We start from the raw sequence: 461,373 nt of genomic DNA, 5'->3' as shown, positions 1-461,373 counted from the left end.
CGGCTCTACGTCACCAATTCCGGGCCGCACAACCCGACCGGCGCGACGCTGTCGGCGGTCACCGCGCACAAGCTGCTGAAGCTCGCCGAGCAGCATGACGTGGTCATCGCCGAGGACGACATCTTCGCCGACTTCGAGCACGAGCCGGGGCCGCGGCTCGCCGCCTTCGACGGGCTCGACCGGGTGGTGCAGATCGGCAGCTTCTCAAAGACGCTGACTGCATCGATCCGCTGCGGCTACATCGCCGCGCGGCGCGACTGGATCGATGACCTCGCCGACCTGAAGATCGCCACCACCTTCGGCGGCGGCCACCTGTCGGCCGAGCTGCTGCTCGCAGTGCTGAAGGACGGCACCTACCGCAAGCATGTCCTGGCGCTGCGCACGCGCCTGACCCGGGAGATGCACCGGACCATCACGCAGCTTCGTGCCCTCGGCCTCGTGCCCTGGGTCGAGCCGCAGGCCGGTATGTTCCTGTGGTGCAAGCTGCCCGGCAGATTCGATGCCGCCGACCTCGCGCAGCAGGCGCTGGCCGAGGACATCGTGCTCGCGCCCGGCAACGCATTCAGCCTGTCGCAGTCGGCGCGCAGCTATCTGCGCTTCAACGTCGCGCAGTCGTCCGACCCGCGCATCGGCCGCTTCCTGCGGAAGGCGCTAGTGGAGCGGATTTGACATTCGCATCCCACGTAGCCGCTGGTGCGCCATGCGAATGTCAAATCCAAAGCTCCACTCAGCCATGACGTTTACTCGTGGTTCTTTGATTCCAACATTTGCAGATAGCGTTGCCGCAGTGAGATGCAAATGTTGGAATCGAACCGCGAGGCAAACTTTAACTCATCCCGCCGCAACGCTGCGGCGGACATGGGCGGCGAATTCCCGCGCCGCCGGGCTCAGGCTCTCCGCCTGATAGAGATTGACGCGAAACAGCGGCAGCTTCGGCAGCCGCCGGTCGGCCTCGATGATATCGAGGCTCTCCGGCACCGAGTGGCTGAGCAGCGGCGCCACGGCGAGATCGGCTTCGATCGTCGCGCGCACCGGCTCCATGTTGCTGACCTCGCAGATCGCCTGCCATGGCCGCCGCGCCTTCTTCAGCGCAGCGATCGCTACCGGCCGGAACACGCAGGTCTCCGCGCCGAGCGAAACGGGAAGCGGGTCGCGGGTGTGGGCCTCGCCATCGCGCGCGCCGACCCAGACCAGTCGGTCGCTGCGCAGCGTCTCGCCGCCCTTCTGGCAGCCCGTCTCCGTCGTCAGCGCGAGATCGATCCGGCCCGCCTTCAATTCATCCAGCAGCACCAGCGAATCCAGGCAGACCAGCGTGACGCGCACGCTCGGAAAGGCTTTGCGGAAACGGCGCAGGATCAGCGGCGCATAACTGCCGATGATGTCGTAGGGCGAGCCGAACCGCACCTCGCCCTGAAACTCCGGCTGCCGGAGCGCGGCGAGCAGCTTGTCGTTGGCGGCCATGAACTGCTTGACCGCCGGCACCAGCCGCTGCCCCTCCGCCGTCAGCACCACGCGGCGGCTCGCGCGCGCGAACAGGCCGCCGGCCGCAAGCTCCTCGAACCGGCGAAGCTGCTGGCTGACCGCGCCTTGCGTCAGGTTGAGCTGCCGCGCCGCCAGCGTGACGCTGCCGGTCTCGACGACGGCGAGGAAGGCGCGGGCCAGGCCTACATCGATGTTCCGGATCATGCGCGTTATCCATTATGGATCGTAAATCGATCTATTAGAAAGATTAGATATACTAATGATTGCGGAGGCGATAGCCATCAAGCGGCCCAACAGGGGGCCTGGAGATGGTCATGCTCACGGGGGTCTGGATTCCGCTCGTCACGCCGTTCAAGGATGGCGCTCTCGATCTTGCGAGCTATCGCCGCCTGATCGAACACGCGATCGGCAACGGCGCGTCCGGCCTGTTGCCGCTTGGCACGACCGGCGAGGCGCCGGCGCTCAGCGAGGATGAGGAAGACGCGATCGTCGCCGAGACCGTCGCGGTGGCGGCGGGGCGCGTGCCGGTCTTCGTCGGCATCGGCGGCAACGCCACCGCCAAGGTGATCAAGGCGATCAAGCGCATCGAACGCTTCGCGTTCGCCGGAATTCTCTCGGTCTGCCCCTATTACAACCGGCCGACGCAGGCCGGCATGTTCGCGCATTTCAAGGCGATCGCGGAGGCGACTGCGCGTCAGGTCGTGATCTACAACATCCCCTATCGCACCTCGGTCAATCTCAGCAACGAGACGCTGCTGCGGCTGGCGGAGCTGGGCAATATCGTCGGCGTCAAGGATTCCTGCGGCAGCATGGCGCAATCGCTGGAGCTGATCGCATCGCGGCCGCCGGGCTTCTCGGTGCTGACCGGCGAGGACGCGCTGTTCCTCACCCAGCTTTGCAGCGGCGCGGATGGCGGCATCCTCGCCGCCGCGCATTTGGCCACCAGCCGGTTCGTGACTGTCGCGCGATGCGTTGCCGACGACGACCTGACCGGAGCCCGCGCCGCCTGGGAGCCGCTGCAACGGCTGATCCCGCCCCTGTTCGAGGAACCCAATCCAGTGCCGCTCAAGCATTGCCTCTGGCGTCAGGGGCTGATCGCATCGCCGGAGTGCCGCCTGCCGCTGACGCCGGTGTCCGCAGCGCTCGGCGAGAGGCTGGACCGCATGCTGGCAAATCTCGCCTCATCGGACGCGGTTGTCGTTCGCAGGCACCGGGCGTAGAACTCCCCCGAACAGAGGCGCGGACACCATGGCGAGCGACACGAAAGTTATGGCCGGCCAGTGCCATTGCGGCGCGGTGCGTTTCGAGGCGACACTCAGCGATGGATTCGAGTCGATCCGCCGCTGCACCTGCTCCTACTGCCGGATGCGAGGCGCTGTCGTTGTCATGGCGGAGATGGGCGGGATCAGAATTCTGCAAGGGGCGGACGTACTCACCACCTATCGCTTCCATACCGGATCGGCGCAGCACTTCTTCTGTTCCCGATGCGGAATCTACACGCATCATCAACGGCGATCGAACCAGAATCTGTATGCGGTGAACGTGGCGTGCCTGGATGGGGTCAGCCCGTTCGACTTCCCTGAAGTGCCGGTGATGGACGGCGTCAATCACACCAACGATACCGGCAAGCCGACACGGCGCGCAGGCACCCTCCGCTTCATCACAGCCGACGAGATCGCGTCCGCTTCAGACTGAGGCGCCGCCGCGTTGAAAATCGCGACGCTGCGACATCCGGCCCAGGCAGGACAAGCGCGAGGATCGCTTACATGCCGGGAAGGATCGCGATGTCGCGTACGGGATCGCTGACGCCACTGATTTTCGCGGCTTCCGTCGCCTTGCCGGTCGCGAGATCGACGCTGTAAAGCGTGTCGCCCGTCATCAGCCAGGCGTCGTTCTTGCCGTTGCCATCCGACCAAATATCGAACGCAACCTTGTCGGCCTTGATGCCGAGCTTGCCGACCGCCGTCAGAACGCCGTCGTTGGGCGGTGCCTGCTTCAACAGACCACCGATGGTGCCGTCGATGTCGTACAGCACCGTGTCCTCCCCCTTCACCGAATTCGTATAGGCGCCGCCGACCACATTCGGCTTCTCGCCCTTGTGCATGTCGGTCTCGGCGAACTTCAACTCGCCATCCGTGGTCACTTTGCCGTCATCGACGTTGGCGCGCAGATTCATGCCGTCGGAGCCGATCACGCGCAGGCGGTCGGCCACCGGGTTGAAGTCCACCGTCACGGTGACGCCCTTCGTCGTCATCGTCTCCAGCTTCGCCTTCACCGTGGCCTTGCCGTCCTTGGCGATGGTCACGACCGTCCCGTCCTCGACCAACCCGTACAGCATGCCGTCGGCGGGACGCACGTCGATACCGGCCAACCCGCCGGACAGGCCGGTGACCTTCACGGTGCTGACGGCCTTCTTTTGTGCCGTATCGACGATCGCAAGGGTGTCATTGCCGATCAGCGCCGCGACCTCGGCCGCCTGCGTGGCTGCAGGCGGCACGAGACAAGCGGCGGCGACCGCCAGGATGGTGCGGGTGTTCATGGACGTTCCTCGTTTGCTGGCGCGAATGCGGTCATCTGGCCGTGCGTCGAGCTACGCAGCCGCTTTGCCGCCAGTTTCAGGCGGACGGCAGGCGTTTTGACGCAGGCTTACGCGCCCATGGAGCGACCGCGCCGCGCGAAGCCCGCAGCGCTGCCGCTGCAATGCAACGGAACGGCACCAAACGATGTCATCCTCCTGTCATGTCGGTGACGCATTGGCTCTCGGCGAGGTTCGACCGGCTGGCGCCGGATCGAACCGACCTGCGCAAGCGGCTTTCCCTGATGGATCATCCCCTCTCCGACATCGGTATCGTCTCCGCCTACCGCTTCGCCGACGACGGCTCGGCGGCGAAGCTGGAGATCGCCGGCCTCGCTCTCGCCAATCTCGACGCGGCGCTGGCCGACAGCCGTGGCTGGCTGTGGCTGCACTTCAACCTCGCCAACCGGCAGTGCCACGACTGGATCGGCCAGCGTGCGCCCTTGTCGGAGATCGCCCGCGAGACGCTGCTCGACCCCGACGAGCACATCCGCCTCGACATCTACGGCGGCGAGATCGCGGGCGTGCTGCCGGACCTGCACCAGGAGTTCATGACCGAGGGCGACGACCTGGTGCGCCTGCACTTTGCGCTGTCGAGCCGCATCATGATCACCACCCGTCGCAAGCCGCTGCGCGCGATCGAGCTGACACGGCGGGCAATCGAGGCTGGCCGGCGCTTTCCGACGCCGGTGTCGTTCCTCGACGCCATCTGCGACCAGTTCGCCGACGTGATCGGCCGCTTCTCGGCAGGGCTCGGCGACGAACTCGACATCGTCGAGAACCATGTGCTGCACGACGAGGTGGAGGACGAGCGGCAGCGGCTCGGCCGCGTGCGGCTGCAGGCGATCCGCACCCGCCGCCAACTCTCGCAGATCCGCGCCCTGTTCCACCGCATCGAGATGCGCGAGGACATCGACGCCCAGCCGGTGGCGCAGGCGATGCGGGCGCTGGCGCAGAAGTTCGACGCGCTCGACTACGAGTTCTCCGCGCTGTACGAGCGCGCCCGCCTGTTGCAGGACGAGATCGCCGGGCGCATGACCGCGATCACCAACAAGCGGCTGTTCACGCTGTCGGTGCTGACCGCCTGCATGCTGCCCTCGACGGTGGTGACCGGCTTCTTCGGCATGAACACCAAGGACATGCCGTTCCAGGATGTCGGCGGCGGCACCTGGTATGCGACGCTGCTGGTGGTGGCGGCGGGCGCCGTCACCTGGTGGCTACTGAAGCGCACCAAGGCGCTATAACACCCATCCTTCGGACATGATTGTCCTCGATTGAAGCCGTCACGCAGCACGGGCACTCGCTCGCCCCGCTTGAGCGGGCATGGAGTGAGGGGCAAACGATGTTGTCCTCTCCCACTGTCTCCCGGTTGATGCGCTGCCCCTGCCCCTCGCCCGGGGCTGCACTGTCGTTCAGTCTCCGACCTCTCCCCGTCAAACGGGAAGAGGTGAAGCCCGGCCGTCTCCTGTTCCTTTCGCCTACTGACAGAATCTGTCACCGGTTCCACCGCATTTGCCGTTGCAACCCTTCCGTTTCACCGCTAGCGGCGCCATATTTGGCGGCGATGGTGAAATCTCCTGATAAGACCGGATCGCGCAAGACTGCCGCGAACAAGGATCCCGCGAAGCCAACGCGTGCGAAGGCGCACCGGCCCAACGTGCAGCCGATCGGCCCTGCGCTTGCGGAATTGCTCAACCCTGCCCTGAACACCGGCGAGGCCGGCATCGGCTCCGGCACCGGGCTGCAGCCGCCGCCGGATAATTCCAAGGACCGCCGCTCCGGCGGCGAGGCGGCCGCCCACCGCGCCCGCGCCTCGACCAAGGCCGCCGACCCGTTGTTGGCGGATAGCGGCATCGACCGCAACATGACCCGCAACGTCATCGCCCGCCGCGATGCGCCGCAGCCGGGCAAGCGCGGCGGCGTGCGCGCGGACCCCAGAGGCGGCTTCAACGAGGCGCCGCAAAAGTACGACGCCCATTACGGCACCAGCGCCACAGTGCCGACGCTCGACCCGGAACTGGCCAAGCAGCTCGGCCTTGATGTCGAGGACGACGACACGCTCGCCCGCCCGGCGCGCAACAAGATGGAGCAGCTCGGCGTCGCCGCCACCGCCGGCGCCTTGGAAGCGCTGCTGCGCGACGGCCGCCCCGAATTCGGCGGCGAAAAGATCTGGACGCCGCACCGGCCGCCGCGGCCGGAGAAGTCCGAAGGCGGCGTGCGCTTCGAGATCAAGTCCGAGTACCAGCCGCGCGGCGACCAGCCGGTGGCGATCAAGGAGCTGGTGGAAGGCATCGAGCGCAACGACCGCACCCAAGTTCTGCTCGGCGTCACCGGCTCCGGCAAGACCTACACCATGGCGAAGGTGATCGAGGCGACGCAGCGTCCGGCGCTGATCCTCGCCCCGAACAAGACGCTGGCCGCACAACTCTACGGCGAGTTCAAGAACTTCTTCCCCGACAACGCGGTCGAGTACTTCGTCTCCTACTACGACTATTACCAGCCGGAAGCCTACGTTCCGCGCACCGACACCTACATCGAGAAGGATTCCTCGATCAACGAGCAGATCGATCGCATGCGCCACTCGGCGACGCGGGCGCTGCTGGAGCGTGACGACGTGATCATCGTCGCCTCGGTGTCCTGCATCTACGGTATCGGCTCGGTCGAGACCTACACGGCGATGACGTTCTCGCTGAAGAAGAACGAGCGCATCGACCAGCGCCAGATCATCGCCGACCTGGTGGCGTTGCAATACAAGCGCACCGCCGGCGACTTCACCCGCGGCACATTTCGCGTGCGCGGCGACGTGATCGACATCTTCCCGGCGCACTATGAAGACCGCGCCTGGCGCGTGAACCTGTTCGGCGACACCATCGAGGCGATCGAGGAGTTCGACCCGCTCACCGGCCAGAAGAGCGACGAGCTGGAGTTCATCAAGGTCTACTCCAACTCCCACTACGTCACGCCGAGGCCGACGCTGATCCAGGCCATCAAGGGTATCAAGGCCGAGCTGAAGCAGCGGCTCGAACAGCTGAATGCGCAAGGCCGCCTGCTGGAGGCGCAGCGGCTCGAGCAGCGCACGATGTTCGACCTCGAGATGCTGGAAGCGACCGGAAGCTGCGCCGGCATCGAAAACTATTCGCGCTATCTCACCGGCCGCCGGCCCGGCGAGCCGCCGCCGACGCTGTTCGAATACGTCCCCGACAACGCGCTGATCTTCGCCGACGAGAGCCACGTCACAGTGCCGCAGATCGGCGGCATGTTCCGCGGCGACTTCCGCCGCAAGGCGACGCTGGCCGAATACGGTTTCCGCCTGCCCTCGTGCATGGACAACCGCCCGCTGCGCTTCGAGGAATGGGACGCGATGCGGCCGCAGACCGTCGCGGTCTCGGCGACGCCCGGCGGCTGGGAGCTGAACGAGAGCGGCGGCGTGTTCGTCGAGCAGGTGATCCGCCCAACCGGGCTGATCGATCCGCCGGTGGACATCCGCCCCGCCCGTACCCAGGTCGATGATCTCGTCGGCGAGGTGCGCGCCACGGCCGCCAACGGCTATCGCTCGCTGATCACGGTTTTGACCAAGCGGATGGCCGAGGATCTGACCGAATACCTGCACGAGCAGGGTATCCGCGTGCGCTACATGCACTCGGACATCGACACCATCGAGCGCATCGAGATCATCCGCGACCTGCGGCTCGGCGCGTTCGACGCGCTGGTCGGCATCAACCTGCTGCGCGAGGGCCTCGACATTCCCGAATGCGCGCTGGTGGCGATCCTCGACGCCGACAAGGAAGGCTTCCTGCGCAGCGAGACCTCGCTGATCCAGACCATCGGCCGCGCCGCGCGCAACGTCGACGGCAAGGTGATCCTCTATGCCGATGCGATGACCGGCTCGATGGAGCGCGCCATCGCCGAGACCAACCGGCGCCGCGAGAAGCAGGTCGCCTACAACACCGAGTACGGCATCACGCCGGAGAGCGTGAAGAAGTCGATCGGCGACATCCTCAATTCGGTCTACGAGCGCGACCATGTGCTGGTGGAGATCGGCGACGGCGGCATCGCCGACGACGCGATCGCCATCGGCCACAACTTCGAGGCGGTGCTGGCGGACCTGGAGACGCGCATGCGCGAGGCTGCCGCCGACCTGAACTTCGAGGAGGCCGCGCGGCTGCGCGACGAGGTGAAGCGCCTGCGCGCGACCGAACTGGCGGTGGTGGACGATCCCACCATCAAGCAGCGCGGCGTCGAGGCGAAGGCCGGGAGCTACGCGGGCGAGCGCAAGTACGGCAACGCGGCGAACCTGCCGGCAAAAGCCGGCAAGGCGAAGAAGCCCAGCCTCGACGAGATGGGGCCTGGCATGGAGAGCAAGCCCTATCGCCCTTCGCCTTCCACCGGCGGCGGCCGCTCATCGGCGGGAAAACCGGGATCACGCGGTGGGTGGAAGCGGGGGCGATAGGCGCCTTCCCTTTCGTGCTTGATCACCTGGCCGGATGATATCCGACCATATGCTCGGTCAATGAGTGCGCACGATTTCAATCGCCGTCACCCCGTAAGCCGCGCAGCGGCTGTCCGGGCATGAAATCGGCACCTATTCAGCAGCTACCAGTCCTGCCCGCGAATGATGCGCGTAGGTCTTCCAAGTCGGCTTGTAATCCTCGTCGGCCTGATTACCCCACGTCGCCCAATTTTTACGTGTGCCGCGTGCAAATAGCTCGACGAAGGGTCCAGGCGAACAGGCTTCAATAATTTCATATTGCTCATCGGGCTTACGCGAGTGCTCCCGCTTTCGCGTAGCAAGTAGATTTACCTGCCGTCTGCCCGGCGCCAGCGTTCGTGCGTTTTTGCCGCGCACGCCGAACAAGATCAGTTCGGTGACGTTGCGGAAATAAAAACCAACACCACGGCCATCGGAGCCGCCGTCCTTACGTATCTTGTGCCAGACAATATTGGACTTGTAGTTGAAGCCCCATGCCTTCATCACGGCGAGCCCTTCGGGCAGCAGCGCGTTTGGACACCATAGATAAAGATGAGAAGTAGGCGCGGCGATGTCTGCCACAGGCAAAGCCATGATCTCATCGAGTTTCATGGTGCCGTAGCGTGAAAGACGCTTGTGTTCCGGAGCGACTTTGCCGGTCTTGTTCGTGAACTGCCACGGCGGATCGGCAAGGATCGTTGAATAACGCCGCTTGTCGGCAAACTGGAGCAAGTCTCGTCCGGCCGACTGCATCGATAACCCCAACCTATCCGGTGTTCAATCTCGGTATACGCTATTAAAACTGTTGGATGATATCATGTTCATGATCCGTTCTCAATATGGATAGTGGATAAATTTTTGATCCCGCACCGAAAGCACTCTTCGAAAATGTTTGAGCAGTTGATCAGCAAAGGATTCGAAATCGAATTCCGGTCTCATGCGGAAGCAATTCTCAGTGTCGATTTTCCAGAAGTCGCTGAGCAGTTGGAAAACGTACTTCTCTCTTCAACGATCCCGATCGAAGAAATCATCGGATCAGGCGGGGGAGAGACCAAGGGGACACAACGTCTCCGCAACGCCTTGGCCGCTCATGGATGGCGAAAGCACAATTTCGTCGTCCAGCGCATCATCGATGGCGTGCAGCGCGAAGCCCAATCCCATGAGATTGATCACGTAAAGAGTTTCGATGCAGGCACCATCGCCTTGGAGATCGAATGGAACAACAAGGATCCATTCTTCGATCGCGATCTGGAGAATTTCAAACGATTGCACGCCGATGGCGCAATGTCCCTCGGTGTAATCATTACGCGCGGCGCAAGCCTCCAAGATTCGATCTTTAGCCTAGTCCGACGATTCGCCGATGACAACAATGTCAGTTCCCATGCAGATATGGAGAGGATCGGCCTAAACCCCACACGCCGTCAGATTAGCGACGTTATGAAGCGCGTAACTCGCACGAAGAATCCTATTCCCTTTAGAGATGCCTGGGCTGATCAATTCACATCGGACAAATTTGGGACGGCGACGACGCATTGGAGCAAACTTCAAGATCGCGTCCAGCGCGGTGTTGGCAATCCCTGTCCACTGGTGTTGATTGGATTACCTCGATCAATCGTCACCTTCGGAGAAAACCAAGAGAACGTAGAGCAACTGCTCGAAGAAGGCAGGGACGAAGCACAGGATTGATCCTCGTATTGCGCATTGACATCGTGGCCTTCACCGCGCGGCGATGCTAAAGCGCGATGAAATCGTGGTGACCCATCATCGCGCTTTAGTTCATTGTTGAAAGCATGATCTTTTCTGAAAACCGCTTCACACTTTTCCGGATCATGCTTTAAAGCGCGACGAGATTTGGATGTCCCATCACCCCGCGCAACATCCTCACGGTGACGAGCATGACCGAGACGACCGGCCCGAGCGATCCGAAACCGACCATCAGCTACGACCAGTTTGCCGCCGTGGACCTGCGCATCGGCCGCGTGCTGGAGGTGCAGCCGTTCCCGAAGGCGCGCAATCCGTCGTGGAAGGTGCGCGTCGATCTCGGCACGCTCGGCGAGAAGTGGTCGAGCGCGCAGATCACCAACTACAGCGCTGAGCAGCTGGTCGGCTCGCAGGTGGTCTGCGTCTGCAACTTCGCCCCGCGCAACATCGCCGGCTTCATGTCGGAGGTGCTGATCCTTGGCGCGGCGGACGCGGACGGCAAGGTGATCCTGCTGTCGCCGCGCAGCGCGGTCGCGCCGGGCGAGAAGGTCTACTGACGGCGCACGACATCCGGCCGCGACACGGGCTTGCGAACGACAAAGGCCGCAGGCGAAACCTGCGGCCTTCTCGTCGACAACCTCCTCGGCGCCGCGCGTTGATGCGCCGCGCGCCGCTCAGCACAGGCTCTCGGTGATCGCCGAGTAGACCAGCGTGCGCAGCTCGCGCCGCACAGGGTATGCGCCGGACGGCAGCACCTGCGTCATGAAGATCGCGATCAGCTCCTCCGCCGGATCGACCCAGAACGACGTCGTCGCAGCGCCGCCCCACGAATACTCGCCCTTGCTGCCGGGGATCAGCGTCAGCGCCGGATCGATCGTCACCGAGAAGCCGAGGCCGAAGCCGATGCCGTTGTAGGCGGCTTCCGCAAACAGCGAGCGCGACAGGTCCGGCAGATATTTGCCGCCCGGCAGGTGGTTGCTGGTCATCAGCTGCAGCGTCTTCGGGCTCAGCAGCCGTACCCCGCCGATCTCGCCGTTGTGGATCAGCGCGCGGCAGAAGGTGAGATAGTCGGCGGCTGTGCTGACAAGACCGCCGCCGCCGGAAATGAACGACGGCGCTTCGAGGTAGCTCGACGTCTTCGGATCGTCCTGCAGCACCTTGCCGCCCTTGCCGTCGGCGGAATAGCAGGCGGCGAAGCGATCGGCCTTCGCCGATGGCACATGAAAGCCGGTGTCGGTCATGCCGAGCGGATCGAAGATGCGCTCCTTCAGGAACTGCTCGAACGGCTGGCCGGAGATCACCTGCACCAGGTAGCCGAGCACGTCGGTCGAGACCGAGTAATTCCAGGCTTCACCGGGCGAGAACTCCAGCGGCAGCTTCGACAGGCCCTCGATCATGCTCTGCATGGTGCCGGACTTCTCGACCTCGCCGATCTTCATGTGGCGGTAGGCGCCGTCGACCATCGAGCGGTTCTGGAAGCCGTAGGTCAGTCCCGAGGTGTGGCGCAGCAGATCGACGATCTGCATCGGCCGCGCCACGGGGCGCGTGATGAACTGCGGCACCGGCGGCGGCTTCGAGCCCAGCGACGGCATGCCGCCCATGAACACGGCCAGGTTCTTCCACTCGGGGATATATTTGTGCACCGGCTCGTCGATCGCGACGCGGCCCTCTTCCACCAGCATCATGAAGGCGACCGAGGTGATCGGCTTGGTCATCGAATAGATGCGGAACAGAGTGTCGTCCTTCACCGCTACCTTGCGCTCGACGTCGGCGAAGCCCTGCACCGCCGAATGCACGATCTTGCCGCGGCGGTAGATCAGCGTCTGCGTGCCCGGGAAGCGGCCGGTATCGATGTAGTTGCGCTTCAGATGATCCTCGAGGCGACTAAGACGGGCCGAGGACATGCCGACCGATTCCGGCGAGGCGGACGGGGCAGTCAGAGAGTGGGCGGACATCGCGATTCGCTCCCGGAGCAGGGTTATGTGTTGCTGTTGTTCAGGCGTCAGGGGGAAAGAAGGAAACGGCTGACGCGCAATTCTGACCGCAAATGCCCCGGCGCGGTCAACCCTTGCCGCAACCCGGCGCCTGCCACGTCGCGGAGCCGTGCCACGCCCGGCCTCACCGCATCCGGGATTCCGCATTTCCGCAATGCAGAAATCAATGGTTGCATTCTTGCTGCAACGCAATTATTTGCACCAGCACTCAGTGAAATGCAGCATCTGGCTCGGCGCGTTGGCAGCGCCCTGGAGAGCCTTTGCTGTCGGCCAATCGACCATCAGGATTAGCGGCAATGTCGGGGCATCCCCTCTGGACGTTCGCGCATGCGTTGCGGAAAGGCTTCGGGCGTCAGGACGCCGCGGAGATCGCGCCAAGCCTGCACGACGATATCGAATGGGCCATCTTCGGGCCGATCGACATGTTTCCCTATCTCGGCGCGCGTCAGGGCAAGGAGGCCGCGACGGCGGCGATCCGCCAGATCGTCGGCAACTTCCGTCTCCACAAGTTCAAGCAGGAGGACGTGGTTCTCGGCGAAGGCTCGGCCTCGGCACTGTTACGCTGCTCGTTCAATGCAGCCGAGAACGGCCGGCCGATCAGCGTGCGCATCGCCACCTTCATGCGCTTCCGCGAGGATAAGCTGACGAGCCTGCGCGCGGTGATCGATACGTTCGATCTGGTCGAGCAGGCGCTCGGCCGACCGATCGATCTGCCGGTAACGGCCTGATCGCGCGCAATACGCATGAGCGCACGCAAAAAGGCCCCGCCGAGCGGGGGCCTTTCGTCGTTGGGCAATTGCCGTCGGAGTACCGATCAGCGCTCGATGATCACCGTCCGTCCCGGACGGCGATGATGATAGGGCCGATCCCAGCCGCGACGGCGGTCGATGATCACCGTATCGCCGCGGCGATAGTGGCGCCGGCCTTCGTAGCGATAGCGATCGTGGTAGTGCGGGCGCTCGACACCAATCCGGACACCCGGCGCGCCCACATAGGGCTTGATGCCTTGGGCCGACGCCGGCAGCGTCAAAATCAGGGTTGCCGCAGCGGCCATGAATGCAAGTGTCTTCACACGCTCCTCCTCATTCGCCTGTCGAGATCAAATGCGCGAGAGCAACGTATGTTCCCGCACCGGATTCAACAACCCGCCACAATTGCGATAGAAATCGTGAACGAAGCTGTGGAACATTGCGCCGGCAATCTTTCACCCGTGCTTTCAATCACCGCGACGAGGCGACGGCAGCGCCTCGCAAGTTCAGTGCATCACGTGACCTTCGCACCCATCCGGATTTCCGCCTTGCTGGCCGCCACACTGTGCCTGTGCGCCATGTTGCCGATCGTGCCTGCTGCCGCCGACTGGCAGCTGCCGCCCGAAGCCTCAGCGGCGCCGGAGCAGACCGCGCAGGAGCCGATGCCAGCTGACGATGCGACCAGCACAGGCGACGCGGAAGGCGCCGCCACACCCGCCATGTCCGTCGCCGTTCCGGACGACAGCGATATCGACTGGGATGCGCTGAACGCGCCGCTCGACCGCCCCTATGTCCCGACGCCGAAACTGCGCAGCGCGCCATTGCCTGCGCCGGTCGAAGCCACATGGTCGCGCAACGATCGGCCGGACGGAGCGGCAGCGCTGTCGCTGAAACGGCCGGTTAGTCCGTTCTGGGATACAAAGGCCGGACTGGACCTCGATGTCGCGACCCAAGCGTCACCGCTCACCACGCCTGCGACATTGCCGGACAAGCTCGCCAGCGACCGCCGTTTACAAAACTCGCAAGGCTCGGCGTGGATCACCGCGAAGGCCCCGGGCGTGCCCTATCTGTCGGATCAGGTCTCGCTCGAAGCGCGGCTCAACCCCTCGAGCGAGACGCGGCTCGGCGCTGCGTTCTCCAAGGCGGTGCCGCTGTGGGGCGAGCAGTTCTCGCTGACGCTGCGCAACGGCTACACCGTCATCCAACACGACGGACTGCCGGGATTGCCTGGCGCGCGCAGCCGCAGCCTCGAGATGGAGCGATCAGCCCGGCTGAACATCACCGACACCGGCACGTCGTTCGTCGCCGGCCAGTCGCTGGCGGCAGGTGGAAACCGCTGGTTGCACAGGATCGGCGCGGAGCAGGCCCTGTTCGGCGGCCTCAGCATCGCCGGATCGCTGGATGAACGTGAGGGCGGCCCCAACAGCGCCAGCATCACTGCGGGCTTCAAGAAGAGCTGGTGAGCGGCCGATGCGCGTGTCGATGGAACCGACGCAGCAGCTTCCTAGCAGCCTTGGCCACGGTCCGGGTGATTAACCCATCCTCAACCGGTCGTTGGCTATTCGTTAGCGACGATCGGAAATAACCGAAGCATTGCCGCAACTTCGCCCCTCTGTGGCCAAAATCGGCTGACCTGATCGCGACTATTACGTCGTCGTGCGGGGGACATCCGCTTGCGAAGTGTTCAACCAAGGGAAAGAGCCGATGAACGCAATTCCATCCGAGAAGCCTGAGGCGACCGAAGAGAGCACCGACCTCTCGGCCAACAACCTTTCGGCTGTGACGGAAGTCGAAGCTGGTATCCGTGACTTCGTGCGCAACGATATCGCTTATCTGCGCCGGCCGGGACAAACGTCGACGACCGCAACGACGGCGAGCGATCCGTCATCGGACAGCGACGCCACCGTCAAGAACGTCAACTCGCTGATCCAGCGCGTTGCCGGCACCTCGCTCGGCGAAATCGAGAATCTCATCAGCGAACTCGAAAGCCTGCGCGACCTGCTGCATGCGGAAGGTCAGCGTGTCCAACGCGAGATCGCCGGCTACGCGCATCTTAGCCAGGCGGCGATGAAATCGACGCGGATCATTGCGGAAAACCTGGCGCAGTGGAAAAGCGCCTCCGAGGATATCCGCAAGCCCTGATCATCGGAGCAGGCCCACGCCTGCCCTGACAAAGGCTCCCTCCTGCTGTCGCCGCGTCTTCGTCAGGACGCGGCGATAGTTTTTCCAGCTTCTGCGCCGCGTGAGACGACAACGCCGGCTTGCGATGTCCATGGGCAGCGACGCCATCCTGAACCTATTGCCTCCAGCCGCGACTAATCCTGACGCCCCGCACCGGGCTGAGTTGCGAGGGGCGTGGCCGTTCGACGGACCGGCTAAAGCATGATCGGAAAAGTGCCAAGCGGTTTTCCGGAAAGATCACGCTTAAACAACGAGCTAACGCGCGAGGATGATTCATCCAAATCTCATCGCGCTTTAGGCACGAGGGGGCTTGAATGAAAACGGTTCGGCCGGACAATCCGGCGCCTATTCCCACGCGCGACGGGCGCCCGCAGATGGGCAAGATCATCCTGCGTTTCGCTGTCCTGCTGGCGGTCGCGGTTGGTGTGCTGCTCTTGATCTGGACGGCTCGGCCGTGATGCGCCGTCGCTGATCGCGATGCGGCCCTGGATGAGCGCTCGCTCTCAACCCGCTTGCACGCGACAAACGCGAGCGCTCCACTCGTACGGCATCAGCCCACCGATCGGGAGGCTTCAACGATGCGGTCGCAAAGAAGGGCTTATTCGGCCAGCTCGGAGGCTTCCAGCGAGTAGTGGCCATCGGCATGGCCCTTGACCACGAGGGCGGTGGTCAACATCACGGCAATCGTGATGCTTGCGAACAGCAATCCTACCACTTTCAGCGCCTTATGGTCCGCCATTGTCGTCCCCAGCCGTATCGGCTTTTCGTCGGCCATACCCTTGGTCGGGTTCACGCTAAGATCCAATTCTTAATGCAAGGTTATCGATGCGGCGAAACGGTGTTCGCCGTGCGGCACGGCAGAAACACCGAATTCTCGAAGGTCAGCACCACCTCGCCACGCTGATTGGTCGCAATCGTCTTGCCGAAGACGATGCCCCAACCGGGCCGCGAGGCCAGCAGCCGCTTCGACGTCACCTCGTAGACATAGCTGATGGTGTCGCCGGCCAGGACCGGCCGCGGCCAGCGAAGATTCTTGAAGCCTGGCGACGGACCGCTCTGCGCAACCTCTTCACCGCGCTCGCGCGCCGCCTTCGCCTGCCGCGCCATGTAGGCAACCAGCAGCTTCATGTAGACCGAGGCCGTATGCCAGCCGGAGGCCGCGAGCCCGCCGAACAACGATGCCTTGCCAGCCGCCTCACTGAGATGAAAAGTCTGCGGATCGAACTGGCTGGCGAACGCCTTGATCGCGTCGGCGGTGAAGGTGAACGAGCCAAGCTCGTGCCGTGTACTGATTTCACTGTCTTCGAAGAAATTCACGGCGCGCTACTCATTCGTTCGCTGTAGCCGCGCGACGGCCAAACAGGCCGTTGCTGACGATGCTCATCAGGCAGGTGCCGGCGGCGTTGAACAGCTCGGCACGCATCTTGACGATGCCGCTGTCCGGACGGGTCCTGGAGACCCGCGCCTCCTCGACATGAACCTGCAGTGTCAGTTCGTCGCCCGGCCGCAGCGGCGCGAGCCACTTCACCTCGTCGACACCGAGACCGCCGAGCGAGGCGGCACGATGGAGAAAACCATCCACCTGCATGCGCATCGCCAGGGCGCACATGTGCCAGCCCGAGCCGGACAGGCCGCCCGCCAGCGAATGCTTTGCCGCCTCCTCGTCCAGGTGCATCGGCTGCGGATCGAATTCAGACGCGAACGCGATCAGTTCCTCCCGCGTGACGTGGCGGGGCCCGAAGGTGGCGAAATGGCCGGGCCGAAAGTCTTCGAAGGTCAGCTGCATGAAGGAAAGATGTGAGAGACGCGGAAAATTGGGGACGAATTGCGGCGGCAATCCGATTGTCGCCGTTATTATAGGCGAGCAGAAACCTGATAACCAGATTCGGGGCAGCTCTGCATATCGGCTATCCTGCTGCGCAACGTTTGCTGCGGCCGGTAGCAATGCCGAGCGAGGAGGCACGTTATGTTCGATTGGAAAGACCTTTTTCAGTGGGATCGGTTCATCACGCCGACCATCATCAAAATCTTCTATTGGCTCGCCATCGTGCTCGCCGTTCTGTACGGCCTTTCGGGCATCTTCACCGGGCTCACGGCGATGGCGATCAATCCGTTCGGCGGGTTTGTGATCGTTCTCGCCAGCATCGCCGGTGTGCTGGCCGGCGTGATCTTCGCGCGCGTCGCCGCGGAATTCGTGCTGATCGTGTTCCGCATCAATGAGCATCTCGGCGCGATCCGCGAGCAAGGCGAGCGCCGCTAATCCTCAGCCCTCGCGACTCCACCTCCAGCGCATGCGGATATCCGGCGCGGCTCTGCATTGATGCCGGCCCGTAAACGCGGGATAGTCAGATCCCGGTTCCATATCGGACCGGGACAGCCCAACCGATGCGGGAGTGGCCGTGATCGTCAGCAATGGGATCGCCGACAAGGCGATCATCAGCAAGGTGGATGCCATCCACGTCGCGGTCCCCTACAGCTATGACCGTCCCGCGTCGTCCAACCGATCGGCAATCTGGCCGACCATCGATACCGTGCTGGTCCGCATCGAGACCGACACCGGCCTCGTCGGCTGGGGCGAAGCCTTCGGCTTCATGGCCTGTGCGACGACGAAGCGCGCGATCGACACATTGATTGCACCACTCTGCGTCGGCCGCGATGCGACCGACATCGCAGGGCTGATGGACGAGTTGTTCCGCAAGCTGCATCTCTATGGCCGCAGCGGTCCGGTGCTGTACGGCTTGTCTGGTATCGATACCGCACTCTGGGACATCGCCGGCAAGATCGCGGGCAAGCCGCTCCACCGGCTGCTGTCCGATGCGCCTGCGCCAGTCACCGAGCTGCCCGCCTATGCGAGCCTGCTGCGCTATGGCGACGTCGAGACGGTCGCGCGATCGTCGCGCCGAGCGCTGGCGCAAGGCTTCAGCGCGATCAAGCTGCACGAGATTGGCGCTGCGGAAGTGGCCGCCTGCCGGGCCGCGATCGGACCCGACGCGGCGCTGATGATCGACATGAACTGCCCGTGGTCGTGCGAGGAAGCGCTGGCGATGGCGAAAGCTTTCGCGCCGTCCAATCCGGCCTGGATGGAAGAGCCGATCTGGCCGCCGGATGATTTCACAGCAATGGCGGCGTTCACGGCCGGGACACCGATCAAGCTCGCAGCGGGCGAGAATGCCGGCTCGCTCGAGGAGTTCGAGCGGCTGATCGACGTCGGCCGCGTCGCGATCATCCAGCCCAGCGTCAACAAGGTCGGCGGCATCTCGCAGATGATGCGCATCATCAATCTCGCGCAGGCGCGCGGCGTCGCGGTGGCACCGCATTCGCCTTACTTCGGCCCGGGCCTGGCCGCGACCGTGCATCTGATCGCGGCGCGGCTGCCGGACAGCATGGTGGAATGGTATTTCTGCGAACTGGCCGCGCGTCCGTTCGGCGGCGCCATCAATGCCAGCAACGGACGCGTACGCGTGCCGCAAGCGCCGGGCCTTGGCGTCGGCCCCGACGAAGCCGCGATCGAACGCTTCCGGGTGGCGTGAGCCGCCGCGCTGAACGCGGCCCCCGACGATCAGGTGGCGAAGCGGAAATGCAGCACGTCGCCGTCGGCGACGACGTAGTCCTTGCCCTCGAGCCGCAGCTTGCCGGCATCGCGCGCGCCCGCCTCGCCGCCGAGCGCGACGTAGTCCTCGTACGCAATCGTCTCGCTGCGAATGAAGCCGCGCTCGAAGTCGGTGTGGATCACACCGGCCGCCTGCGGCGCCTTGGTGCCGCGGCTGATAGTCCAGGCCCGCGCCTCTTTCGGACCGACGGTGAAATAGGTGATCAGATGCAAGAGGTCGTAGCCGGCGCGGATCAGCCGGTCGAGACCGGCCTCCTCCAGCCCCAACGTTTCGAGGAACTCGGCCCGTTCGGCGCGGGAGAGCGTCGCGATCTCCGATTCGATCTTCGCCGAGATGACCACGGCGACCGCGCCCTCCTCCTTGGCGCGCTGCTGCACCTTCTGCGAGAAGGCGTTGCCGTCCTTGGCCGAGCCTTCCTCGACGTTGCAGACATAGACGACCGGCTTCGACGTCATCAGACCGAGCATGCGAAACGAGCGCTCCTCTTCGGCCTTGCGCTCGACCATCCGCGCCGGCTTGCCCTCACGCAGCAGCGCCAGCGAGCGATTGACGAGTTCGAGCAGCTCCTTCGCTTCCTTGTCGTTGCCACGCGCTTTCTTGGTGAGATTGTCGACGCGCTTCTCGAGGCTGTCGAGATCGGCGAGCATCAGCTCGGTCTCGATCGTCTCGATGTCGGCGATCGGATCGATCTTGCCCTCGACATGGGTGATGTCGGAATCCTCGAAGCACCGCACCACATGGGCGATCGCGTCGACCTCGCGGATGTTGGCGAGGAACTGGTTGCCGAGTCCCTCGCCCTTCGACGCGCCACGCACGAGGCCGGCGATATCGACGAAGGTCAGCCGCGTCGGAATGATCTGCTGCGACTTGGCAAGCGCCGCGAGCTTCTCCAGCCGCGGATCCGGCACGGCCACCTCACCGACATTCGGCTCGATGGTGCAGAACGGATAGTTCGCAGCCTGCGCGGCCGCGGTCTCCGTCAGTGCGTTGAAGAGCGTCGACTTGCCGACATTCGGCAGTCCGACGATGCCGCATTTGAATCCCATAGCTGCCTCAACCTATTTCGACGCGCTGTCGTCGCCGCCGAAACCCTTTGCCTGCATCGCCAGATGCACCTTGTTCTGAAAACTCGCGTCCTGACCGGTCGCGATCAGCCCCGCATTGTCGGCGATCGCGTCCGTCATCGCCTCGACCCACGCCCGCTCCGCCTTGGCGAAATCGTTCAGCACGTAGGCGTGCACCAGCTCCTTCACGCCAGGATGACCGATGCCGATGCGAATCCTGCGAAACGCGTTGCCGACATGGGCGTCGATCGAACGCAGGCCGTTGTGCCCTGCATTGCCGCCGCCGACCTTGATGCGCAGCTTCGCCGGCGGAAGATCGAGCTCGTCGTGAAACACGACGATATCGCCAAGCCCCAGCTTGAAGAACTTCGCCGCCTCGCCGACCGACTGGCCGGATTCGTTCATGTAGGTCGTGGGCTTGAGCAGGATGACGCGCTCGCGCTCCAGCGTGCCTTCGGCGGTCTCGCCTTGAAAGCGACGGCGCCATGGAGCGAATCCATGACGCCGGGCGATTTCATCGACGGCCATGAAGCCGATATTGTGTCGGTTCCCCTGGTATTTGGCGCCAGGATTGCCGAGCCCAACAAAGAGACGCATGACGCGGCTCCTAGACCACGATGATCCTGGGCCGACGACCCAAGATCATGCGCGTGATCGATCCACGAACCCCGACCACGATGCCGTCCGAAAACCGCTTGGCCCGTTCCGGCATCATGCTCTCGCGCGTTACTTCTTCGCGCCGCCTCCAGCCGGAGCCTTCGCGGCTGCCGGAGCGGCACCGGCCGCAGGTGCAGCGGCACCAGCCGCGGGCGCAGCAGCGGCGCCTTCGGCACCCGCAGCAGCCTTCTGCTCCTCAGCGTAGCCCGACGGCGGAACGATGGTCACGAGCGTCGCATCGCCGCGCGAAACCGGCTTGGTGCCGGTCGGCAGACCGACGTCAGACAGGTGGACCGAGTTGTTGATTTCGAGCGCCGAGACATCGACCTCGATGAACTGCGGAATGTTCTCGACCGAAGCCTCGAGATCGATCGTGTGGGTGACGATGTTGACCGTGCCACCGCGCTTCACGCCCGGCGAGACTTCGGCGCCCTTCACATGCAGCGGAACGCTGACGCGGATGGTCGCGCCTTCGCCGAGGCGAAGGAAATCGACATGCAGCGGGAAATCCTTGACCGGATCGAGGTGATAGTCGCGCGGAATCACGCGATGCTTCTGGCCATCGAGCTCGATGTTGAAGATCGTGGTGAGGAAGTGACCGGCGAAGATGCGCTGACGCAGCTCACGGTCGTCCACCGAGATCGGAAGCGGGGCTTTGTTGTCACCATAAATCACGGCCGGAACCCGGCCGGCGCGACGCTCTGCCCGGGCGGCCCCCTTGCCGCTCTTCGGACGTGCGGTCGCCTTCAATTCCCTGACGGTCGCCATCGTTTAAGTCCTCTTCGAATGGAAAAGGCCGCCTGAGCGGCCCATCTCTCTGTGATGCATGATCTTTTCCGGAAAACGGTATCCACTCTTCCGGATCATGCAGGGTTGCCGCAGCAAGCCTCCAGGGGTGCGGGGGCCACGGACGGGCGGCTTATAGCCCCGAAGCGGCGAATTGACAAGGAAATGGGCCAAAAACCCGCAAAATGCTGCACCCAGCGAGCGCAGGGCCCAAATCGGCCTAAAACGGCCCGATTCAGCCGTCCAGCACGATGGCGTGGACGTGGCGGCCATAATCCGGCTCCTTGCGATGGGTCGAGCGGCGGTAGCTGTAGAAGCTCGCCTCGTCGGCATAGGTGCAGAGATCCAGGTCATCGACCATCAGCACCCCCGCCTTCTGCAACCGGGCATGGATGTACCCGGCCAAATCGAACATCGCATGGCCATGGCGCGAGGCCGAGGCGAAGAAGCGCGCGTTGTCCACGTCCGCCTCCTCGAAGCGGCTGATGAAGTCGAGGCCGACCTCGTAGTTGCGCTGGCGGATCATCGGCCCAATCGCCGCGATCACGCCATCGCGGGAGGCGCCCAAGGTCTCCATCGCATCGAGCGTGCTTTCCAGCACGCCCGTCAGCGCACCCTTCCAACCGGCATGGGCGGCGCCGATCACCTTCGCCGTGGGATCGACGAACAGGACCGGCCCGCAATCCGCGGTGGTCACACCGAGCGCGACACCCGGCACCTTCGTCACCATCGCATCGGCCTTCGGCCGCGCGGCCGTGTCCCAAGGCCGATCGACCACCACCACGTCCGGCGAATGCACCTGATACAGCGTCAGCAACTTATCCGGTGCCACCGCGAGCGCTGCCGCCATCCGCTGCCGGTTCTCTTGCACCTTGTCCGGGTCGTCGTTCGACCCAAGCCCGCCGTTCAGTCCCGCATAGATGCCCGCGGACACACCGCCCGCGCGGGTGAAGAAGGCATGCCGGATGCCCGGCACCGTCGACAGCAACAAGGATTCCAGCATCATGTCGGCCTTTCAGCGTCGGAGCCGTCGGTCAGCCCGGGCAGTGTCCGCAACTGCGGGTCGGATACGCCGAGCACCTTAAACAGTGCCCCCATCGCGCCGCGGCCTGTGCCGGTCAGCCGCCGCAGCGCGGTGGTGATGTCGGCCTGCACCTGGGCGCTCGCCTTGTTCATCAGCGCAGCGGCGCGGGTCTCGATGCCGAGGCGGATCAGGAACTCGCCCTGCTCCAGCGGCCCGTGCAGCCGCGCACCGGCATCCTCCGCGCCGAGCGCGAGCGCCTGAAAGTCCACATGCGCGGTCAGGTCAGCCTGGCCCGGATTGCGTAAGGGGTCGGCGAAGGTGTGTCGCGCGATCGCCTGGAAGGTATCGCCCGCGTCGCTGCGCACATGGCCATAGTCGATGATCAGCGCGGCGCCGCCGAAATCCCTGACCCGCCGCGCGATCCGCATGATCTCATGGTTCGGCCGCCACTCGAAGATCGCGCCCACCGGCGCCGCGCGCACCAGCGGCGGCAGCAGCAGTTCGAAATGTTTCAGCGGCGCCGCCGACGCACCAAAGACGAGCTGGCCATTGCTGTTGAGATCGACCACGCGCTCGTGCCAGCCGGTCTCCTGGCGGATCACCTGATGCACCGGCAGGGCATCGAAATACTCGTTGGCGAGGATGATCGAGGGACCGTCAGGAACCTCGTCGAGACTCGTGTGCCAGGTGACATTCGCGTTCGCGCGCGGGCCCTGCAGGGTCTCCCTCTGCCTGTCAACCAGCGCCGGATTGATCTCGACCATATGGATCGACGCCACCTGCTGAAACGCAGGCAGCACGCGGATCGCACGCAGCATGTCCGCCATCATGGTGCCGCGGCCGGGGCCAAGCTCGATCAGCCGCAAGGTGTCTGGCGTACCCATCGACCGCCACACCGCCGCGGCCCACAGGCCGAGCAGTTCGCCGAACATCTGACTGACTTCCGGCGCGGTGATGAAATCGCCCTCGCGCCCCAACGGGTCGCGGATCATGTAGTAACCGTGCTCGGGATGGGTGAGGCATATCTCCATGTAGCGCGCCACCGGCATCGGCCCCGCCGAGCGAATCAGATTGCGGATTTCGGCGCTGAGAGACAGGTGGGCGCTCACGATAGACCTTGATTAGCGGGCGGCCGCGCGCGTCGCGGCCGGCGCAGAGCCCATACCACAAAAGCGATGCCGGCGGCGATCATCGGCAGCGACAGCAGCATGCCCATAGTCAATCCTCCCCACAGGAAACCGAGTTGCGGATCAGGCTCGCGGAATAATTCGCTGACAATGCGTGCCAGTCCGTAGCCAATGGCGAAGGTTCCGATGATCAGGCCGGGCCGCTTCAAGGCGCCACCGCGGATCATCAGCGCCAATACGACGAACAGCACGATGCCTTCCAGCGCGGCCTCGTAAAGCTGGCTCGGATGACGCGGCAACGGCCCGCCGGTGGGAAACACGAAGGCCCAGGGCATGTCGGTGACGCGCCCCCACAGTTCGCCGTTGATGAAGTTGGCGATGCGGCCAAGGAACAAACCGATCGGACCGACCGCACAGGTGACGTCGCCGAGCGAGAGCACCGGCACCTTGTTGCGCCAGCCGAACAACAGCACGGCGACGACGCAGCCGAGGAAGCCGCCATGGAACGACATGCCGCCGTTCCACAACTGCAAGATTTCCAGCGGATGCTGAGCGAAGTAACCCAGGTTGTAGAACAGCACATAGCCGGTGCGGCCGCCGAGGATGATGCCGAGCGTCACCCACAGCACGAAGTCGTCGAACTGCAGCGTGGAAATCGGCGCGGGCCCTCCCCACAGCCTCTCCGAACGCAGGATCGCGCGCGCATAGAGCCACCCGAGGACGATGCCCGCGATATAGGCGAGCGCATACCAGCGCACGGCGAACGGGCCGATCGCAATCGCCACCGGATCGAAGACGGGAAAGGTGAGCGCCAGTTGCGGCATGCGATTACAAGACCTTGCTGTCGATGACGTCGCTTACGTGAAAGGGAACGCGGCGCGCATCGTCACGAATCCCTATGCAGATACATCGTTCGTGCGACAACCGTAACCTCACGTCGCCGCGAGGGGCTGCGCCTTGGCAGGCTATTTCTGCAGCTTGCGCCGATACAGCGACAGCAACCGTTCCCAATGCTGTTCGGCGGCGGCCTTGTTGTAGACGGGCCGCAGCGGGAAGGCGAAACCGTGATCAGCCCCCGCATAGATCTCGACTTCCGCATTCGCCTCGTCGGCGGCAAGCCGTTGCTTCAACGCGGCGATCATCTCCAGCGGCACATAATGATCACGTTCGGCGCAGCCGAAATAGAGCTCGCCTTTGGCCTTGCGGGCCATGATGTGCGGGCTGTCGGGCGCGTCGGTCACGAGCCGTGTGCCATAGATTGATGCGGCGGCGGCCACCCGGTCCGGCCAGCGGGCGGCGGCGTTCACCGCATATTGCCCGCTCATGCAGTAACCGACGCAGCCGATCGGACCCTTGCTCGCGGCGGCCTGACCATCGGCATAGGCCAGCAACGCCTCAGTGTCGTCCATCACCAGCGGGATGGTGAGGCCGTTCATATACTCCTGCATTCGCTTGCGCTCGGGGGCGTCCATCGCCGGCGGAATCGGCCCGAGTTCCATCACACCCGCGCGGTAGTACATGTTCGGCAGCATCACGTAGTATCCGCTCGACGCCAGCCGCCGCGCCATGTCGCGCAGCTCCTCGCGGATCGCCGGCGCATCCATGTAGAACAGGACCACGGGGAACGGCCCGCCCCGGTCGGGATGGACGATGAAGGTGGTTGTCTGGCCATCCTTGGTCGGAATCTCGACGGTCTGTTCGATCATGGGCCGATCCGTTCTTGCTCTTGGTGATTTGGGCCGGTTCAGAGTCGCAAGGTTTCCTTGTCCTGACAAGCGTTTGCCGGTGGCGAGGCTTGAACAAGCGCGCGCGGATTGCCATTGTCTAAGGACGGGCGTTCATGCGAAGCCGGCGCATTGGCTCGCCCGATTGCGCGCCTCAAGGAGATCGAGCGATGACCCAGACCAGCAACCGCTTCTTCGACGAGATCGCGCGGCTCGTGAATGACGCGACTGGCGCGGCGCAGGGCGTCAAGCGCGAGATCGACACCGTGATCAAGCATCAGGCCGAGCGCTTCCTGAACGAGATGGACCTGGTCAAACGCGAAGAGTTCGAAGCGGTGAAGGACATGGCCCGCCTCGCCCGCGAGGAGAACGATGCGCTGAAGGCGCGGATCGCTGCGCTCGAAGCGAAACTCGGCGCCGGGCCGGGTAACGGCTCGCCGATCTGATCATTGCGCCTCTGTCGCAAGGCCACTGCCCATAGGTCATGGTCGGGCATTGCCACCACGCCGCGCCATCGCCATCGAACCGAGCCCATCCGCGGCGGCCGTGATCGTGCCGTCCACGCCACAATGGCTGATCAATCGTTAACGATGGCGGTGGCCCGTTAACACCTCTTACTGGACGTTAAGACCTATTAACGCTATCGGTGCCTGCATGGGCTCTTGGGACGGCGCGTATCGCTTCCGAAGACGCCTGGGTTTCGTTCCTGGCAGGACCACCGATCCATGCGCCGACCGCTCNCCCCCGCCGCTGCCCGTGCAGGCCGTTTGGGTCTGACCGCTGCCGCGCTGCTGGCGATCGCGCTGAGCGCGGGCGGATGCGTCACCGGCGGCGACGGACGGATGAACGCCATGGCCCAGAGCGGCAGCGGTGCGACCCTGGCGTTCGATTCCATCGATGGCCCCCCGCCGCAGGTGTTCGAGCGTTTCGTCGAGGCGCTGAACACGGAGGCTCAGGGTAAGGCCCTGTCGATCGCCTCCCGCCAGGGAGCCTCGACCTATCGGGTGCGTGCCTACCTTGCCGCACAGGTCAACCGCGGCCGCACCGCCATCGCCTGGGTGTTCGACGTCTACGATGCCAACCAGCAGCGCACCCTGCGCCTGTCCGGCGAGGAACCGGCGGGTAAGGCCGGCCGGGACGCCTGGACCGTCGCGGACGCGTCGTTGCTGCGCAAGATCGCCCAGAACGGCATGAACGGCATTGCCGCGCTGATGAATGGAACCCTGCCCGCCGAAGCCGCCCCGCCCGCCCCCGGACCGGCCGCTCCGGCGCCGGCCAGCGGCCCGGCGATTGCCGCTTCGGAGCCCGCGGCCGAGCCCGACATCACGACCGGCGGCAACGAGCGCAGGGCGCTGGCTTTTCGCGCCGAATAGCTCATCCGCGCAGCGCGAATGACCTGAATTTGCGCCGGAAAACGGCCCGCGACATATTGCCAGCAGCGCCTCCTCCTTGATATCACCCTCGCGCAATCACGCAGAAAACCGAGGCACGGCTTGTTCAAGAGCCAATCGAGGCGGCTGTCATGCTGAACAACGCATCCACTGGTTTGCAGGACAAGACGGTGACAACAGCCAAGAATGGCGCCATCAAGCTGGTGGCCGGTAATTCCAATCCGGGCCTTGCCAACGCCATTGCCGCGCATCTGCGGCAGCCGCTGACAAAGGCCGTCGTCCGCCGCTTCGCGGACATGGAAATCTTCGTCGAGATCCAGGAAAACGTCCGCGGGACCGACGTGTTCGTGATCCAGTCGACGTCATATCCGGCGAACGACCACCTGATGGAGCTGCTGATCATCATCGACGCGTTGCGCCGCGCGTCGGCTCGGCGGATCACCGCCGTCATCCCCTACTTCGGCTATGCCCGCCAGGATCGCAAAGTCGGTTCGCGCTCGCCGATCTCGGCCAAGCTGGTCGCCAACCTGATCACCAATGCCGGCGCCGATCGCGTGCTCACGCTCGACCTGCACGCCGGACAGATCCAGGGCTTCTTCGACATCCCGACCGACAACCTCTATGCGTCGCCGGTGATGGTGCGCGACATCAAGGACCGCTTCGACCTCGCCAACCTGATGGTGGTCTCGCCGGACGTCGGCGGCGTGGTCCGCGCCCGCGCGCTGGCCAAGCGCATCAACGCGCCGCTCGCCATCATCGACAAGCGCCGCGAGCGCGCCGGTGAGTCCGAGGTGATGAACGTGATCGGCGACGTGGCCGGCCACACCTGCATCCTGATCGACGACATTGTCGACTCCGGCGGGACGCTGGTGAATGCGGCCGATGCGCTGCTCGCCAACGGTGCCAAGGACGTCTACGCCTACATCAGCCACGGCGTGCTGTCCGGCGGCGCGGTCGCCCGCATCACCGCCTCCAAGCTGAAGGAGCTGGTGATCACCGACTCGATCCAGCCGACCGAGGCCGTACGCGTCGCTCGCAACGTCCGCGTGCTGTCGATCGCGACGCTGATCGGCGAGGCGATCGATCGCACCGCGTCGGAAGAATCGGTCTCCAGCCTGTTCGACTGATCCGACCTGCCTTTCTGAATAGCATCATGGCCCGCGCCGGATGGTGCGGGCCATGATCGTTTGAGGATCGCTTATTTGGCGTCTCGCGTTTTGAGAGACTCTCTCGTTCGAGAGTCTCTCGTCTCGGATTCAAGCTGCCGCGAGTTGCGCCTTGATCTGGCCGACCGTCACCATCGTCGCCCAGCAGGCGTGCGCGGCTTCCGCGCCCTTCACCACGAAGTGCTTGTGGAAGAAGTCCAGATGCGTCTCGTGCTCATGGAAGTGCTGCGGCGTCAGCACCGCGGAGAGCACCGGCACCTCGGTCTCGAGCTGCACGCGCATCAATGCATCGATCACCGCGCCCGCCACGAATTCGTGACGGTAGATGCCGCCATCGACGACGAAGCCGGCAGCGACGATCGCCGTGTAGCGGCCGGTCTTGGCCAGCAGTTTCGCCTGCAGCGGAATCTCGAACGCGCCGGGCACTTCGAACAGATCGATCTGCCGTTCCGGCAGTCCACGCGCCATCATCTCCTTGACGAAGGAGAGCCGGCACTGGTCGACGATATCGCGATGCCAGCAAGACTGGATGAACGCGACCCGCTGCGGAGGCAGCGGCGGGGTTGTGGTTGGCTGAGCAGAGGTTGGATTCGTAAAAGGCTGATTCATGGATTTCCTCGTTGGGACCAGAATCAGGGCATACGGGCCAGCATGCCGGGCCATGGCATGCTCGAAGGCATGACCCATCGCGCGGCGAGTCTATCCCGCTCTCTTCCATCCGGACTATGACCGTCGGCTTCGGAATTTCACCGAATCTGCTGACCCTGCCGGCTCTTTCGTCCGGCCAGGCGCTCGCGGGCTGAGACAGTCCCTGAAAGCTCAGGACTGTCGTTACCGCCGGTGGGGATTTTCACCCCGCCCTGAGAACGTCGCCGCCACCATCGGCGGCACCTGCAACTATGACCGCATCGCGTCCGGCCGACAAGTTCGCGAGTCCTTCGCTTGGCACCGGGCTCTCCGCTCGCAACGCATAGGATGCCCGCCATCATTCTTCGTTTCCCTAAGAGCCGGGTCTCCGTTTCGCCCTGAACCGGCAACCTTGCGCGCACGCTTCGGCCGCAAAATCACCCGCGGGCGAGCCTCAGCTGGCGGCATGATCCGCTCCGGCCGAAGCCATCGCCGATCCGATTCCGTTTTGTTCTCCTCGCGCTATCCACACGCGACCGATGAACTGTGGATGCGGCGACACAATCTCCGGTTTGCCTGTGGAATCGGCAACGGCCCGGTTGCGCGGATTCCGCAAATCACATCACTTGATGCCAGCAAGCTTCGGCCAACGACATTGCGGCCGGCGGCGCACTCCCCAGGTTGCGCCTCACGACACGTCGAGCACGTTCGGGTTTGCAGTGTGCGTACTTCCGTGATTGCAAACATAAGGTCGTGACGGCATGTCCCTGATCGAGTTCATTGGCGATTCCACGCCCAACCCGCTGCAAGTGGTCGAGGATGTCGCTTCGGTCAACGAGTGGGCCTTTGAACGCTCCAGCGACGACGAGATCACGATCCTGGTCAAGGGCCGGTGGACCGACTATCAGGTCTGCTTCACCTGGATGCGCGACATCGAGGCGTTGCATCTTGCCTGCACCTTCGACATGAAGATTCCGGAGGCCCGCCGCGCCGAGGTGCAGAAGCTCGTCGCGCTGATCAATGAGCAGCTCTGGGTCGGCCACTTCGACGTCTGGATGCAGTCGGGCCTGATCATGTTCCGCCAGGCCTTGCCGCTAAACGGCGGCCTGACGGCGACCAGCCTGCAATGCGAGGCGATGCTGGCCGGCGGCGTCGATGCCAGCGAACGCTACTATCCCGCAGTCCAGTTCGTGGTTTGGGCAGGCAAGACCGCGCGCGAGGCGATAGATGCGGCGATGTTCGATACCGAAGGCGAAGCCTGAGAGTTGCGACAAGACGCTCCGCATTTGAGCGGACGCACGCGATGGCCTAGACTTGCCGGCCTGGATTTGACGCATCTTTCATCCCTTGCGGTGACGCCGCCGGGACCATCGCACGACGGGCTATCCCATGGCTGACGACTTCACCACCGCACTGAACCGGATCGACGGCACCATCCTGCTCGCCGGCGCCGGCAAAATGGGCGGAGCGATGCTCACCGGGTGGCTGAATGCCGGCGTCGGGCTCAGCCGGCTGGCCGTAATCGAACTGCACCTGTCCGACGACCTGCGCAAGCTGGCGGCACTCGATCTGCGCATCAACCCGACGGCGGCCGAAACCGGACCGCTCGCCGCGCTCGTGATCGCGGTCAAGCCGCAGACCTTCGACGAGGCGGCCAAGCTTCTGAAGCCGTTCGTCGCACCCTCGACGCTGGTGGTCTCGATCATGGCGGGCATGACCATCGCTCGCCTTGGCGGCGGGGTTGGCGGCACCGTGGTCCGGGCCATGCCCAATACCCCCGCCGCGATCGGCCGCGGCATGACGGTCGCAGTTGCTGCCCCTGGCGTCAGCAACGACCAGCGCGCCTTCGCCAATGCGCTTCTGCGCGCGACCGGTGCGGTGGAATGGGTCAACGACGAAGCGCTGATGGACGCGGTCACCGCCGTTTCCGGTTCGGGCCCCGCCTATATCTTCCTGCTGGCCGAAACGCTTGCCCAGGCCGGGATCGATGCCGGACTGCCTGCCGATCTCGCCGTCAAAATCGCCCGCGAAACCGTCGCGGGCTCGGGCGAATTGCTGCATCAGTCCGATCTCGACGCGGCAACGCTGCGCAAGAACGTCACCTCGCCCGGCGGCACCACCGCGGCCGCCCTCGACGTGCTGATGGGCAAGGAAGGGATGCAACAGTTGATGACGCAGGCGATCGCAGCCGCCACCAGACGATCGAAGGAACTCGCCAAGTAGACGCGACCTCGAACGGAGCAGGAGACGCGAGCATGTCCGACGGCTTTGTTCAGACCTATCGCGCCTTCGCCTACAACAACGCATGGGCCAATCACCGCCTGCTGACGGCCTGTGGCAGACTCAGCCAGCAGCAGTTCGAGGCGGCGCGCACCAGCTTCTTTCCGAGCATCCAGCGCACGCTGAACCACATCTACATCGTCGACCTGTTCTACGTCGACGCGCTGGAAGGCGGCTGGCTCGGGCCGAAGGCGTTTGAAAACGACCTTCCCTGCGCATCCGTGGGCGAGCTCCAGCGCGCGCAGGCCGTCATCGACAATCGCCTGATCGCGGTGTGCAATGCGCTGACGCCGGCGCGGCTTGGCGAGATCGTGCGCGTCAATCGCGGGAGTCGCGTCCAGACCGAACGCTGCGACCGCCTGCTGATGCACCTGTTCCAGCATCAAATCCATCATCGCGGGCAGGCGCATGCCATGCTCGCCGGCACGCCTGTAGAGCCTCCGCAACTCGACGAATTCTTTTCGATCGCCGAAGCGCCGTTGCGGGCCGAAGAATTCGCGCATCTCGGCTGGACCGAAGAGACGGTTTGGGAAGCACACCCCGGACGCGACGCCGGAGCGTGACGGCTCAGAGCGCCAGACGTTCTCTTAGAATCAGATCAGCGCTCTATCTCTTAGTTTTGCGCATCGGCTTGTCCGAAACCGCTTCACACTTTTCCGGGTCATGCTTTAGACCGGCACACGCACGGTCGCGCGCAAGCCGCCGAGCGGACTGTCGCCGAGGAAGATGTCGCCGCCATGTGAGCGGGCGATGTCGCGGGCGATCGCCAGCCCGAGTCCACTACCGCCCTCATCCACGTTGCGCGCCGCGTCGAGCCGCAGGAATGGCTTGAACACCTCCTCGCGCATGTCCTGCGGAATGCCGGGACCATCGTCATCGACCGTGATCGTCAGCCAACGGTGATCGCGATGGCCGCTGATCGCGATCGCATCGGCGTGGCGGGCGGCATTGGAAACGAGGTTGCCGACGCAGCGCTTGAAGGCTGCGGGTTTGACGATCACCACCGGCTGGCCGCTGAAGCTGACGGTGGCGCTGTGGTCCTGCCGTTCGGCCTCGCTGCGCAACTCCTCCAGCAGCGCGGCGATGTGGGTCGGCGCCGCCTGTTCGGCGCTATCACCGCGCGCAAAGGCCAGATAGCCCTTGAGCATGCCGTTCATTTCGTCCACGTCCTTGCGCATCGCCTCGACCTCCGGACTGTCGCCGATCAGCGCCAGCTCCAGCTTGAAGCGGGTGAGGATGGTGCGCAGGTCGTGCGAAACGCCGGCCAGCATCGCCGTGCGCTGTTCGATCGACCGCTCGATACGCGTCTTCATCTCCAGGAACGATTGCGCCGCACGCCGTACCTCGCGTGCCCCGCGCGGACGATAGTCCGGTACCTCACGGCCCTTGCCGAAGCTCTCGGCTGCATCGGCCAGGCGCAGGATCGGCCTGATCTGGTTGCGCAGGAACAACACCGCCACCGTCAACAACACCAATGACGTGCCGATCATCCAGAACAGGAAGATCTCCGAATTCGACGCATAGGCAGCGCTGCGCTGGGCAAAGATCCGCATCACCGTATCGTCGAGCTGGATCCTGATCTCCACCAGCGACGACTTGCCGACCGTGTCGATCCAGAACGGGCGGGCGACGATCTGGCTGAGCCGTACCGAGAGCGACTGATCCAGCAGCGAGAAGAACGGTTTCGGCCCCGGCGCCGGCATGTCCGACACCGGTAGAAAATCGACCACCAGCCCCAGCCGATTCTGCGCGATGCCGCGCAGGATCGCGTGGTCCTTGTCCTGCGGATACATCTTGTAGACGTCAATCAGCGCGGCGATGTCCTGCACCACGGCGGTCGAAAGACGGCGGGTCACCGTATTCCAGTGACGCTCCATGAACACGAAGGCGATCACCGACTGCAGGATCACCATCGGCACGATGATGATCAGCAGCGCGCGGGCATAGAGGCCTTTCGGCATCCAGTCCTTGAAGGCCTGGCCGAGCCTGTCGTTCACATCCGCCACCCGCCGGGAGGCGGTGCGGATCAGCGTCAGTCCGGTGTCGAGCGTGCTCATGATGGACGAGGGTAACCGCTTGCGTCGCGCGTCAGGGCGAGGCGACCAGCCGATAGCCGATCCCGCGCACCGCCTGGATGAACAGCGGATTGGCCGGATCGCGCTCGATCTTGCGCCGTAGCCGGTTGACCTGCACGTCCACCGCGCGTTCGTTGACCGCCGCGCCGCCGGCCAGCGCCAACCGCGGCACCGTCTCGCCCGGCGTCGCGCTGAGGATGCGCAGCATCTCGCGCTCGCGATCGGTCAGCCGCACCACCTCGTCGCCCTGCCGCAGTTCGCCGCGCTCGACGTGGAAGACGTAGGGACCGAAGCTGATCTGGCCCATCGCGGGCGCCGGTGCAGGTGCCGCCCGCTTGAGGATATTGCCGATGCGCAGCACCAGCTCGCGCGGCTCGAACGGCTTGGCCACATAATCGTCGGCGCCGATCTGCAGGCCCTCGATCCGGCTCTCGGCCTCGGTGCGTGCCGTAAGCATGATGATCGGCACGTCGGACGTATCGCGGATCGTGCGCGCGAGATCGAAGCCGCTCTCCCCCGGCATCATCACGTCCAGGATCAGAAGATCGAAATGCAGGCCGGTCAGTTTCGCCCGCGCGTCCTGCGCGCTCATGGCGGTCGTGACGCGATAGCCTTCGCTGGCCAGGAAACGCGACAACAGATCGCGGATGCGGCGATCGTCATCGACCAGCATCAAATGCGGTGCGTCGTCGGCGGGCTCGGTCCGCGCGCGTGTCGCCATGACGGCCTCGATCACCTTGTCTCTCTCCTTGCTGGGCGGTTGCTCTCAAGCACGATCTGCAAAACCTTATCCGGATCGTCGTCGTCGATCATGGCGCGTAAAAACCGCCGAACTGTGTCGGCGCCCGCAGCATCCAGCCCCTTCAGAGCCGCCTTGATGCGATCGGTCTGCAGCCCGGCGAGCTTCGCCACCAGCGCTTCGCCCTTGGCCGTGGCGTACAGCAAGCGCTGCCGCTTGTCGCTCTCGCCCGCCTTCTGGACGATGTAATCCTCATCGATGAGTTGCTTCAGCACGCGCCCGAGCGACTGCTTGGTGATCCGCAGCACATCGAGCAGATCGGCCACCTTCAGACCGGGATAGCGATACACGAAATGGATCACCCGGTGGTGCGCGCGGCCGAAACCGAACTCCGCCAGCACGTCGTCCGGATCACCGACGAAATCTCGATAGGCATAGAACAGCAGCTCGATGATGTCCCAGGCCGGCTCGCCGGACCTGTCACCGGCGGCAGCACCGGCGTCCCGATCTGGGGATTGAGCTTTTAAATTTATGTCAGCCATGTTGACATAATTTCGATTGAGTGTTACAAAAAATGAGACTTGGGCGAAATTTTCGTTCGCGCCACGGAATCGGAAAGGGTCTGATCCCGGAGCTCTGACGAAGCCCGTTTGTGAGATGGTCACCGCTGCGATTGTCGGTCGGCATTTCGCGAAACATACTGGGAATAGGTTTTCGACGCAAAACGGACTGCAGGCCAACAAGGCGCGGTCCGCAAGCCGGGAGGAAGGCAATGCTGGCCCCCACAGCAGAAGGCAAGGGAATGAGCTTGAAATTCGACATCCAGCCCACAGCGAATCCAACCTCCGAGCAGGAGCGGACCGCAAGGCTCGTGGATCCGGGCTTCGGCCGGATTTTCACCGATCACATGGCGCTGGTTCGCTACAGCCAGGAGAAGGGCTGGCACGGCGCGCGGGTCGAATCCCGTGCCAATTTCCCGCTCGATCCGGCCACCGCCGTCCTGCACTATGCGCAAGAGATTTTCGAAGGGCTCAAGGCCTATAAGCGCGACGACGGTGGCGTGAACCTGTTCCGTCCCGACGCCAATGCGCGGCGCTTCCGCGACTCGGCCGAACGCATGGCGATGGCGCTGTTGCCGGAGCCGGTGTTCATCGAGGCGGTCGAGCAGCTCGTGCGCATCGACCGCGCCTGGATTCCCGGCGGCGAAGGCAGTCTCTATCTGCGGCCGTTCATGATCGCCAGCGAGGTCTTCCTCGGCGTGAAACCTGCCGCCGATTACATCTTCGCCGTCATCGCCTCTCCGGTCGGCTCCTATTTCAAGGGTGGCCCCGCACCAGTGTCGATCTGGGTGTCGGAGAATTACACGCGTGCTGCGATCGGCGGCACCGGCGCGGTCAAGTGCGGCGGCAACTACGCCGCGAGCCTGCGCGCACAGGCCGAAGCGATCGACCACGGCTGCGATCAGGTGGTCTTCCTCGATGCGGTCGAGCGCCGCTACATCGAGGAACTCGGCGGCATGAACATCTTCTTCGTGTTCGAGGACGGTTCGCTCTCGACGCCGCCGCTCGGCACGATCCTGCCGGGCATCACCCGCGATTCGATCATCGCGCTAGCGAAGGAATCCGGAACGCCCGTGCGCGAGGAGGCCTACACCATCGAGCAGTGGCGCGCTGACGCCGCCAGTGGCAAGCTGAAGGAAGCCTTCGCTTGCGGCACCGCAGCGGTGATCTCGCCGATCGGCAAGGTGTGCTCGACGAGCGGCGACTTCGTCATCAATGGCGGCGCCGCCGGCCCGGTCGCGATGGGACTGCGCAAGAAGCTCGTCGACATCCAGTACGGTCGCGCGGCCGACACGCACGACTGGATCAGAAAGGTCTTGTGACCGGCGGCGAAATCCGCCGTCTCCGCAACGATCACACGCGTTTCTTCGATCCGAGCACGGGGCCCTACGCCCCGCGCGCTGACGCGTCATGCCTGCTGACGCGCGCTGACGACACGATCGCTTTCTTCACCCGGGAGGTGCATGCCATGGGCGTGTCATTCGACAAAATCGACGGGTTTATCTGGTTCGACAGCAAACTCGTTCCGTGGGCCGAAGCCAACGTCCACGTCCTCACCCACGGCCTGCATTACGCAAGCTGCGTGTTCGAGGGCGAGCGCGCCTATGGCGGCACCATCTTCAAGAGCCGCGAGCATTCCGAACGGCTGAAGCGTTCGGCGCAGATTCTGGATTTCGAGATCCCCTACTCCACCGCCGATATCGACGCCGCCAAACAGCAAGTGCTCGATAGAAACGGCTTGCCCGATGCCTATGTACGCGCATTCGCCTGGCGCGGCTCGGAGATGATGGGCGTGTCGGGGGCGGCCAACACCATCCACCTGGCGATCGCCTGCTGGACCTGGCCGAGCTATTTCGATCCGACCGAACGGCTGCAGGGCATCCGCATCGATCTTGCCGCCTACCGGCGTCCTGACCCGCGCACGATCCCGGCGCTGGCGAAAGCCTCCGGCCTGTACATGATCTGCACGATCTCCAAACATGCCGCCGAGCGCAAAGGCTATGCGGAAGCGCTGATGCTCGACTGGGAGGGACGCATCGCCGAATGCACCAGCGCCAACGTCTTCTTCGTCAGGGACGGCACGATCCATACGCCGATCGCCGATTGCTTCCTTGACGGTATCACCCGGCAGACGGTGATCGACCTTGCCAGGCGACGCGGCATCGCGGTGATCGAGCGGCGGATCATGCCGGACGAGCTCAGCGGCTTCTCCGAATGCTTCATCACCGGCAGCGCCGCCGAAGTGACACCTGTGTCCGAGATTGCGCAGTGGCGATTCACGCCGGGCGCGCTCTCGAAGCAATTGATGGACGACTACAGCACTGAAGTGCGGGCCAAAGGCAAGCGGGTCGCGGCGTAAGGTCGACGCGTTCATCGTTCATCAGAGGCGACGCTCGTGTCCTGTTTTCCTGCCTGTCATTGCCAGGCTTGAACCCGGCAACCCGGCTGCTGCCGCGCGGATGTGCGGCTCAAGCCCTCGCCTGATGGAGACGTCGAGGACGGGCAGCATATTGCTCGTCATCTACAGAGCGCGGGCTTCCAGCCAGAACACCTCGCCTTCGGACTCTTCGGTGTCGAGCCAGAGGAATGGCGTCGCGGGATAGGCCGCCTCCAATGCCGGCCGGCAGCGGCCGATCTCGCAGAGCAATCCGCCATCCGCAGCGAGATGCGCCTTTGCGCCGGCGAGAATGATGCGCACGAGATCGATGCCGTCATCGCCGCCTGCAAACGCCATTTCCGGTTCGAACCGGCATTCCGGCGGCAACGAGGCCATACCCTCGGCATCGACATAGGGCGGATTGGAAATGATCAGGTCGTAGCGCTTGCCGGCCAGGGGCGCGAACAGGTCGCCCTGGTACAAGGTGATGCGATCGGAAAGCGCGTGATCGTCCACATTGCGCTTTGCGACCGCCAGTGCATCAGCCGAGAGATCGACCGCATCGACGGTGGCGTTGGGGAATGCATGCGCTGCGAGGACCGCAAGACATCCGGAGCCCGTGCACAGGTCCAGCACCCGCATCACGCGGGCCGGATCACGCAGCGAAAACAGCGAATCGTCGCCGAAATGCGCATCGAGAATTTCGCCGATGAACGAGCGCGGCACGATGGTCCGCTCATCGACATGAAACGGCAGCCCGCGCATGTAGATCCGGTTGAGCAGGTAAGCCGCGGGCTTGCGCGTCACGATCCGCTGATCGACGAGGGCAAGAATTTTCGCGCCATCCGCCTTGCTCACGCGTTGACGTGCGGCGGGCTCGACATCGTCCGGATGCAGACGCAGCGTTTCGCCGACCAGGAACGCCGCTTCCGCAACCGGGTCCGTCGTGCCGTGCGCGAACACGACGCCGGCTTTGCTTAGACGATCCGCCGCGAGACGAACGTAGTCGAAGATCGTCGACAGCTTAGGTCTCGCCGCCTTCGTTGTCGTATTTGCTTTGGCTTTGGCCTGCTGCTTTGCCTTCCCCGCAACATGGGTCTTGCCGCGCCTTCCCGATCGTTGCGGCGCAGACGTGCTCGTGCGCTTTGATGCAGAGGTCATGCGGTCGACGGCTTTCTTGCGGCGCGCCTTGGGACCTGCTGCCCGCTTGATGCCGACCGCACGCTTCTTCTTGGCCTTGTTCGTGACCTGCTTCGCCATCAGGATGTCGTCCAGCGCGCCGCAGCCGCGTCGTCTTCGCTGCGCGCCTCGACCCAGCTTGCACCGGAGGCCCGCTCTTCGCTTTTCCAGAATGGCGCCGCAGTCTTGAGGTAGTCCATCAGGAATTGCGCGGCCTCGAACGCAGCCGCCCGATGCGCCGAGGTGGTCAGCACCATCATGATATTTTCGCCCGGCGTCAGCCGGCCGAAGCGATGGATCACTGTCACGCCTGTCAGTGGCCAACGCGCGAGCGCCTCGTTGACATGGCGGGCGATCTCTTCTTCGGCCATGCCCGGATAGTGCTCCAACGTCAACGCCGTGATCGCATCCTCACCCTCGCCGCTACGGCAAACGCCGATGAAGTTCACCACCGCGCCAATGTCATGACGACCGCGGGTGAGTGCGGCGATTTCCGCCGCGACATCGAAATTGCCCGGTTGCAGACGGATGGTGACGGGAACGGTCATACGTCTCCTCCGACCAGCATGATCGGATTTCGAAAGCTGGCTTCCACTTGCGTGAGCGCGGCCGTTTCGGTCGGGATCATGCTCAGCCGCCCGTCATCGGCGGAAAGAAGGCGATCTCACGTGCATGGCGGATGGCCGTGTCGTGCTTGGCATGCACGCGATCGATCGCGGCACGGATGATCTTGGGCTTCTCGAACGCATAGGCGTATTCCTCACCGCGTCCGCTCAGCCAGGCGATCAGGTCGGCCACCGTCACCACCGACGCGGGCGGCTCGACCGTCTCATCGGCCTTGCCGATGCGTTCGCGCACCCAGGCGAAGTAGAGAATTTTCACCATCACTCCGACATGATGTGATGCACGCCCGCGCGGAAATAATCGTAACCGGTGTAGAGCGTGACGATCGCCGAAATCCAAAGCAGCGTAATGCCGATCTGCGAGGTCCACGGCAGAACCAGATCCCCCGCCTCACCTGCGATCAGGAAACCGATCGCGACGAGCTGCACCGTGGTTTTCCACTTCGCAAGCTTGGTCACCGGTACGCTGACCCGCAGCGCGGCTAGATACTCGCGCAGACCGGACACGAGAATTTCCCGGCACAGGATGATGATCGCGGCCCACAGCGTCCAGCCGCGAATGGTCTCGTCCATGGCCAGCATCAGCAGGCAGGACGCCACCAGGAGCTTGTCGGCGATCGGATCCAGCATGCGGCCGAAGGCGGACTGCTGGCCGAGCACCCGCGCGTAATATCCATCGAGGAAATCGGTCACGCCCGCGGCGATGAAGATCGCCAGCGCCACCCAGCGCAGCCACAGTGGCCCGCCGAGCACCGCCTGCGCGAACAGGCAGGCGACCACGACCGGAACCGCCACGATCCGCGAATAGGTCAGCAGATTGGGCAGCGCCAGCGATTGGTCGACCGGCTGTCGGGTTAGCGTATCCTTCATCTGCCCTACCAATACGTCCGCGTCCTCGCGGTCAATATTCCGACTGTCTAGCACGGCTCGTTCTCCAGGACGAAGACCGGTGCCCCGTCCGTCCTCAGCAGTCCACCTCCAGCCCGGTCAGGGCTCAGCCGGCCCGGGCATGGAAAAATTCATAGATCCGGCGCGCGCTTTCGGCGCTGATTCCCGGAACTTTCGCAAGATCGGCCATCGAGGCACGCTCGATCGCCTTCAGGGTTCCGAAATGGTGCAACAAAGCACGCTTGCGTGACGGCCCAATGCCAGCGATTTCCTGCAGACCCGCCTCACGCAGACCCTTTTGCCGCAATTTGCGGTGCGATCCGATCACGAAGCGGTGTGCTTCGTCGCGCAACCGCTGGATAAAGTAAAGAACCGGGTCGCGCGGCTCCAGTTTCAACGGCGGCCGGTCCGGAATGAAAATCGTCTCCTTGCCCGCGTCGCGGTCCGGTCCCTTGGCGACCGCAATCAGCGAGACATCGCTCAAGCCGAGCGCGGTGAACGTCGCGCGGGCGGCATTGAGCTGGCCAAGACCGCCGTCGATCACGACCAGATCCGGCCATTGCGGTGTATCAGCAGCGGCTTCCACCTCTTCCGCCGGCTCGTCGGGCGAATCCTGCGCGCGCGGTGCCCCGTTGAGCAGCCGCTTGAAACGACGTTCCAGCACCTCGCGCATCATCGCGTAGTCGTCGCCGGGGGTCAGCGCCTCGGAACGAATGTTGAACTTGCGATACTGGTTCTTGGCGAAACCCTCGGCCCCGGCGACGATCATCGCTCCCACCGCGTTGGTGCCTTGGATGTGGCTGTTGTCGTAGACCTCGATCCGGCGCGGCACGCGGGGCAGACCGAGCACCGTAGCCAGTCCCTGCAGCAGCTTCATCTGCGAGGAACTGTCGGCAAGCTTGCGGCCAAGCGCCTCGCGCGCATTGGCGAGCGCGTGATTGACGAGATCGCGCTTCTCGCCACGCTTGGGAACGCTGACCTCGACCTTCACACCGGCCTTGGCGGTCAGCGCTTCGGCCAACAGCCCGCGCTCCTCGATCTCGTGCGACAGCAGCACCAGCCGTGGCGGTGGCTTGTCCTCGTAGAATTGCGCCAGGAACGAGCCCAAGACCTCTTCCGGGGAGAAACTGCGATCGGCCCGCGGGAAATAGGCGCGGTTGCCCCAGTTCTGGCCGGTCCGGAAGAAGAACACCTCGACGCAGGAATAGCCGCCCTCCTGATGGATCGCGAACACGTCCGCCTCTTCCAGCGTGTGCGGATTGATGCCCTGCTGGGCCTGCACCGCGGAGAGCGCCGCCAGACGATCGCGATAGAGCGCGGCGCGTTCGAATTCGAGCGCCGCCGAGGCCTGCTCCATTTCGCGTGCGAGCAGTTCCTTCACCGCCCGGCTTCGTCCGGACAGAAAATCCTTGGCCTCGCGCACCAGTTCGGAATAGCCCGCGAAATCGATCTCGCGCGTGCATGGACCCGCGCAGCGCTTGATTTGATAGAGCAGGCAGGGCCGCGTGCGGCTTTCGAAGAACGCATCCGTGCAGGAGCGCACCAGAAACGCGCGCTGTAGCGCGGTGATGGTGCGGCCGACCGCGCCGGCCGACGCGAACGGACCGAAGTAGCTGCCCGGGCGCGTCTGCGCGCCACGATGCTTGAGGATCTGCGGCGCCCAGTGGTCGCCGGTGATCAGGATGTAAGGGAACGATTTGTCGTCGCGCAGCTGCACATTGAAGCGCGGGCGCAGCTGCTTGATCAGGTTCGCTTCCAGAAGCAGCGCTTCGGTCTCGGTCGCGGTGGAGACGATCTCGACGCTGGCGGTCGCAGCGATCATCCGCGCGATCCTGATCGCGTTGCCGGTCGGTCTCGCATAGGACGCGAGCCGCTTGCGCACGCTCTTGGCTTTGCCGACGTAGAGCACCTCGCCGGCCGCGTTCAGCATCCGATAGACGCCGGCCGACGCGGGCGCGAGCTTCACCGCACGCGCAATCGCCGCGCGGCCAAGCGCCAGAGTTCCCTCCACCGGAGCCTCGCCCGCATCCTCCGCTTCCGGCAGGCGCGCCTCATCGTCGTCCTCGACGGTTGCGGTCGCCGGATCGATATCATTCGCCGACGGGTCCCGCGCCGCGGGGTCACGGTGGGGCGTTTTCGGATCGTCAGGTTCTTCAGCCATGTCCCACAGCTAAGCGTGCATATGTCGCGCAGCCAGCATCGCTTCGCGTCTCAATCGCGACATTTTTATCGAAAACAACCCCGGCTCGCCCGTCTTTCTTTGCGTCATCCAGCGGACAAACGCGGACGTGAAACCATCATTCCGGACCGGACGCTGCGGGAGCTAGCAAGACTCTTTTAACAACGAATCCGCGGGCTCGCGCCGGCTTAAGGTCTGTTTAACTTAAAACTCTCGATAAATTTTAGGCATGAGAGCAACGAATCCGAGGGGTGGGAGGATTCGGTGCAACCCCCGCACGTTCCGGCGCGTCAAACCCGCGAGCTTCGGACGGCGGGGACGTTCAGGAGTTGTTGGGATGCGTATGAAGTTTGTCGCCGCGATTGCAGTCGCTCTGATTGGCATCGCCTCGTCCGCGCAGGCCGCGGATTATGGTTACGGGTATGGCCGCCAGCCCTACACGGTGCCGCAGCCGCTCGGCACCTATAGCTGGGCCGGCCCCTATATCGGCGCCAACATCGGCTATCAGTGGGGTGAGGTCTCCAACAGCGGCGTTGAGCCGGACGGCCTGAACGGCGGCATCCAGGGCGGCTACAATTGGCAATCCGGTCAATTCGTGTTCGGCCTCGAAGCCGACTTCCAGGCGAGCGGAGCGCGCGATCGCTTCGCTGCGTGGAAGTTCTCGAACCCTTGGTTCGGCACGCTGCGCGGTCGCGCAGGCTTTGCCATGAACAACATCCTGATCTACGGCACCGGCGGTCTCGCCTTCGGCAATGTGCGCGCGGAAGTGCTGAACTACTCGGAATCGCAATGGGCCGCCGGCTGGACGCTGGGCGCCGGCGCCGAGGTTGGCCTCACACAGAACTGGACCGCGAAGGTCGAGTATCTTTACGTCAGCCTGAACGACAATCACTACGCGCTGACGCCGCTGCCGAACGGTTATCAATTCAGCGTGCTGCGGCTCGGCGTCAACTACAAGTTCTGACGCCGGCAACCAGCGCTGATCATTTATCCCGGGCCTCGCGCCCGGGATTGTTCGTTAAGCGCGGCCGAGCCTAAGACGATACGACAAGATTGACGGCCTTGGGCCCTTTGCCCTTCTTGTCGGGCTCGACTTCGAAAGTGATCCGCTGGCCTTCGTTCAATCCCTTCAGTCCCGCACGTTCGACTGCCGTGATGTGCACGAACACATCGCGACCGCCATCGTCCGGCTTGATGAATCCGTAGCCGCGCTCGCCGTTGAAAAACTTGACTGTCCCCGTCATTGCCATCGGGAAACTCCCCCGTCATGCTTCGCTGTCACGCCCCCGCGTCACAGCCCGACCGGACATTCACTCCCGGAAAGCATCGGCAACCGGGGCGGCTCCTCACGGCGAACCCATCCCAATTCGCCAGAGCACGCCCAAGGCCTTGTCACTCCGCCGCGATCATTTGCGAAAGCGGAACGTAAAGCCAGCCATTCGTCGTGAAATCATAATACGGTTCCAGCGAACGGGCCATGGGCAGCCTCATTTTTTTGCGCTGTGGCCGGCAGCCAATCGCACAGCTAGGAATTGTGGTTACCGATCCAGAAACGGCCTCTGCCGCCTTGGCCGAGCACGTCCACCAGCGCGGGTGCTACGATCGTCATGTCCCGAGCCAGGGTCCAGGGTGGATTGACCACCGCTAGTCCGGCCGCGTGCAGACCCGCCTTCGCTGGCCCCCCGCCACCGGTCTCGAACTCGATCGTCAGCACGCGCTCGGCGAGCACGGCGCGTGAGGGCTGCCCCAGCGCCTTGGCAACTGCCGCGGTAACCCGTTCACCAAACCGCGCCACCGCCCTCCGATCCTTAATCGGATACCAAAGCAGGTAGCTGCCCGTAGACCATTTGGCCATCGCCGCCTCGACGCCAGCCGCAAGGCGATCGAACTCGTCCGGGCGCTCGAACGGCGGATCGATCAGCACCACCCCGCGGCGTTCCTGCGGCGGCACATAGGCCGGCAACGCAGTCCAGCCGTCGATCGCTACCACCCGCGCCTGGCGGTCCCGGCGCAGCGCGGCCACCAGCTGCCGGTGCGCGCCCGGCTCGAGCTCGCACACGACCATCCGGTCCTGCGGCCGCAGCAACGCCCGCGCCACCAGCGGCGACCCGGGATAGGCGACGAGCCCATCCGCAGGGTTGTGGGCGCGCACGATGTCCAGATACGGCTTGATCAACGCCATCACCGGCGCCTCGAACGAGGCCTGCAGCAGCCTGCCGATCCCGGCCTGCCATTCGCCGCCGCGCTGGGCTTCGGCGCCGGTGAGATCGTAACGGCCGGCGCCGGCGTGGGTGTCGATCAAACGGAACGCCGCAGGTTTATCCTGCAGATGGATCAATATCCGCTCAGCACGATGTGCTTGATGACATCGGCAAAATTGCCGGCATGGAAGGCGTGGCGATAGTTCATCCGGATATCGAAAACAAAAGCGACCGTCGCCTGACTGTAGCAACGATCGCCTCATTTGCTGATTGGTATGGCAGGCTTACCCGTCAGCCGCCGCGCACCGGCGGCATCAAGACCTTCTCGCGCCGACAGGCTCTCCGATCCACCTCCTCGCAGGCGCGGAACTGCAGGTCCTTGTTCATGCAGATGCGCACCTCGCTGAGGCGGCGGGTGTCGCAGACGACCGAAATCGCCGCGGCGCTAAGCCCGGGGTTCGCCTTGATGAAGGCATCCTCGATCTCATCCGGCGCCACCATCTTCGGCTCCGCCACCTCAAAGAACTGTTCGGGGATCTTGATCCCGGCGCGAGCCTTGCGGATGGCCTCGAAATACGCGCGCGGCTGCAGCCCGGAGCAGGTGCCGTGCTTGTCCCACTCGTTGAAGATCAAGCCCGGTGCGGGCATCAGGTCCAGCATCGCCGAGACGATGCGCCGGTCCAGGCGCGGTGCGGGGCGCTGGCAGTAGTTCGGAAAGCCGCGCTCGTATTGCGGCCACAGGCCATGCACCACGAACGAATAGGGCCTGCCGCCGCATTGAATCTGCTGCGACTTGCCGAGCGAGCCGCGCTCATGCGCGGCTTCGCAATAGGACGGCGACCAGGACAGCGCGAGCACATAGAAATCGAACTCGCCCGGTGCATTCTGCCGCCGATCCTGAGCACCGGCTGCTGTCGCAACCGCCATCGCCAGCAAAACGCCCGCCAAGCAAGCGATCCGCCCTCTCCACGCCGACACCAACATCAAACACCCCCCGTTCACACCGATAAGCCGGAGTGAACGTTAGCCATCGTTAGATGAACATTACCAGAACAAAAACCGGCTGCGGTCACCCGCCGCACGTCTCATGGACGTCTCAGGGACGCGCCATTCGGCAGCCGGGGCTATAGGCCCAGTTGCGATCGAGCCCGACCACGCAGAATTCGACCCCCGACCCGAAGGCGGCGAAACCGCCGTCCTCGATCACCGAGAAATTCACCCTGCGAACGCGGCCGTCCGAAATTGCCGCCTGGGCGGTGCAATAACGGCGCGGGATGGTCGCCGAGGTCCAAGGCTGGAGCGCGATTTCGCGAACCATGGTGAAGCCGGTGATCTGCAGAGCTGAATTCCAGTACTTGCCTTCCTTCTGCGCAAACTGGCGGGCGACTTTGCCCAGCGCGGCTTCGCAAGGCGGCACGTTGCCGTCGTAACGCGGCCCCTCGAGCCAGAAGTTCTTTTCGAGATCGCTCGCCGCCTTCGCAGCGCCGCCTGCAGCAAGGATGGCCGCTGCAACCAGCGCGAGAAAAAGCACGAGGAAGGGAGTTTGGCGCGACATGGTGGATCCACCGATTCAGGCTGCTGGGCGGACGGTGCCGCCGCCCGGCTTCCGGGTCAAGTGCAGCGCGGCAACAGTTGCCCGCAACCGGGGTAAATTCGTCTCGGCGTGCTTTTCCCTCCCTGCTCACCGTTTTAAACTCCGACAGAATCGCAAGAGGAGCTCTCCATGCAGGCGCAACGGCATGCTTTCACCTTGTCAGTTCTCGCAGCCGTCGGCCTGCTGGCGCTGCAGATGACGGCGGCCCAGGCCTACGAGGTGCCTCCGTTCAAGGGCAATGACACCGGCGGCATCATCGCCTGGCCGCTCGCGAAGCAGATCAATCCGCGCCTTCTCGCCGCCGACCATTGCGCCCAGTACGGAAAGGTGCAGCGGCGGCTCGCAACGCAGCGCACCTATGGCGGTTACGTGTCGTTCGCCTGTGTCTGGCCGCGCCGCGTCCGCACGGTTCACGTGCATCGCTACTGAGCCGATCGCGACATCCTTGCTTCGCTCCGCAGTGCGAGAGAATGCAGCGGAACCATCGCGGCGCAGCACGCATAATCCATACTCTTGCGCCAGCGTGCGCGAAGGCATCTAATCGTCGGCGATGGATGTCGCCGGCTGAGGGATGCTGATGATGCGAACGGGTGTAGCTGCGGCGCTTGCCGTTACATCGCTTCTTTGCAGCGTTGGCAGCGTGTGCGCAGTCGAACTCCCGACTCGCAAGCCCGGACTGTGGGAGATCAAGATCAAGCTGACCGGCGGCGTGATGCCGACAGCGAAGATGTTTCACTGCACCGACGAAAAGACCGACCGCGAGATGAGCACGATGTTCAATCCGATGCGGCCGGTCGCCTGCGAGAAGCGCGACGTCGAGAAAGCCACCAGCGGCTACACCATCGATTCGATCTGCCGCTTCGAAGGCAAGTACATCACCATGCATTCCGATGTGACGGGCGATTTCACATCCAAATACACGGTGGTCACCGAGACCAAGACCAGCGACGATGAGAGCAGCCCGCCCAGCATCACCAATCTGACGCTGGAAGCCTCCTACCTTGGCGCCTGCAAACCTGACCAGAAGCCTGGTGATGTCACGATGGCCGGCGGCATGACCGTCAACATCAAGGATCTGGAAAAATTCGAACGCCTGCTGAGGCGCTGACGGCGGCCGATCTGCATGATCGCACATCATTGAACTGCAGCGGCACACGCGCAATTGGCCGAAATCATCTCGCTGAGACGAGCCACGACGCCGAGGATGACGGTTCGCTCCTCAACGCTACCGCACGCTCCATCACACTCTAAGCAGGCAGTGACGGCGCAACGTTCAACGGCGGCGCATCCCGACGCAGGAGACCGCTGCGAGCGAGCGTGATCGCCGCGATGATCACCGCCGCTCCGAACCCGGTCGGGCCGCCCACCAGCACGAAGATGCAAAGCAGGAAGAAGGCGAGCGCCAGCAGCGCCCACTCATACGGCTTGAAGCCTGTCCGTAATCCGTCGCGGACCAGGAACGCCACTGCGACCGCGAGCACCATCATATCGTAAAGGAACAGATAGGGCGTCGCCAGCACCACGCCGGTCGCAAGCCCCGCCGCCTTGATCGCGTAGCGTACGCGGCTGCGCCATAGCACGACAACAGTGACGACCACCGCTGCCATCAGCACGAACTGGCAAGCCCAGGCGAGCCGCTCGCTGCCGCCGATGAAGCGGATCGTCGCGAACAGGCTTTGCAGCTTGTCCCAACCGGCCCGACCTTCGGACAGGAACGCCTGCTCGGTTTGCGACAGCCCGTGGAAAAAGCCGATCCAGCTGTCGGTGCCGAAGGCAACCCAGGACAGCACAGCCAACAGCAGCGCAACCACACTGGCGGAGAAAAACGTGCGCCATTGCTGGGTGGCGATCAGTATGATCGGAAACAGGATGCCGTACTGCGGCTTGTAGGTGAGCAGCCCCAAAAAGACGCCGGCGAGGATCGGCCGCGTCGGCAGGAACAGCAGCGTGCCGCCGATCAGCGCCGCGGTGACGAAGCCGTTCTGACTGACCATCGCGTTAGCGAACACCACCGGAAACGACAACGCCAGCAGCCAGCCGACCGGCCGGCCGACGATCCCTCGCATCACCCCCGCATAGGGAATGAAGCTCGCCACGGCATAGAACGGATAGGAGAAGGCGTAAGGCAGGTAGGCGAGCCCGGTCGCGATGAACAGATAGGGTGGCGGATAATGCCAGCCGAGGTTGCCCGGATAGCCCTGCCCGAGAGTGGCGACCTGCACCTGTTTGTGCAGCGTCCAGTCGTAGACCAGCGCAGCATGCCCATCCATCACCATTCGCCCCGCGGACCAGACGGTGACGAAGTCGCTTGGGTGGCCAAGTCCTTCGGATGTGAAAATGTAGCCGCCCGCGAGATACGCGACGGGGAAATACACGACATGCAGCACGGCCAACGCGAAACAGACCTTCAGCGCCAGTTCCGGAATCTGCCGGTCGTTGGCGATGGTGGCGGACGGCGTCGAGGACATGTTGCGGGCTCTGCTGGCTGGCGGCGCGATCGGCGGCAGCTTGCAGGCGTCCTCGTTGCGGAACCCTTAAGTCTGGCGCGGACTCAGGACCGCATCGGCGGCTTACCGCATCGGAACACACAAAAACGCCTGCCGCGAGGCAGGCGTTTCGTAGCAGGGTAACTGGTCTCTTGCCGGATCAGGCTTGCGGCTGCGGAGCGATATCGCCGCCAGGCTCCGGCCGCGGCCGGTTCTTGGTGGACGGCACCGCCGATGAGCGTGATCCGGTCGGCTCGATGATCGACTCGCGGTTCGGCTTCTTGCCGTTCAGCAGGTCGGTGATCTCGTCGCCGGTCAGCGTCTCGAACTCGAGCAGCCCCTTGGCCAGCGCTTCCAGATCCTCGCGCTTCTCGGTGAGAATCCGGGTCGCATCCTTGTAGCCGGTCTCGACCAGCCGTTTCACTTCCGCGTCGATCTTCTGCGCGGTCGCCTCCGAGACGTTCTGCTGACGGTTCACCTGCATGCCGAGGAACACTTCATCGTTGTTCTCGCCATAGGCCACCGTACCGAGTTCATCGGACAGGCCCCAGCGCGTCACCATCATGCGCGCCAGCCGTGTCGCCTGCTCGATGTCCGACGCCGCACCTGACGTCACCTTCTCCTTGCCGAAGATCAGCTCTTCCGCCACGCGGCCGCCCATCATGATGGCGAGACGCGAGGTCATCTGCTCGAGTGACATCGACAGCTTGTCGCGCTCCGGTAACTGCATGACCATGCCGAGCGCACGGCCACGCGGAATGATGGTGGCCTTGTGCACCGGATCGGTCGCCTTGACGTTGAACGCGACGATCGCATGGCCGCCTTCGTGATAGGCGGTCAGCATCTTCTCTTCCTCGGTCATGACGAGCGACTTGCGCTCGGCGCCCATCATCACCTTGTCCTTGGCGTCCTCGAACTCGGACTGAGTGACCATGCGCTTGTTACGACGCGCAGCCATCAGCGCGGCCTCGTTGACGAGGTTCATCAGGTCGGCGCCCGAGAAGCCCGGCGTACCGCGGGCGATGGTCTTCAGGTTGATGTCCGGCGCCAGCGGCACCTTGCGGACGTGAACCTTAAGGATCTGCTCGCGGCCGACGACGTCAGGATTGGGCACGATCACCTGGCGATCGAAACGACCCGGACGCAGCAGCGCCGGATCGAGCACGTCCGGACGGTTGGTCGCGGCGATCAGGATGATGCCCTCGTTGGCCTCGAAGCCGTCCATCTCCACCAGCAACTGGTTCAGCGTCTGCTCGCGCTCGTCGTTACCGCCGCCGAGACCGGCGCCGCGGTGACGGCCGACCGCATCGATTTCGTCGATGAAGATGATGCACGGCGCGTTCTTCTTCGCCTGCTCGAACATATCGCGCACACGCGACGCGCCGACGCCGACGAACATCTCGACGAAGTCCGAACCGGAAATGGTGAAGAACGGTACGTTGGCTTCGCCAGCGACCGCACGCGCGATCAGCGTCTTACCGGTGCCGGGAGGGCCGACCAGCAGCACGCCCCGCGGAATGCGGCCGCCGAGCCGCTGAAACTTGCCCGGGTCGCGCAGGAATTCGACGATCTCCTGCAAATCCTGCTTGGCCTCGTCGACGCCCGCGACGTCTTCGAATGTCACGCGGCCGTGCGCCTCGGTCAGCATCTTCGCGCGCGACTTGCCGAAGCCCATCGCCTTGCCGGCGCCGCCCTGCATCTGCCGCGACAGAAACACCCACACGCCGATCAGCGCGAGGAACGGCAGCCACGAGACCAGCAGCGAGACGAACCACGGCACGTTGTCGCCCGGCGGCTTCGCCGTGATGGTGACCTTACCATCATACAGGCGCTTCACCAGCGTCGGATCGTTCGGTGCATAGGTCTGGAAGCTGCCGCCGGTGGTATAGGTGCCGTGAATCTCCGGCCCCTGGATTACGACATCGCGCACCTTGCCGGCGTCGATATCCGAGAGAAGCTGCGAGAACGGAATGTCCTGCGAGGATGTCCGCTGTCCAGGGTTCTGGAACAGGGTGAACAACGCCAGCAGCAACAGGACAATAATGACCCAGAGAGCAAAGTTACGCAGGTTGGCGTTCATCGGGCTTCCTTCATCACCGCGCGCCGCGCGGCCTCTTGTCCTTGTGCCGGCTCACACCGGAGCAGCCGGTTGGTTCAGACCCAGTTCATCGCGGCCGAAAGGGTCTTCCATGCCTCAATCGTCGTGTGACTCGTCCGTTCAAGCGCAATCCCGTTCCGAAAACCGGTTCTCTTGTCGAGCGAACACAGGCTTCAGGGCAGGATCAGGCTCAGGCCGCTAACTTATGTAGCAGCCATCGCCCTGCCAAGGGAAACACTGTGACCTTTTAGCAGATTCTGGCGATATTTAAGGCGCCTTCCGCCGTTGGAACACCGCAATCCGCCCATTGGGTTAAGGCTATCTTGGCCGGTTCGTAGAGCGCCGCGCCGGCGCCGGCTCGACGCAAATGCTACCGCCCCGGGCGAAGACAATGGCACCGGCCAGCGTCCGCTTGAAGCCCGTGCGGCCAATCGCCTCGACCCCACCCGCAGCGTCCGCGGCCATCAGACCGTCGAGCAGCGTCTCCGTCTTGCCAAGCTCCGCCGGCCCCTCATGGCCGAGGCGGTCGATCATCCGCTGCAACAGCCGCAACCGGATTTCATCCGGCAGCATCGCAAAGGCCCGCGCATCGACGCATTCGCGAACCGTGCCGCCCGGCAGCCCGCCGTCGTATTGCACGAGCGCCGCATCGGCGCGATCGACGATCGTCTCAAGGGCGACGTTGGCGCGCGCGAGCCGCTCGGTCAGGCGGGCAATGGTGCGGCTGTCGACGCCTTCCTGCGCGAGCACCGGCAACAGCCTGCGCCAGCGCGGCCGGGTGTATGACGGATCGTCATTGGTGGGATCTTCGGCGTAAGCGATCTTCGCTTTCATCAGTGTGGCGATAAGCCGCGCCTTCGGGACGTCGAGCAGCGGCCGCGCAATCACCACGCCATCGCGCGCCGACGTCGCGGCCATGCCGCCGAGGCCGGCAAGACCGCTGCCGCGTGCTAGCCGCATCAGAAAGGTTTCGGTTTGATCGTCGCGCGTGTGCGCGGTGACCACATGACCGGCGCCGGCCTTGCGCGCCGCCTGGATCAGCAGGCGGTATCGCGCCTCGCGGGCTGCGGCCGGAATGCCCCGTTGCGGTTTGCCCCCCGACCAACGCAGCGTCGCGTGCGTGATGCCGAGCGAAGCCGCAAGCGCCTTCACAGCACGGGCTTCCGCCCGCGACTGCCGACGCAATCCGTGATCAACCGTCACTGCGATCAATGTTGGCCCGCGCCTCAGCCGCTTGCGCCAACGCGCGGCGAGCCACATCAGCGCGGTCGAATCCGGGCCGCCGGAGACGGCTAGCACGACGGCGCGGGCATGCTTCAAGCCGGCAAACCGGACGGCCGCCTCGGCATGCGAGAGCGGCCGTTCGCCATCGCTCGATTGGTTCATTCCTTGCGCAGGGCTGCTCCGGACGGCCCTGGCCATGCTCAGCAGCCGTTGCGCTTCTGCTCGCGATCGACGCCCTGCTTCACGCCGCTCGATGCGCGCGGATATTTCCGGGTGACCTCGCCGAAGGCGGCGCAGGCCGCCTCCTTCTCCTTCAGAGCAGCCAGCGATTGGCCGAGGCGCAACAGCGCATCGGGCGCGCGCGTGGCGGTGTCGAACTTCGTCGTCACAGTCAGGAAGGACTCGGCCGCGTCACGATAGCGCTGCCGCTGAAACAGGCTTTCGCCCAGCCAATACTGCGCATCGGCCGTGAGGCGGTCGTTCGGATATTTCTTGACGAAGCCGCGCAGCGTCTCCTCCGCCAGCGCATAGTCCTTGCGCTGGATGTAACCGTAACCGAGGTCGAATTCGTCGCGCGGCGACTGGCCGGGCGCTGCGGTGGCGACCTGCGTCTCGCCGCCCGCTTGCGGTGCGCCGCCATGGACACTCGACAGATCGAGCGGCTCGCCTGCATTGCGCCCGCCCGGCGCGCCGACGGGACGCTCGGGTGCACTCGGCTGACCAACGATGCTGCCAAGCTGACGCGGCACGCCTGGCGCGTTCGGATTGGCGTTCGGATCGAACGCATCGTTGCGGCGGCCCGGCTGCGGCGTTGCCGGCGGATAGGAGGGGGCGGCAGCGGCACCCTGCTGGTAAGGCTGCTGCGGATAACTCTGCTGCTGATAGGTCGGCGGCGACTGCGGCTGAGCCGCGGCCGATGCCGGACGGCTGGCAGGCGCTGCCTGCGCACCGCCCTGCTGGCGCAACTGCTCTTCAAGTTGGCGAACCCGGTACTGCAGTTGCTCATTCTCGCCGGTGAGCTGCCGTAGCTTGTTCTCAAGCTGCTCGACGCGCACGACCGCGTCGGTCTCATCCATCTGCTGGTACTGTTGCTGATACGGCTGCTGGTATTGCGCGAACGCAGGCGCCGGCGCGATCAGCACCGCGGCGCACATCATCACTGTCGATCTCGGAAACATTGCTGCCTGATACGGTAAGGCCGTTCCCGCAGTCCGGGAACCGCCACGACATTAGCCCAGTGAGTACGCCAAAAATGTGATGTTCGCAAAGCGCGCGACACATTGCAGCGCATGAGCGCACGAACGAAAACGGCGCCCGCGGGCGCCGTCGCTTGTTGGCTTGAACAAACCCTGCCCGCGCATCAGGAGCTGGCGTTGAGCACCGTCACAGCACGGCGGTTCTGCGACCAGCAGGAGATGTCGTTACAGACCGCCACCGGACGCTCCTTGCCGTAGGAGATCGTCCGCATGCGGCTCGGATCGATGCCGCGCGAGGCGAGATAGGCACGCACCGACTGCGCACGGCGGGCGCCGAGCGCAATGTTGTACTCGCGGGTGCCGCGCTCGTCGGCGTGGCCTTCGATGGTGAAGGTGTAGCGGTTGTACTGCTGCAGCCACTGCGCCTGCTTGTCGAGCGTCGCAATCGCCTGCGGCGTCAGATCGGTCTGATCGCTCTCGAAGAAGACGCGGTCGCCAACGTTGACAACGAAATCCTGCTGGCTGCCCGGCGACGCCGCGCTGGCCATCGCTCCATCGGCGCCAAGCGGATTCTTGTTGGCACAAGCCGCCATCGACAGGGCCACGGCCACCACCGCAGCCAACTTCACACCCTGGAGGATACGCATAGTGTTCATTCCGGAGCCTCCACGCTCACGATTTTCAGACCCTGTATCCGGTCTACAGGGCGATGGTTAAGCGAACGTTCCGTCAACCTTGATGAGGGGTTGATCGAACGGCTCAAATGCGGGGAATCGAGTTAAAGCGCCCGTTATGGTTAATGCCCCGTAAATGTGGCGCGACGGTGAAGTTTTGACAAGTTGATGCGATGGGACAGCCGTTTTCGCACGCAAGGCCGCCGGCAACGACCGCCGCAAGCCTATCCCGCCTTTCGCAAGGTCTTGTTCGAGCAAGGTCTTTCCGGGGACAGCGCCGCACCGCTTGCAGGCAGGTGCAAGAACCGCCGGACGACCCAAATGCCAGGCCCTAAGGATATCTAGATGATCGGCTGGCGCGGCTGCAGCGTCACCAGCGCCCCGTCCTCGAGTTGCGGCGGCATCATCGGCAGCGTGCCTTGCGCGACTGCCCCGAACAGCCGCTGCCGTTCTTCGTCGGTCGAACGGAAATAAGGATAGCGGCGGAAGATCTTGTCCCGCACGGTCGGATAATGAGCGGCCATCAGCGACAGCGGCTTGATCAGGCTGGGATAGGGCCTTGGCGCGCACCACACGTCCTGCAGGAATACACGGCGATAGAACGCCTGATGTTCGGCCCGCACCGTGGCCGTGCCGATATCGGCATTAAAGTGTCCGCAGGCGACGTATCCGAGCCGCACGGTCAGATACGGCAATTCGGGAATTCGCTTGGTCCGCAGCGGGTCGGCCACGAAGCGGTTGGGGTCGACGATGATCTTGCCACGCGCCAGTTCCGGCTCAAGATAATCGGGAAACGCGTCGACGGCAGGCGTCAGGGGCAATTCAGGCGTCGCGACGCTGATACGGATGGAACTTGCCAGTTCCCCCTCGACATGAAGCCCGAAAATCCAGGAATTCGGCAGATTGTCGAACTTGTCTTCGATCCGCTCGCTAGCATTGGGCGCGATCGCGCCCTCCTGCAGATAAGCCCGATATCGTAACCGGTAGATTTGTTCGCGCTCTTCCGCGGATTGCATCAGCCGGTATTCCACCCGGCTCAGCAGTTCCGTTCCTCGATCCGCCAAGCTCGGATTTGCCCGAATAGCAGACACCATCACCGCATCTCCGGACACACTCATGGAACCCGTCCTGCACCTGGATAAACGTTAATACATTCCCAACGCAACGCAAAGGATACCGCCGGTTAACCCTAACCTCTACGTTGTGGCGGGGTGATGAAGGAGGCGGCAGCTCCGTCCACGGCCGGGCCATGAGGGACGCCCGCGCCCCTGGCCATCAGCGAGCGAGAGCAAATTTCAGGCCGCCTTTACCCAATCGAGCGCTTGGCGCGAGCGAGATCGTCCAGGTCCTCCGGACGGCGCGCGTGCGAGGCTACGAGCAGCTGCCGGATCTGGCTCGCCGCCACCGGGCGTCCGAACAGATAGCCCTGCACCTCGGTCACGGTGCCGTCGGCGGCGACGATTTCCAATTGCTCGTTGGTCTCGATCCCCTCGACCGCCACCGCCATGCCGAGATCGGTGGACAGCCGGGCCACGCCGCGCAACAGCGTCAGCGGCTTGTCCTCGCGAATGCCTTCCAGGAACGAGCGATCGATCTTCACCTTTTGCAGCGGGAAGCTGTGCAGGTAACTCAGGCTCGAATAACCGGTGCCGAAGTCGTCCAGCGAAATGTCGATGCCTTCCCTGCGCATGCCCTCGAGCGTGTCGCGGGTGCGTTGCGTGTTGCGCAACAGCGACGATTCGGTGATCTCGATTTCGAGCCGCCGTGCCGGCAGCCCCGACACCTGCAACGCATAGCGGATGTCGTCGAGCAGGTTGCGCTGTTGGAATTGCAGCGGCGACAGGTTGACGGCGACGCGCACCTGCTCCGGCCACGTCATGCACTCCATGCAGGCCTTCCGCAGGATCCAGCGACCGAGATCGACGATCAGGCCCATCTCCTCGGCGACCGGAATGATGTCGGCCGGCGACACCACGCCGCGCACCGGATGCCGCCAGCGCAGCAAGGCTTCGCAGGTCGAAATCCGCCCGGTCTTCAGATTGACGAGCGGCTGGTAGTAGAGCTCGAATTCTTCGTTGGCGAGCGCCTGCCGCAGATCGATCTCCAGCGTACGGCGCGCCTCCAGCGCGGACGCCATCTCTTCGCGGAAGAAGCAGAACATGCCACGGCCGTCCGCCTTGGCACGGTAGAGCGCCATATCGGCATTCTTCAGCAGATTGTCGGCACTCACACCGGCGGAAGCCATGGCGATGCCGATGCTGGCGCCGATCTCGATCTGATGATGGTCGATCTCGTAGCGTTCGCTCAGGCGGTCGACGATCCTGCGGGCGAGCCCCGAGGCGCTCTCTTCCGCCTCGATGTTGCGGAGGAACACCACGAACTCATCGCCGCCGAAACGAGCCACGTAGTCGTTCGGGCCGAGCAGTTCGCGCAGACGATCGGCAACCTCGCACAGAAGTCGGTCGCCACACGGATGGCCGAGCGTATCGTTGACCTGCTTGAACTGATCCAGATCCACGAACAACAGCGCCGCCAATGCTTCGCCATTCTCGCTGCCGAGATATGCGGCGATCTCGTCGCGGAACGACTGGCGGTTCGGCAACCCGGTGAGCTGGTCGAACCGCGCCATGCGGCTGATCTTGGCCTGGGTGTTGCGCCGTTCGGTGACATCCTCGACCAGCATGACGATGCCGCCGCCATCCATCGGCTGGAACGTCCACTCCAGCGCCCGGTCGTCGGCGAGCCCGGCATCGGCCGTGACGATCTCGGCCGTCTTGCCGGCTTCAGCGCCGGTGACGATGGCGTTGGCACTCTCCACCGAGATCGCATGCGCATCGACGCAGGCCGACAGCAGCTCACGCGCGCTCGCACCCAGCGCCACGGTGTCGTGGCGCATGTTCATCATATCGGTGAAGCGCTTGTTGATGACGGCGAGCCGGCCATCCGCACCGAACATGCACAGGCCGTTCGGCATGTTATTGAGCGCGGTATCGAACTGGTTGGCGATCGACGTGATGGTTTCGCCGGCCACCAGCGCCCGCACGAACACCTTGTGCAGATCAAGCGTGATGTTCCTCAGCGCGATGAAGAACAGGGCATTCAGCAATCCCAGCGAGACATAATAGACGTCGCTCTGCAGCAGCAGCGCCAGCACCATCGGCCCGCAGGCTGCGACCACCTGGAGATAGGCGATGCGCGGCCGTCCATAGTTTCGACCGGCACCTGCGGCGATGTAGCCGATGGTCACCGAGAGGCAGAGCAGATGGGCGACGGCATCGTCGCTTTGCATCAGCGCGACCCAGCACCACAGTCCGAGCGAACCGGCGTAGGCGATCGCGCCGATCGCGTAGCGGCGCTCCCAGGCCGGAGCGGTCTCCGCCGTCAGCGGCTTTCCGGTCGTCTCGTAGGCGCGCATGTCGTAGGTGCGCATGACGCCCACGGCGATGATCAGCAGCGCACAGGGCCAGAGCCAGACCGCGCCGGTTTCCCAGGCCGTCAGCAGCGCGGCGATGGCAGCGCACACCGTACCCGCGAACGAGGCCATGAAGTTCTGGAACAGCGAGTCGACCAGCGCCACGTAAATCGCGGGCGGCAGCTGCGCGTCGTCCTTCGGCTGTCGAAGTTTCAGGAAAGCCATCAACCCATCTCGTGCACGCGGGCGTAAGGTATTCATATCGCCCGCAAATGAACTAATCCTGAGTCAATATCGTTAGTAATTCATTGGAGCGGTTAACCAATTGTTAGTGCAGCCGGCCGCAGCTGCCGCTGGTTCCCCGCCTTGCGGTCTTCCCGCGCCTGCCCCAGATATTTACCAAACGTTAAAATTTGGCCTTAACGTCCGGTTAACGTCGCTTGGTGGTTTTCGCCGAAAGCGGTATTTTCGCTCCGCTCTCTCGGGTTCGGCGTTCATGGAGTCAATCGATGAGTGAAGCGGTGGTGGCACGCTCGGCGAAGCTTGGCGATGCTTGCGTGCGGGATATTCCGCGCCTGTTAACCAAGGACGAGATCCGCAACCTGTCGCAAATCGACAGCGTGAAGTTTTCGGCAGCCGCCCTGCTGGAATATGCGCTGATCGCCGCCGCCGTGCTGATCAGCGAAACCTGGTGGAATCCCCTGATCTATGCGCTCGCGGTGGTCGTGATCGGCTCGCGCATCAATGGCCTCGGCGGGCTCATGCACGACGCCGCCCATTATCGCGCCTACACCAACCGCTCGCTGAACGACTTCGTCGGCGAGATCGTCGCCCTGCCGACCACCACCTCGATGGCCGGCTACCGGAACAGCCACTTTGCCCACCACCGGGAGCTGAACGGCGAAAAGGACCCGGACTGGGTTCGCAATGCGGAACTGGCCGAGTTCCACTTTCCGGCGCCGCCGCGGGTCGTGCTCAAGCACATCATGCAGTATTTTTCCGGCCTCAAGATCAAGACCGCGCTCGGCGGCTTCCACCAGAACAAGGAAACCCGCGACATTCCCGCGGCGGTGAACCGGGCGCGGCTGTTCTTCTTCGCCTCGCTTCTGGTCGCCTCGATCGCGTTCGGCTTCTGGAAGCTGCTGGTGCTGTACTGGATCGTGCCGCTCGCCACCGTGTTCCTGGGCATCCGCTATATCCGCAACGTCGCCGAACATTATGCGGTGGAGCACGAGCATGTGCTGAACGAGAGCCGCACCGTCATCGCCCCGTTCTGGGAGCTGTGGCTGATCGCGCCGTGGGGCCTCAACTACCATCTGGAGCATCATCTGTTTCCGGGCATTCCATGCTTCCGGCTGGCCGAACTGCACCGTCTCTTGATGTCGCGCGAGCCCTATCCCCAGCTCGCCCATATCACCCGCGGCTATTTCAGCGGCCTGCTGCGCGACTGCGCCTCGACCAAGCACGACGCGCCGGTCGCGGCCGAAACACCGGCCCCGGTGCTGGCGACATCGAAGTCCTGAAACGCCCGATCAGGCCATGACGATCTGACGGCGGCGCACGCGGCAAAGCGTACGCCGCCGTCCTGTTATGGCCCTGCGGGGTAGACCCCTGCCCGATCCGCCGATTGAAGCACGCAGCGGATGCCGTATGAATCGGCTCCGCGGCAGATGCCCAGCAACGACACATCATCGAAGGAAACGCGCCATGGCCAAGAGCACGGAAATCCATCTCGTCAAACGTCCCGACGGCATGCCGCGCGAAACCGATTTCGCGGTGCACGAGCGCACGGTGCCGGATGCCCGCGACGGCGAGATCCAGATCCAGAACCTGTATATGTCGGTCGACCCGGCGATGCGGCCACGCCTCTCCAAGGGCCAGGAGCTGAACGAGCCGATCGGCGGGCCGGCCACCGGGCGGGNGACGCAATCGAAGAACCCGGCGTTCAAGGAGGGCGACATCGTCCAGCACCGGCTGTCGTTCCGCCAGCATCTCGTGTCCGACGGCAAGGGCGTCACCAAGCTGACGCCCGATCCGGCTCTGCCGCTGACCGTCTACATGCATGTGCTCGGCAACGGCGGTTTCGTCGCTTATGGCGGGCTGCTCGAGATCGGCAAGCTGAAGGACGGCGAGCAGGTGTTCGTGTCCACGGCAGCGGGCTCCGTCGGCTCGATCGTGGCCCAGATCGCCAAGATCAAAGGCTGCCGGGTGATCGGCTCGACCGGCTCCGACGACAAGGTGGCCTGGCTGACGTCGCTCGGCCTCGACGTCGTCATCAATTACAAGAAGCAGCCGATCCGCGATGCGCTCAAGCAGGCAGCGACGAAGGGCATCGACGTCTACTTCGACAACGTCGGCGGCGACCATCTCAACGCCGCGCTGCCGCGCATGAACCTGCTCGGGCGCATCCCGGTGTGCGGCATGGTCTCGGCCTATAACAACCCCGGGGCCCTGTCCGCGCCGATCAACACCTTGTCGAACATCATCTATGGCCGCGTGATGATCCGCGGCTTCACCGCCGACGATTTTCCGCACCTGCGCGCTAAGTTCACCGAGGACATGACCGGCTGGCTGAAGAGCGGCAAGATCAAGTACCAGGAAACGATCGTGGATGGCATCACCAACGCTCCCCGCGCACTGATCGGGCTGCTGAATGGCAAAAACACCGGCAAGATGCTGGTCAAGCTCGCGGATTAGACGCGCCCGCAGCCGCGCGGAACCTCGACCCTTGCGTCTTGCACATGCGTCGCGGCCGAGTAACGCTCTTGTCGCAGGGATGATCCTGGGTCAGCCTTCAATGACCGGCTCCGTACAGAAGAGCCGGCCACACAAGAGGCGTCCCCACGCGGGACGCACGGCTCGGGAGGATATGCATGAGCACCATCACCGCGGATGGCGCGGCTGACCATGCGGCCACGTCAAACGGCGAAGCCGGACCGCTCGAACAACAGCACCTGCAGAACGCGAACTACCGCGCCGTCGCCGAAAGCGGCGAGAAGCTGACGCCGACGCATTGGCATATCGCCACCGCCAACGCCCTGGGCTGGGGCTTCGACGGGATGGACGGCGTGATCTTCGCGCTGATTTCGCCGATGGTGATCAAGGAATTCGCGTTGTCGGTACCGGAGTATCGATGGAGCCTGCAGTTCGCGCTGCTGTTCAGCATCCTTGGGCTCTACTTCTGGCCATGGCTCGCCGACCGGCTCGGTCGCCGCACGCTGCTTGCGGTCAACATCGCACTGTTCTCGCTGTTGATGCCGGTGGTGGCGCTGTCCCCGACCTTCGCTGTGTTCGTCATCGCCCGCTGTATCGTGTCGTTCGCACTCGCCGGCGAGTGGGCGCTGGGGTCGATGCTGGTCGCCGAAACCTGGCCGGCGAAATTCCGCGGCCGCGTCATCAGCGTCACGCGTTCGACATGGGCGCTCGGCGCCTCGCTGGCCGGCGCCATCACCTTCACCTTCGCCACCGATTGGGGCTGGCGCGCTGCCGTGGTCGTGCCCGGCATCATCGCCTTGCTGGCGATCTATGTCCGCGCCACCTGTCCCGAATCGCCGTACTGGGTCCGCGCGCAGGATCGCAAGCGCCGCATCGCCCAGACGCTGGAAAGCGGCGGCCGGGTCAGCGACGAGGACAGCCAGTGGTTCAACAAGGCGAAGGCGGTCGGCATTCGCCAGGTGTTCATGCCCGACGTGCTGCCGGCCACGCTGGTCGCGCTGTTCATCGCCTGCTCGTCGACAGCGATCTTCGGCACCGTCGGCGGCTGGATGCCGCTTTATCTCGCCACCGAGAAACACTGGAGCACGGCCGAATACAGCCTGTTCTATCTGTTCTGGGGCATTTCCGGCTTCTTCGGCCTATGTCTCGCGGGCTGGCTCGCCGACAAGATCGGCCGCCGCGTCGCCTTCGTCGTCACGCTGCTCGAGGGGGCGATCTTCATGACGCTGTGGGTCTACACCGAGAACCATCTCCTGCTCTGGGTGTTCGGGCTTGCCTGGAGCTTCGGCTTCCTTGGCTTCTGGGGTCCGAGCACGACGCTGACGGCCGAGGTGTTTCCGACTCGCATCCGCGGCGCCGCCAACGGCGTCGTCTGGGCCATCGCCTACTTCGTCGGTTTCGTCCTGTTCCCGTTCGTGACGGTGGCCCTGCAGCAGGCAACGGGCTCGTTCGCACTGTCGTTCCTGTGCATCCCGGTGCTGATGGTGGCGATGGCGATCGGCGTGATGTTCATGGTGCCCGAACACGCCGGCAAGGATCTCGACGAGATCATCACCTGAGGCCAAGAGGCCGGTATCCGAAAACGACAATGCCCGGCTCACGCCGGGCATTGCTCTAAAGGATGTTGCGTCAGGGAGGACGTTGCCAGCACTGTCGCGCCGAGCGGACCGCGACAGCCGTTACGACAACAGCGGCGACCAGGCCGGATCGGACGCAAAGCTCGGCGTCGGCACCCGCTGCTCGTTACGCCCCGTCACATCGACGGTGTACAGCGCGGGCCCGGCACCGGTATCGCGGAAGAACATCAACACGCGGCCGTTCGGCGCAAACGTCGGTCCCTCGTTATGGAAGCCCGACGTCAGAATGCGCTCGCCGGAGCCGTCCGGCTTCATGATGCCGATCGCGAAACTGCCACCGCCCTGCTTGGTGAAAGCGATGAAATCGTTGCGCGGCGACCAGACCGGCGTCGAGTAGTTGCCTTCGCCGAACGAAATGCGCTGCGCGGGTCCGCCGCCGGCGGACATCACGTAGATCTGCTGCTTGCCACCGCGATCAGATTCAAAGCAGATGCGCGATCCGTCCGGCGAATAGCACGGCGAAGTGTCGATCGCCGGCGTGTCGGTGAGCCGCGTCGTTGATTTCGAACGCAGATCCATCACGAACAGGTTGGCATTGCCGCCCTGCTGCAGACTCATGATCACGCGCTGGCCGTCCGGCGAGAACCGCGGTGCGAACGTCATGCCGGGGAAGTTGCCGACCGTTTCACGCTGGCCGGTCTCGATGTTGTACAGCAGCACGCGCGGATCCCCCTGGCCGAACGCCATGTAAGTAATCTCCTGCGTGGACGGCGAAAACCGCGGCGTCAGCACCAGGTCTTCGCCGCGCGTCAGATAGCGCACGTTGGCGCCGTCCTGATCCATGATCGCGAGGCGCTTGACGCGCCGGTCCTTGGCGCCGCTTTCATCGACGAACACGATGCGGGTGTCGAAATAGCCCTTCTCACCGGTCAGGCGCTCGTAGACCTGGTCCGAAATGATGTGGGCGATGCGGCGCCAGAACTCCGCAGCCGTGAAGTATTGATGCCCGGTCTGCTGCTGACCGGAGAAGATGTCCCACAAGCGGAATTCCGCCTTCAGCCGGCCGTCCGGCTGACGGGTGATACGGCCCGTTACCAGCGCCTGGGCATTGATCGCCCGCCAGCTCTGGAATTGCGGCGGCACGTCGATGTTGGTGATCTTTTCGAGGTAGGCCGCCTGGTCGATCGGGATGAACAGGCCGCTCCGGCGCAGGTTGTTGGTAATGACCTGGGTGACGCCTGCAGCCACTTCGCCATCGGCCGGCGTACCCGGCACGAAGTTCGGAATGGCGATCGGAATCGGCTTGATCTCGCCGCCCTCGACCTTCAGCGAAGTCTGCGCCCCAGCCAGACGCGGCAGGCCTGCCGCGAGAGCTGTAAGGCCCGCGCCGAGTGCCAGCGTCTGCCGGCGGGTGATGATCAGGGATGGAGACGTCTGAAAGAGGCTGCTATCGCGCCGGGTGGTCATGATCGAAACGGGGCCTTTACCGGAATAAATCCTTGGAGCTGAAAGTGATGTCGAGACGATCCCAGCCGCCGGCATACTCCGACGGCGGTAGGAATGAATAGGGCTGGCACTGCTGGATGGCGCGGATCGCGCTTTCGGCGATCGCCGGACCGCTCGCGCTCGGCGGGCCCGCAAGCAATCGCGGAATGCCGGCCACCGTGCCGTCCTTGCGCAGTTCGAAGTAGATGCGGATTTCGATGTTCTCCGCATCGCGCACACCGGCCGGCACGTTCCAGCACTGCTTGATGCGCGCCTGCAGGGCGCCGACCCAGCTCATCGTCAGCCGCTGCGCGTTGCCCGACGCGGTGCCGAACGACGAGTTCGGATTGATGACGTCGCCCGCCGCCGCTTGCCGCAACGGATCGCGCTTGTCGAGCAGCGCTGCGATCTTCGACTGATCGAAGGTGCGCTCCTTCTTTGGCTTCTCTTCTTTCTTCGGCTCGACCTTGGTCTCTTTCTTCTCGACCGGCTTCTTTGCCTGATCCTTCTTCAAGGCTTCGGCGATCGGGTCCTGCTTCGGCTCGGGCTTCTTCTCCACCGGCTTCTCGGGCTTCGGCGGCTCGACCTTCTTCTCCACCGGCTTTGGAGGCTCCGGCGGCTTCTCGGAAGCGGCGACGATCTCCTTCTTCTCGGAGATCTTGCCGACCGGCTCGTCGATCGGCTTCGCCTCGGCGACCTTCTCGACCAGCGTCTTGGTGTTCTCCTTAACTCCGGTCTTGGTACCTTTGGTGATCTGCGACAGCTGCTCGGACGAAATGATATCGACCGGCAACGCATCCTGCGGCGTCGCGTCGAGCGAGCGGGTCGAGAAGGACACGAGTCCCCAGCCGAGCACCCCGACATGCAGGGCGATCGAAGCGGCCAGCGACTTGTCGATTTCGACCTTGCCGATTCTCAAGTCTTAAGTCCCCTGCTCCACTTCCGTCACCAGCGCGACGCGTTTGAAGCCCGCGGCAGACAGACGGCCCATCACCTTCATCACCTCGCCGTAGTTCGCGCTGCGATCGCCGCGCACGAAGATGCGCTCGTCCATGCCGCCGCGCGCCTCGGTGATCGCCTTCAGCTTGGCGACCAGATCGTCAATCTGGATCTCGGTTTCATTGAGGAAGACCTTGCCATCGACCTTCACCGACAGCGTCAGCGGCTCCTTGTCGATGTCCAGCGTCTTGGCCTGGGTCTGCGGCAGATCGATCGGCACGCCCACGGTCAGCAGCGGCGCTGCGACCATGAAGATGATCAACAGCACCAACATCACGTCCACCATCGGCGTGACGTTGATTTCCGCCATCACTGCGGCGCGACGACGACCGCGGCGGCGTCCGCCCCCGCCGGAAGCTCCGGCTGCACTCATCCCCATGGCGCGCTCACCTTTTTCGCACGACCCCCGATCATATCAGGCGCGTTCATCAATCTGGCGTGACAGGATCGCCGCAAATTCGTCCGCAAAACCCTCAAGCCGCTGGGCCTGCCGGTTCACCTCGGATGTGAACTTATTATAGAAAATAGTCGCCGGGATGGCAGCGATAAGGCCGATTGCGGTGGCGAACAGCGCTTCCGCGATACCCGGAGCGACCACCGCCAGCGACGTGTTCTTGGATGCGGCAATCGCCTGGAACGAGGTCATGATGCCCCAGACAGTTCCGAACAGACCGACGAACGGGCCCGCGGAGCCGACCGTTGCCAGCACCAGCAGGCGGCGCTCCAGCCGATCCACCTCCCGCGCGATCGAGACGTCCATTACCTTCTCGATCCGCATCTGCAGGCCTGCGAACGAGCGCGACTGGCTCTCGAACGAGCGCTTCCACTCGCGCATCGCTGCGACAAAAAGCGCGGCCATCGACTGCGTCGGCTTCGCCGACAGCGCGCGATAGAGTTCTTCGATCGATTGCCCCGACCAGAACGCCTGCTCAAAGCGATCCATCGCACGCTTCGCGCGCGAATACATGAAGATCTTGTCGATTGCGATCGCCCAAACCCAGACCGAACAGGCGATCAGGCCCAGCATGACCCCCTTCACGATCCAGTGAGCCTGCCAGAACAAGGCGATCAGCGATACGTCGGCGCTGGCAGCGACGGGGAGCGCGGATTGCGCAACGTCGGCTGGATTCATCGGTCGTGTCCTCTTAACGCGTGTCCCGTTTCAACAACTCAACAGCATCTGCATGGATGGAACGCCGCCGGACGGGCCCTGCACGCATCGTCCAACGAACCGGACGCTCTTGAGTACGATCGCACCCAATCGCCGAAGCCGGATTCATGTCACTTGGGAGGCCGTCCAAGGCCGCGTCATGCTTTCCCGCTCAACGTGTCCAAACTAGGGCTGAATCCGCCCCTCGCTCTCCGCAACCAAACGCTAAGGTTGGTTAATGTGCGGTTACCGGGCCGATGTCAGGCGCCGGAAAGTGGAACAGCTTCAATCACGAACACGGAACCGGAACCGAACCGACAGGTTTTCACGACCGCCGCCGGGCTCGCCTGGTCCGCTTTGGTGCGCGGGCCTCGCGGAGGGACGACAATGACCTTCTGGAACACGCCTCACGCAAAACAAAGCCGCCCGACTGCAGGTGCAGTCGGGCGGCTCGCAGGCTGAGAAGGGCATCAGCCTTGTTTCGGGAAGTCCGGCGCGCGGGATCAGCCCTGCGGCGGGTTATCGACCGTCGGCGGCGGCGTCGGGCGCTGGCGGCGCTCGGCCATGAACTGGTCGAACTCAGCCTTGTCCTTCGCGTGGCGCAGGCGATCAAGGAAGCCCTTGAATTCGGCCTGCTCGTCCTCGAGACGCTTCAGCGTCTCAGCGCGGTACTCGTCGAAGGCGCGGTTGCCGCTGGACGGCGCGTAATAACGGCCCTCCATCCGCGAGCGCATGCGCTCCATCTTGTACTGCATCCGCTCCATCTTGTTCTGCCACCGGCTCATGCCGTGACCGTCACGTCCGCATCCCATTTTTCGTCCCCATATGATGTAGGCCAGAATTGCGAGGCCGATCGGCCACCAGAACACGAAGCCGAGGATCATGAGAGCGATCCAGCCCGGATGTGAGGGCGTCTCCCAGAAGCTCGGAGTTTCGGCCCAGGCAGGACGACCCCACCGTTCGCTGTCTGCGGTATTGGACATTGATCCTCTCCCGTAGGTAGCTGCGCCACCGTGAATGTAAATAACATTTACATAGATAGCCGATCCACTTGGGAAGTCAAGCGAGCGCTCACCACAAACCCGTGAGAAGTGTTTCAACCGTGTTTCGCCGGAACCCGGCGATGTCTTGCCGCAACCTATTTGGCCTGGCCGGCGTCGGGATCGGCGGCGAGACCGAGGCCTCGCAGATAGATCAGCACACCCGCTTCCAGCAGATCGTCCGGCGACATCGGCAGCTTGCGGCGGGCGCCGTCACCGCGCGCGAACAGCGAGGCGATGCCGTGCGACAGCGACCAGATGTGCAGCGCCATCATCATCGCCGGCGGCCGCGACACACCCGGCGGCGTCAGTGCAGCCAGTCGTTCGGCCGCGGCGCGAATGACGGTGAAGGCACGTTCGCTCGCAGCGTTCAATGCCGGATAGTTGTCGATCGGTAGACCTGACTCGAACATCGCCGAATAGGACGCGGGCTCGTCGCGCGCGAACTTCAGATACGCTTTGCCAAGCCGCTCGAACGCCGTCGGCGTATCGGGGCGGCCATCGTCCCACGCAGCGCTCAGCAGCGCCTCGAACTGCTCGAAACCGCGCTGGGCAATACTGGAGAGCAGTTCGTCGCGATCGCGGAAGTGACGATAGGGCGCCGCCGGACTGACACCGGCAGAGCGCGCCGCTTCGGCGAACGTAAAGCCCGCAGGACCTTTCTCCGCAATCAGATCGAGCGCCGCCTGCAACAGCGCCTCTTTCAGATTGCCGTGATGGTACCCGCGCTCGCTGCGGCCGCGGTCTCTGCGCCAGTTCATGTGAAAGGCTATTACATTAATCCGGGTGAAACGTCACTGAACGATTTCGGGAAGCATGCCGGCTGAAAAGCCTATTCGGGCCCGCAAATTAAAGTCAGCGCGCCCGCGATGATCGCCTCCAGCTCGGCCTTCGGCACCCCGGCACGCGCCCGCACCGCGAGCGTATGGATCACGGCGGAAGCGATCCGGCCGAGCGCCTCGGGATCGGCCGTCTTCGGCAACTCGCCGCGCGCGCGGGCGCCGCTCAGGATTCGCACAAAGGCCTGATCCAGTTCGGCCATGCCGCTCGCCGCAACCGCACGAATCTCCGGATCGAACGCTGCTTCCGACGTGGCGGTCATCACCGTCAGGCAGCCACGCGGGCCGTCCTTGCCCGAGAGATACATATCGAGCGCGATGTCGTACATGCGCTTCAGCAGCGCGCGGAGGGGCAGGTTCGATGCGATCGCCTCCGCCATCCGCGTCCGCGCGCGATCGCGATAGTGCGCATAGGCTTTCAGATAGATGTCGCGCTTGTCGCCGAATGCGCCATAGAGGCTCGGCCGATTCATACCGGTGGCCGCACTCAACGCGTCGAGCGAGGTGGCCGAAAACCCTTCCGTCCAGAACACGTCCATGGCGCGCTCCAGCGCCACCTCCGGCTGGTAGGCGCGCGGCCGCCCGCGCCGCTTCGCTGCTAGCGGCTCCGCCTTGGCGGCTTTCGCGGGATCGGCAGCGGATGGCAGCGGCTTCGCCGCGCGGCCCTTGCCGGCGCGAGCTTGATCTGAGCCTGTTCTTTTTTGTACCATTTCGCAAATTAATCCTTGACCGCACCTAATTTATGCGGAACGGTACAAAAATCAACGGATGCCGGCAGCATCCGCCGATGCCTCAGGGAGAGCACTCATGGACCTGTATTTTTCGCCGCTGGCCTGCTCGATGGCAACCCGGATCGCGCTTTACGAAGCGAACGCCGATGCCAGTTTCCTCGAAGTCGATCCCAAGAATAAGCGCGTCCTGCAGGACAATTCCGATTTTCGCGCCATCAACCCGCTTGGCCTGGTGCCGACGCTGCGCACCGACGACGGTGTCGTCCTCACCGAGAACGCCGCGATTCTGCAATATGTCGCCGAACGCTTCCCCGATGCGCAGATCGCGGCCAAGCCCGGCATGGAGCGGTCCCGCCTGCAGCAGTGGCTCTGCTTCATCGGCACCGAACTGCACAAGGGTCTGTTCGTCACCCTGCTCGATCCGACGGCGCCTTCGGAGGCGAAAGCCTATGTGCTGCAGAAGAACCTTTCGCGCCTTGACTACGTCAACGGCCATCTCGAAGGACGTAGGTTCCTGCTCGACCATTTCAGCGTCGCCGATGCGTACCTGTTCACCGTCTTGAACTGGACCCAGGCTATCCCGGCACTCGACCTGTCGAAATGGCCCGCGATCGCAGCTTATGTTCAGCGCATCAAGCTGCGTCCCAGCGTGCAGAAGGCGGCTGCGGAGGAGTTTACGCTCTACAAAGCCGAACTCGCCCGGCACAAGGCCGCATAGGCGCTCTCGAACGTTCCATTTGCTGTAGCGGCGATGTCCCCAGGATATCGCCGCTGTTCCTTCTACCGCTTCATATTCAATCGCAGCTTCGCCTGATCCAGCGCGCGCGAAAAGACCTTCGGATCGTCGAGCGCCCGCGCCAGCACCAGCGCGCCCTGAATCTCCAGCACCACCTGCTCGGCCTGCCGGCGCGCCACGCCCTTCTCGATGCCGGAACGCCTCAACGCTGCTGCAAGCGCATCAATCCAGCCGGCAAAGTAAGTCTTCACCTGCTCGCCGAATGCATCGCGGGCGGCGCCGAGCGCCACGACACCGACCAAGCACACGCGGCGGCCCGACTGGAAGTAACGATCCACCGCCGCGAACATACCGGCAATGCCCTGCATCGGATCGTTCGTCTGACGCAATGGCTCGTAGACAGTCTCATTGAACAAACGGTCGATGTCGGCCAGGACCTCCGCCGCCATCTGCTCTTTGCCGCCGGGGAAGAAGTGATAAAGGCTGCCTTTGCCGAGTTCGGTCGCAGCCGTCATCAGCGCCAGCGAGGCCCCTTCGTAACCGTGGGCGCGAAACACCTCCGCCAGAACGGGCAACAGCTCCGCGCGCTCGGTCATCGTCGTCCTCATGGCCGCCTTGATCATCCCTGGCTTGGGACGCCTTCTCGATCCCGCTTCGACGCGCGCGTCTTCATCATTCGAAGGCCCCGCCTCGCACGGCAACGACCTAGAACGGAGTGTCGCCAAGACCCGCAACCTCCTGGGGCCGCGGTCCTGGCGCAGGCCACAGGAAGCGGCGCTCGCCTTCCTTGATCGCCACGTCATTGATGCTGGCCTCGCGCCGCCGCATCAATCCTTGCGGGTCGAACTCCCATTGCTCGTTGCCGTAGGAGCGATGCCAGACGCCGGCGTCGTCATGCCACTCGTACTGAAAGCGCACCGCAATGCGGTTGTCATGGAAGGCCCAGAGATCCTTGACCAGGCGATAGTCGCGCTCTTTCGCCCACTTGCGGGTGAGGAAGTCGACGATCGCCGCGCGGCCGTTGAAGAACTCGGCTCGGTTGCGCCACCGGCTGTCCTCCGTATACGCCAGCGCCACCCGCGCGGGATCGCGCGAATTCCACGCGTCCTCAGCCATGCGGACCTTCTGCAGTGCAGTTTCGCGCGTGAACGGCGGCAATGGCGGACGCGACATCATCGATTCCTCTGACTGTACCATTCGATACAATCAGACTGTACCGATCAGTACAGAGAGTCAAGCCGCTTGCTGGATCCTCAAGCCAGGTCCGCCTTCATAGCGATCCGCAACGGCTTCGGGATCGGCCGTGCCCGGCCGCCCGATACGAAGGCGACCCGGACTTTCGCTTCCACCAGCAAGTCTCCGCCGCGGCGCACCTCCTGCGCGAGCAGGATCGAGGCACCCTTCACCTCGATCGGCCAAGTGACGACGTCGAGCACATCGTCCATCTTCGCCGGTTTCAGGTAATCGATCTGCATGGCGCGCACGACGAACGCAAAGCCCGGCGCCTCGCTCTCGGCCTCGGCGAACAGCGCACGCTGGTCGGCGCCGAGCAGGCGGAGATAATTGGTGCGGCCGCGCTCCATGAAGCGGAGATAATTCGCGTGATAGACGATGCCGGAGAAGTCCGTGTCCTCGTAATAGACACGCACCTGCATCACATGCCGGCCGTCGCCGATCGCACCGTCCAGACTGTTGATTGCCACTGCGCCCTCGCCTGCTCGAATCTCAGGCGGCCACTTGTCCGCCCAGCGTCACCAGCACGATTTCCGGCGGCATGCCAAGCCGGAACGGCATGATGCTGCAACCGAGCCCGCCGGACACCACAAGATCGCTCGGCTCACGCACATAACCATAAGCGAACCTGTTGCCATAGCGCGAGGGCACCACCGGCGCCCATCCGAACAGCCGCACCTGGCCGCCATGGGTGTGCCCCGACAGCGTCAGCGACACTCGCTTCGGCACCCGCATGATCACGTCCGGCTCATGCGCCAGCAGGATCACCGGCGCATCGTCGGTCACTTGCCCGAGCGCCGCCGCAAGATCATCGACGCCGATGCGCGGCACCGAACGAAATCGCCGTGCGGGAAGATAGGCGAGTTGATCGCCAAGCCCGGCGATCCAGAACGGATGGCCGTCCTTGCTTAGGCGCACCGCGTCATTCTCGTAGACCGGGATGCCGACGCGCTCCAGCGCACGACGGGCAAATGGCACGCCCTTGCCCTCGCGTTGAACGGTCCGATCCTCCCACCAGTCGTGATTGCCGAGCACGGCATGCACGCCAAGCGGCGCCTTCAAGCCTCCGAGCAACGAAGCCCATTCGGCGGCGGGAATGTCGCGCATCGCAAGGCGCATGCCGGTAACGTAATCGCCGAGCAATACGATGATGTCCGCCTGTAGCGCGTTGGTGCGCGCGACGATCGACTGGATCCGCTCCAGCGACATCCATGGATCGCAGGCATGCAGGTCGGCGATCGCTGCGATCCTGAGGCGGAGACCCTTCGGCCACTGTGAGGGATCGATATCATAGCGCGCAACCTGCAGGCGTAGCAGCGGCTCGCCACCGAAACCATAGGCCGTGGTGGCAGCCCCGAACGCGCCGAGGCTGGCGACGAAACGCAGGAAATGACGCCGTGAGATCATGTCGGTCTATCGTGATGCACGGCCATCGTCCGGGGTAATTAAAGCGAAATTTGGATCAGGCGCCTACTCGGCCCATTCGATATCCGTGGTGAAGGCGATAGTCAGCCAGCGATCTGGCCCGTCGCCGCCGATCGCATCGCCGATCTCGTCGCGGATGTGGTCCCACTCCTCCAGCGTCTTCGCCGGCCAGCCTTGCGGCACGATGAAGTAAAGCTCGATCTGCTTGGCGCGGCCGACCTTCGCCGCGTAGGCGCGATAGGAGAGGAAGCCATACTTCTTGACCGCGGCCTCCGCCGCCGCCGCCACCTGCTGCTTCAACTCGTCCGGCGTGACCAGCAGCACCTCCGACAACGCCTGTTTGACGGTGCCGACCGGCATCGGTGTGATGACGATGCAGATCAATGCGAGCACGGCCGGATCGATGTACGGTGCGATCCAGACCCAACGCGTCTCCTCCACGGCATAGCCGAGCGCGAACGCGATCAACAGCGCTGCGGTGATGCCGCCCGACATCAGCCAAGCCTTGGCGTCGAGCGCGACGAAATCCGAACGCAGCTTGCGGTTGGCCCGCATCTCGACCACCGCCATGACGGCACAGGCGATCAGCGTCACCGCGGCGTAGACGATGGCATAGCTGAAGTCGAGCTTGCGGCCGCCGCCGATCAGGCTCGTGATCGCGTTGATGAAGGCGTAGATCGAGACGCCCATCAGCAGCACGCCGTTGAGACCGAGCACCATCGGTTCAAGGTGCCAGAAGCCCATGGTGAAGCGCTCGCGCAGCCGCCGCGCCAGCGCGGTCGAGCCGCTGTAGGAGGCGATCAGGTTGGAGACGATCAGTGCCAGTGCGCTCATGCTGGCATCGGCGAGCGCATACACGCCGTCGAAGGCGATGGACGTGGAGTGCGAGAGCACGCCGAAGACGATGCCGAACACCGCGACCAGCACGGTGACGGCGATCGATGCGCGCAGGATACCCTGTTCGGTGGTCATGGTCATGAAGCACCTCTCGCGCCCCGAGCATAGCGCGCTTTCAGGCCGAGGGCACAATCACCAAGACGTTGGCGGGATGGCCAACGGCTAATTGTCTTCGTCGTCATCCGCGCCGAACAGACCGAACTGCGACGGATCGCGCGAAGGCTCGGCAAGGCCGAGGTGACGGAACGCATGCGAGGTCAGCAAGCGACCGCGCGGTGTGCGCTGCAGGTAGCCGCATTGGATCAGATACGGTTCGATGATGTCCTCGATCGCGTCGCGCGGCTCCGACAGTGCCGCCGCCATCGTCTCGACACCGACCGGCCCGCCGCCATAGTTGGTGGCGATGGTCATCAGGTAGCGGCGATCCATCGCATCGAGCCCCGCCGCATCGACCTCCAGCGCACCCAGCGCATGATCGGCTATTTTGCGGTCGATGGCGCTGGCGTCGGCGGCGGACGCGAAATCACGCACGCGGCGCAACAGCCGTCCGGCAATGCGCGGCGTACCGCGCGCGCGACGGGCGATTTCGTTGGCGCCGTCCTTGGTCATGCCGACGCCGAGCACCCGCGCGCCGCGGGTGACGATCAATTCAAGCTCCGCCTCGGTGTAGAAATTCAACCGCACCGGAATGCCGAAGCGATCGCGCAAGGGATTGGTCAAAAGGCCCGCGCGGGTGGTCGCGCCGACCAGCGTGAACTTCGACAGATCGATCTTCACCGAACGCGCGGCCGGCCCCTCGCCGATGATCAGGTCGAGCTGGAAATCTTCCATCGCCGGGTAGAGCACCTCCTCCACCGCCGGGTTGAGGCGATGGATCTCGTCGATGAACAGCACGTCGCGCTCTTCGAGATTGGTGAGCAACGCCGCGAGGTCGCCGGCCTTGGCGATCACCGGGCCCGAGGTGGCGCGGAAGCCGACGCCGAGTTCGCGCGCGACGATCTGCGCCAGCGTGGTCTTACCAAGGCCAGGCGGGCCGACGAACAGCACGTGGTCGAGCGCCTCGCCGCGCTTCTTGGCGGCATTGATGAAGATCGTCAGGTTCTCGCGCGCCTGCTGCTGGCCGACGAAGTCATCCAGCGCCTGCGGGCGCAGCGCGGTATCGCCAACGTCGTCGCTGCGGCGTTCGGGGGTGACGAGCCGCGACGTGCTCATCGCTTTGCTCCTTGCGTCGCACTCACTTCGCCAGCTCCTTCAGTCCGAGCCGGATCAGCTGCGCGGTCTCCGCCTTGTCGCCGGCGCTGCGCGAGGCGGCAGCGACGGCGGCGGCCGCTTGCGGCTGACCATAGCCGAGGTTGACCAGCGCGGAGATCGCATCCGCCACCGGCTGCGGCGCACGCCTGTCGTCCACCGCGCCGGAAAGCTGCACCACCGCCGGATCGACCGTAGCGAACGACGGCGCTTTATCCTTCAACTCCGAGACGATGCGCTCGGCAACCTTCGGACCGACACCTGGCGTGCGCGCCACCGCCGCCTTGTCGCGCAACGCGATGGCATTGGCGAGATCGGATGGCCCAAGCGTGCCAAGCACCGCGAGCGCCACTTTGGCGCCGACCCCCTGCACCGTCTGCAACAGGCGGAACCACTCGCGCTCGACGTCGGTTCGAAAGCCGAACAGCTTGATTTGATCTTCACGCACATAGGTTTCGATCGCCAGCGTCGCCGCCTCACCCGCCTGCGGCAAGGCCTGCAGCGTTCGCGACGAACAATGCACCTGATAGCCAACGCCCTGCACGTCGAGGATCACGTAATCCTCGCCGTAGGAATCGATCAGCCCTTTCAGCTTGCCGATCATCGTGCCACCGCCATCTTCAGCGCCACCGCCTGGCGATGATGAGCATGAGTGATGGCGATCGCCAGCGCATCGGCCGCATCCGCCGATTGCGGATTGGCTTTCGGCAGCAGCACGCCGAGCATCACCTTGATCTGGTTCTTGTCCGCGTGACCCGCGCCGACCACGGTCTTCTTCACCTGATTGGGTGCATATTCCGCAACCGCAATGCCACGAGTCGCCGGCGCCAGCATCGCGACGCCACGCGCCTGCCCGAGCTTCAGCGTCGAGGCGCCATCCTTGTTGACGAAGGTCTGCTCGACGGCGGCCTCCGCCGGATTGTAGTCGCCCAGCACCCGCAGCAGCCCCTCATGGATCACCACCAGCCGCTCTGCCAGCGGCAGGCCCTCGCGCGTCTCCACCGAGCCGCAGGCCACGAACATCAGCCGGTTGCCTTCCACATCGATCACGCCCCAGCCGGTCCGGCGAAGGCCCGGATCGATGCCGAGAATGCGAACGGGTGGGCGAATCGGCGCGACGGACATGGCCCTTGATAGCGCCGGGCGGGTAGCAATCCTAGCTCGACAAACCGCGTCACCGGCAATTCCGCTCAGCGGGTCGCGGCCGTGAGCATATCCAGCAGCGTCTCGGGAAAAACCGGCTCCGTGGTCTCGGCCAGTTCGGCGCGCGACCACCAGCGATGCTCCGCCATCACGTCGAGTTCCAAGGCGGTCCAGCCGGCGTTGGACACGGCACAGCCGTCGGTCCGGACCAGGAAGAAGCGCTCATCGGCCATGACATGCTCGCCGGTGGTGAGCTGCAGCACGAACACGCGCCGGGCGATCTCGGGGCCGACATCCACAACGCGCAGCCCGGTCTCTTCCTAGAGTTCGCGGACCGCGGCCTGCGCAAAGCTCTCGCCCTCGTCGACGCCCCCACCTGGCGTCGCCCAATACGTCTTGCCAGCGAGCGCGCCGTCCTTGTGGACGAAGCGGAACAGCAGCACGCGATCGTCGGGATCAAGCAGCAGCAGCCGCGAGGCCGGGCGAGAGCGCAGCTGGCTTCCGTCCGGCAAAGGATCGGACACGAGGATCAGGTCCCCATCTTCGCCATCAGGGCGTCGGACACTTCGAAGTTGGCATAGACGTTCTGCACGTCGTCGTGCTCGTTGAGCTGATCGATCAACTTCAACAGCTTCTCGCCCGCCTCGTCGTCGACCGCGATCGTGTTCTGCGGCTTCCAGGTCAGCGCCACCTTGCGCGGCTCGCCGAACTTCACCTCCAGCGCCTTGGCAACATCGCGGAAGCTGTCCTGCGAGGCATAGATTTCGTGCCCGCCTTCGCCGGAAGTCACATCGTCGGCGCCGGCCTCGATCGCCGCTTCCATCATCGCGTCTTCCGACGCGACGCCGGCATCGAACTCGATCACGCCGAGCCGGTCGAACATGAACGACACCGCGCCGGTTTCCGCGAGGTTGCCGCCGGACTTCGTAAAATAGGAGCGGATGTCGGAGGCGGCGCGATTACGATTATCGGTCAGCGCCTCGACGATCACCGCGACACCGCCGGGACCGTATCCCTCGTAGCGGATCTCGTCGTAGTTCTCGCCATCATTGCCGAGCGCCTTCTTGATGGCGCGCTCGATGTTGTCCTTCGGCATGTTCTCCTGGCGCGCCGCGATCACGGCCGCGCGCAGACGCGGGTTCATCGCCGGATCCGGCATCCCCATCTTGGCGGCGACGGTGATTTCACGCCCCAGCTTGGAGAACAGCTTGGAGCGTTGCGCATCCTGCCGCCCCTTGCGGTGCATGATGTTCTTGAATTGGGAATGACCGGCCATCGGGGCTCTCTAACGTGCTCGTGTGTCGATGAGGCATGATCCGGACCGGAACGCTCACACCAGCGCAGACGGCACCGGCTGTCCGAGACGATCATGCCGAAGCAATGATGCGCGGCGTTATAAAGCATCAGCGGGACCGCTGAAAAGCTCGTTTTGCCGAAACACCCCGTCCGAACAAGGGGATGTGCTCGTGGACGGCGGCAACCGTCCGGTGTGCCGATCCGGCGCGGGGCAAAGCCGGATCGGTTACAGCACGGTCTGCATTGGCGTCGGCAGGAACGTATAGCCGTCGCCCCGCTTCGCCACATGGCCGACGCCGGGGAACGGGAAATGATAGAACAGCGTCGGCACCTTCTGCGCCGCCAGCATATCAAGGGTCCGGATCCGGGTCGCAACGCCTTGCTTCGGATCAGTGTCGAAGCCGAATTCGACCTTCGGGGTGCTCAGCGTCAGCACGAAATGATGGGCGATATCGGCCGCAAGACACAGCGTCTTGCCGCCAGACGTCATCATATACGACGTGTGCCCGACTGTATGGCCCGGCGTCGCCAAGGCCTGCACGCCGGGCACGACCTCCGCGCCATCCTTGACGAACACCATGCGGTCACGGTTCGGCAGCAACTGCGGACGGGTCGGACCAATCATGCTGCCGATCGCCGGATCGGACGCCTTGGCTTCGTCGGTCCAGAAATTGAGATCCGCCTCCGACAGGTAGATCTGCGCATTCGGAAAGTTCCGCGTGCCGTCATCGGCCATCAAGCCCCAGCAATGGTCCGGATGGGCGTGGGTCAGCACGATCGCATCGACATCCTTCGGCTCATAGCCCGCCGCCTTCAGGTTGACGAGAAGACGTCCGGCCTTGGTGCCAAACGCCTTCGCGCCACCGACGCCGACATCGAACAGCACGAGCTTGTCGCCGGTGTTGAGCAGCAGCGCGTTCTCCTGCAGCTGGATATTGTCGGTCGGCAGCATGGTGTCGGTCAGCGCCTGGTCAAGCGCCGCCTGCGTCACGCCGCCGAACAGTTGCGGGTTCGGTGGACCGAGCGAGAGTTCGCCGTCGGAAACGACGGTCGCTTCGATGTCGCCGATCTTGAAGCGGTAGAATGCGGGTGCCTGGGTTGCCGCCATCGGCGCCTTGGCGAAGGCAGGCGCAAGGGAAACACCGGCGGAGAGGCCGGCTGCCGCGGCGCCGACGCCCAGCAGGAGCGTCCTGCGGGACAGTGTCATTCGCTCAGTCATGGTTTGCATTGCTCGTCTTGTCATGATCGTCTCCTCGAAACGCGACACTGTCCGAACCGGCAGCCCCGAAACCCATGCCGACAAAGGCCTGCTGCCGGCTGCGCATCGGGTCAGGCCCCATCACACATCGCCGCCGTGACAACGCCAGTCTTGTCGATACGACGGCCGGCGTTCGCTACATCCAAAAATCCGGCTTTGCCGGGGCGAGCGTGCCACCGAGGCGCACCGGCGCGATCCTGGTCGCGAGGCCGGTCGCGTCGTCGGTCTCGATCGCAACCCCGCTCAACGTCGCAACTCCGTTTGCGGGCTCATAGCGTCCGGTGGTCAGGCCGGTGGTGAAGCGGGTCAGCGGCTCCTCCTTGTCCATACCGATGACGCTGTTGTAATCGCCGGTCATGCCCGCATCGGTCATGTAGGCGGTGCCGCCACCCAGGATGCGGTAGTCGCTGGTCGGAATATGGGTGTGCGTACCGACCACGAGCGACGCGCGGCCATCGCAGAAGTGACCCATCGCTTGCTTCTCGCTGGTCGCTTCCGCATGGAAATCGACAATGATGGCATCAGCGCCCTCACCGAGCTTGCAGGCCTCGAGTTCGCGCTCGACCATCGCGAACGGATCGTTGAGCGGCTCCATGAACACGCGCCCCTGGGCGTTGATCACCAGCACCCGGCCGCCATTGGCGGCCTCGATCATCGCAGCGCCCTTCCCCGGATTGTTCTTCGGGAAGTTGACTGGGCGGATGAGCGCCGGCACGCGCTCGATGAACACAAGCGCCTCCCGCTGCCGCCAGGCATGGTTGCCGAGCGTGACGACATCGGCGCCCGCATCGATGAACTCGTGATAGATCGCCTCGGTGATACCGAAGCCACCGGCCGCGTTCTCGCCGTTCACCACCACAAGATCGAGCTTCCAGTCGCGCTTGGCGTCCGGCAAATATTCGGCAATGGCATTGCGCCCCGAACGGCCTACCACGTCGCCGACGAACAATATCCGCAAATCACGCACCCCTGAGATCGATCGTCTCGGTCTCCGTTAGCACGAAATCGAGCCGCTCGTCGTGGCCATCGTTCGGAACCGCGGCCACTTCCTGCACAGAAAAGGCGAGGCCTATAGCTATGACGGCTTTGCGCGCCCGCAGCATGGCGAGCGAACGGTCGTAATGGCCGGCGCCGTAGCCGATGCGATGGCCTCTACGGTCGAAGGCGGCAAGCGGCACCAGCATGATGTCCGGATCGAGCGCGGGCGCAGCCGGATCAGGTTCGAGAATACCGAGTTGCCCCTTGAGCAACACCGTTCCATTCAGCCATTGGCGGAACAGCAACGGCTGGTCGCGCGCGACGATCACCGGCAATGCGAGCGTGGCACCCGCGCCTTCCGTGTGCCGCATCAACGGCACCGGATCGAATTCGCTGCGGATCGGCGAGTAGCCCGACAGCACCGCGCCGGTCGCAACGGCGACCGGCAGGCCGCGCGCAGCAACGGTCGCGGCGGCGGCCTCGCGCTCGGCGGCGGACAGCGCCTCGCGACGAGCAAGCGCTGTGTCACGCAAGGCTTTCTTGACAGCGTTGGCTTGCAGCACCGATCAGCCGTTTCTCGCCCTGCAGGTTCGTGGCGGGATGCGCGACCGTCATCCAACAGGAACCATCAACCAACGGAAAGTGCGAAGCCACAGTGGCCGTTGGAGCGCTCGATCCCGGGTTCCCTACGAAAGTAGGTGGGCGCCGTGTGTCCGGACCCACGGGTCCGGCCAGGGACAGCTCCCTGAAGGATCGATAAGGCCCCGGGGATAATGTCTCCTGACGCACCCCGCAGCTCCGCGCGACTAATGTAGCGACGAATCCCGCGCCGCGCCACCATGCTCGCCAAATAAGCATTCAAGCCGTCTGCGACGCCGCGGCGCGGCGCTTGCGCACCGCCATGCGCATGATGGCGTATTGGATGAAGAACGCCACGAGTTTCGCACCGATCAGCCCGACACTGACGAACCAGCCCCAGACGCGGAAACCGAAGCTGGTCGCCACAATCACATTGGCGATCGCCAGCACGAACATCAATGCCGCCCAGCAGTAGCCGGCATTGATAATGAACCGCTGCGACAGGTTCTCGGTCGCGACCTTCGGCAGGTAGCGCCCCATCCAGCCCGGTCGCAGCATGACGATGCCGATCGCCCCATGAACGAGGCTCGGCTTGATCATGATGAAGCGGCTGTCGTGAGTGATCAACGTCACTGCGCCGAGCACCAACACGAGCCCGAGCACCAGCCATTGCATCGCATCGACATGCTGGCCGCGCATCTTGGCGATCGCCACCTGAGCAACGCTCACCGCCACCGCAAGTCCGGTCGCGATCGCGAGGCTGTTGGTCAAGGCGTAGAGAAGCAGAAAGACGATGGCCGACAGGAAATCCAGAAAAAGCTGGCGCAGTGCGATCTGCATGGGGTCCTCAAAAGCGACGGCCATCTGACGCCGAGCCTAGAGCGTTTTAGCGCGCAGTGAAAACCGGTTCGCATGAAGAAAACGCGTCAAACAAGAGAGCTTTGGTTCTCACCCCTTGCGGCAAACGGTGCTTGCCGATGCTGAACCACAAAGGCGGCGAGCAATGGCACGAGTCGAATAGCAGTGGCGCAGAATGAGGATTTTCGCGGTCAGCCGACCGCCATGCCGCCGCCACCGGGACGGCTCAGCGCGCGCGTCATCCGCTCGATCCGGTCCGCGGCTGCATCGAGCGCGGTGACGACCGCGGCCTCGGTGCGCGCCACGCGATGGCTGCTTGCGGCCCGGGCTTCGTTCAGCGCCGCAATCTCCGCCTTCAGCTTGGCGATCGTCTCGTTGGCGTCGAACAATTCATCGCCGATCATCATCGCCGCCATCACGGTCAGACGCGCATCGCCGACCTCGCCGAACCGCGAACGCATGCTGGATATCCGCGAGTCGAAGTCCTGCGCCAGCGCCGTCAGCCGCTCTTCCTGACCGGCCTCGCAGGCGACGCGGTACTGCCGGCCATTGATGCTGATATTGACGCTGCTCATGGCTGGCTCTCCCCCTCCAGCACGGTGCGAATGGTCTCGATCGCACCGTCGATCCGCTCCGCGATGTTGCGGTTGGCGTCTTCCAGGGTACGCGCACGAGCGAGCGACGAGTCGAGCTCATCGGCCAGGCGGGACCGGTCCACTCCGAGGGACTGAATGCGCGCGGCGAGATTGTCCTGGCTGCGGTCATGGTCCTGACGCCGCTCGACCACGGCCTCCAGCTCGTTCAGCGCAGCAATCAACCGGCGGATCGCAGCCTCGATCGAGGGCTGGCCGATGGTGGATTCCTCTCCGGGAAGATCGGTCACGCTGACCTCCCTCGCTGGTGCTGACACAGGCAAAAGATACGTCTCGGCAGATATTTACGCTTTGTATCTCGCATGCGAATCAAGGCAACGCCAAGACCACGAAGCGGACAAGCGGCGATCTATGCACCGATATGCACCGCCGAGTGTGAACACCAGTCATCGCGACCTTGGACTCTTGGCCTGCAGGTGATAAGCCCCGGCCGCATGCTGGCGCCCCGAAGCCGATGTTCGCCGCACTGGGCGGCAGGTTCGTCCAGCGAACCTCGGCTTCGATGTGGGCACCAGAAATCGATGATTCTCGTGTTGTTTCGGCTCAGGAGTTCTCTTGACGACATTCGCCACGGCGGGTGAAGAGGACCTCTGAGCCATCACATCAGCCTTCAAAGAGCGCGGTTCCGTACCGCCGCGCCCCACCGAACTGTCCAGGAACAGCAGCCCATGACACCGCGTGTCGATCATTCAGCAATGGCCAATGCGATCCGCGCGCTGGCAATGGATGCCGTCGAGCAGGCGAAATCAGGGCATCCAGGCCTACCCATGGGGGCTGCGGACATCGCCACCGTGCTGTTCACGCAGTTCCTGAAGTTCGACGCCGCCGACCCGACCTGGTACGACCGCGACCGCTTCGTGCTGTCGGCCGGCCACGGCTCGATGTTGCTGTATGCCCTTCTCTACCTCACCGGCAACGAGGCGATGACGATCGACCAGATCAAGCGCTTCCGCCAGCTCGGCTCGCTGACGCCGGGCCATCCGGAGAACTTCATCACGCCGGGCGTGGAAACCACCACGGGCCCGCTCGGCCAGGGCATCGCCACCGCCGTCGGCATGGCGATGGCGGAGCGGCATCTGGCGGCGGAATTCGGTGGCGAACTGGTCGATCACCATACCTACGTGCTGGCTTCTGACGGAGACCTGATGGAAGGCATCAGCCAGGAGGCGATCGCCCTGGCCGGCCACCTGAAGCTCAACAAGCTGATCGTGCTGTTCGACGATAATGGCATCTCGATCGACGGACCGCTGTCGCTGGCGGACTCGGTCGACCAGGTAAAGCGCTTCGAGGCCGCCGACTGGGCCGCCATGCGCATCGACGGTCACGATCCGAAGGCGATTGCAGACGCCATCACCCAGGCGCAGAAGTCCGATCGTCCAACCCTGATCGCCTGCAAGACCACGATCGCCTACGGTGCGCCGACCAAGGCCGGCTCGGAGAAATCACACGGCTCGCCGCTTGGCGCCGAGGAAATCGCCGGCGCCCGTAAGAAGCTCGGCTGGGACGCGGCTCCGTTCGAGATTCCCGCCGATGTCCTGGCCGCCTGGCGCGCCGCCGGCGCTCGCGGCAAGACCGCCCACGACGCCTGGAATGGCCGGCTGGCCAAGGCAGAAGCGGCTGCGCGCGCCGAATTTGGCCGTCGCATGAAGGGCCAGCTTCCCGCCGAACCGCTTGCGCAGGTGGTTGCGGCGATGAAACAGCAGCTTGCCACCACGCCGAAGGAGATCGCCACCCGCGCGGCCTCCGAAGAGGTGCTGCACATGCTCACCCCGGCAGTACCGGAAATGGTCGGCGGCTCCGCCGACCTGACTGGCTCCAACAATACCCGCGCCAAGGGCATGACGGCCCTGTCCGCCAACAACTATGGCGGCCGCTTCGTCCACTACGGCATCCGCGAACACGGCATGGCGGCAGCGATGAATGGCATGGCGCTGCATGGGGGTGTGATCCCCTATTCCGGCACCTTCCTGGTGTTCTCCGATTACCTGCGGCCGTCGCTGCGGCTCGCCGCCTTGATGGGCGAGCGCGTGATCCATGTGCTGACCCACGATTCGATCGGCCTCGGCGAGGACGGCCCGACACACCAGCCGGTGGAACACCTGGCGGCGCTGCGCGCGATCCCGAACTGCAACGTGTTCCGCCCCTGCGACACGGTGGAGACGCTGGAGTGCTGGGAACTGGCGCTGCAGGCCAAGGACCGGCCGAGCGTGCTGGCGCTGACGCGTCAGAATCTGCCGCAACTACGCCTCGGCAATGACAGCGCGAACCGCTGCGCCAAGGGCGCCTACGAATTGGTCGCCGCCGGCGGCCCGGCCAAGGTGTCGATCTTCGCTTCGGGCTCGGAGGTGCAGATCGCCGTCGCCGCACAGAAGATCCTAGCGGCCAAGGGCATCGCCACCCGCGTCGTTTCCGTTCCCTGCATGGATTTGCTGCTGGAACTGCCGCAGGCGGAACGCAACGCCATCATCGGCGATGCGCCGGTGAAGGTTGCGGTCGAGGCTGCGATCCGGATGGGTTGGGATGCCATCATCGGCCACGACGGCGGTTTCGTCGGCATGGCCGGTTTCGGCGCCAGCGCGCCAGCCAAGGAACTGTATAAGCACTTCGGCATTACGCCGGAGGCCGTGGTCAACGCCGCGGAGAGCCGTCTCGGCTAGTGGTTCGATTCCGACATTTGCATCCCGCTGCGGCGACGACGTTTGCAAATGCCGGAATCAAAGAACCACTAGCAAGTATAAAAGCTTAGTGGAGCTTTGGATTTGACATGCACATGGCGCATCCGCGGCTCGGTGGGATACGCATGTCAAATCCGCTCCACTCGTGGTTCGATTCCGACATTTGCATCCCGCTGCTGCGACGATGTTTGCAAATGCCGGAATCAAAGAACGACGCGACGCGACAACAGGCGCCGGACAAACAGGGCTAAACAGTTGAGCTAGCCGGCAAAAAAGGCTAGCAACGGCCAGCTTTTCCGCCAGCGCCCGGACCCACCGGGCGGTCCAGCGCCCTAAATCCGTCGGCAGACTGGAAGCCCGCACCTTTGGGCATGGCCAAGCCTTTGAAGGAGAACGAGGAAATGGCAATCCGGGTCGCAATTAACGGTTTTGGCCGCATCGGCCGCAACATCCTGCGCGGCATCTATGAAGCCAAACGCAAGGACATCGAGGTCGTCGCCATCAACGATCTCGGCCCGGTCGAGACCAACGCCCATCTCCTGCGCTTCGATTCGGTGCATGGCCGCTTTCCCGGCGAGGTGACGGTCGAGGGCGATTCGCTGAACCTCGGCAACGGCAAGATCAAAGTTACCGCCGAGCGCGACCCCACCAAGCTGCCTTGGAAGGACCTCGGCATCGACATCGCCTTCGAGTGCACCGGCATCTTCACCTCCAAGGACAAGGCCTCGGCGCATTTGACCGCAGGTGCCAAGCGCGTGCTGGTGTCGGCTCCGGCGGACGGCGCCGACCTGACCGTTGTCTATGGCGTCAACCACGACAAGCTGACCAAGGAGCACCTGGTCGTCTCCAACGGCTCCTGCACCACCAACTGCCTCGCGCCGGTGGCCAAGGTGTTGAACGATACGGTCGGCATTGAGACCGGCTTCATGACCACGATCCATGCCTACACCGGTGACCAGCCGACGCTGGACACCATGCACAAGGATCTCTATCGCGCCCGGGCGGCGGCAATGTCGATGATCCCGACTTCCACCGGTGCGGCGAAGGCGATCGGCCTCGTGCTGCCGGAGCTGAACGGCAAGCTCGACGGCACCTCGATCCGCGTGCCGACCCCGAACGTGTCGGTGGTCGATCTCAAGATCGTCGCCAAGAAGAAGACCGACATCAAGGAAATCAACGACGCGCTCAAGCGCGCCGCGGAGCAGGAGCTGAAGGGCATCCTCGGCTACACCACGCATCCGAACGTCTCGATCGACTTCAATCACGACGCCCACTCCTCCACCTTCGCGATGGACCAGACCAAGGTTCAGGGCGGCACGCTGGTGCGCGTGCTCTCGTGGTATGACAACGAGTGGGGCTTCTCGAACCGCATGGCGGACACCGCCGCGGCGATGGGCAAGCTGATCTGACGCAACGTTTTGACGCGTCCTATGGTCTCATCCTTCGAGACGGGCGCGATGCGCCCTCCTCAGGATGAGGACTAGCTCTCAGGGTGGGGTGTGCTCCTCATCCTGAGGAGCCGAGCGAAGCGAGGCATCTCGAAGGATGAGGCCCGCAAAGAGTGTTTCAATGACAAAGCCATTCCGTACCCTCGACGACATCGATGTGAAGGGAAAGCGCGTCCTGCTGCGCGTCGACCTCAACGTACCCATGGACAACGGCAAGGTCACCGACCTGACGCGCATCGAGCGTGTCGCGCCGACCATCACCGAGATCGCAGGCAAGGGCGGCAAGGTCATCCTGCTCGCGCATTTCGGCCGGCCGAAGGGCCGCGACGCGAAGGACTCGCTGAAGCCGGTTGCGGCGGCTGTGTCGCAGGTGATCAAGCGTCCGGTCGCCTTCGCCGACGATTGCATCGGCGCTGTGGCCGAAAAGGCGATTGCGGCGATGAAGGACGGCGACATCCTCTGTCTGGAGAACACCCGCTTCCACAAGGAAGAGGAAAAGAACGATCCGGCCTTCGTCGATGCCCTCGCCAAGCTCGGCGATATCTGGGTCAACGATGCCTTCTCCGCAGCGCATCGCGCGCATGCGACCACCGAGGGTCTCGGTCACAAGCTTCCGGCGATCGCTGGCCGCACCATGCAGGCCGAGCTCGAGGCGCTGGACAAGGCCCTCGGCAGTCCGGCCAAGCCGGTGATCGCCATCGTCGGCGGCGCCAAGGTCTCGACCAAGCTCGACCTCTTGGAAAATCTCGTTGCCAAGGTCGACGCGCTGGTGATCGGCGGCGGCATGGCCAACACCTTCCTGCACGCACAAGGCATCGGCATCGGCAAATCGCTGGCGGAGAAGGACCTCGCCGCAACCGCGCTGCGCATCCTCGACAAGGCCGAGAAGGCCAACTGCGCCATCATCCTTCCCGTCGATGCGACCGTCGCCTTCCACTTCGAGGCGAATGCGCCGTCGCATGCCTACGGCCTCGACGCGATCCCGGCCGAAGGCATGATCCTCGATGTCGGCCCACTGTCGATCGAGCGCATCAATTCGGCCATCGACGACGCGGCAACCCTGGTCTGGAACGGCCCGGTCGGCGCCTTCGAACTGACGCCGTTCGACAAGGGCACGATGGCCGCGGCCAAGCACGCGGCAGCGCGCACCAAAGCGAAAAAGCTGATCTCGGTCGCCGGCGGCGGCGACACCGTGGCCGCGCTCAACCAGGCCGGCGTCAGCGACGACTTTTCCTATGTCTCCACCGCAGGCGGGGCTTTCCTCGAATGGATGGAAGGAAAACCGCTGCCGGGCGTTGAGGTACTGAAGACAAAATGACGCAGGCTTCTCGAGGATGATCTGGCATCAGCTTTCCTTAAAGATCGTCCTCGGAAAGATGCGGAACACGATTCACTCGGTGTGCATCGTGAGCGCAGGCCTTGATCGTGCCTCAAGGCTCAATTGGTATTACAGGCCAGCTTTATGCCGCTGTCACATTTGACGAATGCTCTGAACGCAGGAGACGCCTTATGAACCTCGCCGATCTCAACAAAATCGCAAACGCCATGGTGGCGCCCGGCCGCGGCATTCTTGCCGCCGACGAATCCTCCGGCACCATCAAGAAGCGCTTCGATGCGATCGGCGTTGAATCCACCGAGGACAACCGCCGCGACTATCGCGAACTGCTGTTCCGTTCGCAGGAGGCGATGTCGAAATACATCTCCGGCGTGATCCTGTATGACGAGACCATCTGGCAGAAGGCGAAGGACGGCACCCCGCTGGTCAAGCTGATCGAGCAGGCGGGCTCCATCCCCGGCATCAAGGTCGACGAAGGCACGCAGCCGCTGCCGGGCTGCCCGAACGAGCTCATCACCGTCGGTCTCGACAAGCTCGCCGAGCGGCTGAAGAAATACTACGAGCAGGGCGCCCGCTTTGCGAAGTGGCGCGCGGTGATCGACATCGCCCCGGGCATTCCGAGCTACACCGCCGTCCGCACCAATGCGCACGCGCTCGCCCGTTACGCCGCGCTGTGCCAGCAGGCACAGATCGTGCCGATCGTCGAGCCGGAAGTGCTGATGGACGGCGACCACACCATCGACCGCTGCTACGAGGTCACCGAGTTTGTGCTGAAGGAAACCTTCCAAGAGCTGTATTACCAGAAGGTCCCGCTGGAAGGCATCGTGCTGAAGCCGAACATGGCCGTCGCCGGCAAGAAGAGCGCCAAGAAGGCCGGCGTTGAGGAAGTCGCCGAGAAGACCGTGCGGCTGTTGAAGACCTGCGTCCCGGGCGCCGTGCCCGGCATCGCCTTCCTGTCGGGGGGCCAGTCCGACGAGGAAGCAACCGCGCACCTTGACGCGATGAACAAGATCGGCGGCCTGCCCTGGAAGCTGACCTTCTCCTATGGCCGCGCGCTGCAGGCGGCGCCGCAGAAGGCCTGGAGCGGCAAGGCGGACAACGTCGCCGCGGCCCAGCGCGCCTTCACCCACCGCGCACAGATGAACGGCCTCGCCAGCAAGGGCGAGTGGAAGCAGGATCTGGAAAAGAAGGCGGCGTAAGCCAGCCTTCCGGCAGGATCGGCCTTGAACCTCATGGTGAGAGCATCGCTCGGCATGATCCCGCTCCCGCAAGGGCGCGAAGCGAAAAGTGCGAAGCGGTTTTCGGGATCAAGCTCAATGGGCGATGCGTCTCGAACCATGAGGAGGTGCCAGTCTCTGCTTTTGCGGACCTCATCCTTCGAGACGCGCGCGTTCTGCGCTGCTTAAGGATGAGGGACAAACGCTTCAGCGAAGCGCTTTCCTGAGCTGCGCCGAGGCGAGTTTCTTCTCGTAACCGAGCCGCTCGTAGAACCGGTGTGCGCGCTCGCGATCGATGCGGCTGTAGAGCGCAACCGACTGGCAGCCCCGCTCGCGCGCCCACGCCTCGACCACCTGCATCAGCGCTTCGCCGACACCGGTCGAGCGGCGTGTCGCATCGGTCACCAGCGCTTGCACCATCACCTCCGGCGGCTTGTCGAGCGCCGGACGGAAGAACGCGTGCAGCAGGCCCACGACCTCGCCGCCGTCGTCATAGACCCAGACCCGATGGTCGGCATGACCGAGCACCGCAGCGAGGCGCCGCGCGACCTCCTGTTCCGGCATCGGATAGCCCAGCTGCCCCAAGAGCACCGTTGCCGCGGGCAGATCGGAAACGGCAATTGTCCGGATAGCCATCTTGCTCTAACTCTCCCGCATCGCTGATCTGATCGCCCATTAAGCACGATCCGCCCGCCGGACGCAGCGTATTCCGGCAGCCACCGTCAGGGACCACACGCGCCTCCATGCCGTCGAAGAAACCGCCCCCTGCTCCGCCAGCCCCGCGGCTCTACCTTGCAACCCCGCCGGTCGGCGATGCGAAGGAGCTCGCGCCGCAGCTGAAAGCCTTGCTGGCGGCGGCCGATGTAGCGGCCGTGCTGGTCCGTCTCGCCGAGGCCGACGAACGTACCAGCATCAACCGCGTCAAGGCGCTGGCGCCGACGATCCAGGATGCCGGCGCCGCGCTGCTGCTCGACGGTCATGCCGATCTGGTCGCTCGTTCGGGGGCCGATGGCGTACATTTATCCGGCGTCGAAGACCTGCGGCCGATGTTGGAGAAAATGCACCCGGACCGTATTGTCGGCGTGGGCGGGCTACATTCACGCCACGATTCGATGGTTGCTGGTGAAGCAGGGGCCGACTACGTGCTGTTTGGCGAACCGGAGGCCGAACAGCGGCCGTCGGCCGACGCCATCGTCGAGCGGCTCGCTTGGTGGGCAGAGCTGTTCGAACCGCCTTGCGTCGGCTATGCAGAGACTCTCGATGAGACGGAAGCCTTTGCCGCCGCAGGGGCGGATTTCATCATGGTCGGCGACGTCATCTGGCTGGATCAGCGCGGGCCGCAAGCGGCGCTTCAGGACGTGGTCAAACGGATCGGACAAGGTCATGCGGCGCACATCAACAAGCCCGCTGCGGGCACAGGATGACAGGACGCCAGTCACGGTTCGCGCTTTGCGCGGCGTGGCCCTGCCCTTGTTGCTGATCGCCGCGCTGGCGAGTCCCGTGGCCGCCCAATTGCAGCTCACGCCTCAGCCGCAACCGCCAGCGAAGAAATCCGAAAGCGGCGTCAAGAAACGGCAGGATTCCAAGAAGGCGGCACCGAAGCGGGAAAACCCGAAAGCCGACGCCAAGTCAGATTCCAAGTCAGACACGAAGTCCGACTCCAAGGCGACCTCCAAGGGACAACCGAAGGAGGCGGCGCCGGCCGTTCCGGATGATCCGAACGTCGATCTCGCCTACGGCGCCTTTCAGCGCGGCGCCTATGGCGAGGCTTTCCGCATCGCCAGCAAGCGCGCGCAGGAGCAAAGCGATCCGAAGGCGATGACGCTGCTCGGCGAGCTCTACGCCAACGGGCTCGGTGTCAGTCGCAACGATGCCAAGGCGCTCGACTGGTACAAGCAGGCCGCCGACCGCGGCGACCGCGAGGCGACCTTCGCCCTGGCGATGATGCGGATCGGCGGGCGCGGCGCGCCGGCCAATCGCGAGGAAGGCGCCAAGCTGCTCGCCTTCGCCGCCAAGCTCGGCAGCGCGCCAGCGGCCTACAACCTTGCGCTGCTGAACATCGAGGGACAGCTCTTCCCGCAGGATCTCAAGCGCGCCGCCGAGCTGTTCAAGCAGGCGGCCGATGCCGGCAACGCGCAGGCGCAGTACGCCCTGGCGATGTTCTACAAGGAAGGCCGCGGCGGCCTGCCGAAGGACGAGGCGGAAACCGCCCGTCTGCTGCATGCTGCAGCCGTAGCCGATAATCTCGACGCGCAGGTCGAATATGCCATCGCGCTGTTCAATGGAACCGGCACGCCCCGCGACGAGGCCGGCGCCGTGGCACTGCTCTGGAAAGCCTCGCGGCGTGGCAGCCCGATCGCGCAAAACCGGCTGGCGCGCGTGCTCGCGACCGGCACCGGCGCTCCGAAAGACATGGTCGAGGGCATGAAATGGCACCTGATCGCCAAATCCGGCGGCAATGGCGATCTCATGCTCGACGAAATGCTGGCCCATATGAGCACCGAGGACCGGGCCAAAGCCGAAGATGCGGCGCGGCGCTGGCTCTCCGGCAGGGCCAAGACCCCCTGAGCCGTCTCCGCCCTTGACGGGGCGGCACTCAACGGGCAGACCGCAGGCCCGATCATTCTCCAGACGACACCGCGACATGCTTCATTCCGCCCTTCTCAACGTGATGGTGAAAGCCGCGCGCCGCGCCGGCCGCAGCCTCAAGCGCGACCTCGGCGAGATCGAGCACCTGCAGGTGTCGCTGAAGGGGCCCGCGAACTTCGTCAGCGCCGCCGACAAGCGCGCCGAGGAGTTGCTCTATGACGAGCTGACCAAGGCACGCCCCGGCTACGGCTTCATCGGCGAGGAAGGCGGCACCCGCGAAGGCACCGACAAGGCGAATGTCTGGATCGTCGATCCGCTCGACGGCACCACCAACTTCCTGCACGGCATGCCGCATTTCGCGATCTCGATCGCGCTCCAGCGCGAAGGGGCTCTGATCGCCGGCCTCATCTACAATCCCGCGAACGACGATCTGTTCTTCGCGGAACGTGGCAAGGGCGCGTTCCTGAACGACCAGCGGCTGCGGGTCGCGGGCCGCAAGCTGCTCAATGAATCAGTGATCGCCTGCGGCCTGCCGCATATCGGCCGTGGCGATTTCGGGATCGCCGCCGAAGAGCTGCGGACGATCCAGCCAAAGGTCGCCGGCCTTCGCCGGTTCGGCGCTGCCTCCCTCGACCTGGCCTGGGTCGCCGCCGGCCGCCTCGATGGCTATTGGGAACGCAACCTGTCGCCGTGGGATATGGCGGCCGGCATCGTGCTGGTGCGCGAGGCGGGCGGCTTCGCCAGCGACATCACCGGCGGCGACAAGATCCTCGAGACCGGCGACATCATCGTCGGCAACGAGCACATCCAGCGCGAGCTGGTGCGCGTGCTGAAGCCGATCGGCAACAAGTAACGTCCGCCTTAATCTCCGCCCTCGAAACGCTGTACGCTGTCAGCGCCAGTTCGCCTTGCGCAGGGCGAGCAACGGCACCACGCCCGACACGACGAAAGCCGCGGCGATGAAGGCGAACATCGCCGTCAGCGAGCCGAGCACGAACACGGCGAACGCGCCGCCGGCGAGCGCAAGCACGCTGCGCAACACGCTGCCGACGATCGGCCAGAACAGTTGGCCTGCCCCGAGCAGCGCAAAGTACATACCGATGCCAAATCCGAAGAAGCCGAACAACGGTCCGGCGATATGCAGATATCGGCTGCCGACGGCAACCGCCGTCGCATCGCGGGTGAACAGGTGCAGCCACGCTTCGGGAAAGATCGCGGCGCAAAGCCCGACTGCCTCGGTGATGCCGAACGCGATCGCGCCTCCAGCCAGCACGATCCGCAACGCCCGCGCGCGATCTCCCGCCCCGACGCTGGTGCCGACCATGGCCACGAGCGGCGTACCGAGACCGAAGGCGATCGGGATCAGCAGATACTCCAGCCGCGCCGCGGTGCCGTAGCCCGCGACGCCGCCGGCCCCGGCGAGCACCGAGACCAGCGCATTGTTGGCGGACGCGGTGAGATTGATCAGGATCGAGGTGATGGTCCCGACCGCTCCGATCGCGAGAATGGCGATGAACGTGTGCAGCCGCAGCGGCGTCCAGCGGAACGGTACGATGCAGCGGCCGGCGAGAATGTACCAGACCAGCACCGCCGTACCGGCAAGATAGTAAGCGAGCAGCGAAACCGCGCTGCCGGCGATGCCGAGTTCGGGGAACGGCCCGAGGCCGAAGATCAGGCATGGCGACAGCGGCACCATCACCAGCACACCGCCACACGACACCAGCGCGGGCACCATCATGTTGCCGGTCCCGCGCACCACGCTCATCAGCGCGTTCATCGCCCAGAACATCACGTTGCCCGCGAACACCACGTTCGAGTAGAGCAACGCCGCCTGCAGCGCATGGCCCTCGCCGCCGCTGGCACGGTAGATCTGCGGGCCGAACAGCAGCATCACCGCCGACAGCGCCGCGCCGACCGCAACGTTGATGATCAGCCCGTGCAGCAGGATGGCGCTCGCATGCTCCTGCTGCCGCGCGCCGAGCGCCCGGGCGACCGCCGCCGAAATGCCGGCGCCGATCGAGCCGCCCGAGATCGTCCCGACCAGCATGACGAAGGGAAACACCAGCGCCATGCCGGCGAGCACGTCGTTGCCGAGCTTGGCGAGCCACCAGGTATCGATCAGCGCGGCGCCGGCCTGCGCCAGCGCGATCAGCATGTTCGGCCAGGCGAGGCGGAGAATCAGCGGAACGATGGGCGCATGCAGAAGGCGCTGCGTCAGCGGATTGAGCGCAGGCCGCTCCAGCACTTCTGCTCCCGGCGATAACGCATCCATGACAACCCCGCCCCGGCACCCTCGCCGCGATTATATGATGATAATCATCATATAATCAGACACGCCGATAGCAACGCGAATATTTGGCCGCGGGTCGACCGCGTCTCTGGTTTTCTCCAGCCAGGCCCTCTCGCCTCCACCCGCTACGGGAGACGCGATGCACGGTCATACGGTCGTCGCAGAGAGGGCTGCACGATCCTGCGGCGACAGGAAGCTGTCGATTTCGCGCGATGCACCTGTTTTCCACGGTCCGCTATGTCATATTGACAGGAAGTCGCCTGAATCCGGCCCGGCCTTGCCGGGTTGGAGTTGTCTCTAGTCTTGTTTAGGCATGTCCGTTCCGAAGGCCGGTTCCTGGTTTTCAGATCATGCCTTGCCAACGCCGAACCGGCAGACTGAACCCGGATGATGTCGCCAAATCCGAATACGAGCTACGCAGCCTCCATCGAGCCGGCAAAACTGTCGTCGCCCCGCATCTTCCTATTCCGGATGCTGGTGTTCCTCACCCTCTGCGCCCTGCTGACGGTCGTGCTCTACAAGCAGATCTGGGTCGCGTTCCTCGCCAATCCGGGTCTCAACGGGGTGATCCTCGCTGTGCTGGCCGTCGGCATCATCCTGGCGTTCCGGCAGGTGATCCGCCTCTACCCGGAAATCCGTTGGGTGAACGATTTCCGCGTTTCCGATCCGGGCCTCGCGCTGGAGCGCCGGCCGACGCTGCTGGCGCCAATGGCGGTGCTGCTCGGCGACCGCACGGGACGCACCGCGATCACCCAGCAAACGATGCGCCATCTGCTCGATTCGATCGCCACCCGTCTCGACGAAGCGCGCGACCTGTCGCGTTATATGACCGGGCTATTGGTGTTCCTCGGCCTGCTCGGCACCTTCTGGGGCCTGATCGAAACCGTCGGTTCGGTCGGCAAGGTGATCGAAGGGCTCAAGGTCGGCGGCGACGCCGGCTCGATCTTCGATGCGCTGAAGGAGGGTCTCGCTGCTCCGCTCGGCGGCATGGGCATCTCGTTCTCGTCCTCGCTGTTCGGCCTTGCAGGCTCGCTGGTGCTCGGCTTTCTCGATCTGCAATCGAGCCAGGCGCAGAACCGCTTCTACACCGACTTGGAAGACTGGCTCGTCACCATCGTCCGCGAATACGCAACCGAGGCGCCCGGTCCGGCGGGCGTCATGTCCGGCGATCTGCGCAACGTGGTGGACCGGCTGCGCGCGGCGGTGGAGGACATGGGCTCGGGCCGCGCCGCGACCACCGCGATGGCCAACCTCGCCGACGCGATCCAGGGCCTGGTGCAGCACATGCGCAACGAACAGCAGATGATCCGCGAATGGGCGGACGGTCAGGGCGAGCAGAACCGCGAGATCAAGCGGCTGCTCGAACGCATCGCCCGCCAGCCCGAGAAAAGCTGAATTTCGATGCGATTTGTTATGTCTACCCTGATGGTGAGGAGCAAAGCGATGCATCGCGAACCATGAGGCCGTTGACATTCGCCCCGACCGTATCCTTCGAGACGGCCGTTTCGCGGCCTTCTCGGGATGGGTAAAACCGCAAAGGCGGTCGTAAGGGATCGACATTGAGGAAGCGAGATGGCGCTGGCCCGCAACCGCAGAAGTGATCGCGGCTTCGACTATTGGCCTGGATTCGTCGATGCGCTGTCGACGCTGATCCTGGCGATCATTTTCCTGCTGTCCGTATTCGTGGTCGTGCAGTTCTTCCTGTCGCAGGAGGTGAGCGGCAAGGACAAGGCGCTGGAGCGGCTGAACGCACAAATCGCCCAGCTCAACGACCTGCTGGCGCTGGAAAAGCTCGGCAAGCTCAATCTCGACGAACAGCTCTCGCAGATGCGCGCAGGTCTCGCCGCTGCTGAAAGCGAACGCGACCGCGTCAAAGGCCTTTACGACGGTCTTGCCGCGCAGGGCAGCGACGCGGCGGGTCGCGCGGGCGAACTCTCCAAGGCGCTCGATTCCGAGAAGCAGATTTCCTCCCGCGCGCAGGCGATGATCGAAGTGCTGAACCAGCAGATCAGCGCCTTGCGGCGCCAGCTCGCGGCCCTGGAAGCCGCGCTCGACGCATCAGAGAAGCGCGATAAGGATTCGCAGACGCGGATCGCCGAACTCGGCCAGCGGCTGAACGTGGCGCTGGCGCAGCGGGTGCAGGAGCTGGCGCGCTACCGCTCCGAATTCTTCGGCCGGCTGCGCGCAATCCTCGGCAATCGCTCGGACATCCGCATCGTCGGCGACCGCTTCGTGTTCCAGTCGGAAGTGTTCTTCGACGCCGGCCAAGCCGCACTGCGGCCGGAAGGGCGCGATGAACTCGACCGGCTCGCCTCCGCGCTCACCGAACTCGAGCGGCAGATCCCGGCAGAAATCCCATGGGTGCTGCGGGTGGATGGCCATACCGACATCCGCCCGATCGCCAATGCCCAGTTCCCGTCGAACTGGGAGCTATCGTCGTCGCGCGCGATCTCGGTGGTGCAGTACCTGATTTCGAAAGGCATCTCGCCGCAACGGCTGGTGGCCGCCGGCTTCGGCGAATTCCAGCCGCTGGACCCGGAGAAGACCGAAGAGGCCTACCGGCGCAACCGCCGCATCGAACTGAAGTTAACGGAGCGATAGCGGTTCTTACGCGATCTTCTTACGCGCCCTGGAATTGCAGCTTCGCCAGACGCGCATAGAGGCCGTCGGCGGCGGCGAGTTCGGCATGCGTGCCCTGCTCGACGATGCGGCCCTTGTCCATGACGACGATGCGGTCGCACGACAGCACGGTGGCGAGCCGGTGCGCGATCACGAGCGTCGTGCGGCGGCGCATCAGCTCTTCCAGCGCGGTCTGCACCAGCGTCTCGCTTTCGGCGTCCAGCGCCGAGGTCGCTTCGTCCAGCAACAAGAGCGGTGCATCGCGCAGGATCGCCCGCGCAATCGCAATGCGCTGACGCTGGCCGCCGGAGAGCGTCACGCCGCGCTCACCGAGCGGCGTATCGAAGCCTTGCGGCAGCAGGCGGATGAACTCGGTCGCGTGCGCGAGCTGCGCGGCCCGCTCGATCTCCGCATCGGTCGCATCGGGGCGGCCGAAGCGGATGTTGTCGCGGGCGCTGGCGGCGAAGATCACCGAGTCCTGCGGCACCAGCGCGATGCGCTTGCGCACCTGCTGCGGGTCGGCGTCGCGCACCGCGACGCCGTCGAGCGCGATCGAGCCCGCAGCCGGATCGTAGAAGCGCAGCAGCAGGTGGAACAGGGTGCTCTTGCCGGCGCCGGAGGGGCCGACGATCGCAACCTTCTCGCCCTGCTTCACGGCGAACGACACACCATCGATCACGAAGCTCTGCGGCCGCGCCGGATAGGCGAAGCGGACATCGGTGAAGGCCACATCGCCGCGCGCAGGCACGGGTAACGCCTGCGGATGTGCGGGCGCCGCGATCGCAGGCTTCACCCGCAGAATCTCGAACAGCCGCTCGGCGGCACCGGAGGCCGCCGAGACCTCGCCCCACACCTGGCTGAGTTCGCCGAGGCCGCCGGCGGCGAACGCGGCATAGAGGATGAACTGGCTCAACGTGCCCGCGGAAATCTGCCCGGCCAGCACGTCGTGCGAGCCGACCCAGAGAATGCCGACAATGCTGGAAAAGACGATGAAGATGATGATCGCGGTCAACACCGCGCGAGCCTGCGTCGAACTACGCGCGGCCTCATAGGCCCGTTCCACCTCGCCGCCGAAACGTTCGGTCGCGAGCGTCTCGTTGGTGAAGGCCTGCACCGTGCGGTTGGCGCCGATCAGCTCCGAAGCATAGGCGGACGCATCGGCGAGCGTATCCTGTGCCCCGCGCGACAGCCGGCGCACCCAGCGCCCGAACGCAACCAATGGCAGCACCACCAGCGGGATCATCGCCAGCACGAAGCCGGACAGGCGCGGGCTCGTCACCACCATCATGCTCGCGGCGCCGACGAACAGCACCAGATTGCGCAGCGCGATCGAGACCGAAGCACCGACCGCGGACTTGATCTGCGTCGTATCGGCGGTGAGCCGCGAGATCAGTTCGCCGCTGCGGGCGGAATCGAAGAAGGATGGCGACAGCGCCGTCAGATGCGCGAACACCTCGCGGCGGATGTCGGCGACGATCCGCTCGCCGATCGTCATCACCAGGTAATACCGCGCGGCACTGGCGAGCGCGAGCACCGCCACCACCGCAATCATCATGCCGAAATAGTTGTTGATCAGTGCGATGCCATCGGCGGAGAAGCCGAAATCGATCATCCGCCGCACCGCCACCGGCACCACCAGCGTCGTGATCGCCGCAACCACCAGGGCAACCAGCGCCATCAATGCCCGGCCGCGATAGCGGGTCACATAGGGAAGCAGCAGCAGCAACGGCCGCAATTTTGCGCCGCGCGCCTCGGCGGCCTGCGCAGCCGCGCCAGCGTCCGTGGGCGCAGCCTGCAAACCATCGGACGCTCGCGGACCGTTGCCACCGCGTCCGCCGCCGTCGATCTGTCCCAACACGCTCATGATGATCCGATTGCCGTTTTCCGGCCCCCGGATAGGCCAAGCCACCAGCGATGGCAATTGGCCCGATCAGCCCAGGTGGGAGGCCTGCCCGCCGCGATAGACGCCAGGATGGACACGATGCCGGAACCCGGCCGAATCCCGCCTTGTTTCCACGCGGAAGCTGCGATATAGAGCCGCCAACCCCGAATATGTGAACCAGACTTCAGGGCGCCCGGCGCCGAAGGATGCTGTTATGAAGAACGAAATTCATCCGGATTATCATACGATTAAGGTCGTGATGACCGACGGTACCGAGTACCTTACGCGCTCGACCTACGGCAAGGACGGCGACACGCTGAACCTCGACATCGATTCCAAGTCGCACCCGGCCTGGACCGGTGGCACCCAGCAGATCCTGGATCGCGGCGGCCGCGTCTCCCGGTTCCAGAAGAAGTTCTCGGGCTTCCTCAAGGCCTGATCCGGACGCGGCCCACGCCGCGATCCGTTACCGACACAACAAAACGCCCTCGCGACCTGCGGGGGCGTTTTGTTTGCTGGTCTTGTTTCGTGTCGCGTATTGCCGCGACCGCTCGCGACTTGGGGGCACGCTTTTTGACTCCCAGGCCTTGAATTTGAGGCCTTGAATTGCAGGTCTTAAATTGCAGGTTTTGAATTCCGGCCGCCGGATTTCAGGCGCTGGATCGCACCTCGCGGCGAACGCGCTGTCGGCGCTATCCGCGCGGACGCTCGAACGCGGCCTTGAGCATATCGAGCTGCGGCACCAGTGGATTGCCGACAGTGGCGGCATCCGGCGCCGGCGCGTGGATCGTCCCGTCGAGGCGCTTGACCTGCGACTGCAGCATCATCGAACGGTTGATCAGATCCTGCAGGCGCTCCGGCAGCTTGCCGATCGCATCGTCGCCGCCCGGCTCCGCGGCGGTCAGTTTCACCTTAACCTTCTCGCGATTGGCTTGGGCGAGCGACATCTCGCCTTCCTTGACGGCGCGGTGCAGTAAGAGCCACGAGGCCAATTGCATCAGCCGCGTGGTCAGCCGCATGCTCTCCGTCGCGTAGGTGAGGCTCGCCGCGCGATCGAGGGACTTGGCATCCTTGCGTCCCGCTCCGTCGAGATACGCCGCGGTCTCTTCCACCAGGTTCATGCCTTCACGAAACAACGTGGAGAACACCGCAGAACCAGCCAGCCTCTCGCTGAACAGGACCAGATCCGCGTCGCGCACGGAATTCTCGGACATGGTTAACGCCTCACGCAACTCTGAAAGAACGCCTGCGCATTTATGATGAACAAATTATTGCGCATGCGGATCATCGCCTGGAGACCGTGCGGAGTCCAGCCGAAAGGCCAGATATGGTTTCCGTGACGGATACCGGAACAAAAAATGACGGTAGATGGATGACGCAAAAAAGAGCCGCCGTTTCCGGCGGCTAGAAAGTTGATAACAGGGAGGCGTCAAACAGAGTGACAGGAGCCACTCGGTGTCCAAAGCTGGACAATTCCAGTAATGGACGAGAAAGCTTAATCCTCGGTAAATGAGTGATTTCCTTCAGGGTTCCTTTGCAATTGCGATCCTTGCCCGCGCTCCTCCGAGGCCGCCACAAAGGGACACGCTGAACGCCCCGACTCGTCCCGAGGGCCTGCCCCGGACGCGCTTACGATTTGAAGAATTTGTCGGCGGCGCTGCGGCTCGCCGCCTTCGATGCCGCGGCCGCGCGCAGACGCTCGATCTCGCCGGCCAGGAGCTGAATACGGTCGTTCAGCTCCTCGATCGACAGCAATGCCAGATCTTGGCCGATCTCATGCGCGACCTTCTTGCGCGGGCGATCTTCATCCTCGGCAGCCATGTGATCCTCCTCGCTCTGTGATATGGCCGGAGCCGATATTGCCAGAGCGCACGCTGCGAACTAAGCACGCTCAAGCCTTGCTGACGCCGTTAGATCATCTCCGATCATCCGGCGCAAAGCGCAACGACGGGAGGAACGACCATGACCACGCTCCCCAGCCAGATGACGGCAATCGGCATTCCGAAGCCAGGCGGCCCGGACGCGCTCGTGCCCGAGCAACGCGCGGTGCCGCAACCGCGCAAGGGCGAGATCCTGATCAAGGTCGCGGCCGCCGGCGTGAACCGACCGGATGTCGCGCAACGCACCGGCAACTACCCGCCACCGCCAGGCGCAAGCGATATTCCCGGTCTCGAGATCGCCGGCAACGTCGTGGCGCTCGGTGAAGGCGTCACGCGTTTCAAGTCCGGCGACGCGGTGATGGCGCTGGTTCCCGGCGGCGGCTACGCGCAGTATTGCACCGCGCACGAGAGCTGCGCACTGCCGGTGCCGTCATCGCTGTCGCTGACCGAAGCGGCCGCGATTCCCGAGACCTTCTTCACGGTCTGGCACAACGTGTTCGAGCGCGGCACACTCAAGGCCGGCGAGACGCTGCTGATCCATGGCGGCTCGTCGGGTATCGGCACCACAGCGATCCAGCTTGCAAAGGCGTTCGGTGCCAAGGTGATCGTCACCGCCGGTTCGCAGGACAAATGCGACGCCTGCGTGAAGCTCGGTGCCGATCGCGCCATCAATTACAAGACCGAGGACTTCGTCGCCGAGACCAAAGCGGCCACCAGCGGCGCCGGCGCCAACGTCATCCTCGACATGGTCGGCGGCGACTACATCGAGCGGAACTACGAGGCCGCAGCGGTCGAAGGACGGATCGTGCAGATCGCCTTCCTCGGCAGCGCCAAGGCCACCGTCGATTTTCGCCGCATCATGCTCAAGCGACTGACCCACACGGGCTCGACGCTGCGCGCCCGTTCGGTCGAGGCCAAGGCTGCCATCGCCCAGGCGCTCGCACAAAAGGTCTTGCCGCTGCTCCGCGACGGCAAGGTCAAGCCTTTGATGGACAGCACTTATCCTCTGGAAAAGGCAGCGGAAGCGCATGCCCGCATGGAGAGCAGCCATCATATTGGCAAGATTGTGCTGACCACCTGATCCGAGCCGGAAACCCTTGGTTTTTCAGACGTTTCGTGGCATCTAGAGCAGGCATGACGGGATCGGAAAGCATGCTTTCCTTTTTCCGGCTCATGCTCTAACGGGAGCCTGCATCGGGCTTTCAACGCGGAGCAGACATTGCGTCTTCTAAAGTGCATTGCGCCTCTTGCGCGCGGCATTGCTGTGTTTGCGATCGCGCTTCTGATGAGCGCCGGCACAGCGCTGGCCGTCGACGCCGTCAGCGTGCGCAGCGATTCACCGGCCATCGATCTCACCGGCATCCTCGAGTTCCAGCGCAGCGACTCCGATCGCATCCAGGTATCCACCGCACCAGGCACCGACGGCATCGTCCGCCGCATCGAGGTCCGCGCTCGCGAAGGCGGCACCAACTGGGTGGTGTTCGCGCTCGCCAACAACACCGACGACCAGCTCGACCGCCTGATCGTCGCGCCCCATTATCGCATCGTCTCGTCCGGCCTGTTCTGGCCCGATCTCGGCCTGTCGCGCATCGCAACCATCACCCCCTCGAGCGGCGACCGACCCGAGCGCCAGGAAAATTCCGTCGCCGATATCTTCCGCGTCACGCTCGATCCTGGTTCCGTCGTCACCTACGTCGTCGAGCTGCGCACCGACAAGCTGCCGCAGCTGTATCTGTGGGAACCGGAAGCCTACAAGGACAAGGTCAACTCCTTCACGCTCTACCAAGGCATCGTCATCGGCATCGCCGGACTGCTGTCGCTGGTGCTGACGATCCTGTTCGTGGTGAAGGGCAGCGTCATGTTCCCCGCCGCCGCGGGATTGGCCTGGGCGGTACTGGTCTATATCGGTATCGACTTCGGCTTCTGGGGCAAGGTGCTCGACATGTCGTCCGGCGCCGAGCGGGTCTGGCGCGCCTCGGGCGAAGCGATCCTGGCGGCCACGCTGCTGGTGTTCCTGTTCGCCTACCTTAACCTGAGCCGCTGGCATGTGCGCTACTCGCACATCACCCTGGGCTGGCTCGTGTTCCTCGGATCACTGGTGGCGCTAGCGCTGTTCGATCCGCCGGTCGCCTCCGGCATCGCCCGCCTCTCGCTGGCGCTGATCGCCGTGTTCGGTTTCGCACTGATCGTCTATCTCTCGACCCACGGCTTCGACCGCGCGGTGCTGCTGATCCCGAGCTGGTTCCTGCTCACCGTCTGGGTGATCGCCGCCGGCCTGACGATCCAGGGCACCGTCACCAACGATATCGTCGGGCCCGCCTTGCTCGGCGGCCTGGTGCTCATCGTCATGCTGATCGGCTTCACGGTGATGCAGCATGCGTTCGCTGGCGGCGGCTCGGGCCAAGGCATCGTCACCGACGTCGAGCGCCGCGCGCTGGCGCTGACCGGCGCCGGCGACCTGATCTGGGATTGGGACGTCTCCGCCGACAAGGTGTTCACCAGCGCCGAAACCGAAAGCCTGCTCGGGCTGAAGCGCGGCACGCTCGAAGGCCCCGCGGCGAAATGGCTCGAAGTGCTGCACCCACTCGACCAGGACCGATTCCGCGCCGCCCTCGACAGCGTGCTCGACCAGCGCCGCGGTCGGCTGGTGCAGGATTTCCGCCTGCGCACCACCGACGGCCATTTCATGTGGTTCTCGCTGAAGGCGCGGCCGGTGGTCGGCTCCGACGGCGAAGTGGCGCGGGTGATCGGCACGCTTTCGGACGTGACCGAATTCCGCAATGCCGAGGAGCGGCTGCTGCACGACTCGGTGCACGACAACCTGACCGGCCTGCCCAACCGCAAGCTGTTCATCGACCGCATCAACGCGCTGGCACAACTGTCGAAGAACGTCCCGTCGCTGCGGCCCACGGTGATGGCGATCGATCTCGATCGCTTCAAGCAGGTCAACGACTCGGTTGGCATCGCGGTCGGCGATTCGATCCTGCTCACCCTGGCGCGGCGGCTGACGCGCATCCTCAAGCCGCAGGACACGCTGGCGCGGCTCTCGGGCGACCAATTCGGCCTGATCCTGATGTCGGAAACCGATGCGGCCAAAATCACCGCTTTCGCCGAGACGATCCGCAAGACCATCCGCGCGCCGATCACCTTCAATGACCGCGAGATCTTCCTCACCGCATCGATCGGCCTGGCGCTCGCCGATCCGCATGCGGCGGTCACCGAGGAAATCATCAAGGACGCCGAGCTTGCGATGTATCACGCGAAGCGGATCGGCGGCGACCGCATCGACGTTTACAAACCGGCGATGCGCGCGCGCAAGCAGGACCGGCTGACGATCGAATCCGACCTCCGCCGCGCGATCGAGCGTGACGAGATCACGATCCTCTACCAGCCGATCATCCGCCTCGAGGATCGCGCGATCGCCGGCTTCGAAGCTCTGGCGCGCTGGGATCATCCGAAGCTCGGCCGCATGGGCCCGTCGGAATTCATCAGCATCGCCGAGGAGACCGGCCTGATCGTCGACCTCGGCATGTTCGTGATGGACCGCACCGCACGGCAGCTCGCGCTCTGGCAACAATCGGCGCGGCATCGCAGTTCGATCTTCGCCAGCGTCAACGTCTCCTCGCGGCAACTGCTGCGACATGACCTGATCCACGATCTCCGCACGGTGCTCTCGCGCTCGGCGGTTGCCCGCGGCACATTCAAGCTCGAGCTGACGGAATCGCTGGTGATGGAAAACCCCGAACACGCCGCACAGATGCTGCAGCGGATCCGCGAACTCGGCGCCGGCCTGTCGCTGGACGATTTCGGCACCGGCCACTCGTCGCTGGCCTATCTGCAGCGTTTCCCGTTCGACACCATCAAGATCGATCAGTCATTCGTCCGCACCACCAACCGCGGCACGCGGCCGGTGCTGCTGAAGTCGATCGTGGCGATGGCGCACGATCTCGGCATGGACGTAGTCGCCGAGGGTGCGGAGTCGGATTCCGATGCGGTCGAGCTCTACCAGATCGGCTGCGAGTATGCGCAGGGCTTCGCCTTCGGCGAGCCGATGAGTGCCGATGCCGCACGGCGGCTGCTGGCAGAAGAGCGGCTCGAAGCCGCGCAATAGCTTCCATCAGCGGCGGCAAGATCTGCGCCGTCGCGTGACGAAATCCGCCACGACGTGCCAACAAGCGAGCCTCGGTTCTGATTGCCTCGGCGCCAGGGCGCGCTGAACTCCGCGCTGTGTCTCGAGAATCTCAGCGTTCCCCCGACAGCGCCCCTAAGCGAGGCCGCTGCGGAGCAACGACGCCGTCGGCAAATCGCTACGCGTGCCCCGCCTCGTTCGACAGCATCGCCAGATCGATGCCGATCTTCCTCAGCGCGCGCTCATATTTGCTGTCGATGTCCTTGTCGAACACGAGGTCCGGATCGGCGGGGCAGTGCAGCCAGCCATTGTGCTGGATTTCATCCTCGAGCTGGCCCGGCGCCCAGCCCGCATAACCGAGGGCGAGGATCGCACGCTTCGGCCCGGTCCCCTGCGCGATCGCCTTGAGGATATCGAGCGTCGCCGTCAACGAGATGTCGTCATCGATAGTCAGCGTGGAGTCCTGGATGAAGAAGTCGCTGGAATGCAGCACGAAGCCGCGCGCGGTTTCGACCGGCCCGCCTTTCAGCACCTTCATCTCCTCCGCATCCTCGGGGAGCATGATGCGATCGCTCTTCTTGATGATGTCGAGCTGCATCAAAAGCCCTGGAAAATCGATGCTGCCGGCTGGACGATTGACGATGATGCCCATGGCGCCCTCGGACGTGTGGGCGCAGACATAGATCACCGAACGCTGGAAGCGCTCGTCTTCCATCACCGGCATGGCGATCAGCATTTGACCGTCGAGATAATCGCCCTCGGGGACCTGTCCGCCGGATCGTACGGTCTTGCGCGATGCGCGTTCGGAATGGCCTGTTTCTGAGCGTTTTCGCGATGCTTTCATCAATCGGCCACCTTCGCTTTTCCTATTCATCCTGATATTGGGTTCGACGGGTGTCAATCAAGCCCGGTCATCAATTGTCACAGCCAATTCAGTAGCTTCGCTGTGACGCAGCCGGTAAGCTCGACAGATGGTTGCAATGGTTCCGTTCCACGCACTGATCGCGTGCGTCGCGTTCGTCGGCATTAACGCCGCCGCAACCATGGCGCATGCGCAGGATGCTTCGCCCTGGGCGCGCGACAGCCACTCGGCGCTGCGCCTGGTGGCAGGCTCGCGCGCCGGCTCCGTGCTGATGGGTGGCATCGAAATCCAGCTTGAGAAAGGCTGGAAGACATATTGGCGCACGCCCGGCGATTCCGGGGTTCCTCCGCGGTTCGACTTCTCCAAATCGAGCAATGTCGAAAGTGTGACACCGCTCTATCCGGCGCCCCGCAGCTTCAACGACGGCGCGGGCGGCATTTCGTTCGGTTACGTCAAGAACGTCGTCTTCCCGCTGCGGATCGTGCCGAAGAATCCGAACGAGCCCGTGAAGATTGCGGCGGCAATCAGCTACGCGGTATGCGAGAGACTCTGCCTGCCGGTGGAGGCTGAGGTCGAGCTCGCCTTCACCAGCACCGCGAGCGCACAAGACAGTCTGGTGGCCGTCGCCCTGAACAAGGTGCCGAAGCCGGCGACGACGACGGACACGACCCCTTACACGCTGCGGTCGTTCGTGCGCCAAGGCGACAAGGTGATGATCGACATCACCGCCCAGAATCCCGACGCCATCGAGCTGTTCGCCGAAGGCCCGAGCCCGGATTGGGCGCTGCCGCTGCCGAAACAGGTGACCGCAGCGGACAAGGATGCCGTCCGTTTCGCCTTTCCGTTGGAGGGCCTTCCGGCCGATGCGCGCGCCGAGGGTGCGCTGCTCAAGCTGACGGTGGTCGGCCCGGACGGCGCCTACGAATACAATGTGAGGCTGAATTGACGGACCTCCGCACAGCATGACATATGCGGATCGGTAAGGCCCAACAGTGCTTTCAGGGAGCGCACGATGACGATCAAAGTTGGCGACAAGATTCCGGAATCGAAGTTTCGCGTCATGACGGCCGATGGCCCGGCCTGGAAGAGCACCGACGAGGTGTTCAAGGGCAAGACGGTCGCGCTGTTCGCCGTGCCTGGCGCCTTCACCGGCACTTGCCACAAGATGCACATGCCGAGCATCACCCTGAACGCCAACGCGATCAAGGCGAAGGGCGTCAACACCATCGCCGTCACCGCCGTCAACGACGTGTTCGTGATGCAGGCCTGGAAGCGCGATACCGACGGCAAGGATCAGGTGGAATTCCTCGCTGACGGTTCGGCCGATTTCGCCAAGGCGATCGGGATGGATGCGGATTTCTCCGCGGGCGGCATGGGCGTGCGCTCGAAGCGCTACTCGATGCTGGTCGAGGACGGCGTGGTGAAGAAGCTCAACGTCGAGGAAAAGCCCGGCACGGTCGAGGTGTCCGGCGGCGACACACTGCTCGGCCAGCTCTAAGCCCGATCCCGGATCGGTCGTATCAAAAGCTGTATCGTATCAAGACCTGTCATGGCCGGCTCAGTCCGGCCATGATCGTTGTCAGGTGGACGTTCTTTCGCATCTGGCCGAAGGCTCGACCTGCCCGCCAATGACGGCACCCGATGCTAGCCTTTGGCGCGGTTTTCCGCGAGACCGTCACGGGCCAGCTGATCGGCGCGCTCGTTCTCCGCGTGCCCCGCATGACCCTTCACCCAATGCCAGCGCACGTCGTGATCCTTGAGCGCTGCATCGAGCCGTTGCCAGAGATCGGCGTTCTTCACCGGCTTCTTGTCGGCGGTCTTCCAACCGTTGCGCTTCCAGTTGTGGATCCACCCGGTGATGCCGCCGCGCACATACTGGCTGTCGGTGTAGAGATCGACCGAGACCGGCTTCTTCATCGCCTCGAGCGCGGAGATCGCCGCCAGCAGCTCCATCCGGTTGTTGGTGGTGTGCGGCTCGCCGCCCTTCAATTCCTTCTCGACGTCGCCGAATTTCAGGATCGCGCCCCAGCCACCCGGCCCCGGATTGCCGGAGCAGGCGCCATCGGTGTGGACGATCACATGCGGCAGGTCGGACCTTGCGGCATCACCGTTGGTTTTACCCTTGGCTTTGCTCACGCGGCGTAACCCGATTGCGCCAGGCCGTAGTCGCGCACGGTGGCGACATTCTGATGGAAGCGCAGCTTGCGCACATATTCCAGCGGATCTTTCGGCCGCACCAGCGCGCCCGGCGGCACGTTGAGCCAGTCCACCAGCCGCGTCAGCAGAAACCGCATCGCCGCGCCGCGCGCGAGCAGCGGCAGCGCGTCCTGCTCGGCCGCCGACAGCGGCCGCTCGCGCGTATAGGCATTCAGCAGCGCCCGCGCCTTGGTGACGTTGAAGGAATGATCTGGCTCGAAGCACCAGGCGTTCAGGCAGATCGCCACGTCGTAGGCGAGCATATCATTGCAGGCGAAGTAGAAGTCGATCAGCCCGGACAGCTTGTCGCCGATGAACAGCGCATTGTCGGGAAACAGGTCGGCGTGGATGATGCCTTGCGGCAGATCGGTCGGCCAGCTGCGCTCCAGATGCTCCAACTCGTTGGTGAGCAGGTCGGCGAGCCCGTACTGCACATCGTTGGCGCGCGCCGACGCCTGCTCGAACAGCGGCCGCCAGCCCGACACCGACAGCGCATTCGCCCGCGTCATCGCGAAGCTCTGGCCGGCGATGTGCATGTTCGCCAGCGCCTGACCGACGCCGGCGCAGTGCGCGACGTTCGGCCGCCGCGGCCAGACGCCCTCGAGGAAATCGATGATCGCCGCGGGCCGGCCCGCGAGCTCGCCCAGCATCTCGCCGGCCGTCGTCTTCACCGGCTGCGGACAACGGATGCCACGCGCGGCGAGATGCGTCATCAGGCCGAGAAAGAACGGCAGGTCGCCGGCGCGAACGCGCTTCTCGTACAGGGTGAGGAAAAACGAACCGCGGCTTGTATGCACGAGGAAGTTCGAGTTCTCGACCCCCTCGGCGATGCCCTTGTACGACAACAGCTCGCCGATCCCGTAAGGGGCGATGAAGGCTGCGAGCTCCTCGGCGGAGACGTCGGTGTAAACCGCCATCAGATCATTGTCCGGTGAAATACGAATCGGCAGGCGATCCTAACGCGGCGATCGCCGCCGATCTCGTCGGAAATGTCGGCATACGCCGGTTCCGGCCGTTTTCGGCCGGCTCCGCACGCGCACGGGCTTATTATTCGGCGGCTGCGGTCGTCGCGGCGGCTGCATCGGCGCGCAACGGCCGCGGCAGCGGGAAGAAGATCCCGTCTTCGGAGGCGGCCGACACGGTGTCCACCTTCAGCGTGTATTTCTCGGCGAAGGCGTCGAGAATCTCCTCGACCAGCACTTCCGGCGCCGAGGCGCCGGCGGTGATGCCGAGGCGGGTGATGCCCTCGAACATCGACCAGTCGAGGTCGGCGGCGCCATTGACCAGCACCGCGCGCGGGCAGCCCTCATGCTCGGCCACTTCGCGCAGGCGCTGCGAGTTGGACGAATTCGGCGAGCCGACGACGATCATCGCATCGACCACCGGCGCGACCCGCTTCACCGCGAGCTGGCGGTTGGTTGTCGCGTAGCAGATGTCTTCCTTGTGCGGCCCGATGATCTCGGGGAAACGCGCCTTCAGCGTCGCGACGATCGCTGCGGTGTCGTCGATCGATAGCGTGGTCTGCGTCACGAAGGCGAGCTTGGAGGCATCCTTCGGCTGGAACTGCTTGGCCTGCTCGACGGTCTCGATCAGCACGACCGCACCCGCAGGCAGCTGGCCGAGGGTGCCGACCACCTCCGGGTGACCGGCGTGGCCGATCATCGCGATCTCGCGGCCGCGCTTGAAATGAATTTCCGCCTCGCGGTGTACCTTCGTCACCAGCGGGCAGGTCGCATCCAGCGCGAAGAAGTTGCGGCGCTCGGCCTCGGCCGGGATCGACTTCGGCACGCCGTGCGCGGAGAACACCACCGGCGCCTCGGTATCGGGAATCTCGTCGAGCTCCTCGACGAAGATCGCGCCCTTGGTGCGCAGGCTCTCCACCACATGGCGGTTGTGGACGATCTCGTGCCGGACATAGACCGGCGGGCCATAGAGCTTCAGGGCGCGCTCGACCGTGTCGATGGCGCGGACGACGCCCGCGCAGAAGCCGCGCGGGGAACAAAGGACGATCTGAAGCTCGGGCTTGGCTTGGGCCATCTGGCTATCTCTAAAAAGGTGCAAAACTCGAAAGCGCGTCAGCGGAATGGCGAAACGGCATTTTGGCCTGCCTCCCCGGCCAATTTGGGGCGGATTTGGCGGCTGGCGGCCCTAAAACCGGCCATCCAACCCTCAATCCATGGCCAAACCGGATACACGACCGGCGGTCTGGCCCTAGGGACAACGACTTGGCCCTCATAGGTCTGGATGTCAAGCGGTGGGGTTCAAGGCGGTTACCGGCCCCTTGCGCCTGGCAACCCTGGCAGAGCCGCTCGCGACGGCCCGCCCCCGGTGCGGTTCTCCGCCCATGCGGCTTCCAAGAACGCCCGTTCCCGGCCATCGGTCGGCCCAATCCCGTGCGCCCTCGCCTGCGCCAAACCATTGCGCGAGGGCGGCGAAGGCGCCTATATAGACCGCAATTCCCGTCATCAGAGATGACCACGGCTTCGCCTTCCGAACAGGCGGGCGAAGCACAAAGGAGATTTGCCCTGTGAGCAACGCACCCCTGATGCCCAAAGCGACCGCCGTCTGGCTGGTCGACAACACCGCCCTTTCCTTCGATCAGGTGGCCGATTTCTGCAAAATGCACCCCCTGGAGGTGCGCGCGATCGCCGACGGCGACGCGGCCCAGGGGATCAAGGGCTCGGACCCGATCGCCAGCGGCCAGCTCACCCGCGAGGAGATCGCCCGCGGCGAGGCCGACCCGAACTACCGGCTGAAGCTTTTGGAACCGAAGACCCGGCTGCCCGAGCCGAAGCGCAAGAAGGGCCCGCGCTACACCCCGGTCTCGCGCCGGCACGAGCGGCCGAGCGCGATCCTCTGGCTGGTGCGCAATCACCCGGAGTTGAAGGACGCGCAGATCATGCGCCTGGTCGGCACCACCAAGACGACGATCGCCTCGATCCGCGACCGCACCCACTGGAACACCGCGGCGCTGACGCCGATGGACCCGGTGACGCTCGGCCTGTGCTCGCAGATCGACCTCGACTTCGAGGTCCAGCGCGCGGCGAAGGAGAAGCCCGCCGCGGCCGCCTATGGCGGCGCGACGCTGCTGCCGGCCTCCGAGACCACCCGCAAGAGCGAGGACGAGGAGACCGAGAGCGCGCCCTCCTCGCGCTCGTCGGAGGAGTTCGACGATGCGGCGGTGTTCGCCAAGCTCAAGCAGCTCGGCGGCAAGCGCGACCACGACGAGGACGACGAGGACTGACGCGCCCGTAGCGCGCGTCCGCCCGCCGTTGGCGCATCGCGTCTCGACATATCGCGTTTCAAGACATCGCGTTTCGGGACATGGCTCCTGGCGCATTGCGTTTCGCACGCGGCGCGAACGAGCCGTTGCGGATCGTCTCGGCGCGGATGGTGGTCGTGTGGCGTGCAGAAGCCGCCGCCGCTCATCCGGATCCATGGTCCGGATCATGCCGTAAGACCGCTGCCCGAGGCGCCTTGCTCGCAGCCTCTGCCGAAGCGGCCGCGCCCTCAGCGCCCCATCAGCATGTCTTCCGACACCCGCCGGTGCGCGCGATCGACCCGCGCCTGCGCCCCTTCGCGGGCGATGTCCCGCTCCTTCAGACAGACCGCGTAAGCATCCGACCCCGGCTGCCCCTTGGCGCGGCAGGTCGCCTCGTCGTCGGTGGCCGCCGTCGCCGCCACCTCGCGGCCGCTCTTGAAACAGCCGGACAGCGCCAGCGCTGCGACCAGCATCAGCGGCGCGGCGAGAAGCTTCGATGATTGGCGTTGCGATATCCGTTGCATGGTGGCGTCCCCGCTGGCCCGCGTCGGCGCGCGCCAAATCTCGTGTCGATGGTTCGTGCCCCGCCGTATCATGGCCGCATGTGGCGGATCGATGGCCGAGCGCGCCGATGCGCTGAACGTATGCGCCCGTGAATGGATCGATGCGCCGCTCCACTCTTTGCCGTCGTTCCGGGACGCGCGATTTCGCGCGGGCCCGGAACCCATACGCCCGGTGTGCGTGATGGCGCGCAGTGCCGGTGCCCTTGCAAGCAGCGCCCATCGCACGCGCCGTTTGATGTGATCCAAGATCATGGCCGTAGCGGCAGACTCATCAGCACAGGGGTTATGGATTCCGGGCTCGCGAGCTGTGCTCGCGCCCCGGAATGACGGCGGAGTTGATCCCTGCGCTTCTCTTCCCGCAAACGGTGAGAGGTCAAAGAACAGCGCCGCTCCACTCTCTGCCGTCGTCCGGGACGCGCCTCTTGGCGCGGGCCCAGAACCCATATGCCCGGTGTGCGTGATGGCGCGCAGTGCCGGTGCCCTTGCAAGCAGCGCCCATCGCACGCGCTCGTTTGATGTGATCCAAGACCATGGGCGTAACGGCAAACTCATCAGCACAGGGTCTATGGATTCCGGGCTCGCGAGCTGTGCTCGCGCCCCGGAATGACGACGGAGGGGTATCCCAGAACGGCTGAGTATGCGTTGCGCTCGCTCCGCACTCCAGCCGTCGTTCCGGGACGCGCCTCTTGGCGCGAACCCGGAACCCATACGCCCGGTGTGCGTGATGGCGCGCAGTGCCGGTGCCCTTGCAAGCAGCGCCCATCGCACGCGCTGTTTGATGTGATCCAAGATCATGGGCGCAACGGCAAACTCATGAGCACAGGGGTTATAGATTCCGGGCTCGATGCTGCGCATCGCCCCGGAATGACGCCGTGCGGACCGACGTCTCACCCTTACTGCGCGACGCCCCGCTCCTTCAGCGCGCCACCGATCTCGTCGAGCACGACGGGATCATCGATGGTGGCGGGCATCGACCAGGCATCGCCGTCGGCGATCTTCTTCATGGTGCCGCGCAGGATCTTGCCCGAGCGCGTCTTCGGCAGGCGGCCCACTGTAATGGCCAGCTTGAACGCCGCGACCGGGCCAATCTTCTCGCGCACCAGCGCCACCACCTCGCGCTCGATGTCGCCGGGCGTCTTGGCAACGCCAGCCTTCAGCACGATGAAGCCGCACGGCACCTCGCCCTTCAGATCATCCTTGATGCCGAGGACTGCGCATTCGGCGACGTCCGGATGCGAGGCCAGCACCTCCTCCATGCCGCCGGTTGAGAGGCGATGGCCGGCGACGTTGATGATGTCGTCGGTGCGGCCCATCACGAACACGTAGCCGTCCTCGTCCTTGTAGCCGGCGTCGGAGGTCTTGTAGTAGCCGGGATACTCCGCGAGGTAGGCATCCTTGAAGCGCGCGTCGTTCTTCCACAGCGTCGGCAGGCAGCCGGGCGGCATCGGCAGCTTGATGACGATCGAGCCCATGGTGTTGGCGGCAACCGGCTTCGCCGCCTCGTCCACCACATCGACGATGTAGCCCGGCATCGGCACCGTCGGCGAGCCGTGCTTCACCGGCAACTGGCCGAGGCCGACCGGGTTGCCGGCGATGCACCAGCCGGTCTCCGTCTGCCACCAGTGGTCGATCACCGGCACTTTGAGCTGCTGCTCGGCCCACTCCACCGTCGGCGGATCGGCACGCTCGCCGGCGAGAAACAGCGTGCGGAATTTCGACAGGTCGTATTTGCGGATGAAGGCGCCGTCCGGGTCTTCCTTCTTGATGGCGCGGAAGGCGGTCGGCGCGGTGAACTGCGCGACCGCGCCGTGCTCGGCGATCACCCGCCAGAACGCGCCGGCATCCGGCGTGCCGACCGGCTTGCCCTCATACATGATCGAGGTCGCGCCATGGATCAGCGGGCCATAGACGATGTAGGAGTGGCCGACCACCCAGCCGATGTCGGACGAGCACCACCACACCTCGCCGGGCTTGACGCCATAAAGGTTGAACATCGACCACTTCAGCGCGACGAGATGCCCGCCATTGTCGCGCACCACGCCCTTCGGGATGCCGGTGGTGCCCGAGGTGTAGAGGATGTAGAGCGGATCGGTGGCGGCGACCGGCACGCAGTCGGCCGATTTGTTCGCGGCGATCGCGGCCTTGCGCAGGCTCTGCCAATCATGATCGCGGCCGGCGACCAGCGCGCAGCCCTCCTGCGGCCGCTGCTGGATGATACAGGCCGCGGGCTTCACCGTCGCCAGGTCGATCGCCTCGTCCAGCAGCGGCTTGTACTTGACGATGCGGCCCGGCTCGATGCCGCAGCTCGCGGAGAGAATGAGCTTCGGCTCGGCGTCGTCGATGCGGGTCGCGAGCTCCTTCGCCGCGAAGCCGCCGAACACCACCGAATGCACCGCGCCGATGCGCGCGCAGGCGAGCATCGCGAACACGGCTTCCGGAATCAGCGGCATGTAGATGATGACGCGGTCGCCCTTGGTGACACCGAAATCCTGCAGGATCGCGGCGAGCGTCTTCACCTCGTCGAGCATCTCGCGATACGTGAACTTGGCGATCGTGTCGGTGACGGGGGAATCGTAGATCAGCGCGGTCTGCTCGGCGCGGCCGCCCGCGACGTGGCGATCGAGCGCGTTGTAGCAGGTGTTGACCATCGCGCCCGCGAACCAGCGGCCGTAGACGCCCTGCGACGCGTCGAACACCTTATCGGCGGGCTTGATCCAGTCGATCTCCTTGGCGGCCTCCGCCCAAAATCCTTCCGGGTCGCGGCTCGCGCGCGCATAGACCTCGTGATAGCGGCTGGTGGATGTGGCGGCCATGGCGTCGTCTCCCGCGCGTTTGTTCTTGACGCGTTATTCGCAAGAGTCCTTGTCACCGATAGCCATGCAATTCAAGGGGCGCCGGCACAGCCCGCGCGTGCAGACCGCGCACGGCAAAGCGCCGCGTCACGGCTTCGGCGCATGGGTCAGCGGCATGGTCGCGCCGAGCCGCTCGATCTCCTGCGCCAGCGCCTTGCGCTCTGCGGCCGCCGCCGCATGCGCGGGCTCGCGCCGGAGCACCGCGCCGAAGTCCGCCAGCGCGCGGCGCAGATCGCCCTTGCCGCGATAGAGCGTGCCGCGCTCGAACAGCGCCGCCACGTTGTCCGGCTGCAGGCGGATCAGCATGGACAAGTCCGCGATCAGACCGTCGGTGTCGCCGAGCGTGCGGCGCAGGCCGGCGCGCTTGATGACGCTGGGTCCGTCTTGATCGTCGAGGCGACTGACCTGATCGAGATCGGCGACCGCGAGCGGCAGCCGATCCTGTCGGATGTAGGCCTCGGCGCGGGCACGCAGCCAGCCTGCGCGTTTCGCATCCGGCGTGTCAGGCGCGGCGAGCAGCGCGTCGCAGGCCGCGACGATGCGCTCGGCCGCCGCCTCGGCGGTTCCGGCGCAGGTGTCCGGGCCCTGCGGGGCCTGCGCCAGGACCGGAAGCGGCGCAAAGAGTGCGGTCACGACAACGAGGGCGGGCAGGCGCATGCGGCCGTCCGTCCGGCGTTTCTTGGGCAGCGCGAGGGCATCGGAGCAGGACATCGGGAGGTGCATCTTACATAGGTCGGGCCGGCACCGGGTTCGCTCAGGCCTGCCATGCAGACCGTCGGCGACCCGTTAAATCATTGAAAATACTCAACATTGCCGCAGGTCCCTTCACCCTGAATAAATTCTCGGCCGCCCGGCGCGCAGCGGCCATCGATTTCCTATATTCTGCATAGCGAAAGGTGGGCGCAAAAACCCAAATGTTAACTCTGGAACTCGGGATCGTTGCGGTCCTGATCATCATCAACGGCCTGCTCGCGATGTCCGAGCTCGCCATCGTCTCCTCCCGGCCGGCACGGCTGGCGGCACTCGTCGAGAAGGGCGTACGCGGTGCGCGGCCTGCGCTGACGCTGGCCTCCGACCCCGGCAAATTCCTCTCCACCGTGCAGATCGGCATCACGCTGGTCGGCGTGCTCTCGGGCGCGGTGTCCGGCGCGACGCTCGGCCTGCGCGTCACCGAATGGCTGGGCGGCCTCGGCATGCCCGCGCGTTTCGCCGACGTGATCGGCGTCGGCACGGTCGTCACGCTGATCACCTATGCCTCGTTGATCGTCGGCGAACTGGTGCCGAAGCAGATCGCGCTGCGCGATCCGGAAGCGGTGGCGCTGAAGGTCGCGCCGGCGATGACGCTGCTGGCGAAGGTCTCCTCGCCTTTGGTGACGCTGCTCGACCTCTCCGGCAAGTCGGTGCTGTGGCTGCTCGGCCAGCGCGGCGAGAAGGAGGAGAAAGTCACCGAGGACGAGATCCGCACGCTGATCCTGGAGGCGGAGAACGCCGGCGTGCTCGAACCCGGCGAGAAGGAAATGATCGCGGGCGTGATGCGGCTCGGCGACCGGCCCGTGGGCGCGGTGATGACGCCACGGCGCGAGGTCAACATGATCGACCTCTCCGAGGATGTCGAGGCGATCCGCACGACCTTCACCACGACGCCGCACTCGCGGCTGCCCGCCCACGACGGCAACCGCGACCATCCGATCGGCATCATCCAGGCGAAGGACCTGCTCAACGCCACCATAGCCGGCGGCGAGGTCGACGTGCGCAGCCTCGTGCGCGAGGCGCCGGTGATTCCGGAATCCGCCGACGCGCGCGACGTGGTGGCGATCCTGAAGGATTCCGCCGTGCATATGGGCCTCGTCTACGACGAGTACGGCGCCTTCCAGGGCGTGGTGACGAGCGCGGACATCCTCGAATCGATCGTCGGCGGCTTCAGCACCGAGGAAGGCCCGGCTGAGCCCGCCGCCGTGCAGCGCGACGACGGCTCATATCTGATCGCCGGCTGGATGCCGGTGGACGAATTCGCCGACCTGCTGGCGATTCCGATTCCGGACATCCGCAGCTATCACACCGTCGCGGGTTTCGTGCTGCAGGATGTCGGCACGCTGCCGGAGGTTGGCCACAGCTTCGCCCGCGATGGCTGGCGCTTCGAGGTGGTGGACATGGACGGCCGGCGAATCGACAAGGTCCTCGCTAGCCGCGTCGAGCCGGAAACCGCGCGCCACGTTGCCCAGCAGGAGGCGTCGCTCAAGGACGACGCCCGCAGGAAGAGCGCCCAGGCCCGCTGATCCGAGCGTGCCGTTTAGACACGCGCGGCACACTCCCGTTCCTGTTTGAACCAGCTTCCGATCGCGAAATCGGCGCGTTTACCTTTCCCGTAAAGATAAGCACGCGTCTTACTTTTCATCGCAAGTCCCGAGGTGTTTCTTGCCCGCGAGCGACGAGAGCACGTCTCGCCGCCGCCCCTCGAGGACTGTTCGCATGGTCTCAGCAAGAACACTCGCATCACGCTCGCCGCATCGCCCTGCAGGCGTCTCGTCGCTCGCCCTCAACGCGCGCCAGCTCCTGGTGCTTTTGTCGGGCATCGCTGTCGTCGCGCTGGCGATGCTCCTGACGACCATTCCCTACGGCCGCTCGATCTGGGATTATCTCTTCCTGCTCGACGGCGCCTATCGCATCTCGCTCGGTCAGGTCCCGCATGTGGACTTCTCATCGCCGGTCGGATCGCTGTCGCTCTACCTGACGTTTGCCGCCGAACGGCTGTTTCCGAACGGCAATCCGTTCGTCGGACTGCATGCGTTGGTCTGGCTGCTGACGCTGCCGGCCGTAGCCGTGCTGGCGCCGCGCTTCCGCAGCGATCTCGGCTTCGCCGCAGCGTTCGTGCTGCTTGCGGCGATGATCCTGATTCCGGTCACGCTCGACAGCACGCATCTGTCGGAGATCAGCTACTTCGCCAGCTACAACCGGTTCGCATCCGGCCTGCTGTTCCTGGTCGGACTCTGGTACGTGCTGCCGAAATCGCGTCACGACGGATGGCTGCTGGCCTACATCCTGGCGCTGCTGTTCTTCCTGAAGATCACAACGGCGATGGTCGCGGGAGGCATCATCGTCGCCGCCGTGATCCTTGGCCGTGCGCAGCTTCGCGTGCTGCTGGCGGCGCTGATCGGCGCCGCCGTCATCCTGGTCATCGCCAATCTGCCGGCGGGCCTCGTTGCGGCGTATCTGCACGACGTGCGGAGCATGAGCGCCATCAACCAAGGCCGGGCGCTGTATGCGCTGTTCTTCGCCGCATTTCGCAACTGGGGTCCGCTGCTCGCGGCGGCCGGCATCGCCGTCGTCGCACTGATCTCGTTCAGGCAAACGGCGGCAGCCTCACTCCGGCGGCCGGTCGAAGCGGTTTTCGCATTCCTGAAGCAGGAATCGTTCGCGGTCGATGCCTGCCTCCTGATCGCCGCCGCTCTGTTCGCCGAAAGCCAGAACACCGGCGGGCTTGGCCTGATCGCCGCCGCCGCGATCCTTTTCCATCCGGAAGCATGGAAGGGCAGCACCGCGCGTGCCGTCACCGCTGGTCTGCTGCTGGCAACGCTGACCCTGCCGCTAGCCGATATCGTGATCAAGCGCGGGATGACCGAAGCCGTCAGAACACGCGAGGCCGCGGCAGACCAATCGCTCAGCGCGCTCATTCCCGGAACGCGCGTGCCGCAATCGACCGCCGAAGGCGCCCGCCTGTTCGAGCGCTTCACCGGAGATTGGCTGACTCTCGCTCGCGACATCCAGCGCGCAGGGTTCTTCATCGATCCGGACCCGACCAGCAACGCCTCCGCCGTACGCCTGGCCTGGGCGAAAAGCGCTATAGAGGCCGGTCGGGCCTTCACCCAGAACGGCTATCGCACCGCGGCCAACCGCTTCGCCACCCTGTCGTTCGCCGATCCGTTCGCGCGCATGCTGCGTCTCACGCCTGCACGGGGAACGACGATCGCCATTGAGGTCGGACGTACCCTGCCGCTGCTTAACGAGGATGGCGCAAGCCACTACCTCGCCGACGCCGACGGCGTGTTCGTCGACCGCTGCCAGATCGGAGCGAACGTGACCAACGACGCCGTTTTCCAGACCGTCCTCGACCGGGAGTTTGAGAAACTTCCGCTGCATCGATGCTGGGATTTCTACCGACGCCCTGAAACGTCGCGTCAAGGGAGAGGCTCATGAGACCGATCCGCCTGCCATCCGGCCTGGTGACGCCGCCCGCGCCTTCTCGCCAGCCCGGCGAGTCCCCGATCAGCCGTCCGCTGGTTCTCGACCTCGACGGAACCGTGGTGCGCGGGAACCTGCTGGTGGAAACCGCGCTCGCTTTCCTGAAGCAACACCCGCTGAAGATCTTCATGATTTTCGTCTGGCTGTTTCGCGGCCGGGCCGAGTTGAAGCAGCAGCTGGCACAACGCGCCCAGGTCGATGTCGAGGTCCTGCCGCTCAATGACGAGCTGCTGGCCTACGCCGCCGAGCAGGTCGGCATCGGGCGACAGGTCTACATTGCGACCGCCGCAGACGCCGCCATTGCCAATCAGGTTGCGGCCCGTATTCCGTTCGTGTCCGAGGTGATCGCCAGCGACGGCAAGACCAACCTCAAGGGAGCGGCGAAAGCCGCCGTCCTCGCCGAGCGTTTTCCGAACGGCTTCGAATATGCCGGCGATGCCAGCGCCGACCTGCCGGTCTGGCGCGCAGCAGGCTATGCGGCCGTGGTCGAAGCATCGCCATCGGTCGTTGCCGCTGCCCGCTCACTGGCCGAGGTGACGCGCGTTTTTCCGCGTCCGGCACCCTGGAAAGCCTTGATCAAAAGCCTGCGGCTGCATCAATGGGCCAAGAACGCGCTGGTTTTCGTGCCGCTGATTCTGGGCGGCCGGCTCGGCGACCCGACGGCTGTGCTGGCAACGTGCGCTGCATTTCTGGCAATGAGCTTCGTCGCGTCCGCGACCTATATCGTCAATGACATTGTCGATCTGGCCGACGACCGCCGCCACTGGTCGAAACGCGAGCGGCCGCTGGCAAGCGGACGGCTCCCGCTCATGACCGGCGCGAGCGCCGTGCCGATCGGACTGGTCGCAGGCTTCAGCCTTGCCGCGTTCGCCGGATGGGCGGTCGTGCTCGCGACCATCCTGTATCTCGCCTGCACGCTCACCTATTCGTTCAAGCTGAAGAAGCTGCCGATCCTCGATGGCTTCACCCTCGCGAGCCTGTTCACCCTCCGGCTCGGCGCGGGAATTCTGGCATCGGGAGCACCAGCCTCGCCCTGGCTGCTCGTGTTCTCGATGTTCCTGTTTGCCTCGCTCAGCTTCGCGAAGCGTCACACCGAAGTCGCCCGCGTGATCGAACGCGGCGGCACGGAAGTGCGCGGCCGCGGCTACAAGGCGATCGACCTTCCGCTCATCCTCGCGATCGGCATCGCTACCGGCATGTGCGCGGTGCTGATCCTCGTGCTCTACATCATCAACGATGCGTTCCGTCAGAGCTTCTATGGAAATACGATGTGGCTCTGGGGCTTTCCGGCCGTGCTGTTCCTGTTCATCTGCCGCATCTGGCTGATGTGCCAGCGCGGGCAGATGAACGACGATCCGGTCGTGTTCGCGGTCCGCGACCGGCCGAGCCTCGCGCTCGGCGGAAGCCTGATGCTGTGCTTCATCGCCGCCTGGGCCGGGATGCCGGCGCTGTGATGCAGAGCCTTCTCTCCGACCTGCGCGTCCGGTTTCTGCTCGCAGGCGGAAGCGCAGCGTTGCTGAATTGGCTGGTGCGCTTTCCGTTCGGCCTGTTTCTTCCCTACACCACCGCGCTCATCGCCGCGCAGGCGGTCGGCATGGCGTATGGCTTCATCATCTACCGTAACTGGGCGTTCCGCTCGTCCGGAGAGCGCTCCGTCCTCGCCGAGCTGCGCGACTTCTTGGCGGTCAACGCCGCCGGCGCCGTGGTCACGATCGCGCTTGCCGTGGCCGCAAAAGCGGGCCTGTTGCTGCTCGGTATTCCTGCCACCATCGCGGAAGGAATCGCTCACGCCGGGGGCATCGCCGCAGGCGCAGTCGTCAACTTCCTCGGCCACAAGCATATGACGTTTCGCAACCGGCCATCCGCCCGCTGACGCGGGTCTGCCGCGGCTTCATGAGGCAGCCTTTTTCATGAGGAAGCCTTTTCATGAGGCGGCCTTGCGCGCCTTGGCGATCTCCTCGTTGCGCAGGATGAAGCGCTGCACCTTGCCGCTCGGCGTCTTCGGCAACTGTTCGATGAACTCGATCTCGCGCGGATAGGCGTGCGCCGACAGGCGCTTCTTCACATACTGGCTCAGCTCGTCGGCCAATGCAGCGCCGCCCTTGGCACCGGGCTTCAGCACCACGAACGCCTTGACGACCTCGGTGCGCTCCGGATCGGGGCGGCCGATCACCGCCGCCTCCAGCACCGCCGGATGCTCGATCAGCGCGCTCTCCACGTCGAACGGGCCGATGCGGTAGCCGGACGAGGTGATGACGTCGTCGGCGCGGCCGATGAAGCTGACGCGGCCGTCCGCATCCATCTCGACATGATCGCCGGTGCGGTAATAGCCGCCGCCGATCGCAGGCGTCGGCTGCTGCCAGTAGCCGGTGAACCACATCAACGGCGAGCGGGCGATATCGACCGCCAGCGTGCCGGGCGTGCCGGGCGCAACCTCGCGGCCGTCCTCGTCGATCACCGCGACGCGATAGCCCGGCATCGCCAGCCCGGCCGAGCCGGGACGCACCGCATGGCGCAGCGCGTGATGATTGTTCACCACCATGCCGAGCTCGGTCTGGCCGTAATGATCGTGGATCGGCACGTCGAGGTGTTCGGCGAACCAGCGGATCACCTCCGGATTCAACGGCTCGCCCGCGCTGCTCACCACGCGCAGCTTGCCCTTCAGCGGCGCCGCCGCCTCCGGCCCAGCCGCGATCAGCAGGCGATAGGCAGTCGGCGCGCCGGCGAGATTGGTGATGCGCTGACGTTGCAGCAGCGCGTAGGTGCTCTCCACCGTGAACGGCCCGTCATAGAACGTGGTGGCATGGCCGAGCAGCAACGGCCCGGTCACCGCATAGTAGAGGCCATACGCCCAGCCGGGGTCGGCGATGTTCCAGAACCTGTCCTCGGGACGCAGATCGATCGCATCGCGCATGTAGACGTAGATGCTCGACAGCGCCTTCAGCGGCACCGGCACGCCCTTCGGCAGACCGGTCGTGCCCGAGGTGGACATCATCAGGAACGCGTCGTCGCCGCGCCGCATCACCGGTTCGAACGCCGTGCTCTGGCGCGCGAGTTCGGCGCTGAAATCGAGATCGCCGGCCGCGAGCGCGCCGCCGTTGCCCGTCACCACCGCGACCTTGATCGCGCGCCGGGTCGCCGCATCGATCTCGTCGAGCTTGCCGCGATTGCCAGGGTCGGTGACCACCAGCTTCGCCTGGCTCATCTGCAGGCGATGCTCCACCGCCTTCGGGCCGAACGCGGTGAACAGCGGCTGGTAGACCGCGCCCGCGCGCCAGGTGCCGAGGATGGTGACAATCAATTCCGGCGTGCGCGGCAGCATGCCCGCCACCACATCGCCCGCACCGACGCCCTGCGCTGTCAGGACATGCGCGAATCGCGCCGCCTGGTCGCGCAGCTCGGCGAAGCTGTGCTGCGACTGCCGCCCGTCCTGCCCGAACCATTCCAGCGCAATCTTGCCTGGCGCGACATGCCGGTCGCAGCATTCGACGCAAACATTGAGCCCTTGCGTAAAGCTGCCCTGGAACAACCGCTCGATCTGCTCGGTGCGGAAACTCGCATAGGCAGCATGATAGTCGGCCAACGGCGCAGTGTCGGTCACGGCGATCTCCTCCCGGCTTCGCGCGGCGAAGCGTTGTTTGGTGTTTGAGACCCAGTGTAGCGCGAGTGTCGTGGATCAGAAATTCGCACCACAGCTTTCGCTCGAAACGCTCTCGATACGCGACGGACCATAGAGCGGATCGGCGGGGTGGGAAGCGCGACTTAAGGCGGAAAACCCACCCCACAGGTCATGTCCCGTTGAGTTCCGCGAGCCGCCGCTCGAGCCAGCGCCGCTCGGGAGCGACCTTGGCCAGCGCGATTGCGTGCGCATAGGCCGCGCGCGCCTCCTCGCGCCGTTGCAGCCGGGCCAGCAGGTCGGCCCGCACCGCGGGATAGAGGTGATAGCCCGCAAGCGTCTCCCGCGCGGCGAGCGAGTCCACGAGGTTGAGCGCCGCCTGCGGGCCGTCGACCATCGAGACCGCCGCGGCATGGTTGAGCGCCACCACCGGTGACGGCTGCAGCCGCATCAACACATCGTAGAGGCCCGCGATCTGCCGCCAGTCCGTCGCCGCATAGCTTGCCGCCTGCGCATGCAGCGCGGCGATCGCCGCCTGCACCGCATAGACGCTCGGCAGGCCGGGCGCGCGCAACGCGCGCTCCACCAATGCGGCCCCCTCGGCGATCTGCGGCCCGTGCCAGAGGCTGCGATCCTGATCCTCCAGCCGCACCAGATCGCCATGGATGGTGACGCGCGCATGCCTGCGCGCATCGTGCAGCAGCATCAAGGCCAGTAGGCCCTGCACGTCCGCCCGCCCCGGCATCAACCGGTGCAGCAGCCGGCCGAGGCGAATGGCCTCGCGGGTCAGGTCCTCGCGCAGCAGCGCGTCGCCTTCGGTCGGCGCATAGCCTTCGGTGAAGACCAGATAGATGGTGGCCAGCGCGCCGTCGATGCGCGCGTCCAGCATCGTCGCAGCCGGCGCCTCATAGGGAATCTTCGCGGTGCGGATCTTCGCCTTCGCCCGCACCAGCCGCTGCGCCATCGCCTCGTCCGTCACCAGGAACGCGCGGGCGATCTCGCCGGTCTGCAGGCCGCACACCGCGCGCAGCGTCAGCGCCACCTGCGCCTCGGTGTTCAATGCCGGATGGCAGCAGGTGAAGATCAGCCGCAGCATGTCGTCGTCGAACACCGGCGCATCCGGCTCATCCGGCATCGCCTGCGCCGCGATCACCGCTTCCGCCTCCAGCTCGCGCCGCTTGTCGTGCCATGACGTGCGGCGGCGGATGCGGTCGATCGCCTTGTGGCGGCCGACATTGACGAGCCAGGCGCGCGGATTCTGCGGCAGGCCGGTCAGCGGCCACTGGGTCAGCGCCGCCGCGAACGCATCCTGCAGCGCGTCCTCGGCATATTCGAAATCGCCGACGAGGCGGATCAGCGTCGCCAGCGCCCGACCCGCCTCCTCCCGAAACACGACCTCGATCTCGGATGCCTTCACGATCGACCTCGTTCGGACAAACGCGGCACGAGCCGTCCTCGCCCTTGCCATGACGCAGTCTCGCCTCGTGCCACGCCGATCCCAGCCGCCCTACATCTCGCTAAGCGGCCAGATCGGCCGCACCTCGACGCAGCCGACCCGCGCGGTCGGAATCCGCGCCGCGATCGCGGTCGCCTCATCGAGGTTCTTCGCCTCGATCAGATAATAGCCGCCGAGCTGCTCGCGCGTTTCGGCAAACGGGCCGTCGGTGGTCATGGTCTTGCCGTCCCGCACCCGCACCGTGGTCGCCATCGCCACCGGCCGCAGCCGCTCGCCGCCCTTGTAGTTGCCGCTCTGGATGATGCCCTGGGTAAAGGTGCCGTACTCGGCCGTCGCAGCCGCGACCTCGGCCTGCGGCCGTGCCGCGTATTCAGCCTCGTTGCTGTAGATCAGGAGAAGGTATTGCATCGGTTGCTCCACTGTTTCCCGGATAAGGGCAAAAGCCTCGGCTGAACGGCTCAGCCGGTCCGGCCTTCCTCGCGCATGATCCAGGTCCAAACGCCGGTTCCCATCTGGGGGATCATGCCCGCCCAGCATCCAGTCGAACGGATCCAGCCCGATTCGACACTCAGGACAAGAAAACGGACGAACAATATCGCCAGGGGTTCGAGCTGTGGCAGCAGCAAGGCTAACGGCATGGGTCGCTCCTGTCGATTGACGTGATGGGCGCTCGTCCACCAGTCGGATGGCCGGCCGCGATTTCGACAAGGGGATGCGCAAAAAAACGCTACAATAGGCTGTTGCACTGCTGCCCTTTATAAAGGGAGTTCCGATCCAGCCCACGCGAATGGACCGGCCGGAGGCCGCCCGGTCCGCCAGGACAACCGCCGATGCCCGCGCCGACCAAATTCCAGTTTCAACTGCACTACGACGCGATGCAGCTTTTGATCGCACGCGGCATCGCATTCCAGAACGAGACGGTGGAGCGGCCGACCGATCTGGCGATCCAGCTGACGTTTCGCGACGTCGCGCTGTGGATCTTCAAGGACGGCGTCACCATCCGCGGCGGCGGCGTCGATCGCGCCTTCGAATCCAGTGACTTCAAGAACCTCGAAGCGCTGAAGGCCGCGTGTCTCGATTATCTCAAGACGCTGCCGCAGATGCTGCCGACGGATTAGCCGGCCGTCACCGGCCGACCAGCGTCATGCCGCAAATCCGGCGGGCACGATCCAGACGAGCCCGCGCCATCGCCCGCCATGTGCGCTCTCCACCACGAAATCCCGCGCGGGCGCCCGCACCAGATTGAGCCTCGCCATAACCGCCTGCGATCGCAGATTGTCGGCGCTGGTATAGGACAGGATTTCGCGCACCCCGACACGATGAACGGCATCATCAAGCGCCGCCCTGGCGCTCTCGGTCGCATAACCGTGTCCCCAGGCGCTGCGCACGAACCGCCAGCCGACCTCGTGATGCGGGCCGAGCGGATGGTCATGCAACAAGCGCGGCATCACCCCTGCATAGCCCAAGAACGCACCGGCAGGACTTTCCACCGCCCATCGGGACACGCCATGCTCGCGCAGCGCGGCGCAATACCTGTCGAACTTCTCTCCACTCTCCAACCGATCGATCGGCCCGCCGAGATCGGCCATCACTGCCGGATCGGCATGCATCGCGGCGAACGCGTCGCGATGGCGCTCCTGCCATGGCCGGAGCACGAGGCGCGGCGTTTCGATCACAGGGGCCTGAACCATCGATGTTCGACATTCGGCTGCTAGGATTGGCCCGTCATCTGCACCAGCTGAATGAGATTGCCGCAGGTGTCGTCCAGCACGGCCATGCGCACCGTCCCGGCCTGCATCGGCGCGATGGTGAAGGCGACGCCGGCGTTGCGCAGCCTTTCGCATTCGCCGTCGAGGTCGTCCACCTGGAAGGATGCCGCGGGAATGCCGTCGGCGACCAGCGCCGTCTTGTACGGCTTCACCGCAGGATGCTCGCTCGGCTCGAGCAACAGTTCGGTCCCCTCGGGCTGCTCCGGCGAGACGACGGTCAGCCAGCGATGCTCGCCCAAGGGAATATCGTGCTTCAGCTTGAAGCCGAGCGTGTTGGTATAGAAATCCAGCGCTTTGGCCTGATCGTCGACAAAGACGCTCGTGACGTAGATTCGCATTCATGATCCTTTCTTGAAGAAGGGATTGATCGCAAGCTCAGCCGCCTTTCGCAGCGGCGCCAGGTTGGCCGCATGCGCTTTGGTCCGCCCCTGCCAGGAGATGTCCAGCAAGCCGGCCCGTTCCAGCATTTCCAGATGCTGCGAGACCGTCTGCCGCGACAGCGGCTGTCCGTTCTCGGCAATCGAATCGACGCAAATCTCAAACAGCGACCGGCCGGGCCGTCGCTGCAGAAGCGCGAGGACGCGCCGCCGCTCCGGATGCGCCAGCGCCTTGAAGACGAGGTCGATCTGATCGTCCTGCATCAGCGGCATTATGCAGTAATATTACTGCATGTCAATCCGCAGCCGGCCAGCGTCGCAGCGCGGTGGCTGAAGCCGGACACCATGACCAGAGCCGGACCATGCGGCCGGTTTTCAGTCCTCGGATTCGGTGGCACCATCGACGCGTCGATCAACGCTCCGCCTTAAAAGCCGCTCTTTTGCGTAGCAATGGCATGTCCCTGCCGAATGATTGCGAGGAACGACCCATCATGAGCCTAACCAGCGACGCCCGCTTCTGGGACCGCACCTCCCGGAAGTATTCGAAAGGCGCGATCGCCGATCAGGCCGGCTATGAGCGCACGCTGGAGCGGACCCGCGCGCTGTTGAAACCCGACGACAGGGTGCTTGAGCTCGGCTGCGGCACCGGAACGACGGCGCTGCGGCTCGCAGGCAGCGTTCGACAGTATCTGGCGACGGATATTTCCGCCGGGATGATCGCGATCGCCGAAGACAAGCGCATGGCCAGTCTTATTCCGGGGCTTGCGTTTCGCACGGCAGCCGCCGAGACGCTTGCGCCTGAAGACGGGCCGTTCAAAGCCGTGCTTGGATTCAACTATCTCCACCTCGTGCGCGATCTGCCCGGCACGTTGCGGCACATCCACATGCTGCTCGCCGACGATGGCCTGCTCATCTCCAAGACGCCGTGCGTCGGCGAGATGAATCCGCTGATCCGGCTGGCGCTGCCGCTGATGCGCGGCGTTGGCCTCGCCCCTTATGCCGGCGTCTTCCGGGTTGCGGAGCTGAGCCAGCACCTGCACGGCGCCGGTTTCGACATCCTCGCAACCGAGATCCATGCCAGCAAGGGCAACGACAACCGGCCCTACATCGTCGCCCGCAAGCGGTGAGGTGTCGGTCGGCGCATTTGGCGACTCTCGCTCTTACCCTAGGCCAAATAGAGACCAAGTCCGATTGGATCGGAACGGGTTTCCACATGGGCATGATACTGCTTCTTGATTGGGTCCCAGTCGAACCAGATCGCCGCCTCATCCTCCAGGGGATGGGGGAGCGCATCGTCCATGACGGATAGTTGCACCCTGCAAAGCTCCTTCGGTCGAGAGGCCGCGACGATCTCAGCGAATATTCGCAACTCATACTCTCCAGCCGAAAAACGGAACTCTGGAGAGCCGTCAGGAGGATTGAAGTGATGATTTTCAGCAATGCCTATAGGCGGTGCAAACAGTCCACTTCCCCGGGACAAGGATGTGTTTCCATGGCCCCACACAGTGAAGTCATGCTTCGCCCCTCCTTGCTGCAGCGTGACAAACATATTCTGAATCACGCGTCCACGCGTCCCAGTGCTGTAGAGTAACCCACGGATAAAAACTTTTGGCTTTATCACATGACCATTCGGTCCAAGCTTGTCGTAGTTGAATGAAATGAAGGTAGGTCGCGTCATTCGGAGCGCGCCCCGTCGAAGCAAACTCATCCAAGCAGTGATTCCAGAAACCACCAGTGCAAGAAGAGAGATAGTAGTTGAAACGGGCTCTGCCATGACTCATGAGTATCTTGGCAAGCTATTGCCTGCAATCATTCGGGCGCAGGATTCCAGACTTTCCTGATTCAGCCCTCGCCCCACGCGTCGAGCGCGCCGAGCTTCATGGTCTGCACGACCGGCGGCAGTGTTGCCTGCCCTGAGACAAGTTCGTCCAGGCGCCGCGTGGCCCATGTGCCGTTCGTCATTGTCGCGTTCGTCATTCGCCCCCCTTTGGCCCGGCATCGCACGCGCTCATCACCGTGCCATGCGGATCGGGCGCCTGCCCGAGCAACTCGCTCAGCGTGTTGCAGCGGCCGTCCACGCACACGCGCCACTCGCCGGCCGCGCCCGAATGGCCGAGCACGACCTGTTTGCGCAGGACTGGCGCCGGCTGCCAGCGCCACCAGCCGCGATCGAGCCGCGCCTCCGGCGGCGGCTCCATGCCTGCGCCGGAGCCCTTGATGCGCGCCGCGACCAGCGTCAAGCCATCGCCCGCCACGCGCCAATCCTCCTGCCAGTCGACCTTCTCCACCGAATGGGTCCAGACCAGCGTGAAGGCTGCAACCTGCAGCGTCTTCAGGACGCCGGCCGACGCGAAGCAGAGGCTCACGCGGGCACCGGCGCCGCCGGCCGCGCCCGCTTGCGCCATTGCCAGGCGATGACGCCGATGGCGATCACGGCACCGATCGGATCGCTGTACTGGAATTCGCCGAGCAGGCAGAGCGCGCTGGCGAACGCAACCACCCGCTCCAGCACGCTGAGACGCGCGAACAGGAAGCCGATCGCCACCACGCCGAACATGCCGATCGCGAGGCACGCCTTCACCAGCGCATACAGCACCGCGCCATAGAAGCCGAGCACCGGCTCCATCGGATCGCCGGACTGCAGCATCAACGCCGGCGAATACACGGCGATGAACGGGATCACGTAGCCCGCGAGCGCGATGCGCATCGCCTCCCAGCCGATCTTGTCCGGATTCTCCTTGGCGATTGGCGCGGCCGCCAGCGCCGCCAGCGCCACCGGCGGCGACAGGTCGGCCATGATGCCGAAGTAGAACGAGAACATGTGGCTGATGATCAGCGGCACGCCGAGCTTGGCGAGCGCGGGAGCCGCGAGCGCCGCGGTGATGATGTAGACCGGGATGGTCGGAACGCCGGTGCCGAGCAGGATCGACAGGATCATCGTCAGCACCAGCGCCAGGAACAGGCTCTGCTGGCCGATGCCGATCACCCAGTTGCCGAAGGTGGTGCCGATACCGGTCTGCGTCATCATGCCGATGATGGTGCCGACGATGGCGCAGGCCATGCCGACGGTGAGCGCGGTCTTCGAACTCTCGGCGAGCGAATCGCGGCAGGCGGCCAACGTGGCGCGGCCGCCCTGGGTGAGGCCGGAGATCGCCACCAGCGCGGCGACCACCAGCGCCACCATCGCCACGTTCAGCCCGTTGCGCAGCAGGGCTGCGACCACGAGCGCAAGCCCGATCCAGAAGATGTAGCGCAGCACCTTGTTGGAGAAACCGAGCGTGATGCTGGCGCCGAGGATCAGCGCCACCGTGAGCGACAAGCCCATGGTGCCGGCATAAAGCGGGGTAAAGCCCTCGAACAGCATGAACACCAGCGTCGCCAGCGGCAGCACAAGGTACCAGCGCCCGCTGAGCGCCTTGATCACGCTCGGGATCTCGTCGCGGCTCATGCCGGTGAGGCCGTATTTGCCGGCCTCCAGATGCACCATCCAAAACGCGGAGGCGAAATACAGGAACGCCGGGATCACCGCGGCCTTGACGATCACCGAGTAATCGACGCCGAGCGTCTCGGCCATGATGAAGGCGACCGCGCCCATCACCGGCGGCATGATCTGGCCGCCCATCGAGGCGGTGGCCTCGACGCCGGCGGCGAACGCGCGGCGATAGCCGAAGCGGATCATCAAGGGAATGGTGAACTGGCCGACGGTGACGACGTTGGCGACGCCGGAGCCGGAGATCGTGCCCATCAGCCCGGACGACACCACCGCAACCTTCGCAGGCCCGCCGCGTGAGCCGCCGAACAGGCCGAGCGAGACATCGTTGAACAGCTTGATCATGCCGGCGCGCTCCAGGAACGAGCCGAACAGGATGAACAGGAAGATGTAGGTGGCGGAGACGTAGATCGGCGTGCCGTAGAAGCCTTCGGTGCCGTACGACAGATGGGTGATGATCTGGTCGAAGCCGTAACCGCGATGAGTGAACGGCGACGGCAGGTACTGGCCGAAGAACCAGTACAGCAAACAGGCGCCGCACATGATCGGCAGCGCATTGCCCATCATCCGCCGCGTGCCCTCGAAGATCAGCACCACGAGCGCGGTGCCGACGACGAGATCGAGCGTGGTCGGATCACCGTCACGGATGATCAGATCTTTGTAGAAGATCCATTGATAGAGGCCGAGGAAGAAGCCGAGCGCGCCGATTGCCCAGGCGGCGGCGCGGCCAGCGTTGGTCTTGGCGGTGAAGTTGCCCATCAGCCCGAACGACAACAGCAGGATGAAGCCGACATGGACGCCGCGCACCACCTGGCTCGGCAGCACAGCCCAGGCCGCCATGATCAGCTGAAAGGTGGCAAAGGCGATGCCCACCGCATAGGCGAGATAGCCCCAGCCGCTCGGACCGAAGCCCGGCGGAAACCCATGCTCGAAATTGTTGTCGAGGACGCTCTTGGCGTCGGCCGCCGATCCAGCCGCACCGCCATGCTGACCTGCCTTGTCCTCTAGCACTGAACCCCCTCCCCTTTTCACAGCGTCCAAAGCCCAGACGCAGATCCAGACACGATCCAAGACTCAAGGCCGCAGACGAGGACGGACGATCAAGGAACAGGTCGAGATATCGCTTAGCACCGGTCACTTGGTACTGGTCATCTGGCACTGGTCCCGGTTGCCCCGGGAACCAAATGGCCGGTGACCATAATGCCACACATCAATCCGCCGCAATCTCTTTCCAGCGGCCGCATGGCATCTCCGATCCATGCCGGGCGTGTCACGGGTTTGGGACCGGAATCGCCTCGAGGCATAAGGCGGCAGAACAGTTGGGACGACCATGATCACGTCAGCATCCGCACAGCCCGCGCCACGGCGATCGCACACACCATGGCTGCCGCGCACATCATGGCGCCGCGCACGGCGCGACTGCTGGCGCCTGCCGCAGCGCTGATGCTGCCGCTGGACGCAGTACCCGCTGTCACCCAGAGCGGCCAGCAACCGACCGTGAAGCGCAAGACAACCGACGGCGAGGCGCGCCTCATCGCCCGGATCAACGACGCCTATCGCAAACTCGCAGCCGGCGACGGCGACCGGAACGCAAGCTTCGCGGCCCTGCGCACAGCGCTCGCGGATGCGGCGTCATCGCAGTCCGTGCGCTTCGCGCCGTGCAATACACCGCGATCGGCATTCGGCTCGAACAGCGCGGACAACTTCAGGCGGCGGAGATCCTGCTGACCGACGCGTTCGGCGGCCGGAGCGCGACCACCGAAACCGCCGAGCTTGCCGACCTGACGCTGCTGATGGGCATGGTCAAATCCCGCCTGCGCAAACAAAAGAGCGCCGTCGCTTACCGATGGCGCCCTTTCAATCAGATAGAAGCGGCACGCTTACTTCAGGATGCCCTTCTCCTTGTAGTAGCGCACGGCGCCCGGATGCAGCGGCACCGGCGAGCCGGAGGCGGCGGTCTCCAGCTTGATGTCCTTGCCGGCGACGTGGGCGTTGGCCAGCTCCGGCAGCGACTCGAACAGCAGCTTGGTCATCTGATAGGCGGTCTCGTCGGAAACGCCGGAATGGGTGACGAGATAGTTCACCACCGCCGCGGTCTCCACGTCCTTATCCTGGCCCTTGTAGGTGTTGGCCGGGATCTTCACCGAGACGAACGGCGGGCCGATCTTGTCGACGATCGCCTTCGGCACCGACACCACCGTCACCTCCATCGCGTTCGACAGGTCGCGCAGCGAGGCAACGCCGAGACCTGCCGACTGCAGCGTGGCGCCGAGCTGGCGGTTCTTCATCAGGTCCACCGATTCCGCGAACGGCAGGTACTCGACCTTGCCGATGTCCGAGTAGCTCATGCCCGCCGCCTTCAGGATCGCACGGGTGTTCAACTCGGTGCCGGACTTCGGCGCGCCGACCGACAGGCTCTTGCCCTTGAGGTCGGTCAGCGTGTTGATGCCGCTGTCCTTGGTGGCGACGAGCTGGATATAGTTCGGATAGATCGCCGCGATCGTCCGCAGCTTGCCGAGCTTGTTCTTGAAGCCCGCCTCCTCGTCGCCGTCCCACGCCGCCTTCAGCGAGTCGCCCAGCGTGAAGGCGATCTCACCGCGGCCCTGCTCCAGCAGCACCAGATTTTCCACCGACGCCTTGGTGGCTTGCACCTGGGTCTTCACGCCTGAAATCTTGTCGCCGTAGATTTTGCCGAGCGCGACGCCGAGCGGGTAGTAGACGCCGGAGGTGCCGCCGGTCAGCACGTTGATGAATTGCTGGGCGTGGGCCGCAGGCGCGGCCAGTGCAACAGCTGATGCGAGCGCGGCAGCGGCCGTTGCGATGACAAGCGAACGTCTCATTGGAAAATTTCTCCCCTAGCCAAATTGTTGACCGAGATGACGGCAGGACGGCGCCAACGTCAACCCAGCCGAACGACGAAGAGCAATGCAAGAAGCGGCACGATGCCGCGCCGACCGCTCACGGCCGGGACGGCTTTCACCTCATGGGGCGGGCGCGCCCGCGAACGACTGCTGGGCGATCTCGCGTGCGAGCGCACTCAATTCCGGCCCATAGCGTTGCGCCGCCTGCTCCTCCGTCATCACCCGCTTCGGATAACGCAGCGTCAACGCGCCCATCACATGCTGGCCGCGCACGATCGGCACCGCCATGCCGTTCAGCCGCCGCGACCGGTTTGAGCGCGTGAACGCGTAGCCGCGCTCGCGCACGATCGCGAGCCGCCGCTCCAGCAGCGCCCGCTGGGCCGCGGGCATCTTGCCGCCGTCGCGCATGACCACCGCATCGATGATCGAGCGCCGCTCGTCCGCCGCGCAGAAGGCGAGATAGGCGAGGCCGAGCGCGCTTTCGTAAATCTGAAACTTCAGGTCGTAGCCCGCGGTCTCGAACGAAAGCGGGCTTTCCGGCGCCGTGGTGTGCCGCAGCAGAACCACCGCATCGCTGACGGTGCCGAGATAGACCGGCCATCCGGTCCGCTGCGTGAAGGCGCTCATCGGCCCCGCCGCCGCGTGCACCAGATGATCGATGAAGCGCACCCCGGCCGCCAGCGCCAGCACCCGGTCGGTGATGCGATAGCCGATGCTGCGCGACACCCGCGTCACGTAGCCGAGCGCGATCAAGGTCTCCAGCAGCCGCGCGACCGTCGATTTCGGCAGCGCGGTCGCGGCCGCGAGTTCGGCCAGCGTCGAGGTGCGATGGCGGTTCAGCGCCTCCAGGAGCAGAAAGGCGCGCTCGACCGGCGCGATCGCTGCGGGTGAAGCGAGCGGCATGCGGGAAGCCTATTCCGTAATACGGAATTTGTCGACTTCCCGCGCCGGGCGCAGGAGAGCGCTTGTTATGGTGCCGGCCTCGGAAACGCCGTTTCACAGCCAGCGTTAAGGAAACCACCATGGCCTACCAGACCATCGACGTTCGCAAGCTGACGCCGACCATCGGCGCGGAGATCCACGGCATCGATCTCGCCAAGCCGCTCGGCAACCAGCAGTTCCAGGAGGTGCACGATGCGCTGATGGAAAACCTGGTGATCTTCTTCCGCGACCAGGAGCTGACGGTCGAGCAGCACAAGGATTTCGGCAAGCTGTTCGGCAAGCTGCACTACCACCCCAACGCGCCGAAGCTGATCGAGGGACACCCGGAAATCCTCGTCATCAAGGCCGACGAGAAGAGCAAGCATGTGGCCGGCGAAGAGTGGCACTCGGACGTGTCCTGCGACGCCGAGCCGCCGATGGGATCGATCCTCTACATGCACGAGCCGGCGGCGAACGGCGGCGGCGACACCATGTTCGCCAACATGTACGCGGCCTATGACACGCTGTCGGATTCGATGAAGCGTTTCCTCGAGGGGCTGACGGCGATCCACGACAGCGCCAAGGCGATCACCCATCGCCGCCGCAATGGCGCGAGCGACCAGACATTTCCACAGGCGGAACACCCGGTGATCCGTACCCATCCGGTGACGCAGCGCAAGCTGCTGTTCGTCAACCGCGGCTTCACCACCAAGGTCACCCAGCTCAAGCGCAGCGAAAGCGACGCCTTGCTGGAGATGCTGTTCCGCCATGTCGAGACGCCGGAATTCCACTGCCGCTTCAAGTGGCAGAAGCACTCGGTGGCGTTCTGGGACAACCGCTCGTGCCAGCACCAGGCGATGTTCGACTATTGGCCGAACCGCCGCTACGCCCATCGTGTCACCGTGGCCGGCGACAAGCCTTACTACCGCGCCTGAGCGCACCCCCACATCAACACCTTGCGAGAGGCGCTCCGCCTCTCGCTCTCTCCAAGACCCAACGCCAAGCAGCCTCATGACCGACATCGAAACCCCACGTCTCCGCGCCTTCGCGGGCGGACGGCGCATCGGCGACATCCTCCGGCTCACCATGCCCGGATTGCTCGCCAGCGTCGTCGTCGCGATCGCCGCGACCTCGCTGTCGGAACACTATGCGGCGCCGGTGATGCTGTTCGCGCTGCTGCTCGGCATGGCGCTGAATTTTCTCTTCGAGGAAGGCCGCTGCGTCGCCGGCATCAACTTCGCCGCCAAGCATGTGCTGCGCTGGTCGATCGCGCTGCTTGGCGCGCAGATGACCGCGGCCGATCTCGGCAGCCTCGGCGTGGCGCCGATCGGCACGATGGTCGCGGGCGTCGCGGTGACGATCGCGTTCGGCGCGCTGGCCGCGCCCCTGCTCGGCCTCGACCGCCGCGTCGGCGCGCTGACCGGCGGCGCGGTGGCGATCTGCGGCGCATCCGCCGCGCTGGCGATCGCCGCGATCCTGCCGAAGACCGAGACCTCCGAACGCGACACCGCCTTCACGGTGATCGGCGTGACCGCGCTGTCGACGCTGGCGATGATCATCTATCCGGCGATCGCGGCCGCGCTGCACTTCGACCATCGCGCGGCCGGCATCTTCCTCGGCGGCACCATCCACGATGTCGCGCAGGTGGCGGGCGCGGGCTTCAGCATCTCCGACGAGACCGGCCATCTGGCGACGCTGACCAAGCTGTTCCGGGTGCTGCTGCTGTTGCCCGCGGTCTACGTACTCGGCCTGATGTTCGCGGGCGGACAGAGCGAGGGCGTGCGGGCCACGCCGGCGATTCCGGGTTTCCTGATCGGCTTTGCCGCCCTCGCCGCGCTGAACAGCCTGCACGCGATCCCGCAGGCGGCGCTGCCGGTGCTGGCGCAGGTCTCGCGGTGGGGCCTGGTGGTGGCGATCGCCGCACTCGGCATGAAGACCTCGATCCGCGCGGTGGCAAAGCTCGGCTTCCGCCCGGTGCTGCTGCTGGTGGCGGAAACGCTGCTGCTGATGCTGCTGGTGATCGCCGCGATCACATGGCTGCCGGGCTGAACGTTTGACAGACCATGTCAGTCATCGAGCGTCATTGCGGGGCGCGAGCAACGCTCGCGAGCCCGGAATCCATACGCCCTGCCTGAGTGAATCGTTCAAAGCGTGAGTTGACTGAGCCCGCATACAATCCGCGGACGCAGCGGTTATGGATTCCGGGCCCGCGCGATCTCAAATCGGCTGTGGCCGACTTGAGCATTTCGCGCGTCCCGGAATGACGCCGTGATCAATCCGCAATGTCAGATCAATCGCACCCTAAAACGACGCGGCAAGCTCGCGCGCGCCCGCCTCGCGGGAGCCCGCGTCCATGCGCTGGTCGGTGACGGCGAGCAACTTCGCCACCGTATTGTTGCGGATCGCCACCGTGTTGCGCTCATAGCCGCGGCGCTGAAAGAAGTTCGACGTCGGCACCCGGTCGCGCCACGCCTGCGGCATGGTGATGATGTCGAGGCCGTTGCCATCGCCCATCAGGTTCATCATCTGCATCTCCGCCGCGCTCAGCCGATCGCGATGGCCGCGCATGCGGGCGAAGCGGAACGAGCCGGTGAGCTTGCGCGCCTGCAGCAGCGGGCCGATATCGACATCGAGCAGCACCGCCTGCACGCCCCAGCCCTGCTGGGTTTCGCCGAGCTTCTCCTGCGCATTCCAGTCGGCCGGCACCATGCGGCTGAAGGCGACCATGCGGCGCAGCGCCGCGATCTTCGTCTGCATCGCCTCGCGCTGCTGACCGGGCAGCGCCTTCGCCTGCAGCAGGCGAACGACATCGTCGCCATAGTCGGCGAGCAGATGCATGGTGTAGGTGATCAGCAGCTGGTTGTAGCCGACCGCCGGTGACAACGGCTTGGCGCCGGGCCGGGCGTTGAGCAAGCCCGACTGCACGTCGTAGGTGCCGTTGCCGCCGGTCTCGAAGGCGTAGAGGCGGATGGCGATCTCGGGCGGCACACCCTCGGCGGTCAGCGCCTGCGCATAGGCCCGCTTGAACTCGGCCTCGCTCGCCGGCCGCTGCGGCACGAACTGGAAGAAGCGCCGCGCTGAATCCAGCATCTCCGGGATCGTCGGCACATACTTCTTGTCGCGTGGCTGCGGCGGCGGCTTGTTAGGCGCCGACGGATCAACCGGCCGCGGCGGCCCGGCATAGACCGGCGGCTGGGTCAGCACATAGTCGTCGAGGGTAACGTCCTGACCGGCGCGCCGCTTGGCGCTGCGCGCCTGCCGCTTCTCGACCACCGCGCGCCAATAAGCGTGCGCTTCGCTCTCGTAGCTCTGCGAGGCGAGCGTGTAGTCGCGCAAGCGTCGGTGATAATCGGCCATCGCCTCGGCACTGGGCGCGGACGTGCCCGCAGGCGGCGCCCCCTGCGCTTGAGCGAAAGCCGCGACTGGCAGGAACGGCAGCGCGAGCAACGCCAGCCGCAAGCAACGTGTCTTCAAAATCGGTCCTCGCCCCCGGCAGCATGCCGTGCGCTGCGCTATCGCAACCAATTCCGGCTCAATTATGCGCAGCGCCCGACAACGGGCGTCCGTTATCGCCCCTCATTCACTCTCAGTCACCCTTCTCAGTCGCCCTTGGCGCCGGAGGCCTTGACGATCTTCGACCACTTGGCCTCGTCGGTATCGATGAACGCCGCATACTCCTCCGGCGTCGATGGCGTGACGTTGGTGCCGTCGGCGACCAGACGCTTCTTCACGTCGTCCGAGTCCAGGGCTTCACGCAAAGCCGCGTTCAGCTTGTCGATGATCGGCCGCGGCGTGCCGGCCGGCGCCACCAGGCCATAATAGAGCGAGGCATCGAAGCCGGTGAGACCCGCCTCCGAAATCGTCGGCACGTCCGGCAACAGCGCGATGCGGGTGGTGCTGGTGACTGCGAGCGCCCGCAGCGTACCGCCGGAAATGTTCGAATGGGTTGCCGGAATCGGCGCGAACGCCATCGGGATATGGCCGCCGATCAGGTCGGTCAGCGCCGGGCCAGTGCCCTTGTAGGGAATGTGGATCAGCTTGATGCCGGCGGCGTTGGCGAAGTATTCGCCGGAGACGTGGCTCGCGGTGCCGACGCCGGCGGAGCCGAAGTTCACCTTGCCGGGGTTGGCCTTGGCGTAGGCGATCAGCTCGGCGACGGTCTTCGCCGGGAACGACGGATGCACCACCAGCGAATTCGGCGCGTTGCCGATCAGGCCGATCGGCGCGAAATCCTTGCGCGGGTCGTAGCCGGCATGGCTGTAGAGCGTCGGGCCGATCGCCAGCGTACCGGTGTAGCCGAGCGCGATGGTGTAACCATCCGGCGCGCTGCCGGCGACGGCCTTGGTGCCGATGGTGCCGCCGGCGCCGGGACGGTTGTCGATGATGACCTTCTGGCCGAGCGTCTCGCTCATGCGGTCCGCCACCGCACGGGCGACGATCGAGGTCGAGCCGCCGGGCGCGAACGCCACGACCATGGTGATCGGCCGGTCCGGATAGGACTGCGCCCGTGCCGGTGTCGCCGCAAACGGCACGACGGCGGCAACGATAGCGGCCGCGAACCATGTGACACGCAATCCCGGCTGCGGGCGGGACGCACGGGTCCGGGACCTGCGGGTGCGGAACGGAAGGCTGATCATCGGCGGTCCTCCACTGACCTTATCTGGTGCTTTCGCGCCGGACACCTGCCGCGCCTCCGGTTTGGAGGGTGCCGTGGTCCGCTGCGCGGAACGCGGTTCTATAAGCAAGCCGCGCATCGGCTAAAGAGAGGAAATCGCGGCACAATTCAACCGCAACGTCGCAAACCGGACATCGTCGCCGCGGCCCGGCAGGGCCGACCGATCGGTTAAGCTTGATGCTTTACGTTAAGACTCGGTTTGCTTTGACGGTTCATGCATACCGGCCGAAAACGGCATTCCGGGTTCGGGTCCATGTGAGTATGCGTCGTGGATCCGGCGTAACGCCCGGGGGGCCGTCGGCGGGTTGCCCGTCGGCGGCCTCTTTCTGAACGGCGGCTGAAGCCCGCGGCACGCCTGCGGTTTACGCAGAGCTTCATGCTTGTGCAGCGCCTCGAAGTCGCCCCATTTGCCCTTAATGGACAGGAATGTCATTCCGTTCGATCGAAACCGGACATTGCCGTTTGGGCGCCGGACCCGATGACGCGAACCTCCAGACGACGGGACTGATCGCGCTTCCCACGCTTCCGCGCGTGATTTGAGAAGGACGTTATTGTGTTGAAGATCACCAAGAGCCGCCTGGCCATCGTGGCCATCGCGAGCGGCCTCGCCCTCGCCGCCGGCACCTCGGCCAAGGCGTCGTTCGACGGCGCCTGGACCGTCAGCATCGTCACCACCAAGGGTACGTGCGAGACCGGCGTGGCGCTGCCGATCCAGATCAATGCTGGCCGCATCGCTTCCAGCATGTCGGAAGTTGGTGTGACCGGCCGCGTTGCCGATCATGGCGGCATCACCGTGACCGTGATCCAGGGCATCAAGCGCGCGTTCGGCATCGGCAAGCTCGCCGAGGCATCCGGCTCCGGCACCTGGCGCGGCGGCCCGTGCTCGGGCACCTGGACCGCACAGAAGATCTAAGAGCCTTGCGCAATCGCTGGCCGACATCGCGCCGGCGACAGCACTCAGCAGACGACTTAACGAACGAAAGCGCCGTTGCCCAGCAGCGGCGCTTTCGTCATGTGCGGCAGATCGCGCGGTCGTTCAGCGACCGACGGCTCATCTGCGGCAAAGCGTCGTCGCCCGGTATTTGGCGCTGGCCGAGACGTGTCCGGGCCGCATGGCTCGAACGCCAAGCGCCTGACTGATACCGAAGTCCGGTCATAATTTGGAACGATTGCGCGAACCGAATGTTGGCTTGGGGCGTCGTATGAATGCAACGCTGAAAGCCGATGGTCCGACCATGACGATTTGGTTCTGGCTCACCGCCGCGTCCCTCTCCGCCGTGCTCTGCGCCGGCGTTGCGGGCTGTCTCGCCTACGTCACGATCTCGCTGCATCGCGGTGCGCCGTTGCTCGCATCGCGGCGTAAGACGCAACCACTCGCCGCCTTCCTGATTCCGGCCCGGCGCACACCGCCGTCACGCCGCTTCCGGATGCGCACGAGCCTTGCACTGTCACGGATGCATCCCGGCCTGCAGCCGGCTTACGTGCGGGTTCGATAGAGTGCGAGTTCTATAAGAGTGCGCGTACGATAGAGTATGATCTACGCGTGTTGCCGGACTGCTCCGCTCAGCGCCAGGCGAACACGGGCTGCTCGAACTCGGCCACGCGCGTCAGCCGCCCCACCAGCATCTCGCGGAACTGATAGATCATCGCCGCGGTCGGCGCGTTGACATGGTTGCCGTTGATCAGGATGCGCACGATCGGCCGATCGCTCTCGGGGATCGACGCGAAGCTCACCACATGCTCGGGCGTGATGTCCTTCAGCGGAATCCGATGCACGGAGGCGACCTCATCCGGATTCGGCTGCAGGGCCGCACCGCGTCCGGCCCAGACGACGACCGGCGTGATCAGATAACCCGAGCGGGTCGGATAGTCGTCCAACAGACCGAGCACCGCATCGGCGCCGAGGCGCAATCCGACCTCCTCCTCAAGTTCGCGCAACGCCGCTTGCGCGACCGTCTCGCCGGCATCGCAGCGACCGCCGGGCAGCGCCCACTGGCCGCCATGGGCGCGCAGCTTGTCGGTCCGCCGCGTCAGCAGGAACGCGGCCTCCCCCGCATCCACCTCGGCCTCGACCAGCGCGATGGCGACTGCCGCACGCTTCAGCGGACGATGCGCCTCGCCCTCGGGCAGGCGGACGAAGGACGCGCAAAGCGCGGTAACCTCGCGCCGGTAGCGATCATCGAACGGATAGTTCATGTCATCTGACGTACCGCAACCGACCCGTTGTTGGAACGGCGGCGATGGAACGCGGCTGCGGCGAAAATGAATGACGCCGATGAGCGCCACCTGGGCCAGGTCCCGCAGACGGAGGACCAGGCAGACGACGTTATCCTTCTGTTCAAGGTTTTCCCTGATCCTCATCATCCCGGTCCGGAACGAGGACCGGTGCCCAGATTCCGCCGCCGTCCGCGCATGCGGATGCCCCATAGGCTTGGTGAATCAAGGCCTCCGGGCGGAACCGAACGTCGCAAACCTTCGTTGAGGCGCTGTCATGACCGAGATCACGTTGAACAGGGGCACCATGGACATCCAGCAGCTTTCGACCCACGGACTGCTGATGCTCTATCAAGCCGTCAAGCTCGCACTCGACGAGGACGACGGCAATCCGGACCTGCGGCCGTTCCAGGTGCGCGAGAATTCCGACTGGCGGATGTGGTCCGACCAGATCGCCGACGAACTCGACCATCGCGGCGCCCACTACGCCCGCATCGAGTGGTGACGGTGGTCTACAGCCGCATCCATGCCAGGCACACACGTCCCAAGCATACATATCGCGGGCATTAAGCTTCTGCTTGCCTTACTTTAAAAGCAGCGCGCATCGCCTGCTTCCGTTGTTTGCAGGCATTGTCTCGGCCGCTACGGTGAAGCCCCAGCCGGCAGGGCGGCTCACATCATGGCTCCACGGAGCGGACCTTCGGCGGCGCTGACGCTCTCTCCGCGCGCCGTCGGCGCTGTCGTCATCGTTCTCTTGCTGTTCCGCGGCTGGCTCTATCTGGCACGGCCTGACTACAAATACCGGCTCACCATCCATGGAGACGCCGGACGGCATCAAATCCGCATCCGGTGTCTATGCCGTTCACTTAAGCAAGGACCCGCCTTTGCTGCCCGGCGACGGGTCGATCGGCGTCAGAGGAGATGCGATCTTTATCGATTTGGACCAAGACCATAAGCTTTTGTAACACTGGCCCGCGGCAACAATGCGGAGACAACGGACGGCAGTATATCTGGTCGAGAACGCACTCGCCGCCATCGGTCGCAAGGCGCCATTTGAGAAGATCAAAAGCTTGACGGATACGGTGCCTGTCAGAGGCAATCTGATTCCGACACTTGTCACTTTCTCCGATTTAAAGAATCCAAAGACAGCGCAAATTGTACGGCCGGATGATCTGCAGTCGGTCTTTGATAAGGGCTATCGGACTCACGACCTTTCGCTCACGCTGATCCCAGTTGGTCTCTGGCCATTTGACTTCGGCGGGCCACTTGGTGAGCCGGTGACACGCGGCATCGACCGGCAGCTATCCTGGGTCAACAACGTCTCAAACTATTTGAGCGGCCGTGTTAGCTGCGATCCACAAAGAGGCGAGTCCTGTCTTCAGGCAGTCCATTTTCGAAGATAGCTGACATGCCTCCGAAATGAACTCACGTAGCTGATCTTCTTCCCTCAGCGATAGTCGTAGCGCTGCGAACCCGTCGGCGGACGAGGGCCGCCGGGATACCGGCTGCCGGATTGATAGCCGCCCGGCCGGTAACCGCCAGGTCGATAGCCACCGGGCCGATAACCGCCACCACCGATGACGATGCCTCCCCCAATGATCGGCGGCGGCACCACCACGCGCGGCGGCGGCGCATAAACCACATCATCGTCGGTCGGCGGCCGCACGCGCCGCGGCGGAGGCGGAGGTGGCACAGCCGCGCGCTTCACCGGCTTCGGCTTGAGTTTCGGCTCGGGCTCGGACCGCTCGACCCGCGTCCTCACCGGCTGCTTCGGCTGCTTCGGCGCGATGTTGCAGGGGCACGCCGCCGGCGCGCTCGCCACATTGACCGGAACCGGCGTCGCATTGACCGGCACCGCTCCCGGCAGCACCGCCGCATTCGCATTCAGCGAGCGGTTGCGCACGCGCTCCTCGAGCTTGCGCGCGGTGGCGGCGAGATCGCTGCCCGGATAAGCGGCGACGAACGCGCGATAAGATGCGGGCGTGTTGATGAGGGTCGCCTCGTTCCAGGCCAGCATTTCCTTGCGACGATCGAGCAGCGTGCGAGCGCGCGCAGCAAACGGCGATTCGCCAAACAGCACGACGAACGCCTCGTAGGCTTCGATCGAATTCTCCGTCAGCACCAGATCGTAGGCGGCCGACGGCTGCTTGCCCTGCAGCTCACGCTTCCAGTCATCGATCGAGCGCGTCACGGCGGACTTCGGCGCCGAAGCGGCCGCACCGGCAGCGGTTGCCTGCGCTGCGTCCGCAGCGGTGAAGAAACGGAAGTCGCCGGTCAGCGACGAGCTCTCCCACGGCACCTGCCGGCCTTGCGTCGCCTCGTTCACCGCCACGCGCACGCGCTTGAACGCATCCTCGATCGACAGGCCCGGCTCGCGCGCCACATTGAGCACCGCGGCGGTATACGGGCTGTTGGCGCCGGAGCCGTCCTCGGCCTCGGATCCAGGCGAGGTGGAATAGGAGATGAAGGTACCCGGCGCGCCGGACTTGGTATCGACCATGGCGAGCCCGCGCCCCGTCGACTGGCTGATCGCCGGGAACGGGTTGTTGCGGCAGGCATCGAGCATGACGATACGCGCCTTGTTCGGCACCGAATTCAGCGTGTTCAACACATCGTTCAGCCGCACCGCCTGCAGCGGAATATCGGCCTCGCGCTTCGGATCGACATCGACGGGAACGATGAAGTTTTCGCCATCGACCTGGATGCCGTGGCCCGCATAGAACACCAGCGCCACTGTATCCGGCCCCTTGGCCGCGAGCTTGCCGGCGAATTCGCCGATCGTCTTGCGCAGATCGTCCTGCGACAGGTCCGGCGCGTTCGTCACCTCGAAGCCGGCGGCGCCGAGCATCTCGCTCATCTTGCCGGCATCGTTCTGGGCGTTCGGCAGCGCCGGCACCGCGCGATAGGCCGAGTTGCCGATCACCAGCGCGACGCGGTTCTCGGCGAATGCGGGATGACTGGCGATCAGCGCCAGCAGGCTGACGGCGGCGGCCGCCTTCAAATGACGCAGCATGGGACTCTCCCTCCGGTCACGCCGGCTATCTATAGCAGCCCGTGCGGTCGGCAGCATGATCCGTATCGCCGCACGATCTGGTCTTGCAGAGGAGTCGCGGCAGGCCGCGGCTCAGTTCAAGCCGGCAGACATCCAGCCGCCGTGCCGTGCGCGATCAATGAACGGCAACGACCAGCAGCACCGCGATCAGCGCGACGACGCCGACGCATCCGATGACCAGGAAGCGCTGGGCCGAGATGTCGTGACCGGTCATGCTGCGCACGGGCGAACTCCTGAAATGACTGCCTCATGGACCAGCATGGGCGCACCGCCGCCGCATCACTGTGACTTGCCTCACACAGCACCATAGCCGGCGACATCGCTTGAGCTATCGCGTTCTAAAGCGACGCCAGCGATCGCCCGGAATCCTGATCATGCTCCGCATCGAGCGGCGTCATTGGCGGAACCAGATGGATCGTCTCGGCCACCCGCACGCGGTTGCGGCCTTCCGACTTCGCCCGGTAGAGCGCGGCATCGGCGGCCTCGATCAAGCGCGGCCACGACGCGCGGCCGAGATGACCGGTGGCGACGCCGAAGCTCGCGGTGATCCGCAGCTCGTGGCCGCTGGTCAGCGCGAATGGGCCGGTCTGCAGCACGTAGCGAACGCGCTTGGCCAGCGCGACCGCGGCGGCGAAATCGCCATCTGGAATCAGGATCGCGAACTCCTCGCCGCCGAACCGGGCGAAGATATCGCTGGCCCGCAGCATCGCGCCGACGCGCTGCACGCACTCCTTCAGCACCCGGTCGCCTTCGAGATGGCCGTAGCCGTCGTTGATGGTCTTGAAATGGTCGATGTCCATCAAGATCAAGCAGGCCCTGCCATCGCCGGCTGTGCCGGCACGGTTCTCGCCGACGAGGTCCAGCATCCGCCGGTTGAGCAGGCCGGTCAGCCCGTCGGTTTCCGCCAGTTGGCGCAGATGCTGCGTCAGCGAATCGCGCTCGGCGAGGTTGTCGCGCAGCGCGCTGATCGCCTCGAACAGACGGCGGATCTCGGGCGCGTGTTGCACGACGCGGCCGGATGCGACAGCGCCGGCGGTGGTCAATCCGACCACCTCGTTGTGGGCCTGCAGCAGCGGATTGAAGATGAACCGCTGCGCGGCGAGGATCAGCCCGAGCAACGTCGCGACGAACAGCGCGGTGATGCCGATCGTGCCGCCCAGCATCGTCAGCGCCTTGCTGCGGACCTCGTTCAGCTCATCCACCGTGAGATCGAGGAAGACCTTGCGCGCGCGCTCGAGCGGCTCGAGCGTCGGCACGAAGCGGTTCGTCAACTCCTCCGCCGTCATCGAATAATCACCGGACTTGCGTCCCTCGGCGATCAGCGCATCGACCATCGCCACACCGTCGCCGAAGAACTCGCGCTCGACGTCGCGCAGCGCCTCGGCAAAGCGGGGATGACGCAGGCCGAGCGCGCCCTGCACGCCGGCAAGATTCCACAGCTCGATCAACCGGCCGCGCGTCTGGTTGGCGGCGGCGAGATTCTTCACCGGCTGCGGCTCGCGCACCGCGATCGGCGCCATGATCTCCGACGCCAGCCGCCCGCCATACTCGCGCAGCTCGCCGAACATCCGGCTGGCCAGCACCTCACCCGCGAGATCCGGGTTCGAGATGGTGAGCTGCGCAGCCTTCCAGCGGATCACCGTCTGAAATGTATCGACCACCTGGAACATGTTCTCGATCACCGACTGCACGTCGGCGAGACTGCGCAAGGGCGGCGGCAGCGCCGCCACGCGATCGACCTCGCGCCGGGCGGCCACGAGCTGGTCGCGAACCGGCGTCAGCAGCGCGGCCGGGATCACCACCCCGGTCGTCTTCGAATGCGACATCGCAAACAGCGTGCCGAGCGCGGCATCGCTACGGGTTCGGAACAGGGCGAGGCGGGCGGCGAGCGGGCCTTCCGACTTCACCCCTTCGCCGAGCACGCTGTTGGAGGGACCACGCTCCGCCGACAGCAGGTTCGCGGTTTCCAGGATGAGACGAAAGCTCTCCAGCCCGATCAGATTGTCGCGCGCGCGCTGATAGTCGCCATAGGAGCGCACGATCACGCTCATGGCGAGAATCGCCGTGCAGGCTATCGCGATCACCGCGCCGACCAGGAGTTTCTGGCGCACGCCATGGTCGCGTTCGCCCGGCGCGCAGCGGAAGCCGCCGCACAGCCGTCGCAGACGCTGCCAGACATCACCGAACCGCGCGGTCAATCCTGCACACCCCGATCACACCGGCCCCACACCGGTCCGTTTGAATGTTCGCCGCATCAACCAAGCCAGGGCGAGCCGCAACAGCATCGTCACGGCCCGCTCTCGATCGCATGGGGTGCTTGCCGATCGGTGAACGTAATCAGTTAAGATTGCAGCGTTCGGCCGCGAGCTGTGGAGAACCGGACGCAGAGTTGAGAAAGCCCGAACATCGCATACGGAATCCGGCAACATCCGGTGCCTACCAGCGGACCGGCCGAGCAAAGCGGCCGAATCAGAATGGCGATTCGGGACTCAGGGCTTCACTGCGACGAGAATCGCGCCCGATGCGATCAGCGCCACGCCGATCGAATTCGGAACGGACAGCTTCTCGCCGAGAAACACCACGCCGAACACCGCCACCAGCACCACGCTCAGCTTGTCGATCGGTGCAACCTGCGATGCATGACCGAGCTTTAGCGCGCGGAAGTAGCAAAGCCACGACGCGCCCGTCGCCAAACCGGACAGGCCGAGGAAGACGTAGGTCCGGCCCGAGATCGAGCCCAGCGAACGGAATTCGCCAAGGCTGGCCAGAATAGCCGCCAGCACCACGAGGATGACGATCGTGCGGAGGAAGGTCGCGAAATCGGGATTGATGTCCTCGACCCCGACCTTGGCGAAGATCGCCGTCAGAGCGGCAAAAGCCGCCGACAGCAGCGCCCAGGTTTGCCAGTTGCTCATGGCCAGTTGCTCATGTCTTCCTCGCGCACGCGACGATGATCGCACAAGGTGGACGCAAGATCCCGCCGCAGACAAGCCGTCAGAGCATTTTCGGTTCTGATGGCATCAGAGCCGAAGCTCTCAGGTCTTGTCGTGGCACGCCTTCTCCGCGCGATCCAGTGCCCATCCCGGGTCAGGTCCAGCACAGGCCTTCGCTCGACAACGCGGTCATGGTCAGCGCGCGAAATATTCGCTCGGAGCCTTGCCGAGGGCGCGGCGGAACGCGGCCGCGAACGCGCTCGGACTTTGATAGCCACAGTCGAGCGCCACGCTGAGGATCGAATGCCCCTGCGCGAGCCGCAGCTGCGCGTCCAGAAGCCGCGCCTGCTGATGCCAGCGGCCAAACGTCATGCCGGTTTCGCGCAGGAACAGGCGCATGAAGCTGCGGCGGCTGACGCCGAGCCGCGCTGCGGCCTCCTCCAGCACCACCGCATGCGCCGGATCAGCCTGCACCGCCGCGCAGAAGGCGGCGAGCCGCGGGTGGCGCGGCATCGGCAGGCTGAGCGGCTGCACCGGCAGGATCGTCAGTTCGTCGAGCAACAGCAGCGACAGCCGCAAGGCATAGGCCGCATGCTCAGGACGGCCGTCGATGGACGCCAGTCGCACGATCATTTCGCGCAGCAGCGGCGAAACCTCGACCACGCAGCAATCATCCGGCAGCCGCCGCTCCGCTCCGGCCGCGACGAACAGCGCCCGGAACTTGATCGGACCGCTGCTCGCGGTGATGTGCTCCACGCCGGCGGGCACCCACACCGCCCGGTTTGGCGGCACCACCCAGACGCCACGGTCGGTCGCGACCGTAAACACGCCGCTGACCGCATAGAGCAACTGAGCCTCGGCATGGCTATGGCGCTGCCCCGGCAATGCCTGGTCGTCCACCGCCAGCAGCGTCACCGGATTCAGCGCCGGTGCGGGAGTTGCCTGCATCGTTCGATCCCTCTGGCATGCGTCGGCATGCAAACCGTGAATTTGACCCTTTTTCGACGAAAAATGGCACCCTTGCGCGAGAAGGTCAGATTTGGCAGGGTTATAGTCAGGCCATCTCATTCAAGAAAGCCGTTCTCGGAAATTCCGTGTCCCGATCGCTCACCCTCGCCGTTTCGCTGCCGTCGCCCGCCCGGGCGCGCACGGATTCGGCTGCGATCGCGATGCGGCTTGCGCTCTCGCTGCGACTTACCGGCGGCCGCCGAGGCTAACGGCAGTCCGGCGGCCGTATCTGCCGTGTTCAACCCTGACGAACACCTCAGACGCACGGATGCGCATCATGTTGACCAACCCTGAAACCAAGTATCGCCCCTTTGTCTCTCCCGTCGCCATGCCTGATCGGCAATGGCCCACCCGGCAGATCACCACAGCGCCGCGCTGGCTCTCCACCGACCTGCGCGACGGCAACCAGTCGCTGGCCGACCCGATGGACGTCGAGAAGAAGCTGCGCTTCTACAAGACGCTGGTCGGGGTCGGCTTCAAGGAGATCGAAGTCGCGTTTCCCTCCGCCTCGCAGACCGAGTTTGATTTCGTCCGCCGGCTGATCGACGACGCGCTGATCCCCGACGACGTCTCGATCCAGGTGATCACGCAATCGCGCGCCGACCTGATCGCGCGCACGTTCGAATCGTTGCAGGGGGCCAAGCAGGCGATCGTCCATCTCTACAACGCCACCGCGCCGCTGTTCCGCCGCGTCGTCTTCCAGATGAGCCAGCGCGAGATCGTCGATCTCGCCCGCGAAGGCGCCACCGCCATGCTGGAGGAAAGCCGCAAGCAGCCGGACACGCGCTGGACGTTCCAGTACTCGCCCGAGACGTTCTGCTTCACCGAGCCGGAGTTCGCGCTCGAGATCTGCGAGCGCGTGCTCGACATCTGGCAGCCGACGCCGGAGCATCCGGTCATTCTCAACCTGCCGGCCACCGTCGAGGTGGCGATGCCGAACGTCTATGCCGATCAGATCGAGTGGTTCTGCCGCCGCATCTCGCGCCGCGACAGCGTCATCATCAGCCTGCATCCGCATAACGACCGCGGCACGGCGGTCGCAGCGACCGAGCTCGCGTTGCTGGCCGGCGCCGATCGCGTCGAAGGCTGCCTGTTCGGCAACGGCGAACGCACCGGCAATGTCGATATCGTCACCTTGGCGTTGAACCTGTACACACAGGGGATCGATCCGAAGCTGTATTTCCCCGATATGCGCAGCGTCGTCCGCACGGTCGAGCACTGCAACGCCCTGCCGGTGCATCCGCGCCACCCTTACGCGGGCGAACTGGTGCACACCGCCTTCTCCGGCTCGCACCAGGACGCGATCCGCAAGGGCTTCGAGGCGCATCGCAGCCGCAACGACGGCGTCTGGGAAATGCCATATCTGCCGATCGATCCGGCCGACATCGGCGAGACCTACGAAGCCGTCATCCGCGTCAACAGCCAGTCCGGCAAGGGCGGCGTCGCCTGGGTGATCGAGCAGGATCAGGGATTGAAGCTGCCGCGCCATCTGCAGATCGACTTCAGCCGCCGCGTGCAGGAGGAAGCCGACCGCACCGGCAAGGAGATGACCGCCGAGATGATCTGGTCGATCTTCTGCAGCGCCTATCACCTGACCAGCCCGCAGCGGTTCGAGCTGGTCGATTACAAGACCGGCAGCCGCCGCGGCGACCAGCAGCGCACGTTCAGCGGCCAGGTGCGGGTGGACGGCCGCCTGCTCAGCATCAACGGCCGCGGCAACGGGCTGATCTCCAGCGCGCTGGCCGCACTCGCCGACAGTTGCGGGCTCGCGATCGACGTCGTCGATTACCACGAGCATGCGCTGAAGCACGGTTCGGACTCCAAGGCCGCTGCCTATCTCGAGTGCCGCACCGCCGACGGCCGTCGCGTGTTCGGCGTCGGCATCGACAGCGACGTCGCCACCGCCTCCGTCAAGGCCGTGCTCAGCGCCGCCTGCAGCGCCTGAGCAGCGGCAGGCCGTTCGCCATTCAGGAACCAGCACCGCGCACCCGCGGTGCTGACGGCAGAAGCCGAGCAAGGACGGCCGAAGCGGCACGGCGTACCGTTGCGAACGCCGCCCTTCGGCTGCCCGCTCCACCAGCATAGCCCGCGCACCAGCTGCAATTGTTCCGGCCATCGCGCCGCCTGCGATCTGGCGCGCATTATGCATGACCATCGCCGGGATAACAGGACGAGGTGCTGCGATGACGGTCTTCAGACGATTCCACTTGCGTGCGGTGCGAACCAACCTTCGCGTTGTTTTGTTTGCGTTCTTGAGCGCCCGCGCGCGCAGCCGCGGATGACGCGCACCGGCGATCGCTCCGATGCACGCGCGCCCGACGGCTGACCAAAATTTGAGCAGACTGCCCAAAGCGCATTCCAAGACGCGCGCCATCGGTCGGCGGAGAACCATCACGCCAGCAGAAATCCTTGCGGAATCAAGCGACGCGACGCTGGCACACAACCTGCATTCTTGTGTTCGAGTTAGCCGCTAGGGTTCCGGCCTCCTGCCAGGAGGCGCTGGTCCGAGAGCGACTGCTTGCGAGGGACAAATCCTCGCAGGTGCACGGCGGGACAAAAGCCCGGGAGACCTCGTCAAACCAAGGGATTGGTGGCGCGATGGTCCATGCACCAATCCCTTTCGCGAAGCCGCAGAAGGGGATTTTGAAATGAGACGTCTCACATCGATAGCCGCACTGGCCTGCGCCGTCCTGCTGCTTGGCGCCGCGACGGCTGTGCCCGCCCACGCGCAGGCCAAGAAGAGCTTCAAGATCGCCTGGTCGATCTATGTCGGCTGGATGCCCTGGGGCTATGCCGCCGACACCGGCATCGTCAAGAAATGGGCCGACAAGTATGGCCTCACGATCGAGGTCAAGCAGTTCAATGACTATGTCGAGTCGGTCAACCAGTACACGGCGGGCGCCTTCGACGCCGTGACGATCACCAACATGGACGCGCTGTCGATCCCGGCCGCCGGCGGCGTCGACACCACGGCGATGATCGTCGGCGACTTCTCCAATGGCAACGACGCGGTGATCCTGAAGGGCAAGGGCGACCTTGCCGCCGTCAAGGGCCAGAAGGTCAACCTCGTCGAGTTCTCGGTCTCGCACTATCTGCTGGCCCGCGCGCTGGAAGGCGTCAAGCTCGCCGAGCGGGACGTGAAGGTGGTGAACACCTCGGACGCGGACATGGCCGGCGCCTACAAGACGCCCGACGTCACCGCCGTCGTCACCTGGAATCCGATCGTCGCCGAGATCCTCGCCAGCCCGGATGCCAAGAAGGTGTTCGATTCCTCGCAGATCCCCGGCGAGATCATGGACCTGATGGTCGTCAACACCGCGGTCCTGAAGGACAATCCGGACTTCGGCAAGGCGCTGGCGGGCATCTGGTACGAAACCCTCGCCAGGATGACCGGCACCGACGCCGCCGCCAAGGACGCCAAGGAGGCGATGGCCAAGGCCTCCGGCACCGACCTCGCGGGCTTCGAGAGCCAGCTCGCCTCCACCCGCCTGTTCTCCAAGGCCGCTGAAGCGGAGGCGTTCACCAAGAGCGCGACCATCGGCACCACCATGGACCGCGTGCGCAAATTCCTGTTCGAGAAGGGCCTGCTCGGCAAGGACGCGAAGTCCGCCGATGTCGTCGGCATCGAACTCGCCGACAAGAGCGTGCTCGGCGACAAGGCCAATATCAAGCTGCGCTTCGACGCGACCTACATGGACGCCGCCGCCAAGGGCAAGCTCTGAGCGCGGCATACCAAGCAGGGACCGTCCGCATGCGTTTCATGAATCTCAGGCCCGGCCGGGCCACGGGCATCTACCTGGCCGCGCTTCCATTCGTGCTGCTGGCGGTCGCCTACTTCACCGGTTCGGCGATCCGCCTCGCCGAGAACCCGAACGACAAGCTGCTGCCGGCGCTGCCGAGCATGATCGACGCGGTCAAGCGCATGGCGTTCGAAACCGATGTACGCACCGGCAGCATCCTGATGCTGTCGGACACGCTGGCGAGCCTCGGTCGGCTCGGCTCGGCGCTCGCGATCTCGACCGGGCTCGCGCTGGTGCTCAGCGTCGTCATCGGCCTGCTGCCGAGCGCGAACGCGCTGTTGGCGCCGTTCGTCTCGGTCTCCTCGATGGTGCCGCCGCTGGCGCTGCTGCCGATCCTGTTCATCGTCATGGGGCTCGGCGAGAATTCCAAGATCGCGCTGATCGTGATCGGCACCCTGCCCTGCATGGTGCGCGATCTCGCCATGAGAGTGCTCGAGCTGCCGCGCGAGCAGCTGATCAAGGCGCAGACGCTGGGCGCATCGTCGTGGCTGGTGGCGATGCGCGTGGTGTTGCCGCAACTGCTGCCGCGACTGATCGACACCCTGCGGCTGCAGCTTGGACCGGCATGGCTGTTCCTGATCGCAGCCGAAGCGATCGCCTCCGACTCCGGTCTCGGCTACCGCATCTTCCTGGTGCGGCGCTATCTGTCGATGGACGTGATCATCCCGTACGTCATCTGGATCACCGTCCTCGCCTTCGCGATGGATGCCGCCTTGCGGCTGCTGCAGCGGAAAGCCTTCCCCTGGTTCGCCGCGGTGAGGCCCGCATGAGCGCGATCCGCATCGACAACGTCTGGAAGGAATACGACGACCACATCGTGCTCGAGCGCATCTCGCTCGACATCGCCCCGCGCGCGTTCATCGCCCTGGTCGGCCCCTCCGGCTGCGGCAAGACCACCTTCCTGCGCATGCTGCTCGGCGAGGAGACGCCGACGCGCGGGCAGATCCTGATCGACGGCGCGCCGCTGAAGCCGGAGCCCGATGCCGATCGCGGCGTCGTGTTCCAGCGCTACTCGGTGTTTCCACATCTCACCGTGTTGCAGAACGTGATGCTCGGCCGCGAGCTGCAGCAGTCGCGTCTGCTCGGCAAGCTGTTCGGCGCGGCCTATCGCAAGGCCCGCGACGAAGCGATGGCGCTGCTGGCCGAGGTCGGCCTCGCCGGCCACGAGAGCAAATATCCGGCGGCGCTGTCCGGCGGCATGCAGCAGCGGCTGGCGCTGGCGCAGGCGATCATGCGCGGGCCAAAGATCCTGTTGCTCGACGAGCCGTTCGGCGCGCTCGATCCCGGCATCCGCGCCGACATCCACGAGCTGATGAAGCGGCTCTGGCACGAGACCGAGCTGACCGTGGTGATGGTGACGCACGATCTCAGCGAGGCGTTCAGCCTCGCCACCCGCGTCATCGCCTTCGAACGCCACCGCAACCGCGCCGAGGAGCGCGAGCGTTACGGCGCGACCATCTCGCGCGATCTCGAAGTGTTTCCGCGGCGCGTCGCCAGCGCGCAGCACACCGCACACCGCTCTGGACGGGACGACCCGGCCGCGAGGGAGCACATGCCGGGACGACCCGGCACAGCGTCTCAGAGAGGTTGCCGATGATCCTGACCGAGGAGCAGAAGGCCGAAGTCGAAACCAACCGGAAGCGATACGAGGACCTGAAAGCCGCGGGCCAGCGCCATGCCCCGAAGGCGCTGCCGGCGCCGACACCGCGTGACGGCGCGCCGATCGCGGCGGCCTCGGTGATCCATCACGAGACGATTCCGGGCGGCTGGTACTGGACCACGCGGCTCGATCGCGGCGAGACACTGCGCATCGTCAATGCCAGCGGCAAATCCTGCGTCAGCCTGCTCGCATGGAACCGCCACGACGTCAGCGAACGGCTGAACTATGCGGACACCATCAAGGTGCAGTGGACCGCTGAGCTGCGCAAGGGCCGGGTGATCCTGTCCGACATGGGCCGCGTGCTGCTCTCGGTGGTCGAAGATACCGGCGGCGGCCACGACACGCTGGCCGGCGGCTCGACCGCGGCGACAACGGCGGCGCGCTATGGCGACGGCTTCCGCAACACCCGCGACAACTTCATCCTCGCCGCAGGCAAGCTCGGGCTGGCGCGACGCGACGTGCATCCCTGCATCAGCCTGTTCGCGCCGGTGAGCGTCGCGGCGGACGGGACATTCGCCTGGAACGGCGCCCGTCGCACCGCCGGCGACTTCATCGACCTGCGCGCGGAGATGGACCTGCTGATCACGCTCTCGAATTGCCCACACCCGCTCGACCCGGCAACCGACTATCCGTCCGACCCGGTCGAGGTGGTGCGCCATCGCAGCGCGCCCGCCGGCGAGAACGACCTGTGCCGCACGGCCTCGGCGGAGGCAATCCGCGCCTTCGAGAACAACGCGTTGCTGCTCGGCAGCACGGGAGGCGCCGCATGAGCATGCCCGCGATTCCCGCCTCCGCCCGCATCGTTCTCGACCAGGACATCCCCTCACGCGCGCCGTGGTCGGCGATCGTGAAGAAAGGCCAGACGCTGCGCATCATCGACAGCCACGGCCAGCAGGCGGTGGACACGCTGTTCTACAACGCGTCCGACCTGCAGGAGCGCTACAGCAGCCAGGATACCTTACGCGCGCAAGGCGCGGCCTATGTCAGCACTGGCACCGCCATCGTCTCCAACGAGGGCCGCACCATGCTGCGCATGACCGCCGACAGCTGCGGCCTGCACGACACCTCCGCCGGCGCCTGTTCCTGCGAGAGCAACACCGTGCGCTTCGGCCACCACACCCGCTACCAGCACGCCTGCCGCGAGAACTTCGTGATCGAGGCGATGAAGCACGGGCTCACCAAGCGCGACATCGTGCCGAACCTGAACTTCTTCATGAACGTGCCGATCGATCCGTCCGGCAACTTCACCGTGGTCGATGGCGTGTCGAAGCCCGGCGACTACGTGGAGATGGTCGCCGAGATGGACGTGCTGTGCCTGATCTCCAACTGCCCGCAGATCAACAACCCCTGCAACGGCTTCTTTCCGACGCCGATCCGGGTGGTGATCTATGACGCGCAGGAGGGCTGAGGCATGTTCAGCAAAGTCCTCATCGCCAACCGCGGCGAGATCGCAGGCCGGATCGGGCGCACGCTGCGCCGGATGGGTATCGCCTCCGTCGCCGTCTACTCCGATCCCGACCGCTTCACCCGGCCCGTGCTCGATGCCGACGAGGCGGTACGCGTCGGCCCGGCGGCGGCCGCCGAGAGCTACCTCAACATTGCCGCGATCATCGATGCGTGCCTGAAGACCGGCGCGCAGGCGGTGCATCCGGGCTACGGCTTCCTGTCCGAGAACCGCCGCTTCGCCGAGGAACTCGCCAGGCGCGGCATCCGCTTCATCGGTCCCCGCCCCGAGCATCTGGAGATGTTCGGCCTGAAGCACCGCGCCCGCGAGCTGGCGCAGCAGAGCGACGTGCCGCTGCTGCCGGGCTCGGGCCTGCTCGACAATGTCGAGCAGGCGATGGCGGAGGCCGAGCGCCTCGGCTTCCCGCTGATGCTGAAGAGCACGGCCGGCGGCGGCGGCATCGGCATGCAGCTCTGCCACGACGCAGATGCCTTGCGCGACCGCTTCGTCACCGTGCAGCGCACGGCCGGCGCGAGCTTCGGCGATGCCCGCGTCTACCTCGAGCGCTTCATCGCCGAGGCGCGCCATATCGAGGTGCAGATCTTCGGCAACGGCAAGGGCGACGTGGTGGCGCTCGGCGAGCGCGACTGCTCGCTGCAACGGCGCAACCAGAAGGTGATCGAAGAGACACCGGCGCCGAACCTCAGCGACGACGTTCGCCGGCGGTTGCACGCGGCGGCAGTCGCGCTCGGCAGGAGCGTCAGTTACGAGTCCGCCGGCACGATCGAATTCATCTACGATGTGGCGCGCGAGGAATTCTATTTCCTCGAAGTGAACACCCGTCTGCAGGTCGAGCATCCGGTGACGGAAGCCGTGTTCGGCGTCGATCTGGTCGAATGGATGGTACGGCAGGCCGCAGGCGACGACCCGCTCAAGGGGCTGCCCGGCCTGACACCGAAGGGCGCAGCGATCGAAGCGCGCATCTATGCGGAGAATCCGCACGCGAACTTCCGCCCGAGCGCAGGCCGCCTGACCCGGGTCAGCTTTCCATCGGACGCGCGCATCGACGGCTGGATCGAGACCGGCGCCGATGTGACGCCGTTCTACGATCCGATGCTGGCGAAGGTGATCGTTCAGGCCGCAACGCGACAGCAGGCGATCGCCAAGCTGAAGACGACGCTGGACGCCACCGCGATCAGCGGCATCGAGACCAACCTCGACTACCTGCGCGAGGTGGCGGCTTCCGAGGCTTTCGACACCGGCCGCGTCGCGACCAACGTGCTCGGCCGCTTCGCCTTCACCCCCAACACCATCGACGTGATCGCGCCGGGGGCGCAGTCCGGCGTGCAGGAGCTGCCGGGACGGCTGCACTTGTGGCATGTCGGCGTGCCGCCGAGCGGGCCGATGGACGAGCGTTCGTTCCGCCTCGCCAATGCCATCGTCGGCAATCCCGAGACGACGGCGGCGCTCGAACTCACCGTCAACGGACCGACGCTGCGCTTCAACACCGACAGCATCATCGGCCTCTGCGGCGCGGCGATGGCCGCGACGCTGGACGGCATCGCCATCGATCACAACAAACCGGTGTCGGTACGCGCCGGACAGATGCTCGCCATCGGCGCCATCAAGGGGCCAGGTCAGCGCTGCTACCTCGCCATCCGCGGCGGCATCGATGCGCCGGAGACCTTCGGCTCGCGCGCGGTGTTCACGCTCGGCGCGTTTGGCGGCCACGCAACCGGCGTGCTGAAGGCCGGCGAGGTGCTGCACATCGGCGATGCCGCGACCGGTGTGCCGCGCACACTGGCCGGCGACGAGATACCGGCGCTGACCCGCAGCTGGACGCTCGGCGTGGTCTACGGCCCGCACGGCGCGCCGGACTTCTTTCTCGACGAGGATATCGAGACGCTGTTCTCCGCCACCTACGAGGTGCATTTCAACAGCGCTCGCACCGGCGTCCGCCTGATCGGCCCGAAGCCGCGCTGGGCTCGCGCCGACGGCGGCGAAGCCGGCCTGCATCCCTCCAACATCCACGACAACGCCTACGCAATCGGCGCCATCGACTTCACCGGCGACATGCCGATCATCCTCGGACCCGACGGGCCGAGTCTCGGCGGCTTCGTCTGTCCGGCCGTGGTGGCGCGCGACGAGCTCTGGAAGATCGGCCAGCTCAAGCCCGGCGACACGGTACGCTTCGTCGCCGAGCAGCGACCGGCCGATCCGATCGCGGCGCCGACGGTGCTGATCGCCGATCGTCCGATCGGCGCGGCCGTGGTGGCGCGCAGCGACGACGGTCCGGTGCCGGTGGTCTATCGCCGCGCCGGCGACGACAATCTGCTGATCGAATACGGCCCGATGGAGCTCGACATCGCGCTGCGGCTGCGGGTGCATGTGCTGATGCAGGCGGTGCAGGAGGCGCAGCTTCCCGGCTTGATCGACCTCACGCCCGGCATCCGCTCGCTGCAGGTCCACTATGACGGCACGGTGCTGTCGCGGCAGCGCCTGCTCGACGCGCTGACCCAGATCGAGCGCACGCTGCCGCCGATCGACAACATGACGGTGCCGAGCCGCATCGTGCACCTGCCGCTGTCATGGAACGACCCGCAGACCGTGCTGGCGATGCGGAAATATCAGGAGCTGGTGCGGCCGGATGCGCCATGGTGCCCATCGAACATCGAGTTCATCCGCCGCATCAACGGCCTTCCCGACGAGGAGGCGGTGAAGCGGATCATCTTCGACGCGAGTTACCTGGTGCTCGGCCTCGGCGACGTCTATCTCGGCGCGCCGGTGGCGACGCCGATCGATCCGCGGCATCGGCTGATCACCACCAAGTACAACCCAGCACGCACCTGGACGCCGGAGAACGCAGTCGGCATCGGGGGCGCTTACATGTGCATCTACGGCATGGAGGGGCCCGGCGGCTATCAGCTGTTCGGCCGCACCATCCAGATGTGGAACACCTGGCGAACGACGCCGGAATTCGAACCAGGCTCGCCGTGGCTGTTGCGCTTCTTCGATCAGATCCGCTTCTTCCCCGTCAGTGCGGACGAACTGATGGAGGCGCGCGAGGCGTTTCCGTTCGGCCGTTATCCGGTCCGGATCGAACAGAGCGAGCTGTCGTACACCGACTACGCCAAGGGGCTCGCGCGCGACCGCGATACGATCGCCGCCTTCAAGACGGCGCAGCAGGCCGCCTTCGAGGCCGAGCGTCAGCGCTGGAAGGCGCAGAACCTCGATGCGGTCACCGACGATACATCCGCCGGCGGCAAGCGCGATGCCGAGGAGATTCCCGACGACCGCGTCGGGGTGTTCTCCGAAGTGCCGGGCTGCGTCTGGAAGGTGCTGGTCGAAGAAGGCGCCAGCATCGTGCCGGGTGACCCGATCGCCATCGTCGAATCGATGAAGATGGAAATTCCGATCGTCGCGCCGGCCGCCGGCCGCGTGGCCGCGGTCCGCGTACAACCGGGTCAAACACTGGCCGCCGGCGACGTGGTCGCGCTGGTCGAGCCCACCTGATCGAGATCGTCAGAGATTGCCGAGAGAGACATGATGCTGCCCGCGTTCCCAACCATCCGCGATCTTCATGCCGCCTATGCGGCCGGCATAAAGCCGGCCGACGTGATCGCCGATGTCTATCGACGGATCGCGGCCGCCGACGATCCCGGCATCTTCATCGCCCTGCGACCGGAGGCGGACGCGCGCGCCGCCGCCGCCAAGCTGCCGCCGTTCGATCCGGCCGCGAAGCCGCTGTGGGGCATTCCGTTCGCGGTGAAGGACAACATCGATATCGCCGGCATGCCGACCACCGCCGCGTGCCCGGTATTCGCCTACACGCCCGAACGCAACGCCTTCGCCGTGCAGCGGCTGCTCGACGCCGGCGCGATCGTGATCGGCAAGACCAATCTCGATCAGTTCGCAACCGGCCTGGTCGGTGTGCGCTCGCCCTATCGCGTGCCGCGCAACACCTTCAGCGCAGCCTATGTGCCCGGCGGATCGAGCTCCGGCTCGGCGGTCGCCGTCGCGCACGGCCTCGTCAGCTTCGCGCTCGGCACCGACACCGCAGGCTCGGGCCGCGTCCCGGCCGCGCTGAACAATGTCGTCGGGCTGAAGCCCTCGCTCGGCAGCGTCTCCGCCAGCGGCCTCGTGCCGGCCTGCCGGACATTGGACACCATCTCTGTGTTCGCCGGCACGGTCGGCGATGCGGACACGGTATATCGCATCATGCAGGCTTATGACCCGGCGGACGGCTTCTCGCGCGCGGAAGCGATCCCCCGTCCGCCCGGCACGATTCCACCCGGCCTGCGCGTCGGCGTTCCCGACCGTGCCGGCCGGCTGTTCGGCGGCGACGCGCTGTCCGAAGCGGCGTTCGATGCGAGCCTCGCCGACCTCAAGCTGGTCTTGAACAGTGATGTGCTGACGGCGATCGATATGGCGCCGCTGTTCGCGGTGGCCGGCCTGCTCTACACCGGGCCATGGGTCGCCGAACGCTATCATGCTGTGCGGGAGCTGATCACGCGCAGGCCCGACGATATTCTCTCCGTCACCCGCACGATCATCAGCGGCGCATCCGCCTATAGCGCGGCCGATGCCTTCGACGGGCTCTACAAGCTCGCCGACCTGCGCCGCCGCACCGAACCGATCTGGACCGCGATCGATGTGCTGGCGGTGCCGACCTATCCGCGGCCGCGCACCGTCGCCGACCTCGCCGCCGATCCGATCGGACCGAACAGCGAGCTCGGCACCTACACCAACTTCGTCAACCTGCTCGACCTGTGTGCGCTGGCGGTGCCGGGCCGCTTCCGCGGTGACGGCTTTCCCTCCGGCATCACGCTGATCGCTCCGCACGGACGCGACGGCCTGCTGGCAGCGATCGGCGCGCGGCTGCATGCCGCGGCGGGCGGAACAATCGGCGCGACCGGCGCACCGGTGCCGCTCGCGACGGAGGGAATAGCCACAGCGACGGCGGGCGAGATCGAACTCGCCGTGGTCGGTGCGCACCTGTCGGGCATGCCGCTGAACCATGAACTCACCAGCCGCAACGCGCGATTGCTGCGCACGGCCCACACCACGCCCGACTACACGCTCTACGCGCTGGCCGGCGGGCCGCCATACCGGCCGGGGCTGATGCGCGTCGCCGACGGCGCAGGCCACGCGATCGCCGCCGAGGTGTGGGCGCTGACAGCGGACGCGCTCGGCAGCTTCGTCGCCGGCATTCCCGCGCCGCTCGGCATCGGCACCACACGACTCGCCGACGGCACCACGCCGAAGGGCTTCATCGTCGAGGCCGAGGGCACCCGCGGCGCGAAGGACGTCTCCGCCTTCGGCGGCTGGCGCGCCTATATCGCGAGCCTGCAGGCGTAGCGGATCGTCGAAGAGAACCGTGCCTCTCGATTCGCTGTTTCGACGCCGCGACGGCGCGCAAGCGTGCGCCGGCTCGCTGGAACACGCCTTGCGCGGATTACGAGACTAAAGCGATGAGATTGGGATGAATCATCCTCACGCGTTAGCTTGTTGTTCAAGCATGATGTTATCGGAAAACCGCTTCGCACTTCCGGCTTGAGCCCGATTCCCAAGGGGAATCGACGCAGCGTGATCGCGCGGACTTGACGCCTGGAGATTGCTCAGCTATCCAACAAATACGTGTTGAGGCATTGAGCAGAGCCACAGATGTCGCTGGTCGGGACCGATGAACTCATGCAGGCGCCGGGGTTCCTGCTCCGCCGCTGCAGCCAGGTGGTGATGGCGATCTTCCTCGAAGAAACCGCCGGCTGCGACCTGACGCCGGCGCAGTTCGGCGCGATGGTGCTGATCGCCGATCAGCCGGGCATGGATCAGACCCGGCTGATGCAGCTCGCCGCGCTCGACCGTTCTTCCGTCACCAACACCGTCGAGCGGCTGGAGAAGCGCGGCCTGATCAAGCGGAAGGTCGATCCCGACGATCGCCGCGCCCGCAAGCTGACCATCACCGACAAGGGGCTGAAGCTTTTGAACGCGGCGCGCCCCGGCGCGCAGCGGGCCCAGGAGCGGATCCTGGCGCCGCTCGGCGCTGAGCGCAGCGCCGCGTTCGTTGCGATGCTGCGCGAGGTCGCCGACGCGCACAACGAATCCAGCCGCGTTCCGCATCGGCCCTAACCGCTGGCGCAGAGCGCAGTACCGCTCAGGCTGCGACCGGCGGCCGTGCCGGCCTCGGCCACGGCTGCGGCGAGAACGGTCCGGCCGGTGCCTTGGTCATCAGGGCGACCACCAGCAGCGCGAACACCGCGACATAGAACGTCAGCCAGAAGCTATCGATATAGGCCAGCACGTTGGCCTCCCGCTGCACCAGGTTCGCGAGCATGCTGACGCCGCGTGCGGCGGCGCTTGCCGCATCATGCCCGAGGAAGCGGCCGGTCAACCGGGACAGCGCCTGCGTCACGTCGCTGTCGCCGAGCGTCACGTGCTGGCCGAGCAGATTGGAGTGCACCTGCTCGCGCACCCGCAGCCAGGTCGCCATCAGCGCCCCAGCGATCTCCGAACCGCCGAGCCGGAATGCCTGGATATAGGCCGCAAACGTGGTCGCCCGCGCCGGATTGGAATTCGCCAGCGAGGCCATCACCACCGGCAGCAGGGTGAGGGCATATCCCGCCGCCTGCAGCAGCACCACCGGAGCGAAATCGCCGGTCGACCAGTCGTGGGTGAGGTTCGTCGCCGCCCAGTAACTCGAGAGCGCGAACGCGCTGAACCCCAGCACCATGACGATCCGCGGATCGACGTAGCGGAGCAAGATCACCGACGGTGCGAGCAGCAGCACCATCGGCACCGCGCCCCAGACAGTCAGCAGCCAGCCGGACTGCTCCGGACGGAGTTGGGCAACGGTGCTGAGGAAGTTCGGCACCAGCGACGCGTTCGCGGTGCTGGCGATCGAGAAGCCGATCACCGCCACGAGCCCGAGGCCGATGTTGCGCGAGAACAGCACGTCGGCGCTCGCCCACGGCTCGCGTACGATCGCTTCGTTGACGAAGAACACGATCAACAGCCCCCCGCCCGCTACGAACAGGGCAACGATCGTCCCCGACGCGAACCAGTCGAGCCGGTTGCCCTGATCGAGCCCGGCATAAATCAGTGCGACGCCCGCGCCGAACAGCAGCATGCCGCCCCAGTCCGCGTGCTCGAGCAGCCCCTCATTCACCGGCTCGTGCGGCGTTCCCAGCAGCGCGAACAGGCCCATCAGCGGCGCGAGCAGCAGATCCTGCCAGTACAGCCACTGCCAGCCGAGCTCCTGCACATAGAAGCCGACCGCCGAGACACCCGTGTTCAAGGTGAAGCCGACGCGGAAAGCATAGAGCGCGATCGCCGGCAGCCACCATGCCATCGGCAGGTTGCGGAAGATGATCATCAGCGTCGCCGGCACGAACATGCCGAGCAGCAGACCGCGCAACACATGCAGGCCCAGCAGCAGCGCGTAATCATGGCAGAATGGAATCAGCAGCGAGATCAGCGCATAGACGAGGCTCGGAATCACGAACATGCGACGGATGCCGAACACCGTGGCAAGCCAGGCCACCGCCGGGGCGATCAGGATCTGCGAGGCGGTCGCGGCGGTGCCGAGCCACGCGCCTTCGTCGAACGACAACGACAGCGCGCCGCGCAGGTCCGGCAGGCCGGTGCTGAACAGGCGGGTGTCGACACTGGCCAGGAACGAGCCGAGCAGCACCGCGCCGACCGCGAACAGGGGATGATGCGAGGGCCGACCGACCGAAACCGGCCCTGCGCCTGCACCACCTGAACGGTTGACTACGATCTGCGACATCGCCGCCGCTCCGTCTCGCCGCACTCAGTCTTGCCGCTGCGGCGTCAGATCGGCGTGGATGCGCGTCACCACCGACATACCCGGCCGCAGGTCCGCAAGCTCCGGCTGGCCGTCATCGAACGCGATCCGCACCGGAATGCGCTGCACGACCTTGGTGAAGTTTCCGGTGGCGTTGTCCGGCGGCAGCAACGCGAATTGCGATCCGCTGGCCGGCGCGATCCGCTCGACATGGCCGTGCAGGACGAGGTCTGGAAAGGTATCGACGGTGATGTCCACCGGCTGCCCCGGCTTCACCCGGGTCAGTTGGGTCTCCTTGTAGTTAGCGGTGACATAGACGTTCGGCAGCGGCACCACGGTCATCAGGTTGGTGCCGATGTTGACGTAATCGCCGACCTGCACCTGCCGTTCGCCGACCACGCCGTCGAACGGCGCGACGATCCGCGTGTAGCCGAGCTTCAGCCGCGCCGCGTCGAGGGTGGCCTGCGCCGCCTGCAGATCAGCCTCGCGCTGCTTCTTGTTGCCGGCGAGCACGTCGAGCTGATGCTTCTGCGCGGCGATGACGGCGCGGCTCGCCCGCACATCCGCCTGCGCCTTGGCGAGATCGGCGACGGCCTGTTCGAGCTTCTGCCGCGTGCCGGAATTCGACTGGATCAGCGTCTGCTGGCGCTCCTGCTCCTGTTGCGCCTGGGTCGCGTGCGCCGTTGCCGACTGCAGCTGCGCCTCGGCCTGGGCGACGGTGGCGTATTGCAGCTCGACCTGATTGCGCAGGTTGTCGAGCGTCGCCTTGGCACCGGCGACGCCCGCTTCCGCCTGCCGAACCTGCGCCGCATCGTCGGACGGATCGATCTCGACCAGCAGGTCGCCGGCCTTGACCCGCTGATAGTCGCGCACCGCGACGGTCTTGATCGCGCCGGCAACCCGCGCGCTCAGTCGTGTCATCTCTGCGCGGATATAGGCGTCGTTGGTGGTCTGGATCGCACGGCCGCCGACCCAGGCATCCCAGCGCAGCACGACCAGCGCAACGAAGGCGAGGGCCACCGCCACGATCACGAACGGCAGCGCGAGGCGGCGCACCGCATGCCGAAGGTGAGACGGCGGCTCGCCCCGTGCGGAAGCGGGCGCCGGGCCGGGCGCTGCCGGCTTCGGTGGATTGGGAAGTTCGGTAACTGTCGCGGACATGGCGTCAGGCTCAGATACAATTGCCAGATATATAATTGACTTGCTGATATTCAGTATTCCAATTATATTTGTCAAGACGGATTGAGGAGCAGGATCAGGGCTATCCGATCACGATTTTGCGATGCAGCATGGCTGCGCGACACCGGGAACCGGGTACACTTCTTCGTTGCCGCCTCGCTCAAGGCGCGCGGCGCTACCCAGCACACTCATTATATAAAGAGCGATAGAGAGCGCCGGCCATGGCCGCGGTTCCCTCGCCGCCCTTGGCACACGGCTGCAACGGCGGGCCCGCCCTTGCAGCCTCAGCCCGTGGGCTATTCGCGCTCGAAGCGGTAGTTGAAGCGGTCGCCGTCCCCGATCACCCGGCCGACGGTCGGCGTCGGGAAGTGGATCGGCAGCAGCAGCACATCGGTATCGGCCACCGACGACAGGAACGAGCGGCGCGAGGCGGCGGCCGCCTTTGGATCCCAGTCCACGCGCGGTGACCAGTCGGGCTCGCGGCACTGGATCACATGATGCATCATGTCGCCGGTGACCACCGCGCGCTGACCGCGCGAGAAGATGTTCACGCAGCAATGGCACGGCGAATGCCCGGGCGTCGGCGTCAGGGTGATGGTGTCGTCGAGCGCGTAGTCGTCATCGACCAGCAGCGCCTGCCCGGCTTCGACGATCGGCAGGCAGTTGTCGCGGAACACGGTGCCGGGCGGATTGGCGCCGCGCGCATGCGCCTCCTCCCACGCGGCGTACTCCTTCTTGTGGAAGATGTACTTCGCGTTCGGAAACGTCGGCACCCAGCGGCCGTTGCGCAGCGTCGTGTTCCAGCCGGTGTGATCGATATGCAGGTGCGTGCAGAAGACGTAATCGACCTTATCGTAGCTGATGCCGAGCGCGTGCAGCTCGTTGCGCCAGCGCTCCTTGCCCGGAAAGTCGAACGGCGGCGGATGCCCCTTGTCCTCGCCGGTGCAGGTATCGACCAGAATGGTGTAGCGGGGCGTGCGCACGACGAAGGTCTGATAGGTGATGACCATCTTGCCCGAGACCGGATCGAACACCTCCGGCTCCATCGACGGCAGGTGATGTTTGAACACCGCTTCGTCATAGGCGGGGAAGAAGTCCTGCGGCCGCCGCCACGGCCCTTCCCGCTCGATCACCGCATCGATGGTGATGTCGCCGATCCTGATCTGCTTCATGGACGCTTCCCCAACGTTGTTGTTGCGGCAGCGTAACCGGCGACTCCAGGCGCTTCAACCGGCGTGCGTTTCCTAAGCGCGTCCGGCAAGGCAGCGTTGCGCGCAGCGACGCGCCGACCCTGCGCAGCTTAGGAGCGGCTGCCGTCTGCGGCGATCACCTCCGCCCTGTTCCACCAGCCGCCGCCGAGCGCCTGGAACAGGGCAACCGTATCGGCGAGACGCGAAGCCTGCGCATCGATGTGCGCAAGCGACGTCTGCAGATAAGCCTCCTGCGCCACGATCAGGATCGGCACGCTGACCTGCCCCTGATCGAACTGGCGGCGGATCAATTCGATGTTGCGCGCCGCCGTGCGCTCAGCCGTGGCCGCGGCCTGCACGCTCGCAGCGTCCGCCTGCAAGGCCCGCAGCACGTCGCCGACATTCTGGAAGGCGATGAGGACAGTGCTGCGATACTGCGCGACCGCCTGCTGAGTGGCCTCCTCCGCCGCACGTTGCTTGTAGTACAGCGTGCCCGCGTCGAAAATCTTCTGGCCGACGCCCCCCGCTAAGGTCCAGAACGCGCCACTCGGCGTCAGATCCGGCATATTGGAGCGCGTCTTGCCGATGTTGCCGGTCAAGGTGATCTGCGGCAGCCGCTCCGCCAGCGCGGCACCGATCTGGGCATTGGCGGCGCGCAGGTTCGCCTCCGCAGTGCGCACGTCCGGCCGCTGGCGCACGATTTCGCCCGGCAGGCTCAACGGCAGTTGCCGTGGCAGACGGAACGCACTCAGCCGGAAGACGGGCTTGTCCAGCTCGTTCGGGAAACGGCCGGTCAGCGTCGCCAGCAGGTTGCGCTGCTGCGCAAGCTGCTTCTGCAACGGCGGCAGCAGCAGCCGCGCCTGCGCGACTGCAGTCTCCTGGCTCACGACATCCGGCAGCGCGATCTGGCCCTGATCGTGCTGCCGCCGCAGAATGCCCAGGAACTGGACCTGCAGAGCGATGACGCGCCGGGTGGCCGCAATCTGCCCGCGCAGGCGCGCTTCCTCGATCGCCGCCAGCGCGATGTTCGACGCAAGCGTCAGATAGACGCCCTCGCGCTGGAACATCTGCGCCTCGGTTTCCGCATCGGCCGCCTCGACCAGGCGCCGGGTGCCGCCCCACACATCCGGTACGAACGAAACGCTGACTTGCCGCGTGGTGACGTTGTAGGCGGGCAGCTTCGACACCCGTCCGGTATCGGCGTCGACGAGCTGACCCGCGGACCGCTGCCGATTGCCGTCCAGATTGGCGTCGACCGAGGGAAACAACGCTCCGCGCTGTGCCATCGCATTGGCGTACGCCACCCGCACAGCCGCCTCAGCGGCCTCGAGATCCGGATTATGGGCGATGCCATCGCGCACGAGCTGATTGAGCTCAGGCGACTTGAAAAGCTCCCACCACGTCGCCGGCACCTCCGCGCCGCGCAATATGGTGCGCCCCTGAACCGTATCGCCGCGCGGCAAATCCGTCGCCCGATCGAACAGAAACGTCCCCACCTGCGGTGCATCGGGGGTTCGGAAATCCGGACCGACGGCGCAGCCCGCCAGCAGCGCCGCAAGCGCGGCGCTCAATCCCACCTTCACGTTGATCACTGCCCCTCCGCCGCTCGCCGACAAGACTCCCTGGTCGCGGCTTCGCCGCGCGCCTCTCTCCTGACCTCTGTTTGTTTATTGGGCTGGTTCAGCGAGACCTTCGGCGCCGGCGACCGTTGCCGTCCGCTGCGAGAACCGCTCGATCAGCACCGGCAGCACGACCAGGATGAACATCGGCGCCAGCATGATGCCGCCGACCACCACCAGCGCGAGCGGCCGCTGCACCTGTGCACCGATCGCTGTCGAAAACGCCGCCGGCAGCAACCCCACACCGGCGGCCATGCACGTCATCATCACCGGACGGAAGCGCACTTCGCAGGCTTCGTAGATCGCCGCCGAGCGCTCGACCCCGCGCGCGATCAACTGGTTGAACTGCGACAGCAGGATGATGCCCTCCATCACCGAGATGCCGAACAGCGCGATGAAGCCCACTGCTGCGGATACGCTGAACGGTGTTCCCGTGACCAGCAACGTCAGAATGCCGCCGATCACCGCCATCGGGATCACGCTCAAGCTCAGGAGCGTGTCCGTCAGCGACGAGAAATTCACGAACAGCAGCATGGCGATCAAGAGCAGCGTGACCGGAACGATGAACTGCAGGCGCTTGATCGCATCCTGCAGGTTACCGAACTGGCCAGCCCATTCGAGCCGGTAGCCCGGCGGAAGCTTCAGCTCCGCGATCTTCTGCTGCGCCTCCTTGATCGCGCTGCCGAGATCGCGGTCGCGGACGCTGAACTTGATCGGGATGTAGCGCTGCTGCTGCTCGCGATAGATGAAGGATGGACCCGACACCAGGCTGACCTTCGCCACCTCGCGCAACGGCACCTGCACGATCTGACCCGAGTCGTCGCCCTTCACGCCGATGGTGAGCTGGTTGATCGCCTCGATATTCTTGCGATACTCCGGCGCCAGCCGCACCATGATCGGAAAGAAGCGATCGCTCGACGGCTCGTAGAGATTGCCCGCCTCCTCGCCGCCGATCGCGGCATGAATGGCGGTGTTGATATCGCCCGGCGCGAGCCCGTAACGGCCGGCGGCGAACCGGTCGATCTGAATATTGACGGTCGGCTGGCCGAGCAGTGTGTAGACACTGAGATCGGTGATTCCCGGCACCGTGCCCATCACCGTCTTGATCCGCTCGGCGATCTCTTTCAGCGTGTCGAGATCGTGGCCGTACACCTTGACGGTATTGTCGCCCTTCACGCCGGAGATCGCCTCGGCGACGTTGTCCTGCAGGTACTGCGAGAAGTTGAATTCGATACCAGGGAACTCCGCGCTCAGATGCTCGCTGAGCTCCCGGATCAGTTTCGGCTTGTCCATCCCCGGCCGCCATTTCGCCTTGGCAGCGAGCGGCACGTTGAACTCGATGTTGAAGAAACCGTTCGAATCCGTGCCGTCGTCGGTGCGGCCCTGCTGCGAGACCACGGTCTCGACCTCGGGCAGTTCCGACAGATACCGGCGGATGCGGTTGGCGGACTCGTTACCCGCCTCCAGCGAGATCGACGACGGCATCGTCGCCCGCAGCCACAGATTGCCCTCCTCCAGCGTCGGCAGGAATTCCATGCCGAGCGAACGGCCGGCGACGATCGACAACAGCGCCATCGCCAGCGCGAACAGCATCGTCTTCATCCGGTTGCGCAGGGCGGCGCGCAGCGTCGGCAGGTAGATGCGGCGCAGCATCCGCACCATGACGGTCTCGGAATGGGTCGCGTTCTCCGACAGCAGGAACGCGCTGAGCGCCGGCGCGACCGTGAACGTCGCGAGCAGGCCGCCGGCGAGCGCATAGGCATAGGTCTTCGCCATCGGCCCGAAGATGTGGCCCTCGACGCCGCTCAGCGTGAACAGCGGCAGGAAGCCGGCCAGGATGATCGCGGCGGAGAACAGGATCGGCCGGCTGACCTCGGTCGCCGCTTGGAAGATCACCGCAAGCTTGCTGCCGGGCTGCGCTGCACCGCCGGCGACCTGCCGCCGGTGCGCGGCATCCGACAGATATCTGAAGATATTTTCGACCATGATCACGGTCGCATCGATGATCAAGCCGAAGTCGATCGCGCCGATCGACAGCAGGTTCGCCGACTCGCCGCGCAACACCATGATGACGATGGCAAAGGAGAACGCGAATGGAATAGCCGACGCCACCACGATCGCGCTCCTGAGATCGCCCAGGAATATCCATTGCACGAAGAAGACGAGCGCGATGCCGAACAGGACGTTGAACATCACCGTATGGGTGGTGACGCCGATCAGCTCACTGCGGTCGTAGATTCTCGCGATCTGCACGCCCGGCGGCAGCAGATCGGAATTGTTGATCCGCTCCACCTCCGCCTTCACCCGCTCGATCACCGGCGTACTCTGCTCGCCGCGTCGCATCAGCACAGTGCCCTGGACGATGTCATCGGCACTGTCGCGACCGGCGATGCCGAGCCGCGGCAGATGGCTGACGTTGACCTCGGCGATATCGCGCACGCGCACCGGATTGGCGCCGGACTGGCTCAGCATGGTGTTGCGAATGTCGTCGATCGTCTGGATCAGGCCGACACCGCGCACGACCGCCGACTGCATGCCGACATTGACGGTCTGGCCGCCGACGTTGACGTTGCTCTTCTTCAGCGTCTCGACCACGTCCGACAGCGTCAGGCCGTGCGCGGTCAGCTTGTTGAGATCGATCTGCGCCTCGAAGGTCTTGGTCTTGCCGCCCCAGCTCGACACGTCGAGCACGCCCGGAATCGCGCGGAAGCGGCGGGCGACCACCCAATCCTGCAACGTGCGCAGGTCCATCACGCTGTAACCGGGTGGCCCGACCAGCTGATAGCGATAAACCTCGCCGATGGGGCTCCACGGCGAGATGCCGGGCTGGGCGCCGTTCTGCAGCGGCGGCAACTGCCCGAGCAGGTTCAGCACGCGCTGCAACGCCTCGTCGTAGGTGAAGTCATAGGTGAACTGCAAACGAATGTCGGAAAGACCGAACAGCGAGATCGAGCGGATCGAGGTGAGATGCTGTGCCGTTGTCAGCCCGGTCTCGATCGGGCTCGTGATATAGCGCTCGATGTCCTCGGCCGACTGCCCGGGATTCTGCGTGATGATCTGGACCAGCGGCGGCACCGGATCGGGATAGGCCTCGATGTTCAGCCGGCTGAACGTCACGCCGCCGACCACCAGCAGCATGACGAACAGGGCAATCACCAGCGTCCGCAAGCGCAGGACGGAATCGATAAGAGCGTGCATCGTCGCAAGACTTTCTGGCGGGAGGCCGGCCCGGCTACCGGCTAGCTGCCGAGCGTGGCGGCGCGGTCTATGAACAGGCTGCCGCGGGCGACGACCTTCTCGTTGGCGGCAAGTCCGCTCGTCACCTGCGCAACGTCGCCGTTGGTCAGGCCGACCTTGATGTGGCGCAGTTCGATCGTGCCATCCTCGTGCGCGACCCACACGCGCGCCGCCTCGCCTTCATAGATGATCGCATCGCGCGCGATCGCCGGCGACGCGGGCGTTTCGTCGATGGTGATGCGCGCATTAGCGAACATCTCCGGCTTCAACCGGCCGTCGGGGTTGTTCACCGAGGCGCGAACCAGCAGCCTCCGGCTGGCCGAATCCAGCGATGACGCGACGTAGCTGATCTGCGCGTCGAACACCTGGCCGGGCAACGTCAGCACCGTGAACTTGAGCGGCTGATTGAGCCGCACGCGGTCGGCATCGGCTTCGCGGACATAGGCGACGAGCCAGACCTTGGAGACGTCGCCGATCAGCATCACCGGATCGGTGCTGCTGGCCCCGGCGTCGATGTACTGGCCGGGGCCGATTCTGCGCTGCAGGATCGTTCCCGCGATCGGCGAATAGACCGGCGCATCCGGCGTGATGACGCCGGTGGTCTCGAAGGTCTCGACCTCGGCGTCGGTCTTGCCGAGCATGCGAAGGCGGTTGCGAACGGCCTGCAAGCCGATCTCGGCGGTGCGCAGATCGTTCTTCGCCGCCGTCAGGTTGGCCTGCGCCTCCTCCCAGTCCTTCAGCGACATCGCTTTGTCTTTGTAGAGGTTGCCGAGCCGACGCTCGACGATGGAGGTGAGATTGACCTGCGAACGCGCCTTGTTGAGATCGCCCAGCGCCGACACAAAGTCCTTCTGGGTCTCGATCGAATCGGTCGCCTCGATCACGAACAGCAGCTGACCTTTCTGCACCGTGTCGCCGCTGCCGACGGCGAGCCGGGTGACGCGGCCCGCATACTGCGAATAGATGCGCGTCGCCCGGTCTTCGTCGATGGCGATCTTGCCCTCGGTCGAAAACTCCGAGCGGAAGCGCATGAGCTGCACCGGCTCGACCGACAGCGCCGCCCATTGCGCCGCAGTCGGACGAAACAGGCCGGACTTGGGCACTGGTCCGCCGGATGACGCGGTGGCGATGCTGGCGCCGCTCGGCTTAAAGGTCAGGAAGACGAGCCCGCCGGCGAGACCAAGCCCCGCAAGCACGATCACCGCCTGCATGCCGCGCGTCAACGCGCGAAATCGAGTGACATAGCTCATGGTCTATACCCTCAGCTCCGAACGCCCGCATTCACGCGATACCGAACCCGTTGCCGCCGACGCCGCGTCTCCGCGTTCAGCGGCGCCGGGCCGCGCGCCGAAACCGCATCAGCCGCTGTCATGTCCGACATATCGTCACCACGATCGCTCCAGGCCCTTCGATCGATTCCGAAACGCGCCATCTTGTCGCTCAACGTTCGCCGTGGAACGCCGAGCCACGCCATCACCGTGCTGATGCGGCCGCCGGCCTCGTGCAGGCATTGCTCGATCAGGGCCCGCTCGTAGGTTTCCATGCGCTGCTTCAGCGACAGCGGCTTGCCGGCGACGGCGTCGGACCGCCCGTCGTGCGCAGTCTGCGACGGTATTTCGCCGATCTCACGCAACACGAGTTTCGAACCAAGCGGCAACGCCTGCAACGCGACGTTCAGCCCCTTGCGATCCTCGTGCAGATAAGCAACGCCAATATTCAACAGCTCTTCGCGCCCACCCTGGCGGGAGACCGCCGCATAGACGCGAAAATTCGGCGGATGAAGTCCGGTCATTCCTCTGCCTTCCCGACGTATCGAGCGATGGTTTCGCCCGTCAGCACGGCGCATTCTCGAACGATGGATCGATGCGGGCCGCGGCAATGTTTTGCCGACATATAGAGGAGGCCAATTACACCTGCCTTACGCTGGGAACTTTTCTGTCCATTCCCTCTCGAAGCTTACGCAAAGCTGACGTAAGACTTACGTGAAGCTTACGATGAGACGACCATCCGCCGCCGTCGCGGATGACACGGACGAAGCGCTTGCGTTATGTCGGCACGATGCGCAGGAGGATCGCCAATGAGGGTGCTGGTCGTAGAAGACAATCCGGAGCTTGCTCAGCTTCTCACCAAGGGCCTGAAGGCCGCCGGCTTCGACACGGATCATCTGACCAGTGCCGTCGCCGCACAGGAGGCGCTCGCCGCCGCGCGCTATGCCGCGCTGATCCTCGATCTCGGCTTGCCGGACGGCGACGGCCTGACGATCCTGCGCGAGCTGAGGGCCCGCAAGGATCCGATTCCGGTGCTGGTGCTGACCGCGCGCGGCGGCGTCAACGACAGGATCAGCGGCCTGCGCACCGGCGCCGACGACTATCTCGTCAAGCCCTTTGCCTTCGAGGAGCTGGTGGCGCGGCTCGAAGCGCTGCTGCGCCGCCCCGGGCAACTGCTCGGACGTTCGCTGCGGCTATCGAACATCGTGTTCGACACCGAAAGCCGGCAGGTGTTCGTCGACAACAAGCCGCAGGTGCTGTCCGCGCGCGAGCTCGCGGTGCTAGAGCTGCTGCTTCGGCGCAAAGGCAGCGTCGTCTCCAAGAAGCACCTGGAAGATCAGATCTTCGGCCTCGCCGGCGACGTCGGCTCGAACGCGGTGGAAGTCTACATCCATCGCCTCCGCAAGCAGCTCGCCGACATCGGCGCGCAGGTGAAGGTCAACACCGTGCGCGGCGTCGGCTACATCATGACCGGAGACGAGTAGGATGCTGCGCTTCCGCTCGATCATGCTGCGCATCATCTTCCTGCATGCGGTGGCGCTGCTCGTCACCGCCATTCTGCTGCCGTTCGTCCTGTACTGGTCGCTGGATGCGGACGTGGAGCGGTTGCAGCAGGGAGCGATGCGAGAGCAGGCGGAGCGGATCGCACGCTACCTGACCGCGACGCCGACGGGCGCCTGGTCGCTCGACCTGCCAGCCAGTCTGCGCGACCAGTTTTCGGAAGCCTATGGCCGCTACTCCTATGCGGTGCTGGACGACGCCAAGACCGTGATCTTCTCCTCGCATGCGGAGCACGCGCCGCTCTATCCGATCAACGACGACAACGCATCGATCGCCTTCTTCGAGACGCCGACGCCGCGCGGCGGCAGGACCATCTCGGGCGCAAGCCTCAAATACGACGTCGACGACAAGACCGCCTGGGTACAGGTCGCCGAGGACCTGTCGCACCGCGACGTGCTGCTCGACGACGTGGTCGCGAATTACTTCCACCAGGTCCGCTGGATCACCATTCCGACGCTGCTGCTGCTGCTGGCGATCGACTTCGTGATCTTCCGCCGCGCCGTGCGGCCGCTGCTGCACGCCTCCGAGCAAGCGCGGAGCATCAGTCCGACACGGATCGACGTGCGGCTTCCGACCGGCGACATCCCGAACGAGATCCAGCCGCTGGTGGTCGCCGTCAACCAGGCGCTCGACCGACTCGAACGCGGCTTCCGCGCGCAACGCGACTTCGCCGCCGACGCCGCGCACGAACTGCGCACCCCGCTCGCGATCCTGCGCACCCGGATCGAGACCCTGCCCGATAAGGACGTCGCCCAGACCCTGGCGCAGGACGTCGCCGGCATGACGCGCGTGGTCAACCAGCTGCTCGACGCCGCCGAGCTCGAGACGATCATCATCGATCCGGCAGAGAAAGCCGACCTGCGGGACATCTGCATCGAGATCGCCGGCTTCATCGCGCCGCTGGCGCTGGCGCGCGGCAAGCGGGTGGCCGTCACCGGCACCGACGCGCCCGTGATCATCCAGGGCAATGCGGAGATGCTGCGCCGGGCCGTGCGCAACCTGGTCGAGAACGCCTTCAACCACACGAGCGACGACTCGATCGTCGAGATCATGGTCACCGCGACCGGCACGGTGAGCGTGCTCGATCGCGGCCCCGGCGTTGCCGCGAGCGAACGCGAGATCATCTTCGAGCGCTTCTGGCGGCGCGACCGCCGGGTCGGCAGCGCCGGTCTCGGCCTGTCGATCGTCAAGCGCATCGTCCAGGCGCATGGCGGGACGATCACGGTCGATAACCGCGCCGGCGGCGGCGCCGACTTCTCGATGCACTTTCCGGTTCTGCACACGGACGTCCGCTCCGACGGCATCGCGCCGAAACCGGTCGCACAAGCTTCATCCGCCTCCGCCGAGGCGCTCGACTCCTGAGACGCCGCTCCGGCGCGGATGATGCGGCGGGAACGGCAGCCCCTCTGCCGCGTTGTCTTCTGATTTGCGGGGTAGTGTCCTTATCGAATCCGAAGTTCGCTCTGAGCCTCCTGCAAAGGAGCGAACTTCGGATGCGAGACACTAGGCCAGCATACCGTCACGCCGTCCGCAGGAAGGGCAACTCCATGGCAGGCAACGAAACGACAGGCAACGCACCGTCCTTCGTTCGATCTTTGATGTTATCCGTGCTGCTGATCGGCACGCTATCGTTCACCACCTCGCTTCGCGCCCAACAACCCGCCACCCCTGCACCATCCAGCGAGCCGCAGAGCTCGCCCAGCCAGGGCTCTCCCGGTTCTGGTCAGAGTTCTCCTGGTCAGAGTTCTCCCAGCCAAAATTCTCCCACGCCGCCCCCCGCTGCTCCGCCGGCGAAACAACCCGAAGCCGCGGCGCCGAAGGCCCCGGCAAGCGGTGAAGGCATCCCGGCGGTGGTGCTCGACAGCGACCAGGTGCTCGGCGTGCTCGGCAAGCAGGTGCGCAGCAGCGCCGGCGAAGACATGGGCCGCATCGTCGACATCATCATCGACAAATCGGCCCGCGTCCGCGCAGCGGTGATCGACTTCGGCGGCTTCCTCGGCGTCGGCAGCCGCCAGATCGCCGTTGCCTGGACCGCGATCCGCCTGCCGAGCCAGGACAAGCCCGGCGCCCTGATCGTCGATTTCACCCGCGATCAGCTCCGCGTCGCCCCGGCCTACAAGGCCGGCGAGCAGGTGGTGTTGCTCGGCCAGACCAACCCCGCGAGTGGCGGCGCACCCACCACGGCTCCGGCCGCGGCCACCAGTCCCACGGAGAAGCCGGCCGAGCCGGCCGCGAAATAGGCCCACTGGCTGATGCAATGCATGATCACGACCGGCGACCGAACGTCCACTCCGACGCACCCGCTCCGGCTCCTTCGCCCTCACGCCGCAGCCAGCGCGGGCTGGACTGGTTCATCTTCTTCGTCGCCGATGTCCAGACCGGGTTCGGCCCGTTCATCGCGGTCTACCTGACATCGCAGAAGTGGACACAGGTCGATATTGGTTTCGTTCTCACCGTCGGCGGCCTGATCTCGCTGTTCGGCCAGATCCCCGGCGGCGCCCTGCTCGACCGTATGCAGCAGCCGCGGCGCGCCGCCGCGATCGCAGTCGCCATCATCTGCGTCAGCGCGCTGATCCTCGCACTCTGGCCGACCTATCTCGGGGTGATGATCTCGCGCATCCTGCAGGCCGGCGCGAGCTGCGTGCTGGGCCCCGCCATCGCCGCACTCAGCCTTGGGCTCGTGCCGCGCGCGCGGGCCGGCGAGCGCTTCGGCCGCAACGCATCGTTCGCCTCCATCGGAACCGGAATTGCCGCCGCGGTGATGGGCGCCTGCGGCTACTACATCTCGAACCAGGCGGTGTTCTTCGTCACCGCGCTGCTCGGCATTCCCGCCCTGATGGCGCTGCTGCAGATCAAGCCCGGCGATATCGACGCCACGCGCTCGCACGGCGGCGCGGCGGCGAAACTCTCCTCGATTGCCGAAGCGCTGCGGCTGGCGGCGAGCCACAAGACCATCTTCCTGTTCGCGGGATGCGTCTTCCTGTTCCACCTCGCCAACGCCGCCGTGCTGCCGCTGGTCGCCAGCAACTTCACGCTCCGCTCCAGCAGCACCGCGACGCCGCTGACGGCGGTGGCGATGGTCATTCCACAGTTCATCGTCGCGATGCTCTCGCCGTTCGTCGGCAAGCAGACGCGCATCATCGGCCGTCGGCCGCTGCTGCTAGCGGGCTTCATCGCGCTGCTGGCACGGATCACGCTCACCGCGCTGGTTGCCGATCCTATCATGCTGGTGGCGGTGCAGGCGCTCGACGGCATCTCCGCCGCCGTGCTCGGCGTGCTGGTGCCGCTCACCATCGCCGATCTCACCCGCGACACCGGCCGCTTCAACCTGGTGCAGGGAATCGTCGGCTGCGCGATGGGCATCGGCGCCTCGATCAGCACGACGATGGCCGGCTACCTCGCCGATCGCTTCAACTCGACCACAGCGTTCCTTGCTCTGGATGCCGTCGCCGTGATCGGACTGCTGACGATCTGGCTGGCGATGCCGGAAACCCGCCGCGACGACGACGCATCGTAGCGGTCAGGCCTCCGGTTGGCACGAGCCGTTCGCGGCTTAGGCCGGTCGATGTCCAGCCACGACCTGCGGGCGGAACACCGGGCGGTCGCTCTTCTGGAAGATCAGCTGCTGATAGATGCGCAGGTAATCCTCGGCCATCCGCCGCGCGGAGAATTTCTTCTCGAAGCGTTGCCGCACGACGGCGCGCGACAATTGCGGCAGGTTGTTGATCGCTCCGGCCGCGCTGATTTCGTCCTCGACCACGAAGCCGGTGACGCCGTCTTCGATGATCTCCGGCACGGAACCACGGTTGTAGGCGATCACCGGCGTCCCGCAGGCCATCGCTTCGATCATCACCAAGCCGAACGGTTCCGGCCAATCGATCGGCACCAGCAGCGCGACGGCTCCGGACAGGAACGCGGATTTCTGCCGGTCGTCGATCTCGCCGATGTACTCCACATGCGGCAACGCGAAGAGCGGCTTGATCTCGTCCTCGAAGTAATCCTGATCCACCGCATCGACCTTGGCCGCTACCTTGAGCGGCAAGCCGCAGCGCTGAGCGATGCGAACCGCGCGATCGACCCGCTTCTCCGGCGAAATGCGGCCGAGGAACGCCAGATAGGACGGCGTCACCGGCTGCGGCGTCAGCAGCTTCTCGGGCAGCCCGTGATGCACGGTTCCCGCCCAGTTCGCTTCATGGATCGGCCGCCGCTGCGATTGCGAAATCGACACCACCGGCACGGAGGAGAACGTGGCGAACATCGGCTGATGCTCAGGCAAATCCAACCGGCCGTGCAGCGTGGTCACGAACGGCACGTCCTGTCGTGACAGCAGCGAGAACGGATAGTAGTCGAGATGCGTATGGATGATGTCGAAATCCTGCGCCCGCCGGCACACCCGCTCGATCATCGCCATATGCAAGGCATTCGGATCACGCACCGACCCATCCAGCCGCAGCGCCTTCGGCCACATCGCTTCCAGTGTCGCACGCGTGTCGGAATCACCACTCGCGAACAGCGTCACATCGTGGCCCATCGCCACAAGTTCCTCGGTGAGCCAGGAAATGACCCGTTCGGTTCCTCCATAGAGCTTGGGTGGCACGGCCTCGGTAAGAGGCGCGACTTGAGCGATGCGCATGGATGGCCTCCGCTGATGGACAGGATGAAGGGACCGGCAGGAAGACCGGTCGTCGTGATAGGCACAATTTTCAGATTTGATAGTCGTTCCCGCATGGCAACAATTCTGTCGCACGGACGTTGAGGTCGGGGTTTGCTGTGCCGAGGGGATCGACCGAATGCGTGATATTTGCAGCTGGCGGCAAAGGCCCGTCGGCTATCTTCTTCACTACGCCATGCAGCGGCCGCTCTCGCATGCCGTGATCTTATCTGCCGTCATCACTGCAGTTGCCTGTTCTGTCAGCACACAATACGGCATCAAGTTGCTCGTCGACACATTGACGACACAACTGCACTCGCCTTGGTCAGCCTTCGTCATTCTGGTCTCGCTGATTGCCGCCGACAACCTGCTGTGGCGGCTGGCGAGCTGGGTGGCGAGCTACACATTCGTCCAGGTGACCGGCGACGTGCGCCGGGATTTGTTCCGCCACCTGACGCTGCATTCGCCGAGCTTCTTCTCGGACCGCATGCCGGCCGTGCTGACAAGCCGCATCACCGCCACCTCGAACGCGACCTTCACGATCGAAAACATGTTCGTCTGGAACGTGTTACCGCCGTGCCTGGCGTCGGCGGGAGCGATCATCTATCTCGCGAGCGTCAACCTGGCGATGGCGGCGACGCTGCTCGGTGTCGCCACAATCGTCGTCTTCGTCCTGTTCCACTACGCCTCGCGCGGCAAGCCACTGCACCACGATTTCGCCAGCAAGGCCGCCCTGGTCGACGGCGAAATGGTCGACGTGGTCGGGAACATGGCGCTGGTGAAGGCGTTTTGCGGCTTGCGGCGCGAACATTCCCGGTTCGAGCAGACCGTGCAGCACGAGCTGCACGCCCGCCGCGTCAGCCTGCTCTATCTCGAGCGGCTGCGCTTCGGCCACGCGCTGGTGACCCTCGTCCTCACCCTCTGCCTGCTCGCCTGGGCCTTGATGCTCTGGCAGCAGGGCAAGGCGACCGCCGGCGATGTCGTCATGGTCTGCACCCTCGGCATGTCGGTGCTGAGCGCCACGCGCGACCTCGCCGTTGCGCTGGTGGACATGACGCAGCATCTCGCCCGGCTTTCGGAGGCGCTGCTGACGCTGCTGGTGCCGCACCAGTTGCGGGATCATCCGGATGCCGTTCCGCTGGTGCATGGCGGCGCCGACATCACCTTCAGCAAGGTTTCGTTCGGCTATCCGGCTGGCAAGCAGGTGTTCGACAAGCTCGACCTGTCGATCCGGTCCGGCGAACGCGTAGGTCTGGTCGGCCCATCGGGATCAGGGAAATCGACCCTGTTCACGCTGCTGCACCGCTTCTACGACGTCGACGAGGGCGAGATCAGGATCAACGGTCAGAGCATTCACCGCATCACCCAGGAGAGTCTCTGGGACGCGATCGCGACCGTGCCGCAGGACACGGCGCTGTTCAACCGGTCGCTGCTGGAGAACATCCGCTATGGCCGCCCCGACGCCAGCGACGAGGAGGTGTGGCGCGCGGCCATGGATGCGCGCTGCAACACCTTCATCGAGACGCTGCCGGAAGGGCTGAACACCATCGTCGGCGACCGCGGCCTGCGGCTGTCGGGCGGCCAGCGCCAGCGCATCTCGATTGCCCGCGCCTTCCTCAAGAACGCGCCGATCCTGCTGCTCGACGAAGCGACCTCCGCACTCGATCCGGAATCGGAGGAAAGCATCCGCGAGGCCTTGCACCGGCTGATGGCCGGCCGCACCGTCGTTGCCATCGCCCACCGGCTGTCCACGCTGCGCCACTTCGATCGCATCATCGTCATCAAGGATGGATGCGTGATCGAGGAAGGCGCGCCGACGGCGCTGATGGAACGCGGCGGCCACTTCAGCAGGCTGATCCAAAAGGAGATCACGCTCCTGTCGTCGCGCGCCGCCTGAGCGCAACGGATCCGCACCGCCACCGACGCGCGATCCAGTCGGCGCGAGGCTGGTCCGGATCATCGAGTTCGGCACTGCCGACGTCGAGTTGCCAGCGGCACTCCAACCGGCCGCGATCGCCGCCGACCCAATTCCACTGACAAGTCAGCGTCGGTTGCGGAATCCGGCGCTGGAGGGCCGGGTGCCGAACACCCGGCCGGTTGTCGTTGGCAGCTTTGGTTTGGACCCCGATGCCCCGAAACGCCACGCGCGCACGCCATGACTGCAAGGGGCGGAATTTTGCAAGTCTTGCGAACATCGCTCACCTCCACATCCGCTTTTGCGCGGCAGGCCGGTGAGGATGGACAGTCAGCTAGGCGCCACCGCCAATGCTCACGCGGCCAAAGCCGTCGCGATTGATCTTTATGTCCTGCGGCAGCGCGGATACGGCCATAGCCGCAACGGCATTGCCTGAGAGGGGACTGCCCATGTGCTCTTCGTTGAAGGGTTGAAATCTGCCTGGAGCATTCCAAGCAGTGCGGGCCAGTACGCCCGGGCCCGGACCGAGTCAAGCATCTTGATCCTTGCCGCCGAAGAACGGCGGCCGGTGTCATCGTGGAGCGTGCGATCGCCGTGCAACGGACTGGCGGCGAGCAGCCGCGGCGGCATCAGATCAACTGTTCGAGCTTGCGGAATTGGCCGTCGCGGTAAAGCAGCGCGTCGCGATCGACCGAGACCAGGGCGACGACGCGGCCGATATAGATGTGATGCGAGCCCGACGCGATCCGCTCGGTCACCTCGCAGTCGAAGCTCGCGGCGGCGCCATCGAGCACCGGCGATCCGGTCACCATCGTCAGCCAGATTCCTTCGGCAAATCGCCGCTCGGCGCTGAGCTTCGGCGTCGAGAACAGCCTGGCGATGCCATGCTGCTCCTCGGTCAGGAAATTCACGGCAAAGCAGCCGCTTTCGGCGATGACCGCTTCCGCCGATGCATTCCGGTTGACGCAGACCAGCATCGTCGGCGGCTCGACCGACACCGGACACACCGCGGTCGCCGTCAAGCCATTGCGCTCGCCGCCGGCCCTCGATGTCACGATCGCAACCGACGACACGACCTGTCGCATCCCCAGTTTGAAGTCGTGGGCCGTTACGTCGTTATCTTCGTCCATTCTCACCGTCTCTCGCAATTCTTCCACCTCGCACGCGGCGGATATCCTTGCAACACTCACATTTCGCCTGCGGCTCTGCTCAGCAGGGCGTAGACCGGATCGCTCGGACACGCGCCGCCGATCGGCTGCCGCAGACCGAAGCGCACCTGCTCGGTCGCCTCGGGAGCGACCTGCTCCTCGACCCAGTCATAGACGACCACGCGCTCGGACACGCGCCATTCGCCGTCGCGCTTGTCGAAGCGGTCGCAATAGCGGCCCGCGAGCAGCACCTGGCTGACGCGGCCATCGCCCGCCGTCCCACGCTGAAGCGCATTGAAGTAGCTCTCGACGGCGGCGCCGGTTTCGCTCGTAAACGTGATCAGGATATTGCTGACCTGATGGATGTTGCGGGGGCCGGTCTTGAAGGTTTCCAGCGCCCACTGAAAGAATCCCTCGACCGGGCCGGAGTAACGGCCATGCCGGTCGGTGGCATCGGGCCAGTAGGTGCTGCGCAGCGTCGCCTCGTCGGCGCGATCGATGCCGCGGCAATAGCGATACAGGCAATCGCGGATCGCTTCCCGGTCGAGCAGCTCGGTCAAACGGCGATCGTTATCCATGATCCCTCCACACTCAATGGCCGGCTTGCACGGATGTCGCGCCGCCACCGAGAACCAGCAGTGCATCGAGCGGCACCGCGCCCTGCCCCTTCGGCAGCGCCAGGACCGGATTGAGATCGATGCTGTCGATCAGATCGGCATTCGCCGCCGCGAAACGCGACAACGCCGACAGCATCTGCGCCAGCGCGTCGATATCGCAGGGCGGCGCCCCGCGCACCCCTTGGAGCATCGCGTAGCCTCGAATTTCGCCGATCATCCGCCGCGCTTCGCCAACATCGAACGGCGCCACGCGGAAGGTCACGTCTTTGAGCACTTCGACGAAGACGCCGCCGAGGCCGAACATCACCACCGGGCCGAACACCGGATCACGCATCACGCCGACGATGGTTTCGACCCCGCCGGAGATCATCGGCGATACCAGCACGCCGTCGATCCGCGCCTCCGGGCGCTTTTCCTTGGCGCGCGCCAAAATCGCAGCAGCGGCGCTGCGTGCCTCTTCCTCGCTGCGCACGCCAACCACCACGCCGCCGATTTCGGTCTTGTGGGCGATGTCGGCGGACGCGATCTTCAGCACGACCGGAAAACCGATTTCAGCCGCCGCGCGGCCGGCATCGTCGCCCGACGCCACGAGCAGCTCCTTCGGAAAGGCGATGCCCGCGCGGCTCAGCACCTGCTTGGCCTGGTGCTCGCTGAGTGCGCCCGACAGATCGGCGATGCGAGGCGGCGCGGCACCTTGTGCTTGATCGGTTTTCGCGCGATCAAAGCTGTTGCGGAAGTGAACCAGCGCCCCCAGCGCATTGACCAGCGCGGTGCCGTCCTCGAACACGAGGAAGCCCTTCTCCTCATAGCTGCGCACGATCTCCGGCGGCGCCGACATCGTCAGCGACAGCACGCAATCGCGCTGCCCCCCGGTCGCATCCTCAAGCGCCTTGCGCAGCGAGGCCGCGAAGGTCGGGCTCGCCGGACCGCTGCCGAAAATGCCGGCGAACATGTCGTAGCCGCCCTTTTCCAGCATCGCCCGGATGTAACTGGTCATCAGCGGCAGATCGGTCAGCGCCTGCGCCGTCGCATCGACCGGGTTGCGCGGCGAGGCATAGGGCAGCATGGCCCGCATCGCGTCCTGCGCCGGCGCGGGCATCGGCGCGACATCGAGCCCCGCCGCTGCGGCATCGTCGGCCATCTGGATGCCGAACCCGCCGGAGAGCGTGAAGACGCCGAACCTGTTGGTTTTCGGATAGACGCCGCGTGCGCAGGCATAAGCGATGTCGACCTGCTCGGCGGTCGTGCGCGCACGGTAGACGCCGTATTGACGGAACACCGCATCGAACACGGCGTCCGAGCCCGCAAGCGCCGCGGTGTGCGAGCTTGCCGCCTGGGCGCCGACGTCCGAACGCCCAACCTTCATGAACACCAGCGCCTTGCCTTTCGCCCGCGCCGCCTCCAGCGCCTCCAGGAAGGTATCGCGGTTGCGGACGCCTTCGGCATAGGCCATCACGACCTTGGTGTCGGGGCGATCCACGACCCAGCGCAAGGTTTCAGCGACATCGATGTCGCATTCGTTGCCGGTGGTGATCCAGTGGCTGATGCCGAGCCCGCGCTGACGCGCGAGATGGGCGATGTGCGAGCCGTAGGCACCACTCTGCGAGACGATCGCGATCGGGCCCGGTGGCATGAATGCCGCATCCAGCACCGCCGAGAACGTGCCGTAATATCCGGCACTGACATTGAACACGCCGAGGCAGTTCGGCCCGAGCACGCGCATGCCGCTGTTGCGGGACACGGCAGCGATCTGGTCCTGCATCGCCCGTCCTGCATCGCCGGTCTCGGCAAAGCCCGCTGAGAAGATGATCGCCGCCCGTACGCCGCGTTCGGCACAATCCTTGAGCGCCTGCAGTGTCGCCGATGCAGGCACCGCCAGGATCGCCACGTCCGGCGTTTCCGGCAGCGCGCCGACCGAAGAATACGCGGCAAGCCCCTGCACCGTGCTGCGCTTCGGATTGATGGGATAGATCGCGCCCTTGAAGCCACCCTCGCGCAGATAGCGCAGCGGCCGCCCGCCGATGCGCGCGGCGTCTTCCGAGGCGCCGACCAGCGCAATCGAGCGCGGCGCCAGCAACGGATCGAGCGATGACGGATGCTGAGACATGACGGCGCTTCACCACGACACTTGACCGCGGCAACACACACGCCGCGGCACGTTCAACGCTCGGATCCACATCCCGGCGGCCGTCCGAGCCCAGCCGCTACACATGCCGCCCGCATCGGCTGACGGCATCACGCAAGAGGGTGGCTGGCCCCGTGCGGCTCCAGCCACCCGCCGCCTCACGGTGTGTTCAGGAGCGGGCAGACGCTGTCGAACGCCGGACGCCAGGCGTCCTCGCCCGGCACCGTGCCGACGACCTCGTAGTAGTCGTAAGGGTACTTCGAGTCCTGCGGCGACTTGATCCGCGCCGCATAGATCGGCCGCATCACCTGGCCGTCGGCACGCACCGTCACGTTCTTCATCTCGAAGTCGTTGACCGGCAGCTGTTTCATCTTCGCCATCACCGCATCGCCATCGTCCGAACCGGCCGCAGCGACCGCCTTCAGGTAGTGATTGACGGCGCTGTAGGTGCCGGCCTGCGCCTCGTTCGGCATGCGGCCGTTGAACGCCGCCTGATAGCGCTTGGTAAAGGCGCGGGTCTCGTCGGTCCGATCCCAATAGAACGGCGTCGTCAGCCGCACGCCCTGCATCACCTTCAAGCCGATGCCATGGGTGTTGTTGATGAACATGCCGAGCGGCGCGAGCTTCTGTCCGCTGCCGGCGATGCCGAACTCCTGCGCCTGCTTCATCACGTTGGCGAAATCCGCCCCCGCATTGGCGATCGCGATCACCTTCGCCTTGCTCGCCTGCGCGCGCAGCAGATAGGAGGAGAAGTCGCTCGAGTTCAGCGGATGCAGCACCGAGCCCAGCACCTTGCCGCCGCCCTGCTGGATGAACTTGGTGGTATCCTCCTGCCACGCCTTGCCGAAGGCATAATCGACGGTGATGAAGAACCAGGTATCGTCGCCCTGACCGAGCAGGGTGCGCACGATCGCACGCGGCATCGCGTAGGTGTCGGTCACCCACTGCGTGGTCATCGGCGAGCAGCGCTCGTTGGTGAACATCGACGACGCCGTGCCCGCGAGCATGTACGGCTTCTTGCGCTCCTTCATCAGGTCGTTGACGGCGAGCGCGATCGAGGAGGCCGAGCAGCCGACGATTGCATCCACGCCCTCGCTGTCCAGCCAGCGCTGCGCGGTGGCGATGCCGACGTCCGGCTTGTTCTGATCGTCGGCGATCACGATCTCGATCTTCTTGCCGGCGATCGCCCCGCCGGCATCCTCCACCGCCAACCGGGCGGCAGTGACGGCACCAGGGCCGCAATTGTCGGCGTATGGCCCGGATTGATCGTTCATCACCCCGATCTTGATGACATCTCCCGATATTCCTTGCGCGGTCACCGGCGCAGACGGCAGCAGCATGACCGCGGCACAAGCCACGGCGCAGCTTAAACTCGTGATCGACCTCATCATGGTATCCTCCCCTTCTCCCTTGGTTTTATTCGTCTTGTTGTCAAACGCCTGTCGATGGTCCGCGTCCGCCCGCAATCAGGAGAACGCGTAGGTGATGCCGCCATCGACGAACAGCATGTCGCCGGTGATGAAGCTGGATTCGTCGCTGGCCAGAAACACGGCGGCATTCGCCACGTCCTGCGGGGTGCCGAGCCGGCCGATCGGAACGCGCGCACGGCGGCGCTCCCAGGCCTCTTCGGTGACCACCAGATTCGCGCCGTCCGTCGGCGTCGGTCCCGGTGCGATCGCGTTGACGCGGATCTTGCGCGGTCCGAATTCGGCGGCCGCCGAACGCGTGCTGGCGGCAACCGCCGCCTTGACGGCGGTGTACATGACGCCGTTGGCCATCGCCAACACCGCGGCCGGCGAGGCGATGTTGACGATCGCGCCGCCGCCTGCCGCGGTCATGTCGTCGAGCACCGCCTGATAACCCCAGATTACGCCCTTGAAGCCGACATCGATCATCCGGCCGATCATGTCCTCGGTCTGATCCTGCAGCGGCCCGTACCTGTTCCACATCGCGTTGTTGACGAGAACGGTGACGGGACCGAACGTACGGCGCAGCCGATCGACGGCGGCGAACACGTCGTCACGCTTGGCGACGTTGCCGACCAGCGACAGCGCCGAACCGCCCGCCGCTTGGACCGCGGCGACCGCATTGTCGGCGACGGCCGCCTTGAGATCGAGGACGCCGACCGCGGCACCCTCGCGCGCATAGGCCTCGACGATGGCGCGGCCGATGCCGCGCCCGCCGCCGGTGACGAGCGCAACGCGCCCTTTTAGCCGACCCGCCATCTCAACCCGCCTTCGCCGCCTTGGCGAACGTCTCGCGCGTAGCCATCGGAATGGCGCCGCCGCGGGTCGGATCGGCGTAGGTCCCGCCCGCCGTGGCGTAGTCCTTGCCGGCCTGCCGCTCGAGCACGATGCCGATCGACTCGACGTTGGGCACATCCTTCTCCGCCAGCGCCGGCATCCGCGGCTTGCGGGCGAGCGCCGCCTCGATGAAGGGAGCGAGCTCCTCCTCCTTCTTCTTGACGCGCTCGTCCTCGCGCTCCTTCAGTTCGGGCATCACCTCCTTGGCGAACAATTCCATCGCCTCGCAGATGTGCTCATGCTTGTTCATGCCGGACTGCTGGATAAAGATCATCTGGTCCACGCCGACATCGGCGTAGCTCTTCAGATGCTCGCGCACGCTCTTCGGCGTGCCGATGCTGCCGGAGCCGGGCGTCTCCTTCATATCGTCCTTGATCGTCAGGAAGCGCTTCCAGAGATTGGTGACGCCGGGACGATGCTCGCCATAGACCGCATAGTGGGCGATCGAATAGCCGAAGAAGCGGAAGCCATCGAGGCCGCGACGGATCGCCTCGTCGTGGTTCTCGTGCACCATCATGCCGTTGAGTGTCGCGAAGTTCGCATTCACCGTGTGGCCAATCGGCACGCACTCGTCCGACTTGATGATCTGATAGTACTCGTCACGCCAGATCTTGGCCTGCGACGCATCGACGAAGCCGAACACCAGCGCGCCGACGCCGTTGCGCGCCGCACGCAGGATGCTCTCGCGCCGCGAGCACGCCATCCAGATCGGCGGGTGCGGCTTCTGCACCGGCTTCGGCACGATGTTACGGACCGGCATCGAGAAGAACTGCCCGTCGTAACCCGGATAGGGGCGCATCGTCATCATGTTCGCGGTCTGCTCGACGCCTTCGCGCCACATCGCCGTCTTCTGATCCGGCTGAATGCCGAAACCATGCATCTCGATCAGCGAGCCGGATTCACCGGTGCCCCATTCGAGTCGCCCGCGCGAGACGAGATCCAGTGTCGCCAGCCGCTCGGCCACGCGGGCGGGATGGTTGTATTTCGGCGCCGACAGGCAGATGCCGTGGCCGATGCGGATGTTCTTGGTGCGCTGCGAAACCGCGCCCAGGAACACCTCCGGCGCCGACGAATGGGAGTATTCCTCGAGGAAGTGGTGCTCGACCTCCCACATGTTGTCGAAACCCAGCCGGTCGGCGAGTTCGATCTGGTCGAGCGCGTCGTTGAACAGCTTCTGCTCGCTGCCTTCTTCCCACGGCTGCGGCAACTGGTGCTCGTAAAAGACCCCAAGTCTCATCTCATTCCTCCCATTGAGCGCCGTCCGGTGCGGCACCGGAAGATCATTGTCTCGCGCTCATTTGCCTGCACGACAGGCGTTCACGCCTTGACTGCGATCATGATCTCATGCGGATTGTGGAGGTGCCAGAACAACTCATATGTACTGTTCAATTTCACAACCATAAAGTTGGCCGGCGGAGGAGAAGCAAAGCGATGACCACCTCGCAGGTCAAATCGGCAACGCGGGCGATCGAAATCCTCGAGTATTTCAAAAAGACCCGGGAGCCGCGCGCCATGTCGGACATCGCCGCCGCGCTCGGCTATCCGCAGTCGAGTACGACGGTGCTGCTGAAGACGCTGATCAGCCTCGGCTACCTGAATTTCGATCGCGGCGAGCGGCTCTATTTTCCGACGCCGAAGGTCACCGCGCTTGGCGACTGGGTACCGCGGGCGCTGTTCGGCACGAGCCGCGTGCTCGAGGCGATGCGCGACGTCCACGCGGCCACCGGCGAGACCGTCTCCATCGTCACCAAGAACGACGTCTACCTGCAATACGTCCAGATCATCCAGTCGGTCCACGCGCTGCGGTTTCATGTCGACGAAGGCGCGCTCAGGCCGCTCACCCAGTCCGCCGCCGGCTGGCTGTTGTTGTCCACCATGCCCGACAACAAGCTGGACAATATCATCCGCCGCGCCAACATCGCCACCGAGAAGGCCGCCGACCGCGTCAAGATTCCGGAAATGCTCAAGCGGCTGAAGCAGATCCGCAGCAAGGGCTATGCCGCGACCGAAAACGTGCCGTTCCTGGGCGGCGCCACCATCTGCGTGCTGCTGCCGATCCGCATCCAGAACCAGCCCGTCGCGCTCGGCCTCGGCGGCGCCAGCGAGCGCATCCGGCAAAACCACGATCGCTACCTGACCATCCTGCAGCGGGCCGCCAGGGAGATGCGGCCGAGCGACCCGTTCGACGAACCGATCGATATCGAATTCTAGATCACGATCCAGACCGGAGCGACCACGTTCTCCGCGCGAACCGCGCTAGCTCTGTTGCCCGACGGCCGGCGCCGCCGCGGACCCAGCGCCGCCCTGTGCCTTGCGCCGCGTCAGATAAGCGCCGAGCGCGGACAACTCGCCAACGAAACCGCGACGGAAGAACACGATGACGATTAGCAGGATACAGCCTTGCGCGATCAGCGCCCACTCGCCGAAACCCGCGAGGTAATCGTTCATCAGGATGATGATCGCCGCGCCGAACATCGGACCGGTCAGCGTGCCGAGCCCGCCGAGCAGCGTCATCAGGATGACCTCGCCCGAAACCTGCCAGGAGACGTCGGTCAGGGTCGCGAACTGGAACACCGTCGCCTTCAAACCGCCGGCGAGACCGGCCATCGCCGCCGACAGGGTGAACGCCACCAGCTTGAATTTTTCCGGATCGAAGCCCAGTGACTCGACCCGCGCCTCGTTGTCGCGGATCGCCTTCAACACCTCGCCGAACGGCGAATGCACCACCCGGTAGAAGGCGAAGATCGCTGCCGCCGAGATCGCCAGAACCACGTAGTAGTAGTTGAAGTTGTTACGCACATCGATCAGGCCAAACAGAGCGGAGCGCGGAATGCCCTGCATGCCGTTCTCGCCGCCGGTGAACTCCGCCTGCAGCAGGATGAAGTAGACGAACTGGGCGAAGGCGAGCGTGATCATCGCGAACTGAATGCCCTGCCGCCGGATCGACAGCCAGCCGATCACGAGCCCAAGCAACGCCGACGCCGCGACACCGCCGAGAATCCCCACCTCCAGCGGCACCGCCGTCGTCTTCAGGATATGGCCGGTGATATAGGCCGCGCCACCGAAGAACATCGCATGGCCGAAGCAGAGCAGACCGGCATAGCCGAGCAGCAGGTTGAACGAGGATGCGAAGATGACGAAGCAGAGGATCGTCATCAGCAGCACCGGATAGACGACGAACGGCGCCGCCAGGGCGGCGAGCAGCGCCGCGATCACCACCAGCATTTTCCAGCTCATCGCGCACCCTCGCTGCGGCCCGCGAACAGGCCGGACGGCCTCAAGAACAGCGCGACGATCATGAACAGGAAGATCACGACGCTCGCCGCCGGCGGATAGAACACCTTGGTCAGACCCTCGACCACACCGAGGATGTAGCCGGTGGCGATCGCACCGGCGATCGAGCCCATGCCGCCGATGACGACGACGGCAAACACCACGATCAGCACGCTCGAGCCCATCGACGGCGAGACCTGATAGATCGGCGCCGCGAGCACGCCGCTCAGGGCGGCGAGGCCGACGCCGAAGCCGTAAGTAAGCGTGATCATCTTCGGCACGTTGATGCCGAACGCCTCGACGATGGCCGGCCGTTCGTTGGCCGCGCGCAGATAGGCGCCGAGTTTGGTGTGCTCGATCATGATCCACGTGCCGATGCAGACGACTAGCGAGAACAGCACCACCCAGGCGCGGTAATACGGCAGGAACATGAAGCCGAGATTGATCCCCGACGGGATCGGATTGTCATAGGGCAGGCCGGTCGAGCCGTAATTGCGGCTGATCAAGCCCTCGACGATCAGCGCGACGGCGTAGGTCGCGAGCAGGCCGTAGAGGTGATCCAGGTTCTGCAGCCGGCGCAGCACCAGACGCTCCATCACCATGCCGAAGGCGGCGACCACGACCGGCGCGATCACCAGCGCGCCCCAGTAGGGCACGCCGAGATGCTGCAGCAGCAGCCAGGCGACGAACGCGCCGAGCATGTACTGCGCGCCATGGGTGAAGTTCACCACGTTCATCAGACCGAAGATGATCGCGAGGCCCATGCTCAGCATCGCATAGAAGGCGCCGTTGATCAGGCCGAGCAGGAGTTGGCCGAACAGCAGTTGGGGCGAGATGCTCTCGAACATGCGGCCTCATACACCGAGATAGGATTGAACGCGGCTCATGTTCCGGTCGAGATCGGCGGCATTGAGGATATCGGCCACCTTGCCGTTCTCGATCACCACATGACGATCGGCGACCTTGCGGGCGAAGCGCAGGTTCTGCTCGACCAGGAGAATGGTGAAGCCCTGCCGCTTCAGCCGCAGGATCACCTCGCCGATCTCGCGCACGACGACCGGCGCGAGCCCCTCGCTCGGCTCGTCCAGCAGCAGCAGGCGCGCACCGGTGCGCAGGATGCGGGCGATCGCCAGCATCTGCTGCTCGCCGCCGGAGAGTTTGGTGCCCTGGCTCGCGCTGCGCGCCTTCAGGTTTGGGAAGGCTTCGAACAATTGATCGAGCGACATGCCACCGCTGCGCAGCACCGGCGGCAGCAGCAGGTTCTCGCGCACCGAGAGCGAAGCGAAGATCGCCCGCTCCTCCGGGCAGTAGGCGATGCCGTGCCGGGCGATCTCGTAGGTGCGCCGATCGATCAATTCGGTCGCGCCCATGCGGATCGATCCGGTGCGCTGGCGGACGATGCCCATGATCGAACGCAAGGTGGTGGTCTTGCCCGCGCCATTGCGGCCGATCAGCGTCAGCAGCTCGCCCTCGCGGACGTCGAAGGTGACGCCATGCAGGACGTGCGACTCCGCGTACCACGCGTGTAGGTCGGTGACCGAGAGCATGGCCGGAAGCGTGCTCGGCGCGGACGCCGCTGCAGCCTCAGTCATCGACGCCTCCCATATAGGCCGAGATCACGTCGGGATTGCCGGAAACCTGCTGATAGGAGCCCTCGGCCAGCACCTGGCCGTGCTGCAGCACCGTGATCCGATCGCAGAGGTCCGACACCACCGACAGATTGTGCTCCACCAGCAGCACGGTGCGCCCGACCGCCGCCGCCCGGATCAGCGCGGTGATCGGCGCGATATCCTCATGCCCCATGCCGGCGGTCGGCTCGTCGAGCAGCAGCACCTTCGGCTCCAGCGCCAGCGTGGTCGCGATCTCCAGCGCGCGCTTCTTGCCGTAAGATAAATCCGATGCCGCGATATGACGGCTATCGGCGAGCCCCACCTGCTCGAGCAGCTCCTCCGCGCGCCGGTTCAGCGGCGCAACGGCCCGCAGCGAGCGCCAGAAGTGATAGGCCATGCCGAACCGCGACTGCAGCGCGACGCGCACGTTCTCCAGCGCCGTGAGGTTCGGAAAGGTGGCCGAAATCTGGAACGAGCGAACCAGCCCGCGACGCGCAACCTCCGAGGAACGCAGAGCAGACACGTCCTGCCCATCGAAGATGACGCGGCCGCTGGTCGGCGTCAGCGTCTTGGTCAAGAGGTTGAAGCAGGTGGTCTTGCCGGCGCCGTTCGGCCCGATCAGCGCGTGAATCGAACCGCGGCGGATGCTGAGGTTGACGTTCTTCACCGCAGCGAAACCGGCGAACACCTTGGTCAGCCCCTCCCCGACCAGCACGGCATCGCCGGCAGCCGCACCGGCCTGCCCGGACGCTGCGCCGCTGGCTGCTTGCGGATCGTCCCGCGTCAATGCCGTTCCCGCTCCCATCGTCATGCCCTGCTCCGATGTCAGCCCGGTAGCTGAAGGACGGCTTTCGCCAGGATGTTCTTCTGGATCTCGTTGGAGCCGCCGAAGATGGCGGGCGCCCGCGAATCGAGGAACAGGTTCATCGCATCGATCTGTTCGCCCGCGGCATCGAGATCGTCGTCATAGCGCGCCTCTTCGCCGGCGATGACCAGCATCTCTTCGGTGATGCGCTGATACAGCTCAGTCGCCAGGATCTTCAGCATCGACACATCGGCGCCAAGCTCGCCGCCGCTGCGCAGCACCTTGGCGAACCGCTCGAAGCCGGAGCCGAGATCGTACAGATCGAGCCGCAGCTTGGCATAACGCGACCGGAATGCTGGATCATCGAACGCGCCCCGCGCCTCCGCCAGCTTCTCCAGCCGACCGAGCGCATATTCCGGACGGGTCGGCGCGCCGAGAAAGATGCGCTCGTGCCCGAGCACGGATTTCGCAACCGTCCAGCCCTCGTCGATCGTGCCGACGACGTTTGCGACCGGCACCCGCACGTTATCGAAGAACACCTCGCAGAAATCGGCCTCGCCGCGCAGGTTGACGATCGGCCGAATCCGCACGCCGGGATCGCTGAGGTCGAGAAGCAGGACGGTGATCCCCTTCTGGCGCACCTTGCTGTCCTTGGAGGTCCGCACCAGCACGAACATCCAGTTCGCGCAATGCGCGAGTGTGGTCCAGATCTTCTGGCCGTTGACGACGAACACGTCGCCGTCACGCACCGCCTCGGTTCGCAGGCTAGCGAGATCGGAGCCCGCGTTCGGCTCCGAGTAACCCTGGCACCAGACATCCTCGCCGGAGAGAATGCGCGGCAGATAATGCGCCTTCTGCGCCTCGGTGCCGTGCTGGATCAGCAGCGGTCCGACCAAACCGATGCCATGGTCCGGAATGCGGGGGCAACCGAGCCGCCCCCACTCTTCCACGTAGATCATGTGCTTGGCAGGCGAGAGCCCCATGCCGCCATACTCACGTGGCCAGGTCGGCGCGAGCCACCCCTTCGCGGCCAATGCGTGATACCACTCGGCCACCTCGTTGAAGAGCGGCCGCTGCTTGCGCATGAAGCGCATGGATCGAGGACAGTTGGCCTCGACCCACGCACGGAATTCGCTTCGGAACTGTTCGTCCGGAAGGTCATTCCAATCAATCGTCATCACACGATGTCCTTGAAGACCGCGGGCCGCTTCTCGAGGAACGCCTGCATCGCCTCCTTGGAATCCTCGTGCTGGGTCATTTCCACGGTGAGGTTCTGCTCGAAGCGATAGCCGTCCTTCAGCCCCATCGTCTCGACGGTGTTGATGGCGCGCTTGGCGAGCTTCAGCGCCATCGGGCTCTTCTTGGCGATCTCGTTGGCGATCTTCATCGCGGTCGGCATCAGCTGATCGAGCGGCACGCAATCCTCGATGATGCCGCGGCGGAACAGCTCCGCGGCCGGCACGCGATAGCCCGACAGCACCATGCGCCGGGTCAGCGACTGCGGAATCAGCCGCATCGTATGACGCACCCCGCCCATCAGTCCGATATCGATCTCCGGCAGGCCGAACACCGCGTTGTCCGAGGCGACGATGATGTCGCAACACACGGCCAGGCCCATGCCGGCACCCAGTGCAGGCCCATTCACCGCGGCGATCACGCCCTTGTTCGATTCCATGATGACGAAACCCGCCTCGCGCGCGCGGCGCAGGTGCCGGTAGGTGTCGGCCGTGATCTCACGCGAGCTGTTGCGCGACTTGATGTCCGCGCCGGCGGAGAACACCTTGCCCGCGCCGGTCAAAACGATCACCCGCACCTCGGGCGTCGCATTGAGCTCGTCGAACACCGAGATCAGTTCCTCGATGAAGTCCTTCGATTGGGCGTTGACGGGCGGTGCGTCCATCGTCACCACCGCGACATGATTCTTGATTTCTGTTTTGATGAGCTTGTTTTCCATTATGCAGCCCTTTCGAGTTCGACGAATTGCAAGCGCAACTGCTCGGGTTGTCCGAGCATCGCGTTGAGACTGATAGCACGCTTCAGGGAAAGTCCGATCTCGCACTCGTCGGTGAAGCCCATCGCGCCATGCAAGTGCACGGCACGGCGGCAGATCGACACGGCCGCATCCCCGGCCCGCGCCTTCGCCGCAAGCCCGGCGAGCCTGGCGTCGCGCTCCGTGCCGGTCGAGGCCACCTCGGCCGCATTGGTCACCGCCGCGCAGGCGAGCTCGGCATCGATCCACATCTCGACCAGCCGATGCTGGATCGCCTGGAAACTGCCGATCGGCTTGCCGAACTGCACGCGTTCCTTGACGTAGGCGACAGTCCGATCGAGCGCGCCGGACGCGACGCCGGCCAACTCGGCGGCAAGCGCAACCCGCGCCATGTGGATCGGCCGGTCCAACAGCGCGGCGACACTGTCCGCCCGCGCCAGCACGCTCTCCGCCGGAAGACGACAGGATGCAAACCGGACCGAGGCCAGCGATGCGCCATCGATGCCGGGGCGCGGAACGATCGAAACACCATCCGCATGCGACGGCACGCTCAGCAGGCAAGCCCCCGCATCCGTCGCCGCCACCACGAGCAATGCATCACCCGAACGGCCACCATCGACGAAATGCTTGTCGCCATTCAGCACGACCGAATCCGCCGCCACAGTCGCCGACAGCGTTTTCTCGCCATCGCGCCAGGCCGGCGCGACGATCAGACTGCCGTTGGCCACGCCTGCGGAGAGCCTGTCGCGCTGCGGCGATGCCGGTGCCGCCGCGAGCAGCGCGCCGGCGAAGACCGAAAGACTGACGAGAGGCTCCGAGACCAGTGCACGGCCGAGCGCCTCGCTCAAGACCACCTGCTCACGCAGACCGAGGCCGCTGCCGCCCAGCTCTTCCGGCAACAGCAATCCGGTCCAGCCCGCCTCTGCCATCGCCGTCCAGAGCGCGCGGTCGAGATCGCCGCCTTGCCGACGCTTCTCGCGCAGTGCCCGCACCCCGTCATGATGTTCAGCAAAATGTGCGACGCTCTCGCGCAGGATCGCGAGCGCACCATCGGGGTCGTCAAGCATGGCTTGAGGCACTGCTCCTCCTCTTCACACCGTTCTTCTTGTTGAGACGCGGGACGCTAGTCGATCGCCGCAAGCCAAACAATTGGCGCAGCCGGCGGGAGCGGAGTTTCAAGAATGTGAAGTTTGCGGGGGATGGATGCCGGCCGTTCCTCCGAGATGACAGGATCGGCCCGGACCGGCTTCGATTCCGGTCAGCATCGCTACACCTTCATCGATAGGACATTCCGACGCACATGACCGGCTTTCAGGACAAAGTGGCAATCGTAACCGGGGCAGGCTCGGGCATCGGCAAGTCCGCGGCGATACAGCTCGCCGCCCGGGGCGCGCGCGTCGTCGTCGCCGACATCAAGGGTGGCGAAGCGACGCTAGCCGCCATCCGCGAGGCCGGCGGCACCGGCTCCGCCCACCAGACCGACGTGCGCAAACCGGAGGACATCCAGGCGCTGGTCGAAGCCACCATCGCCCAGTACGGCCGGCTCGACCTCGCCTTCAACAATGCCGGCATCGCCCAGCACAATCGCAAGCCGCTATACGAACTCGATCTCGACACCTGGCAGAGCATCATCGACACCAACCTGCGCAGCGTCTTCCTCTGCATGAAGCACCAGATTCCGGCGATGCTGCGCACCGGCGGCGGCGCGATCGTCAACACCTCCAGCGGCGTGGTGCCGCACGGCTACAAGAACATCTCCACCTACGTCGCGAGCAAGGCTGGCGTGGATGCGCTGACCCGCGTGGCGGCGATGGAGGTCGCCGACCGCAACATCCGCATCAACACCGTCAATCCGGGCTTCGTCGCAACGCCGCTGCTCGACGCCGTGATCCCGCCGGGAGATCAGCACCGCCTCTCCGAGCGGACGCCGCTGAAGAAGATGACCACCGCCGATGACGTCGCCAACATGGCCGTCTTCCTGCTGTCGGCGGAGGCCGGCCACGTCACTGGTCAGTCGATCTTCGTCGACGGCGGCATCAACGTGTCGTTCTAAAGCATGATCCGGAAAAGCGTGAAGCGATGTTCCGAAAAGATCATGCTTAGACAATGAGCTAAGGCGCGAGGATGATTCATCCCAATCGCATCGCGCTTCAATCGCACCAGGTATCGCAGCTGTTCCTCGCACCCTATCCAGTCGTTGCAGAAAACCCTGGACCGGACCGGCACCGGACCACAACAGACCGGTCCGGTTGAAGCCGCAGCGACGGCCTGGTCAGCGAAGCTTGGCGCGGTGCCAGTCAACCATGTCGCCGTCGTCAGCAGCGCCCTTGCGGAGACGAGACCGGATGCGGTGCGCGAGATGTTCCGGCTGCTCAAGGACTCCAAGGCCGCGGCGCCATCCACGCGGCCGGATTTCCTGCCCTTCGGGGTCGAAGCGCTGCGGCCATCGCTGACACTGATCCTTGGCTACGCGACGCAGCAGGGGCTGCTGGCAACGCCGCTGACCTTCGACGACCCTGTTCGATCCGCTGACGCGGAGTCTTTGACGGAGCGCAGCCTCATTCTGCCGCGGTGTCATGCCGTCGTTCCAGACCTCGTCCCGACGGCCATATCGGCGAAGCCATATTCGCGCAGCACCTCCTGCGTGTGCTGCCCAAGCGTCGGCGGCGGACGCGTGAAGGCACACGGTGTCTCCGAGAACTTCACCGGGAAGCCGAACGTGCTGACCTCGCCGGCCACAGGATGCGTGAAGGTCTGCAGCATGTCGCGGGCGGCGACCTGCGGGTCCGCCAGCAGCCGATCGAGCGTATTCACCGGCGCAAGCGGCACATCCAACGCCTCCATGATTGCAACCCACTCGGCGACGGTCTTGGTTCGGAAGCGCGCGTCGAGGATCGCGATCAATTCCTCGCGGCGCTCCAGCCGCTTGGGATTGGTGTCGAAGCGCGGGTCTTCGGCCAGGTCCGCAAGACCCAGGCCTTGCGCGGCGCGGCGCCAGAGTCTGTCGTTGAAGGTTGCAAGCGAGACCCAGCCGTCGCTGCACTGGAACGAACCATAAGGCACGATGCTCGGATGCCCGCGCCCCTGCGCTTGCGGCACCTTGCCCGTCGCCTGGAACGCCGTGATCAGATAGGAGAGGAACGCCATCTGTCCCTCCATCAGCGAGGTATCGACCAACTGGCCATGTCCTGTCAGGTGGCGCGCCTGCAACGCGGCGAGCACGCCATAGGCACCGAACAGGCCGGTGGTCACATCGCACAGGCTGACGCCGACGCGCAGCGGCACGCCGCCGGGCTCTCCCGTCAGGCCCATGACGCCGGCGAAGGCCTGCGCATAGACATCAGTGGCCGGCATCGCCCGGCGTGGCCCGGTGCGGCCGAAGCCGGTGAGCGCGCAGTAGACGAGCCGCGGGTTGCGCTGCTTCAGGACATCGTAGCCAAGCCCGAGGCGATCCATCACATCGGCGCGATAGTTCTCGATGACCACGTCGGCCGTGTCGGCCATCCGCAGGAACACCTGCTTGCCTTCATGGGAGGCGAGATCCAGCACGATGCTGCGCTTGTTGCGGTTCACGCTGAGGAAGTAGCTGCTCTCGCCGTTCATCATCGGCGGCCATTCTCGGCTGTCGTCACCGAGGCCGGGCGGCTCGATCTTGATGACGTCGGCTCCGAGATCGGCCAACAGCAATCCGCACATCGGCCCCGCGAGCGCGCGGCCCAAATCCAGCACCTTGATTCCGTCGAGCGCCTGCATCGTCTCCGTCTCGTTGTTTGGTTAGCGGCGCGATGACATTCGAACGAACCATCATCGTGCTCTGGGTCTTCATTCGCCCATGATCGCTTCGGGAGAACCGCGACACGCGTCGTGCCGACGCGGCCGTCCCGGTCCGGATCATGTGCTAGCGGCGCAGGACGCCGCCGACATCCACCTGATGACGCAGGACATCCAACTCCCGCTGCGACGGCGCCGTCGTCTCCGGCACCGCCGCCGGCACCATCAGCGCGCAGCCGGTGTTCTCCACAAGCTCCTCCACGCTGTGCCCCGGATGGACCGAACGCAGCCGCAGACGCCGGGTCGCTTCGTCGAAATCCATCACCCCTCGGGGACTGATGACCAGCGCCGGCCCACCGCCGCGCAAGCCGAGCCGCTCGCGGCTGCCAGGTCCGTCGCCGAAACCGATCGCCGTGCGATAATCGAGCTGCGGCACGAACGATCGCCGCGAATGCTCGTGCATGTAGATGAAGTAGCGCCGCGCCATGGTCGACGAATAGGCGAGACCGGCCGCTCCCGGCCCGCGCATCTCGGTGCCATCCTTCATGCGGATCGCGCTGAGATTGATGTTGCCGTAGGCGTCCACCTGCAACGCGCCGGCGAAGAACCAGTCGCGCCGCGTGTGGAAGACGCCGCTGGAGGGCAGCACCGCCTCGGTCCCCGCATAAACGTTGCGCCAGTCCATCGTCGAGGAGAACAGCGGGCTCCACGGCTTGCCAACCATGTTGGCGACGAAACCGGCCGCACTGGTGATGATCGCCAGATTCGGTGCGTGCGTGAGCTGCGCCAGGCGCGCCGCGGCGAGCGGGATTTCGCTGCGCGAGCCGCCGGGCGAGCCCACCTCACCGTCGCGGAGTTCGCGGCTGAGGACAACGGCCGCGAGCTCCGGCCACGACCACGATGCATCATTGACGGGCATAGATGTCTCGCCTCATGGCAGCAATCAGCGTCGGCGTCAGAAAGCGGTCGAGATAGGCATCGTGACTCGCGGGCGTCAGCACATGCGCATCGAGCCAAGCGGCCATCGCCGTCGCGCCCTCGCGCGCATGCTGCTGGTAGCGCGCAAGAAAGCCGTCGTCGTACTGATAGTTACCGTGCGACGAACACGGATGCGCGCCCCACGGCGCCTCGACCACGGCATCTACAAGGATATGGGCGATGTCGGCATGGAAGGGATCGCCGGAGAAGCGGCTGGCGGGCACCACCTCGTCCACGCTGGCGATCACCTTGCCGCCGCTGCGATGCGTCGCCTCCGCGATCAGCACATCCGAGAACGGATAGCCCGCATAGGCCAGATTGCCCCATCGGTCGCCCTCTGTCGCATGCAGCAGGGCGACATCCGGCCGCAGCGCGGGCACTGCGATCATCGGCTCGCCGGTGAAGGCGTCCACCACCGGCTTGAAGTCGGGATTGCTGCGCGGCAGGTCGGTGCCGACACCGGTCTTGGTCAGACCCGACGGCAGATCCTTCGCCGCCGCCTCCATGCCGGCGATCACCTGGGTTTCATCGCAGTCCCAGATCTTGATGCGCCCCTCCGTCACGAAGCGACGGACGTTGAGCGCGAGTCCGTGATGTTCGAGACCGAGATACGGCACCCGCACTTCGGCGACGCAGCCCGCAGCAACCAGCAGGTCGACGTCGATCGAGGCCTGGGTCACAGCGACGACCGTCAGGTCGCGCACACCGCGGCGGGCGATCTCGCGCACGAGGCTCATCGGCTTGTTGTGAAACAGCGAGCCGCCGATGGCGACGATGGCGCCGTCCCGCAGGCAGGCCAGCGCCTCCTGCGCCTGTTTTTGCTTGGACGTCCGCTCGATCATTCCGGCTGAATCCCGGCATCCTTGATGCGCTTGCCCCAGGCGGCAAGCTGGGCGCGCACATAGGCCGTCTGCTCCTCCGCGCTGTTCGGCGTGAGGTCCAGACCGAGCTGGGCGAAGCGCTGCCGCACGTCGTCGCGCCGCCCCATCTTGATGATCTCGGCGTTGATCGCTTTGACGACCTCGGCAGGCGTGCCCGCCGGCGCGCCGATGCCGAGCCAGACCTCCGGATCGAACTCGCCCATGCCGGATTCCGCCAGGGTCGGCACGTCCGGCAGCTGCGCCGAACGCACGGGCGCGGTGATGGCGATGGCGCGCAGCTTGCCCGCCTGGATCTGCTCGGCGGCGATCGACGGATCGGCCATCATGAACGTGATCCGCCCCTCCATCAGATCGATCACGGCCGGCGGCTGGCTCTTGTAGGGAACGCTGAGCGCTTCGATCTTGGCAAGGCTGGTGAAGGTCGCCGCCGCGACCTGCGACGTCGCCGAGCCGTATCCATAGGCCAGACCCGGATTCTTCTGCGCGTAGGCGATGAACTCCTTGACGGTCTGCACCGGCAGGCCGGGATGCACGACCAGCAGGAACGGCACGGAGATCACCCGCGCAACGTGAACGAAATCCTTCAGCGGGTCGAACGGATAGGATTTCACCAGCCAGGGGCGCGCGGAATGGGTGGCGGAGGTCGTCAGTAGCAGCGTATGACCATCGGCCGTTGCCTTGGCCACCTGCTCGCTGCCGATCTGCCCCGAGGCACCCGGCTTGTTCTCGATGACGTAAGTGCCGCCGAGCGTCTTGCGCAGCTCGTCCGCCACCACCCGCGCGACCGTGTCGCTGGCGCTGCCTGCGGTGAACGGAACGATGATCCGCACCGGCCTGTCGCCCGGAAACGCGTAAGCCTGAGCGGAGAGAGAGATGGCCAGCCCGAGCCCTGCCAGCCAGCGGATCACTATCATGCCCGTATCCTTTGTCGTTATTCGGGTTGAATTCCTGCGTCCTTGATGCGCCGGCCCCAGCTGTCGAGCTGCTCCCGCAAGAAGGCCGCGTGGTCGGAGACGGTGTTGGGCGCGAGATCGAAGCCCACCGCCTGGAAGCGCTGCCGCACGTCATCGCGCTGCCCCATCTTCATGATCTCGCCGCTGAGCAGCTTGACGATGGCTTCAGGCGTGCCCGCCGGCGCACCGATGCCGACCCAGACCTCGAGGTCGAAGCCGGTCATGCCTTGCTCCGCAAGCGTCGGCACGTCGGGAAACCCCGGTGAGCGGTTGCGCGCCGTGATCGCCAGCGCCTTGAGCTTGCCGGCCTTGACCTGTTCGCCGACCACTGACAGGTCCGCCATCATGAATTGAATCCGCCCGGCCATCAGGTCGATCACTGCCGGCGGTTGGCTCTTGTACGGCACGTTCATGGTGTTGAGGCCCGCCAGCGTCGAGAACGTCGCCGATGCGACCTGCGCGGTGGCCGACCCATGGCCATAGGCAAGGCCGGGGTTCTTGCGCGCGTAATCGATGAACTCCTGCACCGTTTTGACCGGCAGTTCGGGCGGCACGACCAGCAGGAACGGCACCGTGATGACGCGGGCGATGTGGGCGAAGTCCTTGATCGGATCGTAGCTCAGCGTCTTCACCAGCCAAGGCCCCGCCGAATTCTGCGCCGAGGAGGTCTGCAGCAGCGTGTATCCATCGGCCGGAGACTTCGCCGCTGCCTCAGTACCGATCTGCCCGGAAGCGCCCGGACGATTTTCGACCACGAACGAACCGCCGAGCGACTTGCGCAGTTCGTCGGCGACCATGCGGGCCACAGTGTCGCCGCCGCTGCCCGGCGAGAACGGCACGATGATCTTGACTGGCCGATCCGGATAACCCGGCGCGGCCGAAGCCATCGGCGCGGCCAGCAGTGCTGCCATCAACACGCAGACTAAACGGACCATCCCCCTTGCGCTCCCACCCGGTCGTCGTTATTCTATATGCAGAATAGTATTCTATATACAGTTATCGCAGATGATGGCCTCTCCGCAAGGGGCTCACGGAAGGTGGTCATGCCGCGCGTAAAAGCCGCCGCTTCGGGCTCCTCGACCAAGGCAACGCCCTACATGGTACCTGCGGTCGATCGGTCGGTGCGCATCCTGCGCCTGCTGCAGCGGCGGCAGCAGGCCACCGTGACCGAAGTGGCGCAGGCGCTCACCATCGGCTCCAGCGCCTGCTACGCGATCCTCAAGACCCTTCAGCACCACAACATCGTTGCCTTCGACGAGCGGGCGAAGACCTACCGGCTGGGCCTGAGCCTGCTCGAACTCGGCGGCGCCGTGAGCCGCGACTTCGCGTTCGTGGAGAAGGCGCGCACTCATCTCGTCGAGTTCGCCCGCAAGACCCGGCTGACGACCTTTGTGGTGGCGCGCGTCAGTCACGAGCATCTGATGGTGGTGGACAAGGAAGAGCCCGGTGGCGACGTTCGCATCAGCATCGCGGTGGGCACGCGGTTTCGCATCACCGAAGGCATGAGCGGCCGCTGCTTCATGGCGTTTCTATCGGCCGAGGAAAGCGAATCGCTGCTCAAGAGCGTCGGCGTCTCGCCGGTGCCCGGATTGCCGCCACCGACGCAGAAGGCTTATCGCGAACAGCTCAACACGGCCCGCGCGGTGGGCCATGCGACGATCACCGATTCCCCCGTGAGTGCCGCCAACGGCGTCGCCGCGCCGATCTTCGACAGCGAGGGCCGCATTCTCTTCGTCATCACGGCGATGGGGCTCAGCTCGGCCCTGACGGCCAAGGCGATCGAAGACACCGGCGCCAGCCTGCGCGCGGCGGCCGACGCGATCACGAAGGTTCTCCGCTCCCAACGTGGATGACATCCCATGCTGCAAAGCACCGATCATTCCGTCGACGTCCTCAATCCCGCCAACCGCGCCAGCGTGAACGGCGCCGCGCCGGCCCGAAGCCGCCGGGCACCCGCGAAGTCGCCGCAGCGCTCGCTGATGGTGCTTCAGGCGTTGACGCAGGAAGGCCGCACGCTGGCCCAACTCGCACGGCAGCTCAACACACCGAAGACCAGCTTGCTGATCGTGCTTCGCAGCCTCTGCGAAGCCGGCCACATCGCTCAGAACGGCCTCGTCTACGAGCTCGGCCCGGAAAGCCTTGTCCTGGCGCATCAGATCGTCGCGCATCGCTCGCTTCCGCGGATCGCGCGGCCGATTCTCGTGCGGACGGCCGCAGAGACCGGCGAAACCGCCGTGCTCACGACGCTGACCGCAGCCAAGGACGAGATCGTCCACCTCGACAAAGTGGCATCCAGCCAAGCACCGACCCTCGCCGCCGCGGTCGGCGACCGGCGGCCGCTCTACTGCACCGCCGGCGGGCTGCTGCTGCTGTCGCACCAGTCCGACGCCGGGGTCGAACGCTATATCAAGACCGTCAAGCTCCAGGCGCTCGCCTCCAACACCATCACCAACAAGGCGGCGCTGCGGCGACGGATCCGGTCGGTCGCCCGCGCCGGCGTCTGCGTTTCGATCAACCAGTCGTCGGAAGGCTTCACCGGCATTGCCGCGCCGATCTACGATCATGACGGCTCGGCGATCGCCAGCCTGGTCATCGCCGCCCCGTCGGGCCGCGTCGCACATCGGGCCAGGGAATTATGCGAGAAGGCTCGCGCCGCGAGCCTAGGCATTTCACGCCTGCTGGGATATCCGGCGGCGCAGGTGTGAACGGCTAGCGCGTTTTCGGGCGAAATGGAAACCGGTTCGCGTGAAGAAAGCGCGACAGACAAGAATCGAGAGTTTTGGTTCTGATTCGATCAGAACCAAAATGTTCAAGACGCGCGTTGCCCGCCCCGCGTGACCGGTGGACCATTGGCGCTGTCCGCATCACATTCTTTCCCATCATCGCGCCCGTTCGCGTCGCGCTCGCGCCCCGCGTCAAGGTTGGCATCGTCGCAGCCTATTCGTATATGCGAATGAGATACGGATACCCGTACTTGACAGGCGAACGGCCTGCTCGCCAGATTGCATGCAACAAAGACGATACCAGCGCGGAGGACACGCCCGTCACCGTCAGACGATGAATCGCCCGACGCTGAAGCCAATTGCTCCGGGCTCTTCCAAATCCTTCATCATCCAACGGCTCTTCGCGCACGAGCCGCTGGTGCAGTGAACATCTTCCCACTGCCGCAACCTGCGGGACAGACGACGCTAACCGGACGCCTTCCGCCGCGAGCCGTCGCGCGCATCATGCGCGGCCTCAACGATCCATCCTCAATCGACGAGAGAGTGCAGCAGATGAAACATGCAGCGACAGCCCTTCTCCTTGGTCTTCTGGCCAGTACGGCGCCGGCGTCCGCCGATACTTATCCGAACAAGCCGATCACGGTGATCCTGCCCTATGCGGCGGGCGGTTCGACCGACGCCTCGATCCGTCTGATCGTCGACAAGATGAAGGACTTCGTGAAGGGACCGATCATCGTCGAGAACAAGCCGGGAGCTGGCACCACGGTCGGCGCGGCGATGGCTGCGCGGGCGCCGAAGGATGGCTACACGCTGTTCGTCATCACCCAATCGACCGCCGCGATCGCCCCGCATCTGTACAGCAAGGTCGACTACACCCTCGACAGCTTCGCACCGATCTCGCAGACGACGCGCGTGCCGGTCATCGCTGCGGTCAAGAAGGGCCTCGCCGTCAACAATCCGAAAGAGCTGATCGACTACATCAAGGCGAAGCAGCCGTCATACGGCACACCGGGAGCAGGCACCATCGCCCATCTGCTGGGCCTGATGATCAGCCAGGATCTGAAGGTCGACTTTACCCATGTGCCCTATCGGGGCGGCGGACCGGCCGTGAACGACCTGATCGGCGGCAATATCGACATGCTGTTCGACGCGATCGGCCCGACGGTCGTATCGCAGCACGAAGCCGGCCTGCTGCGGGTCATCGGCGTGTTCGGCGACACCCGGTTCGAAGGTTTCCCGAACGCGCCGACGTTCAAGGAAAGCGGCTATCCCGAGATCGTCGGCGAGTCCTACACCGGCCTGGTCGCGCCTGCCGGGACGCCGCCGGCGATCATCAGCAAGCTGAATGACGCCGCGCGCAAGGCGCTGGCCGACCCCGAGTTGGCGAAGAAGCTGCTCGAGGCGGGCACGCCGGGACAGAGCTCGACACCTGACGAATTCGGCGCGCGCATGCGGAAGGACAATGATATCTGGGGCAAGATCGTGAAGGCCGCGGCGCTGCCCAAGGTCGAATAGACCCGGCGTCCTTAACGCATATCTCACGCAACGGGCCGACACGCACCACGCCGGCCCGTTTTGCGTTCAGAACGCCGCGCATCAGGCGTCTGTCGGACGAAGCCTGAAAGCCGGACTTACTCCGGCTGCACGCCGGCCTCGCTGAGCACGCGCGCCCACAGCTTGATGTCGGCATCGATCGTGCGGGCCAGCCCGTCGCCGTCCAGCGGCTCCGGATCGAGCCCCGCGGTGGTGAGCTGCGCCTTGACCTCGGACTTGCCGAGCGCGGCCATGGCCGCCTTCATCAGCGTGTCGCGAGCATCGTTGCCGATATTCGCCGGCGCGAGCAGGCCGACCCAGGGCACGATCTCGAAGCCCGGCATGTTTCCGGCCTCAGCGATCGTCGGCAGCTCCGGCGCGAGCACCGTGCGGCGAAGCATGGTGACGCCGAGCCCCTTCAGCTTGCCGCTCTTCATCTGCACGGCGGCATTGCCGACATCGACGAAGCTGAAATCGACCACGCCGCCCATTAGGTCGATCAAGGCCGGCGGATTGCCCTTGTAGGCGATGCCTTGCGCGGCGAAGCCGCCCATCTTCGCCAGCAGCGACGCCGACGCCAGCATGCCCGCGGTGCCGTGCGCGTAGTTCAGCTTGCCGGAGCGCTGCCGCGCATAGGCCAGGAATTCCTGCATGGTGGCTGCGGGAAAATCCGGCCGCACCATCAGGACGAATGCGGTGACGCCGATCTTCGCCAGCGGCGTGAAATCCTTCACCGGGTCATAGGGCAGTTGCTTGTAGAGACTGAGGTTGGCGGCATGGGTGGTGCTCGCCGTGACCAGCAGCACGTAGGGATCGCCGGCCGCGAGCTTGACCTGCTCGACGCCGAGAATGCCGTTGGCGCCGGGCTTGTTCTCGACCACGACCGGCTGCTTCAGCTCCTCGCCCATCGCCTTGGCCAGAATGCGCGCCGCGCTGTCCGAAGCGCTGCCGGCGGGAAACGGCACGATCAGCCGCAGCGGCTTCGTCGGAAAAGTTTGCGCATGCGCGGGCTGCGCCAACATGACGACGCAAGCCAATGATGCCACGACCATCCAACAAAGGCCGGACAGGCCGGCCTCGCAACTTGTCCGCCGAGCGATCGCCCCCATCGTCGTCATCATCATGACCTGCCCCCTCATGCCTTCAGACGTGTGTTTTGCGCACTGTGCGTTCCGTGCCTTCCATTCGCGGTGCGTCGCACGCAGAGACGCGCCGTCTCGTATGTGCCCACGCCGCCGCGTGCCTGCGCCGAGAGACGCGCGCTCAGCCGACGACGCCGTTGAGCCGGTCCTTGGCTTCAACCAGTTCGCTCATCATCTCGTAGACGACCTGGCGCACCGAGGTTTCCTCGGTCATGTCGCCGACGATCTGCCCGACCGGATAGGTCAGAAAGTCCTTCACCCGCGCCCGTTCGACGCGCGTGCGTCCCTGCCCCCACCACAGGATCGCCTGCAGCGGCGCCGGCAGGGTTTCGGGCGCGCCGGGCTCATCCCAGGCGTCGGTGAACCTGCTGCGCAGCGTCCGACACGGTTTGCCGGTCACGCTGCGCGTCAGCACGGCATCCTCCGAACCCGCTTCGAACATCTTGGCCTTGATCTCGGGGGTGACCTCGCTCTGTGCGGTCTTGAGCCAGACCGAGCCACACCACACACCCTCGCAACCGAGCGCCAGCGCCGCCGCCATCTGCCGGCCGCGCCCGACCCCGCCGCCGCCGAGTACCGGCAGCGGCGCCACGGCATCGACGATGCGCGGCCACAGCACCATCGACGTGACATGGCCGGTGTGGCCGCCGGCTTCGGTGCCGACGGCGATCACGAAATCGCAGCCGGCCTGCTTGTGGCGCAACGCGTGCTTCGGCGCACCGGCCAGCGCTGCGACCTTGATGCCGCGCGCATGCGCCCGCTCGACCAGCGACGGCGGCGGCGACCCCAGCGCGTTGACGATGAGCTTGATCGGATGCTCCATCGCGATCTCGATCATCTCCGCGCTTTCCTGCGGGGTGAAATTGAACTGGCTCACCAGCGCGGTCTCGATCGCGTGCGCTTCGTCCGGCGGCAGCGGCGGCACCCCGGCCTCGTCCAGCATCGTGCGCACGAACTCCAGTTGCCGCCGCGGAAACAGCTGCTCGGCGTCGAACTTGTGGCCGCCGAAATCCTGGTACGTGGTCGGCATCAGCACATCGATACCGTACGGTCGTCCCTCGATGTGCGCATCGATCCAGCGCAGCTCTTCCCGCACGCGCTCGGGACTCATCCGTGCCATCCCGAGCACGCCGAAGCCGCCGGCCTTGGACACTTCCACCACGACGTCGCGGCAATGAGAGAAAGCAAAGATCGGTACTTCGATACCGAACATCTCACACATCGCGTTCTTCATGAGCCGTCTTGTCTCCTCCCATTTCTCAGTAGCGAGCGCCGTTCGCGGACGAAGCTTTATTCGCATAATAGAATTAAATTCTGATATGGGAATTCCGTAGCGTCAAGTCCTCGACGAATCTCCACACCGCCGGTACACTTGCGGCATGAAGACCGCGGTGCCCGATCAGGAAGACGAACAGCTTGGCGCCGGCGGCCCCGCCGACTATCTCGGCCCCCGCTCACCCGTCAGGGTCATGCAAATCGTTGAACTGCTGGCGGAATCGCCGCAAGGACTGACGCTCACCCAGCTCAGCGAACGGCTCGGTATTCCAAAGACCAGTCTGTTCAGCCACCTGCGGGTGATGACTGCATCCGGCCATGTTGCGCTGCAGGATGGGACCAAGTACGGGCTCGGCCCCGCGTCGATCCGGCTCGGGGCGGTGATCGCCGCCACCTCGAGCGTGCTTGCGGCAGCCCGGCCGCTGCTCGACGAGCTGGTGCGGCAGACCGGCGAGACCGCGCTGCTGGCGATGCTCGACGCGGAGCATCATCAGGCGGTCTACATCGATCGCGCCGAAGGCACGCGCCCGGTGCGCTACACGCCGACCATCGGCGCGCGGCGGCCGCTGTACTGCACCGCGTTCGGACGCGCCCTGCTGGCGTTCCAGAACAACGACGGCTACATCGCGCCCTATCTCGCCAGCGACAGCATCGTCGAGATCACGGCCAACACCATCACCGCGCCGGACGCGCTGATGACGGCGTTGGCAGACGTGCGCAACAGCCGCGTCGCGGCGACGCAGGAAGAACACACCCTCGATGCCGGCGCGATCGGCGCACCGGTATTCGACCGGCAAGGCAACGTGCAATACGCCATCGGCATCGCCCTGCCCGCATCGCGGCTGGGGGGCGAACAGCGGTCGCGGCTGACCGAGCTCGTGCTCGACGCCGCCCGCCGCCTGTCATGGACGCTGGGCGCGCCCTAGATCGTGATTGTTTCAGACGGAAGCCGCGATCGGCATTGAGCAACCGGCGACATGGGTACGATTTCAAGCGATCATGCTTTAGCGAGATAGATTTGATATCCGCATCCCGCTTAGCCGCAAGTGCGCAATGCAATCGCGTCTGCCCTCAACGGTCCTGTGCGGATTTGCTTTGGATCTGATCCAGCGTCCGCAGCTCGGTCTTCAGAATCTTCCCGTAATTGTTCTTCGGCAGCTCCTTCACGAACACGTAGTCCTTCGGACGCTTGAAGCGCGCGATGCTGTCGAGGCACAGTTGATCGAGTTCGGCGGACGGCACGTCGCCAACCACATAGGCGACCACCACCTCGCCCCATTCCGGATCGGGCCTGCCGATCACCGACACCTCGTGAACGCGGGCATCGGTCAGCAGCACCTCCTCGATCTCGCGCGGATAGATGTTCGAGCCACCGGAAATGATCATGTCCTTGGAGCGATCCTTGATCGTGACGAATCCGTCCTCGTCCATTGAGCCGACGTCGCCGGTGTGCAGCCAGCCGTTGCGGAACGTGGCTCGCGTCGCCTCCTCGTTCTGCCAGTAGCCCGAGACGACGCTGTCGCCGCGGATCAGAATCTCGCCCACTTCGCCGGCCGGCAGCGGGTTGTCGTCGGCGTCGCCGATCCGCACCTCGCATAGCGAATTGGCGATGCCGGCGGAGGCGATCCGCTGCAGCCAGCGCGGATGCTGGTCGTCGGCAACGATCGCCTTCGACAGCACGGTGCCGGTCATCGGCGACTCGCCCTGACCGAAGATCTGCGCAAGCCGCGGACCGAAGCGGTCGAGCGCACGGCGCACATCCTCCACATACATCGGCGCCCCGCCCCACACCACGGTCCGGATCGCCGTCGGATCACAGGCTGCGGCGCTCTCGACCATGCGCTTGATCATCGTCGGCGCTGCGAACATCGACGCTCCGCGCCAGCGCTCGAACATCGCGAAGATCTCAGCCGGCTCGAACGCACCCGATTCCGGAATGACGTTGATGCCTGCCTGGCAGACCTGAGGAATCGCATAAAGCCCAGAACCATGGCTCAACGGCGCGCCATGCAGCATCGCGCTGTTGGCGACAGGCGGATCGACATCGATCAAATAGCCATAGGTGCAGGACTGCACCGAGCGATGGGTGATCATCGCTCCCTTGGGACGGCCCGTAGTGCCGCTCGTGTAGAACAGCCACGCCAGACTGTCCGGCGCGGCCGCAGCCATCGGCGCCGGCTCGCCCTTGAAGAGCGCCTCATACTCGACCGAGCCGATGCTGATGATCGCATCGACGCACGGATTGTGCGCAGCGATGGCATCGGCCTCGTGCGGCGTCGCCAGCACGATCCTGGCGCCCGAGTTCTCGACGATCCATTTCAACTCCGCGCCATGCAGCTTGGCGTTGGCCGGCACCGGCGCAAACCCGCCGTGCCAGATGCCGAACACGATCTCCAGGAACTGCGGCACGTTCTTCGCGGCGATCGCCACGCGATCTCCCGCCTTCAGGCCGAAACGTTCGCGCAGGCCCGTGGCGAGGCAGGCCGCGCGCCGCGCAAGCTGGCGATAGCTCGCCCAGGGGCTCGTGCCCAGGCCGATCGCCGGAGCATCCGGGAACGTCGTTGCAGCGCGGACCAGCCATTGGGCAGTGTTCATTGGGCAACCCCGAATTTCAGCACGAGGATCTCGATCTCCGCCTGCTTCCGCAAACAGCTCGCGACCGGAGGCGCGGCGTCAGGCGGACTTTGGCGCCTTCATCATCAGTCCGGTGCGCTCGCAGGTGGCGACCAGCTCGTCATTCTGATTGAACGCCTCGTGGTAGAAAACCACAATTCCCGCATTGGGACGCGATTTGCTCTCGCGTTTGCTCTTGATCGTGGTGCGCGCGCGAATGCTGTCGCCATGGAACACCGGCCGCGGGAAATTGATGCCGCCCATGGCGAGATTGCCGACCGTGGTGCCGAGCGTCGTGTCGGTCACCGACATTCCGATCATCAGCGCCAGCGTGAACAGGCTGTTCACCAGCGGCTTGCCATGCTCCGACTGCGCGGCTTTGTGAAAATCGATGTGCAGCGGCTGCGTGTTCAGCGTCAGATTGCTGAACCAGAGATTGTCGGCCTCGATGATCGTGCGCGTGACCGGGTGATCATAGACCGCGCCCACCTCGAACTGCTCGTACCACAACCCTGCCATCGATCCTCTCCGATCTGCCTTCCAGAAGGTCTGTTGTTTCAAAACGCCTGGTGTCGCCCGACGCGCGCGAGCAAAGCCGCTACGACGCCGCCCTGCCCGACTGCTGCAGCCGCGTCGCCAGATTCAGCAGCGACTTCGCCTGTTTGTAATGCGGCATGTCGTACATCTTGCCGTCGATGCCGATCGTGCCGACGCCGGGATTGTCGTCGAACACGGCGACGATGCGCCTGGCCTTCGCGACCTCCTCGGCAGCCGGCGTGAACGCCGCATTGATCACCGCGCATTGCGCGGGATGGATCGCGATCTTGCCAAAGAAGCCCATCGCCAGATCGCGGACACAATCGGCGTGCAAGGCATCCGAATTCCGGAAATCAACGACCACACAGCCGACCGCCTGGGCGTTGATCGCCTTCGCGGTCGCCAGACACATGACCTGCGCATGGATATAGGGATGATCGTATGCCCCGGTCACCGGATGCCGGTTGTCGCTGGCACCGAGTGCTGCCGCGAGATCCTCGCCGCCCCAGGTCAGCGCGGCCAGACGCGGCGACAGATCGGTGAGATAGGTGTGGAACGTCAACAGCGAGGCGGCCGTCTCGGTCGCGATCGACAGGATCTTGGTCGTGCCGGGCGCAATGCCTTCCCGCGCTTCCAGCGCCAGGATGAAATCGGCAAGGCGGTTCACATCCTTCGCCGAATAGACCTTGGGCAGGACGATCCCGTCCGGCCGGCCGCCCATCACCGCCGCGAGGTCTTCCAGACAGAAGGCGTGATCGAGCGGGTTGATCCGCACCCACAGCTCCTGCTTGGAGCGGTCGGGGTTGGCCTTCAGGAAGGCGTTGGAGAGTGTCCGCGCCACATCCTGCCGGGAATCGGCGACTGAATCCTCCAGATCGATGATCAGCGCGTCGGCGACACTGGCGCGGGCCTTGGCGAGCTTCGGCTCGCTGTCGCCAGGAACGAACAGCCAGGAGCGTATCAACGTCATAACGCCATTCTCCGTTGGACTTTCTCAATAGGACCGGGGAAGGTCGAGCGCCTTCTCGGCGAGGAACGACAGCATCAGGTGCGGCGTGATCGGCGCGATCCAATGGATCAGGCACTCGCGGAAGTATCGCTCGACATGGAATTCCTTGGCATAGCCCATGCCGCCATGGGTGAGCACCGCGTTCTTGCACGCCGTGAAGGTGGCCTCTCCCGCGAGGTATTTCGCCGCGTTCGCCTCCTTGCCGCATTCCTTGCCGGCGTCGTAAAGGCGGGCGCCCTGAAATGCCATCAGGTTCGCAGCTTCCAGCTCCGCCCATGACGCGGCGAGCGGGTGCTGGATCGCCTGGTTCATGCCGATCGGCCGGCCGAAGATGACGCGATCGCGCGCATAGTCCGACGCGCGCTGGAGCGCGCAGCGGCCGAGGCCGACCATCGAGGCGGCGATCAGGAGACGTTCGGCATTGAGTCCGTGCAGGAGATATTTGAAGCCCTTGCCCTCCTCGCCGATCAGATCCTCCTTCGGAATCCTCAGGCCGTCGAAGAAGAGCTGGTTGGAATCCACGCACTTCCGGCCCATCTTCTCGATCTCGCGGATCTCCACATGACTGCGATCGAGGTCAGTGTAGAACAGCGACAGGCCGTCGATCGGCCGCTTCGTCTTTGATTCATCGGTGGTTCTCGCGATCAGCAGAATCTTGTTCGCCTGCTGTGCCGTTGACGTCCACGTCTTCTGACCGTGCACCACGTAGTGCGTGCCGTCCCAAACCGCGCGGGTTTTCAGCCGCGTCGTATCCAGTCCGGTGTTCGGCTCGGTGACGCCGAAACACGCGGTATCGCGCCGATCGATGATCCGCGGCAGCCAGCGCTGCTTCTGCTCCGGCGTGCCGAACACCACCACCGGATTGAGCCCGAAGATGTTGATCGCGATGGCTGCGAATCCGGCGTTGCCGCAGCCGCTTTCGGTGATGGCCTGAACCAGGGTGGCGGCTTCGGTGATGCCGAGACCGCTGCCGCCGTAGTCCTCGGGCATGGCGATCCCGAGCCACCCCTCCTTGGCGATGGCGTTGCAGAATTCGTGCGGAAACTGTCCGTCGGAATCACGCTCCAGCCAGTAGCGATCGCCGAACTGTGCGCACAGCTTGGAGATGTTGGCGCGGATGCTGAGTTGTTCGGGCGTGTAGTCCATGCCGAGCGCGTTCCTGATCCCAGAGGCAATTTGTTTTGTTCGTATATATGTCCTGTGTTCGGATATGTAAACCAGCTTCTCAGCGATGCCGGAGCTCATTTCTGTCTTAACGGATTGGCTCGCGGTCCGCACTGCCCGGCCGTTCGCACATGCGAATGCTGCGAAAGTCACGTTGCAGATCGTGGATTCGGAATGCGAATGTGATTACACAGGCTTTGCCTGAAGCATGCGCGCCGTTGCAATGCATCGGCACGCGAGTGGACACGAGACTGATGTCGACACGAATTGATGTCGACGCGACGACGCTCTTGGCGAAGCGGACTTGCTGAAGCGGACTTGGTGAAGCGGACTTGGTGAAACGAATTTGGTGACGACAGGAAAGGCCCGGGTGGCGCCCAGGGCGAGCAGCAAGGGCGACGGACCGATGGCCCTCGGCCGCGCCATGGCCTTGCTGCGCCTGCTGTCCGGCCATCCGGACGGGCTCAACCTGTCGACGCTCGCGGCGGCGCTGAACGTGCCGAAAAGTTCACTGCTCTCGACCCTCAACGGGCTCACCGAACTGGGCTATCTGGCGCGCAGCGGCGCGCTCTACGTGATCGGCGAGGAAACCTGGTCGTTGGCCTCGGCGCTGACCGGCGCGCGCTCGCTCCGCCAGTTGGCCCGCCCGGTGCTCGAGCGCGCCGTTGCCGAGTGCGGCGAAACCGTTCTGCTGGCCGAATTGAACGCCGACCGGCGCGGCTTCTCCTACATCGATTTCGTCGAGTCGCCGAAGTCGATCCGGTTCTGCGCGCGGATCGGCGAGCAGCGACCGCTTTATCCGACCGCCTGCGGCCGGCTGTTTCTCGCCCACTTCCCGGAGAAGGAGCGCGAGCGCTACTTCAAATCCATGACGTTGAAACCGACCGCCAGCAAAACCATTGCGAGCCGCAGCAAGATCGAAGCGCTGCTGGACAACATCCGGGCAACCGACCTTTCCGTCACCATGGGCGACTACGCCGACGATGCGGCGGGCTTCTCCGCACCGATCCGCAACGCCAGCAACACCATCGTCGCCGGGCTGACCATCGGCGCTCCGCTTTCGCGCGGACAGCGCGAGCCCGATCTGTTCTCCCGCATCGTCCTCGACAGCGCGAGGACGATCTCCACCTTGCTCGGCCATCGCAGCGATGTCAGCGGCAATGCAAGCCGATCACGATCGCGACGGCGGCCGGCCTCGGCGAAATAAGGCACGCGCTCGGCGATGCCAGTGTCCGCTTCTTGACGCTCGCATTCAGCTTATGCCATCCTGTTCACAAATCTGAACGCAACCGAGGGCGACGTTCAAACCGCCCCGTGACAACTGCGCAAAACAAAACGGGGAGAAGAATGACGACGATCCGTCGGCTCATTGCATTGACTGGCCTGCTCGCAGCATCGGCTCTTGCGGCCTCGACAGTACCAACGGCTGCGGCTGATCCGATTCACCTCCGCGTCGCGGATTCGTTTCCGAAGGGCCACTATCTGGTGAAGCTCGTGCTCGAGCCCTGGATGGAAGAAATCAAGAAGCGGACCAACAACGCCGTCACCTTCGACTACTACCCGGCCCAGCAGCTCGGCAAAGCTACCGACATGCTGAAGCTGACGCAGACCGGCGTCGCCGATATCGGCTATGTCGCGCCGGGCTACGCATCGGACAAGATGCCGGTTTCGGAAGTCGCCATGCTACCCGGCGCGTTCGACCATACCTGCCAGGGCACGCTCGCCTACTGGAAGCTCGCGCGCGACGGCGTGATCGCCGAGCAGGATTATGCCGGCAACAACATCCGCCTGCTGCTGTCCGTCACCCTGCCGCAGTACCGCATTCTGACCGTCAAGGCGCCGGTCAAGGAGGTGACCGACGTCAACGGGCTCAAGCTGCGCTCCACCGGCGGCGCGCAGGATCTGACGCTGCGCGCAATCGGCTCGGTGCCGGTCCGCATGGCCGCGCCCGACGCCTATGAATCGCTGGCGCGCGGCACGATGGACGGCCTGCTGTTTCCGCTCGAAAGCGTCATCGCCTACGGCACCGACAAGCTCGTGAAGTACTCCACCGACGGCATCGGCTTCGGTAGCTTCATCGTTGCCTACTCGATCAGCGATGCGGCTTGGAAGAAGCTGCCGCCAAACGTGCAGAAGGCGATGGTCGAGGCAGCCGAGCAGATCATTCCATCCGCATGCGAGCAGATCCAGAAGGCCGACGACGAGACCAAGCAGAAGCTGGAAGCGACCGGCGTCCGCTTCGAGACGCTGCGGCCTGATGTCCGCGACAAGTTCAAGGATCTGCTGAAGGGTGTCGCCAAGACCTGGGCCAGCGGCCTCGATGGCCGTGGCAAGCGCGGCAGCGACGCGCTCAACCAGTTCGATGCAGCGGTCGCAGCCGCGGCGAAGAAGTAGCATTCGGCGCCGGGTCTCACGCACAAACGATACGGCCATAAGCCGTGGCGGACGGGAGGTTTCTCTTGCTTGAAGGACTATCGAAGATCGTCGGAGCTATCGAAAAGATAGCTTCGACGATCGCCGCGATTTTCATGTTCGCGATCATGATCATCGTCTTCAGCGATGTCGTGATGCGTTACGGATTCAACCATCCGTTCTCCTGGGCGTATGACCTGATCGCCCTCTACCTGATGGCCGGCGTGTTCTTTCTCGTCCTGTCCGGCGCCTTCACCAACCACGCCCATGTCAGCGTCGATATCCTGCAGCAGAAGCTGCCGCCGACGGCGATCCGCATCACCGAACTGGTCACCGCCCTTGTCGGCATCGCGGTGTTCTCGCTGATCGCCTACCTCGGATACCTGCGCGCCATCGAAAGCTTCCAGGCGGGAGACGTGATGGCCGGCGCGATCCCCTGGCCGATGTGGCCATCGATCGCGCTGGTGCCGTTCGGCGCCGGGCTGCTGACGCTGCGCCTCGCGCTGCATTTCGTTCTCCACCTCATCTCTCTTCTGACCGGACGCGCGGTGATCGCCCTGCCCGCCTCCCACGCCACCGCAGAGGAAAGCTTCGAATGATCCTCACAATCGCAATGGTCGTGCTGTTCGTGTTGCTCGCGATCGGCACCCCGGTCGGCTTCGCCATGGCGGGGTCGGGCGTGCTAGGGCTCTACCTGATCGGCGGCATGCCGATCCTGACCGGCATCCTGCAGACCGCGCCGCTCTCCGCCGTCACCTCCTATGAGCTCATCACCATCCCGATGTTCCTGCTGATGGCGGAATTCGTCCTCGTCAGCGGCATCGCCGACGATCTGTTCAAGGCGACCGCCGCGTGGGTCGGCCGCATTCCGGGCGGACTCGGCATGGCAACGGCCCTCGCCGGGGCCGGCTTCGGCGCGATCTGCGGCACCAGCACCGCGTCGGCGGCAACACTGTCCTCGACCAGTCTGCCGGCGATGCTGAAGCAGGGATACGAGCCGAAGATGGCCGCCGGCGTGGTGGCGATCTCGGGCACGCTGGCGATGCTGATCCCGCCGTCGGTGGCGCTGGTCATCTACGGCCTGCTGGCGGAGGTCAACATCGGCGCGCTGCTGATCGGCGGCGTCATCCCCGGCATTCTCGTCACCATCACCATCATGCTGACGGTCTGGTTTCTTGCCTGGCAGGACCCGTCGCGCGCGCCGGCCGCACCGCCAGTCACGTTCCGCGAGAAGCTGCGCATGCTGCGCGTGGTCGGACCGATGCTGCTGCTGTTCGGCATGGTCACCGGCGTCATCTATTCGGGGGTCGCGACGCCGACCGAAGCCTCGGCGCTCGGCGCCTTCGGCGCCTTCTGCCTTGCCGCATGGAAGCGCAAGATCAACCTGACGAGCCTGCGCAGCGCGCTGCTGCGCTCGGCGCACGGCACCTGCATGATCGCGATGATCCTGCTCGGCGCGTCGATCTTCGGCTACTTCTTCACACTGACCCAGGTGACGCAGAACCTGGTCGCCTATGTCGGCAGCCTTCAGGTGCCGCCCTGGGTGATCCTGACGCTGATCCTGTTCGGCTACATCATCCTCGGCTCGTTCATGGATCAAATCGCGATCCTGGTGCTGACGGTGCCGATTGTGCTGCCGCTGATCAAGGCGCTCGGCTACGACCCGCTCTGGTTCGGCGTCATCAAAATCGTAACCGCCGAAGTCGGCATGATCACGCCACCGGTCGGTCTCAACTGCTTCGTGGTCGCGCGCTATTCGGGCCGGCCGGTCGCCGAGGTGTTCCACGGCACCCTGCCGCATTTCATCGCCCATCTGATCGCCATCGCCATCCTCGTCATCTGGCCACAGATCATTCTGTGGCTGCCGATGAAGATGGGCTACTGACCGAGGCAACCCATCAAACCAACGAACCGGGAGAGAACCATGACGACAGTCACTTTGAGCAGGCCCGCCGTTTTCGCCGCGGCATGGCTCGCCGTCGGCGCGAGCCCGGCGCTGGCCCAGCAGGCCATCACGCTGCGTCTCGCCGACAGCCTGCCCAACGGCCATGTGATCCATGAGCTGGTCGGCAAACCGTTCAGCGAACTCGTCAGCAAGAAGACCAACGGGCAGGTGACGTTCCAGCACTTTCCGGCCGAGCAGCTCGGCAAGGCGAAGGACATGGCGCAACTGACGGTCGCCGGCGTCGCCGACATCGCCTACATCGTGCCGTCCTATTCGTCCGACAAATATCCGCTGACCGCGGTCGCCGAACTGCCCGGTATCTTCCAGACCGAATGCCAAGGGTCGCTCGCCTTCTACAAGATCTCCCACAATGGCGGCATTCTCGAAACCAAGGAGTTCGCACCCAACCAGCTACGGCCGCTGGTGACGATCGCCCTGCCCGCCTACCAGATCCAACTCGCCAACAGCCGCGTGGTGAAGACCGCCAAGGACCTCGAAGGCCTGAAGATCCGCACCACCGGCGGCGCGATGGACCTGATGATGCGCGCGATCAAGGGCGTGCCGGTCCGCATGGCGGCGCCGGAAATCTACGAGTCGCTCAGCCGCGGCACGCTGGACGGCGCGATCTTCTCCTATCAGAGCTCGGTCTCCTACGAACTCGGCAAGCTCCTGAAGTCCGGCACCGAGGGACTGAACTTCGGCACCGCGATCTTCACCTACTCGATCGGCGAAGCGAAGTTCAAAACGCTGCCCGAGAATGTCCGCAAGGCTCTGATCGAAGCCGGTGAGCAGACCACCCGCGAAGGCTGCAAGCGTTTCGAGGATGGCGAGAAGGCCGCGGCGGAGAAGATCAAGTCGCAGGGCATGAAGGTGATCGAGTTAGGCCCCGAGGACAAGAAGTCGTTCGCGGATGCCTTCAAGGTCGTCGCCGAGGACTGGGTGAAGGACCTCGACAAGCGCGGCAAGCCCGGCACCGAGGTCTTCAAGGCCTTCACCGACGCCGTCAACGCCAACCGCTGAGGCCTATCCGTGACCGCCCGACCGACTGAAGCCCCCGCACGCAAGGGTCCGCTCACCGGCGTCAGGATCATCGACCTGACCAGTGTGATGATGGGGCCCTTCGCCACGATGATCCTCGGCGACTACGGCGCCGACGTCATCAAGGTGGAAAGTCCGGACGGCGACGTGATGCGTCACGCCGCGCCCATGCGCCATCCACGCATGGGCGCGATGTATCTCCAGGGCAACCGCAACAAGCGTTCCATCGTTCTCGACCTGAAGCACGAGCGCGGCCGCGAGGCCCTGCTGCGGCTGTCGGCAACGGCCGATGTGTTCGTGCACAACGTGCGCCCGGCAGCGATGCAGCGGCTACGGCTCGGTGCCGACGACCTGCTCGCGCTCAATCCGCGCCTCGTCTATGCGAGCCTGCACGGATTCGGCGAGACCGGCCCGTATGCCGGCCGGCCCGCCTATGACGACCTGATCCAGGGATTGACCGCGCTGCCGGCGCTGTCGGGACAGATCACCGGCGAGCCACGCTACTCACCGGCGACGATGGCGGACCGCATCGTCGGCCTGAACGCAACGCATGCGATCCTCGCCGCGCTTTTGCATCGCGACCGCACCGGCGAGGGCCAGGCGATCGAAATCCCGATGTTCGAGACGATGGCGCAGTTCGTGCTCGGCGACCACATGGGCGGCCGCAGCTTCGATCCGCCGATCGGCGCACCGGGCTATCCGCGCCTGCTGGCTCCCGACCGCCGCCCCTATCGCACCAGCGACGGCTATCTCTGCGCCCTGGTCTACACCGACAAGCAGTGGACAGCGTTCTTCAGCGCCGTCGGCCTCGCCGACGAGACGCAGCGCGATCCGCGCCTGAAGGACATGGCCGCACGGACCCTGAATTACGACTTCGTCTACAAATGGTTCTCCGAGGTCATGCAAACGCGCAGCACCGCGGACTGGATGGCGCTGTTCGAGCAGGCCGATATCCCCTACGGCACCATGCACGATCTCGACAGCCTGATCGACGATCCGCACCTCGCCGCCGTCGGCCTGTTTCAAGAGATCCAGCATCCGACCGAGGGGACGTTGCGGGTGACCGGACCGGCCGCGACCTGGAGCAAGACGCCGCCCTCGATCCGGCGCCATCCGCCGTGCCTCGGCGAACACAGCGGCGAAGTGCTGCGCGAAGCCGGCTTTTCCGAGGCGGATATCGCCGAGCTCGTCGCCATCGGCGCGCTGTATCAGGGGGGCTGATGGCACCGCGCGCGACGTCCGCAACGCCCAGACGGCGAAAAACCAGCAAAGCCGCGGGCGGAAACGCCGTCTCCGACTCGGCCGCCCCGCGCTCGGTCCATCGAATCATGCGAATCCTCGATGACCTGTGCTCGCGCCCGACCGGCGCGTCGCTGGCGACATTGAGCGACAGCATCGGCACGCCGAAGAGCAGCCTGCTGAACCTGCTGCGCGGGCTGACCGCGAGCCAGCACCTGTCGTTTGTCGATGGACTGTATCAGCTCGGCCCGGAAGCCTATGGCCTGGCCAGTGCGATCACTGCGACGCGGCGCTTTCTCGGGTTCGCCGAGCTCGCCCGGCCCGTGATGCGGCGGATCGTCGATCAGACGCACGAGACCTCCGTCCTGGCGGTGATGTCCACCGACAAACGCTCGGCGGTGTATGTCGAAAAGTTCGAAAGCCCGACCGCGATCCGGTTTTCGGCGACGGTCGGCGACTCGCGGCCGCTGCTATGGTCGGCGGTTGGGCGCGTCCTGCTCGCGTTCCAGGTCGATCACTGGTTGAATGAGTACATGCGAACGGTGAAGATGGTGCGCCATACGCCGCATACCGAGATCAACCGCGCCCGCCTGCGCGCGATCCTGGAAGAGGTGCGCAAGAACCACGTCGCCGCGACCTTCGATCAAGGCACGTTCGGGGTCGCCGGCTTCGCAGCTCCCATCTTCGACAGCTCCGGAACCATCGTCGCGGCGATCGGCATCGCCGCCCCCACCGAACGCGCCAGGGCCAACGCGAACAAACTCAGCAGCACCATTTATGACGCCGGCCGCGAAATCTCCCGCACCATGGGCTACCGGCCGCGTATCCAAGGGAAAGATCAGGTGAAGGACCAAGTGAAGGGCCGAGGCTGACCTCGGAGCGAACACGGCTCTGTGCGGCCGTGACGCCGCTCTGCGCAACAGACACATGACCGACGGAATCTTTGCCGCCTTGAAAGAATGTGCGGCGGAACCGACCACGGCTGCACGCGCCGAGGCCGCCGCCCGAGACTGACCGGCGCGAGCGATATCGATCCACCAAACGCGCCATCTTCCTGTTCGGCTTGGGTTATTTTGCCTGTAGTCCAGTCATGGAATGCGCCTCCGGCGGCAACCTTGGCCGCACGGCGTCGCTCCTGGCGCGGACCGATCGTCAGCCCGCAGCGTCGATCGGTTGAATTTGCGCCGCTGGAGTCTTATGCGTGGCGCCATGACCCTTACTGCTGAAAAGCCCTTGATGTCCTGGCCGCGCCACCGGACGCCTTCCGCCAATCCGGCTCCGTTCCTGCCGATGAGCCGCGCCGAGATGGAGGCGCTCGGCTGGGACGCCTGCGACATCGTGCTGGTGACCGGCGACGCCTATGTCGACCACCCGAGCTTCGGCATGGCGATCATCGGCCGACTGCTCGAGGCACAGGGCTTCCGCGTCGGTATCATCGCGCAGCCGGACTGGCATTCGGCCGAGCCGTTCAAGGCGCTGGGCAAGCCACGGGTGTTCTTCGGCGTCACCGGCGGCAACATGGACTCGATGGTGAACCGCTACACGGCGGACCGGCGGCTGCGCCACGATGATGCCTACACGCCAGGCGGCGCGGGCGGCGGCCGGCCGGACCGCTGCACCATCGTCTACGCCCAGCGCTGCCGCGAGGCGTTCAAGGATGTTCCGATCGTGCTCGGCGGCATCGAGGCGTCGCTGCGCCGCATCGCCCACTACGACTACTGGTCGGAGAAAGTGCGCCGTTCGGTGCTCGCGGATGCCAAGGCCGACCTGCTGCTCTACGGCAATGCCGAGCGTGCGGTGGTCGAGGTGGCGCACCGGCTCGCGGCCGGCGAAGCGCCGCACGATCTCGACTCCATTCGCGGCGTCGCGCTGTTCCGCAGCGTTCCCGATCACTTCACCGAGCTGCATGCCGATGACCTCGACTCCGCCGACGAGGGCGCCGGCCGTCACGCCGGCGACGCCGTGATCCGGCTGCCGGCCTGCGAGCAGGTCGAAACGGACCGCGAGGCCTATGCCCGCGCCTCGCGCGTGCTGCATCGGGAGAGCAATCCCGGCAATGCGCGGGCGCTGGTCCAGCGCCATGGCGATCGCGACCTGTGGCTCAATCCGCCGCCGATCCCGCTGACATCCGACGAGATGGACGCCGTCTACGACCTGCCCTATGCCCGCGCGCCGCATCCCTCTTACGGAGATGCCAAGATCCCGGCCTGGGACATGATCAAGTTCTCGGTGACGATCATGCGTGGCTGCTTCGGCGGCTGCACGTTCTGCTCGATCACCGAACACGAAGGCCGCATCATCCAGAACCGTTCGGAAGGCTCGATCCTGCGCGAGATCGAGCGGATCCGCGACAAGACGCCAGGCTTTACCGGCGTGATCTCCGACATCGGCGGACCGACCGCCAACATGTACCGGATGGCCTGCAACGATCCGAAGGTCGAGGCGCTGTGCCGGCGGCCATCCTGTGTGTTTCCCGATATCTGCCCGAACCTGAACACCTCGCACGACGACCTGATCCGCCTCTACCGCAAGGTGCGCGAGGTGAAGGGTGTCAAGAAGGTGATGGTCGCCTCCGGCGTGCGCTACGATCTCGCGGTGAAGAGCCCGGAATATGTGCAGGAGCTCGTCACACACCATGTCGGCGGTTATCTGAAGATCGCGCCCGAGCACACCGAGCGCGGGCCGCTCGACAAAATGATGAAGCCGGGCATTGGCGCTTACGATCGCTTCAAGACGATGTTCGAAGCCGCCGCGCGGCAGGCCGGTAAGAAATACTACCTGATCCCGTATTTCATCGCGGCGCATCCCGGCACCACCGACGAGGACATGATGAACCTCGCGCTCTGGCTGAAGAAGAACCGCTACCGCGCCGATCAGGTCCAGACCTTCCTGCCCTCGCCGATGGCGACCGCCACCGCCATGTACCACACCGGCGTCAATCCGCTGCGCGGCGTGCGGCGCGGCGCGAGCGACAAGGTCGAGGCGATCAGGGGATTGCGGCAACGCCGACTGCACAAGGCATTCCTGCGTTATCACGACCCCGACAACTGGCCGATCTTGCGCGAGGCGCTGAAACAGATGGGCCGCGCCGATCTGATCGGCTCACGCCCTGATCAGCTCGTGCCGGCACATCAACCGCCCGGCACCGGCAAGGCCGCCGGCACGCGGCGGCCGGTGCGCGGCAGCGGCCGGACCCAGCGCTTCACCACCAAAGGCGTCCCGCTGCGAAAGTAAACCTCGAAACGACGCCGCGCTTAACCGGGCGGCACGGCGGACGCCGTCGGCGCCGCGAGACATTCGCTGGCGCAAGCCGGCGCGCGGCCAAGCACCTCGGACAGCGCGGCACCGTTCTTAGGCTCGCACAGGAAGCGGATATAGTCGCGGTCGTTCTTGCCGAAGGCGGGAATGCCGCACGACGACGCCAGCACGCCCTCCGCCTGCTTCCACAGGGTCTGAACCACATGCTTCGGCCCCGGGCGCAACAGGCGCTGCCAGGTCGACGCCTGACTCTTCTGCGCCGTCTCGGCGTAGCTCATGACGAAGGTCATCATCGCCGCAAGGCCGTCGCGATGATCGACGTCGCGGTCGCGCCGACGCAGGGAGACGAGGCTGACCGCCGCATTGAGATCGTGGCTGTAGGCGTTCAGCTCGTCGAGCAGATACAGCAGGTCATCCTTGGACGATGCTCCGCCCGGCCGCAGATAGGTCTGCACGTAGATATCCTGAGGTTTGAATTTCCCGGCGATCTCCTTCGGCGCGAAGAATTTCGAGACCTCGTGCGGACGGCGAACGACGCTGCCATCGATGAGCGGATAGCCGTCGCGCTCCTCGGTCAACAGATGCACCGTCTCATGGACACCGGTCGCGAGCCCGAGCTGGACGTCATCACAGGTCAGCCAATGCAAGAATTGCTTCTTGTCGCTGACCGCCTCGTAGATCGCGTAACCCCGCGGAGCGAGGCGCTGCAGATTGGCGAGCGCGGCTGCATGGCAATCGGTTCGCCCTGACTGAGGCGCGGCCGACGCAGTCTGGATAGCGCTCGTCGCGATGAGAGCGCTGACCGCTGCATAGAAGAATATTCGCATGAAAATTCCCTGCCCCCGGGCGCCCCTTCCCACGGAGCGTAAGGCATGCCGAGACAATTTGCCGATAGAACGGCGCGATTGAGGCTAAATATTTGTTGAATCGAATTTCAAAACAAAGTTCCGGCATGAACCGGACGCTAAGAACGACACTCTTTTTCGGGCCTAACAGTTCGTTCCGCGGGTTTCCGATGCGAAACCCGTTGCGGCCCTTGAGCTTTTTCTACGTGCCTCCGATGGGACCGGCGGAGGCAACGTGGTCACCGGCCCTTAAGGAGCTCATACCATGACGTTGACGATCAAGTATCTCGTCGGATTGTCCGCGGCCGCTCTGCTCAGCACCTCGTTTGCGGTGCTGCCCGCAACCGCCGAAAAACGACCCATCTCCTCGACGAAGGTACATACATCCTACAAATACCACAACAAGCAACGGGTTCAAAACGTCACGCGCTACCGTGACATCAACCGAACGAGGTACGTGACGCACACCAAGCGCATCGTCAACGTCACGCGCGTTCAGCCGATTACCCGGCTGAATGTCGTAACCCGCGTCCATAACCGGACTGCCGTCCTGCGTGAAAACCAGCACATGGCGCAGACGCGCATGATGCCGACACGCACGATCACGACCGGCCAGACCCGGCACATCGCGCATAACACGGCACGACCGAGCACCAGCACGGTGTATCGCTACCACACGGTCAACAAGGTCCGTAACGTCACGCAATACAAGGACGTCAACCGGACGCGTTACGTGAAGCACATCAACCGTGTCGTCAACGTGACGCGGGTGCAGCCCGTGAAGCGCGTCAACATCGTGACGCGCATTCATGACCGCACCGCCGTCCGCAACCGCACTGTGCATGTCGCCCAGACCCGGATGCTGCCGACGAAGACGATCAGGACCAGCAAGGTGATGCAGTTCAACCATGCTCCGAAGGCGTGGAAGAGCGATCGGAAAATGTCGGCGCTCTGATTACACGGTGCAATGATCGCAACGGCCGGTCCCGCCGGAGCTGCTTCGGGTTCGACCGCGAAGTGTCTCGGGCGGGGCCAGCCCGACCCGCCTCGCCGCCCCGTTGGATTGTCAATCGCAAGCCGACCGCTGCCTCTCCACGTCGCCGCCATGGCGTGCGGGAGATCGATCGGCTGGATCGATTGCAGCTATCGAATCGACACGGCTAGCCGGGCTTCGGCACGCACGCTTATCGTCGCTTCCCCAACGCATCGTCGCGATCACGCCAGATCCGATCTGACGCAATCAGGTCTATCTCACGCAGTGACGCGATGGAGGGGCCGTGGTGGCGATCTGCGCTGTTCTTGGTTCAAGGGCGCATCCGTAGCGTTGCACCGCCCTCTTGCTAAAGGCTGGTTGAACCATTGGCCAGCTGATCGCTGGATAGGTCAACCGCGTTTGAACGCGAAGAGCTGCCGAATGGCTCTGCGGAAATCGATGCAAGGAAATTGCCTTGCTGTCGAACGCGGAGCACCCGCTGAAGGTTTTCGTTGTAGCGGACCTATCAACCATCAAAGCCGATCCGGATTGCTTTTTTGACCTCTCCTACCGACCGACCCTTCAGGCAATGGTCGATATTGTGATGGCAGCGGAAGCGCCGGTTCGAGAGGACGCGCTTGCTCAGCGAGTCGCGAGAGCCCATGGCTGGCTTCACACCGGCGCACGCATCCGCGATCAAATTACCCATCATCTAAAGGAACTGGAAGGAACTGGATCGCACCGAGGAAGCATCCGGAACATTCCTTTGGAAGCCTGGCACCGTCAGTTCACGTGTGCCATTTCGAAAGCCGCAAGGTTTGCGGCATCGACGGAACCACGGGGGGATTGCTGTGGCCGAGCTCACCGACTTCGTGCTCTCCAACCCCATCGTCTTGGACGAAGATGATCCACCGTTGAAATATGCCCGTCTTCTGCAAGTCGAGAGGCTAACCGCGCCATCACGAGAACGTCTTCAGGAAGCGATGCGCGGGCACGAACACTTGGAGCACATGAGTCGCGCGTCTGAGAACTGAACCATTGCCCGCACGACCTTCCTTTCACCTAGCTGCAGCCTGAGTTAGGCACGTCCAGATAATCGCATTAAGACAGATGCCAGGTCGTTACGTATGGCGAAGTAGGTCCGGCGGACACCCTCTCCGGTCACAATCTCTAACTAGCTATTCTGATCGCACTGTTGAACAACTTCGACGCAAAGTTGCCGCTAGACCACGATCTCTAACTAGCTATTCTGAAGCCTGGTGTCCTCATCGCGTATCTCGGGTTGCCGCTAGACCACGATCTCTAACTAGCTATTCTGCAGATAAGAAGACCCTCGTCGTGTTCCATGTTGCCGCTAGACCACGATCTCTAACTAGCTATTCTCCGCAGCAACAAGCGGCGCGGTGCCAACAAGTTGCCGCTAGACCACGATCTCTAACTAGCTATTCTAATGCGATGATCACATCCAACGTGAAAATTGTTGCCGCTAGACCACGATCTCTAACTAGCTATTCTCGACCTGGAGCGCTCAGCAAGCGTGTCTTTGTTGCCGCTAGACCACGATCTCTAACTAGCTATTCTTCCATCCGAGATTGAGCAGGTGCTCGCATCGTTGCCGCTAGACCACGATCTCTAACTAGCTATTCTCGATATCTGGTTTTACGAACAGCCTGCGCGTTGCCGCTAGACCACGATCTCTAACTAGCTATTCTAAGCCGGCGCTCGATGTGCTCGACACCGCGGTTGCCGCTAGACCACGATCTCTAACTAGCTATTCTTTCGCGCTGATATGCTTGAAGTCTTCTGCCGTTGCCGCTAGACCACGATCTCTAACTAGCTATTCTGCCGCTCGGACCCTCGCCTCTTGCAAAACGGTTGCCGCTAGACCACGATCTCTAACTAGCTATTCTGATAAAGATGGGATCGAACTGCGAGACTGTGTTGCCGCTAGACCACGATCTCTAACTAGCTATTCTTTGCCGGAGGCCAGCCCGCGATTGCGGTGAGTTGCCGCTAGACCACGATCTCTAACTAGCTATTCTGCCTCCTGGAAGGCCTCTTCTGCGCTTGTCGTTGCCGCTAGACCACGATCTCTAACTAGCTATTCTCGGTGTGCTCGGATCCCTTTGTAATCAAAGGCGATTCGGGTGCCCGAGCAAGCTCTGAAATCCCGATTTCGCTCAGAACAACGCGAGCTGATCCGGATTTTTCCTTTGGCGCCTGCGTCGTTGGCCGGAGAAGCGGACGATGTTTTCATACTGTCGGTCCGTAAAGGTCAGGACATGGACATCGCCGCGCGCCGGGAGATGCGCCTCGATACGGCGCATATAGGCCTCAAACTGCTCCTTGCCGTTGCAGAAGCGAGCATAGACCGAAAACTGGCTCTTCTCGAAGCCCTCATCGAGGAGATACTGGCGAAACTTCGTCGCAGCACGGTTCTCCGCTTTGCTGGACACCGGCAGGTCGAACATCACGAAGATCCACATGAGCCTGTAACCGCTGAGCTGGGTGATGGTCATGGCGCCGGCTCCGGCGCGGAGACAGGACGAGCATCCTCCGTCGGTCCGGGGACTAATCGGTCGAGCCCTGCAATCTCGATCGGCGTCGGCGGATGCGGCAGCACAAGCGCTGCCGCATCGCCCGTCTCGAAGGCCCGCGCCAGCGATAACGCCAGACGCTGCGCCGCGACGGTCACCGTGGTAACCCCCTCGGCGCCGTTAAGATCAACCGCAATCAGCCCGGCAAACGCCCGCTTGCTTATGGGCTCGACAGTGTGGAAACCCTTCGACGCCAACCGCAGCGCCAGCGCATCGACCAGCGGACGGAACGGCTCGACGAGATCATCGGCAAGGGCAAAAGCGTTGCCACGGTTTGCATGATGAATGCCGATCGAAGGATGCAGCCCAGCCGCCACCACCGAGCGCGCGATCAACGAACGCAGAATCGTATAGCCGTAATTTAGCGGCCCATTGATATCGGCGGCGGTGCGGTCGCGCCGGAATTCCGGTCCCATCAGCAATGGCCAATAGCGGCGCGCGGCCTGTGCTTCGATGTTGTCAGGATCGCCCGAGCGCACCTTGCGGAGCAACAGGTCGAGCGCCGCACGTTCCTTGCCGTGCGCCTCCAACACGGCAGCCTGCCAGCGCAGCTTGGCGATGACGACGCGGCTCCACAGCTGCTTGGCGAGCGGACGTCCCGCCTCCCACTGCGCGCGCATCCGCGCATTCTGGCCGTGATGCCCATCGAGCGGCAGAAAGACACCGACCGGCGCGTGATTGGCCCCGCATAACACCAATGGCGCGCCGCGTTCAGCCAACGCCACGGCAAGATTGGTGCTCCAAGTCACGCCATGGGCGTGGACGATCACTGCCATCACATCGTCGAGCGGGACGCGACCAACCTCCTGCTTGTCCTCGCTAACGATGAGAAAACCGCGATGCGCAGAAAGGTGCCGGCCGTCACTTGCGATATCAACGACCCGCTCCATGGTCTGCTACTCGCTTGACCGTCGGCTGCGGACCGCGAAGCCAGGATCGAAGACCCGGCCGAGCTCGTCGATGCGCACCTGCCGCGCCTTCCAGCGCTGTAGTGAACTGGGCGAACCATAGACATATTTGAACGGGTCGTTCTTGTCGGCATCACGGGCCTTCAGACTGCCGGCTTCCTGCGGCGGCGCCAGCGCCAAGGAGCCCGCAGAGAATTTGACGACGCGCATCAGTTCGGGTCCGTTTTCGCGTTCGATCGCAATCACATCGTTCTGCCGCACCGACAGCACCTTGCGCGCGGTCGGGTTTCCCGCGCGGATCGGCGACGTCCAGTTCGGCCGGTGCGCTTCGAACATCGAGACGACTTCGTCCTTCCACTTGCCGGTCTTCAACTCCCAAATATCGAAACGGTAGTTGGAATCACCTTTGTAGGCCTTGTAGGGGCGACCATCGCGATCCCGAATGGGGATTACCGAGAGCGGCTCGGTCACACGAATGCGGCGCAGTCCGGGGTGCGAACGTGGCCCGCGCTCGGGGTCACCGAAGCTGCGCATCGCCTGCTCGAACGCGCCGCCTTCCTTGCCGGCCGCCCAGGCTTTCAGCTTCTGCTTCAGGTCGTCGTCGCGGATCGCATCGAGATCGGCGGACTTCTTGAATGCGGATAGCGGCTTGCGGGTCACAACGATATCGAGGCCGCGCGCATCCTTCTCACCGGTGAGCCCATAGGCCGTCTCATTGTGCAGACGGCCAGCGGTCGCGTCCTTGTCCTTCGCCCGTCCAGCCTTGCTCGCGGTGCCGTGGTCGGGCCGATGACTGACGGTGATGGCGCGCACCGCACGTCCAACCTCGTCGGAGAAGCCTTCCCAGGGTTCGGGAATGCTCGCGACAAGACGGCCGGCAGCCTCATGACCTTCCTTGCCGGACTCACGCGCGATGCGGTTGAGCATGGCGCGATCCGCCAGCGCGACGACGATGGCATCGATCGCGTGATGACGATGGTCCTTGCGGTTCTTCGGCTGATTGGCAGCGCCTGCGATGTTGTGGTCCGGCAGATGGTGGTTGAGGCTCCACGCCCGCCGCAGCATCTCCGTCAACCGGCCAGGCGAGACCCAGACATGGCCTGAGCCCTCGCCGGTCTCTGGATAAAGCGCCGAAAGATAGGACCGAGCCAGCCGCGACAGATGTTGGGTATCGGTGAGATGGCGGGCAAGGAAACCGCCTTGCGCATCAAAACGATTGGCCGCGTCCGGCTCGAAACGCCAGCGCTTTTCTCTGGGCAGGCGTGCAGCGCGGGCAGCGATCGCCTCCCACCCCGCGTCAGGTCCGAAATGGGCGCGCAGATCATCCCGAGCCTCCCAAGGCGTACGCTGGCGCTTGATGCGATTCACCTCGCGCAGGCAGAGGATGCGGTTGCCATTGGAATCGTCGAGCGAAACGCTGAAGGGCAGAATGTGATCGACCTCGGCCGCGCCTGAAAACAGCATGTCGATCGAGATCACACGCCCGGTATAGACACATCGCCGGTCGAGCACGTTTTCGGGGTTGAGCTCCTCCCAGAGCTTCAGCAATGCCCGGTTGCCGCCCTTATCCGCCTGGCCGATGTTCCGCAGCTTTTGCGAACGTTTCTCGGCCGCCTTGCGGTTCTCGCGATTGCGGGTGTTGATCTCCTTTTTGCGGTCATCACTCAGCTTGAGCTCGCGGGCGAGCTCAATCGCAATCTCCTGTGGCTGCCCGTAGCGACGCATCAATGCGTTGACGACCCGGCGCAGCTGATTGAGGCCGATATGCACGGTCGGATTGGTCAAGCGGCCAATGCGCAAGGCGTCGTCCGTCTCATTCGGGTCGGCGGTGCCCGGCACGATATGACGTTCCAGCACCGCGCCATAATAAGGCAGCGCCGGATTGCCTTTCTTGTCCGTCCAGACCTGCCCGTCGCGAAGGTCGGAGTGATGGCCGAGCCCAGCCCGTTGCACAGCCTCGCTGTAAACGATCACCTCCTGCTCCAACGCAGCGATCAGCTTCCGCGTCGCGGTCTCGCCGAAACGGCCGTAGCCCTCGGGCAGGTTCGCCGCCGTCACGGCCTTCGCCTGCTCCTGCGCCAGCCCGTGATCGTCGCGCAGCCACGCTTCGAAATCATCCGCATCCGCATCGCTTTCGAGCCCGCGCAGACGCTCGATCACCTGCGCTTGCGCCTCAGCGCTCATGCCGAGCCAGACTTTTCCGAAGCGGCTCTTGTGAGCCATCTCGGCGGCAATCTCGTCGCCGATCATGTCCTCGCGGTTGTCGCTTTCCTTGTTGAAGCGCGCATCCGGATCGAGTTTTAGCGCCTTGCGCAGAGATTCGTAGGCCGCTTTCTTGCGCTGGTTGAGCTTGGAGAGCAGTGCGTCGCGCTCCGCTTTTTCGAGCGCCCGCGTTTCTTTGCCGGGCAGCACGATCCGCAGCGCATTGACCTCTTCCAACAGCCGCCGCCGCTGAAACAGCGGATGGGCCTTCGGCAGCCTCTTCTCCGGCGGCAGAAGCGTGCAGAAGCCGATCTTCGGCTGCTTCAATGGCCGCTGGTGAAAGATGATCTCGTAGAACTGCGCACGCCGCTCCTCGGTCAACGCCTCGGGATGATGGCTGGTCTGCGCTTCCCAGATCGCCTCGAACTCCTCCTCCAAGGTCTGGCGGTCCGGATAGAAGTCGTAGACATCGCTGGCCTTGCCGTCCTCTGCCGCGAGCGTGACGATGCGCGTGCGGACATGCGGGATCGCGTTCGGATCGGAAGCAGCAGCCCGGCGCTTATGCAGGAATTCTCCGAGCGTCCGCGCGTCCGCGTCACGCATCTGCTCATATAGCCGCGCAACGCCGATCCTGATCTTGCCGGTATCGTCGTTCTTGCCGCGATCCGTCTTGCGGTTGGATTTGAAGCCCCGACGCTGATTGAGGTGGAACAGCGCCCGCCCGAGATGAGCGAGCGGCAGCGCCTCATCGAGCGCGCGCGCCCGGAGCTCGTACGGATCGAGCGCGGAAAGCGCCTTGCGTTCGCTTTCGTCGGCCGGAAAGAACCCGGCCTGTGTCAGATACTTGATCAGCGCCGCCTGCCGCTGCTTGAAACGATCCCGCCGCCGCCGCATGGCCCGTGCATCACGGCGCGCTCCGGCAAGAGACGCCCCCGATTTCGGCTCGCGGCCATCCGAGAAGATGCGAGAGCCTGCCACCTCGATACGATCAGGTTCGCCGCTGGCGTTGAGCCGGACCACCGCCCAGCCGAGCGAGTTGGTACCAAGATCGAATCCGACGCGATACTTCATGATTATGGCCCCTTAGACATTCCCCCGCATCGAACTTATTTCGGGCGGCCTTAGAGTCCAGGTTCATGTTGTCGCGCTGATCTCCGCCCGCCTCTGTTACCTTCCGACGAAAAATATCTTTCCGGCACGCCTGGGGTCCGCAAACAGAACTTGACGGGCAAACCGAGAGCTCTAAGATGATCTCCATAGAGATCGTGGTCTGGCTGTTAACAAGCGGTCATGTCCGCACCAGATAAGGGCGGCGCTCCGGCGCTGCCTTTTTTGTTGGCCCGTGCGTGGATGGGATCTTCGAGCGACATCCGCTGTCATCGAAGGGCCGGCGCGCTGACTGACAAGCAGCCTCACTGACGGTGAGGTCGATCGCGAACAGCATTCGTGAGCCTTATGCTTATTTGCGCTGCCAAACAGCAGTGCGGTCATCGTCGCGGGTGCAAGGCCGATCCGTCAAGGCAAGAACTCCGCCGCCCTCAAGACGCTCCTGCTCCGAAGTGGACAGGCCAACGAGCTCCTTCGCGACGCGACAGCAAGGGTTGACGTAGCCTTCTTGAAACCTGGCTATCGGCCATGGACTGAAACTTGGCCATGGACCGACATCATCACGCCGGCCACTCTGACCTCTCCCGGCAACAACTGCGATCGTGTGATCGCCGTCCATGCGCAAGGCCTTCTCGGAACGGGAGATGGGCTCAGGTCGCGGTTTCATACAGGAAATGGCGCCCCAGCGTGGATGAAACTGATAACTACGTCTCCGCTGGGGCACTATGATGTTGTAGCCGTCAACGCGCGAGTGTCGCCGAGAGCATCCGACGCTCGCCAAAAGCTACTACGACCAACTGCAGATCGCTCTATCGCAGTTACGTCGACTGTGCGGAGAAAGGGAAGATCGATCATGCCTCTTGGCTGACCTTCGAAAAATCCGCTTCATGGCTCTATCTTCACGAGCCCGAGTGGACGGAACTCTCTGTGGCCAAGCCTACTGCTCCGCAATCGCAGGGCCGGGTGGATAACTTCAGCGCAGGTGCCGATGATTGACTATGTCACAGGCGATATTTTCACTCGCAGCCCGCCGACGCAGACGCTCAAGGGATGGGATCCCTTCTGGGACTGCGTTGGCATTCTCTTCCATTTCCAGAATTCTGACGTCGCGGACGGAGATGAGGAACTCCCGGAATGGCGCCTGTACTGGGTAGCTGGGGTCGCACTCCTGAGGACTATCGGCCATGTCTTGGCAAAGGTCGACGCGAAATCCTCCACTGAGCATTCCCAAGCGATTGGCAACCTGTGGCAGCGATTCAACTCAGATCGCGAGGGTTCGTGGATATTCTGGGAGTTCATCGAGAAGGAGAGGAATAACCTTCTGAAAACGTACTCGTTTGGCGCCAAGCTTGTACCAGATGAGGATGGGTATCACGTGGAGTTCGCGGACGGTAAGGACGCGTTCCAGCTGTTTCGCCAAGCCGTCTATTGGTGGCGGCACCAGCTCATAGAGCTTGAAGACACTCTCTCCCAGGACCGCGCAATCATCGGGCCATGAGTCGGGTGCGCACATGGTCCACCCACTTGTCGTACCACCACCAGTCGCCCGGCCGGAGTTCGACACCGAACTTGTGGGCGGGGTTCTTAGCGTCGGCCGCTTTCCAGAGGAGTTGATGCGCGTGCTGGTTGAAGTCGGGATGACCCTCTGAAGTCGGGATGACCCTCTCGCTGCATGAGCTCGATGATATCCTTCGGTTTGTACTTCTTACGCTCTGACTCCTTGACCAGCACTCGGGCGATCTCCTGCCCCTCCGCCGAGTCCGGTCGGATGAACTCGATGACCTGGTCGGCCTTACCCTTAGAATTGACCGACCGCTCCACGTAGGCGACGCGATAAGCGTACTTCGGGTCGCGGATCACAGCCTCCGGCAGGCCATCTTCATAGGCGGTGTGCGCTGCGATCAAATGCGCCGGCAGGTCTGTTTCCTTCAGCAAGAGATCGCGCTGCGACTTGGCGATGCCAGCGAATTGCAGGGCGAGGCCGAGTTCGCGGTCCAGACCGTATTCAGCCCCGAACATTGCCTTCAGCGCCGCGTTGAAGTTCAAGCAGCAGGCTTGGAGCTTAGCACTAATCAGGTCGTCAATGCGGCGCGTCATCTGGTGTTCGATTTCGTGGCGGATCTCGATCAGGAACTTGAGGTTCGCCTTGGCCGCCTCGTCAAGCGGGCAGGCGGCGTCGCCCAGGCAATGCTCCAGCTCCCAATGCTTGTCGGCGCCATGGCGAGTCTTCAGGACGTCCCCCGTGCGCCGGTCCCGGTGCCGGTAATCGACGCCGACGCGTTTGAAGTGGGCGTGCATCAGATAGGTCCAAGCGATCACCGCCGTGACGATGAACACCTCGGACTTAAAGTGGGCCCGCGGGTTATTGAACCCTTGGACCGCATGCAGCATCGCCTCGCGCGCCTTGATCAGCAGTTCGTCCCCGATCAGGTGCAGGCCGTTGCCGTCAACGTTGGGCCAAGCCTCGAGGAACGCGGCCAGCTCCTCGGCGCTTGCAGGCGCGATGCCGGTATGGGTCTTCCTATCGCGAATGTCCTTGATCCGCCCGTGATTGATGGAGCGGGTTGGCCGCGTGAAGTACGCCAGGATATCCTGGTCGTTCTTCCGAGGGGGTGTCGCTATCATCGCTTTGATGATCGCTACCTCCCAGCGTTCGAGCCGATTGTTGGGATTCTTCGCCATGGCCCTAATCTACACAGGATAATGCCAAGCTGACATGCTCAATCAACGATTGCGGTGCCCGTAGATGTTCACACCCGACCTTACGAAGGCGCAGCTTCGCGACCTTATCGACGGCATGTCCGAACTTCATCTGGCCCGGTTTCTCTATTGCCAGGAGATGGCCGGGACGTACTTGGCCGTGGGCAAGTTCGAAGACATGCTGATCAGTGCGATGCACATGTGCGACCGCGTGAGGCTCGAAAAAGTGCTGGGCGCGGACTCGGAGCGTTGGGCGCAGTCGCTTCGAAGAGGGCTCTGTTGCAAGGATCGACCCTCGGGTCGCTCATTAAAATCCTCAAGCGGCACGATGTCGCCGAGGCCGACATCCGCTATCTGACGTGGATTAAGGACAAGCGGGACTACTTCATCCATCGCCTTTTTCACGAGGGCGCGTGGCCGGGTGATCTCGACGTGGAGAGTTGCCGCCTAATGAGCCGGCGCCTGCTCGCCATCCAACTCTGGCTGTCGCGGGCGGAGCGGAACATCTGGTCGATCTTCGAACGCGCTGGCTTTGTCGCACTCAACCGACTGGGTGACGGCAGCCTACTGGCGAGCAATTTGGGCATTTACGATCTTAAGCTAAGGGGAATCGAATGAAGTCCACGTGGAACGCCGCGGACCGCAGGGGCAAGTTCCGCTTTATGGTCACGTCTGGACGTCCGTTCCAGGCGCTTGATCACTATCAATGCATTGGCGACCCGTCGAAGGGCAATGCACCGATGCGAACGCCGAATGCCACCGAGCACCGCTTCTCATACGACGATGAATTTCCTTCGGCGTAGTCCCGCTTAACGGATCGCAGAAAATCGTAGATTCGGCGGGGTTTGGCGCGCCCGGAACGATTCGAACGTCCGACCCTCAGATTCGTAGTCTGATGCTCTATCCAGCTGAGCTACGGGCGCGTTGTCGCTTGGAAGGCCCTGAAGTCCAAGGCCGGAAAGCGGGCTGACGGCGTGGCGCCGAAAGCGGGCCATAGCTAACGGCTAAACTCCGGATTGGCAAGGCATTCGGACGGCGAACTGACGCTATTCTGTCATCAAGCCGGCCGGATTCTCGCCCCGGCCATCCCGCCCCGGCGCGAAGCCGGCGAAAACGCCGGCAAAACCCGCAAATCCTCAGGCGCTGGCGCGCTCGCTGCCGCGCGGCGCATGCAGTTCCACCGGCCGGTCGGGAATCTCGATCCGGAAGGTCGCGCCGATGTTGCTGTCCACCAACCGGATCTGCCCGCCATGGGCCCGCACCAGCTCGGCGGCGATGGTGAGGCCGAGCCCGGTGCCGCCCGGCCTGGCCGAGCTCTGAAACGCCTCGAACAGGTGTTCGCGCGCCCTTGGCGGCACGCCCGGTCCGTTATCGGAGATTTCGATGATGCTGACGATCCCTTCCCGCTTGGCGAGCATCCGGATCTGGCTCCCGGTCGCCTCGTCGGGGGCGCGCTGCTCGAGCGCCTGCGCCGCGTTGCGCGCCAGATTCAGCAGCACGCGAAACAGCTGATCCGGGTCGGCGTCCACCGTCATGCCGCGCTCGATATGGCTGACCCAGGCGATTGCGGTGTCGGCGGCGAGCCCGAGCGATTCGCGCACCTCCGCGGCGATCGGATCGAGCGCGACGATGCGGCGGTCGGGTGCGGCCTCCTGCGCCCGGCCATAGGAAAGAGTGGATTGGCAGAACGCGATCGCCCGTTCCAGCGAGCGCACGAGCTTCGGCGCGAACCGCTGCACGCGCGGATCGGGCACGGTGGCGAGCTGGTCGGAGATGAGCTGCGCCGAGGCCAAGAGGTTGCGCAAGTCATGGTTGATCTTGGACACCGCAAGGCCCAGCGCCGCGAGCCGGCTCTTCTGATGCAGCATCGACACCAGGTCGTGCTGCATGTCGGCGAGTTCACGCTCGGCCTGGCCGATTTCGTCGGCGCGATCGGTCGGCGTGATGATTCGCGCCGGGTTCTCCGGTTCGGCGTGGAAGGCGACGAGGTTGGCGGTGACACGCCGCATCGGCCGCACGAACAGGTAATGCAGCGCGAGATAGATCAGCCCCGCGGTCAGAATCGAGATGCCGAGCGACGACAGCAGCAGGTTGATCGAGAAGCGATACATCGAGCGGCGCAGCGGCTGCTCGTCCACCACCACCTCGATGAACTGCCCGCCGGCGGAGGTGGGGCCGACGATGCGAATCGAGCCTTCCGCCTTGGTCAGCATCATCTCGAACGCATCGTAGATCGCGGTGCCCATCATCATCGTCCGCATATCGACGTCGCGCTCGACCGGCATCGGCATGTCGGCGATCGCCAGCAGCCGCCGCTGCTGGCCGTGCTTGATGGCGACGGCGCGCGCGCCGATGCTGTCCAGGATCTGCCGCGCCAGCGAATCGGGAACCATGCCGCTCGGCGCGGCATCGAGCACCAGCGCCGCGGTGTTGGCGGCCGCCAGCCGGTCATTCAGCCGATTCTGATAGAAATTGGCGATCGACGGTACGTAAACGAGCACTTCGGCGATCATCACCAGGGGAATGGTCAGCAACAGCAGCTTGCCCGATAGACCGAGCCGCCGCCATGACAGGAATCTCACCCTGCGGGGAGCCCTCTCCCCATTACCGTCCTGCAAGAGTGACATCGCGTCGACCCTGAGCCCCTTATCGCCGCTCGTGCCGCACCGGCCCGGCGAATCCCCCAACCCTCCCATTCACGGACAAAGGCGGCGAACCCGCGGCGGTTTCCTTAAATATAAGTAAGGCTTTCCGACTTTGCCGCTTTTTGCGCGAGCGCGGCAATCCGGAATAACGCTGTTCGATTGACGAAAACCGCCCTCTCCCGTATAAGCCGCGCCAACTGTCCCGTGATCGTCCGGCTTCGCCCTCTCGGCTGAATTTTGGCTGAAACCACAGGGACTTAATCTCACACTCAGGCAATTTAGCCGGCCAGCGGAGTACGACCCGTGAAGCGGACCTATCAACCCAGCAAACTCGTGCGCAAGCGCCGCCATGGCTTCCGCGCCCGCCTCGCCACCACCGGCGGCCGTAAGGTTCTGGCCGCCCGTCGCGCCCGCGGCCGCAAGCGCCTGAGCGCCTGAGCCGAACCAAGGCCTATTTCCGATGGATCGACTGAGGCAGCGGGCTGATTTTCTGGCCGCTGCCGCAGGAGTCCGCTTCTCGGCTCCGGCCTTCACCGTTCAGGCCCGCACCCGCCGCGATCCTGGTCCCGTCCGGATTGGCTTCACCGTCTCCAAGAAGGTTGGAACGGCGGTGGAGCGTAATCGCGTGCGGCGCCGGCTGCGCGACATGGTGAGGCGAAATGGCCTCTCTTTTATGCGGCCCCATTGCGATTATGTGCTGATCGGCCGGCGGGCGGCGCTCAGCCGGGGCTTCGAGACCATGCTGCAAGATTTCGAGACCGCGCTGACGCGGCTCGATCGACAATTAACGAAGCGCGCGACCGCAACGCCGCAAGCCGCGGGCTGAACCGAGACACCGGATGAACGATCACCGCAATACGATTCTCGCTGTCATCTTGTCCGGCATCGTGCTGATCGCCTGGCAGTATTTCTTCGTCGTGCCGCAGATGGAGAAGCAGCAGGCCGCGCAAAAGGCGCAGCAGCAGGTGCAACAGCAGGCGCAAGCGCCCAACACGCCGGCGCCGGATGCGGGCCAGGCGCCCCAGCCCGGCACCACTCCGGCGCAGCCGAGCCAGCCGTCGCAGCAGCCGTCGCCGACCACCTTCGTCTCGCGTGATGCAGCGCTTGCCGCCGCGCCGCGGGTGAAGATCGAAACGCCGCGCGTCTCCGGCAGCCTGTCGCTGAAGGGCGGCCGCATCGACGATCTCTCGCTCACGCAATATCGCGTCACCGTCGATCCGAAGTCGGCGCCGATCACCCTGCTCTCGCCATCCGGCTCGCCGCAGCCCTACTACGCCGAATTCGGCTGGGTCGGCGCCAGCGGAACCAGCGCGAAGCTTCCCGACGCCAACACCGAATGGAAGCAGGAAGGCTCCGGCACGCTGACCGCGACGACGCCGGTGACCCTGACCTACGACAACGGCGAGGGCCTCACCTTCCGCCGCACCATCACCATCGACGACAACTACCTGTTCACCATCAAGGACGACGTCACCAACAATGGCTCGGCGCCGGTGACGCTGTACCCGTTCGCGCTGATTTCGCGTCACGGCACCCCGCATGTCGAAGGCTTCTACATCCTGCACGAGGGCATGATCGGCGTGCTCGGTGATCAGGGCCTGCAGGAGGTGACGTATAAGGTTGCCGACGAGAAGAAGTCGCTCTCCTTCAAGGTCACCAACGGCTGGCTCGGCCTGACCGACAAATACTGGGCGGCGACGCTGCTGCCCGACACCACCGCAAATCTGCAGGCGCGCTTCTCCTCCACGCCGGTCGGCACCTCCAAGAACTATCAGGCGGACTATCTGCTCGATGCGCAGACGATCGCGCCGGGCGCCACCGGCACTGCCGGCGCGCGGCTGTTCGCCGGCGCCAAGGAAACGCCGCTGATCGACGCCTATGACAAGCAGCTCAAGCTCAACCGCTTCGAGCTGCTGATCGACTGGGGCTGGTTCTACTTCATCACCAAGCCGATGTTCTGGGCGATCGACTACCTGTATCGCCTGGTCGGCAACTTCGGTATCGCGATCCTGCTGGTGACGGTGCTGATCAAGCTGATCTTCTTCCCGTTGGCCAACAAGTCCTACGCCTCGATGGCGAAGATGAAGAATGTGCAGCCGGAGATGATGGCGCTGCGCGAGCGCTATCCCGACGACAAGGTGAAGCAGCAGCAGGAAATGATGGCGCTGTACAAGCGCGAGAAGATCAATCCGGTCGCCGGCTGTCTGCCGATCCTGATCCAGATTCCGGTGTTCTTCGCGCTCTACAAGGTGCTGTTCGTCACCATCGAAATGCGGCACGCGCCGTTCTTCGGCTGGATCAAGGATCTGTCCGCGCCCGACCCGACCAACCTGTTCACCCTGTTCGGCCTGATCCCCTACGATCCGAGCCAGGTTCCGGTGCTCGGCCATTATCTGGTACTCGGCATCTGGCCGATCATCATGGGCATCACGATGTGGGTGCAGATGAAGCTCAATCCGGCCCCGCCGGATCCGACCCAGAAGATGATCTTCGACTGGATGCCGCTGATCTTCACCTTCATGCTGGCCTCGTTCCCAGCCGGTCTCGTGATCTACTGGGCCTGGAACAACACGCTGTCGGTGATCCAGCAGGGCATCATCATGAAGAAGAACGGCGCCAAGATCGAACTGTTCGACAACATCAAGTCGACCTTCGCGCGAAAACCACAGAGTTGACGCTGCAGCCAGCATCAAGATCGCAAAGCCCTCGCCGCACGCGAGGGCTTTTTCGTTTCGCGCCTGGCTTGCTGCACGCGAAAGGGTGCATCGCCGCCGCATCGGTGTTAAGAGGCCCGCATGAGCCAAGACTTCTCTGACGATGCGATCGAGCACGCCCGGCGCATCTTCGCCGGCGACTGGCAGTTCATCGCCGCGGCCGCCACCATCGACATCCTGCCGCCGATGGGCGGCATTGAGCTCGCCTTCGCGGGCCGCTCCAACGTCGGCAAGTCGAGCCTCATCAATGCGCTCACCGGCCGCAACGCGCTGGCGCGCACCTCGCATACGCCCGGCCGCACCCAGGAGCTGATCTTCTTCGAAGGGCCGCCGAAGTCCGGCCTGCGCCTGGTCGATATGCCTGGCTACGGCTATGCATCCGCGCCGAAGACCAAGATCGCCGCCTGGACCGAGCTGATCCACCGCTACCTGCAGGGCCGCGCTACCCTTGGCCGCGTCTACGTGCTGATCGACAGCCGGCACGGCTTCAAGGACGTCGATCTCGACATCCTCAAGACCTTCGACCGCGCCGCCGTCAGCTACCAGATCGTGCTGACCAAGGCCGACCAGGTGAAGGCCAGCGACCTGCAGGCACGGATTGCCGAGACCACCGCCGCGCTGACCAAGCATCCCGCCGCCTACCCTTCCGTCATCGCCACGTCATCCCGCAACGGCACCGGCATGCCGGAACTGCGGGCGGCGATGATGCAACTCGTCGCGGAGCGAAGCTGATGCGTGGCGCCTGCAAACTGCTCGCCGCGCTCGCCGCCCTGATGGGCGCAGCCGGCGTCGTTCTCTCGGCCCTCGCCGCCCATCAGGCCCATGCGGAGAGCCTTGCGCCGGCAGCGACGCTGTTGCTGCTGCACGCGCTGGCGGTGATCGGTGCCGTGCTGCTCGCCGAGCAGACGCTGGCGCAGCGCCATCTCGGCCTGCTCGCGGCCGCTGGTTTCGTGCTCGGCGCCGCCCTGTTCTCCGGCACCATCGCGCTGCGCCAATTCACCGGCCATAGCTTCTTCCCGATGGCGGCACCGACCGGCGGCACGATCTTGATCGCGAGCTGGCTCGCCCTCGCCATTGCCGCCGCCTGGCCGCAGCGCGCGGCAGACTAGTTCAGCCCATCGGACATGACCGGCGCGGGACACCGCATGCACGGCCCGGCGGGATGACCGGCTTTGCGCCGGTGCGGGGATCGGCTAGAACCGCGCCTGCACGTTTTCCGTTCCGCCCCGCATCGCCGCCAGCAGAGATTCCGCTCCATGACGGACCCCATCGCTCCCGCCGACCAGGCCCGCATCCTCTCCGAAGCGCTGCCGCACATGCAGCGCTATGACGAGGAAACCATCGTCATCAAGTATGGCGGCCACGCCATGGGCGAGGAGAGCCTGGCGCGGCAGTTCGCCCGTGACATCGTGCTGCTGGAACAGACCGCCATCAATCCGGTGGTGGTGCATGGCGGCGGTCCGCAGATCGCCTCGATGCTGAAGCGCCTCGGCATCAAGTCGGAATTCGCGCAGGGCCTGCGCATCACCGACGCCGCCACCATCGAGATCGTCGAGATGGTGCTGGCCGGATCGATCAACAAGCAGATCGTCGGCTACATCAACGAGGCGGGCGGCAAGGCCGTCGGCCTGTGCGGCAAGGACGGCAACATGGTGGTCGCCGAGAAGGCGACCCGCACCATGATCGACCCCGATTCCAACATCGAGAAGATCATCGACCTCGGCTTCGTCGGCGAGCCGCAGAAGGTGGACCTGACGCTGCTGAACCAGCTGATCGGCTACGAGCTGATCCCCGTGCTGGCGCCGCTCGCCGCCTCGGCGGACGGCGAGACCTTCAACGTCAACGCCGACACGTTCGCCGGCGCTGTCGCCGGCGCGCTGAAGGCGAAGCGGCTGCTGCTGCTGACCGACGTGCCGGGCGTGCTCGACAAGTCAAAGACGCTGATCCCGGAACTGTCGATCAAGGACGCCCGCCGTCTGATCGCCGACGGCACCATCTCCGGCGGCATGATCCCGAAGGTCGAGACCTGCATCTACGCGCTGGAGAAAGGCGTCGAGGGCGTCGTCATCATCGACGGCAAGACGCCGCACGCGGTGCTGCTCGAACTGTTCACCAACCACGGCATCGGTACGCTGATCCACAAGTGATCGCCCGCAGCCAACCCGGCGCGTCCGTCGCAGACCTCCTCAGAGGCGCGACGGCGCTGTGCGCCGGTGCCTTCGCGATCCTCGGTGCGAGCCTCGCCTCCGTCAGCCCCGCGCGCGCCGATCTCAAGCTCTGCAATCGCATGAGCTACGTGGTCGAGGCTGCGATCGGCATCGACGACAAGGGCGCGACCGCCACTCGCGGCTGGTTCCGGATCGATCCGGCGCAGTGCCGCGTGGTCGCCCAGGGCAACATCAATGCCGATCGCCTGCTGCTGCATGCGCGAGCGCTCGCCGTCTATGGCGCCTCGCCGACCCCGCAGAACGGCTCCGACACCCTGTGCATCGCCCAGGGCAACTTCGTCATCGCCGCCGCCCGCAACTGCCGCAGCGGCCAGACCGCGGCCGCCTTCTCCGAGGTCAAACCGGCTCTGGACGCGGACGGCCACACCGTCGCCTATCTCGCCGAGGGCGCTGAATACGACGACGAGCAGGCGCGGCTCGCGGCAATCCAGCGGCTGCTGGTGATCGCCGGCTACGACGCGGCCCCGATCGACGGCGTCGACGGGCCGAAGACCCAGAACGCGCTCGGCAAGTTCCTGCGCGACCGCAGCCTGTCCGCGGAGACGGTGAATGCGCCGACCTTCTTCGACACCATGATCGCCGCCGTGCAGGCGCCCTCGACGCACGGACTGACCTGGTGCAACGACACTCCGCACCGGGTGATGGCAGCGATCGGCGCCGATGACGGCAAAGCGATCGTCACCCGCGGCTGGTACCGCATCGAGCCGGGCAAATGCCTGCACCCGGACATCGCGGGGCAGCCGAAGCGCATCTTCAGCTTCGCCGAAGCGGTCGATGCCGAGGGCCGCGGCATTGCGGTGGCCGGCAAGCCGTTGGTATGGGGTGGCCCGACCACGCTCTGCACCCGTGACAGCAAGTTCGAGATCAACGAGCAGGGCGATTGCGGAACGCGCGGCTTCGCATCCACGGGTTTCGGCTCCGTCGATCTGGCTGGCGAGGACGGCAAGACGCTGCGCCTGACAATGCCGTGACGAGGATGCGGCACACGCGGGCTCAACACGAGACGATGAAGGCTCCGATGACCGGTTTTCCTGCGCGCGGCTTCGATCACGTCGAGACATGGGTGTTCGACCTCGACAACACGCTCTACCCGCATCACATCAACCTGTGGCAGCAGGTCGATGTGCGCATCCGCGACTACGTGGCCGATTTCCTCAAGCTGCCGCCGGAAGAAGCCTTCCTGCTGCAGAAGGATCTCTACAGGCGCTACGGCACGACGATGCGCGGGCTGATGACCGAGCACGGCCTCGACGCCCACGATTATCTGAACTACGTGCATGCGATCGACCATTCGCCGCTGCAGCCGGACGTGGCACTCGGCACTGCGATCGCGCAACTGCCCGGGCGCAAGCTGATCCTCACCAACGGCACCCGCGAGCATGCCAATGCTGTGCTGAAGCGGCTCGGCATTGACCCGCATTTCGAGGACATCTTCGGCATCATCGAGGCCGAGTTCGAGCCGAAGCCGTCAGCCGCGACCTACCAGCGGTTCTTCGCCCGGCATGCGATCGAGCCGTCCCGCGCGGCGATGTTCGAGGATCTCGCGCGCAATCTCGAGGTGCCGCACCGCTTCGGCATGACCACCGTGCTGGTCGTGCCCGAGGCGAACCGGGCAGTGGAGCGGCAGCCATGGGAGTTGGAAGGACGTGACGCGGCCCATGTCGATCACGTCACCGACAATCTGGCTGGCTTTCTCGCAGCGATCCCGCTGGTGCCGCGAAAACAGCCCTGATTTCGGCGCCCCCTTTCCCTGCCAGCCGGGGAGGACCTACGCGCTCGGCTTGACTCCGCAGGCCTAACTTCCGAAAAAGCCCGCCGGTCTCTTCAAATCTCACCTGCCAAGGAAACTGTAATGTCCACGACTGCTCTGGAAGCCGCCGTCACCAATGCCTTCGAGGCGCGCGACACCGTCAGCACGTCCACGAAAGGCGAAGTGCGCGACGCGGTCGATTCCGCGCTGGAGCTGATGGACAAGGGCGAGGCGCGGGTCGCCGAGCGTCAGACCGATGGCAAATGGAAGGTGCATCAGTGGCTGAAGAAGGCCGTGCTGCTCTCCTTCCGCCTCAACGACATGGACGTGATTCCCGGCGGCCCGGGTCAGGCGACCTGGTGGGACAAGGTGCCCTCCAAATTCGAAGGCTGGGGGCCGAACCGCTTCCGTGACGCCGGCTTCCGTGCGGTGCCGGGCGCCGTGGTTCGCCGCTCCGCCTTCATCGCCCGCAACGTCGTGCTGATGCCGTCGTTCGTCAACCTCGGCGCCTATGTGGACGAGAGCACCATGGTCGACACCTGGGCGACGGTCGGCTCCTGCGCGCAGATCGGCAAGCGCGTGCACATCTCCGGCGGCGTCGGCATCGGCGGCGTGCTCGAACCGCTGCAGGCCGAACCGGTGATCATCGAAGACGATTGCTTCATCGGCGCGCGGTCGGAAGTCGCCGAAGGCGTGATCGTGCGCAAGGGCGCGGTGCTGTCGATGGGCGTGTTCCTCGGCGCCTCGACCAAGATCGTCAACCGCGACACCGGCGAGATCCACATCGGCGAAGTTCCCGAATATTCGGTGGTCGTGCCGGGTTCGTTGCCCGGCAAACCGCTGCCGAACGGCGCGCCCGGCCCCTCACTTTATTGTGCGGTGATCGTCAAGACCGTCGACGAGCGCACCCGCGCCAAAACCAGCATCAACGAATTGCTGCGCGACTGATCACACCCACAACCGCTATTGCTGCCAGCGTCCGCCCCTCGGCCATCGAAGGGCGGACGATTTAGTTATTGCTCCACCGCACTTCAATACGTCCGGCGGAGACACACATTTTCGATTGCTTTGCTTGTCAGAACCTCCCGAAGCAGCGAGCTTGCCGGCCGCTAAGGCAGGTGACTTATGAAACCTATGAATTGGAAAACCGCATTCTTCGGATTTGGCGGCCGAGTGAACCGCGCAAAATACTGGCTGGTGATCCTCGCCAACATCGTCGTCTGGATCGCCTTCATCGTTCTCGCCAACATCCTGCGCGACAGCGTCGAAAGCTTCGACGGCCTGAGCAGGATCAGCCTGTTGTTCGGCATCAGCGGATTCACCGCGATCGCCTTCAGCCTGTGGACCGGCTTCGCGGTCGCCGTGAAGCGGCTGCACGACCGCGCCCGCTCGGCCTGGTGGATCGTGCTGTACTGGCTGGTACCGATCGCGCTCGGTATCGCGTGGCTGTATCTCGACGATTTCGGCGGGCTTGCGGTCGCAGGCGTGAGCCTCGCGATCTTGCTCTGGGGCTTTGTCGAGATCGCACTGCTGAAGGGAACCGCGGGTGCGAATGCCTACGGGCCCGATCCGCTGGCGCGCTAACGCTTTCCAGCTACGCGCCGGCTGCGGTGCCCCATGCAGGACGGCGGCGCGCCAGCAGGATCAGCATCGGCAGTGCCGTGCATGAGCACAGCAGCGTCAGACCAAGCAGCGCACCGCTGCCGAACCGCGTGAGCACGCTTGCAAGAATCGGCGGCGACAGCGCGGAGATGACATTCAGCGGCAGCGCGATCCGCGAGGCCGCCTTGGCGTAATCGGCCTGATCGTAGAACACGAGCGGAATGGTCGCGCGCGCGACGGCGAGCGCGCCGCTGGCAAGTCCGTACAGCACGACGAATGCGGCAACCGTCGCATATGAGCCGCCACCGAGCAGCAGCACCGCCAGCGCCAGCGGCAGGAGTGCCGCCGCCAGGAGTCCGGTGGTCACTCCGTCCCAGCGGCCACCGCCGAGAAAATCGATCAGCCGGCCGCTGACCTGCAGCACACCGAGCGACGAGCCGAACGCAATCGCCTCCGCCGCCGGCAGGCCTTTCGCCTTCAACAGCTCGATCACCACCGAGGCGAGTCCGAACGTGACGAAGCTGTTCGGCACGATCGCCGCGAGAACGAGATAGAACGTGCCAGCCGCCACGGGCGCGCGCGGCTGCGCGGCAACCCGCGCCGGCGCGTCCGCAACATCTGTCGCCGCTGCCGGGCGCGGCAAACCGAACAGGTACAGCGGGCAGCAGACGATCGCCATCCCCAGCGCATAGACGATACATGTCCCGCGCCAGCCGATCGCATCGGACAGGACGGCGGTGATCGGCCAGAACACGCTCGACGACAGACCCGTCACCAGCATCAGGGCGCCGATGGCACTCCGGGCGCTGCGGCCGGCGATCTCGTTCAGCGCAATATGCGCGGCAGTCGTCAGCGTCGCCGCGCCGCCGATACCGAGCACGGCCCAGGCGGCGAAATACGACACCGGCCCGCGCGCCAGCGCCAGCGCCACCAGGCCCAGCGCCGTGCCGAGCGTCCCCGCAGCCATCACCCGGCGGGTGCCGAACCGCACGAATGGCTGCGCCAGCCATGGCGCGATCAGCCCCATCACCACGAACAGCACGGTCGTTCCCGCGAACACCGCGGCGACGTCCATATGCAGATCGGCGGCCATCGTCCGGCCGACGATGGCCGGCAGGCCGATGGTGCCCCAGCCGGCGAGCTGGGCCACCGAAAGAACGCATAATGCACCGACAAGCGTCTTGCCGGCTCCCGAGGCGCGCATCGTCTTCCTGCCCGTCGAAACGCAAAAACCTGTACCCGGTAGCAAGCCCTGCATATCAGTTTGATGACGCCGGGACCTGCCCTGTGTTAAGCGGAGGAGCCATGACAGACAGTCTTTCCATCCTTCGCGATCTCGTCCGCTGCCCCTCCGTTACGCCCGCCGATGCCGGTGCGCTCGGCGTGCTGGAGACGCTGCTGAAAGAAGCCGGATTCGAGACCCACCGCGTCACCTTCTCCGAGCCCGGCACAGCCGACATCGACAATCTCTATGCGCGCATCGGCACCGCAGCGCCGCACCTGATGTTCGCAGGCCATACCGACGTGGTGCCGCCCGGCGACGAAGCGTCATGGACGCTGCCGCCGTTCTCCGGCGAGGTGAAGGACGGGGTCATGTACGGCCGCGGCGCCGTGGACATGAAGGGCGGCATCGCCTGCTCGGTCGCCGCCGTGCTGGATTATCTGAAAGCCAATGGCGGCCAGCTGAAGGGCTCGATCTCGTTCCTGATCACCGGCGACGAGGAAGACGTCGCGGTGAACGGCACCATCAAGCTCTTGCAATGGGCAGCCGAGCGCGGCGAAAAATTCGACCACTGCATCCTCGGCGAGCCGAGCAATGTCGAGGAGCTCGGCGACTGCATCAAGGTCGGCCGTAGGGGCTCGCTCTCCGGCACCCTGATCGTGGATGGCACCCAGGGCCACGTCGCCTATCCGCACCGCGCGGCCAACCCGCTGCCCGACCTGTCGGCGCTGATCACCGCCCTCGACGAGGAGCCGCTCGATCATGGCAACGCGCATTTCCAGGCGTCCAACCTGGAGTTCGTCTCGATCGATGTCGGCAACAAGGCGTGGAACGTGATCCCCGCGCAGGCGCGAGCCCGCTTCAACATCCGCTACAACAGCGAGCACACGCAAGAGTCGCTGAAGGAGCTGGTCGAAAGCCGCGCCGCCAAGGCAGCGGGCAACCGCATCCGCCAGCACATCGTGTGGGAGCCCTCCAACTCCAACGTCTTCATCACCAAGCCCGGCCCGTTCACCGATATGGTGGTGGCCGCGATCGCCGAGATCACCGGCCGCAAGCCGGACCTCAACACCGGCGGCGGCACCTCCGACGCCCGCTTCATCTCGCATTACTGTCCGGTGCTGGAATTCGGCCTGGTCGGCCAGACCATGCACCAGATCGACGAGCGCGTTCCGGTGAAGGATCTCGAGCGGCTGACGACGATCTATCGCGGCATCCTGGATCGCTACTTCGCATGAGCGGCAAGATTCTCGTCCTCGCGGCGCTGAGGGATGAACTGTCCGACAGCAACGCGCTGCCCGGCGTCGAGGTGGCCTATACCGGCGTCGGCAAGGTCAATGCCGCGCTCGCGACGGCACAGGCCATCCTGAAAGCCAAGCCGGTGCTGGTGGTCAACTACGGCACCGCCGGCAAGATCTCCGAGGGACTCAGCGGGCTGTTGGAGATCGCCAAGGTGGTCCAGCGCGACATGATGACCGAGCCGCTCTCGCCGCGCGGCACCACGCCGTTCTCAAAGGATCCGGTGTTTCTCGAATCGGGCTTCGGTCGCATCGTCTGCGGCACCGGCGACAGCTTCGTCACCACCGTCGATCCCTGGCTGATCGAGAACGGCATCCATCTCGTCGACATGGAGCTCTATGCGGTGGCGCTGGTCTGCAACCGGCTCGGCGTGCCGTGGCGCGCCTTCAAGTTCATCACCGACGATGCCAACGACTTCGCCGCGCACGAGTGGACCGCCAATGTGGCGAGCGGCGAGAGCCTGTTCTGGGACGCGCTGAAGGCGATCGTGGGCTAGTGTCCCGAATCCAAAGTTTGCTGCACTTTGCAGCACGCTCAGAGCGAATTCCGGATTCGATAAGGACACTAGCAAATTTATGATTCTAGTGTCGATTCTGGATCAAAAATTCGCACGACGAACTCGCGGAAACGCTGGTGCGAATTTTTTTGATCCACTAGTAGTCGACGCGCATCAGATAGAGCCCGTCCGGCGGCGCCACCGGACCGCAAGCGGTGCGATCCTTCGCATCGAGCGCCCGCTTCAGATCGGCCTTGCTCCACCGTCCTTCGCCGACCCAAACCAGCGAGCCGACCATCGAGCGCACCTGATTGTGCAGGAACGAGCGCGCCGAGGTGATCACGCTGACGACGTCACCGTGGCGCACCACATCGAGCTGGTCCAGCGTCTTCTCCGGCGACTTCGCCTGGCACTCGGCGGCGCGGAACGTCGTGAAATCGTGCCTGCCGAGCAACTGCTGCGCGGCCGCGTGCATCGCGTCGGTATCGAGCGGCTTCGGCACGCGCCATGCCTGACCCAGCGCCAGCGTCAGATCGGCCCGGCGGTTGACGATGCGATAGAGGTAGTGGCGCCTGATCGCCGAGAAGCGTGCTTCGAACGTCTCCGGCACGAGCTCGGCGCTCAGGACCGCCACCGGGTGCGGCCGCAGATGCGCGTTCATCGCATCGCGCACCTGATCGGTGCGGAACGGCTTCGCCAGGTCGATATGCGCGACCTGTCCTTTCGCATGCACGCCGGCATCGGTGCGGCCTGCTCCGTGCACGCGCACGGCTTCGCCGCAGAGCGCCTTCGCCGCCTGCTCCAGCACGCCCTGCACGGTGAGATCGTTCTCCTGCACCTGCCAGCCGCGAAACGGCGCGCCGTCATATTCGATGGTGAGCTTGAAGCGCGGCACGGCGGCTATTCCAGCGCGCCGAAGGCGGGCGCATAGGTCACCGTCCCCACAACCGGCGCATCCGCCGCGAGCCGCAGCGCCTGCAGGTATTCGCCCTGATACACGCAGGCGAACGGCGCCGCTGCGGCCGCCGAAAACCCGAAACGCTGATAGTAGGCCGGATCGCCGAGCACGAAGACGATGCCTTCGCCCGCCGTCTTCAGCCGCAGATGGCCGGCGCCGATCAGGGCGCGACCTACTCCGTTGCGCTGGAGCCGCGGCAGCACCGACACCGGCGCGAGCGCAATGCCGGGCAGACGCTGGCCGTCTTGCGCGATCCAGAGCCGCGAGAACCCGACATGGCCGACGATCTCGCCATCGATCGCCGCCACCAGTGACAGCACCAGATCGCCGTCCTTGCGCAGCGCGTCGATCAGATCGGCTTCGGCGAACTGGCCGAAGGCCGCGGCAACCACCGCGCGGATCGCCGCGCCGTCGTCGGGGGCTTCGGGACGGATGATCATTGCATCCGGCTCCCCGCCACGACGCGCGTGCCGCGCAGAAACACCTCGGCGCTCATCGGCTGCTTGCCTGCGCGCTGCAGTTCGACGATGCGGATCGCGCCCGCGCCGCAAGCAACGGTGAGCCGATCATCGAGCAACTCGCCCGGCGCACCCAGCCCGTTCGCCAGTTCGCAGCGCAGAATCTTGATGCGCACCGGCTGGCCGTCGATCGCGACCTCGCTCCAGGCGCCGGGGAACGGCGACAGTCCATGGCAATGGCGCAGCACCGCCCGCGCGGGCTTCATCCAGTCGATCCGCGCCTCGGTCTTGTCGATCTTGGCCGCGTAGGTGGCGCCCTCCGACGCCTGCGGCACGAGCGGCAATTCGCCGTTCGCCAGCGCATCCATCGCCCGCACCATCAGCGGCGCGCCGCTCTCCGCCAGCATGTCGTGCAGGTCGCCGGCGGTCATCGCATCGGTGATCGTGACGCGGCCTGTCATCGCCACGTCGCCGGTGTCGAGGCCCGCATCCATCTTCATGACCATGACGCCGCTCTCGTCGTCACCCGCCATAATCGCGCGGTTGATCGGCGCCGCCCCGCGCCAACGCGGCAGCAACGATGCATGCAGGTTAAAACACCCCAGCCGCGGCGCGTCGAGAATGGGTTGCGGCAGGATCAATCCATAGGCCACCACCACGGCCGCATCCGCCTGATGGGTGCGGAACATGGCCTGGGCTTCTTCGGTTTTCAGCGTCTTCGGCGTCAGCACCGGAATGCCGAGGCCGCGCGCCTCGAGTTCGACCGGCGTCACCTGCTCCTTCATGCCCCGCCCGGCGGGCTTCGGCGCACGGGTATAGACCGCGGCGACCTCGTGGCCGGCTTCGGCCAGCGCCCGCAATGTCGGCACCGAAAAATCCGGTGTACCCATGAAGACAAGACGCAGCGGCATGCGGTCGGCCGATCCTTCAACGGTGCAACGAGCGGGCGGAGCTATTCCGCGCGCTTGGCGGCCTTGGTGAACTTCTTCAGCACGCGGTCGCGCTTCAGCTTCGACAGATAATCGACGAACAGCACGCCGTTGAGATGATCGATCTCGTGCTGGATGCAGGTGGCGTAGAGGCCCTCGGCCTCCTCCTCATGCACCTTGCCGTCGAGGTCCAGGAACCGCACCCGCACCTTCGCCGGCCGCTCGACCTCTTCGTAATATTCCGGGATCGACAGGCAGCCTTCCTCATAGACCGACAGGTCCTCCGACGACCAGGTGATCTCCGGATTGATGAACACCCGCGGATTGGGTGGCCCTTCCTTCTTGGCCAGATCCATCGTGATCAGCCGCTGCGGAACCCCGACCTGGATCGCGGCGAGGCCGATGCCCGGCGCGTCGTACATGGTCTCGAACATGTCCTCGGCGAGCTTGCGCACGTCCCCCGTGACCTTTTCGACCGGCGTTGAAACGAGCCGCAACTGTTTGTCCGGCAGGATGATGATGTCACGAATAGCCATGGCGGGCGATGTAATCCGGGCGAATGATCCGGTCAATCTGCCGAATGGGCACGCCGACGACGCCGCGCCCCCGATCTTAACCGATGGTTCACCATATCTCTCAACGCGCGGTTAACCATAACTCTCAAGGTGTGCTTAACCGTGATCGTTCAGGTCCGCTTAACCGCGCTCCTTTGGATCTCGCCAAGCATATATGTTCTCTCTTCGTTCGCGAAAGCCTCCGAATCGGCTACAAGGGCTGCATGTCCGAGATTCTCTTCATGGCCGGCGACGTCGCCGTCACCACCGCCCAGGCGCTGATGGCCTTTGCGGGCCTGGTGCTGCTGCTGCTTGCCGTCATCGCCGTCGTGCTGGCGCGCGGCGCGAGCCGCAGCGAGGCCGCGCGCATGGCGCAAGCGATCCGCGCCGATGAACTGGAGGAGCGGCTCGCCGACATGCTGCGCAGCCAGGCCGAAACCGCCGGGCGGATGCAGGCGATGGGCGAGGCGCTCGCCGGCCGGCAGACCGATATGGCGCGGGCGATGAACGATCGGCTCGACGCGGTGACCCATCGGGTCGGCCAGTCGATGGAGCAGTCGACCCGCAGCACCATGGATCAGTTGCGCCACCTGCATGAGCGGCTGGCGGTGATCGACAGCGCGCACAAGAATCTCACCGAGCTGACGACGCAGGTGACGACGCTGCGCGACGTGCTCGCCAACAAGCAGGCGCGCGGCGCCTTCGGCCAGGCGCGCATGGAAGCGATCGTGCAGGACGGCATGCCGAAGGGCTCCTACGCCTTCCAGCACACGCTCTCCAACAACAAGCGCCCCGACTGCGTGGTGTTTCTGCCCGACCAGCGACCGCTGTGCATCGACGCGAAGTTTCCGCTGGAATCGGTCACCGCGTTGCGCGACGCGCGCGGCGACGAGGAGAGGAAGAGCGCGGCGCAGCGGCTGCGGCAGGACATCCTCAAGCACGTCACCGATATCGCCGGCAGATACCTGATCCCGGGCGAGACCCAGGAGATGGCGCTGATGTTCGTGCCGTCGGAATCCGTCTACGCCGAAATCCACGACGGTTTCGACGATGTGGTGCAGAAGGCGTATCGTGCCCGCGTGGTGCTGGTGTCGCCGTCGCTGCTGATGCTGGCGATCCAGGTGATGCAGCAGATCCTGAAGGACGCGCGCATGCGCGAGGCAGCCGACCAGATCCGCAACGAGGTCTTCAGCATGACCGACGACCTCGGCCGGCTGCGCGAGCGGGTGTTGAAGCTGCAACAGCATTTCGGCCAGGCCAACGAGGACGTCCGCCAGATCCTGATTTCCGCCGACAAGATCGACAAGCGCGCCGCGCGGATCGAAGACCTCGACTTCGACAAGCCCGAGGCAGCGGTTCCCGCGCAGGCCGCGGCCGACCTGTTCCCGCGCGCGCCGGTTCGCAAACTGCAGGCGGGCGAGTAGTCCTGGCGGTCGGCGGCTGGAACTAGCCGCACTTTTGTCCGCCGAATCTGCTACCACCTCTGGCATGACTGCGTCCGACGCCTCGCCGACCGCCGAGAAGCCGGCCACCCGCTCCGCGTCGTGGGCCGAGACGCTCGCCGTCTACCTGCAACCGCGGGTGCTGATCGTCCTGTTCCTCGGCTTCTCCTGCGGCCTGCCGCTGGCGCTGACCGGCTCGACGCTGCAGGTCTGGATGCGCGAGTCCGGCGTCGACCTCAGCACCATCGGCCTGTTCGCCGCGGTCGGCACGCCCTACACCATCAAATTCCTCTGGGCACCGTTCATCGACGCGCTGAGTGTGCCCGGGCTCACGCGGCTGCTCGGCCGCCGCCGTGGCTGGCTGGTGTTCTCGCAACTGCTGCTGATCGCAGCGATCATCCTCTTGGCGCTGACCGACCCCGCGCGCTCACCGTTGTTCGTCGTGCTCGGCGCGCTTTTGGTCGCGACCGCATCGGCGACGCAGGATACGGTGGTCGATGCCTTCCGTGTCGAAAGCCTGCCCGAGAACGAACAGGCCGCGGGCATGGCTAGCTATGTCGCCGCCTATCGCATCGGCATGCTGGTCTCCACCGCCGGCGCGCTGTTCCTCGTCAGCGGCTTCGAGAGCTGGGGCTACGTCAAGGCGAGCGCCTGGACCTGGGGCTATGTGGCGATGGCGGCGATGGTCTTCATCGGCATGCTCGCGTCGATCCTGGCCACCGAGCCCGCGCGCTCGCAAGACGCGCTCGCCGAAACGAAAGACGAGAAGCCCGCACAACGTGTCGCCGAGGCCGCCTACGGCGCGCTGCTCGAATTCCTGACGCGGAAAGACGCCTGGGCCGTGCTCGCCTTCGTCGTTCTGTACAAATTCACCGATGCGTTCTCGGGCACGATGACCGCGCCGTTCGTGATCGACCTCGGTTATACCCGCAACGACTACGCGGCGATCGTCAAGGGCGTGGGACTTGCGGCGACGTTGACTGGTGGCTTCGCCGGCGGCTTTCTCGCGCGCGCCTGGTCGCTGCCCGCCTGCCTCTGGTTCGCAGGCATCCTGCAGGCGCTCTCGAACCTGGTGTTCTCGTGGCTCGCCACCGTCGGCATCAACCAGTGGGCACTGGCGGCGGCGATCACCGCCGAGAATTTCACCGGTGCGATCGGCACGGTGATCTTCGTCGCCTACCTGTCGGCGCTATGCAACAATCCGCTGCACACCGCCACGCAATATGCGCTGCTGGCGGCCTTGTCCGCGGTCGGACGGACCTATCTTGCATCGAGCGCGGGCTTCGTCGCGCAGTCGACCGGCTGGCCGCTGTTCTTCGCCGTCAGCGTGCTGGTGGCGATCCCGAGCCTGATCCTGCTGGTCTGGCTGCAGCGCCGCGGCCACTTCGCGACGCTGAAACCGAGGACGTGAGCGGCACCGTTATCCCACGATGCTTATGTGGCGCGACGCCTACTGCACGATGCTCCACTTGGAGATGAGCGCGTCGCTCACCTGTCCCGCCACCGAGGCGCAGGACATGTCGCTCGCCTTGATCGAGATGTTTTTGCCGATATAAGGCTTCAGCTTGCCGATGTCGGCGGGATCGTGGGTGACGATCTGAAACGTCTCCGGCCCGGTCTCGAGATTGCACATGCCATCCGGCCCTGGAATGCGCCGCGCCTCGCTCAGCACCTGATAGGTCTCGATCCGCTTGCCCTGGGCGCGGCTGCGCATCACCCGCAGTTCCCCGGTCAGAACGTCGCCGTTCCTGATCGGCTTCGGCGTTTGCGCAAAAGCTTCACCCACGAGAATCGTAGCGGAACCGCAAAGCGCCGCCACCAGCAAGCGTAGAGTCCGTGTCGTCATATCCACCTTCATCGCCTCAAAAGAGGGTTCGCTGCCGCATTGCTGCCGCCAGCGTTCCTTCATCGAGATAGTCAAGTTCGCCGCCAACCGGAACGCCATGGGCGAGCCGTGTCACCTTTACGTTGGCGTCCTGCAGAAGATCAGTGATGTAATGCGCCGTCGTTTGACCGTCCACTGTTGCGTTGAGCGCAAGCACAACTTCGTGCACAGTGTCCGCGTGCGCGCGCGCCACCAACTGCTCGATGGTGAGATCCTGCGGCCCGACGCCATCGAGAGGCGATAACGTACCACCGAGCACATGGTAGAGGCCACCGCTCGCCGACGCGCGCTCCAGCGCCCACAGATCAGCAACGTCGGCGACGACGACGATGGTCGATTGATCGCGGCGCGGATCGGTGCAGACCGTACATGGATTCTGGGTATCGATGTTGCCGCAGGTCTTGCACACCTGCACCTTGTCGATCGCAACCTGCAGCGCCGAGGACAGCGGCGCCATTAGCGCATCGCGCTTCTTGATCAGATGCAGCGCGGCGCGGCGCGCCGAGCGCGGGCCGAGCCCCGGCAGCCGCGCCAGCAACTGGATCAGCCGCTCGATCTCGGGGCCTGCAACCGCAGACGGCATCAGCCGAGCCCGAAGCCCGGCGGCAGCTTCAAGCCGCCCGTCAGCGCCGCCATCTTCTCCTGCATCGCCGCCTCGGCCTTGCGCTTGGCATCGCCGACCGCGGTGACGATCAGGTCCTCGACGATCTCGGTCTCTTCCGGCTTCATCAGCGACGGATCGATCTTCAGCGCCTTCAGTTCCATCTTGGCGGACATGCGCACGGTCACGAGCCCGCCGCCGGACACGCCTTCGACCTCGACCTGATCGAGCTCCTCCTGCAGCGCCTTCATCTTCGATTGCAGTTGCGCCGCCTGCTTCATCATGCCGAGAAAATCAGCCATGAACCGTCCTCATTCATCCGTGGATCAATCGTCGTCGCCGGTGGTTTCGGGCATGTCGGCGTCGAACTCCGCCTGCTGCGGCTGGCGCCGTTCCACCTTGATCACCTCCGCGCCGGGCCACTTCGCCATCACGTCGCGAATGCGCGGATCGGCCCGCACCGCATTTTCTAGTTCGTTCTGCTGCGCCTGCGCCTGGGCGCGCAAGGTCGGTTGCGCCGGCGCATTGGAAACGGCGACGGTCCAGCGACGGCCGGTCCATTGCTCCAGCTTGCGCGAGAGTTCGCCGACCAGCGCACGCGACGCATTCGGCTCGAGCGCGATCTCCAGCATGCCGTCCTCGACCCGCACCAGGCGGACATCATTCTCCAGCGCCTTCTTGATGGTGATGTCACGCTTCTCGGCCGCGAGCGCCACGATCTCGGCGAAGCTGTTGAGGCGCAGATGCGGCGCGGTCGCGGTCTGCATATGCGGTGTGGCATCGACGCGCATCGCCGTCGTCTCGGCACCGGAACGCGCCGTGGTCGGCGTGAACGTCCCACGCGCGGCAGGCATTGTACTCTCCATCCGCGGCGCCGCCGACGTGCCGCGGCCAGCCCCGTTGCCGCCGCCGGAAGACGCCGACGGCGCGCCGCCGCTTTCGAGCGCGCGCAGGGCCTCGTCCGGCGTCGGCAGGTCCGCCGCATAGGCGATCCGCACCAGCACCATCTCCGCCGCCAGCGCCGGACGCGTCGCGGTCTGCGCCTCGGTGATGCCCTTGAGCAGCATCTGCCACATGCGCGACAGCACGCGGATCGACAGCTTCGCCGCGAACTCGCGGCCGCGCAGCCGCTCGGTCTCGCCATAGGCGCCGCTGTCGGCGGTGGCGGGTGCGATCTTCACCCGCGTCACGAAGTTCACGAACTCGGCGAGATCGCTCAGGATCACGATCGGGTCGGCGCCGATGTCGTACTGATCGCGGAATTCGCGGAACGCCGCCTCGATGTCGCCGCCGGCGAGCGCGCCGAACAATTCGATCACCCGTGTCCGGTCGGCGAGCCCGAGCATCTGCCGTACGTCCTCGGCGCGCACCGTGCCGGCCGCATGCGCGATCGCCTGGTCGAACAGCGACAGCGAATCACGCACGGAGCCTTCCGCGGCACGCGCGATCATGCGCAGCGCGTCCGGCTCCGCCTCGACCTTCTCGAGACCGGCGATGCGGCTGAGATTGGCCACCAGCACATCGGCATCGACCCGGCGCAAGTCGAAGCGCTGGCAGCGCGACAGCACCGTGATCGGCACTTTGCGGATTTCGGTGGTGGCGAAAATGAACTTGGCATGCGACGGCGGCTCTTCCAGCGTCTTCAGGAACGCGTTGAACGCCGCCGTCGACAGCATGTGCACTTCGTCGATGATGTAGACCTTATAGCGCGCGCTGGCCGGCGCGTAATTGACGCCGTCGGTGATCTGACGGACATCGCCGACGCCGGTATGGGAGGCCGCATCCATTTCCAGCACATCGAGATGCCGGCTCTCCATAATCGCCTGGCAGTGCTTGCCGAGCGTCGGCATCGTGATGCTCGGCCCGCTCACCGACCCGTCCGCCATTTCGTAATTCAGCGCGCGGGCGAGAATGCGCGCGGTCGTCGTCTTGCCGACTCCGCGCACGCCGGTCAGGATCCAGGCCTGCGGAATGCGTCCGGTATCGAATGCATTCGAGATGGTCCGCACCATCGCCTCCTGGCCGATCAGATCGTTGAAGGTCGCCGGGCGGTATTTGCGCGCCAATACGCGGTAACCGCCCGCGGCGGCTGGCGGCGCGCCGAGGTCGAAACCCGGCGAAGCGTCGGCGGGATCTGGAGCGGAGGCTGTGGCACTGGCGGATTTGCCGGTATCGGTCATCGGGCGATCCGCTAAGAGGCATCCGGAATGGTCGGACCGCGACCCCAGCGGGCACAGTCCAGAGCGGCGGCAACGGAATGGCTGCCTTGCGCTGCCGGAGATGATTCGGCAGCCGGCCAGCCAGACCGGCGAATTAAGGTGGGAGACTGACGAGCGACCCGAACCGGAGCTCGTTAGGGCTGCTTCCTTCCGGACCTGACCCGGTTGGCGAGTGGCTCGTCCACTGCCAATCTCCCGGCCCTATTTGGGGCCAACGGGCGCAGAAAGCAAGCGCAAGCAATCTGCTTCTGCTACGCTGTATCCCACGACTATGTGACTGGTATTCTTCATGTTCCCCAAGGCGCCCGCCTTTACGCTCCATCCACAGCTTGAACGCGACACGGTCAATCTCGGCGACCTGCCGCTGTGCCGCGTGCTGATCATCCAGGATGCCAACTATCCCTGGCTGCTGCTGGTCCCCCGCCGCGACGGCGTGGCGGAAATCCTCGACCTTGACGAGGTGGAACAGGCACAGTTGATGACCGAAACGACGCGCGTGGCGCGGGCGCTGAAGGAGGTCACGCAATGCGACAAGCTGAACATCGCCGCGCTCGGCAATGTGGTGCCGCAGCTGCATGTCCATGTCATCGCCCGCCGCAAGACCGACGCGGCCTGGCCGCGTCCGGTCTGGGGCGCCGTGCCGCCGCTGACGCACGATCCTGAAGAGCTGAAGCTGTTCATCAGCGCAATACGCAAGAAAATCTGGTTGGGTTGAAACGCACATGACGCAAGACACGCTTTTTCCGCTGGGTGAATTCGGCTTCCTCATCAATCCGCTCGATCGCGCCGCGCACCTGCGCGACGACGAGGAGAAACTGTTCGCACTGGAAGGCAAGTCGAACAGCCGCGCCTTCGTCATCCATCGCGATTCGCTGCTCTTGAAGCAGGATGGCGACACGGTGCGCGCCGCGCTGACGATCCGCGAGGCGCTGGGCTTCGGCGCCAATCCCGGCACCATTTTCCTCGGCCTACGCGACGGCGCGCCGTATTTCGGCATGGGCATCCCGCCGGCGGCGGCGGAAAAACTGATCGGTCGCAACGACGTGCTGGTCGAGCCGCTCCGCAACGTCGCGAGCCAGGGCATCGTCCCGCCCTCGGAATTGTCGGCGATCGCGACGGCAAAATCGATGGTGCATTTCCACCAGCGCCACGGCTTCTGCTCCAACTGCGGCTCCAAGACGCAGATGGCGCAAGGCGGCTGGAAGCGCGAATGCCCGAACTGCAAGACCGAGACGTTCCCACGCACCGATCCGGTGGTGATCATGCTGGTGACGGACGGCGACCGCTGCCTCCTGGGCCGCCAGAAGCAATTCCTGAAGGGAATGTGGTCATGCCTGGCCGGCTTCGTCGAGCCAGCCGAGACCATCGAGGACGCGGTGCGGCGCGAGATTCTCGAGGAGGCCGGCATCGAATGCGCCGACGTCCATTATTACAAGGCGCAACCCTGGCCCTATCCATACTCGCTGATGATCGGCTGCACCGCGCGCGCCGTGACCACCGACATCCGCATCGATCGCAACGAACTGGAGGATGCGCGCTGGTTCACCCGCGACGACGTGATCGCGATGTTCAACAACACCCATGCGGATGGCTTCCGCAGCCCCAACGGCATCGCCATCGCCCATCATCTGCTCGGCGAGTGGGCCTTCGGCAGCAAATGAATCCGTCGATCGGCCCGGCGGCGAAGAAACGTCCGCTGCCGGACGGCGCACGCCGGTGGTGACGATCCTGCCGGCGGGAACCTCACTGCCGCGCCGCCGTTATTGACGGTTTGACACGCGAACAGGGCAGGAGCGCAATGGCAGCGGCGAAGCAGGCAGGCGGGGCGAAATCCATTCTCTGCATCGGCATGCCGGTGCGCGACCTGATCTACCGGATCAACACCCTGCCCGGCCGCGGCGAAAAGGTGCGCGCCGAGCATTTCGTCGAACTCGCCGGCGGCAACGCGCTGAACGCATCGGTCGGCATCGCCCGCCTCGGCGGGCGCGTGACGTTCTGCGGCCCGACCGGCGACGCATCCGAAACCACCTCGGGTTTCGTCTTCGACCAGGTCGCGCAGGAAGGCATCGTCACCAACGTCGTCCATGTGCCGGGCGCGGTCACGCCGATCTCCAACGTGATGATCGATCCCTCCGGTGAGCGCACCGTGGTCACCTATCGTGACCCGAAGCTCTGGGACGTGACGCTGCCCGATACCGACACGCTGCTGAAGGACTGCGACGCGGTGCTGACCGAGAACCGCTGCGCGAGCTTCGTCACCGACCTGTGCGTCGAGGCGAGCCGCCGCAAGATTCCGGTGGTGATGGACGCGGATGTGGTCATGTCGCCGCGCGAGGGCCTGCTCGCCGCCTCCTCGCACATCATTTTCTCGGCCGAAGCTCTAACGGCAACCGCCGCCACCACCGATCTCGACAGCGCGCTGCAGCGGATCGCCGAGCAGACGCCCTCGTTCGTGGCCGTCACCCGCGGCGCGCAGGGAATGACCTGGCTCGACGCGCAGGGGCATGTGCAGCACATGCCGACCTTCCCCGTGCACACCGTGGACACCCTGGGCGCCGGCGATGTGTTCCATGGCGCGTTCGCGCTGGCGGTGGCCGAGGGCATGGGGATCGAGCCGGCGATGCGGTTCGCATCCGCCGCCGCCGCGCTGAAATGCACCCGGTTTGGCGGCGCCTTTGCCGCCCCAACCCGGGACGAAGTCGAGGCGCTTATCGCGCAAAAGAGGCCGCCCGCCCCCTCCAAAATAGCTTAGCGGTAGAGTTATTCTCAAAATAGACCTTTTTCTAGATTGCAATAGAATGATTTTCTCTATAGAACGGCACGCTAAATTCGGGCCTGTTCCTAGAGGAAAAATCATTCCATGAGCGAGACCGCCGCCCTGAGCTACGAACCCCGTCGCCTCGACGCGATCGATCGCAAGATCCTCGCAGTTCTGCAGGAAGACGCGTCCCTCTCCGTCGCCGAGATCGGCGAGCGGGTCGGGCTCTCATCGACGCCGTGCTGGAAGCGGATCCAGCGGCTGGAGGCCGAGGACATCATCCTGCGCCGCGTCGCGCTGGTCGATCAGAACAAGATCGGCCTCGGCATCACCGTGTTCGTCTCCGTGGAGAGCGGCGACCATTCGGAGGCCTGGCTGAAGACATTCGCTGACGCCGTCAGCGCCATGCCGGAGGTGATGGAGTTCTACCGGATGGCGGGCGACGTCGATTACATGCTGCGCGTGGTCGTCGCCGACATGCAGGCCTACGACACTTTCTACAAGAAGCTGATCAGCACGGTGGCGCTGAAGAACGTCACCTCGCGCTTCGCGATGGAGAAGATCAAGTCGGTCACCGCACTGCCGGTGCCGGCTCTGGTGGCCGCCTGAGGGCGGCCGCCAACGCTCATTGCTCGAGCCGCTTGATCAGCGCATTCATCTGGGTGATTTCGGTGCGCTGGCCTTCGATGATCGAGGCGCACAGCCGCTTGATCTCGTCGTCGGTCAGCCTGGCACGCTCGCACATCAGCACCGCGCCCGAGTGATGCGGAATCATCGACTTGAGAAACTGCATGTTGCCGATCCCGGTCTGGCTGCGGATCGCATACAGGAAGCCCGCCAGCGCCACGGCGCAGACCACGCCGATCACGGCATTGGCGATCCGGTTCGGATACATCGGCCGCATCAGCAGCAGTTCGATCATCACCATCGGTGCCGCCATCACCGCGGCCATATAGGCCTGGTTCAAGTTCGGATAGGCGTCGAACACCGTATCGACCATCGCATACATGAGAATGTACATCGCGATGAACGACAGGACCGCCATGACGGCGAGTCGACCATAACTGTGCATGGAAAATCGCTCCGGTCTCCCCCGGAAGCGAAACCGCCGCGGGGCCGAATCGGTTCCCGCGGCTGATTGCTTTCGCCGGACGCGGCCTAACGACGCATCCGGCGCGACCGCTCAGATTTTCTGATTGTACTCGCCCACTTCAGGATGCGTGCGCAGCACACCATCGACCGCAGCGAACATATCGCGCATGCGCTGCTCCGACACCGGACTCTCGACAACCACCACCAATTCCGGCTTGTTCGACGAGGCGCGCACCAGGCCCCAGCTCCCGTCCTCGACCGTGACCCGCACGCCATTGACGGTGACGAGGTCGCGGATCGCCTGACCCGCCACCTTTTCGCCCTTCGCCTGCGCAGCTTCGAAGTGCTTCACCACCTGCTCGACGATGCCGTACTTGATCTCGTCGGCGCAGTGCGGTGACATGGTTGGCGAGGACCAGGTCTTCGGCAGCGCATCCTTCAACTCCGCCATGCTCTTGGTCGGATTGCGATCGAGCATGTCGCAGACCGCCAGCGCCGAGACGAGCCCGTCGTCGTAACCGCGGCCGTATGGCGCATTGAAGAAGAAGTGGCCGGACTTCTCGAAGCCCGCCAGCGCCTTCAATTCGTGGGTGCGCCGCTTCATGTAGGAGTGGCCGGTCTTCCAGTAGGTCGCCTTTGCACCCTGCTTCTGCAGCACCGGATCGGTCAGGAACAGGCCGGTGGACTTCACGTCCACCACGAATTGCGCGTCCTTCCTCTGCGCCGACATGTCACGCGCGAGCATCACGCCGACCTTGTCGGCGAAGATCTCCTCGCCGGTGTTGTCGACGACGCCGCAGCGGTCGCCGTCACCGTCGAAGCCGAGGCCGACATCGGCCTTGTGCTGCAGCACTGCGTCGCGGATCGCGTGCAGCATTTCCATGTCTTCCGGATTCGGATTGTACTTCGGGAAAGTGTGGTCGAGATCGCAATCGAGCGGAATCACCTCGCAGCCGATCGCCTCCAGCACCTTCGGCGCGAACGCGCCCGCTGTGCCGTTGCCGCACGCGGCAACGGCCTTGATGCGGCGCTTCAGCTTCGGCCGGTTGGTAAGGTCGGCGATATAGCGCGCCGGGAAATTCGCATGGAATTGGTAGGAGCCGCCCGGCTTGTTGTCGAACGCGGCGTTGAGCACGATCTCCTTCAGCCGCGTCATCTCGTCGGGCCCGAAGGTGAGCGGGCGGTTGGCGCCCATCTTCACCCCGGTCCAGCCATTGTCGTTGTGCGAGGCCGTCACCATGGCGACGCACGGCACGTCAAGGTCGAACTGCGCGAAATACGCCATCGGCGTCACCGCGAGGCCGATGTCATGCACCTTGCAGCCTGACGCCATCAGACCGGAGATCAGCGCGTATTTGATCGACGCCGAGTAGCCGCGGAAATCGTGACCGGTGACGATCTCCTGCTTCTGGCCGAGCTCCTTGATCAGCACGCCGAGGCCCATGCCCAGCGCCTGCACGCCCATCAGGTTGATTTCCTTGCCGAACAACCAGCGCGCGTCGTACTCGCGAAAGCCCGTCGCCTTGACCATCGGCTCGGACTCGTAGGCGTAGGTATTCGGCGACAGCGCCGCCTGCGGCTTCGGAAACATTCAGGGCCTCGTCGTGAGAAACGTCATGCAGCCATAGCGAAAGCCATGACCCAAGGAAAGGTGGAGGGGTCGTGAGACCGGCAATCCTGGAAGGCAAATGCGGCAGATTGACAGCCGGATCGTTCATCGCCGCTTCATCGGCGGCATTCCCTGTCATCACGCCGACACGTTCCCGCTTCCAGGACTGTGGCACGATACAGACGCACGAGAACGCCTATTGTTCCAGCACCAGCTTGCCGCCGGCGTATTCGAACCGGCGCAGCCGCGACAGATAGGATAGGCCGAGCAGGTTCTCGCTCAGCGCCGTGTCCGGCAGCACCATGGCTTCGACGTCGCGCACTTCGAGCCCGCCGACATCGACGCTGGCAAGGCGGGTGCGCGCCGCCTTCACCGTGCCGTTGGCGGTGGTAACGGTGGCACTGTAGTCCTCGCGGGAGGGGCGGATGCCGAGCTGAGCGGCGGAGCTCTCGTTCAGTGCGATCACCGAGGCGCCGGTATCGACCATGAAGCCGATGCGACGGCCATCGACGCGACCGTCGGTCTGGAAGTGCCCGCGCGCGTCGCGCGTGATCGCATGGCTGCGGCGGCCGGTCTGCTGATCGGATAACACCGCATTGGCGGCATGGCCCTGCGTCGAAGCGGCCGCTTGCATCGAAGGCTGGAGATTGTCGGCCATGCGGGCGAGGAAAACGCCGAGGCCGGTCAGCACCGCGGCAAAGATGAGAATGCTACGCATACACGCTACCCTGCACGCCACTGTTGAAGGCCCGCGTCCGGACGCGATTACAGCACATCGCGAACCCTGCCTGGACCTCGCTCGCAGCAAAGCCCGCGGCAGGCGTGCCAATTTTGCCGAAAACGGTGAGTGAAGCGTTAATCGGGCCCGCGAAAGGCCGCATCATGTCCCGCGCGGCTTGGCGCGGCGGGTCGGCAGCGCGCTGGCCGGATCGTCTGGCCAGGGGTGACGCGGATAACGCCCGCGCAGATCGGCGCGCACACCCGCATAGCTGCCGCGCCAGAAGCCCGGCAGATCGCGCGTCACCTGCACCGGCCGGTGCGCCGGCGACAGCAACTCGATCACCAGCGGCACCTTGCCTTGCGCGATCGCGGGATGGACGTTGAGACCGAACAGCTCCTGCACGCGGATGGCGATGGTCGGCCCCTGCTCCGCCTCGTAATCGATCGCCACCTGCGAGCCGGTCGGCGCCTCGAAATGCGTCGGCGCCTCGCGGTCGAGCCGCGCACGCATATCCCACGGCAGCAGCGCCATCACCGCATCGGACAGTTCGGAGGCGGAGACCTGGCTCAAGGCCGTCTTGTCGTGCAGCAGCGGCTCGAGCCACGCGGCACGACTGTCTGCGAGCGCGGCATCCGACAGGTCTGGCCATGCATCGCCCTCCGCCCTGCGCAGGAACATCACCCGGTCACGCCATTGCTGCAGCGCCTTCGACCAGGGCAGCCGCGCAAGCCCGGCTTCGGCGATGCCGTCCGCCAGTACCCGCGCCGTCGTCTCGCTCGGCACGAGTTGCATGATCTGTTCGGACAGGGTGACGGCGCGCAGCCGCCGCTTGCGCCGGCCGCGCAGCGACAACGACGCCCTGTCGAAGCTGATCTCGTCTTCGCTTTCGATCTCGGCCGCGAACCGCCGTTCGATCTCGCCTTGCGTGATCGGCGCGGCCAGCAGGATGCGGCTGTTGGCGGCGCCGCCGGTCAATTCGCCCACCGCGAGATAGGCCGCACGCGCCAATACCGAGGTCTTTTCGGCCGATGCACCGCGCCCGTTGACCAGCACGAACGAGCCGTTGCCGCGGTTGCGCGCAACACGATCCGGAAACGCGAGCGCAAGGATCGCGCCGGTCGATAGATGCCCCTCACCCCGTTCGTCGCTACGCGCCGCACGACCTTCTCCCCGCCGCGTAGGGAGAGAGGGTCGCGACCCTTGCGAGACCGGTGAGGGGCTGCTTTGCGCTTCCTTTGCCCAGCGCTCGGCCATCGTCCGCGCATTGCCGGCGCGCGGCGAGCGGTCTCTGCGAAACTGATCCAGCCGCGCTTCAAGATCGATGCTGTCGCCGCCGAGCCCGCGCTCGGTCAAGACCGCAGCGATCATCGCCGCATCGTCCGCCGCCCCCTCGCGCGCGGCATCGACGATCATGCGCGCGAGCCGCGGCGGCAGCGGCAGTGCCCCCAGGCGCTTGCCTTCCGCGGTGATGCGACCATCGACATCGAGCGCGCCGAGCTCCTGCAACAGGCGCTTCGCCTCGCTCCAGGCCGGCGCGGGCGGCGGATCGAGGAACGCAAGCGGCGCAGGGTCGCCGACGCCCCATTGTGCGAGATCGAGCACCAGCGACGACAGATCACTGGCGAGAATTTCCGGACGCGTGAACGCCTCGAGCGATGCGGTCTGCGGCTCGTCCCACAGCCGGTAGCAGACGCCGGGCTCGGTGCGGCCGGCACGGCCGCGCCGCTGGTCCACCGCAGCGCGTGACGCCCGCACCGTCTGCAGCCGCGTCAGCGCGATGTCCGGCTCATACAGCGGCACTCGCGACAACCCACAGTCGACGACGATGCGCACGCCCTCGATGGTCATCGAGGTTTCGGCGATCGAGGTCGCCAGCACGACCTTGCGTGTGCCCTTCGGTGCCGGCGCGATCGCACGATCCTGCGCCGAGGCATCGAGCGCACCGAATAGCGCGACGATGTCAACGGTCGGATCGCTGACGCGCTCGCGCAGCATCGTCTCGGTGCGGCGGATTTCAGCAGCGCCCGGCAGGAACGCCAGCACCGAGCCGCCCTCCGCGCGCAACGCCGTGGCGATGGCATCCGCCATCTGCCGCTCGATCGGCGCATCGGACTTGCGGCCGAGATAACGCGTCTCGACGGGAAAGGCCCGCCCCTCGCTTTCGATCACCGGCGCATCCCCCAGCAGCCGCGCCACGCGCGCGCCGTCCAGCGTCGCCGACATGACCAGGATACGCAGATCCTCGCGCAAGCCCTGCTGCGCATCGCGCGCCAGCGCGAGGCCGAGGTCGGCATCGAGCGAACGTTCGTGGAATTCATCGAACAGAACCGCGGCGACGCCGCTCAACTCCGGATCGTCGATGATCTGCCGCGTGAAGATTCCTTCTGTCACCACCTCGATGCGGGTGTTGCGCGAAATCTTCGAGCCGAAGCGCACGCGATAGCCGACCGTCTCGCCGGCTTTCTCGCCCAGCGTCTTCGCCATCCGCTCGGCGGCGGCGCGCGCCGCGATCCGGCGCGGCTCCAGCACGATGATCTTCCTGGGGCCGACCCATGGCTCGTCGAGCAGCGCCAGCGGCACGCGGGTCGTCTTGCCGGCGCCCGGCGGCGCGACCAGCACACCACAATTGCCGTCGCGCAGCGTGGTGGCGAGCGCATCGAGCACGGCATCGATCGGAAGCGGGGTATCGAAACTGCGGGTCACGGATCAAGCTTGCTCCACTCCCCGCTTGCGAGGAGTGGGGTGGGACGAGGGGCATCAAGGATACGATGCAATGAAGGATCAGAACGCCGTTGCCAAGTCCCTCATCCCGCGCACGAAGATGCCGATCTCTCTCGCGCGCGGGGCGAGGTGAACGCGCGATCGCGGCGGACGGTCTCGGCCCGCCTTAAAGCATGATCCGGAAAAGTGTGAAGCGGTTTTCCGAAATGACCATGCTTAAACAATGAGCTAAAGCGCAAGGATGATTCGTCCAAATCTCATCGCGCTTTAGCCCCGCTGCTGCGGCCGCCCCACGCTCTCGTAAGCGAAGCCGAGCGCGGCCATCTCATCCGGCCGGTAGATGTTGCGCAGATCGACGACCACCGGCTGCGCCAGCTCCGCCTTCAAACGTTTCAGATCGAGCGCGCGGAACTGCTCCCACTCGGTGACAATGACCAGCGCATCCGCCCCCTTGGCGCAGCTATAGGCATCGTTGCAGTACGCCACGTCCGGTAGTTCGGCGCGCGCCTGCTGCATGCTCTCCGGATCGTAGGCGCGCACCTTGGCGCCCTGATCGATCAACGCGGTGATCAGCGGGATCGACGGCGCCTCGCGCATGTCGTCGGTGTTGGGCTTGAAGGCGAGCCCGAGCACCGCGATGGTCTTGCCACGCAGGTTGCCGTCGAGCGCATGCGCGACCTTGCGCGCCATCGCCCGCTTGCGCGCGTCGTTCACCGCCAGCACCGCTTCGACCAACCGCAGCGAGACATCGTGATCTTGCGCGGTCTTGGCGAGCGCGCGAATGTCCTTCGGGAAGCAGGAGCCGCCGAATCCGGGCCCCGCATGCAGGAACTTGGCGCCGATGCGGTTGTCGAGTCCGATGCCCCGCGCGACCTCCTGCACGTCGGCGCCGGCGCGCTCGGCGAGATCGGCGATCTCGTTGATGAAGGTGATCTTGGTGGCGAGGAAGGCGTTCGCCGCGTACTTGATCAGCTCGGCGGTGCGGCGGCCGGTGTACATGATCGGCGCCTGATTGAGATAGAGCGGCCGGTAGATCTCGGCGATCACCTTGCGCGCGCGCTCGTCCTCGGTGCCGACGACGATGCGGTCCGGATGCTTGAAGTCGCGGATCGCGGCGCCCTCGCGCAGGAACTCCGGATTGGATGCCACCACCACGTCGGCGGACGGATTGGTCTCGCGCATGATCCGCTCGACATCATCGCCGGTGCCGACCGGCACGGTCGATTTGGTGATGACCACGGTGAAGCCCTTCAGCGCCTCGGCGATCTCGCGCGCTGCCGCGTGCACATAGGTCAGGTCCGCGTGGCCATCGCCACGGCGCGACGGCGTGCCGACGGCGATGAACACCGCATCCGCCTCGCTGACCGGACCCTTCAAATTGGTCGTGAAGGTTAACCGTCCGGCCTTGACGTTGGTCTCGACCAGCCGATCGAGATCCGGCTCGAAGATCGGAATCTCGCCGCGCTCCAGCGCATCGATCTTGGCGGTATCCTTATCGACACAGACCACCTGATGGCCGAAATCCGCGAAACAGGCGCCGGACACCAGCCCCACATACCCCGTGCCGATCATCACTATACGCATCGATGCCCGCCATTGATGGTTAATGCTCGCCTAAACGCGTCAGGCGGCGCGGTGATAGCAGATGAACCTTTCATTGACGAGACAATAGCATCGTTCGCCGAGTTCCTGGCACGGCACTTGTACGAGTAAGGGTCGCGAAACCCAATTGTCCGACGATGACGAAAAGGGTGCACTGAAGAGGAACACCATGGTCACAAATGGCACAGGCACGCTCGATCGCTTCGCCGCTCCGGCCGACCGGCTGGATTGGGTCGATTACGCCAAAGGTATCTGCATCATCATGGTGGTGATGATGCACTCGACGCTCGGCGTTCAGAACGCGATGGGCCAGGAAGGCTTCATGAACGCGGTGATCGAGTTCGCCAAGCCGTTCCGCATGCCCGATTTCTTTCTCATCTCCGGCCTGTTCCTGGCGCGGGTGATCGATCGCGACTGGCGCACCTATCTCGACCGCAAGGTGATGCATTTCGCCTATTTTTATGTCCTCTGGGTGACAATCCAGTTTGCCTTCAAGGCGCCCGGCTTCGCGGCCGAACATGGCGCGGCCTATGTCGCCAAACTGTATCTCTTGTCGTTCATCGATCCGTTCGGCACGCTCTGGTTCATCTACCTGCTGCCGATCTTCTTCGTCGTCACCAAGCTCACCAAGACCGTCCACCCCGCCCTGATCTGGGGCTTTGGCGCGGTGCTGGAAATGTCCAACATCAGCACCGGCTGGACGGTGATCGACGAGTTCGCCTGGCGCTTCGTCTACTTCTACTCCGGCTACCTGTTCGCCAAGCACATCTTCGCCTTCGTGCGCGAGGTGCAGGGCCATGCCGGCATCGCCCTTGCGGGGCTCGGCCTGTGGGGCGTGATCAACGGCGCGGCCACGTACGCCGGCGTCGCCACCTGGCCGGTGCTCTCGCTGATCCTCGGCTATGCCGGTTCCGCCGCCGTGATCACCGCCGGCGCGCTGCTAGCGAAGATGCGCTGGCTCGACGGGGTCCGCTACTGCGGCGAGCACTCGCTCGTGGTCTATCTCGCCTTCTTCCTGCCGATGGCCGTCTCCCGCGTGGTCCTGACCAAGACCGGCATCATTCCCGATGTTGGCGTGATGGCCGTGCTGGTGACCGCGAGCGGCGTGATCGGCGCGCTGGCGATCTGGTGGCTGACGCGCAACACTGCGCTGCGCTTCCTGTTCGATCGTCCCGCCGCGTTCTGGCTGACGCCGAAGCCGCGAGTGACTCTGCAGGCAGCAGAGTGACAGCATCTGCCCGCGCGGCGCCTGGCGTCGTGCGGGTTTCGGTGCTCTTTGCGGCATAAAATTATCGTTGGCTCGCCGCCGGAACGGGGTGCCAAGCGCGGCGGAAATCACTAGATTGCCGCCATGTCGAAAGCCCCCGCGAAGCCGCCCAAGAAGACCGCAGCGAAATCCACCGCCAAGCCTGCTCCCGCCAAATCCGCTGCTGCGATGGCGGCTGAGCCGGCGAAGCCCGTGCAACCGCCGAAGGCCGTGGCAAAAGCCACGTCGGGCGCGTCGATGCAGGGCCAGCACCTGTTCCTGGTGGACGGCTCGTCCTACATCTTCCGCGCCTACCATGCGCTGCCGCCGTTGAACCGCAAGTCCGACGGGTTGCAGGTGAACGCGGTGCTCGGCTTCTGCAACATGCTGTGGAAGCTGCTGCGCGACATGCCGAAGGACAACAGCCCGACCCATCTGGCGATCGTGTTCGACAAGTCGGAAGTCACCTTCCGCAACGATCTCTATCCCGACTACAAGGCGCACCGTCCGCCGGCGCCGGACGACCTGATCCCGCAGTTCGCGCTGATCCGCGAAGCGGTGAAGGCATTCGAGCTGCCGTGCCTGGAGCAGATCGGCTTCGAGGCCGACGACCTGATCGCCACCTATGCCCGGGAAGCCAGCGAACGCGGCGCCGTCACCACCATCGTCTCGTCCGACAAGGACCTGATGCAGCTCGTCACCGACAAGGTGCTGATGTACGACACGATGAAGGATCGGCGTATCGGCGTGGCCGAGGTGATCGAGAAGTTCGGCGTGCCGCCGGAGAAGGTGGTCGAGGTGCAGGCGCTCGCAGGCGACTCCGTCGACAACGTGCCGGGCGTGCCCGGCATCGGCATCAAGACCGCGGCGCAGCTGATCACCGAGTATGGCGACCTCGACACGCTGCTCGCACGCGCGGGCGAGATCAAGCAGCCGAAGCGGCGCGAGGCGCTGGTCGAGAACGCCGAGAAGGCGCGCATCTCGCGCAAGCTGGTGCTGCTCGACGACCATGTCGCCCTCGAGGTGCCGCTCGACGAACTCGCGGTGCATGAACCCGATGCCCGGCGGCTGATCGCCTTTCTGAAGGCGATGGAGTTCTCGACGCTGACCAAGCGCGTCGCCGACTATTCCGAGATCGACCCCTCCGACGTCGCTCCCGACGACCGGCTGAAGAGCTCGTTTGCGCATGTCGAGCCGCCGGCGGCTTCGCCCGAGACCCTGCCGCTCGGCGGCGAGCCGGACGCGCGGGCGAAGGGTACGGCGATCACCGCGAAGCCCGCGCCGGGCGCGACACCCGCCGCGAAAACCGACGGCATCGGCGACTGGACCCCGCAGGCGCTTGCCACGGCCCGCGCCGCCGCGGCACGCGCCAGCAAGGTCGATCGCACGCAATATGCGACGCTCCGCACGCACGACGACCTCCAGGCGTGGCTCTCCCGCGCCAGCGAGCAAGGGTTCCTCGCCATCGCGCTGGAGACGACCGGCCCCGATCCGATGCAGGCGGAGCTCTGCGGCGTTTCGCTGGCACTCGCCGACAACGAGGCGTGCTATGTGCCGTTGGTCCACAAGCAGGCGGGCGAAGGCGCCGGTCTGTTCGCCGCGGGTCTCGTGCCGGATCAGATCGCGCTGAACGACGCCCTCGCCGCGCTCAAGCCGGTGCTCGAGACCGACGCGGTGCAGAAGGTCGGCCACGACATCAAGGCCGATATGCTGGTGCTGGCCCAGCACGGCATCCCCGTGCGCGGCATCGACGACATCATGTTGATCTCCTATGTGCTCGACGCCGGCCGCACCAACCATGGCATCGCGGCTCTCGCAGAAGCCGCCCTGGGGCATACGCCGCTCGGCCGCGACGCCGTCACCGGCACCGGGAAGAACCGGCTGAGCTTCGATCAGGTGACGCTCGAAAGGGCCACCGAGTACAGCGCCGGCCGTGCCGACATGACGCTGCGGCTGTGGCGCGTGCTGAAGCCGCGGCTGGTCGCCGAGCGCATGAACGCCGTCTACGAAACGTTGGAGCGGCCGCTGGTGACGCCGCTGATGCGGATGGAGCAACGCGGCATCGCCGTGGACCGGCAGGAGCTGTCGCGCCTCTCCGGTGATTTCGCCCAGACCGCCGCACGGCTGGAAGCCGGCATCCAGGAGATGGCGGGCGAGCCGATCAATCCCGGCAGCCCGAAGCAGCTCGGCGACATCATGTTCGGTAAGATGGGCCTGCCCGGCGGCGCCAAGACCAAGACCGGCGCCTGGTCGACCTCGGCGCAGATCCTCGACGAGCTGGCTGAGGCCGGCCACGAATTCCCCAAGCGGATCCTGGAGTGGCGCCAGGTCACCAAGCTGAAGTCCACCTACACCGACGCGCTGCCCGGCTACATCAATCCGACCACCAAACGCGTGCACACCTCCTACGCGCTGGCATCGACGACGACGGGCCGCCTGTCGTCCTCCGAGCCGAACCTGCAGAACATTCCGGTGCGCACCGAGGACGGCCGCAAGATCCGCAAGGCCTTCGTCGCGACGCCCGGGCACAAGCTCGTCTCCGCCGACTACTCGCAGATCGAGCTGCGCCTGCTGGCCGAGATCGCCAACATCCCATCGCTGCAGCAGGCTTTCAACGACGGACTCGACATTCACGCGATGACGGCATCGGAGATGTTCGGCGTGCCGATCAAGGACATGCCCGGCGAAATTCGCCGTCGCGCGAAGGCGATCAACTTCGGCATCATCTACGGCATCTCCGCCTTCGGCCTCGCCAACCAGCTCGGCATCCCGCGCGAGGAAGCGAGCGCCTACATTAAGAAGTACTTCGAGCGCTTCCCCGGCATCCGCGCCTACATGGACGAAACGCGCGAGTTCTGCCGCGAGCATGGCTATGTGACGACGCTGTTCGGTCGCAAGTGCCACTACCCGGACATCAAGGCATCAAACCCGTCGCTGCGCGCGTTCAACGAACGCGCCGCGATCAACGCCCGCCTGCAGGGATCGGCCGCCGACATCATCCGCCGCGCCATGATCCGGATGGAGGATGCGCTCGCCGCGAAGAAGCTGTCGGCGCAGATGCTGCTGCAGGTGCATGACGAACTGATCTTCGAGGTGCCGGACGGCGAGGTGGCGGCGACGCTGCCGGTGGTACAGCACACCATGCAGGACGCACCGTTCCCGGCCGTGGTGCTGTCGGTGCCGCTGCAGGTCGACGCCCGCGCCGCGACCAACTGGGACGAGGCTCACTAGCGTCTCGCCCGAAACGTGCGCGCGGTTTTCGACAGACCGATGCGCCAGAACAATGAGACAAAGCGCCGGGCGCCGCTTACGAGAGCGTCCGGTCCTCTGGCACTTTTTTCGTCCGCCCATTTTCCGCACGATTGTTGCGCCGGCTTCGACGAAATCGCAATGGAACGGGCGGGCTTGGCGCGCTAGAAGCTACACTCATATCCGCGCTTCCGAGGCAATCGCCCATGCCCTCATCGACGGCCCTGCTCGCCTTCGCTCTCGTGTCGCTCGGCATGGTGCTGACGCCCGGCCCGAACATGATCTACCTGATCTCGCGGTCGATCACGCAGGGGCGTGTGGCGGGGCTGATCTCGCTCGGCGGCGTTGCGCTCGGCTTCGTGTTCTACATGCTGTGCGCCGCGTTCGGTATCACCGCGCTGCTGTTCGCCATTCCCTACGCCTACGATGCGCTGCGGCTCGCGGGCGCCGCCTATCTGCTCTATCTCGCCTGGCAGGCGGTGAAGCCGAACGGCCGCTCGCCGTTCGAGGTGCGCAAGCTCGCGATCGACTCGCCGCGCAAGCTGTTCACGATGGGCTTCGTCACCAACCTGCTCAACCCGAAGATCGCGATGCTCTACCTTGCGCTGCTGCCGCAGTTCATCGATCCGGCACAGGGCAGCGTGTTCGCGCAATCGATCGTGCTGGGCTTCACCCAGATCGCCATCAGCCTCAGCGTCAATGCGATGATCGCGCTCGCGGCAGGTTCGATCGCATCCTTCCTCGGCAAACGCCCGGCCTGGCTCATGCTCCAGCGCTGGCTGATGGGCACGGTGCTCGCCGGCCTCGCGTTGCGCATGGCATTCGAGGCGCGCAAGACCTAGCGTGAGGCCACGATCGTCACACCCGCGAAGGGGGACATCCAGTCATCTAAAGCGCGATGAGATTTGGATGAATCATTCTCGCGCTTTAGCTCCCTGTCTAAGCATGATCTTTTCGGAAAACCGCGTCACACTTTTCCGGATCATGCTTTAGCTAATCCAGCTTCACCGCGAGCCCACGCGCCACGCCCGGCCGCGCCAGCAGCCGGTCGTACCAGCGGCCCACATTGGGAAAATCGCTGAACGACACCTTGTGCCGCTCATGCCGCCAGGCCCAGCCGAGGATGGCGAAATCCGCCACTGACAGATCGCCCGCCACGTAATCGCGATCCTCCAACCGCCGGTTCAAGACGCCGTAGAGCCTGCGCGTCTCGGCCATGTAGCGTTCCAGGCCGTAGCGCCGGTCCTGCTCGTTCTCCACCGTCAAGAAGTGATGCACCTGACCCGGCATCGGCCCGAAGCCGCCCATCTGCCACATCAGCCACTCCAGCACCGGAATGCGCTTGCGCAAGTCGGCAGGCAGGAACTGGCCGGTCTTCTCGCCGAGGTAAAGCAGAATGGCTCCGGATTCGAACACGCTGACCGGGCCGCCGCCCGGCCCGTCCGGATCGACGATCGCCGGAATCCGACCGTTCGGGCTCAGCTTCAGGAACTCGGCCTCACGCTGCTCGCCCTTGCCGATATTGACCGGGCGCACCGTGTACGGCAGCCCCATCTCCTCCAGCGCGACGCTGATCTTGCGCCCGTTCGGCGTGTTCCAGGTGTACAAATCAATGGTCATAGCGAGCCTTTGCGGATAGTCCTGCCCTGTTGACGGTGCGCGATCCGGTCTGGAATGTCCACCGTGCGACATTTAGAATCCGCCCCGATCCCAATCAGCCAGCGAGACCGCCCTTGTCCATCTCCGCTTCACGCGCACGCCTTGCCAAAATCATCGCCAAGCGCTCGTTCGGCCGGGGCGAGATCACCTTGGCCTCCGGCCGCAAGAGCGATTTCTACTTCAACCTCAAGCCGACGATGTTCGACCCCGAAGGCGCCGCGCTCTTGGCCGAACTGACCTATGATGCGCTGAAGGACGACGGGCTGGACTATATCGGCGGGCTCGAAATGGGCGCCGTGCCGCTTGCCGGTGCGATCGCGCAGCTCTCCTGGATCAAGGGGCATCCGATCGCCGCCTTCTTCGTCCGCAAGAAGCCGAAGGAGCACGGCGCGAAGCTGCTGGTCGAAGGCCTCGCCAAGGACGAAACGCTGCAGGGCAAGCGCGTCGTCATCGTCGAGGACGTCACCACCACCGGCGGCTCGGCGATCAAGGCGGTGGAGTCGGTGCGCGAGGCGGGCGGCAACGTGGTGCTCGCCTTCACCATGGTCGACCGCGAGGAAGGCGCGGCCGAGACCTTTGAGGCAGCCGGCATTCCGTTTCGCGCGCTGTTCAAGGCCGGCGAGTTTCTCAACCCCAAGTCGTAGGGCCTCAGGCCGGCGGGCCAGGACGCAACGCTCGCCGACCCGCGTCAACGCGTCCCATGGTGGGTCCGCTGGCCGCCTTTGCAGGCGATCCCGCACTTGCTAGGCCCGGGCCGTCGCGACAAGGACCGTCCGTATCATGTTCAGGCGTTTCGCCGCTGCCATTCCCGCGCTCGCCCTCGTCATGCTGCTGGCATCGTCCGGCCTCGCGCACGCCGCCGCGCTCGACGGCGCTGCGCTGACCTGGCCATGGGCGCTGCCGTTCATCGGCATCCTGCTCACCATCGCCGCCGGCCCGCTGTTCTTCGCCCGCCTCTGGCATCATCACTACGGCAAGTTCGCGCTCGCCTGGAGCGTCCTGCTGATGGTGCCGCTGGCGCTCGCCTATAGCACCGGCACCGCGCTCGCCGCACTGGTGCATGCGGCGCTCGCCGAATACATGAGCTTCATCGTGCTCCTGTTCGCGCTCTACGTGGTGGCGGGCGGCATTCTCATCACCGGCAACCTGCGCGGCACGACCACCACCAATCTCGCGCTGCTCGGCTTCGGCACCCTGATCGCCAGCGTCGTCGGCACCACGGGCGCCGCGATGATCCTGATCCGGCCGCTGCTGCGCGCCAATGCCGGCCGGGCCGCGAACGCCCATGTGGTGGTGTTCTTCATCTTTCTGGTCTGCAACATCGGCGGCGCGCTGTCACCGCTCGGCGATCCGCCACTGTTCATCGGCTTCCTGAAGGGCGTCGACTTCTTCTGGACCACCACGCACCTGTGGCACGACACGCTGCTGGTCACGCTGGCGCTGCTGGCGATCTTCGCGGTGGTCGATCAGATCTATGCGCGACGCGAGCGCATCGCCCTGCCGCCGGCGCAACCGCTGAAGCTGAAGGTACGCGGGCTGATCAACCTCGCGCTGATCGCGCTGATCATCGGCGCGATCCTCGGCTCCGCGCTGTGGAAGCCGGATATCGGCTTCGACGTGCTCGGCACCAGGGTCGAACTGCAGAACCTCGCGCGCGATTTCGCGCTGCTCGCCATCGCCGGGCTGTCGCTCTGGCTGACGCCGAACGAGCACCGCAGGAATAACGGCTTCACCTTCGAGCCGATTCGCGAGGTGGCGATCCTGTTCGCGGGCATCTTCACCTGCATCATCCCAGTGCTGGCGATGCTGCAGGCGGGCCGCGACGGCGCGTTCTCCTGGCTGATCGCCGCCGTCAGCACGGCGGACGGCGCACCGCGCGACGTCATGTACTTCTGGCTGACCGGCATCCTCTCCGGCTTCCTCGACAACGCGCCGACCTATCTGGTGTTCTTCGGCCTCGCCGGCGGCGACGCGGCGCAGCTGATGACGGAGCTCGCTCCAACGCTGGCCGCGATCTCACTCGGCGCGGTGTTCATGGGGGCACTGACCTATATCGGCAATGCTCCGAACTTCATGGTCTATGCCATCGCCAGCGAACGCGGCGTGGCGATGCCGAGTTTCTTCGGCTTCATCGCCTGGTCGACGATCGTGCTGCTGCCGGTGTTCGCGGTCTTGTCCTGGTGCCGGTTCTAGCGGCGCGAACATGAGCGCGCCGGCCTCTGATTTTCGGCACCCGGCATTTGCGGGACATCGGCGTCTTCGCTAAAACCCCGCAGGGGCGAGAACCACTGGGGGGATCATGAAGCTTCGCGTCATCGCAGCGGCCACGGCCGCCTGCCTGGTCGCAACGCCTGCGGCGGCTGCGGAGGCGATCGACGGCGCCAAGCTCTCGCTGCTGTGGGCGCTGCCGTTCGCGGGTATCCTGCTGTCGATCGCGACTGGCCCGGTTCTTTATCCCCATGTCTGGGAACATCACTATGGCAAGTTCGCCGCCTTCTGGGCGGCGCTGGTGGTCGTCCCGCTGTTCGTCATGTTCGGCGCGGGCGCTGCGGTGCCGACGCTGGCGCACACGGCGCTGCTGGAATACATCCCTTTCATCCTGCTGCTGCTCGCGCTGTTCACCACCGCCGGCGGCATCTATCTCGAAGGCAACCTGCACGACAGCATCTTCACCAACACCGTGCTGCTCGGCGTCGGCATGGTGCTCGCCAGCATCGTCGGCACCACCGGCGCCTCGATGATCCTGATCCGCCCGCTGCTCCGCTGTAACGACGACCGCCGCTACAACGTGCATGTGGTGATCTTCTTCATCTTCCTGGTTTCCAACATCGGCGGCTCGCTGACTCCGCTCGGAGATCCACCGCTGTTCATCGGCTTCCTGAAAGGCGTCGATTTCTTCTGGACCACGCAACACCTGTTCATCGAAACGCTGACGGTGGGCGGACTCGTGCTCGGCATTTTCATGCTGCTCGACATCGCCCTGCACCGCCGCGAGGGCAAGAGCCCGAAGGCTGACCCGACGCCGGATTCGCCGCTGTACCTGCACGGCAAGATCAATTTCGTGCTGATCGCGATCATCATCGGCGCAATCCTGCTGAGCGCCTCCTGGAAGCCCGGCATCGTCTTCCACATCGCCGGGACCGACCTCGAACTGCAGAACCTGTTGCGCGACATCACCTTCATCCTGGTCACCGTCGCTTCGGTGCTGCTCACCAGCCGCTCCCACCGCAAGGCCAACGGCTTTTCCTGGGGGCCGATCCAGGAGGTGGCGCTGCTGTTCGCCGGCATCTTCGTCTGCATCGTGCCGGTGATGGCGATGCTGCAGGCGGGCACGCAAGGGGCCTTCGCACCGCTGGTCAAGCTCGTCACCCAGGCCGACGGCAGCGCCAACAATCTTGCCTACTTCTGGTTGACCGGCGGACTGTCGTCGTTCCTCGACAACGCACCGACCTACCTCGTGTTCTTCGAGCTTGCCGGCGGCGATCCGAAGACGCTGATGACGAGCGGCGCCGCAACGCTCGCCGCCATCTCCACCGGCGCGGTGTTCATGGGCGCCAACTCCTACATCGGCAACGCGCCGAACTTCATGGTCTACGCGATCGCGCGCAGCGCCGGCGTCGCGATGCCGAGCTTCTTTGGCTACATGCTGTGGTCCTGCGGCATCCTGCTGCCGGTGTTCCTGCTTGCAGGCTGGCTGTTCTTCGGCTGACAAAAACAAACCGCGGCGCGGCCGCGGTTTTGCCGGAAACCGCTCATTTACCATCCTCCTTCTAGGGTTAAACGACCTTGATCCGGGCCAGTACCCGGCAAGCGATGCTGCCTGAATGGGGAGTCCGCGTTGCGTTTCCACCTGCATATCAAGCGCCCTCGCGGCCGCATCGCGCTGATGCTGGCCACGGCCGTCGTCCTCAGCCTTACGGTTCCACGGCCCGCCGCCGCCGGCTTCTTCGACTTCCTGTTCGGAACGCAGGAGGAACCGAGACCCGCACGACCGCCGGCCGCCGAGCCCGATCGAGGCGGCGCGCCCGCGCCACAGGCCAATGGCGGCGGCTATGCCCGCTCCACCGCCCATTGCGTGCGCATGTGCGACGGCCGGCATTTCGCGGTGTTCGGGCGCAACGACATGTCGCCGACGGCGGTGTGCCAGGCATTCTGTCCCGCCACGGCGACCAAGGTATTCTTCGGCAGCCAGATCGAACGCGCGATCTCGATGGACGGCGAGCGCTATGCCGACATCGACAACGCCTTCGCCTATCGCAAGACAATCGCCTCCGACTGCTCCTGCAACGGACGCGATCCGGTCGGTCTCGCGCCGGTCGATATCTCGCTCGACACCACGCTGAAGCCGGGCGACGTGGTCGCCACCAGCACCGGCCTCGTCGCCTACAACGGCGCCCGCGCCGACGGCCAGGGCGAGTTCACACCGGTCGAGAGCTATCCGGGACTGTCGGCGGCGACCCGCGCGCGGCTCGGCGAGATGAAGATCGCGCCGATTCCGGCCGACAAGGCCGATGACCACACCGGCTCGATCGACGCTCCGCAGACGACCGGTCAGGCCCCGCCACCGCGCCCGTCGCGGCAATAGCCGGCGCAGCGGGGCATTTCAGCGCCCCGTGAACACCGCGGCGCGACGCTCGACGAACGAGCGGATGCCCTCCTTGGCGTCCTCCGACTGCAGCACCCGCTCGCGGATCGTCGGGATGTAGTCGATCGCCGCCTTCTCGGCCGCTTCGATATAGATCAACGCCGCCTCCTTGGTGACCTGGATGCCGAGCGGCGCGTTCTGGGCGATCAGCGCCGCGATCTCCATCGCACGCACGACCTGCTGCCCCTTCGGCACCACCTCCTGTACCAGGCCGATCTTGTGGGCGCGCTCGGCGCTGAACTCGTCGCACAGGAACAGGTGATACATCGCGTCGCCCCAGCCTGCGCGGGTGAGGAAGCGGAAATGCGCGCCACCGAGCGGAGCGATGCCGCGCTTGGATTCCATCTGACAGAAGCGGCAATCGTCGGCGGCGATGACGATATCGCCCGCCAGCATGATCTCGATGCCGACCGTGAAGACGATGCCCTGCACGGCGGTCACCACCGGCTTGCGGCAGCGCTTGGTGAGTCCGAACGGATCGACATTGCCCTCGACGCGCTTGCGCGGCTTGGCGGTCGGGCCGAAGAACTTCGGCATGTCGAGCCCCGCCGTGAAGTGATCGCCCTCGGCGCACAGCACCCCCACCCAGAGGTCGTCGCTGCGGTCCAGCAGCGTCAACGCCTCGGACAATTGCTCCATCATCTCCGGGCTGAACGCGTTCCGCTTGGTTGCGTTGTCGATGACGATCTTCAGCACGCGGCCATGCACCTCGTGGCGGATGCGTCCTTCGGCAGCTTGGGTCTCGGCCATCGTCTCCTCCCCGGGGTTCGACCGCCGGCGATGGTCCGGCCGCGCGGTTCGTGCTAGGTTCCGCTAAATGATGATGATCATCCAGATCAGCATGATGATCATCATTCTGATCGTCAAGCAGGAAATGTGCGGCGGAGCATTGCGATGGGTCACTCACAGGCGGACAAGGCGCGCAGCCGGCAGCGAATTCTGACCACTGCGGCGAAGCAGATTCGGGAAGAAGGCCTGGAGAGCCTCAGCATCGCCAAGCTGATGCAGGCGGTGAACCTGACCCACGGCGGCTTCTACGGCCATTTCGCCACCCGCGACGAACTGGTGGCGGAGGCGCTGAAGGAAGCCCTGCGCGACGGCGCCAAGACCGGGCACATGGCGATTGGCGAAGATCGTTCGCTGCGCGCCAAGACCCGCAGCTATCTGAGCCGCGCCCATCGCGACTCGCCGGCCCAGGGCTGCGCGATCTCCACGCTGAGCGGCGAGACCGCCCGCGCGGGCGGCGCGGCCCGCGCGGCGATGACATTGCATATTCGCCGCCTGATCCAGTCGATCGAAAACGCACTCTCCGGCGATCCGGGCTCGCGTGAGCGCGCCGTCGCTATCGCCTGCATGATGGTCGGAGCCATCAACCTGTCACGCGTCGCCGACGACACTGCTCTGTCCGATGAAATCCTACGCTGCGCCCGGCAGGCGGCGCTGGTCCTCGGCGAGGGTGAGTAGCCGCCCCTCATCCTGAGGAGCCGCGCAACGCGCGGCGTCTCGAAGGATGAGGCGATGCAGCAGCGCCGGTTGGCCGCCTGGTCCTATGGTTTTGGCCTCATGGCTCGAGATGCGGTGTTTGCTTGAGCATGATCCGATCCGAAAACTGCTCCGCACTTTTCGAGATCATGCGCGCACCGCTCCTCACCATGAAGAGCCAATCTGTCGGGTTTACGGAATCAGCAGCACACGCCCGACTGCCTTGCGACTCTCGATATAGGCATGCGCGGCGGCCGCATCCTGGAGCGGGAAGGTCTTGTCGATGACGACCTTCAGTTCACCCTTGGCCACCTCGTTCAACAGCCGCTGGATGTTGTTGTAGCCGCGTTCGGTGGCGATCTCGGCACCGAGAAACACGCCGGTCAGCGAGCGGTTGCCGGCCATCAGGCTTTGCACGTTGACGGTCATGGGCTCGCGACCGGCACGGCCGACCATCGACACGCGGCCGCGATGGCCGAGCGAACGAATGCTCCCCTGCAGTGTCGACCCGCCCACGGAGTCGACCACCAGGTTGACGCCCTTCTTGTCGGTCAGCCGCATCACCGCCTCGACGACATCTTCCGTCCGATAGTTGATGCCATCATCGAGGCCGAGCGGCTTCAGCGCCTGCAGCCGCTCCTCACTTGACGCGGTTGCCAGCACGCGGGCGCCGGCGCGCTTGGCCAGCTGGATCGCGGCCACACCAACGCCGCTGGCACCGGCCTGGATTAGTACGGTCTCGCCCGCCTTCAACCGGCCGAACTCGAACAGGCATTCGTCGGCAGTGCCGAACGGCACCGGAACAACGGCGGCGTGCCTCACATCGAGGCCGTCGGGAATGACCCAGCACGCACGCGCGGGCACGCCCCATTTTTCCGCATGCGATCCATAGGCATCGGAAGCAACGACCTTCTGACCGATCTTGAGATGGCTCACCTCCGAGCCAACCTCGATGATCTCGCCCGCCGCCTGGTAGCCGACGATGTGCGGCGTGGTCGCAAGCGGCCCGCCGAAGCGGTTCAGCGTATCGCCCCCCTCGATGCTGACCGCCTCGATGCGGATGACGACGCCTTTTGGACGGCACATCGGGTCCGGCACCTCTTCGTACTTGAGAACTTCGGGTCCGCCGTTCTGATAATAGACCGCCGCCTTCATGGTCGCTCCTCTTGTTGTTGGCGCCCAGACTAAGGCACGATCCGGACAAGTGTGTAGTGGTTTCCGAAGGAGTCTGTCCTCCGTCAGCAGTCCGACCGCGCAAAACAAAAGGGCGGCCTCGCAGCCGCCCTCTCGCACTGACGAACGCTTCGAAAACGATGCTTATTCAGCAGCCAGCTTCACTTCCGGCGCCGCGGCGCGAACGTCGGCATCGACGTGATCTTCGTACTTGGCAAAATTCTTCTGGAACATCGCCACGAGGTTGCGCGCGGTCTTGTCGAACTCGGCCTTGTCGGCCCAGGTCTTGATCGGGTCGAGGATATGCGGCTCGACGCCCGGCAGCGAGGTCGGGACGGCGAAACCGAAATACCTGTCGGTGCGGAAGTCGGCGTTGCGCAGCGAACCGTTCAGCGCCGCAGTCAGCAGCGCGCGGGTGACCTTGATCGGCATGCGGCGGCCGACGCCATACTTGCCGCCGGTCCAGCCGGTGTTGACCAGCCAGCAATCGACGTTGTGCTCGGCGATCAGCTTGCGCAGCAGGTCGCCGTATTCGCCCGGATGCCGCGGCAGGAACGGCGAGCCGAAGCAGGTGGAGAACTCGGGCTCGGGCTCGGTGACGCCGCGCTCGGTGCCGGCAACCTTGGCGGTGTAGCCGGACAGGAAGTGGTACATCGCCTGCGCCGGCGTCAGCTTGGCGATCGGCGGCATCACGCCGAACGCGTCGGCGGCGAGCATGACCAGGTTCTTCGGCTGACCGGCGCGGCCGGTGCGGGACGCATTCGGGATGAAGTCGAGCGGATAGGCCGAACGGGTGTTCTCGGTCTTCGAGCCGTCGTCGAAATCGACGACGCGGGTGATCGGATCGAACACCACGTTTTCGAGCACGGTGCCGAAGCGCTGGCTCGCGGCATAGATCGCCGGCTCGGCTTCCTGCGAAAGCTTGATGCACTTGGCGTAGCAGCCGCCCTCGAAGTTGAAGACGCCTTCCTTGCCCCAGCCGTGCTCGTCGTCGCCGATCAGCGTGCGATTCGGGTCGGCCGAGAGCGTGGTCTTGCCGGTGCCGGAGAGGCCGAAGAAGATCGCCGTGTCGCCCGCCTCGCCGACATTGGCGGAGCAGTGCATCGGCATCACGCCCTGTTCAGGCAGGTAGTAGTTCAGCGTGGTGAACACCGACTTCTTCATCTCGCCGGCATACTGCGAGCCGCCGATCAGTACGATCTTGCGGGCGAAGTCGATCGCGACCACCGTCTCGGTGCGGACGCCGTGGCGCTTCGGATCAGCCTTGAAGGAGGGGAAGTCGAGGATGGTAAGGTCTGGCGTGAAGCTCGCGAGCTCTTTCAGCTCGGGACGGATCAGCAGCGTGCGGATGAAGAGCGAGTGCCAGGCGAGTTCGGTGTAGACGCGGGTCTTGATGCGGAAGGCGGGATCGGCACCGCCGTAGAGGTCCTGAGCGTAGAGCGATTTGCCTTCGGCGTGTTTGAGGAAGTCGTCGAGCAGGGTCTTGAACTGATCCGAGGTGATCGACTGGTTGCCGCCCCACCACACGGTCTTCTCGGTGGTCGCGTCGCGGACCGTGAATTTGTCTTTCGGCGAGCGGCCGGTGTGCGATCCGGTTTCCGCGCACAGCGCACCTTCGGAGGTGACGATCGCCTCGTTGTCACGCAGCGCATATTCGTAGAGCGCGGGCGCACCGAGATTCCACTTCACCTCTTCCAGTTTTTTGAAACCGAATTTGTCGGCGCCGAAGGCACCGTTGTGCACGCCCGTATTTTTCACGAAGTCTTCCTCCTCGAGCCCACGGCTTGCTTGCATCACCACCAAGACAATCGCGGGTGCCTGCGGACTATAACGGTCCGGCCTCAGTCCGGCGATCTAATAGTGGCGAACGCTCCAATTGCCAAGCTGATCCGGATCAATTTAGACAATTGGGTGACATGCGTCGTGAACCCTCCCGGTTAGTTCCCAACAACCTCTTGGTTGCGCACACAAAAACGCACGATCGCGGCTTTCTGCCGCGACTCTGATGCATGGCTCGGCGTTGAGCAATGCGATTGCAGCGCACAATAATGAGTCGTGCTCAAGAGGCGATGGTTAACTCGTCTTGGCCCTCGCCTCGCCGACCAGCGCCACCAACATCTTGCGCAGCGCCAGCGCGCTTGTCACCCGTTCAGGAAATGGCAGGCGCAGCGTCGCATCACCGAGCGCAAGGTCCGCGCCATCGGGATCGAGACCCGTGATGCGCCAGGGACCATCGGCAGCACCGAGCAGCCTGGTCGCGTAGAGCGCATTGGCATCCATGTGGTCTTCATTCATGTGCTCCACCGCGCTCGCCTCGCCAGCCAGCACCTCCTCCGCACCGGTCAGATCAGTCAACACCCGCGCGCCCTCCAGCGTCTCGATCCGGCCGAAGCCCGCGACCAGGTGAACGCTCGCAGGGACGATTCGGAAGAACGAGAAGTCGGGGAAATCAACGAACGCGGCAGCGCTCGGATGGCGCAGCAGGTAGCGCCGCCGTACGGGTTCGAGCGCTGGCGCCGTCACGGATTCGGCCCGGCCCGCGATCATCACCCGCGCGCCCTCCAGCGGATCGCCCGCACGCCGCTCGTCGATCATCAGCGAGACGCGCGGATCGGCCAGGACGTTCTTGGTGTGGATGGCGAGCTTCGAGATCAGCAGCAAGGGCATACCGTCCGAGGCCGTCGCCACGTTCACCAGCGAGCAATACGGATCCCCGCTGCCGGGCATCAGGGTCGCCAGCGCCCCTTGTTTCCCGCTGCGAATCAAAGACTTGACTGTTTGAACGGAATCGAATTTCGCGCTAGGCTGCATCGGTTGAGTCCTTAGGGCTGGAAGATCGGCACCGGACGGGTTAAACAGCGCCCGGCCCGGCCGAAGGCGATGGCGGGATTATTCGGGACCATTAAGCACGGAATTCGTCCCCGTTTGTCCATCGCAGCGTGTGCTTCCAGTTTGGAACCTATGGAAATCGCATGCGTTTTCGGTCGAATGCGTCACATTTCAGCCCAGCTTGCATTGCTGGCTGAGCCCCGTTCCAGGCCCCGAGGGGGCCGACACAGTTCGTAAGCTCCGCCGGTCGCGGCGCCTTGACCCAGAAACCCGACCCAGAAAGCAGGCTAATGCCCACAATCGCCCTCGTCGACGACGACCGTAATATTCTCACGTCCGTTTCGATCGCGCTGGAAGCCGAAGGTTATCGGATCATGACCTATACCGATGGCGCCTCCGCGCTGGATGGCTTCCGTGGCACCCCGCCGGACCTGGCGATTCTCGATATCAAGATGCCGCGCATGGACGGCATGGAGACGCTGCGCCGCCTGCGCCAGAAGTCCGACCTGCCGGTGATCTTCCTCACCTCCAAGGACGAAGAGATCGACGAACTGTTCGGCCTGAAGATGGGCGCCGACGACTTCATCCGCAAACCGTTCTCGCAGCGGCTGCTGGTGGAGCGCGTCAAGGCCGTGCTGCGGCGGGTGACGCCGAAGGATCCGAACGCGGCGCCGAAGGAAGCCGATCCGAAGGCGCTCGAACGCGGCCTGCTCCGCATGGACCCCGAGCGGCACACCTGCACCTGGAAGAACGAGCCGGTGACGCTGACAGTGACCGAATTCCTGATCCTGCAGGCGCTCGCGACCCGGCCCGGCGTGGTGAAGAGCCGCAACGCGCTGATGGACGCTGCCTACGACGACCAAGTCTATGTGGACGACCGCACCATCGACAGCCACATCAAACGGCTGCGCAAGAAGTTCAAGGCCGCCGACGACGACTTCGACATGATCGAGACGCTTTACGGCGTCGGCTATCGCTTCAAGGAAACCTGAGTGTTCCACCGCGCGCGGCGCGTTTGATCCGCCGCGGGGAGCCGGGCTAAACTCGGGCACGTCATTGCGCATCATCACGCAACAAGCGGGCTGAGCTGACCGTTGCTTGACCGACCAGTCCTTGATCGAAGCGCCGCGCGCGAGCGGCCTTCACCTCCAGCCACGCCGGCCAGCAAGCCGGGCGGCGCAGCCAAGCCTGCGCGCGCGCGGTTTCGCACGTTGCGGCGGCCTGGCTGGCTGCGCGTGCCGGACGGGGTGCATGTGCCGGACTGGCTGCAATGGACCGGCCAGTATCTGCTCAGCCTCACCTTTTCGAGCCTGACGCGGCGCATCCTCTTTCTCAATCTGACCGGCCTGATCGCGCTGCTCGCCGGCGTGCTCTACCTCTCCCAATTCCGCGCCGGCCTGATCGATGCGCAGGCGCAGAGCCTGTTGGTGCAGGGAGAGATCATCGCCCGCGCGATCGCCGCCACCGGCACCACCGACTCGAACGGCATCACCATCGATCCCGACCGTCTGCTCGACCTCAAGCCCGGCGAAACCTACGGGCCCTCGGAAGACACCCTGTCGGGCCTCGACTTTCCGATCGACCCGGTGCGCATCGCTCCGGTGCTGCGCGGCCTGATCTCGCCGACCAAGACGCGCGCGCGCATCTATGACCGCGACGGCGTGCTGCTGTTGGACAGCCGCGATCAGTTCGCCCGCGGCGACGTGCTGCGCTTCGACCTGCCGCCGCCGGAACGCGGCAAGCCGGGCCTCGCCGAGCGCACGATGATCGCCATCCGCACCTGGCTCAATCGCGGCGATCTGCCGCCCTATCGCGAACTCGGGCCCGAGAACGGCAAGGGCTATGCCGAGGTCGCGCAATCGCTCAACGGCACCAAGGCCTCGGCGGTGCGCATCAACGACCGCGGTGAAGTGATCGTCTCGGTCGCGGTGCCGGTGCAGCGTTTCCGCGCCATCAACGGGGCGCTGATGCTCTCGACCCAGGGCGACGACATCGACCAGATGGTCACCGCCGAGCGCATCGCCATCCTGCGCGTGTTCGGTATCGCCGCCGCGGTGATGATCGTGCTGTCGCTCCTGCTCGCCAGCACCATCGCCGGCCCGGTGCGGCGTCTTGCGGATGCCGCCGATCACGTCCGCCGCCGCGTCAAGACGCGTATCGAGATCCCGGACTTCACCCGCCGCCGCGACGAGATCGGCCACCTGTCCGGCGCGCTGCGCGAGATGACCACCTCTCTCTACAACCGCATCGAGGCGATCGAGCGGTTCGCCGCCGACGTCGCGCACGAATTGAAGAACCCGCTCACCTCGCTGCGCTCGGCGGTGGAGACGCTGCCACTCGCGCGCAACGAAAACAGCCGCTCGCGGCTGTTGGCGGTGATCGAGCACGACGTCCGTCGGCTCGACCGGCTGATCTCCGACATCTCCGATGCGAGTCGCCTCGATGCCGAGCTGCAGCGCCAGGACGTGGTGCCGGTGGATATGCGCCGACTGCTGACGACGCTCGTCACCGTCTCGAACGAGACCAAGCACAACACCAGCAACGTCACCGTGCAGGTGCGCTTCGAAGGCAATCCGAACGACACGTTCTCGACGCCAGGCCACGATTCGCGTCTCGGCCAGGTGATCTCGAACCTGCTGTCGAACGCCTGCTCGTTCTCGCCCGAAGGCGGCATCGTTCGCGTCACCTGCCGCCGCCTGCGCAACGAGATCGAGATCGTCATCGATGACGAAGGTCCCGGCATCCGCCCCGACGCGCTCGAGCGCATCTTCGAGCGCTTCTACACCGACCGGCCGCACCAGGGCTTCGGCCAGAATTCCGGGCTCGGCCTGTCGATCTCCAAGCAGATCGTCGAGGCCCATGGCGGCAAGATCTGGGCCGAGAACCGCATCGGCAACACCGAGCCGAGCGGCGAGACGCCGGTGCTCGGCGCCCGCTTCGTGGTTCGGCTTCCCGCGACATGACCGCGGCCGAGCCGCAGGCCGCCACCGATCAGCCCACCGGCGCGACGGTGCATGCCTCCGCGGTCCGGTCCGGCACCACCGGCATCCTGATTCGCGGCCCCTCCGGCGCCGGCAAGTCGCGGCTGGCCTTCGGCCTGATCCTGGCCGGGCGGGCCGGCCAGATTCCGCCGACCCTTCTCGTCGGCGACGACCGCCTTTATCTCACCGCGGCCGACGGCGACTTGATCGCGCACCCGGCCCCGGCCCTGGCCGGCCTGATCGAGGTTCGCGGCCTCGGCATCCGCCGCTGCGACTTTATTCCACAGGCGGCGATCGGACTGGTGGTCGACCTCGCGGCGTCGGATGCGGCCCGTTTGCCGGTCCCGGAAGCGGGCTTTGTGGCAATTTCTGGTATAAAACTACCCCGAATCCCAGTCGAAACAGGCTTCGACCCGCTGCCCTTGGTGATCGCGACGCTGATCACAAGCCCCCTAAGCGCAGGATAAGGTGCGACTTTTCGACGATTGCCGGAAGGGAATTGGTAACCATATAAGCGCCACTATCGGCTTGGCATCGACCTGTCGCACGTATCCCAAGCGCCACAGCAGGGCCACAAAGCGCATTTTGCCCCCTTGCACCCGTGACCTGGATGGTCAAGATGTCCGCCTTTCGTGCAGTGCAAACAAGCGCACGCACGAGGAGTCTTTTATGATTGGTCTCGTACTTGTGACCCACGGGCGTCTCGCCGACGAGTTCAAAGCGGCGCTCGAACACGTAATGGGTCCGCAGAAGCAGATTGAGTCGATCACGATCGGCGCCGAAGACGATGCCGATCTGTGTCGCGGTGACATCATCGAGGCGGTGAAGCGCGTCGACAGCGGCGATGGCGTCGCAATCCTCACCGACATGTTCGGCGGTACGCCATCGAACCTGGCCATCTCGTGTATGAGCCGGCCGAAGGTCGAGGTGCTCGCCGGCATCAACCTGCCGATGCTGGTGAAACTCGCGAAAGTACGCGACAGCCGACCGCTGCCGGAGGCGATTTCTGCGGCTCAGGAAGCCGGCCGCAAATACGTCACCATCGCCAGCCGCGTGCTCGCCGGCAAATGATCGACGGGATCGGCGGCAGCGAACCAGTGAACAATCCTTCGGGCGGGACCGTCGTCCGCGAAATCCCCATCACCAACAAGCGCGGCCTGCACGCGCGCGCCTCGGCGAAATTCGTGCAGATGGCGGAACGCTTCAATGCCGACATCACCGTCACCCGTAACAACGAGACCGTCGGCGGCAGCTCCATCATGGGGCTGATGATGCTGGCAGCGGGCCCGGGCACCAGCGTCATCGTCTCGGCCACCGGGCCGCAGGCGCGCGAAGCGGTGGAGGCGTTGACCGCTCTGATCACCGACAAGTTCGGCGAAGACGAATAACGCCGCGCGCGAGCGCCCCGCAGCGCTGCCGATCCGAGCTAGAACGACCCAACCGCAACGATCGAGCCCGCACTGGCACACCTCATGCAGCCAGCGTCTTGTACATGATGCTGGTCGCATCGAAGCCGCGACCATGCGCCGAGCGCGCATAGTTCGGGATGCAGCCGACCAGGGTGTAGCCGAGCGAGAGATACAGCGGCTCCGCCTTGTCGCCGGTGACGGTGTCGAGCGTCAGCAGCGTGCGTTGCAGGCCGAGCGCAATGCGCTCGACCTCACTCATCAGCGCCCGGCCGATGCCGCGCCGCCGATAGGTCGGATGCACCAACAGCTTCATCACGTCGGCGCGGTGGACCTGGTTCGGCATGGTGTCGATGCCGAGTTGCACCGTGCCCGCGAGCGTCTCGTCAAGTCTCGCGGCAAGCACGATGCGGACCCCACGCGCCGCAGCAGGCTGCACGCTGTCACGCCAAAACCCGCGCGCGGCCTGCAGGGGAAACGGCTGCACGAAGCCGACACCGGCGCCGGCGTTGACGCAGGCATGCAGGATGTCCGCCAGCGCCTCGGTGTTCGCCTCCAGTTCAGCAACGCTCAGGCGCGCGATCGTCAGCATCCGTATGGCCTCTCAGCGAACCACCAGCAGATAATGCGCGCCGCGCCCCTTCGGCGTGCGGAACTCGCTCGCGCCGTACAGGCGGTAGCGCAGGCAGTCGCCAGGCGCGAGCTTATGGCCGCGCCCGTCGATGACGAGGTCCAGCGCGCCGGCCCGCAAATAGAGATGGTGTTCCAGCCCCGGTCGCGCAGGCGCCTCATAGGCGATGCTGATACCGGCCGGCAGCTCGCATTCCAGCAGCTCGCATTCGAATTCGGGAGCCGGCGGCGACAGCGAACGGCGGCGAAAACCGGTCGTCGGATCGATCCAGAGCGGCTGATCCTTGCGTGCGACCAGCGCCGCGCTCTCGCCCTCGACCTGCGCCAGCAGCCGCGACATCGTCAGGCCATAGGCCGCACACAACCGCCCGAGCACCGAGGCCGACGGGCTGACCTCGTTGTTCTCCATCCGCGACAGGGTGGCGCGGCTGATGCCGCTGCGCGCGGCCAGATCGTCAAGCGACCAGCGTCTTTCGCCGCGCAGGCCGCGCAGCCGCTGCGCCAGTTTCCGATCGTTTTCCTGCCAGACGTCGACTCTTTCCATATATGAGATAATTTCTCAAACACGAGATATCGTCAAGCCGGTCCGCTGGTCTCTGCTTCGCGCCGCCGCACGATAAGGACAACCCCTCTGTCCGACATGCCGGCGGCAAACGGCACCGGACGGCGGATTCAACCGCTCCCGCACGTCACAAACCGCTGAAAATAATGGCGTCTCTGGTTGCCGCTACCGGGGCGCGGTGCTATCCCGCGCGCATGAGCGCCGCGCCCATTTCCAACATCCGCAATTTCTCCATTGTCGCCCACATCGACCATGGCAAGTCGACGCTGGCCGACCGGCTGATCCAGCTGACCGGCGGGCTGTCCGACCGCGAGATGGCGGGCAAGGAGCAAGTGCTCGACTCGATGGACATCGAGCGCGAGCGCGGCATCACCATTAAGGCGCAGACCGTCCGCCTGCGCTATCCGGCGAAGGACGGCAACACCTACGTCCTGAACCTGATCGACACGCCAGGCCACGTCGACTTCGCCTATGAGGTGTCGCGCTCGCTCGCCGCCTGCGAGGGCTCACTGCTGGTGGTCGACGCGAGCCAGGGCGTCGAGGCGCAGACCCTCGCCAACGTCTATCAGGCACTCGACAACAACCACGAGATCGTTCCGGTCCTCAACAAGATCGACCTGCCGGCCGCCGAGCCGGACAAGATCAAGCAGCAGATCGAGGACGTGATCGGCATCGACGCGTCCGACGCGGTGATGATCTCCGCCAAGACCGGCCTCGGCATCGAGGACGTGCTGGAGGCGATCGTGCACCGCCTGCCGCCGCCGAAGGGCGACAAGGACGCGACGCTGAAGGCGCTGCTGGTGGACAGCTGGTACGACGTCTATCTCGGCGTCGTCGTGCTGGTGCGGGTGGTGGATGGCACCTTGAAGAAGGGCCAGCGCATCCGCATGATGGGCACCAACGCCTCCTATGAGGTGGAGCGCGTCGGCTACATCACCCCGAAGATGGTCAATGTCGATGAGCTGACCACCGGCGAGATCGGCTTCATCACCGCCTCGATCAAGGAGGTCGCCGACACCCGCGTCGGCGACACCATCACCGACGACCGCCATCCGGTCGCCGACGCCCTGCCCGGCTTCCGCCCGGCGATCCCGGTGGTGTTCTGCGGCCTGTTCCCGGTGGACGCCGCCGACTTCGAGACGCTGCGCGGCGCCATGGGCAAGCTGCGCCTGAACGACGCGAGCTTCACCTTCGAGATGGAGACCTCGGCCGCGCTCGGCTTCGGCTTCCGCTGCGGCTTCCTCGGCCTGTTGCATCTGGAGATCATCCAGGAGCGGCTGTCGCGCGAGTTCAACTTGAACCTGATCGCGACCGCGCCATCGGTCATCTACAAGATGAAGCTCACCGACGGCAGCGAACTCGAGATCCACAACCCGGTGGACATGCCGGACGTGGTGAAGATCGCCGAGATCGAGGAGCCGTGGATCGAAGCGACGATCCTCACTCCTGACGAGTATCTCGGCAGCGTGCTGAAGCTTTGCCAGGACCGGCGCGGCAATCAGAAAGAGCTGACCTATGTCGGCCAGCGCGCGATGGTGAAGTACGAGCTGCCGCTCAACGAAGTGGTGTTCGACTTCTACGACCGGCTGAAGTCGGTGTCGAAGGGCTACGCCTCGTTCGATTATCACCTGACCGACTATCGCACCGCCGACCTCGTCAAGATGCAGATCCTGGTCAACGGCGAGCCGGTGGACGCGCTGTCGATGCTGGTGCATCGCACCCGCGCCGAAGGCCGCGGCCGCGCCATGGTCGAGAAGATGAAGGAGCTGATCCCGCCGCACATGTTCCAGATTCCGATCCAGGCGGCGATCGGCGGCAAGGTGATCGCGCGCGAAACCGTGCGCGCGCTGCGCAAGGACGTCACCGCGAAGTGCTACGGCGGCGACATCACCCGCAAGCGCAAGCTGCTGGAGAAGCAGAAGGAAGGCAAGAAGAAGATGCGGCAGTTCGGCAAGGTCGACATCCCGCAGGAGGCCTTCATCGCCGCGCTCAAGGTCGATAGCTGATCATCGCGCACGGCGGCGCCCGCTCAGGATCACGCACGCGGCAATCACGTCGAAACCGGCAGCGATCAACAGCGGCGCCTGATAGGACGCCGTCGCCTCGCGCATGAAGCCGTAGAAGCTCGGGCCCAACGCGGTGGCGAGTTGAATGATCGTCGATGCGAAGCCGAACACCGTGCCGAAGACGGCTGCGCCGAATTCACGCCGGGTGATGATCGGCGCGAGAATGGTCGTGTTGCCCACCGTCAGCCCGAAGACGATGCTCGCGGCGACCAACAGCCAGGCCGCCTTGACAACGGCAAGTGTCGTGAAGGTCGTTGCCGCCAGCGTAAACACGCTCGCCGCGATCACCCGCTGATCGATTCTGTCGGCGAACTGCGCCAGGGCAAGACGGCCTGTCAGCGCCGCGGCCGCCGTTATCGCCACCGTCAACGATACCATCAGCGGCGACATCGTCAGCGACAGAAACGAGACCTGGTGCGTCAGAAATCCGATCTGCACCATCATCACGAAGCTGAAGGCGATGACGACTGTCCAGAGCCCGACGCTCCGGATCGCGCCGGCGAATGTCCAATACGGCTCATCGACGGACCGCACCGGCGCCTGCGCAGCGCCGTCGGGGAACAAGCCCAGCTCCTGTGGCGACCGCTTCAACACGAAAACTGCGAGCGGCAACAGCACGACGAGGCTCACGATCGCGGCCATCAAAGCCGTCGGGCCAAGACCGAGATGGGCAATGCCGAACAACAGGACCGGCGCGCCGACGATACCGCCAATGTTGGCGCCGAGCGACGCGATCGACGCCGCCCGCCCCTGGCGCTTTTCAAACCACGGCGCGAGAATGGTGGTGATCGCAGTGACGGAAAGGCAGGCCCATGATATCCCCATCACGGCGAAGGCCAGCCACGCTGCGCCGAGGCTTGGCACACGGCCGAGCCCGACAAGCGCGGTCGCCATCGACAAGGCGCCGACAGCGATCACCGGCTTCGGCCCGACGCGGCCGATGGTTCGGCCCACCAGCCATTGCAGAGCGGCACTGACGACGAAGAACAGGGTCAAGCCAACCGAAATGTCGGCGACCGGCCAGCCCTTTGTTTCGGCAAGCGCGTGCATGTAGACACCGACGCCGAACAGACCGAAGGCATTGCCGAGCAGATTGACGGCGAGGCAAGCCGCCACGATCCGCCAGCCGTAGAACATCTTTGTCATGCTGCTGCCTTACCCGTCCGGGCGACTGCATAGCATGCACCGTCGATTCATGGTTCGATCAAGATCGAACCATTGCGAACATCACGATTCTCTTCCTGCGGCATAACTTCCGATTGAGCGAAGGATCGAGCGACCGCCGATCTTCGGCTTGCACAAACGACAAAGCCCCGGCTTTCGCCGGGGCTTTACTGCATGATGGGCGAGTGCGTTACCAGCTCGGGCCGACGCCGAAGCCGAAGCTCACACCCGGCCCGCCGAAATAGACGCCCGGTCGATTGTAGTAGTGTGAGCGTCGATAGCCGTAACCGTAATCCGGCGCGTAGTAGCCATACGATCCGCGATAGCCGTAGCGCGGCCCGCGTTCGCGCCAGCAGCGGCCCCACTCGTTACACACCAGCCGCACGTTCTCGACGCCATTGTCGATCGCAGGCGAGGTGGGCATCAGCGGAGCCGCGTTCACCGGGCTGACGACCGTGCTGACGAACAGGGCGGCGGCACCGGCCGCGAGAGAAACTGCAAGTTTGTTCATCATCGCCTCCTTGAGGTTTCGGTGCCCGGCTAACCATCGCTGCCGCTGAACGTTCCGATCGCGCCGCGACAATTGATGGAACAGCCATCGTTGCGGGCCATCCGCGTTGCAGCGCAACTTCACCGCATGCATGCACGCTCACTCAGCTTACCGATGCGAGCCTGTGCACGGCCTTGCAAATACCGGAACGCTTGCTCCTGCTCCCAGGGCCGTCGTAGATTATTTTCCTAGAAGCTCCAGGATTTGATGTTGGCCTGTGGCAAGATACCGACACGCCGTAGGGTGGCAGTCCGTGGCGAGCGGGCTCGGCCCCACCGAGAACACGCTGATGGAGCGGCGCAGCGGATGCAACCGGGGCAAAGCCGACCGCCTTCGATGAAGCGGATGTTGGCGGTTGCCGGACAGCGCGTGTGCATCGCCATGAGGAACCTGCGGGCCGATACCGCGTTCCGACGAAGCAACTCGGCACTCAACGCTCAGCCATCAACGAAAGGATCAGCGCCATGCCCCGCGGAGACAAGTCGGCATATACGGACAAACAAAAGCGCAAGGCCGAGCACATCGAGGAAGGTTACGAGAAGCGTGGCGTTCGCAAGAAGGAAGCCGAACGCAGAGCATGGGCGACCGTGAATCGCGAAAGCGGCGGTGGCAACAAGAGCGGCTCCGGTCGCGGGGTGAAGGATACCAAGGTGTCAGCCAAACGCGGCGGACGGATCGGCGGCAGGGCTTCGGCGCAGCGGCCGGCGGCGGCACGGTCACGTTCGGCAAAGAAGGCTGCAGCGACGCGCAAACGGCGCGCACGGGCCTGATCCCGACACATGTAACGGGTCTTCGATCAGCGCATGCACCGAGACGAACCGGCGGCCCTGATCAGGCGACGAGCTGCTGCTGGCGCGCCATCATCGCCAGCACCTCTTCCTGCGGACGCGCCTTGCTGAACAGGAAGCCCTGCCCTTCGTGACAGCCTTCCCGGCGCAGGCAGCCGAGCTCGTCTTCGGTTTCGATTCCTTCGGCCGTGACGGTGACGCCGAGGCCGCGGCCGAGGCTGACGATCGCCCGCACGATCGCCTGCGCGTCCTGATTGCCGGCGAGACCCCGCACGAAGGTCTGATCGATCTTGATCTTGTCGAACGGGAAGCTGCGCAGATAGCTCAGCGACGAATAGCCGGTGCCGAAATCGTCCATCGACATGCGGACGCCGAGCATCCGCAGCGCATGCAGCGTGGCGAGCACCTGGTCGCTCTTGTCGAGCAGCAGCGTTTCGGTGATCTCGAGTTCGAGCCGCCTTGCCGGCAAGCCGGACTGCTTCAGCGCATCCATTACGACGGCGAGCAGGTTGCCGTTGCGGAATTGCAGGGGCGACAGATTGACGGCGACCCGCGCATCGCCCGGCCATTGCGCGGCCTCGCTGCAGGCGCGGCGCAGGATCGCGCTGCCGAGCTGGCCGATAAGCCCGGTCTCCTCGGCGACCGGGATGAACTCGGACGGCGGAACCATGCCGCGCTCCGGATGCGGCCAACGCACCAGCGCCTCGAAGCCGGTGATGCGGCCGGAACTCAGGTCGATCAACGGCTGATAATACGGCCGCAGCACGCAATCCTCGATCGCCGCACGCAGATCGACCTCGAGCTTGCGCCGCGTCTGCGCTTTCGCATCCATGCCGGCTTCGAAGAAGCTGAAGGTGCCGCGCGCGGCGGCCTTCGACCGCGACAGCGCGAGATCCGCGTTCTTCAACAGCGTATCGGCGCTGTCGCCGTCGCCGGGCGCGATGGCGATGCCGGCACTCGCCGTGACGACGACCGTGTGCCCTTCGATCAGATATGGCTCGCCGATCACGTCGATCAGCCGCTGCGCCGTCAGCCCCGCATCTTCCGGCCGCGCGATCCCCTGCTGGATGACGACGAATTCGTCGGCGCCGAGACGGGCGATGAAGTCCTCCTCGCGCAGGGACGAACGCAGCCGCTTCGACACGCCGCACAGCAGCCGGTCGCCGACGCCGTGGCCCAACGCATCGTTGATGACTTTGAAGCCGTCGAGATCGATGCACAGCACCGCAACCTTTTGACCACTGCGCCGTGTCAGCACCAGCAGGTCGTCGAGCCGCTCGCGCAGCATCGCGCGGTTCGGCAGGCCGGTCAATCCGTCGTGCTGCGACATGAAGGCGAGCCGCGCCTCGGCGCGCTTGCGCTCGGTGATGTCCATCAGTGCCAGCAGCATCGCCGGCCGGTTTTCATGCATCAGCTGGCGCGAGTAGATCGCGACGTCGATCAGACTTCCGTCCGCCTTGACATGCTTCCAGACGCGCGCGGCGCGCTCGTCGCTCGCCTGCTCGCTGCTCCAGGGCGCTTCCGCCTCGAACGCCTGCAGGTTGCGAATGTTCATGCATTCGAAGGCGCCGCGATCGTAGCCGTAGTGGTCGACCGCCGCATCGTTGACCGCAAGCACGCTTTCGTCGTCGAGCGCGCAGACGATCATCGGCACCGGATTGCCTTCGAACAACAGGCGGAACGACTCCTCCCGCTGCTTCAGTTCGGTGATGTCGACGCGCAGACCGACCACGCCGCCGTCACCGGTCAAGCGCTCCTCGATCAGGATGACACGGCCGTCGGTCAGCTTCTGCTCGTGGCGCTCGCCCGGACGATAGAGCCGCTGCAGCCGTTCGTTGAGCCAGGCCTCCTCGCGGCCGGCCGCATCAGGATAGTCGCCGCGGGCGACGCCGACGCGCAGCGTGTCCTCCAGCTTGGCGCCGGTCCTGAACAGGTCGGAGGTGGCGTGATAGATCTCGGCGTATTTCTTGTTCCAGAGAATGTAGCGGCCTTCGGCATCGAGAAACACGATGCCCTGCGGCAGAATGTCGATCGCCTCGCGCAGCCGTTCATGGGCGAGGCGGGATTCGGCAACCGCCCTCTCGGCTTCGGCGCGCTTGCGGACGATTTCACCGATCTCACGCGAGGTCTTCAGAACCTTGCCACCTGCTTTGGGCAGACAGGCGCGATGGGCGCGCCGGACGCGGCGTTGGAGTTTCGCGCCGCTTGTTGTCTTTGGCCGATACGACGGCATAGCACACACTCACCGACACATTTTCAACCACTGCTTGTGCGCGAATTGTCTGAAAAAAAGGTATCTCCGTCCGCTCGTGGTTGATGCATCAGCCGATTGCACGAGCAGCGCTGCCGTACCAACAGGCGGTCCCGTCGTCCTGGCGAAGATCCCAGAAACCCTGATTTTCCGCATACAACTGCGCAACGCGGCGCGGCGACGCGGCGCCGGCAAGGGCGCGATGCGTGTCTGCTCATGGGGCAGGCGGACGCGCACGAATTTTGGCCAAACGGCGACATCGTTAACGGAGGCTTGCCGTAGCTGTGGCTTGCGCATGCGCGGCACCGCGCACAGGCCCAGTCGACGATCGCGATCGCGCGGATGCAGGACCAAAGCCCGCGGCGGCACGACCAGCGGGCCGGCGCGGAGAGCTTAACCAACGAGACGAATCTCGCCTCAATTTTTTCACAAGCTATACTTTAACCACGCTAATTGGCTATACCTTAACCATGCAGTTTCACCGCATCGCTCTCCCAGCGCTTGTCGCAATGCATATGGCGGTGCCCGCGCTCGCTCAGGAGACGGGCTCGGTCAATCCGAAGCCGCTGCCCCCGCTCGCCAATCCGAACGATCCGAATGTGGCCGCCAAGCAGCTGTTCGGTCGCAAGCTGACGCCGGCCAATCTGCAAACCCGTTCGATTGGCTTCTATGCGAAAGGCTGCCTCGCCGGCGCGCGGGCCCTGCCGATCAACGGCGACACCTGGCAGGTGATGCGATTGTCGCGCAACCGCAACTTCGGCCATCCGGAGCTGATTGCGCTGTTGGAGCGGCTGGCGAAGAAGGTGCCGAAGGTATCGAACTGGCCGGGCCTACTGGTCGGCGACATCTCGCAGGCGCGCGGCGGGCCGATGCTGACCGGACATGCGAGCCATCAGGTCGGGCTCGATGCGGACATCTGGCTGACGCCGATGCCGCGGCGCGAACTGACCCGGCTGGAGCGGGAAGAGATGTCGGCGACGATGGTGGTCGCGCCGAACCGGCTCGACGTCGATCCGAAGGTCTGGAGCCGCAGCCACGTCGCCGTCATCAGAGCTGCAGCGCAGGAGCCGGATGTCGAGCGCATCTTCGTCAACGCCGCGATCAAGAAAGCGCTCTGCCGCGACGCCGGCAACGGCGATCGCTCCTGGCTCTCCAAGGTTCGGCCGATGTACGGCCACGACTATCACTTTCACATCCGCATCAAGTGCCCTGCGGGCAGCGACGACTGCACGCCGCAGGAACCGCCGGCTTCGTCCGAAGGCTGCGCCGCGAGCGACCTCGCCTATTGGTTCTCCGATGCGGTGCTGCATCCGAAGCCACCGAAGACACCACCCAAGCCGAAGCCGCCGATGACGCTTTCGCAACTGCCGCCGGCCTGCAAGCAGGTGCTGCTTGCGCCCTAACGCACGCCTTGCCGGCGCGCTGCCTTGAAGCGTCCGGCGCTTTTGCTAGACTGCCAGAAACGGCCTGCCGTCACGCGGCCGTTGCAAACGGAACGGCGGTTCCTGTCTCAGTCCCTGACATAACCGGCGCGCGCTTGCGCGCCGTGCGGCCAGTCATCGAGCGTTCAGGCACCCAGCCTTATCGATGATCGGCCCATCACCAGCACGGGAATCGCCATGCGTATCAGCGCACGCAATCAGATCAGCGGCACCATCGTCGATGTCATCAAGGGCGCGACCACCTCGCATGTCCGCGTCGATATCGGCGACGGCACGATCATCACCGCGTCGATCACCAACGCGGCCGTCGACGACCTCGGCCTGAAGACCGGCGGCAAGGCGACCGTGGTCATCAAGGCCTCGGACGTGATGATCGCGGTCGACTGAGATGATCCGCATCACAGCGCTGGCGGCCGCGCTCGGGCTTCCCGCCGCAGCCCTCGCCCAAGAGCCGCATGGCTGCGACGGCTTCAGATGGCCGATCGCGCGCGAACGCGCGTTGCTGACGGCGGCGGCGGACGGCACCGTCGCATCCGGCGCCAAGTTGACGCAGATGCCCGCAGCGGTGCGCATCACGCTGCAACCGTTCGACAAGGCGACGCTGCCGCGGCCGCCAGAGCGCAAGCCTAAGGATCCCGCGAGCTTCGCTGGCGCCGTCACCATCGCAATCGACAAGCCCGGCACCTATACCGTGAGCCTGTCCGCCTATAGCTGGGTCGATGCGATTCAGAACGGCGCGTACCTGAAACCTGCCGCCTTCAGCGGCGCCACCGGCTGCGACGGCATTCGCAAGAGCGTCAAGTTCACGCTGCGCGCTGAACCGCTGGTGCTGCAGGTGAGCAGTGTCGCGTCGGAGACCATATCCGTCGCCATCGCACCCGTAGCCGACTGACCGACCATCACGCCGCCGCCGAATGCGAGAGATGCCATGGTCCGCCTGAACGAAATCCGCGACAACGAAATCGCCGTCGCGATGCCGCCCGCCAATGACGCTGGCCTTCTCTTCATCGGCCGTATCCGCACACCCTGGACCTCGCGGCTGGAATGTCCGCGCCAGGGCCGCGCCGACGGACCGGTCTGCCGCATCGAGATCGACGAGCCATGGACGCTCGCGCTGGACGGCGTCGAGGATTTCGAACGGCTGGAGGTGCTGTACTGGCTGCACCAATCGCGGCGCGATCTGGTCAAGCAGAGCCCGGCCAACGACGGCGCCACGCGCGGGACCTTCGCGCTGCGCACGCCCGTCCGGCCGAACCCGATCGGAACCAGCGTCGTCCACCTGATCGCACGCGAAGGCAGCATGCTGCTGGTGCGCGGGATCGACTGCCTCGACGGCACGCCGCTGTTGGACATCAAACCCGATCGTACGCTGTTCACGCCGATCGCGCCGCCGCAACCGGGCGATTTCCAGACCGGCTGACGCCAACGACGACAGATCGGGTGGCGATCCGTCGCATCGCAAATTTTGCGGCGATTGTCCCCTTTGATTGCGACGGCGTTCCTGCTAGTTTCCGCCCGTGATGCCTTGCCACGCCGTAAGCGTTGGCTTGGCTCGCGGAACGGCGCTTCCGCTTCATCGCATCCCCTTCATTGACGCTGCCGCACCAGCCTGCGGCCGTCGATCTTCGTTCCGTGGAGCGCCGCCATGTTTCGCCTGTCCCGCCGATCCTTCGTCTTCGCGCTGCTGCTGGCTTGCGCCGGCCAGCCCGCGCTTGCCCAGGATAAAACCATCACCGTCTTCGCCGCTGCTTCGCTGAAGAATGCCATCGACGACATCAACGTCGCCTACACCGCCAGGACCGGCGTGAAGGTCAACGCCAGCTATGCGGCGAGCTCCGCGCTCGCCCGCCAGCTCGAACAGGGTGCGCCGGCGGACGTGTTCGCCTCCGCCGATCTCGAATGGATGGACTACGCCATCCAGAAGAAGACGATCGCCGAATCCACCCGCATGAACCTGCTCGGCAACAAGATCGTGCTGATCGCGCCGAAGGACTCGACGGTCGCCAACGTCACCATCGGCCAGGGCTTCGACCTCGCCAAGCTCGCCGGCGACGGCCGCGTCGCCACCGGCGACGTGCAGTCGGTCCCGGTCGGCAAATACGCAAAGGCGGCGCTGGAGAAGCTCGGCTCGTGGCCGGCAGCCGCGCCGAAGTTCGCGATGGCCGACAGCGTCCGCGCCGCGCTGACGCTGGTCGCCCGCAAGGAAGCAGCGCTCGGCATCGTCTACGAGACCGATGCCAAGGTCGAGCCCGGCGTCAAGATCGTCGCCACCTTCCCGGCCGACTCGCATCCGCCGATCATCTATCCATTCGCGGCGACCGCGACGGCGAAGCCCGAGACGACGGCGTATCTCGCGTTCCTGCGCTCGGATGGCCGCGCCGTGTTCGAGAAGTACGGTTTCACCGTGCTGGTCAAGCCGACCTCGTAACCCGGCTTGCCACGGCCTGCGATGATGAGAGCCTGTCGGCGGACCTCTGCTCTGCAGCTTACCGGCGAAGGGCTTGGTTTTCACGTTGAGTTCTGGTGTGTTTGATCTTTCCCCGGCCGCTTGGACGGCGATCACGCTGACCCTGCAGATCGCCGTCGTGGCAACCTTCGTGGCGACACCGATCGGCATCGGCGTCGCCTGGATTCTCGCGCGCAAGCGCTTTCCCGGCAAAATGCTGGTGGAGGCGCTGGTGCATTTGCCGCTGGTGTTGCCGCCGGTCGTGACCGGCTACCTGCTGCTGCTCAGCTTCGGCCGACGCGGTCCGATCGGTGCCTTCCTCGCCGACACCTTCGGCATCGTGCTGTCGTTCCGCTGGACCGGAGCCGCGCTCGCCTGCGGGATCATGGCGTTTCCGCTGCTGGTGCGGCCGATCCGTCTCTCGTTCGAGACCGTCGACATGCGTCTCGAACAGGCGGCCAAGACGCTCGGCGCGAGCCCGTTGCGCGCCTTCATCACCATCACCCTGCCGCTGGCGCTGCCCGGCATCATCGCCGGCATGGTGCTGTGCTTCGCCAAGGCGATCGGCGAATTCGGCGCGACCATCACCTTCGTCTCCAACATCCCCGGCGAAACCCAGACCATTGCATCGGCCGTGTACGCGCTGATCCAGACGCCGAGCGGCGACCGCGAGGCGATGCAGCTCATCATCGTCTCGATCGTGCTCGCCTTCGGCGCGATGCTGGCCTCGGAATGGTTCGCCCGGCGTGCGGTGCAGCGGCTGCGGGGAGACTGATCATGCTGCGCGTTGACGTCACGAAAATCTTGGGAGCGACCACGATCGAGGCCGCGTTCGAAAGCGACGGCGGCGTCACCGCTCTGTTCGGTCGCTCCGGCTCCGGCAAGACCTCGCTGATCAACATGATCGCCGGCCTCATTACGCCCGACCGCGGCCGCATCGAACTCGACGGCGAGGTGCTGGATGATCGCGACCGGCGCATCCACGTTCCGGCACATCGGCGGCGCATCGGCTACGTCTTCCAGGATGCGCGGCTATTCCCGCATCTCAGCGTGGCGCAGAACCTCGACTATGGCCGCCGCATGAACGGCCTGAAGCCGGATGGCGCCGCCCGTGATCGCATCGTGCAGCTGCTGCACCTCGAGGCGCTGCTGGACCGGCGCCCCGGCAAACTCTCCGGCGGCGAGAAGCAGCGTGTCGCGCTCGGCCGTGCGCTGCTCGCGCGGCCGCGCCTCTTGCTGCTCGACGAACCGATCGCCTCGCTCGACAAGGAACGCAAGGCCGAGATCCTGCCTTACCTGATCCGGCTGCGCGACCAAGCGGGCATCCCGATGGTCTATGTCAGCCACGAGGCCGATGAGGTGCGGCTGTTGGCAAACCAGGTGATCCGGCTGCAGGCCGGCAAGGTGGCCGCGCGCGGCGGCATCGACGTGCTGCCGCAGCAGGACGGATTCGCGCTCACGACGTAACGGGTATCGGAGCGAGGCCGCAAGGCGCGTTCAACATAAGGCTGCCTGCGCTTTGCAATCAGAGCGATTCGACGAAGCTCTTCCAGGCTTGCCGCACCTTGCGCTTGGCGCGTTCACGCCCCTTCGGCGGCGGTGCCTGCGGCTCCTCGTCCTCCGGCAGGCGCAAGCCGACCACGTTGACGCGGCCACCGCCGATGTGCCGGACCACCAGCACGATCTCGCCGATCGGCAGGGTGTCGTCGATCCGCGGCGCGTGATCGAGGTTGATGTCGAAGAAATCGGCCAGTGTCAGGGCCGCCTGAGTGGGATCGACGGCGACGCCGTAGACTTCGGCGAGGTTGCCGAGGGTGATGTCGCCCGAGACCATGAAGTCGCCGAACATATGCGGATCGACCGGCGGCGCGGATGGCATGTCCTGGAAGAACCGGTCGAGCGAATCCGCCTTCTCCGGCGGCGCCAGCAGGTAGACGTAGTCGCCGGCCGTCACCGGTTCCGCCTCCTGGGGTGTGAAGATCTGTTCGCTGCGGATGATCAGCGTCGGCTTCGACCACGACGGGATCACCCGCCGCTTCAGGAACAGGCTGTTCTTGCGTACACGGTAACCGACCAGCTCCTGCTCGAGCTGTCCGGGCAAATCGAGCTCGACCCGCCGCAGCGTCCGCTCGGTGCGCGGCAACGCGACGTTCAACCGGCGCGCGGCCCAGGCGATGGTCCAGCCCTGCACGAGCAGAGAAACCATGACGACGACGAAGGCGATATCGAAGTAGACCGCGCCGTTCGGCAGATCGACCAGGAGCGGGATGGAGGCCAGGAAGATCGCCACCGCACCCCGCAGACCGACCCATGAAATGAACATCTTCTCCCGTCGCGGAAACGGAAACGGCGCGAGGCACAGGAACACGGCCAAGGGCCGCGCCACGAACATCAGCACCAAGGCCACCGCCAGCGCCGGCAGGAAGGTGGTGCCGAGCCGTTCCGGCGACACCAACAGGCCGAGCAGCACGAACATCACGATCTGCGCAAGCCAGGTCGCCGCATCAAGGAACACCACCACCGAATTGTGCGCGCGCGTCGGCCGGTTGCCGATGACGATGCCAGCGAGATAGACCGCGAGAAAGCCCGAGGAGTGGACGCTCTGGGCGATGCCGAAGATCACGACGGCAGCGGTGGCAACGAACGGCGCATGCAGGCCCTGCGGCAGCGCCACGCGGTTCAGCCCCAGCACCACCAGCCGGCCGCAGACGATGCCGATCACCGTGCCCAGCCCGAGTTCGCGTACGAAGTCCCATATCACCGAGCCGGGCGTGCTCTTGCCGACCGCCAATAGCTCGACCAGCATCAGCGTGAGAAAGATCGCGAACGGATCGTTGGTGCCGGATTCCACCTCGAGCGTCGCGCCGACGCGCGGCCGCAGACGAAGCCCGCGGCCATGGATCAGCAGGAAGACCGCTGCCGCGTCGGTGGAGGCGACCACCGCGCCGACCAGCAGCGCCTCGATCCAGTTCATGCCGAGGGTATACTTCGCGACCGGCGCGGTGATCACGGCGGTCAGCAGCACGCCGACCGTGGCCAGCACGGCCGACGGGGCAACCACCGCCTGGATGGCGCTGAGCTTCGTCTTCAAGCCCCCGTCGAACAGGATCAAGGCCAGCGCGACCGAGCCCACGAGATAGGCCGAGCGGACATCGTCGAAACGGATTCCGCCAAAGCCGGAATCTCCGGCCAGCACGCCGACGAACAGGAAGACCAGCAGCAGGGGGGCGCCGAAGCGGAGCGCGATCAGGCTCGACAGGATGCCTGCCATGACCAGGATGGCGCCCAGCAGGATGGCTATGCTTACCGAGTCGAGCGACGCCATATCATTTCCGCAATTCGCACCCTCTATGACCTCCTTATCGTCCGTCGCTTGCGACGCCAACCCTATAGTCCCTTGCCTGGTATGAATTCGGAGTCAGCGGCGTCCGGGCCACCGGCCTTCCCCGTTGCGGCGATGCCTCGGCCATAGGCAGCGGCTTCGCCTGGCGTATAAAAGCAAGGGATCGAATCACTGAGTGCGTAAGACCAGCCGCTGCCGGCACAGGGATGGCAAACCATGACCGTACTTGCCGGGTGGCCCTTGAACGCGATGACCCCGACCCAGACGCGCGCCTGAACGAGAGACGGTTGAACAGAGAACCCGCCGATGCCCGGAATCGACGACATCTATGAATTTCTGCAAAACCTGTTGCGGTCGATCGGCGCCGAGGTCACCTCGCCCTGGTTCTATTTCCAGATCGGCATGATCCTGGCTGGCGCCGGCATCGCCCATCTTGCAGCCTTGTGGGTGCGATCGAAGGTCGACGTGACGTCGGTCGCCATGGGCTGGCTCGCCCCGTTCCGCATGATGATGCGGGTGCTGATCGGCAACGCCGCCATCGCCGCCTTCGCGATCCTGATGATGGTCGCACGCATCGTCATGGTGGCGTCCACCTGGCCGAGCCGCAGCTACCTGCTCGCCATCGCCGCCAAGCTGGCCGTCGCCTGGCTGCTGATCCGCCTCGCCACCAGCCTGATCCGCAACGAGACCGCGGTCCGCCTCGTCTCGCTGTCCGCCTGGTTCGTGGCCGCGCTGAGCATCGTCGGCCTGCTCGACCAAACCGTCGCCGCACTGGACTCGGTCGAGCTGATGGTCGGCGGGCTCCGCCTGACGCCGCTGCTGGCGATCAAGGTCTCGGTGCTGCTGGCGCTCGCGCTCTGGCTCGCGAACGTCGCCGGCAACATCATCGATGCCTGGATCGCCACCCTGCACGACCTGACGCCCTCGGTCCGGGTGCTGATCAGCAAGCTCGCGCGCATTCTGCTGATCTCCTTCGCGGTGGTGGTGGTGCTGGCGGCCGCGGGCGTCGACCTGTCGGCGCTGGCGATCTTCTCCGGCGCCGTCGGCGTCGGCATCGGTTTCGGCCTGCAGAAGATCGTCGGCAACTTCGTCTCCGGCGTCATCCTGCTCGCCGACAAGTCGGTCAAGCCCGGCGATCTCGTCACCATCGGCGACAGCCACGGCCAGGTGCGGGCCATGAACACCCGCTACATTTCGGTCTCCGCCAATGACGGCCGCGAATTCCTGATTCCGAACGAGAAGCTCGTCACCGAGCGGGTGGTGAACTGGACCTATTACGACACCAACACCCGCGTCGATGTCGCATTCGCCACCAGCTACGACGCCAACCCGCGCCGGGTCTGCGAGATCGCCATCGAGATCGCCAAGGCGACGCCGCGCGTCGCCAAGGTCAAGCCGCCGTCCTGCAGCATCGTCGAATTCGCCGACCAGGCGATGAAGTTCTCGCTGTCGTTCTGGATCACCGATCCGGACAAGGGCATCGGCAATGTCCGCAGCCAGGTGATGCTCGGGCTGTGGGATGCTTTCAAGATCGAGGGCTCCGACAGCAGCTATCCGATCCGCGACATGCGCATCGACGACGCGCCGCCCGCCGCTCCGGATTCGGCGATCGAAGCGCATCTGCGCTAACCTGCCGGCCCGCCATGCCGTTCGATCCGATCACGCCTTCCCGATAGACCATGCAGTTTGCAGGAGACTTGATTCCGGCGACGCTGCTGAAGCGCTACAAGCGCTTCCTCGCCGACGTCCGACTTGCCGACGGCAGCATCGTCACCGTGCATGTCGCCAATCCCGGCGCCATGATCGGGCTGCAAACGCCCGGCGCCCGCGTTCTGCTGTCGCGCTCACCCAATGCCAAGCGCAAGCTGCCGTTGTCCTGGGAGCTGGTGGAGGCCGATTTCGGCACCGGCAGCGAATTCGTCGGCATCAACACCGGCCATCCGAACACGATCGTCGCCGAGGCGCTGGCGGCCCGCGCGATTCCGGAGCTTGCCGCCTATTCGACGATCTGCCGCGAGGTGAAGTACGGCAAGGCGTCGCGGGTCGATTTCCTGCTCGAAGCGGACGGCCTGCCGCCCTGCTATCTCGAGGTCAAGAACGTGCACCTGATGCGCCAGCCGGGCCTTGCGGAATTCCCCGACAGCGTCACCGCCCGCGGCGCGCGCCATCTCGACGAGCTGTCGGCGATGGTCGCTGCTGGCGCCCGCGCCGTGATGCTGTTCCTGATCCAGATCGGCTCCGCGGACCGTTTCGCGCTCGCCCGGGACATTGATCCCGTCTACGGCCTGGCTTTTGATCGTGCCCGCGCGGCCGGGGTCGAGGCCTTGGCCTACACGTGCCTGGTGCGCCGGGACGGCATCGTTCTGAGTCGCGCCGTCCCCATCGCCGAACCGCCACCTGGTGGCGGAACCTGATCTCGGGGAACTGGCGACCACGAAAATATCAACCTGGTCAACGGATTGCGTGAAACAGGCTGCTAAGGGGCAATGGCTGCCACCTCCTGAACGCGCTTGCGCCGCGACATTCAGCGTTTACATTGAAGGGCATCGCGCACGATCACCGGCGCCCCCTTACATCGCAGAATCTCATCGCCCTATGAACTACGTCGAAGCTGCCCAGGCGCCCCTCCGCAAGACCGGCCAGATCAAGTTGCACGGCCCCGCCGCCTTCGCCGGCATGCGCAAGGCCGGCGCGCTGGTGGCCGAGTGCCTGGATTTGCTGGCGGACGAAGTGAAGCCAGGCGTTCCGACCTCGCACATCGACGACGTCGTCCGCGACTTCGCCCTCAGCCGCGGCGCCATTCCGGCGACGCTGATGTATCGCGGCTACCGCTATTCCACCTGCACCTCGATCAACCATGTGGTCTGCCACGGCATGCCGGGCGACCGGCCGCTCAAGGAAGGCGACATCGTCAACATCGACGTGACCTTCATCGTCGATGGCTGGCATGGCGACTCCAGCCGGATGTATCCGGTCGGCGAAATCTCGCGCAAGGCCGAACGGCTGATCGATGTCACCTATGAGGCCATGATGCGCGGTATCGCCGCCGTGAAGCCCGGCGCGACCACCGGCGACATCGGCCATGCGATCCAAAGCTTCGTCGAGCCGCAGCAGATGAGCGTGGTGCGCGACTTCTGCGGTCACGGGCTCGGGCGCATGTTCCACGATGAGCCGAACATCATCCATGTCGGCCGTCCGGGCGAAGGCATCGTGCTGCGGCCCGGCATGTTCTTCACCATCGAGCCGATGATCAACCTCGGCAAGCCGCATGTGAAGATCCTGTCCGATGGCTGGACCGCGGTGACCCGCGACCGCTCGCTGTCGGCCCAATTCGAGCACGCCGTCGGCGTCACCGAAACCGGCGTCGAGATCTTCACGCTGTCGCCGGGCAAGCGCGACAAGCCGCCTTACGTCACTGCGGGATAATCCCCGCACCGCCGCGACCGGCCATCACTCGGCCGGCTGTGTCTGCCTTGCCGGACGCATCGGCGAGCGGCGGGCGATGATCCATAGGCACAGCAACGGACAGATCGCGAAAGCGGCGAACAGCCAGCGCGCGGCATTGGCCGTGCCGGCGGTCCCGCCAGGCTCGGCGAGGCCGGCGAGATTGGCGATCATGCCCGCCAGCGCGGCGCCAAGCGCCGTGGCAAACAACTGCACCGTGGTAATCGACGCGGAGGCGAGCGCCTGCTGGTCCCGCGGCGCCACCTGCAACACACGGGTCAACAGGTGCGGCCAGGCGAGGCCGACACCGAAACCGATGCTGAACAGCGCGACGCAGATCAGCGCCAGCACCAGCCAGTCGCCGCCGGTTTGGACCGGCATCAGTACCGCAAGCATCGACATGCCGGTGACGCCGAGAACGGGGCTGACCAGAACCGCGCGACTGACACCCTTGCTGCCCAGGCTCGAGCTCGTGATCGAGCCCACGGTCCATCCCGCAGCCATCAGCGCCGCGAGGTACCCGGCCGCGAGTGGCGACTGCGCATGCAGCACCTGCAGGAACAGCGGGACGAACACTTCACTGCTGGTGACAGTGACGGCGAGCAGCGACATCACTGCATAGAGCGAACCCAGCGTCGCCGAGAGCTGAAACGCGCCGTCCGGCAGCAGCCGATCGGTGGCCCGGCGCTCGACCGCGATCAGCAGCAGGGTCAACGTCAGCGCGCCGGCGGCCCCAGCGAAGTTGCGGCTGATATTCGCCGACACGCTGCCGATCGAGACGACCAGGACGGCGGCGATCAGCAGTACGAGCTGGCTGAGTGGAAGCGCCGCCGCTCCATCGCGGTCGCCCATCTGCCGCGGCAGCACCGTTGCCGCCAAAACACCGAACAGCACGGCGAGCGGCACGAGCGACCAGAAGGCGGCGCGCCAGACGCCGAATTCGGCGAAGACGCCCCCGATCGCGGGACCGACCAGCGTCGCCACGCCCCACATGCCGGACACCAGCGCCATCGCCCGCGACCACAACGCCTCGGCGAACACCAGACGGATCATCGCGTAAGACAGCGACAGCAGGAATCCGCCGCCGAACCCTTGGACGAAGCGGCCCGCCAGCATCACCGGCATCGACGGCGCGAAGCCGCAAATCGCCGTTCCGATCGCAAAGGCCACGGCGGAGATCGCATAAGCGTTGCGCGGGCCAGCATGCAGCAGCAGCTTCGACGACAGCGCCGAGCCAAGGATCGAGGCGGCGACGAACAGGGTCGTATTCCAGGCGTAATAGTCGAGGCCGCCGATATCCGTCACCACCGACGGCAGGATGGTGGTGGCGATGTAGACGTTGATCGCGTGCAGGGCGACGCCACCGGCCAGCGCCAGCGAGCGAACCGCGTTGGCCCCGGACAATAATGCACCCCAGCCGGGCTCCGGTTTCGGGTTCGACATGCGGCAGTTCCTTATTGAGACACGCAAGACGGGCTTGGCGGGATCGGCACCTCCTGCGAGCGGCTTGCGCTCACCGGAGCGACAGGTTATTTTCAAAGTAGAAGCTTTGTTTATTTGCAGTGCAAAATATGTCAAGTCACGACATGGAGAAGGGCTTGGAAGAGAAGGGCTGGGAGAAGAAGGACCCAGAGAAGCCCGAGTGGCTGCCGCGCCCGGTGGCCGACCGCCTGCTCGTGCTGCTGAAATCGCGCGGGCCGCAAACCGCCGCCGACCTCGGCCGGACCTTGGGGACGACCGGCGAGAATGCGCGCCAGCAGCTCACCCGGCTCGCGGCCGAAGGCCTGGTCGCCGCCCGAACCGAGGCGCGCGGTGTCGGCCGCCCGACCCAGGTGTGGCAACTGACCGAGACGGGCCATGGCCGCTTTCCCGACACCCACGCCGAACTGACGCTGCAGTTGCTGCGCGCGGTGCGCGAGACGTTCGGGGCCTACGCGCTCGACCGGCTGATCGACATGCGCGAAGATGACATGCTGAAAGCCTATCAGCAGGAGCTGAGCGGCGCCGACGACATCCGCGAGCGGGTGAAGCGGCTTGCCGGCATCCGCTCGCGCGAGGGCTACATGGCGGAGTGGCGCGAGCAGGACGACACGCTGCTGCTGCTCGAGAACCATTGTCCGATCTGCGCCGCAGCAGCCACCTGCCAGGGCTTCTGCCGCTCCGAGCTTGCGGTGTTTCAGGACGTGCTCGGGCCGGATGTGGAGGTCGAACGCATCGAGCACATTCTTGCCGGCGCGCGCCGCTGTGCCTACCGGATCAAGCCGAAAGCCGCCCCGCAGGCTTAGGCGCCGACGAGCGGACGCTTGCGTCTTGGTGATTTGCGTCTTGGCGATTTGCGTCTTGGCGATTGCAAATCTCCGCCACTGCGGCATGCTCGGTGGACGATCCGAACAGCTTCGGGCAGCACGCCCCCGGACACCAATGCCCCCGGACTCTAAGGCCTCCACCGTCGCAACCGCCGATATGCCGCACTATCATGGCCATCGTGAACGGCTGCGCGCCCGCTTCCGCGACGCAGGCGCCGACGCGCTGAGCGACTACGAGCTGCTGGAGATGGTGCTGTTTCGGGCGCTTCCGCGGCGCGACGTGAAGCCGCTCGCCAAGACGCTGGTGACGACGTTCGGCTCGTTCGCCGAAGCCGTGAACGCGCCGGAGGCGCGGCTTGCGCAAATCTCCGGCCTCGGCGAGGCGGCCATCACCGAACTGAAGCTGATTGCCGCGTCCGCGCACCGCATTGCCAAGGGCGCGATCAAAAATCGCGTCACGCTCGCGTCCTGGGCCGCAGTGATCGACTACTGCCGGACGGCGATGGCCTTTGCCGACGTCGAGCAATTCCGCATCCTGTTTCTCGACAAGCGCAACCAACTGATCGCCGACGAGGTGCAGCAGACCGGGACGGTCGATCACACCCCCGTCTACCCGCGCGAGGTGGTCAAGCGCGCGCTCGAACTGTCGGCGACGGCCGTGATCCTGGTCCACAACCACCCCTCCGGCGATCCGGCACCCTCGCGCAGCGATATCGAGATGACGCGCTCGATCGTCGAAATCGCCAAGCCGCTCGGCATCGAAATCCACGATCATGTTATTGTTGGCAAGAACGGCCATGCCAGCCTCAGGGCGATGAAGCTGATCTGACGTTCGCCCAGGTTACTGGCGCACCAGCAGGACCGGATCGGCGGCCGAGCGCGGCACCCGTTCCCACTGCGCGTTGTCGTCAGCCTCGAAGCGCCATGTCTCGCCCTTGGCCGAGACCATCAGCAGTTCGCCACGTTCCATCCGCCAAGCCGTCGGCGCGAAGCCTGTGATCAGCGCATCGCAGCGCGGCTTCACGAACAGCTGAAAGTTGTCATTGCCGGCATCGTTGTTGGTCAGCGTCAGCGAGCAGATCGCACGCCCGTTGCCGCGCACCACGGACCAGTCGCCGATCATCTGATCGGTCGAACGGGTGAGCTCGCGGGCCGCCGCCAGGTTCTGCAGGATGTACACGCCTTCGCCGGAGCGCAGGCCTTCGAAGATGCCGCTCTCGACTTCGGTGAAGTCGATCACCGGCTCGCCCTTGCCGTCCTGCAGGCGAACGATGTCGAGTCCCTTGATGCTCCAGGCGACGATATCTTTGGTGAACGGCAGCGAGTCGGCACACGCCTTCTCAAGCTCGAGCTTCTTGCCGAGCGGCGCGGCGTCGCCCTTCATGGTAACGACGCAGGTGCGGTCGCGGCCCGCCGTCGACAGCTCCCACTGCCCGACCATCTCTTTGGCGAGCTCCGTCGCATTCTGCGCCGACGCGCAATCGGAAAACAGCGTGTTTCCCGCAATCGTCCATATAGCCGCCGCTACCCCGATCCATCGAAGAGATAAGAACGGACTGCGGCGGCCCATGCTCAGCGGCCTTTCACGGGTGTTTCCGGAACCGGCGTCGGCGGTATCTTGCCGGCGAACCAATCCTTGATGTTCTCGACCACGAGCTGATCCATCGCCCCGCGCGTCAGCACCGATGCGGATGCGATATGCGGCAGCAGGACGACGTTAGAGAGTGCCTTCAGCGCTTCCGGCACCACCGGCTCGTTGGCATAGACGTCGAGGCCCGCCGCCAGGATGCTGCCGGACTTCAGCGCCTCGATCAGCGCCTCCTCATCAACGACGCTGCCGCGTGACAGGTTGACGATCACGCCGTTCGGCCCGAGCGCATTGATGACGTCCGCATTGACGAGCTTGCTGGTGGCCGAACCGCCCGGCGTCATCACCACCAGCGTATCCACCGCCTTGGCCATGTCGAGCAACTTCGGATAATGGCGATGCAACACGTTCGGATCGGCGCGGCGGGCGTGGTAGACGACCGGGATCTTCATCGCCTCCAGCCGGCGGGCGATCGCTTTGCCGATGCGGCCCATGCCGACCAGACCGACGGTGCGGTCGCGCATCGAGCCGACCGTAAGCGGATAGGGCTGGTTCGTCCACAGGCCGGACCGGACATAGCGATCCGCCTTGACGTATTCACGCACCGTACAGATCAGCAGGCCGAGCGCGGCATCGGCGGTTTCCTCGGTCAGAACGTCAGGCGTATGGGTGACGACGATCTTGTGGTCGCGTGCATACCCGACATCGATATGGTCGTAACCAACGCCGAAGGTCGAGACGATCTCGAGCTTCGGGAATTTCGACAGCATCGCCTGATCGACGCGGATCAGCTCGGTGACCGCGATGCCGCGAATACGTTCCGCCATCGCCGGCGCGATCCGGCCGAGGTCGCGCTGGTTCTCGAAGGTGTGCTGGACGAAGCCGTCACCGAGCGCCTTGGTGATGGTCAGCTTCGGCGGGCCGAACACCAGCACGTCGGGCTTTTCGGTCGATCCAGTGGCGGCCATCAGCTTTCCTTTCCAAGCGCGCTTTCATGCCAGCGACGTAGCACAAGATGCGATATCAGCGACAGGGTCATGAAGATGACAATGCCGGTGACGGAGAGCAACACCAGCGCCGCGAACATTCGGGGAATGTTGAGGCGGTAGCCGGATTCCGCGATCCGGTACGCCAGTCCGGAACCGGCGCCCGCCGAGCCGGCGGCGATCTCCGCCACCACCGCGCCGATCAGCGACAGGCCGCCAGCGATCCGCAGGCCACCGAGAATGTGCGGCAATGCCGAGGGCAGTTTCAGATGCCACAAGGTCTGTTCGCCCGAGGCGCCATAGAGAGCAAACAGCTCCTTCAGGTTCCGATCGACCGAGTTCAGGCCGAGCGTGGTGTTCGCCAGCACCGGGAAGAACGCCACGATCCAGGCACAGGCCACGACGGCCGCCTGCTGCGGCAGATAGATCAGCAGCAACGGAGCGATGGCGACGACCGGCGTGACCTGCAGGATCACGGCATAGGGATACAGCGAGTATTCGAGCAGGCGTGACCGGTTGAACAGGAAGGCCAGCGCAATGCCGCCGACAGCCGCCGCGGCAAATCCCTCGAACGTCGTCAGCAGCGTCACCAGCAACGACTGCGACAGGATCGGCCAATCCCGGACCAGCGTGCTAAACACCAGCCCCGGCGACGGCAGCACATAGGGCGGAATGTCATTGAGACGGACGACCAGGTCCCAGGCCAGAAGGCCGATCGCGAACGTGCCGAGCGGCAGCGCGTATCGCAGGATCATCCCCGCAGTGCCCTCTCCCGAAGATGCCGACCGGACATCGTCTGCCATCATGCGGCCTTCGTGTCGCTGGCCCGCGCCAGCGCCTGCGACACATCGCGGCAATAGCCGACGTAATCGGCCGAGGTCCGGAACGTCTCGCCGCGCGGTTCGCTCGTGCCGATGCCGAACGCTTCACTGACGCGTCCGGGCCTGGACGTCATCACCACGACGCGCTGCGACAGATACACCGACTCGAACACCGAATGCGTGACGAAGACGATCGTCCGGCGCGACCGTTGCCAGAGATCGAGCAGGTCGTTGTTGAGGCGAAACCGCGTGATCTCGTCGAGCGCCGCGAACGGCTCATCCATCAACAGAATGTCCGGATCGGTGACCAGCGCACGCGCCAACGAGACGCGCATCTTCATGCCGCCGGACAGTTCGCGTGGATAAGCCTTGGCAAAATCCGCAAGCCCGACCGAGGCCAGGGCTGCATCGACGCGGTCGCGGATGCTGTCGCGGCCGTGCCGTTGCAGGCGGAGCGGAAGATAGACGTTGTCCCACACGCTTGCCCACGGCATCAGCGTCGGCTCCTGAAACACGAAGCCGATCGAGCGCTGCCGCTCCGCCTGAACCGCGTCCAACGCGACCGTGCCCGAGGTCGGCATCGTGAGCCCCGCGATCAGGCGCAACGCCGTCGACTTGCCGCACCCGGACGGCCCCAGCAACGAAACGAATTCGCCCGCCGCCACGTCAAGGTCGAACGGACCAAGCCCCTGCACGCCGCTGGCGAAAACCTTGGTGACGCCGCGCAGGCTGACGGCGCTGCCATGCTGGCCGGTTGCGGATGTGGACATGCGGCCGCTAGTTCTTCGGCCGCAGGTTCAATCCCACGCCCTTGTTGACGAAGCGCAGGGTGTAGCCCTTGCGATAGTCGATATCGGCGCGCACGACGCCGGCCTTCACCATCTTGTCAAAGAAGCTCGTCATCCGTGCATCGCTCATCGCGCCGATCCCGTCCTTCAGCGTATCGCCGGAATCGACGATCCCGTACTCCTTCATCTTCTCGACCGAGAACTTCAGGAGATCGTCGGTCATCTCCGGATTGAGCTTCTTGATCATGGCATTGCCGGCGGAGTTGTCGCCATAGATGTAGGTATACCAGCCGACGATCGACGCATCGACGAACCGCTGCACCAGATCCGGCTTGCTTTCGGCAAGCGCGCGTCGGGTTTCGATCAGCGTCGAATAGCTGTTGAAGCCGTAGTCGGCGATCAGCACAATGCTCGGCTTGAACCCGCCCTGCTTTTCGACGGTGAACGGCTCGGACGACACATAGCCCTGCATCGCGCTCTTCTTGTCAGCGAGGAACGGCTGCGGGTTGAAGGTGTAGGGCTTCACCTTGTTCTCGTCGAAACCGTACTCGGTCTTCAGCCACTGGAAGTAGCTGACGATGCCTTCCTTCGAGATGAACAGCGTCAGCGGCTTCAGATCCTCGAGCGTCTTCACATTGGCTTCCGGATGCGCGAGCAGGACCTGCGGCTCCTTCTGGAACATCGACGCCACGGCCACGGTCGGAATGTTGTTGGTCACCGCATCGAACGTCTGCAGCGAGTTCGCCGACATGAAGAAGTCGATCTTGCCCGAGATCATCAGGATGCGGTTGTTGACGTTGGGCCCGCCGGGCACGATGGTCACGTCGAGGCCATACCTCTTATAGGTGCCGTCCGCGACCGCCTGGAAGAAGCCGCCATGTTCCGCCTGCGCCACCCAGTTGGTCCCGAAAGACACCTTGTCGAGGGCAGCAGTCTGAGGCGCTGACGGCGTTTGCGCAGCGGCCAGCACCGGCATTCCCGCAACGATCAGGGCTACTGTTAACAATCGCACAAGCTTGGCGATGCTCATGATTGGACTCCATCCCCCATTTGGGCCCAAATAGGCCTATTGTTGCTCGAGCGGCAATCGCCCTGCGGACCCCGCCGGACGTTAACCTTGCTGCGACTTGAATCAAAATCCTCCCTGTGGGTTTTGGAGATCAAGCAACCTGGATACCGGCCCCCATGCGCGCACGTTCGCCAAATGACTGGACCGACCTCGACTGGCCGCAGCTTGCGGGCGGCGATCCGTCGCGCCTGATCGCGGTGCTGCCGCTGGGCGCCACAGAACAGCATGGGCCGCACCTGCCGCTCGGCACCGACATCATGATCGGCGAGGCTTATCTCGCGCGGGTGAAGGATATGCTGCCGCCGACGCTGCCGGTGCTGTTTCTGCCGCAGCAACCCGTCGGCATCTCCACCGAGCACATTGCGTTTCCCGGCACATTGACGCTGCCGACCGAGATCGCGTTGCAAAACTGGTCAGCGCTCGGCGCAAGCCTCGCGCGCGCCGGCATCCGCAAGCTGGTGATGGTGACGAGCCACGGCGGCAACAGCGCCGCGATGAGCCTGGTCGCGCAAGATCTGCGTGCACAGCACGCGATGCTGGCGGTGACCACGAGCTGGTCGCGATTCGGCGTGCCGGACGGCCTGTTCGACGACGCCGAAATCCGTCACGGCATCCATGGCGGGGCGATCGAAACGTCGATCATGCTCGCCGCCTGGCCCGATCAGGTGCGCACCGACAAGATCGCCAACTTCGCCCCGTCCAGCGTGGCGATGGCGCGCGATTTCACCTGGTTGAGCGCCGGCCGGCCGGTGCCGTTTGCCTGGGCGGCGCAGGACCTGCACCCGAGCGGTGCGGTCGGTGACGCGACGCAGGCCAGCGCCGACAAGGGCCACGCCGTGCTGGACCATGGTGCGCGGGCGTTCTGCGACTTGCTGCAAGACGTCGCCCGATTCGACCTGCAACGGCTGGCGCACGAGCCGGATTCTCGCGTTTAACCCGCCTAAATATTTGATTTAATGCCGCTATCCGAGCCCGGACGGTTTGCGAGGAGCAGCTGATCGCACTCATCCACGTCTATGTGATCTAAGTCACAAAGCTAGAACGCCGTCTCAAACCACTTTCGCCAAGGCCCCGACAAATGGGCAAGCAGGCCAGCACCGGCCCGCTGCGAACCCTGGAAACGGAGACTGACCATGTCGATCAAGACCAAGATTGCCACCCTCGCCATCGCCGCGCTTGCCATCACCGGCAGCATCGCCGCCTCGACTCAGGATGCCCACGCTGGCCCCAAAGGCAAGGCGATCGCTGCCGGCCTGCTCGGAGCCGCCGTCGTCGGCACCGCGATCGCTGCCTCGGCCGGACCGGATTACGGCTACGCCTATGGCTATGGCCACCGTCATTGCTACTGGCAGCCGCAATACAACGTGTTCGGCCAGTGGGTCGGCAACGCCCGCGTCTGCCGCATCCACTGACCCGATCAACCGGCGCGGCGCGTTCCGCACTCCGGATCGGCGGTTCAATGGTGAGCCGCCGCTGGACATCAACACCGAGAGCGGCCCGGCGCGCGCAGGTTCGTGCGCCGGCGCCGCCTTTTGGCGCGATAATCCTACCCTTCCACGGTTCCCACATGGAACCAAACCGGGTTCCAAACATTCTTTTCGTCTGAGCTGGCGGCCGTCACACGGGCGACGATCTTTCTTTGCATGCCACAGCATCCCAACACGGCGGGCAGAGGCAGCAAGGCAGCCGCTGGCCGCCAGACATCACCCCGCCGATCCCTTCGACCGGTGCGATTTGAATTGATATGAACGTCAGAGCCTCCCTTCATCGAAACACCGGAACGACCATCACCCCAGCGGGCGACACCCTGTGGTACAAGGACGCGATCATCTATCAGCTTCACGTCAAGGCGTTTGCCGACAGCAACAATGACGGCATCGGCGACTTCGCCGGACTGATCGAGAAGCTTGATTACCTGCAGGATCTCGGCGTCACCGCGCTCTGGTTGATGCCGTTCTATCCCTCGCCGGGGCGCGACGACGGCTACGACATCGCCGACTACGGCGCGATCAATCCCGACTTCGGCACAATGAAGGACTTCCGCCGCTTCATCGCCGAGGCGAAGCGGCGCGGCCTGCGCGTCATCACCGAGCTCGTCATCAACCACACCTCGGACCAGCATCCCTGGTTCCGACGCGCCCGCCGCAGCCCGCCGGGTTCGAGCGCCCGCGACTGGTATGTCTGGAGCGACAGCGACCAGAAATACAAAGGCACGCGCATCGTCTTCCCGGACGTCGAGAAATCCAACTGGACCTGGGATCCGGAAGCCAAGGCCTATTACTGGCATCGCTTCTTCTCGCACCAGCCCGATCTCAACTTCGATAATCCGCGCGTGGTCGATGCCGTGTCGCGGGTGATGAAGCGCTGGCTGGAGGCCGGCGTCGATGGCTTCCGCCTCGACGCGGTGACCTATCTCTGCGAACGCGAAGGGACCACCAACGACAACCTTCCCGAAACCCATGCGGTGATCAAACATCTGCGCAAGCAGATGGACGCCTACGCCAAGGACCGCATCTTCCTCGCCGAAGCCAATCTGTGGCCGGAGGATGTGCAGAGCTATTTCGGCAACGGCGACGAATGCCACATGGCCTATCACTTCCCGCTGATGCCGCGCATCTACATGGCGATCGCCCAGGAGGACCGTTTCCCGATCGCCGATATCCTGCGGCAGACGCCGGACATCCCGTTCAACTGCCAGTGGGCGATGTTCCTGCGCAACCACGACGAGCTGACGCTGGAGATGGTGACCGACAGCGAGCGCGACTACCTGTGGTCGACCTACGCTGCCGACCCGCGCGCCCGCATCAATCTCGGCATCCGCCGCCGTCTCGCGCCGCTGATGGACAACGATCGCCGCAAGATCGAGCTGATGAATTCGCTGCTGCTGTCGTTTCCGGGAACGCCGATCGTCTATTACGGTGACGAGATCGGCATGGGCGACAACATCTATCTCGGCGACCGCAACGGCGTTCGCACGCCGATGCAGTGGTCGCCCGATCGCAACGGCGGCTTCTCGCGCGCCGACCCCGCCCGGCTGTTCGCTCCAGTGATCATGGACCCGGTCTACGGCTACGAGGCGGTCAACGTCGAGGCGCAATCGCGCAGCATTTCCTCGCTCTTGAGCTGGATGAAGCGGCTGATCGCCGTGCGCAAATCGACCCTGGCTTTCGGCCGCGGCAGCATGGCCTTCGTACGTCCGAGCAACCGCGCGGTGCTCGCCTATGTCCGGCAGTATCAGGACGAGGTCATCCTGTGCGTCGCCAACCTCTCGCGCTCGGCACAGGCGGTCGAACTCGACCTGTCGCCCTGGAAGGGGCGGATCCCGCTGGAGATGCTCGGCCGCGCCGAATTCCCGACGATCGGCGACCGGCCGTACATGATCACGCTCGCGCCCTATGGCTTCTACTGGTTCAAGCTGACCGAGAAGCCGGCCTCGCCGCTCGATTCGCCGGCGCTGGTGCCGGAATTCGAAACGCTGGTGATTCCGGCCGGCTCCACCTGGGAGTCGCTCGGCCGCACCCGCGGCGTGTTCGACCGCGACGTGCTGCCGACCTACTTCTCGCGAATGCGCTGGTTCGCAGCCGAGAGCAACAGCGACGGTAACGGCAATCAGCCCGTTTCCGCAGCGCTCGCTGCGATGGTGCCGTTTGCCGACAGTGCAGACAACACCGCCGTTCCATGGCTGGCGATCGTTGATACCCAGAAACCGCATGCGGGCCGCTATCTGATCCCGATGCAGATCGACTGGCACCCGTTCGACCGCGAGCAGTTCAACCCCAATGCGCTCGCCGCCGTACGCCAAGGCTCTCGCGAGGGCACCCTGCTGGACGTTGCCGCCAATCCCGACTTCATCGCGCTGTTGCTGCAGGCGATGCGGGCAAAAGTCTCGACCGAGGCGCTCGGCTACCGGCTCGAGTTCGAGGCAACCGGTGCGCTCGCGGCCAAGCCGCCGAAATCGCTCAGTCCGATCCGCCTGTTCGATACCGGACACGCCTCGACCACCGTGAAGGCCGGCGACCACTACATCGTGAAGATCCAGCGCAAGCTCGAAAGCGGCGTCGATCCCGAGATCGAGGTCGGCAGCTTCCTGTCCGGTGTCGCAGGCTTTGCCAACACGCCGGCGCTGCTCGGCACGGTCAAGCTTGTGCATGGTGGCCATCGCACCGCGATCGCCAGCGTCCATGCCTTCATCCAGAATCAGGGAGACGCGTGGGCGGTCACCGCCTCCTATCTCGATCGCTTCATCGACGAACAGCGGCTGCTCGGCAACAGCGACGCCACCACCGAGAGCGACGAGCTGCTCTCCTACCAGCGCTATATGGCACTCGCCGGCAAACGTGTCGCGGAGATGCAGACGGCGCTCGCCAGCCGCGACGATATTGAAGATTTTCGGCCCGAGGCGGCGGCACCCGACGATGTCGCTCATCTGATCGATGATGCGGTGACGCGGGCGAAGCACCTCAATGCTCGGCTGCGCCGCGCCCGCGCCTCGATTCCGGAATCGACGGCACCGCTGGTCGATCAACTGCTCGCAGCCGAACACCAGCTCTACCGTCAATTTGAAGAGCTGTTGTCGAGCAAGCCCGACTGGATGAAGATCCGCACCCACGGCGATCTTCACCTCGCGCAGATGCTGGTGGTGAAGGACGATATCTACATCATCAATCTCGAAGGCGAGCCGCATTTGCCGCTCGCGCAGCGGCGGCGCAAGGGGCCGGCGGCGCGCGACGTGGCCGGCGTGATCCGTTCGATCGATTACTCCGTCGGCGCCGTCCGCGAACGTATGCTGAAGGTCTCGACCGACGACCAGGGGCGGCTTGGTGCCGCACTGGAGAGCTGGCGGGCGCAATCGATCACCACATTCCTGCACAGCTATGATGAAACGCTGACGAGGGTCGGACTCTGGCCGCAGTCAAAGCAGTCCGCAGACCGGATGCTGCATTTCTTCCTGCTGCAGAAAGCCGTACAGGAAATCGATCACGAGCTGCGGAATCGGCCGGACTGGCTGCGGGTCCCGCTTGCAGCGGCACTGCGGTTGCTGCAAGTGACACCCTAAGGTACGAACGGCTGCAAGCCGCACGCTTTCCGAGCGGTGGACTAAACCGGCCGCTCGTCGGCGATCACCTTGCCGTCGTTCGGCAGACTGGCCGGCGCGACCAGCGCGACCTCGCCGCGCAGCTTGGTCACCGCCTGCAACGTGACACCGACCTCCTGCACCAATGCCTGCGACGGCATGGCGCATTCGGCATGCAGCGTCATCTGGTCCTGCTCGTTCGCGCGGGTCACCACAAGCCGCACGCGGCCGAGTTGTGGGTGGCGCTTGCCGACCTCCACGACCTGACCGGGGTGAACGAACATGCCCTTGACCTTGGTGGTCTGATCCGCCCGGCCGAGCCAGCCCCGGATGCGCATGTTGGTCCGCCCGCAGGGCGATTCCCCCGGCAACACCGCCGACAGGTCTCCCGTAGCGAGCCGGATCATCGGATAGAACGGATTGAACGAGGTGACGACCACCTCGCCGACCTCGCCGTCGGCGACCGGATCGCCGGTGCCCGGCTTGACGATCTCCACCAAGAGATGCTCAGCGACGATCAAGCCCTCGCGCGCGCTCGACTCGTAGGCGATCACGCCGGCCTCGGCAATCGCATAACACTGCAGCACGGACACGCCACGGATCCTAAGCTCATCGCGCAACGACGGCGGCAGCGCCGCGCCCGAAACGAGTCCACGCCTCAGCGACGACACATCCCTGCCCGTCTTCGCGGCATGATCGAGCAGCACCTTCAGGAAATCCGGCGTGCCCGCATAGGCGGATGGGCGCACATGGGCGATCGCATCCACCTGCTGCTCGGTGTTGCCGACACCGCCGGGGATGACGGCGCAGCCCACCGCCTCCAGTCCGGTCTCCAGCACATAGGCGCCCGGCGTCAGATGATAGGAAAAGCAATTGATGGCGATATCGCCAGCCCGGATGCCAGCGGCGAACGCAGCTCGGCCTGCACCATAAATGTCCTCACCAAGCGCCTGAAATTCGAAGATCGGCCCCGGCGACATCAGGATGCGCTTGGCCTGACCCGGCGCCACCGTGTTGAAGCCGCCGAACGGCGGCGCGGCCTTCTGCAAGGCAACGAGATCGGACTTGCGCAGCAACGGCAGCTTCGCCAGCGCCTCGCGCGAGGTGACGGCCGCAGGATCGACGCCGGCGAGCTGCCGGGCCCAGCCGGGAGCCTTCAGCGCCGCGGCAATCGTCGCAGGCAAACGCTCCGCGATCGCCTGCTCGCGCATTGGAGCCGGCCTCACCTCGAGATCGTCGTAATAGCTGCTGCTCATGGTCATCCGTTACGCCAGCCAGCGCTTGCGGCGCTTGTAGTGCTTCACCTCGCGAAATGACTTCCGCTTGTCGCCGGCAATGCCGAGATAGAATTCTTTGACATCCTCGTTGGTCGACAGCGCCCGCGCCTCGCCATCCATCACCACCCGGCCGTTCTCCAGAATGTAGCCATGGTCGGCATAGCGCAGCGCCATCGTCGTATTCTGCTCGGCGAGCAGGAAGGAAACCCGCTCCTTGCGGTTGAGATCGCGGACGATCTCGAAGATCTCCTCGACGATCTGCGGCGCAAGCCCCATCGACGGTTCGTCGAGCAGGATCATGCGCGGACGCGACATCAGGGCGCGGCCGATCGCGCACATCTGCTGCTCGCCGCCGGACGTGTAGCCCGCGATCGACATCCGCCGCTCCCGCAGACGCGGGAAGTAGGTGTAGACCCGATCGAGATCGGCGGCGATCGCGGCCTTGCCGTCACGACGCGTGAACGCTCCGGTCATCAGATTGTCCTCGATGGTGAGATGGGCGAAGCAGCGCCGTCCCTCCATCACCTGAATACAGCCGCGCTGCACCACCTCGTTCGGGGACAGCGACTGCACCTCCGCGCCGTCGAACACGATCGAGCCCTTGGTGACCTCGCCGCGTTCGGCATGCAGCAGGTTCGAGACCGCCTTCAGTGTCGTCGTCTTACCCGCGCCGTTGGCGCCGAGCAGCGCAACGATGCCACCCGCCGGCACCTGCAACGATACGCCTTTCAACACCAGGATGACGTGGTTGTAGACCACCTCGATGTTGTTGATCGACAGGAACGGCTTCGCTTCGTCTGACTTGGCCACGGCGGCTGAATTCGTCACCGGCATTCTCCGACTGGTCACACCACGGGCCGGGAGAGCGTCACCGCTCTCCCGATCGTCACACGCCGATCAGCTCTCCTTCGAGCAGTCGCGCGGCGTGATCTTCTTCTCCGTGGCGTACTTCGCCGCGGCATCCTTGACCATCGCATCGAGGATCTTGCGATCCGCGGTGTAGTAGTCGGAGATGATCTTCCAGCCTTTGCCGTCCCACTGCTGAACGCGAGCGACGTCCGCCCCCTGATGGTCCATGCAGGAGAACTTCATCGGCTGGATCATACCTTCGAAGCCGAGCTCCTTGATGCGCGCCGCCGTGAGATCGAGGTTCTCGAAGCCCCAGCGGATCTGCTCGCCGGTGAGCGGCTTGTTGCCGAACTTCTTCTGCGCGGTGCGGATGGCCTCGACGCCGATCATTGAGTTCAGCAGGCCACGGTTATAGAGCACATGGCCCGCATCCTCGGCTTTCACCTGGGCCTTGCCCTTCGCGATCAGGAACTTCTCGATATCGGCGTGCACCGGATACTTGCCCGCGCCATGCTGCAGCATCAGCGCCTTGTAGCCGACCGACTGCTCGCCGCCCGGCACCACATCCGGCTCCGCACCGGCCCACCACACGCCGATGATCTTGTCACGCGGATAGCCGACGGCAGCCGCCTCCGAGATCGCCGTCGGGTTCATCACACCCCACCCCCACAGCAGCACATAGTCCGGCCGATCCTGCCGGATCGACAGCCACTGCGATTTCTGCTCGACGCCTGGATGCGTCACCGGAATCGCCTTGAAGATGAATCCGTCCTGCTTCGCTCGCGCCTCCAGCGCCGGAATCGGCTCCTTGCCATAGGGGCTGTCGTGATAGACGAGGCTGATCTTCTTGCCCTTCAGCTTGTCGAGCCCGCCGAACTCCTTGGCGATATGCTGGATCGCCACGTCGGCCGCAGTCCAATAGCTGCCGGCGGCGATGAAATTCCACGGGAACACCGAACCGTCACGGCTTTCCGAGCGGCCGTAGCCCATGGTCAGAAGCGGAATCTTGTCGGCCGGTACCTTCTCCGTCAGCGCGAAGGTGATCCCGGTCGACAGCGGCGAGAAGTACGAGGCGCCGGTCGGCCCCTTGCCCTTCATGCGCTCATAGCATTCGACCCCCTTGTCGGTGGCGTAGCCGGTTTCGCATTCCTCGCCCACGAGTTTGACGCCGTTGACGCCGCCATCGCGCTCGTTGACGAGATTCCAGTAGTCCATCACGCCGTTGGCGAACGGAATGCCGTTCGGCGCGTAAGGGCCGGTGCGATAGACCAGCGCCGGCATGTATTGCTCGTTCTGTTGCGCCAGAGCCGGCGCAGCCGCGGCAGACGCACCGATCGCGGCCGCCGCCAGGATCAACGTTGTTCGAAGCATCGCTTCCTCCTTGTTTCCCGGCGACGCCGCCGGTCGCTTCCTGCGAGCTTGTTTATCCTCAGTACCGCCTGCTGCTCACATCACAGGCTAACCGTGCGTTCGAAACCTCACCTTCAGTACGGGTAAGGCCACAGCCGCAACTTCTCCTTCGCCGTCGACCACAGTCGCGCAAAGCCATGCGGCTCGACGATCAGGAGATAACAGATGAGCGCGCCGGTCACGACGAAAGTCAGCAGTGAGACCGTTTCGACCGAGACCGGAATGCCGAGCGCATGTGGGATCTGATCGAGCGCGATCGGCAGCACCAGGATGAAGGCGGCGCCCAGGAACGCGCCGAGGATCGAGCCCAGCCCGCCGATAATCACCATGAACAACAACTGGAACGAGCGATCGATCGAAAAGGCGAGCGGCTCCCACGAGCCGAGATAGACGAACGCCCACAGCGCGCCGGCGACGCCGACGATGAACGACGACACGGCGAAGGCGGTCAGCTTGGCATAGAGCGGACGGATGCCCATCAGCTCTGCGGCGATATCCATGTCGCGAATCGCCATCCATTGCCGGCCGATGTTGCCGCGCACGAGGTTCTTGGCGAGCAGCGCGAAGGCCGTGACGAAGATCAGGCAGATGAAGTACCGCTCGATCGGCGAGTTCAGCGTGGCGCCGAAGAACGTCAGCGCCGGGGCGTTGACGGAGCCCGACGAGGAGTAGTTGGTGAACCACGGCACGCGCAGGAACACCCAGTCGAAGAAGAACTGCGCCGCCAGCGTCGCCACCGCAAGATAAAGTCCCTTGATGCGCAGGCTCGGTATCCCGAACAGAATGCCCGCCAAGGCGGCCATCAATCCACCCAGCAGGATCGAGAGCAGCACCGGCAGCGGCGGGATCGCGATCGTCGTCCCAAGCGCGGTCAGCGGAATATGGATGCCGGTCCCGAACTTGTAGGCGCTGTAGGCTCCCACCGCCATGAACGCGCCGCTGCCGAGCGAGATCTGCCCGCAATAGCCGACCAGGATGTTCACGCCGATCGCCGCCAGCGACAGGATCAGGAACGGGATCAGAATCGCGCGGATCAGATACTCGTTGCCGAACGGCCAGGCGTGCAGGCTGGCAAGCAGCGGCACGCCGATGAACACGGCCGCAAGCAACAGCGCGAACGCCAGCCGATCCTGGCGAATCGAAAACATCGCCATGTCCTGGGCGTAGGTGGTCTTGAACTGGCCTGCCTCGCGGTAAAGCATCCGTCCTCCTCAGATCCGCTCGATGATCCGCTCGCCGAACAGCCCCTGCGGCCGCACCATCAACACCGCCAGCGCCAGCACGAAGCCGAACCAGTATTCGATGCCGCCGCCGATCGAAGGGCCGAGATAGACCTCCGCGAGCTTCTCGCCGGCACCGATGATCAGCCCGCCGACGATCGCGCCGGGAATGGAGGTGAAGCCGCCGATGATCAGCACCGGCAGCGCCTTCAGCGCCAGGAACGTGATCGAGAACTGCACGCCGAGCTTGGTGCCCCACACGGTCGCAGCGACCAGCGCGACGAGCCCTGCGACCAGCCACACCACGAACCAGATCCACGCGATCGGAATGCCGACCGACTGCGCGGCCGTGTGATCGTCCGCGACCGCCCGCAGCGCGCGGCCGGTCTTGGTCCGCTGGAAGAAGATCGCCAGCCCGACGACGAGGATGCCCGCGATCAGCCCGCCCCAGACATCGAGCTTGCTGACCAGGATGCCGCCAGGAAACGTGCTCTCGAACAGGAACCAGGCGTCGGTCGGAAACAGCTTGAGCGAATAATTCTCCGCGCCGAACACCATCTGCGACAGCCCTTCGAGGACGAAGGTGATGCCGATCGTCGACATGAAGAGCGTCAACGCGTCCTGGTTGACCAGCGGCCCGAGCACATAACGCTGGATGACGAAGGCAGCGAGCGCCATGACGGCGGCGGCGAACAGCAGGCCGAGGATCACCGCGCCCCAGAACGGCAGGCCATGCGCCACCAGAAAATCCAGCGTGCGAACCAGGGCAAGCCCCGCAAGCAGCACCATCGCCCCTTGCGCGAAATTGAACACGCCGGAGGCCTTGAAGATTAGCACGAAGCCGAGCGCAACCAGCGAGTACAGAACGCCGGAGAGCAGACCGCCGATGAGCACCTCGAGAAACTGGCCGAATGCGATCAAGCGACAACTCCTAATGCGCTACGCCGAGATAAGCGTCGATCACCGCCCGATCCGCCTTGACCTGATCCGGCGTGCCGTCGGCGATCTTGATGCCATGGTCGAGCACTACGACGCGGTTCGACAGATCCATCACGACGCCCATGTCGTGCTCGATCAGGGCGATGGTGGTGCCGTAATAGTCGTTCACGTCGATGATGAAGCGCGACATGTCCTCCTTCTCTTCGAGGTTCATGCCCGCCATCGGCTCGTCCAGCAGCAGCAGGTCCGGCTCCATCGCCAAAGCCCGGCCCAGCTCGACCCGCTTCTGCAAGCCATACGGTAGCCGCGCCACCGGCACCTTGCGGATCGCTTCGATTTCTAGAAAATCGATGATCTCCTCGACCCGGCGGCGATGCTCGAGCTCCTCGCGCAGCGCAGGTCCGAAGCGAAGCGCCTGCCAGAATAGGCCCCGATTCATCTTCAGCGTACGCCCGGCCATGATGTTATCGAGCGCGGTCATGCCCTTGAATAGCGCCACGTTCTGAAACGTCCGGGCGATGCCGCCGCGTGAGGCCTCATAGGGGCGCATCTGCGGCCGTGTCTTTCCCTTGAACGTGATGGCGCCGCGATTGGGATGATAGAAGCCATTGATGACATTCAGCATCGACGTCTTGCCGGCGCCGTTCGGGCCGATGATCGCGCGGATTTCGCCCTTCTTGATGTTGAACGAGACGTCGGTCAGAGCCTTCACACCGCCGAAGGCGAGCGAAACCCCGTCCACGTTCAGCAGAATGTCGTCGACATCCGGCGATCTCATGCCGCCTTCTCCAGACCTGCCGGCAGCGCCTCGGGGCGCAGATCGCGGATCTTCAGCCGCGCCACGATCCGGCCCTTGCGACCATCCTCGAAGGTGACCTCGGTGTTGATGTCAGCCTCCTGCGCTCCGCTGTAGAACGCAGCCAGCAATGGCGCATATCGTTCGGCGACGAAGCCGCGGCGCACCTTCTGCGTGCGTGTCAACTCGCCATCGTCTGCGTCAAGCTCCTTATGCAGGATCAGGAAGCGTTGCACCTGGGCGCCGGCCATCACCTTCTCCTGCGCGAGAAGGTGGTTCATCGCGGCGATGTCCTTCGCCACCATGTCATAGACCTGCGGATGCGCCGCCAGCTCCTGATAGGAGCTGTAGGCGATGTTGTTGCGCTCGGCCCAGTTGCTGACCGCCGTCAGGTCGATGTTGATCATCGCGGCAACGAAGTCGCGGCCGTCGCCGAACGTCACAGCCTCCTTGATGTTCGGGAAGAACTTCAGCCGGTTTTCGAGATATTTCGGCGCGAACATGGTGCCGTCCTTGAGACGGCCGACGTCCTTGGCACGATCGACAATCTTCAGGTGTCCGGTCTTCTCGTCGAAGAAGCCGGCATCGCCGGTCTTCACGTAGCCGTCCGGCGTCATCGCCTCCGCAGTCTTCGCACTGTCCTTGAAATACTGAACGAACATGCCGGGCGAGCGGAACTGGACCTCGCCGGACTCGGCGATGCGGATATCGACATTCGGTGCCGGCGGCCCGACCGTATCGGCGTAGATTTCACCATCCGGCTGGCAGGTGACGTAGAGGAACGCTTCGGTCTGGCCGTAGAGCTGCTTGAGATTCAGCCCGATCGACCGGTAGAACACGAACAGGTCCGGACCGATCGCCTCGCCCGCCGTATAGGCGACGCGCACCCGCGACAGCCCAAGCACATTCTTCAGCGGCTCATAGACCAGCAGCCGGCCGAGCGTATACATCAGCCGTCCCGACAGCGGCACCGGCTTGCCGGTGAGGATGGCTTCGCCATGCCGCCGGGCCACCTTCAAGAAGTAATGAAAGATATGCCGCTTGATCGCCGCCGCATCCTCCATGCGGATCATCAGCCGCGTCAGCATGGTCTCGAACACGCGCGGCGGGGCGAAGTAGAAGGTCGGGCCGATCTCCCGCAGATCCTGCTCCACCGTCTCAGGCCCCTCCGGACACGCCATGCAGAAGCCGGACACGAGCCCTTGCGCGTAATTCAGGTAATGATCGCCGACCCACGCCAGCGGCAGATAGGCCAGCGCGACATCCTTCTCCGTCAACCTGTCGAAGGTGACCGTGTCGGTCGCCGCGTCGATGCAGCCCTTCGCCGACAAGACGACGCCCTTGGATGTGCCGGTGGTGCCGGACGTATAGAGAATGATCGAGATGTCCGAGCCGTCCCCCTGATCGATCAAGGCATCGGCGTCAGCCGCGCGCGACGGATCGGCCGCAAGCAACGCCCGCCCCTCGGCGATCACCTGCTCGATCGGCACCAGCCGTGCGTGATCGTAGTCACGCAGGCCGCGCGGCTCGTCATAGACGATCTGCCGCAGACGCGGCACGCGCCCGGAGATCGACAGCACCTTGTCGACCTGCTCCTGGTCCTGCGCCGCGACGAAGCTGACATCCGCATGGCCGAGCACATAGGCGAGCTCATCGGCCACGGCGTCGGAATAGACCGGCACGGGAATCGCGCGCAGCATCTGCGCAGCCAGCACCGTCCAATACAGCCTCGGCCGATTGGCGCCGACGATCGCGATCGTGTCGCCCTGTTTCAGCCCGAGCCGCTGCAAACCGATCGCGTAGGCGCACACATTGTCGAGCGTCTCGGCCCAACTCCATGTCTGCCAGATGCCGAGATCCTTGTGCCGAAAGGCCGGCTGTTTGCCGAACCGGGCCGCATTGCGGCGAAGCAGCTTGGGGAACGTATCCAACGATCCACCAACCGACATTGAGCGCACTCCCTCCCGTATCGCTTCCGGCACGTTGGTTCGCGCGTGTTGTTCTTGATTGATGCGGGTTCGCGGGCTCTCCCCCGCGTATTCCGCATAAGGTAGCTCACCTTACACCCGGCCAATCTCCCAACAAGGTCCAGCTTGACAGACAAATAGGCGGGTGGTTGGCTACGTGTGGGAGAGAAGGTTTTGAGCGAGCGCTAGTCGCGCTGCTGGAGCAGCTTTGCCGGATCCCGAACCACGATCCCCATCCGCTCGCGCTTGATCAGTCCCCGGGCTTCCAGGGTCTTCAAGGCCTCGCTGGCTGCCGGCCGCGATATCCCCGACAGCAGCCCCATCTCTTCCTGGCTGATCTCGAGATAGCTCTCGCCTTGCGGATAAAGCACCGGGTTGAACAGCCAGGCGATGTTGCGTGCCAACCGCGCGGTCGCGTTGAAGGTGCGATCGTATTCCACCAGTGCGATGAATTGTCCCAGCCGCTCGTTGAGCTGCCGCACCAGAAAACGGTTGAAGCCGACGCTGTTCTCGAACAGCCAAAGGAAGGTGGGCCGGCTCATCAGCGCAAGCCGAGTGTCGCGAAGCGCGGCGAGGTCGTATTGCCGAGGCTCATCCTTCAGCACACTGCCTTCGCCGAACCAGACGCCGGTGCGCAAGCCGGTGAGCGTGACATCCTTGCCGGTCTCGGACATCGTGCCGAGCTTGAGCAGCCCCTCCGCGACACCGATCCAGACATCCAGCCTGTCGCCGCGATGGCAGATGTACGAGCCTTTCGAATAGGTCCGCTCGACCGTGCCACGCCGCGCGCGCTCGAACTCCGTCTCGGTCAGTTCGCTGGACCAGAATGCAATGCGCCGAAACTGTTCCGCAGAAATCACGCTCACTGCCCTCAGAGGTGAGCCGGCATCAACCGCAAGCCGCAACGCAAACGACCCGATAGCCTGCAAGGACGGCCGCGGCTGCCCCGCTCACAACGCTTGTGACGGTGATGTTATGCAAAGGTCGGCGGTAGCAGGCAATAGGCTGAGGGGTCCTCAAGACGGGTGTGAGGCCCCCGGAATAACCAGCCAACTGAGCCGGCCACGCGTTCGATCGCTCAGCCCGGCGCGCGGCCGAACTCCTGCTCGAACCGCTTCGCATAGACCGGCCAGACTTCCGGATTGATAATCCGCGGCGGACGCCGGCCCGCCAGGGTCTCGATCAACTGTTCGGCGGCGATCTTCGCGATGTTGCGGCGGGCATCGCGCGTCACGCCTGCGGTATGCGGACTGACCACCACGTTGTCGAACTGCATCAGCGGATGGTCGTGCGGCGGCGGCTCCTTCATCCACACGTCGAGACCGGCGGCGGCGATGGTGCGCGCGCGCAGCGCCTCTTCCAGCGCCTTTTCGTCATGAATGAAGCCGCGCGCCGTGGTGACGAAGATCGCGTGCGGCTGCATCATCGCGAACTGCGCCTCGCCGATCATGTTGCGGGTCTCGTCGTTCAGCGGGCAATGCACCGACACGAAGTCCGACTGCTTGAGCAATTGTTCGAGCTTGACCTTCTTCGCGCCGCGGGCGGTGATCTCGTTGTCGCCGAGATAGGGATCGTAGGCGAGCACGGTCATGTTCAGCGCGCTTCGGCACATCGCGGCCAGCCGGCCGCCGGTATGGCCGATGCCGATGATACCGACGGTCTTGCCATAAGTTTCGCCGCCTTTGTAGTTGATGCGCTCGAACGGTCCCTCGCGGCGCAATGCCTTGTCGACCTCGACGATGCGCTTCGACAGCGTCAGCATCATGCCGAGCGCATGCTCGGCGACAGACTGCGCATTGCCGCCCGCCTGGTTGAGAACCAGCACGCCGGCCTTGGTGCAGGCATCCACATCCACCGTGTCGTAGCCGGCGCCGTTGCTGGACACCACCAGCAGCTTCGGGCAGCGCGCCAGCAACTCCGCCGTCGCGTGGTATTGCGGCGCGATCTCGTCGCGCGAGGCGCCGATCTGATAGGCATGGGCCGTCGCCAGCACCGGATTCGCCTCCGCCTCAGGACTGTCATTGTCCAGCCGCGTCAGCTTGATGCTGCTCTCCTCCGCGACGATTTCCTTGAAGACATCATCCGACAGGTATTTCACGTAGAAGACGTTTTTCATGCCCATGACCATTGTCTGGTTTTGCTTGTTCCAGACCCGGTTCTAAGCACGACGCGCCAGAAGGGAAAGCCGCGTTTTTAGAACGTTCCGCAGATCGGCACCGGCAACCGTGAAGGGACGCGTCTCGTCACCACGCCATCATGGCGTCGTCTTCGCCGCCGAAGGCGACCGGCTTGGTTTGATAATGCGGCAGTCCATCCCGCACCGGCGCGACCGCTTCCCGACAATGGATATGCAGTTGCGGATCGAACGCCTCCTCGGGCAGCAGCGTGCCGCTGACGCCGCGCATGCCGATGTCGGTCAGATCGGCAAACAGCCGCGAACCGCAGCGTGCACAGGAGACGCGCGGCGTCGTCCGCAAGGTGAAGGCGATGGTCTCTCCGCTCAGTACCGCGACGCTCTCCGCCGGATAGAGCGACTCGCCAACATAGGCCGCGTTGTGCACGCGCCGACAATCCGCACAATGACACCAGAATTGGGCAACCGGCGCGCTGCTGATGCGAAGCTGCACCGCTCCACACGGACACTGGATATCCACGGCATCGTCTCCTCGTTCGGGAACCGGCCGATCGCCGTTCCTCGGACAACGATACAGAGGCGCTGCTGCCAATTCGTGGCAGCAGCGCCTCATAACCCCGACAGTGCGACGACATGGCTCACCAGAAGACATGGCTCACCAGAAGATTACGGTTCACCAGAACGAGAACCGCCTTACTTCGCCGCTCAGGCTTAAGCGGATACAGCCGTGTCCCGTCCGAATGACGACAGCCCGACAGTGTTCGTCGGCAGGGCGATCTCGCCGCGCGCGAGCCTGGCCTTCTGATAGCTGAAGGTCTGCGCGGTCTGCGCGAACAGGTGCTCGCCCGCGACAAGGCTGGGTTTTGCCGGCCGCTGGGCGCTGACGAACCGGTCCAGCGGCCTGACCTCGGTATGGTAGTCGAGCGAGAAGAACAACGGAAACGAGTAGCGCTCCTCCTTCACCTTGCGCACACGGTGTGACGTCGCAACGAAGTGGCCGTTGGTCATGATTTCGAGCATGTCGCCAATATTGACGATGAATGCACCAGGCACCGGCGGCGCATCGATCCATTCGCCGGCACCATTCATCACTTCGAGGCCGCTGCTGGTGGACTTCAGCAGCGTGAAGCATTCGTAGTCGGTGTGCGCCCCGATCCCCATCCGATCCTCTGCCGACGCATCGAACGGATAGTGGATCAGCCGGAGCTGGCTCGGCGGCTTGGTGAGATGCCGGTCGAACACGTCCGGCGCTTCGCCGAGCGCGAGCGCGAAGCCCTGCATCAGCGTGCGGCCGAGCTTGAACACCGCGTCGTAATAGGTCCCGACGGCCTCACGAAAGCCGGGACAATCCGGCCACTGGTTCGGCCCCAGCAGCGGATTTCCGGCGAGATAGTCGGCATCCGTCGCCGGCAGGTCGGCGGACAGATCGTAAGCCTCCTTCTTGTCCTTGCTGCCCGACGCGAACACTTCCTCACCCTCGGGCACATAACCGCGGTGGTTCTTCGAATGGCCGATATAGACTTCCATCTTCTTTTCGACCGGCTGCGCAAAGAAACGCTTGGCGGCATCGATCAAGCGCTCGAACAGCGCATCGTCGATGCCGTGGCCTCGGATGTAGAGAAATCCGACATCGCGCGCGGCAGCGCCGAGCTCTGCGGCAACCCTGCGCTTGTCCCGATCGTCGTTCCCGAACAGGGCCGAAATATCGATGACCGGAATAGACGAGAAATTCTGCGGCGTGCTCATCAATGTGGTCTCCTCTGGATTTCGCAGCGCACGCGTCAGAGCTTTCCGTCGGCAGCAAGCTGCATGTAACTGTCATCGAGCCGAAGTTTGACGTTGGCCGGATCGCCGAGGATCGTCTTCCCCGTGAGTTCGATACCGATCGCATCCTTCGATGTCGCGCTGGCGCCCATCAGCTTCTGCTCGAAGCAGAAGGTCCGGACGCGATCCATGTTGGCGGCCATCTCCGCCGTCCTCATGAAGGCTGCGGCTTCACCGGGATCGGCATAGAAGCGCGTCGTCTTCACCTGAGCGTCGAAGTTTTCGAGGGTTGTGCCGGAAGCGCTCGCCATGAACTTCCGGGCGGCGGAATTCTCCGAACGCATCGCCGCCAATGCCTCGAACCAAGCGCCGACCATAGCCTTCCCGAAATCCGGATTCTCCCGCAGGACCGCCGTGTTCGCCACCGCGATATCGAGAAGCTCGCCGGGAATCTGCGTCGACTGGAAGACGATGCTGATGTCAGGCAGCTCTTCGATCTGCGCCAGCGCCGGATTCCAGGCTGCAACGGCCTTGACATCCGGCGTCTTGAAGGCGGCCAGGAAGTCCGCATCCGAAATGTTCTGCACCTTGACGTCGGACGGCGCCAGTCCAGCGATGCTGAGGGCGCGGTCGAGCATGTAATGCGACACCGAGTACTGGACCAGATTGACGGTCGCGCCCTTCAGGTCCTTGAGGGTCTTGCCCTTCCCCTTCAGGACGATGGCATCGTTTCCGTTCGAGTAATCGCCCAGGATCAGAACGGTCGTATCGACACCGCCAACCGCCGGAATGGTGAAGGCATCCATCGTCGTCGCGGTCACCGCGTCGAACTGACCGGCGGTGTATTGATTGATCGATTCGATATAGTCGTTGACCTGAACGAGCTCGATCTTGATGCGATACTTGTCGGCCCATTTCTTGAGGATGCCGGACTGCTCGGCATAGGCCCAAGGCATGTAGCCGGTATAGATCGACCAGGCGAGCTTGAAGCTGTTGCGCGGGGCGGCCGCCGCCGGCGTCGCCGACGCCACGAGCAATCCCGTGAGAAGCAACGCGGCAAGACGCAATGCAGTCCGCTTCGACACTGCAATTCGATTCGACACTGTCTGAATCATCGCGATCTCCAATGACCTTGGTTTGAGAGACATCTCACCTCGGTTCGCCTCCTCACGGCATCGTGGCGGCTTCCGCGTTGATCAACGCGATGTCGCCCTCGCTTTCGATCACGTCCCAGTCCCGCATGCACGACACACCCGACGCGGTGACGTCTGTGCTGCTCGCCTTCGCACCGTTTGCGCTGATTTCAAGGCCGAGGCGGCTTCCCTCGCGAAACGGCAGGCTCGATCGCTCCACGATCCAACCGGATTCATCGACGCGCCCGATCGAGACCTCGCAATCGACCAGCACCCGCGCCTCTCGCAACGAGCCTGCTCCCGCCACACATTCGGACAGCGTGTGCCCGGCCGGCGGGGCAAACGTTCGACCGCGGGCATACATGAAGGCCGAACCGACGCGGACGACGAAGCCATCGCAACCGGACTGGCGATCACGAAGGCGGGTGGCCCAGCAGGGCTGCGGCGTCACCTGAGCATGGCGACGCCAGTGTTCGATGTAGGGGATGTCACGCCCCTCCTCGATCATCATGCCGGCTTCGATCCATAACCGGCCGCAATCCGAGTAGATCGCCTTCGGCTGAAAATCGATGATCCGCTGCCACTCGAAGAATTCGCCATCGAACCGCAGGCGACCGGCAAAGCCTTCCTGCGTGGCGAGCCAGATGATCTGCTCGCGGCTGAGATCGTCGAGGCACGTCGTCCCGATAAACCCCGGCCGCGGCGATGGAGACCGCAGGTCGATGTAATAAGTCGGCCCCTGCAGCCAGGACACGTACGTCGCCTCGTCGCGGCGACCATCCGGCCACACGATCAACGATCGCCCCCAGAGCCCCTGCAAATCGCTTACCGTCAGCATCGTCCACGCCACTCCATGCGTCCAAGACCATGAGCGGGGACGCCGGCGGGCGGAAGCCGCTGTCTGACAATGCCGCCCATAGTCCTGGTCTATGGGCGCGTCCGGACGCGCGGCGCTAACTCTGCGATTTCGCGTGGGCGGCGATCATGTCCAGCAGCGCGCGGGCCGGCGCATTCAATCGTTCCGGCGCGGAGGTGATCAGATAGACATGATAGGTCGGCAGCAGGTCCGGCGGCAGCAGCGGCCATAGCTCGCTGCCGGTGCCGGCAACGACGGTCGGGAGAAACCCGATGCCGATCCCGAGATGGATCAACCGCCTGACCTCGTGGAGCGTTTCCGCCGAGCCGCCGACACGTCGGCCGAGGTCGAAACGGCGGCGGAAACCTTCCAGCTCCGCGGGCTCGTCCTGACCTGTCAACACGAAGGCCTGATCGACAAACTCACGCGGATGCGAGGGCGGCTTGCCGAACAGCGGATGCGCCGGGCCGCAATACAGCTGCTGCACCTCCACCATCAGCGGCTCGTAATGCAGCGCGGGGTTCGGCGCGCTGTCGCAGGCGATCCCGATATCGACATCGCCAGCCGCGACGGCCGCCACCACCGTTCGCCAGGGAGCGATGTCCAACCTGATCTCGACACCCGGATGGCGCCGATGGAAAGCGATGGTGGCCGCATCGAGGTCCGGCGATACGAGGTCCGAGATCATCCGCACCGAGATCACCCCCGCCAGCGCTCCGGCTGCCTTCGCCATCTCCGGCGGTAACCGGCGCACCGCACCAAACAGATCCTCGCAGGTCGAGAACAACGCCCGGCCCGCCGCATTGAGCACGATGCCACGCGATGTCCGCTCGCACAGCGGCAAACCCAGGTGATCCTCCAGCCGCTTCAATCCGGCGCTGATACTCGGCTGCTGCTTGTTCAAGGCGCGCGCCGTCGCGGAAATACCACCTGACTGGACGATCTCATGGAACAGCTTCAGCAGATTCCAATCGAGATTGCGGGCAAACAGGTGTCCATTCTCGGAACGCTGGTGACGATCGCTCATACCGGTCTCTTCGACGCTTTCATCGCCGCCGCGCCGCCTGCTCCGACGCAGCGTCGATGGACCGGATATTAAGCGGGCGCGGCCCAACGCGAATCGCGGATTCCGGTGTCAGCGGTGAAACTCTGGGCACAAGCCGCCTATCATCGCAGCGATTGCCCATGATGTTTGCAGAATGCGCAAACCAGCCGCCGGAGTATCAGCCCCTCTCACCTGCGCCAGCCGTCGCCAATCACCGGAGTATCGGCGCGCAATCGCCGCCGGCCTCCGCGCACGGTGACAGGCGGTGATCGCAATCGGCACGCATCACCTGGAGAAAAGTCGAACCCGGCCCGTTGCACACGAAGACATCGCGCCCCGCCGAATGGCGGCAAACGCGATAGGCCTTTGGGCGCGTTCGGACTTGCGGACCTTCGTTCGCCGGTCTCAGTTCGTCTTCTTGCCCAATCCGAGACTCTCGACGACCTTCCGCTCGGACTCGATCACCTCGGTCACGAACGCCCTGTAGTCCTTGGTGCTCTTATAGTTGGCGACCATATCGTACTTCGCCAGCGTCTCGATCAGGCTCGGCTCCTCGATCGCCTTCTTGAAAGCGTCGTGCAGGACCGCAACGACCTTCGGGTCCATGCCCTTCGGGCCCGCGATGCCGAACGGCGAATCGAACACAAACGGATATCCGAGCTCCTTCATCGTCGGCACGTCGGGCCAGTTCTTCGACCGTTGCGCAGTCCAGATCATTAGCAGACGCAGCTTACCGGAATCGACCAGCGGCCTCCAGCCGGTGCCGTCCGCTTGCAGCATCGTATGCTTGCCCAGCACCGCCGCATTGGACTCGGCGTTGCCCTTGAAAGGAACCTGGGTGAGCTTGATACCGGCTTTCGCGGCGATCTGCTCCATGCCGATATGCAACGATGTTGCCGCTCCGGGCGTCGCATACGTTACCTTGCCGGGATTGGCCTTGGCATAATCGACCACGTCCTGCCATGTCTTGAACGGCGAGTCGGCATTGGCGGTGACGCCGAACGTATAGCCGGTGAGATGGACGATATAGGTGAAATCCTTCTCCGCATCCCATGTCGTCTGCTGCATCAAGGGCAGCCTGAACAGCGTGATCGGCGCTTGCGAAATGGTGTAGCCATCCGGCTTGGCCGATGCCGCCATGGTGGCGGGGCCGACCGTGCCGCTGCCGCCCGCCTTGTTCTCGATCACGATCGGCTGGCCAAGGTGCTTGGAGGCGGCTTCGGCAATGGCGCGCATGGCGATGTCGGTCGCGCCGCCCGCCGGCCAGGGAATGATCAGCGTGACCGGCCGCGTTGGATAATCGTTGCTCTGCGCCGCAGGCGCCGTCAGAACACTCGCGCCAGCCGCAAGGATGAGAGCCACAGCCCCCGGCCAGAATCGTTTACGGTTTGTCACAACTTCCTCCCAACACATTATTTATTCTGTGAGCAAAATTGTCCGCTTGCCGCAGCAGCACTGTCAACATGGCGCGCTGCGTTAGAAGGCCGCGGCCACCATAACGTGCGGGCCGCTCTCGCCTCTGGCAGCGGAGCGACACGCGCGGAGGCCCGCAAACTCACCCACGACTGGTTGCAGACAAACCGGCTGCTTCGGCGGTCAGCGGCAGGGCGCTGCAGCTGCGATCGACTATTGAATCTTGATGTTCGCGTCCTTGATGATCTTTCCGTACTTCTCGGTATCGGAGGCGACCAGCGCCTGAAGCTCGGCAGGCGTCATCGGATCCATTACCTGCGTGACCTGGCCTTCCAGGGCGGTTCGAACGGCCGGATCCTTCAAGGCTTCATTGACACCGCTGACGATCGTCTCGACGATCGTTGCAGGCGTATCCTTCGGCGCGCACAAGCCATACCAGGCCACGACATTGGCTTCCGGATAACCGACTTCGGACATCGTCGGCACATCGGGAAGCTGAGCCAGCCTGCTTCTCGCGACCACACCCAACGGCTTCAATTGTCCGGACTGGATGTACTGCAGCACGAGACTCGGCGAAGCCAACGCGAACTGCACCCGCCCCGCCACCAGATCAAGCAGCGCCGGAGGCTGTCCGCGATACTGGATCTCCACCATATCCAGCTTCGTGGTATTGAGGAAAATCGCGGTGTTGAGATGGCCGGACGATCCCGTGCCGCCATTCGCCACGTTCAACCGCCCCGGATTGGCGCGCACGTAGTCGACGAATTCTTTCAACGTGCCCACAGGCACGCTCGGGTGAACCACCAGCACCCAAGGCACCCACACCATGCCGCCGATCGCGACAAAGTCCTTCTCGCTGAATGTCACGCCCTCCTGGATTCGCGGATTGGCGATCACCGCGGGACCGAAGAAGCTCCACGTATAGCCGTCGGCCTTGCTGCGCATCGCCTGATCCCAGGCGATGTTGCCGTTCGCGCCGGGCTTCGGTTCGACGATAATGGGCTGCTTCCAGATCGCAGACAGCTTATTTGTGACGACGCGGGTGATGTTGTCGACGATGCCGCCGGCGGGATAGGGAAGAATGATCTGAATCGGCTTGGTCGGAAAAACCTGCTGCGCGTGGGCATCGGACAGCATGCCTGCCGCCGCAACCATCGCCAGCCCGATGATGACCTGACGCATCGAAGCCCCCCTTGGCAAGTTCTTTGGATCAGGTTCAATTCCCTCGATCGCCTCGATTGTCGTCGACGCCGGCAGACGGCGCAACTGCAAGTGCGCATCAGAACCTTCCCTCATGACGGAGGGGTCATCGACAGCCGGTCGGCACCACAACCTCATCCGCTGATCGGCACGCCGGCTTGCCAACGCTCTCAGTCGGTCGAGCAGCCGGGATTTCTGTGCAAAACCGCGTTGACGGCCAATGGAACGCCGACTGGAAATCAAAGCCGGCTCGTGAATCGGAGAGAGCTTGCAATCAGAGCGACTTGCAAATCAGAGCCGGAGGCCGCCGCGGTCGTGGCGCCAAGCCAATGCCCATCAAGCGTGACGCCCATCAAGCGCGGCACCTATGATGGCGATCCCGGGATGACTCGAACATCCGACCTACGGTTTAGGAAACCGCCGCTCTATCCGGCTGAGCTACGGGACCGGATCGCCGTTTCATAGCAGGGGAAAGCCAGGCTCGCTACCCCTGCGCATCCCCTCAACGCCGGCACTGGGTCGGGGTTTCGCCGAATCTGCGCCTGAAACGCTGGTTGAAATATGAAACCTCGTTGAAGCCGCAGGCCAGGGCGATTTCGCTGATCTTGAGCCGATCGCCCGCCGGGCTCGTCAGCAGCCGCCGCGCGTGCTGCAACCGCCGCTCCAACAGCCGTTCGGTGAAGCTTGCGCCCGTCTCCTGCAGCAGGTCCTGAACGTAGCGCGTGGAGAGCCCGAGCCGCCTGGCAACCTGGGTGGCGGAGAAATCGGCGTCCATGAAATCGCGGTCGATCGCGGCGACAATCTCCTGGGTCCGCGATGCACGCAGGCCACGCCGCGCGGCAAGCTCCGCCGTATCACCCCGCGCGCCAAGCGCCAGCACGCTGAGGTCGAGCAGCGTCGTGCGGATATGTTCGTCGAGTTGCGGATCGCGCGGCATCCGCGACAGCTGCACCACGCTCTCGATGTAACGCCGCAGGTGAGCGACGGCCGGGCGCTGCGGATCGAGCGGACTGGCGATCAGTTCATCCGCGTGGCCGACCAGCGACACCAGCCGGTCCCGGCTGACCGTCAGCGTCGTCCAGGAAAACGGCCCATCCGAGGTCATGTCGGCCGGGACACCGTTGTTGCCGAGGAACACGCCGCCGGAGCGGACGCTCGCCTCCCGCTTGTGGTGATTCACATACAGCGCGCTACGCCCCCGGTGGAACACGAGGCAGAAGTCGTCGTCGGGACCGCGCGCGATCGCGCTGTGCGATCGCCTGATCCGGCCGATGGTGCCGCCGAAGCGGGTGACGTGCAGGTCGGTGAAGCTGGCCCAGTGAAGAAAGGCCGAAAAGGGCTGATCGTCGAGCTTCGTCATATCGACGCAACAGGTCAGGCTCTCGACGTTTTCGTACCACAACGAAAACCGCTGATCGTTTTCCAGCGAAGGATCCAGTTCTCTGGAATCGAAATACGTCTGCTGCATGGGCGCGGAGGGTGCTTATCGGACATAAAATCCTAGCGGCAGCCGCTCACGTCCCCCATGCGTAACTCTGCCGCAGGCGCCCCGGGGCAAAGCAACGCGCAAGCCGTCACCCGACAATGTTGCCAGTCGGCAACAATTTTTGGCGTCGTCGCCAGAGTGCGCTTGCACTCAAATCCGGTGCGCTGGCGAGCAAGACCCATCCCCGGACCGCTGCCATGGTGCATACCGGGCTGCACTCACGCGATGGTTTCGCCGCGGAAGACCTTCACAGCCCCGACACATGGCCGCTGCGGCGGCAAGCATCAAACGGCTCCAGGGCTTGAGGGCAAGGCAATGAAAACGTTTCTCTACGGTATAATGTGCGGACTCGGCATGACGGCGACATCCGCTTTCGCAGCGGATATGCCCTATCCGGTCAAGGCGCCGCCGGTGGTGGCTGCGCCGATCTTCACATGGACCGGCTTCTACATCGGCGCCAATGTCGGCTTCGGCGGCGATAAGTTCGATTATCCCTTCAGTGCGTTCCAGCGCCAGCTCCAGGCCGAAGCCCCTGCCCTCGAATCGCGCCTCGACGGCACGATGAGTGTCAACTCGAGCGGCTTCTTCGGCGGCGGCCAGATCGGATACAATCACCAGTTCCACAACAATGTCGTGCTCGGCCTCGAGGCGGATTTCCAAGGGTCCGGCATCGAGGGCAAGTTCGCCGGCAACGCCACGTTGATCGCGAACAACGCCCCGGCCGGCAACGCTCAGTTCGACATCGGCACCAAGATCGAATGGTTCGGCACGATACGCGCCCGCCTCGGCTACGCGTGGGACAGGGCCCTGCTCTACGCCACCGGCGGCGCCGCCTTCGGCAGCGTCAAATCCTTCGCCAGCGTCAGCGGCGCCATTGGCAACGGCCCGCTCGCGCCCTTGGCGGCGCCGGTGTCCGTGAGCGACACCCAGTGGGGCTGGACAGCCGGTGCGGGCCTCGAATATGCGCTGGCGCCGCAGTGGAGCTTCAAGACCGAGTATCTCTATATCGACCTCGGCAAACAGGCGCTGCTATCCACCCTCGTCAACGACGCCGCCAACGGCTTCTCCGCAGGCGCCAATCTCGACGTCAAGACCACGCTGCACACGGTCAAGGCCGGCGTGAACTACAGGTTCTGATCGCGCAAAAGACCGTCGCCGGCGTGGCGCGCAAACACGCCTCACGCTGGCGTGACAAGCCTCCGCACCTCTCAGACGCCGTCCAGAATCACCACGGTCGGCGTTTTCGGCAGGCTCTCAAGTGACACTGAGAACGAACGCTCGGGGCGGACATCCACCGCGAATTGCCCCGAGACCCGCTGCACAAACTCCTGCAGCGGCGTGCCCAGCCGGTGCATCGGCAATACGATCGACGACCGCAACCGCTTGGTGATCTCCGACATACCCTCGATCGATAGCGTCACGCTGTCATCGACCGGCACCATCAGGATATCGAGCCTGCCGATCGCGGCGATGTGGCTTTCATCCAGCTTATGATGCAGATGGCCGAGATGGCCGATGCATAAGCCGGCGACCTCGAAGATGAAAATCGAGTTTCCGTCCTTCTGCATGGGGGCCGAGGGATCGTAGCCGTAGCCATACCCGTAACGAAAGTTGCGGATATCGGTCGGCACGTTGCGGATGAACACGTCTCCGACGGTCAGCGCATGCTTGGCCGCGCCACCGTCATCGGCCCAGCCGTGCAGCACATGCTTGATCCGCGGGTCGGGATTGAGCGTGTAATGCGTGGTGTGCGCCCGGTTCATCGTCACCACCGTCGGCAGCCGCGGCGGCCGGTAATAGCCGTTGTAGTCCGTGGCGATCACCACGTCGGCGGGCGTCTCGATCTGATAGGTGGAATGGCCGACATAGGTGATGGTGACGCTCGACGCCTTATCGGATGCCGGACCATAGCGCGCGAAGACCACACCCGGCAGCGTCTGCGCCATCGCCAGGCATTCGCTGGCGATGCGTTCCTGCGCGTTCGTCTGCGGCGCCATCCAAATGGCGAGCAGCACCGACAGCAGAAGACGCAAGATCAAAGCAGACAAGCGCGGCATCGCATGCTCCGGACCTCAGCGATGTATCACGCCTCCCGGCGACCGGCATCAGCAATCCATCGGGGAACACGGCAAGGATGTCGCATGCGCCCCGTTATCCCGTCGCCACGAATTGCTTTGCCACTTTTGCCGGCTATGATGCCTTCGCTTGCGGCACGCCCGCGATCGCGCGGGCCGGCTGGGAGCGGCCCGCCTCACATAGACGACCGACCAACAACAACGGAGAACAACCATGCCGGTGCTGCAACCTTCTGATTGGCCACGCCCTCGCGGCTTTTCCCATGGCGTGACCGTCGACGGGCCGGGTCAATGGATCGTGCTCGCGGGCCAAACCGGACACGACGCCAACGACGGCTACCCTGACGATATCGGCGGCCAGGTTCGCATCGCGCTGGAGCGCATCGTCCGCCTGCTCAAGGAAGCGGGCGCGACACCCGAACATATCGTGCGGCTCGTCTGGTACATCACCTCCAAGAGCGAATATGAAGCGGCCGGCGCCGCCATCGGCGCTGCCTGGAAGGATACCTTGGGCCGGAATTTCCCACCCTCGACGCTTCTCTATATCTCCGGCCTCGTCGACGCCCGCGCCAAGGTCGAGATCGAAGTCACCGCATTCCTGCCGAAGGCATAGGCCAGCCGAAAACCCGAAGCTGCGGCGCAAGCGCCGCTGCTTCGCTTGCCAGAGCAAGCCGCGCACCGACCGATGCATCACATCGATGCGTGGAAACTGTCGGCACGCGCCATCGCCCAGGCATCGCGGAAGCGCGGATCGCTGGTGCCTTCGATCAGTTCACCGCCGCGCAGCGCCGGGTAAAGCCGCGCGAACGACATCACCTCGGTATTCGACACCCGGCGGCTGAAATGGATCGGCTGCATCTCGTTCGGATGGTCGAATCCCGCCGCAGCGGTCAGTTCCGCCAGCGCATGCAACGTGTAGTGATGGAAGTTGTAGACCCGCTCGGTCTTGTCCGGCACGAACAAGGCCCGACGGCGGCTGGGGTCCTGGGTCGCCACGCCCGTCGGGCACTTGTCCGTGTGGCAACTCAGCGACTGGATGCAGCCGAGCGCGAACATGAATCCGCGCGCCGAGTTGCACCAGTCCGCGCCCAGCGCCATCGCGCGGGCGATATCAAAGGCAGTGGCGATCTTGCCCGAGGTGCCGATGCGAATCCGGTCGCGGGCGTTGATGCCCACCAGCGCGTTGTGCACGAAATTGACGCCCTCGCGCATCGGCATGCCGAGGTGATCCATGAACTCCAGCGGCGCGGCGCCGGTGCCGCCTTCCTTGCCATCGACGACGACGAAGTCGGGGTAAATCTGCGTCTCCAGCATCGCCTTGCAGATCGACAGGAACTCCCAAGGGTGGCCGATGCAGAGCTTGAAGCCAACCGGCTTGCCCTCGGATAGACGCCGCAACTCGGCGATGAACTGCATCATTTCGATCGGCGTCGAGAAGGCGCTGTGCTTGGGCGGCGAGATGCAGTCCTCGCCAAGCTCAATGCCGCGGATCGCCGCGATTTCCTTGCTCACCTTCGCCGCCGGCAGCACGCCGCCATGGCCGGGCTTGGCGCCCTGGCTGATCTTGATCTCGATCATCTTGATCTGGTCGAGCGTCGCCAGCGCCACGAACTTCTCCGGATCGAACTTGCCGTCGCGGGTGCGGCAGCTGAAATAACCCGACCCGATTTCCCAGATCAGGTCGCCGCCGATCTCACGGTGATAGGGGCTGACGCCGCCTTCCCCCGTATCGTGGGCGAAATTGCCCTTCTTGGCTCCGCCGTTCAGCGCGCGAATCGCGTTCGCGCTCAGCGAACCGAAGCTCATGGCGGAAATGTTGAACACCGACGCTGAATACGGCTTGGCACAATCGGGGCCGCCGACCGTGATCCGGAATTTCTCGTTGGCGATCGGCTTCGGCACGATCGAGTGGTGTACCCATTCGTAGCCTTCCTGATAGACATTGTACTGGGTGCCGAACGGCCGCTTGTCGAGATCGATCTTGGCGCGCTGATACACCAGCGCACGGGTATCGCGGCTGAACGGCGTGCCGTCCTTCTCGCTTTCGAAGAAATACTGCCGCATCTCCGGGCGAATGCTCTCGAGCAGGAACCGCAAGTGCGCCGCGATCGGATAGTTGCGCAGCACCGCATGCCGCTTCTGGATCAGGTCGCGAATGCCGAGCAGCGTCAGTCCGCCGAAGAGCACCAGCGGGATCACGACGATCTCGAACGCCTTGAAGCTCTCCAAACCGATCAGCAGCAGCACGGCCGTTATCACCACGCACGCGGTGAAGACGAAGTAGCGCGGCGTGAACGGAAGCATCAGAGACTGCATGATGAACCCCGCTGGCGACGACCTGACCTCTGCGCCACCTTCTGGCGCAGGCTGGGCTCAGCGAGAGCCCACGCATGCGACATCTGTAAGACAACATCCGGAAGACAGATGCAAAATCAAGGCAGATGCAAAATCAACGCAGCGTATCACGCTGAATTTTGCCGACCAAGCGTGGCCGACCATCGCCGTTCAGATGGCCCTGCACCCAAGAGCCGATTACCAACCGTCGATCCTGACAATCTGATCCGGCTTCATCCGCGGCGAGCCACGCCCCTCCGTTTCGGCCGTCCGCATCAGATCGAGCAGTCGCTCCGATAGCGTGACGTTCTGATGATATCGCTTGCCCAGCCTGACGATGACGCCCTGCAAATCATCGATCTCCGTGCGCCGCCCGCGCTGCAGATCGTTCCACATCGACGAACGCGCCTGCGGATCGATCTTCAGCATCGAACCGGCGATCGCGCGGAAAAGCGGGTCCGGCAAGCGCAGGACGAACGGCAGCCAGGGCGCAGGCAAGGGCGTCGCCAGCACCGGCTTGATGCCTGCGGTCTTCATCACCCGCAGCGCCTCGGCAATCTGATGGGCCAGCAGCACACGCCATGGCCGTTGGGCGAGCTGCTCCCGCAGCGGCAGACCGGACAGCGCGTTGATGGCGTTGTTCAGATTGAACAGCAGTTTGCCCCACTGCACGTCGGCAATGCGGCCACTGGATGCCATCGCAAGCCCCGGCACCGAAAGTTGTGCCGCGATACCGGCCTCATCCTGCTCGAGCACGATATCGCCCGACGTCGCACGATGCACATGCGCGGCGCCGGCCGACACCACATTGAACGGGACCATGCCGGCAAGCACGCGTCTGTCACCGCCATAAGCTCGCAGCACCTCCGTATTGCCGACGCCGTTCTGCAAGCTGACAATCACGGCGTTTGCGGGCGCATGGTTGGCGATCAGCGTCGCCATCACAGCCGTATCGGGGCTTTTGACGGTGACGAGGATGATCGCGGCCTGCGCCAGGGATGCTGGATCATCCGCCAGTATGAGAGCATCGGCCGGCACATGGCGATCAAGCCCCTCATAGCTCGTCAGGTGCAGACCGTTGGCACGGATGTCATCAATCATGCCACGGCGCGCGAGCAACGTGACCGGATACCCCGCGCTCGCAAGCATGCCGCCGACGAAACAACCGATATTACCCGCGCCCGCGACGGCGATCCGCCCCGTCTGCTGATCGGTCAAAGTCTCCTCCCTGCGACAGCGCGCCGTGCCAAGCACGCATGGTCCGCAGATCGGACCAGGCTCGCCTGATACCATGTCCACGCACCTTATCGGTTGATCGCATTCGCCTTACGGACGATGATAGCGATATCGATGGCCGTCGTGTCATCAAAAACGACGAGACCTGAAAACAGGTCCGCGCATTGAGGAACGTTCCCATGAAAGCCAGGTTGTCGGCTCTCGCCATCGTCGCAGCGCTCGCGGGCTTCGCAACGGCTGCAAGCGCCGAGTATCCCACGAAGCCGATCACCCTGGTCGTACCGTTCGCCGCCGGCGGCTCCAACGACATCGTCGCGCGCGCGATCGGCAAGAAGCTCGGCGAAGCCTGGGGCCAGACCGTGGTGATCGACAACCGCGCCGGCGCAGGCGGCGTGATCGGCGCAGCCTTCGTCGCCAATTCAGCCCCGGATGGCTACACGCTGCTGCTGGTCTCGTCGACCTATACGATCAACCCTGCCGTGAAGTCGGCCATGCCGTTCGATACGGTGAAGGCTTTCGAGCCGGTCGCCTATCTCGCGCAATCACCGTTGCTGATGGGCGCTGCGAACAAACTACCGATCACCTCGGCAAAGGACTTGATCGCACTCGCCAAGAGCAAGCCGGGCTCGATCAATTACGCCTCCGCAGGTCCGGGCAGCATCAACCAGATCGCCTCGGAGCTGTTCGCCTCGCAGGCTGGCATCAAGCTCGTGCATGTTCCCTACAAGGGCGGATCGCTGGCCGTGAACGATCTCATCGGCGGCCATGTCGATCTCTACATTTCCAGCATGCCGCAGATGCTGCAGGTGGCCAGAACGGGACAAGTCAGACCGCTGGCGCTGACCGGGTTGAAGCGGCTGGCGATCCTTCCGGATGTCCCCACCCTCGACGAGATCGGACTTAAAGGTTACGAGGCCTCATCATGGTGGGGTATCGTTGCACCTGCCGGCGTGCCGCAGGAGATCGTCAGCAAGCTGAACGCAGAGATCAACAAGGCGCTCGACAGCGACGAGATGAAACGCTTTCTCGAGGGCGAAGGCGCCGAGGCCGCACCGTTGACGCCGCAGGGGTTCCGCGATCTGATCGCCCGGGAAATGCAGCGCTGGGACAAGGTCGCCAAGGAGGCCAACATCCGAGCGGACTGAATGGGAGGCAGACTGTCGGCCGGCCCCATTTTACCGCATCTTGTAACCGTCATACGCTGGCACTAGGTTGTTCAAAGTCGCGATAGCGTAGGAGGCCGACATGGGTTTGCTCGATATCCTCAACGGCATGCAGAACGGGCCGCGCGGTCCTAGCACGCCATCTGCCGATAAAAGCGAGAGCGGCGGCGGTATGTCGCCGATTATGATGGCGATCCTCGCCTTGCTCGCCTACAAAACCGTTAAACATGTAACGAGTGGCAGCCACCCGCAAAGCGCACCCGCAGGTGGCGGGACAACGGCTGACCGCACTGCCCTCCCAGGCGGCAGCACCGCTGACAGTCCGAGTGGCAGCACCACCAGCGGCCCGGGTGGTCTTGGCGATATCCTCGGCAATGTGCTCGGTGGCGGCGCCAAACCCGGCGCACCAAGCGGCGGAGGCAATGCCGTCGGCAATAGCGCACCTGCCGGTGGCCTTGGCGATATTCTCGGCAGCATTCTTGGTGGCGGCGCGCGGCCGAACACGCCTGGCGGCAGCCCCAATGCCGGCAATGCGACCGCAAGCGGTACGGCGCCAGCCGGCGGATTGAGCGATCTGCTGAAAGGCGGACTCGGCGGTCTGCTGGCGGGCGGCGCGGCAGGCACCGTGCTGAGCGGTGGCCTCAACGATCTGCTCAAGCAACTGCAGGAAGGCGGTCAAAAGGATGCCGCCGACTCATGGGTCGCCAAGGGCGAGAACAAGCAGATCGATCCCAACGATCTCGCCGGCGCGCTCGGCGCCGATCAGATCAGCACGCTGATGGATCAGACCGGTCTCTCGCGCCAGGATCTGCTCGACGGATTGAGCCAATACCTGCCCGGCATCATCGACCATCTCACGCCGGACGGGCGCGTTCCGTCGGAGAACGAACTGCGCCGCCTGCTCTGAGGCGGCCGGCGCGAACGACACGCACACAAAAGAGGGGATCGGGCTATGAGCGGCATCTTGTGGATCATCATTGTCGGCTTCGTTGCAGGCATGATCGCGCGATGGCTCTCGCCCGGCCCCAACAATCCGTCCGGCTTCATCCTGACCTGCGTCTTGGGCATCGCCGGCGCGTTCCTCTCCACCTTCATCGGCCAGGCGATCGGCTGGTATTCACCGAGTCAGGGCGCGGGCTTCATCACCGCGACCATCGGCGCCCTGGTGGTGCTGTTCATCTGGAACAGGCTGGTTGCCAGCGGCCGAATTTCCGATCCGGGAAACAAAGTCTGAAGCCCATCCGTCGCAGACACGAAGAGTCGCGACGCCAATCAGACTGACATCGAACGGCCGCTTCAATGCTGATTGCACAAGTCTCCGACAGCCACATCGAGGCGCCGGGCGTGATCGCGCACGGGCATTACGACGCTCATGCGCGATTTGTCCGCGCACTCCAACAGATCACGGCCGTCCAGCCGAGGCCCGATTTCCTGATCCACACCGGCGACGCCACCCATCACGGCGATCTCGCCGTGCATCGCGAATTGCGCGCGCAGATGGAGGCCACCGGCATTCCCTATGCGGTGATCCCCGGCAACCACGACGAGACCGGCCCACTGCGCGAGGTGTTCGCCGACAAGGCCTGGATGCCGCAGGGGCCGTTCCTGCATTTCGTGATCGAGCTGCCGCCGGTCCGCATCATCTGCCTCGACACGACGATCCCCGGCAAGGTCGAAGGCACGCTCTGCCCGGACCGGCTGGCATGGCTGGAGGAGCGGCTGGCGGAAGCACCGAACGCACCGACGATGATCGCCATGCATCATCCGGCCTTCCGCATCGGCCGCGCGGTCAGCGACGCCCGTCCTTTCGGCAACGCCGCAGCGTTCGCCGCGCTGGTCGCGCGCTTTCCGAATGCCTCGCTGATTACGGCAGGGCATGTGCATTGCACGCTGCAGGCGCACATCGGCAACGCCGTCGCGCTCGCGGTGCCGAGCACCGCCTATCAGTTCGCCGCGGACCGCCGTCCGCGCGCGCCGCTGTCGCTGATCGACGAACCGGCCGGCTTCTACCTGCACGACTGGGATGCGGACGCGGGGTTCACCTCGCAATGCGTCCTGATCGGCGATTACACGGTCACACCGCATCAGCCGGCACCGCGCCCGGCCGCCCAGACGTAAAAGCTCGATCCAGCATTGCTGGACCGGGCTTCATAGCGGTATGTCGCAAGACCGGTTCTTGTTCTTACTCAGGCTCGATCCCGGCGTCCTTCACGGCCTTCGCCCACTTCTCGGTCTCGCTGACGACGAACTTGCCGAGCTCGTCCGGGGTCATCGGCGCAGCTTCGCCGCCGGTCGCAGCGAAGCTCTCCTTCATCGCCGGGCTCTCGACGCCCTTGCGCAGAATGACCGCGAGCTTGTCGATGATCGGCCGCGGCGTACCGGCCGGCGCGAACGCCGCCGTCCACGCCGAGATGGAATAGCCATCGAGGCCGCTCTCCGCCATGGTCGGCACGTCGGGCAGATCGACGTGGCGCTTTTCGAGCGTCACCGCGATCGGGCGCAGCTTGCCGGCCCGGATCAGCGGCAACGCCGGGGTGACATCGGAGATCATGAAATCAACCTGGCGGGCCATCACGTCGGTAATGGCCTGCGGCACGCCCTTGTAGGGAATGTGCAGCATCTGCAGCCCCGCCATGGTGGCGTACATCTCGCTGGCGATACGCGTGGACGAACTGCCGCTCGCGAAAGTCAGCTTGCCCGGCTGCTCCTTCGCCAATTTCGTCAGGTCGGCGAGCGTCTTCACCGGGCTTTCCGACGCGACGACCAGCACCAGGCCGGCGCGCGCGATACGCCCGATCGGCGCGAAATCCTTGATCGGATCGTAGGGCAGTTTCTTGAACAGCGACGCGTTCGCCGCATGCGTCGTGTTGGTCGTGACGAACAGCGTATAGCCGTCCGGCGGCGAGGTCGCCGCCGCCTGGGCCGCGATGAACCCGCTGGCGCCCGGCTTGTTGTCGATCACCACCGGCTGCCCCGTCTCGTCGGTGATGATCTGCGCCACCCGGCGCGCCGACGTATCGGTGCCGCTGCCCGGCGGGAACGGCACGATGATCTTGATCGGTTTATTCGGATACTCGCCGTCGGCAGCGTAGGCTTGCGGCACCACGCCCGCCACCAGCACAAGCGCGAGCAACGCGAGCCACACGGCCCGAACACGCGAGACGCACATACAACAACTCTCCTGGTCGTTTCCTGTTGGTTTGCTGCCGCTCTGTTGTCACCGTCTGCCGGGACAGTCAACCGACCAGGCTTGCCGCCGAATTGGTCCCCCGCGGTGCGAACAGGATGTCGGGCGTGATCTCCTCGACCGTGTTGCAGCCGCAATAGACCATCGTGTTGTCGAGCTCTTTGCGGATTACGCCGATGGCCTTGGCGGCGCCGGCCTGGCCTCCGACCGAGGTGCCATAAAGCGTGGCCCGTCCCGTCAGCACCGCCTTTGCGCCGAGCGCCAGCGCCTTGGCGATATCGGAGCCGCGCCGCACGCCGCTGTCGAGCAGCACCGTCGCTTTCTCGCCGACCGCATCGGCGATCTCCGGCAGGGCATCGATGGAGGCGACCGCGCTATCCATGTTGCGGCCGCCGTGATTGGACACGACGATGCCATCGCAGCCGTGCTCGGCGGCGCGCAGCGCATCGTCCGGCCGGTTGATACCCTTCACCATCAGGATGCCGGGCCACATCTTGCGGAAGATCTTGATGTCTTCCCATGACAGGCTGTCCCGCCGCATCACCGCGTTGACGTTCGGATCGGTGCGGATCGAGTGCTGCAGATGCTTCGGATAGTTCTCGTATTTCGGCAAGCCGCCGCGCATCGCGTAGCGCGCCAGCACCGTTGCCATCCAGCGCGGCCGCGTCAGCATGTCGAGCGTCGCCCGCGTGGTCATGCGGAACGGCTGATGGAAGCCGTTCTTGGCGTTGTATTCGCGGTTCGGCGAGACCGCCGTATCGACCGTGACGATCAGCGCCTCGAACCCGCAATTCTTGGCGCGCTCCACCAGCTCATAGGAAAGCTTGCGATCTTCCCAGACGTAGAGCTGCATCCAGAGTCGGCCCGGCGCCTTCTCGGCGATCTCCTCCATTGGCGTCATCGCGCCGGTCGCCAGCGTGAACGGAATTTTCGCCGCCGCCGCGGCCTTCGCCAGCTCCAGCTCGCCGTGATACCAGCACATCCCCGCCACGCCGGTCGGCGCGATCGCCATCGGCATGCTGACCGGCTTGCCGAACAGCGTCGTCGCCATCGTGCGATGGGTCATGTCGACCAGCGCCCGGTGCTTCAGCTTCAGCCGCTCGAACGCGGCGCGGTTGTTGGCCAGCGCCACCTCGTCCTCGGTGCCGCGGTCAAAGAACTCGAAGACGCCTTTCGGCAGCCGCTTCCTCGCAGCATCGCGGAGATCGAAGATATTGTAGCAGTCGTCCAGGCGGGCCATCGGCGCTTCCTTTTTTCTTTATTGATGACGGCAGCACCGTGCGTGTCAACAGACGACCACGCGTCACGGACGGGCGGAGCATGAATGTTCTACCCGCGACCGCATTTCCTCTCCGTGCCGTTAGCCGGACCGCAGGGGCTCAGGATTACTCGGCGGCGTCGACCTTCAGCGCGCCGAACACCTCATCGTTATGCTCGCCGACCTTCGGCGAGTCGCGATAAGGGTGCGGCCGCTCGCCGTTGAACTGGATCGGCAGGCCGACGATCTTGGCGTTGCTGCCCGGCAGCGTGCGCAGAATGTCCATCGCTTTGAGCTGCTCGGATTGCGACAGTTCCGGGATGCTATTGACGGGGCTGTTCGGCACCCCCGCCTTGGTGAAAGCGGCCAGCCAATGCTCGCGCGGTTTCTCGCGCAGCACCGGCTCGATCAGCGCGATCAGTTCGCTGCGATGCGCGTTGCGGTCCGGCCCGGTCTTGAAGCGTGGATCGCTGCTCCATTCCGGATGCCCCATCACCTTGGCGCACTTCTCGAACAGGCGATTGTTGCCGGCGGCGATGCAGATCGGGTGATCGGCGGTATCGAACGTCTGATAGGGAACGAGGGTCGCGCTGGCGCCGCCGAACCGCACCGGCTCCTTGCCGCTGAGGTGATAGTTGTTGAGCGGCCCCGCCACCCAGTTGACCGCGGACTCGAACAGCGAGGTATCGATCACGCAGCCCTTGCCGGTGCGGTTGCGCTCGGCCAACGCCGCCAGCGCGCCGATGGTGCACCACATGCCGGTGGCGACGTCGTTGATCGCCGGCGCGCAGAACGTCGGCGGATCTTCCGGCCGGCCGGTGAGCGTCATCACCGCACCATAGGCCTGTGCCAGCGGATCGAAGCCCGGCGCATCACGCATCGGCCCCTTGTTGCCGAATGCGCCGATCGAACAGTAGATCAACCGGGGATTCACCGCGAGCATGACATCCGGACCGATACCCATCTCCTGCGCGATGCCGGGGCGGAGATTCTGAATCAGGATGTCCGCGTCGCGCACGAGCAGCTTCAGCTTCTCGACCTCGGCGCTGCTCTTGATATCGACGGTTACCGAACGTTTGTTGCGGTTCGTGGAGTGGAACATCATCGAGGACTCGTCCACGAAGGGAGGTCCCCACATCCGCGCATCGTCGCCGCCGTCCGGCTTCTCGACCTTGATCACGTCGGCGCCCATGTCCGCCATGATCGCGCCGGCCAGCGGCCCTGCGAGCGCTTGGCCCACCTCGATCACCTTGATGCCTGTGAGCGGTCCGGCCATGGTCGCTTGCTCCTGTCAGTGAGGTTTTTGTCGTTGTCTTCGAGACTCGAGCTTGGTCCCGTTTATAAAACCGGCATGCGCCGTGCGGGATCATGCATCTATCGCTAGCCGAATGGGCGAACGCTGTCACGCTGCAACGCCTGCCGGACCGGAATACACCATATGCGCTGCATGCGTCGCAAATGCCGCATGCGCAATGGACTTCTCGCGCAAAGCTTCGGAAACTGCGGTCAGCCAATCAAGCGCTGACCAACAGCGCATCTGGGAGAGGATGCCAATGAACCGCCCCGTGCCGCCCCCCGTCGAGGAAACCGGCTGGCAGAAGGAACTGGACGAACTCGCCGAACGCAAACGCATCGCCCGGCAGATGGGTGGCGAGGAACGCGTCGCCCGCCAGCATGCGGGAGGACGGCTCACCGTCCGCGAGCGCATCGAGAAAACCCTCGATCCCGGCTCGTTCCACGAACTCGGCTCGGTGGCCGGCAAGGCCAAATACGACAAGAATGGCGCGATGGTCGATTTCATGCCCGGCAACGGCGTGTTCGGTCGCGGCCGGGTAAACGGACGTCCGGTCATCATCTTCGGTGACGACTTCACCGTACGCGGCGGCTCCGCCGATGCCTCGATCCGCGCCAAGTACCAAATGCCGGAACAGATGGCCGCGGAATTCCGCATGCCGATCATCCGCATCATCGAGGGCTCCGGCGGCGGCGGCTCGGTGAAGACCATCGAGACCAAGGGCTACGCCAACCTGCCGGGCGGCATCGGCGCGAGCTCCGGCCTGCATCTGTGCGCCCAGAACATGGGGCTCGTCCCGGTCGTCGCGCTCGGCCTCGGCTCGGTCGCGGGTCTCGGCGCGGCGCGCCTGTCAGCGAGCCACTACTCGCTGATGGTGAAGGATACGTCAGCGGTATTCGTCGCGGGCCCGCCGGTGGTTGACCGGCTCGGCGAGAAACGCACCAAGCAGGAACTCGGCGGCCACAAGGTGCAGATCGCCGCCGGCACCGTTGACGACGCCGTCAACACCGAGGAGGAAGCGTTCGAGCGCGCGCGCAAGTTCCTCTCCTATCTGCCGCAGTCGATCTGGGAGCTGCCGCCGCGCGCGGAAAATTGGGACGACCCGGACCGGCGCGAGGAAAGCCTGCTGTCGATCGTACCGCGCGATCGCAAGAAGGCGTACCAGATGCGCAAGATCATCGACTCCGTGGTCGACAAGGGATCGTTCTTCGAGATCGCCAAAGGCTTCGGCCGCGCGATCATCACCGGCTTCGCGCGCTTGGACGGCTGGCCGGTCGGCATCCTGGCCGGCGACCCGTTGCACGACGGTGGCGCCTGGAATGCGGCCGCATCGCGCAAGATCACCAAATTCGTCGACACCTGCCAGACATTCCATCTGCCCGTGGTTCACTTGGTGGATTGCTTCGGCTTCGCGGTCGGCCTGCAGGCCGAATCCACCGGCACCATGCGGTTCGCGGTGCAGGCGGTGAGCGCGATCCATCAAAGCACCGTGCCGTGGTGCTCGATCATCGTCCGCAACGTGTTCGGGGTCGGCGGCGGCGCGCACCTGCCGCATACGCATCCCTCGTTCCGCTATTCGTGGCCGTCCGGAAACTGGGGCTCGCTGCCGTTGGAGGGCGGCGTCGAGGCCGCCTATCGTGCGGAGATCGATGCCGCCGACGATCCAGTCGCCAAGCTCGCGGAGATCGAGCAGAGATTGGAACGATTGCGTTCGCCATTCCGGACTGCGGAAGCCTTCCTGATCGAGGAGATCATCGATCCGCGCGACACCAGGCCGCTGATCTGCGAGTTCGCCAACCTCGCGGCACCGTTGCGCCAGACCGGGCCGTCAGCGTTCACGATGCGGCCGTGAAGCATGATCCGGACCAGATCATGCCGCAACAACTTCGACAATGAATTAAGAAAGAAAGACGATGGCCCCTATTCCCTTCGAGCCCGGCGCGATCCGGATGCTCGCAAAGCTCATGGCTGAAACCGGCCTCACCGAAATCGAGTTGGCCGAGAAGGATCGCCGCATTCGTGTGGTGCGCGGAGCCGTGCAGGCGCCGATGCAGCATGTGATGATCCCAGCCACTCCATCGGCAGCCATCGCCGCCGAACCCCCGGCGCCGGCCGTCGCTGGCGTTGCTGATCCCGACGCGGTGCTGAGTCCGATGGTGGGCGTCGCCTACCTGACGCCGGAGCCGAACGCCCCCTCCTTCATCAGTGTCGGCGCGCGCGTCGAGGCGGGTCAGACGCTGCTGCTGATCGAGGCGATGAAGACGTTCAACCCGATCACCGCACCGAAGGCCGGTACGGTCACCCGGATCCTGGTGGAATCCGGCGACTCGGTCGACCAGGGCCAGCCACTGGTCGTGATTGGACCGTAGGATGAACCCACCGAGAGCCGCCGCTGGATCGGAGAATGTCTCCTCATGGTGGTGAGGAGCCGCGCAAGCATGATCCCCGAAAAGTGCGAAGCGGTTTTCGGACAGGATCATGCTCAAACAAGCGCGGCGCCTCGAACCATGAGGCCAATGATGTGAAGCGACAGGGGCCTCATCCTTCGAGACGCTTGCTTCGCAAGCTCCTCAGGATGCGGACAACTCCAGCCTCGACACAAACTCAGTCGCAGCCAACCTCAACCCCGGCCGAGATGGCTGCCCGCGTCGATGCGGACATGTTCGCCAGTCATATGACCGGACGCGGGGCTCGCCAGGAACGTCACGAGTTGCGCGATGTCCTCCGGCTTCGAGGCCAGCTTCAAGGGCATGCTGGCCTTAACCGACTCGCGCAGCTTGTCGGCGGTGGCCTGACCGCGCCCCTTCGAGAACCACGGCGTGTCGATATAGCCGGGGCAAACCGCGTTGACGCGGATCATCGGCGCCAGCGCGCGCGCCAGCGATTGCGTCATGGTGATCAGCGCGCCCTTGCTCGCCGCATAGGCGACCGATGAACCGCCGCCATTGATGCCCGCGATCGAGGCGATGTTGACGACGGCCGACGCGCGGCCCGACGCCTGCGATCCCGCCTCCAGCAACGTCCGCGCCGCACGCACCATCTGAAACGTGCCGACCACGTTGACGGCATAGATCCGCTGGAAGTCCTCGGCGGACAGCTCATCGAGCAGGCTGTGGTTGGGGACATGCTTGGTCGTGCCGGCATTGTTCACCAACCCGTCCAGACGGCCCCATTGCGCCGCCGCCGCGGCCAGCTTCTTGCAGTCGTCGTCCTTGGAAACATCGCCCTGCACGACCAGCACCTCGACGCCCTCCTTGCGACAGAGGTCGGCGGTCTCCTCGGCTTCGTTCTTGCTCGACGAATAATTCACCATGATGCGGGCACCACCCCGGGCGAGCTGCCGCGCGGTGGCCGCGCCGAGCCCGGACGCAGAGCCGGTGACCATCATGCACAAGCCTTCAAGAGACATCGGTTTCTCCCGTTTTCGTTGATTAAGGCGTCAATGCCGCCGTTGCGAACAGCAAGGCGTTGCGGCGCGGTAACGAGCACAGATGACAGGCTATGCCTTGTGACAATGAGCGCAACGCAGACGCCCCATGACTGCAATGCAGTTGACGCCTAGCCCGTTATTGCGCCTATGGCAAGGTTCTGGGGTTTTCAAACAGTTTCATAACGCTCGATCCAAAGGTGAGGAACTATGAGCCGCTTGTGTGAGGGAAGAGTTGCAATCGTAACCGGTGCAGGCCGCGGCGTCGGCCGTGAACATGCACTGATGCTGGCCGAGCATGGTGCGAAGGTCGTCGTCAACGACCTCGGCGCCAAGGTCGATGGCACGGGCGGCGACGCCGGTCCGGCCAACGAAGTCGTCGCATTGATCAAGAAGAACGGCGGCGAGGCGATCGCCAACGGCGACGACGTCTCGAGCTGGAGCGGCGCGAAGAACCTGATCGACACCGCGATCAAGACCTATGGCACGCTCGACGTGCTGGTGAACAACGCCGGTATCCTTCGCGACCGCATGCTGGCGAATATGACCGAGCAGGAATGGGACGACGTCATCAAGGTGCATCTGAAGGGCACCTTCGCGCCGACCCGTCACGCGGTTGAATACTGGCGTGCAAAGAACAAGGAGACCGGCAAGCCGGTCAACGCCCGCGTGATCAACACCTCGTCGACCTCCGGTCTGTTCGGCAACATGGGCCAGACCAACTACGGCGCGGCCAAGGCCGGCATCGCCGCGTTCTCGATCATCGCCGCGCGCGAGCTGCGCCGCATCGGCGTCACCGTGAACGCGATCTCGCCGAGCGCCGTCACCCGCATGACCGAGGGTCTGCGCGAGCGCACCGAAGAGCAGAAGGCCGCCGGCGACCCGAAGTGGATCGCACCGGTGATCACCTATCTGGCGAGCGAGGAAGCCGAAGACATCACCGCCCGCGTGTTCTACATCGGCAACGGCGTGTTTTCGGTGATGGAAGGTTGGCATCGTGGCCCGCAATGCGATCCGATCGCCGACCCGGTGAAGCTCGGCCCGGTGCTGCGCAAGATGGCCAACGAGGCACGCCGCAATGGCGGCATGGACTCGAAGGACCTCGACTGAGGATCGCGCCGGACGTTTCGTCGCAACAGATTTCAAATAATGGAACGGCCCCGGAAACGGGGCCGTTCGTTTTTGGACCGCGCTGAGCTGTCCTCGTGTCGACCTGGCTCGCATCCAGATGGCATCCGCCCGCACTGCAACGGACGCCGACCTGTCGTCCAACAAAGGCGCTTGCGTTGGGCGCCCCGTTCTGACCATCATCCCATCATCCAAGAGCATGCTCCGGATCGGACATGGCTGCGCCAGCGCAAGCAAGAGCGCCCGCCGCCCTTCGAGCGGATCACGCCTGGCAAGAGATGTGATCGCGATTCATCGAATGGAATCGGGATCCCGAGCAAGATCAGAAGAGGAACGCTGTGGGAGAGAGTAGCAACATCGTCGTCGAAACGGCAGAACGGATTTTCGCGGACCTGTGCGATCCGCAAACCGTCAACAGCGCCAAGGATGATGCTTGGAAGGCCGACCTCTGGAAGGCGCTTGCCGAAAACGGCCTGACGCTCGCCTGGGTTTCGGACGATCACGGCGGCTCGGGCGCGAGCCTTGCCGACGGCTTCGAGCTCCTCAGCGCCGCGGGCCGTTTCGCGGTCCCCGTTCCGCTCGCCGAGACGATGCTGGCAGGCTGGCTGCTGTCCCAAGGTGGAATCGTTTCACCCGAAGGCGCGATGACGGTTGCCCCGGTGCAGCCGAAAGACACGATCACGCTCAATGCCGACGGCACGCTGAGCGGCCGCGCCCGCGGCGTTCCGTTTGCCCGCGAGGCCCAGCACGTCGCCGTGCTCGCCCGGGGACCGAAGGGAGCGACCGTCGCACTCGTCGCCGCCAAGGATTGCCGGCGCGAAGAGGACGAGAACCTCGCCGGCGAGCCGCTCGACAATCTGGTCTTCGACAAGACGGTACCGCTGAAGACCGGCGCCGCGCCGGCGGGCTTCGATCAGACCGCGCTGATGCTGATGGGCTGCACTGTCCGCTCGCTGCAGATCGCGGGCAGTCTGCAATACATGCTGACGCGCAGCGTCAACTACTCGCAGGAGCGCGTCGCCTTCGAGAAGAAGATTTCGAAGTTCCAGGCGGTCCAGCACAACCTCGCCAAGCTCGCGGGCGAGACGGCCGCAGCCGTGGCTGCAGCGGGCTCCGCCGCCGAGACGATCGCGAACGGCACATCCTGGAACGACGAAGCCATGTTCCTCGAAGCCGCCGCCGCCAAGATCCGCTGCGCGGAGGCAGCCGGCACCGGCTCGGCCATCGCCCATCAGGTGCATGGCGCGATCGGGTTCACCAAGGAGTACGTGCTGCACCGGTTCAGCCTGCGCACGCTCGGCTGGCGCGACGACTTCGGCAACGAGAGCTACTGGGCCGTCGAGCTCGGCCACCTGGTCGCCAAGCGTGGCGCCGACGATCTCTGGCCGCTGGTCGCTTCCCGCTGATTTTCCTCCTTCGACTCTAAGGACGACAGACATGTCCTCAAGCCTCACCTTCGACCCCATCCGCCTGCCCGAAGCCTGCCAGGCCTTGCGCCGCGAAGCGCGGGCGTTTCTCGCCGAGGAAATCGCCAAGGGCACCTTCGATCCCTCCAACCCGCGCAAGAGCGAGAGCGCCAGCGGCCGCGAGTTCGCCAAGCGCGTCGCCGAAAAGGGCTGGATCGGCATGACCTGGCCGAAGAAGTACGGCGGCCGCGAGCGCAGCTTCCTCGAACGCTACGTGCTGACGGAAGAATTCCGCGTCGCCAACGCCCCGGTCGGCGTCTACTTCACCGCCGACCGGCAGAGCGGCCCGACCATCATCAAGTACGGCTCGGAGAAGATCAAACAGGATGTCCTGCCGCGCATCGTCCGCGGCGAGGTGCAGTTCTGCATCGGCATGAGCGAGCCGGGCTCCGGCTCCGACCTGTTCGCAGCCAAGACCAAGGCCACCAAGACCGACGGCGGCTACCTGATCAACGGCACCAAGATCTGGACCTCGAACGCGCACTCGTCCGACTACATGATCGGCCTGTTCCGCACCTCGCCGCCGACCAAGGAGAACCGCCGTCACGGCCTCACCTCGTTCCTCGTGCCGATGAAGACGAAGGGCATCAGCTGCAATCAGATCACGCAGATGAGCGGCCAGCGCGAGTTCAACGAGGTCGTGTTCGATAACGCCTTCATTCCCGACGACCATGTGCTCGGCGAGATCGACGGCGCCTGGAAGCAGGCCACCACCGAGCTTGCCTACGAGCGCTCGGGACCGGAGCGCTTCCTCGAAACCTACTATGTGCTGACCGAGCTGGTCCGCGCGCTGGGCAAGGAGCCCGACATACGCTCGGCCGAAGGCGTCGGCCGCCTCGTCGCGCAGCTTCACACGCTACGGCGGATGTCGGTGTCGGTCGCCGGCATGCTCGAAGCCGGCAAGGAGCCGGTGGTCGAGGCCTCGATCGTCAAGGACATGGGCACGCTCTGGGAACAGGATCTGCCGTCGAAGGTGCGTACGCTTGCCGCCTTCATCGAGCAGGAGCCCGGCAACATCGTGCCGCTGAAGAAGCAGCTCTCCTACGCGACCAAGGTCGCCCCCAAGCTGACCATCCAGGGCGGCACCACCGAAGTCCTGCGCGGCATCATCGCGCGCGGCCTCGGGCTGCGCTGATTACATCGAACCGGACAACCAGAGAGGATCGAATGACCACGTACAAGGACATCGGCGTCGACAAGGCCGCGAACTATGTCGGCACCATCGAAATCCGCCGGCCGCCGCACAACTACTTCGACATGTCGCTCATCCAGCAGATCGCGACCGCGATGGAGGAGTTCGACAAGGACGACGGCGTCCGCGCCGTGGTGCTGTGCGCGCAGGGCAAGTCGTTCTGCGCCGGCGCCAACTTCAACGAGCCTGCGCGTGACAATGCCGGCGAGAACGATGTCGGCGGCCAGCCGGTCAACCACCTCTATCAGGAGGCCGTCCGCCTGCTCCGCACCAAGAAGCCGATCGTCGCGGCCGTGCATGGCGCCGCCATCGGCGGCGGCCTCGGTGTCGCCTGCGCGGCGGATTTCCGCGTCACCTGCCCGGAAGCGCGCTTCGCGGCGAACTTCACCAAGCTCGGCTTCCATCCCGGCTTCGGCCTGACGGTGCTTTTGCCCGAACTGATCGGCAAGAACCAGGCGGAGCTGCTGTTCTACACCGGCCGCCGCATCGGCGGCGAGGAAGCAACCCGGATCGGCCTTGCCTCGGTCTGCGTGCCGCAGGATCAGGTGCGCGCGGAAGCGACCAAGCTTGCCGCCGAGATCGCCGAAAGCGCACCGCTCGCGATCATCTCGACCCGCAAGACCATGCGCGGCGATCTTGCCGATCGCGTCAAGGCGGCGACGGATCATGAGTTGAAAGAGCAGACCTGGCTGCGTGGCACCGAGGACTTCAAGGAAGGCGTGAAGGCCACGGCCGAGCGCCGTGTCGCGAATTTCAAGGGCCGCTAAGCGCTAATGACCCGATTGAAACGGGGCCGTGCGATGATCGCGCGGCCCCGTTTGTCTTAAGGCATCTGTTTTGAGATATCGCCGTCCGGCTGGTGAACGTGAGCCCGCTGAAGCATGATCTGGAAAAGGGCAAAGCGGTTTTCCGGATCATGCTTACACAATGAGCTACGCGCGCGGACGATTGATCCCAATCTCATCGCGCTTTAGGCCACCAGGCGGAAGTTCACGCCGCACATGTGAAACGAATGGCCATCGACCTTGTAGCCACGCGCGGCGGCCGCGTCGCAAACCTTGGCGATGTCACGGACCTTGAACACCAGGCCGCCCAGCACCTCCGCCGGTCCTTTCACGAAGCGGATCGTGCAATTGACGAATGTCAGCGCCGGTTCGCCACCTGCAGTCCTCGCCACCGGCACCTCGATGATCTTCGCCCAATGATCCGCAAGATTGTCTGGATCGGGGCTTTCCACCTCAATGCCGACCAGCGCCTGCGTCGTATCCCTGCGGATGAAATCCTGCCAGTTCGGCCCGGCCACCGTATAGGGGCCGAAAACGCCATCACTGTCCTTGGTGCGGTTGAAATCGACGAAGGCCGCACGGCAATCGGCCGGATGCAGTTGAATGCCGTAGAATGTCGGCTTGTCCAGCACATGCGCAACGCGGACGCCAATCGCCTTGGCATGCTCGCGGCGGCGCTCCACGTCATGACAGGTGAAGATCACCATGTAGCCGCCGTGCTGACCGCCGGGACCGGTGATCTTGTTGAGGAAGCGGCCGGCGGCCGTGCCTTCCCTGGTCGGCGCGACCACCTCGAGCAGCGTCGCATCGACGGGATAAAGCACATTCTCGAGACCATACGCGCCGACCGCCGGGTCGCGGTAACAGACGTCGAGCCCCATCACCGCGCCGATATCGCTTGCTGCGGGCTCGATGCTGGGGGCGACAAGACAAATTTGCTTCAGCCGCAGGAATTCCGTCATGCCGTCCCCCATCTCGATATTGCGTCTCCGGCTCAGCGGCCGACGAACACCGGCTTGCGCTTCTGCACGAAAGCGGTCGAGGCTTCCTTGTGATCTGCGGTTTCACCGCAGCGCGAGTGATGGAACGCCTCGCCGTCGAAGCAGGCCTCCAGCGACAGCTTCTCGGCGTTGTTGATGTTCTTCTTGATGTAGCCCAGCGTGATCGACGGCCCCTGGGCGAGTTGCGTCGCAAGCTCGGTCGCGACCTTCACCACGTCGGCGTCCGGCACGACGCGCGTCATCATCCCGGCTGCGTGCGCTTCCTTGCCGCTCAGGATCGGCGACAGCAGGTACAGTTCGCGCGCCTTGGCGCTGCCCAGCATCTTGGTGAGATAGTAGGTGCCGCCGTAGTCACCGGAGAGACCGACCTTGGCAAAGGCGGTGGTGATCTTGGCGTTCTCGCCGACCACGCGCAGATCGCAGGCCAGCGCCAGCGACAGACCCGCACCCGCGGCAGCGCCCTCGACCGCCGCAACCACCGGCTTGTTCATCTCGTGCAGCAGACGCGACGCTTCCATGCGGCTGCGCAAGCTAACCTGACGCTCCTCGAAGCTCGGCGGCTTGCGGTTCGGATCGGCGAAACCGCGCACGTCACCGCCGACGCAGAATGTACCGCCCGCACCTTTCAGCAGAACCGCACGCACGTCCTGATCGTCCCACGCGCGCTGCGCCGCCTGCAGCAGCCCAAATGTGAACTCCGGGCTCATCGCATTCTTCCGCTCGGGGCGGTTCATGGTGATGGTCAGGAGACCGTCTTTCAGATCTTGTAGGATGACGTCCGTCATGGCTTCCTCCGGGATAGGTTGGCGGCAACAATGGCGCGACTGATCCGCCAAGGGCAACAGGAATTCGGCCGCGCATAGGCCGATCTTGCTTTTGCATGAGGCGGCCGCCATTCGCCGCCCGCAGCCCCATATTTTGGATACTCACGCCTTCGGATAGAGAATCATCTGCGTGCAGCGGAACAGCGCAATCACCTTGCCGCTCTCCACATGCTTGGCCTCGGTGTCCCACACCTGAGTCGTCCGGCCGCCATGCACCATTCGCGCTTCGCAGACCAGCGTGCCTTCGCGCGCGGTGCCGAGATGGTTGGATTTCAGCTCGACCGTGGTGAAGCCCGTCGCACCGTCCGGCAGGGCATGAAAGCAGCCGATACCGCAGGTGGAATCCAGCAGCGCCACTACGCTTGCGGCATGCAGGAAGCCGTTCGGGGACATGTGCTGCGGCGTGATGACCATCCGCCCGTTCGCCCGTCCCGGCTCCGGCACCACGATCTCGATGCCGAGCAAATGCGGCAATGTGCCTTCGATCATCCCAACCGCACCAGCGTCCTTGCCTGCCATTCCGGTATCCATCGTTCGGGGTTCGATCCAACCATTGGACCCATTGCAGCATCGTCTCTGCAACCGTTGGAGTTCAAGAATGACTAGCAAACATTCATCGCCGGGTGGAGCGTCGGACTGATCGGCGCCTCGCGCACGAGCCGTCAGTGGGATGGGAATGGCCCTTCCGCCGTTCGGCCGTGTCAACACATGGCTCGCAGCTGCCGCTGGAGCGGATGCCGTTTCCATGCAAGATCGACGACATGACGCCTGCTCCACGCAATGTTGCGCTTCTGCGAGATGGTCTCTTCGGCCTGGCGGCATCCGTGCTCGCGCTTGCCCCGGCGCTCGCCGAAGACATCACCCAGAACATGCCTTGCACGGGCGAACTCGCCACCGGAGGACGGGTTGCCGCAATCATCGACGCCCGGACCATGCGGTTGCAGGACGGACGCGAGATCCGTCTCGCCGGAGTGGAAGCCCATGTCTCCGGCGTAACGGCCGGACCGGCCCAGCAGGCAGCACTGGCCCAGTTGATCGGCGAGCGCGATCTCACGCTGCGCGGATCAACCAAGCCCGACCGCTACGGGCGGCTGTCCGGCTTCGCGTTCGTTTCCGGACGCACGGAACCGGTGCAGGCAGCACTGGTCGAGCAAGGTCATCTGGCTGTCACGGCGCCGGTCGACGATGCCTGCGCAACGACCTTGCTCCGCCGGGAGGCATCGGCGCGGCAGGCGCGACGCGGCATCTGGGCAGAGCCGGCTGCCTTAAAAAACGCGGAAATGCCCGACGATATTTTGCCGCTGATTGGGCAATTTGTGGTGGTGGAGGGTCGGGTTCTCTCGGTCCGAGAAGCGGGGGCAACGCTTTACATCAACTTCGGCCGGCGCTGGACGCAGGACTTCGCGGTGACTATTTCGAGGCGAAATGTCGCTGGCTTTGAGGCTGCCGGTGTTCCGGTTAAGTCTCTTGCCCGCAAAAAGGTTCTCGTTCGGGGCTGGATTGAGAAAAGAGGCGGGCCGCGGCTTCATATCTCGTGGCCAGGGCAGATCGAAGTGCTAGACCGAAGCTAGCGTCGAAATGGGGTGAAGTTGGATCAGGCCGTGACAGGGCGCGCGAAGCGGCAGGGGAGCAGACGAGACCGGAAGCAGATCGCGGCGGCGCCTGCAGCGTTGCTGGCCGCGGCCCTGCTGCTGGGCGCTTGCACCGATTTCAGCCGCTTTCATACGGCCGCGCCCGAGCCTCGCGTGCAGCAGGCCGCGCGGCCCACCCGCACGCCGGTCCAGCAGACCGCCGCGACCGAACGCGAACACGACCGCATTCTGGCCTCTTATGGCGGCGTCTATGAGGACACGAAGCTCGCGGGGCTGATCTCGCGGGCGGTCGACCGGCTGGTGGCCGCGTCCGAGCGGCCCGACCTGTCCTATAAAGTGACGATCCTGAACTCGCCGGCCATCAACGCGTTCGCGTTGCCGACCGGCCAGCTTTACATCACCCGCGGCCTGATCGCGCTCGCCAGCGACACGTCGGAGTTGTCGTCGGTGCTGTCGCACGAGATGGCCCATGTGATCGCCCGCCATGCGGCGATCCGCGAAGACCAGGCGCGCCAGGCTGCGATCGTCAGCCGCGTCGTCACCGACATCGGCTCTGATCCGGACCTGACGGCGCTGGCGCTGGCCCGGTCCAAGCTGACGATGGCAAGCTTTTCCCGCGCACAGGAATTCGAAGCCGACGGCATCGGCGTCGGCATCGCGGCGCGCGCGGGCTTCGACCCCTACGGCGCGGTTCGCTTCCTCACCGCGATGGAGCGCAATGCGGCGCTGAAGGCCGCACGCAACACCGGCGATCCACGCGCGCTCGACTTCCTCTCCTCGCATCCGGCCACGCCGGAGCGCATTCAGAACGCGCAAGCGAACGCTCGACAATTTTCCTCGCCCGGCGCCGGCGAGCGCGATCGCGAGGCCTATCTCGATGCGCTCGACGAGATGATCTATGGCGAAGATCCGAGCGAGGGCTTCGTGCGCGGCCGCCGCTTCATCCACCCCAAGCTCGGCTTCACCTTCACCGCACCGGAAGGCTTTTCGCTCGACAACACCGCCCAGGCCGTGATTGGCGTGCGTGAGGGTGGCCAGCAGGCCATGCGCTTCGACGTCGCCCGCGTATCATCGGAGCAATCGCTCGGTGATTATCTCACCTCCGGTTGGATCGAGGACGTCGATAAGGCCACCGTCGAAGACATCACCGTCAACGGCTTCCCGGCGGCGACGGCGGTGGCGCGCGGCGAGCAATGGCGCTTCCGCATCTATGCGCTGCGGTTCGGCAGCGACGTTTACCGCTTCGTGTTCGCATCCAAGCAGAAGGGCAACGAGAGCGACCGCAGCTTTCGCGAGACGATCAATACCTTCCGCCGCCTGACGCTTGCAGAGATTCAGGCCGCGCGACCGCTGCGGCTGAAGGTGATCACGGTGCAGCCCGGCGACACCGTCGAATCGCTGTCGCATCGCATGGCCGGCGTCGACCGCCAGCTCGAACGCTTCCGGATTCTCAATGGTCTTGACGCAAAAAGCACCGTGAAGCCGCGCGACCGGGTCAAGATCGTCACCGAATAGTGCGCCTGTAGCGCCGGTTAACCGTTGGCAGCGTCTGCACAACGGCACTGCGCGCACACATGGCATGCCTCGTTAAATCTCCGTGAACCCCTATCCGGCGACAGTAGACGCAACGAACCCGCTGCGGATCAAGCCGGACGATGCAGGACGCGCCCCGAGTCGACGACGCCCCCACCAGCCGTCGCTTCAGGCTTTTGGATGACGACCTGATCAAGGCGGCGGCGCAGTGCTGGATCGTCTTGGCGGCGCTCTATTGCGCTTTTGATTTTCCGCGCCAGCTCACGGACGGTTTCACCAACGGTGCGGGCCGGCCGTTCGGCGATGATTACGTCAATTACTGGTCCGCCGCCTATCTGGCTCTGCACGGCCAGGCGAAACTGGTCTACGACTGGACCGGATTTCATGCCTTCCAGCAGAGCGTCGTCGGAGAGGCTCTCGGGAATTACCACTACAGCTATCCGCCAGTGCTGTTGCTGCTGTCAGCTCCGCTCGGCGCATTACCCTATCTGTGGGGCTGGGCGGCCTGGACGTTGGCCGGCTGGTACGCGTTTTACCGGGCGCTTATCGTAGCAAGCACCCGCAAGGTGATTCTGCTGGCGTTGGCAACGCCAGCGATACTGCTCAATACCATCTGCGGTCAAAATGGAACGTGGACGGCCGCGCTGCTCGGCGGCGGCCTCGTCATGATCGATCGCCACCCGCGACTTGCCGGCGTTTTGTTCGGGCTCCTGATCTACAAACCACATTTCGGACTGCTGCTGCCGGTCGCCCTGATCGCCGGCCGCCATTGGCAGACCTTCACGTTCGCAGCCTTGACCACGGTGCTGCTCGTGGGATTGAGCGTGGTTCTCTATGGCGCAGACGTCTGGCAGCTCTATCTCTTCAACCTTGCCCAGCTCCGCACCGTCATCCTCGAGGACGGCACCGGCGTCTGGCACCGGATGATGTCGATCTTTGTCGCCAGCCGGCGGCTTGGTGCCGATGTGCCCCTGAGCTACGCGATTCAATTCGCCTTCGGTCTGGTCGCCGCCATCGTCGTTGCCTGGAGTTGGTGGAGAGACACGGCAACATCGGCTTTGCGCAACGCATTGTTCATCCTCGGCACCTGCCTCACGACACCTTACCTGCAGGATTATGACTTCCCGTTCGCGGCCTTCGTCGCGATCTGGCTGCTCGACGTCGGGCGCGACCATCCGGCCCGGCTGACGTCCATCAAGCTCAGCATCGCCGGCGTCATGATCGGCCCCTTGCTGGCAGCGCCATTGGGCGTTGCCACCGATCTAGCGTTCGGACCGCTGTTCTTCCTTCCGGCTTTCCTGATCGCGTGCGCATGCCTGTGGCAGACGCGGCCTGCGCATCGCAACGCACGGCTAGCCTGAACTCGCGATGAAACTCTGAACCAGTCGCCTCAGGCAGCGTTTGCCGCGCAGCCACCTGCCTTCAGCTTGCGCTTGGTCGATGCGGGATGCTTTGCCAAGCCGCCTGCGGGACCGGCCTCGGGACGGACCGGCCGGCGCACCAGTTCGCCATGGCAGTTCGGGCAACGTCCATGCAGCACGTTGGTTACGCAGTCGTTGCAGAACGTGCATTCGTAGGAGCAGATGAAAGCGTCGCGCGATTGCGGCGGCAGATCGCGATCACAGCATTCGCAGTTCGGGCGCAGTTCCAGCAAGGCCATGGGCACGTTTCCTCATTCGCGTGGGTGAGGCGATTCTAGCATGCACGCCCACAAGCAAAAGCCCGGCTCAGGAGCCGGGCTTCGAAACTGATCGAACGATGGATGCGCGTTACGCCGCCTCGTCTTCGGCGACGGAATCATCGCCATCGGCCTCATCGTCATCCTCCGACTCGCCGTCGGCTTCACCAACCGCATCGGTCTTGGCGCCGCGACGCGGACCCTTGGCGAGCGCCGCTTCGATCTCCTTGATCGCTTCGGTCTCGGTGACGTGCTGCACGGCCGCGATTTCACGCGACAAACGATCAAGCGCAGCTTCATAGAGCTGGCGCTCGCTGTAGGACTGCTCCGGCTGCGATTCGGAGCGATAGAGATCGCGCACGACCTCGGCGATCGCGACGATGTCGCCGGAGTTGATCTTGGCCTCGTACTCCTGCGCCCGGCGCGACCACATCGTCCGCTTGACGCGGGCGCGGCCCTTCAGCGTCTCCAGCGCCTTTTTCACCAGCGCCGGCTCGGACAATTTGCGCATGCCGACATTGATGATCTTCGACGTCGGAACGCGCAACGTCATCTTGTCCTTGATGAAGTTGATCACGAACAGCTCGAGCTTCGCACCGGCGATCTCCTGCTCCTCGATAGCGAGGATCTGGCCAACACCATGGGCCGGGTACACCACGAATTCATTGGTCTTGAAGCCCTGGCGCTGGGTCGCCGGCTTCTTCACCTCCTCCACCTTCGGCGCAGCCGGCTTGGCCACGGCCGCCTTCACAGGCGCGGCCTTGGCAGGCGCAGTAGCGACAGCCTTGACCGGCGGCTTGGCGACGACCGGAGCCTTCGCAACGGGTTTCACAGCGGCCTTGGCAACGGCAGGCTTGGCGGAGGTCTTCGCGGTCTTCGGGGCAGTGTTTTTGGCCATTACGTTCTTTACTGTCTTGGATTTGGCGGCCGCGGGGTTACGAGCCGCCTTGGCTTTGGAAGCGTGGGTTTTCGAGGCGTTGGCTTTGGACGCTCGAGCGGTCGTCCGGGAAGAGCTTCGGCTTGCAGCCGCAGCCTTCTTAGTGGTTGTCTTATTCGCAGCCTTTGCGATACTCTTGGAACGCGTGGTTTTGCTTGACACAACCTGTGCGTGGAACCGCCACGCTCCTGTTCACGGCTTGTCCGGGGAATCCAGTCATCTCCGGCCAATCAAGGGCGGAAACTGATTCCGGTTTCTTGAATGTGCCTAAAATAGCACATTTTCCGCAAAAATCAATGATTTATGACCAAAGTCGGGGATCGGACCCGCTTTAGGGTTAAATGCCTTGTTCTGAAATGGTTGGCGTGCCGACGGTGGGCTTCAGCCCGGCTTAAACATACGCCGGAACCGGAAAGCCGCTCGAATCGGCCGCCGGAACGCCGCCGCGCCGCGGAACCTCAGTCCCCGGTCCCCGGATTGGCGGAGAAATACTTCTCGAACTTGCCCTCTTCGCCGTCGTGCTTCTCGGCGTCGGGATCCTGGTCTTTCTTCTGGGTGATGTTCGGCCACGACTTGGCGTACTCGGCGTTCACCTGCAGCCACTTTTCCAGGTTCGGCTCAGTGTCCGGCTTGATCGCGTCCGCCGGACATTCCGGCTCGCAAACCCCGCAATCGATGCATTCGTCCGGATGGATAACCAGCATGTTCTCGCCTTCGTAGAAGCAATCTACCGGGCAGACTTCCACGCAGTCCGTGTACTTGCACTTGATGCAGTTATCAGTGACGACATAAGTCATCGATAGCTCCGGAACGGGTCAAAACTGGAGGAACTTCCTGCACGTCAACGGCCCGTCACAGCAAGAAATTACCCTATATCCACAGATCGCGTGATCCGGCCTAGAATAGGTCGAAACGCGCGCTGTGGCGTAGCGCAGGATGCCCCGCATCGCAAGAGAAGTGCGGGCGGTCCTGCAATGCAGCCGCCCGGCTATTGTGGCAACTCCACATACAGCATGCGAGCCGCCGTCGCATCCCCGCGTCGCTCTGCGAAATCCGCCACTTTCCAAACGCGGATTCGGCTGTCCAGCGCGATCGTCAGCACATCGCCCTGTTTGACCGCGTGGCCCGGGGCGACAACCCGAGCGCCATTGATGCGGACATGCCCCTTAGCGACGAGCTCGGCGGCGCTCGTCCGCGTCCGGACAATCCGCGCATGCCAGAGCCATTTGTCGATCCGCTGGCGGTCCACGCGTTCAAAACGCTCCCGGTGGTCTCGCCAGCGACATGCCTAGAGCTTTTCCTTGGCGTTCGACTCCAACTGCTCCTTCAGCGCGGCGAGTTTCGCGAACGGCGAATTGGGATCGATCGGCCGATCGCGTTGCGGACGCTGCCCTGCTGAGCGGTCGTGCCTTGCTCCACCGCCATGACGCTGATCAGAATGGCGTTGATCGGAATGACGCTGGTCAGAACGGCCTTTGCCGCCCTTGTTGCCGCCACGGCCCTGGAATTGCCGCCGATCGTCGCGCTGCGCTCCAGCCCCGCTCTCGGCTTGCGGCGTCGCGCCTGCGGTCGCCGCCGGCCGTTCACCACCCGCCTCCGGCCTGCGGAAGCGGCTGAAATCCTTGCGATCGCGGCGATGCTGACCCTTATGGCCACGATCACCTTCTGCGGCCGGACCAGACGATGCGCCTTGCCGATCGCGTCGCGGACCGCGCTCATGACGATGTTTGCGATCGTCATGCCGGCCCGCCGGACGCCAGACCTCGACCAACTCCGGCTCCGCAGCCGCCGTGGCCTTGTCAGCCGCCGTGGCACTATCAGAGGACGCATCGTCAGAGGACGCCACATCCGCAGTAGCTACAGCCCCGGTGTCCACCGGTTGCGCCGGCGCCTCGCCGTCGGTTTGAACGACAGAGGCCTCTCCATCCGCTGCTTGCGCGGCGGGTTCGCGGGCGGCCTCGACAACCGCCTCATCGACGTTCGTCTCGGCAGGCGTCGCTTCGACGGCCGCCTCTGCAGCAGTCGGCTCCGTAGCGCCGGTCTCCGTAACCGCCGCGTTTGCAGCCGGCTCCGCCGAGGCGGTCGCATCATCGGCCTCATCATCGGCCTTGGGCACCGAAGCCGCTTCCGTTGCTGGCCCATCCGCGATGGCGCCATCGTCGACTGCGGCCAGCTCGGCAGATGACGCATCGGCGGCCGGCGCGGCGACCACAGGCTCCGCAGCCACAGGCTCCGGTGGCAACGGCGGCCGGCGATCCATGCGATAGCCCAGCGCGCGCAGCACGGAGGCGAAATCCTCGCCCGCTGATCCGGTCAGCGATGTCATCGCCTGGGTCACCGTGAACGCACGGCCATCGAAAGCGCCTGGTGGCTTCGGCAGCGACGTTCCCGGCCGCCACGCAAGCGCAGGGCGGATCAGGTCGGCAAGCCGCTCGAGAATATCGACACGCACCGCGCGCTCGCCCGCCAGCCGATAGCCGAGCGTGCGATAGGCATCCCGGTCGAGCGCTTTGTCGGCTGGGAACGACGTCCGTCCGGTGCCCGCGAGATGTTGCGCGGTCGTCAGTGCCGCGAGATCGGTATTGTCGTGTTTCAGCGACCACAGCAGCGACGCCAGCGAGCGCGCCGCGGGCTTCAGCAGCGCCGGCAGATAAATGTGATAGGCGCCGAAGCGGACGCCGTACTTGCGCAGCATGGCCCGCGAAGGCTGGTCGAGGTCCTTCATTTCGGCCGCAACCTTCTGCCGCTCCATTACGCCAAGCGCTTCGACGAGCTGGAATGCGATGCCGCGGGCAATGCCGGTGACGTCCTGCGCCTGCGAGAGTTCGAACAGCGGCCCGAGCAGCTTGGTAATGTGAGCCTTCAGCCAGAGGTCGAGCCGCGCCTGCACGCTCTCGCGCGGCGCTCCCGACAGCCGCTCATCGGCGATCAGCCGCACACGCGGTTCGAGCACGTTGTCGGCGGCTGTCAGCCGGCCGACCGCATCGCCCAGCCAGCGCACCGTGCCATCCGACGTCAGCACGAACTGATCATCGGAGCCGGCGGCAAGCTTCGCCGCACGCGCGTCGATCTCGCCGGCCAGCGCCTTCTGCGCCGCCGCTTGCAAAGCCTTCGCCTCCGAGCCTGCCTCGGCGGCATCCGGCGCAAACATGAAACCATCGAGCCGGCCGATCGTGTGGCCCTCGACGATCACGTCCCCTGTCTTGCCAATCTCTGTCGTCAAAGTCGCATTTTCCCGCAAACGCCGCATCAATACACTGGTACGGCGGTCAACGAAACGTTCGGTGAGCCGCTGATGCAGCGCATCTGACAATTTATCCTCAATAGCACGCGCTATCCCCTGCCAATGTTCCGGGTCACGAAGCCAATCGGGACGATTCGCCGCAAATGTCCAGGTTCTGATCTGGGCGATCCGCGCGGACAGCGTGTCGATGCCGCCATCGGTTCGGTCCGCCTGATTGACCTGGGCGGCATACCAGTCGTCCGGAATCCTCCCCTGCTGCATCAGAAAACCGAACAGCGTGGTGACCAGTTCCGCATGCGCTGCCGGCGCGATCTTGCGATAATCCGGCAGCTGACAGACATCCCAGAGGCGCTCGACCGCCGCCGGATCCCGCGTCATATCGCGAACATCGCTATCGCGGGCGGCATGATCAAGCACGCGAATGTCTTCCGCAACCGGCGCGCGCGTCAACGCCTCATGCGTCGGCGACAGCGAAAGCGCCGCCTGCAAGGCGCCGAGCGAGGAGAAATCCAGATCCGAATTGCGCCACTGCAACTGCTTGACGCTATCGAACGCATGGTTCTGCAACGCATTGACCAGTTCGGGCTCGAACGGCGCACAGCGGCCGGTGGTGCCGAACGTGCCGTCACGGGTGGCGCGGCCGGCCCGGCCGGCGATCTGCGCGAATTCCGACGGATTCAGCCGCCGATATTGATACCCGTCGTATTTCCGGTCAGCCGCGAACGCGACGTGATCGACATCGAGATTGAGACCCATGCCGATCGCGTCGGTGGCAACGAGGTAGTCGACCTCGCCGGACTGAAACATCGCCACCTGAGCGTTGCGCGTGCGCGGCGACAGCGAGCCCATCACCACGGCTGCACCGCCATGCTGACGGCGGATCAGTTCGGCGATGGCGTAAACCTCGTCGGCGGAAAACGCGACGATCGCCGTCCGTCGCGGCTGGCGCGTGATCTTGCGATCGCCGGCGAATGAAAGCTGCGACAGGCGCGGCCGCGTCACGATGCTGACGCCCGGCAGCAGCCGCTCGACGATGCCGCGCATCGTCGCCGCGCCGAGGATCAGCGTCTCATCGCGGCCGCGCCGATGCAGGATGCGATCGGTGAAGACATGACCGCGCTCGAGATCGGCACCGATCTGGATTTCGTCGACCGCTAGGAACGACACGTCGAGGTCGCGCGGCATCGCCTCGACGGTGGATACCCAGAAGCGCGGATTGCGCGGCTTGATCTTCTCTTCGCCGGTGATCAGCGCGACGCTGTCAGCGCCGGCACGCTCCACCAGACGGTTGTAGACCTCCCGCGCGAGCAGCCGCAGCGGCAAGCCGATCAGCCCGGACGAATGCGCGAGCATCCGCTCGATGGCGAGATGGGTCTTGCCGGTGTTGGTCGGGCCGAGCACGGCCGTCACGCCGGCACCCGGCAGGCGATCATTGCGCGAGGCAAACGGTGGGGACGAAAAGGCCATTAAATTCCGGTGCTTCCGCAGGGCGAACGACCTGCGTCGTGTCTCACAATGCGACGCTTATCGCGTCACGGCTTAAGCTCTGGAACGGTTCCGGAACGAATCGCGCCCGAATCGCTGACTCTCCATCTGGGCGTTTCGTTCCCCGCAATATCTCGCATCCGCCCGCCTCAAAACCACAAGATCGAGCCCGCCGGCAACCGATGCGGGCGCTTTTAGCACAGCCAATCGTTAACGGCGGACGGACTCCGATCGGCTTTTCTGTCAACTGGGATTCCGGCACCCCCATCGCATCGTTCGGCCGGGACAACAGACTATTGAGTCCGTGCGGTGGTGGTCTGCGGCAGCGCAGGCTGAGCCTGAAGGGCATTGATGAACTGGGTCGCTTGCATCGTGCCCGTGCCCAACGGCGTCGGGATCGTCACCTTAAACGGCATCAGCACTCGTGTCCCGAGGATCGGCGCCAGCCAGACCTCCATATTGCGCTGGGCAACCAGATACTTGATCGCCACACGATCCGGCACATAGCCCGAGATCGGCAGGAATTGGATGCTGCACACCACCACGGGTCCCTGATAACCCTTGGCGGCTTTGACCGTTTCCATCCGCTTGTAGGCCAGCTTGAGGTCGTAGCGCATACGGCCGTCGAACACCGCCTGGCCGCTGCTACAAGCTTCCGGGCTCAGCGGATCGCCGCTGCCCGGCACCCGCACCAGCGATCCCGTCATCGGATCGGACACGCCGCGCTTGTGCGCTTCCGTCACCGGAATGCGGCCCGGATGGACCGGCGGCTCTGGCTCGATGCTGAAATCCTTGACGTTGCCGCCGCTCAGCGCAATGCGCAGCACCTCGGTCTTGCGGTTGGTCGTCATCGTCACGGTGTAGGACGAGGGCACCAATTGACCTTTGACGACACGTCCCTGCGACCCGCCATTGCCCTCGCCGGAGGCGAGCATCGCGATCACTCCGGTCGCCTTGCCGCTGCCGAGCGCGGAATAATGATCTTCCGCGATGTCGACAGTCCAGGAGCCCTTTCCGATCGGGACCCCCGCTAGCGTCACCTCGTATTGGGCATCGACGCGTCCCTGTGCCTGGGCGTCATCGGCGAAGCCGCAAAGCAGGAGAAGGCCAGCCGCAAGCGACGGCGACATCCGCCGTCGCGGTTCCGATATCGAGGGAATGAACACGGATATTGACGTCCCGGCCTTTGGTCTGGCGTGCCGAACAAGCGTCTGACATCAAACCCAGATTACGTCGTTAATATGGACCGCGGATGGGGCAAAAACCACCACGGCTGAGCAAATGGCCGGGGATTGCCGTCGGAATCTCGCCTGTTCCGACCGATTTTTCGGGACCGGTGCGGCTTGACGCTGGGCTGGGCGGCCCTTATACGTCCCCCGTTCCTGAAATGGACCGGAATTTTGGACCCGGCGAGCGCCGCATCGGGCGGCTTGCCGGAAGAGCATCGAGGATTTTCGCCATGTCACGGCGTTGCGAACTGACCGCCAAGGGAGTGCAGGTCGGCCACAAGGTCAGCCACTCCAACATCAAGACCAAGCGTCGCTTTCTGCCGAACCTGTGCAATGTGACGATGATTTCCGACGCCCTCGGCCGTGGCGTGCGCTTCCGCGTGTCCGCCAATGCGATCAAGTCGGTGGATCATCGGGGCGGCCTCGACAAGTTCCTGCTGAAGGCGAGCGATGCCGATCTTTCCAAGCACGCGCGCGACATCAAGCGCCAGATCGAGAAGAAGCTCGCTGCCGCCAGCTGATCAGGCGTACTCTGACGATGACGCAACAGCCGGGCCTCGCCCGGCTGTTTTGCTTTGAGCCCGAACAGGCCCTGCCCGGCCTCGCCAGCGAATGCGAAGCAAGACACGGCTTCACATGAAACACGGGTTTTGCGCGAAGAGAGCGCGACCCACAAAAATCCGGAGCCTCCGGCCCCGATCCCGCCAGAAGTGAACCCCCTCGCCGCTACTGATTGCTGCGCTCGAATTGACGCAGCAGGCGATTGCCCCGCTCGACCGCCGCATCCATCGCCGCTTGCGCGGACTTCTTGCCGGCGAACGCCTGCTCCATCTCGTCCTCGATCACGTCACGGACGAGTACGAACGAGCCGAGCCGCAGCCCTTTCGAGTTTTCGTTTGGCATCTTCAGGATCATCTGTTCGACCGAAAGCGCCGAACCGGGATTGCGATCGTAGAAGCCGTGGTTGCGCGTCAGTTCGTAGGCGGCCTTCGTGATCGGCAGGTAACCGGTCGCCTGATGCCATGCCGCCTGCACGTCGGCCTGCGAGAGGAACGTGAAGAACTTGGCGACCCCCTTGTATTCCTCGGCCGGCCGGTCACGCAGAACCCACAGCGTCGCGCCGCCGATGATGGTGTTGCGCGGCGCGCCCTTCACGTCCGGCCAATACGGCATCGCGCCGAAGCCGACCTCGAACTTCGCATTCTTCAGGATGTCGGCGCGCGTCGCCGACGAGCCGATGAAGATGCCGCACTGGCCGTTCTGAAACCGCGGTTCGGCCGTCGTAGCGCGGCCGCTGTAATCAAAGACCTTGGTCTTCTGCCATTCGGCGAGCTGCGCGATGTGGCGCACCACCAGCGGATTGTTGATCACCAGCGCCGTATCCAAGCCGCCAAAGCCATTGGCATTGGTGGCGATCGGAATGTCGTGCAGGGCCGAAAAGTTTTCGATGCTGATCCAGGACGGCCAGTGGGTGGTGAAGCCGCACGGCACGCCGGCGGCCCGCAGCCGTTGCGCGGCCGCTCCCAGCTCCGGCCAGGTTTTGGGCGGCTGGTCGGGATTGAGGCCCGCAATCTTGAACAGGCTCTTGTTATAGTAAAGGATCGGTGTCGAGGCGTTGAACGGAAACGACAGCATGTTGCCGGCGAGATCGGTGTAATAGCCGGTCACCGCGGGCAGATACGTCGAGGGCAGGAACGGCTCCGACTGCTCCCGCATCAGGCTGTAGACCGGATAGATCGCGCCCTTCGCCGCCATCATCGTCGCCGTCGCGATCTCGTTGACCTGGACAATGGCCGGTTGCGACCGTGAGCGGAACGCGAAGATCGCCGCGTTCACCGTCTCGGCGTAGCTGCCCTTGTAGACCGGCACGACGCGATAGTCGGATTGCGACGCATTGAAATCGCTGGCGAGCTTCTCGACCTGCCGGCCCAACTCGCCGGACATCGCGTGCCACCAGACGATGTCTTGCGCGGCGCGCAGCGGCTGCGACGCCAGCAGCAACACGGCAAGCGCAAGGGCTTGCAGGCCGATCCTATGCATCACGCTCCCTGTCATGTTCAGGGCCTGAGAGAGCCCTGCCCGCCGCCCATGCAAGCGCCGCGGCACTTAGAAAGCAACTATTTGAAATTCCAAATCAATTCAAGTTCCGGCAGACATTCCTCGGCGCATGCATGGAATGCGGCACTGCGCCGTCCGGCCACGGCACGATCTGCGAGCGCCGTGATCTGCCGATAGCGTTGCGCGCCGCCATTCGATAGAGTTGCCAAGCCGCAGCGATCCGTGCAGGGCCGCTTCCATCGAACCCATGTCTGCCGGGCATCGTCCGCCGCGACATCGTATGGCGGGCCACCATATCGTCAACACGAGGATGATCTTGCCGCCATCCAGACCGACAGCCGTGTTCTGCCGCTCGATCCTCGCGCTCTGCCTGCTGCTGCTTTCTGTCTCCGTGACGCAGGCCCGCGAGTTCCGCGCCGCCGATAACCAGGTCGAGGATTACCCGACCGTCCAGGCGCTGCAGTTCATGGCCAAGCTGGTCGCCGAGCGCACCAAAGGACGGCACACGATCCGCGTCTTCCATTCGCGTCAGCTCGGCGAGGAGCGCGACACGATCGACGCCACCAAGGCCGGGGCGATCGATCTCAACCGCACCAACATCGTTCCGCTCGGCGTGTCGGCGCCCTCCGTCAACGTGCTGGCGATGCCGTTCCTGTTCCGCTCGGTCGAGCACCTGCACAAAGTGCTCGACAGCAGCATCGGCAGCGAAATCCTTGAATCGCTGCAAACGCATGGATTTGTCGGCCTGACCTTCTACGACTCCGGCGCCCGCTCGATCTACAACAACGTGCGGCCGATCCGCAGCCTCGCCGATCTCAAGGGCCTGAAGATCCGCGTGCAGCAGTCGGAGCTGATGGTCGAGATGCTCAAGGCGCTCGGCGGCGAGCCGATCGAACTCTCCTATGGCCAGGTGCTGACCGGCCTGACCACCAAACTGATCGACGGGGCGGAGAACAACTGGCCGTCCTACGTCACGACGGGTCACTATCGCCACGCCGCCTACTATTCGCTCACCGAACATCTGATGGCGCCCGAAGTGCTCATCATGTCGCAGAAGGCATGGGCCGGCCTGAACGACGAGGATCGCCGGATCTTCCGCGATGCCGCCCGCGAGTCGAACCTGTTCATGCGGGCCCGCTGGCGCTCGCTCGAGGAGGACTCGCGCCGCCAGGCCGAAGCGGCCGGCATCATGGTGGTCGACGGCATCGACCGCAAACCGTTCGAAGCGGCGATGGCCGGCCTCTATGCCAAGGCTGCCCGCGATCCGGCCACGGCCCGCATGATCGAACGTATTCGCCAGATCCAATGACAACACTGTATCACTAACCCAGCGAGCGCCTCTTGACCGCCGCCGAACAGGACAACCAGACCCCACCGGAGCCCGGCGTGACGGTCATGAGCCGGTCCAAGCTCGTCAATCTGGTGCGCGCGATCCCGATCCGCTGGCGCATCCTGTCGATCGCCGCCCTCAACTCGGCGGTCGTGCTGATCCTCGCCGCAATGATCTGGTCCGGCTCGAAGGGCCTGGACAGCGCCTGGGACGAAGTCCGCCAGGTCCGCGAATCCGACAAGATCCTGGCGGTGATGGAAAGCGAGACCAGCCGTCTGCAGAACCTGATCCACCGCTACATCAACCAGCCGAGCCCCGAGCTGTTCGCCGAAATCCTGCTGCTGCGCGAGGCCGTTCTCGGCACGCTGACGACGCGGGCCGCGACCGATCCCATGCTGTCCGGCTCTGTGAAGGAATTGGAGCGGGTGATCGAAAAATTCCTCGACGGCTTCGGCGAGGTGCGCGCGATCCAGGCGACGATCTCCAAGACCTACGAAGAACAGGTGCTGACGCCGGCCCGCGAAATGGCGGGGCTGTACGCCATCATCGACGGCGCGACGGGACGGCGCGATGCGCTGATCGTACCCTCGCTCGGCAAGTCGCGCGAAGCCTTCACGGCCATGCTGGTCGCCGCAAACGCCTACTATCTGTCGCTGACCTCGGAATCCGCCGAGGAAGCGCAGCGGTCCACCGACACGATCGAGAAGACGATCCCGGTGATGCTCGACCTCGCGGAGAATGACCTGCAGCGGATGGCGCTGCAGCGGCTCGGCCAGCGCGCAACGGCGCTGCGCGAGGGCTTGAGCGAGCTCGCCAAGCACTTTTCGACCCGCACCAACCTGCTGCATACGGTGATCGACGCCAACCAGGCGGCTACGATCGCCGCGATCGACGACCTTTCTGTAAAAATGCGCCAGCGAGAACAGGCCGCGCAAACCATGTTCGACCGCATTCTGCGCAGCATATCCACCCGCGTCAGCACGCTCTCGCTGATCTTCATCGCCGTGATCATCGTCGCCAGCGTCATCATCGCCCTCAGCATCCGCCTGCCGTTGCAGCAGATCATGACGGCGATGCGGGCGATCACCTCCGGCAATCTCGAGCGGCGGGTGATCGGCACCAAGGCGACCGACGAGATCGGCGCCATGGCGCGGGCGGTCGATGTCTTCCGCGAGAATGCCATCGCCAAGCGGACGGCGGAGAACGACCTGCGCGCCTCCAAGGAGCGGGCGGAGAATGCGCTGGCCGAACTGCGCGCGACCCAACAGAACCTGATCGATGCCGAACGGCTGGCCGCGCTCGGCGGCCTCGTCGCCGGCGTCGCGCATGAGGTCAACAATCCGGTCGGCATCAGCCTGACGGTCGCCTCCAGCATGGAACGGCGCGCTGCCGCGTTTGAAGCTGACCTCAAGGCGCGCACGCCCTTGCGCCGCTCGCAGCTGGAGGATTTCGTCCAGACCTCAAAGGACGCCTCGCAGCAGCTCGTCTCCAACCTGCAGCGCGCCGCCGAACTGATCCAGTCCTTCAAGCAGGTTGCCGTCGATCGCTCCCATGCGGAACGGCGCGAATTCGACCTGCACGAAGCCTCCGAACAGATCGTCGCCAGCCTGCGGCCGGTCCTGAAGAAGGCCCCGATCACACTGCATATGAATGTGCCGGAGGGGCTGACGCTCAACAGCTATCCGGGATCGTACGGCCAGGTGCTGACCAACCTGTTCCTGAATGCGGTCAACCACGCCTTCGCCGACGGCCGCGCCGGAACGATCCGGTTCGAGGCGAAGGCGCGCAGCTCCGACGATATCGAAATCGTCTTCGCCGATGACGGCGCCGGCATGACCCCCGAGGTCCAGCGGCAGGCCTTCAACCCGTTCTTCACCACCCGCCGCAGCGAGGGCGGCACGGGACTCGGCCTGCACATCGTCTATAATCTCGTCACCCAGCAGCTCGGCGGGCGCATGATGCTCGACTCCAAGCCGGGACAGGGGACCACGTTCCGCATTATCATCCCGCGGGCGGCACGCAGCGCCACCGTGGGCCCTACCGCCGTGTCAAACTCCGGAAGTGAGCAATGGCCGATCAGGACGATGTCCTCCAGCTAATCGAAGACGATGCCCGCCCGGTCGCACCGGCGAATGCGCGCAAATGGAAGATCGCCGTCATCGACGACGATGCGGCCGTGCATGAGGGAACGCGTTTTGCCCTCAGCGACTACGTGCTGAACGGCCAGACGCTGGAAATCCTCTCGGCCTATTCCGGCGCCGAGGGCGAAAGGCTGATGCGCGAGAACCCTGATATCGCCGCGGTGCTGCTCGACGTCATCATGGAGACCGACGCCGCCGGCCTGCAGCTCGTCGAGTACATCCGCAACGAACTGAAAAACGAGACCGTTCGTATCATCCTCCGCACCGGCCAGCCGGGGCAGGCGCCGGAGCGGCGCATCATCGTCGATTACGACATCAACGACTACAAGGCAAAGACCGAGCTCACCGCCGACAAGCTGTTTACCTCGCTCACGGCGGCGTTGCGCAGCTATCAGCAGCTCGAGCGCATGGTGCAGACCCGGCGCGGGCTGGAGATCATCATCGATGCGGCGTCCACGCTGTATGACTTCAAGTCGATGCAGCGGCTGGCGGAAGGCGTCCTGACCCAGATCGCCTCGCTGCTGAACGTCGATTGCGCCGGCATCCTGGTGTTGCGCGACAGCAAGGATGTCGACGATGCGTTTTCCGTGCTCGCCGGCTCGGGCTGCTACCGGCGCCATATTGCCGGAGACAACCACTCGCAACCGCTCGACCCCGACGTGAAGCAGCTCGTCAAAACCGCCTTCGAGCGCCGCAAGCATGAGTTCCTCGACAACCGCTCGGTGCTGTATGTCCGCACCGGCAGCGGCCGCGAGGTGGTGGTGCTGCTGGAGGCTGCCAAGGACCTGTCGGACACCGACCGCGCGCTGGTGGAAATCTTCTCCAGCCGCCTCTCGGTCGCGTTCGACAACGTCATCCTGTACGAGCAGCTGCAGCAGGCCAACGCCCAGCTCGAGGATCGCGTTGCGCAGCGCACCCGCGCGCTGATGTCCGCCAACCGCCGCCTGTCTGCGCAGTGGCTGCGGCTGCAGCGCGCCAATGCGTTCAAGAACGAGGTTCTCGGCACGGTCGCACACGACCTGAAGAATCCGCTCGGCGTGATCCTCGGGCGGACCGAGATGCTGAAGGAACTCATCAGCGGCGCAAGTACGTCGCGGGAACACAGCATCGCCCAGGTGGATCACATTCGCGACGCGACCAAACGGCTGACGACCATGGTCGACCACCTGATCGCTGATGCCATGGCCGACGCCTTCGACATCACCATCCGCCGCGAGCCGGTGGACATCGCAGCGCTCGTCACCGAAATCGCCGAGACCAACCGCCCGTCTGCCGCCAACAAGCAGCAGACCATCAACGTTTCGGCACCGCCGGAACGTATGACGATGTGCGATAGCGACCGGATGCGGGAGGCCATCGACAACCTTCTCAGCAATGCGATTAAATACAGCCCGATCGGCGGCAAGATCGCGTTAACCGTAACCTATGAGGGCGGCAACGCGCTGATCCGCGTGACCGACCAGGGGGCCGGGCTGTCGCCGGAAGACCTCGGCCGCCTGTTCGGCCGGTTCCAGCGGCTTTCAGCCAAGCCGACCGGCGGCGAAAGCTCCACTGGACTCGGGCTGTCGATCGTGAAACGGATTATCGACATGCACGGCGGCAAAGTCACCGCGACCAGCGCAGGCCCCGGCGAAGGATCGACCTTCACCATCCTGCTGCCGATGGCAGCCCCGGAATGACGAAGACGGATTGAAAAGACGCACCACGCATGAGTCAGAGCCAGCACATCATCGTCGTCGATGACGAGGCCCCGGCCCGCGAGATGGTCGGTGACTATCTGAAGATGCACGGCTTCGCCGTGACGCTGTGCGACGGCGGCAAGAGCCTGCGTCAGCAGATCGAAGGCGGCATGCCGGACCTCGTGGTGCTCGATCTCAACATGCCGGAGGAAGACGGGCTGTCGATCGTGCGCGATCTGAAGAGCCGCAGCAACGTTCCGGTGATTATGCTGACCGCAACGGCAAGCCCGATCGATCGCGTCGTCGGCCTCGAACTCGGCGCCGATGATTATCTCGCCAAGCCTTGCGAACTGCGCGAGCTGATGGCGCGCATCCGCTCCGTGCTGCGCCGGAGCACCCCGGCGAAGTTCGCCACTGTGCCGCAGGATGCTGCGCCGGCCAAGGCTGCCCCGGTCCGCTTCGGCACCAAATGGTTCGATGATGAAGCCCAGGTGCTGCGCGACGACGATGGCAACGAGCACCCGTTGACCGCTTCCGAATACGGCCTGCTTAAGGTCTTTGCCGCCAATCCGAAGCGCGTGCTGTCGCGCGAGCGACTGCTTGAACTTGCCAACGCACGGGACGCAGAAGCCTTCGATCGCGCCATCGACCTGCGGATCATGCGGATTCGCCGTAAGATCGAGCCCGATCCGAGCCGCCCGAGCGTCATACGCACGATCCGCGGCGGCGGATATGTGTTCTCGCCAGCCGGAGACAAGGGTTAGGGCCGCGCCGGAGGCTGGCCCTCTAAAGCAATCCCTTTGAAAGCATTGACGTTTTTCTCCGATTGTTTCGTCGCGCCGATGCCGGCGAAACAATTCCCTGGTTCCACGAAACCATTTTCCGCTTTTCACGCAGACATCCTGAAACCGGGCCTGCCTATCACTTCCCGCCAACGACGCGCCGAACGGGCGCCCGGCAGGGAGTACGGGTTATGCAATCGACCTTCGCAATCAGCACCGGATCAGCCGCGCGGAGCATCATCGCTGCGCAGGCGACCTCGGACGAAATGCTGTTGGAGAGCATTGCCGCCGGCGAAAGGGCGGCTATGCATGTGCTTTATGCCCGCCACAACGTTCGCGTCTTCCGTTTCATTCTCAGGATCGTCTCCGACGCGACCGTCGCCGAAGACCTGGTCAGCCAGGTGTTCCTCGATGTGTGGCGCACCGCCGGCCAATTCGAGGGCCGCTCTCAGGTCTCCACCTGGATGCTGGCGATCGCCCGGTTCAAGGCGCTGACGGCGCTGCGCAACCGTCGCCACGAAGATCTCGATCAGGACGAGGTGCAGCAGATCGCGGACAGCGGCGACACGCCGGAAATCTCGATGGACCGCAGCCAGACCAGCGCGACACTGCGCAATGCCATCGCGAAGCTGTCGCCCGCACATCGCGAGATTATCGATCTCGTCTACTATCACGAGAAGTCGGTCGAGGAGGTCGGCAAGATCATCGGCATCCCGCAGGCCACCGTGAAGACCCGCATGTTCTACGCCCGCAAGCATCTGGCGGAGTTGCTCAAGCAAGCGGGCTTCGAGCGCCAGGCGGCCTGATCCACCGGCGCCGACGGCTACGACGAAACCGTTTTACCGGCCGACGAAACCTTTGAAGCAGACGACGACATCATCGCGAAACAGACCGGCGATAGAGTCACGCCATCGATAACGACGCGACAGAGACAGACCGATGCTGAAGCCAAGCCTCCGCCTCTTCATCCTGCCCCTCGGCGCTGTCTGCACGATCGCCGCGCTGGCCAGCCAGAATGCCCCTCAGGCAAGCCAACATCCGGCGATGCAAACGCGGCAGGAGATCGTCTCCTGCAGCACCAAACCGAACGCCGATGTCTGCATCCTCAGCGAGAGCGTCGCGCGCTAGCTTCACGATCTTTCGATTTCCGCGTTCTGCCCCGATCTTCTACCGTACAAGTCCTCTGCCCTACAGGTTCCCCCGCCTGCACGTTGACGACCCCAAGCTCTGACTCAAGCCGCCAAATGGCCCGGACGGATGCCCCCGTCCGGGCCATCGTCCTTTGTCCCCGTCCATTTCGACGCGCCAACGCCAAGCAACAACACCGAGCAGCGATACCGAGTAACAAACAGGCCCCTGCGGGCGAACCTTCGGCGGACAGCACGTCGCTGCCATTCGAACCCACGAGGGAATTCCGTATGATCAAACGCTCGGTCTTCGTGTTGATTGCCGCTTACTCACTAGTGTCGGGCACACCGGCAGCTTTCGCCCAAGGCATGGCCAAGGAGGGGACGACAAAGGACGCCATGTCGAAGGGCGCGATGTCCAAGGACAGCATGTCCGCGGATCCGATGCGCAAGAATAGCATGGAAACGAAAAGCATGAGCAAGGATACAAAAGCGAAGGATACGATGGCGAAATAACGCCCGGCGATCAACAAGACCCGCCTCGCGGCGGACGATCTCTCGGATGCCGCGGGGGAAAACCTTCTCACATCGCGCAAATGGTCTGCGCCGACGCGTGACATCTGGACGACCCGACTCTTTTTGTCCGAACATGTCGTGACGATTGGTCATGGCGTCCTGCAACCGTCGCGGCGAACGGCTCCGGCCTGCAACTCCGTCTCCCAGAACGCTTTGCAGAATTCCGACAAGGCATCCTGTGCACACCAGATCACACGGCGCTGAGGCTTGCGACTTCATGCGGCGTTGTGACTAATACGGTCAAAGCGGTACAGCCGTCCGCACGGACAGCATAAGATCCGGCTGGAGAGACGACATGAGTTCGGCAGAAGCGCTCGACACCACAGAAGGCACAGTGGTCGAAACCACCGTCGGGCGCCTGCGTGGTCTACGACAAGGCGCGATCCACCAGTTCAAGGGTATCCGTTATGGCGCGGCCACCGACGGCAGCGCCCGTTTTCTGCCACCACAACCCGTTGCCGCCTGGACAGGCATTCGCGACGCGATCAGCTACGGTCCATCGGCACCGCAACATCACAATCAGATGCCCGGCAACTACCCCGGCACGCCGCCGCCGATCCATCCTGCTTACAAATGGTACTGGTCCGAGGAGCCGATCAGCGAAGACTGTCTCTCGCTGAACGTGTTTACCCCATCCGTTGACGACGCGGCCAAACGACCGGTCATGGTCTGGCTGCACGGCGGCGGATTCGCCAACGGCGCCGGCACCGCGCGCGGATTCGATGGCACCAACCTGGCTCTCGGCGGCGATGTGGTCGTCGTCACCGTCAATCATCGCCTGAACATCTTCGGTCATCTGTTTCTGCTGCCTTATGGCGATCAGTTTGCCGATGCGGCGAACAACGGCCTGCTCGACCTGATCGCGGCCCTCGAGTGGGTTCGCGACAACATCGAGAGCTTCGGCGGCGATCCCGGCAACGTGACGATCTTCGGCGAATCCGGCGGCGGCGCGAAAGTCGCCTATCTGATGGTGATGCCGAAAGCGAAAGGGTTGTTTCATAAGGCCGTCATTCAGAGCGCGGGCTTCCGCGCCGCCGATCCGACCGGCCCCGAACGGGCTGCCGCGAAGGTGCTGAAAGCGCTCGACATCGACAAGGCCACCCTTCATCGGCTCGCCGACACGCCGATGGAAAAGCTGCTGGCGGTGATGAGCGCGGTCACCGCAAGCGAGAACGGCAACGATTATTTCCGCCCGGCCACCGACAATCTCTCATTGTTCGAGCGCCCGTTCCACGAGACGGCGCCCGAGGTCTCCGCGCATATTCCCTTGCTGATGGGAACATGCGAAGCGGAGGCCACGTTCATGATGACCACCGACATGCGGCTGTTCACGCTGTCGCGCGACCAGCTCGTTGCCGAGACCCGCAAGGCGGCGGGCCTCGATGCGGACGCTGCCGAGCAGCTGTTCGCGGCCTATGAGGCGGCCGACCCTGCAGCGCGGCCGATCGACGTCTTCACCCATATCCGCAGCGATATTCAGTTCCGGATGGGCACGATCCACGCGACGGAATGCAGGGCGAAGCAGGCGGGCGCGCCGCTCTACAGTTACCTGTTCACATGGAAGTCGCCGGCCTTCGATGGCATTCTTGGCGCATCGCACACGCTCGAGATTCCGTTCGTGTTCGGCAATACCGATCGCACGCCGGAAATCGTCGGCAACGCACCCGATCGGTACGAGGTGTCGAAGCAGCTCATGGCCTATTGGGTCAATTTCGCGCGGACCGGCAATCCAAATGGCGGCAGCCTACCACACTGGCCGACCTATACACTCGGCAAACGCGAGACGATGCTGCTCGACCGCACCTGCCGGGCCGTATCCGACCCGCGCAGTGCCGAACGGAAGCTTTCGGCGGCTCTCTACCGATAGGCGCCACATTTCGAGGCGATCACGGTGGCGGGAGCCGATTGAATCCGCACCTGCGAAGGCCCAGATGATGTTTCTCTGGCAACCGCGCAGGCCCGTCATGCTCAAACCGCTTCAACCCCGCGAAAGCAATGCTCATCCGGTCGCCTCCGGCGTACGGATCGGCCATGTGCACCTGAAGGTGTCCGATCTCGATCGCGCCTTGGATTTCTATTGCGGCGTGCTCGGATTCTCGCTGATGCAGAAGATGGGGACGGAAGCCGCGTTCATCTCCGCCGGCGGCTATCATCATCATATCGGCCTGAACACCTGGCAGAGCAAGGGCGGCCAACCGCCAGCGCCTGGCACCACCGGGCTGTTTCACACCGCCATCCTCTATCCGACACGCGCCGATCTGGCCGACGCTTTGCGGCGCCTGATCGCTGCCGACATTCCCTTGGACGGCGCCAGCGACCACGGCGTCAGTGAGGCGCTTTACCTGCGCGATCCGGATCAGAACGGCGTCGAACTCTATTGGGACCGGCCGCGCGAGAGCTGGCCACTCAACGCGCAAGGGGAGATCGCGATGTTCACCCGCAGGCTTAATCTCGACGACCTGCTGCGCGAGCCCGCTCCTTCAGCTGACTGACGACGTTCAAGGCCTCTGTCGAAAGGCTCCCGGCCCGCGATGCCGCCAAGCCTGCGGCATCCGCGGAAACAGGTCGGCGCATCCGCAGGCTCGGATGGCCGCTCACGCAAATCGCTCGACTGAGGGCGAGCGGCGCGACGCCGCTCTTCGCACGGCGCCATCGAACAAGCATCCAGCTACGCCCAGCGCTTTCAGTAGGCGCGCAGCTCCGCAAGTCGATTGGCCTGGTAGTTCGAGTCGCCGAACAGCTCCTGGCAGACGCGCATGCGCTTCATGAACAGGCCGATGTCGAACTGATCGGTCATGCCGATGCCGCCGTGCATCTGCAGCCCCTCCTGCACCGCCAGCGTGCCGATGGTCCCTGCGCGCGCCTTCGCCACCGCGACGATCAGCGCCGCCTTGTCGAAATCCTCATCCAGCATCTGCAACGCCTTCAACACGGCCGCCCGGGTGATCTCCAACTCCACATAGAGATGGGAAATCCGATGCTGCAGCGCCTGGAACTCGCCGATGAACTTGCCGAACTGCTTGCGCTCCTTCAGATACTGCGCGGTGCGGCCGAACACTTCGTCACCCGCGCCGAGCATCTCAGAGGCGACCACCGCACGACCAACATTCAGCACGCCATCGAGCAGAGCCGCGCCCTGATCGAGCTCACCGAGCACGCTGTCGGCGGTCACGTCCGCATCGTTGAAGGTGATTCGGGCCGCATTGTGCGAATCGACCATGATCGTCCGCTCGATCTCGATGCCCTTGGTCTTCGGATCGACCAGGAACAGGGTGATGCCTTTGGCATCGTCGTCGGCCCCCGCCGTGCGCGCGGCGACGACGAGAAGGTCGGCGACGTGACCATCCACCACGAACGTCTTCGCCCCTTTCAGCTTGAAGCCGTTGCCGGAACGCGTCGCCCTTACGGTGATGGTGTGAGGACGATGCTTGGCTCCTTCATCGATCGCCAGCGCGCCGAGAACCGAACCATCGGCGACCTTCGGCAGATATTCGGATTTCTGCGCCTTGCTTCCACCGCGGACCAGCGTCGACGCCGTCAACACCGACGAGGCGAGGAATGGCGACGGCAACAGCGTGTGGCCGATCTCCTCGGCAACGATGCCGGCCTCGACGCAGCCAAGCCCCGAGCCGCCGAACTCTTCCGGCACCAGCAGGCCGGTGAATCCCATCTCGGCGAAGGTCTTCCAGAGGTCGCGCGAAAAGCCATCCTTGTCCTTGTTGTCGCGCAACGCACGGAAATGCGACACCGGTGCTTTGTCGGTGATCAGGCTGCGGGCGCTGTCGCGCAGGAGGGTTTGTTCTTCATTCAGGACGAGGGCCATGGCGGAACCGGCTGCTTTCTTGAGCTACTGCTGACGGGAAACGACGCGACGCGAGAGCCGAGGCTCACGCGCCCGGCAGGTTGAGGATGCGCTTGGCGACGATGCCGAGCATCACTTCGCTGGTGCCGCCTTCGATGGAGTTGGCCTTGGTACGCAGCCAGGTGCGCGCCGTCATGCCGCTCTGCGAGCGCTCGCTCTCCCACTCGAGCGCATCGCTGCCGCCCATCGACATGAAGAGTTCGTGCCGGCGCTTGTTCAGCTCCGAGCCGTAATATTTCATCGCCGATGAAAATGCCGGATGCGCCTGCCCGGTCTTCACCTGGTCGGACGCGCGCTCGGACGCGAACTGGAACGCCACCTCATCGACCTCGAAATTCGCCAGCTGACTGCGCAGCAGCGGATCGGCAAGCCGGCCGTTCTCGTCCGCTCCCACCGAGTTCAGCGCGATCTCGCTCATCGCCCGCTTGGCGCCGCGATCGCCGATGCCGCTGATCGAGTCGCGCTCGAACTGCAGCACGTATTTTGCAACATCCCACCCCTTGTTGACGGTGCCGAGCACGTTCTTCTTCGGCACGCGAACGTTGTCGAAGAAGGTTTCGCAGAACGGCGAATAACCCGAGATCAGCAGGATCGGCTTGGTGGTCACGCCCGGCGACGTCATGTCGAACAGCAGGAACGAGATGCCTTCGTGCTTCTTCGCCGAGAAATCGGTTCGTGTCAGGCAGAAGATCCAGTCAGCCTTATTGGCGTAGGAGGTCCAGATCTTCTGGCCGTTGACCACATAGTGGTCGCCATCGAGGTCGGCGCGGGTCTGCAACGAAGCGAGATCGGAGCCGGAATTCGGTTCGGAATAGCCCTGGCACCAGCGGATGTCGCCGGAGAGGATCTTCGGAATGTGCTCGCGCTTCTGCTCCTCGGTGCCGAATTTCAGCAGCGCCGGTCCGAGCATCATGATGCCAAACGACCGCAGCGGCGGGCGCGCATTGATCGCCGCCATCTCCTCGCGCACGATCTTGGCGCGCGCCGGATCCAGACCGCCGCCGCCGTATTCGGCCGGCCAGTGCGGCACGATCCACTTCTTGTCGCGCATGCGCTCGAACCAGACGCGCTGCGCTTCCGATTGATAGGTCTTGTTGCGACCGCCCCAGAACGTGTCGCTCTCGACCAGCATCGGCCGGCGCATCTCCGGCGGACAATTCTTCTCTAGCCAGTCCCGCGTTTCCCGGCGGAAGCTTTCGAGAGCTGCCGTCGTCTGATCAGCCGCCTTGGACTCTGTCATGGCGCGTTTCCATCTGTGAGCGTTTCTGTCGTCAGCCAGCCATCGTCAGCCAGCCTCATTCTGGCTGCCGACTTTATCCGCCGGCTTCGGAAATTCAACCGGACGGAGGGCATACGCCTATCGCATATTCGCAGCATGAGACCTGGCCGTTACCGTGTTAGCTCGCGATGCGCGGATGCGCCGGAATCGACGACGATCGAAATTGTCAAAAGGAGTGGACCGATGCGGATCAAACGAATTTCGCTAGACGAAATGAACGCGGAGCAGAAGGCGGTTCACGACGCCAATGTGGCGAGCAAGCGCGGCCGCATGCCGGCGCCGGTCTATGCCTGGATTCACAGTCCCGAAATGGCCAAGCATTTGCAGCCCCTCGGCGGCTTCCTGCGCTTCGATTCAGTGCTCGGCGCGCGGTTGTCGGAAATCGCCATCCTCGTCACCGCGCGCCACTGGACCGCGCACTTCGAATGGTATGCGCACAAGAAGCTCGGCCTCGAAGCCGGCCTTGATCCGAAGATCATCGCCGATATTGCCGCACGGCGCGCGCCGGACTTCTCAGGCGATCCGAAGGGGCAGGTCGTACACGATGTCAGCAAGGCGCTGCACGAGGAGCACCGGGTGCCGCAGCCGCTTTACGACAAGGCGATCGCCACGCTCGGCGAAAAGGGGCTCGTCGAACTGATCGGCCTGCTCGGCTACTACTGCCTCGTCTCGATGACCCTGAACACGTTCGAGTTCGATCTGCCCGAAGGCGAGGTGTCTGATCTCGCCTGAGCACGCGATCAGATTTGGATGAATCATCCTCGCGCTTGAGCTCATTGTTAAAGCATGATCTTTCGGAAAACCGCTTCATACGTTTCCGGATCATGCTTTAGGAGCGCCCATCGCACGCGCTCGTTTGATGTGATCCAAAATTATCGGCGGAACGGCAGACTCATCAGCATAGGGGCTATGGATTCCGGGCTCGACGCTGCGCATCGCCCCGGAATGACGCCAGACGCCGCTACGCGGCTCTTCAGGATGAGGCAGAGCGCGCGGCAGGAGCAGCCTTGCGGAACGGGATCAGGATGATCGCCGCCGCAAGGCACTGCATGGCCATGCAGAAGATCCAGGATGCGGTGTAACTGCCGGAGAAATCCCGCAGCCAGCCGACAACACCCGGACCAAACGCGTAGATCACCTGATTGATCGCCACCGACAGTCCGACCAGCATGCCGAACGAGGCGGCGCCGAACTCGCGGAAGATGATCAGCGACGGAAACGTGATCAGGTTGCCGACCGAGAAGCCGAAGATCGCACAGCCGATGAACATCATCGCCGGACTGTCGGTGTTCAGCAGCAGCAGGATCGCAAACGTCTGGCTGATGAACGAAGCCGCGCTCACCATGCGCTGGTTGAGCCGGTCGATCACCGATCCGATCACCAGCCGGCCGAGCACCGCCATGAACGTCGTCACCGCCACGGCGTAGCTCGCGGTCTGCAGACCGATCTTCGGTTGCAGGAACGCAAGCTGATGCACCAGAAAACCGACCTGCGCCGCGATGGCGAAAGCGAACGGCAGCGTCATCGTCCAGAACTGCAGGCTGCGCAAAGCGCGCGCGCGGGTCCAGGCTTCGCCGCCGTGATGGCCGGATGCGGCGCCGGACGCGGATGCGCCGGGCAGCGTCTGCGGCGGCTTGCCGACGCAGAGGCCGACAACCAGCGTCAGCACCACGACGGTCGCTGCCGCCATCATCAGCATGGCGTCGTGGAAGCCCCAGTGCTGCACCGCGGCCACCATCAGCGGCGTCAGGATGATGCCGCCGAAGCTGGCGCCAGTCAGGGTGAGGCTGATCGCAAGTCCGCGCTTTTCGAAGAACCATAGGCCGGCAACGTTGGTGAGCGCCCCAGCGCTTGAAAACATCCAGCCGATCGCCATCACCATGTAGGCGACGAAGAGCTGCCAGGGCTCCGAGATGAACGACAGGCCGACTAGCGCGGCGGAGAAACAGATCGCCCCCATCATCAGCATCAGCCGCGGGCCGAGCCGCTGCAGCATGTCCGAGACATAGATGACGAGCACTGAGCCGCTCAGATAATAGAGGGTCGTCGCGGTCGATATCAGCGACGTCGGCCATCCTTTCGAGCGCTGCAGTTCGGCGAGATAGACGCCGTGCCCGTAGAATCCCAGCCCCCAGGAAAAGGTGGCGACGACGAAGCAGGCGAACACGACGCGCCATCCGTCGTAACGGATGGAACGTTCGGAGACGGGCAGGACAGCGTCAGATGACATCGATGCGCGGAGCCTTGGTCGGCGACGTCTGGTTCGAGGCAGGGTCGAGGATGATCTCCGACACCCTGGCCATTGCAGACCGAGCCGCCGGAGAGACTTCGGAGCAGATCATGCACGAAAACGACGCGATGAGTCTTGCCTTTGAAGCGCTTGCCTTTGAAGCAGGGAAACTGTAGCCGATTCCTGCGGCTTTTGGCTTCGATCCCGGTCGAAGTTTAGTCGTGCGTCAGGCCGGCTGCACCAGACGCTCCGCCCGCGCGGCCATCGCGTCATTGCGGCCGCCAAGAACCCGCGTCACGCGCATCGCCGCATCGAGCACCAGCGCCGACATCCGCCGGACATTCTCGTCGGTGAAGCGCGATTTCGGTCCCGACACCGACAAGGCGCCCACCAGGCGGTTGTCGGCACCGAACACCGGACTGGAGATTCCTGCGCAGTCCGGATCGCGCTCGCCATACGACACCGCCGAGAAGGTCTGGCGGGCCGCCTGATATTTTTCACCGCTTTCATCGCTGTCGAACGCCAGGATGGTGGTTCCACTCGCCCCACGATGCAGCGGCAGCAGCGCACCGGCGCAAACGCGATCGAGCGTGGCGTGCTGCGAATCGACGCGCAGCACGCAGAGCCGAAGCTTCTCGTCATGGCGGATGTGGAACGAGCCGCTCTCGGTGCCGCGCGCGACAAGTTCGCGCAACACCGGCATAACGTGATCGTACAGGCGGTTGCCGCGCTGATACAGCGAGCCAAGCCGGAACGGGGTTGGCCCAAGATGATAGCGGCCATCCGGCAGCTGCACGATGTAGCCGAACGCCTGCAGCGACACCATCAGCCGCAGCATCGTGCTCTTGTAGAGGCCGGTGCGGCGGGCCAGCGCCGCCAGCGTCAACGGCTCGGGATCGTTATCGCCCTCGAAAGCCCGCAGGATTGTCAACGCGCGGTCGACCGCCGCAACACCCTGACTCGTCATAGTCCGCTCCCTGCATTCGTTGGCCGCATCGTACTCGGCCTCCATAGAAGCCATGTCGCTTAGCCGCTATGACCGATCCACGACCTTGGCGATCACCGGCCAGTAGGCGCCACCAAAGCCGGCGTCGATCGCCTTCTGCAGCACCTCGCCCGCAAGCTCGGCACCAGGCACATCGAGATCGATATCCTTTGCCAGATCGAGCGCATAGCTGAGATCCTTCAGCGCGTACTCGGTCGAGAACGCCCGCTCCGGAAACTCGCCGGGGATCACTGCCTTCAGGCCATGGTTGCGCAGCGCGAAGCTGTCGGCGGAGCCTTTCGACAGCGTCTCGAAGAGCAGCTTCGGATCGACACCGCTGCGGCGGGCGATGCCTGCGGCCTCGCAGAGCGCATTGACCGTCTGAAACAACACCATGTTGTTGAGGATCTTCGTCACCTGACCAGCGCCGGTGCCGCCACAGTTGGTCACTTCCGTTGCGAAGTGACGGATCAGCGGTTCGATCTTCGCGAACAGCTCAGGCGTTGCGCCAACCATCACGCTGAGCGTGCCGTTGATGGCGGCCTCGCGCGTTCGCGCGATCGGCGCATCGGCGAAGCTTGCGCCCTTCGCCTCGACCCGCGTCGCGAGCTCGCGCGTCAACCCGACCGGCGAGGTGCCGAGATCGACGATCGTCTGTCCGGCACGCACATGCTCCAGAACGCCGCCATGATCCTCGAACAGGCTGCGCACATGCTTGCCGCTCGGCAGGCAATAGAACACCACATCCGCCTGCTGAATCACCGCAGCGATCGATGGCGCGACGCGTGCGCCATCGTTTTGCATACGCGCCAGCGGCTCTTTCGCCAGATCGAAAGCCACGACCGGCCTGCCGCTCTTCTTCAGGAGATTGCGGCAGATCGGCTCGCCCATCACGCCGAGTCCGATGAAGCCGATCGAGTTCGATGCCGACATGGTGCTGGCTCACTTCCCCTTGGCGTAACCACCGGCCGACGTGCCGGCGATCTTGCCGAATACCGCGCCGGCGCAAAGCCCGGTGCCACCCGGATAGTTGAAGTAGAACAGGCCGCCGACCATCTCGCCCGCCGCGTACAGCCCCGGAATCGGCTTGTCGTCAACCGAGGTGACTTCGCCGTCGGTGGTGATGCGCACGCCGCCGAAGGTGAACGTCACACCGCAGGTCACCGCGAACGCAAGATACGGCCCCTGATCGAGGGTGTTGGCCCAGTTGCTCTTCACCACCTTCAGTCCGCGCGTCGAGCGGCCGTCCTTGACGTTCGGGTTGAACGGGACCTCCTGCATCACCGCGGCGTTCCACTCCTTCACGGTCTTGAGGAAGCCCTCCGGATTGACGTCCTCGAGCTTGGTCGCGAGCTCTTCGAGCGTGTCGGCCTGGACCTTGGTGACCTGGCGGATGCGATACTCGTCGCGCAGCAGGTGGACGACCTTCTGGTCGAAGATCTGCCAGGCGAACTGGCCCGGCTGGTTCAGGATCACGCGGCCGTATTTGGCGTAGGTGTAGTTGCGGAAATCCGCGCCCTCATCGACGAAACGCTCGCCATCGGCGTTGACCATGATGCCGAACGGATAGGAGTGCTTCTGGAAGCCGTCGCCGACCGCGAGGTCGCCGTATTCCGGAGCATTGCGATCCCAACCGACCGCATGACATCCGGACCAATTGCCGCCGGGGCGCGCACCGACCTCGATCGCCATGCGGATGCCGTCACCCATGTTGAAGCGCGAGCCGCGCACCTTGGCGAGATCCCACGACGGACCGAGATAGCGCGTACGCCATTCGACGTTGGCCTGGAAACCGCCGGCAGCCAGAACCACTGCCTTGGCGCGGATTTCCTTGCTCTTGCCCTTCTGCAGCACACGCACGCCATGCACGCCGTCGTCGTCGGCGAGCAGCGACACCGCGCGGGTCTCGTACATGATGTCGATGCCCTCGCGGGCAGCCGCCTTGTGCAGCGCCTCGACCAGGCCTGGGCCCCCGCCGACGGCTTCCACCGTCAGACCGCCCCAGAACTTGAACTTGCCGTCGATCTTGAATGCCTGACGGCCATAGATCGGCGCGAAGCGCACGCCTTTGGTGGTCATCCACTTCAGCGTCGGATGGCTCCGCTTCACCAGCAGTTCGGCCATGTCCGGATTGGTGCGGTTCTGCGTCACCCGCGCCATGTCGTCGAAGAACATGTCTTCGGTGTAGACGCCAAAATCGGTGTTGGCGATTTCGCTCTCCGTCAGATCCGGCATGATGGCGCGCAGATCGTCGACGCCGTTGTAGACCGTGCGGATCGCACCCGCGGTGAAGGTGGAATTGCCGCCGTGATCGCCGAACGCGGCCCATTCCAGCACCGCGACCTTCACCCCATGCTCGCGCGCGGCCAGCGCTGCGCACATGGCCGCGTTTCCGGCGCCGACCACAACAACATCGTACTCACTCATCGAGAAGCCCTCGTCTTGATTCTGATTTTTGTTTCATTCGGCGCGAACACGCCAAATGGCCGCTGGGCGCGGCCCAACCGATGCGCCAGAAAGTTCGTTTCGCGGAATAGAACATCATTCTATTCATAACAAGCAGCGAACGAGCAACCCTGCCCTGAGGATTTGGGGCTCGGCTCTAGCGGCCGGAGAATAACGAAGTCGGCCAAGCCTGTGCGAGCAACCTGCAGCATCCGGCGGCGGAAAAGATGTGAGGCTGTGGACAGATCGCTGCTGGAGTTCCTGAGCACGGAACGAGGCTGGCCGACCACGCGGATGGCATGACCTGCCGGCGAGCGGGCAAACAAAAAGGGCGACCGATTCACGGCCGCCCTTTTGTCGTACTGCCCCCAAAACCTGCCTAGACGGCGGTCTCCTTGCTGGTCAGCGAAGCACGCCCCCTGTCGTAAAGCGATAGTTCAGGCCGACGATCGCCGAGATACCGGTCGTCTTCAGCGAGACTGTGCCGAGACCGGTCGTATAATCGTCCTTGCCGAGATCGAAGTAGTTGGTTTCGCCCTTCACCGTCCAATTCCGGGTCAGCGCGAATTCCGTGCCGAACCCAACCGTCCAGCCAACCTTGGTCTTGGTGGCCGAGACCTCGCCGGTCGCCGGCGAAGCGCCGAGCGGCACATTGCAGTTCGGCAGCGCGACCAGGATCAGCGGCTGCGTGCCAGTGTTGCAGGTGATGCTGCTCTTCACTTCGGCCGCGGCGATACCACCCTTCACGTAGATCAATGAGCGATCCCAGTAGGCATAGCCGAGACGGGCGGTCCCGGTCGCCATCCAGTTGAGTTCGGTGCCGCAGCTATAGAAAAACGCGAGACCGCCGGGGCACCCGCGCGTCCCCTGCGCATTACCCCAGGTGCCGGTCCCTTCGACGCCGATGACCCACTTGCCGAACTGGTAGTCGTAGCCGATCTGACCGCCGGCGAGCACGCCCGCGAACTTCGGCGAGGTGGTGAAGCCCGAACCGAAATCGATCTTGTCGCGGCCATAGACGCCGCCGAACTGACCGCCGATATAGAAGCCGGTCCAGTCGTAGGCGGCCACGGCGAGAACCGGAGCCTTGGTGATCAAACCCTTCGGCGCGAGCGGCGCCGGATCCGGCGAGAACTGATAGCGCAGGCCGCCATTGACGCTGTAACCCTCGATCCGCTCACCCGTGCGATAGTCGCCACGGACGTAGCCGAGCCAGCCGGTGCCGACCAGTTGCGCGGCCACGCCGAGACCGAACTGGCCGTAAGTGCCGACGCCATTGGTGTTGACGACGCCGGTGATGTCGATGCCCGGAACGCCGGCGTTGGCGAAGGTCGACACGATGTTGGTCGAAACCTTGCCCTGGAATTCATGATAGACGCTGGCCGTGAAGAACGGCTGCCAGATCACCTTGTCGGTGACGATCGTGGTGCCGGTGCGCAAGCTCAAGCGGCCGAGCGTGCTCTTGATGTCGTTGATCTGGACCTGCGCCGGCGGCACGAACGCATTCGGCCCCAGCAGGTTGAGATAGACCAGCGTGCCGGCCGTGTTCAGCGGATCGACCTCGACCTTCGACACGACGATGCCGGCCGACGGCTCAAGGAACCAGCCGTTGCCGAGCTGATGGTTGTAACCGATGTTACCGGTGAAGGCGATGCCGCGCGCATCGAGGCGCTGTCCAAGCAGACCCGATCCCTGGAAGTCGTCGAGCTTGTTGCGATAGAAGTCCCAGCGAACCTGACCGTCGATGAAGAAGCCGCCATAGGTCGCCGCCGCATAGATGCCGACGAACGGCACTTCGAGGGAGTTCTCCAGGGTGCCGCCCAACGGATCGATCACGCCCGGCGCCGACTTGTCGCGCGCCTTGCCGCCGATATAGCCGGCCATCGAACCGATATGGGCATTCCAGCCGTTCCAGTTCAGCGTCGCCATGTCGGTACCGACCTGGGTGCCGGCGAACTGCAGGTTGGTCTTGGTGTCGCAGTTGTAGGGCGCGGTGTTGAAGGTGGTGCCGCCCGAGGTGACGCTATAGGTCGCGGTGCTGTTGTTCTTGGTGTCGATCTCGCCGCCGATGCCGCGCACCCAGACGCCGCCGCCTTCCTGGTTCGGCCGCGGATTCGCCGGGCTGCCAACGAACGCGGTGGACTGCGTCAGAAACGCCGTGTTCGCGACGTTGATGCTGGAGATCAAGGTGTTGAGCGCGCCGGCTGCGGAGAAAGCGCCAAGCCCCTGGCCTGTTGCGGTGAACGTTCCGAGCGCGTTGCCGCCGGTGATGTTGAACGGCGTGCCGCCGGTGCAGGCTGCGATCGCGGCCGATGAGGACGAGAAGGCCAGTGCAGCCGCAATTGCACCCAGGACCAGCTTGCGGTTCTTCATAATGCCCCCAAAAAATTCCAGCGCGTCGCAGCGAGACTCGCAATCAATGCTGAATTTCTAAATCGGCGTTTCGCCGCCGGTAAAGAACGCGAGGGTCGTTTCATCTTGATTGCGGGGAGTATTCGACGGCTTGTACCATTTTGGCAACATCATGGCAGAACAGGGCCGGTGCCCCGGTATGGCCATGATTCAGATGCGGCGGAGCAAGGCCCTCAAGCCCTCCAAAATGCGATGCCGAAGACGGCCGCGCGTCGATTCATCCACGCTTCAGTCCATGTGTGATCGACCTCACGGTCGGCCGCTCCGACCGCGGTCAAACTCCGTCTCGAAGGCGTCGAAGCGTAACGCTGACGACCGAAACAGATGGAGACGACAATGGCACCTCGTGCGCACGTTGCGAAAAGCATGGTCCTTGCGCTACTGGCGCTGGGCACTGTGAGCGGAGCCTCGATGGCCCGCGATCTCACCGATCAACAGATCGTCGACAAGCTGAAGACCCCGAAAATAACCCGCAGCCTGAGCAGCACGACGACCGCTGCCCCGGCTCTCAACCAGAACGACGTGGCTTTCATCAACCGCATCCGCAAGACCCGCTCGCTGTCGATCGCCGACCGCCAACAGGTCGCCTCGATGGCCAAGACCCGGCCCGCCGTCGATCTGGAAATCAACTTCGAATACAATTCGGCGGCGATCACGCCGACGGCGGAGCCGCAACTGCACAGCCTCGGCAAGGCCCTCACAAGCCCCGAACTGACCGGCTCGATCTTCCTCCTCGGCGGCCATACCGACGCGAAGGGATCGGACGGCTACAACCAATCCCTGTCCGAACGGCGCGCCGAGACCGTGAAGAAGTTTCTGATGGAAAACTACAAGATTCCGACCGAGAACCTGGTCTCGACCGGCTACGGCAAGAGCGAATTGAAGAACAAGGCCGACCCGAATGCCGCAGAAAACCGCCGCGTGCAGGTCGTCAACATGGCCACGCAAGAAACCGCCAGCAAATAACCTTAACCGCCGCACCGCGCCTGCACTCAGTTGGTTGCGGCCCGAATAACGCTCCGCACGTCCGCCCTTCATGAGGACAATTGATCGGGCGTGCGGAAGACGCTAAATTTCTGGGATGCTTGAGGTTTCATCGAGATGATCCTGCCGGCATGTTCGGCGGCATCTGATCGATTGACCATGGGCGGGCATGCGACGGCTGATCCGTTCGCACCGGTGCCGGAGTGCGATGAAGCGCTTTCTGACGATAGCCGCTGTGATCGGATGGGCGATGCTCGCTCTGACGCCCGGGCAGGCGTTGGCCGAACGGCGCGTGGCGCTCATTGTCGGCAACTCCAACTACTCTGCCGTGCCCCAGCTGCCAAATCCGGCCCGCGACGCCAATGCAATCGCCAAGCTCTTCAAGGACGCCGGCTTCGATACGATCGAGACCCATCTCGACGTCGGCAATCTCGACTTCAAGCGCGCGATCCGCAAGTTTGAAGACACGGCCGTCGATGCCGACATCGCGGTGCTGTTCTATGCCGGTCATGGCATCGAAATCGGCGGCACCAATTATCTGATCCCGATCGATGCCAAGCTCGCCAGCGACCGTGACGCGCCCGACGAGGCGATCCCGCTCGACCGGCTCGTCCTGTCGGCGGATGGCGCCAGAAAGCTGCGGGTGATCATTCTCGATGCCTGCCGGGACAATCCCTATGCCGGCAAGATGCGTCGCGAAAGTCGCGCGGCCTTGCGCGCGGTGTCTTCGGGTCTCAGCAAGGTCGAACCGTCCAGCACCGACACGCTGATCGCTTACGCCGCGAAGGCCGGGTCAACGGCCGAAGACGGCGATCGCGACCACAGCCCGTTCACCGCTGCGCTGCTGAAGCATCTCACGGTGCCGGGCCTCGATCTCCGCCTCGCCTTCGGCCGCGTCAAGGACGAGGTGATGAAGTCCACGTCCGGACGTCAGGAGCCGTTCGTCTATGGTTCGCTCGGCGGCGGCAACTACTCGCTGGTGGCGGCCCTGCCCGAAGGGCAGAGCGCGGTCGCCTCGATCAGCGACGTGAAGACGGACTATCAGCTGGTGGAGAAGGTCGGCACCAAGGGCGCTTGGGAGGTCTTCCTGTCGAACCACAAGACTGGCTTCTACGCCGATCTCGCGCGCGAACAGCTTGCGAAGTTCGCAGCCCTTGAGCCGGCCCCGGTCCCACAGCCGCCCCGCGGCCCCTCTACGCGCGAACTGCTCGCCTGGGAACGGGTGAAGGACACGAGCGACATCGCCGCGCTGAAGACCTTCGTCAAACAATTTCCGGATTCGACGCTGGCGGTGACGGCCCAGCATCGCATCGACATTCTCGAGCAGAACGCGCGCGAACGTGACGCCGCGGCCCGTGCCGCGCGCGAGGAGGCCGAGCGCAAGAAGGCGGAAGCCGCCGCCGCAAAGCGCCGCGAGGACGAGGAACGCCGAGCCGCGGCCGCCGAAGCCGCGCAGAAGGCCAAGGCCGCAGAGGCTGAACGGCGCGCGGAGGAAGCCCGGCGCAAGGCGGAAGAGGCCGCACGCACCAAGGCCGCAGCCGAAGCCGAAAAGCTGCGCCAGGAAAGCGAACGGGTCGCTCGCCAGGCCGAGGCTGAACGCAAGAAGGCCGAAGCTGCGGCGGCTGAAGAAGCCGTCTGCAAGACCGAAGGCGAGCTTTTCGATGCGATCGTCGCCAAGGGCAGCGAGAGCACCAATGTCGAAAGCCTGAAACGCTTCGCGCAGACGGCGACCTGCGCCCGCATCAAGCCGCAGATCACCGCCAAGCTCGAAGCGTGGACCATCAACACGCCGGACCTGATCAAGGCCGCGCAGACCCAGCTCACCCGCATCAACTGCTACACCGGCGAGGCGACCGGCGTGATGACCGACGACACGCGCTCCAGCCTCACCAAGTATCTGTCGCTGAAGAAGCGGGCGAGGGCCGACTCGAAAGTGACCGAGGATCTGGTCGCCGAACTCAGCAAACAGGCCGCATTCACCTGTCCGCTCGTGTGTCCGAGTGGGCACACCGCGCAGGGGGCGACCTGCGTGGCCGTGGCCAAGCCCGTCATCAAACCGGCACCGCAACCGGCCAAGCCGGTCGCGGTTCGCCGTGAACCCGAGCGCAAGCAGCAAGCGCAACGCCGCGAGACGCCAAAACAGCAGCCCAGGCAGCAGCAGCGTCAGCAGGCCTCGAGTTCGGGTGGTGGCGGCGGTCGAGCAGCCACCATGATCGGTGTCGGCTTTTAGGCCTGCGATCTCGACATTGGCGCCTCGACATTGGCGCCCAGGGCAGAAGGTATTTGCAGATGTGGTCAGTCCATCACGCCGATGGTAAACTGCCGTCCGTTGAGCGTGAGCCGCGCGTGACTCTATGTCTTTCACCCGTTCGGCGGATGAAGAAATTTATGACATCTCGATCGGTTTGCCGATCGAGGCACACTCTGTGACCAAGGCATTCATCGCAGAAAGACTCTTCATCGCAGAAAGACTCATGGCAGAAGCCTTCATGACAAGAGCATTCATGACTAAGACGCTCGCATTGAAGACACTCGCATTGAAGGGTACGGCCGCGAATGGCGCGGCTGTGTTCGCGGCAGCGTTTCTTGTCGCCTCGTTGATGCTGCCGACCGGCGCCCTCGCAACGGATGCGGCGTCAGGTCAGCTCGCGACAAGTCCGGTCTCCACAAGTCAGCTCGCCCCAGGTCAGCTCACCCCAGGTCAGCTCGCCACGTCGGCACGCGCCGAATTCGCCGCTTCCAAGCCCAAGCCACGCAAGCCTCGCCAGCATCTCTCGATGCGACAGATTGCATCGACAGAGGCAGCGCGCGCACCGCACTGCTTCCTGTTCTGGTGCAGCCGGCCGACCTCCACGCCATGGCTGGTCCTCGGCGTCGCATACTGAATGGCGCGTCCGTTCAGCACGCCTTGCACGCCGGCTGGTGTCGCTCCCATGACACAGCTGTTGCATCGCGGTTTGATAAAGCCGAATCCCTGGAGTAATGTCGGCGGGCTTTGGCTTTCCTGGAGATGTGCCTGAACCGCGTGGGCATGATGATGCGCCTGGTTATCTTGCTGTTTTTGGCGTTATCGCTCGTTCTTTCCGGACGAGTTCATGCGAACGAAGCCAGATTCGCGCTTGTCATCGGCAATGCAAAGTATCCGGACAGCGACGCTCCTTTAAAGGAGCCGATCAACGACATGCGCGCGGTGGCTGACGAGCTGAAGCGCGCCGGCTTCGAGGTCGCAACCGGCGAGAATCTGTCCGGCGACGCCATGAAGCGGGCGATCAACGCATTCTATGACAAGATCAAGCCCGGCACCGTCGCCATGGTGTTCTTCAGCGGCTACGGCATTCAATCCGGCCGGCAGAGCTTCATGATCCCGGTCGATAGCGCGATCTGGGACGAGAAGGATGTCCGCCGCGATGGCATTAGCCTCGACGCTGTCCTAAGCGAGTTGAACAGCCGCGGCGCGAGCGTGAAGATCGCCGTGCTGGATGCGTCGCGCCGCAATCCGTTCGAGCGGCGCTTCCGTCAGTTCTCGACCGGCCTCGCCCCGGTGACGGCGCCGCGCGGGACGCTGGTGATGTATTCGGCTCCGCCCGGTGCCGTCGTCAACGATTCTAGCGCGGACCGCAGCCTCTTCGTCACCGAACTGCTGAAGGAAATCCGCGTCCCCGATCTCACCGCCGAGGAAGCCTTCAACCGCACGCGGGTCGGTGTCTCACGGGTCTCGAAAGGCGATCAGATTCCCTGGTTCTCGTCGTCCCTGGCCGAGGAGTTCTCGTTCGGGCCGCGGACCCAGGCCAGCCTCGATCCCAAGCCGCCGCTGCCAGAGCCGAAGGAGATTACCCCGCCGCGGGTCCCGACGCTCGAAAAGCTCGACGCACCCGAACCCAAACTGGTCGAACCGCAAGCGGCCCCTCCGCCGGCCGCCGCGCCTGCGACGACGGAGCCGCAACCGGCCGCTCCCGCAAGCCAGTCCGCGTCGACGCCGGAACCTGCCGCGCCGCAACAAAGCGAGGCCGAGAAGCGGCTCGCCGCGATCAACGACGAACCCGCGATCAAGGAACTGACCGGCCTGATTTCGGCCAATCCGAACGACCAGGCGGCCTTCTATAAGCGCGGGCAGCTCTATGCGGTGAAGGGCGCCTATCCGCAGGCGGTGCGGGATTTCGACGACGCCATCCGCCTGAATCCGCGCGACGTCGAGGCATTGAACAACCGTTGCTGGGTGAAGACCATCCTCGGCGAGCTGCAGGCGGCGCTGAAGGATTGCAACGACGCGCTGCAGCTCCGCCCGAATTTCGTCGATGCGCTGGACAGCCGCGGGCTCGTCAACTTGAAGAGCGGCCAGCACACCAACGCGATCTCCGATTTCAGTGCTGCGCTGCAGCTCAATCCCAAGCTCGCCTCCTCGCTCTATGGGCGCGGGCTGGCCCGCCAGCGCAGCGGCGCTGCGGCCGCCGGCAGCCGCGACATCGACGCGGCCAAGGCGATCGATCCGAATATTGTCGGCGAGTTTGCTGGTTACGGTATCCGTTAAAATTGTTTCGAGACCGGTCTTTTTTCGCGTTCCTGGGCCTTGCAGATTTGAACGCAATGACGACGCAGAACGACACATGACAAGCAGAAAGCCGCGCGGAGGCGGGCGGCCATAACGCAGGAGGGTGAGATGTCGACTGTCCTTGGACAATATGGAAAAGCCATCGTCCGTGCGGTTGTCGCAGCCGGCGTTGCCGTGTCATTGACAGCCGGCCTTGCGGTTGCCGCCGACGACGCCACCGAGGATCAGATCCTCAGGGCGTTGACGCCGAAGCGCCTGACCCGCAGCCTGTCCGCGACACCGCCCGCGGATACGGCCAAGGCGGCGGAAGAAGCCAAATTCGTCGATCAGATTCGAAATCGTACGACGCGTTCGCTCTCGATCGGCGAGCGCGAACAGATTGCAGCGATTGCCAAGGACAAGCCGAATATCGATCTCGAGATTACGTTCGATTACAATTCGGCGACGATCAGTCAGAAGGCGCTGCCGTCCGTCACCGCCCTCGGCAAGGCGCTGACCAATCCGGACCTGAAAGGAACGACGTTCGTTCTGGCCGGCCACACCGATGCGACCGGCGGCGAGGCCTACAATCAGGACCTGTCCGAACGCCGCGCCGACTCGCTGAAGAAATACCTGATGGAGAAATTCGCGATTCCCGCGGGCGATCTCGTCACGGTCGGTTACGGCAAAACCAAGCTGAAAAATCCGGCCGATCCGACCGGCGGCGAAAATCGCCGCGTCCAGGTGGTGAACATGGCAAGCAGCAAGGTGGCGGGCAACTGACCGCTTGTGTGATCTGGAGCAGACAATCAGCGCCCTGCGCCGGTAGGGCGCTGATTGCTTATCGCCATGCCGATCCAGACGTGATTTAAACCCGCTCATGCTCAAGATCGTTACAGCAGTCGCGCTCACCGGGGTCTTGCTTTCCTCGCTTCCGTCCGCGGCAACGGCGGCCGCCGAAAAGGAGACTTCGGGTGGCAAGTCCGGCGGGGCGATCGTCATCGTCGTCAAGGCGACCAACGCCTGCTTCTCCGACATGGTCCGCGTGACCGGCTTTCTCGTCCCGCGTCGCGAGGCTGTCGTCGGCGTCGATCAGGAAGGCTTCCGCGTCAGCGAGGTGCTGGTGCGGGACGGCGACCAGGTCACCGAGAACCAGGAGCTGGTGCGGCTCGGCGGGCCTGCGGCACTCGCACAGGCCGCGCAAAATCCGCAGGCGAGCCGCTCCGGCGTCGTCACGCTCCGCGCGCCCGCCGCAGGGCGCATCATCCAGGCCAACGCCCGCGCCGGCGCTTTTGCCTCGCCGCAGCTCGGCCCGCTTTTCCGGATCGCCATCGACAACGAGATCGAACTCGACGCCGAGGTTCCCAACATCCATGTGCTGAAGCTGAAGCCGGATGCGACCGCGCGCATCAGCATCGACGGCGGCCCCGAAGTCAACGGACGCGTTCGTCTCGTCGCCCCCGAGATCGACCGGCGCACGCAGCTCGGCAAGGCGCGCATCGCCATCGCCCGCAACCCGGCGATCAAGGTCGGCATGTTTGCGCGCGCGACCATCGACGCGAACCGCAGTTGCGGCGTCTCGGTGCCGAAGTCGGCGCTCGACCATTCGACCGTGCAGGTCATCAAGGACAACACGGTCGAGACACGCCGGGTCCAGGTCGGGTTATTCTCCGACACTCACATTGAAATCCGTGAAGGCTTGAAGGAAGGCGACATTATCGTCGCCAATGCCGGAACCTCGCTGCATGACGGCGACAAGATCAAGATGATCTTCGCCGACGACATCGATCGGTCGCGCGGGCGCTAGGTCAGCGTGCCCAGCCAGGCCGGCGCGCCGCCGGGTTTGACGGGATGAGGGGAACAGTACGCCAATGGCTTTGAACATTTCGGCATGGTCGATCCGCAACCCCCTGCCATCGGTGGTGTTCTCGATCATCCTTCTGATCCTGGGCTGGATGAGCTTCACCAAGCTCGCGGTCACCCGCCTGCCCAATGCCGACATTCCGGTGATCTCGGTCGCTGTTGCGCAGTTCGGCGCCGCGCCGGCCGAGCTCGAATCGCAGGTCACGAAGACCATCGAAGACGGTGTCTCCGGCGTCGAGAACGTCCGCCACATCACCTCGTCGATTACCGACGGTTTGTCGGTGACGACGATCCAGTTCAGCCTCGAGACCAACACCGACCGCGCCCTGAACGACATCAAAGACGCGGTGACCCGCGTTCGCAGCAATCTGCCGCAGAACATCAACGAGCCGTTGATCCAGCGTGTCGATGTGGTCGGACTGCCGATCGTCACTTATGCCGCGATCGCTCCCGGCAAGACCCCGGAGCAGCTGTCGTGGTTCGTTGACGACGTGGTCAAACGCGCCCTGCAGGGCGTGCGCGGCGTAGCCCAGGTCGAACGCATCGGCGGCGTCGAACGCGAGATTCTGGTATCGCTCGATCCCGACCGCCTGCAGGCGGTAGGCTTGACCGCGATCGACGTTAGTCGGCGGCTACGCGGTTCCAACGTCGATCTAGCTGGTGGCCGCGCCGAAATCGGCAAAAACGACCAGGCGATCCGCACGCTGGCCGGCGCGCGCACGCTGAATGAGCTCGCCGGCACCATGATCAGCCTGCCGGCCGGCGGCGAGGTCCGCCTCGACGACCTCGGCACCGTGACCGATACCATCGCCGATCGCCGCACGTTCGCTCGCTTCAACGGCGAGCCCGTCGTCGCCCTCGGCATCAAGCGCTCGAAGGGCGCAAGCGACGTGATCGTCGCTAAGGCGGTGCAGAAGCGCATCGACGAATTGAAAACCACCAACCCGGACGTCGATCTGCAGCTCATCGACACGTCGGTCGATTTCACCGAGGGCAACTACGAAGCGGCAATCTCGACCCTGTTCGAAGGCGCCGCGCTCGCCGTCATCATCGTATTCGTCTTCCTGCGCGACCTGCGCGCGACCGTGATCGCCGCCGTCTCGCTGCCGCTGTCGATCTTCCCGGCGTTCTGGGTGATGGACCTGCTCGGCTTCTCGCTCAATCTCGTGAGCTTCCTCGCCATCACGCTGAGCACGGGTATTCTCGTCGATGACGCGATCGTCGAGATCGAAAACATCGTCCGGCACATGCGGATGGGCAAATCGCCCTATCGCGCGGCGCTGGAGGCCGCCGACGAGATCGGCCTCGCGGTGATCGCGATCAGCCTGACGATCATCGCGATCTTTGCGCCTGCAAGCTTCATGTCCGGCATCGCCGGACAGTTCTTCAAGCAGTTCGGCATCACCGTCTCCGTGCAGGTGTTTTTCTCCCTGCTCGCCGCCCGCTTCGTGACGCCGGTGCTTGCCGCCTACTTCCTGAAGGACAATCATCACGACGACCCGCCACCGGGCATGATCCTGCGCGCCTATCACCGCCTGGTGCAATGGTCGACGCGGCACTATGTCCTGACCGTGCTGCTTGGCCTCGGCGTGTTCGCGCTGTCGGTCCTCAGCATCAAGCTGCTGCCGCAAGGCTTCCTTCCGGCTCAGGATACGGCGCGCTCGCTGCTCGCGCTGGAGCTGCCGCCGGGATCGCAGCTCTCCTTCACCGAGAACACCACCGAGGAGATCGTCGCCCGCCTGCGCAAGCGCCCCGAGGTGAAGAGCGTCTTCGTCGACGGCGGCCGCGTGCCGCCCGGCATCAGCGAGGTCCGCCGCGCCGCGCTGATCATCAACTACACCCCGAAAGGCGATCGCAAGATCAGCCAGCGCGAGCTCGAACTCGAGATCGGCAAGGACCTCGAAAACGTACCCGACATCCGCTACTGGTTCCTCGACGAGAACGGCCTGCGCGCGATCTCGCTGATCGTCACCGGTCCCGAGATCGGCATCGTCAGCAACGTCGCCAATGAACTCGCGATCCAGATGAAGCGGATTCCGCTGATCGCCAACGTCAACTCGGAAACGTCGCTCGACCGGCCCGAATTGCGGATCCAGCCGCGCGCCGACCTCGCCGCACGGCTCGGCGTGTCCACCGAAAGTCTGTCCGAAACCATCCGCGTCGCGACGATCGGCGACGTCGGGCCTGCGCTTGCCAAGTTCGATGCCGGCGACCGGCAGATTCCGATCCGCGTGCAGTTCGACGAAAGTGCGCGCAGCGACCTGAAGATCCTCGAGCAGCTGCGCGTGCCGTTTGGCGGCGGCCGCGGCAACGTGCCGCTCTCCGTCGTTGCCGATATCCAGCTCGACCAGGGGCCGACCAGCATCAACCGCTATGACCGCGAACGGCAGGCAACCGTTGCGGCCGATCTCGTTGGCACCGCCGCGCTCGGCGACGCGATGAAGCAGATTTACGAACTTCCGGTGATGAAGAGCCTGCCGAAGGGCGTCAAGGTCGGCCAATCCGGCGACGCGGAGAGCCTGAACGAACTCTCCGACGGCTTCGCGACTGCGATCAGCGCCGGCTTGATGATGGTCTATGCGGTGCTGGTGCTGCTGTTCGGCACGTTCCTGCAGCCGATCACCATCCTGTTCTCGCTGCCGCTCTCGATCGGCGGAGCGATCCTGGCGCTGTTCGTCACCGGCAAACAGCTCACCACCCCGGTATGGATCGGCATTCTCATGCTGATGGGCATCGTGACGAAGAACGCGATCATGCTGGTGGACTTCGCTATCGAGTCGATCAAGTCAGGCATGGAACGCGACCAGGCCATCGTCGATGCCGGCATGAAACGGGCTCGCCCCATCGTCATGACGACGATCGCGATGGCTGCCGGCATGCTGCCGAGCGCCTTGGCGTTCGGCGCCGGCGGTGAATTCCGCTCGCCGATGGCGTTGGCAGTGATCGGCGGCCTCTTGTTCTCGACGGTCCTGTCGCTGATCTTCGTGCCGTCGATGTTCCTGCTGATGGACGACGTCGGCAAGTTCTGCTGGCGGATGGGCCGGAAGTTCATCGTTACCAGCGCGGACGGCCAGGAGCCGCCGCAGACGCACAGCGACGATCAGGGGAAGCCGCCGCCGTCGGGCGCCGCGACCACGTCGGCGGCTGCGTCGCATTGACCACGACCCGACGTGACGCGGTGCTACTTCGAGCGCCCGCTAAAGCGCGATGAGATTCGGACGAATCGTCCTCGCTTTAGCTCATTGTTTAAGCATGATCTTTCCGGAAAACCCGCTTCACACTTTTCCGGATCATGCTTTAGTCGTTGCGGGCTTCCGCCGTGAGCCGCTTGATGTTGAGCAGCTCGATCCGGCCGCGCTTCAGTTCGAGAATGCCGTCGCGCCGCCACTGCTGGAGCTGGCGATTGACGCTCTCCCGGGCGGCGCCGACATAGATGCCAAGCTGCTCCTGCGAAATCCGCACCTCGGAGCCGAAATCCTCCGCGAGCGTGCACAGGCGCCGCGCCATCCGCACCGGCAGCGGTTGCAGCACCGACTCCTCCAACCGTTCGCTGGCCAGGCGAATGCGCTGGCACAACAGCTCGATCAGCTTGATCGCAACCCGGGGCTCGCGCTCCAGATAGCTCATGAAATCGCCACGCCGCAGCACGAACAGCTCGGTCGGCTCGGCGGCAATGGCGTCGGCAGTGCGCGTCTGCCCGTCCAGCACGGCGATCTCGCCAAACACGTCGCCTGAGCCTTGGAAATTCAGCGTCAGCCGCGAACCGTCGCTGGCGCCGGTTTCGATCCGGACCTGACCGCGGCGAATGCCGTACAGGGCGTCTCCGACGTCGCCCTTCTGAAACAGGAGCTCGCCTTCGCCCAACTGCTGCGTGTGGCAGAGCGCCGCGATACGCTGCAGCGCCTCGGCGCCAAGATCGGCGAACAGCGGATTGAGGCTGAGCATGACTGCGAATTCGGACTGCTTGCCGGTCGCGACATTGGTTCTCGACACGTCCATCCCCCAGTTGCTTGATGGCTGGCCGGAGTGTGTCATAAGTCACACAATTTCGCGACCGCAAAGGGCAGGTTTCGGTCGACCATCAATGGGGAATTCTTAATCTGTGCCCGGATTTGCACCCTGCAGCGGCCTCGTCACGCCTGACAAACAAGCCCGCACAAGGGTATGATTTGCCATGAAAGCGCTGAAGATCCTGGCTGCCATCCTCGGTCTGTTTCTCATCGCCATCGGCGTGACGTTGGCGATCGGGATTCCCGGCGGATTCGTCACCGACCTCATCGAGCGGCGGGTCGAAGCTGAGACCGGCTATCAGCTCGACATCGATGGCGGCGCAACGATCCGGCTGTGGCCGCTGACAGTGGTGACGCTGCACGACGTCAGCCTGCACGACCCGAAGGATCGCGACATCCCCGAACGCTTCCGCGCCCAGAGCGTCCGCGCCGAATTGTCGTTGCGCAGTCTCGTCAGCGGCAAGCCGCGTATCCGCGAGCTCACCATCGCACACGCCGTCACCAACCTGCCGATGAGCCGCGAACGGCCGCGTTTCGCCCGTGCACTGACGAAGCGCGCCGAACCGGCAAACACCTCCACGATGGCGCCAGTGACGATCGACCAGGTCACGATGTCGGACGCGACCGTCGTCTTCAAGGACGTCGGCAACCGCATCGAGAGCCGGGTCGAACACATCAATCTCCGGGCAGCGATGACAGCGGACCGCCTGGATATCGAGGCCGATGCTCGCGCCGGCGACCAGCCGATCAAGCTGGAGGCCAAGGCAACCGTGCCGACGCAGCCGGCCGACGGCCTGACGATTCCGGTAGACTTCAAGATCGATGCGACGGGATTGCTGCCGCAAACCTTGGCCGGCAATGCCGACGTCAAGTTGAACGGCAACGTCATCACGATCAACGGCCTGACGGGGATGCTCGGCAACGCGCGCTTCTCCGGCTATGCGTCGATCGAAGCTACGGTCAAGCCGCTGGTCAAGCTGGACCTCGACTTCAAGCAGCTCGATATCGACGCTCCCGCCGCCTTGGCCGGCAAGTCTTCCAGCGAGCGCATCTGGGAAGGCTGGAGCGACGAACCGTTTTCGCTGGAGGGGCTGAACTATGTCGATGCGGATTTCCAGGTCTCTGCCGCGGCGCTGAATGCCGGCAGCCTGCGTCTCGCGCCCGCCAAGATCGAAGGCTCGCTCGCCAGCGGCATCCTGAAGATGACGCTAAATGAACTCGGTCTGTATGAGGGTCGCGCCGCAGCGGGTCTCGCCATCGATGCATCGATCGCTCGTCCGATCTATGCCCTGCGCGCAAACCTGCGCGACGTGCGTGCGCGGCCACTTTTGACCAGCCTCACGGATTTCACCTCGCTCGATGGACGCATGCAGACACAGCTCGATGTGCGCAGCACCGGCCGCAGCCAGCGCGAGCTGCTGAGCAACCTGTCCGGAACGGCGAACCTCGATTTCCAGGACGGCCAGATTCGCGGCATCAATGTCGCGCAGATGATCCGCTCGCTGACCGCGAGCACCCTGTCGGGCTGGCAGGAGAGCGACGCGCTCAGCACCGATCTGACCGAGCTGCACGCCTCCTTCCGCATCGACAAGGGCAAGGCCGAGACCAACGACCTGCGCCTGGCCGGCCCCTTGGTTCGTGTCACCGGCACCGGCTCCGCCGATCTCACGGCCAGGTCGCTTGCATTCCGTCTCGAACCGAAATTGGTGATGACGACGCAGGGCCAAGGCAGCCGCGTCGCCGATCCGGTCGGCCTCGGCATTCCGGTGAAGGTGGAAGGGGCCTGGTCGTCGCCGAAGATCTACCCGGATATGGCCGGCATCCTCGACGATCCTGCTGCCGCATTCGCCAAATTGCGCGAAATGGGCCAGGGCCTGTTCGGCTCCCGCCTACCGGATGGCCAAAGCGGCGACAGCCCCGACAAATCGAGCGACACCGGCGACAGACTGATCGAGGGACTGGGCAACATCATTCAAGGTTTGGGTGGCGGCTCCGCAAGTCAGGACCGGGCGGCAACGACACCAACATCACCGGCATCACCCGCGCCGCAGACCGGGCAAGCCGCCCCGTCCGCGCGCGACACCCAGAAGCAGATCGACAGCATCATCCGACAGTTGTTCGGACGTTGATGCAGATGGAGGATAAAGCCGTTGTTGTTTCGAGTGGCGCAGCGTCTGCGCAAACGCCTGCAGAGATCCGCATGACCGACGACGCCGGCAACACCGCGTTTCGTGGACGCGGTCTGTTCGCCAAATATGTGTTCTCTCTGGTGGGACTCGTGCTGTTCGTCCTTGCGGTCAACAGCGCGATTGAGACTTTTTTCATCTATCGGGAAACGCAATCGTCGCTGATCGGCGCGATGGCGGAGAAGGCCGACGCGACGGCAACGCGCATCGAGAACTTCATGACCGAGACGGAGCGGCAGATCAGCTGGGTCACGCGCGCGAGCTCGACCACCCTGGAGCAGCGGCGCGCCGACTACCTGCTGCTGCTGCGACAGGTGCCGGCGGTCAATCAGATTTTCCAGATCGACGGCAACGGCCGCGAGCAGCTGCGCATGACCCGCACGACGGTTTCGGTCGGCAGCGGCGAGGATTTCTCGCGCGCCACCGGGTTCAGCGAATCCGTCACCAAGGGTCTCTGGTACGGCGAACCGTTCTTCCGCGACACCCAGCCGTTCATGGCGATCGGCGTCGCGCATCCCCGGCGCGAGACCGGCGTATCGGTCGCTGAGATCAGCCTGCGCTTCCTCACCGATTTCGTCACGACCGGACAGGCCAGCAAGATCGGCTCCGCCTATGTGGTGAGCGCGAAAGGCGAACTACTGGCGAGCTCCGATCCGAACCGGAAGCCGGGTGCCGACTATTCGAAGCTGCCGCAAGTGGCATCCATGCTTGGCTCCGCCCCGCAGCGACATGCGACCGGCACGAGCATCGAAGGCCAGTCGGTGCTCGTCGCCGCCAAAACCGTCCCTGACCTGAACTGGCTGGTGTTCTACGAGCAGCCGCTCAGTCAGGCGCTGCTGCCGATCAAGGATCTGTTGATCCGGGCCGCCGGCCTTGTGGCGCTCGGCCTCCTGCTGGCTATGATTGCAGGAACGATCCTGACCCGGCGCATGCTGGTGCCGATCCGCGCGCTGCATGCCGGCGCGCGGCGGCTGGCGACGGGCAACTTCGCACAGCCGATCGAGGTCAAGACCGCGGACGAGCTGGAGGAGCTTGCCGATCAGTTCAACCACATGGCCGACGAGATGCGCGAGTCCTATACCCGGCTCGAGCAAAAAGTCGCGGAGCGCACCGAAGATCTCGCGCAATCGGTGCGCGAATTGAAAGTGCTCGAAGAGGTCGGCCGCGCCGTCTCCTCCTCGCTCGATCTCGAAGCCGTGCTGGCCACCGTGGCAACCCGTGCGGCCGAAATCACCGGCGCCGACGCGGTCGTCATCTACGGTTACGACGCCGCCAGGCACACGTTCGAACTTGCTGAATCGATCGGGATCGACGCGCCGGCCGGCCAGGACCGGCACCGTTTGATCGCGTATGACGGCAGCGTGCTCGGACAGGCCGCGACAACCGGCAAGCCGATCGAGATCGCCGATGTTGCCGAGGCGCCCGAGCATCCACTGAACGCCATCATCTCCGCCGCCGGCTACCGCTCGGTGCTGGTGGTACCGCTGGGCGACCAGCAAGGTACGCTCGGAGCGCTTGTGGTGTTGCGGAAGACGCTCGGCGCCTGGGCGCCGAGCACCATCGGCCTGATGCAGACATTCGCACATCAATCCGTGCTGGCGATGCGCAACGCACGGCTGTTTCACGAGGTCGACCAGAAGGGCCGCGAGCTGGCGCTGGCTCACGACACCGTGCAACAGCAGGCATCCAAGCTGCAGGAGCAGACCGTGCAGCTCAAGGACTGGAACAAATCGCTCGAGGAACGGGTGGCGGCCCAGCTCGATCAGATCGGCCGCATCAGCAAGCTCGAGCGCTTTCTGGCGCCGCAAGTTGCACAGCTGATCGCCTCCTCCGATGGCCACGAAGCCCTGCTCGCCAGCCATCGCGGCGAAGTCACCGTCGTCTTCTGTGACCTGCGCGGCTTCACGGCCTTTACCGAAAGCGCCGAGCCCGAGGAGGTCATGAACGTGCTGCGCGAATACCACGCAGCCCTCGGCGAGCTGATCTTCCGTTACGAGGGAACGTTGGACCGCTACGCCGGCGACGGCGTCATGGTGCTGTTCAACGCGCCGATCCCATTGCCGGATCACGCCAAGCGGGCGATCCACATGGCCGTCGAGATGCGCGATGCGGTCGGCAAGCTGACACAGAAATGGCGCAGCCGCGGCCACTCGCTCGGCTTCGGCATCGGCATCGCCGTTGGCTACGCGACGCTCGGTCAGATCGGCTTCGATCGCCGCCTCGAATATGCCGCCGTCGGCAGCGTCACCAATCTGGCGTCGCGTCTTTGCGACGAAGCCAAGGCCGGACAGATCATCGTTAGTCAGCGCGCCTATGGCATGGTGGAGGACGACGTCGAGGCGGCCCCGATCGCCGACCTCAACCTCAAGGGATTTTCCCGCCCGGTCGCGGCCGTGGAAATTCTTCGTTGGCGCGGCGACGATCACCTTCCCGCCCCGCCCTCATCTGCACGGGCGCTTCCGTGATGCTCCGCCTGTCCACCCAACCTGCTTGGCGCGCGGCCATCGCTTCAATAGAGTCCACCTCCATGAACCCGCTGACATGGCCTCTGACATGACCTCACCAACTTGCCGCCCCGGTCATAGCCGGCGATTGAGTTCTCTGTCCGCGGCAGCATTGGTTGCTGCGGCGCTGCTCGCATCAGCCAGTGCGCGAGCCGCGGGCGAGGACGACGCGCAGAAGGGTGTCACGGTCACGGCCGTCAAGGCGACGAAGTCCTGCTTTGCGGCGACCGCCGAGGTGTTCGGCATCCTGCTGGCGACGGAGGAAGCCACCGTCTCGCCGACGCGCGACGGCTTGCGGATCACGCAAGTTCTCGTCGATCCAGGAGCGACAGTAAATGCGGGGCAGCCGCTGGCCCGGCTTGCCCAATCGGACGGCGGCAGCGAGATTTCGCTGACGGCACCAGTCGCCGGTACGATCAGTGCGATCAACGCTGTCGTCGGAACGACCACATCGATGCGTGCCGACCCGCTGTTCCGCATCATCGCCCGCGGCGAGTTCGAAATGGTTGGCGACGTGCCGGCCAAGGACATGCCCGCGCTTTCCGCCGGCCAGACCGCAACGATCAAGGTGGTCGGCGCGCCGAGCGTCGAGGGGCGCGTGCGCAGCGTCTCGTCGACGATCGATCCCACCACACAGCTTGGACAGGTCCGCATCCAGGTCGTCACGCCGAAGCCGCGCCTGCTCGTTAATGCATCAGGCCGCGCAACGATCAAGACCGGCGAAAGCTGCAACGTGGCCGTCCCGCTCAGCGCCATCCTCTACGGCAACGGCGGCCCGGTGATCCAGGTGGTGCGACGGCAACGCATCGAAACCCGCCGCGTCGAGGTCGGACTGCTGTCGTCGGGACAGGCCGAGATCAAGGAAGGCGTCGCGGAGGGAGACATCATCGTCGCCCGGGCTGGTGCGCTGCTGCGGGAGGGCGATCCCGTTCGTACGATCATGGCCGATACGACAGCGACCAAATAGGGGCTGGCACTTCGCGACTCGTTGCGAGTCACCATGCTCGCGCAAACATGGAGGCATAACCCGCGCCTCGCGTCGCGCCGCTTTGTCTGGATGTCCGTCGCTGACGCGACTGGCGCATCTCTGACGCGACCTCTCCTGGTCGGTCACAGGAAAGCTCAGCTTCCCGCCTTCTCCGCCGTCGCCTTGAGGCGGATGTCCTCGACCAGCGAAGATGACAGCATCGGGACCTGCTGGCCATCGGAGCTGCGCGTGACCGCCAGACGCGTCCGCGTGAAGACCTGCTCCACGCCGAGGCCTTGCGCATTCATGTTCTTGAGCAGCTCGCTGACCAGCGCGCTGTTCTCACCCGTGCTGTCGTCCACCACCTTGCCCGGCGTTGCAGACGACAGGATCAGCGCGTTCTGCGGCGCATCGATCGGCGACAGGCCGTGCGAATAGGTGCGGAAACGGCGCTCGTAGGGATTGCGGCGCGAAGCATCGAGGACCACGAGGCTCGCCCGGGCACCGCGATCCTTCAGCGCGTTGAGCACCGATTCAATGCTCATGCCATGACGGCGAACGTCGGACTCTCTCCAGATCGTCGCATCGACCGGGATCATGTAACTCTGCCGCCCCGCCTGCACACCGTAACCGCCGTAGAACAGCAGGACCACCGAGTCGGGGCGAACCTTTGCCGTCAGCCGATCGACCGCCCGACGCATGTCTTCCTTGTTGGCATCTTCGACGACATCCACATCGAAACCGTCACGGCGCAGCGACGCGGTGAGTGCGCGCGCATCGTTGATCGGCTGTACGAGAGGAGCGTTCGCATCCGGATAACGGCTGTTGCCGATCACCAACGCAAGGCGCGCCGGTTGCGCAGCCGCTGCTCCTGCCGCATCGCCGAGGTTGGACACCGCCTGCTTCGCATCGCTGCTGATCTTGTTCAGCGCGGCATGGGCGCCGAGGCCGAGAGAAATGACTGTCGCAATAGCCGCTGCGGCAATAATGAAGGAGTGTCGGGACCCCTTCGCTTTGTCGAAACTCATATTTGTCTCCTTCCCCGGCTCGCGGCTGCGAGGCGCTGTTCTGCCATAGGGGGCTTAATCAATTTTGCGTTTCGGTGCCGGACAAATGTGCTCAATTTGCGGCGCCGCAGCATTAATAACCCCTTCATACCTTTGGCAAACTTGCCGTGGCAAGGCGTTATTTCGGGAAGACGGCCTTGCACGCCGGGCTGAGCTGGCTCCGGTTCTGACGCATGCAGGCGGTGATCGCCGGAATGTTGGGAATTTCGCCGGAACAAAGGCGGAACGCGTCCGGCGTACAGGCGGAGCGCTGCTCCGCGGTGGCGACCTGGGCGTGCACGATTGAGGGGTCCAGCCCCAGCATCAGGACACCGAAACCGAGAAGGCGAAGGCAACTGGCGAAAGCCTTGATCATGGTTTGCTCCTTGTGCCTGGAACCGGCCATTCCGACCGGGGCAACGATCCGACGATGCCCTGAACCCGTCACCATCTCAGTGATTGCCGTCACACAGGTCCGAGCCGGCCTGTCTGGAAAAGAGCGCAGCGTTTCAAATGCTTGCCTGGCGTGTCATAGTTCATCCGGGAAGGGGCATTCCATGAAGATCTCGCACATGGCCGGCGCCGCTGTTCGCGCGCTGACGGCCAGCAAGGACGGACCGTCGATCTACGACGTCTGCGATCCGGTCCTGTTGAACGGGCATGGCGGTGACGAGCACCTTGCGAAATTCTATAAGACGGCTTTGCGGAATCCGGCCCTGATGGCGCTGTTGCGGCGCGCCGGCCTGCCCGAGCTCCGCGACGAGACCCGCCTGGCGTCCCTTCGCCATGCATTGTCGCTGGCGCGCGACCAGGACAACCCGGATTGGGCGGAGGTGGGCCGTCCATTCGCCGAGCTCCTGGATACCATCAAGCTCGAACACCCCCGCCCGGAGGCCACCACCACCGATTCATCGGCGCCAGCGTCTGCGGAGATCGACGCCATCATCCGCACCTGCGGCAAGCATCTGCTCCGATCGTTCGCGAAGAACGGCTTCATTCCGACCTACGCCGCCTTCAACCTGATCGGTGACCCGGATTTTCGCGGCCGCGAACTGACCGTCGCCCTTACCGGCCTGAATGCGCGCGGCTACAAGAATTCGACGCTGATGTTCAATCTCGCGCGCGTGTTCATCGCGCGCTCGCCCGCTGGCGCGGTGATCAATCCGCCCTGGACAGGGATCGCCGAGCCGATGTGGGAGCCGGTGCAGATTCGTCACCGCTCGGCCTATTACGACGCCTTCTTCATCGAAGCTCTGTTGAGCTTCCTTGAAACCGGCCTTGCCAGCGCCGAAGAGACCGGATCGTCGCGAACTGCAATCGATGCGATGGTCGCGTTCTGTCTCAACACCAGTCGCGAGGAGGTGCAGTCTCTCGATGGCAAACGCTTCAGTGTCGTCACGGCCCTCGCCCCGCCACCGCATCCGCGCTTCAGCCGCTTCTTTGCTCAGATCAAGGAGAAGCTTGGTTTCGGAATCTACGTGCCCGACTGCGACACGACGGCATGCTCGTTCTCGGCGGCCAGACAAGCCGGCTCAGACGACCCGATCCTCGACCAGCCGCTGCTGGACTTCTACGCGAGCTACCAAGTCCGCCCCGGCAGCAACGAACCGCTGGTCACGGTCCCGCTGAACGACAATGTCAACTACGATGGCGCCATCGCCACCTGGATCGACAACCTCGCCGGCGAGCGTCCCTACGGCAACGACCTCGACCCGACCCTCAATCTCGATGTGCTGGAAGTCAGCTTCCGCAACTGCGACCGCTGGAAGGTGATCGAAACACCGTCGCGGCTCGAAACAGTCCAACAGATTCTCCGCTTCCAGCGGCGCCTCGTGGAAAGCGGCGCGTTCGCCGACCCTCGCGCTCACATCTACTATCTGCCGGAGCTCTACTCGGCCTACTTCGGACGCTGCTACGCGACCTTCCGTTCGCTGCCGATCGCCACCCAGCGGATTATCGACCCCACCGATACATTCGGCTTCATCCGCGAGAAGGTTCTCACTTACGTATACGAAGAGATAGTTTCAAAAGTGATGAACCCATTCGATGCAGCGCTTGCGTTGCTCGCATTGGGACATCTGGGCGGCAACCGTGACAGCTTCGCGCCAGCATTGCGGACTATCGCCCAGCACGTCGGCGAAGGCGGATATCGCGCGCCATTCAAGGCCTACGAATGGAACAAGATGAAGACGCCAACGCGTATTCTCGTGGGCGGACCGGAGGTTACATCAGCCTTCGTGTTGATGGGGCTCGCGCTTGCGCGGCAAACCTTCTACGGCGAGGCGCGTTATTCCTGATGCAGTGAGACGGACCGCCTCGCGGTCCTTCTCCGTGACGGCCATGCACAACGGCGTAGCTGGATTGTCATGCAGGAAATCTGTGCGCCGAAAGCGCCGCGATGTTGAAATTACAGTTGTATGAATTCCGCACGTTGGAATAGATTGCCCGCTATCACGTGACACCAGTACGGGCCCCTCTGACAACTCGATCCGAGTTGTGATGTCGGACTGGACGATGAAGCGGCCCGACCTGCGCGCCAGATCAATCGCTGCTTCAAGTGATGCGAACGATACATCCGCGTCGCGACACCGGGTGCACGCGCTCGCGTTGCGCAACAGATTCAGCCAACGGCGGACAAGAAGCCGTCACAGTGGAGGATGGATTTTGGACTTCAACGACACAGCATTCTGGCTTGCGATCGGCCAGATCATCTGGATCAACATTCTGCTTTCAGGCGACAACGCCGTCGTCATCGCGATGGCATGCCGCTCGCTGTCCGACCGCGCTCGCCTCTGGGGCATGATCCTCGGCGCCGGCGTTGCGGTGGTGCTGCGGATCATCTTCACCGGCATCGTGACGACGCTGATGAACGTGCCTTATCTCAAGGCGGCCGGCGCCATCGCGCTGCTCTACATCGCGATCGACCTGATCAAGCCGAAGTCCCACGACGAAGACGATCAGGTCAACGCAGCCGACACGCTGCTGAAGGCGATGATGACGATCGCCATCGCCGACGTGGTGATGAGCCTCGACAACGTCGTCGCCATCGCCGCCGTCGCCAAGGGCAGCTGGGTTCTGCTCGTCATCGGCCTCGGCATCTCGATCCCGATGATCGTTGCCGGAAGCGCGATCATCATGGCGATGCTTGACCGCTTTCCGGTGCTGGTCTGGGCCGGTGCCGCGCTGCTCGGATGGATCGCGGGCGAGCTGTTCGTCAGCGACGTCGGCATCGCCGGCCAGCTGGGCACGGCTACCGCGCACGCTTACGAAAAGCCTGCTGCGATCGCCGGCGCCGTCTTCGTGCTTGCGGTTGGTGCGCTGCTCCGCTTCGTCCGCCGCCGCGAAACACCGGTGACGGATCAGCACCAGAGCCAGAGCTGAGAAAGGCTCGGCAGACATCTTCACGCGGAGCGAACAACGCTTCGCGTGAAAGATTTCGTGTGAAGTCTTCGCATGGAGACAACGCAGCAAATGAGGAGTTGACGTCTCGATTCCGGTTGAATCGAGATCTAAGGCATCCTCACAAGGCCTATGAAGACAAACCGCCCGCTGGGTCGACCAGCGGGCGGTTCATTTTCAACGGGGCGGCCGGTTTGCGAGCGACCGGCGCGGCTTACACCAGTGCAGCGAGCTGCGGCGCGACGCGACTGACATGCTCCATCGATTCCGCAAGCATCAGCTCGATCTTCTGATCGAGCACCACGCGGAACGCGCAAAGCGCAAGCAGCGAACGCGCGACCAGGGACGGATGCCGGCGCGGCTTCAGCATCGCCGATGCCGCTTCGGTCACGTCGGCCAGATGCACGCTCTCGGCGACCACCGAACCCTCGCCATCCTCCAGCACGTAGAGGCGGCCGATCCGCGTCAAGCACAGGACGCAGTCGAGCTCCGGCCTGCGGCCGACGATATAGAACTGCGGATCGCCGAGATCGGTCTTGCCGGTGTCCCACGCCGAGAATTTTCTGCGCGAAGCATGCGCCGAATAGAGCGCAACCATCTCCTGCAACTCATCCTGAGACCAGCAATGCGGCCGCTCGAGTGGGTGAAACGCGATGACGTTCTGCGCTTTCATGTCTTGTCCTCGAAGAGGAGCCGGTGAAGCTCCGGATCATAAAACTCGAGCAGCTTGCGGGCGAATGACGACGGGGTTTCTCCCAACGCGCGAGCCCAGCCTTCCATCGCCTCGGTGGGAACACGACCGAAGCCGTTTTCCACCTGCGAGATGAATGTGTAGTACTTAAGACCCAACCGGTCCGCGAGTTCGACCTGCGACAATCCGGCCCGGTTCCTCAAGCCTTTCAGCCAAGCCCCAGCCTGCTTCCGCAGCAGCTTCGCTTCAGGCTCCGCCTTCGCAAAATGCACTGGCCCCTCCCGACTTCAAAAACTCTTGATCGTTCCGAAGTTTCAAGTGTACTAAACTATCCAAAAATGAATGCGCTCGCGCGAATTGAGACTTAGCACAATTCGGCTCTGTCTTAAACCCAGCAACGAACGCGGACTTCGTCAACCCGACAACGATGTGACGGCTACGGGAGGTATTGGTGCCTATCAAACTCCATTCTCCGAACCCGCCGGTTCGAAGCAACGAATGGAAGGGTCCGAGGTTGCTGGCGGCCGCCGTGGCGGTCGTCGGAACTCTTGCGACCGGCACCATTGCCTGGACCGCACCGTCGCCGCTCGTGCTGCCGATCATCAGCGTGATGGCGGTCATCGCCGCGGCAACCGCGGCGGCGATCGCCTGGCTGACGGCGCAGCGTTTGATCGCGGCCGGCGTGACCTACTGGGACATCGCCGGCGCGCTCACGTTCATCGGCATCTTCGCGGCGCTGCTGAGCGACGCCGGGCAGGTGCTTCCTCTTCTTGAATCCAAACCATCAGAGTAGCGAGCTGGAACGACATTATGGCTGAACTTTTCACCGCCCAAGCGCTGACGGCGCTCCTGCAGGTCATCATGATCGATCTGGTGCTCGCAGGCGACAACGCGATCGTCATCGGCCTTGCAGCCGCCGGCTTGCCCGCTGAACAACGCAAGCGCGCGATCCTGATCGGCATTGTTGCCGCCACGGTTCTCCGCATCGGCTTTGCCGCGGCGACGGCGCAACTGCTGCAGATCGTCGGCCTGCTGCTCGCGGGCGGACTGTTGCTGCTGTGGGTGTGCTGGAAGATGTGGCGCGAGTTGCGCAGCCAGCATGCCGAAGAAACCGCCGAGTCGTTCGACATCGACGTCAACCCCGATGGCACCGCATCGGTTCGCGGCCCGCGCAAGACCTTGGCACAGGCGACCTGGCAGATCATCATCGCCGACGTATCGATGTCGCTCGACAACGTGCTCGCCGTCGCCGGCGCGGCGCGCGAGCATCCATACGTGCTGGTGTTCGGCCTTGCGCTGTCGATCGCGCTGATGGGCATCGCGGCGACGTTTATCGCCAAGCTGCTGCAGAAGCATCGCTGGATCGCCTATGTCGGCCTCGCGGTCATCCTCTATGTGGCGGTTGAGATGATCTATCGCGGCACACAGGAGGTGTTGCCGCTCGTCACCGCGCTGGCGATGTTCAACTAGAGCATGATCCGGAAAAGTGTGTAGCGGTTTTCCGAAAAGACCATGCTCAAACAACAAGCTAGAGCGCGAAGACGATTCGTCCAAATCTCATCGCGCTCTAGCGATTAGCGATCCGTCAGTTTGACGCATAAAGAGGGGGCGCGGCATCGTCGATGCTGCGCCCCTTTATTTTGCCGGTCTTTGACAAACGCTTTGACGCTTCGCCCGCCGCTACGTCTCCGCCGTGCGACGCCGATCCTCGATCGTCAGCGCGATCACCGCGGCGACAATGCACAGCGCGCCGGCGGCGAAGAAGGCCGGCAGATACGTCGCCAGCATCGTCCGCGAGAACCCGGCCGCGAAGGCCGCCAATGCTGCACCGATTTGATGGCCCGCGAAGATCCAGCCAAACACAAGATTGGCGCGCTCGGGACCGAACTTCGCGGCCGTCAGCTTGACCGTCGGCGGCACGGTCGCGATCCAGTCGAGCCCGTAGAACACGGCGAACAGCGACAGGCCGAAGAAGGTAAAGTCCGTGAAGGGCAGGAACACGAGCGACAGGCCGCGCAAGCCGTAGTACCAGAACAGCAGCCAGCGATTGTTGTACCGGTCCGACAGCCAGCCCGAGATGATCGTTCCGAAGAAGTCGAACACACCGATCGCAGCGAGCAACCCTGCCGCACTGGTTTGCGTCAGGCCGTAATCGACGCACATCGGGATGAAGTGGGTCTGGATCAAGCCGTTGGTGCTGGCGCCGCAAATGAAGAAGGTGCCGAACAGAATCCAGAATGCCCGCGTGCGTGAGGCGTCGCGCAAGGCGCCGAAGGCAGCGGCCGTCACCGAGGCCGGTGCCGGCGGCGCAGCCGGCGGTGGTCCCTCGTGACCATAGGGCAGCAGGCCGACATCCGACGGGCGATCCCGCATCAGCAACAGCATCACCAACGCCGCACCGCCGACGGCCACGCACACCACCATCAAGGCGATGCGCCAGCCATAGGCAACCGACAGCGAGGTGAGGATCGGCAGGAAGATCAGCTGTCCCGTCGCGACGCTGGCGGTCAGAATGCCGACCACGAGCCCTCGTCGTGCCGTGAACCAGCGTGTCGCCACGGTCGCGCCGAGCACCAATGCCGTCATTCCCGTTCCGATGCCGACGCCGATGCCCCAGAGCAGCATCAGTTGCCACAGGCTGGTCATTCCCAGCGACAGCAGCAGGCTGCCGGCGACGATGCTCTGCGCGGTCAGGACAACACGGCGCACGCCATACCGGTTCATCAGCGCGGCCGCGAACGGCGCGATGATGCCGAACAGGAAGAAGCGGATCGCGAGTGCGGCGGAAATATCCGAGGTGGACCAGCCGAACTCCTGCTGCAGCGGAATAATGAAGATTCCCGGCGCTCCGACCGCGCCGGCCATGATCAATCCGGACAGGAACGTCGCGGCGGCAACGACCCAGGCGTAGTGAATGCGGGACTGGGCAGGCGTGCCCGCGGATAGCGTGGAATTCATGAGAAGCGCCCCTTCGCGCAGGAATAGCCGACGGTTTCTATGACTATCATCATATAAGCGTGTCGACCATCGCCCGACGCACGATGGCAGGAATGCAGGCGGCGCGACAGGGGTACGCACTCCCGCGCCCGGCCCACCTGCCGTTGGGGTCAATGGCCTTCGCTTGACGTATCTTTCCGGGATCAAGCGCCGCTGCAGCCGCAGCCGGTCACCACATCGTCTGCCGAGCCCGCTCCGGCCAAGCCCGATCATACTCCTCGCCGCCGACCCGATTGGCGCTCATGCTGGCCAGGATCTGGCCCGGACTCGGCAGATCCTTCGCGTCGACATGCTTGGCGGGATTCCAGAGATCGGAGCGGACGATGGCTCGCGCGCACTGGAAATAGACCTCATCGACATCCATGACGATCACCGAACGCGGCGCCTTGCCTTCCATCAGGAATGACTGGCACAGCGCAGGATCGGTCGCGATATGCGCGCGGCCGTTGATCCGCAACGTGCTTCCGACGCCGGGGATCAGAAACAACAGCGCCACCCGCGGATCACGCACGATGTTGCGCAAGGAGTCGATCCGGTTGTTGCCGCGCCGGTCCGGCATCATCAGCGTCTTGTCGTCATGGATACGGACGAAGCCGGCGGCGTCGCCGCGCGGCGAGCAATCGAGCCCTTCAGGACCGCTGGTTGCCAGCGCGGCAAACGGCGAGACCTCGATCAGCTTGCGGTATTCGGCCGTCACCCGGTCGGCGACTTTGACCGTCGAAGCGTCATTAGGCTTTCCGTAGATCGCCTCGAGCTCTTCAACAGACGACACAATCGACATCGGGAAGCTCCGGCTGCGATGGGATGCCGGCCTTTTAGCCCAGCGGATGGCGCACCAGCAAGGGACTTGCAAATGGTTGGCGGTGCGCTTGGGGCATCAAGCGCACCGCCGAAGGTCTCTTAAGATGAAGATGGATCTTAAGAGCAGCGCGCCGGGCCATCGGCACCGGCGCAGTGCCTCACTTCGCCTTCAGGAAGTCCGCGGCTTCGAGCAGGACGAATTCGTTATCGTCTGCCTTGTTCGGATCCCGGCTGGTGGAGAACGGCAGATTATTGTCATTGCCGACAATAATATGGCGATCGTCGACCCGATCGACATTTTCGATCGTGAAGAACGGGAACGTCAGGACACCATCGTTCAGCGCCTTGCGTGCCTTCTTCTCCGGATCCTTGATCTTCATCAGATCAATATAGGCGACCTTGCGCACCGGCTTGCCGGCGTTGGCATCGGACAATTCGACCTTGTACACCCGCTTGAACTTGGCGAGATCGGCGAAACAGCTCTCGCCGCGCTGGCCCTGCGGACAGGCCTTGTCCGGCGTGCCTTCGCCATTGTCACGCTCGATCACCAAGCCGGACGTTGCGTCCAGCATGTTGAAGTCGCCGATGGCGTTGCCGTTCGCCTCGAACACGTAATACCAGAAGCGGCCGGTGAACGTCTCCGCCACGACATCGAATTCAAGGATGCGCGCGGCTTCCTTGCCATCGACCTTCTCGATGTCCTTCTTCTCCGGATCCCACAGCGCGCCTTCGAGCAGCGGATAGAGGAATTTGCCGTCCTTGGAGCTGGCAAAGCCTTCGTAACCCTTGGAGCGGCGCAGATTGACGGTCGTATAGGTTGCGCCCGGCGCGCCCGGAGACTGCACCGACCAATGATCCGGCGAGCGCACCGGCTTGCCGTCCGCCATTGACTCGAACACCGCCAGCACCTTGCCGCTCTTGTCCGCCTTGATGATGTAGGGGCCGAATTCTTCGCCGATCCAGAAGGTATCGCCGATGATCTGGAAGCCTTCAGTGTCAAAATCGGCGCCGGTGAGATAGCGTTTGGCCGTATCCTCATGGACGATACGGAACGGCACCTTCCGATCCGGGTCATGCAGGAATACCGTCTCCTGGCGCTCGACCTTGCCGGTCGTCCAATCGATCTTGTGACGGTTGAGGTACAGCATCGAATCCGCGGAATTGTAACGCGAGCCCATGCCATTGTCGGTCAGCACCCAGAATGTGCCGTCGGGCATCACCTTGATGCCCGAGTGCCCCTGCAACGGCTGCCCCTTGAACGGGACGGAGACGCCGGTCGGCCGCTCGTAGGATTTGCCCATGACGCTGCCCAGCGCCTCGACCCGGCGGCCAGTGGTATACTTGCCCGATGTCTTCAGGTCGGCCGGAGCATCCGCCGGGGCCTCGATAAAGGTTTCTGCCGGGAGAACCGCATGACCGGCGAGCGTTGCCGGAAATTCGGCGCTGGCCAGCGCTCCCGTCGACAACATGAAACTCAGTGCAACGGAGCACAGAAACGAATGGCGCATGGCAAGTCTCCTCAGTGAGCCCGCGCACCTTCTGAAGAATGGACATTGCGCCCCTTTGACAAATCCATGACCCGCAGATGACACGCGTCATCCTCTCCAGGAATGACACAAACCATTGATCTGGCGTCTGATTTCGCACCTTCAGCCAAGCTGCGGGCGAGGGTCCCGTCCGCTCCCGGCCACGAGGGCACCATGGCGCTGGCGCGACCGGCAGAATGCGGGCCAGCCATGCAACGATAGACAACCGCGCCCGGAAGCAGGTAGCTGAGTGATGAGTTTCTGATCCAGAAACGACACGAGAATCATGAATTTGCTAGTGTCCTGCCCGAATCCGACGTTCGCTCTGAGCGTCCTGCAAAGGACAGCGGACGTCGGATTCGGGACACTAGGGCATCGATAAAGAAGCGGAGCTGGGATCGCCATGGCGGACATCGTCGCCGGGTCGGAGCGGAGCGAGACGCAGTCGGAACTGCGCAGCCTGACCGTCATTTCGGTCGCGCACTGGCTCAGCCACTATTACATCCTGGTGCTGCCGATGCTGTACCCGTTCCTGAAGGACAGGCTCGGCGTCGGCTTCATCGAGCTTGGCCTGTCGATGACCGTGTTCGGCGTGGTATCCGGGCTGACCCAGGCGCCACTGGGCTACGTCGTCGACCGCTTCGGCGCGCGCAAGCTGCTGATCCTGGGTGTTTGCCTCGGCAGCATCGCCTTCATCATCCTGGGCTTCAGCCTGAACTACGCGACCCTGATCGGCTGCGCCGCCCTGCTCGGGCTCGCCAACAGCGTCTATCATCCCTCCGACTACGCGCTGTTGGCGGCCAATATCGACGGCCGGCGCATCGGCAGGGCCTTCTCGATCCACACCTTCGCCGGCTTCTTCGGCGGCGCCGTTGCGCCCGCGCTGGTCGCGGCCCTCGTGGCGCTGACCAGCGGCACCGGCGCGCTGATCGCAACCGGCGTGATCGGCTTTGCCGTGGCGCTGCTGCTGGTGCTCTTCCCGATTCCCGAAGCCAGTGCCGCGACCGCCGCGAACACCAATGCCAGCGCGGATCCGAACGCACCGACCAGTGTCCTCACCCCGGCAATCATCTCGCTGACGATCTTCTTCATGCTGCTCGGCCTGTCCAACAGCGGCATCAGCACCTTCGGCGTGGTCTCGCTGATGAGCGGCTACGGCCTCGTGTTCTCGACCGCCAATATCGCCCTGACCGCCTATCTCGGCGCCAGCGCGGTGGGCGTGCTCGCGGGCGGTTTTCTCGCCGATCGTACCCACCGCCACGGCGACGTCGCCGCCGCATGCTTTGCCGCGAACGTCGTCCTCGTCATCCTGATCGCGATGTTCACGCCGCATCCAGCGTTGATGATCGCGATGATGACGCTGGCGGGCTTCCTCGGCGGCGTGATCGCGCCGTCCCGCGACATGATGGTGCGCAAGGCAGCGCCGCCCGGCGCTGCCGGACGTGCCTTCGGCATCGTTTCAACCGGCTTCAACATGAGCGGCATCGTCAGCCCGATCCTGTTCGGCTGGGTCATGGATCAATCCATGCCGCGCGGCGTGTTCTGGCTGGCCGCCTTCTTCATGGCGCTGACGGTTCTGCTGGCGTTCGTGACGGAGCGGCGCAAGCCGAGCCCGGCCGAGGCGACCTGAAGCGCGATCAGGTTTGGATCAATCGCCCCCGCGCTTTGGTTCCTTGTTTGGGTATGATCGTTTCGGACCATCGCGCCCGAGTTTTCCGGGTCGCAACCTAACCACACCAAACCATCCGAGAGCATCACCGCATGGCTCGCCTTCCCTATCTCGATCTGGCCGACATAGCTGCCGAGCACCACGACCTGCTGGCGCGCAAGATCAACCTCAACAAGATCCTGGTGCATAGCCCCGCTGCCGCCCGCGCCTTCGGCAAGCTCGGGGGGCACATCCGGTTCAAGAGCAAGCTCGATCCGCGTCTGCGCGAACTGGCGATCCTGCAGGTCGGCTATCTCACCCGCTCCGCATACGAGTACTCGCACCACATCAAGATCGGCCGCGAATTCGGTGTGTCCGATGACGACATCCGTGGGCTGATCGACGAGAACAGCGGCAAGCCCTCGAATCTCGACCCGCTGACGAAGGCGGTGCTGCAGGCCGCGCGCGAGATGACCCATAAGATCGCGCTTTCGGACGAAACCTTCGCCGCGCTGAACCGGCACATGGATGCCGAGACGATCGTCGAACTGATCGTTGCCATCGCGTTCTACAACGGCGTGGTGCGGCTGCTCGCAGCGTTGCAGATCGATGTCGAGGATGACTACAAGACGTATCTCGACGCCTTCCCGCTTCCCAAATGAACCGAGGCCAGGCGGCTCAGAGCCGCCGGTTTCTCTATGACGCCGCCGGTTTCCGATCGCGAAGATACGCGGTCGCGAACAACACATACCAATCGAGACAACCCGGGTTTGCCATCGCATCCTTGTTGATGACCCGTTCGACCGGTTGGCCCAGCATTAGCTTCTTGACCGGCAGCTCCTGCTTCTTGCCGGACAAGGTGCGCGGAATCTCCGCGACCTGAAATACGTCGTTCGGCACGAAGCGCGGCGATAGCGCCGTGCGGATCGCTCCATTGATGGCCGCCTTCAGCCGATCATCGAGCGTGAGCCCCTCGCGCAAGACGACAAACAGCGGCATGTAGCTCTCGCGGCCGAGATACTCGAGGTCGACCACCATCGAGTCCATCACCTCAGGCAGCCCTTCGACCGCGCTATAGAGCTCGCTGGTACCCATCCGCAGGCCGTGACGGTTGATCGTCGCGTCGCTGCGGCCATAAATGATGCAGCCGCCATGCGGCATGATCTTCAGCCAGTCGCCATGACGCCAGACTGGCCCGCGGCCGGAGCCGTCGAAATTCGCAGGATATGTATCGAAGTAGCTGGCGATGTAGCGCTTGTTGCCGTCGTCGCCCCAGAAATAGAGCGGCATCGACGGCAGCGGCTCGGTGCAGACCAGTTCGCCGACATCGCCGACGACAGGCTTGCCCTCCTCAGTGAACGCTTCGACCGCACAGCCGAGCAGCCTGCATTGCATCTCGCCCGGCACGGTCGGCAACTGGCGATTGCCGCCGATGAAGGCGCCAGCGAAGTCGGTGCCGCCGGACATGTTGCACCACCAGATGTCTTTCTGCGCCGCATTGCAGTTCGTCGCCGCGAGCTTGGCGAACTGCGCGGTGCCCCAGCGCTGCACGTCTTCGCTCAGCGGCGAACCGGTCGTCCCGAGCGCGCGCACCTTCGACAGATCGCCACACGCCGACAGGTCCACGCCCGCCTTCATGCAGTTGGCGAAGAACGCCGCGCCCGCACCGAAGAACGTCACGCCGAGATCGGCAGCGAAGCGCCACAGCGTCGTCCAGTCCGGACTGTCCTTCGCGCCGCCCGGATTGCCGTCGAAAATGCAGCAGGTCGTGCCGCCGAGCAGCCCATTGACCTGGCAATTCCACATCACCCATCCGGTCGAGCTGTACCAATGGAAGCGCTCGCCAAGCGAGTTCGGCGCATAGCTGCTGCCGACGTCGTTATGGATCACGTTCAGCGTCAGCGACATCAGCAGGATGCCGCCATGGCCGTGTACGATCGGCTTCGGCAAACCGGTCGTGCCGCTCGAATACACGATCCAGAGCGGATGATCGAACGGCAGCCACACCGGTTCGAACGCCCTTACCGCAGCATCATCGCGCGCGATCGTCGCGGCGAATGAAACCGTATCCTCGACCCCGCCGGTGGTGCCGAGATTGGTATGCAGGATGAGATGCTGCACGCTCGGCAGCGCGGCTCGCAACTCGCGCACCACCTGGGTCCGGTCGTGGTCCTTGCCGGCATAGCTGACGCCGTCGCATGCGATCAGCACCTTCGGCTCGATCTGCTTGAAGCGGTCGAGCACCGCGGCCGTGCCCATGTCCGGCGCGCACAGGCTCCAGACGCCGCCGATGCTGGCCACCGCCAGGAACGCGACGATCGTCTCGATGATATTCGGCAGATAGGCCGCAACCCGATCACCCGACTGCACGCCCTGGTCCCGCAGATGCAGCGCCAACGATGCCGCCTGCCGCTGCAACTCGGGCCAGGACAGCGCCTGGCGCGCGCCCTTCTCGTTGTTGCTCATGACCGCGGGTTGATCTGCACGGTGCGCAGCCTCGACATGGCGGAACACCTGCCGCGCATAGTTGACTTGAGCGCCGGCGAACCAGACCGCGTTCGGCATATCGCGCCGTGCCAGCACCGCGCTGTGCGGGGTTGGCGACTGGAGATCGAAATAATCCCAGATGCACTGCCAGAAGCCGTCGAGATCGGTCACCGACCAGCGCCACACGGCATCGTAGGATGCAAAGGTGAGGCCGCGCTTGTCCTTCAACCAATCTTGAAAGAGGGCGATCTGGGGAACATAGGGCGCGTTCATGGGATGCGTCGCAGGCCTTTCCATGGCTCGTTGCTTGTTTGATCGGAACCTACGGATTTGAGGCTCACAAGTCGATAGCACCGCCGCGAAAATCGGCTAGTCTCCGGGCGCAGCGAAAGGCTCTCCCCATGCTCCCCTTCGACAACGCCTCGTTTTGGTCATTCCCTTACGTTTCGCAGCGGATGCCGCTGCTGGCGGAAAACGTGGTTTCGACCTCACAGCCTTTGGCCTCGGCCGCCGGCCTTGCGATGTACCTGCGCGGCGGCAACGCCGTGGATGCTGCGCTTGCAACCGCGATTGCCCTGACGGTGGTCGAACCCTGCCAGAACGGCATTGGCGGCGACACCTTCGCGCTGATCTGGGCTGACGGCAAGCTGCATGGATTGAATGCATCCGGACGCGCCCCGCGGCGGATGACGCCGACGCATTTCAAGGACCGTGAGACCATGCCGATGCGAGGCTGGGACTCGGTGACGGTTCCGGGCACCGTTTCCGCCTGGCGCACGGTGTCGGACAAGTTCGGCAAGCTGCCGTTCGCGGACCTGTTCGAGCCGGCGATCCGCTACGCCACCGACGGCTACCTCGTCTCGCCCACGGTGCAGCGCCATTGGCAGGCGCAGGTCGCCGAGCTGAGCGTGCAGCCGGGCTATCGCGAAGCCTTCGCGCCGAAGGGCCGCGCGCCACTCCCCGGCGAGCGGTTCATCTGCCCCGGACAGGCGCGCACACTGGCGCGCATCGCCGAAACCAAGGGCGAAGCCTTCTATCATGGCGAGTTGGCCGCAGCGATCGCGGCCCACGCGCGCAACACCGGCGGCCTGATCGAAGAAGCCGATCTCGCCGCGCATAAGGCCGATTGGGTCGAGCCTATCGCGATGACCTACCGCGACCTGACGCTGCATGAGATCGGCCCGAACGGCCAGGGCATCGGCGCACTGATCGCGCTCGGCATCCTCGACAACTTCAACATCGCGGCGGATGAGCCGGACACGGCGCTGACGCAGCACATCAAGATCGAGGCGATCAAGCTCGCCATTGCCGACATGAGCGAGTATGTCGGCGATCCCGACACCATGCGCAATATCACCGCCGCGCATCTGCTCGATAAGACGTATCTGCATAAGCGCGCGACGTTGATTGATCTCGATCGCGCGGCGACCTGTCTGCCGGGAATGCCACTGAACGGCGGCACGGTGTATCTCACCGCAGCCGACAAGAACGGCATGATGGTGTCGTTCATCCAATCGAACTTCAAAGGGTTCGGCTCCGGCGTGGTCGTGCCCAACACCGGCATCGCACTGCAGAACCGCGCCTTCGGCTTCAGCCTGAAGCCAGGGCATCCGAACCAGGTCGGTCCCGGCAAGCGCCCCTTCCACACCATCATTCCCGGATTCCTGACCCGCAACGGCCAGCCGCTGATGAGCTTCGGCGTGATGGGTGGATCGATGCAGGCGCAAGGCCATGTGCAGGTGACATCGCGCATTGCCGACCACGGCCAGAACCCGCAGGCCGCGAGCGATGCGCCGCGCTGGCGCGTGCAGGATGACAATGCCACCGTCGCCGTGGAATGGAATTTCTCCAAGGACGCGATCGAAGGCTTGCGCGAACGCGGCCACAAAGTGGTGGTCGCAGACCGCTTCGACACCGAGTTCGGCTGCGCGCAGCTCGCCATGAAGGTCGATGGTGGCTACATTGCAGCCTCCGATCATCGCAAGGACGGCTATCCGGTCGGGATCTGAGCCATGTGGGTGAGACGTCGGCGCGCCGGACGATGAGCCCAGTGGCGTGAGCGTTCGGCTCCGATTCAATCAGCCGGCACGAGGCGCTAACCAGCCGCAGCGAGCGCCGCGGCGACACGCCGCGATCCCGGACACGGAATCTCGTTTACGGCGGAACCGAGTTTCTTCTCGAAGCGCGACAGCCGCCAGTCGTCCGGCGCGTGCTTGAGTGAGAAGCCGGCTTTGCGCGCCAGCGCGATCATCGCTTCGTTAGTCCGCAGCGCCTCCCCGAACAGATTGACGGCGCCAGACGCGGCCGCCCGGCACTCCAGGTTGGCGATCAGAGCCGACCCCATGCCGCGCCGCCGCCACGCCTCGCCGATCGACATGCCGAACTCGACCTGTCGCCATGTTGGATCGAACGCATAGCGCGCTTCGCCCACAATGAGCGGCCGCCCATCAACCTGAAGCTCGGCGATTACCGCGAAACGACGCTCCTCGCCGATCCGCACTATGCGATCGAGCTCCTTGCCCGAGAGCGCCCGCACTGCGCCGAGGAAGCGATTGTAGTGGGATGGGCGCGACAGCGCATGCAAGTAGGCTTGCAGGGATTCGACATCTTCCGGCTCGACGAAGCGCACAATGAGCTTCTGCCCCGACGGCAGACGGATGACGTCGGCAAACGACCGTAACGCGCTGGCTCGGATGTCAAACATCGCCATCTCCCGCGGACCGTTTGCGGCCGTACGTCGAAGGATTGTGCACCGAAGGCCCCGGCACGTCGCGGCCCTCCCGCGTGCTGATCGATCAGGCGCGCCAGAACGGCTTGTTGATCTCATCGGCCACGCTTGCCGCCGAGACGCCGATGTCGTGCAGCTCCCGCTCGGACCACTGCGCGAGCTCGTGCCGGCTGCGGGCGCGCTCACGCCAAACCTCTAGCGTCTGCGCAATACGGGAAAGACCATCGAGAACATGAAAATTTGTCACAAAGCGAGATGTCAGAGCAGACATCGCCATCTCCATAGGAAGCCATTTGTTGGGGTCAATATCTTGCTGCGGCGCAGCTTTGACAAACGACACTTTGTCGGCTTATATATGAGGATATCTCATGTATGAGATCAGCTCATGTCCAGGCTGCCCTCGCTGAACGGATTACGCGCCTTCGAAGCCGCCGCCCGGCATATGAGTTTCACGAAGGCCGCGGCGGAATTGAACGTCACGCAGACGGCGATCAGCCATCAGATCAAACGTCTGGAAGACGAACTGGGTCTCCGCCTCTTCGTCCGGCAGAACCGGACATTGGTCCTGACCACCGAGGCCCGCGAGTACCTGCCGGGCATCCGCGCCGCTTTCCAGGATCTTCGGCTCGCCACCGAGCGACTGAAGCAGCGGGAAAACGCGAATGTGCTGATCGTCAGCACGCTGGCCTCGCTCGCGGCGAAATGGCTGGTGCCGCGCCTGTCGAAATTCCAGGACCTACATCCCACGATCGATGTGCGGGTGACGACGTCCACCGCGCTGATCGATTTCGAACGCGAAGGTGTCGATGCGGGAATCCGGTATGGCCTCGGCCACTGGCCGGGGCTGCGGTCCGACTGGCTGATGGCGGACGAGATGTTTCCGGTTTGCAGCCCGGCGCTGCTGAAGGGCCGTCACCCGCTGCGCAACGTCGATGACCTCGCCAACTTCACGCTGCTCCACACCAGCGATGCCTATGAGGACGACTGGCGTGTGTGGCTGACCGCAGCGGGCAAATCCGCCAATCCCTCGCAGCATCCCGGACTGACCTTTGACCTGATCTTCATGACGGTGCAGGCGGCGATCGATGGGCTTGGAATCGCCATGGGCCGCACCGCCTATGTGGAGGCGGATATCGCCCAGGGCCGCCTCGTCGTACCGTTCGATCTGGTGATCCCGTCGGCGGCCGGATTCTATCTCGTTTGCCCGGAAGCGACCGCCGATCAGCCGAAGATCGCAGCCTTTCGCGATTGGCTGAAAGCATCAGCCAGTCGCGACAAGGGGACGCTCGCGCCGCCGCTGCATCTCGCGGCCCGCCGGTAGTGCGCGGCGGTACAGGCGCGCCGCGCTACATCTTCTTATAGGCGTCCACCAGAGCCTTGCCATCGGCGCCCGCCTTCTTCAGCCAGTCGTCGGTCAGCTGCTCGCCGATCTTCTTGAAATCGTCCTTCAGCGTCGCGCTCGGCGGCTGCACCTTCATGCCCTTCGCCTTGAGCTGCTCGACATACCAGCTCGTCTTGTCCTCCCAGGCCTTCCAGCCGCGGGTTTCCGCCGTGGCCGCCGCCTTCAGAATCGCCTCCTGGGTCGGCTTGTCGAGCGCATCGAACGCCGCCTTGTTGACGAAGGTGACGTTCTTCGGAATCCAGGCCTGCACGTCGTAGAAGTGCGTCAGCGACTCCCAGACCTTGGTGTCGTATCCCGTGCCGCCCGACGACATGAAGGAATCGACGATGCCTGTCGCCAACGCCTGCGGCAGCTCGGCCGCCTGGATCGTCACCGGCTGTGCGCCGACCAGTTCGCCGATCCGGCTCGTTCCGACATTGTAGGCGCGCCACTTCAGCCCCTTCATATCGGCCGCGGAGTTGAGATCCTTCTTCGTGTAGACGCCCTGCGGCGCCCACGGCACCGCAAACAGCAACATCAACCCTTGTGAGGCGAGCTTCTTCTCGATCGCAGGCTTCGATGCCTGATAGAGCTTCATCGCCTCGGGGAAGCTGGTTGCCAGAAACGGCACGACATCGAGACCGAACACCGGATCCTCGTTCTCGTGGATCGACAGCAGCACCTCGCCCATCTGCGCCTGCCCGGTCGCCACCGCGCGCTTGATGTCGGGAGCCTTGAACAAAGAGGCATTGGCATGCACGTTGACCTTCAGCTTGCCACCAGTTGCAGCCTCCACGTCCTTGGCGAAGGCGACGAGATTTTCCGTGTGCGGATTGTCGGCCGGATAGGCGGCCGGCAGATTCCAGGTCGTCTGCGCGCTTGCGTGATTGACGCCGCTACCGAGACCGATGGCGAAACAAGCGACAGTCGCGAAGATGGTTCTACGATTGATCATTCGAACGCTCCCTCGATTGGCCCGATCCTAGCCTCGCCGGCTATCCGGGAAAGACATACTTTGGCAGCCAGGTGACGATAGACGGGAATGCCGTGATGATGGCCACGGCCACCACCAGCAGAAAAAAGAACGGCAGCGCGGCGATCGCCACCGTGTTGGAATCCTTGCCGCTCATGGTCTGCAGCACGAACAGGTTGAACCCGACCGGCGGCGAGACCTCGGCCATCTCCACGATCAGCACCACGAAGATGCCGAACCAAACCAGATCGAAGCCGGCCTTCTGCACCATCGGCAGCACCACCGCCGTCGTCAGTACGATCATCGAAATGCCGTCGAGAGCGGTTCCAAGCACGATGTACATGACCGTCAGCGCGGCGATCAGCGCATAGGGACTGAGTTGCAGGCTGTCGACCCAGGCCGCGAGCGCAAGCGGGATCCCCGTGTAGCCCATCGACTGTTTCATGAACGAGGCCCCGGCAAGGATCAGCATGATCATGCAGGTCGTCCGCGTGGTGCCCATCACGCTTTGCCAAAACGAGGCTCTTGTCAGCGAGCCGCCCCACCAGGCGATCAGCAGCGATCCAAGCACGCCCCATGCTGCACATTCAGTCGCCGACGCCCAGCCGGTGATCAGCACTGCGAACACCAGCAGGATCAGCAGCGTCAGCGGAATGAGGTTGGCCGACTCCCGGATTTTTTCGGCGAAGCTCATCTGCGGTTCGGACGGCGGCATCTTGTTCGCATGCGCTACCGACCAGCCCGCGATGTAGCCGGAATACAGCGCCATCACCAGAAAGCCCGGCAGGAAGCCGGCAAGGAAGAGCTGCACGATCGAGACGTTGGCAGCCACCGCATACACGACCATGGTGATCGACGGTGGAATCAGAATGCCAAGCGTGCCCGCGCCGGCGAGCGAGCCGAGGCTCAGCGTCTCGTCGTAACCGCGGCGCTTCAGTTCCGGCAGCGCGATCTTCGCCACCGTCGCGCAGGTCGCGGCCGACGACCCGGAGACCGAGCCGAACAGCCCCGACGCGATGACGTTGACATGCATCAGCCGGCCGGGAAGCCAGCCGAGCCACGGCGCCAAGCCGCGAAACATCTCCTCGGACAACCGCGTGCGGAACAGGATTTCGCCCATCCAGATGAACAGCGGCAACGCCGCCAAATCCCAACTGGCACTGTTGCTCCACACCGTGGTCGCGAGCACCGACCCTGCGGGAATGCCTCCGACGAACAGCATGCCGAGCCAGCCGACCGCCAGCAGGCTGATGGCGATCCAGACTCCGCCGGCGAGCAGACCGGCCAACACGGCAAATAGCAGCGCAGCGATTTCCAGAAGCTGGGCGCCCGCCATCAAGCCCTCATACCGCGCTCGCGACCGCGCGCTCGACGGCTTCTTCGGCCGTCTTTGGTGGCTCCTTCTCGTAACGCGGCCTATGGCCGGCGAGCACGTAGACCAGTTCGTCCACCATGGCGAGGGTCAGGATCGCAAGCCCACCCGAGAAGGCGGTCTGCGGAATCCAGATCTTCAGCGGTACGACGCCGGTGGCGACCTCATTTGTCAGCCATGAATAATAAGTGAAGTTGATCGCGTGCCAGGTGAAGTAACCGGCGAAACCGATGCCGATCAGCAGCGCGACGATTTCAATCGTCTGCCGCGTGCGGCCGGTAAAACGATCGATCAGCAGGCCGACGCGGATCATCTCCCCCGACTTGAACGTGTGCGCGAGCCCGAGGAAGGCCATCGCCGCCATCGACCAGGCGGCGAAATCATCGCCCGCCGGAATGTTGATGCCGAACTTCCGTCCGGCGGACAACGCCATCATCAGAAGGAAGATGACGATCAGAAACACGCCTGCGAGCCAGCCGGCGCCGAGGTAGAGACCGTCGAGCAGTTTGCGCAGCAGCCGTCCCAGCATCCGCAGTCGCCCCTCCACCTGAGGCAGGCATCCTAAGACAGGATTTCGCAAGCTGGGAAGTGGGTTTTCCGGATCGCTCGCTTATCTTTTAGGGTGAGCGTGACCGTTTTGCAGACCTGTTGCCCGGTTTGCATTCACGGCTGTCCTTCACCGGCAAAGGCGCCAGAGTTTCTCCGGCGTGGCCGGCATGTCGACATGATGCACGCCGTAAGGTTTCAGCGCATCGACGATCGCGTTCATCACCGCGGGTGCCGCCCCCATCGTTCCGCACTCACCCGCCCCCTTCACGCCGAGGCTGTTGTTGCGCGTTGCCGTTTCGATGAACACCGCATCGACCGCCGGAAGATCGGCTGCCCGCGGCAATGCATAATCCATCAGCGATGCGGTCAGCAGTTGGCCCGATTCCGGCTCGTAACGGATGTGCTCCCACAGCGCCTGACCCAATCCTTGCACCATGCCCCCGACCAGTTGGCCTTTCGCCGACGCGGGATGGATCACCCGGCCGAGATCATCGACCGACAGATGATTGAGGAGGATCACCGACCCGGTTTCGGGATCGATCTCCACCTCCGCAACTTGGCAGCCATAGGGATAACTCGCATTGCTCTCGGCGAATGTCGCCGTGCCTTCGATCGCTCCCGTTGTCGCGGCGAGATCGAACAGGTCGAGCCTGACATCCGTACCCCTTACGATGAACGTGCCATCGCGATACTCCACATCGCCCGCAGCAACTTCGAGATGCTGTGCGGCGAGCTCCGTCGCCCGCGCGATCATCGCCTCGCCTGCGGCGATCATCGCGACGCCGGCGATGATCAACGACGACGAGCCGCCGGTGCCGCCGCCGCGCAGCGCGGTCGTGCTGTCGCCCTGCCGGATTTCGATCTGCTGCAGCGGAACGCCGAACCGATCGGCAAGCAACTGCGCATAGACCGTGCGATGGCCTTGGCCCGAATCCTGCCGGCTGGTGGTGGCAGTGAGGCGGCCGGCGGGTTCGGCGACAACGCGGCTGGTCTCGTTGGGATCGCCGCCGGTCCCGTGAATGTAGAAGGCCATGCCCCATCCGCGCAGGCGCCGCAGCCTTGCTGCCTGCTTGCGGCGCTTCTCGAAGGTCTCGCGCTGCCCAAGGACCAGCGCGCGATCCAGCGCCTGCGCAAAATCTCCTGCATCATAGGTCTGCCCGGCCGCCGTCTTGTAAGGCAGCATGCGCGGCGTAATCAGGTTGCGACGCCGCAACACGACTGGATCGAGACGAAGCTGGGGCGCGGCGCGATCGATCAGCCGCTCCAACACGAACAGCGCCTCCGGCTTTCCGGCGCCGCGATAAGCATCCGTCGGCGCCGTGTTGGTGAAGACGCCACGCACATGGATATGCATCGCCGGGATATGATAGACGCTCGGCGCCATCTTCGCGTAGCCGAGGGTGGGCACGGTCGGCGACACCGCCGATGGATATGCGCCCAGGTTGGCGATCACATCGTGCCTGAGCGCGAGAAAGCGCCCCTTCGCATCCAGCGCCAGCGACGCGCGCGTGACGTGATCGCGGGCGTGAGTATCCGACAGGAACGATTCCGTGCGCTCCGATATCCAGACCACCGGGCGGCTCGCAACCTTCGCGGCCCATAACAGACACGCATATTCCGGATAAGGCGATATCTTCATGCCAAACGCGCCGCCGACGTCTTCGGTGATGACGTCGAGCCGTTCCGGGGCGATCTTCAGCACATCGTTCGCCAGGCAATCGCGAAGGAAGAAGACGCCCTGGCTCGGCACATGCAGACGGTAATGCTGCGGCTTCGGATCGAAGCTCGCCCATGCGCAGCGGGTTTCGAGCGGCACCACCGCAACGCGGTTGTTGACGATGTCGAGACTGACAACGTGGTCGGCCGCAGCGAAGGCGGCTTCGACTGCGGCCGCATTGCCCGCCGACCAGTCGCAACAGACATTGCCGGGCGCCTGCGGCCAGAGCGGCTCGCCGCCGATCGCGCCGTCTGTGCGGGTGACGGATGGCAGCGGCTGATAATCGACGACGACCCGTTCGGCAGCATCGATCGCGTGGGCCAGCGTGTCCGCGACCACGCACGCGACCGCCTCGCCGACGAAGCGGGCCCGCTCCCGGGCGAGGATCGGCCGGCCTGGATCGACGATCGCATGCCCGGGCAGCGTCGCCGGACAGCGCAGCCATCCAAGCCCGGCGGCTTCCGCATCGGCTGCGGTCAGCACCGCGAGAACACCCGGCGCGGTTCGCGCAGCAGCGACATCGACCTCGACGATCCGCGCATGGGCATGCGGCGAGCGGACGAACACCGCATGCGCGGCGGCTACAGGCGCGGTATCCGCCGTGAACCGGCCGCTCCCGCTCAGCAGCCTGGCGTCTTCAACACGCGCAATGGATTGACCGATGATCGCCAAGGGACGCGCGGCTCCTCACGCAGCATGAGCAGCCTTTAGACCACCANCCGCCCGCCACGGCAAACCAGCGGGCAGAGAAGACCCGCTTTCCGGAAACGCCAATCGCTCCGGCTCCGATCGGACCAGAGCCGGAGGCGCTTCGTCTCCTGCGTGAAGCGCGCTCCTAAAGCGAACCTGTGCCGGCTTCGGCTCGAAGCAGACTAGGACAGCATCTTGCGCTCGCCGCCCTCGAACAGCGATCGCAATGCACCCACCTCCTGTTCGGAGATGCGGTGGACCGTCATCATCAGTTCCAGGCGTGCCATCGCGACCAGTTGCGCGGAAAAATCCAGCCCGCCGCTTCTCAGCTCGGCCATGATCGCATCCAGGCGCGCCACGATATCGAGCAGCGCTTCCGCGTCGCTAGAGCCGTTGTTCATATCGCGCGGGCCTGTCGATTGCCGTGGACGCGATCCAGGAGTGCGTTGAACAGACATCGCCGTACAGTTCCACTATTCTAGAGATGACACCGTGAACTTCGAAAGCGTCAAACTCCCCAAGCCCATGACTTGCCGACGCATCCTCGAGGAACGTGATACGCTGTCCTCGATGGAACGCATCGATCGCCGTCGCGAGACATGCGGCCTCACCCGCAAACCCCGCGAGCACGATATGATTGCCTGCGTAGGCCATCATGTCGGCGAACATTCCGCTCGCATAACAGGATGGCCTGCTGCGCTCGAACACCGCATCGTCGCGGGTCGGTTCGAATCCTTCGATCCAGCCGGAAAAAGGGGTAGCCGGATTGAAGAACGGCGAGATTCCTTGCCAGCGCACGAACACCACTGGAATCCTGGCGCTTCGAGCATGCGCCAATGCGAGCCGGCAGTTGGCGAGCGCCTGTTCCGTATCGGTGAGGGCGAGCGCCCGCGCGTTTGCGACGTATTCCTTCTGCATGTCCACCAGGACAAGCGTTGGGATATGGGTCGGGTCGGTGATGGCCCGAAGCGGGATGATCCTGGTCACGCGCTGGTCCTGCGGGCTGTATCAACATCGACCGATGGACGGGTCACGGCGCGGCCGCTCGATCGCTCGAGAATGCCGGGATGATGCCAGCGTCCCTCGGGCCTGATGACGATGTAGGGATCCTGACCGATAGCAATGGCTGCCGGATCTCGTTCGGTCTCCATCACCATCTCGACGTAGTCGAAATCGGAGAACACCAGCTCACGCCCGCCGGCGAGCACTTCGAAGCCGAACCGCCCCCAGAACTTGACCAAGCGTTTCTGCGCATGGCCGTACAGGCGCTGATAGCCCTTGGCGCGGCACAAATCGATCGCGGCGCGCACGAGATGGAACGACAGCCGCGTGTTGCGGAACTCCTTGCGCACCGCCAGCCGTTCGATCTTGGCAAAATCGGCGAAGTAACGAATTCGGATGCAGCCTGCCGGCTCATTGCCGACGTACCCGAGCAGATTGGTGCCGGTGAAATCGTTTCCGTCGAACTCCTCGTCGTAGGGACACTCCTGCTCGCCGATGTAGACGGCGCTGCGCATCGCTACGACCCGCATCATATCCTCGATCGTCCGGGCAACGGTCACCGCGATCGCCTTCTCCGGCGCGGCGCCGTGATAGCCGTCATAAAGCGGCGATGCCTTCTGCTCGGCCGCCGCCGCGCGACGACGGAACATATGCATGTGACCGTTTTCGACACCGCCATAGCGGGCGCCCCGTTCGAAACCGAGGGAATCGAGAAACCGGTAGCCTTCTACCGTGACGCCGCGCGAATAGAGATCGGCGTCAAGGTAGTTCGGCGTGGAGATCTTCTCGAACACCAGCGGCACGCCGCCGACCAGCACCCGCGGCGCGAACACCGCCCACACATAGATCCCGGCAGGCTTCTCGTTCTGGGCGGCGATCAGCGACAGGTCGGGATTTGTCGCGTCCAGTTCGCCCGCCATGAGCTGTCGCATGCCGGCCTCGTTCAGCATCAGGAACGCGACGAAGCCTTCGCCCCTGGGGTTCGTCGAATCGAAATGCCGCTTGCGGGCGATCGCCCAGAGTGAATCCGGATTATGCGAGACCACCCGGTGCACCACCGCGGCCGACGCGAGACCGGGCAACGCGATCCGCGCGCGCGCGACCATCGCATCGATTTCCCGGCCCCCAGGTGTGAAAACCACCAGCCGCTTGGCGAGCTTCTCGGCCTCTATGCCGTTCAGCGAGTGGCCGGGCGCCTTGACCGGCTCGCTCAGCCGGGCTGCCATGCGGCTCATTGCGGGATCATGCGCAGTCATCGTCTCTCTTTCCTGTTGTCAGCCCCGATAGAACTTGCAAAGCTCGACGAAGCTCATGAAAGCGCTGAATGGAGAATAGATTGAGCAGCGGCAGGCGTCTGTACCGCGTCGCAGAAAGGGGTGTTTCGCCAGAAGAACACCCCCCAATCCAGCTCGGTCCCGGACGAACGCCGGACTGGGAAGGCATTCGCTTGTTCCTCGAGATCGCCCGCCGCGGCAGCTTCCGCTCCGCCTCAGAGTCGCTGGGGATGTCGATCAACGTCCTCCGTCGCAAGATCGACGAGCTCGAACGCGGCCTCGGCCTCAAGCTCTTGACCCGGCATGTCGATGGCGTGCGCGTCACGATCGAAGCGGAGCAGATTTTCCGGACCGCCGAGCAGATGGAACAAGCCGCGTTCGGCCTGCTGCGCGCCCGCGATCAGGCGGCCCCCATGCTCGCGGGAGAGGTCCGCATCGCCATCACCGAAGGCCTCGGAACCTTTTGGCTGACACCGCGCCTGATCGAGTTCCAGCGCGCGTATCCGCATCTGCAGCTCAACCTGGCCTGCACCATGCGCTCCGCCGACCTGCTGCGGCTCGAAGCCGACCTCGCGGTGCAGTTGGCGATGCCGACATCTCCGGACCTCAGAGTCATCAAGCTCGGCCGCCTGCATCTGGTGCCGTTCGCCGGGCGCTCCTATGCCGACACCTTCGGCATCCCGAAGACCAAGGAGGATTTCGTCAAGCACCGGATCGTCATCCAGTCGGCGGATCAGGCCCTGGCGCAAGAGTTCTACAACAAGTGGTTCTCGCACATCCCCCAGGCCGGCTTTGTGACGATGCTGAATAATGTCAGCAGCGCTCACTACTGGGCGATCGCCAAGGGGGCTGGCATCGGCTGGCTGCCGACCTACGCGACTGCGATCGGCGCGCGGGTCATTCCCATCGACGTCGATTACCGTCACGCCCTCGACATCGTGCTCGCCTTCCATCCGGACGCGAACAAGATTCCGCGCATCCGCCGCATGATCGACTGGATCGTCGATGCGTTCTCGCCGATGCACTTCCCCTGGTTCAGGGATGAGTTCATTCACCCGAACGAGCTGCAGCGTGCCTATACCGGCGGGCCGCTCGTCAACATGTTCGAAGGCTTCGCCGGATTCGGCATGCAGCCGGAACGCTGAAGCACGTCCGGGCAGAAGCCGGTCCTGGATTCGATCCAGGGTGAAGACCGGCTCGCATGAAGAACCGCATCAGAACCTCGCCACCGCATGAATCGCAACGCCGGCGCGCGGCCGCCGCCACGGCCGCCATCAGTGCAGGCGGGGCGTCCGCAGAAAGCGCAGACGGTCGGCAGATTTCAGCACGACGTCGAAGGTATCGCCCTCACGCTGCAACGTGAGAGGGATATCGACGCCCGCAGGGCCGGTCGCCCAGAGCTTGCGATAAAAATCCAGCAGACCTGCGATGCGCTCGCTGTTGACCGCGAGAATGACATCCCCGGTCTTGATCTCGGCCCGTGCCGCAGGCCCCTTCGGAGAAATCCCGACAACGACGATCTTGTCGTCGATTTCCGTCGCATACATCCCAAGCCACGGACGCGTCGGCTTGTTGACGCGGCCGAACTTGCGCAAGTCACTCAAGATCGGCTTCAACAGATCGATCGGCACGATCATGTTGAGATACTCGTTGCGGCCTTCATGCACGCGTTCGATTTGCAGCGAACCGATGCCCAACAGCTCGCCGCGCGTCGAAATCAATCCTGCGCCGCCCCAATTGGGATGCGCAGGGTAGGTGAAGATCGCTTCGTCGATCGCATACTCCCAATAGCCCGCGAACTCCTGCTTCGCGGCGATCCGGCCTGCCAGCGACCGCGTACGGCCACCGACACCGCCGACCACGATCCGATCGCCGATCTGCGCCGCGCTGGAATCGCCAAGCCGAAGCGGCTCGATCCCAAGATCGCTGAACGCCTGTACCAGACCGAAGCCGGTTTCCTGGTCGATGCCAAGCACATGCCCCTCGGCAACGCGCCCGTCGGACAAATGCAGCCAGACGGTTTCTGCCTCGGTGATCAGATAGCCGATCGTCAGCACCAGTCCGTGATCGATCAACACACCGTTGCCGACACGTTCCGTTCCAAGCGTGTTGGCTGTGAAGGCATCGCTCGGGATGATGGAATGCAGCCCGACCACCGCGGAGAGGGCGCGTTCGAGATCGAATTGATAGTCTTCCGCACGCGGCTGGGCTGCCGCTGGCACCTTCCATTCAGTCACCGAAGCCATTCAGGCCTCCTGTCCGCTGTCGAGTCTGGCCGGCCGCATCACGATCTGCGGCCTCCCGTCATATCGGTTGGACACTGTTTGATCGCAACCTCATCGACCGACGATGATCGGGCCGGCAGCGCTCCGATTACCGCCTCTAACGACTGCCGGACATTATCACGGACGCCTCACCGGCGCACATTCGCAAGCAGCAGGCTTGGCGCCTGCCGCTTGGAAAAGACCTAAACTGCGCGCCAGCGCCGCCTTTAGCGGTACGACGGCATCAGCTTCTGATCCATCGGTTGGCCGATGACGACCGCGCGGGATTTCGCCAGCGCCTCGATCCGCTCGTTGGACAGTCCGGCGCTGTTCAACGCTTCGACCGTATGTTCGCCGATCCCCGCCACGCGCATCGGACCCGAACGCTGCGTCCGGCTGAAGGTCGCATAACGGCCCGGCGCGACGAAGAACGTGCCGTCCGATGCTGCGCGGATGTGCACGAAATCGTCCTTTGCCAGAACCGGATCGCGCAAAACCTCGGAGACGCGCCGCGCCCGGGCCGCGGCAACACCCGCGGACGCCAGACGGCTGATCGCCTCATCGCTGGACAATGGCGCGAGCACCTCGGCGAGCGCCGCCACCTTGTCGTTGGTTCCGTTCAGCTTGATCCCGGCGTTGCCGAGCGTCTCCTTGGAGACGGCTTCGGGCTTGGTTGCCTGTACGCGAATCCAGCCGTCCTTGGTCTGATAGAAACGGTCGAGCCAGCCGGGACCGCGATGGTTCTCGCTGCCCTTCACCAGCGCCGGACGGCCGGTATAGCGCACCAGCTCTTCCGACTGCAGATAAGTCGCCGTGGCGGCGAGCGAATCCCAGATGCGCTGCCCCTCCCCCGTCCGCTGGCGGTGATACAGACCGAGCACGCAGCAGAGGACGCTCATCGCCGCCGTCGTCACATCGATGATGGCAATGGTGTTAGCCACCGGCTCGTCGGTGCCGCCCTGGGTGGTCATCATGCCGCTCATCGCCTGCAGCACCATATCGACGCCGGGCAATTGCGACAGCGGCCCGCCCTCGCCATAGGCCGACAGCGAGATGGTGATGACGCCGCTCTTGAGCGAATTCAGCTTCTCGAAATCGATCCCGAGCTTGCGGGTGACGCCGGGACGCAGAGAGTCGATCACCACGTCGCTGACCTTGACCATCTCATAGAACGCGTCGCGCCCGTCCGGATTCTGCAAATCCATGGCAAGGCTGCGCATGCCGCGGTTGTAGGTGAAGCCGGTGGCGCGGAACGGATCGCCGGTCAGCGGCTCGACCTTCAGAACGTCGGCGCCGAGCTCGGACAGCAGCAACCCGCAATAGGGACCGGCGACGAACGTTCCCATGTCGAGGATACGGAAGCCATTGAGCGGTCCTGGACGCAGCGGCGGCATCTTGTCCGGCTGCGGCGGCGCCGGGCGAACCGCAACCTTGCCCGTGTCCGCCCCAAGCTTCGGCGCCGGTCCATGCACCCTGCCCGGCGTCTTCGTCAGGTTGATCGGCACGCCCGGCATCGTGACGGCGCCGCGCTCCGGATCCTGCACCTCGGCGCGCATATTGATCGCCTTGACCTGCGGATGGTCGAGCCATTCCTCGGTCGGCCCAAGCGAGCCGCAGGGAATGCCAAGTCCGCTGATCATCTCCAGCAGCTCGTCGCAGTTGCGTTTCAGGAACTCACTTGCAACCTTCTCCTTGGCCCAATCGACGTTGGCGGCGAGCACCAGATTTTCGATCTTGCCGTCCATGCGCGGGTCCTTCAGCATATCGCCGAGGCCGAGCGCATGGATCAGCTTGGTCTCGAACTTGCCGCCCAGCGCGCCGCAAGCAACCCAGCGGTCATCCTTGGTCCGATAGCGCGTGTAGGTCGGATGACGGCCGCCGGTCCCGACAGCCGTGCTCGGATCGGGATTGTCGGGATTGACCGTGAACGAGCCGACCGCAGCCTCCATCACCGCATTGATGCCGGAAACCGTGACGCTCTGGCCGAATCCCGAGCGTTCCCGCTCGATCAGCGCCGCCACCGTGCAGACCGTGGCCCACACGCCCTGGACATAGAGCAGATGCGGAAAGACGGAATCGATCGGACCGCCGTCGGTCGATGACTGCCGCCAAGCGATCCCACCCGCTGCCGCCAGCAGCGCCTGGGATTCATGCTCGCTGCTCCACGGCGTCTCGCGCCCATAGGGCGGCATCTCTACGATGATCAGCCGAGCATTCCGCTTGGACAGCTCGTCGGCGGCGAGGTTGAAGCGCCGCAGCGTATCAGCGCCCCGGACGATGCAGACATCCGCGCCGGCGATCAGAGTCCCGAGCCAGCGGCATTGCTCCGCATTGCCCGGATCGACCACGACGCTCTTCTTGCCGCGATTCCACATCGCGAAGCCGGGCGCATCCCGCCCCGGATCGCCGCCCGGAGGCTCGATCTTGATCACCTCCGCCCCGAAGTCCGACATGAACATGCCGACGATCGGTCCCGCGATCCCATCCGTTAAATCGACGACCTGCAGTGTGCCCAGCGCTTCCATTTGTGTTCTTCTCGTTTGAGAATTGTGCCAGATTGCCTATAGCAAATTGTGCGGGCAGATAATCACTGCACGATCGCCTAAGTTCGAATAGCAGCTTGCGTCCTCTGCATGAGCCTAGCGTTTTCGCTCAGTTGCGTTGCGATGCAATGTGGCGGTAACGCCTGATTGAAGGCCCTTTTTGGCGCATGATGCACGCAGACGAAGCCGCGCAAGGCATTCAGACGAGCTTGGCATTCAGGCGAGCTTGGCATTCAGGTGAGGAAGCAGGACTATGAAACTGGATTCATCGATTTCAGCGGTTATTACGGGCGGCGCCTCGGGGCTCGGTGCTGCAACGGCGCGGCTGCTCGCGTCGCACGGGGTCAAGGTCGCCCTGTTCGACCTGAACGAAGAGCTCGGCGAAAAGCTCGCCAAGGAACTCGGCGGCGTGTTCTGCAAGGTCAACGTCACCTCCTCGCCGGAGGTTGATGCTGCATTTGCGAAATCGCGGGCGGCGATCGGCCAGGAGCGCATTCTCGTAAACTGCGCCGGCGTCGGCGGTTCAGTGAAGACCGTCTCCCGCGACAAACAGACGCGCGAGATCAAGGAGTATCCGCTCGATAATTTCGAGCGGATCATCCAGGTCAACCTGATCGGCACGTTCCGCTGCATCACCAAGAGCGCAGCCGGCATGCTGTCGCTGGAGCCGCTGCCGGATGGCGATCGCGGTGCGATCGTCAACACCGCGTCGGTCGCCGCCGAGGACGGCCAGATCGGCCAGGCCGCCTATACCGCCTCGAAGGCGGGCATCGTCGGCATGACCCTGACCGTGGCTCGCGATCTGTCCAGCGAAGCCATCCGCGTCAACACGATCCTGCCGGGCATCTTCGACACGCCGCTGCTGGCCCGCGCGCCGGAGAACGTGAAAGCCGCGCTCGGCGCGCAGGTTCCATTCCCGCGTCGTCTCGGCCGCCCCGAGGAATACGCGCAACTCGCCTACACCATGATCACCAACGGCTACTTCAACGGCGAGGATGTCCGTCTGGACGGCGCCATCCGCATGGCGCCGCGCTAACCCCGCGGCTCCGCAAACAGAACCCATTCGGAGAACGACGTCGGAGAACGACCATGGCAGAAGCACTGATCATCGATGCATGCCGAACGCCCCGCGGCATCGGCAAGGCCGGCAAAGGCGCACTGTCGGACATTCACCCGCAGCAGCTCGGCGCCACCGTTCTGCGCGCGATCGCGGACCGCAACAACCTCAACACCGGTGATGTCGACGACATCATCTGGGGCACCAGCGCTCAGGTCGGCCAGCAGAGCCGTGACCTTGGCCGCATGTCCGCGCTCGATGCGGGCTACGACGTTCGCGCCAGCGGCGTGACGCTCGACCGCTTCTGCGGCTCGGGCATCACCTCGGTCAGCCTGGCGGCGGCGCAGATCATGTCGGGCCAGGAGGATCTGGTGATCGCCGGCGGCACCGAGAAGATGTCGATGGAGCGCCGCGCCGGCGGCGACAACATGATGGACGCGGGAAACCTGCGCCTGCGCGCGCGGCATCCGCAGTCGCATCAAGGGGTCTGCGCGGATGCGGTGGCGACGCTGGAAGGCATCACCCGCGAAGACACCGACCGGCTCGCGCTCAGCAGCCAGCAGCGTGCCGCGAAGGCCATCGAGGGCGGCCATTTCAACAAGAGCCTGGTGCCGGTCTATCGTGAGGACGGCTCGCTGGCGCTCGACCGCGAGGAATATCCGCGGCCGCAGACGACGCTGGAAGGACTGGCCAGCCTGAAGCCCGCCTTCCCCGCGCTCGCCGACTTCGACCTCGACGAGAAAGGCACCACCTACCGCAAGATGATCCTCGAGAAGTATCCGGATCTGGCGATCAACCACATCCATCACGCGGGCAACTCGTCCGGCGTGGTCGATGGTTCGGCGGCGGTGCTGTTGGCTTCGCCCAAATACGCCAAGGAACACGGCTTGAAGCCGCGCGCCCGCGTGGTCGCAACCGCCAACATCGGCGACTCGCCGACGCTGATGCTGAATGCGCCGGTTCCAGCCGCGCGCAAGGTGCTGGCGCGGGCCGGCCTCGAGGTCGACGACATCGACCTGTGGGAGATCAACGAGGCTTTCGCCGTCGTCGCCGAGAAGTTCATCCGTGACCTCAAGCTGGATCGCGAGAAGGTCAACGTCAATGGCGGCTCGATCGCCCTCGGCCATCCGATCGGCGCGACCGGTTCGATCCTGATCGGCACCGTGCTGGACGAGCTGGAGCGTCGTAATCTCCGCCGCGGCCTCGTCACCATGTGTGCTGCGGGCGGCATGGCCCCGGCCATCATCATCGAGCGCGTCTGACCCGCGTTCCGTCACCTGATGCACAAAGCCCATTCCGGACATGTCCGGAGTGGGCTTTATTTCTTGGAGGCACGACCTAGACTTTTGCAAACTCCGATCAAACGGAGAAGACCAGCTCGACCGGGGAGGACGCCACATGCTTGCCGTCACCGAAGACCCCAAAGCCGCGACCGAAGCCTGGCTGGCGGCGTTCGAACAGGCGCTCGCCAAACCCGAAGATCGCGCCTTCGCCGCCCTGTTCCAATCCGACAGCCACTGGCGCGACATCCTCGCCTTCCGCTGGGACTATCACACGCTCAGCGGCCGCGATTCGATCCGCGACGCGCTCAAGACCTATGCGCCGCAAACCGGCGCAGCCCGCTTCTCCATCCCCGCCTCGCGCGCAGCACCGCGCATCGTCACCCGCGCCGGCACCCGCACCATCGAAGCGATCTTTCAGTTCCAGACGACGATCGGCCGCGGCAGCGGCGTCGTCCGCCTCACGCCCGATCCGCAGGATCACAACACGCTCATGGCGTGGACGCTGCTGACGACCCTGGACGAGTTGAAAGGCTTCGAAGAAAAGCTGGGCTCCGCCAGGCCCGCCGGGCAATCCTACTCGCGCGACTTCCGCGGCCCCAACTGGCTGGACCTGAGACGGACTGCGGCCGCCTATGACGACCGCGATCCGGCCGTGCTGGTGGTCGGCGGCGGCCAGTCCGGCCTCGCCATCGCCGCCCGGCTGAAGCAGCTCAATGTCGATACGCTGATCGTCGATCGCGAACGGCGCATCGGTGACATGTGGCGCAATCGCTATCACGCACTGACGCTGCACAACCAGGTGCACGTCAATCACCTGCCCTACATGCTCTTCCCGCCGAACTGGCCGCGCTACGTCCCGAAGGACAAGCTGGCCGGCTGGTTCGAGGCTTATGTCGAGAGCATGGAGCTGAATTACTGGACCGCCACCGAGTTCGAAGGCGGGCGTTACGACGAGCATGAACGCCGTTGGGTGGTGACGCTGCGCCGCGCCGACGGGACACGACGCACGATGCGGCCGCGGCACGTCGTCATGGCCACAGGCGTCAGCGGCATTCCGAGTCTGCCCGACATTCCGTCGCTGAAAACATTCACCGGCACGACCCTGCATTCGAGCCAATACACCGACGGCGAGGATTGGAAGGACAAGCGCGCCATCGTCATCGGCACCGGCAACAGTGGTCATGATATCGCGCAGGATCTCCATTCAAGCGGCGCGCGCGTGACGCTGGTACAGCGCTCGCCGACCCTGGTCATCAACATCGAGCCGAGCGCGCAGCTCGTCTACACGTTGTATGACGAGGGGCCGTCGCTGGAGGACTGCGATCTGATCGCGACGGGAACGCCGCTGCAGGTCGGCCGCAAAAGCCATGCGCATATGACCGATCACGCAAGGCAACTGGATCAAGCCCTGCTCGACGGTCTCACGGCCAAGGGCTTCAAGCTCGACTATGGCGACAACAACACGGGATGGCAGTTCAAATACCTGACCCGAGGCGGCGGCTATTACTTCAATGTCGGCTGCTCCGACTTGATCGTCGAAGGCAAGATCGATCTCGCGCAGTTCGCTGATATCGAGACCTTCACTGCCGGCGGCGCGATCTTGAAGGACGGCAAAGCGATTGACGCAGATTTAATCGTGCTCGCCACCGGCTACAAGGGACAGGAGCATCTGGTCCGCAAGCTGTTCGGCGACGGCGTTGCCGCACGCATCGGCCCGATCTGGGGATTCGGCGAGAAGCAGGAACTGCGCAACATGTATACGCGCACGGCGCAGCCGGGCCTTTGGTTCATCGCCGGCGGTCTTGCCCAATGCCGCATCAATTCAAAATATCTCGCCCTGCAGATCAAGGCTTGCGAGGAAGGCATGCTCTGACCGCGAGAGGCTCTCGCCTGGCCAGCCGTCATCTCCCTTCCATCAAGACCGCGTGCATATACCGCGTGCAAATGACGACGGCCGCGCGCCTCCATTGCCGGACGCGCCCTCGCCGCGCGCTTGATTGTCACAAATTGGAGCAACTGCTTTTCCCGCTTTGCGGAAAAATCCGACGTGCTACCCTGTCGTTCTGACCGCGGCCAAGGAGAGGCAGACATGCGTCTTACCGGGTTCGGCTTTGCAGGATGCGTGCTCCGTCCCGGAGCGATGGCGCTCCTCTTGTTGAGTGGCGCGGCTCATGCCCAGCCGGCCCCTGCGGGCCCGCCTGCAGTCGGCGTGCTGCAACCGACGCGGCGACCTGTCACCGAGTCCAGCGAATTCCTCGGACGCGTCGAAGCCGTCAACCGCGTCAACGTCGTGGCGCGCGTCACCGCATTCATCGACAAACGCCTGTTCGAGGAAGGCGCCGAGGTCAAGGTCGGCGATCCGCTCTACCGTCTCGAACAGGGCCCGTTCCAGGCCGATCTCGCCACCAAGCAGGCGCAGGTCGCGCAACTGCAAGCCTCGCTCGACCTTGCGAAGCTCACCACCGAACGGCAGCGCATCCTGCTGCGCGGACCTGCCGGACAGCAATCGAACTACGACACGGCGCTCGCCAACGAGCGCAGCCTGGCGGCGCAGGTCCAGGCTGCCGAAGCTCAGGTCAAACTGTCCCAGATCAATCTCGACTATACTGATATCCGCTCGCCGATCGACGGCCGGATCAGCCGCACCGCCGTCACCGACGGCAACGTAGTCAGCCCGAGCTCGGGCGTCCTCACCACCATCGTCAGCCAAGACCCGATGTACGTGACCTTTCCGGTCTCCGTTCGCGAGGCGCTGGATCTGCGTGATCGCTATGCCACCGCCGGCGGCTTCAATGCCGTCGTGATCCGGCTCAGGCGACCGAACGGCAAGCTCTACGAGCAGACCGGACACCTCAACTTCGTCGAGAACACGATCGCCAGCAACACCGACACCATCCTGCTGCGAGGCACGATCCCCAATCCGAAGCTCTATGAGGCCGCCGATGTCAACGGCAGCGTCCGCGAACTCGTGGACGGCGAATTCGTCACCGTGATGCTGGAGGGGGTCCAGCCGGTTCAGGTCCTCGCCGTTCCGCGCTCGGCCGTGCTGTCGGACCAGCAGGGCGACTACGTGTTCGTGGTCGGCGCCGACAACAAGGCCGAGCGACGCGGCATTCAGCTCGGACAATCGACCTCCACTGTCGCCGCCGTGATGAGCGGCCTGTCCGAGACCGACAAGGTCATCGTCGAGGGATTGCAGCGGGTGCGCCCGGGCCAGCCGGTCGCGCCCGGGCAGCCCAGTGCACAGTTCGAAGCGTCGGTGAACAACGCTGCGGGAGATGCCAGCCAGCCGAAGCCGCCGGCATCCGGAAGCGCGCCCGGCAACAGCGGCAATGCGCCGGCGGGTAACAGCAAATGATCTCCTCAGTCTTTGTCGATCGCCCGCGTCTTGCCATCGTCATCGCGCTCGTGATGACGATCGCCGGCGCGCTCGCGCTCACGCGCATTCCGGTGGCGCAATTCCCCGATATCGTTCCGCCGCAAGTCACCGTATCCGGCGTCTTCCCCGGCGCTTCGGCGGAGGTGGTCGAAAGCAGCGTCGCCCAGCCGCTCGAGGCGCGGATCGTCGGCGTCGACAAGATGCTGTACATGAAGTCCACCAGCGGCAATGACGGCAGCTACAGCCTCACCGTATCGTTCGCGCTCGGCACCGATCCCGATATCAACACCGTCAACGTCAACAACCGCGTGCAGACCGCGCTGTCGCAACTGCCCTCGGAGGTGCAGCTGCAGGGCCTGACCGTGGCCAAGCAGTCCTCGGCGGTGCTGCAATTCATCGCGCTGTACAGCGAGAACGGCGAGCAGGACCCGCTGTTCATCACCAATTACGCGATCATCAACGTGCTGGATGCGATCTCGCGCACGCCCGGCGTCGGCCAGGCCAACCTGTTCGCGAAGATGAACTACTCGATGCGAATCTGGTTCGATTCGCAGCGGCTGACCAGTCTCAACCTCGCCCCTTCCGATGTCATCAATGCCATCAGGGCGCAGAGCGTGCAGGCCCCGGTCGGGCGCATCGGCGCCCGGCCGATCAGCGACCAGCAGCAGTTCCAGTTCAACGTGCAGACCCAGGGCCGGCTCGCTGACCCGGCGCAGTTCGGCAACATCGTGCTGCGCGCCAATCCGGACGGCTCGATCCTGCGCATCCGCGATGTGGCCCGTGTCGAGATCGGTGCGCAGAACCTCGACAACGAATCGCGGATCGACGGCAAGCCTGCGGTTCCTATCGGCATCTATCTTGCGCCGGGTGCGAACGCCGTGAAGACGGCAGCGGCGGTTCAGAAGACATTGCAGCAACTGTCAGAGCGCTTCCCGCCTGGGCTCAAATCCATGGTGATGTACGACTCCACCGATTTCGTGCGCGACACGGTGACCGAGGTGATGAAAACCCTCGCGGAAGCGTTCGTGCTCGTCGTCATCGTTGTGTTTCTGTTCCTCGGCAACCTCCGTGCTACCATCATTCCCGCCGTCGCCGTGCCGGTCAGCCTGATCGGCACGTTCGTCGTGCTGCTGATCTTCGGCTATTCGGCGAACACGGTATCTTTGCTGGCGATGGTCCTCGCGATCGGCATCGTCGTGGATGATGCCATCGTGGTGGTCGAGAACGTCGAGCGGGTGATGGAGGAGGAGCCGGAACTCTCTCCCGCCGACGCGACCAAGAAGGCGATGACGCAGATCACCGCGCCGGTGATCGCGATCACGCTGGTCCTGCTGTCCGTGTTCGTTCCGATCGCGTTCATTCCGGGCATCTCCGGCGAACTATTCCGGCAGTTCGCGGTCACGATCTCCGCGGCGATGGTGATCTCGGCCATCAACGCGTTGACGCTTTCGCCGGCGCTCTGCGCGCTGTTCCTGCGCCATGGCGGACCGCGGCGCGGCATCATGGGGCGCGTCGGCAACGGCATCGATTGGGTCCGCGACCGCTATGCCGGCGGCGTGCGGCGCCTGGTGCGCATGGCCGCGATGTCACTCGTAGCGCTTCTGATCTTCGCCGGCGCCACCTTCGGCATTTCGCTGCTGACACCGACCGGCTTCCTGCCCGAGGAAGACCAAGGCGCCTTCTTCGTCATGGTGCAGCTGCCGGACGGCGCCTCGGTGTCGCGGACCAGCAATGTGACCGAACAGGTCGAAAATCTGATCAAACCGATGCCGGGCGTTCAAAACGTCCTGTCGATCATCGGCTTCTCGTTGCTGGACGGCGCCTCGGAACCGAACGTCGCCTTGATGGTGGTGCGGCTGAAGCCGTTTGCGGACCGCGCGACCGCCGCCGAGACCGCGCAGGCGCTGATCGGGCGCACCTTCGGTGCCGGATCGCAAATCCGCCAGGCCAACGTGCTGCCGTTCAACCTGCCGCCGATCATCGGACTGTCCACCAGCGGCGGGTTCGAGTACCAGCTCGAAGCGCTGGAGGGCCAGGCGCCGGAAGCGATGAGCAGCGCGATGGGCGGGCTTGTCGCCGCGGCCAACCGCGATCCGCGCCTCTCCCGCGTCTTCTCGACCTTCACCGCGACCAATCCGTCGATCTATCTCGACATCGACCGCGCCAAGGCGCAGGCGCTCGGGTTGAGCATGAGCGACGTCTTCACCGCGCTGCAGGCGACCCTCGGCGGCATCTACGTCAACAACTTCAACCTGTACGGCCGGACATGGCAGGTCAACGTGCAGGGCGAGGCCACCGACCGCGGCGACATTCCCGCCATCTGGCAGATCTATGTGCGCAACAGCAGCGGCCAGATGGTGCCGATGCGCTCGATCGCCAGCCTCAAGATCGTGCAGGGACCGCAGGTGATTGCCCGCTACAACAACTACCGCTCGGTCACGATCAACGGCAGCCCGGCGCCGGGCGTCTCGTCGGGCGCGGCGATGGCGGCGATGGCCGACATCTCGCGCACCACCCTGCCCCCGGGCTATGCCTTCGAATGGACCGGAACGGCCTATCAGGAACAGCAGGCCTCCGGTCAGACCGGCGTCATCCTGGCGCTGGCGGTGCTGTTCGCGTACCTGTTCCTGGTCGCGCTGTACGAGAGCTGGACGATCCCGATCCCGGTGCTGCTGTCGGTGGTCGTCGGCGTGTTCGGCTCGTTCGTCGGCATCAAACTCGCCGGACTGAGCCTCGACCTCTACGCGCAGATCGGCCTCGTGGTGCTGATCGCGCTTGCCGCCAAGAACGGCATTCTGATCGTCGAGTTCGCGAAGGAGCAGCGCGAGGCCGGCATGGCTATCGATGAAGCGGCGATCCTCGGCGCGAAGATGCGTTTCCGCGCCGTGATGATGACGTCGATCGCCTTCATCCTCGGCCTGCTGCCGCTGGTGATCGCCACCGGCGCCGCTCAGATCAGCCGGCGCGGCGTCGGGACCGCTGTGTTCAGCGGCATGCTGATCGCAAGCTCGATCGGCATCTTCCTGATCCCGATGCTGTACACGACGTTCCAGAGCATGCGCGAGCGCGTCAAGCGGCGGTTCGCGGCACGGCCCGCGCAAGCGCATCCCACCGGGCCCTCCGCAGGCGCGCATTGACGACAGGTCGCGCCGACAAAGGGACGATGGTGCCTCAAAGATCGAGCGTCACGCTGACCCGCGCACGCGACACGCACAGCATGAGCCGATCCTGCCGTTTCGCGGTCGGCAGCGCCTTGTCGCGGTGAAGCACCGCCCCGTCGCGGTAGCCGCACTCGCAGGAGCCGCACAGCCCCATCTCGCACGATGCCGGCATGATGAAGCCATTCTCGCGCAGGACATCGAGCAACGATCGGTCCGCAGGGACGAGAAAGCTCTGACCGGTTGAGGCGATCTTGGCCTCGAACGGCTCGGGCTTGAAGTTCTCGTCCAGCGTCGTCTGGAAGACTTCGCCGTGCACCTGCTCCTCCGGCCAGTCGCCGAGAAACGCCTGGACGGCATCCAGAAGCCGCTGCGGGCCGCAGACATAGACATGGGTGTTCGGGTGATACGCACCGATCATGGTCGGATCGAAACGTGCTCCGCTGCTCGAAAACCAGCATTGCAGGCGATCGCCGCAGACCTCGGCAAGCTCCGCCAGCAACGGCGCCTGGGCTTCCGACCGCGCGCAGTCATGCACGATGAAGTCCTTGCCCCAGCGCTTCAGCGTGCGGGCCATCGGCAGCAGCGGCGTGATGCCGATGCCGCCGGCGACGAGAACGTACCGCTCTCCCGTCTCCTGCAGCGGCAGGTTGTTGCGCGGCGCTGAGATGTGCGCCTCGCACCCTTCGCGCAGGTTGTCGTGGATCCATGTCGACCCTCCACGGCTCACCGCCTCGCGCTTGACGGCGATCTCATAACGGGAGGTGTCGGCAGGGTCGCCGCACAAGGAATATTGCCGGACCCGGCCATCCGGCATCCGCAGATCGACATGCGCCCCGGCCGTCCATGCCGGCAGCGTCGGCCGATTGGGATGGACGAGCTGCAGACGCAGAACGTCGGGCGTGCTCAAGTGCGCCTGTTCGACGCGCAGCTTCATGATCAAACGTGCCGTCATTGGTCCAACAGCTCTATCGCATCGCCCGGACGGATGATGCCGCCACGCTCGATGCCGCAGTTCAGTCCCGATCGATTGTACAGGGGCAGGAAGACCGGACGATCCAGCAGCTCCTCCAGATACTTGCAGGGGAAATTCAAACGCCCGCCGCGCAGAACGACATCGCCCACCCGGAAGCGCCGGCCGACCAGGTGGTTGAGCGGCACGCCGATGACGGTGAGATTGCGTCGATGATCCCGCGGCTCGATCATGATCGGGCCGCTCTGCAGCGGCGGATCGTTCCGCGACAGCGCGTCGAGCGCCTCCTGCTCGATCAACGTCACCTCGCGGACGTCAGGCTTCGGCGAATAGGTGCCGGTGCCTGTGTAGTACCGGTCGCCGACGATGCCGCGACCCGCGACGCACACCGCTTCCTGCAGCTCTTCCATTTCGTAGCTCGCGCTCGGCGCGACATGAATATGAAGCAGCTTGCCCCGCCATTGCGCGGCTCCGCCGGGAACCTTTGTCGCCACCGAACCGGCAGGGTGCTCGAACGCCTCGACCATCTTCGGCGGCGGCCGATCCGACGCTTGAACGCTCATGGTTTCATCCCTCCGTCCGCAGCGCGATCGCCTCGATTTCGACCAGTGCATCCTTCGGCAATCGCGCCACCTCGATGGTCGAGCGCGCGGGCGGCGCTTCGCCGAAGAAGTCGGCATAGATGGCATTCATGCTCGCGAAATCATTCATGTCCTTGAGGAACACCGTGGTCTTCAAGACACTGGCGAAGGACGCGCCGCCGGCGGCAAGAACCGCCGACAGGTTTGCCAGCGACTGCCGCGTCTGCTGCTCGATGCCTTCCGGAATCTGCCCCGAAGCCGGGTCGATCGGCAGTTGCCCCGAGGCGAAGACGAGTTGCTCTGTTCGCGTGGCTTGAGAATAAGGCCCCGCGGCCGGCGCCGCCTTCTCCGTGCTGACGAGTGATTTGGTGGTCATGGGATCTCCGATTGATGGGCCGGTCCTAGCCGGCGAGGAAGGCTTCGCTATTCATGTTGGCGCTGCGGGCGCGCTGATACTCGAGGACGCGTGCGGTTTCGCTGGCCACCGCACCGCCGAGCATCGTCTCCAGGATATGCAGGGTCGTATCGATGCAAAGCGAAACGCCCCCGCCGGTCACGACGGCTCCGGTGTCGACCAGCGCCGCCTCACGAACCTCGATCGCGGGATACAGGTCACGCATTTGCTTCAGCGGCGAAATCTCCGGCGGAACGACGGCGCGCTTCGTCGTTGCCACCTTGTTGTCGAGGATGCCGCTCGCGGCCAGGATCATCGCTCCCGTGCACACGGACGCCACCTTGCCCGATGCGTGCAGGCGGCGGATGTAATCAAGCGTCACGCGGGAGCGGGATTGCGCGCCCCACCCCGGACCGCCCGTGACGATGACGACGTCGCAGGCCGGCGCATCATCGATGCCGAACTGCGCGACGACATCGAGCCCGTTCGAGAGATGCACGAGACCGGCCTTCGGCGCGATCGTGCATATGCGGATCTGCGGGGCCACTCGGCGTGCCATGGACAGCACGCCGAACGTTGCGAGATCGATCGGCTCGACGCCGTCATAGATGAAGATTCCAAACAGCATGTCGGCTAGTCCAGAACTTCATCCTTCGTCTCGCGTGCCGCGAGCGCCGCCCACAGGGTGATCAGCGCGATCCCGATCATCATGATCGATACGCCTGTCGTCCCGCCGAAGTAGCCGGCCAGCGCGGTTGCGATGATCGGCGCGAACCCGCCGCCGATCGCCGCCGCCACCTGGAAACCGAACGACGCCCCGCTGTAGCGGACGCGCGCACCGAACAATTCGGGGAAGTAGGTGGATTCGAGCCCGAACATCATTCCATGACCGAAGTTCATGGCAATGATGATCGCCATCGTGACCATGGCGACGCTCTTCGTTTCCAGCATCCAGAACAGCGGGAATGCGAAGGCGATCGTGAAGATCGCGCCGAGAATGAAGAGCGGCCGTCGGCCGATCTTGTCCGACAGCCAGCCGAACAGCGGCAGCGTGATGAGTTCGAACAGCGCCGCATACATCACCGCATCCAGCAGCAGCTGTTTCGGCAAGGCGAGCTGCGTCGTCGCGTACACCACGACGAAGACCGTCAGCATGTAGACCCAGGACACCTCCGACAGCTTCAATCCGACCGCGATCAGGAACGTCTTGAAGTTCTTGCTGACCGCCTCGCCCACCGGGTTGGTCGAGAACGATTCCGTCGCTTTCATCTTCTCGAAGACCGGCGTCTCCGGGATCCGCGAGCGGATGAACGTGCCGAGTCCGAGCAGGACGATGCTGACCAGGAAGGGAATCCGCCAGCCCCACGCCTGGAAGTCCGCTTCGGGAAGCTTGGTCGCGAGCGCGAACACCAGCGTCGCCAGCACGAGCCCGATCGGGAAGCCGATCTGAACGAACGCGCCGTAGAAGCCGCGTTTGTCGGCCGGGGAATGCTCGATCACCATCAGCGAGGCGCCGCCCCATTCGCCGCCGAGACCGATGCCCTGAATCACCCGCAGGACAATCAGCAGAATGGGCGCAAGCACGCCGATCGTTTCATAGCTCGGCAGCAGGCCGATGCAGAAGGTGCTGAGGCCCATGATGAACATGGTCGCGACCAGCATCGACTTGCGCCCGAGGCGATCACCGAAATGTCCGAACAAGGCGCCGCCGAGGGGGCGGGCGATGAAGCCGACCGCATAGGTGCCGAGCGCGGCGATGGTTCCTGCAAGGGGATCGATCGAGGGAAAGAAGGCCTTGTTGAACACGAGCGCCGCGGCGGTCGCGTAAATCAGGAAGTCGTACCATTCGATGATCGTGCCGACGCTGCTCGCAAATACGATGGAGCGCATTTTCGAGCTCGCGGATCGAGGCTCAGACAGTGTCGCAGCTAAGCTCATCTCCCACTCCTGGGGTAAGAAGCCAGGGGACCCATTCCCCTGAAGGAAACATCTTTCCAAGATTGTGGAATGCAAGGCGCGTGCCGGAATTTTCCGGCCCGGAATCAACAGGGCTCGTGGGAGCGCACGGCGTGATGGTCAGATTTGCAGCGATGGACGCTCAAGAAGCCGGCATTGGCCTGCACCGGCCGCGCGCGTGGCGCGCCTGCAGCCCTCGCATCTGCGGGCAACCCGATGACGCGCGGGCGCCCGGCCTCGCCCCGTCGAACGATGGCGATCGTTTCCTATTCAGGAAATGTGTCCACTAATGATGGACTTAGCGACGGACCTTGGACGTGTCGATCACAAGAAAATATTCACACGGGGTCTTGCCGAGGTTCAAGAACGCGTGGTCGGCATCTGCCTGGAAATAGAGCGAATCCCCCTCGCTCAGCACGACCTGATCGGTGCCGATCGTCACGCGCACACGACCACGCAGGACATAGATGTATTCCTCGACACCGCGGCGATGCGCGACGAAGTTGCCTGTTTCAGCGCCAGGCGGCAGCGTATTGAGCACCCAGTCGATGCCGCGCCCCGGCAGCACTGGCGAGATGCAGCGTCGCAGAAAGCCGGAGTCCGCGTCCCGCAGGATCGGCTGCCGCGCGGCTGGAATATGCACGATCTCGCGCTCGACCGCCGGCGCCATCAGCTGCGAGAACGTCACCCCCAGCGCTTCCGCGAGCTTGGAGAGGATGACGGTCGACGGAACCGTCTCGCAGCGCTCGATCTTGGAGATCATCGACCGGCTGACCCCGGACGCCTCGGCGAGCATTTCCAGCGAGAAGTTGTTCTCCTTGCGGAAGTGGCGGAGCTCTTCAGCCAGAACCGCCAGTTGCGGATTATGGATCGTTTGTTCGGCGCCCAAATGAGCAAATCCCTTGGTGTTCCGGCGCTTCTTTTAATGGATTCTGAAGTGCATGGGCAATCCGCCACAGGCTCGGAATATCGCTGCGGATCAACGAGATCGTGTCGCGCAGCCCGGCCTGGCGCCTTTGCGCCGTCCGCGCGTGGCGGACACATGCCCTCAGATGGCCGCCCGATGTTCGCGGAAGGCTGCCGCCAGCGTGCGCAGCGCTTCACGCGATTTGCGGTCGGTGAGTGTCGAGTGCAGCACGATTTCCGACGATGGCAACTGCGGCAGACCGAAACGTTCGCTGACCTCCACGGTGCCGGGAGGCGCAAGCCGGCAGGAGAACGCTCCGATCGCGAGGCCGGCCGAGACTGCGGCTGCGACCACCGACGATCCGCCGCCGAGGAACACCTCGGTCCAGGGAATGCCGATGGCGTCGAGCGCGCGGGTGGCGATATCACGCACGCCGCAGGAGGGAGCGAGCGCTGCGAGCCGTACCGGCTCGCCCTGACGATGCTCGAACTGAGGCGCCGCGAACCAACCGAAATGCTCCGGCCCCAGCACCTCACCATCGCGGCGATCGTCCTCGCGACGGATGATCGCCGCATCGAGTTCGCCGCGATCGAAGGCATCGAGGACACTGCGGGAATTGTCTAGCCGCACCTCGATCGTCAAACCGGGATCATGGGCGTTCAGCCGCGCGAGCAGCGTCGTCAATTCCGGCCCTGCGACATGCGCGGCGATGCCAAGCGCAAAACGGCGGCGGCAATCGGACAGTCCAACGACGGCGCGTTCATGAGCGGCCAGGAAATTGCGCGCGCTGTCGAGGAACACTGCGCCCTGTGCCGACAGCCGGACCGAGCGCGGAGTCCGCTCGATCAGTCGCTGACCGATCCGGTCCTCCAGCCGCTTCAGCTTCACGCTGATTGCCCCTTGGGTCGTCCCGAGCGCTTCCGCCGCGCGGGTGAAGCTCTGGAAATCGGCGATGGCGACGAACGCTTGAACCGACTCGACGTCCAGCGTGACCATGGTAATGATCCGATTTTGTTGTCTCTGAAATACATATTGATCCAGTTTTGATGTAGTCAAGGCCCGGTTATGGTCCCGCCGCAACGCAACAGGCGGACCGCGCGCCCTCCGCATCCCGTCGGATTTCGCCGTTGCCGTTTCCAACGTCGAAAGGCCGAAGCATGACCGTTGCCGTTTCCCTGTCGCCCACGAGCCGGAGCAGCGTCGCGCTCGCCGCGGTCTGCCTCTCCTCGCTGATGTTCGGCCTGGAGATTTCCAGCGTGCCGGCGATCCTGCCGACGCTGGAGCAGGTGCTGCATGCGGACTTCAAGCAGCTGCAGTGGATCATGAACGCCTACACGATCGCTGTGACCACCGTGCTCATGGCCACCGGAACGCTGGCCGATCGCTATGGCCGCAAGCGCGTGTTCCTGATCGGGATCGGCGCGTTCAGCCTTGCCTCGCTCGTCTGCGGGCTGACACAGAGCGCATCCGTTCTGATCGTCGCCCGCTTCCTTCAAGGCATGAGCGGCGGCGCGATGCTGATCTGCCAGGTTGCGATTCTCTCGCATCAGTTCAGAGAAGGTCGTGAACGCAGCATCGCATTCGGCTGGTGGGGCATCATCTTCGGCATCGGACTTGGCTTCGGGCCGATCATCGGCGGCATGATCGTCGCCGTATCGAGCTGGGAATGGGTTTTCCTCGTCCACGTCGTGCTCGGGGTCTGGACCTTGTTCCTCGCGCTCCATGGTGTGCAGGAATCCCGCGATCCCGATGCCACGCATCTGGACGTCGCCGGCATCCTCACGCTGTCGCTGTCGGTGTTCTGCCTCGCCTTCTTCATCACGCAGGGACCGGAGCTCGGCTTTGCGAGCGCCGCTGCGCTCGCGATCCTCGGCATCGCCGGCGCAAGCTTCGTCGCCTTTCTGATCGTCGAAACGCGCAGCCGGAGGCCGATGTTCGACTTTTCCGTGTTTCGTATCCGCGCTTTTTCCGGGGCGATCATCGGTTCGGCCGCGATGAACATCAGCTTCTGGCCGTTCATGATCTACCTGCCGATCTGGTTTCAGGCCGGCCTCGGCTATGACAGCCAAGCCGCCGGCCTGGCGCTGCTCGCCTACACATTGCCGGCGCTCGTGGTGCCGCCGCTCGCAGAGCGCCTGTCGCTGCGCTACCGCCCGGGGCTGGTTATCCCGGCCGGCTTATTCATCATCGGGCTCGGCTTTGTGCTGATGAAGCTTGGCAGCGCGGCCGCGCATGCGAGCTGGTTGACGATGCTGCCTGGCTGCCTGCTGGCCGGAATCGGCCTCGGCTTCACCAACACGCCGGTCACCAATACGACCACGGGATCGGTGCCCACCGAACGCGCGGGCATGGCGTCGGGCATCGACATGAGTGCGAGAATGATTTCGCTCGCCATCAACATCGCGCTGATGGGCTTCGTTCTGGTCGAGGGTGTTCGATCTTCGCTGAGCGCGGCGCTGCCAGATCTGCCGGATGCGGCCACGCTGCGATCCCTGGCCGAGCGGATCGCCGCTGGCGCCAGCGTTTCGCCGGATCAGGGCGCGTCTGCTGCCACTGTCCACCAGGCGCTCACCGACGGCTTCGGCTGGGTCATGCTCTATGGCGGCATCGGCGTCTGGCTGCTCGCGGCGTTCAGCCTCTTCGTCTTCGGTCGCAAAGAACCGGACGGCCCTCGCACATGACCTGTGCGTCAGAACCGGACGAGGTGCAATCCGCAGCTCGCCGAGAGGCAATGAAGCGGACAACGATATCTCCGCCATAGCCCTATGCCCCTCCTAAACCGGGTTGCGAGCCATTGCGGCGAGGAGCAGAACAACAGCTTTCATGCATTGGCGAGCGGCGGCCGCCGTTCTCCAATCATGCTAGTCGATGATATCGGCACCCTCCGCCTTCAAGCGGGCGAGGCCGTCCTTCATCTGCTGTACCTGTTCGGGCGAGTGCCCTTGCCACCGTGTCCCTTCGGCAATGACCCGTAGCGGATCGCGGGAGCGATAGGACAGCGTCGGGTTACCGGGGAATTTCTTATCCGTCAGGTTGGGATCGTCCATGATCGGCCCAGTCGGCTCCACGACATAAATCCGTTCTTGCCCACTGCCGGCGGCCAGCTCGGCGCCCCAGATCGCAGCATCCAGCGTGCCGGCAAAATAGACCCAGGATAGCGGTTTGGCCTCGGTAAAGTTGGATTGGTGGCCGACGGCGATCAGGTCTCCGGGCTTCAGATCGGCCTTGGTGCCGTGGAAGAACGATCGTGAGAATACGCTGGCGATCGCTGACATCGGCGTGCCGCTCTCCTGTTCGCTCGGCGGTTCGCTATCCTGCCCAGTAGGACAGGCCATCAACGGCTGGCGGAGAGAGCGGTAACGAACTCCTGTCCCGTACCTTGCCTTTGATTTATCTAAGAATTTAGGCCCGCTTGCACCAAAATGTGTACGTCTCAGTGTTCAGTTGTCAACCTATTTGGGTATGCACGATCGGCGTCCACTCGCCTGATTGCGGCGGATTCCTGAGCGGCTCATTTGGCCGTCGAACGGATATCCGCTCGCAACCTCTGCACATCCGGAATGTGGATTGGTGCAGCCGTCCTCGCGCCGGTCCATGACTTCACCACCGGTAACGCACAGTGCCCTTGCCCGCGTAACTCTCGACATTGCGCGAGAACTCGCCCTCGAACGTACCCGCGAGCGCGAAGCCGTTGCGCCAGGCGATCTCCGCGCCGGCGGACACCAGCGCCGCGTCGCGCGCAGGCAGCGCGCCGTTGACGGTGAAGCCGGAGACCGGCAGCGCCTAGACGTTTGCACTGGTGCTGCGGCTCGTATCGAAATTGTGCGCCCAAGCGGCGCGACCGCGCAGGATGATCAGTGCATCGTTGAACGCGAACGACGTGTCCGCACGCAGGCCCAACTCACTGCGTGAGGATGTGACATCCTTCGACGCGTAGTTCAACGCGAACAAATTTCCGCCTGCCACCACCTCCTCCGCATAGCCCGGCAAGAACAGCGTCGTGAACTGACCCGCCGCATACGTCGTTACACCCATGCTCTGCCCATTCATGCTCTGCCACGCAAAGCGATAACCGCTTTCAAGCCGACCCGACAACGCATTCGCATCGAAGCGCGCACGCAAGCGGTCGACGCCGAATACGGTGCGATCGGTGGTGACGTCCTGCCAACCATAGGCCAGCGCGCCAGCAACATAAGCCGCGCCGAACTGATGGCGACCGTAGACGCCCGCCTGGAACACCTCCGACGTGCCTTTGCCGAGGCCGTTCGCGAGATTGTAGCTGGTGCCCGCGCCACCGACCGCGAAGCCGACCAGCGTGTCCGGCGAGAACCGATAGTCCGCGCCCGCCGCCATGCCGTAGATGCGCGTGGTGGTGTCGGCCGAGCCGACAATCGCGTTGCCACCAGTCGCCTGCGTGCCGCCAAAGCCGGATGCCCACACGCTCCAGCGGTTGGACGCATCGGCGATGCGCCGCGGCGCCTTGTACAACATCGCCACATACGCCTCGCGCTCCTTTGCGCCGCCCTTGCGAGCCGACGCATACGCCAGCGCTTCATCTGCGTAGGGCATCGCGACGCCCTGCCTGCTCTCGCCATCACGTCCTGCCGCGAACGGATCGAGCATCGCACCCAGGAACTGCGACATCACATTAAACGTCGCCTGCTGCGTGCCGGCGGCGACTTCGCCCGGGACCTGCGTCAGTCCCTGCGGCGTCAGCGCGCCGAACGCCAGCGGAATCCCGCCCGCGGTGTTGAACGAATGGACCAACGCGGCGGCGACATTGCTCTGGTTCACGTTCAACCCGCCGCCGAAGTTCGGTCCCACCGGCAGCTCCGGATCCGGCGGCACGAAGTTCAGCGTCAGGTTGAGATAAGCATTGTTGGCGTCGTAAGAGAGCGACGGTGTGAAGTTCGTGGGCAGGTTGGTGTTGACCAGCGATGCGAACGTGCCGTTCACGCCGCCCGCCGCATTGAGAATCGCGTACTGCCGCGTCACATAACTGCCCGGCGCGTAGATCGCTGCCACGGTCGCGCCGCCGAGCGTCGCCGTGCCGGTGACATTGGTGCGATCCGCATTCGCCGGATCGACCTCGACCCGATAGGTCGAGGCAGCAGTGAAGCTGAGATTGCCCTGCACGGTGAGCATGCCGACCGAGTTGCCCGGCGACAGCGTGCCACCATCGATCGCCGTGGTGCCGACGATGCCATCGCCGCCGAGCGTGCCACCGGCGTTCACCGTGGTCGTTCCCAGCGATGATCCGTTGCTGACGAAGCGGCCCCCATTCACCGTGACATCGGAGGCGATGCTGCCGCCGGCCGCGACCTCCAGCACGCCGGCAGTCACCACCGTATCGCCTGCGTAGGTATGCGTTCCGTTCAACACCAGCGCGCCCGCGCCCAGCTTCTCCAATCTGCCGCCGCCACTGAAGGTCTGGTTCAGCGTGAACCTGTTGGCTGCGTCGGTGATATCGAAACCGCCGCCGTCCGCGCCCCAGGTGATCGCCCGCGCGGTGGATGTAAAGCCCGTGCCGGTGACCTGCAGAATGCCGCCGTTGAAGTTCAGACCGCTCGCCGCCGCGCCGAGATTAGTGTCCGCACCGGCGCTCAGCGTGCCGCCGCCCAACAAATTGCCACCGGAGTAAGTGTTGACGCCGGTCATCACCGTCACGCCATCGGTCACGTTCACGCTCGCAGCGCCGCCGAGCGTATCGATCGCACCGCCGCTCGACGTCACGGCTCCGGTCAACGATCCGTTGCGGAGCGTGCCGCCGTTCTGCAACGCCACCTCGGCCTGGGTCTGCGCGGTGCCACCGAGATCGAGGATCGCGGTGGCGCCGTTGACCGTGGTGGCGTTCACCACATTGCCGAGGGTGCCGCTGCCAGCCAGCGCCAGCACGCCAGCGTTGATAGTGGTGCCGCCGCTATAGGTGCTAGCGCCGGACAGCGTGAAGGTTCCCGCGCCCTGCTTGATTAAACCGCCGCTGCCATTGATCACGCCCGAGAAGTTCGTCGAGCTGTCATCGCCGCCTGCGATCAGCGTGCCGGCGCCGAGATTGACATTGCCCGTCCCCGCCAGCGAGCCGATCGTCTGCGCGTGACCGCCCAGATCGAGCACAGCGCCCGCGGCCACCACATGCGCGCTGTTGGCGGAGAAGGCGTTGGCCACGAGGCCCCATAGCCTGCCGGCATTGATGCTGGTCGTGCCAGAGTAAGTGTTGGCGCCGCCGAACCTTTGCGTGAAACTTCCGTCCTTGACGATTCCACCGGTGCCGGATATCGCGCCGCCAAAGCTTGTGGCGACAAGAATGGGATCGCCTGCCAGCGTCAGGGTGCCGCTCCCAAGCGTCACACTCCCCGAACCGCCCAGGCCGACAATAGTCTGGTCGAAGTTGTTCAGGTCAAGCACCGCACCGGCCCAAAGGAGGTGTAGGCTATTGGCGGAGAGTGTATTGGTTGCACCGGCTTGCAACGTGCCGCCTGCGATTTCGGTCATGCCGGAATAGGTGTTCGCTCCTGAAAGGATGAGCGTGCCGGTGCCCTGCTTGTTGAAAGCAGTATCCACCAAAAGGCTCGAACCCGACATGTTGCCGGAGAATATGGTCGATGAATTGTCGCCGCCCGCGGTCAGTGTGCCGGTGCCGAGCGTAACGTTGCCTGCGCCGGCCAGCGAGCCGATCGTCTGCGCGTGATCGCCCAGGTTAAGCACAGCGCCCGCGGCCACCACATGCGCGCTGTTGGCGGAGAAGGTGTTGACTGCGCCGGCTTGCAGCGTGCCGGCATCGATGCGGGTCGTGCCAGAGTACGTGTTGGCGCCGGAGAGGGCGAGTGTGCCGGCGCCGAGCTTCTGTAAGCTGCCGGCGCCGGTGAGCGCCTGGCTCACACTAAAGATATTGGCGGCGTCGGCGATGTCGAAGCTGCCGCCGTCCGCACCCCAGTTGATCGTCCGCGCCGTGGAGGTGAAGCCCGTGCCGGTCACTTGCAGAATACCACCATTGAAGGTGAGCGCGCCGGAGGCATCGCCGAGATTGTTGTCCGCGCCAACACTGACAACGCCAGCGCTGAGCGTCGTGCCGCCCGTATAGGTGTTGGCGCCGGACAGGATCAGCGTTCCAGCGCCGCTCTTCTCCAGTGCCCAGCTTCCCGCGCCGGAATAGCCGGCACAGCCGGCGCCCACCGTGCAAACCGGACCGCCGGTGGCGTAGGTCCCTGAGCCACCCGAGCCGGTCTGATCGGCAATGACATCGGCGATGGTCTGGGTGTGGCCTGCGCCCGGCTGTAGCTGAAGCGTGCCGTTGCCCTGCAAGAACAGGCCGGAGCCGAATGCGGAACCGGCTGTCGCGCTTCCCCCACCACCGGCGCCCCCGGCGACGCTACCGCCACCGAGTGACAGATTGCCTTCGAGGATCAGGCTGCCGCCCTCGACAACGAAGATCGCTCCCCCATTCCCGCGCCGCCGCCGCCACCACCGAAACCATGACCGCCGCCAAAACCGCCGTCAGCACCAACAACGCCGCCGCCACCACCGCCGCCGCCGAAGCCGCCATAGCCGGCACTGCCACCGCCGCCGCCAAAGCCGCCATGCCCTAGTGTAGCGCGCGCTCCACCACCGCCACCAAAGCCACCTGGAGCTCCTTGTCCTCCGGAGGCATTGCTACCGCCAACGCCGCCGCCGCCGCCATTGGCGCTTCCGCCACCGCCACCGCCGTTGGCCGCGCCGGGTTGAGCACCGCCTGCACCGCTACCGCCGGATGCCGCGCCAGTCACGATGCCAGCGCCAGGCAATACTCCTAACGTGCCGCCGTTGGCATCCATGCCGAGGCCACCGCCGCCGCCAAAGTGGCCGCCGCCGCCATCACCCCCATGGCCACCCATACCGCCGCCGCCACCAGACTGTCCTACGCCGGTAATATCTCCAAAGCCGCCGCCATTGCCGCCGCGCGCGGCGTTGGCGTCCAGGTTCACATTGGCGACCGTCACCGTCGCACCAGCATTGACGAACAGCGCCCCACCCAGCCCGGCGCCACCGCCGCCGCCAAGAGCAGAGCCGCTGCCGCCATTGCCGCCCTGCGCCACCGCGTTCTGAATTGTCAGGTCCTGCACCCGCGCGGAGCCCGCATAGACGAACAGCCCGCGATAGGCGCCGGCGCCATCGATCGCGAACTGCTGCCCGCTCTCGCTGCGTATCGTCGTGTTGGTGCCTTGCAGCGCCGGCAGGTCCGCCGACAGCGTGATGCCGGCCGTCAGCACGATCTCGGTGCCCGGCGTGGTGCGTGCGGTCTCGATCGCCGCCCGCAGGTCCGCCTCGGTGGACACCAAAATCGGATTGGCCAATGCGGGCTGCGCGATCAGCAGCGCCGCCACGGCCACGCCTGCAAGCAGCCATCGCCTGCGCGCGCGCGGGTTTCTCTGCTCGCGTCCGACGTAACGTGCCTGCTCGCACGGATCGGCGGGCGCATCTCCATCGAGTGCCACACAGACGTCCTCACGCCCAATGCACAGCCGCCCACCGATGCTGGATGCACCCATCACTGTCCCCACCACTGCCCATGATCGGGTATCGACCGCCGCCCATTCGATCGATGCCCGCCTCTGATCCCAATGGTCACCGTAACCGCTTTCAGAAATTCCGGTTTATCCGCCATTGCGATTGGGAAGATTTGTCGCAGCCGTTTCGGCAGCAACGTGCGGGACGCATTGCCGCACGTTCGCGTCGTTGCTGCTTGGGCGCGCTCAGTAATCGAGGTCCGACAGGAACGTCGTATCGACGACCTCGAACTCCGCCGCCTTCCAGGCGCCGAGCATGCGAGTCTTTGTCAGCCGGTGCTGGCTAATCCCTTGCATCGGGCACAGCGCGCCGAAGTGATCGATGCCGGATATCTCCAGCAGCTCCGCAAAGCTCGCGCTGCGATCCTCGCGGCCTTCGATCGCGGCATAATAAACCGTGTCGTCATAGCGGCCGAAAGCCCAGCAGAACTGCGCTTGAGCGGGCTCCGCCTGCACCGGTGACGTCCGCGCGATGCCAACGGCCATCACGGCCAGAACGCCGATCACCATTCCCGCCTGCCATCGTGAAGCTTGCCGATCCCGCCTCGCGTTTCGACAGGCAGGGACGTCCCGCTCGGTCATCGAACGCATTCCCAAGTCTTCCCCAAGTCAAGTCTTCCCAAGCGCCGACATCGGCTGAACTGCCATCCAGCTGATCTCACTAACGGTCACAGTAGCTGCTTCAATTCGTC

Annotated in this window: 419 protein-coding genes, 2 tRNA genes, 2 other RNA genes, 1 pseudogene, 1 CRISPR repeat array and 2 riboswitches (1 of these 427 cut by a window edge); of the genes and pseudogenes, 187 read left to right on the top strand and 237 right to left on the bottom strand. The window is 64.6% G+C overall.

What is annotated here, in order from left to right:
* A protein-coding gene (locus X566_RS12425; RefSeq protein ID WP_051444055.1) for a PLP-dependent aminotransferase family protein crosses the window boundary here: on the top strand, nt 1-669 show its end. 750 nt of this gene lie to the left of the window's left edge; the window shows 669 of its 1,419 coding nt (coding positions 751-1,419); its start codon lies off the left edge, out of view; the stop codon is at nt 667-669.
* Between the two features lie 162 nt (nt 670-831).
* Here the strand turns inward: X566_RS12425 and X566_RS12420 are convergent, their stop codons facing one another.
* Complete coding sequence (locus X566_RS12420) at nt 832-1,686, bottom strand: LysR substrate-binding domain-containing protein (RefSeq protein WP_034466627.1); 855 nt, start codon at nt 1,684-1,686, stop codon at nt 832-834.
* A gap of 110 nt (nt 1,687-1,796) precedes the next feature.
* On the opposite strand from X566_RS12420, the gene dapA reads away from it, so the two are divergent.
* Nucleotides 1,797-2,702, top strand: a complete 906-nt coding sequence (gene dapA / locus X566_RS12415) for a 4-hydroxy-tetrahydrodipicolinate synthase (protein ID WP_244434732.1) — start codon at nt 1,797-1,799, stop codon at nt 2,700-2,702.
* Nucleotides 2,703-2,730: 28 nt separating this feature from the next.
* Nucleotides 2,731-3,177 carry a GFA family protein gene (locus tag X566_RS12410; protein WP_034466626.1) on the top strand — a complete coding sequence of 149 codons (447 nt, stop codon included), beginning with the start codon at nt 2,731-2,733 and terminating at the stop codon, nt 3,175-3,177.
* A 67-nt stretch (nt 3,178-3,244) separates the two neighbouring features.
* Here the strand turns inward: X566_RS12410 and X566_RS12405 are convergent, their stop codons facing one another.
* Entirely contained in the window at nt 3,245-4,021 is a 777-nt protein-coding gene (locus X566_RS12405) for a DUF4394 domain-containing protein (RefSeq protein WP_034466625.1), read from the bottom strand.
* 200 nt (nt 4,022-4,221) lie between these two features.
* Between X566_RS12405 and X566_RS12400 the strand changes: the two genes are divergently transcribed.
* On the top strand, nt 4,222-5,301 hold the full coding sequence (locus X566_RS12400; RefSeq protein ID WP_051444053.1) for a CorA family divalent cation transporter: 1,080 nt from the start codon (nt 4,222-4,224) through the stop codon (nt 5,299-5,301).
* Between the two features lie 320 nt (nt 5,302-5,621).
* Complete coding sequence (gene uvrB / locus X566_RS12395) at nt 5,622-8,507, top strand: excinuclease ABC subunit UvrB (RefSeq protein ID WP_081740153.1); 2,886 nt, start codon at nt 5,622-5,624, stop codon at nt 8,505-8,507.
* Nucleotides 8,508-8,639: 132 nt separating this feature from the next.
* On the opposite strand, the gene X566_RS12390 is transcribed toward uvrB, so the two are convergent.
* On the bottom strand, nt 8,640-9,278 hold the full coding sequence (locus X566_RS12390) for an MT-A70 family methyltransferase (RefSeq protein WP_034466624.1): 639 nt from the start codon (nt 9,276-9,278) through the stop codon (nt 8,640-8,642).
* Nucleotides 9,279-9,413: 135 nt separating this feature from the next.
* On the opposite strand from X566_RS12390, the gene X566_RS12385 reads away from it, so the two are divergent.
* Entirely contained in the window at nt 9,414-10,211 is a 798-nt protein-coding gene (locus tag X566_RS12385; RefSeq protein WP_034466622.1) for a BglII/BstYI family type II restriction endonuclease, read from the top strand.
* A gap of 209 nt (nt 10,212-10,420) precedes the next feature.
* Nucleotides 10,421-10,783 carry a tRNA-binding protein gene (locus tag X566_RS12380; protein ID WP_051444052.1) on the top strand — a complete coding sequence of 121 codons (363 nt, stop codon included), beginning with the start codon at nt 10,421-10,423 and terminating at the stop codon, nt 10,781-10,783.
* Between the two features lie 117 nt (nt 10,784-10,900).
* Here the strand turns inward: X566_RS12380 and X566_RS12375 are convergent, their stop codons facing one another.
* Nucleotides 10,901-12,166, bottom strand: a complete 1,266-nt coding sequence (locus X566_RS12375; RefSeq protein WP_034468494.1) for a serine hydrolase — start codon at nt 12,164-12,166, stop codon at nt 10,901-10,903.
* 350 nt (nt 12,167-12,516) lie between these two features.
* On the opposite strand from X566_RS12375, the gene X566_RS12370 reads away from it, so the two are divergent.
* Entirely contained in the window at nt 12,517-12,948 is a 432-nt protein-coding gene (locus X566_RS12370; RefSeq protein ID WP_034466619.1) for a nuclear transport factor 2 family protein, read from the top strand.
* Nucleotides 12,949-13,034: 86 nt separating this feature from the next.
* Here the strand turns inward: X566_RS12370 and X566_RS12365 are convergent, their stop codons facing one another.
* On the bottom strand, nt 13,035-13,292 hold the full coding sequence (locus X566_RS12365) for a hypothetical protein (RefSeq protein WP_244434731.1): 258 nt from the start codon (nt 13,290-13,292) through the stop codon (nt 13,035-13,037).
* 225 nt (nt 13,293-13,517) lie between these two features.
* Here X566_RS12365 and X566_RS12360 point away from each other — a divergent pair, with 225 nt between their 5' ends.
* The 3 genes from X566_RS12360 (at nt 13,518) to X566_RS25150 (ending at nt 15,608) form a co-directional block, all read left to right on the top strand.
* Nucleotides 13,518-14,432 (top strand): hypothetical protein, encoded by a 915-nt coding sequence (locus tag X566_RS12360; RefSeq protein ID WP_152539860.1) that lies wholly within the window; start codon nt 13,518-13,520, stop codon nt 14,430-14,432.
* A gap of 241 nt (nt 14,433-14,673) precedes the next feature.
* The gene (locus X566_RS12355) at nt 14,674-15,111 is read left to right on the top strand and encodes a hypothetical protein (protein WP_034466613.1); all 438 of its coding nucleotides are present in this window, start codon (nt 14,674-14,676) and stop codon (nt 15,109-15,111) included.
* A gap of 353 nt (nt 15,112-15,464) precedes the next feature.
* On the top strand, nt 15,465-15,608 hold the full coding sequence (locus X566_RS25150; protein ID WP_173402571.1) for a hypothetical protein: 144 nt from the start codon (nt 15,465-15,467) through the stop codon (nt 15,606-15,608).
* 140 nt (nt 15,609-15,748) lie between these two features.
* On the opposite strand, the gene X566_RS24685 is transcribed toward X566_RS25150, so the two are convergent.
* From X566_RS24685 to X566_RS12340, 3 genes are read right to left on the bottom strand one after another with little or no spacing between them, the layout of a single operon-like run.
* Nucleotides 15,749-15,943, bottom strand: coding sequence for a hypothetical protein (locus tag X566_RS24685; RefSeq protein ID WP_152539859.1), 195 nt, complete (start codon nt 15,941-15,943; stop codon nt 15,749-15,751).
* A 26-nt stretch (nt 15,944-15,969) separates the two neighbouring features.
* Nucleotides 15,970-16,467, bottom strand: coding sequence for a MaoC family dehydratase (locus tag X566_RS12345; protein WP_034466610.1), 498 nt, complete (start codon nt 16,465-16,467; stop codon nt 15,970-15,972).
* A 10-nt stretch (nt 16,468-16,477) separates the two neighbouring features.
* A complete protein-coding gene (locus tag X566_RS12340) occupies nt 16,478-16,936 on the bottom strand; it encodes a MaoC family dehydratase (protein WP_034468486.1) in 459 nt (152 codons plus the stop codon).
* 180 nt (nt 16,937-17,116) lie between these two features.
* Between X566_RS12340 and X566_RS12335 the strand changes: the two genes are divergently transcribed.
* Entirely contained in the window at nt 17,117-17,410 is a 294-nt protein-coding gene (locus tag X566_RS12335) for a DUF4282 domain-containing protein (RefSeq protein ID WP_034466608.1), read from the top strand.
* A gap of 139 nt (nt 17,411-17,549) precedes the next feature.
* Nucleotides 17,550-18,680, top strand: a complete 1,131-nt coding sequence (locus X566_RS12330) for a mandelate racemase/muconate lactonizing enzyme family protein (RefSeq protein WP_152539858.1) — start codon at nt 17,550-17,552, stop codon at nt 18,678-18,680.
* A gap of 29 nt (nt 18,681-18,709) precedes the next feature.
* Here the strand turns inward: X566_RS12330 and ychF are convergent, their stop codons facing one another.
* The 7 genes from ychF to X566_RS12295 form a co-directional block, all read right to left on the bottom strand.
* A complete protein-coding gene (gene ychF / locus X566_RS12325; RefSeq protein WP_034466605.1) occupies nt 18,710-19,807 on the bottom strand; it encodes a redox-regulated ATPase YchF in 1,098 nt (365 codons plus the stop codon).
* A gap of 12 nt (nt 19,808-19,819) precedes the next feature.
* The gene (pth, locus tag X566_RS12320) at nt 19,820-20,422 is read right to left on the bottom strand and encodes an aminoacyl-tRNA hydrolase (RefSeq protein WP_034466603.1); all 603 of its coding nucleotides are present in this window, start codon (nt 20,420-20,422) and stop codon (nt 19,820-19,822) included.
* Nucleotides 20,423-20,551: 129 nt separating this feature from the next.
* Nucleotides 20,552-21,250 carry a 50S ribosomal protein L25/general stress protein Ctc gene (locus X566_RS12315; protein WP_034466600.1) on the bottom strand — a complete coding sequence of 233 codons (699 nt, stop codon included), beginning with the start codon at nt 21,248-21,250 and terminating at the stop codon, nt 20,552-20,554.
* Nucleotides 21,251-21,503: 253 nt separating this feature from the next.
* A complete protein-coding gene (gene pgeF / locus X566_RS12310) occupies nt 21,504-22,274 on the bottom strand; it encodes a peptidoglycan editing factor PgeF (RefSeq protein ID WP_034466597.1) in 771 nt (256 codons plus the stop codon).
* The gene (locus X566_RS12305) at nt 22,271-23,341 is read right to left on the bottom strand and encodes a class I SAM-dependent methyltransferase (protein ID WP_051444203.1); all 1,071 of its coding nucleotides are present in this window, start codon (nt 23,339-23,341) and stop codon (nt 22,271-22,273) included. Before X566_RS12305 ends, pgeF begins: the two co-directional genes overlap by 4 nt.
* A 56-nt stretch (nt 23,342-23,397) precedes the next feature.
* Nucleotides 23,398-24,243: a prolipoprotein diacylglyceryl transferase gene (gene lgt, locus X566_RS12300; RefSeq protein ID WP_034466587.1), complete on the bottom strand. Its 846-nt coding sequence runs from the start codon at nt 24,241-24,243 to the stop codon at nt 23,398-23,400.
* Between the two features lie 141 nt (nt 24,244-24,384).
* Nucleotides 24,385-25,125 (bottom strand): dienelactone hydrolase family protein, encoded by a 741-nt coding sequence (locus X566_RS12295; protein WP_034466584.1) that lies wholly within the window; start codon nt 25,123-25,125, stop codon nt 24,385-24,387.
* Between the two features lie 188 nt (nt 25,126-25,313).
* Here X566_RS12295 and X566_RS12290 point away from each other — a divergent pair, with 188 nt between their 5' ends.
* From X566_RS12290 to X566_RS12280, 3 genes are all read left to right on the top strand, one after another.
* Nucleotides 25,314-25,589 (top strand): accessory factor UbiK family protein, encoded by a 276-nt coding sequence (locus X566_RS12290; protein ID WP_034466582.1) that lies wholly within the window; start codon nt 25,314-25,316, stop codon nt 25,587-25,589.
* Between the two features lie 279 nt (nt 25,590-25,868).
* Nucleotides 25,869-26,516, top strand: a complete 648-nt coding sequence (locus X566_RS25305; RefSeq protein ID WP_034466581.1) for a hypothetical protein — start codon at nt 25,869-25,871, stop codon at nt 26,514-26,516.
* A 149-nt stretch (nt 26,517-26,665) separates the two neighbouring features.
* On the top strand, nt 26,666-27,661 hold the full coding sequence (locus X566_RS12280) for a ribose-phosphate pyrophosphokinase (RefSeq protein WP_034466579.1): 996 nt from the start codon (nt 26,666-26,668) through the stop codon (nt 27,659-27,661).
* Between the two features lie 129 nt (nt 27,662-27,790).
* Here X566_RS12280 and X566_RS12275 read toward each other — a convergent pair whose 3' ends face one another.
* Nucleotides 27,791-28,309, bottom strand: a complete 519-nt coding sequence (locus X566_RS12275) for a 6,7-dimethyl-8-ribityllumazine synthase (protein ID WP_081740238.1) — start codon at nt 28,307-28,309, stop codon at nt 27,791-27,793.
* Between the two features lie 93 nt (nt 28,310-28,402).
* Nucleotides 28,403-28,572, bottom strand: a riboswitch (FMN riboswitch).
* A 516-nt stretch (nt 28,573-29,088) separates the two neighbouring features.
* Here X566_RS12275 and X566_RS12270 point away from each other — a divergent pair.
* From X566_RS12270 to X566_RS12260, 3 genes are all read left to right on the top strand, one after another.
* A complete protein-coding gene (locus tag X566_RS12270) occupies nt 29,089-29,589 on the top strand; it encodes a YbjN domain-containing protein (protein WP_034466577.1) in 501 nt (166 codons plus the stop codon).
* 127 nt (nt 29,590-29,716) lie between these two features.
* Entirely contained in the window at nt 29,717-30,550 is an 834-nt protein-coding gene (proC, locus tag X566_RS12265; RefSeq protein WP_034466574.1) for a pyrroline-5-carboxylate reductase, read from the top strand.
* 32 nt (nt 30,551-30,582) lie between these two features.
* Nucleotides 30,583-31,170, top strand: coding sequence for a DinB family protein (locus X566_RS12260; RefSeq protein ID WP_034466571.1), 588 nt, complete (start codon nt 30,583-30,585; stop codon nt 31,168-31,170).
* 105 nt (nt 31,171-31,275) lie between these two features.
* On the opposite strand, the gene X566_RS12255 is transcribed toward X566_RS12260, so the two are convergent.
* Genes X566_RS12255 through X566_RS12245 form a run of 3 tightly spaced genes read right to left on the bottom strand, consistent with a single transcriptional unit; the run spans nt 31,276 to nt 33,963 of the window.
* Nucleotides 31,276-32,664 carry an ATP-binding protein gene (locus tag X566_RS12255; RefSeq protein WP_034466569.1) on the bottom strand — a complete coding sequence of 463 codons (1,389 nt, stop codon included), beginning with the start codon at nt 32,662-32,664 and terminating at the stop codon, nt 31,276-31,278.
* Between the two features lie 31 nt (nt 32,665-32,695).
* Nucleotides 32,696-33,403, bottom strand: coding sequence for a response regulator (locus tag X566_RS12250; protein ID WP_034468479.1), 708 nt, complete (start codon nt 33,401-33,403; stop codon nt 32,696-32,698).
* A gap of 11 nt (nt 33,404-33,414) precedes the next feature.
* A complete protein-coding gene (locus X566_RS12245; RefSeq protein ID WP_034466567.1) occupies nt 33,415-33,963 on the bottom strand; it encodes a MarR family winged helix-turn-helix transcriptional regulator in 549 nt (182 codons plus the stop codon).
* A gap of 260 nt (nt 33,964-34,223) precedes the next feature.
* Between X566_RS12245 and X566_RS12240 the strand changes: the two genes are divergently transcribed.
* Nucleotides 34,224-35,303 (top strand): branched-chain amino acid aminotransferase, encoded by a 1,080-nt coding sequence (locus X566_RS12240; RefSeq protein ID WP_034466565.1) that lies wholly within the window; start codon nt 34,224-34,226, stop codon nt 35,301-35,303.
* A 146-nt stretch (nt 35,304-35,449) separates the two neighbouring features.
* Nucleotides 35,450-36,340, top strand: coding sequence for a branched-chain amino acid aminotransferase (locus tag X566_RS12235; RefSeq protein WP_034468477.1), 891 nt, complete (start codon nt 35,450-35,452; stop codon nt 36,338-36,340).
* A gap of 162 nt (nt 36,341-36,502) precedes the next feature.
* Here the strand turns inward: X566_RS12235 and prmB are convergent, their stop codons facing one another.
* From prmB to uvrC, 5 genes are all read right to left on the bottom strand, one after another.
* Nucleotides 36,503-37,618: a 50S ribosomal protein L3 N(5)-glutamine methyltransferase gene (prmB, locus tag X566_RS12230; RefSeq protein WP_152539857.1), complete on the bottom strand. Its 1,116-nt coding sequence runs from the start codon at nt 37,616-37,618 to the stop codon at nt 36,503-36,505.
* Nucleotides 37,618-38,085: a molybdenum cofactor biosynthesis protein MoaE gene (locus tag X566_RS12225; protein ID WP_034466564.1), complete on the bottom strand. Its 468-nt coding sequence runs from the start codon at nt 38,083-38,085 to the stop codon at nt 37,618-37,620. Before X566_RS12225 ends, prmB begins: the two co-directional genes overlap by 1 nt.
* Before the next feature lie 82 nt (nt 38,086-38,167).
* Nucleotides 38,168-38,419, bottom strand: a complete 252-nt coding sequence (gene moaD / locus X566_RS12220; protein WP_034468475.1) for a molybdopterin converting factor subunit 1 — start codon at nt 38,417-38,419, stop codon at nt 38,168-38,170.
* Between the two features lie 2 nt (nt 38,420-38,421).
* Nucleotides 38,422-39,030 carry a CDP-diacylglycerol--glycerol-3-phosphate 3-phosphatidyltransferase gene (gene pgsA, locus X566_RS12215; RefSeq protein ID WP_034466563.1) on the bottom strand — a complete coding sequence of 203 codons (609 nt, stop codon included), beginning with the start codon at nt 39,028-39,030 and terminating at the stop codon, nt 38,422-38,424.
* 124 nt (nt 39,031-39,154) lie between these two features.
* A complete protein-coding gene (uvrC, locus tag X566_RS12210; protein ID WP_034466562.1) occupies nt 39,155-41,209 on the bottom strand; it encodes an excinuclease ABC subunit UvrC in 2,055 nt (684 codons plus the stop codon).
* 355 nt (nt 41,210-41,564) lie between these two features.
* On the opposite strand from uvrC, the gene X566_RS12205 reads away from it, so the two are divergent.
* Complete coding sequence (locus tag X566_RS12205; protein ID WP_034466561.1) at nt 41,565-42,191, top strand: outer membrane protein; 627 nt, start codon at nt 41,565-41,567, stop codon at nt 42,189-42,191.
* A gap of 70 nt (nt 42,192-42,261) precedes the next feature.
* Here the strand turns inward: X566_RS12205 and X566_RS12200 are convergent, their stop codons facing one another.
* From X566_RS12200 to X566_RS12185, 4 genes and pseudogenes are all read right to left on the bottom strand, one after another.
* The gene (locus tag X566_RS12200; protein ID WP_034466559.1) at nt 42,262-42,477 is read right to left on the bottom strand and encodes a cold-shock protein; all 216 of its coding nucleotides are present in this window, start codon (nt 42,475-42,477) and stop codon (nt 42,262-42,264) included.
* A gap of 275 nt (nt 42,478-42,752) precedes the next feature.
* Nucleotides 42,753-43,636 (bottom strand): annotated as a pseudogene (locus X566_RS12195) (23S rRNA (adenine(2030)-N(6))-methyltransferase RlmJ).
* An 83-nt stretch (nt 43,637-43,719) separates the two neighbouring features.
* A complete protein-coding gene (locus X566_RS12190; protein WP_244434788.1) occupies nt 43,720-44,355 on the bottom strand; it encodes a ribonuclease T2 in 636 nt (211 codons plus the stop codon).
* A 169-nt stretch (nt 44,356-44,524) separates the two neighbouring features.
* Nucleotides 44,525-44,983 (bottom strand): hypothetical protein, encoded by a 459-nt coding sequence (locus X566_RS12185; protein WP_034466552.1) that lies wholly within the window; start codon nt 44,981-44,983, stop codon nt 44,525-44,527.
* Nucleotides 44,984-45,151: 168 nt separating this feature from the next.
* On the opposite strand from X566_RS12185, the gene X566_RS12180 reads away from it, so the two are divergent.
* Nucleotides 45,152-45,451, top strand: coding sequence for a hypothetical protein (locus X566_RS12180; protein WP_051444049.1), 300 nt, complete (start codon nt 45,152-45,154; stop codon nt 45,449-45,451).
* A gap of 211 nt (nt 45,452-45,662) precedes the next feature.
* Nucleotides 45,663-46,130 (top strand): DUF3617 family protein, encoded by a 468-nt coding sequence (locus X566_RS12175; RefSeq protein ID WP_160170467.1) that lies wholly within the window; start codon nt 45,663-45,665, stop codon nt 46,128-46,130.
* Nucleotides 46,131-46,269: 139 nt separating this feature from the next.
* Here X566_RS12175 and X566_RS12170 read toward each other — a convergent pair whose 3' ends face one another.
* From X566_RS12170 to X566_RS12140, 7 genes are all read right to left on the bottom strand, one after another.
* Nucleotides 46,270-47,490, bottom strand: coding sequence for a glycosyltransferase family 87 protein (locus tag X566_RS12170; RefSeq protein ID WP_051444048.1), 1,221 nt, complete (start codon nt 47,488-47,490; stop codon nt 46,270-46,272).
* 178 nt (nt 47,491-47,668) lie between these two features.
* A complete protein-coding gene (gene ftsH, locus X566_RS12165; RefSeq protein ID WP_034466550.1) occupies nt 47,669-49,588 on the bottom strand; it encodes an ATP-dependent zinc metalloprotease FtsH in 1,920 nt (639 codons plus the stop codon).
* Nucleotides 49,589-49,924: 336 nt separating this feature from the next.
* Entirely contained in the window at nt 49,925-50,992 is a 1,068-nt protein-coding gene (gene tilS, locus X566_RS12160) for a tRNA lysidine(34) synthetase TilS (protein ID WP_034466548.1), read from the bottom strand.
* Nucleotides 50,993-51,030: 38 nt separating this feature from the next.
* On the bottom strand, nt 51,031-51,987 hold the full coding sequence (ybgF, locus tag X566_RS12155; protein WP_409337819.1) for a tol-pal system protein YbgF: 957 nt from the start codon (nt 51,985-51,987) through the stop codon (nt 51,031-51,033).
* Nucleotides 51,988-52,190: 203 nt separating this feature from the next.
* The gene (gene pal / locus X566_RS12150) at nt 52,191-52,673 is read right to left on the bottom strand and encodes a peptidoglycan-associated lipoprotein Pal (protein WP_034466543.1); all 483 of its coding nucleotides are present in this window, start codon (nt 52,671-52,673) and stop codon (nt 52,191-52,193) included.
* A 368-nt stretch (nt 52,674-53,041) separates the two neighbouring features.
* Entirely contained in the window at nt 53,042-53,794 is a 753-nt protein-coding gene (locus X566_RS12145; RefSeq protein WP_081740151.1) for an N-acyl amino acid synthase FeeM domain-containing protein, read from the bottom strand.
* A 212-nt stretch (nt 53,795-54,006) separates the two neighbouring features.
* Nucleotides 54,007-56,337 (bottom strand): bifunctional diguanylate cyclase/phosphodiesterase, encoded by a 2,331-nt coding sequence (locus X566_RS12140; protein ID WP_152539856.1) that lies wholly within the window; start codon nt 56,335-56,337, stop codon nt 54,007-54,009.
* Nucleotides 56,338-56,621: 284 nt separating this feature from the next.
* On the opposite strand from X566_RS12140, the gene X566_RS23940 reads away from it, so the two are divergent.
* The 3 genes from X566_RS23940 (at nt 56,622) to X566_RS12125 (ending at nt 60,386) form a co-directional block, all read left to right on the top strand.
* Complete coding sequence (locus X566_RS23940; RefSeq protein WP_051444046.1) at nt 56,622-57,635, top strand: fatty acid desaturase family protein; 1,014 nt, start codon at nt 56,622-56,624, stop codon at nt 57,633-57,635.
* Between the two features lie 184 nt (nt 57,636-57,819).
* A complete protein-coding gene (locus X566_RS12130; RefSeq protein ID WP_034466540.1) occupies nt 57,820-58,809 on the top strand; it encodes an NADP-dependent oxidoreductase in 990 nt (329 codons plus the stop codon).
* Nucleotides 58,810-58,985: 176 nt separating this feature from the next.
* The gene (locus X566_RS12125; RefSeq protein ID WP_034466537.1) at nt 58,986-60,386 is read left to right on the top strand and encodes an MFS transporter; all 1,401 of its coding nucleotides are present in this window, start codon (nt 58,986-58,988) and stop codon (nt 60,384-60,386) included.
* Between the two features lie 120 nt (nt 60,387-60,506).
* Here X566_RS12125 and tolB read toward each other — a convergent pair whose 3' ends face one another.
* From tolB to X566_RS12090, 7 genes are all read right to left on the bottom strand, one after another.
* The gene (gene tolB, locus X566_RS12120) at nt 60,507-61,871 is read right to left on the bottom strand and encodes a Tol-Pal system beta propeller repeat protein TolB (RefSeq protein WP_051444045.1); all 1,365 of its coding nucleotides are present in this window, start codon (nt 61,869-61,871) and stop codon (nt 60,507-60,509) included.
* Nucleotides 61,872-61,887: 16 nt separating this feature from the next.
* Nucleotides 61,888-62,808, bottom strand: a complete 921-nt coding sequence (locus X566_RS12115; RefSeq protein WP_244434730.1) for a TonB C-terminal domain-containing protein — start codon at nt 62,806-62,808, stop codon at nt 61,888-61,890.
* A 3-nt stretch (nt 62,809-62,811) separates the two neighbouring features.
* Nucleotides 62,812-63,267, bottom strand: a complete 456-nt coding sequence (gene tolR / locus X566_RS12110) for a protein TolR (RefSeq protein ID WP_034466534.1) — start codon at nt 63,265-63,267, stop codon at nt 62,812-62,814.
* 36 nt (nt 63,268-63,303) lie between these two features.
* Complete coding sequence (gene tolQ, locus X566_RS12105; protein WP_034466531.1) at nt 63,304-64,020, bottom strand: protein TolQ; 717 nt, start codon at nt 64,018-64,020, stop codon at nt 63,304-63,306.
* 521 nt (nt 64,021-64,541) lie between these two features.
* Nucleotides 64,542-65,021, bottom strand: coding sequence for a DUF2852 domain-containing protein (locus X566_RS12100; protein ID WP_034466527.1), 480 nt, complete (start codon nt 65,019-65,021; stop codon nt 64,542-64,544).
* 155 nt (nt 65,022-65,176) lie between these two features.
* The gene (locus tag X566_RS12095; protein ID WP_034466524.1) at nt 65,177-65,839 is read right to left on the bottom strand and encodes a TetR/AcrR family transcriptional regulator; all 663 of its coding nucleotides are present in this window, start codon (nt 65,837-65,839) and stop codon (nt 65,177-65,179) included.
* Between the two features lie 71 nt (nt 65,840-65,910).
* Nucleotides 65,911-66,627, bottom strand: coding sequence for a TetR/AcrR family transcriptional regulator (locus tag X566_RS12090; RefSeq protein WP_081740149.1), 717 nt, complete (start codon nt 66,625-66,627; stop codon nt 65,911-65,913).
* A 97-nt stretch (nt 66,628-66,724) separates the two neighbouring features.
* Between X566_RS12090 and X566_RS12085 the strand changes: the two genes are divergently transcribed.
* A complete protein-coding gene (locus X566_RS12085; protein WP_034466521.1) occupies nt 66,725-67,366 on the top strand; it encodes a glutathione S-transferase N-terminal domain-containing protein in 642 nt (213 codons plus the stop codon).
* A 62-nt stretch (nt 67,367-67,428) separates the two neighbouring features.
* Here X566_RS12085 and X566_RS12080 read toward each other — a convergent pair whose 3' ends face one another.
* The 18 genes from X566_RS12080 to X566_RS12005 form a co-directional block, all read right to left on the bottom strand.
* The gene (locus X566_RS12080) at nt 67,429-67,980 is read right to left on the bottom strand and encodes a TetR/AcrR family transcriptional regulator (RefSeq protein ID WP_034468462.1); all 552 of its coding nucleotides are present in this window, start codon (nt 67,978-67,980) and stop codon (nt 67,429-67,431) included.
* A gap of 109 nt (nt 67,981-68,089) precedes the next feature.
* A complete protein-coding gene (locus X566_RS12075; RefSeq protein ID WP_034468461.1) occupies nt 68,090-68,557 on the bottom strand; it encodes a nuclear transport factor 2 family protein in 468 nt (155 codons plus the stop codon).
* 80 nt (nt 68,558-68,637) lie between these two features.
* The gene (ybgC, locus tag X566_RS12070; protein ID WP_081740237.1) at nt 68,638-69,039 is read right to left on the bottom strand and encodes a tol-pal system-associated acyl-CoA thioesterase; all 402 of its coding nucleotides are present in this window, start codon (nt 69,037-69,039) and stop codon (nt 68,638-68,640) included.
* Between the two features lie 70 nt (nt 69,040-69,109).
* A complete protein-coding gene (locus tag X566_RS12065) occupies nt 69,110-70,024 on the bottom strand; it encodes a metallophosphoesterase (RefSeq protein WP_034466517.1) in 915 nt (304 codons plus the stop codon).
* A 63-nt stretch (nt 70,025-70,087) separates the two neighbouring features.
* On the bottom strand, nt 70,088-71,014 hold the full coding sequence (locus X566_RS12060; RefSeq protein ID WP_034468460.1) for a cation diffusion facilitator family transporter: 927 nt from the start codon (nt 71,012-71,014) through the stop codon (nt 70,088-70,090).
* An 87-nt stretch (nt 71,015-71,101) separates the two neighbouring features.
* Nucleotides 71,102-72,151: a Holliday junction branch migration DNA helicase RuvB gene (gene ruvB / locus X566_RS12055; protein ID WP_034466516.1), complete on the bottom strand. Its 1,050-nt coding sequence runs from the start codon at nt 72,149-72,151 to the stop codon at nt 71,102-71,104.
* A 22-nt stretch (nt 72,152-72,173) separates the two neighbouring features.
* A complete protein-coding gene (gene ruvA, locus X566_RS12050) occupies nt 72,174-72,791 on the bottom strand; it encodes a Holliday junction branch migration protein RuvA (RefSeq protein ID WP_034466513.1) in 618 nt (205 codons plus the stop codon).
* Nucleotides 72,788-73,312 (bottom strand): crossover junction endodeoxyribonuclease RuvC, encoded by a 525-nt coding sequence (gene ruvC / locus X566_RS12045; RefSeq protein WP_034466510.1) that lies wholly within the window; start codon nt 73,310-73,312, stop codon nt 72,788-72,790. The genes ruvA and ruvC overlap by 4 nt, the downstream gene beginning before the upstream one ends.
* A gap of 65 nt (nt 73,313-73,377) precedes the next feature.
* Nucleotides 73,378-73,629, bottom strand: a complete 252-nt coding sequence (locus X566_RS25520) for a hypothetical protein (RefSeq protein ID WP_343213069.1) — start codon at nt 73,627-73,629, stop codon at nt 73,378-73,380.
* Between the two features lie 21 nt (nt 73,630-73,650).
* Complete coding sequence (locus tag X566_RS25515; protein WP_343213068.1) at nt 73,651-73,854, bottom strand: NUDIX domain-containing protein; 204 nt, start codon at nt 73,852-73,854, stop codon at nt 73,651-73,653.
* Nucleotides 73,855-73,859: 5 nt separating this feature from the next.
* A complete protein-coding gene (locus X566_RS12035) occupies nt 73,860-74,606 on the bottom strand; it encodes a YebC/PmpR family DNA-binding transcriptional regulator (protein ID WP_034466507.1) in 747 nt (248 codons plus the stop codon).
* A gap of 246 nt (nt 74,607-74,852) precedes the next feature.
* Nucleotides 74,853-75,869: an MBL fold metallo-hydrolase gene (locus tag X566_RS12030; protein WP_244434729.1), complete on the bottom strand. Its 1,017-nt coding sequence runs from the start codon at nt 75,867-75,869 to the stop codon at nt 74,853-74,855.
* A gap of 151 nt (nt 75,870-76,020) precedes the next feature.
* Nucleotides 76,021-76,842: a TIGR00282 family metallophosphoesterase gene (locus X566_RS12025; RefSeq protein WP_034466504.1), complete on the bottom strand. Its 822-nt coding sequence runs from the start codon at nt 76,840-76,842 to the stop codon at nt 76,021-76,023.
* Nucleotide 76,843: 1 nt separating this feature from the next.
* Entirely contained in the window at nt 76,844-77,395 is a 552-nt protein-coding gene (locus X566_RS12020; protein ID WP_244434728.1) for a 5-formyltetrahydrofolate cyclo-ligase, read from the bottom strand.
* Nucleotides 77,396-77,505: 110 nt separating this feature from the next.
* Nucleotides 77,506-77,664, bottom strand: a non-coding RNA gene (gene ssrS, locus X566_RS24330) — 6S RNA.
* Between the two features lie 56 nt (nt 77,665-77,720).
* Nucleotides 77,721-78,281 carry an inner membrane-spanning protein YciB gene (locus tag X566_RS12015; protein WP_034466501.1) on the bottom strand — a complete coding sequence of 187 codons (561 nt, stop codon included), beginning with the start codon at nt 78,279-78,281 and terminating at the stop codon, nt 77,721-77,723.
* 209 nt (nt 78,282-78,490) lie between these two features.
* Nucleotides 78,491-78,874 (bottom strand): cell division protein ZapA, encoded by a 384-nt coding sequence (locus X566_RS12010; protein WP_034466499.1) that lies wholly within the window; start codon nt 78,872-78,874, stop codon nt 78,491-78,493.
* Nucleotides 78,871-79,182 carry a DUF4164 domain-containing protein gene (locus X566_RS12005; protein WP_034466496.1) on the bottom strand — a complete coding sequence of 104 codons (312 nt, stop codon included), beginning with the start codon at nt 79,180-79,182 and terminating at the stop codon, nt 78,871-78,873. The genes X566_RS12010 and X566_RS12005 overlap by 4 nt, the downstream gene beginning before the upstream one ends.
* A gap of 438 nt (nt 79,183-79,620) precedes the next feature.
* Here X566_RS12005 and tkt point away from each other — a divergent pair, with 438 nt between their 5' ends.
* From tkt to X566_RS11985, 4 genes are all read left to right on the top strand, one after another.
* Nucleotides 79,621-81,609 carry a transketolase gene (tkt, locus tag X566_RS12000; RefSeq protein WP_034466493.1) on the top strand — a complete coding sequence of 663 codons (1,989 nt, stop codon included), beginning with the start codon at nt 79,621-79,623 and terminating at the stop codon, nt 81,607-81,609.
* A 419-nt stretch (nt 81,610-82,028) separates the two neighbouring features.
* The gene (gene gap, locus X566_RS11995; protein ID WP_034468457.1) at nt 82,029-83,036 is read left to right on the top strand and encodes a type I glyceraldehyde-3-phosphate dehydrogenase; all 1,008 of its coding nucleotides are present in this window, start codon (nt 82,029-82,031) and stop codon (nt 83,034-83,036) included.
* A gap of 160 nt (nt 83,037-83,196) precedes the next feature.
* Nucleotides 83,197-84,393, top strand: a complete 1,197-nt coding sequence (locus X566_RS11990) for a phosphoglycerate kinase (protein ID WP_034466490.1) — start codon at nt 83,197-83,199, stop codon at nt 84,391-84,393.
* A gap of 191 nt (nt 84,394-84,584) precedes the next feature.
* The gene (locus X566_RS11985) at nt 84,585-85,610 is read left to right on the top strand and encodes a class I fructose-bisphosphate aldolase (RefSeq protein WP_034466488.1); all 1,026 of its coding nucleotides are present in this window, start codon (nt 84,585-84,587) and stop codon (nt 85,608-85,610) included.
* Between the two features lie 225 nt (nt 85,611-85,835).
* Here the strand turns inward: X566_RS11985 and X566_RS11980 are convergent, their stop codons facing one another.
* Nucleotides 85,836-86,264 (bottom strand): GNAT family N-acetyltransferase, encoded by a 429-nt coding sequence (locus tag X566_RS11980; RefSeq protein WP_051444044.1) that lies wholly within the window; start codon nt 86,262-86,264, stop codon nt 85,836-85,838.
* A 107-nt stretch (nt 86,265-86,371) separates the two neighbouring features.
* Between X566_RS11980 and X566_RS11975 the strand changes: the two genes are divergently transcribed.
* From X566_RS11975 to X566_RS11965, 3 genes are all read left to right on the top strand, one after another.
* Complete coding sequence (locus X566_RS11975) at nt 86,372-87,052, top strand: thiamine phosphate synthase (protein WP_034466484.1); 681 nt, start codon at nt 86,372-86,374, stop codon at nt 87,050-87,052.
* Nucleotides 87,012-88,196: a tetratricopeptide repeat protein gene (locus tag X566_RS11970; protein ID WP_051444043.1), complete on the top strand. Its 1,185-nt coding sequence runs from the start codon at nt 87,012-87,014 to the stop codon at nt 88,194-88,196. Before X566_RS11975 ends, X566_RS11970 begins: the two co-directional genes overlap by 41 nt.
* 76 nt (nt 88,197-88,272) lie before the next feature.
* Entirely contained in the window at nt 88,273-89,070 is a 798-nt protein-coding gene (locus tag X566_RS11965) for an inositol monophosphatase family protein (protein WP_034466480.1), read from the top strand.
* Between the two features lie 39 nt (nt 89,071-89,109).
* On the opposite strand, the gene X566_RS11960 is transcribed toward X566_RS11965, so the two are convergent.
* Complete coding sequence (locus X566_RS11960; RefSeq protein ID WP_034466478.1) at nt 89,110-90,489, bottom strand: MATE family efflux transporter; 1,380 nt, start codon at nt 90,487-90,489, stop codon at nt 89,110-89,112.
* A gap of 408 nt (nt 90,490-90,897) precedes the next feature.
* On the opposite strand from X566_RS11960, the gene X566_RS11955 reads away from it, so the two are divergent.
* Both X566_RS11955 and X566_RS11950 read left to right on the top strand, forming a co-directional pair.
* Entirely contained in the window at nt 90,898-91,902 is a 1,005-nt protein-coding gene (locus tag X566_RS11955; RefSeq protein ID WP_034468455.1) for a hypothetical protein, read from the top strand.
* Between the two features lie 177 nt (nt 91,903-92,079).
* Nucleotides 92,080-93,108, top strand: a complete 1,029-nt coding sequence (locus tag X566_RS11950; RefSeq protein ID WP_034466476.1) for a peptidoglycan -binding protein — start codon at nt 92,080-92,082, stop codon at nt 93,106-93,108.
* Between the two features lie 19 nt (nt 93,109-93,127).
* On the opposite strand, the gene X566_RS11945 is transcribed toward X566_RS11950, so the two are convergent.
* Entirely contained in the window at nt 93,128-94,990 is a 1,863-nt protein-coding gene (locus X566_RS11945) for an ABC transporter transmembrane domain-containing protein (protein WP_034466474.1), read from the bottom strand.
* Between the two features lie 232 nt (nt 94,991-95,222).
* On the opposite strand from X566_RS11945, the gene rpmE reads away from it, so the two are divergent.
* Nucleotides 95,223-95,447, top strand: a complete 225-nt coding sequence (rpmE, locus tag X566_RS11940; RefSeq protein ID WP_034466472.1) for a 50S ribosomal protein L31 — start codon at nt 95,223-95,225, stop codon at nt 95,445-95,447.
* 253 nt (nt 95,448-95,700) lie between these two features.
* Here rpmE and X566_RS11935 read toward each other — a convergent pair whose 3' ends face one another.
* On the bottom strand, nt 95,701-96,222 hold the full coding sequence (locus X566_RS11935) for a DUF1465 family protein (RefSeq protein ID WP_034466470.1): 522 nt from the start codon (nt 96,220-96,222) through the stop codon (nt 95,701-95,703).
* Nucleotides 96,223-96,637: 415 nt separating this feature from the next.
* On the bottom strand, nt 96,638-96,829 hold the full coding sequence (locus X566_RS11930; protein ID WP_034466468.1) for a DUF1192 domain-containing protein: 192 nt from the start codon (nt 96,827-96,829) through the stop codon (nt 96,638-96,640).
* 141 nt (nt 96,830-96,970) lie between these two features.
* Here X566_RS11930 and X566_RS11925 point away from each other — a divergent pair, with 141 nt between their 5' ends.
* Complete coding sequence (locus X566_RS11925; RefSeq protein ID WP_034466467.1) at nt 96,971-97,969, top strand: NAD(P)H-quinone oxidoreductase; 999 nt, start codon at nt 96,971-96,973, stop codon at nt 97,967-97,969.
* Between the two features lie 138 nt (nt 97,970-98,107).
* Entirely contained in the window at nt 98,108-100,999 is a 2,892-nt protein-coding gene (locus X566_RS11920; protein WP_034466464.1) for an EAL domain-containing protein, read from the top strand.
* 196 nt (nt 101,000-101,195) lie between these two features.
* Here X566_RS11920 and X566_RS11915 read toward each other — a convergent pair whose 3' ends face one another.
* Complete coding sequence (locus X566_RS11915) at nt 101,196-101,861, bottom strand: YqgE/AlgH family protein (RefSeq protein ID WP_034466462.1); 666 nt, start codon at nt 101,859-101,861, stop codon at nt 101,196-101,198.
* 127 nt (nt 101,862-101,988) lie between these two features.
* Between X566_RS11915 and X566_RS11910 the strand changes: the two genes are divergently transcribed.
* Both X566_RS11910 and X566_RS11905 read left to right on the top strand, forming a co-directional pair.
* Nucleotides 101,989-102,825 (top strand): protein-disulfide reductase DsbD domain-containing protein, encoded by an 837-nt coding sequence (locus X566_RS11910; protein ID WP_034466460.1) that lies wholly within the window; start codon nt 101,989-101,991, stop codon nt 102,823-102,825.
* A gap of 66 nt (nt 102,826-102,891) precedes the next feature.
* Complete coding sequence (locus X566_RS11905; RefSeq protein WP_034466458.1) at nt 102,892-103,377, top strand: peroxiredoxin; 486 nt, start codon at nt 102,892-102,894, stop codon at nt 103,375-103,377.
* A gap of 146 nt (nt 103,378-103,523) precedes the next feature.
* Here X566_RS11905 and rnhA read toward each other — a convergent pair whose 3' ends face one another.
* The 3 genes from rnhA to ispH all read right to left on the bottom strand — a co-directional run bounded on the left by rnhA (nt 103,524) and on the right by ispH (nt 106,112).
* Nucleotides 103,524-103,967 (bottom strand): ribonuclease HI, encoded by a 444-nt coding sequence (rnhA, locus tag X566_RS11900; RefSeq protein ID WP_034468453.1) that lies wholly within the window; start codon nt 103,965-103,967, stop codon nt 103,524-103,526.
* Nucleotides 103,968-104,011: 44 nt separating this feature from the next.
* The gene (locus tag X566_RS11895) at nt 104,012-104,992 is read right to left on the bottom strand and encodes a homoserine kinase (RefSeq protein ID WP_034466455.1); all 981 of its coding nucleotides are present in this window, start codon (nt 104,990-104,992) and stop codon (nt 104,012-104,014) included.
* A 130-nt stretch (nt 104,993-105,122) separates the two neighbouring features.
* On the bottom strand, nt 105,123-106,112 hold the full coding sequence (ispH, locus tag X566_RS11890) for a 4-hydroxy-3-methylbut-2-enyl diphosphate reductase (RefSeq protein WP_034466453.1): 990 nt from the start codon (nt 106,110-106,112) through the stop codon (nt 105,123-105,125).
* Between the two features lie 490 nt (nt 106,113-106,602).
* Here ispH and X566_RS11885 point away from each other — a divergent pair, with 490 nt between their 5' ends.
* Nucleotides 106,603-107,319, top strand: a complete 717-nt coding sequence (locus tag X566_RS11885; protein WP_034466449.1) for a DUF1013 domain-containing protein — start codon at nt 106,603-106,605, stop codon at nt 107,317-107,319.
* A gap of 266 nt (nt 107,320-107,585) precedes the next feature.
* On the opposite strand, the gene X566_RS24675 is transcribed toward X566_RS11885, so the two are convergent.
* The 3 genes from X566_RS24675 to X566_RS23930 all read right to left on the bottom strand — a co-directional run bounded on the left by X566_RS24675 (nt 107,586) and on the right by X566_RS23930 (nt 111,409).
* On the bottom strand, nt 107,586-107,861 hold the full coding sequence (locus X566_RS24675; RefSeq protein WP_034468450.1) for a hypothetical protein: 276 nt from the start codon (nt 107,859-107,861) through the stop codon (nt 107,586-107,588).
* Nucleotides 107,862-108,793: 932 nt separating this feature from the next.
* A complete protein-coding gene (locus X566_RS11875; RefSeq protein WP_034466446.1) occupies nt 108,794-110,713 on the bottom strand; it encodes a propionyl-CoA synthetase in 1,920 nt (639 codons plus the stop codon).
* A gap of 126 nt (nt 110,714-110,839) precedes the next feature.
* Complete coding sequence (locus X566_RS23930) at nt 110,840-111,409, bottom strand: M48 family metallopeptidase (protein WP_152539853.1); 570 nt, start codon at nt 111,407-111,409, stop codon at nt 110,840-110,842.
* 257 nt (nt 111,410-111,666) lie between these two features.
* On the opposite strand from X566_RS23930, the gene X566_RS11865 reads away from it, so the two are divergent.
* From X566_RS11865 to X566_RS11850, 4 genes are all read left to right on the top strand, one after another.
* Nucleotides 111,667-113,028, top strand: coding sequence for a hemolysin family protein (locus X566_RS11865; RefSeq protein WP_051444039.1), 1,362 nt, complete (start codon nt 111,667-111,669; stop codon nt 113,026-113,028).
* Nucleotides 113,029-113,221: 193 nt separating this feature from the next.
* On the top strand, nt 113,222-114,946 hold the full coding sequence (locus X566_RS11860) for a hypothetical protein (protein ID WP_034466442.1): 1,725 nt from the start codon (nt 113,222-113,224) through the stop codon (nt 114,944-114,946).
* Nucleotides 114,943-116,445 (top strand): UbiA family prenyltransferase, encoded by a 1,503-nt coding sequence (locus X566_RS11855; protein WP_051444038.1) that lies wholly within the window; start codon nt 114,943-114,945, stop codon nt 116,443-116,445. The genes X566_RS11860 and X566_RS11855 overlap by 4 nt, the downstream gene beginning before the upstream one ends.
* Entirely contained in the window at nt 116,445-116,864 is a 420-nt protein-coding gene (locus X566_RS11850) for a GtrA family protein (RefSeq protein ID WP_034466439.1), read from the top strand. Before X566_RS11855 ends, X566_RS11850 begins: the two co-directional genes overlap by 1 nt.
* Before the next feature lie 51 nt (nt 116,865-116,915).
* On the opposite strand, the gene X566_RS11845 is transcribed toward X566_RS11850, so the two are convergent.
* The 4 genes from X566_RS11845 to X566_RS11830 form a co-directional block, all read right to left on the bottom strand.
* Nucleotides 116,916-118,592: an acyl-CoA synthetase gene (locus X566_RS11845; protein ID WP_034466436.1), complete on the bottom strand. Its 1,677-nt coding sequence runs from the start codon at nt 118,590-118,592 to the stop codon at nt 116,916-116,918.
* 187 nt (nt 118,593-118,779) lie between these two features.
* The gene (locus X566_RS11840) at nt 118,780-120,024 is read right to left on the bottom strand and encodes an RNA polymerase sigma factor (RefSeq protein WP_034466432.1); all 1,245 of its coding nucleotides are present in this window, start codon (nt 120,022-120,024) and stop codon (nt 118,780-118,782) included.
* A 90-nt stretch (nt 120,025-120,114) separates the two neighbouring features.
* Nucleotides 120,115-120,471, bottom strand: coding sequence for a YciI family protein (locus X566_RS11835; protein ID WP_034466429.1), 357 nt, complete (start codon nt 120,469-120,471; stop codon nt 120,115-120,117).
* 50 nt (nt 120,472-120,521) lie between these two features.
* Nucleotides 120,522-120,701 carry a hypothetical protein gene (locus X566_RS11830; protein WP_034466425.1) on the bottom strand — a complete coding sequence of 60 codons (180 nt, stop codon included), beginning with the start codon at nt 120,699-120,701 and terminating at the stop codon, nt 120,522-120,524.
* 192 nt (nt 120,702-120,893) lie between these two features.
* Between X566_RS11830 and X566_RS11825 the strand changes: the two genes are divergently transcribed.
* Complete coding sequence (locus X566_RS11825) at nt 120,894-121,181, top strand: hypothetical protein (RefSeq protein ID WP_034466422.1); 288 nt, start codon at nt 120,894-120,896, stop codon at nt 121,179-121,181.
* Between the two features lie 24 nt (nt 121,182-121,205).
* On the opposite strand, the gene X566_RS11820 is transcribed toward X566_RS11825, so the two are convergent.
* From X566_RS11820 to X566_RS11810, 3 genes are read right to left on the bottom strand one after another with little or no spacing between them, the layout of a single operon-like run.
* Nucleotides 121,206-121,754, bottom strand: coding sequence for a GNAT family N-acetyltransferase (locus X566_RS11820; protein ID WP_034466419.1), 549 nt, complete (start codon nt 121,752-121,754; stop codon nt 121,206-121,208).
* Between the two features lie 20 nt (nt 121,755-121,774).
* Nucleotides 121,775-122,170: a VOC family protein gene (locus X566_RS11815; RefSeq protein ID WP_034466416.1), complete on the bottom strand. Its 396-nt coding sequence runs from the start codon at nt 122,168-122,170 to the stop codon at nt 121,775-121,777.
* Nucleotides 122,171-122,473: a helix-turn-helix transcriptional regulator gene (locus X566_RS11810; protein ID WP_034468442.1), complete on the bottom strand. Its 303-nt coding sequence runs from the start codon at nt 122,471-122,473 to the stop codon at nt 122,171-122,173.
* 227 nt (nt 122,474-122,700) lie between these two features.
* Between X566_RS11810 and X566_RS11805 the strand changes: the two genes are divergently transcribed.
* Nucleotides 122,701-123,336, top strand: coding sequence for a bifunctional 2-polyprenyl-6-hydroxyphenol methylase/3-demethylubiquinol 3-O-methyltransferase UbiG (locus X566_RS11805; RefSeq protein WP_034466415.1), 636 nt, complete (start codon nt 122,701-122,703; stop codon nt 123,334-123,336).
* A 38-nt stretch (nt 123,337-123,374) separates the two neighbouring features.
* Here X566_RS11805 and X566_RS24665 read toward each other — a convergent pair whose 3' ends face one another.
* The 4 genes from X566_RS24665 to X566_RS11790 form a co-directional block, all read right to left on the bottom strand.
* Nucleotides 123,375-123,983, bottom strand: coding sequence for a hypothetical protein (locus X566_RS24665; protein ID WP_152539851.1), 609 nt, complete (start codon nt 123,981-123,983; stop codon nt 123,375-123,377).
* Nucleotides 123,984-124,051: 68 nt separating this feature from the next.
* Entirely contained in the window at nt 124,052-124,186 is a 135-nt protein-coding gene (locus X566_RS25450) for a hypothetical protein (protein WP_275451020.1), read from the bottom strand.
* Nucleotides 124,183-124,575, bottom strand: a complete 393-nt coding sequence (locus X566_RS11795) for a DUF1850 domain-containing protein (protein ID WP_034468437.1) — start codon at nt 124,573-124,575, stop codon at nt 124,183-124,185. Before X566_RS11795 ends, X566_RS25450 begins: the two co-directional genes overlap by 4 nt.
* Nucleotides 124,572-126,710, bottom strand: coding sequence for a TRAP transporter permease (locus tag X566_RS11790; protein ID WP_034466412.1), 2,139 nt, complete (start codon nt 126,708-126,710; stop codon nt 124,572-124,574). Before X566_RS11790 ends, X566_RS11795 begins: the two co-directional genes overlap by 4 nt.
* A 369-nt stretch (nt 126,711-127,079) precedes the next feature.
* Here X566_RS11790 and X566_RS11785 point away from each other — a divergent pair, with 369 nt between their 5' ends.
* Nucleotides 127,080-127,427 carry a hypothetical protein gene (locus X566_RS11785; protein ID WP_034466410.1) on the top strand — a complete coding sequence of 116 codons (348 nt, stop codon included), beginning with the start codon at nt 127,080-127,082 and terminating at the stop codon, nt 127,425-127,427.
* 152 nt (nt 127,428-127,579) lie between these two features.
* Here X566_RS11785 and X566_RS11780 read toward each other — a convergent pair whose 3' ends face one another.
* The gene (locus X566_RS11780; RefSeq protein ID WP_034466408.1) at nt 127,580-128,539 is read right to left on the bottom strand and encodes a TAXI family TRAP transporter solute-binding subunit; all 960 of its coding nucleotides are present in this window, start codon (nt 128,537-128,539) and stop codon (nt 127,580-127,582) included.
* A gap of 141 nt (nt 128,540-128,680) precedes the next feature.
* A complete protein-coding gene (locus tag X566_RS23920; RefSeq protein ID WP_051444035.1) occupies nt 128,681-129,463 on the bottom strand; it encodes a helix-turn-helix domain-containing protein in 783 nt (260 codons plus the stop codon).
* Nucleotides 129,464-129,582: 119 nt separating this feature from the next.
* On the opposite strand from X566_RS23920, the gene X566_RS11770 reads away from it, so the two are divergent.
* Complete coding sequence (locus X566_RS11770) at nt 129,583-130,416, top strand: TauD/TfdA family dioxygenase (protein ID WP_034466407.1); 834 nt, start codon at nt 129,583-129,585, stop codon at nt 130,414-130,416.
* A 76-nt stretch (nt 130,417-130,492) separates the two neighbouring features.
* Nucleotides 130,493-131,530, top strand: coding sequence for a YeiH family protein (locus tag X566_RS11765; RefSeq protein ID WP_034466404.1), 1,038 nt, complete (start codon nt 130,493-130,495; stop codon nt 131,528-131,530).
* Nucleotides 131,531-131,782: 252 nt separating this feature from the next.
* Here X566_RS11765 and X566_RS11760 read toward each other — a convergent pair whose 3' ends face one another.
* Both X566_RS11760 and X566_RS11755 read right to left on the bottom strand, forming a co-directional pair.
* Nucleotides 131,783-132,955, bottom strand: coding sequence for a hypothetical protein (locus X566_RS11760; RefSeq protein WP_034466401.1), 1,173 nt, complete (start codon nt 132,953-132,955; stop codon nt 131,783-131,785).
* A gap of 125 nt (nt 132,956-133,080) precedes the next feature.
* Nucleotides 133,081-134,118, bottom strand: a complete 1,038-nt coding sequence (locus X566_RS11755) for a tripartite tricarboxylate transporter substrate binding protein (RefSeq protein ID WP_081740236.1) — start codon at nt 134,116-134,118, stop codon at nt 133,081-133,083.
* A gap of 591 nt (nt 134,119-134,709) precedes the next feature.
* On the opposite strand from X566_RS11755, the gene X566_RS11750 reads away from it, so the two are divergent.
* Together X566_RS11750 and X566_RS11745 are read left to right on the top strand one after the other, a co-directional pair.
* The gene (locus tag X566_RS11750) at nt 134,710-135,069 is read left to right on the top strand and encodes a hypothetical protein (protein WP_244434727.1); all 360 of its coding nucleotides are present in this window, start codon (nt 134,710-134,712) and stop codon (nt 135,067-135,069) included.
* A 289-nt stretch (nt 135,070-135,358) separates the two neighbouring features.
* Nucleotides 135,359-135,652 carry a hypothetical protein gene (locus X566_RS11745; RefSeq protein ID WP_034466399.1) on the top strand — a complete coding sequence of 98 codons (294 nt, stop codon included), beginning with the start codon at nt 135,359-135,361 and terminating at the stop codon, nt 135,650-135,652.
* Nucleotides 135,653-135,719: 67 nt separating this feature from the next.
* Here the strand turns inward: X566_RS11745 and X566_RS11740 are convergent, their stop codons facing one another.
* A complete protein-coding gene (locus X566_RS11740; protein ID WP_034468429.1) occupies nt 135,720-136,352 on the bottom strand; it encodes a CoA pyrophosphatase in 633 nt (210 codons plus the stop codon).
* Nucleotides 136,353-136,647: 295 nt separating this feature from the next.
* Between X566_RS11740 and X566_RS11735 the strand changes: the two genes are divergently transcribed.
* Nucleotides 136,648-136,875 carry a hypothetical protein gene (locus X566_RS11735; protein ID WP_034466398.1) on the top strand — a complete coding sequence of 76 codons (228 nt, stop codon included), beginning with the start codon at nt 136,648-136,650 and terminating at the stop codon, nt 136,873-136,875.
* A gap of 942 nt (nt 136,876-137,817) precedes the next feature.
* On the opposite strand, the gene X566_RS11730 is transcribed toward X566_RS11735, so the two are convergent.
* From X566_RS11730 to X566_RS11715, 4 genes are all read right to left on the bottom strand, one after another.
* A complete protein-coding gene (locus X566_RS11730) occupies nt 137,818-139,383 on the bottom strand; it encodes a caspase family protein (protein ID WP_051444034.1) in 1,566 nt (521 codons plus the stop codon).
* Nucleotides 139,384-139,760: 377 nt separating this feature from the next.
* Nucleotides 139,761-141,620 (bottom strand): GGDEF domain-containing protein, encoded by a 1,860-nt coding sequence (locus X566_RS11725; RefSeq protein ID WP_051444033.1) that lies wholly within the window; start codon nt 141,618-141,620, stop codon nt 139,761-139,763.
* Between the two features lie 291 nt (nt 141,621-141,911).
* Nucleotides 141,912-142,337, bottom strand: coding sequence for an EamA family transporter (locus X566_RS11720; protein WP_034466395.1), 426 nt, complete (start codon nt 142,335-142,337; stop codon nt 141,912-141,914).
* Between the two features lie 213 nt (nt 142,338-142,550).
* On the bottom strand, nt 142,551-143,303 hold the full coding sequence (locus tag X566_RS11715) for a helix-turn-helix domain-containing protein (protein ID WP_034466394.1): 753 nt from the start codon (nt 143,301-143,303) through the stop codon (nt 142,551-142,553).
* 337 nt (nt 143,304-143,640) lie between these two features.
* Here X566_RS11715 and leuA point away from each other — a divergent pair, with 337 nt between their 5' ends.
* From leuA to X566_RS11665, 9 genes are all read left to right on the top strand, one after another.
* Complete coding sequence (gene leuA / locus X566_RS11705; RefSeq protein WP_034468424.1) at nt 143,641-145,308, top strand: 2-isopropylmalate synthase; 1,668 nt, start codon at nt 143,641-143,643, stop codon at nt 145,306-145,308.
* 514 nt (nt 145,309-145,822) lie between these two features.
* Nucleotides 145,823-145,933, top strand: a riboswitch (guanidine-I (ykkC/yxkD leader).
* Nucleotides 145,934-146,011: 78 nt separating this feature from the next.
* Entirely contained in the window at nt 146,012-147,085 is a 1,074-nt protein-coding gene (locus X566_RS11700; protein WP_034466387.1) for a putative urea ABC transporter substrate-binding protein, read from the top strand.
* A 29-nt stretch (nt 147,086-147,114) separates the two neighbouring features.
* Nucleotides 147,115-147,933, top strand: a complete 819-nt coding sequence (locus X566_RS11695) for an ABC transporter permease (protein WP_034466385.1) — start codon at nt 147,115-147,117, stop codon at nt 147,931-147,933.
* Nucleotides 147,930-148,760, top strand: coding sequence for an ABC transporter ATP-binding protein (locus X566_RS11690; RefSeq protein WP_034466382.1), 831 nt, complete (start codon nt 147,930-147,932; stop codon nt 148,758-148,760). The genes X566_RS11695 and X566_RS11690 overlap by 4 nt, the downstream gene beginning before the upstream one ends.
* Entirely contained in the window at nt 148,757-149,593 is an 837-nt protein-coding gene (locus tag X566_RS11685) for an urea amidolyase associated protein UAAP1 (RefSeq protein WP_034466380.1), read from the top strand. Before X566_RS11690 ends, X566_RS11685 begins: the two co-directional genes overlap by 4 nt.
* 2 nt (nt 149,594-149,595) lie before the next feature.
* Nucleotides 149,596-150,231, top strand: a complete 636-nt coding sequence (locus X566_RS11680) for an urea amidolyase associated protein UAAP2 (protein WP_034468422.1) — start codon at nt 149,596-149,598, stop codon at nt 150,229-150,231.
* A 3-nt stretch (nt 150,232-150,234) separates the two neighbouring features.
* Nucleotides 150,235-153,780: an urea carboxylase gene (gene uca / locus X566_RS11675; protein WP_034466379.1), complete on the top strand. Its 3,546-nt coding sequence runs from the start codon at nt 150,235-150,237 to the stop codon at nt 153,778-153,780.
* 30 nt (nt 153,781-153,810) lie between these two features.
* The gene (gene atzF / locus X566_RS11670) at nt 153,811-155,625 is read left to right on the top strand and encodes an allophanate hydrolase (RefSeq protein WP_034466378.1); all 1,815 of its coding nucleotides are present in this window, start codon (nt 153,811-153,813) and stop codon (nt 155,623-155,625) included.
* Nucleotides 155,626-155,931: 306 nt separating this feature from the next.
* A complete protein-coding gene (locus tag X566_RS11665) occupies nt 155,932-156,396 on the top strand; it encodes a MarR family winged helix-turn-helix transcriptional regulator (RefSeq protein WP_034466377.1) in 465 nt (154 codons plus the stop codon).
* A gap of 25 nt (nt 156,397-156,421) precedes the next feature.
* Here X566_RS11665 and X566_RS11660 read toward each other — a convergent pair whose 3' ends face one another.
* The 7 genes from X566_RS11660 to X566_RS11630 form a co-directional block, all read right to left on the bottom strand.
* Nucleotides 156,422-158,053 (bottom strand): MFS transporter, encoded by a 1,632-nt coding sequence (locus X566_RS11660; RefSeq protein ID WP_051444200.1) that lies wholly within the window; start codon nt 158,051-158,053, stop codon nt 156,422-156,424.
* 24 nt (nt 158,054-158,077) lie between these two features.
* Complete coding sequence (locus tag X566_RS11655) at nt 158,078-159,232, bottom strand: HlyD family secretion protein (RefSeq protein ID WP_081740148.1); 1,155 nt, start codon at nt 159,230-159,232, stop codon at nt 158,078-158,080.
* 314 nt (nt 159,233-159,546) lie between these two features.
* The gene (locus X566_RS11650; RefSeq protein WP_034466376.1) at nt 159,547-160,422 is read right to left on the bottom strand and encodes an MBL fold metallo-hydrolase; all 876 of its coding nucleotides are present in this window, start codon (nt 160,420-160,422) and stop codon (nt 159,547-159,549) included.
* Between the two features lie 128 nt (nt 160,423-160,550).
* Entirely contained in the window at nt 160,551-162,032 is a 1,482-nt protein-coding gene (locus X566_RS11645; protein WP_244434725.1) for an efflux transporter outer membrane subunit, read from the bottom strand.
* Nucleotides 162,033-162,107: 75 nt separating this feature from the next.
* Complete coding sequence (locus tag X566_RS11640; RefSeq protein ID WP_034466375.1) at nt 162,108-165,257, bottom strand: efflux RND transporter permease subunit; 3,150 nt, start codon at nt 165,255-165,257, stop codon at nt 162,108-162,110.
* A gap of 41 nt (nt 165,258-165,298) precedes the next feature.
* Nucleotides 165,299-166,546 carry an efflux RND transporter periplasmic adaptor subunit gene (locus X566_RS11635; RefSeq protein ID WP_081740147.1) on the bottom strand — a complete coding sequence of 416 codons (1,248 nt, stop codon included), beginning with the start codon at nt 166,544-166,546 and terminating at the stop codon, nt 165,299-165,301.
* A gap of 11 nt (nt 166,547-166,557) precedes the next feature.
* Nucleotides 166,558-167,088, bottom strand: a complete 531-nt coding sequence (locus X566_RS11630) for a helix-turn-helix domain-containing protein (RefSeq protein ID WP_034466373.1) — start codon at nt 167,086-167,088, stop codon at nt 166,558-166,560.
* Nucleotides 167,089-167,373: 285 nt separating this feature from the next.
* On the opposite strand from X566_RS11630, the gene X566_RS11625 reads away from it, so the two are divergent.
* The 4 genes from X566_RS11625 (at nt 167,374) to X566_RS11610 (ending at nt 171,641) form a co-directional block, all read left to right on the top strand.
* Nucleotides 167,374-168,048 (top strand): response regulator transcription factor, encoded by a 675-nt coding sequence (locus tag X566_RS11625; protein ID WP_034466372.1) that lies wholly within the window; start codon nt 167,374-167,376, stop codon nt 168,046-168,048.
* A 1-nt stretch (nt 168,049) separates the two neighbouring features.
* The gene (locus X566_RS11620; protein ID WP_051444031.1) at nt 168,050-169,486 is read left to right on the top strand and encodes an ATP-binding protein; all 1,437 of its coding nucleotides are present in this window, start codon (nt 168,050-168,052) and stop codon (nt 169,484-169,486) included.
* Between the two features lie 488 nt (nt 169,487-169,974).
* A complete protein-coding gene (locus X566_RS25300; protein WP_244434724.1) occupies nt 169,975-170,364 on the top strand; it encodes a PRC-barrel domain-containing protein in 390 nt (129 codons plus the stop codon).
* 17 nt (nt 170,365-170,381) lie between these two features.
* Nucleotides 170,382-171,641, top strand: a complete 1,260-nt coding sequence (locus X566_RS11610; RefSeq protein WP_034466370.1) for an MFS transporter — start codon at nt 170,382-170,384, stop codon at nt 171,639-171,641.
* A 36-nt stretch (nt 171,642-171,677) separates the two neighbouring features.
* Here X566_RS11610 and X566_RS11605 read toward each other — a convergent pair whose 3' ends face one another.
* Nucleotides 171,678-172,757: a glycosyltransferase family 4 protein gene (locus tag X566_RS11605; RefSeq protein WP_034466369.1), complete on the bottom strand. Its 1,080-nt coding sequence runs from the start codon at nt 172,755-172,757 to the stop codon at nt 171,678-171,680.
* Nucleotides 172,758-172,914: 157 nt separating this feature from the next.
* Here X566_RS11605 and X566_RS11600 point away from each other — a divergent pair, with 157 nt between their 5' ends.
* Entirely contained in the window at nt 172,915-174,672 is a 1,758-nt protein-coding gene (locus tag X566_RS11600) for an ABC transporter ATP-binding protein (RefSeq protein WP_034466367.1), read from the top strand.
* 647 nt (nt 174,673-175,319) lie between these two features.
* On the opposite strand, the gene X566_RS11595 is transcribed toward X566_RS11600, so the two are convergent.
* The 6 genes from X566_RS11595 to X566_RS11570 form a co-directional block, all read right to left on the bottom strand.
* Nucleotides 175,320-175,820 carry a flavin reductase family protein gene (locus tag X566_RS11595; RefSeq protein ID WP_034466364.1) on the bottom strand — a complete coding sequence of 167 codons (501 nt, stop codon included), beginning with the start codon at nt 175,818-175,820 and terminating at the stop codon, nt 175,320-175,322.
* 56 nt (nt 175,821-175,876) lie between these two features.
* Nucleotides 175,877-176,416: a nuclear transport factor 2 family protein gene (locus X566_RS11590; RefSeq protein WP_034466361.1), complete on the bottom strand. Its 540-nt coding sequence runs from the start codon at nt 176,414-176,416 to the stop codon at nt 175,877-175,879.
* Nucleotides 176,417-176,429: 13 nt separating this feature from the next.
* On the bottom strand, nt 176,430-178,562 hold the full coding sequence (locus X566_RS11585; RefSeq protein WP_051444030.1) for an acetate--CoA ligase family protein: 2,133 nt from the start codon (nt 178,560-178,562) through the stop codon (nt 176,430-176,432).
* A gap of 176 nt (nt 178,563-178,738) precedes the next feature.
* A complete protein-coding gene (locus X566_RS11580; RefSeq protein ID WP_034468410.1) occupies nt 178,739-179,971 on the bottom strand; it encodes an ABC transporter substrate-binding protein in 1,233 nt (410 codons plus the stop codon).
* A 75-nt stretch (nt 179,972-180,046) separates the two neighbouring features.
* Nucleotides 180,047-180,805, bottom strand: coding sequence for an SDR family NAD(P)-dependent oxidoreductase (locus X566_RS11575; protein ID WP_034466358.1), 759 nt, complete (start codon nt 180,803-180,805; stop codon nt 180,047-180,049).
* A gap of 1 nt (nt 180,806) precedes the next feature.
* Nucleotides 180,807-182,120: an LLM class flavin-dependent oxidoreductase gene (locus X566_RS11570; RefSeq protein ID WP_081740145.1), complete on the bottom strand. Its 1,314-nt coding sequence runs from the start codon at nt 182,118-182,120 to the stop codon at nt 180,807-180,809.
* 194 nt (nt 182,121-182,314) lie between these two features.
* Between X566_RS11570 and X566_RS11565 the strand changes: the two genes are divergently transcribed.
* A complete protein-coding gene (locus X566_RS11565) occupies nt 182,315-183,094 on the top strand; it encodes an IclR family transcriptional regulator (protein ID WP_034466355.1) in 780 nt (259 codons plus the stop codon).
* Between the two features lie 45 nt (nt 183,095-183,139).
* On the opposite strand, the gene X566_RS11560 is transcribed toward X566_RS11565, so the two are convergent.
* Genes X566_RS11560 through X566_RS11530 form a run of 7 tightly spaced genes read right to left on the bottom strand, consistent with a single transcriptional unit; the run spans nt 183,140 to nt 189,628 of the window.
* Entirely contained in the window at nt 183,140-184,120 is a 981-nt protein-coding gene (locus X566_RS11560) for a branched-chain amino acid ABC transporter permease (protein WP_051444029.1), read from the bottom strand.
* Complete coding sequence (locus X566_RS11555; protein ID WP_034466352.1) at nt 184,117-185,004, bottom strand: branched-chain amino acid ABC transporter permease; 888 nt, start codon at nt 185,002-185,004, stop codon at nt 184,117-184,119. Before X566_RS11555 ends, X566_RS11560 begins: the two co-directional genes overlap by 4 nt.
* Nucleotides 185,005-185,010: 6 nt before the next feature.
* On the bottom strand, nt 185,011-185,748 hold the full coding sequence (locus X566_RS11550; RefSeq protein WP_034466348.1) for an ABC transporter ATP-binding protein: 738 nt from the start codon (nt 185,746-185,748) through the stop codon (nt 185,011-185,013).
* On the bottom strand, nt 185,741-186,577 hold the full coding sequence (locus X566_RS11545) for an ABC transporter ATP-binding protein (protein WP_244434723.1): 837 nt from the start codon (nt 186,575-186,577) through the stop codon (nt 185,741-185,743). Before X566_RS11545 ends, X566_RS11550 begins: the two co-directional genes overlap by 8 nt.
* Nucleotides 186,578-186,591: 14 nt before the next feature.
* Nucleotides 186,592-187,749, bottom strand: a complete 1,158-nt coding sequence (locus X566_RS11540) for an acyl-CoA dehydrogenase family protein (protein ID WP_034466344.1) — start codon at nt 187,747-187,749, stop codon at nt 186,592-186,594.
* Nucleotides 187,749-188,525 (bottom strand): enoyl-CoA hydratase/isomerase family protein, encoded by a 777-nt coding sequence (locus X566_RS11535; protein ID WP_034466342.1) that lies wholly within the window; start codon nt 188,523-188,525, stop codon nt 187,749-187,751. The genes X566_RS11540 and X566_RS11535 overlap by 1 nt, the downstream gene beginning before the upstream one ends.
* Nucleotides 188,525-189,628 (bottom strand): acyl-CoA dehydrogenase family protein, encoded by a 1,104-nt coding sequence (locus X566_RS11530; RefSeq protein ID WP_206538695.1) that lies wholly within the window; start codon nt 189,626-189,628, stop codon nt 188,525-188,527. Before X566_RS11530 ends, X566_RS11535 begins: the two co-directional genes overlap by 1 nt.
* Nucleotides 189,629-189,861: 233 nt before the next feature.
* Here X566_RS11530 and X566_RS11525 point away from each other — a divergent pair, with 233 nt between their 5' ends.
* Entirely contained in the window at nt 189,862-190,614 is a 753-nt protein-coding gene (locus tag X566_RS11525; RefSeq protein WP_034466335.1) for an SDR family NAD(P)-dependent oxidoreductase, read from the top strand.
* 521 nt (nt 190,615-191,135) lie between these two features.
* Here the strand turns inward: X566_RS11525 and X566_RS11520 are convergent.
* The 5 genes from X566_RS11520 to X566_RS11500 form a co-directional block, all read right to left on the bottom strand.
* Nucleotides 191,136-192,314: a CaiB/BaiF CoA-transferase family protein gene (locus X566_RS11520; protein WP_034466331.1), complete on the bottom strand. Its 1,179-nt coding sequence runs from the start codon at nt 192,312-192,314 to the stop codon at nt 191,136-191,138.
* 145 nt (nt 192,315-192,459) lie between these two features.
* Entirely contained in the window at nt 192,460-193,251 is a 792-nt protein-coding gene (locus tag X566_RS11515) for a CoA-transferase subunit beta (RefSeq protein ID WP_051444028.1), read from the bottom strand.
* Entirely contained in the window at nt 193,238-194,152 is a 915-nt protein-coding gene (locus X566_RS11510; RefSeq protein ID WP_051444027.1) for a CoA transferase subunit A, read from the bottom strand. Before X566_RS11510 ends, X566_RS11515 begins: the two co-directional genes overlap by 14 nt.
* Nucleotides 194,149-195,105: a tripartite tricarboxylate transporter substrate binding protein gene (locus tag X566_RS11505; RefSeq protein ID WP_034466328.1), complete on the bottom strand. Its 957-nt coding sequence runs from the start codon at nt 195,103-195,105 to the stop codon at nt 194,149-194,151. The genes X566_RS11510 and X566_RS11505 overlap by 4 nt, the downstream gene beginning before the upstream one ends.
* A gap of 17 nt (nt 195,106-195,122) precedes the next feature.
* On the bottom strand, nt 195,123-196,079 hold the full coding sequence (locus X566_RS11500; RefSeq protein ID WP_034466325.1) for a tripartite tricarboxylate transporter substrate binding protein: 957 nt from the start codon (nt 196,077-196,079) through the stop codon (nt 195,123-195,125).
* A gap of 36 nt (nt 196,080-196,115) precedes the next feature.
* On the opposite strand from X566_RS11500, the gene X566_RS11495 reads away from it, so the two are divergent.
* The 3 genes from X566_RS11495 to X566_RS11485 all read left to right on the top strand — a co-directional run bounded on the left by X566_RS11495 (nt 196,116) and on the right by X566_RS11485 (nt 199,382).
* On the top strand, nt 196,116-196,997 hold the full coding sequence (locus X566_RS11495; protein ID WP_081740144.1) for an IclR family transcriptional regulator: 882 nt from the start codon (nt 196,116-196,118) through the stop codon (nt 196,995-196,997).
* Nucleotides 196,998-197,003: 6 nt separating this feature from the next.
* Complete coding sequence (locus X566_RS11490) at nt 197,004-197,849, top strand: IclR family transcriptional regulator (RefSeq protein WP_034466320.1); 846 nt, start codon at nt 197,004-197,006, stop codon at nt 197,847-197,849.
* Nucleotides 197,850-198,419: 570 nt separating this feature from the next.
* Nucleotides 198,420-199,382 carry a tripartite tricarboxylate transporter substrate binding protein gene (locus X566_RS11485; protein WP_034468401.1) on the top strand — a complete coding sequence of 321 codons (963 nt, stop codon included), beginning with the start codon at nt 198,420-198,422 and terminating at the stop codon, nt 199,380-199,382.
* 116 nt (nt 199,383-199,498) lie between these two features.
* On the opposite strand, the gene X566_RS11480 is transcribed toward X566_RS11485, so the two are convergent.
* Both X566_RS11480 and X566_RS11475 read right to left on the bottom strand, forming a co-directional pair.
* Entirely contained in the window at nt 199,499-200,524 is a 1,026-nt protein-coding gene (locus X566_RS11480; protein ID WP_160170465.1) for a tripartite tricarboxylate transporter substrate binding protein, read from the bottom strand.
* A 139-nt stretch (nt 200,525-200,663) separates the two neighbouring features.
* Complete coding sequence (locus X566_RS11475; protein WP_034466318.1) at nt 200,664-201,776, bottom strand: nitronate monooxygenase family protein; 1,113 nt, start codon at nt 201,774-201,776, stop codon at nt 200,664-200,666.
* Nucleotides 201,777-201,921: 145 nt separating this feature from the next.
* On the opposite strand from X566_RS11475, the gene X566_RS11470 reads away from it, so the two are divergent.
* Entirely contained in the window at nt 201,922-202,743 is an 822-nt protein-coding gene (locus tag X566_RS11470) for an IclR family transcriptional regulator (protein WP_034466316.1), read from the top strand.
* Between the two features lie 145 nt (nt 202,744-202,888).
* On the opposite strand, the gene X566_RS11465 is transcribed toward X566_RS11470, so the two are convergent.
* From X566_RS11465 to X566_RS11450, 4 genes are all read right to left on the bottom strand, one after another.
* Complete coding sequence (locus tag X566_RS11465; protein WP_034466314.1) at nt 202,889-204,412, bottom strand: AMP-binding protein; 1,524 nt, start codon at nt 204,410-204,412, stop codon at nt 202,889-202,891.
* A 78-nt stretch (nt 204,413-204,490) separates the two neighbouring features.
* Nucleotides 204,491-204,949 carry a MaoC family dehydratase gene (locus X566_RS11460; RefSeq protein WP_034466311.1) on the bottom strand — a complete coding sequence of 153 codons (459 nt, stop codon included), beginning with the start codon at nt 204,947-204,949 and terminating at the stop codon, nt 204,491-204,493.
* A gap of 79 nt (nt 204,950-205,028) precedes the next feature.
* The gene (locus X566_RS11455) at nt 205,029-205,937 is read right to left on the bottom strand and encodes a CoA ester lyase (RefSeq protein WP_034466309.1); all 909 of its coding nucleotides are present in this window, start codon (nt 205,935-205,937) and stop codon (nt 205,029-205,031) included.
* Nucleotides 205,938-205,961: 24 nt separating this feature from the next.
* On the bottom strand, nt 205,962-207,122 hold the full coding sequence (locus X566_RS11450) for an acyl-CoA dehydrogenase family protein (protein WP_034466305.1): 1,161 nt from the start codon (nt 207,120-207,122) through the stop codon (nt 205,962-205,964).
* 388 nt (nt 207,123-207,510) lie between these two features.
* Here X566_RS11450 and X566_RS11445 point away from each other — a divergent pair, with 388 nt between their 5' ends.
* The 8 genes from X566_RS11445 to X566_RS11410 all read left to right on the top strand — a co-directional run bounded on the left by X566_RS11445 (nt 207,511) and on the right by X566_RS11410 (nt 217,008).
* Complete coding sequence (locus X566_RS11445; RefSeq protein ID WP_152539850.1) at nt 207,511-208,347, top strand: IclR family transcriptional regulator; 837 nt, start codon at nt 207,511-207,513, stop codon at nt 208,345-208,347.
* Between the two features lie 140 nt (nt 208,348-208,487).
* Nucleotides 208,488-209,534 (top strand): TRAP transporter substrate-binding protein DctP, encoded by a 1,047-nt coding sequence (gene dctP, locus X566_RS11440; protein WP_034466299.1) that lies wholly within the window; start codon nt 208,488-208,490, stop codon nt 209,532-209,534.
* A 65-nt stretch (nt 209,535-209,599) separates the two neighbouring features.
* Nucleotides 209,600-210,151: a TRAP transporter small permease gene (locus X566_RS11435; protein ID WP_034466297.1), complete on the top strand. Its 552-nt coding sequence runs from the start codon at nt 209,600-209,602 to the stop codon at nt 210,149-210,151.
* A complete protein-coding gene (locus X566_RS11430) occupies nt 210,148-211,437 on the top strand; it encodes a TRAP transporter large permease (RefSeq protein ID WP_034466294.1) in 1,290 nt (429 codons plus the stop codon). The genes X566_RS11435 and X566_RS11430 overlap by 4 nt, the downstream gene beginning before the upstream one ends.
* Nucleotides 211,438-211,476: 39 nt before the next feature.
* Nucleotides 211,477-212,517 carry a TRAP transporter substrate-binding protein DctP gene (dctP, locus tag X566_RS11425; protein ID WP_051444023.1) on the top strand — a complete coding sequence of 347 codons (1,041 nt, stop codon included), beginning with the start codon at nt 211,477-211,479 and terminating at the stop codon, nt 212,515-212,517.
* Nucleotides 212,518-212,526: 9 nt separating this feature from the next.
* Complete coding sequence (locus tag X566_RS11420; protein WP_081740142.1) at nt 212,527-213,756, top strand: CaiB/BaiF CoA-transferase family protein; 1,230 nt, start codon at nt 212,527-212,529, stop codon at nt 213,754-213,756.
* Between the two features lie 107 nt (nt 213,757-213,863).
* Nucleotides 213,864-214,646, top strand: coding sequence for an IclR family transcriptional regulator (locus tag X566_RS11415; RefSeq protein WP_160170464.1), 783 nt, complete (start codon nt 213,864-213,866; stop codon nt 214,644-214,646).
* 337 nt (nt 214,647-214,983) lie between these two features.
* On the top strand, nt 214,984-217,008 hold the full coding sequence (locus tag X566_RS11410; RefSeq protein WP_152539849.1) for a YgiQ family radical SAM protein: 2,025 nt from the start codon (nt 214,984-214,986) through the stop codon (nt 217,006-217,008).
* A gap of 20 nt (nt 217,009-217,028) precedes the next feature.
* Here X566_RS11410 and X566_RS11405 read toward each other — a convergent pair whose 3' ends face one another.
* Nucleotides 217,029-217,859: a hypothetical protein gene (locus tag X566_RS11405; protein ID WP_034466292.1), complete on the bottom strand. Its 831-nt coding sequence runs from the start codon at nt 217,857-217,859 to the stop codon at nt 217,029-217,031.
* Nucleotides 217,860-218,142: 283 nt separating this feature from the next.
* Here X566_RS11405 and X566_RS11400 point away from each other — a divergent pair, with 283 nt between their 5' ends.
* Together X566_RS11400 and X566_RS24320 are read left to right on the top strand one after the other, a co-directional pair.
* Nucleotides 218,143-218,832, top strand: coding sequence for a hypothetical protein (locus tag X566_RS11400; protein WP_034466290.1), 690 nt, complete (start codon nt 218,143-218,145; stop codon nt 218,830-218,832).
* Between the two features lie 607 nt (nt 218,833-219,439).
* Nucleotides 219,440-219,757 (top strand): DUF3320 domain-containing protein, encoded by a 318-nt coding sequence (locus X566_RS24320; protein ID WP_343213081.1) that lies wholly within the window; start codon nt 219,440-219,442, stop codon nt 219,755-219,757.
* A gap of 308 nt (nt 219,758-220,065) precedes the next feature.
* Nucleotides 220,066-220,958: a CRISPR direct-repeat array (repeat unit 36 nt; unit sequence GTTGCCGCTAGACCACGATCTCTAACTAGCTATTCT).
* Between the two features lie 72 nt (nt 220,959-221,030).
* Here X566_RS24320 and cas2 read toward each other — a convergent pair.
* From cas2 to cas9, 3 genes are read right to left on the bottom strand one after another with little or no spacing between them, the layout of a single operon-like run.
* Nucleotides 221,031-221,336 carry a CRISPR-associated endonuclease Cas2 gene (gene cas2, locus X566_RS11385; protein ID WP_173402585.1) on the bottom strand — a complete coding sequence of 102 codons (306 nt, stop codon included), beginning with the start codon at nt 221,334-221,336 and terminating at the stop codon, nt 221,031-221,033.
* 29 nt (nt 221,337-221,365) lie between these two features.
* Complete coding sequence (cas1, locus tag X566_RS11380) at nt 221,366-222,337, bottom strand: type II CRISPR-associated endonuclease Cas1 (RefSeq protein ID WP_051444020.1); 972 nt, start codon at nt 222,335-222,337, stop codon at nt 221,366-221,368.
* 6 nt (nt 222,338-222,343) lie between these two features.
* Complete coding sequence (gene cas9, locus X566_RS11375) at nt 222,344-225,628, bottom strand: type II CRISPR RNA-guided endonuclease Cas9 (protein WP_034466279.1); 3,285 nt, start codon at nt 225,626-225,628, stop codon at nt 222,344-222,346.
* A gap of 1,024 nt (nt 225,629-226,652) precedes the next feature.
* Between cas9 and X566_RS11370 the strand changes: the two genes are divergently transcribed.
* Nucleotides 226,653-227,162 carry a hypothetical protein gene (locus X566_RS11370; protein WP_034466277.1) on the top strand — a complete coding sequence of 170 codons (510 nt, stop codon included), beginning with the start codon at nt 226,653-226,655 and terminating at the stop codon, nt 227,160-227,162.
* Nucleotides 227,163-227,248: 86 nt separating this feature from the next.
* Here the strand turns inward: X566_RS11370 and X566_RS11365 are convergent, their stop codons facing one another.
* The gene (locus X566_RS11365; protein ID WP_244434721.1) at nt 227,249-228,346 is read right to left on the bottom strand and encodes a DUF3644 domain-containing protein; all 1,098 of its coding nucleotides are present in this window, start codon (nt 228,344-228,346) and stop codon (nt 227,249-227,251) included.
* 297 nt (nt 228,347-228,643) lie between these two features.
* On the opposite strand from X566_RS11365, the gene X566_RS11360 reads away from it, so the two are divergent.
* Nucleotides 228,644-228,982: a hypothetical protein gene (locus tag X566_RS11360; protein WP_152539848.1), complete on the top strand. Its 339-nt coding sequence runs from the start codon at nt 228,644-228,646 to the stop codon at nt 228,980-228,982.
* Nucleotides 228,983-229,210: 228 nt separating this feature from the next.
* Here X566_RS11360 and X566_RS11350 read toward each other — a convergent pair.
* Both X566_RS11350 and X566_RS11345 read right to left on the bottom strand, forming a co-directional pair.
* Nucleotides 229,211-229,287: transfer RNA gene (locus tag X566_RS11350), tRNA-Arg, on the bottom strand.
* 213 nt (nt 229,288-229,500) lie between these two features.
* A complete protein-coding gene (locus X566_RS11345; protein ID WP_244434784.1) occupies nt 229,501-230,877 on the bottom strand; it encodes an ATP-binding protein in 1,377 nt (458 codons plus the stop codon).
* A 435-nt stretch (nt 230,878-231,312) separates the two neighbouring features.
* Between X566_RS11345 and rpmH the strand changes: the two genes are divergently transcribed.
* The 10 genes from rpmH (at nt 231,313) to X566_RS11295 (ending at nt 239,285) form a co-directional block, all read left to right on the top strand.
* Nucleotides 231,313-231,447: a 50S ribosomal protein L34 gene (gene rpmH / locus X566_RS11340; protein ID WP_006609582.1), complete on the top strand. Its 135-nt coding sequence runs from the start codon at nt 231,313-231,315 to the stop codon at nt 231,445-231,447.
* Between the two features lie 22 nt (nt 231,448-231,469).
* On the top strand, nt 231,470-231,835 hold the full coding sequence (rnpA, locus tag X566_RS11335; protein WP_034466269.1) for a ribonuclease P protein component: 366 nt from the start codon (nt 231,470-231,472) through the stop codon (nt 231,833-231,835).
* 13 nt (nt 231,836-231,848) lie between these two features.
* Nucleotides 231,849-233,684, top strand: a complete 1,836-nt coding sequence (gene yidC, locus X566_RS11330) for a membrane protein insertase YidC (protein ID WP_034466267.1) — start codon at nt 231,849-231,851, stop codon at nt 233,682-233,684.
* 120 nt (nt 233,685-233,804) lie between these two features.
* Nucleotides 233,805-234,455 (top strand): ribosome biogenesis GTP-binding protein YihA/YsxC, encoded by a 651-nt coding sequence (yihA, locus tag X566_RS11325; protein WP_034466265.1) that lies wholly within the window; start codon nt 233,805-233,807, stop codon nt 234,453-234,455.
* Entirely contained in the window at nt 234,455-234,832 is a 378-nt protein-coding gene (locus X566_RS11320) for a DUF423 domain-containing protein (protein WP_034466263.1), read from the top strand. Before yihA ends, X566_RS11320 begins: the two co-directional genes overlap by 1 nt.
* A gap of 147 nt (nt 234,833-234,979) precedes the next feature.
* Nucleotides 234,980-235,870: an acetylglutamate kinase gene (gene argB, locus X566_RS11315; protein WP_034466258.1), complete on the top strand. Its 891-nt coding sequence runs from the start codon at nt 234,980-234,982 to the stop codon at nt 235,868-235,870.
* 56 nt (nt 235,871-235,926) lie between these two features.
* Entirely contained in the window at nt 235,927-236,922 is a 996-nt protein-coding gene (locus X566_RS11310; protein ID WP_034468394.1) for a DUF1036 domain-containing protein, read from the top strand.
* Between the two features lie 47 nt (nt 236,923-236,969).
* A complete protein-coding gene (locus X566_RS11305) occupies nt 236,970-237,683 on the top strand; it encodes a pyrimidine 5'-nucleotidase (RefSeq protein WP_034468393.1) in 714 nt (237 codons plus the stop codon).
* Between the two features lie 120 nt (nt 237,684-237,803).
* Entirely contained in the window at nt 237,804-238,649 is an 846-nt protein-coding gene (dapD, locus tag X566_RS11300) for a 2,3,4,5-tetrahydropyridine-2,6-dicarboxylate N-succinyltransferase (protein WP_034466257.1), read from the top strand.
* A 177-nt stretch (nt 238,650-238,826) separates the two neighbouring features.
* A complete protein-coding gene (locus tag X566_RS11295; RefSeq protein ID WP_081740140.1) occupies nt 238,827-239,285 on the top strand; it encodes a DUF805 domain-containing protein in 459 nt (152 codons plus the stop codon).
* A 10-nt stretch (nt 239,286-239,295) separates the two neighbouring features.
* Here X566_RS11295 and X566_RS11290 read toward each other — a convergent pair whose 3' ends face one another.
* Complete coding sequence (locus X566_RS11290) at nt 239,296-240,507, bottom strand: MFS transporter (protein WP_034466254.1); 1,212 nt, start codon at nt 240,505-240,507, stop codon at nt 239,296-239,298.
* Between the two features lie 101 nt (nt 240,508-240,608).
* Between X566_RS11290 and dapE the strand changes: the two genes are divergently transcribed.
* Nucleotides 240,609-241,763 (top strand): succinyl-diaminopimelate desuccinylase, encoded by a 1,155-nt coding sequence (gene dapE / locus X566_RS11285; protein ID WP_034466252.1) that lies wholly within the window; start codon nt 240,609-240,611, stop codon nt 241,761-241,763.
* Nucleotides 241,760-242,320 carry a 5'-methylthioadenosine nucleosidase gene (locus tag X566_RS11280; protein ID WP_034466237.1) on the top strand — a complete coding sequence of 187 codons (561 nt, stop codon included), beginning with the start codon at nt 241,760-241,762 and terminating at the stop codon, nt 242,318-242,320. The genes dapE and X566_RS11280 overlap by 4 nt, the downstream gene beginning before the upstream one ends.
* 157 nt (nt 242,321-242,477) lie before the next feature.
* Here X566_RS11280 and truA read toward each other — a convergent pair whose 3' ends face one another.
* From truA to X566_RS11260, 4 genes are read right to left on the bottom strand one after another with little or no spacing between them, the layout of a single operon-like run.
* Nucleotides 242,478-243,215 (bottom strand): tRNA pseudouridine(38-40) synthase TruA, encoded by a 738-nt coding sequence (gene truA / locus X566_RS11275; RefSeq protein ID WP_034466235.1) that lies wholly within the window; start codon nt 243,213-243,215, stop codon nt 242,478-242,480.
* Between the two features lie 5 nt (nt 243,216-243,220).
* The gene (locus tag X566_RS11270) at nt 243,221-243,718 is read right to left on the bottom strand and encodes a GNAT family N-acetyltransferase (RefSeq protein ID WP_034466233.1); all 498 of its coding nucleotides are present in this window, start codon (nt 243,716-243,718) and stop codon (nt 243,221-243,223) included.
* A complete protein-coding gene (fmt, locus tag X566_RS11265) occupies nt 243,715-244,647 on the bottom strand; it encodes a methionyl-tRNA formyltransferase (protein ID WP_034466232.1) in 933 nt (310 codons plus the stop codon). Before fmt ends, X566_RS11270 begins: the two co-directional genes overlap by 4 nt.
* A gap of 41 nt (nt 244,648-244,688) precedes the next feature.
* Entirely contained in the window at nt 244,689-245,201 is a 513-nt protein-coding gene (locus X566_RS11260) for a peptide deformylase (protein ID WP_034466231.1), read from the bottom strand.
* A gap of 242 nt (nt 245,202-245,443) precedes the next feature.
* On the opposite strand from X566_RS11260, the gene X566_RS11255 reads away from it, so the two are divergent.
* Nucleotides 245,444-246,643 (top strand): DNA recombination protein RmuC, encoded by a 1,200-nt coding sequence (locus X566_RS11255; RefSeq protein ID WP_034468392.1) that lies wholly within the window; start codon nt 245,444-245,446, stop codon nt 246,641-246,643.
* Between the two features lie 64 nt (nt 246,644-246,707).
* Nucleotides 246,708-248,072 carry an AmpG family muropeptide MFS transporter gene (locus tag X566_RS11250; RefSeq protein ID WP_034466230.1) on the top strand — a complete coding sequence of 455 codons (1,365 nt, stop codon included), beginning with the start codon at nt 246,708-246,710 and terminating at the stop codon, nt 248,070-248,072.
* Between the two features lie 39 nt (nt 248,073-248,111).
* Here X566_RS11250 and X566_RS11245 read toward each other — a convergent pair whose 3' ends face one another.
* The 5 genes from X566_RS11245 to ffs form a co-directional block, all read right to left on the bottom strand.
* Nucleotides 248,112-248,507 carry a hypothetical protein gene (locus tag X566_RS11245; protein ID WP_034468391.1) on the bottom strand — a complete coding sequence of 132 codons (396 nt, stop codon included), beginning with the start codon at nt 248,505-248,507 and terminating at the stop codon, nt 248,112-248,114.
* A 16-nt stretch (nt 248,508-248,523) separates the two neighbouring features.
* Complete coding sequence (gene recR, locus X566_RS11240) at nt 248,524-249,129, bottom strand: recombination mediator RecR (RefSeq protein WP_034466229.1); 606 nt, start codon at nt 249,127-249,129, stop codon at nt 248,524-248,526.
* A complete protein-coding gene (locus X566_RS11235; RefSeq protein ID WP_034466228.1) occupies nt 249,129-249,449 on the bottom strand; it encodes a YbaB/EbfC family nucleoid-associated protein in 321 nt (106 codons plus the stop codon). Before X566_RS11235 ends, recR begins: the two co-directional genes overlap by 1 nt.
* Before the next feature lie 24 nt (nt 249,450-249,473).
* Nucleotides 249,474-251,327, bottom strand: coding sequence for a DNA polymerase III subunit gamma/tau (locus tag X566_RS11230; RefSeq protein ID WP_034466225.1), 1,854 nt, complete (start codon nt 251,325-251,327; stop codon nt 249,474-249,476).
* 138 nt (nt 251,328-251,465) lie between these two features.
* Nucleotides 251,466-251,562, bottom strand: an RNA gene (ffs, locus tag X566_RS24315) — signal recognition particle sRNA small type.
* 93 nt (nt 251,563-251,655) lie between these two features.
* Here ffs and X566_RS11225 point away from each other — a divergent pair.
* The 4 genes from X566_RS11225 to X566_RS11210 all read left to right on the top strand — a co-directional run bounded on the left by X566_RS11225 (nt 251,656) and on the right by X566_RS11210 (nt 254,733).
* On the top strand, nt 251,656-252,081 hold the full coding sequence (locus X566_RS11225) for an HIT family protein (RefSeq protein WP_034466223.1): 426 nt from the start codon (nt 251,656-251,658) through the stop codon (nt 252,079-252,081).
* A gap of 7 nt (nt 252,082-252,088) precedes the next feature.
* The gene (nudC, locus tag X566_RS11220; protein ID WP_034466220.1) at nt 252,089-253,027 is read left to right on the top strand and encodes an NAD(+) diphosphatase; all 939 of its coding nucleotides are present in this window, start codon (nt 252,089-252,091) and stop codon (nt 253,025-253,027) included.
* Nucleotides 253,028-253,164: 137 nt separating this feature from the next.
* On the top strand, nt 253,165-254,118 hold the full coding sequence (locus X566_RS11215) for a sugar kinase (RefSeq protein WP_034466217.1): 954 nt from the start codon (nt 253,165-253,167) through the stop codon (nt 254,116-254,118).
* Nucleotides 254,119-254,226: 108 nt separating this feature from the next.
* Nucleotides 254,227-254,733, top strand: a complete 507-nt coding sequence (locus X566_RS11210; RefSeq protein WP_034466215.1) for an Lrp/AsnC family transcriptional regulator — start codon at nt 254,227-254,229, stop codon at nt 254,731-254,733.
* A gap of 16 nt (nt 254,734-254,749) precedes the next feature.
* On the opposite strand, the gene X566_RS11205 is transcribed toward X566_RS11210, so the two are convergent.
* The 5 genes from X566_RS11205 to X566_RS11185 form a co-directional block, all read right to left on the bottom strand.
* Nucleotides 254,750-255,196 (bottom strand): DUF305 domain-containing protein, encoded by a 447-nt coding sequence (locus tag X566_RS11205; protein ID WP_034466213.1) that lies wholly within the window; start codon nt 255,194-255,196, stop codon nt 254,750-254,752.
* Nucleotides 255,197-255,307: 111 nt separating this feature from the next.
* Complete coding sequence (locus X566_RS11200) at nt 255,308-256,807, bottom strand: phosphomannomutase/phosphoglucomutase (RefSeq protein ID WP_034466211.1); 1,500 nt, start codon at nt 256,805-256,807, stop codon at nt 255,308-255,310.
* A 214-nt stretch (nt 256,808-257,021) separates the two neighbouring features.
* Entirely contained in the window at nt 257,022-257,543 is a 522-nt protein-coding gene (locus X566_RS11195; RefSeq protein ID WP_034466209.1) for a TIGR02281 family clan AA aspartic protease, read from the bottom strand.
* Nucleotides 257,544-257,705: 162 nt separating this feature from the next.
* Entirely contained in the window at nt 257,706-260,249 is a 2,544-nt protein-coding gene (hrpB, locus tag X566_RS11190; RefSeq protein WP_034466207.1) for an ATP-dependent helicase HrpB, read from the bottom strand.
* A gap of 285 nt (nt 260,250-260,534) precedes the next feature.
* Nucleotides 260,535-261,851 carry a UDP-glucose/GDP-mannose dehydrogenase family protein gene (locus X566_RS11185; protein WP_034466205.1) on the bottom strand — a complete coding sequence of 439 codons (1,317 nt, stop codon included), beginning with the start codon at nt 261,849-261,851 and terminating at the stop codon, nt 260,535-260,537.
* Nucleotides 261,852-262,038: 187 nt separating this feature from the next.
* Here X566_RS11185 and X566_RS11180 point away from each other — a divergent pair, with 187 nt between their 5' ends.
* The 3 genes from X566_RS11180 to X566_RS11170 all read left to right on the top strand — a co-directional run bounded on the left by X566_RS11180 (nt 262,039) and on the right by X566_RS11170 (nt 267,206).
* A complete protein-coding gene (locus X566_RS11180) occupies nt 262,039-263,097 on the top strand; it encodes an acyltransferase family protein (protein ID WP_034466203.1) in 1,059 nt (352 codons plus the stop codon).
* Nucleotides 263,098-263,220: 123 nt separating this feature from the next.
* A complete protein-coding gene (polA, locus tag X566_RS11175) occupies nt 263,221-266,346 on the top strand; it encodes a DNA polymerase I (RefSeq protein WP_034466201.1) in 3,126 nt (1,041 codons plus the stop codon).
* Nucleotides 266,347-266,570: 224 nt separating this feature from the next.
* Nucleotides 266,571-267,206 (top strand): LysE family translocator, encoded by a 636-nt coding sequence (locus tag X566_RS11170; protein ID WP_034466198.1) that lies wholly within the window; start codon nt 266,571-266,573, stop codon nt 267,204-267,206.
* A gap of 151 nt (nt 267,207-267,357) precedes the next feature.
* Here the strand turns inward: X566_RS11170 and X566_RS11165 are convergent, their stop codons facing one another.
* A complete protein-coding gene (locus X566_RS11165) occupies nt 267,358-267,984 on the bottom strand; it encodes a glutathione S-transferase family protein (protein WP_034466195.1) in 627 nt (208 codons plus the stop codon).
* 113 nt (nt 267,985-268,097) lie between these two features.
* On the opposite strand from X566_RS11165, the gene pyrE reads away from it, so the two are divergent.
* The 4 genes from pyrE (at nt 268,098) to X566_RS11145 (ending at nt 272,608) form a co-directional block, all read left to right on the top strand.
* Nucleotides 268,098-268,667 carry an orotate phosphoribosyltransferase gene (gene pyrE, locus X566_RS11160; protein ID WP_034466192.1) on the top strand — a complete coding sequence of 190 codons (570 nt, stop codon included), beginning with the start codon at nt 268,098-268,100 and terminating at the stop codon, nt 268,665-268,667.
* Nucleotides 268,668-268,803: 136 nt separating this feature from the next.
* Complete coding sequence (locus tag X566_RS11155; protein ID WP_081740139.1) at nt 268,804-270,216, top strand: sodium:proton antiporter; 1,413 nt, start codon at nt 268,804-268,806, stop codon at nt 270,214-270,216.
* Nucleotides 270,217-270,322: 106 nt separating this feature from the next.
* Nucleotides 270,323-271,732 (top strand): sodium:proton antiporter, encoded by a 1,410-nt coding sequence (locus tag X566_RS11150; protein ID WP_034466190.1) that lies wholly within the window; start codon nt 270,323-270,325, stop codon nt 271,730-271,732.
* 129 nt (nt 271,733-271,861) lie between these two features.
* Nucleotides 271,862-272,608, top strand: coding sequence for a DUF2865 domain-containing protein (locus X566_RS11145; RefSeq protein ID WP_152539845.1), 747 nt, complete (start codon nt 271,862-271,864; stop codon nt 272,606-272,608).
* An 18-nt stretch (nt 272,609-272,626) separates the two neighbouring features.
* Here X566_RS11145 and X566_RS11140 read toward each other — a convergent pair whose 3' ends face one another.
* The gene (locus tag X566_RS11140; protein ID WP_034466187.1) at nt 272,627-273,418 is read right to left on the bottom strand and encodes a crotonase/enoyl-CoA hydratase family protein; all 792 of its coding nucleotides are present in this window, start codon (nt 273,416-273,418) and stop codon (nt 272,627-272,629) included.
* 144 nt (nt 273,419-273,562) lie between these two features.
* Between X566_RS11140 and X566_RS11135 the strand changes: the two genes are divergently transcribed.
* Nucleotides 273,563-274,132 (top strand): TetR/AcrR family transcriptional regulator, encoded by a 570-nt coding sequence (locus X566_RS11135; RefSeq protein ID WP_034466183.1) that lies wholly within the window; start codon nt 273,563-273,565, stop codon nt 274,130-274,132.
* A gap of 210 nt (nt 274,133-274,342) precedes the next feature.
* Here the strand turns inward: X566_RS11135 and X566_RS11130 are convergent, their stop codons facing one another.
* The 3 genes from X566_RS11130 to X566_RS11120 all read right to left on the bottom strand — a co-directional run bounded on the left by X566_RS11130 (nt 274,343) and on the right by X566_RS11120 (nt 278,134).
* Nucleotides 274,343-275,305, bottom strand: coding sequence for a zinc-binding alcohol dehydrogenase family protein (locus X566_RS11130; protein WP_034466180.1), 963 nt, complete (start codon nt 275,303-275,305; stop codon nt 274,343-274,345).
* Between the two features lie 162 nt (nt 275,306-275,467).
* Entirely contained in the window at nt 275,468-277,081 is a 1,614-nt protein-coding gene (locus X566_RS11125; RefSeq protein WP_034468385.1) for a phosphoenolpyruvate carboxykinase, read from the bottom strand.
* 315 nt (nt 277,082-277,396) lie between these two features.
* Nucleotides 277,397-278,134 carry a HugZ family protein gene (locus X566_RS11120; protein ID WP_034466177.1) on the bottom strand — a complete coding sequence of 246 codons (738 nt, stop codon included), beginning with the start codon at nt 278,132-278,134 and terminating at the stop codon, nt 277,397-277,399.
* A gap of 308 nt (nt 278,135-278,442) precedes the next feature.
* Here X566_RS11120 and X566_RS11115 point away from each other — a divergent pair, with 308 nt between their 5' ends.
* The 5 genes from X566_RS11115 to X566_RS11095 all read left to right on the top strand — a co-directional run bounded on the left by X566_RS11115 (nt 278,443) and on the right by X566_RS11095 (nt 282,521).
* Nucleotides 278,443-279,144 (top strand): response regulator transcription factor, encoded by a 702-nt coding sequence (locus X566_RS11115; protein ID WP_034466175.1) that lies wholly within the window; start codon nt 278,443-278,445, stop codon nt 279,142-279,144.
* Nucleotides 279,145-279,387: 243 nt separating this feature from the next.
* Nucleotides 279,388-281,115: a stimulus-sensing domain-containing protein gene (locus X566_RS11110; RefSeq protein WP_409337832.1), complete on the top strand. Its 1,728-nt coding sequence runs from the start codon at nt 279,388-279,390 to the stop codon at nt 281,113-281,115.
* Nucleotides 281,112-281,600 carry an HPr kinase/phosphorylase gene (locus X566_RS11105; protein WP_051444016.1) on the top strand — a complete coding sequence of 163 codons (489 nt, stop codon included), beginning with the start codon at nt 281,112-281,114 and terminating at the stop codon, nt 281,598-281,600. Before X566_RS11110 ends, X566_RS11105 begins: the two co-directional genes overlap by 4 nt.
* A gap of 202 nt (nt 281,601-281,802) precedes the next feature.
* A complete protein-coding gene (locus X566_RS11100; RefSeq protein WP_034466174.1) occupies nt 281,803-282,204 on the top strand; it encodes a PTS sugar transporter subunit IIA in 402 nt (133 codons plus the stop codon).
* The gene (locus X566_RS11095; protein WP_051444015.1) at nt 282,201-282,521 is read left to right on the top strand and encodes an HPr family phosphocarrier protein; all 321 of its coding nucleotides are present in this window, start codon (nt 282,201-282,203) and stop codon (nt 282,519-282,521) included. Before X566_RS11100 ends, X566_RS11095 begins: the two co-directional genes overlap by 4 nt.
* An 82-nt stretch (nt 282,522-282,603) precedes the next feature.
* On the opposite strand, the gene X566_RS11090 is transcribed toward X566_RS11095, so the two are convergent.
* Both X566_RS11090 and X566_RS11085 read right to left on the bottom strand, forming a co-directional pair.
* Nucleotides 282,604-283,131, bottom strand: a complete 528-nt coding sequence (locus tag X566_RS11090) for an N-acetyltransferase (protein WP_034466172.1) — start codon at nt 283,129-283,131, stop codon at nt 282,604-282,606.
* Nucleotides 283,132-283,143: 12 nt separating this feature from the next.
* Entirely contained in the window at nt 283,144-283,713 is a 570-nt protein-coding gene (locus X566_RS11085) for an XRE family transcriptional regulator (protein ID WP_034466169.1), read from the bottom strand.
* A gap of 212 nt (nt 283,714-283,925) precedes the next feature.
* On the opposite strand from X566_RS11085, the gene lepA reads away from it, so the two are divergent.
* Nucleotides 283,926-285,737, top strand: a complete 1,812-nt coding sequence (gene lepA / locus X566_RS11080) for a translation elongation factor 4 (protein ID WP_034466166.1) — start codon at nt 283,926-283,928, stop codon at nt 285,735-285,737.
* Here the strand turns inward: lepA and X566_RS11075 are convergent, their stop codons facing one another.
* Both X566_RS11075 and X566_RS11070 read right to left on the bottom strand, forming a co-directional pair.
* Nucleotides 285,738-286,943, bottom strand: a complete 1,206-nt coding sequence (locus tag X566_RS11075) for an MFS transporter (protein ID WP_081740138.1) — start codon at nt 286,941-286,943, stop codon at nt 285,738-285,740.
* A 208-nt stretch (nt 286,944-287,151) separates the two neighbouring features.
* Nucleotides 287,152-287,475, bottom strand: a complete 324-nt coding sequence (locus tag X566_RS11070) for a hypothetical protein (RefSeq protein ID WP_343213063.1) — start codon at nt 287,473-287,475, stop codon at nt 287,152-287,154.
* Between the two features lie 500 nt (nt 287,476-287,975).
* On the opposite strand from X566_RS11070, the gene X566_RS11065 reads away from it, so the two are divergent.
* Nucleotides 287,976-288,281, top strand: coding sequence for a hypothetical protein (locus X566_RS11065; protein ID WP_034466162.1), 306 nt, complete (start codon nt 287,976-287,978; stop codon nt 288,279-288,281).
* Between the two features lie 61 nt (nt 288,282-288,342).
* On the opposite strand, the gene X566_RS11060 is transcribed toward X566_RS11065, so the two are convergent.
* Entirely contained in the window at nt 288,343-290,532 is a 2,190-nt protein-coding gene (locus X566_RS11060) for a bifunctional diguanylate cyclase/phosphodiesterase (RefSeq protein ID WP_034466160.1), read from the bottom strand.
* 488 nt (nt 290,533-291,020) lie between these two features.
* On the opposite strand from X566_RS11060, the gene mepA reads away from it, so the two are divergent.
* From mepA to modC, 7 genes are all read left to right on the top strand, one after another.
* Nucleotides 291,021-291,953: a penicillin-insensitive murein endopeptidase gene (mepA, locus tag X566_RS11055; protein ID WP_034466158.1), complete on the top strand. Its 933-nt coding sequence runs from the start codon at nt 291,021-291,023 to the stop codon at nt 291,951-291,953.
* Nucleotides 291,954-292,169: 216 nt separating this feature from the next.
* The gene (locus X566_RS11050) at nt 292,170-292,379 is read left to right on the top strand and encodes a molybdopterin-binding protein (protein WP_034466154.1); all 210 of its coding nucleotides are present in this window, start codon (nt 292,170-292,172) and stop codon (nt 292,377-292,379) included.
* A gap of 1 nt (nt 292,380) precedes the next feature.
* Nucleotides 292,381-292,884, top strand: a complete 504-nt coding sequence (locus X566_RS11045; protein WP_034466151.1) for a hypothetical protein — start codon at nt 292,381-292,383, stop codon at nt 292,882-292,884.
* A gap of 36 nt (nt 292,885-292,920) precedes the next feature.
* Nucleotides 292,921-293,412: a tRNA (N6-threonylcarbamoyladenosine(37)-N6)-methyltransferase TrmO gene (tsaA, locus tag X566_RS11040; RefSeq protein ID WP_034466147.1), complete on the top strand. Its 492-nt coding sequence runs from the start codon at nt 292,921-292,923 to the stop codon at nt 293,410-293,412.
* 225 nt (nt 293,413-293,637) lie between these two features.
* On the top strand, nt 293,638-294,420 hold the full coding sequence (modA, locus tag X566_RS11035) for a molybdate ABC transporter substrate-binding protein (RefSeq protein WP_034466145.1): 783 nt from the start codon (nt 293,638-293,640) through the stop codon (nt 294,418-294,420).
* A gap of 97 nt (nt 294,421-294,517) precedes the next feature.
* Nucleotides 294,518-295,213, top strand: a complete 696-nt coding sequence (gene modB / locus X566_RS11030) for a molybdate ABC transporter permease subunit (protein ID WP_034466143.1) — start codon at nt 294,518-294,520, stop codon at nt 295,211-295,213.
* Nucleotides 295,214-295,215: 2 nt separating this feature from the next.
* Complete coding sequence (gene modC / locus X566_RS11025) at nt 295,216-295,905, top strand: molybdenum ABC transporter ATP-binding protein (RefSeq protein WP_034466140.1); 690 nt, start codon at nt 295,216-295,218, stop codon at nt 295,903-295,905.
* A gap of 58 nt (nt 295,906-295,963) precedes the next feature.
* Here the strand turns inward: modC and X566_RS11020 are convergent, their stop codons facing one another.
* The gene (locus tag X566_RS11020) at nt 295,964-297,763 is read right to left on the bottom strand and encodes a potassium/proton antiporter (protein WP_034466138.1); all 1,800 of its coding nucleotides are present in this window, start codon (nt 297,761-297,763) and stop codon (nt 295,964-295,966) included.
* A gap of 324 nt (nt 297,764-298,087) precedes the next feature.
* Between X566_RS11020 and X566_RS11015 the strand changes: the two genes are divergently transcribed.
* From X566_RS11015 to map, 3 genes are all read left to right on the top strand, one after another.
* A complete protein-coding gene (locus X566_RS11015) occupies nt 298,088-299,410 on the top strand; it encodes a mechanosensitive ion channel family protein (RefSeq protein WP_034466137.1) in 1,323 nt (440 codons plus the stop codon).
* Nucleotides 299,411-299,460: 50 nt separating this feature from the next.
* Nucleotides 299,461-300,195: a DNA/RNA nuclease SfsA gene (gene sfsA, locus X566_RS11010; protein ID WP_034466134.1), complete on the top strand. Its 735-nt coding sequence runs from the start codon at nt 299,461-299,463 to the stop codon at nt 300,193-300,195.
* Nucleotides 300,196-300,376: 181 nt separating this feature from the next.
* The gene (gene map, locus X566_RS11005) at nt 300,377-301,207 is read left to right on the top strand and encodes a type I methionyl aminopeptidase (RefSeq protein ID WP_034466132.1); all 831 of its coding nucleotides are present in this window, start codon (nt 300,377-300,379) and stop codon (nt 301,205-301,207) included.
* Between the two features lie 24 nt (nt 301,208-301,231).
* Here map and X566_RS11000 read toward each other — a convergent pair whose 3' ends face one another.
* Entirely contained in the window at nt 301,232-302,668 is a 1,437-nt protein-coding gene (locus X566_RS11000; RefSeq protein WP_034466130.1) for an MFS transporter, read from the bottom strand.
* Nucleotides 302,669-302,796: 128 nt separating this feature from the next.
* On the opposite strand from X566_RS11000, the gene X566_RS10995 reads away from it, so the two are divergent.
* Nucleotides 302,797-303,510, top strand: coding sequence for a metalloregulator ArsR/SmtB family transcription factor (locus X566_RS10995; RefSeq protein WP_244434719.1), 714 nt, complete (start codon nt 302,797-302,799; stop codon nt 303,508-303,510).
* A gap of 136 nt (nt 303,511-303,646) precedes the next feature.
* A complete protein-coding gene (gene radC / locus X566_RS10990; RefSeq protein ID WP_051444014.1) occupies nt 303,647-304,360 on the top strand; it encodes a RadC family protein in 714 nt (237 codons plus the stop codon).
* Between the two features lie 12 nt (nt 304,361-304,372).
* On the opposite strand, the gene X566_RS10985 is transcribed toward radC, so the two are convergent.
* From X566_RS10985 to X566_RS10965, 5 genes are read right to left on the bottom strand one after another with little or no spacing between them, the layout of a single operon-like run.
* Entirely contained in the window at nt 304,373-305,101 is a 729-nt protein-coding gene (locus X566_RS10985; RefSeq protein WP_081740137.1) for an AprI/Inh family metalloprotease inhibitor, read from the bottom strand.
* Nucleotides 305,102-305,103: 2 nt separating this feature from the next.
* On the bottom strand, nt 305,104-306,087 hold the full coding sequence (locus X566_RS10980; protein WP_034466125.1) for a 2-hydroxyacid dehydrogenase: 984 nt from the start codon (nt 306,085-306,087) through the stop codon (nt 305,104-305,106).
* Nucleotides 306,087-306,860: an ABC transporter permease gene (locus X566_RS10975; RefSeq protein ID WP_244434718.1), complete on the bottom strand. Its 774-nt coding sequence runs from the start codon at nt 306,858-306,860 to the stop codon at nt 306,087-306,089. The genes X566_RS10980 and X566_RS10975 overlap by 1 nt, the downstream gene beginning before the upstream one ends.
* Before the next feature lie 47 nt (nt 306,861-306,907).
* Nucleotides 306,908-307,696, bottom strand: coding sequence for an ABC transporter ATP-binding protein (locus X566_RS10970; protein ID WP_034466121.1), 789 nt, complete (start codon nt 307,694-307,696; stop codon nt 306,908-306,910).
* Between the two features lie 7 nt (nt 307,697-307,703).
* Nucleotides 307,704-308,744, bottom strand: coding sequence for an ABC transporter substrate-binding protein (locus X566_RS10965; RefSeq protein WP_034466119.1), 1,041 nt, complete (start codon nt 308,742-308,744; stop codon nt 307,704-307,706).
* Between the two features lie 155 nt (nt 308,745-308,899).
* Between X566_RS10965 and X566_RS10960 the strand changes: the two genes are divergently transcribed.
* The 3 genes from X566_RS10960 to treS all read left to right on the top strand — a co-directional run bounded on the left by X566_RS10960 (nt 308,900) and on the right by treS (nt 313,839).
* Nucleotides 308,900-309,718 (top strand): creatininase family protein, encoded by an 819-nt coding sequence (locus X566_RS10960; protein WP_034466118.1) that lies wholly within the window; start codon nt 308,900-308,902, stop codon nt 309,716-309,718.
* 198 nt (nt 309,719-309,916) lie between these two features.
* A complete protein-coding gene (locus X566_RS10955; RefSeq protein ID WP_034466116.1) occupies nt 309,917-310,195 on the top strand; it encodes a hypothetical protein in 279 nt (92 codons plus the stop codon).
* 332 nt (nt 310,196-310,527) lie between these two features.
* Complete coding sequence (gene treS / locus X566_RS10950) at nt 310,528-313,839, top strand: maltose alpha-D-glucosyltransferase (protein ID WP_034466114.1); 3,312 nt, start codon at nt 310,528-310,530, stop codon at nt 313,837-313,839.
* A 41-nt stretch (nt 313,840-313,880) separates the two neighbouring features.
* Here the strand turns inward: treS and X566_RS10945 are convergent, their stop codons facing one another.
* The 18 genes from X566_RS10945 to X566_RS23915 form a co-directional block, all read right to left on the bottom strand.
* Nucleotides 313,881-315,113: a phenylacetate--CoA ligase family protein gene (locus X566_RS10945; RefSeq protein WP_034466112.1), complete on the bottom strand. Its 1,233-nt coding sequence runs from the start codon at nt 315,111-315,113 to the stop codon at nt 313,881-313,883.
* 9 nt (nt 315,114-315,122) lie between these two features.
* The gene (locus tag X566_RS10940; RefSeq protein ID WP_034466109.1) at nt 315,123-315,968 is read right to left on the bottom strand and encodes an ABC transporter ATP-binding protein; all 846 of its coding nucleotides are present in this window, start codon (nt 315,966-315,968) and stop codon (nt 315,123-315,125) included.
* Between the two features lie 63 nt (nt 315,969-316,031).
* Nucleotides 316,032-317,354 (bottom strand): ABC transporter substrate-binding protein, encoded by a 1,323-nt coding sequence (locus tag X566_RS10935; RefSeq protein ID WP_034466106.1) that lies wholly within the window; start codon nt 317,352-317,354, stop codon nt 316,032-316,034.
* A gap of 113 nt (nt 317,355-317,467) precedes the next feature.
* On the bottom strand, nt 317,468-318,595 hold the full coding sequence (locus tag X566_RS10930; protein ID WP_034466104.1) for a branched-chain amino acid ABC transporter permease: 1,128 nt from the start codon (nt 318,593-318,595) through the stop codon (nt 317,468-317,470).
* A 9-nt stretch (nt 318,596-318,604) separates the two neighbouring features.
* Nucleotides 318,605-319,534, bottom strand: a complete 930-nt coding sequence (locus X566_RS10925) for a branched-chain amino acid ABC transporter permease (RefSeq protein WP_206538694.1) — start codon at nt 319,532-319,534, stop codon at nt 318,605-318,607.
* A gap of 10 nt (nt 319,535-319,544) precedes the next feature.
* Entirely contained in the window at nt 319,545-320,330 is a 786-nt protein-coding gene (locus X566_RS10920) for an ABC transporter ATP-binding protein (protein WP_034466103.1), read from the bottom strand.
* A complete protein-coding gene (locus tag X566_RS10915) occupies nt 320,327-322,297 on the bottom strand; it encodes an AMP-binding protein (RefSeq protein WP_034466102.1) in 1,971 nt (656 codons plus the stop codon). Before X566_RS10915 ends, X566_RS10920 begins: the two co-directional genes overlap by 4 nt.
* 203 nt (nt 322,298-322,500) lie before the next feature.
* Complete coding sequence (locus X566_RS10910; RefSeq protein WP_034468368.1) at nt 322,501-323,175, bottom strand: Crp/Fnr family transcriptional regulator; 675 nt, start codon at nt 323,173-323,175, stop codon at nt 322,501-322,503.
* 218 nt (nt 323,176-323,393) lie between these two features.
* Nucleotides 323,394-324,443: a hydroxyacid dehydrogenase gene (locus X566_RS10905; RefSeq protein WP_034466100.1), complete on the bottom strand. Its 1,050-nt coding sequence runs from the start codon at nt 324,441-324,443 to the stop codon at nt 323,394-323,396.
* A gap of 115 nt (nt 324,444-324,558) precedes the next feature.
* Entirely contained in the window at nt 324,559-325,062 is a 504-nt protein-coding gene (locus X566_RS25445; protein WP_081740136.1) for a GFA family protein, read from the bottom strand.
* A gap of 98 nt (nt 325,063-325,160) precedes the next feature.
* The gene (locus tag X566_RS10895) at nt 325,161-326,195 is read right to left on the bottom strand and encodes an isopenicillin N synthase family oxygenase (protein WP_034466094.1); all 1,035 of its coding nucleotides are present in this window, start codon (nt 326,193-326,195) and stop codon (nt 325,161-325,163) included.
* 35 nt (nt 326,196-326,230) lie between these two features.
* Complete coding sequence (locus tag X566_RS10890; protein WP_051444195.1) at nt 326,231-327,328, bottom strand: putative urea ABC transporter substrate-binding protein; 1,098 nt, start codon at nt 327,326-327,328, stop codon at nt 326,231-326,233.
* A 52-nt stretch (nt 327,329-327,380) separates the two neighbouring features.
* Nucleotides 327,381-328,184, bottom strand: coding sequence for a hypothetical protein (locus X566_RS10885; protein WP_081740135.1), 804 nt, complete (start codon nt 328,182-328,184; stop codon nt 327,381-327,383).
* A gap of 115 nt (nt 328,185-328,299) precedes the next feature.
* Nucleotides 328,300-329,229 (bottom strand): LysR family transcriptional regulator, encoded by a 930-nt coding sequence (locus X566_RS10880; RefSeq protein WP_034466092.1) that lies wholly within the window; start codon nt 329,227-329,229, stop codon nt 328,300-328,302.
* A gap of 423 nt (nt 329,230-329,652) precedes the next feature.
* A complete protein-coding gene (locus tag X566_RS10875) occupies nt 329,653-330,609 on the bottom strand; it encodes a tripartite tricarboxylate transporter substrate binding protein (protein WP_034466089.1) in 957 nt (318 codons plus the stop codon).
* A 264-nt stretch (nt 330,610-330,873) separates the two neighbouring features.
* A complete protein-coding gene (locus X566_RS10870) occupies nt 330,874-331,842 on the bottom strand; it encodes a tripartite tricarboxylate transporter substrate binding protein (RefSeq protein ID WP_034466086.1) in 969 nt (322 codons plus the stop codon).
* Between the two features lie 389 nt (nt 331,843-332,231).
* Nucleotides 332,232-332,308: transfer RNA gene (locus tag X566_RS10865), tRNA-Arg, on the bottom strand.
* A gap of 54 nt (nt 332,309-332,362) precedes the next feature.
* On the bottom strand, nt 332,363-333,328 hold the full coding sequence (locus tag X566_RS23915; RefSeq protein WP_051444012.1) for an AraC family transcriptional regulator: 966 nt from the start codon (nt 333,326-333,328) through the stop codon (nt 332,363-332,365).
* Between the two features lie 372 nt (nt 333,329-333,700).
* Between X566_RS23915 and X566_RS10855 the strand changes: the two genes are divergently transcribed.
* Nucleotides 333,701-334,483, top strand: coding sequence for an outer membrane protein (locus X566_RS10855; protein ID WP_160170462.1), 783 nt, complete (start codon nt 333,701-333,703; stop codon nt 334,481-334,483).
* A 71-nt stretch (nt 334,484-334,554) separates the two neighbouring features.
* Here the strand turns inward: X566_RS10855 and X566_RS10850 are convergent, their stop codons facing one another.
* Nucleotides 334,555-335,403 carry an MBL fold metallo-hydrolase gene (locus tag X566_RS10850; RefSeq protein WP_152539843.1) on the bottom strand — a complete coding sequence of 283 codons (849 nt, stop codon included), beginning with the start codon at nt 335,401-335,403 and terminating at the stop codon, nt 334,555-334,557.
* Between the two features lie 232 nt (nt 335,404-335,635).
* Between X566_RS10850 and X566_RS10845 the strand changes: the two genes are divergently transcribed.
* Nucleotides 335,636-336,034, top strand: a complete 399-nt coding sequence (locus tag X566_RS10845) for a RidA family protein (RefSeq protein ID WP_034466079.1) — start codon at nt 335,636-335,638, stop codon at nt 336,032-336,034.
* A gap of 77 nt (nt 336,035-336,111) precedes the next feature.
* On the opposite strand, the gene X566_RS10840 is transcribed toward X566_RS10845, so the two are convergent.
* Both X566_RS10840 and X566_RS10835 read right to left on the bottom strand, forming a co-directional pair.
* A complete protein-coding gene (locus X566_RS10840; RefSeq protein ID WP_034466076.1) occupies nt 336,112-337,737 on the bottom strand; it encodes an FMN-binding glutamate synthase family protein in 1,626 nt (541 codons plus the stop codon).
* A gap of 216 nt (nt 337,738-337,953) precedes the next feature.
* The gene (locus X566_RS10835; protein WP_034468359.1) at nt 337,954-338,973 is read right to left on the bottom strand and encodes a 2-dehydropantoate 2-reductase; all 1,020 of its coding nucleotides are present in this window, start codon (nt 338,971-338,973) and stop codon (nt 337,954-337,956) included.
* Between the two features lie 197 nt (nt 338,974-339,170).
* On the opposite strand from X566_RS10835, the gene X566_RS10830 reads away from it, so the two are divergent.
* From X566_RS10830 to X566_RS10815, 4 genes are all read left to right on the top strand, one after another.
* Nucleotides 339,171-340,136 carry a tripartite tricarboxylate transporter substrate binding protein gene (locus X566_RS10830; RefSeq protein ID WP_034466073.1) on the top strand — a complete coding sequence of 322 codons (966 nt, stop codon included), beginning with the start codon at nt 339,171-339,173 and terminating at the stop codon, nt 340,134-340,136.
* Between the two features lie 100 nt (nt 340,137-340,236).
* On the top strand, nt 340,237-341,061 hold the full coding sequence (locus X566_RS10825; protein WP_034466071.1) for a YidB family protein: 825 nt from the start codon (nt 340,237-340,239) through the stop codon (nt 341,059-341,061).
* Nucleotides 341,062-341,106: 45 nt separating this feature from the next.
* Nucleotides 341,107-341,388: a GlsB/YeaQ/YmgE family stress response membrane protein gene (locus tag X566_RS10820; protein ID WP_034466068.1), complete on the top strand. Its 282-nt coding sequence runs from the start codon at nt 341,107-341,109 to the stop codon at nt 341,386-341,388.
* 65 nt (nt 341,389-341,453) lie between these two features.
* The gene (locus X566_RS10815; protein ID WP_051444011.1) at nt 341,454-342,272 is read left to right on the top strand and encodes a metallophosphoesterase; all 819 of its coding nucleotides are present in this window, start codon (nt 341,454-341,456) and stop codon (nt 342,270-342,272) included.
* Nucleotides 342,273-342,336: 64 nt separating this feature from the next.
* On the opposite strand, the gene X566_RS10810 is transcribed toward X566_RS10815, so the two are convergent.
* The 3 genes from X566_RS10810 to X566_RS10800 all read right to left on the bottom strand — a co-directional run bounded on the left by X566_RS10810 (nt 342,337) and on the right by X566_RS10800 (nt 345,875).
* Nucleotides 342,337-343,323: a tripartite tricarboxylate transporter substrate binding protein gene (locus X566_RS10810; RefSeq protein WP_081740131.1), complete on the bottom strand. Its 987-nt coding sequence runs from the start codon at nt 343,321-343,323 to the stop codon at nt 342,337-342,339.
* A gap of 67 nt (nt 343,324-343,390) precedes the next feature.
* Complete coding sequence (locus tag X566_RS10805) at nt 343,391-344,581, bottom strand: alpha-hydroxy acid oxidase (RefSeq protein WP_051444010.1); 1,191 nt, start codon at nt 344,579-344,581, stop codon at nt 343,391-343,393.
* A gap of 145 nt (nt 344,582-344,726) precedes the next feature.
* Nucleotides 344,727-345,875, bottom strand: coding sequence for a CaiB/BaiF CoA-transferase family protein (locus X566_RS10800; protein WP_034466066.1), 1,149 nt, complete (start codon nt 345,873-345,875; stop codon nt 344,727-344,729).
* 277 nt (nt 345,876-346,152) lie between these two features.
* Here X566_RS10800 and X566_RS10795 point away from each other — a divergent pair, with 277 nt between their 5' ends.
* Together X566_RS10795 and X566_RS10790 are read left to right on the top strand one after the other, a co-directional pair.
* Nucleotides 346,153-347,745, top strand: coding sequence for an acyl-CoA carboxylase subunit beta (locus X566_RS10795; protein ID WP_051444009.1), 1,593 nt, complete (start codon nt 346,153-346,155; stop codon nt 347,743-347,745).
* Between the two features lie 61 nt (nt 347,746-347,806).
* Nucleotides 347,807-348,262 (top strand): acetyl-CoA carboxylase biotin carboxyl carrier protein subunit, encoded by a 456-nt coding sequence (locus X566_RS10790; protein ID WP_034466063.1) that lies wholly within the window; start codon nt 347,807-347,809, stop codon nt 348,260-348,262.
* Nucleotides 348,263-348,513: 251 nt separating this feature from the next.
* Here X566_RS10790 and X566_RS10785 read toward each other — a convergent pair whose 3' ends face one another.
* Nucleotides 348,514-349,302 (bottom strand): SDR family NAD(P)-dependent oxidoreductase, encoded by a 789-nt coding sequence (locus X566_RS10785; RefSeq protein WP_034466060.1) that lies wholly within the window; start codon nt 349,300-349,302, stop codon nt 348,514-348,516.
* Nucleotides 349,303-349,530: 228 nt separating this feature from the next.
* Here X566_RS10785 and X566_RS10780 point away from each other — a divergent pair, with 228 nt between their 5' ends.
* The 4 genes from X566_RS10780 to X566_RS10765 all read left to right on the top strand — a co-directional run bounded on the left by X566_RS10780 (nt 349,531) and on the right by X566_RS10765 (nt 353,873).
* Nucleotides 349,531-350,430 carry an SDR family oxidoreductase gene (locus X566_RS10780; RefSeq protein ID WP_034466057.1) on the top strand — a complete coding sequence of 300 codons (900 nt, stop codon included), beginning with the start codon at nt 349,531-349,533 and terminating at the stop codon, nt 350,428-350,430.
* Nucleotides 350,431-350,786: 356 nt separating this feature from the next.
* The gene (locus tag X566_RS10775; protein ID WP_034466055.1) at nt 350,787-351,854 is read left to right on the top strand and encodes an acyl-CoA dehydrogenase family protein; all 1,068 of its coding nucleotides are present in this window, start codon (nt 350,787-350,789) and stop codon (nt 351,852-351,854) included.
* Between the two features lie 31 nt (nt 351,855-351,885).
* Nucleotides 351,886-353,049 carry an acyl-CoA dehydrogenase family protein gene (locus tag X566_RS10770; RefSeq protein WP_034466053.1) on the top strand — a complete coding sequence of 388 codons (1,164 nt, stop codon included), beginning with the start codon at nt 351,886-351,888 and terminating at the stop codon, nt 353,047-353,049.
* A gap of 32 nt (nt 353,050-353,081) precedes the next feature.
* Complete coding sequence (locus tag X566_RS10765) at nt 353,082-353,873, top strand: enoyl-CoA hydratase/isomerase family protein (protein ID WP_034466051.1); 792 nt, start codon at nt 353,082-353,084, stop codon at nt 353,871-353,873.
* 203 nt (nt 353,874-354,076) lie between these two features.
* Here X566_RS10765 and X566_RS10760 read toward each other — a convergent pair whose 3' ends face one another.
* The 3 genes from X566_RS10760 to X566_RS10750 form a co-directional block, all read right to left on the bottom strand.
* Nucleotides 354,077-354,853 carry a hypothetical protein gene (locus tag X566_RS10760; RefSeq protein ID WP_034468352.1) on the bottom strand — a complete coding sequence of 259 codons (777 nt, stop codon included), beginning with the start codon at nt 354,851-354,853 and terminating at the stop codon, nt 354,077-354,079.
* 32 nt (nt 354,854-354,885) lie between these two features.
* Complete coding sequence (locus X566_RS10755; protein WP_034466050.1) at nt 354,886-355,677, bottom strand: enoyl-CoA hydratase; 792 nt, start codon at nt 355,675-355,677, stop codon at nt 354,886-354,888.
* A gap of 141 nt (nt 355,678-355,818) precedes the next feature.
* A complete protein-coding gene (locus X566_RS10750; RefSeq protein WP_081740130.1) occupies nt 355,819-356,235 on the bottom strand; it encodes a PaaI family thioesterase in 417 nt (138 codons plus the stop codon).
* A gap of 215 nt (nt 356,236-356,450) precedes the next feature.
* Here X566_RS10750 and X566_RS10745 point away from each other — a divergent pair, with 215 nt between their 5' ends.
* The 3 genes from X566_RS10745 to X566_RS10735 all read left to right on the top strand — a co-directional run bounded on the left by X566_RS10745 (nt 356,451) and on the right by X566_RS10735 (nt 360,202).
* Nucleotides 356,451-357,287, top strand: coding sequence for a thermonuclease family protein (locus tag X566_RS10745; RefSeq protein WP_152539842.1), 837 nt, complete (start codon nt 356,451-356,453; stop codon nt 357,285-357,287).
* 30 nt (nt 357,288-357,317) lie between these two features.
* Entirely contained in the window at nt 357,318-358,823 is a 1,506-nt protein-coding gene (locus X566_RS10740; protein ID WP_034468348.1) for a M48 family metalloprotease, read from the top strand.
* A gap of 140 nt (nt 358,824-358,963) precedes the next feature.
* A complete protein-coding gene (locus X566_RS10735) occupies nt 358,964-360,202 on the top strand; it encodes a glycosyltransferase family 87 protein (RefSeq protein WP_081740129.1) in 1,239 nt (412 codons plus the stop codon).
* A gap of 29 nt (nt 360,203-360,231) precedes the next feature.
* Here the strand turns inward: X566_RS10735 and X566_RS10730 are convergent, their stop codons facing one another.
* The 6 genes from X566_RS10730 to X566_RS10700 form a co-directional block, all read right to left on the bottom strand.
* Entirely contained in the window at nt 360,232-360,495 is a 264-nt protein-coding gene (locus X566_RS10730) for a DUF1272 domain-containing protein (RefSeq protein WP_034468344.1), read from the bottom strand.
* 115 nt (nt 360,496-360,610) lie between these two features.
* On the bottom strand, nt 360,611-361,618 hold the full coding sequence (locus X566_RS24310) for a CarD family transcriptional regulator (protein ID WP_081740128.1): 1,008 nt from the start codon (nt 361,616-361,618) through the stop codon (nt 360,611-360,613).
* A gap of 296 nt (nt 361,619-361,914) precedes the next feature.
* The gene (fdxA, locus tag X566_RS10715) at nt 361,915-362,253 is read right to left on the bottom strand and encodes a ferredoxin FdxA (RefSeq protein WP_034466039.1); all 339 of its coding nucleotides are present in this window, start codon (nt 362,251-362,253) and stop codon (nt 361,915-361,917) included.
* 191 nt (nt 362,254-362,444) lie between these two features.
* Nucleotides 362,445-362,705: an RNA-binding S4 domain-containing protein gene (locus tag X566_RS10710; protein ID WP_034466035.1), complete on the bottom strand. Its 261-nt coding sequence runs from the start codon at nt 362,703-362,705 to the stop codon at nt 362,445-362,447.
* Nucleotides 362,706-362,744: 39 nt separating this feature from the next.
* Nucleotides 362,745-366,167, bottom strand: a complete 3,423-nt coding sequence (locus X566_RS10705; RefSeq protein WP_034466032.1) for a helicase-related protein — start codon at nt 366,165-366,167, stop codon at nt 362,745-362,747.
* A gap of 311 nt (nt 366,168-366,478) precedes the next feature.
* Complete coding sequence (locus X566_RS10700) at nt 366,479-367,315, bottom strand: DUF3108 domain-containing protein (RefSeq protein ID WP_051444007.1); 837 nt, start codon at nt 367,313-367,315, stop codon at nt 366,479-366,481.
* Nucleotides 367,316-367,644: 329 nt separating this feature from the next.
* Between X566_RS10700 and rpmB the strand changes: the two genes are divergently transcribed.
* Complete coding sequence (gene rpmB, locus X566_RS10695) at nt 367,645-367,935, top strand: 50S ribosomal protein L28 (RefSeq protein ID WP_034466029.1); 291 nt, start codon at nt 367,645-367,647, stop codon at nt 367,933-367,935.
* Nucleotides 367,936-368,140: 205 nt separating this feature from the next.
* Here the strand turns inward: rpmB and ugpB are convergent, their stop codons facing one another.
* Nucleotides 368,141-369,454 (bottom strand): sn-glycerol-3-phosphate ABC transporter substrate-binding protein UgpB, encoded by a 1,314-nt coding sequence (ugpB, locus tag X566_RS10690; RefSeq protein WP_034466026.1) that lies wholly within the window; start codon nt 369,452-369,454, stop codon nt 368,141-368,143.
* A 334-nt stretch (nt 369,455-369,788) separates the two neighbouring features.
* On the opposite strand from ugpB, the gene X566_RS10680 reads away from it, so the two are divergent.
* From X566_RS10680 to X566_RS10640, 9 genes are all read left to right on the top strand, one after another.
* Entirely contained in the window at nt 369,789-370,781 is a 993-nt protein-coding gene (locus X566_RS10680) for a TRAP transporter substrate-binding protein (protein WP_244434717.1), read from the top strand.
* An 86-nt stretch (nt 370,782-370,867) separates the two neighbouring features.
* Complete coding sequence (locus X566_RS10675; protein ID WP_034468338.1) at nt 370,868-372,901, top strand: sensor histidine kinase; 2,034 nt, start codon at nt 370,868-370,870, stop codon at nt 372,899-372,901.
* Nucleotides 372,871-374,622 carry a DUF3369 domain-containing protein gene (locus X566_RS10670; RefSeq protein ID WP_034466021.1) on the top strand — a complete coding sequence of 584 codons (1,752 nt, stop codon included), beginning with the start codon at nt 372,871-372,873 and terminating at the stop codon, nt 374,620-374,622. The genes X566_RS10675 and X566_RS10670 overlap by 31 nt, the downstream gene beginning before the upstream one ends.
* A gap of 29 nt (nt 374,623-374,651) precedes the next feature.
* Complete coding sequence (locus X566_RS10665; protein WP_034466018.1) at nt 374,652-375,386, top strand: response regulator; 735 nt, start codon at nt 374,652-374,654, stop codon at nt 375,384-375,386.
* Between the two features lie 209 nt (nt 375,387-375,595).
* On the top strand, nt 375,596-376,210 hold the full coding sequence (locus X566_RS10660; RefSeq protein WP_034466015.1) for a sigma-70 family RNA polymerase sigma factor: 615 nt from the start codon (nt 375,596-375,598) through the stop codon (nt 376,208-376,210).
* 133 nt (nt 376,211-376,343) lie between these two features.
* Nucleotides 376,344-376,532, top strand: coding sequence for a hypothetical protein (locus tag X566_RS10655; RefSeq protein ID WP_034466012.1), 189 nt, complete (start codon nt 376,344-376,346; stop codon nt 376,530-376,532).
* A 290-nt stretch (nt 376,533-376,822) separates the two neighbouring features.
* The gene (locus X566_RS10650; protein WP_051444005.1) at nt 376,823-377,047 is read left to right on the top strand and encodes a pentapeptide MXKDX repeat protein; all 225 of its coding nucleotides are present in this window, start codon (nt 376,823-376,825) and stop codon (nt 377,045-377,047) included.
* A 355-nt stretch (nt 377,048-377,402) separates the two neighbouring features.
* Nucleotides 377,403-378,974, top strand: coding sequence for a carboxylesterase/lipase family protein (locus X566_RS10645; protein ID WP_051444004.1), 1,572 nt, complete (start codon nt 377,403-377,405; stop codon nt 378,972-378,974).
* Between the two features lie 97 nt (nt 378,975-379,071).
* Nucleotides 379,072-379,599: a VOC family protein gene (locus tag X566_RS10640; protein ID WP_034468333.1), complete on the top strand. Its 528-nt coding sequence runs from the start codon at nt 379,072-379,074 to the stop codon at nt 379,597-379,599.
* A 191-nt stretch (nt 379,600-379,790) separates the two neighbouring features.
* On the opposite strand, the gene X566_RS10635 is transcribed toward X566_RS10640, so the two are convergent.
* Nucleotides 379,791-380,930 carry an acyl-CoA dehydrogenase family protein gene (locus X566_RS10635; protein WP_034466009.1) on the bottom strand — a complete coding sequence of 380 codons (1,140 nt, stop codon included), beginning with the start codon at nt 380,928-380,930 and terminating at the stop codon, nt 379,791-379,793.
* Nucleotides 380,931-380,994: 64 nt separating this feature from the next.
* Nucleotides 380,995-382,209, bottom strand: a complete 1,215-nt coding sequence (locus X566_RS10630; protein WP_034466005.1) for an acyl-CoA dehydrogenase family protein — start codon at nt 382,207-382,209, stop codon at nt 380,995-380,997.
* A gap of 222 nt (nt 382,210-382,431) precedes the next feature.
* Here X566_RS10630 and X566_RS10625 point away from each other — a divergent pair, with 222 nt between their 5' ends.
* Nucleotides 382,432-382,980 (top strand): carboxymuconolactone decarboxylase family protein, encoded by a 549-nt coding sequence (locus X566_RS10625; protein WP_034466002.1) that lies wholly within the window; start codon nt 382,432-382,434, stop codon nt 382,978-382,980.
* 241 nt (nt 382,981-383,221) lie between these two features.
* Here X566_RS10625 and X566_RS10620 read toward each other — a convergent pair whose 3' ends face one another.
* Complete coding sequence (locus X566_RS10620) at nt 383,222-384,478, bottom strand: MFS transporter (protein ID WP_034465998.1); 1,257 nt, start codon at nt 384,476-384,478, stop codon at nt 383,222-383,224.
* On the opposite strand from X566_RS10620, the gene X566_RS24660 reads away from it, so the two are divergent.
* The gene (locus X566_RS24660) at nt 384,472-384,654 is read left to right on the top strand and encodes a hypothetical protein (RefSeq protein ID WP_152539840.1); all 183 of its coding nucleotides are present in this window, start codon (nt 384,472-384,474) and stop codon (nt 384,652-384,654) included. The two genes, X566_RS10620 and X566_RS24660, sit on opposite strands and share 7 nt — an antisense overlap.
* A 50-nt stretch (nt 384,655-384,704) precedes the next feature.
* On the opposite strand, the gene X566_RS10615 is transcribed toward X566_RS24660, so the two are convergent.
* The 4 genes from X566_RS10615 to X566_RS10600 all read right to left on the bottom strand — a co-directional run bounded on the left by X566_RS10615 (nt 384,705) and on the right by X566_RS10600 (nt 390,281).
* Complete coding sequence (locus tag X566_RS10615; RefSeq protein WP_034465996.1) at nt 384,705-385,445, bottom strand: IclR family transcriptional regulator; 741 nt, start codon at nt 385,443-385,445, stop codon at nt 384,705-384,707.
* 66 nt (nt 385,446-385,511) lie between these two features.
* Nucleotides 385,512-386,396 (bottom strand): NAD(P)-dependent oxidoreductase, encoded by an 885-nt coding sequence (locus X566_RS10610; RefSeq protein ID WP_051444002.1) that lies wholly within the window; start codon nt 386,394-386,396, stop codon nt 385,512-385,514.
* 9 nt (nt 386,397-386,405) lie between these two features.
* Complete coding sequence (gene tcuA, locus X566_RS10605) at nt 386,406-387,890, bottom strand: FAD-dependent tricarballylate dehydrogenase TcuA (protein WP_034465993.1); 1,485 nt, start codon at nt 387,888-387,890, stop codon at nt 386,406-386,408.
* Between the two features lie 420 nt (nt 387,891-388,310).
* The gene (locus X566_RS10600; RefSeq protein ID WP_051444001.1) at nt 388,311-390,281 is read right to left on the bottom strand and encodes an autotransporter outer membrane beta-barrel domain-containing protein; all 1,971 of its coding nucleotides are present in this window, start codon (nt 390,279-390,281) and stop codon (nt 388,311-388,313) included.
* Nucleotides 390,282-390,656: 375 nt separating this feature from the next.
* Here X566_RS10600 and X566_RS10595 point away from each other — a divergent pair, with 375 nt between their 5' ends.
* The 7 genes from X566_RS10595 to X566_RS10565 all read left to right on the top strand — a co-directional run bounded on the left by X566_RS10595 (nt 390,657) and on the right by X566_RS10565 (nt 400,853).
* Nucleotides 390,657-391,286, top strand: coding sequence for an OmpA family protein (locus X566_RS10595; RefSeq protein WP_034465988.1), 630 nt, complete (start codon nt 390,657-390,659; stop codon nt 391,284-391,286).
* Nucleotides 391,287-391,512: 226 nt separating this feature from the next.
* Nucleotides 391,513-393,534: a caspase family protein gene (locus X566_RS10590; RefSeq protein ID WP_034465985.1), complete on the top strand. Its 2,022-nt coding sequence runs from the start codon at nt 391,513-391,515 to the stop codon at nt 393,532-393,534.
* 274 nt (nt 393,535-393,808) lie between these two features.
* Complete coding sequence (locus X566_RS10585) at nt 393,809-394,189, top strand: hypothetical protein (protein ID WP_152539839.1); 381 nt, start codon at nt 393,809-393,811, stop codon at nt 394,187-394,189.
* Nucleotides 394,190-394,335: 146 nt separating this feature from the next.
* Nucleotides 394,336-395,832: a caspase family protein gene (locus tag X566_RS10580; RefSeq protein WP_034468329.1), complete on the top strand. Its 1,497-nt coding sequence runs from the start codon at nt 394,336-394,338 to the stop codon at nt 395,830-395,832.
* Nucleotides 395,833-395,961: 129 nt separating this feature from the next.
* Entirely contained in the window at nt 395,962-396,615 is a 654-nt protein-coding gene (locus X566_RS10575; RefSeq protein ID WP_051444000.1) for an OmpA family protein, read from the top strand.
* A gap of 97 nt (nt 396,616-396,712) precedes the next feature.
* Nucleotides 396,713-397,639, top strand: a complete 927-nt coding sequence (locus tag X566_RS10570; RefSeq protein ID WP_034465981.1) for an efflux RND transporter periplasmic adaptor subunit — start codon at nt 396,713-396,715, stop codon at nt 397,637-397,639.
* Between the two features lie 64 nt (nt 397,640-397,703).
* Nucleotides 397,704-400,853, top strand: coding sequence for an efflux RND transporter permease subunit (locus tag X566_RS10565; RefSeq protein WP_051443999.1), 3,150 nt, complete (start codon nt 397,704-397,706; stop codon nt 400,851-400,853).
* A gap of 139 nt (nt 400,854-400,992) precedes the next feature.
* Here X566_RS10565 and X566_RS10560 read toward each other — a convergent pair whose 3' ends face one another.
* Entirely contained in the window at nt 400,993-401,694 is a 702-nt protein-coding gene (locus tag X566_RS10560; RefSeq protein WP_034465978.1) for a Crp/Fnr family transcriptional regulator, read from the bottom strand.
* 175 nt (nt 401,695-401,869) lie between these two features.
* Here X566_RS10560 and X566_RS10555 point away from each other — a divergent pair, with 175 nt between their 5' ends.
* From X566_RS10555 to X566_RS10545, 3 genes are all read left to right on the top strand, one after another.
* Nucleotides 401,870-403,834, top strand: coding sequence for an AsmA family protein (locus X566_RS10555; RefSeq protein WP_034465975.1), 1,965 nt, complete (start codon nt 401,870-401,872; stop codon nt 403,832-403,834).
* Between the two features lie 71 nt (nt 403,835-403,905).
* Nucleotides 403,906-406,356 carry an adenylate/guanylate cyclase domain-containing protein gene (locus tag X566_RS10550; protein ID WP_051444193.1) on the top strand — a complete coding sequence of 817 codons (2,451 nt, stop codon included), beginning with the start codon at nt 403,906-403,908 and terminating at the stop codon, nt 406,354-406,356.
* A 127-nt stretch (nt 406,357-406,483) separates the two neighbouring features.
* The gene (locus X566_RS10545; protein ID WP_244434716.1) at nt 406,484-407,362 is read left to right on the top strand and encodes an efflux RND transporter periplasmic adaptor subunit; all 879 of its coding nucleotides are present in this window, start codon (nt 406,484-406,486) and stop codon (nt 407,360-407,362) included.
* A 155-nt stretch (nt 407,363-407,517) separates the two neighbouring features.
* On the opposite strand, the gene X566_RS10540 is transcribed toward X566_RS10545, so the two are convergent.
* On the bottom strand, nt 407,518-408,390 hold the full coding sequence (locus tag X566_RS10540; RefSeq protein ID WP_034465971.1) for a caspase family protein: 873 nt from the start codon (nt 408,388-408,390) through the stop codon (nt 407,518-407,520).
* A 157-nt stretch (nt 408,391-408,547) separates the two neighbouring features.
* On the bottom strand, nt 408,548-408,733 hold the full coding sequence (locus X566_RS10535) for a hypothetical protein (RefSeq protein ID WP_244434782.1): 186 nt from the start codon (nt 408,731-408,733) through the stop codon (nt 408,548-408,550).
* 232 nt (nt 408,734-408,965) lie between these two features.
* On the opposite strand from X566_RS10535, the gene X566_RS10530 reads away from it, so the two are divergent.
* Nucleotides 408,966-410,705, top strand: a complete 1,740-nt coding sequence (locus X566_RS10530) for a hypothetical protein (protein WP_034465968.1) — start codon at nt 408,966-408,968, stop codon at nt 410,703-410,705.
* A 367-nt stretch (nt 410,706-411,072) separates the two neighbouring features.
* On the top strand, nt 411,073-411,789 hold the full coding sequence (locus X566_RS10525) for a TerC family protein (RefSeq protein ID WP_051443997.1): 717 nt from the start codon (nt 411,073-411,075) through the stop codon (nt 411,787-411,789).
* Between the two features lie 232 nt (nt 411,790-412,021).
* On the opposite strand, the gene X566_RS10520 is transcribed toward X566_RS10525, so the two are convergent.
* On the bottom strand, nt 412,022-412,480 hold the full coding sequence (locus X566_RS10520; RefSeq protein ID WP_034465965.1) for a hypothetical protein: 459 nt from the start codon (nt 412,478-412,480) through the stop codon (nt 412,022-412,024).
* Nucleotides 412,477-412,770 (bottom strand): helix-turn-helix domain-containing protein, encoded by a 294-nt coding sequence (locus tag X566_RS10515; protein ID WP_034465961.1) that lies wholly within the window; start codon nt 412,768-412,770, stop codon nt 412,477-412,479. The genes X566_RS10520 and X566_RS10515 overlap by 4 nt, the downstream gene beginning before the upstream one ends.
* Before the next feature lie 179 nt (nt 412,771-412,949).
* Between X566_RS10515 and X566_RS10510 the strand changes: the two genes are divergently transcribed.
* Nucleotides 412,950-413,291 (top strand): hypothetical protein, encoded by a 342-nt coding sequence (locus tag X566_RS10510; protein ID WP_152539838.1) that lies wholly within the window; start codon nt 412,950-412,952, stop codon nt 413,289-413,291.
* A 17-nt stretch (nt 413,292-413,308) separates the two neighbouring features.
* Nucleotides 413,309-413,968 carry a TerC family protein gene (locus X566_RS10505; RefSeq protein WP_034465954.1) on the top strand — a complete coding sequence of 220 codons (660 nt, stop codon included), beginning with the start codon at nt 413,309-413,311 and terminating at the stop codon, nt 413,966-413,968.
* 210 nt (nt 413,969-414,178) lie between these two features.
* On the opposite strand, the gene X566_RS10500 is transcribed toward X566_RS10505, so the two are convergent.
* From X566_RS10500 to X566_RS10490, 3 genes are all read right to left on the bottom strand, one after another.
* Nucleotides 414,179-415,456 carry an MFS transporter gene (locus X566_RS10500; RefSeq protein WP_034465951.1) on the bottom strand — a complete coding sequence of 426 codons (1,278 nt, stop codon included), beginning with the start codon at nt 415,454-415,456 and terminating at the stop codon, nt 414,179-414,181.
* A 208-nt stretch (nt 415,457-415,664) separates the two neighbouring features.
* Nucleotides 415,665-416,276 carry a pyridoxamine 5'-phosphate oxidase family protein gene (locus tag X566_RS10495; protein WP_034465948.1) on the bottom strand — a complete coding sequence of 204 codons (612 nt, stop codon included), beginning with the start codon at nt 416,274-416,276 and terminating at the stop codon, nt 415,665-415,667.
* Nucleotides 416,277-416,454: 178 nt separating this feature from the next.
* Complete coding sequence (locus X566_RS10490) at nt 416,455-417,804, bottom strand: esterase-like activity of phytase family protein (protein ID WP_034465947.1); 1,350 nt, start codon at nt 417,802-417,804, stop codon at nt 416,455-416,457.
* 421 nt (nt 417,805-418,225) lie between these two features.
* Here X566_RS10490 and X566_RS10485 point away from each other — a divergent pair, with 421 nt between their 5' ends.
* Together X566_RS10485 and X566_RS10480 are read left to right on the top strand one after the other, a co-directional pair.
* Nucleotides 418,226-419,452 carry an MFS transporter gene (locus tag X566_RS10485; RefSeq protein WP_034465946.1) on the top strand — a complete coding sequence of 409 codons (1,227 nt, stop codon included), beginning with the start codon at nt 418,226-418,228 and terminating at the stop codon, nt 419,450-419,452.
* A 131-nt stretch (nt 419,453-419,583) separates the two neighbouring features.
* Complete coding sequence (locus X566_RS10480; RefSeq protein ID WP_034465943.1) at nt 419,584-420,132, top strand: carboxymuconolactone decarboxylase family protein; 549 nt, start codon at nt 419,584-419,586, stop codon at nt 420,130-420,132.
* A gap of 34 nt (nt 420,133-420,166) precedes the next feature.
* Here the strand turns inward: X566_RS10480 and X566_RS10475 are convergent, their stop codons facing one another.
* Nucleotides 420,167-422,230, bottom strand: a complete 2,064-nt coding sequence (locus tag X566_RS10475) for an acetoacetate--CoA ligase (RefSeq protein ID WP_081740127.1) — start codon at nt 422,228-422,230, stop codon at nt 420,167-420,169.
* Nucleotides 422,231-422,358: 128 nt separating this feature from the next.
* Here X566_RS10475 and X566_RS10470 point away from each other — a divergent pair, with 128 nt between their 5' ends.
* Nucleotides 422,359-423,966, top strand: a complete 1,608-nt coding sequence (locus X566_RS10470) for a gamma-glutamyltransferase family protein (RefSeq protein WP_034465936.1) — start codon at nt 422,359-422,361, stop codon at nt 423,964-423,966.
* 86 nt (nt 423,967-424,052) lie between these two features.
* Here X566_RS10470 and X566_RS10465 read toward each other — a convergent pair whose 3' ends face one another.
* Complete coding sequence (locus tag X566_RS10465; protein WP_034468323.1) at nt 424,053-424,661, bottom strand: GNAT family N-acetyltransferase; 609 nt, start codon at nt 424,659-424,661, stop codon at nt 424,053-424,055.
* A 91-nt stretch (nt 424,662-424,752) separates the two neighbouring features.
* Nucleotides 424,753-425,025 carry a DUF1127 domain-containing protein gene (locus X566_RS10460; RefSeq protein WP_409337818.1) on the bottom strand — a complete coding sequence of 91 codons (273 nt, stop codon included), beginning with the start codon at nt 425,023-425,025 and terminating at the stop codon, nt 424,753-424,755.
* 45 nt (nt 425,026-425,070) lie between these two features.
* Between X566_RS10460 and X566_RS10455 the strand changes: the two genes are divergently transcribed.
* On the top strand, nt 425,071-426,006 hold the full coding sequence (locus tag X566_RS10455) for a transcriptional regulator GcvA (protein ID WP_034465934.1): 936 nt from the start codon (nt 425,071-425,073) through the stop codon (nt 426,004-426,006).
* Between the two features lie 25 nt (nt 426,007-426,031).
* Here the strand turns inward: X566_RS10455 and X566_RS10450 are convergent, their stop codons facing one another.
* From X566_RS10450 to X566_RS25510, 7 genes are all read right to left on the bottom strand, one after another.
* Nucleotides 426,032-427,021: a TRAP transporter substrate-binding protein gene (locus X566_RS10450; RefSeq protein WP_034465931.1), complete on the bottom strand. Its 990-nt coding sequence runs from the start codon at nt 427,019-427,021 to the stop codon at nt 426,032-426,034.
* Between the two features lie 40 nt (nt 427,022-427,061).
* Entirely contained in the window at nt 427,062-428,375 is a 1,314-nt protein-coding gene (locus X566_RS10445) for a TRAP transporter large permease (protein WP_034465928.1), read from the bottom strand.
* Nucleotides 428,376-428,382: 7 nt separating this feature from the next.
* Nucleotides 428,383-428,958 (bottom strand): TRAP transporter small permease, encoded by a 576-nt coding sequence (locus X566_RS10440; RefSeq protein ID WP_343213060.1) that lies wholly within the window; start codon nt 428,956-428,958, stop codon nt 428,383-428,385.
* 129 nt (nt 428,959-429,087) lie between these two features.
* Nucleotides 429,088-431,349, bottom strand: coding sequence for a xanthine dehydrogenase family protein molybdopterin-binding subunit (locus X566_RS10435; protein ID WP_034465922.1), 2,262 nt, complete (start codon nt 431,347-431,349; stop codon nt 429,088-429,090).
* A gap of 200 nt (nt 431,350-431,549) precedes the next feature.
* Complete coding sequence (locus X566_RS25005; RefSeq protein WP_160170461.1) at nt 431,550-431,705, bottom strand: hypothetical protein; 156 nt, start codon at nt 431,703-431,705, stop codon at nt 431,550-431,552.
* 46 nt (nt 431,706-431,751) lie between these two features.
* Nucleotides 431,752-432,354: a cysteine hydrolase family protein gene (locus X566_RS10425; RefSeq protein WP_051443995.1), complete on the bottom strand. Its 603-nt coding sequence runs from the start codon at nt 432,352-432,354 to the stop codon at nt 431,752-431,754.
* On the bottom strand, nt 432,351-433,625 hold the full coding sequence (locus X566_RS25510; protein ID WP_034465918.1) for a GNAT family N-acetyltransferase: 1,275 nt from the start codon (nt 433,623-433,625) through the stop codon (nt 432,351-432,353). The genes X566_RS10425 and X566_RS25510 overlap by 4 nt, the downstream gene beginning before the upstream one ends.
* A 191-nt stretch (nt 433,626-433,816) precedes the next feature.
* Here X566_RS25510 and X566_RS10415 point away from each other — a divergent pair, with 191 nt between their 5' ends.
* Nucleotides 433,817-434,788 (top strand): LysR family transcriptional regulator, encoded by a 972-nt coding sequence (locus X566_RS10415; protein ID WP_244434715.1) that lies wholly within the window; start codon nt 433,817-433,819, stop codon nt 434,786-434,788.
* Between the two features lie 129 nt (nt 434,789-434,917).
* Here X566_RS10415 and X566_RS10410 read toward each other — a convergent pair whose 3' ends face one another.
* A complete protein-coding gene (locus tag X566_RS10410) occupies nt 434,918-435,889 on the bottom strand; it encodes a S1C family serine protease (RefSeq protein WP_034465917.1) in 972 nt (323 codons plus the stop codon).
* 245 nt (nt 435,890-436,134) lie between these two features.
* The gene (locus X566_RS10405; protein WP_034465915.1) at nt 436,135-438,432 is read right to left on the bottom strand and encodes a CoA transferase; all 2,298 of its coding nucleotides are present in this window, start codon (nt 438,430-438,432) and stop codon (nt 436,135-436,137) included.
* Between the two features lie 271 nt (nt 438,433-438,703).
* On the opposite strand from X566_RS10405, the gene X566_RS10400 reads away from it, so the two are divergent.
* From X566_RS10400 to X566_RS10380, 5 genes are all read left to right on the top strand, one after another.
* Nucleotides 438,704-439,486 (top strand): SDR family NAD(P)-dependent oxidoreductase, encoded by a 783-nt coding sequence (locus tag X566_RS10400; RefSeq protein ID WP_034465911.1) that lies wholly within the window; start codon nt 438,704-438,706, stop codon nt 439,484-439,486.
* A 53-nt stretch (nt 439,487-439,539) separates the two neighbouring features.
* Nucleotides 439,540-440,769 (top strand): acetyl-CoA C-acetyltransferase, encoded by a 1,230-nt coding sequence (locus tag X566_RS10395; protein ID WP_034465910.1) that lies wholly within the window; start codon nt 439,540-439,542, stop codon nt 440,767-440,769.
* 136 nt (nt 440,770-440,905) lie between these two features.
* Nucleotides 440,906-442,663: an NAD(P)/FAD-dependent oxidoreductase gene (locus X566_RS10390; RefSeq protein WP_034465908.1), complete on the top strand. Its 1,758-nt coding sequence runs from the start codon at nt 440,906-440,908 to the stop codon at nt 442,661-442,663.
* 216 nt (nt 442,664-442,879) lie between these two features.
* Nucleotides 442,880-444,148, top strand: a complete 1,269-nt coding sequence (locus tag X566_RS10385; RefSeq protein WP_034465906.1) for an efflux RND transporter periplasmic adaptor subunit — start codon at nt 442,880-442,882, stop codon at nt 444,146-444,148.
* Nucleotides 444,145-447,306, top strand: coding sequence for an efflux RND transporter permease subunit (locus X566_RS10380; RefSeq protein WP_034465904.1), 3,162 nt, complete (start codon nt 444,145-444,147; stop codon nt 447,304-447,306). The genes X566_RS10385 and X566_RS10380 overlap by 4 nt, the downstream gene beginning before the upstream one ends.
* A 34-nt stretch (nt 447,307-447,340) precedes the next feature.
* Here X566_RS10380 and X566_RS10375 read toward each other — a convergent pair whose 3' ends face one another.
* The 7 genes from X566_RS10375 to X566_RS10345 form a co-directional block, all read right to left on the bottom strand.
* On the bottom strand, nt 447,341-448,282 hold the full coding sequence (locus X566_RS10375; protein ID WP_034465902.1) for a PDR/VanB family oxidoreductase: 942 nt from the start codon (nt 448,280-448,282) through the stop codon (nt 447,341-447,343).
* On the bottom strand, nt 448,279-448,863 hold the full coding sequence (locus X566_RS10370) for an MOSC domain-containing protein (RefSeq protein WP_081740125.1): 585 nt from the start codon (nt 448,861-448,863) through the stop codon (nt 448,279-448,281). Before X566_RS10370 ends, X566_RS10375 begins: the two co-directional genes overlap by 4 nt.
* A gap of 4 nt (nt 448,864-448,867) precedes the next feature.
* Complete coding sequence (locus X566_RS10365) at nt 448,868-449,257, bottom strand: RidA family protein (RefSeq protein WP_034465900.1); 390 nt, start codon at nt 449,255-449,257, stop codon at nt 448,868-448,870.
* A 25-nt stretch (nt 449,258-449,282) separates the two neighbouring features.
* On the bottom strand, nt 449,283-449,903 hold the full coding sequence (locus tag X566_RS10360) for a DJ-1/PfpI family protein (RefSeq protein WP_034465898.1): 621 nt from the start codon (nt 449,901-449,903) through the stop codon (nt 449,283-449,285).
* Nucleotides 449,904-449,908: 5 nt separating this feature from the next.
* Nucleotides 449,909-451,165, bottom strand: coding sequence for an MFS transporter (locus X566_RS10355; protein WP_244434714.1), 1,257 nt, complete (start codon nt 451,163-451,165; stop codon nt 449,909-449,911).
* A 364-nt stretch (nt 451,166-451,529) separates the two neighbouring features.
* Nucleotides 451,530-452,120 carry a helix-turn-helix domain-containing protein gene (locus tag X566_RS10350; RefSeq protein WP_034465893.1) on the bottom strand — a complete coding sequence of 197 codons (591 nt, stop codon included), beginning with the start codon at nt 452,118-452,120 and terminating at the stop codon, nt 451,530-451,532.
* A 159-nt stretch (nt 452,121-452,279) separates the two neighbouring features.
* On the bottom strand, nt 452,280-453,134 hold the full coding sequence (locus tag X566_RS10345; RefSeq protein WP_034465891.1) for a LysR substrate-binding domain-containing protein: 855 nt from the start codon (nt 453,132-453,134) through the stop codon (nt 452,280-452,282).
* A 161-nt stretch (nt 453,135-453,295) separates the two neighbouring features.
* On the opposite strand from X566_RS10345, the gene X566_RS10340 reads away from it, so the two are divergent.
* A complete protein-coding gene (locus X566_RS10340) occupies nt 453,296-454,819 on the top strand; it encodes an MFS transporter (RefSeq protein ID WP_034465889.1) in 1,524 nt (507 codons plus the stop codon).
* Nucleotides 454,820-454,999: 180 nt separating this feature from the next.
* Here X566_RS10340 and arr read toward each other — a convergent pair whose 3' ends face one another.
* From arr to X566_RS10320, 5 genes are all read right to left on the bottom strand, one after another.
* A complete protein-coding gene (arr, locus tag X566_RS10335; RefSeq protein ID WP_034465887.1) occupies nt 455,000-455,413 on the bottom strand; it encodes an NAD(+)--rifampin ADP-ribosyltransferase in 414 nt (137 codons plus the stop codon).
* 325 nt (nt 455,414-455,738) lie between these two features.
* A complete protein-coding gene (locus X566_RS25440) occupies nt 455,739-455,861 on the bottom strand; it encodes a hypothetical protein (protein WP_275451019.1) in 123 nt (40 codons plus the stop codon).
* 60 nt (nt 455,862-455,921) lie between these two features.
* On the bottom strand, nt 455,922-459,440 hold the full coding sequence (locus X566_RS23905; RefSeq protein WP_051443994.1) for an autotransporter-associated beta strand repeat-containing protein: 3,519 nt from the start codon (nt 459,438-459,440) through the stop codon (nt 455,922-455,924).
* Nucleotides 459,441-459,541: 101 nt separating this feature from the next.
* Nucleotides 459,542-460,609 (bottom strand): hypothetical protein, encoded by a 1,068-nt coding sequence (locus X566_RS25000; RefSeq protein ID WP_160170460.1) that lies wholly within the window; start codon nt 460,607-460,609, stop codon nt 459,542-459,544.
* A gap of 258 nt (nt 460,610-460,867) precedes the next feature.
* Entirely contained in the window at nt 460,868-461,191 is a 324-nt protein-coding gene (locus tag X566_RS10320) for a hypothetical protein (protein WP_034465885.1), read from the bottom strand.
* Nucleotides 461,192-461,373: the final 182 nt, after the last annotated feature.

Origin of the sequence: Afipia sp. P52-10 (assembly GCF_000516555.1) — a bacterium.
GTDB lineage: Bacteria > Pseudomonadota > Alphaproteobacteria > Rhizobiales > Xanthobacteraceae > P52-10.
This window is presented reverse-complemented; position numbering and strand designations above follow the sequence as displayed.

Coding starts and splice junctions, on each gene's coding strand:
- X566_RS25005 (WP_160170461.1), bottom strand. CDS start 431,705: ATGGCCGAGCTGAGAAGCGGCGGGCTGGATTTTTCCGCGCAACTGGTC.
- tsaA (WP_034466147.1), top strand. CDS start 292,921: ATGGTCCGCCTGAACGAAATCCGCGACAACGAAATCGCCGTCGCGATG.
- polA (WP_034466201.1), top strand. CDS start 263,221: ATGTCGAAAGCCCCCGCGAAGCCGCCCAAGAAGACCGCAGCGAAATCC.
- X566_RS10935 (WP_034466106.1), bottom strand. CDS start 317,354: ATGCTTCGAACAACGTTGATCCTGGCGGCGGCCGCGATCGGTGCGTCT.
- ugpB (WP_034466026.1), bottom strand. CDS start 369,454: ATGCATAGGATCGGCCTGCAAGCCCTTGCGCTTGCCGTGTTGCTGCTG.
- recR (WP_034466229.1), bottom strand. CDS start 249,129: ATGCCGTCTGCGGTTGCAGGCCCCGAGATCGAGCGGCTGATCCAGTTG.
- X566_RS10870 (WP_034466086.1), bottom strand. CDS start 331,842: ATGCGTCAGGTCATCATCGGGCTGGCGATGGTTGCGGCGGCAGGCATG.
- X566_RS11195 (WP_034466209.1), bottom strand. CDS start 257,543: ATGCGTAGCATTCTCATCTTTGCCGCGGTGCTGACCGGCCTCGGCGTT.
- X566_RS12140 (WP_152539856.1), bottom strand. CDS start 56,337: ATGGCTTTCCTGAAACTTCGACAGCCGAAGGACGACGCGCAGCTGCCG.
- X566_RS11555 (WP_034466352.1), bottom strand. CDS start 185,004: ATGTTCGAGAGCATCTCGCCCCAACTGCTGTTCGGCCAACTCCTGCTC.
- X566_RS11515 (WP_051444028.1), bottom strand. CDS start 193,251: ATGCCCGTCAATGATGCATCGTGGTCGTGGCCGGAGCTCGCGGCCGTT.
- cas1 (WP_051444020.1), bottom strand. CDS start 222,337: ATGGAGCGGGTCGTTGATATCGCAAGTGACGGCCGGCACCTTTCTGCG.
- X566_RS11100 (WP_034466174.1), top strand. CDS start 281,803: ATGATTGGTCTCGTACTTGTGACCCACGGGCGTCTCGCCGACGAGTTC.
- X566_RS10930 (WP_034466104.1), bottom strand. CDS start 318,595: ATGCTTTACCGCGAGGCAGGCCAGTTCAAGACCACCTACGCCCAGGAC.
- X566_RS12100 (WP_034466527.1), bottom strand. CDS start 65,021: ATGTCCAATACCGCAGACAGCGAACGGTGGGGTCGTCCTGCCTGGGCC.
- X566_RS10920 (WP_034466103.1), bottom strand. CDS start 320,330: ATGAGATCGCCGGATGTCGACGACATTCTGCTGAACGTGGACGGGGTT.
- X566_RS10970 (WP_034466121.1), bottom strand. CDS start 307,696: ATGTCCACATCCGCAACCGGCCAGCATGGCAGCGCCGTCAGCCTGCGC.
- ruvB (WP_034466516.1), bottom strand. CDS start 72,151: ATGAGCACGTCGCGGCTCGTCACCCCCGAACGCCGCAGCGACGACGTT.
- ruvA (WP_034466513.1), bottom strand. CDS start 72,791: ATGATCGGCAAGCTGAAAGGGCTGATCGATTCCTACGGCGAGGATTAC.
- X566_RS11600 (WP_034466367.1), top strand. CDS start 172,915: ATGCGTGATATTTGCAGCTGGCGGCAAAGGCCCGTCGGCTATCTTCTT.
- uca (WP_034466379.1), top strand. CDS start 150,235: ATGTTCAGCAAAGTCCTCATCGCCAACCGCGGCGAGATCGCAGGCCGG.
- X566_RS11785 (WP_034466410.1), top strand. CDS start 127,080: ATGGCTGCCGCGCACATCATGGCGCCGCGCACGGCGCGACTGCTGGCG.
- X566_RS10705 (WP_034466032.1), bottom strand. CDS start 366,167: ATGGCCTTTTCGTCCCCACCGTTTGCCTCGCGCAATGATCGCCTGCCG.
- yihA (WP_034466265.1), top strand. CDS start 233,805: ATGAGCCAAGACTTCTCTGACGATGCGATCGAGCACGCCCGGCGCATC.
- X566_RS10795 (WP_051444009.1), top strand. CDS start 346,153: ATGAACCGCCCCGTGCCGCCCCCCGTCGAGGAAACCGGCTGGCAGAAG.
- X566_RS10770 (WP_034466053.1), top strand. CDS start 351,886: ATGTCCTCAAGCCTCACCTTCGACCCCATCCGCCTGCCCGAAGCCTGC.
- X566_RS11830 (WP_034466425.1), bottom strand. CDS start 120,701: ATGCCGTTAGCCTTGCTGCTGCCACAGCTCGAACCCCTGGCGATATTG.
- X566_RS11525 (WP_034466335.1), top strand. CDS start 189,862: ATGACCGGCTTTCAGGACAAAGTGGCAATCGTAACCGGGGCAGGCTCG.
- X566_RS10565 (WP_051443999.1), top strand. CDS start 397,704: ATGGCTTTGAACATTTCGGCATGGTCGATCCGCAACCCCCTGCCATCG.
- mepA (WP_034466158.1), top strand. CDS start 291,021: ATGCAGTTTCACCGCATCGCTCTCCCAGCGCTTGTCGCAATGCATATG.
- X566_RS10790 (WP_034466063.1), top strand. CDS start 347,807: ATGGCCCCTATTCCCTTCGAGCCCGGCGCGATCCGGATGCTCGCAAAG.
- X566_RS11950 (WP_034466476.1), top strand. CDS start 92,080: ATGGCGCTGGCCCGCAACCGCAGAAGTGATCGCGGCTTCGACTATTGG.
- X566_RS10940 (WP_034466109.1), bottom strand. CDS start 315,968: ATGCCGGTGACGAATTCAGCCGCCGTGGCCAAGTCAGACGAAGCGAAG.
- X566_RS11535 (WP_034466342.1), bottom strand. CDS start 188,525: ATGGAAAACAAGCTCATCAAAACAGAAATCAAGAATCATGTCGCGGTG.
- X566_RS10985 (WP_081740137.1), bottom strand. CDS start 305,101: ATGGGCCGCCGCAGTCCGTTCTTATCTCTTCGATGGATCGGGGTAGCG.
- X566_RS11050 (WP_034466154.1), top strand. CDS start 292,170: ATGCGTATCAGCGCACGCAATCAGATCAGCGGCACCATCGTCGATGTC.
- radC (WP_051444014.1), top strand. CDS start 303,647: ATGCCCCCGGACTCTAAGGCCTCCACCGTCGCAACCGCCGATATGCCG.
- X566_RS10340 (WP_034465889.1), top strand. CDS start 453,296: ATGACCGTTGCCGTTTCCCTGTCGCCCACGAGCCGGAGCAGCGTCGCG.
- X566_RS10455 (WP_034465934.1), top strand. CDS start 425,071: ATGTCCAGGCTGCCCTCGCTGAACGGATTACGCGCCTTCGAAGCCGCC.
- X566_RS11745 (WP_034466399.1), top strand. CDS start 135,359: ATGAATGCAACGCTGAAAGCCGATGGTCCGACCATGACGATTTGGTTC.
- X566_RS12355 (WP_034466613.1), top strand. CDS start 14,674: ATGAACGCAATTCCATCCGAGAAGCCTGAGGCGACCGAAGAGAGCACC.
- X566_RS11685 (WP_034466380.1), top strand. CDS start 148,757: ATGATCCTGACCGAGGAGCAGAAGGCCGAAGTCGAAACCAACCGGAAG.
- ychF (WP_034466605.1), bottom strand. CDS start 19,807: ATGGGATTCAAATGCGGCATCGTCGGACTGCCGAATGTCGGCAAGTCG.
- modC (WP_034466140.1), top strand. CDS start 295,216: ATGCTGCGCGTTGACGTCACGAAAATCTTGGGAGCGACCACGATCGAG.
- X566_RS11095 (WP_051444015.1), top strand. CDS start 282,201: ATGATCGACGGGATCGGCGGCAGCGAACCAGTGAACAATCCTTCGGGC.
- X566_RS12305 (WP_051444203.1), bottom strand. CDS start 23,341: ATGCCGGTGGCGCGCTACATGGAGATATGCCTCACCCATCCCGAGCAC.
- atzF (WP_034466378.1), top strand. CDS start 153,811: ATGATGCTGCCCGCGTTCCCAACCATCCGCGATCTTCATGCCGCCTAT.
- X566_RS10820 (WP_034466068.1), top strand. CDS start 341,107: ATGAGCGGCATCTTGTGGATCATCATTGTCGGCTTCGTTGCAGGCATG.
- tcuA (WP_034465993.1), bottom strand. CDS start 387,890: ATGAGTGAGTACGATGTTGTTGTGGTCGGCGCCGGAAACGCGGCCATG.
- X566_RS11130 (WP_034466180.1), bottom strand. CDS start 275,305: ATGAAGGCGGCGGTCTATTATCAGAACGGCGGACCCGAAGTTCTCAAG.
- X566_RS10810 (WP_081740131.1), bottom strand. CDS start 343,323: ATGTGCGTCTCGCGTGTTCGGGCCGTGTGGCTCGCGTTGCTCGCGCTT.
- X566_RS11655 (WP_081740148.1), bottom strand. CDS start 159,232: ATGTCCGCGACAGTTACCGAACTTCCCAATCCACCGAAGCCGGCAGCG.
- X566_RS11460 (WP_034466311.1), bottom strand. CDS start 204,949: ATGGCAGGGTTGTGGTACGAGCAGTTCGAGGTGGGCGCGGTCTATGAT.
- lgt (WP_034466587.1), bottom strand. CDS start 24,243: ATGCCGCAACTGGCGCTCACCTTTCCCGTCTTCGATCCGGTGGCGATT.
- X566_RS11020 (WP_034466138.1), bottom strand. CDS start 297,763: ATGGCGTCGCTCGACTCGGTAAGCATAGCCATCCTGCTGGGCGCCATC.
- X566_RS11860 (WP_034466442.1), top strand. CDS start 113,222: ATGGTCTCAGCAAGAACACTCGCATCACGCTCGCCGCATCGCCCTGCA.
- X566_RS11755 (WP_081740236.1), bottom strand. CDS start 134,118: ATGATCAGCCTTCCGTTCCGCACCCGCAGGTCCCGGACCCGTGCGTCC.
- X566_RS11530 (WP_206538695.1), bottom strand. CDS start 189,628: ATGCTTGACGACCCCGATGGTGCGCTCGCGATCCTGCGCGAGAGCGTC.
- X566_RS12405 (WP_034466625.1), bottom strand. CDS start 4,021: ATGAACACCCGCACCATCCTGGCGGTCGCCGCCGCTTGTCTCGTGCCG.
- X566_RS11210 (WP_034466215.1), top strand. CDS start 254,227: ATGAGCGAGACCGCCGCCCTGAGCTACGAACCCCGTCGCCTCGACGCG.
- X566_RS10485 (WP_034465946.1), top strand. CDS start 418,226: ATGGCGGACATCGTCGCCGGGTCGGAGCGGAGCGAGACGCAGTCGGAA.
- X566_RS12400 (WP_051444053.1), top strand. CDS start 4,222: ATGTCGGTGACGCATTGGCTCTCGGCGAGGTTCGACCGGCTGGCGCCG.
- X566_RS11230 (WP_034466225.1), bottom strand. CDS start 251,327: ATGACCGATACCGGCAAATCCGCCAGTGCCACAGCCTCCGCTCCAGAT.
- X566_RS23920 (WP_051444035.1), bottom strand. CDS start 129,463: ATGCCGCTCGCTTCACCCGCAGCGATCGCGCCGGTCGAGCGCGCCTTT.
- X566_RS11925 (WP_034466467.1), top strand. CDS start 96,971: ATGACCACGCTCCCCAGCCAGATGACGGCAATCGGCATTCCGAAGCCA.
- modA (WP_034466145.1), top strand. CDS start 293,638: ATGTTTCGCCTGTCCCGCCGATCCTTCGTCTTCGCGCTGCTGCTGGCT.
- X566_RS10855 (WP_160170462.1), top strand. CDS start 333,701: ATGACGGCGACATCCGCTTTCGCAGCGGATATGCCCTATCCGGTCAAG.
- X566_RS10800 (WP_034466066.1), bottom strand. CDS start 345,875: ATGGCCGGACCGCTCACAGGCATCAAGGTGATCGAGGTGGGCCAAGCG.
- X566_RS12235 (WP_034468477.1), top strand. CDS start 35,450: ATGGGCGTGTCATTCGACAAAATCGACGGGTTTATCTGGTTCGACAGC.
- X566_RS11295 (WP_081740140.1), top strand. CDS start 238,827: ATGAAACCTATGAATTGGAAAACCGCATTCTTCGGATTTGGCGGCCGA.
- X566_RS23915 (WP_051444012.1), bottom strand. CDS start 333,328: ATGCAGCAGACGTATTTCGATTCCAGAGAACTGGATCCTTCGCTGGAA.
- X566_RS11565 (WP_034466355.1), top strand. CDS start 182,315: ATGACCACCTCGCAGGTCAAATCGGCAACGCGGGCGATCGAAATCCTC.
- uvrC (WP_034466562.1), bottom strand. CDS start 41,209: ATGGCTGAAGAACCTGACGATCCGAAAACGCCCCACCGTGACCCCGCG.
- X566_RS11815 (WP_034466416.1), bottom strand. CDS start 122,170: ATGCGAATCTACGTCACGAGCGTCTTTGTCGACGATCAGGCCAAAGCG.
- X566_RS10830 (WP_034466073.1), top strand. CDS start 339,171: ATGAAAGCCAGGTTGTCGGCTCTCGCCATCGTCGCAGCGCTCGCGGGC.
- X566_RS12090 (WP_081740149.1), bottom strand. CDS start 66,627: ATGGTACAAAAAAGAACAGGCTCAGATCAAGCTCGCGCCGGCAAGGGC.
- X566_RS10645 (WP_051444004.1), top strand. CDS start 377,403: ATGAGTTCGGCAGAAGCGCTCGACACCACAGAAGGCACAGTGGTCGAA.
- gap (WP_034468457.1), top strand. CDS start 82,029: ATGGCAATCCGGGTCGCAATTAACGGTTTTGGCCGCATCGGCCGCAAC.
- X566_RS10960 (WP_034466118.1), top strand. CDS start 308,900: ATGCGCGCACGTTCGCCAAATGACTGGACCGACCTCGACTGGCCGCAG.
- X566_RS11945 (WP_034466474.1), bottom strand. CDS start 94,990: ATGAGCGTGTTGGGACAGATCGACGGCGGCGGACGCGGTGGCAACGGT.
- X566_RS11280 (WP_034466237.1), top strand. CDS start 241,760: ATGAGCGGCAAGATTCTCGTCCTCGCGGCGCTGAGGGATGAACTGTCC.
- X566_RS11115 (WP_034466175.1), top strand. CDS start 278,443: ATGCCCACAATCGCCCTCGTCGACGACGACCGTAATATTCTCACGTCC.
- X566_RS10465 (WP_034468323.1), bottom strand. CDS start 424,661: ATGTTTGACATCCGAGCCAGCGCGTTACGGTCGTTTGCCGACGTCATC.
- X566_RS10905 (WP_034466100.1), bottom strand. CDS start 324,443: ATGGTCATGGGCATGAAAAACGTCTTCTACGTGAAATACCTGTCGGAT.
- X566_RS10700 (WP_051444007.1), bottom strand. CDS start 367,315: ATGTCGCCGTCGCTTGCGGCTGGCCTTCTCCTGCTTTGCGGCTTCGCC.
- X566_RS11595 (WP_034466364.1), bottom strand. CDS start 175,820: ATGGACGAAGATAACGACGTAACGGCCCACGACTTCAAACTGGGGATG.
- X566_RS10745 (WP_152539842.1), top strand. CDS start 356,451: ATGCCGTTTCCATGCAAGATCGACGACATGACGCCTGCTCCACGCAAT.
- X566_RS10480 (WP_034465943.1), top strand. CDS start 419,584: ATGGCTCGCCTTCCCTATCTCGATCTGGCCGACATAGCTGCCGAGCAC.
- X566_RS12335 (WP_034466608.1), top strand. CDS start 17,117: ATGTTCGATTGGAAAGACCTTTTTCAGTGGGATCGGTTCATCACGCCG.
- X566_RS11965 (WP_034466480.1), top strand. CDS start 88,273: ATGCTTCATTCCGCCCTTCTCAACGTGATGGTGAAAGCCGCGCGCCGC.
- X566_RS23940 (WP_051444046.1), top strand. CDS start 56,622: ATGAGTGAAGCGGTGGTGGCACGCTCGGCGAAGCTTGGCGATGCTTGC.
- X566_RS10445 (WP_034465928.1), bottom strand. CDS start 428,375: ATGGCGGGCGCCCAGCTTCTGGAAATCGCTGCGCTGCTATTTGCCGTG.
- X566_RS11630 (WP_034466373.1), bottom strand. CDS start 167,088: ATGACCGGACTTCATCCGCCGAATTTTCGCGTCTATGCGGCGGTCTCC.
- X566_RS12060 (WP_034468460.1), bottom strand. CDS start 71,014: ATGACCACCGAACAGGGTATCCTGCGCGCATCGATCGCCGTCACCGTG.
- X566_RS11770 (WP_034466407.1), top strand. CDS start 129,583: ATGGCCTACCAGACCATCGACGTTCGCAAGCTGACGCCGACCATCGGC.
- dctP (WP_051444023.1), top strand. CDS start 211,477: ATGACGACAGTCACTTTGAGCAGGCCCGCCGTTTTCGCCGCGGCATGG.
- proC (WP_034466574.1), top strand. CDS start 29,717: ATGGCTGACGACTTCACCACCGCACTGAACCGGATCGACGGCACCATC.
- X566_RS10580 (WP_034468329.1), top strand. CDS start 394,336: ATGATGATGCGCCTGGTTATCTTGCTGTTTTTGGCGTTATCGCTCGTT.
- X566_RS10780 (WP_034466057.1), top strand. CDS start 349,531: ATGAGCCGCTTGTGTGAGGGAAGAGTTGCAATCGTAACCGGTGCAGGC.
- X566_RS10555 (WP_034465975.1), top strand. CDS start 401,870: ATGAAAGCGCTGAAGATCCTGGCTGCCATCCTCGGTCTGTTTCTCATC.
- X566_RS11905 (WP_034466458.1), top strand. CDS start 102,892: ATGACGATCAAAGTTGGCGACAAGATTCCGGAATCGAAGTTTCGCGTC.
- rpmB (WP_034466029.1), top strand. CDS start 367,645: ATGTCACGGCGTTGCGAACTGACCGCCAAGGGAGTGCAGGTCGGCCAC.
- X566_RS10975 (WP_244434718.1), bottom strand. CDS start 306,860: ATGATCCTGCGATACGCGCTGCCGCTCGGCACGTTCGCGATCGGCCTT.
- X566_RS10385 (WP_034465906.1), top strand. CDS start 442,880: ATGCGTCTTACCGGGTTCGGCTTTGCAGGATGCGTGCTCCGTCCCGGA.
- X566_RS11450 (WP_034466305.1), bottom strand. CDS start 207,122: ATGGACTACACGCCCGAACAACTCAGCATCCGCGCCAACATCTCCAAG.
- X566_RS12010 (WP_034466499.1), bottom strand. CDS start 78,874: ATGAGCAGCGTCAATATCAGCATCAATGGCCGGCAGTACCGCGTCGCC.
- X566_RS11085 (WP_034466169.1), bottom strand. CDS start 283,713: ATGGAAAGAGTCGACGTCTGGCAGGAAAACGATCGGAAACTGGCGCAG.
- X566_RS11665 (WP_034466377.1), top strand. CDS start 155,932: ATGTCGCTGGTCGGGACCGATGAACTCATGCAGGCGCCGGGGTTCCTG.
- X566_RS10570 (WP_034465981.1), top strand. CDS start 396,713: ATGCTCAAGATCGTTACAGCAGTCGCGCTCACCGGGGTCTTGCTTTCC.
- cas9 (WP_034466279.1), bottom strand. CDS start 225,628: ATGAAGTATCGCGTCGGATTCGATCTTGGTACCAACTCGCTCGGCTGG.
- X566_RS11235 (WP_034466228.1), bottom strand. CDS start 249,449: ATGGCTGATTTTCTCGGCATGATGAAGCAGGCGGCGCAACTGCAATCG.
- tolB (WP_051444045.1), bottom strand. CDS start 61,871: ATGACCACCCGGCGCGATAGCAGCCTCTTTCAGACGTCTCCATCCCTG.
- X566_RS11495 (WP_081740144.1), top strand. CDS start 196,116: ATGCAGAATAGTATTCTATATACAGTTATCGCAGATGATGGCCTCTCC.
- X566_RS11970 (WP_051444043.1), top strand. CDS start 87,012: ATGCGGCGCACATCAACAAGCCCGCTGCGGGCACAGGATGACAGGACG.
- X566_RS11480 (WP_160170465.1), bottom strand. CDS start 200,524: ATGATGATGACGACGATGGGGGCGATCGCTCGGCGGACAAGTTGCGAG.
- X566_RS11290 (WP_034466254.1), bottom strand. CDS start 240,507: ATGCGCGCCTCGGGAGCCGGCAAGACGCTTGTCGGTGCATTATGCGTT.
- X566_RS10885 (WP_081740135.1), bottom strand. CDS start 328,184: ATGCTGACGGTAAGCGATTTGCAGGGGCTCTGGGGGCGATCGTTGATC.
- X566_RS10360 (WP_034465898.1), bottom strand. CDS start 449,903: ATGCTGTTTGGAATCTTCATCTATGACGGCGTCGAGCCGATCGATCTC.
- X566_RS12190 (WP_244434788.1), bottom strand. CDS start 44,355: ATGGCGGTTGCGACAGCAGCCGGTGCTCAGGATCGGCGGCAGAATGCA.
- dctP (WP_034466299.1), top strand. CDS start 208,488: ATGACGACGATCCGTCGGCTCATTGCATTGACTGGCCTGCTCGCAGCA.
- X566_RS11260 (WP_034466231.1), bottom strand. CDS start 245,201: ATGGCTATTCGTGACATCATCATCCTGCCGGACAAACAGTTGCGGCTC.
- X566_RS12075 (WP_034468461.1), bottom strand. CDS start 68,557: ATGTCGCGTCCGCCATTGCCGCCGTTCACGCGCGAAACTGCACTGCAG.
- X566_RS11215 (WP_034466217.1), top strand. CDS start 253,165: ATGGCAGCGGCGAAGCAGGCAGGCGGGGCGAAATCCATTCTCTGCATC.
- X566_RS12295 (WP_034466584.1), bottom strand. CDS start 25,125: ATGATCGAACAGACCGTCGAGATTCCGACCAAGGATGGCCAGACAACC.
- X566_RS11620 (WP_051444031.1), top strand. CDS start 168,050: ATGCTGCGCTTCCGCTCGATCATGCTGCGCATCATCTTCCTGCATGCG.
- X566_RS11550 (WP_034466348.1), bottom strand. CDS start 185,748: ATGACTGAGGCTGCAGCGGCGTCCGCGCCGAGCACGCTTCCGGCCATG.
- X566_RS11700 (WP_034466387.1), top strand. CDS start 146,012: ATGAGACGTCTCACATCGATAGCCGCACTGGCCTGCGCCGTCCTGCTG.
- X566_RS12200 (WP_034466559.1), bottom strand. CDS start 42,477: ATGGCAATGACGGGGACAGTCAAGTTTTTCAACGGCGAGCGCGGCTAC.
- X566_RS10395 (WP_034465910.1), top strand. CDS start 439,540: ATGGCAGAAGCACTGATCATCGATGCATGCCGAACGCCCCGCGGCATC.
- X566_RS10450 (WP_034465931.1), bottom strand. CDS start 427,021: ATGATCAATCGTAGAACCATCTTCGCGACTGTCGCTTGTTTCGCCATC.
- pal (WP_034466543.1), bottom strand. CDS start 52,673: ATGCGTATCCTCCAGGGTGTGAAGTTGGCTGCGGTGGTGGCCGTGGCC.
- uvrB (WP_081740153.1), top strand. CDS start 5,622: ATGGTGAAATCTCCTGATAAGACCGGATCGCGCAAGACTGCCGCGAAC.
- X566_RS11255 (WP_034468392.1), top strand. CDS start 245,444: ATGTCCGAGATTCTCTTCATGGCCGGCGACGTCGCCGTCACCACCGCC.
- X566_RS10765 (WP_034466051.1), top strand. CDS start 353,082: ATGACCACGTACAAGGACATCGGCGTCGACAAGGCCGCGAACTATGTC.
- rpmE (WP_034466472.1), top strand. CDS start 95,223: ATGAAGAACGAAATTCATCCGGATTATCATACGATTAAGGTCGTGATG.
- X566_RS11405 (WP_034466292.1), bottom strand. CDS start 217,859: ATGCGAATATTCTTCTATGCAGCGGTCAGCGCTCTCATCGCGACGAGC.
- X566_RS10400 (WP_034465911.1), top strand. CDS start 438,704: ATGAAACTGGATTCATCGATTTCAGCGGTTATTACGGGCGGCGCCTCG.
- X566_RS10665 (WP_034466018.1), top strand. CDS start 374,652: ATGAGTCAGAGCCAGCACATCATCGTCGTCGATGACGAGGCCCCGGCC.
- X566_RS12240 (WP_034466565.1), top strand. CDS start 34,224: ATGAGCTTGAAATTCGACATCCAGCCCACAGCGAATCCAACCTCCGAG.
- X566_RS10955 (WP_034466116.1), top strand. CDS start 309,917: ATGTCGATCAAGACCAAGATTGCCACCCTCGCCATCGCCGCGCTTGCC.
- X566_RS11370 (WP_034466277.1), top strand. CDS start 226,653: ATGATTGACTATGTCACAGGCGATATTTTCACTCGCAGCCCGCCGACG.
- X566_RS11500 (WP_034466325.1), bottom strand. CDS start 196,079: ATGGTCCGTTTAGTCTGCGTGTTGATGGCAGCACTGCTGGCCGCGCCG.
- X566_RS11415 (WP_160170464.1), top strand. CDS start 213,864: ATGCGAATCCTCGATGACCTGTGCTCGCGCCCGACCGGCGCGTCGCTG.
- X566_RS10760 (WP_034468352.1), bottom strand. CDS start 354,853: ATGACGGAATTCCTGCGGCTGAAGCAAATTTGTCTTGTCGCCCCCAGC.
- X566_RS12180 (WP_051444049.1), top strand. CDS start 45,152: ATGCAGGCGCAACGGCATGCTTTCACCTTGTCAGTTCTCGCAGCCGTC.
- X566_RS10520 (WP_034465965.1), bottom strand. CDS start 412,480: ATGAAAGCGCAGAACGTCATCGCGTTTCACCCACTCGAGCGGCCGCAT.
- X566_RS11135 (WP_034466183.1), top strand. CDS start 273,563: ATGGGTCACTCACAGGCGGACAAGGCGCGCAGCCGGCAGCGAATTCTG.
- X566_RS11540 (WP_034466344.1), bottom strand. CDS start 187,749: ATGACGATTGATTGGAATGACCTTCCGGACGAACAGTTCCGAAGCGAA.
- X566_RS10390 (WP_034465908.1), top strand. CDS start 440,906: ATGCTTGCCGTCACCGAAGACCCCAAAGCCGCGACCGAAGCCTGGCTG.
- X566_RS11835 (WP_034466429.1), bottom strand. CDS start 120,471: ATGCAATACCTTCTCCTGATCTACAGCAACGAGGCTGAATACGCGGCA.
- X566_RS10880 (WP_034466092.1), bottom strand. CDS start 329,229: ATGAGCGATCGTCACCAGCGTTCCGAGAATGGACACCTGTTTGCCCGC.
- X566_RS10535 (WP_244434782.1), bottom strand. CDS start 408,733: ATGCTGGGGCTGGACCCCTCAATCGTGCACGCCCAGGTCGCCACCGCG.
- X566_RS11155 (WP_081740139.1), top strand. CDS start 268,804: ATGTTCAGGCGTTTCGCCGCTGCCATTCCCGCGCTCGCCCTCGTCATG.
- X566_RS12085 (WP_034466521.1), top strand. CDS start 66,725: ATGGACCTGTATTTTTCGCCGCTGGCCTGCTCGATGGCAACCCGGATC.
- X566_RS11730 (WP_051444034.1), bottom strand. CDS start 139,383: ATGCTGCGTCATTTGAAGGCGGCCGCCGCCGTCAGCCTGCTGGCGCTG.
- X566_RS11640 (WP_034466375.1), bottom strand. CDS start 165,257: ATGCACGCTCTTATCGATTCCGTCCTGCGCTTGCGGACGCTGGTGATT.
- X566_RS10345 (WP_034465891.1), bottom strand. CDS start 453,134: ATGGTCACGCTGGACGTCGAGTCGGTTCAAGCGTTCGTCGCCATCGCC.
- X566_RS10625 (WP_034466002.1), top strand. CDS start 382,432: ATGCGGATCAAACGAATTTCGCTAGACGAAATGAACGCGGAGCAGAAG.
- X566_RS11810 (WP_034468442.1), bottom strand. CDS start 122,473: ATGCAGGACGATCAGATCGACCTCGTCTTCAAGGCGCTGGCGCATCCG.
- X566_RS24665 (WP_152539851.1), bottom strand. CDS start 123,983: ATGGCAGAGCCCGTTTCAACTACTATCTCTCTTCTTGCACTGGTGGTT.
- pgsA (WP_034466563.1), bottom strand. CDS start 39,030: ATGAAGGATACGCTAACCCGACAGCCGGTCGACCAATCGCTGGCGCTG.
- X566_RS10980 (WP_034466125.1), bottom strand. CDS start 306,087: ATGGCCGCCACTGGATCGACCGAAAAGCCCGACGTGCTGGTGTTCGGC.
- X566_RS11850 (WP_034466439.1), top strand. CDS start 116,445: ATGCAGAGCCTTCTCTCCGACCTGCGCGTCCGGTTTCTGCTCGCAGGC.
- X566_RS11875 (WP_034466446.1), bottom strand. CDS start 110,713: ATGGCCGCCACATCCACCAGCCGCTATCACGAGGTCTATGCGCGCGCG.
- X566_RS10615 (WP_034465996.1), bottom strand. CDS start 385,445: ATGACGAGTCAGGGTGTTGCGGCGGTCGACCGCGCGTTGACAATCCTG.
- X566_RS11605 (WP_034466369.1), bottom strand. CDS start 172,757: ATGCGCATCGCTCAAGTCGCGCCTCTTACCGAGGCCGTGCCACCCAAG.
- leuA (WP_034468424.1), top strand. CDS start 143,641: ATGTTGACCAACCCTGAAACCAAGTATCGCCCCTTTGTCTCTCCCGTC.
- X566_RS10805 (WP_051444010.1), bottom strand. CDS start 344,581: ATGGCCCGCCTGGACGACTGCTACAATATCTTCGATCTCCGCGATGCT.
- rnpA (WP_034466269.1), top strand. CDS start 231,470: ATGGATCGACTGAGGCAGCGGGCTGATTTTCTGGCCGCTGCCGCAGGA.
- X566_RS11475 (WP_034466318.1), bottom strand. CDS start 201,776: ATGAAGAACGCGATGTGTGAGATGTTCGGTATCGAAGTACCGATCTTT.
- X566_RS11690 (WP_034466382.1), top strand. CDS start 147,930: ATGAGCGCGATCCGCATCGACAACGTCTGGAAGGAATACGACGACCAC.
- X566_RS10785 (WP_034466060.1), bottom strand. CDS start 349,302: ATGTCTCTTGAAGGCTTGTGCATGATGGTCACCGGCTCTGCGTCCGGG.
- X566_RS11170 (WP_034466198.1), top strand. CDS start 266,571: ATGCCCTCATCGACGGCCCTGCTCGCCTTCGCTCTCGTGTCGCTCGGC.
- X566_RS11065 (WP_034466162.1), top strand. CDS start 287,976: ATGCCCCGCGGAGACAAGTCGGCATATACGGACAAACAAAAGCGCAAG.
- X566_RS11590 (WP_034466361.1), bottom strand. CDS start 176,416: ATGGATAACGATCGCCGTTTGACCGAGCTGCTCGACCGGGAAGCGATC.
- X566_RS12080 (WP_034468462.1), bottom strand. CDS start 67,980: ATGACCGAGCGCGCGGAGCTGTTGCCCGTTCTGGCGGAGGTGTTTCGC.
- X566_RS10675 (WP_034468338.1), top strand. CDS start 370,868: ATGAGCCGGTCCAAGCTCGTCAATCTGGTGCGCGCGATCCCGATCCGC.
- X566_RS11570 (WP_081740145.1), bottom strand. CDS start 182,120: ATGAGACTTGGGGTCTTTTACGAGCACCAGTTGCCGCAGCCGTGGGAA.
- X566_RS11345 (WP_244434784.1), bottom strand. CDS start 230,877: ATGATCGCCGAAGTGCTCGTTTACGTACCGTCGATCGCCAATTTCTAT.
- pgeF (WP_034466597.1), bottom strand. CDS start 22,274: ATGATGCTGGAATCCTTGTTGCTGTCGACGGTGCCGGGCATCCGGCAT.
- X566_RS11430 (WP_034466294.1), top strand. CDS start 210,148: ATGATCCTCACAATCGCAATGGTCGTGCTGTTCGTGTTGCTCGCGATC.
- tolQ (WP_034466531.1), bottom strand. CDS start 64,020: ATGAATCCAGCCGACGTTGCGCAATCCGCGCTCCCCGTCGCTGCCAGC.
- X566_RS10825 (WP_034466071.1), top strand. CDS start 340,237: ATGGGTTTGCTCGATATCCTCAACGGCATGCAGAACGGGCCGCGCGGT.
- X566_RS24660 (WP_152539840.1), top strand. CDS start 384,472: ATGACATCGATGCGCGGAGCCTTGGTCGGCGACGTCTGGTTCGAGGCA.
- ftsH (WP_034466550.1), bottom strand. CDS start 49,588: ATGAACGCCAACCTGCGTAACTTTGCTCTCTGGGTCATTATTGTCCTG.
- X566_RS12030 (WP_244434729.1), bottom strand. CDS start 75,869: ATGACAAGACGAGCAATGCAAACCATGACTGAGCGAATGACACTGTCC.
- X566_RS11465 (WP_034466314.1), bottom strand. CDS start 204,412: ATGAACACTGCCCAATGGCTGGTCCGCGCTGCAACGACGTTCCCGGAT.
- X566_RS11585 (WP_051444030.1), bottom strand. CDS start 178,562: ATGTCTCAGCATCCGTCATCGCTCGATCCGTTGCTGGCGCCGCGCTCG.
- X566_RS11470 (WP_034466316.1), top strand. CDS start 201,922: ATGAAGACCGCGGTGCCCGATCAGGAAGACGAACAGCTTGGCGCCGGC.
- cas2 (WP_173402585.1), bottom strand. CDS start 221,336: ATGTGGATCTTCGTGATGTTCGACCTGCCGGTGTCCAGCAAAGCGGAG.
- X566_RS10660 (WP_034466015.1), top strand. CDS start 375,596: ATGCAATCGACCTTCGCAATCAGCACCGGATCAGCCGCGCGGAGCATC.
- X566_RS11060 (WP_034466160.1), bottom strand. CDS start 290,532: ATGCCGTCGTATCGGCCAAAGACAACAAGCGGCGCGAAACTCCAACGC.
- X566_RS11825 (WP_034466422.1), top strand. CDS start 120,894: ATGCCCGCGCCGACCAAATTCCAGTTTCAACTGCACTACGACGCGATG.
- dapE (WP_034466252.1), top strand. CDS start 240,609: ATGACAGACAGTCTTTCCATCCTTCGCGATCTCGTCCGCTGCCCCTCC.
- X566_RS12225 (WP_034466564.1), bottom strand. CDS start 38,085: ATGACCGTTCCCGTCACCATCCGTCTGCAACCGGGCAATTTCGATGTC.
- X566_RS12420 (WP_034466627.1), bottom strand. CDS start 1,686: ATGATCCGGAACATCGATGTAGGCCTGGCCCGCGCCTTCCTCGCCGTC.
- X566_RS10380 (WP_034465904.1), top strand. CDS start 444,145: ATGATCTCCTCAGTCTTTGTCGATCGCCCGCGTCTTGCCATCGTCATC.
- X566_RS11650 (WP_034466376.1), bottom strand. CDS start 160,422: ATGAAGCAGATCAGGATCGGCGACATCACCATCGATGCGGTGATCGAG.
- X566_RS12370 (WP_034466619.1), top strand. CDS start 12,517: ATGTCGGGGCATCCCCTCTGGACGTTCGCGCATGCGTTGCGGAAAGGC.
- fmt (WP_034466232.1), bottom strand. CDS start 244,647: ATGCCGCTGCGTCTTGTCTTCATGGGTACACCGGATTTTTCGGTGCCG.
- X566_RS12185 (WP_034466552.1), bottom strand. CDS start 44,983: ATGTCGCGCCAAACTCCCTTCCTCGTGCTTTTTCTCGCGCTGGTTGCA.
- X566_RS10650 (WP_051444005.1), top strand. CDS start 376,823: ATGATCAAACGCTCGGTCTTCGTGTTGATTGCCGCTTACTCACTAGTG.
- X566_RS11680 (WP_034468422.1), top strand. CDS start 149,596: ATGCCCGCGATTCCCGCCTCCGCCCGCATCGTTCTCGACCAGGACATC.
- X566_RS11520 (WP_034466331.1), bottom strand. CDS start 192,314: ATGCAGGCGCTCGACGGAATCAAGGTGCTGGATTTGGGCCGCGCGCTC.
- X566_RS10945 (WP_034466112.1), bottom strand. CDS start 315,113: ATGAGCAGCAGCTATTACGACGATCTCGAGGTGAGGCCGGCTCCAATG.
- X566_RS11070 (WP_343213063.1), bottom strand. CDS start 287,475: ATGATGAACAAACTTGCAGTTTCTCTCGCGGCCGGTGCCGCCGCCCTG.
- X566_RS10655 (WP_034466012.1), top strand. CDS start 376,344: ATGCTGAAGCCAAGCCTCCGCCTCTTCATCCTGCCCCTCGGCGCTGTC.
- X566_RS12245 (WP_034466567.1), bottom strand. CDS start 33,963: ATGGCTGACATAAATTTAAAAGCTCAATCCCCAGATCGGGACGCCGGT.
- X566_RS12250 (WP_034468479.1), bottom strand. CDS start 33,403: ATGGCGACACGCGCGCGGACCGAGCCCGCCGACGACGCACCGCATTTG.
- prmB (WP_152539857.1), bottom strand. CDS start 37,618: ATGGCGAAGCAGGTCACGAACAAGGCCAAGAAGAAGCGTGCGGTCGGC.
- X566_RS12065 (WP_034466517.1), bottom strand. CDS start 70,024: ATGATCTCACGGCGTCATTTCCTGCGTTTCGTCGCCAGCCTCGGCGCG.
- X566_RS11075 (WP_081740138.1), bottom strand. CDS start 286,943: ATGACAAAGATGTTCTACGGCTGGCGGATCGTGGCGGCTTGCCTCGCC.
- X566_RS12095 (WP_034466524.1), bottom strand. CDS start 65,839: ATGAACTGGCGCAGAGACCGCGGCCGCAGCGAGCGCGGGTACCATCAC.
- X566_RS10840 (WP_034466076.1), bottom strand. CDS start 337,737: ATGCAGTCTCTGATGCTTCCGTTCACGCCGCGCTACTTCGTCTTCACC.
- X566_RS10670 (WP_034466021.1), top strand. CDS start 372,871: ATGGCCGATCAGGACGATGTCCTCCAGCTAATCGAAGACGATGCCCGC.
- X566_RS11305 (WP_034468393.1), top strand. CDS start 236,970: ATGACCGGTTTTCCTGCGCGCGGCTTCGATCACGTCGAGACATGGGTG.
- X566_RS10750 (WP_081740130.1), bottom strand. CDS start 356,235: ATGGCAGGCAAGGACGCTGGTGCGGTTGGGATGATCGAAGGCACATTG.
- X566_RS12145 (WP_081740151.1), bottom strand. CDS start 53,794: ATGGTGTCTGCTATTCGGGCAAATCCGAGCTTGGCGGATCGAGGAACG.
- ruvC (WP_034466510.1), bottom strand. CDS start 73,312: ATGTCCGTCGCGCCGATTCGCCCACCCGTTCGCATTCTCGGCATCGAT.
- X566_RS11140 (WP_034466187.1), bottom strand. CDS start 273,418: ATGGCCGAGACCCAAGCTGCCGAAGGACGCATCCGCCACGAGGTGCAT.
- X566_RS11245 (WP_034468391.1), bottom strand. CDS start 248,507: ATGACGACACGGACTCTACGCTTGCTGGTGGCGGCGCTTTGCGGTTCC.
- X566_RS11575 (WP_034466358.1), bottom strand. CDS start 180,805: ATGGCGGGTCGGCTAAAAGGGCGCGTTGCGCTCGTCACCGGCGGCGGG.
- X566_RS12390 (WP_034466624.1), bottom strand. CDS start 9,278: ATGCAGTCGGCCGGACGAGACTTGCTCCAGTTTGCCGACAAGCGGCGT.
- X566_RS12170 (WP_051444048.1), bottom strand. CDS start 47,490: ATGTCCTCGACGCCGTCCGCCACCATCGCCAACGACCGGCAGATTCCG.
- X566_RS11990 (WP_034466490.1), top strand. CDS start 83,197: ATGACAAAGCCATTCCGTACCCTCGACGACATCGATGTGAAGGGAAAG.
- ybgF (WP_409337819.1), bottom strand. CDS start 51,987: ATGATGTGCGCCGCGGTGCTGATCGCGCCGGCGCCTGCGTTCGCGCAA.
- X566_RS11610 (WP_034466370.1), top strand. CDS start 170,382: ATGCATGATCACGACCGGCGACCGAACGTCCACTCCGACGCACCCGCT.
- X566_RS12410 (WP_034466626.1), top strand. CDS start 2,731: ATGGCGAGCGACACGAAAGTTATGGCCGGCCAGTGCCATTGCGGCGCG.
- X566_RS11635 (WP_081740147.1), bottom strand. CDS start 166,546: ATGAGCTATGTCACTCGATTTCGCGCGTTGACGCGCGGCATGCAGGCG.
- X566_RS10995 (WP_244434719.1), top strand. CDS start 302,797: ATGTCAAGTCACGACATGGAGAAGGGCTTGGAAGAGAAGGGCTGGGAG.
- X566_RS11490 (WP_034466320.1), top strand. CDS start 197,004: ATGCTGCAAAGCACCGATCATTCCGTCGACGTCCTCAATCCCGCCAAC.
- X566_RS10475 (WP_081740127.1), bottom strand. CDS start 422,230: ATGAACGCGCCCTATGTTCCCCAGATCGCCCTCTTTCAAGATTGGTTG.
- X566_RS11855 (WP_051444038.1), top strand. CDS start 114,943: ATGAGACCGATCCGCCTGCCATCCGGCCTGGTGACGCCGCCCGCGCCT.
- X566_RS10410 (WP_034465917.1), bottom strand. CDS start 435,889: ATGGCTTCGGTGACTGAATGGAAGGTGCCAGCGGCAGCCCAGCCGCGT.
- X566_RS25450 (WP_275451020.1), bottom strand. CDS start 124,186: ATGACGAACGCGACAATGACGAACGGCACATGGGCCACGCGGCGCCTG.
- X566_RS12280 (WP_034466579.1), top strand. CDS start 26,666: ATGCTGAACAACGCATCCACTGGTTTGCAGGACAAGACGGTGACAACA.
- X566_RS11735 (WP_034466398.1), top strand. CDS start 136,648: ATGACCGAGATCACGTTGAACAGGGGCACCATGGACATCCAGCAGCTT.
- X566_RS11090 (WP_034466172.1), bottom strand. CDS start 283,131: ATGCTGACGATCGCGCGCCTGAGCGTTGCTGAACTGGAGGCGAACACC.
- X566_RS11740 (WP_034468429.1), bottom strand. CDS start 136,352: ATGAACTATCCGTTCGATGATCGCTACCGGCGCGAGGTTACCGCGCTT.
- X566_RS11015 (WP_034466137.1), top strand. CDS start 298,088: ATGCCCGGAATCGACGACATCTATGAATTTCTGCAAAACCTGTTGCGG.
- X566_RS11780 (WP_034466408.1), bottom strand. CDS start 128,539: ATGAGACGTTCGCTTGTCATCGCAACGGCCGCTGCCGCGCTCGCATCA.
- X566_RS11765 (WP_034466404.1), top strand. CDS start 130,493: ATGACCGACATCGAAACCCCACGTCTCCGCGCCTTCGCGGGCGGACGG.
- X566_RS10490 (WP_034465947.1), bottom strand. CDS start 417,804: ATGCGCCATTCGTTTCTGTGCTCCGTTGCACTGAGTTTCATGTTGTCG.
- X566_RS10590 (WP_034465985.1), top strand. CDS start 391,513: ATGAAGCGCTTTCTGACGATAGCCGCTGTGATCGGATGGGCGATGCTC.
- X566_RS12255 (WP_034466569.1), bottom strand. CDS start 32,664: ATGAGCACGCTCGACACCGGACTGACGCTGATCCGCACCGCCTCCCGG.
- X566_RS12380 (WP_051444052.1), top strand. CDS start 10,421: ATGACCGAGACGACCGGCCCGAGCGATCCGAAACCGACCATCAGCTAC.
- X566_RS10735 (WP_081740129.1), top strand. CDS start 358,964: ATGCAGGACGCGCCCCGAGTCGACGACGCCCCCACCAGCCGTCGCTTC.
- X566_RS10505 (WP_034465954.1), top strand. CDS start 413,309: ATGGCTGAACTTTTCACCGCCCAAGCGCTGACGGCGCTCCTGCAGGTC.
- X566_RS10495 (WP_034465948.1), bottom strand. CDS start 416,276: ATGTCGATTGTGTCGTCTGTTGAAGAGCTCGAGGCGATCTACGGAAAG.
- X566_RS11505 (WP_034466328.1), bottom strand. CDS start 195,105: ATGATAGTGATCCGCTGGCTGGCAGGGCTCGGGCTGGCCATCTCTCTC.
- yidC (WP_034466267.1), top strand. CDS start 231,849: ATGAACGATCACCGCAATACGATTCTCGCTGTCATCTTGTCCGGCATC.
- X566_RS12270 (WP_034466577.1), top strand. CDS start 29,089: ATGTCCCTGATCGAGTTCATTGGCGATTCCACGCCCAACCCGCTGCAA.
- X566_RS11120 (WP_034466177.1), bottom strand. CDS start 278,134: ATGCAGCCTAGCGCGAAATTCGATTCCGTTCAAACAGTCAAGTCTTTG.
- X566_RS12315 (WP_034466600.1), bottom strand. CDS start 21,250: ATGGCGACCGTCAGGGAATTGAAGGCGACCGCACGTCCGAAGAGCGGC.
- X566_RS11320 (WP_034466263.1), top strand. CDS start 234,455: ATGCGTGGCGCCTGCAAACTGCTCGCCGCGCTCGCCGCCCTGATGGGC.
- X566_RS11715 (WP_034466394.1), bottom strand. CDS start 143,303: ATGCAGGCAACTCCCGCACCGGCGCTGAATCCGGTGACGCTGCTGGCG.
- X566_RS11985 (WP_034466488.1), top strand. CDS start 84,585: ATGAACCTCGCCGATCTCAACAAAATCGCAAACGCCATGGTGGCGCCC.
- X566_RS11625 (WP_034466372.1), top strand. CDS start 167,374: ATGAGGGTGCTGGTCGTAGAAGACAATCCGGAGCTTGCTCAGCTTCTC.
- X566_RS10470 (WP_034465936.1), top strand. CDS start 422,359: ATGCTCCCCTTCGACAACGCCTCGTTTTGGTCATTCCCTTACGTTTCG.
- X566_RS12035 (WP_034466507.1), bottom strand. CDS start 74,606: ATGGCCGGTCATTCCCAATTCAAGAACATCATGCACCGCAAGGGGCGG.
- X566_RS11200 (WP_034466211.1), bottom strand. CDS start 256,807: ATGTTTCCGAAGCCGCAGGCGGCGCTGTCGCCGAATACCTACGCCTAC.
- X566_RS12260 (WP_034466571.1), top strand. CDS start 30,583: ATGTCCGACGGCTTTGTTCAGACCTATCGCGCCTTCGCCTACAACAAC.
- X566_RS10600 (WP_051444001.1), bottom strand. CDS start 390,281: ATGAAGAACCGCAAGCTGGTCCTGGGTGCAATTGCGGCTGCACTGGCC.
- X566_RS10965 (WP_034466119.1), bottom strand. CDS start 308,744: ATGAGCATCGCCAAGCTTGTGCGATTGTTAACAGTAGCCCTGATCGTT.
- X566_RS12385 (WP_034466622.1), top strand. CDS start 9,414: ATGTTTGAGCAGTTGATCAGCAAAGGATTCGAAATCGAATTCCGGTCT.
- X566_RS11720 (WP_034466395.1), bottom strand. CDS start 142,337: ATGAGCAACTGGCAAACCTGGGCGCTGCTGTCGGCGGCTTTTGCCGCT.
- dapA (WP_244434732.1), top strand. CDS start 1,797: ATGCTCACGGGGGTCTGGATTCCGCTCGTCACGCCGTTCAAGGATGGC.
- X566_RS11820 (WP_034466419.1), bottom strand. CDS start 121,754: ATGGTTCAGGCCCCTGTGATCGAAACGCCGCGCCTCGTGCTCCGGCCA.
- X566_RS11225 (WP_034466223.1), top strand. CDS start 251,656: ATGTTCCCCAAGGCGCCCGCCTTTACGCTCCATCCACAGCTTGAACGC.
- X566_RS11895 (WP_034466455.1), bottom strand. CDS start 104,992: ATGGCGGTTTACACCGACGTCTCCGCCGAGGAGCTCGCAGCCTTCATC.
- X566_RS11935 (WP_034466470.1), bottom strand. CDS start 96,222: ATGTCCGAGAATTCCGTGCGCGACGCGGATCTGGTCCTGTTCAGCGAG.
- X566_RS11865 (WP_051444039.1), top strand. CDS start 111,667: ATGTTAACTCTGGAACTCGGGATCGTTGCGGTCCTGATCATCATCAAC.
- X566_RS11580 (WP_034468410.1), bottom strand. CDS start 179,971: ATGATGAGGTCGATCACGAGTTTAAGCTGCGCCGTGGCTTGTGCCGCG.
- X566_RS10610 (WP_051444002.1), bottom strand. CDS start 386,396: ATGTCGGCATCGAACTCGATCGGCTTCATCGGACTCGGCGTGATGGGC.
- X566_RS11695 (WP_034466385.1), top strand. CDS start 147,115: ATGCGTTTCATGAATCTCAGGCCCGGCCGGGCCACGGGCATCTACCTG.
- X566_RS12290 (WP_034466582.1), top strand. CDS start 25,314: ATGACCCAGACCAGCAACCGCTTCTTCGACGAGATCGCGCGGCTCGTG.
- X566_RS11980 (WP_051444044.1), bottom strand. CDS start 86,264: ATGGCTATCCGGACAATTGCCGTTTCCGATCTGCCCGCGGCAACGGTG.
- X566_RS12275 (WP_081740238.1), bottom strand. CDS start 28,309: ATGAATCAGCCTTTTACGAATCCAACCTCTGCTCAGCCAACCACAACC.
- X566_RS10815 (WP_051444011.1), top strand. CDS start 341,454: ATGCTGATTGCACAAGTCTCCGACAGCCACATCGAGGCGCCGGGCGTG.
- X566_RS11915 (WP_034466462.1), bottom strand. CDS start 101,861: ATGAAAGCATCGCGAAAACGCTCAGAAACAGGCCATTCCGAACGCGCA.
- X566_RS10845 (WP_034466079.1), top strand. CDS start 335,636: ATGCCGGTGCTGCAACCTTCTGATTGGCCACGCCCTCGCGGCTTTTCC.
- X566_RS24320 (WP_343213081.1), top strand. CDS start 219,440: ATGGTCGATATTGTGATGGCAGCGGAAGCGCCGGTTCGAGAGGACGCG.
- X566_RS11975 (WP_034466484.1), top strand. CDS start 86,372: ATGCCGTCGAAGAAACCGCCCCCTGCTCCGCCAGCCCCGCGGCTCTAC.
- X566_RS11545 (WP_244434723.1), bottom strand. CDS start 186,577: ATGACGATGGGAGCGGGAACGGCATTGACGCGGGACGATCCGCAAGCA.
- X566_RS11365 (WP_244434721.1), bottom strand. CDS start 228,346: ATGGCGAAGAATCCCAACAATCGGCTCGAACGCTGGGAGGTAGCGATC.
- X566_RS10500 (WP_034465951.1), bottom strand. CDS start 415,456: ATGAATTCCACGCTATCCGCGGGCACGCCTGCCCAGTCCCGCATTCAC.
- sfsA (WP_034466134.1), top strand. CDS start 299,461: ATGCAGTTTGCAGGAGACTTGATTCCGGCGACGCTGCTGAAGCGCTAC.
- X566_RS12015 (WP_034466501.1), bottom strand. CDS start 78,281: ATGCAGATCGCACTGCGCCAGCTTTTTCTGGATTTCCTGTCGGCCATC.
- X566_RS12205 (WP_034466561.1), top strand. CDS start 41,565: ATGCGTATGAAGTTTGTCGCCGCGATTGCAGTCGCTCTGATTGGCATC.
- X566_RS10850 (WP_152539843.1), bottom strand. CDS start 335,403: ATGCCGCGCTTGTCTGCTTTGATCTTGCGTCTTCTGCTGTCGGTGCTG.
- X566_RS10895 (WP_034466094.1), bottom strand. CDS start 326,195: ATGAGCACGCCGCAGAATTTCTCGTCTATTCCGGTCATCGATATTTCG.
- X566_RS10575 (WP_051444000.1), top strand. CDS start 395,962: ATGTCGACTGTCCTTGGACAATATGGAAAAGCCATCGTCCGTGCGGTT.
- tolR (WP_034466534.1), bottom strand. CDS start 63,267: ATGGGGATGAGTGCAGCCGGAGCTTCCGGCGGGGGCGGACGCCGCCGC.
- X566_RS11910 (WP_034466460.1), top strand. CDS start 101,989: ATGGTTGCAATGGTTCCGTTCCACGCACTGATCGCGTGCGTCGCGTTC.
- X566_RS10370 (WP_081740125.1), bottom strand. CDS start 448,863: ATGAGCGTTCAAGCGTCGGATCGGCCGCCGCCGAAGATGGTCGAGGCG.
- X566_RS11560 (WP_051444029.1), bottom strand. CDS start 184,120: ATGAGCTGGAAAATGCTGGTGGTGATCGCGGCGCTGCTCGCCGCCCTG.
- X566_RS10915 (WP_034466102.1), bottom strand. CDS start 322,297: ATGTCGGTTGGTGGATCGTTGGATACGTTCCCCAAGCTGCTTCGCCGC.
- dapD (WP_034466257.1), top strand. CDS start 237,804: ATGTCCACGACTGCTCTGGAAGCCGCCGTCACCAATGCCTTCGAGGCG.
- X566_RS11045 (WP_034466151.1), top strand. CDS start 292,381: ATGATCCGCATCACAGCGCTGGCGGCCGCGCTCGGGCTTCCCGCCGCA.
- map (WP_034466132.1), top strand. CDS start 300,377: ATGAACTACGTCGAAGCTGCCCAGGCGCCCCTCCGCAAGACCGGCCAG.
- treS (WP_034466114.1), top strand. CDS start 310,528: ATGAACGTCAGAGCCTCCCTTCATCGAAACACCGGAACGACCATCACC.
- X566_RS10630 (WP_034466005.1), bottom strand. CDS start 382,209: ATGACAGAGTCCAAGGCGGCTGATCAGACGACGGCAGCTCTCGAAAGC.
- X566_RS11805 (WP_034466415.1), top strand. CDS start 122,701: ATGAGCCTAACCAGCGACGCCCGCTTCTGGGACCGCACCTCCCGGAAG.
- X566_RS11000 (WP_034466130.1), bottom strand. CDS start 302,668: ATGTCGAACCCGAAACCGGAGCCCGGCTGGGGTGCATTATTGTCCGGG.
- X566_RS10530 (WP_034465968.1), top strand. CDS start 408,966: ATGAAGATCTCGCACATGGCCGGCGCCGCTGTTCGCGCGCTGACGGCC.
- X566_RS11660 (WP_051444200.1), bottom strand. CDS start 158,053: ATGTCGCAGATCGTAGTCAACCGTTCAGGTGGTGCAGGCGCAGGGCCG.
- X566_RS11400 (WP_034466290.1), top strand. CDS start 218,143: ATGACGTTGACGATCAAGTATCTCGTCGGATTGTCCGCGGCCGCTCTG.
- X566_RS11105 (WP_051444016.1), top strand. CDS start 281,112: ATGACCGCGGCCGAGCCGCAGGCCGCCACCGATCAGCCCACCGGCGCG.
- X566_RS25150 (WP_173402571.1), top strand. CDS start 15,465: ATGAAAACGGTTCGGCCGGACAATCCGGCGCCTATTCCCACGCGCGAC.
- X566_RS11485 (WP_034468401.1), top strand. CDS start 198,420: ATGAAACATGCAGCGACAGCCCTTCTCCTTGGTCTTCTGGCCAGTACG.
- X566_RS11250 (WP_034466230.1), top strand. CDS start 246,708: ATGACTGCGTCCGACGCCTCGCCGACCGCCGAGAAGCCGGCCACCCGC.
- X566_RS12125 (WP_034466537.1), top strand. CDS start 58,986: ATGAGCACCATCACCGCGGATGGCGCGGCTGACCATGCGGCCACGTCA.
- X566_RS10540 (WP_034465971.1), bottom strand. CDS start 408,390: ATGAGTTTCGACAAAGCGAAGGGGTCCCGACACTCCTTCATTATTGCC.
- fdxA (WP_034466039.1), bottom strand. CDS start 362,253: ATGACTTATGTCGTCACTGATAACTGCATCAAGTGCAAGTACACGGAC.
- lepA (WP_034466166.1), top strand. CDS start 283,926: ATGAGCGCCGCGCCCATTTCCAACATCCGCAATTTCTCCATTGTCGCC.
- X566_RS10640 (WP_034468333.1), top strand. CDS start 379,072: ATGCTCAAACCGCTTCAACCCCGCGAAAGCAATGCTCATCCGGTCGCC.
- X566_RS11960 (WP_034466478.1), bottom strand. CDS start 90,489: ATGGATGCGTTATCGCCGGGAGCAGAAGTGCTGGAGCGGCCTGCGCTC.
- X566_RS11955 (WP_034468455.1), top strand. CDS start 90,898: ATGTCGCCAAATCCGAATACGAGCTACGCAGCCTCCATCGAGCCGGCA.
- X566_RS10620 (WP_034465998.1), bottom strand. CDS start 384,478: ATGTCATCTGACGCTGTCCTGCCCGTCTCCGAACGTTCCATCCGTTAC.
- X566_RS11180 (WP_034466203.1), top strand. CDS start 262,039: ATGGTCACAAATGGCACAGGCACGCTCGATCGCTTCGCCGCTCCGGCC.
- X566_RS11410 (WP_152539849.1), top strand. CDS start 214,984: ATGACCCTTACTGCTGAAAAGCCCTTGATGTCCTGGCCGCGCCACCGG.
- X566_RS11185 (WP_034466205.1), bottom strand. CDS start 261,851: ATGCGTATAGTGATGATCGGCACGGGGTATGTGGGGCTGGTGTCCGGC.
- ispH (WP_034466453.1), bottom strand. CDS start 106,112: ATGGCCCAAGCCAAGCCCGAGCTTCAGATCGTCCTTTGTTCCCCGCGC.
- X566_RS11510 (WP_051444027.1), bottom strand. CDS start 194,152: ATGATCGAGCGGACGTCCAAGCAAAAACAGGCGCAGGAGGCGCTGGCC.
- nudC (WP_034466220.1), top strand. CDS start 252,089: ATGACGCAAGACACGCTTTTTCCGCTGGGTGAATTCGGCTTCCTCATC.
- X566_RS10320 (WP_034465885.1), bottom strand. CDS start 461,191: ATGGTGATCGGCGTTCTGGCCGTGATGGCCGTTGGCATCGCGCGGACG.
- X566_RS10890 (WP_051444195.1), bottom strand. CDS start 327,328: ATGATTCAGACAGTGTCGAATCGAATTGCAGTGTCGAAGCGGACTGCA.
- X566_RS10405 (WP_034465915.1), bottom strand. CDS start 438,432: ATGGAAGCGCTGGGCACACTGCAGGTCGTCGATTTAACGGATGGGATC.
- X566_RS25445 (WP_081740136.1), bottom strand. CDS start 325,062: ATGAGGCGCTGCTGCCACGAATTGGCAGCAGCGCCTCTGTATCGTTGT.
- ybgC (WP_081740237.1), bottom strand. CDS start 69,039: ATGCAGGTGCGTGTCTATTACGAGGACACGGACTTCTCCGGCATCGTC.
- X566_RS23930 (WP_152539853.1), bottom strand. CDS start 111,409: ATGCGCCTGCCCGCCCTCGTTGTCGTGACCGCACTCTTTGCGCCGCTT.
- X566_RS11455 (WP_034466309.1), bottom strand. CDS start 205,937: ATGACGTTGATACGCTCCTGGCTGTTCGTTCCTGGCGACAGCGAGCCG.
- X566_RS25510 (WP_034465918.1), bottom strand. CDS start 433,625: ATGACTGCGCATGATCCCGCAATGAGCCGCATGGCAGCCCGGCTGAGC.
- X566_RS10595 (WP_034465988.1), top strand. CDS start 390,657: ATGGCACCTCGTGCGCACGTTGCGAAAAGCATGGTCCTTGCGCTACTG.
- X566_RS12340 (WP_034468486.1), bottom strand. CDS start 16,936: ATGCAGCTGACCTTCGAAGACTTTCGGCCCGGCCATTTCGCCACCTTC.
- X566_RS10550 (WP_051444193.1), top strand. CDS start 403,906: ATGACCGACGACGCCGGCAACACCGCGTTTCGTGGACGCGGTCTGTTC.
- X566_RS24675 (WP_034468450.1), bottom strand. CDS start 107,861: ATGCAACGGATATCGCAACGCCAATCATCGAAGCTTCTCGCCGCGCCG.
- X566_RS10355 (WP_244434714.1), bottom strand. CDS start 451,165: ATGCGCTCCATCGTATTTGCGAGCAGCGTCGGCACGATCATCGAATGG.
- pth (WP_034466603.1), bottom strand. CDS start 20,422: ATGCGTCTCTTTGTTGGGCTCGGCAATCCTGGCGCCAAATACCAGGGG.
- X566_RS10755 (WP_034466050.1), bottom strand. CDS start 355,677: ATGACGGACGTCATCCTACAAGATCTGAAAGACGGTCTCCTGACCATC.
- X566_RS10635 (WP_034466009.1), bottom strand. CDS start 380,930: ATGGCCCTCGTCCTGAATGAAGAACAAACCCTCCTGCGCGACAGCGCC.
- arr (WP_034465887.1), bottom strand. CDS start 455,413: ATGTCAGCGATCGCCAGCGTATTCTCACGATCGTTCTTCCACGGCACC.
- X566_RS11930 (WP_034466468.1), bottom strand. CDS start 96,829: ATGGCTGCCGAGGATGAAGATCGCCCGCGCAAGAAGGTCGCGCATGAG.
- tkt (WP_034466493.1), top strand. CDS start 79,621: ATGACACCGCGTGTCGATCATTCAGCAATGGCCAATGCGATCCGCGCG.
- X566_RS10365 (WP_034465900.1), bottom strand. CDS start 449,257: ATGACCACCAAATCACTCGTCAGCACGGAGAAGGCGGCGCCGGCCGCG.
- X566_RS10585 (WP_152539839.1), top strand. CDS start 393,809: ATGACTAAGACGCTCGCATTGAAGACACTCGCATTGAAGGGTACGGCC.
- X566_RS10560 (WP_034465978.1), bottom strand. CDS start 401,694: ATGGACGTGTCGAGAACCAATGTCGCGACCGGCAAGCAGTCCGAATTC.
- X566_RS11165 (WP_034466195.1), bottom strand. CDS start 267,984: ATGACCATTGATTTGTACACCTGGAACACGCCGAACGGGCGCAAGATC.
- X566_RS11205 (WP_034466213.1), bottom strand. CDS start 255,196: ATGCACAGTTATGGTCGACTCGCCGTCATGGCGGTCCTGTCGTTCATC.
- argB (WP_034466258.1), top strand. CDS start 234,980: ATGACGGACCCCATCGCTCCCGCCGACCAGGCCCGCATCCTCTCCGAA.
- X566_RS10375 (WP_034465902.1), bottom strand. CDS start 448,282: ATGACGGCACGTTTGATCATGAAGCTGCGCGTCGAACAGGCGCACTTG.
- X566_RS11150 (WP_034466190.1), top strand. CDS start 270,323: ATGAAGCTTCGCGTCATCGCAGCGGCCACGGCCGCCTGCCTGGTCGCA.
- X566_RS11270 (WP_034466233.1), bottom strand. CDS start 243,718: ATGATCATCCGTCCCGAAGCCCCCGACGACGGCGCGGCGATCCGCGCG.
- tilS (WP_034466548.1), bottom strand. CDS start 50,992: ATGAACCAATCGAGCGATGGCGAACGGCCGCTCTCGCATGCCGAGGCG.